404 protein-coding genes, 7 tRNA genes, 1 other RNA gene, 1 pseudogene and 3 riboswitches (2 of these 416 only partly in view) are annotated in these 461,373 nt (G+C 67.0%); of the genes and pseudogenes, 252 read left to right on the plus strand and 161 right to left on the minus strand.

Features of this window, described 5'->3' with window-relative positions:
- Positions 1-1,087 carry the 5' portion of an MFS transporter gene (locus AC4AMJ_RS04530; protein WP_489896757.1) on the minus strand. The gene continues 278 nt to the left of window position 1, outside the view, so the window shows 1,087 of its 1,365 coding nt (coding positions 1-1,087); its start codon is at positions 1,085-1,087; its stop codon lies beyond the left edge, outside the window.
- 226 nt (positions 1,088-1,313) lie between these two features.
- On the opposite strand from AC4AMJ_RS04530, the gene AC4AMJ_RS04535 reads away from it, so the two are divergent.
- On the plus strand, positions 1,314-3,281 hold the full coding sequence (locus AC4AMJ_RS04535) for a sugar phosphate isomerase/epimerase and 4-hydroxyphenylpyruvate domain-containing protein (protein WP_489917366.1): 1,968 nt from the start codon (positions 1,314-1,316) through the stop codon (positions 3,279-3,281).
- Here the strand turns inward: AC4AMJ_RS04535 and AC4AMJ_RS04540 are convergent.
- Entirely contained in the window at positions 3,276-3,758 is a 483-nt protein-coding gene (locus AC4AMJ_RS04540) for a TM2 domain-containing protein (protein ID WP_489896755.1), read from the minus strand. The two genes, AC4AMJ_RS04535 and AC4AMJ_RS04540, sit on opposite strands and share 6 nt — an antisense overlap.
- Positions 3,759-3,820: 62 nt before the next feature.
- Positions 3,821-4,846, minus strand: a complete 1,026-nt coding sequence (locus tag AC4AMJ_RS04545; protein WP_489918371.1) for an alpha/beta fold hydrolase — start codon at positions 4,844-4,846, stop codon at positions 3,821-3,823.
- A 326-nt stretch (positions 4,847-5,172) separates the two neighbouring features.
- On the opposite strand from AC4AMJ_RS04545, the gene AC4AMJ_RS04550 reads away from it, so the two are divergent.
- A complete protein-coding gene (locus AC4AMJ_RS04550; RefSeq protein WP_489896754.1) occupies positions 5,173-5,796 on the plus strand; it encodes a DedA family protein in 624 nt (207 codons plus the stop codon).
- Between the two features lie 43 nt (positions 5,797-5,839).
- Here AC4AMJ_RS04550 and AC4AMJ_RS04555 read toward each other — a convergent pair whose 3' ends face one another.
- Positions 5,840-7,330 carry a MinD/ParA family ATP-binding protein gene (locus tag AC4AMJ_RS04555; protein WP_489917367.1) on the minus strand — a complete coding sequence of 497 codons (1,491 nt, stop codon included), beginning with the start codon at positions 7,328-7,330 and terminating at the stop codon, positions 5,840-5,842.
- 139 nt (positions 7,331-7,469) lie between these two features.
- Entirely contained in the window at positions 7,470-8,690 is a 1,221-nt protein-coding gene (locus AC4AMJ_RS04560; protein ID WP_489917368.1) for a CaiB/BaiF CoA transferase family protein, read from the minus strand.
- 347 nt (positions 8,691-9,037) lie between these two features.
- On the opposite strand from AC4AMJ_RS04560, the gene AC4AMJ_RS04565 reads away from it, so the two are divergent.
- The 12 genes from AC4AMJ_RS04565 (at position 9,038) to ahcY (ending at position 18,933) form a co-directional block, all read left to right on the plus strand.
- Complete coding sequence (locus AC4AMJ_RS04565; protein WP_489917369.1) at positions 9,038-9,454, plus strand: YbaB/EbfC family nucleoid-associated protein; 417 nt, start codon at positions 9,038-9,040, stop codon at positions 9,452-9,454.
- A gap of 9 nt (positions 9,455-9,463) precedes the next feature.
- Positions 9,464-9,784, plus strand: a complete 321-nt coding sequence (locus AC4AMJ_RS04570) for a YbaB/EbfC family nucleoid-associated protein (protein ID WP_489917370.1) — start codon at positions 9,464-9,466, stop codon at positions 9,782-9,784.
- Between the two features lie 117 nt (positions 9,785-9,901).
- Positions 9,902-10,210, plus strand: coding sequence for a hypothetical protein (locus tag AC4AMJ_RS04575; RefSeq protein ID WP_489896749.1), 309 nt, complete (start codon positions 9,902-9,904; stop codon positions 10,208-10,210).
- A gap of 23 nt (positions 10,211-10,233) precedes the next feature.
- Positions 10,234-11,574: a hypothetical protein gene (locus tag AC4AMJ_RS04580; RefSeq protein WP_489918372.1), complete on the plus strand. Its 1,341-nt coding sequence runs from the start codon at positions 10,234-10,236 to the stop codon at positions 11,572-11,574.
- A 46-nt stretch (positions 11,575-11,620) separates the two neighbouring features.
- On the plus strand, positions 11,621-11,926 hold the full coding sequence (locus tag AC4AMJ_RS04585) for a PE family protein (protein WP_489896748.1): 306 nt from the start codon (positions 11,621-11,623) through the stop codon (positions 11,924-11,926).
- A 51-nt stretch (positions 11,927-11,977) separates the two neighbouring features.
- Positions 11,978-13,015 carry a PPE domain-containing protein gene (locus tag AC4AMJ_RS04590; RefSeq protein ID WP_489917371.1) on the plus strand — a complete coding sequence of 346 codons (1,038 nt, stop codon included), beginning with the start codon at positions 11,978-11,980 and terminating at the stop codon, positions 13,013-13,015.
- A 1-nt stretch (position 13,016) separates the two neighbouring features.
- Entirely contained in the window at positions 13,017-13,838 is an 822-nt protein-coding gene (locus AC4AMJ_RS04595; protein ID WP_489917372.1) for an ESX secretion-associated protein EspG, read from the plus strand.
- A 125-nt stretch (positions 13,839-13,963) separates the two neighbouring features.
- Positions 13,964-14,293 carry a WXG100 family type VII secretion target gene (locus AC4AMJ_RS04600; RefSeq protein ID WP_489896745.1) on the plus strand — a complete coding sequence of 110 codons (330 nt, stop codon included), beginning with the start codon at positions 13,964-13,966 and terminating at the stop codon, positions 14,291-14,293.
- 30 nt (positions 14,294-14,323) lie between these two features.
- Positions 14,324-14,620, plus strand: coding sequence for a WXG100 family type VII secretion target (locus tag AC4AMJ_RS04605; RefSeq protein ID WP_489896744.1), 297 nt, complete (start codon positions 14,324-14,326; stop codon positions 14,618-14,620).
- A 150-nt stretch (positions 14,621-14,770) separates the two neighbouring features.
- Positions 14,771-15,703: a cation diffusion facilitator family transporter gene (locus tag AC4AMJ_RS04610; protein WP_489917373.1), complete on the plus strand. Its 933-nt coding sequence runs from the start codon at positions 14,771-14,773 to the stop codon at positions 15,701-15,703.
- Between the two features lie 144 nt (positions 15,704-15,847).
- A complete protein-coding gene (locus tag AC4AMJ_RS04615) occupies positions 15,848-17,341 on the plus strand; it encodes an amino acid permease (RefSeq protein ID WP_489896742.1) in 1,494 nt (497 codons plus the stop codon).
- Positions 17,342-17,466: 125 nt separating this feature from the next.
- The gene (gene ahcY / locus AC4AMJ_RS04620; protein WP_489917374.1) at positions 17,467-18,933 is read left to right on the plus strand and encodes an adenosylhomocysteinase; all 1,467 of its coding nucleotides are present in this window, start codon (positions 17,467-17,469) and stop codon (positions 18,931-18,933) included.
- Between the two features lie 381 nt (positions 18,934-19,314).
- Here the strand turns inward: ahcY and AC4AMJ_RS04625 are convergent, their stop codons facing one another.
- Positions 19,315-19,800: an Rv0361 family membrane protein gene (locus tag AC4AMJ_RS04625; protein WP_489896740.1), complete on the minus strand. Its 486-nt coding sequence runs from the start codon at positions 19,798-19,800 to the stop codon at positions 19,315-19,317.
- Between the two features lie 412 nt (positions 19,801-20,212).
- On the minus strand, positions 20,213-20,848 hold the full coding sequence (locus AC4AMJ_RS04630; protein WP_489896739.1) for a dTMP kinase: 636 nt from the start codon (positions 20,846-20,848) through the stop codon (positions 20,213-20,215).
- 129 nt (positions 20,849-20,977) lie between these two features.
- On the opposite strand from AC4AMJ_RS04630, the gene mtrA reads away from it, so the two are divergent.
- Genes mtrA through lpqB form a run of 3 tightly spaced genes read left to right on the plus strand, consistent with a single transcriptional unit; the run spans position 20,978 to position 25,159 of the window.
- Entirely contained in the window at positions 20,978-21,655 is a 678-nt protein-coding gene (mtrA, locus tag AC4AMJ_RS04635) for an MtrAB system response regulator MtrA (RefSeq protein WP_004023513.1), read from the plus strand.
- Positions 21,652-23,397 carry an MtrAB system histidine kinase MtrB gene (gene mtrB / locus AC4AMJ_RS04640; protein ID WP_489896738.1) on the plus strand — a complete coding sequence of 582 codons (1,746 nt, stop codon included), beginning with the start codon at positions 21,652-21,654 and terminating at the stop codon, positions 23,395-23,397. The genes mtrA and mtrB overlap by 4 nt, the downstream gene beginning before the upstream one ends.
- Positions 23,384-25,159, plus strand: a complete 1,776-nt coding sequence (gene lpqB / locus AC4AMJ_RS04645) for an MtrAB system accessory lipoprotein LpqB (protein ID WP_489896737.1) — start codon at positions 23,384-23,386, stop codon at positions 25,157-25,159. Before mtrB ends, lpqB begins: the two co-directional genes overlap by 14 nt.
- 12 nt (positions 25,160-25,171) lie before the next feature.
- On the opposite strand, the gene AC4AMJ_RS04650 is transcribed toward lpqB, so the two are convergent.
- On the minus strand, positions 25,172-25,876 hold the full coding sequence (locus AC4AMJ_RS04650) for a ComF family protein (protein WP_489917375.1): 705 nt from the start codon (positions 25,874-25,876) through the stop codon (positions 25,172-25,174).
- A 507-nt stretch (positions 25,877-26,383) separates the two neighbouring features.
- Here AC4AMJ_RS04650 and hpf point away from each other — a divergent pair.
- From hpf to AC4AMJ_RS04695, 9 genes are all read left to right on the plus strand, one after another.
- Entirely contained in the window at positions 26,384-27,196 is an 813-nt protein-coding gene (hpf, locus tag AC4AMJ_RS04655; protein ID WP_489896735.1) for a ribosome hibernation-promoting factor, HPF/YfiA family, read from the plus strand.
- 146 nt (positions 27,197-27,342) lie between these two features.
- Complete coding sequence (secA, locus tag AC4AMJ_RS04660) at positions 27,343-30,183, plus strand: preprotein translocase subunit SecA (protein ID WP_489917376.1); 2,841 nt, start codon at positions 27,343-27,345, stop codon at positions 30,181-30,183.
- A gap of 523 nt (positions 30,184-30,706) precedes the next feature.
- Entirely contained in the window at positions 30,707-31,273 is a 567-nt protein-coding gene (locus tag AC4AMJ_RS04665; protein ID WP_489917377.1) for an Rv3235 family protein, read from the plus strand.
- A gap of 146 nt (positions 31,274-31,419) precedes the next feature.
- Positions 31,420-32,988, plus strand: a complete 1,569-nt coding sequence (locus AC4AMJ_RS04670; RefSeq protein ID WP_489917378.1) for a wax ester/triacylglycerol synthase domain-containing protein — start codon at positions 31,420-31,422, stop codon at positions 32,986-32,988.
- 86 nt (positions 32,989-33,074) lie between these two features.
- Entirely contained in the window at positions 33,075-33,641 is a 567-nt protein-coding gene (locus tag AC4AMJ_RS04675) for a DUF6912 family protein (protein ID WP_489896731.1), read from the plus strand.
- Positions 33,642-33,797: 156 nt separating this feature from the next.
- Positions 33,798-34,925, plus strand: coding sequence for a ferredoxin reductase (locus tag AC4AMJ_RS04680; RefSeq protein WP_489896730.1), 1,128 nt, complete (start codon positions 33,798-33,800; stop codon positions 34,923-34,925).
- A 100-nt stretch (positions 34,926-35,025) separates the two neighbouring features.
- Complete coding sequence (locus AC4AMJ_RS04685; RefSeq protein WP_489917379.1) at positions 35,026-36,117, plus strand: GNAT family N-acetyltransferase; 1,092 nt, start codon at positions 35,026-35,028, stop codon at positions 36,115-36,117.
- Positions 36,118-36,315: 198 nt separating this feature from the next.
- Entirely contained in the window at positions 36,316-37,629 is a 1,314-nt protein-coding gene (locus tag AC4AMJ_RS04690) for a fatty acid desaturase family protein (RefSeq protein ID WP_489917380.1), read from the plus strand.
- Between the two features lie 70 nt (positions 37,630-37,699).
- Complete coding sequence (locus tag AC4AMJ_RS04695; RefSeq protein ID WP_489896727.1) at positions 37,700-38,899, plus strand: fatty acid desaturase family protein; 1,200 nt, start codon at positions 37,700-37,702, stop codon at positions 38,897-38,899.
- A 96-nt stretch (positions 38,900-38,995) separates the two neighbouring features.
- Here the strand turns inward: AC4AMJ_RS04695 and AC4AMJ_RS04700 are convergent, their stop codons facing one another.
- The gene (locus tag AC4AMJ_RS04700; RefSeq protein ID WP_489917381.1) at positions 38,996-40,267 is read right to left on the minus strand and encodes an MFS transporter; all 1,272 of its coding nucleotides are present in this window, start codon (positions 40,265-40,267) and stop codon (positions 38,996-38,998) included.
- 81 nt (positions 40,268-40,348) lie between these two features.
- Between AC4AMJ_RS04700 and AC4AMJ_RS04705 the strand changes: the two genes are divergently transcribed.
- On the plus strand, positions 40,349-41,239 hold the full coding sequence (locus AC4AMJ_RS04705; protein ID WP_489917382.1) for a LysR family transcriptional regulator: 891 nt from the start codon (positions 40,349-40,351) through the stop codon (positions 41,237-41,239).
- Here the strand turns inward: AC4AMJ_RS04705 and AC4AMJ_RS04710 are convergent.
- The 4 genes from AC4AMJ_RS04710 to AC4AMJ_RS04725 form a co-directional block, all read right to left on the minus strand.
- Complete coding sequence (locus AC4AMJ_RS04710) at positions 41,229-42,212, minus strand: zinc-binding alcohol dehydrogenase family protein (protein ID WP_489896724.1); 984 nt, start codon at positions 42,210-42,212, stop codon at positions 41,229-41,231. The genes AC4AMJ_RS04705 and AC4AMJ_RS04710 overlap by 11 nt on opposite strands.
- 75 nt (positions 42,213-42,287) lie before the next feature.
- Positions 42,288-43,016, minus strand: a complete 729-nt coding sequence (gene fabG, locus AC4AMJ_RS04715) for a 3-oxoacyl-ACP reductase FabG (protein WP_489917383.1) — start codon at positions 43,014-43,016, stop codon at positions 42,288-42,290.
- Positions 43,017-43,057: 41 nt separating this feature from the next.
- Complete coding sequence (locus AC4AMJ_RS04720) at positions 43,058-44,272, minus strand: CaiB/BaiF CoA transferase family protein (RefSeq protein WP_489917384.1); 1,215 nt, start codon at positions 44,270-44,272, stop codon at positions 43,058-43,060.
- Positions 44,269-45,447, minus strand: a complete 1,179-nt coding sequence (locus tag AC4AMJ_RS04725; RefSeq protein WP_489917385.1) for an acyl-CoA dehydrogenase family protein — start codon at positions 45,445-45,447, stop codon at positions 44,269-44,271. Before AC4AMJ_RS04725 ends, AC4AMJ_RS04720 begins: the two co-directional genes overlap by 4 nt.
- Before the next feature lie 92 nt (positions 45,448-45,539).
- On the opposite strand from AC4AMJ_RS04725, the gene AC4AMJ_RS04730 reads away from it, so the two are divergent.
- The gene (locus AC4AMJ_RS04730; protein WP_489896720.1) at positions 45,540-46,427 is read left to right on the plus strand and encodes a LysR substrate-binding domain-containing protein; all 888 of its coding nucleotides are present in this window, start codon (positions 45,540-45,542) and stop codon (positions 46,425-46,427) included.
- 251 nt (positions 46,428-46,678) lie between these two features.
- Here the strand turns inward: AC4AMJ_RS04730 and AC4AMJ_RS04735 are convergent, their stop codons facing one another.
- Positions 46,679-47,452 carry a TIM barrel protein gene (locus tag AC4AMJ_RS04735; RefSeq protein WP_489917386.1) on the minus strand — a complete coding sequence of 258 codons (774 nt, stop codon included), beginning with the start codon at positions 47,450-47,452 and terminating at the stop codon, positions 46,679-46,681.
- Positions 47,452-48,519 carry a Gfo/Idh/MocA family oxidoreductase gene (locus AC4AMJ_RS04740; RefSeq protein WP_489917387.1) on the minus strand — a complete coding sequence of 356 codons (1,068 nt, stop codon included), beginning with the start codon at positions 48,517-48,519 and terminating at the stop codon, positions 47,452-47,454. Before AC4AMJ_RS04740 ends, AC4AMJ_RS04735 begins: the two co-directional genes overlap by 1 nt.
- Before the next feature lie 102 nt (positions 48,520-48,621).
- Here AC4AMJ_RS04740 and AC4AMJ_RS04745 point away from each other — a divergent pair, with 102 nt between their 5' ends.
- Positions 48,622-49,611 carry a LacI family DNA-binding transcriptional regulator gene (locus tag AC4AMJ_RS04745; protein WP_489917388.1) on the plus strand — a complete coding sequence of 330 codons (990 nt, stop codon included), beginning with the start codon at positions 48,622-48,624 and terminating at the stop codon, positions 49,609-49,611.
- 29 nt (positions 49,612-49,640) lie between these two features.
- Here the strand turns inward: AC4AMJ_RS04745 and AC4AMJ_RS04750 are convergent, their stop codons facing one another.
- A complete protein-coding gene (locus AC4AMJ_RS04750; protein WP_489917389.1) occupies positions 49,641-51,098 on the minus strand; it encodes a sugar porter family MFS transporter in 1,458 nt (485 codons plus the stop codon).
- A gap of 196 nt (positions 51,099-51,294) precedes the next feature.
- On the opposite strand from AC4AMJ_RS04750, the gene AC4AMJ_RS04755 reads away from it, so the two are divergent.
- The gene (locus AC4AMJ_RS04755; RefSeq protein WP_489896715.1) at positions 51,295-52,311 is read left to right on the plus strand and encodes a Gfo/Idh/MocA family protein; all 1,017 of its coding nucleotides are present in this window, start codon (positions 51,295-51,297) and stop codon (positions 52,309-52,311) included.
- A gap of 28 nt (positions 52,312-52,339) precedes the next feature.
- The gene (locus AC4AMJ_RS04760; protein WP_489917390.1) at positions 52,340-52,525 is read left to right on the plus strand and encodes a hypothetical protein; all 186 of its coding nucleotides are present in this window, start codon (positions 52,340-52,342) and stop codon (positions 52,523-52,525) included.
- 136 nt (positions 52,526-52,661) lie between these two features.
- Here AC4AMJ_RS04760 and AC4AMJ_RS04765 read toward each other — a convergent pair whose 3' ends face one another.
- From AC4AMJ_RS04765 to iolC, 6 genes are all read right to left on the minus strand, one after another.
- Positions 52,662-54,185: a CoA-acylating methylmalonate-semialdehyde dehydrogenase gene (locus AC4AMJ_RS04765; protein WP_489917391.1), complete on the minus strand. Its 1,524-nt coding sequence runs from the start codon at positions 54,183-54,185 to the stop codon at positions 52,662-52,664.
- Positions 54,186-54,556: 371 nt separating this feature from the next.
- Positions 54,557-55,618, minus strand: coding sequence for a Gfo/Idh/MocA family protein (locus AC4AMJ_RS04770; protein WP_489896712.1), 1,062 nt, complete (start codon positions 55,616-55,618; stop codon positions 54,557-54,559).
- Positions 55,615-57,618 carry a 3D-(3,5/4)-trihydroxycyclohexane-1,2-dione acylhydrolase (decyclizing) gene (iolD, locus tag AC4AMJ_RS04775; RefSeq protein WP_489917392.1) on the minus strand — a complete coding sequence of 668 codons (2,004 nt, stop codon included), beginning with the start codon at positions 57,616-57,618 and terminating at the stop codon, positions 55,615-55,617. The genes AC4AMJ_RS04770 and iolD overlap by 4 nt, the downstream gene beginning before the upstream one ends.
- 298 nt (positions 57,619-57,916) lie before the next feature.
- The gene (gene iolB / locus AC4AMJ_RS04780; protein ID WP_489917393.1) at positions 57,917-58,792 is read right to left on the minus strand and encodes a 5-deoxy-glucuronate isomerase; all 876 of its coding nucleotides are present in this window, start codon (positions 58,790-58,792) and stop codon (positions 57,917-57,919) included.
- A 12-nt stretch (positions 58,793-58,804) separates the two neighbouring features.
- Positions 58,805-59,746, minus strand: coding sequence for a Cgl0159 family (beta/alpha)8-fold protein (locus tag AC4AMJ_RS04785; protein WP_489917394.1), 942 nt, complete (start codon positions 59,744-59,746; stop codon positions 58,805-58,807).
- Positions 59,739-60,725 carry a 5-dehydro-2-deoxygluconokinase gene (gene iolC, locus AC4AMJ_RS04790; RefSeq protein ID WP_489896708.1) on the minus strand — a complete coding sequence of 329 codons (987 nt, stop codon included), beginning with the start codon at positions 60,723-60,725 and terminating at the stop codon, positions 59,739-59,741. Before iolC ends, AC4AMJ_RS04785 begins: the two co-directional genes overlap by 8 nt.
- Positions 60,726-60,913: 188 nt before the next feature.
- On the opposite strand from iolC, the gene AC4AMJ_RS04795 reads away from it, so the two are divergent.
- From AC4AMJ_RS04795 to AC4AMJ_RS04820, 6 genes are all read left to right on the plus strand, one after another.
- Positions 60,914-62,122, plus strand: a complete 1,209-nt coding sequence (locus tag AC4AMJ_RS04795; RefSeq protein WP_489917395.1) for a Gfo/Idh/MocA family protein — start codon at positions 60,914-60,916, stop codon at positions 62,120-62,122.
- An 86-nt stretch (positions 62,123-62,208) separates the two neighbouring features.
- Entirely contained in the window at positions 62,209-63,543 is a 1,335-nt protein-coding gene (locus tag AC4AMJ_RS04800; protein WP_489918373.1) for an MFS transporter, read from the plus strand.
- A gap of 121 nt (positions 63,544-63,664) precedes the next feature.
- Positions 63,665-64,681 carry a substrate-binding domain-containing protein gene (locus AC4AMJ_RS04805; protein WP_489896706.1) on the plus strand — a complete coding sequence of 339 codons (1,017 nt, stop codon included), beginning with the start codon at positions 63,665-63,667 and terminating at the stop codon, positions 64,679-64,681.
- 25 nt (positions 64,682-64,706) lie between these two features.
- Positions 64,707-65,765 carry an ABC transporter permease gene (locus tag AC4AMJ_RS04810; protein ID WP_489896705.1) on the plus strand — a complete coding sequence of 353 codons (1,059 nt, stop codon included), beginning with the start codon at positions 64,707-64,709 and terminating at the stop codon, positions 65,763-65,765.
- A gap of 8 nt (positions 65,766-65,773) precedes the next feature.
- Positions 65,774-66,586, plus strand: a complete 813-nt coding sequence (locus AC4AMJ_RS04815) for an ATP-binding cassette domain-containing protein (protein WP_489896704.1) — start codon at positions 65,774-65,776, stop codon at positions 66,584-66,586.
- Between the two features lie 125 nt (positions 66,587-66,711).
- Positions 66,712-67,869: a LacI family DNA-binding transcriptional regulator gene (locus AC4AMJ_RS04820; protein ID WP_489917396.1), complete on the plus strand. Its 1,158-nt coding sequence runs from the start codon at positions 66,712-66,714 to the stop codon at positions 67,867-67,869.
- A gap of 100 nt (positions 67,870-67,969) precedes the next feature.
- Here AC4AMJ_RS04820 and AC4AMJ_RS04825 read toward each other — a convergent pair whose 3' ends face one another.
- From AC4AMJ_RS04825 to AC4AMJ_RS04855, 7 genes are all read right to left on the minus strand, one after another.
- Complete coding sequence (locus tag AC4AMJ_RS04825; RefSeq protein WP_489917397.1) at positions 67,970-69,352, minus strand: NAD(P)/FAD-dependent oxidoreductase; 1,383 nt, start codon at positions 69,350-69,352, stop codon at positions 67,970-67,972.
- Between the two features lie 26 nt (positions 69,353-69,378).
- A riboswitch (ZMP/ZTP riboswitch) is annotated at positions 69,379-69,457 on the minus strand.
- A gap of 61 nt (positions 69,458-69,518) precedes the next feature.
- Positions 69,519-70,487, minus strand: a complete 969-nt coding sequence (locus tag AC4AMJ_RS04830; RefSeq protein ID WP_489917398.1) for a sugar phosphate isomerase/epimerase family protein — start codon at positions 70,485-70,487, stop codon at positions 69,519-69,521.
- Positions 70,488-70,523: 36 nt separating this feature from the next.
- Positions 70,524-71,522, minus strand: a complete 999-nt coding sequence (locus AC4AMJ_RS04835; protein WP_489917399.1) for a Gfo/Idh/MocA family protein — start codon at positions 71,520-71,522, stop codon at positions 70,524-70,526.
- Positions 71,519-72,409, minus strand: coding sequence for a sugar phosphate isomerase/epimerase family protein (locus AC4AMJ_RS04840; RefSeq protein ID WP_489896699.1), 891 nt, complete (start codon positions 72,407-72,409; stop codon positions 71,519-71,521). The genes AC4AMJ_RS04835 and AC4AMJ_RS04840 overlap by 4 nt, the downstream gene beginning before the upstream one ends.
- Before the next feature lie 69 nt (positions 72,410-72,478).
- Positions 72,479-73,525: a Gfo/Idh/MocA family protein gene (locus AC4AMJ_RS04845; protein WP_489917400.1), complete on the minus strand. Its 1,047-nt coding sequence runs from the start codon at positions 73,523-73,525 to the stop codon at positions 72,479-72,481.
- The gene (locus tag AC4AMJ_RS04850) at positions 73,525-74,304 is read right to left on the minus strand and encodes an SDR family oxidoreductase (RefSeq protein WP_489918374.1); all 780 of its coding nucleotides are present in this window, start codon (positions 74,302-74,304) and stop codon (positions 73,525-73,527) included. Before AC4AMJ_RS04850 ends, AC4AMJ_RS04845 begins: the two co-directional genes overlap by 1 nt.
- Positions 74,305-74,321: 17 nt before the next feature.
- Positions 74,322-75,527: a phytanoyl-CoA dioxygenase family protein gene (locus AC4AMJ_RS04855; protein WP_489917401.1), complete on the minus strand. Its 1,206-nt coding sequence runs from the start codon at positions 75,525-75,527 to the stop codon at positions 74,322-74,324.
- A 148-nt stretch (positions 75,528-75,675) separates the two neighbouring features.
- On the opposite strand from AC4AMJ_RS04855, the gene AC4AMJ_RS04860 reads away from it, so the two are divergent.
- The 3 genes from AC4AMJ_RS04860 (at position 75,676) to AC4AMJ_RS04870 (ending at position 79,037) form a co-directional block, all read left to right on the plus strand.
- Positions 75,676-76,698 carry a LacI family DNA-binding transcriptional regulator gene (locus tag AC4AMJ_RS04860; protein WP_489917402.1) on the plus strand — a complete coding sequence of 341 codons (1,023 nt, stop codon included), beginning with the start codon at positions 75,676-75,678 and terminating at the stop codon, positions 76,696-76,698.
- A gap of 110 nt (positions 76,699-76,808) precedes the next feature.
- Positions 76,809-78,191, plus strand: coding sequence for a chloride channel protein (locus tag AC4AMJ_RS04865; RefSeq protein ID WP_489896695.1), 1,383 nt, complete (start codon positions 76,809-76,811; stop codon positions 78,189-78,191).
- 99 nt (positions 78,192-78,290) lie between these two features.
- A complete protein-coding gene (locus AC4AMJ_RS04870) occupies positions 78,291-79,037 on the plus strand; it encodes a GntR family transcriptional regulator (RefSeq protein ID WP_489896694.1) in 747 nt (248 codons plus the stop codon).
- Positions 79,038-79,412: 375 nt separating this feature from the next.
- On the opposite strand, the gene rsgA is transcribed toward AC4AMJ_RS04870, so the two are convergent.
- The 5 genes from rsgA to AC4AMJ_RS04895 are packed head-to-tail and all read right to left on the minus strand — an operon-like array spanning position 79,413 to position 85,615.
- On the minus strand, positions 79,413-80,471 hold the full coding sequence (gene rsgA / locus AC4AMJ_RS04875; protein ID WP_489917403.1) for a ribosome small subunit-dependent GTPase A: 1,059 nt from the start codon (positions 80,469-80,471) through the stop codon (positions 79,413-79,415).
- A 1-nt stretch (position 80,472) separates the two neighbouring features.
- Positions 80,473-81,738, minus strand: coding sequence for a 3-phosphoshikimate 1-carboxyvinyltransferase (gene aroA, locus AC4AMJ_RS04880; RefSeq protein ID WP_489896692.1), 1,266 nt, complete (start codon positions 81,736-81,738; stop codon positions 80,473-80,475).
- A gap of 48 nt (positions 81,739-81,786) precedes the next feature.
- Positions 81,787-82,173 carry a VOC family protein gene (locus AC4AMJ_RS04885; RefSeq protein ID WP_489896691.1) on the minus strand — a complete coding sequence of 129 codons (387 nt, stop codon included), beginning with the start codon at positions 82,171-82,173 and terminating at the stop codon, positions 81,787-81,789.
- A 2-nt stretch (positions 82,174-82,175) separates the two neighbouring features.
- A complete protein-coding gene (locus tag AC4AMJ_RS04890; protein WP_489896690.1) occupies positions 82,176-82,412 on the minus strand; it encodes a hypothetical protein in 237 nt (78 codons plus the stop codon).
- Between the two features lie 29 nt (positions 82,413-82,441).
- The gene (locus tag AC4AMJ_RS04895) at positions 82,442-85,615 is read right to left on the minus strand and encodes an ATP-binding protein (RefSeq protein WP_489917404.1); all 3,174 of its coding nucleotides are present in this window, start codon (positions 85,613-85,615) and stop codon (positions 82,442-82,444) included.
- A gap of 126 nt (positions 85,616-85,741) precedes the next feature.
- Between AC4AMJ_RS04895 and AC4AMJ_RS04900 the strand changes: the two genes are divergently transcribed.
- A complete protein-coding gene (locus AC4AMJ_RS04900) occupies positions 85,742-86,119 on the plus strand; it encodes a cupin domain-containing protein (RefSeq protein WP_489896688.1) in 378 nt (125 codons plus the stop codon).
- A complete protein-coding gene (locus tag AC4AMJ_RS04905; protein WP_489896687.1) occupies positions 86,116-86,487 on the plus strand; it encodes a nuclear transport factor 2 family protein in 372 nt (123 codons plus the stop codon). The genes AC4AMJ_RS04900 and AC4AMJ_RS04905 overlap by 4 nt, the downstream gene beginning before the upstream one ends.
- Positions 86,488-86,560: 73 nt before the next feature.
- On the opposite strand, the gene AC4AMJ_RS04910 is transcribed toward AC4AMJ_RS04905, so the two are convergent.
- Positions 86,561-88,264 carry a nucleobase:cation symporter-2 family protein gene (locus AC4AMJ_RS04910; protein ID WP_489917405.1) on the minus strand — a complete coding sequence of 568 codons (1,704 nt, stop codon included), beginning with the start codon at positions 88,262-88,264 and terminating at the stop codon, positions 86,561-86,563.
- A gap of 115 nt (positions 88,265-88,379) precedes the next feature.
- Here AC4AMJ_RS04910 and AC4AMJ_RS04915 point away from each other — a divergent pair, with 115 nt between their 5' ends.
- From AC4AMJ_RS04915 to AC4AMJ_RS04925, 3 genes are all read left to right on the plus strand, one after another.
- The gene (locus AC4AMJ_RS04915) at positions 88,380-88,856 is read left to right on the plus strand and encodes an NUDIX hydrolase (RefSeq protein WP_489917406.1); all 477 of its coding nucleotides are present in this window, start codon (positions 88,380-88,382) and stop codon (positions 88,854-88,856) included.
- Between the two features lie 75 nt (positions 88,857-88,931).
- The gene (locus AC4AMJ_RS04920) at positions 88,932-90,599 is read left to right on the plus strand and encodes a response regulator transcription factor (protein WP_489917407.1); all 1,668 of its coding nucleotides are present in this window, start codon (positions 88,932-88,934) and stop codon (positions 90,597-90,599) included.
- 78 nt (positions 90,600-90,677) lie between these two features.
- Positions 90,678-92,087, plus strand: coding sequence for an FAD-binding oxidoreductase (locus AC4AMJ_RS04925; protein ID WP_489917408.1), 1,410 nt, complete (start codon positions 90,678-90,680; stop codon positions 92,085-92,087).
- Here the strand turns inward: AC4AMJ_RS04925 and AC4AMJ_RS04930 are convergent.
- The 3 genes from AC4AMJ_RS04930 to AC4AMJ_RS04940 are packed head-to-tail and all read right to left on the minus strand — an operon-like array spanning position 92,084 to position 95,539.
- Entirely contained in the window at positions 92,084-93,571 is a 1,488-nt protein-coding gene (locus tag AC4AMJ_RS04930) for an aldehyde dehydrogenase (protein WP_489917409.1), read from the minus strand. The genes AC4AMJ_RS04925 and AC4AMJ_RS04930 overlap by 4 nt on opposite strands.
- Before the next feature lie 21 nt (positions 93,572-93,592).
- Positions 93,593-93,973, minus strand: coding sequence for a cupin domain-containing protein (locus tag AC4AMJ_RS04935; protein WP_489917410.1), 381 nt, complete (start codon positions 93,971-93,973; stop codon positions 93,593-93,595).
- A gap of 45 nt (positions 93,974-94,018) precedes the next feature.
- The gene (locus AC4AMJ_RS04940) at positions 94,019-95,539 is read right to left on the minus strand and encodes an APC family permease (protein ID WP_489917411.1); all 1,521 of its coding nucleotides are present in this window, start codon (positions 95,537-95,539) and stop codon (positions 94,019-94,021) included.
- A gap of 143 nt (positions 95,540-95,682) precedes the next feature.
- On the opposite strand from AC4AMJ_RS04940, the gene AC4AMJ_RS04945 reads away from it, so the two are divergent.
- Positions 95,683-96,594, plus strand: coding sequence for a LysR family transcriptional regulator (locus AC4AMJ_RS04945; protein ID WP_489917412.1), 912 nt, complete (start codon positions 95,683-95,685; stop codon positions 96,592-96,594).
- A gap of 547 nt (positions 96,595-97,141) precedes the next feature.
- On the plus strand, positions 97,142-98,776 hold the full coding sequence (locus AC4AMJ_RS04950) for an HNH endonuclease signature motif containing protein (RefSeq protein ID WP_489917413.1): 1,635 nt from the start codon (positions 97,142-97,144) through the stop codon (positions 98,774-98,776).
- Between the two features lie 107 nt (positions 98,777-98,883).
- On the opposite strand, the gene AC4AMJ_RS04955 is transcribed toward AC4AMJ_RS04950, so the two are convergent.
- The gene (locus tag AC4AMJ_RS04955) at positions 98,884-100,986 is read right to left on the minus strand and encodes an oxidoreductase (RefSeq protein WP_489917414.1); all 2,103 of its coding nucleotides are present in this window, start codon (positions 100,984-100,986) and stop codon (positions 98,884-98,886) included.
- Positions 100,987-101,282: 296 nt separating this feature from the next.
- Between AC4AMJ_RS04955 and AC4AMJ_RS04960 the strand changes: the two genes are divergently transcribed.
- The gene (locus AC4AMJ_RS04960) at positions 101,283-101,885 is read left to right on the plus strand and encodes a TetR/AcrR family transcriptional regulator (RefSeq protein WP_489896676.1); all 603 of its coding nucleotides are present in this window, start codon (positions 101,283-101,285) and stop codon (positions 101,883-101,885) included.
- A 113-nt stretch (positions 101,886-101,998) separates the two neighbouring features.
- On the opposite strand, the gene AC4AMJ_RS04965 is transcribed toward AC4AMJ_RS04960, so the two are convergent.
- The 6 genes from AC4AMJ_RS04965 to AC4AMJ_RS04990 form a co-directional block, all read right to left on the minus strand.
- Positions 101,999-103,411 carry an aspartate ammonia-lyase gene (locus AC4AMJ_RS04965; protein ID WP_489917415.1) on the minus strand — a complete coding sequence of 471 codons (1,413 nt, stop codon included), beginning with the start codon at positions 103,409-103,411 and terminating at the stop codon, positions 101,999-102,001.
- Between the two features lie 177 nt (positions 103,412-103,588).
- Positions 103,589-104,758 (minus strand): M20 family metallopeptidase, encoded by a 1,170-nt coding sequence (locus AC4AMJ_RS04970; RefSeq protein WP_489896674.1) that lies wholly within the window; start codon positions 104,756-104,758, stop codon positions 103,589-103,591.
- Complete coding sequence (locus AC4AMJ_RS04975; protein WP_489896673.1) at positions 104,755-105,429, minus strand: DUF1028 domain-containing protein; 675 nt, start codon at positions 105,427-105,429, stop codon at positions 104,755-104,757. Before AC4AMJ_RS04975 ends, AC4AMJ_RS04970 begins: the two co-directional genes overlap by 4 nt.
- On the minus strand, positions 105,426-105,878 hold the full coding sequence (locus tag AC4AMJ_RS04980) for a RidA family protein (protein WP_489917416.1): 453 nt from the start codon (positions 105,876-105,878) through the stop codon (positions 105,426-105,428). Before AC4AMJ_RS04980 ends, AC4AMJ_RS04975 begins: the two co-directional genes overlap by 4 nt.
- A gap of 40 nt (positions 105,879-105,918) precedes the next feature.
- Positions 105,919-107,214 (minus strand): flavin-containing monooxygenase, encoded by a 1,296-nt coding sequence (locus tag AC4AMJ_RS04985; RefSeq protein WP_489917417.1) that lies wholly within the window; start codon positions 107,212-107,214, stop codon positions 105,919-105,921.
- A 180-nt stretch (positions 107,215-107,394) separates the two neighbouring features.
- The gene (locus AC4AMJ_RS04990) at positions 107,395-108,183 is read right to left on the minus strand and encodes a CPBP family intramembrane glutamic endopeptidase (RefSeq protein ID WP_489917418.1); all 789 of its coding nucleotides are present in this window, start codon (positions 108,181-108,183) and stop codon (positions 107,395-107,397) included.
- Positions 108,184-108,440: 257 nt separating this feature from the next.
- Between AC4AMJ_RS04990 and AC4AMJ_RS04995 the strand changes: the two genes are divergently transcribed.
- From AC4AMJ_RS04995 to AC4AMJ_RS05030, 8 genes are all read left to right on the plus strand, one after another.
- Positions 108,441-109,646: an XdhC family protein gene (locus AC4AMJ_RS04995; RefSeq protein ID WP_489917419.1), complete on the plus strand. Its 1,206-nt coding sequence runs from the start codon at positions 108,441-108,443 to the stop codon at positions 109,644-109,646.
- A gap of 29 nt (positions 109,647-109,675) precedes the next feature.
- A complete protein-coding gene (locus AC4AMJ_RS05000; RefSeq protein ID WP_489917420.1) occupies positions 109,676-110,563 on the plus strand; it encodes an FAD binding domain-containing protein in 888 nt (295 codons plus the stop codon).
- Positions 110,564-110,627: 64 nt separating this feature from the next.
- On the plus strand, positions 110,628-111,158 hold the full coding sequence (locus AC4AMJ_RS05005) for a (2Fe-2S)-binding protein (RefSeq protein ID WP_489896667.1): 531 nt from the start codon (positions 110,628-110,630) through the stop codon (positions 111,156-111,158).
- Positions 111,155-113,554: an aerobic carbon-monoxide dehydrogenase large subunit gene (locus AC4AMJ_RS05010; RefSeq protein WP_489917421.1), complete on the plus strand. Its 2,400-nt coding sequence runs from the start codon at positions 111,155-111,157 to the stop codon at positions 113,552-113,554. The genes AC4AMJ_RS05005 and AC4AMJ_RS05010 overlap by 4 nt, the downstream gene beginning before the upstream one ends.
- 85 nt (positions 113,555-113,639) lie before the next feature.
- Positions 113,640-114,620 carry an XdhC family protein gene (locus AC4AMJ_RS05015; protein ID WP_489917422.1) on the plus strand — a complete coding sequence of 327 codons (981 nt, stop codon included), beginning with the start codon at positions 113,640-113,642 and terminating at the stop codon, positions 114,618-114,620.
- Positions 114,617-115,228, plus strand: a complete 612-nt coding sequence (locus AC4AMJ_RS05020) for a nucleotidyltransferase family protein (protein ID WP_489917423.1) — start codon at positions 114,617-114,619, stop codon at positions 115,226-115,228. The genes AC4AMJ_RS05015 and AC4AMJ_RS05020 overlap by 4 nt, the downstream gene beginning before the upstream one ends.
- Positions 115,228-116,112, plus strand: a complete 885-nt coding sequence (locus AC4AMJ_RS05025; protein ID WP_489917424.1) for an AAA family ATPase — start codon at positions 115,228-115,230, stop codon at positions 116,110-116,112. The genes AC4AMJ_RS05020 and AC4AMJ_RS05025 overlap by 1 nt, the downstream gene beginning before the upstream one ends.
- A gap of 34 nt (positions 116,113-116,146) precedes the next feature.
- Positions 116,147-117,361: a vWA domain-containing protein gene (locus AC4AMJ_RS05030; protein WP_489917425.1), complete on the plus strand. Its 1,215-nt coding sequence runs from the start codon at positions 116,147-116,149 to the stop codon at positions 117,359-117,361.
- 23 nt (positions 117,362-117,384) lie between these two features.
- Here AC4AMJ_RS05030 and AC4AMJ_RS05035 read toward each other — a convergent pair whose 3' ends face one another.
- The 8 genes from AC4AMJ_RS05035 to AC4AMJ_RS05070 all read right to left on the minus strand — a co-directional run bounded on the left by AC4AMJ_RS05035 (position 117,385) and on the right by AC4AMJ_RS05070 (position 126,862).
- Positions 117,385-118,353 carry a LysR family transcriptional regulator gene (locus tag AC4AMJ_RS05035; protein WP_489917426.1) on the minus strand — a complete coding sequence of 323 codons (969 nt, stop codon included), beginning with the start codon at positions 118,351-118,353 and terminating at the stop codon, positions 117,385-117,387.
- Positions 118,354-118,394: 41 nt separating this feature from the next.
- On the minus strand, positions 118,395-119,018 hold the full coding sequence (locus tag AC4AMJ_RS05040) for a TetR/AcrR family transcriptional regulator (RefSeq protein WP_489917427.1): 624 nt from the start codon (positions 119,016-119,018) through the stop codon (positions 118,395-118,397).
- A 31-nt stretch (positions 119,019-119,049) separates the two neighbouring features.
- Positions 119,050-120,873 (minus strand): hydroxysqualene dehydroxylase, encoded by a 1,824-nt coding sequence (locus AC4AMJ_RS05045; RefSeq protein ID WP_489917428.1) that lies wholly within the window; start codon positions 120,871-120,873, stop codon positions 119,050-119,052.
- Positions 120,874-121,330: 457 nt separating this feature from the next.
- Positions 121,331-122,860 carry a PH domain-containing protein gene (locus AC4AMJ_RS05050; RefSeq protein ID WP_489917429.1) on the minus strand — a complete coding sequence of 510 codons (1,530 nt, stop codon included), beginning with the start codon at positions 122,858-122,860 and terminating at the stop codon, positions 121,331-121,333.
- Positions 122,847-123,272: a PH domain-containing protein gene (locus AC4AMJ_RS05055; RefSeq protein ID WP_489896656.1), complete on the minus strand. Its 426-nt coding sequence runs from the start codon at positions 123,270-123,272 to the stop codon at positions 122,847-122,849. Before AC4AMJ_RS05055 ends, AC4AMJ_RS05050 begins: the two co-directional genes overlap by 14 nt.
- A gap of 173 nt (positions 123,273-123,445) precedes the next feature.
- Positions 123,446-124,225 (minus strand): SGNH/GDSL hydrolase family protein, encoded by a 780-nt coding sequence (locus AC4AMJ_RS05060; RefSeq protein WP_489896655.1) that lies wholly within the window; start codon positions 124,223-124,225, stop codon positions 123,446-123,448.
- A gap of 48 nt (positions 124,226-124,273) precedes the next feature.
- The gene (locus AC4AMJ_RS05065; RefSeq protein ID WP_489896654.1) at positions 124,274-125,035 is read right to left on the minus strand and encodes an SDR family NAD(P)-dependent oxidoreductase; all 762 of its coding nucleotides are present in this window, start codon (positions 125,033-125,035) and stop codon (positions 124,274-124,276) included.
- 60 nt (positions 125,036-125,095) lie between these two features.
- Complete coding sequence (locus AC4AMJ_RS05070) at positions 125,096-126,862, minus strand: acyl-CoA dehydrogenase (RefSeq protein ID WP_489917430.1); 1,767 nt, start codon at positions 126,860-126,862, stop codon at positions 125,096-125,098.
- A gap of 112 nt (positions 126,863-126,974) precedes the next feature.
- Between AC4AMJ_RS05070 and AC4AMJ_RS05075 the strand changes: the two genes are divergently transcribed.
- On the plus strand, positions 126,975-127,559 hold the full coding sequence (locus tag AC4AMJ_RS05075) for a TetR/AcrR family transcriptional regulator (protein ID WP_489896652.1): 585 nt from the start codon (positions 126,975-126,977) through the stop codon (positions 127,557-127,559).
- Positions 127,560-127,574: 15 nt separating this feature from the next.
- Here the strand turns inward: AC4AMJ_RS05075 and AC4AMJ_RS05080 are convergent, their stop codons facing one another.
- From AC4AMJ_RS05080 to AC4AMJ_RS05100, 5 genes are all read right to left on the minus strand, one after another.
- Complete coding sequence (locus AC4AMJ_RS05080) at positions 127,575-128,711, minus strand: LuxR C-terminal-related transcriptional regulator (RefSeq protein ID WP_489896651.1); 1,137 nt, start codon at positions 128,709-128,711, stop codon at positions 127,575-127,577.
- Positions 128,712-128,824: 113 nt separating this feature from the next.
- Positions 128,825-130,207: an FAD-binding oxidoreductase gene (locus AC4AMJ_RS05085; protein ID WP_489917431.1), complete on the minus strand. Its 1,383-nt coding sequence runs from the start codon at positions 130,205-130,207 to the stop codon at positions 128,825-128,827.
- Positions 130,208-130,513: 306 nt separating this feature from the next.
- Positions 130,514-130,924, minus strand: a complete 411-nt coding sequence (locus tag AC4AMJ_RS05090; protein WP_489917432.1) for a RidA family protein — start codon at positions 130,922-130,924, stop codon at positions 130,514-130,516.
- 113 nt (positions 130,925-131,037) lie between these two features.
- Positions 131,038-131,937 (minus strand): carbohydrate kinase family protein, encoded by a 900-nt coding sequence (locus tag AC4AMJ_RS05095; RefSeq protein ID WP_489917433.1) that lies wholly within the window; start codon positions 131,935-131,937, stop codon positions 131,038-131,040.
- Positions 131,934-132,590, minus strand: a complete 657-nt coding sequence (locus tag AC4AMJ_RS05100; protein WP_489917434.1) for a class II aldolase/adducin family protein — start codon at positions 132,588-132,590, stop codon at positions 131,934-131,936. The genes AC4AMJ_RS05095 and AC4AMJ_RS05100 overlap by 4 nt, the downstream gene beginning before the upstream one ends.
- Before the next feature lie 157 nt (positions 132,591-132,747).
- Between AC4AMJ_RS05100 and AC4AMJ_RS05105 the strand changes: the two genes are divergently transcribed.
- Complete coding sequence (locus AC4AMJ_RS05105; RefSeq protein ID WP_489917435.1) at positions 132,748-133,416, plus strand: DUF6891 domain-containing protein; 669 nt, start codon at positions 132,748-132,750, stop codon at positions 133,414-133,416.
- 10 nt (positions 133,417-133,426) lie between these two features.
- Here the strand turns inward: AC4AMJ_RS05105 and AC4AMJ_RS05110 are convergent, their stop codons facing one another.
- The 14 genes from AC4AMJ_RS05110 to AC4AMJ_RS05175 all read right to left on the minus strand — a co-directional run bounded on the left by AC4AMJ_RS05110 (position 133,427) and on the right by AC4AMJ_RS05175 (position 150,159).
- Positions 133,427-135,211 carry a sigma-54-dependent Fis family transcriptional regulator gene (locus AC4AMJ_RS05110; RefSeq protein ID WP_489917436.1) on the minus strand — a complete coding sequence of 595 codons (1,785 nt, stop codon included), beginning with the start codon at positions 135,209-135,211 and terminating at the stop codon, positions 133,427-133,429.
- A gap of 163 nt (positions 135,212-135,374) precedes the next feature.
- The gene (gene groL, locus AC4AMJ_RS05115; protein ID WP_489917437.1) at positions 135,375-137,024 is read right to left on the minus strand and encodes a chaperonin GroEL; all 1,650 of its coding nucleotides are present in this window, start codon (positions 137,022-137,024) and stop codon (positions 135,375-135,377) included.
- A gap of 65 nt (positions 137,025-137,089) precedes the next feature.
- The gene (locus tag AC4AMJ_RS05120; RefSeq protein WP_489896643.1) at positions 137,090-138,115 is read right to left on the minus strand and encodes an NAD(P)-dependent alcohol dehydrogenase; all 1,026 of its coding nucleotides are present in this window, start codon (positions 138,113-138,115) and stop codon (positions 137,090-137,092) included.
- Positions 138,112-138,885: an iron-sulfur cluster assembly protein gene (locus AC4AMJ_RS05125; RefSeq protein WP_489896642.1), complete on the minus strand. Its 774-nt coding sequence runs from the start codon at positions 138,883-138,885 to the stop codon at positions 138,112-138,114. The genes AC4AMJ_RS05120 and AC4AMJ_RS05125 overlap by 4 nt, the downstream gene beginning before the upstream one ends.
- A complete protein-coding gene (locus AC4AMJ_RS05130; RefSeq protein ID WP_489917438.1) occupies positions 138,882-139,928 on the minus strand; it encodes an amidohydrolase family protein in 1,047 nt (348 codons plus the stop codon). The genes AC4AMJ_RS05125 and AC4AMJ_RS05130 overlap by 4 nt, the downstream gene beginning before the upstream one ends.
- A 110-nt stretch (positions 139,929-140,038) precedes the next feature.
- Positions 140,039-140,377, minus strand: a complete 339-nt coding sequence (gene mimD / locus AC4AMJ_RS05135) for a propane 2-monooxygenase effector subunit MimD (RefSeq protein ID WP_489900999.1) — start codon at positions 140,375-140,377, stop codon at positions 140,039-140,041.
- Between the two features lie 5 nt (positions 140,378-140,382).
- Complete coding sequence (locus AC4AMJ_RS05140) at positions 140,383-141,489, minus strand: aromatic/alkene monooxygenase hydroxylase subunit beta (protein WP_489896640.1); 1,107 nt, start codon at positions 141,487-141,489, stop codon at positions 140,383-140,385.
- Positions 141,490-141,521: 32 nt separating this feature from the next.
- Positions 141,522-142,574: a 2Fe-2S iron-sulfur cluster-binding protein gene (locus AC4AMJ_RS05145; RefSeq protein ID WP_489917439.1), complete on the minus strand. Its 1,053-nt coding sequence runs from the start codon at positions 142,572-142,574 to the stop codon at positions 141,522-141,524.
- Between the two features lie 433 nt (positions 142,575-143,007).
- Positions 143,008-144,645 (minus strand): aromatic/alkene/methane monooxygenase hydroxylase/oxygenase subunit alpha, encoded by a 1,638-nt coding sequence (locus AC4AMJ_RS05150; RefSeq protein WP_489896638.1) that lies wholly within the window; start codon positions 144,643-144,645, stop codon positions 143,008-143,010.
- A gap of 174 nt (positions 144,646-144,819) precedes the next feature.
- The gene (gene acmB, locus AC4AMJ_RS05155; RefSeq protein ID WP_489917440.1) at positions 144,820-146,025 is read right to left on the minus strand and encodes a methyl acetate hydrolase AcmB; all 1,206 of its coding nucleotides are present in this window, start codon (positions 146,023-146,025) and stop codon (positions 144,820-144,822) included.
- 140 nt (positions 146,026-146,165) lie between these two features.
- Complete coding sequence (locus AC4AMJ_RS05160; protein ID WP_489917441.1) at positions 146,166-147,341, minus strand: pyridoxal phosphate-dependent aminotransferase; 1,176 nt, start codon at positions 147,339-147,341, stop codon at positions 146,166-146,168.
- A gap of 71 nt (positions 147,342-147,412) precedes the next feature.
- The gene (locus tag AC4AMJ_RS05165) at positions 147,413-148,246 is read right to left on the minus strand and encodes an aldo/keto reductase (RefSeq protein WP_489917442.1); all 834 of its coding nucleotides are present in this window, start codon (positions 148,244-148,246) and stop codon (positions 147,413-147,415) included.
- 69 nt (positions 148,247-148,315) lie between these two features.
- Entirely contained in the window at positions 148,316-149,257 is a 942-nt protein-coding gene (locus AC4AMJ_RS05170) for an NADP-dependent oxidoreductase (protein ID WP_489917443.1), read from the minus strand.
- 428 nt (positions 149,258-149,685) lie between these two features.
- A complete protein-coding gene (locus tag AC4AMJ_RS05175) occupies positions 149,686-150,159 on the minus strand; it encodes an NUDIX hydrolase (RefSeq protein WP_489896633.1) in 474 nt (157 codons plus the stop codon).
- A 72-nt stretch (positions 150,160-150,231) separates the two neighbouring features.
- On the opposite strand from AC4AMJ_RS05175, the gene AC4AMJ_RS05180 reads away from it, so the two are divergent.
- The 6 genes from AC4AMJ_RS05180 to AC4AMJ_RS05205 all read left to right on the plus strand — a co-directional run bounded on the left by AC4AMJ_RS05180 (position 150,232) and on the right by AC4AMJ_RS05205 (position 153,576).
- Complete coding sequence (locus tag AC4AMJ_RS05180) at positions 150,232-150,729, plus strand: hypothetical protein (RefSeq protein ID WP_489896632.1); 498 nt, start codon at positions 150,232-150,234, stop codon at positions 150,727-150,729.
- Between the two features lie 62 nt (positions 150,730-150,791).
- Positions 150,792-151,010 carry a hypothetical protein gene (locus AC4AMJ_RS05185; RefSeq protein WP_489896631.1) on the plus strand — a complete coding sequence of 73 codons (219 nt, stop codon included), beginning with the start codon at positions 150,792-150,794 and terminating at the stop codon, positions 151,008-151,010.
- A gap of 22 nt (positions 151,011-151,032) precedes the next feature.
- Positions 151,033-151,542 (plus strand): O-acetyl-ADP-ribose deacetylase, encoded by a 510-nt coding sequence (locus tag AC4AMJ_RS05190; RefSeq protein ID WP_489900997.1) that lies wholly within the window; start codon positions 151,033-151,035, stop codon positions 151,540-151,542.
- Between the two features lie 113 nt (positions 151,543-151,655).
- Positions 151,656-152,309: a hypothetical protein gene (locus AC4AMJ_RS05195; protein WP_489896630.1), complete on the plus strand. Its 654-nt coding sequence runs from the start codon at positions 151,656-151,658 to the stop codon at positions 152,307-152,309.
- 13 nt (positions 152,310-152,322) lie between these two features.
- Positions 152,323-152,613 carry a hypothetical protein gene (locus AC4AMJ_RS05200; protein ID WP_489896629.1) on the plus strand — a complete coding sequence of 97 codons (291 nt, stop codon included), beginning with the start codon at positions 152,323-152,325 and terminating at the stop codon, positions 152,611-152,613.
- Positions 152,614-152,703: 90 nt separating this feature from the next.
- Positions 152,704-153,576, plus strand: coding sequence for a ParA family protein (locus AC4AMJ_RS05205; protein WP_489917444.1), 873 nt, complete (start codon positions 152,704-152,706; stop codon positions 153,574-153,576).
- Positions 153,577-153,741: 165 nt separating this feature from the next.
- On the opposite strand, the gene AC4AMJ_RS05210 is transcribed toward AC4AMJ_RS05205, so the two are convergent.
- Together AC4AMJ_RS05210 and AC4AMJ_RS05215 are read right to left on the minus strand one after the other, a co-directional pair.
- The gene (locus AC4AMJ_RS05210; protein ID WP_489896627.1) at positions 153,742-155,562 is read right to left on the minus strand and encodes an MFS transporter; all 1,821 of its coding nucleotides are present in this window, start codon (positions 155,560-155,562) and stop codon (positions 153,742-153,744) included.
- Positions 155,563-155,613: 51 nt separating this feature from the next.
- A complete protein-coding gene (locus tag AC4AMJ_RS05215; RefSeq protein ID WP_489896626.1) occupies positions 155,614-156,063 on the minus strand; it encodes a MarR family winged helix-turn-helix transcriptional regulator in 450 nt (149 codons plus the stop codon).
- A gap of 209 nt (positions 156,064-156,272) precedes the next feature.
- Between AC4AMJ_RS05215 and AC4AMJ_RS05220 the strand changes: the two genes are divergently transcribed.
- Positions 156,273-156,545, plus strand: a complete 273-nt coding sequence (locus AC4AMJ_RS05220) for a GlsB/YeaQ/YmgE family stress response membrane protein (RefSeq protein ID WP_489896625.1) — start codon at positions 156,273-156,275, stop codon at positions 156,543-156,545.
- A 94-nt stretch (positions 156,546-156,639) separates the two neighbouring features.
- Here the strand turns inward: AC4AMJ_RS05220 and AC4AMJ_RS05225 are convergent, their stop codons facing one another.
- Positions 156,640-158,028 carry a NarK family nitrate/nitrite MFS transporter gene (locus AC4AMJ_RS05225; protein ID WP_489896624.1) on the minus strand — a complete coding sequence of 463 codons (1,389 nt, stop codon included), beginning with the start codon at positions 158,026-158,028 and terminating at the stop codon, positions 156,640-156,642.
- Positions 158,029-158,371: 343 nt separating this feature from the next.
- Between AC4AMJ_RS05225 and AC4AMJ_RS05230 the strand changes: the two genes are divergently transcribed.
- Both AC4AMJ_RS05230 and AC4AMJ_RS05235 read left to right on the plus strand, forming a co-directional pair.
- Entirely contained in the window at positions 158,372-159,025 is a 654-nt protein-coding gene (locus AC4AMJ_RS05230; RefSeq protein WP_489896623.1) for an SDR family oxidoreductase, read from the plus strand.
- A 5-nt stretch (positions 159,026-159,030) separates the two neighbouring features.
- Complete coding sequence (locus AC4AMJ_RS05235) at positions 159,031-160,407, plus strand: FAD-binding oxidoreductase (RefSeq protein ID WP_489918375.1); 1,377 nt, start codon at positions 159,031-159,033, stop codon at positions 160,405-160,407.
- Positions 160,408-160,423: 16 nt separating this feature from the next.
- Here the strand turns inward: AC4AMJ_RS05235 and AC4AMJ_RS05240 are convergent, their stop codons facing one another.
- Positions 160,424-161,044 (minus strand): cysteine hydrolase family protein, encoded by a 621-nt coding sequence (locus tag AC4AMJ_RS05240; RefSeq protein ID WP_489917445.1) that lies wholly within the window; start codon positions 161,042-161,044, stop codon positions 160,424-160,426.
- A gap of 134 nt (positions 161,045-161,178) precedes the next feature.
- Between AC4AMJ_RS05240 and malQ the strand changes: the two genes are divergently transcribed.
- Entirely contained in the window at positions 161,179-163,326 is a 2,148-nt protein-coding gene (gene malQ, locus AC4AMJ_RS05245; protein ID WP_489917446.1) for a 4-alpha-glucanotransferase, read from the plus strand.
- Between the two features lie 80 nt (positions 163,327-163,406).
- Here the strand turns inward: malQ and AC4AMJ_RS05250 are convergent, their stop codons facing one another.
- Together AC4AMJ_RS05250 and AC4AMJ_RS05255 are read right to left on the minus strand one after the other, a co-directional pair.
- Positions 163,407-164,585, minus strand: coding sequence for an MFS transporter (locus AC4AMJ_RS05250; protein WP_489900993.1), 1,179 nt, complete (start codon positions 164,583-164,585; stop codon positions 163,407-163,409).
- Between the two features lie 224 nt (positions 164,586-164,809).
- Positions 164,810-165,232: a globin domain-containing protein gene (locus AC4AMJ_RS05255; RefSeq protein ID WP_489896620.1), complete on the minus strand. Its 423-nt coding sequence runs from the start codon at positions 165,230-165,232 to the stop codon at positions 164,810-164,812.
- Between the two features lie 174 nt (positions 165,233-165,406).
- Between AC4AMJ_RS05255 and AC4AMJ_RS05260 the strand changes: the two genes are divergently transcribed.
- Together AC4AMJ_RS05260 and AC4AMJ_RS05265 are read left to right on the plus strand one after the other, a co-directional pair.
- Positions 165,407-166,909, plus strand: a complete 1,503-nt coding sequence (locus AC4AMJ_RS05260; RefSeq protein ID WP_489896619.1) for a flavin-containing monooxygenase — start codon at positions 165,407-165,409, stop codon at positions 166,907-166,909.
- A 40-nt stretch (positions 166,910-166,949) separates the two neighbouring features.
- Positions 166,950-167,978, plus strand: coding sequence for a zinc-binding alcohol dehydrogenase family protein (locus AC4AMJ_RS05265; RefSeq protein WP_489896618.1), 1,029 nt, complete (start codon positions 166,950-166,952; stop codon positions 167,976-167,978).
- Positions 167,979-167,982: 4 nt separating this feature from the next.
- Here AC4AMJ_RS05265 and AC4AMJ_RS05270 read toward each other — a convergent pair whose 3' ends face one another.
- Both AC4AMJ_RS05270 and AC4AMJ_RS05275 read right to left on the minus strand, forming a co-directional pair.
- Entirely contained in the window at positions 167,983-168,810 is an 828-nt protein-coding gene (locus tag AC4AMJ_RS05270; RefSeq protein WP_489917447.1) for an SOS response-associated peptidase, read from the minus strand.
- Between the two features lie 73 nt (positions 168,811-168,883).
- Positions 168,884-169,381 carry an aminoacyl-tRNA deacylase gene (locus tag AC4AMJ_RS05275; protein ID WP_489917448.1) on the minus strand — a complete coding sequence of 166 codons (498 nt, stop codon included), beginning with the start codon at positions 169,379-169,381 and terminating at the stop codon, positions 168,884-168,886.
- A gap of 153 nt (positions 169,382-169,534) precedes the next feature.
- On the opposite strand from AC4AMJ_RS05275, the gene AC4AMJ_RS05280 reads away from it, so the two are divergent.
- Complete coding sequence (locus tag AC4AMJ_RS05280) at positions 169,535-170,422, plus strand: sigma-70 family RNA polymerase sigma factor (RefSeq protein WP_489918376.1); 888 nt, start codon at positions 169,535-169,537, stop codon at positions 170,420-170,422.
- Positions 170,419-170,736, plus strand: coding sequence for a mycothiol system anti-sigma-R factor (gene rsrA / locus AC4AMJ_RS05285; RefSeq protein ID WP_489896614.1), 318 nt, complete (start codon positions 170,419-170,421; stop codon positions 170,734-170,736). Before AC4AMJ_RS05280 ends, rsrA begins: the two co-directional genes overlap by 4 nt.
- 305 nt (positions 170,737-171,041) lie before the next feature.
- Here the strand turns inward: rsrA and AC4AMJ_RS05290 are convergent, their stop codons facing one another.
- Positions 171,042-171,116 carry a 50S ribosomal protein bL37 gene (locus AC4AMJ_RS05290; RefSeq protein ID WP_370452957.1) on the minus strand — a complete coding sequence of 25 codons (75 nt, stop codon included), beginning with the start codon at positions 171,114-171,116 and terminating at the stop codon, positions 171,042-171,044.
- 114 nt (positions 171,117-171,230) lie between these two features.
- On the opposite strand from AC4AMJ_RS05290, the gene AC4AMJ_RS05295 reads away from it, so the two are divergent.
- Positions 171,231-171,446, plus strand: coding sequence for a biotin/lipoyl-binding carrier protein (locus AC4AMJ_RS05295; RefSeq protein ID WP_489896613.1), 216 nt, complete (start codon positions 171,231-171,233; stop codon positions 171,444-171,446).
- A 58-nt stretch (positions 171,447-171,504) separates the two neighbouring features.
- Positions 171,505-173,010 carry a sensor histidine kinase gene (locus AC4AMJ_RS05300; RefSeq protein WP_489896612.1) on the plus strand — a complete coding sequence of 502 codons (1,506 nt, stop codon included), beginning with the start codon at positions 171,505-171,507 and terminating at the stop codon, positions 173,008-173,010.
- A 155-nt stretch (positions 173,011-173,165) separates the two neighbouring features.
- On the opposite strand, the gene AC4AMJ_RS05305 is transcribed toward AC4AMJ_RS05300, so the two are convergent.
- Positions 173,166-173,420 carry a WhiB family transcriptional regulator gene (locus AC4AMJ_RS05305; RefSeq protein WP_161062209.1) on the minus strand — a complete coding sequence of 85 codons (255 nt, stop codon included), beginning with the start codon at positions 173,418-173,420 and terminating at the stop codon, positions 173,166-173,168.
- Positions 173,421-173,876: 456 nt separating this feature from the next.
- Between AC4AMJ_RS05305 and AC4AMJ_RS05310 the strand changes: the two genes are divergently transcribed.
- Positions 173,877-175,094, plus strand: a complete 1,218-nt coding sequence (locus AC4AMJ_RS05310) for an MFS transporter (protein WP_489918377.1) — start codon at positions 173,877-173,879, stop codon at positions 175,092-175,094.
- Here the strand turns inward: AC4AMJ_RS05310 and AC4AMJ_RS05315 are convergent.
- Positions 175,022-175,993 carry a diacylglycerol/lipid kinase family protein gene (locus tag AC4AMJ_RS05315; protein WP_489896611.1) on the minus strand — a complete coding sequence of 324 codons (972 nt, stop codon included), beginning with the start codon at positions 175,991-175,993 and terminating at the stop codon, positions 175,022-175,024. The two genes, AC4AMJ_RS05310 and AC4AMJ_RS05315, sit on opposite strands and share 73 nt — an antisense overlap.
- Positions 175,994-176,094: 101 nt before the next feature.
- Between AC4AMJ_RS05315 and AC4AMJ_RS05320 the strand changes: the two genes are divergently transcribed.
- Positions 176,095-176,550 (plus strand): hypothetical protein, encoded by a 456-nt coding sequence (locus tag AC4AMJ_RS05320; RefSeq protein WP_489917449.1) that lies wholly within the window; start codon positions 176,095-176,097, stop codon positions 176,548-176,550.
- Positions 176,551-176,637: 87 nt separating this feature from the next.
- Positions 176,638-177,429, plus strand: coding sequence for a ParA family protein (locus AC4AMJ_RS05325; RefSeq protein ID WP_489896609.1), 792 nt, complete (start codon positions 176,638-176,640; stop codon positions 177,427-177,429).
- 28 nt (positions 177,430-177,457) lie between these two features.
- On the opposite strand, the gene AC4AMJ_RS05330 is transcribed toward AC4AMJ_RS05325, so the two are convergent.
- Both AC4AMJ_RS05330 and AC4AMJ_RS05335 read right to left on the minus strand, forming a co-directional pair.
- On the minus strand, positions 177,458-178,744 hold the full coding sequence (locus AC4AMJ_RS05330; RefSeq protein ID WP_489917450.1) for an Rv3212 family protein: 1,287 nt from the start codon (positions 178,742-178,744) through the stop codon (positions 177,458-177,460).
- Positions 178,745-178,822: 78 nt separating this feature from the next.
- Positions 178,823-180,457, minus strand: coding sequence for a DEAD/DEAH box helicase (locus AC4AMJ_RS05335; protein WP_489917451.1), 1,635 nt, complete (start codon positions 180,455-180,457; stop codon positions 178,823-178,825).
- A gap of 306 nt (positions 180,458-180,763) precedes the next feature.
- On the opposite strand from AC4AMJ_RS05335, the gene AC4AMJ_RS05340 reads away from it, so the two are divergent.
- Both AC4AMJ_RS05340 and AC4AMJ_RS05345 read left to right on the plus strand, forming a co-directional pair.
- Positions 180,764-181,465 (plus strand): ferritin-like fold-containing protein, encoded by a 702-nt coding sequence (locus AC4AMJ_RS05340; RefSeq protein WP_489896606.1) that lies wholly within the window; start codon positions 180,764-180,766, stop codon positions 181,463-181,465.
- Positions 181,466-181,603: 138 nt separating this feature from the next.
- Positions 181,604-181,837 carry a DUF3107 domain-containing protein gene (locus tag AC4AMJ_RS05345; protein WP_489917452.1) on the plus strand — a complete coding sequence of 78 codons (234 nt, stop codon included), beginning with the start codon at positions 181,604-181,606 and terminating at the stop codon, positions 181,835-181,837.
- A 657-nt stretch (positions 181,838-182,494) separates the two neighbouring features.
- Here the strand turns inward: AC4AMJ_RS05345 and fasR are convergent.
- Positions 182,495-183,169 (minus strand): HTH-type transcriptional activator FasR, encoded by a 675-nt coding sequence (gene fasR, locus AC4AMJ_RS05350; protein ID WP_489896604.1) that lies wholly within the window; start codon positions 183,167-183,169, stop codon positions 182,495-182,497.
- Between the two features lie 153 nt (positions 183,170-183,322).
- On the opposite strand from fasR, the gene AC4AMJ_RS05355 reads away from it, so the two are divergent.
- The 8 genes from AC4AMJ_RS05355 to AC4AMJ_RS05390 all read left to right on the plus strand — a co-directional run bounded on the left by AC4AMJ_RS05355 (position 183,323) and on the right by AC4AMJ_RS05390 (position 193,306).
- Positions 183,323-184,414 (plus strand): DUF3152 domain-containing protein, encoded by a 1,092-nt coding sequence (locus tag AC4AMJ_RS05355; protein WP_489900989.1) that lies wholly within the window; start codon positions 183,323-183,325, stop codon positions 184,412-184,414.
- Positions 184,415-184,514: 100 nt separating this feature from the next.
- A complete protein-coding gene (gene moeZ / locus AC4AMJ_RS05360; RefSeq protein WP_489896603.1) occupies positions 184,515-185,690 on the plus strand; it encodes an adenylyltransferase/sulfurtransferase MoeZ in 1,176 nt (391 codons plus the stop codon).
- A gap of 126 nt (positions 185,691-185,816) precedes the next feature.
- Positions 185,817-186,671: a TIGR02569 family protein gene (locus AC4AMJ_RS05365; RefSeq protein WP_489917453.1), complete on the plus strand. Its 855-nt coding sequence runs from the start codon at positions 185,817-185,819 to the stop codon at positions 186,669-186,671.
- Positions 186,672-186,843: 172 nt separating this feature from the next.
- Entirely contained in the window at positions 186,844-188,355 is a 1,512-nt protein-coding gene (locus AC4AMJ_RS05370; protein ID WP_489917454.1) for a nitrate/nitrite transporter, read from the plus strand.
- A gap of 88 nt (positions 188,356-188,443) precedes the next feature.
- Positions 188,444-190,966 (plus strand): nitrite reductase large subunit NirB, encoded by a 2,523-nt coding sequence (gene nirB / locus AC4AMJ_RS05375; RefSeq protein WP_489918378.1) that lies wholly within the window; start codon positions 188,444-188,446, stop codon positions 190,964-190,966.
- Positions 190,963-191,394 (plus strand): nitrite reductase small subunit NirD, encoded by a 432-nt coding sequence (nirD, locus tag AC4AMJ_RS05380; RefSeq protein WP_489917455.1) that lies wholly within the window; start codon positions 190,963-190,965, stop codon positions 191,392-191,394. The genes nirB and nirD overlap by 4 nt, the downstream gene beginning before the upstream one ends.
- Entirely contained in the window at positions 191,391-192,566 is a 1,176-nt protein-coding gene (locus tag AC4AMJ_RS05385) for a uroporphyrinogen-III synthase (protein ID WP_489896599.1), read from the plus strand. The genes nirD and AC4AMJ_RS05385 overlap by 4 nt, the downstream gene beginning before the upstream one ends.
- Complete coding sequence (locus tag AC4AMJ_RS05390) at positions 192,563-193,306, plus strand: sirohydrochlorin chelatase (RefSeq protein ID WP_489896598.1); 744 nt, start codon at positions 192,563-192,565, stop codon at positions 193,304-193,306. The genes AC4AMJ_RS05385 and AC4AMJ_RS05390 overlap by 4 nt, the downstream gene beginning before the upstream one ends.
- A gap of 215 nt (positions 193,307-193,521) precedes the next feature.
- Here the strand turns inward: AC4AMJ_RS05390 and AC4AMJ_RS05395 are convergent, their stop codons facing one another.
- Genes AC4AMJ_RS05395 through AC4AMJ_RS05405 form a run of 3 tightly spaced genes read right to left on the minus strand, consistent with a single transcriptional unit; the run spans position 193,522 to position 195,992 of the window.
- A complete protein-coding gene (locus tag AC4AMJ_RS05395) occupies positions 193,522-193,824 on the minus strand; it encodes an MGMT family protein (RefSeq protein WP_489896597.1) in 303 nt (100 codons plus the stop codon).
- Positions 193,825-193,826: 2 nt separating this feature from the next.
- On the minus strand, positions 193,827-194,627 hold the full coding sequence (locus tag AC4AMJ_RS05400) for an alpha/beta hydrolase (protein ID WP_489917456.1): 801 nt from the start codon (positions 194,625-194,627) through the stop codon (positions 193,827-193,829).
- Positions 194,628-194,684: 57 nt separating this feature from the next.
- Positions 194,685-195,992, minus strand: coding sequence for an MFS transporter (locus AC4AMJ_RS05405; protein ID WP_489896595.1), 1,308 nt, complete (start codon positions 195,990-195,992; stop codon positions 194,685-194,687).
- A 208-nt stretch (positions 195,993-196,200) separates the two neighbouring features.
- On the opposite strand from AC4AMJ_RS05405, the gene AC4AMJ_RS05410 reads away from it, so the two are divergent.
- The 8 genes from AC4AMJ_RS05410 (at position 196,201) to AC4AMJ_RS05445 (ending at position 208,545) form a co-directional block, all read left to right on the plus strand.
- On the plus strand, positions 196,201-199,689 hold the full coding sequence (locus AC4AMJ_RS05410; protein WP_489917457.1) for an ATP-dependent helicase: 3,489 nt from the start codon (positions 196,201-196,203) through the stop codon (positions 199,687-199,689).
- Positions 199,682-203,101, plus strand: coding sequence for an ATP-dependent helicase (locus tag AC4AMJ_RS05415; protein ID WP_489917458.1), 3,420 nt, complete (start codon positions 199,682-199,684; stop codon positions 203,099-203,101). Before AC4AMJ_RS05410 ends, AC4AMJ_RS05415 begins: the two co-directional genes overlap by 8 nt.
- Before the next feature lie 42 nt (positions 203,102-203,143).
- Positions 203,144-204,214 (plus strand): potassium channel family protein, encoded by a 1,071-nt coding sequence (locus AC4AMJ_RS05420; protein WP_489896592.1) that lies wholly within the window; start codon positions 203,144-203,146, stop codon positions 204,212-204,214.
- Positions 204,214-205,146: an NAD(+) diphosphatase gene (gene nudC / locus AC4AMJ_RS05425; protein WP_489896591.1), complete on the plus strand. Its 933-nt coding sequence runs from the start codon at positions 204,214-204,216 to the stop codon at positions 205,144-205,146. Before AC4AMJ_RS05420 ends, nudC begins: the two co-directional genes overlap by 1 nt.
- A gap of 83 nt (positions 205,147-205,229) precedes the next feature.
- The gene (locus tag AC4AMJ_RS05430; RefSeq protein WP_489896590.1) at positions 205,230-205,514 is read left to right on the plus strand and encodes a mycoredoxin; all 285 of its coding nucleotides are present in this window, start codon (positions 205,230-205,232) and stop codon (positions 205,512-205,514) included.
- Positions 205,515-205,644: 130 nt separating this feature from the next.
- Positions 205,645-207,687 carry a UvrD-helicase domain-containing protein gene (locus tag AC4AMJ_RS05435; protein ID WP_489917459.1) on the plus strand — a complete coding sequence of 681 codons (2,043 nt, stop codon included), beginning with the start codon at positions 205,645-205,647 and terminating at the stop codon, positions 207,685-207,687.
- A 171-nt stretch (positions 207,688-207,858) separates the two neighbouring features.
- Positions 207,859-208,092, plus strand: coding sequence for a hypothetical protein (locus AC4AMJ_RS05440; protein ID WP_489917460.1), 234 nt, complete (start codon positions 207,859-207,861; stop codon positions 208,090-208,092).
- A gap of 165 nt (positions 208,093-208,257) precedes the next feature.
- Entirely contained in the window at positions 208,258-208,545 is a 288-nt protein-coding gene (locus AC4AMJ_RS05445) for a WhiB family transcriptional regulator (RefSeq protein ID WP_489917461.1), read from the plus strand.
- Between the two features lie 549 nt (positions 208,546-209,094).
- Here the strand turns inward: AC4AMJ_RS05445 and AC4AMJ_RS05450 are convergent.
- The 3 genes from AC4AMJ_RS05450 to AC4AMJ_RS05460 all read right to left on the minus strand — a co-directional run bounded on the left by AC4AMJ_RS05450 (position 209,095) and on the right by AC4AMJ_RS05460 (position 213,040).
- The gene (locus AC4AMJ_RS05450; RefSeq protein WP_489917462.1) at positions 209,095-210,411 is read right to left on the minus strand and encodes an ABC1 kinase family protein; all 1,317 of its coding nucleotides are present in this window, start codon (positions 210,409-210,411) and stop codon (positions 209,095-209,097) included.
- Positions 210,412-210,532: 121 nt separating this feature from the next.
- Complete coding sequence (locus tag AC4AMJ_RS05455) at positions 210,533-211,483, minus strand: hypothetical protein (RefSeq protein WP_489917463.1); 951 nt, start codon at positions 211,481-211,483, stop codon at positions 210,533-210,535.
- Positions 211,484-211,564: 81 nt separating this feature from the next.
- Positions 211,565-213,040, minus strand: a complete 1,476-nt coding sequence (locus AC4AMJ_RS05460; RefSeq protein ID WP_489896584.1) for a zinc-dependent metalloprotease — start codon at positions 213,038-213,040, stop codon at positions 211,565-211,567.
- A gap of 167 nt (positions 213,041-213,207) precedes the next feature.
- Here AC4AMJ_RS05460 and AC4AMJ_RS05465 point away from each other — a divergent pair, with 167 nt between their 5' ends.
- Positions 213,208-214,248 carry a YlbL family protein gene (locus AC4AMJ_RS05465; protein ID WP_489896583.1) on the plus strand — a complete coding sequence of 347 codons (1,041 nt, stop codon included), beginning with the start codon at positions 213,208-213,210 and terminating at the stop codon, positions 214,246-214,248.
- Positions 214,249-214,373: 125 nt separating this feature from the next.
- Here the strand turns inward: AC4AMJ_RS05465 and AC4AMJ_RS05470 are convergent, their stop codons facing one another.
- Complete coding sequence (locus AC4AMJ_RS05470; RefSeq protein WP_489896582.1) at positions 214,374-214,955, minus strand: PPA1309 family protein; 582 nt, start codon at positions 214,953-214,955, stop codon at positions 214,374-214,376.
- Between the two features lie 231 nt (positions 214,956-215,186).
- Here AC4AMJ_RS05470 and AC4AMJ_RS05475 point away from each other — a divergent pair, with 231 nt between their 5' ends.
- Positions 215,187-218,207: a UPF0182 family protein gene (locus AC4AMJ_RS05475; RefSeq protein ID WP_489917464.1), complete on the plus strand. Its 3,021-nt coding sequence runs from the start codon at positions 215,187-215,189 to the stop codon at positions 218,205-218,207.
- An 82-nt stretch (positions 218,208-218,289) separates the two neighbouring features.
- Here the strand turns inward: AC4AMJ_RS05475 and AC4AMJ_RS05480 are convergent, their stop codons facing one another.
- Complete coding sequence (locus AC4AMJ_RS05480; protein ID WP_489896580.1) at positions 218,290-218,577, minus strand: hypothetical protein; 288 nt, start codon at positions 218,575-218,577, stop codon at positions 218,290-218,292.
- Between the two features lie 366 nt (positions 218,578-218,943).
- Between AC4AMJ_RS05480 and AC4AMJ_RS05485 the strand changes: the two genes are divergently transcribed.
- Positions 218,944-219,020, plus strand: a tRNA-Met gene (locus AC4AMJ_RS05485).
- A gap of 191 nt (positions 219,021-219,211) precedes the next feature.
- Positions 219,212-219,288: transfer RNA gene (locus tag AC4AMJ_RS05490), tRNA-Met, on the plus strand.
- Between the two features lie 112 nt (positions 219,289-219,400).
- Here AC4AMJ_RS05490 and AC4AMJ_RS05495 read toward each other — a convergent pair.
- The 3 genes from AC4AMJ_RS05495 to AC4AMJ_RS05505 form a co-directional block, all read right to left on the minus strand.
- The gene (locus AC4AMJ_RS05495) at positions 219,401-220,198 is read right to left on the minus strand and encodes an alpha/beta hydrolase (RefSeq protein ID WP_489896553.1); all 798 of its coding nucleotides are present in this window, start codon (positions 220,196-220,198) and stop codon (positions 219,401-219,403) included.
- A gap of 40 nt (positions 220,199-220,238) precedes the next feature.
- A complete protein-coding gene (locus tag AC4AMJ_RS05500; RefSeq protein ID WP_489896552.1) occupies positions 220,239-220,763 on the minus strand; it encodes a hypothetical protein in 525 nt (174 codons plus the stop codon).
- Between the two features lie 77 nt (positions 220,764-220,840).
- On the minus strand, positions 220,841-221,293 hold the full coding sequence (locus AC4AMJ_RS05505; RefSeq protein WP_489917465.1) for an SRPBCC family protein: 453 nt from the start codon (positions 221,291-221,293) through the stop codon (positions 220,841-220,843).
- Positions 221,294-221,419: 126 nt separating this feature from the next.
- On the opposite strand from AC4AMJ_RS05505, the gene AC4AMJ_RS05510 reads away from it, so the two are divergent.
- The 13 genes from AC4AMJ_RS05510 (at position 221,420) to AC4AMJ_RS05570 (ending at position 233,370) form a co-directional block, all read left to right on the plus strand.
- Entirely contained in the window at positions 221,420-222,031 is a 612-nt protein-coding gene (locus tag AC4AMJ_RS05510; protein WP_489917466.1) for an MSMEG_1061 family FMN-dependent PPOX-type flavoprotein, read from the plus strand.
- Between the two features lie 41 nt (positions 222,032-222,072).
- Positions 222,073-222,321 carry a DUF2630 family protein gene (locus AC4AMJ_RS05515; RefSeq protein ID WP_489896549.1) on the plus strand — a complete coding sequence of 83 codons (249 nt, stop codon included), beginning with the start codon at positions 222,073-222,075 and terminating at the stop codon, positions 222,319-222,321.
- Between the two features lie 145 nt (positions 222,322-222,466).
- On the plus strand, positions 222,467-224,347 hold the full coding sequence (locus AC4AMJ_RS05520) for a propionyl-CoA synthetase (protein WP_489917467.1): 1,881 nt from the start codon (positions 222,467-222,469) through the stop codon (positions 224,345-224,347).
- A gap of 6 nt (positions 224,348-224,353) precedes the next feature.
- Positions 224,354-224,848 (plus strand): DUF6790 family protein, encoded by a 495-nt coding sequence (locus tag AC4AMJ_RS05525; protein ID WP_489917468.1) that lies wholly within the window; start codon positions 224,354-224,356, stop codon positions 224,846-224,848.
- A 198-nt stretch (positions 224,849-225,046) separates the two neighbouring features.
- Positions 225,047-226,336, plus strand: a complete 1,290-nt coding sequence (locus tag AC4AMJ_RS05530) for an ABC transporter substrate-binding protein (RefSeq protein WP_489917469.1) — start codon at positions 225,047-225,049, stop codon at positions 226,334-226,336.
- A 4-nt stretch (positions 226,337-226,340) separates the two neighbouring features.
- A complete protein-coding gene (locus AC4AMJ_RS05535; protein ID WP_489917470.1) occupies positions 226,341-227,363 on the plus strand; it encodes a carbohydrate ABC transporter permease in 1,023 nt (340 codons plus the stop codon).
- Positions 227,360-228,190 (plus strand): carbohydrate ABC transporter permease, encoded by an 831-nt coding sequence (locus AC4AMJ_RS05540; RefSeq protein ID WP_489917471.1) that lies wholly within the window; start codon positions 227,360-227,362, stop codon positions 228,188-228,190. The genes AC4AMJ_RS05535 and AC4AMJ_RS05540 overlap by 4 nt, the downstream gene beginning before the upstream one ends.
- Complete coding sequence (locus AC4AMJ_RS05545) at positions 228,187-229,638, plus strand: GH1 family beta-glucosidase (protein ID WP_489917472.1); 1,452 nt, start codon at positions 228,187-228,189, stop codon at positions 229,636-229,638. Before AC4AMJ_RS05540 ends, AC4AMJ_RS05545 begins: the two co-directional genes overlap by 4 nt.
- Positions 229,635-230,660, plus strand: a complete 1,026-nt coding sequence (locus AC4AMJ_RS05550) for a LacI family DNA-binding transcriptional regulator (RefSeq protein WP_489896542.1) — start codon at positions 229,635-229,637, stop codon at positions 230,658-230,660. Before AC4AMJ_RS05545 ends, AC4AMJ_RS05550 begins: the two co-directional genes overlap by 4 nt.
- Positions 230,661-230,681: 21 nt before the next feature.
- Entirely contained in the window at positions 230,682-231,749 is a 1,068-nt protein-coding gene (locus AC4AMJ_RS05555) for an ABC transporter ATP-binding protein (RefSeq protein WP_489917473.1), read from the plus strand.
- 72 nt (positions 231,750-231,821) lie between these two features.
- A riboswitch (Fluoride riboswitch) is annotated at positions 231,822-231,908 on the plus strand.
- A gap of 19 nt (positions 231,909-231,927) precedes the next feature.
- Complete coding sequence (gene crcB / locus AC4AMJ_RS05560; protein WP_489917474.1) at positions 231,928-232,431, plus strand: fluoride efflux transporter CrcB; 504 nt, start codon at positions 231,928-231,930, stop codon at positions 232,429-232,431.
- A complete protein-coding gene (gene crcB, locus AC4AMJ_RS05565; RefSeq protein WP_489896539.1) occupies positions 232,428-232,796 on the plus strand; it encodes a fluoride efflux transporter CrcB in 369 nt (122 codons plus the stop codon). The genes crcB (AC4AMJ_RS05560) and crcB (AC4AMJ_RS05565) overlap by 4 nt, the downstream gene beginning before the upstream one ends.
- A gap of 31 nt (positions 232,797-232,827) precedes the next feature.
- Positions 232,828-233,370 (plus strand): universal stress protein, encoded by a 543-nt coding sequence (locus tag AC4AMJ_RS05570; protein ID WP_489896538.1) that lies wholly within the window; start codon positions 232,828-232,830, stop codon positions 233,368-233,370.
- Between the two features lie 293 nt (positions 233,371-233,663).
- Here the strand turns inward: AC4AMJ_RS05570 and AC4AMJ_RS05575 are convergent, their stop codons facing one another.
- Both AC4AMJ_RS05575 and AC4AMJ_RS05580 read right to left on the minus strand, forming a co-directional pair.
- Complete coding sequence (locus tag AC4AMJ_RS05575) at positions 233,664-234,887, minus strand: acyl-CoA dehydrogenase family protein (RefSeq protein ID WP_489917475.1); 1,224 nt, start codon at positions 234,885-234,887, stop codon at positions 233,664-233,666.
- 29 nt (positions 234,888-234,916) lie between these two features.
- A complete protein-coding gene (locus tag AC4AMJ_RS05580; RefSeq protein ID WP_489917476.1) occupies positions 234,917-236,302 on the minus strand; it encodes an acyl-CoA dehydrogenase family protein in 1,386 nt (461 codons plus the stop codon).
- A 296-nt stretch (positions 236,303-236,598) separates the two neighbouring features.
- Here AC4AMJ_RS05580 and AC4AMJ_RS05585 point away from each other — a divergent pair, with 296 nt between their 5' ends.
- Positions 236,599-237,603 carry a hypothetical protein gene (locus AC4AMJ_RS05585; RefSeq protein ID WP_489917477.1) on the plus strand — a complete coding sequence of 335 codons (1,005 nt, stop codon included), beginning with the start codon at positions 236,599-236,601 and terminating at the stop codon, positions 237,601-237,603.
- Positions 237,604-237,708: 105 nt separating this feature from the next.
- On the opposite strand, the gene AC4AMJ_RS05590 is transcribed toward AC4AMJ_RS05585, so the two are convergent.
- Together AC4AMJ_RS05590 and AC4AMJ_RS05595 are read right to left on the minus strand one after the other, a co-directional pair.
- The gene (locus AC4AMJ_RS05590; protein ID WP_489917478.1) at positions 237,709-239,646 is read right to left on the minus strand and encodes an FAD-binding monooxygenase; all 1,938 of its coding nucleotides are present in this window, start codon (positions 239,644-239,646) and stop codon (positions 237,709-237,711) included.
- Between the two features lie 3 nt (positions 239,647-239,649).
- Positions 239,650-241,029, minus strand: coding sequence for an MFS transporter (locus AC4AMJ_RS05595; RefSeq protein WP_489917479.1), 1,380 nt, complete (start codon positions 241,027-241,029; stop codon positions 239,650-239,652).
- A 180-nt stretch (positions 241,030-241,209) separates the two neighbouring features.
- Between AC4AMJ_RS05595 and AC4AMJ_RS05600 the strand changes: the two genes are divergently transcribed.
- The 9 genes from AC4AMJ_RS05600 (at position 241,210) to AC4AMJ_RS05640 (ending at position 250,847) form a co-directional block, all read left to right on the plus strand.
- The gene (locus tag AC4AMJ_RS05600) at positions 241,210-242,703 is read left to right on the plus strand and encodes a fumarylacetoacetate hydrolase family protein (protein ID WP_489917480.1); all 1,494 of its coding nucleotides are present in this window, start codon (positions 241,210-241,212) and stop codon (positions 242,701-242,703) included.
- Complete coding sequence (locus AC4AMJ_RS05605) at positions 242,685-243,398, plus strand: GntR family transcriptional regulator (protein ID WP_489917481.1); 714 nt, start codon at positions 242,685-242,687, stop codon at positions 243,396-243,398. The genes AC4AMJ_RS05600 and AC4AMJ_RS05605 overlap by 19 nt, the downstream gene beginning before the upstream one ends.
- A 48-nt stretch (positions 243,399-243,446) precedes the next feature.
- Positions 243,447-244,964, plus strand: coding sequence for a 5-carboxymethyl-2-hydroxymuconate semialdehyde dehydrogenase (gene hpaE / locus AC4AMJ_RS05610; RefSeq protein WP_489917482.1), 1,518 nt, complete (start codon positions 243,447-243,449; stop codon positions 244,962-244,964).
- Between the two features lie 63 nt (positions 244,965-245,027).
- Entirely contained in the window at positions 245,028-246,191 is a 1,164-nt protein-coding gene (hpaD, locus tag AC4AMJ_RS05615) for a 3,4-dihydroxyphenylacetate 2,3-dioxygenase (RefSeq protein ID WP_489917483.1), read from the plus strand.
- Between the two features lie 260 nt (positions 246,192-246,451).
- Positions 246,452-247,237 carry a 2-oxo-hept-4-ene-1,7-dioate hydratase gene (gene hpaH / locus AC4AMJ_RS05620; RefSeq protein ID WP_489917484.1) on the plus strand — a complete coding sequence of 262 codons (786 nt, stop codon included), beginning with the start codon at positions 246,452-246,454 and terminating at the stop codon, positions 247,235-247,237.
- The gene (locus tag AC4AMJ_RS05625; protein ID WP_489917485.1) at positions 247,222-248,025 is read left to right on the plus strand and encodes an HpcH/HpaI aldolase family protein; all 804 of its coding nucleotides are present in this window, start codon (positions 247,222-247,224) and stop codon (positions 248,023-248,025) included. Before hpaH ends, AC4AMJ_RS05625 begins: the two co-directional genes overlap by 16 nt.
- Positions 248,026-248,074: 49 nt before the next feature.
- On the plus strand, positions 248,075-249,481 hold the full coding sequence (locus AC4AMJ_RS05630; RefSeq protein WP_489917486.1) for an aldehyde dehydrogenase family protein: 1,407 nt from the start codon (positions 248,075-248,077) through the stop codon (positions 249,479-249,481).
- 147 nt (positions 249,482-249,628) lie between these two features.
- Entirely contained in the window at positions 249,629-250,114 is a 486-nt protein-coding gene (locus tag AC4AMJ_RS05635) for a DUF2752 domain-containing protein (protein WP_489896525.1), read from the plus strand.
- Positions 250,115-250,187: 73 nt separating this feature from the next.
- Positions 250,188-250,847 carry an MBL fold metallo-hydrolase gene (locus AC4AMJ_RS05640; RefSeq protein ID WP_489896524.1) on the plus strand — a complete coding sequence of 220 codons (660 nt, stop codon included), beginning with the start codon at positions 250,188-250,190 and terminating at the stop codon, positions 250,845-250,847.
- Positions 250,848-251,246: 399 nt separating this feature from the next.
- Here the strand turns inward: AC4AMJ_RS05640 and AC4AMJ_RS05645 are convergent, their stop codons facing one another.
- Positions 251,247-251,645 (minus strand): VOC family protein, encoded by a 399-nt coding sequence (locus AC4AMJ_RS05645; RefSeq protein WP_489900983.1) that lies wholly within the window; start codon positions 251,643-251,645, stop codon positions 251,247-251,249.
- A 79-nt stretch (positions 251,646-251,724) separates the two neighbouring features.
- Positions 251,725-252,546 carry a histidinol-phosphatase gene (hisN, locus tag AC4AMJ_RS05650; protein WP_489896523.1) on the minus strand — a complete coding sequence of 274 codons (822 nt, stop codon included), beginning with the start codon at positions 252,544-252,546 and terminating at the stop codon, positions 251,725-251,727.
- Between the two features lie 96 nt (positions 252,547-252,642).
- On the opposite strand from hisN, the gene AC4AMJ_RS05655 reads away from it, so the two are divergent.
- The 8 genes from AC4AMJ_RS05655 (at position 252,643) to AC4AMJ_RS05690 (ending at position 259,176) form a co-directional block, all read left to right on the plus strand.
- Entirely contained in the window at positions 252,643-253,044 is a 402-nt protein-coding gene (locus AC4AMJ_RS05655; protein ID WP_489917487.1) for a hypothetical protein, read from the plus strand.
- Between the two features lie 66 nt (positions 253,045-253,110).
- Positions 253,111-254,226: a peptide chain release factor 2 gene (prfB, locus tag AC4AMJ_RS05660; protein WP_489900981.1), complete on the plus strand. Its 1,116-nt coding sequence runs from the start codon at positions 253,111-253,113 to the stop codon at positions 254,224-254,226.
- 1 nt (position 254,227) lies between these two features.
- Positions 254,228-255,184 carry a mechanosensitive ion channel family protein gene (locus AC4AMJ_RS05665; RefSeq protein WP_489896521.1) on the plus strand — a complete coding sequence of 319 codons (957 nt, stop codon included), beginning with the start codon at positions 254,228-254,230 and terminating at the stop codon, positions 255,182-255,184.
- Between the two features lie 110 nt (positions 255,185-255,294).
- Entirely contained in the window at positions 255,295-255,645 is a 351-nt protein-coding gene (locus tag AC4AMJ_RS05670; RefSeq protein ID WP_489917488.1) for an Rv3103c transmembrane domain-containing protein, read from the plus strand.
- A 67-nt stretch (positions 255,646-255,712) separates the two neighbouring features.
- Positions 255,713-256,399 carry a cell division ATP-binding protein FtsE gene (gene ftsE, locus AC4AMJ_RS05675; protein WP_489896519.1) on the plus strand — a complete coding sequence of 229 codons (687 nt, stop codon included), beginning with the start codon at positions 255,713-255,715 and terminating at the stop codon, positions 256,397-256,399.
- A gap of 80 nt (positions 256,400-256,479) precedes the next feature.
- Complete coding sequence (gene ftsX / locus AC4AMJ_RS05680) at positions 256,480-257,388, plus strand: permease-like cell division protein FtsX (protein WP_489896518.1); 909 nt, start codon at positions 256,480-256,482, stop codon at positions 257,386-257,388.
- Positions 257,389-257,409: 21 nt separating this feature from the next.
- Positions 257,410-257,883 carry an SsrA-binding protein SmpB gene (smpB, locus tag AC4AMJ_RS05685; RefSeq protein ID WP_489896517.1) on the plus strand — a complete coding sequence of 158 codons (474 nt, stop codon included), beginning with the start codon at positions 257,410-257,412 and terminating at the stop codon, positions 257,881-257,883.
- Between the two features lie 45 nt (positions 257,884-257,928).
- Positions 257,929-259,176, plus strand: coding sequence for a glycoside hydrolase family 27 protein (locus AC4AMJ_RS05690; protein ID WP_489918379.1), 1,248 nt, complete (start codon positions 257,929-257,931; stop codon positions 259,174-259,176).
- 9 nt (positions 259,177-259,185) lie between these two features.
- Here AC4AMJ_RS05690 and AC4AMJ_RS05695 read toward each other — a convergent pair whose 3' ends face one another.
- Complete coding sequence (locus tag AC4AMJ_RS05695) at positions 259,186-259,506, minus strand: hypothetical protein (protein WP_489896516.1); 321 nt, start codon at positions 259,504-259,506, stop codon at positions 259,186-259,188.
- A 186-nt stretch (positions 259,507-259,692) separates the two neighbouring features.
- On the opposite strand from AC4AMJ_RS05695, the gene AC4AMJ_RS05700 reads away from it, so the two are divergent.
- Both AC4AMJ_RS05700 and ssrA read left to right on the plus strand, forming a co-directional pair.
- Positions 259,693-260,214, plus strand: a complete 522-nt coding sequence (locus AC4AMJ_RS05700; RefSeq protein WP_489900979.1) for a TetR/AcrR family transcriptional regulator — start codon at positions 259,693-259,695, stop codon at positions 260,212-260,214.
- An 87-nt stretch (positions 260,215-260,301) separates the two neighbouring features.
- Positions 260,302-260,672, plus strand: a transfer-messenger RNA (tmRNA) gene (ssrA, locus tag AC4AMJ_RS05705).
- Between the two features lie 68 nt (positions 260,673-260,740).
- Here the strand turns inward: ssrA and AC4AMJ_RS05710 are convergent.
- Both AC4AMJ_RS05710 and AC4AMJ_RS05715 read right to left on the minus strand, forming a co-directional pair.
- Positions 260,741-262,243: a carboxylesterase/lipase family protein gene (locus AC4AMJ_RS05710; RefSeq protein WP_489917489.1), complete on the minus strand. Its 1,503-nt coding sequence runs from the start codon at positions 262,241-262,243 to the stop codon at positions 260,741-260,743.
- Positions 262,244-262,322: 79 nt separating this feature from the next.
- Complete coding sequence (locus AC4AMJ_RS05715; protein ID WP_489917490.1) at positions 262,323-263,006, minus strand: alpha/beta fold hydrolase; 684 nt, start codon at positions 263,004-263,006, stop codon at positions 262,323-262,325.
- Positions 263,007-263,145: 139 nt separating this feature from the next.
- Here AC4AMJ_RS05715 and pgm point away from each other — a divergent pair, with 139 nt between their 5' ends.
- The 4 genes from pgm (at position 263,146) to AC4AMJ_RS05735 (ending at position 266,096) form a co-directional block, all read left to right on the plus strand.
- On the plus strand, positions 263,146-264,786 hold the full coding sequence (gene pgm / locus AC4AMJ_RS05720) for a phosphoglucomutase (alpha-D-glucose-1,6-bisphosphate-dependent) (protein ID WP_489896513.1): 1,641 nt from the start codon (positions 263,146-263,148) through the stop codon (positions 264,784-264,786).
- Positions 264,787-264,834: 48 nt separating this feature from the next.
- On the plus strand, positions 264,835-265,188 hold the full coding sequence (locus tag AC4AMJ_RS05725) for a hypothetical protein (protein WP_489917491.1): 354 nt from the start codon (positions 264,835-264,837) through the stop codon (positions 265,186-265,188).
- The gene (locus AC4AMJ_RS05730) at positions 265,185-265,931 is read left to right on the plus strand and encodes a DsbA family protein (RefSeq protein WP_489917492.1); all 747 of its coding nucleotides are present in this window, start codon (positions 265,185-265,187) and stop codon (positions 265,929-265,931) included. The genes AC4AMJ_RS05725 and AC4AMJ_RS05730 overlap by 4 nt, the downstream gene beginning before the upstream one ends.
- 92 nt (positions 265,932-266,023) lie before the next feature.
- A tRNA-Ala gene (locus tag AC4AMJ_RS05735) sits at positions 266,024-266,096 on the plus strand.
- A 67-nt stretch (positions 266,097-266,163) separates the two neighbouring features.
- On the opposite strand, the gene AC4AMJ_RS05740 is transcribed toward AC4AMJ_RS05735, so the two are convergent.
- The 4 genes from AC4AMJ_RS05740 to AC4AMJ_RS05755 form a co-directional block, all read right to left on the minus strand.
- Positions 266,164-266,349 (minus strand): hypothetical protein, encoded by a 186-nt coding sequence (locus AC4AMJ_RS05740; protein ID WP_489896510.1) that lies wholly within the window; start codon positions 266,347-266,349, stop codon positions 266,164-266,166.
- Positions 266,346-268,871: a patatin-like protein gene (locus tag AC4AMJ_RS05745; protein ID WP_489917493.1), complete on the minus strand. Its 2,526-nt coding sequence runs from the start codon at positions 268,869-268,871 to the stop codon at positions 266,346-266,348. The genes AC4AMJ_RS05740 and AC4AMJ_RS05745 overlap by 4 nt, the downstream gene beginning before the upstream one ends.
- A 95-nt stretch (positions 268,872-268,966) precedes the next feature.
- A complete protein-coding gene (locus AC4AMJ_RS05750) occupies positions 268,967-269,662 on the minus strand; it encodes an alpha/beta fold hydrolase (protein WP_489917494.1) in 696 nt (231 codons plus the stop codon).
- A gap of 21 nt (positions 269,663-269,683) precedes the next feature.
- Positions 269,684-270,022 carry a histone-like nucleoid-structuring protein Lsr2 gene (locus tag AC4AMJ_RS05755; RefSeq protein ID WP_489896507.1) on the minus strand — a complete coding sequence of 113 codons (339 nt, stop codon included), beginning with the start codon at positions 270,020-270,022 and terminating at the stop codon, positions 269,684-269,686.
- Between the two features lie 995 nt (positions 270,023-271,017).
- Here AC4AMJ_RS05755 and trhO point away from each other — a divergent pair.
- The 6 genes from trhO to AC4AMJ_RS05785 all read left to right on the plus strand — a co-directional run bounded on the left by trhO (position 271,018) and on the right by AC4AMJ_RS05785 (position 276,532).
- Positions 271,018-271,902, plus strand: a complete 885-nt coding sequence (gene trhO / locus AC4AMJ_RS05760; protein WP_489917495.1) for an oxygen-dependent tRNA uridine(34) hydroxylase TrhO — start codon at positions 271,018-271,020, stop codon at positions 271,900-271,902.
- Positions 271,899-272,945: a CobW family GTP-binding protein gene (locus AC4AMJ_RS05765; protein WP_489917496.1), complete on the plus strand. Its 1,047-nt coding sequence runs from the start codon at positions 271,899-271,901 to the stop codon at positions 272,943-272,945. Before trhO ends, AC4AMJ_RS05765 begins: the two co-directional genes overlap by 4 nt.
- Before the next feature lie 146 nt (positions 272,946-273,091).
- Positions 273,092-274,198 (plus strand): N-acetylmuramoyl-L-alanine amidase family protein, encoded by a 1,107-nt coding sequence (locus AC4AMJ_RS05770; RefSeq protein WP_489917497.1) that lies wholly within the window; start codon positions 273,092-273,094, stop codon positions 274,196-274,198.
- 45 nt (positions 274,199-274,243) lie between these two features.
- On the plus strand, positions 274,244-275,179 hold the full coding sequence (locus AC4AMJ_RS05775) for an SDR family oxidoreductase (protein ID WP_489917498.1): 936 nt from the start codon (positions 274,244-274,246) through the stop codon (positions 275,177-275,179).
- Positions 275,176-275,949, plus strand: coding sequence for a fructosamine kinase family protein (locus AC4AMJ_RS05780; RefSeq protein ID WP_489896502.1), 774 nt, complete (start codon positions 275,176-275,178; stop codon positions 275,947-275,949). The genes AC4AMJ_RS05775 and AC4AMJ_RS05780 overlap by 4 nt, the downstream gene beginning before the upstream one ends.
- 16 nt (positions 275,950-275,965) lie before the next feature.
- Entirely contained in the window at positions 275,966-276,532 is a 567-nt protein-coding gene (locus tag AC4AMJ_RS05785; RefSeq protein ID WP_489900978.1) for a nucleosidase, read from the plus strand.
- A 45-nt stretch (positions 276,533-276,577) separates the two neighbouring features.
- On the opposite strand, the gene AC4AMJ_RS05790 is transcribed toward AC4AMJ_RS05785, so the two are convergent.
- From AC4AMJ_RS05790 to AC4AMJ_RS05805, 4 genes are read right to left on the minus strand one after another with little or no spacing between them, the layout of a single operon-like run.
- Complete coding sequence (locus AC4AMJ_RS05790) at positions 276,578-277,576, minus strand: DUF6542 domain-containing protein (RefSeq protein ID WP_489917499.1); 999 nt, start codon at positions 277,574-277,576, stop codon at positions 276,578-276,580.
- Positions 277,577-277,610: 34 nt separating this feature from the next.
- Positions 277,611-278,816 (minus strand): DNA recombination protein RmuC, encoded by a 1,206-nt coding sequence (locus AC4AMJ_RS05795; RefSeq protein ID WP_489896500.1) that lies wholly within the window; start codon positions 278,814-278,816, stop codon positions 277,611-277,613.
- Between the two features lie 57 nt (positions 278,817-278,873).
- Positions 278,874-279,473, minus strand: coding sequence for a methylated-DNA--[protein]-cysteine S-methyltransferase (locus AC4AMJ_RS05800; protein WP_489917500.1), 600 nt, complete (start codon positions 279,471-279,473; stop codon positions 278,874-278,876).
- A complete protein-coding gene (locus AC4AMJ_RS05805) occupies positions 279,470-281,173 on the minus strand; it encodes a DNA-3-methyladenine glycosylase 2 family protein (protein ID WP_489917501.1) in 1,704 nt (567 codons plus the stop codon). The genes AC4AMJ_RS05800 and AC4AMJ_RS05805 overlap by 4 nt, the downstream gene beginning before the upstream one ends.
- 122 nt (positions 281,174-281,295) lie before the next feature.
- Here AC4AMJ_RS05805 and AC4AMJ_RS05810 point away from each other — a divergent pair, with 122 nt between their 5' ends.
- The 9 genes and pseudogenes from AC4AMJ_RS05810 (at position 281,296) to AC4AMJ_RS05850 (ending at position 288,135) form a co-directional block, all read left to right on the plus strand.
- On the plus strand, positions 281,296-281,613 hold the full coding sequence (locus AC4AMJ_RS05810) for a hypothetical protein (protein ID WP_489896497.1): 318 nt from the start codon (positions 281,296-281,298) through the stop codon (positions 281,611-281,613).
- 188 nt (positions 281,614-281,801) lie between these two features.
- Positions 281,802-282,965 carry an AI-2E family transporter gene (locus AC4AMJ_RS05815; RefSeq protein WP_489900976.1) on the plus strand — a complete coding sequence of 388 codons (1,164 nt, stop codon included), beginning with the start codon at positions 281,802-281,804 and terminating at the stop codon, positions 282,963-282,965.
- A gap of 312 nt (positions 282,966-283,277) precedes the next feature.
- Positions 283,278-284,357: a redox-regulated ATPase YchF gene (gene ychF, locus AC4AMJ_RS05820; protein WP_489896496.1), complete on the plus strand. Its 1,080-nt coding sequence runs from the start codon at positions 283,278-283,280 to the stop codon at positions 284,355-284,357.
- Positions 284,358-284,425: 68 nt separating this feature from the next.
- Entirely contained in the window at positions 284,426-284,737 is a 312-nt protein-coding gene (locus AC4AMJ_RS05825; RefSeq protein WP_489896495.1) for a HigA family addiction module antitoxin, read from the plus strand.
- The gene (locus tag AC4AMJ_RS05830; protein ID WP_489896494.1) at positions 284,734-285,021 is read left to right on the plus strand and encodes a putative quinol monooxygenase; all 288 of its coding nucleotides are present in this window, start codon (positions 284,734-284,736) and stop codon (positions 285,019-285,021) included. Before AC4AMJ_RS05825 ends, AC4AMJ_RS05830 begins: the two co-directional genes overlap by 4 nt.
- Positions 285,022-285,109: 88 nt before the next feature.
- Positions 285,110-285,472, plus strand: a pseudogene (locus tag AC4AMJ_RS05835) (iron-sulfur cluster-binding protein); the annotation flags it as partial.
- A 161-nt stretch (positions 285,473-285,633) separates the two neighbouring features.
- On the plus strand, positions 285,634-286,407 hold the full coding sequence (locus AC4AMJ_RS05840) for an NADH-quinone oxidoreductase subunit B family protein (RefSeq protein WP_489917502.1): 774 nt from the start codon (positions 285,634-285,636) through the stop codon (positions 286,405-286,407).
- The gene (locus AC4AMJ_RS05845; RefSeq protein WP_489917503.1) at positions 286,391-287,683 is read left to right on the plus strand and encodes a Ni/Fe hydrogenase subunit alpha; all 1,293 of its coding nucleotides are present in this window, start codon (positions 286,391-286,393) and stop codon (positions 287,681-287,683) included. The genes AC4AMJ_RS05840 and AC4AMJ_RS05845 overlap by 17 nt, the downstream gene beginning before the upstream one ends.
- On the plus strand, positions 287,680-288,135 hold the full coding sequence (locus AC4AMJ_RS05850; protein WP_489917504.1) for a hydrogenase maturation protease: 456 nt from the start codon (positions 287,680-287,682) through the stop codon (positions 288,133-288,135). Before AC4AMJ_RS05845 ends, AC4AMJ_RS05850 begins: the two co-directional genes overlap by 4 nt.
- Before the next feature lie 174 nt (positions 288,136-288,309).
- Here the strand turns inward: AC4AMJ_RS05850 and AC4AMJ_RS05855 are convergent, their stop codons facing one another.
- The 6 genes from AC4AMJ_RS05855 to AC4AMJ_RS05880 all read right to left on the minus strand — a co-directional run bounded on the left by AC4AMJ_RS05855 (position 288,310) and on the right by AC4AMJ_RS05880 (position 300,355).
- Positions 288,310-289,917 carry an ABC transporter permease gene (locus AC4AMJ_RS05855; protein ID WP_489917505.1) on the minus strand — a complete coding sequence of 536 codons (1,608 nt, stop codon included), beginning with the start codon at positions 289,915-289,917 and terminating at the stop codon, positions 288,310-288,312.
- Positions 289,918-289,922: 5 nt separating this feature from the next.
- Positions 289,923-290,849, minus strand: a complete 927-nt coding sequence (locus tag AC4AMJ_RS05860) for an ABC transporter ATP-binding protein (protein ID WP_489917506.1) — start codon at positions 290,847-290,849, stop codon at positions 289,923-289,925.
- A gap of 80 nt (positions 290,850-290,929) precedes the next feature.
- A complete protein-coding gene (gene otsB / locus AC4AMJ_RS05865) occupies positions 290,930-294,919 on the minus strand; it encodes a trehalose-phosphatase (RefSeq protein ID WP_489917507.1) in 3,990 nt (1,329 codons plus the stop codon).
- 103 nt (positions 294,920-295,022) lie between these two features.
- Positions 295,023-297,374: an arylsulfatase gene (locus tag AC4AMJ_RS05870; RefSeq protein WP_489917508.1), complete on the minus strand. Its 2,352-nt coding sequence runs from the start codon at positions 297,372-297,374 to the stop codon at positions 295,023-295,025.
- Positions 297,375-297,402: 28 nt separating this feature from the next.
- Complete coding sequence (locus tag AC4AMJ_RS05875; RefSeq protein ID WP_489917509.1) at positions 297,403-298,797, minus strand: MFS transporter; 1,395 nt, start codon at positions 298,795-298,797, stop codon at positions 297,403-297,405.
- Between the two features lie 544 nt (positions 298,798-299,341).
- Positions 299,342-300,355 carry an AraC family transcriptional regulator gene (locus tag AC4AMJ_RS05880; protein WP_489917510.1) on the minus strand — a complete coding sequence of 338 codons (1,014 nt, stop codon included), beginning with the start codon at positions 300,353-300,355 and terminating at the stop codon, positions 299,342-299,344.
- A gap of 117 nt (positions 300,356-300,472) precedes the next feature.
- On the opposite strand from AC4AMJ_RS05880, the gene AC4AMJ_RS05885 reads away from it, so the two are divergent.
- Both AC4AMJ_RS05885 and AC4AMJ_RS05890 read left to right on the plus strand, forming a co-directional pair.
- A complete protein-coding gene (locus AC4AMJ_RS05885; RefSeq protein ID WP_489917511.1) occupies positions 300,473-302,812 on the plus strand; it encodes an arylsulfatase in 2,340 nt (779 codons plus the stop codon).
- Between the two features lie 49 nt (positions 302,813-302,861).
- Positions 302,862-303,821, plus strand: a complete 960-nt coding sequence (locus AC4AMJ_RS05890) for a formylglycine-generating enzyme family protein (RefSeq protein WP_489917512.1) — start codon at positions 302,862-302,864, stop codon at positions 303,819-303,821.
- Positions 303,822-303,844: 23 nt separating this feature from the next.
- On the opposite strand, the gene AC4AMJ_RS05895 is transcribed toward AC4AMJ_RS05890, so the two are convergent.
- The gene (locus tag AC4AMJ_RS05895; RefSeq protein WP_489894900.1) at positions 303,845-304,483 is read right to left on the minus strand and encodes a carboxymuconolactone decarboxylase family protein; all 639 of its coding nucleotides are present in this window, start codon (positions 304,481-304,483) and stop codon (positions 303,845-303,847) included.
- Between the two features lie 24 nt (positions 304,484-304,507).
- On the minus strand, positions 304,508-305,074 hold the full coding sequence (locus tag AC4AMJ_RS05900; RefSeq protein ID WP_489894902.1) for a VOC family protein: 567 nt from the start codon (positions 305,072-305,074) through the stop codon (positions 304,508-304,510).
- Between the two features lie 104 nt (positions 305,075-305,178).
- Between AC4AMJ_RS05900 and AC4AMJ_RS05905 the strand changes: the two genes are divergently transcribed.
- From AC4AMJ_RS05905 to AC4AMJ_RS05925, 5 genes are all read left to right on the plus strand, one after another.
- A complete protein-coding gene (locus tag AC4AMJ_RS05905) occupies positions 305,179-305,814 on the plus strand; it encodes a TetR/AcrR family transcriptional regulator (RefSeq protein WP_489894904.1) in 636 nt (211 codons plus the stop codon).
- A 66-nt stretch (positions 305,815-305,880) separates the two neighbouring features.
- Entirely contained in the window at positions 305,881-306,312 is a 432-nt protein-coding gene (locus AC4AMJ_RS05910) for a nuclear transport factor 2 family protein (RefSeq protein ID WP_489917513.1), read from the plus strand.
- Positions 306,309-307,496: an acyl-CoA dehydrogenase family protein gene (locus tag AC4AMJ_RS05915; RefSeq protein WP_489917514.1), complete on the plus strand. Its 1,188-nt coding sequence runs from the start codon at positions 306,309-306,311 to the stop codon at positions 307,494-307,496. The genes AC4AMJ_RS05910 and AC4AMJ_RS05915 overlap by 4 nt, the downstream gene beginning before the upstream one ends.
- A gap of 136 nt (positions 307,497-307,632) precedes the next feature.
- Positions 307,633-307,800, plus strand: coding sequence for a hypothetical protein (locus AC4AMJ_RS05920; protein ID WP_489894910.1), 168 nt, complete (start codon positions 307,633-307,635; stop codon positions 307,798-307,800).
- Between the two features lie 11 nt (positions 307,801-307,811).
- On the plus strand, positions 307,812-308,705 hold the full coding sequence (locus AC4AMJ_RS05925) for an isocitrate lyase/PEP mutase family protein (protein WP_489917515.1): 894 nt from the start codon (positions 307,812-307,814) through the stop codon (positions 308,703-308,705).
- 332 nt (positions 308,706-309,037) lie between these two features.
- Here AC4AMJ_RS05925 and AC4AMJ_RS05930 read toward each other — a convergent pair whose 3' ends face one another.
- The 5 genes from AC4AMJ_RS05930 to AC4AMJ_RS05950 form a co-directional block, all read right to left on the minus strand.
- A complete protein-coding gene (locus AC4AMJ_RS05930) occupies positions 309,038-310,570 on the minus strand; it encodes a long-chain-fatty-acid--CoA ligase (RefSeq protein ID WP_489917516.1) in 1,533 nt (510 codons plus the stop codon).
- Between the two features lie 46 nt (positions 310,571-310,616).
- Positions 310,617-311,522, minus strand: coding sequence for a cyclase family protein (locus AC4AMJ_RS05935; RefSeq protein ID WP_489918380.1), 906 nt, complete (start codon positions 311,520-311,522; stop codon positions 310,617-310,619).
- 288 nt (positions 311,523-311,810) lie between these two features.
- A tRNA-Val gene (locus AC4AMJ_RS05940) sits at positions 311,811-311,885 on the minus strand.
- Positions 311,886-311,907: 22 nt separating this feature from the next.
- A tRNA-Cys gene (locus AC4AMJ_RS05945) sits at positions 311,908-311,981 on the minus strand.
- Positions 311,982-312,005: 24 nt separating this feature from the next.
- Positions 312,006-312,078 (minus strand) — tRNA-Gly (locus AC4AMJ_RS05950).
- Positions 312,079-312,287: 209 nt separating this feature from the next.
- Here AC4AMJ_RS05950 and AC4AMJ_RS05955 point away from each other — a divergent pair.
- The 3 genes from AC4AMJ_RS05955 (at position 312,288) to AC4AMJ_RS05965 (ending at position 314,509) form a co-directional block, all read left to right on the plus strand.
- Positions 312,288-312,359 (plus strand) — tRNA-Val (locus tag AC4AMJ_RS05955).
- A 108-nt stretch (positions 312,360-312,467) separates the two neighbouring features.
- Positions 312,468-312,938, plus strand: a complete 471-nt coding sequence (locus AC4AMJ_RS05960) for a heme-binding beta-barrel domain-containing protein (protein WP_489917517.1) — start codon at positions 312,468-312,470, stop codon at positions 312,936-312,938.
- Positions 312,939-313,084: 146 nt separating this feature from the next.
- Positions 313,085-314,509: a carboxylesterase/lipase family protein gene (locus AC4AMJ_RS05965; RefSeq protein WP_489917518.1), complete on the plus strand. Its 1,425-nt coding sequence runs from the start codon at positions 313,085-313,087 to the stop codon at positions 314,507-314,509.
- A 100-nt stretch (positions 314,510-314,609) separates the two neighbouring features.
- On the opposite strand, the gene AC4AMJ_RS05970 is transcribed toward AC4AMJ_RS05965, so the two are convergent.
- The 3 genes from AC4AMJ_RS05970 to AC4AMJ_RS05980 are packed head-to-tail and all read right to left on the minus strand — an operon-like array spanning position 314,610 to position 317,849.
- Positions 314,610-315,395, minus strand: coding sequence for an alpha/beta fold hydrolase (locus AC4AMJ_RS05970; RefSeq protein WP_489917519.1), 786 nt, complete (start codon positions 315,393-315,395; stop codon positions 314,610-314,612).
- Positions 315,392-316,453 (minus strand): isopenicillin N synthase family dioxygenase, encoded by a 1,062-nt coding sequence (locus AC4AMJ_RS05975; RefSeq protein ID WP_489917520.1) that lies wholly within the window; start codon positions 316,451-316,453, stop codon positions 315,392-315,394. The genes AC4AMJ_RS05970 and AC4AMJ_RS05975 overlap by 4 nt, the downstream gene beginning before the upstream one ends.
- Positions 316,440-317,849 (minus strand): uracil-xanthine permease family protein, encoded by a 1,410-nt coding sequence (locus AC4AMJ_RS05980; RefSeq protein ID WP_489917521.1) that lies wholly within the window; start codon positions 317,847-317,849, stop codon positions 316,440-316,442. The genes AC4AMJ_RS05975 and AC4AMJ_RS05980 overlap by 14 nt, the downstream gene beginning before the upstream one ends.
- 169 nt (positions 317,850-318,018) lie before the next feature.
- Between AC4AMJ_RS05980 and AC4AMJ_RS05985 the strand changes: the two genes are divergently transcribed.
- From AC4AMJ_RS05985 to AC4AMJ_RS05995, 3 genes are all read left to right on the plus strand, one after another.
- Positions 318,019-318,576, plus strand: coding sequence for a helix-turn-helix domain-containing protein (locus AC4AMJ_RS05985; RefSeq protein WP_489917522.1), 558 nt, complete (start codon positions 318,019-318,021; stop codon positions 318,574-318,576).
- A gap of 95 nt (positions 318,577-318,671) precedes the next feature.
- The gene (locus AC4AMJ_RS05990) at positions 318,672-319,247 is read left to right on the plus strand and encodes a dihydrofolate reductase family protein (protein WP_489917523.1); all 576 of its coding nucleotides are present in this window, start codon (positions 318,672-318,674) and stop codon (positions 319,245-319,247) included.
- A 60-nt stretch (positions 319,248-319,307) separates the two neighbouring features.
- Positions 319,308-320,717, plus strand: coding sequence for a glycosyltransferase 87 family protein (locus tag AC4AMJ_RS05995; protein ID WP_489917524.1), 1,410 nt, complete (start codon positions 319,308-319,310; stop codon positions 320,715-320,717).
- Positions 320,718-320,850: 133 nt separating this feature from the next.
- Here AC4AMJ_RS05995 and AC4AMJ_RS06000 read toward each other — a convergent pair whose 3' ends face one another.
- Complete coding sequence (locus AC4AMJ_RS06000; RefSeq protein ID WP_489917525.1) at positions 320,851-321,609, minus strand: hypothetical protein; 759 nt, start codon at positions 321,607-321,609, stop codon at positions 320,851-320,853.
- A gap of 198 nt (positions 321,610-321,807) precedes the next feature.
- On the minus strand, positions 321,808-323,904 hold the full coding sequence (locus AC4AMJ_RS06005; protein WP_489917526.1) for an FUSC family protein: 2,097 nt from the start codon (positions 323,902-323,904) through the stop codon (positions 321,808-321,810).
- 426 nt (positions 323,905-324,330) lie between these two features.
- Between AC4AMJ_RS06005 and AC4AMJ_RS06010 the strand changes: the two genes are divergently transcribed.
- The 13 genes from AC4AMJ_RS06010 to AC4AMJ_RS06070 all read left to right on the plus strand — a co-directional run bounded on the left by AC4AMJ_RS06010 (position 324,331) and on the right by AC4AMJ_RS06070 (position 335,953).
- Positions 324,331-324,744: a TIGR02611 family protein gene (locus AC4AMJ_RS06010; protein WP_489894936.1), complete on the plus strand. Its 414-nt coding sequence runs from the start codon at positions 324,331-324,333 to the stop codon at positions 324,742-324,744.
- 126 nt (positions 324,745-324,870) lie between these two features.
- On the plus strand, positions 324,871-326,952 hold the full coding sequence (gene thrS, locus AC4AMJ_RS06015) for a threonine--tRNA ligase (protein ID WP_489894938.1): 2,082 nt from the start codon (positions 324,871-324,873) through the stop codon (positions 326,950-326,952).
- Positions 326,945-327,508, plus strand: coding sequence for an ATP adenylyltransferase (locus tag AC4AMJ_RS06020; RefSeq protein ID WP_489894940.1), 564 nt, complete (start codon positions 326,945-326,947; stop codon positions 327,506-327,508). The genes thrS and AC4AMJ_RS06020 overlap by 8 nt, the downstream gene beginning before the upstream one ends.
- A 34-nt stretch (positions 327,509-327,542) precedes the next feature.
- Positions 327,543-328,337 (plus strand): phosphatidylinositol phosphate synthase, encoded by a 795-nt coding sequence (gene pgsA / locus AC4AMJ_RS06025; RefSeq protein ID WP_489894942.1) that lies wholly within the window; start codon positions 327,543-327,545, stop codon positions 328,335-328,337.
- Between the two features lie 28 nt (positions 328,338-328,365).
- The gene (locus AC4AMJ_RS06030; RefSeq protein WP_489894944.1) at positions 328,366-329,280 is read left to right on the plus strand and encodes a phosphatidylinositol mannoside acyltransferase; all 915 of its coding nucleotides are present in this window, start codon (positions 328,366-328,368) and stop codon (positions 329,278-329,280) included.
- Positions 329,280-330,404, plus strand: coding sequence for a glycosyltransferase family 4 protein (locus tag AC4AMJ_RS06035; RefSeq protein WP_489894946.1), 1,125 nt, complete (start codon positions 329,280-329,282; stop codon positions 330,402-330,404). The genes AC4AMJ_RS06030 and AC4AMJ_RS06035 overlap by 1 nt, the downstream gene beginning before the upstream one ends.
- Before the next feature lie 9 nt (positions 330,405-330,413).
- Positions 330,414-330,950, plus strand: a complete 537-nt coding sequence (locus tag AC4AMJ_RS06040; protein ID WP_489917527.1) for a LemA family protein — start codon at positions 330,414-330,416, stop codon at positions 330,948-330,950.
- 160 nt (positions 330,951-331,110) lie between these two features.
- Complete coding sequence (pdxS, locus tag AC4AMJ_RS06045) at positions 331,111-332,085, plus strand: pyridoxal 5'-phosphate synthase lyase subunit PdxS (RefSeq protein ID WP_489894950.1); 975 nt, start codon at positions 331,111-331,113, stop codon at positions 332,083-332,085.
- Positions 332,086-332,112: 27 nt separating this feature from the next.
- Positions 332,113-332,919, plus strand: a complete 807-nt coding sequence (locus tag AC4AMJ_RS06050; protein ID WP_489894952.1) for a PP2C family protein-serine/threonine phosphatase — start codon at positions 332,113-332,115, stop codon at positions 332,917-332,919.
- Between the two features lie 83 nt (positions 332,920-333,002).
- The gene (locus tag AC4AMJ_RS06055) at positions 333,003-333,557 is read left to right on the plus strand and encodes a response regulator transcription factor (RefSeq protein WP_489894954.1); all 555 of its coding nucleotides are present in this window, start codon (positions 333,003-333,005) and stop codon (positions 333,555-333,557) included.
- Positions 333,558-333,611: 54 nt separating this feature from the next.
- Complete coding sequence (locus tag AC4AMJ_RS06060) at positions 333,612-334,466, plus strand: acyl-CoA thioesterase (protein WP_489894956.1); 855 nt, start codon at positions 333,612-333,614, stop codon at positions 334,464-334,466.
- Positions 334,463-335,086, plus strand: coding sequence for a pyridoxal 5'-phosphate synthase glutaminase subunit PdxT (pdxT, locus tag AC4AMJ_RS06065; protein ID WP_489894958.1), 624 nt, complete (start codon positions 334,463-334,465; stop codon positions 335,084-335,086). The genes AC4AMJ_RS06060 and pdxT overlap by 4 nt, the downstream gene beginning before the upstream one ends.
- 114 nt (positions 335,087-335,200) lie before the next feature.
- Positions 335,201-335,953, plus strand: coding sequence for a YebC/PmpR family DNA-binding transcriptional regulator (locus tag AC4AMJ_RS06070; RefSeq protein WP_489894960.1), 753 nt, complete (start codon positions 335,201-335,203; stop codon positions 335,951-335,953).
- A 3-nt stretch (positions 335,954-335,956) separates the two neighbouring features.
- Here the strand turns inward: AC4AMJ_RS06070 and AC4AMJ_RS06075 are convergent, their stop codons facing one another.
- The gene (locus tag AC4AMJ_RS06075) at positions 335,957-336,376 is read right to left on the minus strand and encodes a VOC family protein (RefSeq protein WP_489894962.1); all 420 of its coding nucleotides are present in this window, start codon (positions 336,374-336,376) and stop codon (positions 335,957-335,959) included.
- Between the two features lie 55 nt (positions 336,377-336,431).
- The gene (locus AC4AMJ_RS06080) at positions 336,432-337,151 is read right to left on the minus strand and encodes a nucleoside/nucleotide kinase family protein (RefSeq protein WP_489917528.1); all 720 of its coding nucleotides are present in this window, start codon (positions 337,149-337,151) and stop codon (positions 336,432-336,434) included.
- Between AC4AMJ_RS06080 and ruvC the strand changes: the two genes are divergently transcribed.
- The 9 genes from ruvC (at position 337,141) to AC4AMJ_RS06125 (ending at position 347,862) form a co-directional block, all read left to right on the plus strand.
- On the plus strand, positions 337,141-337,758 hold the full coding sequence (ruvC, locus tag AC4AMJ_RS06085) for a crossover junction endodeoxyribonuclease RuvC (protein ID WP_489917529.1): 618 nt from the start codon (positions 337,141-337,143) through the stop codon (positions 337,756-337,758). The genes AC4AMJ_RS06080 and ruvC overlap by 11 nt on opposite strands.
- Positions 337,755-338,351 (plus strand): Holliday junction branch migration protein RuvA, encoded by a 597-nt coding sequence (gene ruvA / locus AC4AMJ_RS06090; protein ID WP_489894968.1) that lies wholly within the window; start codon positions 337,755-337,757, stop codon positions 338,349-338,351. The genes ruvC and ruvA overlap by 4 nt, the downstream gene beginning before the upstream one ends.
- Positions 338,351-339,439 (plus strand): Holliday junction branch migration DNA helicase RuvB, encoded by a 1,089-nt coding sequence (gene ruvB, locus AC4AMJ_RS06095; RefSeq protein ID WP_489917530.1) that lies wholly within the window; start codon positions 338,351-338,353, stop codon positions 339,437-339,439. Before ruvA ends, ruvB begins: the two co-directional genes overlap by 1 nt.
- Before the next feature lie 171 nt (positions 339,440-339,610).
- Positions 339,611-340,039 carry a preprotein translocase subunit YajC gene (gene yajC / locus AC4AMJ_RS06100; protein ID WP_489894972.1) on the plus strand — a complete coding sequence of 143 codons (429 nt, stop codon included), beginning with the start codon at positions 339,611-339,613 and terminating at the stop codon, positions 340,037-340,039.
- Between the two features lie 156 nt (positions 340,040-340,195).
- On the plus strand, positions 340,196-341,800 hold the full coding sequence (secD, locus tag AC4AMJ_RS06105) for a protein translocase subunit SecD (protein ID WP_489894974.1): 1,605 nt from the start codon (positions 340,196-340,198) through the stop codon (positions 341,798-341,800).
- Positions 341,801-341,805: 5 nt separating this feature from the next.
- Positions 341,806-343,038, plus strand: a complete 1,233-nt coding sequence (gene secF / locus AC4AMJ_RS06110; protein WP_489900859.1) for a protein translocase subunit SecF — start codon at positions 341,806-341,808, stop codon at positions 343,036-343,038.
- A gap of 10 nt (positions 343,039-343,048) precedes the next feature.
- Positions 343,049-344,770, plus strand: a complete 1,722-nt coding sequence (locus AC4AMJ_RS06115; protein WP_489917531.1) for an ABC transporter substrate-binding protein — start codon at positions 343,049-343,051, stop codon at positions 344,768-344,770.
- Entirely contained in the window at positions 344,763-345,317 is a 555-nt protein-coding gene (locus AC4AMJ_RS06120) for an adenine phosphoribosyltransferase (RefSeq protein WP_489894978.1), read from the plus strand. Before AC4AMJ_RS06115 ends, AC4AMJ_RS06120 begins: the two co-directional genes overlap by 8 nt.
- Before the next feature lie 130 nt (positions 345,318-345,447).
- Positions 345,448-347,862, plus strand: coding sequence for a RelA/SpoT family protein (locus AC4AMJ_RS06125; RefSeq protein WP_489894980.1), 2,415 nt, complete (start codon positions 345,448-345,450; stop codon positions 347,860-347,862).
- 366 nt (positions 347,863-348,228) lie between these two features.
- On the opposite strand, the gene AC4AMJ_RS06130 is transcribed toward AC4AMJ_RS06125, so the two are convergent.
- Complete coding sequence (locus tag AC4AMJ_RS06130) at positions 348,229-349,164, minus strand: peptidylprolyl isomerase (RefSeq protein WP_489894982.1); 936 nt, start codon at positions 349,162-349,164, stop codon at positions 348,229-348,231.
- 228 nt (positions 349,165-349,392) lie between these two features.
- Here AC4AMJ_RS06130 and AC4AMJ_RS06135 point away from each other — a divergent pair, with 228 nt between their 5' ends.
- Positions 349,393-350,133 (plus strand): MBL fold metallo-hydrolase, encoded by a 741-nt coding sequence (locus tag AC4AMJ_RS06135; RefSeq protein WP_489894984.1) that lies wholly within the window; start codon positions 349,393-349,395, stop codon positions 350,131-350,133.
- Positions 350,130-351,419 carry a histidine--tRNA ligase gene (gene hisS / locus AC4AMJ_RS06140; RefSeq protein ID WP_489894986.1) on the plus strand — a complete coding sequence of 430 codons (1,290 nt, stop codon included), beginning with the start codon at positions 350,130-350,132 and terminating at the stop codon, positions 351,417-351,419. The genes AC4AMJ_RS06135 and hisS overlap by 4 nt, the downstream gene beginning before the upstream one ends.
- Before the next feature lie 2 nt (positions 351,420-351,421).
- On the opposite strand, the gene AC4AMJ_RS06145 is transcribed toward hisS, so the two are convergent.
- The 3 genes from AC4AMJ_RS06145 to ypfJ form a co-directional block, all read right to left on the minus strand.
- Positions 351,422-351,832, minus strand: coding sequence for a YybH family protein (locus AC4AMJ_RS06145; RefSeq protein WP_489894988.1), 411 nt, complete (start codon positions 351,830-351,832; stop codon positions 351,422-351,424).
- Positions 351,833-351,925: 93 nt separating this feature from the next.
- Complete coding sequence (locus AC4AMJ_RS06150) at positions 351,926-353,590, minus strand: DUF885 domain-containing protein (RefSeq protein WP_489917532.1); 1,665 nt, start codon at positions 353,588-353,590, stop codon at positions 351,926-351,928.
- A complete protein-coding gene (ypfJ, locus tag AC4AMJ_RS06155; protein WP_489894992.1) occupies positions 353,587-354,450 on the minus strand; it encodes a KPN_02809 family neutral zinc metallopeptidase in 864 nt (287 codons plus the stop codon). The genes AC4AMJ_RS06150 and ypfJ overlap by 4 nt, the downstream gene beginning before the upstream one ends.
- A 236-nt stretch (positions 354,451-354,686) precedes the next feature.
- Between ypfJ and aspS the strand changes: the two genes are divergently transcribed.
- The 11 genes from aspS to AC4AMJ_RS06210 all read left to right on the plus strand — a co-directional run bounded on the left by aspS (position 354,687) and on the right by AC4AMJ_RS06210 (position 373,319).
- Positions 354,687-356,498, plus strand: a complete 1,812-nt coding sequence (aspS, locus tag AC4AMJ_RS06160) for an aspartate--tRNA ligase (protein ID WP_489917533.1) — start codon at positions 354,687-354,689, stop codon at positions 356,496-356,498.
- Positions 356,499-356,732: 234 nt separating this feature from the next.
- Positions 356,733-360,203 (plus strand): transglutaminase family protein, encoded by a 3,471-nt coding sequence (locus tag AC4AMJ_RS06165; RefSeq protein WP_489917534.1) that lies wholly within the window; start codon positions 356,733-356,735, stop codon positions 360,201-360,203.
- A gap of 29 nt (positions 360,204-360,232) precedes the next feature.
- Positions 360,233-362,950, plus strand: a complete 2,718-nt coding sequence (locus tag AC4AMJ_RS06170) for a circularly permuted type 2 ATP-grasp protein (protein WP_489918381.1) — start codon at positions 360,233-360,235, stop codon at positions 362,948-362,950.
- A complete protein-coding gene (locus AC4AMJ_RS06175) occupies positions 362,947-363,927 on the plus strand; it encodes a transglutaminase family protein (RefSeq protein WP_489894998.1) in 981 nt (326 codons plus the stop codon). The genes AC4AMJ_RS06170 and AC4AMJ_RS06175 overlap by 4 nt, the downstream gene beginning before the upstream one ends.
- A gap of 219 nt (positions 363,928-364,146) precedes the next feature.
- Positions 364,147-365,310 carry a phosphotransferase family protein gene (locus tag AC4AMJ_RS06180; RefSeq protein ID WP_489917535.1) on the plus strand — a complete coding sequence of 388 codons (1,164 nt, stop codon included), beginning with the start codon at positions 364,147-364,149 and terminating at the stop codon, positions 365,308-365,310.
- 10 nt (positions 365,311-365,320) lie between these two features.
- On the plus strand, positions 365,321-366,766 hold the full coding sequence (locus AC4AMJ_RS06185) for a replication-associated recombination protein A (protein ID WP_489895002.1): 1,446 nt from the start codon (positions 365,321-365,323) through the stop codon (positions 366,764-366,766).
- Positions 366,767-366,995: 229 nt separating this feature from the next.
- Positions 366,996-369,710, plus strand: coding sequence for an alanine--tRNA ligase (alaS, locus tag AC4AMJ_RS06190; RefSeq protein ID WP_489900861.1), 2,715 nt, complete (start codon positions 366,996-366,998; stop codon positions 369,708-369,710).
- Entirely contained in the window at positions 369,707-370,138 is a 432-nt protein-coding gene (ruvX, locus tag AC4AMJ_RS06195; RefSeq protein WP_489895004.1) for a Holliday junction resolvase RuvX, read from the plus strand. Before alaS ends, ruvX begins: the two co-directional genes overlap by 4 nt.
- A gap of 100 nt (positions 370,139-370,238) precedes the next feature.
- Positions 370,239-372,026 carry an endolytic transglycosylase MltG gene (mltG, locus tag AC4AMJ_RS06200; RefSeq protein WP_489895006.1) on the plus strand — a complete coding sequence of 596 codons (1,788 nt, stop codon included), beginning with the start codon at positions 370,239-370,241 and terminating at the stop codon, positions 372,024-372,026.
- Positions 371,990-372,859, plus strand: coding sequence for a shikimate dehydrogenase (locus AC4AMJ_RS06205; RefSeq protein ID WP_489895008.1), 870 nt, complete (start codon positions 371,990-371,992; stop codon positions 372,857-372,859). The genes mltG and AC4AMJ_RS06205 overlap by 37 nt, the downstream gene beginning before the upstream one ends.
- A 73-nt stretch (positions 372,860-372,932) precedes the next feature.
- Positions 372,933-373,319: a prepilin peptidase gene (locus AC4AMJ_RS06210; protein WP_489895010.1), complete on the plus strand. Its 387-nt coding sequence runs from the start codon at positions 372,933-372,935 to the stop codon at positions 373,317-373,319.
- A 144-nt stretch (positions 373,320-373,463) separates the two neighbouring features.
- Here the strand turns inward: AC4AMJ_RS06210 and budC are convergent, their stop codons facing one another.
- Together budC and AC4AMJ_RS06220 are read right to left on the minus strand one after the other, a co-directional pair.
- On the minus strand, positions 373,464-374,255 hold the full coding sequence (gene budC, locus AC4AMJ_RS06215; RefSeq protein ID WP_489895012.1) for a meso-2,3-butanediol dehydrogenase: 792 nt from the start codon (positions 374,253-374,255) through the stop codon (positions 373,464-373,466).
- A 48-nt stretch (positions 374,256-374,303) separates the two neighbouring features.
- Positions 374,304-375,326, minus strand: coding sequence for an NADP-dependent oxidoreductase (locus AC4AMJ_RS06220; protein WP_489917536.1), 1,023 nt, complete (start codon positions 375,324-375,326; stop codon positions 374,304-374,306).
- Between the two features lie 123 nt (positions 375,327-375,449).
- Between AC4AMJ_RS06220 and AC4AMJ_RS06225 the strand changes: the two genes are divergently transcribed.
- The 4 genes from AC4AMJ_RS06225 (at position 375,450) to aroB (ending at position 379,488) form a co-directional block, all read left to right on the plus strand.
- A complete protein-coding gene (locus tag AC4AMJ_RS06225; protein ID WP_489917537.1) occupies positions 375,450-376,481 on the plus strand; it encodes an AraC family transcriptional regulator in 1,032 nt (343 codons plus the stop codon).
- A 147-nt stretch (positions 376,482-376,628) separates the two neighbouring features.
- Positions 376,629-377,837 (plus strand): chorismate synthase, encoded by a 1,209-nt coding sequence (aroC, locus tag AC4AMJ_RS06230; protein ID WP_489895018.1) that lies wholly within the window; start codon positions 376,629-376,631, stop codon positions 377,835-377,837.
- Positions 377,834-378,388 (plus strand): shikimate kinase, encoded by a 555-nt coding sequence (locus AC4AMJ_RS06235; protein WP_489895020.1) that lies wholly within the window; start codon positions 377,834-377,836, stop codon positions 378,386-378,388. Before aroC ends, AC4AMJ_RS06235 begins: the two co-directional genes overlap by 4 nt.
- The gene (aroB, locus tag AC4AMJ_RS06240; protein WP_489895022.1) at positions 378,385-379,488 is read left to right on the plus strand and encodes a 3-dehydroquinate synthase; all 1,104 of its coding nucleotides are present in this window, start codon (positions 378,385-378,387) and stop codon (positions 379,486-379,488) included. Before AC4AMJ_RS06235 ends, aroB begins: the two co-directional genes overlap by 4 nt.
- Before the next feature lie 71 nt (positions 379,489-379,559).
- On the opposite strand, the gene AC4AMJ_RS06245 is transcribed toward aroB, so the two are convergent.
- On the minus strand, positions 379,560-380,054 hold the full coding sequence (locus tag AC4AMJ_RS06245; RefSeq protein WP_489917538.1) for a B-4DMT family transporter: 495 nt from the start codon (positions 380,052-380,054) through the stop codon (positions 379,560-379,562).
- Between the two features lie 72 nt (positions 380,055-380,126).
- Positions 380,127-380,585 carry a MarR family winged helix-turn-helix transcriptional regulator gene (locus AC4AMJ_RS06250; RefSeq protein WP_489895026.1) on the minus strand — a complete coding sequence of 153 codons (459 nt, stop codon included), beginning with the start codon at positions 380,583-380,585 and terminating at the stop codon, positions 380,127-380,129.
- Between the two features lie 52 nt (positions 380,586-380,637).
- Here AC4AMJ_RS06250 and AC4AMJ_RS06255 point away from each other — a divergent pair, with 52 nt between their 5' ends.
- From AC4AMJ_RS06255 to AC4AMJ_RS06345, 19 genes are all read left to right on the plus strand, one after another.
- Positions 380,638-381,252 carry a TIGR03086 family metal-binding protein gene (locus AC4AMJ_RS06255; protein ID WP_489917539.1) on the plus strand — a complete coding sequence of 205 codons (615 nt, stop codon included), beginning with the start codon at positions 380,638-380,640 and terminating at the stop codon, positions 381,250-381,252.
- Positions 381,234-382,364 (plus strand): M24 family metallopeptidase, encoded by a 1,131-nt coding sequence (locus AC4AMJ_RS06260; RefSeq protein WP_489917540.1) that lies wholly within the window; start codon positions 381,234-381,236, stop codon positions 382,362-382,364. The genes AC4AMJ_RS06255 and AC4AMJ_RS06260 overlap by 19 nt, the downstream gene beginning before the upstream one ends.
- A 90-nt stretch (positions 382,365-382,454) precedes the next feature.
- On the plus strand, positions 382,455-383,018 hold the full coding sequence (gene efp / locus AC4AMJ_RS06265) for an elongation factor P (protein ID WP_489917541.1): 564 nt from the start codon (positions 382,455-382,457) through the stop codon (positions 383,016-383,018).
- 10 nt (positions 383,019-383,028) lie between these two features.
- On the plus strand, positions 383,029-383,475 hold the full coding sequence (nusB, locus tag AC4AMJ_RS06270; RefSeq protein WP_489917542.1) for a transcription antitermination factor NusB: 447 nt from the start codon (positions 383,029-383,031) through the stop codon (positions 383,473-383,475).
- A 127-nt stretch (positions 383,476-383,602) separates the two neighbouring features.
- On the plus strand, positions 383,603-384,223 hold the full coding sequence (gene pyrR, locus AC4AMJ_RS06275; RefSeq protein ID WP_489900863.1) for a bifunctional pyr operon transcriptional regulator/uracil phosphoribosyltransferase PyrR: 621 nt from the start codon (positions 383,603-383,605) through the stop codon (positions 384,221-384,223).
- Positions 384,223-385,176, plus strand: a complete 954-nt coding sequence (locus AC4AMJ_RS06280) for an aspartate carbamoyltransferase catalytic subunit (RefSeq protein ID WP_489900864.1) — start codon at positions 384,223-384,225, stop codon at positions 385,174-385,176. The genes pyrR and AC4AMJ_RS06280 overlap by 1 nt, the downstream gene beginning before the upstream one ends.
- 14 nt (positions 385,177-385,190) lie before the next feature.
- Complete coding sequence (locus tag AC4AMJ_RS06285) at positions 385,191-386,501, plus strand: dihydroorotase (protein WP_489895034.1); 1,311 nt, start codon at positions 385,191-385,193, stop codon at positions 386,499-386,501.
- On the plus strand, positions 386,498-387,106 hold the full coding sequence (locus AC4AMJ_RS06290) for a PH-like domain-containing protein (RefSeq protein ID WP_489895036.1): 609 nt from the start codon (positions 386,498-386,500) through the stop codon (positions 387,104-387,106). Before AC4AMJ_RS06285 ends, AC4AMJ_RS06290 begins: the two co-directional genes overlap by 4 nt.
- The gene (carA, locus tag AC4AMJ_RS06295) at positions 387,103-388,275 is read left to right on the plus strand and encodes a glutamine-hydrolyzing carbamoyl-phosphate synthase small subunit (RefSeq protein WP_489917543.1); all 1,173 of its coding nucleotides are present in this window, start codon (positions 387,103-387,105) and stop codon (positions 388,273-388,275) included. Before AC4AMJ_RS06290 ends, carA begins: the two co-directional genes overlap by 4 nt.
- A complete protein-coding gene (gene carB / locus AC4AMJ_RS06300; protein WP_489917544.1) occupies positions 388,275-391,610 on the plus strand; it encodes a carbamoyl-phosphate synthase large subunit in 3,336 nt (1,111 codons plus the stop codon). The genes carA and carB overlap by 1 nt, the downstream gene beginning before the upstream one ends.
- Positions 391,607-392,443, plus strand: coding sequence for an orotidine-5'-phosphate decarboxylase (pyrF, locus tag AC4AMJ_RS06305; RefSeq protein WP_489917545.1), 837 nt, complete (start codon positions 391,607-391,609; stop codon positions 392,441-392,443). The genes carB and pyrF overlap by 4 nt, the downstream gene beginning before the upstream one ends.
- Before the next feature lie 476 nt (positions 392,444-392,919).
- Complete coding sequence (gene mihF / locus AC4AMJ_RS06310) at positions 392,920-393,234, plus strand: integration host factor, actinobacterial type (protein ID WP_012834141.1); 315 nt, start codon at positions 392,920-392,922, stop codon at positions 393,232-393,234.
- A 46-nt stretch (positions 393,235-393,280) separates the two neighbouring features.
- On the plus strand, positions 393,281-393,928 hold the full coding sequence (gmk, locus tag AC4AMJ_RS06315) for a guanylate kinase (RefSeq protein ID WP_489895045.1): 648 nt from the start codon (positions 393,281-393,283) through the stop codon (positions 393,926-393,928).
- Between the two features lie 67 nt (positions 393,929-393,995).
- Positions 393,996-394,295 (plus strand): DNA-directed RNA polymerase subunit omega, encoded by a 300-nt coding sequence (gene rpoZ / locus AC4AMJ_RS06320; protein WP_489895047.1) that lies wholly within the window; start codon positions 393,996-393,998, stop codon positions 394,293-394,295.
- 17 nt (positions 394,296-394,312) lie between these two features.
- Entirely contained in the window at positions 394,313-395,587 is a 1,275-nt protein-coding gene (gene coaBC, locus AC4AMJ_RS06325; protein ID WP_489895049.1) for a bifunctional phosphopantothenoylcysteine decarboxylase/phosphopantothenate--cysteine ligase CoaBC, read from the plus strand.
- A 150-nt stretch (positions 395,588-395,737) separates the two neighbouring features.
- Positions 395,738-396,949, plus strand: coding sequence for a methionine adenosyltransferase (metK, locus tag AC4AMJ_RS06330; protein WP_489917546.1), 1,212 nt, complete (start codon positions 395,738-395,740; stop codon positions 396,947-396,949).
- Between the two features lie 86 nt (positions 396,950-397,035).
- Complete coding sequence (locus AC4AMJ_RS06335; RefSeq protein ID WP_489918382.1) at positions 397,036-398,976, plus strand: primosomal protein N'; 1,941 nt, start codon at positions 397,036-397,038, stop codon at positions 398,974-398,976.
- A 93-nt stretch (positions 398,977-399,069) separates the two neighbouring features.
- Entirely contained in the window at positions 399,070-400,023 is a 954-nt protein-coding gene (fmt, locus tag AC4AMJ_RS06340) for a methionyl-tRNA formyltransferase (RefSeq protein WP_489895053.1), read from the plus strand.
- A gap of 20 nt (positions 400,024-400,043) precedes the next feature.
- Positions 400,044-401,390 carry an RsmB/NOP family class I SAM-dependent RNA methyltransferase gene (locus AC4AMJ_RS06345; RefSeq protein WP_489917547.1) on the plus strand — a complete coding sequence of 449 codons (1,347 nt, stop codon included), beginning with the start codon at positions 400,044-400,046 and terminating at the stop codon, positions 401,388-401,390.
- Between the two features lie 441 nt (positions 401,391-401,831).
- On the opposite strand, the gene AC4AMJ_RS06350 is transcribed toward AC4AMJ_RS06345, so the two are convergent.
- Positions 401,832-403,280 carry an MFS transporter gene (locus tag AC4AMJ_RS06350; RefSeq protein WP_489917548.1) on the minus strand — a complete coding sequence of 483 codons (1,449 nt, stop codon included), beginning with the start codon at positions 403,278-403,280 and terminating at the stop codon, positions 401,832-401,834.
- Between the two features lie 231 nt (positions 403,281-403,511).
- Between AC4AMJ_RS06350 and AC4AMJ_RS06355 the strand changes: the two genes are divergently transcribed.
- The 17 genes from AC4AMJ_RS06355 to AC4AMJ_RS06435 all read left to right on the plus strand — a co-directional run bounded on the left by AC4AMJ_RS06355 (position 403,512) and on the right by AC4AMJ_RS06435 (position 422,829).
- Positions 403,512-404,105: a TetR/AcrR family transcriptional regulator gene (locus AC4AMJ_RS06355; RefSeq protein WP_489917549.1), complete on the plus strand. Its 594-nt coding sequence runs from the start codon at positions 403,512-403,514 to the stop codon at positions 404,103-404,105.
- 43 nt (positions 404,106-404,148) lie between these two features.
- Positions 404,149-404,847, plus strand: coding sequence for a ribulose-phosphate 3-epimerase (gene rpe, locus AC4AMJ_RS06360; RefSeq protein WP_489917550.1), 699 nt, complete (start codon positions 404,149-404,151; stop codon positions 404,845-404,847).
- Positions 404,848-404,898: 51 nt separating this feature from the next.
- Positions 404,899-405,879 carry a bifunctional diaminohydroxyphosphoribosylaminopyrimidine deaminase/5-amino-6-(5-phosphoribosylamino)uracil reductase RibD gene (gene ribD / locus AC4AMJ_RS06365; protein ID WP_489918383.1) on the plus strand — a complete coding sequence of 327 codons (981 nt, stop codon included), beginning with the start codon at positions 404,899-404,901 and terminating at the stop codon, positions 405,877-405,879.
- A 95-nt stretch (positions 405,880-405,974) separates the two neighbouring features.
- A riboswitch (FMN riboswitch) is annotated at positions 405,975-406,131 on the plus strand.
- A gap of 66 nt (positions 406,132-406,197) precedes the next feature.
- Positions 406,198-406,869 (plus strand): riboflavin synthase, encoded by a 672-nt coding sequence (locus tag AC4AMJ_RS06370; RefSeq protein WP_489917551.1) that lies wholly within the window; start codon positions 406,198-406,200, stop codon positions 406,867-406,869.
- Positions 406,870-406,904: 35 nt separating this feature from the next.
- Positions 406,905-408,203: a bifunctional 3,4-dihydroxy-2-butanone-4-phosphate synthase/GTP cyclohydrolase II gene (locus AC4AMJ_RS06375; RefSeq protein WP_489900868.1), complete on the plus strand. Its 1,299-nt coding sequence runs from the start codon at positions 406,905-406,907 to the stop codon at positions 408,201-408,203.
- Positions 408,200-408,685, plus strand: a complete 486-nt coding sequence (ribH, locus tag AC4AMJ_RS06380; protein WP_489895065.1) for a 6,7-dimethyl-8-ribityllumazine synthase — start codon at positions 408,200-408,202, stop codon at positions 408,683-408,685. The genes AC4AMJ_RS06375 and ribH overlap by 4 nt, the downstream gene beginning before the upstream one ends.
- Positions 408,682-409,143: a PH domain-containing protein gene (locus AC4AMJ_RS06385; protein ID WP_489917552.1), complete on the plus strand. Its 462-nt coding sequence runs from the start codon at positions 408,682-408,684 to the stop codon at positions 409,141-409,143. Before ribH ends, AC4AMJ_RS06385 begins: the two co-directional genes overlap by 4 nt.
- Before the next feature lie 288 nt (positions 409,144-409,431).
- A complete protein-coding gene (gene uvrC, locus AC4AMJ_RS06390) occupies positions 409,432-411,456 on the plus strand; it encodes an excinuclease ABC subunit UvrC (RefSeq protein WP_489895069.1) in 2,025 nt (674 codons plus the stop codon).
- A complete protein-coding gene (rapZ, locus tag AC4AMJ_RS06395) occupies positions 411,449-412,381 on the plus strand; it encodes an RNase adapter RapZ (protein ID WP_489917553.1) in 933 nt (310 codons plus the stop codon). The genes uvrC and rapZ overlap by 8 nt, the downstream gene beginning before the upstream one ends.
- Positions 412,378-413,427, plus strand: a complete 1,050-nt coding sequence (locus tag AC4AMJ_RS06400) for a gluconeogenesis factor YvcK family protein (protein ID WP_489895073.1) — start codon at positions 412,378-412,380, stop codon at positions 413,425-413,427. The genes rapZ and AC4AMJ_RS06400 overlap by 4 nt, the downstream gene beginning before the upstream one ends.
- Before the next feature lie 222 nt (positions 413,428-413,649).
- A complete protein-coding gene (whiA, locus tag AC4AMJ_RS06405; protein WP_489900869.1) occupies positions 413,650-414,627 on the plus strand; it encodes a DNA-binding protein WhiA in 978 nt (325 codons plus the stop codon).
- Positions 414,628-414,789: 162 nt separating this feature from the next.
- Positions 414,790-415,809, plus strand: a complete 1,020-nt coding sequence (gene gap / locus AC4AMJ_RS06410; protein ID WP_489895075.1) for a type I glyceraldehyde-3-phosphate dehydrogenase — start codon at positions 414,790-414,792, stop codon at positions 415,807-415,809.
- Between the two features lie 33 nt (positions 415,810-415,842).
- A complete protein-coding gene (locus tag AC4AMJ_RS06415) occupies positions 415,843-417,054 on the plus strand; it encodes a phosphoglycerate kinase (RefSeq protein ID WP_489917554.1) in 1,212 nt (403 codons plus the stop codon).
- On the plus strand, positions 417,054-417,845 hold the full coding sequence (gene tpiA, locus AC4AMJ_RS06420) for a triose-phosphate isomerase (RefSeq protein ID WP_489895079.1): 792 nt from the start codon (positions 417,054-417,056) through the stop codon (positions 417,843-417,845). The genes AC4AMJ_RS06415 and tpiA overlap by 1 nt, the downstream gene beginning before the upstream one ends.
- A 586-nt stretch (positions 417,846-418,431) precedes the next feature.
- A complete protein-coding gene (gene secG / locus AC4AMJ_RS06425) occupies positions 418,432-418,665 on the plus strand; it encodes a preprotein translocase subunit SecG (RefSeq protein ID WP_489895081.1) in 234 nt (77 codons plus the stop codon).
- 56 nt (positions 418,666-418,721) lie between these two features.
- Positions 418,722-421,559, plus strand: a complete 2,838-nt coding sequence (ppc, locus tag AC4AMJ_RS06430) for a phosphoenolpyruvate carboxylase (RefSeq protein ID WP_489917555.1) — start codon at positions 418,722-418,724, stop codon at positions 421,557-421,559.
- Between the two features lie 46 nt (positions 421,560-421,605).
- Positions 421,606-422,829 (plus strand): IS4 family transposase, encoded by a 1,224-nt coding sequence (locus AC4AMJ_RS06435; RefSeq protein ID WP_489917556.1) that lies wholly within the window; start codon positions 421,606-421,608, stop codon positions 422,827-422,829.
- A gap of 501 nt (positions 422,830-423,330) precedes the next feature.
- On the opposite strand, the gene AC4AMJ_RS06440 is transcribed toward AC4AMJ_RS06435, so the two are convergent.
- The 6 genes from AC4AMJ_RS06440 to tkt form a co-directional block, all read right to left on the minus strand.
- Positions 423,331-424,032, minus strand: a complete 702-nt coding sequence (locus AC4AMJ_RS06440; RefSeq protein ID WP_489917557.1) for an NAD(P)H-dependent oxidoreductase — start codon at positions 424,030-424,032, stop codon at positions 423,331-423,333.
- Between the two features lie 489 nt (positions 424,033-424,521).
- A complete protein-coding gene (gene pgl, locus AC4AMJ_RS06445) occupies positions 424,522-425,253 on the minus strand; it encodes a 6-phosphogluconolactonase (protein ID WP_489917558.1) in 732 nt (243 codons plus the stop codon).
- On the minus strand, positions 425,253-426,167 hold the full coding sequence (locus AC4AMJ_RS06450) for a glucose-6-phosphate dehydrogenase assembly protein OpcA (protein ID WP_489895090.1): 915 nt from the start codon (positions 426,165-426,167) through the stop codon (positions 425,253-425,255). Before AC4AMJ_RS06450 ends, pgl begins: the two co-directional genes overlap by 1 nt.
- Positions 426,168-426,217: 50 nt before the next feature.
- Positions 426,218-427,753, minus strand: a complete 1,536-nt coding sequence (gene zwf, locus AC4AMJ_RS06455) for a glucose-6-phosphate dehydrogenase (protein ID WP_489917559.1) — start codon at positions 427,751-427,753, stop codon at positions 426,218-426,220.
- A gap of 5 nt (positions 427,754-427,758) precedes the next feature.
- A complete protein-coding gene (gene tal, locus AC4AMJ_RS06460) occupies positions 427,759-428,880 on the minus strand; it encodes a transaldolase (RefSeq protein ID WP_489895092.1) in 1,122 nt (373 codons plus the stop codon).
- A gap of 27 nt (positions 428,881-428,907) precedes the next feature.
- Positions 428,908-430,986 carry a transketolase gene (tkt, locus tag AC4AMJ_RS06465; protein WP_489917560.1) on the minus strand — a complete coding sequence of 693 codons (2,079 nt, stop codon included), beginning with the start codon at positions 430,984-430,986 and terminating at the stop codon, positions 428,908-428,910.
- Positions 430,987-431,381: 395 nt separating this feature from the next.
- Between tkt and AC4AMJ_RS06470 the strand changes: the two genes are divergently transcribed.
- The gene (locus AC4AMJ_RS06470; protein ID WP_489900870.1) at positions 431,382-432,365 is read left to right on the plus strand and encodes a heme o synthase; all 984 of its coding nucleotides are present in this window, start codon (positions 431,382-431,384) and stop codon (positions 432,363-432,365) included.
- 287 nt (positions 432,366-432,652) lie between these two features.
- On the opposite strand, the gene AC4AMJ_RS06475 is transcribed toward AC4AMJ_RS06470, so the two are convergent.
- Complete coding sequence (locus AC4AMJ_RS06475; RefSeq protein ID WP_489895094.1) at positions 432,653-433,621, minus strand: quinone oxidoreductase family protein; 969 nt, start codon at positions 433,619-433,621, stop codon at positions 432,653-432,655.
- Positions 433,622-433,686: 65 nt separating this feature from the next.
- On the opposite strand from AC4AMJ_RS06475, the gene AC4AMJ_RS06480 reads away from it, so the two are divergent.
- A complete protein-coding gene (locus AC4AMJ_RS06480; RefSeq protein WP_489895095.1) occupies positions 433,687-434,064 on the plus strand; it encodes a hypothetical protein in 378 nt (125 codons plus the stop codon).
- Positions 434,065-434,085: 21 nt separating this feature from the next.
- On the opposite strand, the gene AC4AMJ_RS06485 is transcribed toward AC4AMJ_RS06480, so the two are convergent.
- The 4 genes from AC4AMJ_RS06485 to mptB form a co-directional block, all read right to left on the minus strand.
- Positions 434,086-435,120, minus strand: a complete 1,035-nt coding sequence (locus AC4AMJ_RS06485; protein WP_489917561.1) for a COX15/CtaA family protein — start codon at positions 435,118-435,120, stop codon at positions 434,086-434,088.
- Positions 435,117-435,911, minus strand: a complete 795-nt coding sequence (locus tag AC4AMJ_RS06490; RefSeq protein WP_489895098.1) for an ABC transporter permease — start codon at positions 435,909-435,911, stop codon at positions 435,117-435,119. The genes AC4AMJ_RS06485 and AC4AMJ_RS06490 overlap by 4 nt, the downstream gene beginning before the upstream one ends.
- Entirely contained in the window at positions 435,908-436,849 is a 942-nt protein-coding gene (locus AC4AMJ_RS06495; RefSeq protein ID WP_489917562.1) for an ABC transporter ATP-binding protein, read from the minus strand. The genes AC4AMJ_RS06490 and AC4AMJ_RS06495 overlap by 4 nt, the downstream gene beginning before the upstream one ends.
- A 168-nt stretch (positions 436,850-437,017) precedes the next feature.
- Entirely contained in the window at positions 437,018-438,862 is a 1,845-nt protein-coding gene (mptB, locus tag AC4AMJ_RS06500) for a polyprenol phosphomannose-dependent alpha 1,6 mannosyltransferase MptB (protein WP_489895100.1), read from the minus strand.
- Between the two features lie 165 nt (positions 438,863-439,027).
- On the opposite strand from mptB, the gene AC4AMJ_RS06505 reads away from it, so the two are divergent.
- The 7 genes from AC4AMJ_RS06505 (at position 439,028) to AC4AMJ_RS06535 (ending at position 445,547) form a co-directional block, all read left to right on the plus strand.
- Entirely contained in the window at positions 439,028-439,831 is an 804-nt protein-coding gene (locus tag AC4AMJ_RS06505) for a helix-turn-helix transcriptional regulator (protein ID WP_489895101.1), read from the plus strand.
- Positions 439,828-441,291, plus strand: coding sequence for a Fe-S cluster assembly protein SufB (gene sufB / locus AC4AMJ_RS06510; protein ID WP_489895102.1), 1,464 nt, complete (start codon positions 439,828-439,830; stop codon positions 441,289-441,291). Before AC4AMJ_RS06505 ends, sufB begins: the two co-directional genes overlap by 4 nt.
- Entirely contained in the window at positions 441,291-442,469 is a 1,179-nt protein-coding gene (gene sufD / locus AC4AMJ_RS06515; protein WP_489895104.1) for a Fe-S cluster assembly protein SufD, read from the plus strand. Before sufB ends, sufD begins: the two co-directional genes overlap by 1 nt.
- Before the next feature lie 139 nt (positions 442,470-442,608).
- The gene (gene sufC, locus AC4AMJ_RS06520) at positions 442,609-443,382 is read left to right on the plus strand and encodes a Fe-S cluster assembly ATPase SufC (RefSeq protein WP_489895106.1); all 774 of its coding nucleotides are present in this window, start codon (positions 442,609-442,611) and stop codon (positions 443,380-443,382) included.
- Positions 443,383-443,404: 22 nt separating this feature from the next.
- Complete coding sequence (locus tag AC4AMJ_RS06525; RefSeq protein WP_489917563.1) at positions 443,405-444,685, plus strand: cysteine desulfurase; 1,281 nt, start codon at positions 443,405-443,407, stop codon at positions 444,683-444,685.
- Positions 444,685-445,173 (plus strand): Fe-S cluster assembly sulfur transfer protein SufU, encoded by a 489-nt coding sequence (gene sufU, locus AC4AMJ_RS06530; RefSeq protein ID WP_489895110.1) that lies wholly within the window; start codon positions 444,685-444,687, stop codon positions 445,171-445,173. The genes AC4AMJ_RS06525 and sufU overlap by 1 nt, the downstream gene beginning before the upstream one ends.
- A complete protein-coding gene (locus AC4AMJ_RS06535; protein ID WP_489895112.1) occupies positions 445,170-445,547 on the plus strand; it encodes a metal-sulfur cluster assembly factor in 378 nt (125 codons plus the stop codon). The genes sufU and AC4AMJ_RS06535 overlap by 4 nt, the downstream gene beginning before the upstream one ends.
- 83 nt (positions 445,548-445,630) lie before the next feature.
- On the opposite strand, the gene AC4AMJ_RS06540 is transcribed toward AC4AMJ_RS06535, so the two are convergent.
- Positions 445,631-449,461 (minus strand): phage tail family protein, encoded by a 3,831-nt coding sequence (locus AC4AMJ_RS06540; RefSeq protein WP_489917564.1) that lies wholly within the window; start codon positions 449,459-449,461, stop codon positions 445,631-445,633.
- 1 nt (position 449,462) lies between these two features.
- Positions 449,463-450,098: an eCIS core domain-containing protein gene (locus AC4AMJ_RS06545; protein ID WP_489917565.1), complete on the minus strand. Its 636-nt coding sequence runs from the start codon at positions 450,096-450,098 to the stop codon at positions 449,463-449,465.
- Positions 450,099-450,408: 310 nt separating this feature from the next.
- On the opposite strand from AC4AMJ_RS06545, the gene AC4AMJ_RS06550 reads away from it, so the two are divergent.
- Together AC4AMJ_RS06550 and AC4AMJ_RS06555 are read left to right on the plus strand one after the other, a co-directional pair.
- A complete protein-coding gene (locus tag AC4AMJ_RS06550; RefSeq protein WP_489900871.1) occupies positions 450,409-450,777 on the plus strand; it encodes a DnaJ family domain-containing protein in 369 nt (122 codons plus the stop codon).
- A gap of 213 nt (positions 450,778-450,990) precedes the next feature.
- A complete protein-coding gene (locus AC4AMJ_RS06555) occupies positions 450,991-451,158 on the plus strand; it encodes a hypothetical protein (protein ID WP_489895122.1) in 168 nt (55 codons plus the stop codon).
- A gap of 31 nt (positions 451,159-451,189) precedes the next feature.
- Here AC4AMJ_RS06555 and AC4AMJ_RS06560 read toward each other — a convergent pair whose 3' ends face one another.
- Both AC4AMJ_RS06560 and AC4AMJ_RS06565 read right to left on the minus strand, forming a co-directional pair.
- Positions 451,190-452,299 (minus strand): FAD-dependent oxidoreductase, encoded by a 1,110-nt coding sequence (locus AC4AMJ_RS06560; RefSeq protein ID WP_489917566.1) that lies wholly within the window; start codon positions 452,297-452,299, stop codon positions 451,190-451,192.
- Between the two features lie 2 nt (positions 452,300-452,301).
- The gene (locus tag AC4AMJ_RS06565) at positions 452,302-453,087 is read right to left on the minus strand and encodes an SDR family oxidoreductase (RefSeq protein ID WP_489895126.1); all 786 of its coding nucleotides are present in this window, start codon (positions 453,085-453,087) and stop codon (positions 452,302-452,304) included.
- Between the two features lie 86 nt (positions 453,088-453,173).
- On the opposite strand from AC4AMJ_RS06565, the gene AC4AMJ_RS06570 reads away from it, so the two are divergent.
- A complete protein-coding gene (locus AC4AMJ_RS06570; RefSeq protein ID WP_489917567.1) occupies positions 453,174-454,802 on the plus strand; it encodes an ABC-F family ATP-binding cassette domain-containing protein in 1,629 nt (542 codons plus the stop codon).
- Between the two features lie 684 nt (positions 454,803-455,486).
- Complete coding sequence (locus AC4AMJ_RS06575) at positions 455,487-457,082, plus strand: IS1182 family transposase (RefSeq protein ID WP_489917568.1); 1,596 nt, start codon at positions 455,487-455,489, stop codon at positions 457,080-457,082.
- A 358-nt stretch (positions 457,083-457,440) separates the two neighbouring features.
- Here AC4AMJ_RS06575 and AC4AMJ_RS06580 read toward each other — a convergent pair whose 3' ends face one another.
- From AC4AMJ_RS06580 to AC4AMJ_RS06590, 3 genes are all read right to left on the minus strand, one after another.
- Positions 457,441-458,994 carry an acyl-CoA synthetase gene (locus tag AC4AMJ_RS06580; protein ID WP_489895130.1) on the minus strand — a complete coding sequence of 518 codons (1,554 nt, stop codon included), beginning with the start codon at positions 458,992-458,994 and terminating at the stop codon, positions 457,441-457,443.
- 124 nt (positions 458,995-459,118) lie between these two features.
- Entirely contained in the window at positions 459,119-460,723 is a 1,605-nt protein-coding gene (locus AC4AMJ_RS06585) for a GMC oxidoreductase (protein WP_489918384.1), read from the minus strand.
- A 101-nt stretch (positions 460,724-460,824) separates the two neighbouring features.
- On the minus strand, positions 460,825-461,373 hold the 3' portion of the coding sequence (locus AC4AMJ_RS06590) for a TetR/AcrR family transcriptional regulator (RefSeq protein WP_489895132.1). The gene runs 21 nt beyond the window's last position; only the last 549 of its 570 coding nucleotides appear in the window; its start codon lies off the right edge, out of view; it ends in the stop codon at positions 460,825-460,827.

The following is a 461,373-nucleotide window of genomic DNA, read 5'->3' on the forward strand; positions in this document are numbered from 1 at the left end:
CCGGGAACATCTCGGCGTAGAACGACGGCCAGATGGCGTTGGCCGCGGCGTAGACGAACGACTGGATGACGAGGGTGGAGAAGAGGATCACCCAGAACGATCCGGTGGTGAGCAGGAACAGGTAGGGGAACGAGAGCACCGCGCAGCCCACGGCACCGCCGATGAAGATCGGCTTGCGACCGACGCGGTCCGAGATCATGCCCCACAGGGGCTGGGTGAACAGCATGACCAGGTTCGCCACGACGCTCACGGTCAGCATCGAGCCCTTGGAGACGTCGAAGTCGTCGGTGGCGTACTTGAGCGCAAAGGTGGAGAACAGGGTGCTCATCGTGGCGATCAGGGCACAGGCGATCACGCGCAGCAGCGGACGCCAATGGTTGCGCAGGAGGTTGAACAGGGGCACCTCGGAGACGCCGTCGGCCTCCTTGACGGCCTCGAAGACCGGGGTCTCGGGCATGGTGCGACGGATCAGGTAGGCGACAAGCATCACGACGGAGCTGAACAGGAACGGGATGCGCCAACCCCAGCTGAGCAGGGCGTCCTCGGGCAGGGCTGCGACCGGGATGAAGGCCAGGGTGCCGACCAGCAGGCCGGCCTGGGTGCCGTTGAGGGTCCAGCTCGCATAGAACGCGCGCTTCCCGGAGTCCGAGTGCTCGACGGTCAGGGAACTGGCGCCGGACTGCTCACCGGCCGCGGACAGCCCTTGCAGCAGGCGCAGGGTGACCAGTGCGATGGGCGCCGCCATCCCGATGGTGTGGTAATCGGGCAGGCAGCCGATCAGGAACGTGGCAGCCCCCATCAGCAGCAGGGTGAACACCAGCACGCGCTGGCGGCCGATCCGGTCACCGAAGTGGCCGAGGATCACGGCACCGACGGGACGCGCGACATAAGCGACGCCGAAGGTCGCGAATGCGGCGAGTGTTCCTGCGCCGGAGCTGAACTCGGGGAAGAAGATCTTGTTGAACACCAGCGCGGACGCGGTGCCGAAGATGAAGAAGTCGTAGTACTCGACCAGGCTGCCCATGAAGCTGGCCAGCGCCGCCTTGCGCGGCGCGGGCGCCGGCAGGTCGTGGTGGGTGGTGGTCATCGGTCCTCCAGGTGTGGTGTGCGCCACGGCTCGGATGGCGTGTGACTGAGACTACAAATACGTTTGGCCTTCGTCAAGACAACTAACCAGATAGTTCATAAAAAGTTCCATTTAGGCAGTTCAGAGGCCATAAAAATTTTCGCATAGTCGGAACTCTGGACACGACTAGTGAACTATTTGGTACATTATGGGGCACCGTGTCCGACGTCACTGTAGGAGGTCGACGATGACCACAGGCACCACCGCGACGGGAGTCGAATCACCGCGCCGGGGCCCTGTTCGGCTACCGAGGACCTCGATCGCCACGGTGTGTCTGTCCGGGACTCTCGAGGAGAAGCTCGACGCCGCGGCCGCGGCGGGGTTCGACGGTGTCGAGATCTTCGAACCCGACCTGATCGCATCGCCGTCGGGGCCGCGATCCCTCGCCGCTGCCACCGCCGATCGCGGACTGACGATCGATCTCTATCAGCCGTTCCGTGACCTCGACAGTGCCGACGACGATCAGTTCGCCCGAAACCTGGTCCGGCTGGAACGCAAGTTCGACCTGATGGACGAGCTGGGATGTGACCTCCTGCTGGTCTGCTCCTCGCCGCTGCCGGGCGCCGTCGCCGACGATGACCGACTGACCGAGCAGCTGGCCCGGGCCGCGTCGATGGCTGCGCGACGGGGCAAACGCCTCGCCTATGAGGCGCTTGCCTGGGGCACCCACGTCAACGACTATCGTCACGCCGCGCGCCTGGTCGCCGCAGTGGACAATCCGGTTCTGGGCACCTGCCTGGACAGTTTTCACGTCCTGTCGCGCGCCGACGATCCGGCCGGCATCGCAGACCTTCCGCCGGATTCGATCTTCTTCCTGCAGCTCGCCGATGCGCCGGCCATGCGTATGGACGTACTCCAGTGGAGTCGCCACCATCGGTGTCTGCCGGGTCAGGGCAACTTCGACCTCGGCGGTTTCATGCGTGCGGTCTGTGACGCCGGCTATCGCGGCCCGTGGTCACTGGAGGTGTTCAGCGACCTGTTCCGGCACGCCGATGCCGGGCGGACCGCGCGTGATGCCCATCGGTCGTTGCGCTACCTGGCCGAACTGGTCGGCCATGGCGTCGACGGCATCGACGGTGCTCGCCCGTCGTCACCGACCGGGGCGGGGCGCGCCGGTCGCGCCGTCGCCGGGGATGTGGTCTCGATCCGGGTTGCCGCCGGGCCGGTGATGGCGCCGCTGGTGGCCCAGACCTTGTCGCAGATCGGATTCGACCTGCAAGGCGTCGACAGCGAGACCGGCCTGCGCCTGCATCGTGGTGGAGACATCGCCGTCGTCGTCGACAACACGGCAGGCACGGTGTGGACTGCGCCCGGTGTGCCGGCCGACATGCCGACCATCGCGCAGATCGGGCTGCGCAGTGACGATCCCGGCGCGTGGGCGGAGCGAGCGGCCGCCTTCGACGTCCCGGTCGCACCCGTGACGGCGCCGGGCACCGCGGCCTCGGAACGCGACGATGTGGTGCGGCTCGAGGTCACCGACACACTGGCGGTGGACCTGCGGGCCGTTGTCTCGGCAGCCGAGTGGCAGCAGCGGTTCGACCTCGTGCCGCGACGACCGGTGCTGCCGTCGGCGTTGTTCACCGGGGTCGATCACATCGGCATCGGCATCGCGACAGCCGATTGGGAGGGCGCGATGCTGCTGCTGCGCTCGGTCTTCGGGATGCGCGTCGACGACGGCCTCGACGTCCCGGACGCGGTCGGCACCATGCGCAGTCAGGCACTGACGATGCCGACGCCGTCGGGATCTGCGGTCCGCGTCGTCGCGGCGATGGTGCCCAGTCAACTCGACGCGCACGGACCGCTACGCCGCCCCGGCGGACTCACGCACGCCGCGTTCGCCTGCGACGACATCTTCGAGGCCGCCGGACAGTGTCGGGCCCGTGGGCTTTCACCGCTGGTCATCCCGGACAACTACTACGACGACGTGCAGGCACGATATGACCTGTCGGAGAACATGATCAAGCAATTGCGGGATTTCGACATCCTGTACGACGCGGACAGCGAGGGAGGCGAGTTCCTGCACTTCTTCACTCCGTCGATCGGTGAGGATCTCTTCTTCGAGGTCGTGAGCCGGCGCGGCGGCTACCGCGGATACGGTGAGGTGAACTCACCGGTTCGCGTCGCTGCCGAACTACATCGACGCGCCACGTCATGATCGCAGCGGCAGCCCGTTCTTGTCCCGGACGCCGCCGGTCAGCATCATGATCCCGTCGACCAGCACCCAGATGCCGACACCCAGCGTCATGGCGAGGCCGACCAACACGAACAGCACGGGGATGATCAGGAACGACAGGATCGCCCCGAAGAAGATCAGGACTATGCCGCCGAAGTTCAGGCCCAACTGGAGAAGTGCGGTGAAGTTGTCCCCGATGTAGAAGCGGCCGGCACCGAATCCGCCCAGGAAGATCTGCAGGAGGCCTGCGGCGACCTTGGACTTGTCCGAGTATGGTTCGCCCGTCCGGGGATCCCGGCCGAACGGGGCCATCGGGTCGACGAAGCCGCCGTAGCCGCCCGGTGCCGCGGGATATCCCCAGGGACTCGGCTCGGGGGAGCCGAATGCGGGCGGCTGAGTGTACGGATTCGACTGATACGGGTCCGGTCCCGGCCCGTACTGAGGGCCCTGATAGCTCATCGCCACATCATTTCACGATTTCCGGCGAACCCGGCGGCTGTGGGAGTCGAGTGAATGACGGATCAGGTCGCGCTGCGTTCGTCTTCGATGGCGTCGAGTACCGCCTCCACGGTCTCCTCATCTCCGGTGAACTCGCCCGGGCGCTGACCCTCGCTCATGAGATGACGCCAGTTCGCCGGATCGAACTGCACCGCCTCGTTGCTCTCGATGAAGTCGATGATGACCTTGGTGAACCGTTCCGGATCGCTGTGGAAGGGGAAATGTCCACAGTGCGAGAAGGTTACGAAATCGGAGTGCGGAATCGCCGCGTGTGCGAGCTGAGCGTGGTGATAGGGGATGACCGTGTCCTCATCGCCCCAGATCAACAGGACGGGAAGCCGTTCGGTCAGATAGCAGCGATCCAGCATCGTCACGACCTGACCACGCCAGTCGACGACTGCGCGCAGGGTGCGCAGGAATGCCGACGATGCGGTCGGGTCGGTGAGGTCACCGAGAACCCGGACCAGGTCCTCGTGGTCGTTCAGCAGGCGTCGCGGTGACACCGTGGACGGGATACCCGGTACGTGGGGTACGGCGGCGAGTGTGCGTGCGGCCAGCCGCAGCGACGGGACGACCCCCGGCACCCGCAGAAGGTTCAAGATCTCGTGGGCGACGGGCATCGAGACGAGACGCAACGCCGGGTTGACCTCCCGGGTCACGCCACCGGCCGCGACCAGCACGAGCCGTTCCACGAAGCGGGGAAACTGATAACAGAACTGCATCGCGACGCCGCCGCCGAGCGAATGTCCGACGACGGTGACCTTGGAGTAGCCGAGGACCACGAGCAGATCTCGCATCCCGTTCGCGAATGCCGGCACCGAGTAGTCGGCACGCGGTTTCTCCGACCTGCCGTGACCGAGCAGATCCGGGGCGATGACGGTGTAGTGCTGGGCGAGGGTGGGGATCACCTCGTCCCACGTCGACGAGTTGTCGCCGATGCCGTGGATCAGCAGCAGTGCGGGTCCGCTGCCCGCGATCCGGTAGGCGCGCCGATACCCGTGGATGGTGTGGTATTCGATCCGTACCTGGGTGTCGGTCACCGGACGCAGCGCGGGGGACTTGCCGGTTTGGGTGCGCGTGCGTGCCTGGCTCCGGGAACCCCTGGTTGGTGGGTGGGTGTTTCCGGACACGGTGGGCTCCTCGCGATCACGTCTGTGTGATGGTCTGTGTCGGGCGATCAGCTGGGTGTGACCGCCTCCGGTGACGCCGACGGGTCTGCGACGTCGACATCCTTACCATCGAGTAAACCGCAGTTTGGCACAGTTCGCCCGACATGTTGCATCGAGTTAACCTCCGCCGCGTGCATCGGGTGTGACATGCGTCGCCGGCGGCTGCCTGGGTCATCCGTCACTGCGCGTCACTAGGCTTGAGGTCGATGAATCCGTTCGACGTCGACACATTCCTCGCGACCGGTGGGCTGATCGGTCTGTGCGTTCTGATCTTCGTCGAGACCGGCCTGCTCATCGGGTTCGTGTTCCCCGGCGATTCGATCTTGTTCACCGCGGGCGTCTTTGCCGCCCAACCGGATCCGTTCGCCCCGGTGTGGCTGCTGTGTATCGCGGTGCCCGCGGCCGCCATCGCCGGGGATCAGGTGGGCTACCTGATCGGCCGGCGGCTCGGTTCCGGGGTCGTCGAGGGGCGCCTGATGCGGTGGATCGGACCGGAACCCCTGGAGAAGACGCATCGCTACTTCGAGCGGTTCGGCGCGCTGACTGTGTTCTTCGCCCGATTCATCGGGATCGTGAGAACTCTCACCCCCCTGGTCGCCGGGTTCACCGGGATGTCCTACCGCATCTTCACCGTCTTCAGCGTGCTCGGCAGTATCGCCTGGGCGGCCGGGATCATCCTGCTCGGCTACTTTCTCGGGCAGGTGACCCTCATCCGCGACCACATCGAACTGTTCATCGTCGGCTCGGTGCTCACCGTGGTGATACCGACGGCAATCCACATCGGTCGTCGCTGGCGAGAGTCGCGCCGGTCGCCGAAACAGTCCGCGTGAGGCTCCTACGAAGCCACGAGGGGCGACGCCGAGAGGGGCGTAGCTAAGACGGGTAGAACGGCTCGGTCGCCGGTGAGGCGAAGTCGTCGGCGATGGTCGCGGCGAGCCCGACGAATGCCCGCCGGGTCTGTTTGCCGACCAGATCCAGGTCGACCTCGGCCCCCTCGGACAGATGGTCGTCGAAGGGGATCTTGTGCACCGCGCGGCAGCGGGTCAGGAAATGCTGACCCAGCTGATCGGTGTCGATCGTCGAGGCCCCCGGTCGTGAGGAACTCAACACGACCACGGCGCGCGACACGAGATGGCCGAAACCGTGCGCCTCCAGCCAATCGAGCGTGGCACCGGCGCTGCGTGCGCCGTCCATCGCCGGCGAACTGACCAGGATGATCGCATTGGCCTGGTCGAGGACGCCGCCCATGGCCGAATGGCTCAGTCCGGTACCGCAGTCGGTGATGATGATGTTGTAGAAGCGCTGGAGGATGCGCATGACGCCGCGGTACTCCTCGTCGCTGAACGCCTCCGCCATCGCGGGGTCCCGTTCGGAGGCGAGCACCTCGAGACGGCTCGGCGCCTGCGACGTGTGCGCGCGGACGTCGGAGTACCGATAGACGTTCGGGTCGGCCAGCAGGTCGCGAACGGTCGACCGGGTCTGTTGGGGTACCCGTTGGGCGAGCGTGCCGAGATCGGGGTTGGCGTCCACCGCGATGACGCGGTCGCCACGCAACGACGCGAAGGTCGACCCCAATCCGACCGCGGTGGTTGTCTTCCCGACCCCACCCTTGAGCGACAACACCGCGATCCGGTAGTCGCCGCGGACCGGTCGGTTGACTCGCTCCAGAAGACGCTTGTACTCGACGTCGGCGGAGGATTCGCCCGGATTGATCGTGCCTGCGGAGATGGTGTGCACCGCGCGTCGCCATCCGCGGCTCGGTGGTCTGCGCGCCTTGCGGATCAGGGCCACCTCGTCGAGGGCCGGGCCCGAATGGGGTTCGGCGTGAGCGGGGGGACCCATCGGGTATCCGTAGTGTGTTCCCGGTCCCTGCGGTTGCGGGTACGCCGGGCCTGGCATCTGCGCGGGCGGCATCTGCGTAGGCGGCATCTGCGGCGATGACGCGTCGTGGCGGGGCATCTGTGGCGGGTGGTTCATGGGCGGGTAGGGCGGCGGTGCACCCGGTGCCGGCGCGGGCTCGACCCAGCCGGTCGGTCGCGGCGCGCCCGCTCCCGGCGGCTCGGCGCCCGGCGCGGCCACCTCGGGGCGGACGACGTTCGGCGCGGGCGCCGGTTCCGGCCGGTCACCGGTCGGCGGACCGGGGTGGGGCGGCGGAACCGAAGGCATCGGCGGGTGGTCGCCACGCATGGTGCCGGGGTCCGTCACATCCCGGGGTGCGCCGGGCGGAAGCCCGGAGGCCGGCTGCTCGAGGGGCGGCGGTGTCGGTCGGGGCGCCTCGGTCGGCTCCGGCTCGGCGAACTGGAGCCAGGGAGGGGGCGCAGGCACACCGGAATCGTCCACACTCCCGGAGTTGTCGTACGTCATGCGGAAAGGTCCCCCCGTCGGTGTTCGACTGCGCGCAATCCGTCGTGACCCCAGAGTGTAACGAAGACTCGGAGCGGTACCGAATGGAGCGGACGGCGACTCCGTGCCGCTGACCAGCAGGTTGTGGCGAGGCAGGTGGTCAGATGACGCCCTGCTCGGCCAGCGACGCCAGCTTCTCGTCGTCGAGGCCGAGTAGGCCACGGTAGATCTCGTCGTTGTTCGCGCCGGGGCGTGGCGGTCCGGCGCAGCGCACACCACCGGGACTCTCGGAGAGTTTGGGCACGATACCGGGACCCAGGATGTCGCGGCCGAGCCGTTCGTCGTGATGTGGGACGAGCATGTCCCGCGCCTGCATCTGGGGATCACGCACGACCTCGGCGACCGTGTTCACCGGGCCCACCACAACACCGGCGGCAGTGAGGATCTCGATGAGGTCCTCACTCGTGTGGTTCTCGGCCCACGCCGCGATGATGTGGTCGAGCTCGTCCTGGTTGATGCCGCGGGCGCGGTGGTCGACGAACCGTTCGTCGGTGGCCAGTTCGGGGCGCTCCATCGCGGCGCAGAGCCGACGGAACACCGTGTCCTGGTTCGCCGCGATCACGACCCGCAACCCGTCGGCGGCCAGATAGAGATTCGACGGTGCGATTCCGTCGAGCCGGGTTCCCGACGGCCCCCGGACCACACCGCCCAGGTCGTAGTCGGCGATCGTCGACTCCTGTACGGCCAGACAGGCCTCGGTGAGCGCGGTGTCGACCACCTGCCCCCGGCCCGTGACGGTCCTGCGGTAGACGGCGGCCACCGCGCCCTGCGCGGCGAACATGCCGGCCAGGGTGTCGCCGAGGGACAGTGCCAGTCGCGGCGGCGCCTCTCCCGGATAGCCGTTGAGGTAGCGCAGGCCGCTCTCGGCCTCGGCGACGGATGCGTATCCGGCACGGGAGGCGGCGGGCCCGGTCTGTCCGTAGCCGGAGACGCGGACGAGGATGATGCCGGGGTTGCGCGCCGACAGCACGTCGTATCCCAGATCCCAGCGTTCGAGGGTGCCCGGACGGAAGTTCTCCACGATGATGTCGGCGACGTCGACCAGTTCGAGGAAGACCGCGCGTCCCGCCGGCGCCCGCAGGTCCAGAGTGACGGCCTTCTTGTTGCGGGCGTGCACGGTCCAGTACACCCGCTCGCCGTCCTGTTCGGCCTGTCCCCAGGTCCGGATCGGATCGGGCGAGCCAGGCGGTTCGATCTTGATGACCTCGGCACCCATGTCACCGAGCAGGCGACCCGCGAAGGGGCCGGCGATGAGCGTGCCCAGTTCGAGAACCCGCAGTCCGTCGAGTGCGCCCGGTGGGGAAGCGTCGGTATTCGTCACCCTGCCAGGATTGCCGATCCGGTTCCCCGCCGGTACCTCGGGGCGCGAGGCCGTCTTCCGGTCGGCCGGCGACGACGCCGATGTCCGCGGAGCCGGGGGTCGTTCGAACGGTGGGAAACCCGGGTGTTGTGTGGTTACGGGTGGGCTGTTATGGCAGGATCGTCGGGTACGTCCGGGCGCAGCGCCGCCCGGTCGGATCAGTGTGGACGGCCATTGGCGTACGCACGGTTGGTCGGGGGACCCGGATCGATCCAATTCTGACGGATCAGGGGAACCGATTGCGGCCGGGCGACGTCGAAAGAATTGTCACGACGATGATCCAGGTGTCTTGAGGGGGACAGATCACCATGTCGACACGAGGTAACAGCACATGGTCCGGCCGCACGGGCTCCGGCGAGCACGATGCCGCGGTGCCGTCGCAGGATGCCGATGCCGTGGACGCCGCGCACGCATTGTCGACCGCGCGGTCGCGCTCCGGCGCCGTCGCCGTGGTGACGACTCCGCAGGGTCTGCCCGTTTCGGTGCGCATCGACGACTCGGCGCTGTCGAAGGAGCCGGCCGTCCTGGCCGACCAGATTCTGCGCCTGTGTCGGCAATCGGCGATGGTCGCCGGTATTCGGCTGCGGGAACAGCTGATCACGTCGGGGGTGGGTCGAAACGTCGTGGATGCGATGAAGTTGCCGAAGTCCGACGACCTGGCGCGCGCCGAGCAAGTCGACGACCACGATCTCGACGCTCCGGCGTCGTGGCTGCGATCGGTCTGAGGCACCGCTATGAGTTGGGCGATGGATGAGCTCGAGGCGAGGGCGAACGCACAGCTGAACAGCTTGTACGAATTGAACGAGAAGTATGCCGCGATCGCCGTCCGGGAGACCTCGGACGATGATCTGGTGACCGTCGAGGTCGATGGCGTGGGTGCGTTGACCGGTCTCTGGCTGGCGCCGGGCGCCAACGAGTTGGGCGGCACCCGCCTGGGCGATCAGATCGTGGCCACGGCCGCGCTCGCGGCGCAGCGGGCATTCGCCAAGCGCGCGCTGATCACCGAGGAGTTCACCGACTCGTTCGGCGATCTGCTCGGGTCGCGGCCACGGTGAGGGCGGGGAAATGAATTTTCCAATGCAGTGGAACCAGGTCGATCGCCGGTGCGTCTGAATGAGTGATCGCATCGGGACCTGCGACTTGTCGACAGCGGTGAAGGGGAGGGAAGAGCTTTGAGCGATGTGACGGTTGTGCCAGAGGTCGTCGAGGCATTCGGGGCGACGAGTGCGGCCATGGCGACCGCGGTCGGTGCCGCCGGCTCGATCAACGCGGCGGCCAACACCGCGGTGATGGTCCCCGTCTTCGGCCTGATCGGACAGGAGTTCCTGGCATCGTTCATCGTGGCGCAGGCCAACCACCTGCTGGCGGTGGGCAACCTTGCTGCCGTCCACGCCGGCAGCGCCGCAGCCACATTCGCGGGCCTGGCCCAGCTGGAGGGTGAGGACGCCGCCTCCGGTGCCACCATCCGATCGGTGCTGTGACCGGCACGCAGGCACCCGGCCCCATGCCGGTGGTGATCCCCGACGTTCCCGCGATGTCGCACATGACCGTTCAGGAGATGATCAACGCCTCCCCGCTGGGGCCGATCCTGGACAAGTCGGTCGCCGATGTGCTCGCCGGCCACGGACTGCCCGCCCTGCCGGGTCTCCCGCCTCCGGGTCCGCCGTTGCCCGGCCTTCCGCCGCTGCCCGCCATCGACCTCGACCTGCTGATCAAGCCGATGACCGATCTTCTCGGCGGTTTCGGCACCGGCGACCTCTCGATGGCGGATTTCGATCCCTCAGCGATCTTCGAGAGCCTCTCCAAAGTCCTCGAGACGACGATGTCGATGAGTTCGGGCGCGGTCAAGGCGCTCGACAAGTTGTGGACCGGGACCGCCTCCACCGCCGCCGTCGGCAAGTCGGCGGTGGCGACTGCGGACACGGCGAACGTCTCCACCCAGGGCACCGGGATGTCGTTCGACATCAACGCCGCCGCAGGCATTGTCGGGGCCGGTCTGGCCGCGGTACAGGCCATCATCGCGGCGACGATCAGCAAGATCGCCGGGACCGTCCCGCTCATCATGACCCCGTTCGGACAGGGACTGGCTGTCGGCTTCGCGACCGAAGGACTCGCGGAGGCCACCGCCCAGGTCGCCGTCACCCGAGCTCAGTTGTTGGGTCCCACCGCACAGATGACGGCCAACGGTGCGCAGGTGCCGGTGACGAGCGCACCTGCGGCCGGCGGCGCAACCCAATCCCCTTTCGCCGTGGCCAGTGCCGTTCTCGACGGTGCGACACCGGCGGTGTCGTCGGCGTCGGAGTTGCCCTCGATGATCGCGTCGCCGGTCACCTCCATGTTGTCGGCGGCCCGGACCGAACAGGTGATGACCACCCCCGGCGCCACCGCGGGAAAGCGAGGCGGTCCCGACGGAGGCGGTGGAGGAGCCGGAGGAAGAACTCACGCTGCCGGAGGGGGAGGAGTCGGTGGTGTCGGCGCCATCACCGCGCCCTTGGCCGCACGTCCGTTCATGAGCCCTTCCCTCGGCGCAACCGAGCCGGCGGGGTACAGCCCGCAGCAGCCGGTCCGCGCCGCCGTCCCGACCACGTCGACCGTCCCGGCATCGATGGCGCCGATGGGCGCGGCGGGTGCGGCGCGGGGAGCCGGCGCCGCCGCCGACGAGCATCAGGTGCCCGACTATCTCGTCACCGAGGACAACGGGCAGCGGGTCGTCGGTCAGGTTCCCGACGTCGCGCCGGCGGTACTCGGCCACGAGGACGAACCCGCCACGGACTCGTCGCCGGACATCGAGCTGCGCCTCGGACCCGCACCCGGCGGGCACGCCGGCTCACCCGTCGACACCTGACCATCTGATCGACCGACCCGACCGACAGCACCCGGAACGAGGAAACATGACCGACACCCAGTTGAATGTCGATCCCGCAGAACTCATCTCGGCCGCCGGCCGACTCGATAGGCTCGCCGAGCGGCTCGAACGGTCGTTGATCACCGCGGCGCCGGGCCTCACCGTGCCCAGCGCCGGCCGCGACGAGGTGTCGCGAACGTCGGCGACAAGCTTCAACGCGGTGGCCGAGACGTTCACCGACGACTCGGCCCGCGGCGTCGAGGAACTCCGCAAGATCGCGGCGGTGCTGCGAGCGCAGGCAGCCGGATATTCCCGCGGCGAGGACGAGGCTGCCGCCGGGTTCCGCGTCTGACGCACGAGCCTTTCACACCCACCACTCGCGTCGACGAGAAGGGAGACGACGTTGACCGGCTTCACCGGTGTCATCTGGGACGCACGTACCACCGCGCAGCTCGCCTCGGATCTCGGCGACGGCGCAGGCCCCGCTCCGCTGGTCGAAGCGGGCGCGGGATGGGCGCAGCTTGCCGCGGAGTTAGGTTCGGCCGCAGCCGAATACGGCGCCATCCTGGGCGCGCTCGGCATCCACTGGGACTCTTCGCACACCAGCACGATCCTCGAGAGGCTGAGTCGCCTGGGGCCGTGGTTCGCCGAGGCGGCCGAGGCCGCGGGCGGCAATGCCGCCCGAGCGGAGGCGCAGGCCGCGGCGGTGGCCGTGGCGCGATTGACGATGCCCGACCTCGCCGAAGTCGACCTCGCCGAGCAGGCCAGGCGGGTCGCGACGACCGTGAGTGCACTCGCGCCGGCACTGGTGGGCGCAGCGGCACAGGCCGAGCGGGCCGTGCACGATCAACGGATGCGCGCGGCCCGCGTGATGCAGACCTACGAGTCGGCTTCGGAGTCGGCGGCACGACCGTGGCCCTCCGGCCCGCCCGCCCCCGATCTGGTGTCCGGGCATCCACTCGCCGCCGAGCGTGCCGCCCGTGCCGCACAGGCGCGGCCGAGCGCTTCACCCGCGAAGGCCGGCACTGCCGAACCTGTCGGCACGTCACCTGTCGGCGTGCCGATGACCGTCGCTGCGTCGCCTCCGGCGAAGACGAGCTACGCACCGACCATCCTGGCCGGTGGGTCCGCGGTGAACAGCTCGGCTCCGACCACGCCGGCTCCCACCGGTCACACCGCGCCGGGCGCACCGGTCGCGCCGCCGCCGGCGCAGGGCGCAGCGTCGGCCGAGCGGGTCGTCGCTCGTGGCCCGGCCGGTCCCGAACAGCCGGATGAGCAGGAGCCGTCGGCAGCCGCCGGCGACGCCCCGGCCACCTGGGCCGAGTTGGCAGTCGCGGACAGAACTGCCGTGCAACCGCTCACCCACGTCGACGGCGGAACCACGGTCGACCCCCGGTACCTGAACGAGACCTTGATCCTCGACCAGCGGACGGGGACCTGACATGTGGAGTCTCACCACCGACCCGGGCGCAACCCTCGACGTCGACGTGCTCCGGCGCATCGGCGAGTTGGCCGGCGTGCAGACCTGGCCGGTCGTCCTCGACATGTGGGCCGCCGACGACGACACCGACGCAATGGCCACGAGTGCGACCGCGGCGGATCGCGAGATCCGCGCGCGCGGGCTGATCGACGGCGGCGAGCCGATCGCTTGGATGGCCACCGCGCTGCGGGTGCTGGCCGCGCCGGAACGGCAGATCGAGATGCGGATGCTGTTCGCAGTAGCGGGTGAAGAAACCGGGATTCGGCGAATCTGCCTGGCCCGCAACGGCCATGACCACGTTCTCGCCCGACGGCAGGGATCCCGTGTCGAACTTCGGCTGGTGGATGTGACCGCCGAGTCCGAGCTGGGCACGATCGTCGCCCGGGAGTTCCCGCCCGCCGAGAGCGCGCGGTTCGGTGGCCTGAGCGTCCCCGCCGACGAACTGGCGTCGCGGTTGGCGACCTGTCAGAGCGCCAACGACGCCGCGGATGCACTGCACGCACTCGGTGCGGTGAGTTCCGACGCAGTGGCCATCGCGACGGCGTTGACCAGCTGTCACACGCGCACCGAGATCGTCGGGGTCTCGTGGTCGGGCGGAGTCAGCACACAATCTTCTGGTGCTCTGGCCATCTTCGACACCGATCGGGGTCGGATCGTGGCCAGTCCCAGCAAGTCTCCGGACGGACGGGTGTGGACCACCCTTTCCGCGGGTAGCGGTCATCGGATCACGCAGGCCGTCGGCCTCTTGATCGAGACGCTGCCCGAGGGACGGTGGATGCCGTGAACCGGGCGGGGGGAATTGTCAGGGTATCTGTGCCGCCGGCGCCGGGAGCACCGCGAGTGGGCAGCTTTCCGCGGATACCACCGTGGCATCGACGACCGGTGCCGTAACACAGGAGGAGATCAAGCATGGCAGGTCAAGGACCGGCTTCAGGTGTGCATCTCGACGTAGGCAGCGCGCAGGCCACGTCGCAGGCGATCGCAGGGATCGTCGAGCAGATGCACGGGGTACTGCGCAAGATCCAGAGTTCGGCGGACAGTGGCATGGCGACCTGGGGCGGTACGGCTGCGAAGTCGTACAACACCACCCAGACGGATTGGAGTGGGACAGCAGCGAAGCTGCACGCGGCGCTCGATGACATCGAGGCGAAGCTGACCACGGGCTTCAAGGGTTATGCCGAGCACGACGAGAACATCGCGCAGGCGATCGCGTCGAGCACCGGTCACCTCAACCTCTGACACACCCCACACACCCGTAAGGAGTTCTTCATGTCCGAACCCATCAAGTACGACTTCGCCGGCATGGACGTGTTGTCCGGCGACCTGAATCAGCACTTCGTCGCTCTGGGACAGTTGGCGGATCAGTTGAAGTCTCAGGTGAACAACCTGAGCAACAACTGGATGTCGCAGGACGGCGCCGAGGCCTACCACGCCGCGCAGGCCCACTGGGACAAGCTGTTCGACGAAGCGCGCATGCAGCTCAGCGGACTCGGCCACGGCGTCGCCAACGCCGCCGAGCGGATGATGGGTGCCGACCGCGCCGTCGGCGCGACCTTCCACGCATAGCCCACTCGCGACGGGACCCACCGGGACTGGTTCTCCCGGTGGGTCTCGTCGTGTGTCCGGGCCGTGATGCGGGCAGTAGAGTCACTTTTCGGCACTGGGAATCGGATGAATCGGTCGCGCCGGAGAATGCGCGGGCAAGGAGATGTTTTCGTGTCTGTCGAGGGCTCCAAGCGGGCGATCGTCGCCGCGCTGCTGGCGAATGCGGGTATCGCACTGGCCAAGTTCGTCGGATTCCTGATCACCGGGTCGTCGTCGATGATCGCCGAGGCCGTGCACTCGGTCGCCGACACGTCGAACCAGGGCCTGTTGTTGCTCGGTCAGAACCGGGCAGGCAAAGAAGCCGACCGCCTGCATCCTTTCGGCTATGGGCGCAGTCGGTACTTCTACTCGTTCGTCGTCGCGCTTGTGCTCTTCAGCCTCGGGTCGTTGTTCGCGATCTACGAGGGGATCGAGAAGATCCGCCATGCAAACGATCACGGCCTCGACTCGCCGCTGGTCGCGGTCATCATCCTGCTCGTGGCGATCTGCCTGGAGGGCTACAGCTTCACCACCGCCTACCGTGAATCCAAACCGCTGAAGGGAGGCGCGTCGTGGTGGCGGTTCATCCGCAACTCGCGATCGCCCGAACTGCCGGTGGTGCTGCTGGAGGACAGCGGAGCGCTGATCGGTCTGCTCTTCGCCCTCGCCGGGGTGGGCCTGACCATGCTGACCGGCAATGCGGTCTGGGACGGGATCGGCACCCTGTGCATCGGTCTGCTGCTCGGTGTCATCGCGATCATCCTGATCGTGGAGATGAAGAGCCTGCTCATCGGTGAAGGTGCGACCGAGGCAGAGGAACGCGCCCTGTACGCCGCGCTGGAGTCCGGTGGCGTCGACCGGGTCATCCACATGAAGACCCAATACCTCGGTCCCGAAGAGATGCTGGTCGCAGCGAAGATCGCGATCCCGCCCGGCGCGGACGCGCAGACGGTGGCGACCACGATCGATGCCGCTGAGGTGCGGATACGCAACGCGGTCCCGCAGGCGCGGGTCATCTATCTCGAACCCGACATCGACCGGGCATCCACCCAGACGACGGCCTGAGTCACGGTCCGTGGGTGAACTACACAATTCACCCCGTACACGTGGTGACGGTCGGCTAGCGTTGGTGATCGCTTCACCAGACGTTCGCGACGATCGAGTCGGGCAGCGATCCTGACCGGACTCGGATAACGGGAGGTCCATCGAATGGCCAATCCGCTCACTCGCATCAAGTCCATCGAACAGTCGATGGCCGACACCGACGAACCCGAACATCAACTGCGCAAGAACCTGTCGGCCTGGAACCTGATCGTCTTCGGCGTCTCGGTCGTCATCGGCGCCGGCATCTTCACCATCACGGCATCGGTTGCCGGGGACAAGGCGGGACCGGCCATCTCGGTGTCCTTCGTGATGGCCGCGATTGCCTGCGCGCTCGCCGCGCTCTGCTATGCGGAGTTCGCCTCCACGGTCCCGGTGGCCGGATCGGCCTACACCTTCGGCTACGCGACGTTCGGCGAGTTCCTGGCCTGGATCCTGGGATGGGACCTCATCCTCGAGTTCGCGGTCGGCGCCGCGGTGGTCGCCAAGGGCTGGTCGAGCTACCTCGGCAGCGTTTTCGGGTTCGCTGGCGGCACGGTCGAGGTCGCGGGCCTCGATGTCGATTGGGGAGCGATCGCGATCATCGCGGTGGTCACGACGCTACTGGTCCTCGGGACGCGACTGTCGTCGCAGGTCTCGGCCGTCATCACCGCCATCAAGGTCGCGGTCGTGCTGATGGTGATCATCGTCGGCGCCTTCTACGTCAAGGCCGACAACTACACCCCGTTCGTGCCACCCGCCGAACACGGTGCCGGTACGGAGAAGTCGGTCGACTCGACGCTGTTCTCGTTGATCACCGGTGGCGGCGACTCGTCCTACGGCTGGTACGGCGTGTTGGCTGCGGCGTCCATCGTGTTCTTCGCATTCATCGGCTTCGACGTCGTCGCCACGACGGCCGAGGAGACCCGCAATCCGAAGAAGGACGTGCCGCGCGGCATTCTCGGCTCGCTGGCCATCGTCACCGTCCTCTACGTCCTGGTCACCATCGTCGTGACCGGCATGGTGAGCTACAAGCAACTCGCCACCGGCGACGGGGATGCGAAGAACCTCGCGGACGCCTTCGCGCTCAACGGGGTGACCTGGGCGGAGAAGATCATCGCGATCGGCGCGCTGGCCGGACTCACGACCGTGGTGATGGTCCTGATGTTGGGGCAATCGCGAGTGCTGTTCGCGATGTGCCGCGACGGTTTGCTCCCGCGCTCGATGTCGAAGACGAGTGCGCGCTTCGGTACACCGGCTCGGCTGACCATCCTGATCGGCGTCGTTGTTGCGATCGTCGCCGGGTTCTTCCCGATCAACAAGCTCGAGGAGATGGTGAACGTCGGGACGCTGTTCGCGTTCATCGTCGTCGCCGCGGGTGTCATGGTGTTGCGCCGGACCCGTCCCGACCTCGAGCGTGGGTTCACGGTGCCCGGCGGGCCGGTCATCCCGGTGCTGGCGGTCCTCGCGTGCCTGTGGCTGATGCTCAATCTGTCGGCCCTGACGTGGATCCGGTTCGTGGTGTGGATGGTGATCGGCATCGCGGTCTACTTCCTCTACAGCCAGCGCCATTCGATGGTCGGCAAACGTGAACGTGGTGAGGTCAGCGACAGCTTCGTCTGACCCGGAGAGGTGACGGACCGGGTCAGCTCCCGGAGATAGGTCGTCGGCCGGGGTCGGATAGCCTGAGTGGAACGCATTCCGCACTGAAATCGATCAGTGCCCGACGCGAACGACAAGGGGATTTGATGACGACTGCGCAGGCGCTGGCTGCCGACAGCCGCAACGGGATCGACTACAAGGTGGCCGACCTGTCCCTCGCGGACTTCGGCCGCAAGGAGATCGAACTGGCCGAGCACGAGATGCCGGGCCTGATGTCGCTGCGGCGCGAGAACGCGGATGTGTTGCCGCTCAAGGGCGCCCGCATCTCCGGATCGCTGCACATGACGGTGCAGACCGCAGTCCTCATCGAGACCCTGGTCGCGCTCGGCGCGCAGGTCCGTTGGGCATCGTGCAACATCTTCTCCACCCAGGATCACGCCGCGGCAGCTGTCGTGGTGGGGCCGCACGGCACACCTGATGAGCCCAAGGGCGTCCCGGTGTTCGCCTGGAAGGGCGAGTCCCTGGAGGAATACTGGTGGGCGGCCGAGCAGATGCTCACCTGGCCTGACGAGCCGGCGAACATGATTCTCGATGACGGCGGCGACGCCACGATGCTCGTGCTGCGTGGGGCGGAGTTCGAGAAGGCCGGTGTGGTGCCGCCCGCCGAGGACGATCATCCCGCCGAGTACAAGGTCTTCCTCGAACTGCTGCGCTCGCGATTCGAGTCCGACAAGACCAAGTGGACGACGATCGCGGACTCGGTCCAGGGCGTCACCGAGGAGACCACCACCGGCGTTCTGCGGCTGTACCAGTTCGCGGCGGCCGGCGAGTTGACCTTCCCCGCGATCAATGTCAACGACTCGGTCACCAAGTCGAAGTTCGACAACAAGTACGGCACCCGCCACTCGCTGATCGACGGCATCAACCGCGGCACCGACGTGCTGATCGGCGGCAAGAAGGTGCTGATCTGCGGCTATGGTGACGTGGGTAAGGGCTGCGCCGAGTCCTTGGCCGGGCAGGGCGCCCGCGTGCAGGTCACCGAGATCGATCCGATCAACGCGCTCCAGGCACTGATGGACGGTTTCGATGTCGTCACCGTCGAGCAGGCCATCAAGGACGCCGACATCGTGATCACCTCGACCGGTAACCTCGGCATCATCACGCTCGAGCACATGCGCGAGATGAAGCACCAGGCGATCCTCGGCAACATCGGCCACTTCGACAACGAGATCGACATGGCCGGTCTGGAGAACTCGGGCGCGAAGCGGATCAACATCAAGCCGCAGGTCGATCAGTGGATTTTCGACAGCGGCAAGTCGATCATCGTGCTGTCCGAGGGACGTCTGCTGAACCTGGGTAACGCGACGGGTCACCCGTCGTTCGTGATGAGCAACAGCTTCTCCAACCAGGTCATCGCGCAGATCGAGTTGTGGACCAAGAACGACGAGTACGACAACGAGGTCTACCGCCTGCCCAAGCACCTGGACGAGAAGGTCGCCCGCATCCACGTCGAGGCGCTCGGTGGCACGCTGACCAAGCTCACCAAGGAGCAGGCCGAGTACATCAACGTCGACGTCGAAGGCCCTTACAAGCCCGACCACTATCGGTACTAGTCGCGCGGGCCAACCCTCGCCGGCATCGCTGCCCAGCACGGGAGCGGCCGCCCGACGTCCCGACGCGCCCAGCACGGTAGTCGCGGAAGCCGACCTCCCGACGCGCCCAGCACGGTGGTCGCGGAGCCCGACCTCCCGACGCGCCCAGCACGGTAGTCGACAGAACCCAGAATTTCACCGAGCGAACCCACCGCGATCCCGAATCGCACCCGACAGGGGAACCGTGGGTTCTGTCGGCGCGAAGCTGGGTTCTGTCGGCGCGAAGCTGGGTTCTGTCGGCGCGAAGCTGGGTTCTGTCGGCGCGAAGCTGGGTTCTGTCGGCGCGAAGCTGGGTTCTGTCGGCGCGAAGCGAGGTTCTGTCGGCGTGAAAAGACGAAAGCGCTACGTCCCGATATCCGGTTCGGCACCCGGGCACACGTACCAGGTGCCGTCCTCGCGCGCGAAGTTCTCGTCGTCCTGCTTGGTGGTGGATCGCTGGTTGCCGAGTTCGAGGTGGGTGGTCACCTTCGATTCGGCAGAGTCTCCGGTCACGGTGACCTGACTCAGTTCCTCGAGGACGACGTTGCCGGTGATGTCGAGCGGTTCGGTGACCTGCGGGCGCACCGCGCTGCACACTGCGCCCTGAATCCTGCCGACGTTGCGTGAGTTCACCGCGTCGACGAAGGCCTGCATCGCGGTCCGGATGGCGATGAGGTCGGCCTGACTGGCAGGGGTCCCTGCTACGCCGGGCGCCGCGGTGGTCGTGGGGGCCGGTGTGTTCGTGGCGACGGGATCGTCGGAAGGGGCGGCGGTCCGGAACGCGACGGTCACGACCAGGACCGCCACCGCCAGGACGGCGAGTACGCCGACCACGATTCCGGCGATCATGCCGCCGTTTCGACGTGGCGGTGGCGGAGGCGGGAAGGGCGGCAGGTGCCCGCCCGGGAAGGGTGCGCCGGGAAACGGGGCACCCGGGGGTGCCTGATACGGGGGTGGCCCGCTCGGATACATCGGCGGGGCCGGGGGTGGTGCTGCTCGAAATGGTTCCTGGGCCACGGAATCCGGGCGGCTGTGGCGGTGAGGCGGAGGCGCATCGGGACCGGGGCTCGGTGCAAACCATTGAGGGTGGGCCTGTGGCGGCACGGTCTGGGGATGGGGCGGTGGGGTCGAGGCCTGCGGGCCGGGAGGCGGGGAACCCGGCGGCGGAGCGCCGGGTGGCTGCTGGTAGGTCAAGGCGCATCCTTCCCGCGGTGGGCTGGAACTTCCAGGCTATCGAAATCGCAGGTGATCGGCACGGAGGTCATTCGTCGAGTAGACGCACCGCGAGGTCGTCGGTCCCGCTGTCGGCGGTCGACATCCACGGTGACATCCAATTGTTCTGGGCGAGTTGCCGATACACCGCGTCCACGCGATGCTGGAGTTCCTGGTCGCGTTCGTAGGCGTCGCGGGGCCGGGTCGCGTCGGTCGCGGCGCGATGCGCCGCCCGATCCATGGCCACCTTCGGTGGAACACCGAGCAGCACATGATGGTCGGGAACCGGCAGGCCGAATCGGCCGAACTCGATGTCTCTGACCCAATCGACCATCTCGCCGTCGGCGTCCTGTTCGAGCCGCGCGGCGTTGTACGCGGCGTTCGACGCCACGTACCGATCGAGCAGCACGATGTCGTGATCGGCGATGGCACGGCGGATCTCGTCGGCCGCGCCGGCCCGGTCGAGGGCGAACATGAGGGCCATCGCGTACACGCTGTCGCGCAGATCCCCGTGCCGGCCGTGCAGGGCCTCGGCGGCGAGGTCGGCGGTCACCGATTCGCCGTAGCGGGGGAAGGTCAGGGTCCACACCCGGACGCCGTCTCGTCGCCATCGATCGACCAGCGCGGACACGAGAGTGTTCTTGCCCGCGCCGTCGAGTCCCTCGACCGCTATGAGTTGGCCCACGTGGGGGATCGTAACGTCATCGGGATCGTGTTCCGGGAGGGGCCGTGACGGTGCGTCGCGGAGTGACGGCGAGCCGGGTTCGGCGCGTCATCTCCGCGGTTGAGTCACGAAAGTGTCACCATTGGATACATGAAGCCTCGCATTCTCGTCGTCGACGACGACGCCGCACTCGCCGAGATGCTCACGATCGTGCTGCGGGGTGAAGGTTTCGAACCGTTCGTGGTCGGCGACGGCACCCAGGCGTTGACGGCGGTGCGGGAGATCCGCCCCGATCTGGTGTTGCTGGACCTGATGCTCCCGGGGATGAACGGCATCGACGTCTGCCGGGTTCTGCGCGCCGACTCCGGTGTGCCGATCGTGATGCTCACCGCGAAGTCCGACACCGTCGACGTCGTGCTGGGCCTGGAGTCCGGCGCCGACGACTACATGGTCAAGCCGTTCAAACCGAAGGAACTCGTGGCCCGGGTCCGCGCCCGTCTGCGCCGTACCGACGAGGAACCCGCGGAGCTGCTGTCGATCGGGCCCGTCGAGATCGACGTTCCCGCGCACAAGGTGACCCGTGATGGCGTTCCCATCTCGCTGACGCCGCTGGAGTTCGATCTGCTGGTCGCGCTGGCGCGCAAGCCGCGGCAGGTGTTCACCCGCGACGTACTGCTGGAGCAGGTGTGGGGCTACCGCCATCCGGCGGACACTAGACTCGTGAACGTGCATGTCCAGCGTCTGCGAGCGAAGGTCGAAACCGACCCGGAGAACCCTGAGGTCGTATTGACGGTGAGGGGGGTCGGCTACAAGGCCGGCCCGCCGTGATCGGTCGACCCAGACGTCGCGTCAACAGCACCTTCGGGCGCATCACCCGCGCTGCGAGCAGGATCGGTCGAGCCTTCGGGCGGATCTGGCGCCGATCCCTGCAGCTGCGTGTGGTGGTGTCGACGTTGGTGCTGTCTTTTGTCGTCATCTTGATCCTGGTGTTCGTGCTGATCAGCCAGATCACCGATCGGCTGCTGGATGTGAAACTGACCGCCGCCACCGAAGAGGTCGAGCGGGCCCGAATCGCCGTCGAGCGCGACCTGGCCAGCAGCGACGGCAACATGTCGGTGCAGAACCGGCTCCGACAGACCCGATCGCTGCTCACCGACCGTGACGTCGACACCACGGAGAATTCCGGCACGGTCGGGACATTCGACACCGTCCTGCTGGTCCCCGGTTCGGCGGAGGACGGCACCGACAGCGGCGTCGGTCCCATCGCGGAGATTCCCGACAACCTGCGGGACATGGTGAAGGGCGGGCAGGTCGCCTATCAGTACTCGTCCATCCCGACCGCGTCCGGCGGTTCCGAACCCGCGCTCATCGTCGGGACACCCACGAATGCGGCGGTGGCCGGGCTCGAGTTGTATCTCGTGTTTCCGCTGACCAGTGAACAGAACACCGTCGACCTCGTGCGCGGAACGCTCGTGACCGGTGCGGTGGTGTTGCTGGGTCTGCTCGCGGCCATCGCCTGGCTGGTCTCGCGGCAGGTGGTGTTGCCGGTCCGGTCCGCATCCCGGATCGCGGTACGGTTCGCCGACGGCCGGCTCAAGGAACGGATGCCGGTCCGCGGTGAGGACGACATGGCCCGCCTGGCGATGTCGTTCAACGACATGGCGGAGAGTCTGTCGAAACAGATCACCCATCTCGAGGAGTTCGGCGGGCTGCAACGCCAGTTCACCTCCGATGTCAGCCATGAGCTGCGCACGCCGCTGACCACGGTGCGCATGGCCAGTGATGTGCTCTACGAGGGCCGCGACGAGCTGGACCCGGTGCGCAAGCGGTCGGTCGAACTCCTCGACAAAGAGCTGGACCGGTTCGAGACGCTGCTCAACGAGCTGCTGGAGATCTCGCGGCACGATGCCGGCATGGCCGAGCTCGCGGCCGAGCGGATGGACATGGCGATCCCGATCGACGGTGCGCTCGCGACGGTGAGTCACCTGGCCGAGGAGACCGGCACCGAACTGGTCCTGGACCTTCCCACCGAGCCGGTCATCGCGGAGATCGATCCGCGCCGAGTGGAGCGGATCCTGCGAAACCTGCTGGCCAACGCGATCGATCACGGCGAGCGCAAACCCGTGGTCCTCACCATGCGGTCCGACGGTGACGCGGTGGCGATCACGGTTCGCGACAACGGCATCGGATTGCGGCCGGGCGAGGAGAAGCTCGTCTTCAACCGCTTCTGGCGTTCGGACCCGTCCCGGTTCCGCCGATCCGGCGGCACCGGTCTGGGACTCGCGATCAGTATCGAGGACGCCCGCCTGCATCAGGGACGGTTGGAGGCGTGGGGTGAGCCGGGCAAGGGCGCCTGCTTCCGGTTGACACTTCCGCTGGAGCGAGGACACAAGGTGCTGGGCAGTCCGCTGCCGCTCAAGCCGGTCGGTGGAACGCTCGCCCGTTCCGCGGCCGCCGCGCGGTCTGCCGCGGTGAAGGAGACCGACGCCGTGCCCGAACCCGAGGACGGGCCGCCTGATCCGACGCCGTCGGAGTCCAGCACCGGGGGAGGTGGCCGTGGCGCCGACTGACCGTGGTGCGCGCCGGCGCGGTGGCCGGCGCGTGATCGGACTGCTGGTGCTGATCCTGGTCGCGTCGACCTGCGTGGTGGCCGGATGCGGCTCGATCCCCAACAGTTCCTCACCCCAGCCGATCACCGCATTCGAACAGCAGGGCCCCACCAACGCGGTTCCGGTACCGCAACCCGACATGGACCCCGAGTCGCTGATCCGCGCCTTCCTCAAGGCGACCGCCGACCCCGATTCAGGGCATCGTGCGGCACGAAACTTCCTCACGACAGCGGCCTCGGAGCAATGGGACGACCGCGGTGACATGCTCATCGTCGACGAGATCAACATCTTCGTCGACCAGCGCAGCGAGGACGCGGTACGTCTGCGGCTGATCGGCGACAACGTCGGAACACTGAAGACGGACGGCCAACTGCTCCCGGCGACGGGACGGGTCGAGACGACGCTGTCCCTGGCCCGGGTGGGTGACGAATGGCGGATCGACGGACCGCTCCCGAACGGGACGATGATCGACCGCAATCAGTTCGACTCCGCCTATCGTGGCGTCAACCTGTATTTCACCGATCGCAGCCTGCAGCACCTGGTCGCCGACCCGAGGTGGCTCTACTCCGGCAAGGATGCCGAGCCGACCGAGCTGATCAACCATCTGATCGCCGGGCCGTCATCGGAACTCGCGGGTTCGGTCGACAGCGGCTTCCCCAACGGTTCCGCGCTGCGCGGCCCGGTGATCTCGATGTCCGACGGTGGGGTGCGGATCGAGCTGACCGGGATCGGGTCGAGTTCGACGCGAGACCGCACCGCGATGGCGGCGCAGATCATCTGGACACTCGACTCGGCAGACATCGGTGGTCCGTATGTCATCAACGCCGACGGCGGGCCGCTGATCCCGGAGCGGGCGTCCGGATGGCAGACGGCGGACGTGAAGTCGTTCGATCCGTCGTCGGTTCCGTCCACCGACGTCGGACTGAACATCATCCGTTCCGGTGCACTTCTCAAGGTCACCGACTCGGGCACGGTGCCGGTCGACGGGCCGCTGGGCAGGACCCGCGACGTGCGGTCGGCGGTCATCTCCTCGGATGGTCAACGCTCGGCCGCGGTCCTGGCGCACACCGGTGCGGGACCGCGGCTGGACCTGGTGATCGGCCCGTACGGCTCCGACCAGGGCGTGGTGGTCTCGGGGGATTCGATCACCCGGCCATCGTTCGCGCAGGATTCCAACACGGTGTGGGCGGTGGTCGACGGTCGTCCGGTGCAGTGGGTGCGCGACGAGACCGGCGACAGCACCCGCCTGACGACGGTGGACGCCGCCTCGATCGCGACCGTGGCACGCGGCCCGATCACCGAGCTGCAAGTGGCACCGGACGGTGTGCGTGCCGCTCTCATCGTCGGCGGGCAGGTGGTGTTCGCGGTGGTGTCCACCAACGCCGACGGCGGGATGTCGTTGACCAGCCCGAGGATCGCCGCCTACAACATCGGTGGCCAGGCCGTGTCGCTGGACTGGGCGTCGCCGACCACGGTGATGGTGGCCCGCAGTGCACTCGAATCTCCGGTGGTGCAGTTGTCGATCAACGGCACACCCGCGGTCGGGCTGCTCTCGGGCAACCTCTCGCCACCGGTGCGGGCGGTCGTGGCCGACCAGTCGACCGTCTACGTCGGCGACACCCACGGGGTACTCCGGCTCGGCAGCTCGCACGGCCAGCCCGACCAGTACTGGACCGAGGTCGAGCCCGCGATGGCACCCGACGCCATCCCGGTTCTGCCCTGAGGACTCGGGCGCTCAGGCTCCCGCGACGACCATCACGGCATTCAGCGTCACCCCGTGCGCGGCGAGGACACGTGCCGACTCGGCCGCGGTGGCACCGGTGGTGAGGATGTCGTCGACCAATATCGCTGTGCCGATCGGCTGGCGGAGCAGATGAGTGCGCGAACCCCGCACCCGAATGCTGCCGGACAGGTTCGCCACCCGCTCGCGTGCGTCGAGGCCGGCGGAATCCCGGGCACCCATGGCGGTGAACAGCAGGTCGGCGACCCGGACGCGTGGGCCGAGCTGGACCGCGGTCGCCCGGGCGATCGCGGTGGCGTGATCGCCTCCGCGACGGCGTGCCGACGCGGACCGGGTCGGTGCCGGGATCAGGGTCAGGCGGTTGGTATCGGGTAACTCCTCCCAGTGCGCCAGCGTGGCGATGCCCCGGGCCAGCGCCAGGCCCAGTGGTGCGCACAGGTCTCGCCGGCCATGCTCCTTCACCGATATCAGCGCCCGACGGTAGGGGCCGCGATACCGCCCGAGCGCCCACGCATCGACGCCGACCTCGACGCGTGGTTCGAGCCGCACCGGGGTGTCGGCGAGCACCGCGGCGCACCCGTCACACCACGGGACACCCGGAGCGTCGCAACCGCCGCAGACCGTGGGCACCATCAGGTCGGCGCCGGAGGTCAGAATCTCCACGGTGCGCGCGGCCAGACCGCGTCGTCCTCGGTTCATCAGGTGATCGTGCCGGACCGATCCGGGCAATCCGTGGCGAACCGGCACCTGCTCCGGAAATGTGGATGACGGGACGTTTGGGGACAACGAGCCGGGACCTCCGTCCTGTCTCGTGCGCATACACGCCGATGTTGGCCCGAAACGTGGCCAGTAGGCGAACTTCGGGCTACGGTCGAAGGCACAGAAGGTAGCCGCCGCTTTTCGCGAGGAGGTGAGGCCCCTGCCCGTGAGTGCCAGCCGTCGGCTGGCATGGCCACGATTCCTATCCGACGACGAAGGCGTCAGCGAGACAACGGATCTGATACGTCGCTGCACCCAGTGCCAAATCTCTTCTCCCGGGGACCTGGCGGTAGTTCCCGCAGGCATTTGCAGGAGCGGACCATTCCGCCCAGGGCGACGTCCCCCCCATTGCGGCACACTGCCGCCACTACCGGTGGGTGATCGGGTTCGCGCAGCTGGCCCTCTGCGTGGTTCGGACGTGGAACCATCTGAAGGAGGAAGTTGTTTATGTCAACAGTCATCCATCGAAAAGGCCATCGCGAATCGAAGGTCGGCGAGCAACGCCCCGCCGATTCCGTCCGGGACGCCGCGACTGACAGTCAGTCCGGTGAAGACCCGGCGTTCGACCCCAGTTTCGCGTTCGTCCGTCCTGCCGGAACCGTCGACGCCGACGAACCCGCCGAACCGACGGCCACGGTCGTATTCAACGGCCGTAACGTCGAGATACCCGGGCACTACCGAATCTATGTGGGAGACAAGCTAGCTCGGCTCGAGCGCTTCGACCCTTCCATCTTCCGCTTCGACGTCGAGCTGTTCCACGAACGCAACCGTCGGCAATCGAAGGTGTGTCAACAGGTCGAGATCACCGCGATCGGCAAGGGTCCCAAGGCGCGCGCGCAGGCGTGCGGTGAGAACTTCTACGCGGCCCTCGAAGGAGCACTCGACAAGCTCGAGTCCCGATTGCGCCGCGTCAAGGACCGTCGGCGGGTGTCCTACGGGAACCGGCGGCCCATCTCGGTCGCCGAGGCCACCGAGATCGGTGCCCCCCAGCTGCGGGACAACCAGCTCACCGTCCAGCCCGACGCCACCGGCTCGGCCGACGTCGAGAAGTCCTGGGACGACGGCGTCGAGGAGCACACTCCCGGACACGTCGTACGGATCAAGGAGCACGAAGCGGTCCCGATGTCGGTGGATGACGCCCTCTACGAGATGGAACTCGTCGGTCACGACTTCTTCCTGTTCCACGACAAGGAGACGGATCAGGCGTCGGTGGTCTATCGGCGCCACGCCTTCGACTACGGGCTCATCCGTCTCGCCTGACCGGGTCTCGTCCGGTGCGATGTAACACCTGATCGCAGCACCGATCAGGTTGCACTTAGGCGAGCTGAGTACCATGGGATCCGGCCTGCGCTGGTTGCAGGCCGGATTTCGTGTGTAGTCGACATGAGTGAGGGACTCGATCCACGGTGCTGAACAAGCTGTTGCGTGTCGGTGAAGGCCGCATGGTCAAGCGTCTCGATGCGATCGCATCGCACGTCGAAGCGCTGTCCGACGAGGTCGAGGCTCTGACCGACGACGAACTGCGCGCGAAGACCGACGAGTTCAAGGAGCGCATCGCCGACGGCGCGGACCTCGACGAGCTGCTCCCCGAGGCCTTTGCGGTGGCCCGCGAAGCCGCCTGGCGGGTACTCGAGCAGAAGCACTTCCACGTCCAGATCATGGGCGGTGCGGCGCTGCATTACGGCAACATCGCCGAGATGAAGACGGGTGAGGGCAAGACCCTCACCTGTGTGCTGCCGGCCTACCTCAACGCCCTGGCGGGTGATGGCGTGCACGTCGTCACCGTCAACGACTACCTGGCCAAGCGTGACGCGGAGTGGATGGGGCGTGTCCACCGCTTCCTCGGCCTCGATACCGCGGTGATCCTCACCGGGATGAGCCCCGACCAGCGTCGCGAGGCGTATGCCGCCGACATCACCTACGGCACCAACAACGAGTTCGGCTTCGACTACCTGCGCGACAACATGGCGCACTCACTGGCGGAGTTGGTGCAGCGCGGGCACAACTACGCGATCGTCGACGAGGTCGACTCGATCCTCGTCGACGAGGCCCGTACCCCGCTGATCATCTCGGGTCCCGCCGAGGGGTCGAGCAAGTGGTATCTCGAGTTCGCCCGTATCGCACCGCTTCTCGAGCGCGACGTGCACTACGAGGTCGACATCAAGAAGAAGACCATTGGTGTACACGAGGCGGGTGTCGAGTTCGTCGAGGATCAGCTCGGCATCGACAATCTCTACGAGGCCGCCAACTCCCCGCTGGTCAGCTATCTGAACAACGCCATCAAGGTCAAGGAACACTTCCACCGCGACAAGGACTACATCGTCCGCAACGGTGAGGTGCTCATCGTCGACGAGTTCACCGGTCGCGTCCTGGACGGCCGCCGGTTCAACGAAGGCCTGCACCAGGCGATCGAGGCCAAGGAACACGTCGAGATCAAGGCGGAGAACCAGACCCTGGCGACGATCACCCTGCAGAACTACTTCCGCATGTACGACAAGCTGGCCGGCATGACGGGCACCGCCGAGACCGAGGCCGCCGAGTTCGACCAGATCTACAAGCTCGGTGTGCTGCCGATCCCGACGAACAAGCCGATGATCCGCAAGGATCAGACCGACCTCATCTACAAGACCGAAGAGGCCAAGTTCGCCGCGGTCGTCGACGACATCACCGAGCGTCATCAGGTCGGCCAACCGGTGCTGATCGGTACCACCAGCGTCGAGCGTTCGGAGTATCTGTCCCGGCAGCTGGCCAAACGTGACATCCCGCACAACGTGCTCAACGCAAAGTTCCACGAGCAGGAGGCGCAGATCATCGCCGAGGCCGGTCGTACCGGCGCGGTGACCGTCGCCACCAACATGGCGGGTCGCGGTACCGACGTCGTGCTCGGCGGTAATCCCGACATCCTGGCCGACATCCGCCTGCGCAAGGCCGGACTCGACCCGGTGAACACGCCCGACGATTACGAGGAGGCGTGGCCTGAGGCGATCGAGGTGGCCCGCGCCGCCGCAGCCGACGAGGCAGAGGCGGTCAAGGAGGCCGGCGGCCTCTATGTGCTGGGTACCGAGCGTCACGAGTCACGACGCATCGACAATCAGCTGCGCGGCCGTTCGGGCCGTCAGGGTGACCCGGGCGAATCGCGCTTCTACCTCTCGCTCGGCGACGAGCTGATGCGGCGCTTCAACGGTGCCGCGCTCGAATCGATCATGAACCGGGTCAACCTGCCCGATGACGTGCCGATCGAGGCGAAGATGGTCACCAAGGCCATCCGCAGTGCACAGACGCAGGTCGAGCAGCAGAACTTCGAGGTCCGCAAGAACGTCCTCAAGTACGACGAGGTGATGAACGAGCAGCGCAAGGTCATCTATGGCGAGCGTCGCCGCATCCTCGAGGGCGAGGACCACCGCGAGCAGGTTCAGACCATGATCGACGACGTGGTCACCGCCTATGTCCAGGGCGCCACCGCCGAGGGATACGCCGAGGATTGGGATCTCGACGAGCTCTGGAACGCGCTGCGCACGCTGTATCCGATCTCCCTGGACCCGAAGGAGGTCGTCGGCGAGAACGAGTTCGGTGAGCGCGACGACATCAGCGCGGAAGATCTCGAGGAGATCTTGATCGGCGATGCGCGCAAGGCCTACGAGGCGCGTGAGGCCGAGATCGAGCAGATCGCCGGCGAGGGCGCCATGCGTCAGCTCGAACGCACGATTCTGCTGACCGTTCTGGACCGCAAATGGCAGGACCACCTCTACGAGATGGACTACCTGCGCGAAGGTATCCACCTGCGGTCGATGGCCCAGCGCGACCCGGTGGTGGAGTATCAGCGCGAGGGATACGACATGTTCAGCGGCATGCTCGAGGGGCTCAAGGAGGAGGCTCTCGGGTTCCTGTTCAACGTGCAGGTGCAGACCGAGCAGGCCCCGGCGCCGACGCCGGGCCCGGTCGCGCAGATTCCGATCCCCACGCCCGCACCGGCCGGTGTCGCCGGCAACGGCAGCGCCCCGGCAGCGGCAGACGCGCAGCAGGACGTGCCGCCCGCGCTGCGGGCCGTCGGCGTCGAACAGTCCGAGGTCCCGATGACCTATTCGGGTCCCGCCGAGGGTGGCGGAACGGAGATCCATTCCGAGGACGAGGAGCTCGACGACCCGGCGCTGGTCTCTGCCACTCGCCGCGAACGTCGGGCCGCGGCTCGCGAGACCGCCAAGAGCGGTCGCGCCAAGCCGCCGAAGGCACGCAAGAAGCGTCGCTGAGCGTCACCCGTCGTTCCCTGAGGAGCCTGCGAGCCTGCGAGGATGCGTCACCCCACGCTCCCTGAGGAGCCTGCGAGGATGCGTCACCCCACGCTCCCTGAGGAGCCTCCGAGCCTGCGAGGATGCCTCACCCCACGCTCCCTGAGGAGCCTCCGAGCCTGCGAGGATGCGTCACGAAGGGCGGCCCTTCGTGACGGTCCTCCGCTGGCGCTCCGGACCTCCTCAGGGATCGGGTGGAATTTTGGTGGCGAGGCCGGTGTTGGTCTCATCACCCGATTCGTGGTGCAGGTGTCAAGAGCGAGCCTGCGAGCGTCCCCGCCCGGTCCCTGAGGCGCCGCCCTGAGGAGCGAGCTTGCGAGCGTCACGAAGGGAGCGAGCTCGCGAGCGTCACCACCCGTTCCCTGAGGAGCGAGCTCGCGAGCGTCACCACCCGGTCCCTGAGGAGTGAGCTCGCGAGCGTCACGAAGGGCCCACAAGAAAATTCCAAGAACTTCTCCAGTGACCGGAACCGTCGACGGGTGTGATGCGTCCGATATCTATGGAGACGCCCCGAGTCCTGATCCGGCCCGCCGAACCCTACGAACCGCCGGCCCGACCTCCCGATGCCGTTGGGCAGCTCCGCCCGGTGGCGACGTCGGCCGCTGCGGGGACCGTTGGCTCCACCCGGCCTCGCCCGGCGTTGTCCGCGGCAACCGTCGATGCCCGGCGGTTCGCCATCGGCACCGTCACACTGGTCCTCGAGATCCTGGACCGGCGACGTAGCGTCAATCAGCTGGACAGCATGGCGCCCCCGCAGCTTCTCGACCAAGTGGCCACCCTGGTTCGGGTTCACGGGGCGGGGCGGGCACCCGGGGGAGGGTCGTCGAACGGGGAGACCACCGCCACCCTGCGGCGCGTACACGTGCAGATGCGGGGACCCGGCTCCGCCGAGATCTTCGGCAGCTACCAACGAGGCGAGCGCGTCCGGGCTTTCGCGGCCCGCATCGAGCAGCTGCCGCGGCGGGTACGCAACGCCCCCGCCCGCCACCACTCGGTTCTGCGCCGCGCCGTCGAATATCGTTGGCAGCTGGTCACTTTTACCCTCGTCTGAGGTCCGGCTTCGTCGCAACCCTCGAGTGGGGTGGTTGCGTGATCGCTGGTCGGGCAGGGCCCATCCGCTGCGTCGGCAACTGTGCGACGTGCGGCGGATGTGCACAACGTGTCGGTGTGACCTTTCGAGGCACTACGATCACTGACGTGGTCAACCGACTCTCCCCGCGCGAAGCGATGTTCTACTTTCTCGACGAGTCCGGCACCACAACGCACCTCGGTGCGCTGCTCATCATCGATCCCGCAGTGTCCCGCCAACCCAAGAATCCCGACAAAGCGCTGGTGGCCGACAAAGCGCAGGCGAGCGACAAGCCGTCAGCGCAGGACAAGCCCGCGCCGCAGGTCAGGCGAACCGAGACGGAGAACGCGGCTGATCCGGACGCCGAGAAGTCCGCCACGCCGACCGCTGTGCCACTGGATTATCCGAGCCTTGTCGCGCTGGTCGAGAACCGCCTCCAGCTCATCCCCCGATACCGACAGATCGTGCGGGAGGTGACTCTGGGGCTGGCCCGTCCGGTATGGGTCGACGACCCCGATTTCGACATCAACTTCCACATCCGCCGATCCGGGCTCCCACGCCCCGGTGACACGGCCCAGTTGCAGGATCTGATCGCCCGCGTGATGTCACGCCCACTGGACCGGACTCGGCCGCTGTGGGAGATGTACCTCATCGAGGGTCTCCCGGATGGCAAGCTCGCGATCCTGACCAAGACGCACCGCTGTCTGGTCGACGGTGAGACCTCACTCGAGATCAGCGAGGCGATCTGCGACGAGGAACCAGAGGTGGAACCGCTCGCCGAGGATCTGTGGATGCCGGGAGCCCCGCCCGGCGCGACCACTTTGACGGTCGGCGCGATCGCCGAGGCGTTCTCCCGACCGGGCGACCTGATCGACTCGCTGATCCACGGCAACTCGATCGTGTCGGATTTGCGGACCACCGCCGAGAGCACGATCCGCCGGGTCGGTGGTTTCGTGCAGCAGATCAGCGACTCCGCGCCACCGAGCAGGCTCAACAACTCGACGACGTCGACCCGGATCTTTGCCGTCGCGACGGTGCCGCGTCGCGGCTGTGCCAAGATCGCCGACCACTACGACTGCACGGTCAACGACGTCGAACTCGCCATCATCTCGGGCGTGATGCGACGCTGGATGCTCTCCTTCGAGGAATCCGTCCAGTCCGGCGACACGGTGCGGGTCGTGCTGCCCCTGTCGGCCCGGGACCCCTCGGTGGAGCGGCGCGTCGACGCCGACGGACGATGGATCGCCGTGGGCAAACCGAGCTTCGTGACAGATCTGCCGGTCGGGGAGGACAACCCGGCCGTCCGCCTCGCGCAGGTCGCCGGACTGGCCAACCGGTATTCGCAGTCCTCGCGCCGACTCTCGATGGGCCCGCAGCCGTTGCTCCCGGAGCTCGGCGTGGTGCCCTTCCCGGAACTGAGTTCGCGCGCGTTCCGCAGTCTGAACCGGCGGAGCTACAACGTGCCGGTGGGGATGGGGACATCGCCGGTGGCCGGTCGGTACGTCCGCGGTTGTCCGGTCTCCGAGATGTATGCCATCCCGACGTTGATGGCGCAACGTGCGCTGGCGATCAACATCACCGACTACCACAACAATCTGCAGTTCGCCTTCATCGCCGACCGTGGCGTGATGAGCGATCTGCCCGCCATGACCGACTACGTGACCGAGTCCTACGAGGAACTCGTGGCCACCAAGTGACCGATGGTGAAAGACACACGGCCGCAAGGTCTTATCAGGTGACCGCTAGGGTCGGCGATCGAGCCGACGGTGAGGAAACGACTGCGATGAGGGTGTACCTACCGGCGACGTTGGCGATGCTGATGCAGCTCACCGACAGCGGCGAGTTCCGTGCGATCGGCGGCACCGGTTTCGCGTTGACACCCACGCTGCGTGAATCGTTCCTCTCCGGCGACGACGAGGAACTCGCCGAGGTGGCCATGCGTGAGGCCGCCCGCGCATCGCTGCGCCTGCTGGCCGGGGAGGCGTCCGAACCCGGCGACAGTGCCGGCGACGCCGAACTCGCCGCGGACGAGCAGACCACCAAACCAGGTGACACCCCGAGACTCCCGCCGCGCCGCGTCGTGGTGTCGGCCGACGTCGCCGACGTCACCCTGCATCCGGAGCTCGACGACGCCGTGGTGCGGATCGCCGGGCCGGTGCCGCTTCGGGACATTGCGTCGGTGCACGTCGACGTCGCCGAGGCGGAGCCCAAGGTACGCGCCGCGGTGGTGGTGATCGATGCCGCCGACCTGGGGGATCAGGATGCCGAACTCGCCGTCGGGGATGTCGAGGACTTCGACCTGGCGTGGTACGCGACGCAGGAACTGCCGTTCCTGCTGGAGCTGCTCTGAACCGTCGCCGAACGGCCTGCGAGCGCCCCGCCGAGCCGCATCGCCGTGAGACTCGTGCCATCAACTCAGGTAACTTACGGTAGCGTAGGTTGTACCTACGGAAGCGTAGGTTGTCGATGGTGTGACTCGCGGGTCACCCGGTGAGGTGGTCTTCAGGTGGGATGGCTCGAGCGTTTCGAGGAACCGGTGGCCGGGGTGGCGGCCCGCAATCGTGGTGCCCAATGGGCGCGCGCGGCGTTCGCGAGGATCACCACGCCATTGCTGCCCGACGACTACCTTCACCTTGCCAATCCGCTGTGGTCCGCCCGTGAGCTACGCGGCAAGGTGGTGTCGGTGACCCCGGAGACCGAGGACACGGCCACCATCCGCATCCGCCCGGGCTGGGGTTTCTCGTTCGACTACGCACCCGGGCAGTACGTGGGGATCGGCGTGCTGGTCGACGGGCGCTGGACCTGGCGGTCGTATTCACTGACCTCGGTTCCCGTCACATCGGGGACGGTCCGCGGACACGATCGCACGATCGCCATCACTGTCAAGGCGATGCCCGAGGGGTTTCTGTCCTCGCACCTGGTCAAGGGCGTGCAACCCGGCACGGTGGTTCGCCTGGCCGCACCGCGCGGCGAGTTCGTGCTTCCCGAACCGCTTCCCACCAAGATCCTCTTCGCGACGGCCGGCAGCGGCATCACCCCGATCATGGCGATGCTGCGGATGATCGGGCACCGTGGCCAACACACCGACATCCGGCTCGTGCACTCGACGCCGACGAAGGCCGACCTGCTCTTCGCCGACGAGCTGTCGCGGATGGCCGACGACGGACTCATCGATCTGCACGTCCAGTACACCCGCACCGACGGGAAGGTCACGCCCGAGCGGCTCACCGAACTGGTCGGCGACTGGGCGGAACGACAAACCTGGGCATGTGGTCCCGGCGGATTCCTCGACGCGCTACGCGGCATGTTCGACGCAGCCGGCCGCGGGGATCACCTGCACATCGAACGATTCGCGCTCGAACGCGGCGCGGTCGGCGCCGAGGGCGGTGCGGTCACCTTCGGCCGGACGGGGCGGGTCACCGAGGCCGACGGCGCGACCACACTGCTCGAGGCCGGTGAAGAGGCCGGGGTGATCATGCCCTTTGGCTGCCGGATGGGCATCTGTCAGAGCTGCGTGGTGATGTTGGACCGTGGCTGCGTCCGGGATCTGCGCTCCGGTGTCGAGCACGTCGAAGGTGAACGTATCCAGACCTGCATCTCCGTCGCCGCAGGCGACTGCACCCTGGACGTGTGAGGCTCGCGCGGACGTGAGGTCGATGGTTCGGCTGGCGTCCTGACCGTGGCACGTTAGGCTCGACCGTGACGGCTGAATGTCGACCACGGAGGAGATCCGCGTGCGCGCTCAACTGCCCGAGACGATGGAAGTACCCGTCCTGTCCGACGGGGGCGTGACGCTGCGGGCGCATGGGCCCGCAGACGTCGACCGCGTGATCGAATACGCGACTGATCCGCTGACAATGCGATGGGCGTTGATGCCATCCCCGTACGGCCGCTCGGATGCCGAGCGGTACATCAGCCATGCGGTGTCCGGCTGGCGGACCGGTGAAGCGATGACCTGGGCGATCGAGCACGACGGACGCTTCGTCGGCAGCGTCGACCTACAGGGGACGGGCCGCATCGTCGACATCGGCTTCGTGCTGCACCCCGACGCTCGCGGACTGGGCCTGGCGCGTCGGGCGATCATCCTCGCGATGGAGTACGCCGTGGCCGCGCGCGACGTCGAGGTGGTGCGCTGGCAGGCCGCCGAAGGTAACCTCGCCGGTCTGCGCGCAGCGCACCGGGCAGGGTTCACGTTGACCGCGGCGGTACCGGACTGGCTGGAGATGAACAGCAAGGTGGTTGATGCCTGGTGCGCGAAATGGCGCGCCGGCGACGACTTCTCTCGGAAATCCAGTTGGCGTGCAACCACTTTCGAGACGGAGCGATTCTGTTTGCGGCCATTGAGTGAGGCCGATGACGAACGGATCCGCGAAACCCTCGACGACCCCGTCTCACGCAAGTACCTGTTCGGTCGACCTCATCCGTTGACGACCGAACACGCCGCTGCCGAGCGCACCCGCAAGTGGTGGACGGCGGCGCGCGGCGAGACCTGCACGTGGGCCGTCGCCGACAAGGACACCGACGATTACCTGGGGGACATCTCGATCTTCGAGATCGACGACGTGACCGGTGCGGAGGTGGGCTTCTACACCCACCCCGAAGCGCGTGGTCGTGGAGTGCTCGGTGAAGCATTTCCGGCCGCGATCCGGCACTGTTTCGAGGTTCTCGATCTGCGGCGCATGACGATGTTCGCCGCTGACTCCAACGAGGGCAGCAAGGCGTTGGCGCGTCGCGCGGGCTTCCACGAATTCGGCACTCAGCCGCTGGCCGCGAGTTCGGACGGTCATCTCGAGGACCTCGTCGGATTCGAGTTGCTGCGCCCCTGATCGTCCGTCCCCGATCGTCGGCCCGCTGCTGCGTGGGGTGGATCACATTCGAGCGTCCGTGCCCGCAAGGGGTGGACAACGCCGCCCCCGGCAACCTACGCTTGCGTAAGTTACGGAATGGTAGGTAGCCCATAGAACTCAGGGCCACGCCGCCGGAAAAGCTCAAAGACACCTGCTCCACGACCTCTGGGAGGGCGAATGGCGATCACCGACATTCCCGAATATGCCCATCTGACCGACGCCGATCTCGATGCACTCGGACGCGAGCTCGACGCGATCCGCGCCGACATCGAGGCAGATCGTGGTGAACGCGACGCGCGGTACATCCGCAACACCATCCGCTTCCAGCGCGGTATGGAACTCGCGGGACGTGCATTGATCTTCGGTTCCTCGAAGCGCTCGATGTGGTGGGCCGGCGCCGGTGCGCTCGGCATCGCCAAGATCATCGAGAACATGGAACTCGGCCACAACGTGATGCACGGGCAGTGGGATTGGATGAACGATCCCGAGGTCCATTCCACCACCTGGGAGTGGGACAACACCGACCCGTCGGCGCACTGGAAGCACACCCACAACTACATCCATCACAAGTACACCAACGTGCTCGGCATGGACGACGACGTGGGCTACGGACTCCTGCGCGTCACCCGTGACCAGCGGTGGCGACCGTTCTACCTCGGTAACCTCGCGTACAACACGCTGCTCGCGCTGGCCTTCGAATACGGTGTCGCCGTTCAGCATCTGGAGCTCGGCAAGAAGCGTCGCACGCCGGAGGCCAAGGAGCAGTTCCACCGCGACCTCGCCGACGTCGGCAAGAAGGTCGGCAAGCAGGTTGCCAAGGACTACGCCGTCTACCCCGCCCTGGTGGGCGTCACCGCCGGTCGTCAAGTCGGCTTCGGTCGCGCGTTCGGCAAGGCACTGACGGCGAACCTGATGGGCAACGCGATCCGCAACGTGTGGACCAACGCGGTCATCTTCTGCGGTCATTTCCCCGACGGTGCGGAGAAGTTCACCCGGCAGGACGTCGACAGCGAGACCCGGGCCGAGTGGTACCTGCGACAGATGCTGGGCAGTGCCAACTTCCGCTCCGGGCCGGTCCTCGGCTTCATGAGCGGCAACCTGTCGTACCAGATCGAGCACCACATCTTCCCGGACCTGCCGAGCAACCGGCTGCCGGAGATCTCGCTGCGGGTGCGCGCGCTGTGCGAGAAGTACGACCTGCCCTATACCACCGGATCGTTCCCGGTCCAGTACGCGAAGGCCTGGCGCACGATCGCCAAGCTGTCGCTGCCGAACAAGTACCTCAAGGCCACCGCCGACGATGCGCCCGAGACGGCGTCGGAGCGCCGATTCAAACAGGGCCTTGCCGAGGATGTCCGGCTGCAGGCCGTGCTCGATCCGGCCACCGGCAGGCGCAAGGGCCTGGTCTCGGCCATCAAGGGGCTGCGCAGCCGCGGACGTCGGGGCAGCGTGCCTGCGGCGCCGGTCGTCGAGCGGCCCCGGGCGGCCTGATAGCACGCGTGACCTGCCGACCCGATGGTCCGACGACCGTCGGGTCGGCAGACGCGCATAATGGGTTCTGATGGCCATCACCGATATCAATGCCTACGCCCACCTGAGCGATGCCGACGTCGAGGCGCTGGGTGCGGAACTCGACGCATTGCGGCGCGAGATCGAAGCCGACCGTGGACTGCGCGATGTGCGCTACCTGCGTCGGACGATCCTTGCGCATCGTGCCCTCGAGGTCGCTGGGCGACTCGCGCTCTTCGGCAGCCACAAGCGGTCATTGTGGGTGCTGGGTACCGGCGCTCTCGCACTCTCGAAGATCATCGAGAACATGGAGCTCGGCCACAATGTGATGCACGGGCAGTGGGATTGGATGAACGATCCCGAGGTGCACTCCACGACGTGGGAGTGGGACATGGTGTGCGCGTCCCCGCATTGGAAGCACTCGCACAACTACATTCACCACAAATACACCAACGTCGTCGGCATGGACCACGACGTCGGCTACAAGATCCTCCGCGTGACCCGCGACGAACCGTGGGAGCCGCGGCGAGCATTGCAGCCGCTGTTCAACCTGATCCTCGCCGCCACCTTTGAATGGGGGATCGGATTGCATGACCTCGAGTTGCGTGAGGTCATCCAGGGCAAGAAGCCCAAAGAGGTCGCGGTCCCGCAGATCAAGGAATTCGCCCGCAAGGTCGGTAAGCAGGTTGCCAAGGACTACGTGCTGTTCCCGGCGATGACCGGACCCAACTTCCGGCACACCCTGACGGCCAACCTCAGCGCGAACCTCATCCGCAACCTGTGGGCCTACGTGGTGATCTTCTGCGGCCATTTCCCTGACGGCGCAGAGAAATTCACCGTCGACTCGCTGACCGACGAGACCCCCGGACAGTGGTACCTCCGCCAGATGCTCGGGACCGCCAACTTCCGGGCCGGGCCTGCGATGGCGTTCATGAGCGGCAACCTCTGCTACCAGATCGAGCATCACCTCTACCCGGACCTACCCAGTAACCGTTATGCCGAGATCGGTGTGCGGGTGCGCGATCTCTGCGACAAGTACGACCTGCCGTACACGACGGGTTCGCTGTTCATGCAATACATGCAGACACTGCGGACCATCAACAAGCTCGCGTTGCCGGACAGCTTCCTTCGCGACACCGCTGACGACGCACCCGAGACGGCCTCGGAGCGTCGGTTCGCCGGCATGCCCCGCACCCGCGGACTCAAGACCGCGATCGCCGAGCTGCGTCGAAAGAAGCTGTCGCGTAAGTGATCTCAGTGGGATCGCCTGCGGTCGAGTGTTCGCTGGTTGAGTAGGTCGAGGCGTCAGCCGAGGCCGTATCGAAACCCCTGTACCGGGCGCGCAACCTCACTCGCGCACTGCGCCACGCAACTCGGCGTGCGCGGCGACCCCTTGCACCGAATCCTCGCGTTCGGTCCACGCGAACCCGGCCCACGCCAGGAACCCGACCACGGCCGAACCGATCCCGAGTCCGCAGACGAGCGCCCAGCCCCCGGCCTGATAGGCCCACGCGCCCAACGACGACCCGATCACGCCGCCGGCGAAGTACGCCACCATATAGGCCGTCGTCAGACGGGAACGAGCTCGGTCGTCGAGTGAGTAGACGCCGGTCTGATTGGCCAGCTGCACGCCCTGCACGCCGAAGTCGAACACCAGCAGGGCGACGATGAGGATCACGACGTCGCGACCACCGGCCCACAGCAGGAGCCAGCCCGCGATCTGTACCGCCCACACGAGATAGTTCGTGTGCCGCAGGTAGCCGCGGTCGGCCAGCTTGCCGACGATCGGTGCGCCGAGCGCGCCAGCCACGCCTGCCAGGCCGAAGAGCCCGATCGCGGCCTCGGAGTAGTCGTAGCGCGAGTCCCCGCCGCCGGCCAACAGGAAGGCGATCGCAGTCCACAGACCGCTGAATGCCGCCATGTTGAGACCGCCCAGGATCATGCGGTGACGCAACACCGGTTGTTGCCGCACGAGGGTCAGGATGGAGGCCAGCACCTGCGGATAGCTCTGGCGAGATCCGGCAGCCGCGGGTCGCGCACCGGGCGCCCGGAACCACACCGCCAGGGCCATCGCCAACTGCACTGCCGCAGCGACGAACAGGATCGCCCGCCATCCGCCGATCTCGGCGACCAGCCCCGACAGGACGCGGGAGAACAGGATACCGATGAGCAGTCCGCTCATCACGTGTCCCACCACGGCGCCGCGTTCGTACGGTCCGGCGATCGCGGCCGCCCACGGCACGACGACCTGAGCGGCCGATGCGGAGACACCGAGCGCGAACACCATGGTCAACAGGCCACCGTAGGAAGGCATCAGTCCCGCTGCCACCAGCGCGACGCAGGAGACGACCAACAGGCCGGTCACGAGTCGACGGCGGTTGACGAAATCGCCCAGCGGGACGACGAAGGCGAGTCCGAGGAGATAGCCGATCTGCGTGAGGGCCACCACCAGCCCCGCGGCTGCGGTGGAGATCGAGAAGTCGATGCTGATCTCGTGCAGGAGTGGCTGCAGGTAATACAGGCAGCCCGCCGACGACCCGGCGGTCACCGCGAACAGGAACACCACGACGTGACTGAGGTGTGTCTGGGAGCGTGTGGGGTTGCCGGTGGTCACTGTCATGCCTCCATCATCCGGACCCAGTAGCTTCTGGAAAAGCGATAGATTTCGATGTGAGTATCTCGATTTGTGATGGAGGTGGCAGTGGAGCTACGGCATCTGGAGTATTTCCTCGCCTGCTGCGACCAGGGGACGTTCACCGCGGCCGCACGTTCTCTCAATGTCGTCCAGTCGGCGGTGTCGACCGGGGTTGCGAAGCTGGAACGTGAACTCGGGGAGCGGCTGTTCGATCGAACGCCGACAGTGCTCATCCTCACCGACACCGGTCGTGCCGTGGTGGGGCCGGCGCGCGCGGCGCTGCGTGCGCGCGCCGAGGTCTTTGACGCCGTCGCGGGGATGCGCGGCGACATCAGCGGCGAGGTTGCCGTCGGCGCGCTGGTCAACGTGGTGTCCATCGACCTGGCCGAGGCCTTGGCGGACCTCCATCGGAGGCATCCCGGGATCACGATCGCGATGCGACAGAATCCGCGTGGCACCTCGGGCAACATTGTCGGCCTCCGTGCCGGCACCCTGGACCTCGCGTTCCTGGGCGCCTATCCGGAGCACGTCCCCGGGATCACCGTCTACCGCCTGGCGGCCGAGCCGCTGGTCCTCGTGTGCTCACCGGATCACCATCTGGCGGACGCCGGGTCCTTTACGACCGCTGATCTGGCCGAGGAGCGCGTGATCGATTACCCGCCGGGGTGGGGGACGCGGGCGGTGGTGGACCGGGAGATCCCCGTTCGCCGGACGGTGATCGAGGTGGCCGACCAGTTCTTCGGAATGAGTCTGGCGGTCAAGGGCTTCGGTGTCACGCTGGTTCCGCTCGGAGTTGCCCGCGAACAGGCCGACGGACCGATCCTGCCGTGCTCGGACAAGCAATTGGTGTGGGAGATCTCGATCGCCCATTCGTCCACGCGGACGCCGTCGCGGGCGGCGCGGGCGGTCCTCGACAGCGTGCTCGGGGTGGTCCGGCCGGCTACTGTCAGCGGGTGAGGACCACACCTTTACCGGTGAGGGTTCCGTTCTCCATATCGGTGTGCGCCGCCACGATGTCGTCGAGCGCGTACACCTTCCCGATCGGAACGGTCGCCCTGTCGGATGCGACGTCGTCGACGAACGCTTGGAGCACCGTCGCCGGGAGATCCGAGGCGCCACCCGAGTAGGCAGTGAGGCGAACGCCGTTGGGTAGATAGTCCATCGGGTAGAAGTCGGGAATGGTCCACTGGTCCGAGAGCATGCCGGTGAAACACACCACCCCATGTGTTCGCGTCGATGCCAGGGTGTCGCGAAGTGTGTTGGTGCCGACCAGTTCCACGGCAGCGTCCACGCCGTCAGCGGCGATGGAACGCACGTGTTGGGCGATCTCGCCGTCGTCGATGACGACGTGGTCGGCGAACTGCTGGAGGAACTCGTGTCGCGCCGGGTTGCGTGTCGTGGAGATGATGCGCAGTCCGGCGCGTCGAGCCAAGACGGCCAGTGCGAGACCGATCGATGATGTGCCGCCGCGGATCAGCACCGTCTGTCCGGCGTGACCGTCGATACCGACGGTGAGCGATCCATGTGCCGTCTGCAGCATCTCCGGGACGGCCCCGAGAGTCGACCACGGCAGGTCACTGTGGAATCCGATCACGTTCGTGGCCGGCACACACGTGTACTGCGCGTAGCCGCCGTCGAAGGTGCGTCCCATGCCGCCCATCAGAGCGGCGACCTGCGTGCCGATTGCGAACTCATCGCCCGGACAGTCGACCACGGTGCCGACTGCCTCGAGTCCGGGGATGCGAGGGAAGGTCCCGAAGTCGGCCATGCCGCGACGGAAATGCAGTTCGGATCGGTTCAGCCCGAACGCCTCGACGCGGATCAGTACCCAGCCGTTCGTGGGTGTCGGCGTCGGGACCTCGCGCAGGTGCAGGGCTTCCGGGGGGCCGGGGGCGTCGACGACAACGGCGCGCATCATGTCACCGGACACGGTCACCTCCTCACGCTCGGCGACGGCCATCATGGGAGCTCGGCGCCGAAGCCACTGTAGCCCGGCCCTGCGATCTCACATGTACCGTCCACCCGTCACCTCGGCGACAGTCCCCGTCATATAGGACGACATGTCCGAGGCGTAAAACAGAGCAACCGAGGCGATCTCATCGGGCTCACCGGAACGCTGCATGGGAATCTCGCCCATCTTCTGATCCCACGCCTTCTGCGGCATGGCCTCGGTCATCGCCGTCCGGATGAGGCCGGGTTGGATGGCGTTGACCCGCACGCCGAGGTGGGCGACTTCCTTGGCGGCCGCCTTGGTCAGGCCGACGATGCCGGCCTTCGCTGCCGAGTAGTTCGTCTGGCCGATGAAGCCCACTTTGCCCGATATCGATGACATGTTGAGGATCGATCCACCCCCGTGCTGGCGCATGTGGGCGGCGGCCAGGCGGGTTCCGTTCCACGTGCCCTTGAGATGGACGGTGATGACGGCGTCGAAATCGTCTTCGGTCATCTTGCGCATCGTCGCGTCGCGGGTGATGCCTGCGTTGTTCACCATGATGTCGAGCGAACCGAATGCGTCGACGGCGGCTCGGATGAGCCCCGTGACATCGTCGGCGTCGCCGACGTTGCCACCGACGCCGATGGCGTCGGTGGGCAGGCCCGCGGCGGCTTGTTTGGCCTGTGCTTCGCCCAGATCACCGATGACGATCTGGGCGCCGTTGTCGGCGAATGTCCGGGCGATGGCCAGGCCGATGCCCTGGGCGCCTCCGGTGATGATGGCGGTCTTTCCATGGAGCATGAGGATGGTTCCTTCCGGAAATATGCTGCGGTGCAGTATCTTCAGCGTGCGAGTGTGGGCGAGGTGGTTGTTGCCTGGTGGATGACGCCGGACTCGATCGCGGCCGTGACGGCCGCATCGTCCAGGCCGGACTCTCCGAGCAGTGTCACGGTGTGTTCGCCCAGGGCGGGCACCGGGCCCATCGGGGCCTCGAAGTCGGCGAACGTCGCCGGAGGGAGAAGGGCTTGTGCCGTGGCGTTCTCCGTGTCCACGGTGCGCCACCGATTGCGAGCGACCAACTGTGGATGATCGACCATGTCGGCGACCTGCTTGACCTGTGCGGCCGGCACGCCGGCGGCGGCGAGCCGGGCATCCAATTCGCTTGTGCTCCAGCACATCGTTGCCCTGGCGACCGACTCGTCGCAGGCGGCGCGATTGCGCACGCGGGCGACGTTGGTGACGAACCGTGGGTCGTCGGCGAGTTCGGGGACGTCGAGCACGCTGGTCACCAGCGTTCGCCAGCCGCGATCGTTCTGGACACCGATCAGGATCTGCCCGTCGCTGGTGGGGAACGAGTCGTACGGGGCGATGGAGACGTGGCTGACACCCATCCGTGGCGGCTGGGTGCCTCCGTACATCTGGGTGTACATGGCGTGCCCCATCCACTCGATCGTCGACTCCAGCATCGACACCTCGATCGCTGCTCCCTCACCGGTGCGGGACCGCCGTAGCAGTGCTGCGAGAACCGCTTGTGCGCAGTACATTCCGGATGCTATGTCGGCGGTGGGGATGCCGGTCTTGACGGGATCCTCGGGCGTTCCGGTGATCGAGATCAGCCCGGACTCCGCCTGGATGAGCATGTCATAGGCCTTGCGCTGTTCGAGCAGACCACCGATTCCGTAACCGGACAGATCGACGGTGACCAACTCGGGATGATCGCGCCGCAATTCTTCTGCTCCCAGGCCCAGCCGGGCTGCGGCACCGGGCGCCAGGTTCTGCAGGAACACGTCGGCCTGATCGATCAGGTTCCGCACGATTGACAGTCCCGCAGGTGCTTTCAGATCGACAGCCAGCGACTGTTTGCCACGGTTGAGCCACACGAAATGTGCTCCGGTCCCCTCGACGACGTGGTCGTAGCCGCGGGCGAGGTCGCCGCCGTCGATCCGTTCGACCTTGATCACCCGCGCGCCGAGATCGGCGAGGTTCCGGGTGGCCAGTGGTGCGGCGACGGCCTGTTCGATCGCCACCACGGTATAGCCGTCCAGCGGAGCGATCATGACGACTTCTTGCTCTCGGCGCGGATCAGCCCGCCGCCGATGATCAGGCGCTGAATCTCGCTGGTGCCTTCGTAGAGTCGGAGCAGGCGCACGTCCCGATAGATACGTTCCACCGGGACCTCCCGCATGTAGCCGGTACCACCATGCACCTGAACCGCGAGATCGGCGACCTTGCCGACCATTTCGGTGCAGAACAACTTCGCGGCCGAGGGGGCGATGCGGCGGTCGGTGTCTTCGACCCACGCACGAGCGGCGTCGCGGACGAGGGCACGTCCGGCCATCACCCCGGTTTGCATGTCGGCGATCATCGCCTGCACGAGTTGGAAGTCGCCGATCGGCGTGCCGCCCTGGGTGGACGTGGCGGCGTAGGCCACGGATTCGTCGAGCGCCCGTTGCGCCTGTCCCACCGACAGCGCCGCGATATGCACCCGCCCGCGGGCCAGGATGGTCATGGCCGCGCGATACCCGACGGCGACATCGCCGCCGACGAGGGCCTCGGGCCCCACCCTTACACCGTTGAACGTCACGTCCGCGGTGTGGGAGCCCTCCTGGCCCATCTTCGCGTCCTTGACCCCGACCTCGACGCCGGAGGTGTCGGCGGGTACCAGGAACACGCCGATCCCGTTGCCGCTCTCCGGTTTCGGATCGGTCCGCGCGAATACGACGAACAGTCCCGCGTCCGGCGCGTTGGTGATGAACCGCTTGCTGCCGCTGATGAGCCAGCCATCGCCGTCGGCGGTGGCCGTCGTGCGCAGCCCCGCCGGATTCGATCCGGCGCCCGGCTCGGTCAACGCGAAACTGGCCACGATCTCGCCGGCCGCGATGCCCGGCAACCACGTCGCCTTCTGTTCGTCGGTGCCGAACCCGACGAGCACCTGCCCTGCGATGCCGTTGTTGGTGCCGAACATCGACCGCAGACTCAGCGATGTGTAGCCGAGCTCCATGGCGACCTCGACGTCCTGCACGAGGTCGAGGCCCAGTCCGCCCCACTCCTGTGGAATGGCGTAGCCGAACAGGCCCATCTCGGCTGCATCGCGGCGGAGGTCGTCGGGGATGGCGTCGTTTGCCAGGATCTCGAGCTCGCGCGGCACGACTCGAGTACGGACGAAATGGTTGATCTGCTTGAGGACGTCGGTGAAGACATCGTCCGGGACGTCGGGGTTCTGGGTGACCATGCATCAACTATCCGAGATCGATTATGATCAGTCCAATACTTAGTTGATTGATGTGTAATACCCTCCTGGTATGAAAGGTCGACGACACGGCGATGGACCTCAATGACATCCGGGCCTTCCTGGCGGTCGCCGAGGAGCTGCACTTCGGTCGCGCAGCGCAGCGGCTGCATATGGCGCAGCCGCCGCTGAGCCGGACGATCAAACAGTTGGAAAGGGAGCTGGGAACTCGGCTCTTCGACCGCAACACCCGGTCGGTGCAGCTGACGGCGGCCGGTCATGCCCTGCTGGAGCCCGCTCGTGAGGTGCTGTCGGCGCTGCGCCGTGCGGAAGCGGCTGTCAGGTCTGCGCAGGAGGGTGAGGTCGGTCTCGTTCGGATCGCGTTCGCCGGCATCTCGACACACCAGCTGGTCGCCCGGCTTGCCCGCGTGGTGCGATCAGAACGGCCTGGAATCCAGCTCGTGCTCTCCAGTCAGAATTTCGCGCAGCCGGCGATGACGAAACTCGTTCAGGGGCAGACCGACCTCGCATTGGGTCGCTGGGACGTCGTCCCGCCCGACGTTTCGACGAAGGTCGTCGTGACCGATTCGCTGGTCGTGGCGTTACCGGACACCCATCCGCTCGCCGGATTGCACTCGATCAGCCTCGACCGGCTTCAGGGCGACAGCTTTGTGTCGCTACCACCACACGAAGGTGCCGTGCTGCCCGATCGCCTGCGCCGGCTGGCCCATGACAGTGGCTTTGTCGCCGACGTGGTGCAGGTGGCCCCCGATACCCTGACGGCCCTGGCGTTGGTGAGTGCCGAGGTCGGTTGTCATCTCACCTTGCGGTCGGTGGCGCACAATGCCGACGATCCGCATGTGGTTTTCATTCCGTTGACCGACGAGGCCCCCGACGTCGACCTGCGTGCTGCGTGGCGACGTGACGACAGCAGCCCCGCGCTGCGCGCCGTGCTGGATGCGCTGCTGTCGCTGGGCGACTGACGCCACCGGAACCTGCAGCGAGCAGTTCGCCTTCGTCGAGGCCGAACTGCCGCAGTCGCCGGTACAGCGTCGTCCGCCTGATTACTCGGCGGACTCGGACTTGCTGCCGCCCACCGATTCGAGCGCTTTGACAGTCGGGCCGACGGCGAGCTTGCGCCCGGCCAATTCGACAGCTGCATCGAGTCGGGTTCGTTCGAGGGTCCCCAACGGCCGTCCCCGGTCCCGACACCCGAGCGGTCATGAACTCGCCCTCAGCCGAACGCCGCCGTGAACGCGTCCAGCGCGGCGTCCGGATCCGAGCTGGCCCATCCTTCGAGGCCGATGACCCCGTCGTAGCCGATCTCCCCGAGTACCTTGGCGATCGCGGGATAGTTGATCTCGCCGGTGCCCGGCTCGCATCTCCCGGGAACGTCGGCGACCTGGATCTCACCGACGAACGGCAGTGCGGCGCGGCAGAGTTCGATCAGGTTCCCCTCGCCGATCTGCGCGTGGTAAAGGTCCAGGTTCATCCGCAGGTGCGGGGAGTCGACGGCTCGGACCAGCGCCATGGTGTCGGCGGCGGTGGCGAACGGCGTGCCGGGGTGGTCGACGGCGAGGTTGAGGTTCTCCAGGGTGAACACCCGCCCGTGTCGCTCACCGAGCTCCGCGAGGCGCGTCAGCGTGTCGGCGGCAGTCAACCACATCGTCGGGGTGACCACCTCGACGGGCTTGTCCGGCAGGCCTTCGGGACCGAGGCCGGTGCCGTGCACGTTGAGGCTCGGACAATCCAGCCGCGCAGCCACTTTCAACGACTCCTCGGCTGTCGTGAGGAACTCCGCGATGCCGTCCTCGTCGGTGAGATCCCCGCGGAGATAACCGGTCATCGACACGAAGTCGGCGCCGGAGGCGACGAGGCCATCGATGTCCTTGGTCGACCAGTCCCAGATCTCGACGGACAGTCCGCGCTCGTGGATGGCTCGGACTCGATCGATGAAAGGGCGTTCGAGATAAAGCATCTCGGCGCTGGCGGCGAGTCGGTAGCTCATCAGCGCACCTCGTCGATCGAAACGGTGGCGCCGGTCTCGACGCTGCGGATTGCGGCCAGCGCGATCTGCAGCGCGGTGCGGGCATCGGCGCCACCGACGACGGCGGGCGTGCCGTCGCGGACCGCGTCGACGAACGCCGTCAGTTCGCCGACATAAGCGCTGTGCAGCAGGACCGTGTCGCGTCGGGCCGTGTCGATCTCGACGCCGCCGGCGCCGTAGAAGGTCATGTCGGTGGTACGTCCATCGCCGGCGGTGGCCAAGCCTGCCGACCCGAAGACCTCACCGCGGACGTCGTACCCGTAGAGCGCGGAGAAGCTGGCCTCGGCGGTGGCGATCGCGCCGTTGTCGAAGGTGATCGTCACGACGGCCGTGTCCAGATGGCCGGTCCCGCGGGCATCCGGCCGGATCAGGGCGTCGGCGAAGGCGTGCACCGCCACCGGTCGCGCGCCGGGGTTGAGGAAGCAGAGCGTGTCGAAATCGTGGATCAAGGTTTCGAGAAAGATCGTCCACTGGGGGACACGGGCCGGATCGACCTGCCAGGGGCCGGGATCGCGGGTCAGCGACCGCAGTAGTTGCGGCGTTCCGACTCGGCCGTCGTCGACGGCGCGACGGGCGGCGGCGAATCCCGGTGCGAACCGCCGGTTGAAGCCGACCTGCAGAACAATGCCCGCCGCGTCGGCTTCGGCGATGGCCCGGTCGGCCTCGTCGAGGGTCACGGCCATCGGCTTCTCGCAGAAGACATGTTTGCCCGCGGAGGCCGCGCGGCAGACCAGATCACTGTGGCTTCGCGCGGGGGCCGTGATCAGGACAGCGTCGACGTCGGGAGACGCGAGCACGTCGTCGATGTCGGTGGTGGCGAAGCCGGCTCCGACAGTGTCGGCCAGGCGTTCGGCAGCGCCGTCGACCGGATCGGCGACAGCGGCCACCACCGCATCGGGGACGTGCCGCGCCACGAGTTCGGTGTGGTTGCTGCCGATGCGGCCGGCGCCGATCGTGGCGATCCGTACGGGTGCCGATGGAACGTGGGCGGCCGCCGTGGCCGCGGCGACGGAGCGCGATGTCGTCATGTGGAGAGTCCGATCAGGTGGTGTAAGGGCGACTAGAACGTTCTAGTAGAACGTTCTAGGCTAGAGTAGTGCGACAGCTCACAACGGGTCAAGGGGACTGGGATGGCCGAGAAGGCGGGCGGGCGCACGACGCTCATCGATGTCGCGCGCGCGGCAGGAGTGTCGAAGGCCCTGGTGTCGATCGTCATGCGGGGTGTCCCGGGCGCGAGTGAGGATACCCGCGAACGGGTGCTGCGGATCGCCGACGAGATGGGTTACGTCCCCGACCAGCGGGCACGGAAGTTGCGGCAGGCGTCGTCGCGGCTGCTCGGTGTCACCTTCGAGTTACGCGAGCCGTTCCACGGGGACCTGGTCGAGGCGATCTACGCGGCGGCCGACGAGGCCGACTACGAAGTGGTGATCAGTGCCGTCGCGCCGAGTCGGTCGGAGTCGCGGGCGTTGGACACCGTGCTGCGCGAGCGCTGTGAGGCGGCGATTCTGCTCGGCCCGCGGCTCGCCGACGCCGAGTTCGCGACGGTGGCCACCCGATTGCCGGTCGTCGTCGTCGCGCGATCCGTCGAGGCTCCCGGGGTCGGATATGTCCGCAGTGATGACACGGCGGGTATCGGCCTCGGCGTCGAGCACCTCGTCGGTCTCGGGCACGAGCAGATCGTTCACATCGACGGGGCCGACGCCCCCGGTGCCGCCGAGCGACGTGACGGCTTCCGCGAGGCGATGGCACGGCACGGATTCGATGGCAGGGTGGTCCGCGGCGGGCTCGGGCAGATCGACGGAGCGCGCGCCATGAGCGAGGTACTCACCGGACGGCCGCCCACTGCCGTCCTCGCCTTCAACGACGACTGCGCCATCGGCGTGATCGACTCGATCATCGGCGCGGGCCTCCGCGTGCCCGAGGACATCTCGGTGATGGGTTACGACGACGCTCGTGTCGCGGCACGGCTCCGGGTGCCACTGACCACGGTGTCGCAGGACGCGCAGGAGATGGCCACCGACGCGGTCCGCGGGGCGCTGGCGATGATCGAGGGGGGCGAGCCGCCGGCGGTCGTGCGAGGGCCGCGGCTCGTCGTGCGGAGTACCACCGCGCGCCGGTAGTGGCCGGACGCTCGCCAACGTTCGGTGCGCTACTTCGCGCGCAGGTGGTGCGTGTAGATCGCTCCGGTCGTCACGTCGTCTTCGACCTCCTCGAGGGTGCGGCCGCGGGTCTCCGGTGCCTGGGTGTAGACGAAGACGAGTGCGAACAGGCCGATCACACCGAACATGAAGAACGTCCCGGTGATGCCGATCGCGTTGACGAGCGTGGGGAAGAACAGGCCCAGGAAGGCATTCGCCATCCACAGGCAGAACACCGAGATGCCGATCGCGAGTCCGCGGATCTGCAACGGGAAGATCTCCGAGAGCAGCACCCAGGTGGCGACGTTGAGGAAGGTCTGCATCGAGCCGACGAACAAGACGACCAGGATGAGGATCACGTACGGTCGCAGCGGATTACCGACAGGAAGCAGAACCGACGCGATGCCGATGAGGAAATGGCACACGGTGGTCAGGCTGTAACCGATCAACAGTGTGGTGCGCCGGTTCATGTGCTGGGCCAGCCAGAGTGCCGTGATGGATCCGACGACCGCGATGACGCCGGGCGCGATGTTGGCGATCAGGGCGGCGTTGGAGTCGAAGCCGGCCTCCTTCAGCACCGACTGGCCGTAGTACATGATCGAGTTGATGCCGGTGAGCTGTTGTGCGACGCCCAGACCGATGCCGACGAGGATGATGCGACGAACCCACCTGCTGTCGCGCAACGCCGACCAACTGCCGTGGACACGGGTCTTCTCCATCTCGGAGATCTCGGTGATCATGTCGACCTCGGCCTGCGCGCGTTGCCGGGTCCGGATGGTGGACAGGACCTCCAGGGCCTCGCCGCGCCGTCCCTGCGAGATCAGCCAACGCGGTGATTCCGGTACACGCAGCATGCCGACCATGAGGCACACCGCGGGCAGTGCGGCGACGGCCAGCATGATGCGCCAGACGCCTTCGTGCTCACCCCAGACGTTGCCGATGATCGCGTTGACGACGAAGGCGGCGAGCTGGCCGACGACGATCATGACCTCGTTGCGGCCGGCGAGTGATCCGCGGATCTCGTACGGCGCGAGCTCGGCGAGGTAGACCGGTACGACAGTCGACGCCGCGCCGACGGCGAGGCCCAACACGACGCGACCGAGGACCATCACGCCGAAGCCCGGTGCGAAGACGCACGTGATCGCGCCGATCAGGAAGAAGACGGCAAGCAGGACGATGGATTTGCGTCGACCCCACGTGTCGGAGAGCCGTCCACCGATCATGGCGCCGAATGCAGCGGCGAACAGCAGTGAACTGGTCACCACGCCCTCGGTGAACGCGGTCAGCCCGAGGTCGGTCTTCATCGGTTCGAGCGCGCCGTTGATGACGCCGGTGTCGTAGCCGAAGAGCAGGCCGCCGAGCGTTGCGATCAGCGCCACCGCGTGAAGGCGTCGACGGAAGGGGCCCGTCCCGAGGGGTGGTAGCGCGACCCGTTCTCGGGTCAGTTGCGAACTCTCGGCAGTTGACATGGCAACTCCTGGTGTCGGGTTACATCGTGCCCGTGTGAGTGATGGTGGTCACGGGCTGTTATCTCCGATAGTGTCATAATGTCCTGACAATCTGTCAAGGCTTCGCATTAGGGAATTGCACAGCTCGTCGCTGCAATAGGGCGCTGATCTGCACGATCGGCAAATCATATATGTCATTACAAACAGGGAGAATCTCATGCGACTCGGTCTGGTCGGTTACGGCGTCGGTGGTCGTCTGTTCCACGCTCCGTACATCCGGGCGGTGCGTGGGATCGAGCTCGCCGGTGTCGTCACGCGCAATCCCGGGCGCCGCAGCGAGGTGGCGGCGGACCTCGGCGACGTGGCGACCTTCGATTCGCTCGGCGAGCTGCTGGATGCGGGCGTGGATGCGGTGACGATCACGACGCCACCGGACACTCGCCGCGAGCTGGTGCTGGAGGCGGTGAACCGCGGTGTCCACGTGATCGCCGACAAACCGTTCGCCCCAACCGCGGCGGCCGGGCGCGATCTGGTCGAGGCGGCCGAATCGGCGGGTGTGCTGCTCAGCGTGTTCCACAACCGACGGTGGGACACCGACTTCGCGACGATCACGGAGGTGCTACCGAGGATCGGCGACATCTGGCGCTGCGAGTCACGGTTCGACCTGAACGAGCCGGGAACCCTCGAGGCCGGGCCGAGTGGCGGGCTGTTGCGCGATCTGGGGGCACATCTCGTCGATCAGGTGCTCAGGTTGTTCGGGCCGGTCGCGGCGGTGTCCGCGCATCTCGACTGGGTCGATCAGGTCGAAGGGCGCACCGACTGCGGGTTCGTCGTATCCATGACGCACACGAGCGGAGTGTTCTCGACGGTCAGCGCCAGCAAGATCAATCATGTGTCCGCTCGGCAGTGGCGCATCTACGGTTCCGACGGGACCTACGTCAGCGACGGTACCGACGTGCAGACCGATCAGATCAAACAGGGCCTGCGTCCGGCCGACGATCCGGACTCGTGGGGCTATGAGCGTTCTGACCGGCTCGGGTTGCTGCACACCGCGAAAGGGGTCGAGACCGTGCCGTCGGCGCAGGGGCGCTACGACGAGTTCTACCGGCAGTTCGCCGAAGCGGTGGACCACGATGCGCCGCAGCCGGTCCCGGCCCGCGAAGGTGTCGCGGTCCTCGAGGTGCTCGACGCAGCGCGACGCAGTGCCGAGACGGGAGCGACCGTCGCGCCGTGAGGGCACGCAGCGAGTAGTCTTCGTCACCATGACGACAGCCGACATCGCCACCTGGTTCGGCGGTGTACTCGGGTTTCTCTTGGTGATGATCGCCGTCATGGCCACGATCAATCAACGCGAACGTCGCACCATCGACCGACTGCGTGCGGAGTGGAGGGCTCGGGGCAGCATCCCCGAGGAGGAACCGAGATTCGGTTCGTATGGTTTGAGCTGACCGGGGCGAACAGGCCCTCGCATGTCGCCCGGCTCGCCGTGCTCGAGGATGGACCGAGCGAGACACACGCGAAACTCCCACTCACACGCGAAGCATCACGTGTAAGTGGGAGTAATGCGTGTTCGTGCGTCCGGACTCAGGCGTTCTGGGGGAAGCCCAGGTTCAGGCCGCCATGTGACGGGTCGAGCCACCGGCTGGTGATGGCCTTGCCGCGGGTGTAGAAGTTGACTCCTTCGGTGCCGTGGGCGTGGGTGTCGCCGAACAGCGAGTTCTTCCAGCCGCCGAAGCTGTAGTAGGCCATGGGAACCGGGATGGGGACGTTGATGCCCACCATGCCGACCTCGACCTCGTTCTGGAAGCGTCGGGCGGCGCCACCGTCGTTGGTGAAGATGGCGGTGCCGTTGCCGTACGGGTTGGAGTTGATCAACTCCAGGGCCTCGTCATAGGTGTCGACGCGAACGACGGAGAGCACGGGTCCGAAGATCTCGTCCGTGTAGACGCTCATGTCGGTGGTGACGTTGTCGATCAGGGTGGGTCCGAGCCAGAACCCGTCCGTGTAATCACCCGTCGCTTCGCTCGCCCCGCCACCATCTACCTCCACACCACGACCGTCGAGCACCAGGGTGGCACCATCCTTCTCGCCGGCGTCGACGTAGGACTTGACCTTGTCGCGGTGGGCCTTGGTGACCAGCGGTCCCATGTCGGAGTTCTTGGTGCCGTCGCCGGTCTTGATCGTCTTGGCGCGCTCGGCGATCTTCGCAACGAGCTCGTCGGCAACCGAACCGACCGCGACACACGCCGAGATCGCCATGCAGCGCTCACCGGCGGAACCGAAGCCTGCGTTGACCATGGCGTCGGCGGCCAGGTCGAGATCGGCATCCGGGAGCACGATGGCGTGGTTCTTCGCGCCGCCGAGGGCCTGGACGCGCTTGCCGTTGGCGGTGCCGGTGGCGTAAACGTACTGGGCGATCGGGGTGGAGCCGACGAAGCTGATCGACTTGATGGCCTTGTTCTCCAGCAGCTCGTCGACGGCGAGCTTGTCGCCCTGCAGGACGTTGAACACGCCTTCGGGAAGACCGGCTTCCCTCCACAGCTCGGCCAGCCACAGCGAGGCTGTGGGGTCCTTCTCGGACGGCTTGAGGACGACGGTGTTGCCGGCAGCGATGGCGATGGGGAAGAACCACATCGGCACCATGGCGGGGAAGTTGAACGGGCTGATGATGCCGACCGGGCCCAGCGGCTGGCGGATCGAGAAGACGTCGACCTTGGTTGAGGCGTTCTCGGTGAACCCACCTTTGAGCAGATGCGGTATACCGCAGGCGAACTCGACGACCTCCTGGCCGCGCGAGACCTCGCCGAGGGCGTCGGAGACGACCTTGCCGTGCTCTGCGGTGATGATCTCGGCCAGCTCGCCCTTGCGCTCGTTGAGCAGCTCGCGGAACTTGAACAGCACCGCGCTGCGCTTGGCCAGGCTGGTGTCGCGCCACGCGGGGAATGCGGCGGTGGCGGCGTCGATGACTGCGCGGGCGTCCTCGAGGTTGGCCAACGACACCTCGCCGGTGACCTTGCCGGTAGCGGGGTTGGTGACCGGCGCGGTCTTGCTGCTGGTGCCGGGGTAGGCCTTGTTGTTGACCCAGTGGGTGATGGTGGTTGTGGACATTGTGTTCTCCTGTGTTCACTCGCTGGTCGAGTAGCCGCGAACGGAGTGAGTGGCGTATCGAGACCTGGTGGGGGTGGTCTCGATTCGTTCTTCGCCTGGCGGCTCGGATCTACTCGACCAGCGGTTGGGGCGGGGGTGGGGGTTGCGTTTACTCGACTGGTGGTTGTTTTCTGTCGGTCGAGTAGTCGCGAACGGAGTGAGTGGCGTATCGAGACCTGCTGCGGGTGGTCTCGATTCGTTCCTCGCCTGGCGGCTCGGATCTACTCGACCAGCGGTTGGGGCGGCTCGGATCTACTCGACCAGCGGTTGGGGCGGCTCGGAACTACTCGACCAGCCGGGGGCCGCGGAATTCTTCGACTTGGGATTGCTTCTCAGGCTCCCGGAATCGAAGTGCGCGAGACCATCTCGACGGTCTGCGGTTGGCCGGTCTCGAGGGCCTTCACGCCGGCCGCGCAGACAGCTGCGGCGGCGTAGCCATCCCAGGCTCCCGGACCGTCGACGTTGTCGCCGCGTCGAACCGCGTTGACCCAGCGCTGGATCTCGACGTCATAGGCGACACCGAACCGCTCGACGAACGACGGCGTGATGTCACCGCCCCAGATCCCGGCGACCTTGCGTCCGTCCCCGGTGTCGGCCTGAACGGGGTTGCGCTGCTTGCGGATCAGACCCTGATCGAGACCGATGAACGCCGAGCCGAGTTCGCCGACGAGTTCGGTGCGCACCTCGTAGGCGACGCCGGTGGTGACGAAGCACTCGACATCCACGTGGCGACCCGATTCGGTGGTGAAGATCGCGATCTGCGGATCCTTCAGGCCCTGCGGGGCATTCGGGTTGGCGCCCGGCGCAATGATCTGCACCGAGGTGATCTCCTCGTCGAAGAAGAACCGCGTCGCGTCGACCTCGTGGACCAGGGAGTCCTTGACGATCATCGAACTGTCGAAGCTCGGCGGTACCGCCGGATTACGATGAACGAAGTGCGCCAGCAGTGGCTCGCCGAACGTGCCATCGTCGATGAGTCCCTTGAGCTGCTCGTACTCGTGATCGAAGCGACGCATGAAACCGACCTGGATGAGCTTGCGGCCCAGCTCGGCTTCACGCTTGACGACCTCGAGCGAGGTGGCGACGTCGGTGGTCAGCGGCTTCTCGCACATCACCGGTTTGCCGGCCTCGAGACACGCGAGCAGTTGCTTCTCATGCGTGGGACCCGGGGTGGCGAGAATGACCGCGTCGACGTCCGGATCGGCGATCGCGTCGAGCGGATCGTTGATCACCCGGCAACCCGGAATGGTGGCGGCGAGTTCCTCGGCCTTCTCCGGGAAGTAGTCGTTGAGCACCGTCACGGTGGCGCCCTTGGTGCGCTCGGTGATGCGGGCGACGTGGTCGGCGCCCATCATGCCGACGCCGAGGACGGCGATGCGCAGATCCGTGGTCATTGGTCTCCTCCGTTGTTCTCGGTCGGGTTGAGGTACGGCCGCTGCACGGCCTTCCATTGTTCGTAGACGTCGTACGCCTGCTGTGTGGACTCCAGTGTGGAGGTCTCCGACACCGGTACGTCCCACCAGGATTCGCTGTCAGGTGCTCCGATCAGCGGGTCGGTCTCCACGTGGATGACCGTGGTGCGCTCGGCGGCTTTCGCGGCCTTGATCGCGTCGGTGAACTCGGCTGCGGTGCCGGCCCGGATGACGTCGGCGCCGAGTGACGCCGCGTTGGCCGCGAGGTCGATCGGCAGCGTGGCGCCCTCGAGTCGGCCGTTCTCGCCGCGGTAGCGGTAGTTGGTGCCGAATCGCTGTGAACCGAGCGATTCCGACAGCGAACCGATCGACGCGAAGCCGTGATTCTGCACCAGGATCACGATGACCTTGAGGTTCTCCTGAACCGCGGTCACCAGTTCGGTCGCCATCATGAGGTACGAACCGTCACCGACCATGACGAAGACGTCGCGGTCGGGGCAGGCCATCTTGACGCCGAGACCACCGGCGACCTCGTAGCCCATGCACGAGTAGCCGTATTCGACGTGATAGCCCTTCGAATCGCGGGTGCGCCAGAGCTTGTGCAGGTCACCAGGCATGGAACCGGCCGCGCAGACGACGACATCGCGTGGATCGGAGGTCTCGTTGACCAGCCCGATGACCGCACCCTGGGTCAGCGCCTCGTCGCCGGTGGCGATGTTGGTGCCGACCGAGGTCGGGGAGTAGGCCTGCTCGACGATGTCGTCCCACTCCTGTGCGAGCACTCCGACACGCTCGCGGTAGGTGGGATCGACCGAGTACTCGGAGAGCAGATCGTCGAGTGCCTCGATGGATTCGCGGGCATCGGCGACCACGCTGTAGCCGCTGTGCTTGACCGAATCCAGGGATGCCACATTGATGTTCACGAACCGGACGTCCTCGCCGGTGAAGGCGGTACGCGATGCGGTGGTGAAGTCGCTGTAGCGGGTACCGATGCCGATCACCACGTCCGCGTCGGCGGCCAACGCGTTGGCGGCGGTGGTGCCGGTCGAGCCGATGGCGCCGACGGACTGCGGATGATCGTAGGGCAGTGAGCCCTTACCGGCCTGACTCTGGCCGACCGGGATTCCGGTGCGTTCACAGAAGCGGGCGAGTGCGTCGGTGGCGTGGCTGTAGATCACGCCACCGCCGGCGACGATCAGCGGTCGCTTGGCCGAGGCGATGATCTCGGCGGCCTCGGCGATGACGCGGCGCTCCGGCAGCGGGCGGGCGACATGCCAGGTGCGTTCGGCGAACAACGATTCCGGGAAGTCGAAGGCCTCGGCCTGCACATCCTGGGGGATGGCGACGGTGGCGGCGCCGGTCTCGACCGGGTCGGTGAGGACGCGCATCGCGCCGAGCAGGGCGCCGGGCAACTGCTCGGGGCGCCAGACCCGATCGAAGTAGCGGGACACCGGCTTGAACGCGTCGTTCACGGTGACGTCGCCGGATGACGGGAGCTCGAGTTCCTGCAACACCGGGGAGGTGGCGCGGGTGGCGAAGGTGTCGGCCGGCAGCAGCAGCACGGGCAACCGGTTGATCGTCGCGAGGGCGGCTCCGGTCAGCATGTTGGTCGCGCCGGGCCCGACCGAGGCGGTCACGGCCCACGCCTGCAGCCGGTCCTTCATGCGGGCGTAGCCGACGGCGGAGTGCACCATGGCCTGCTCGTTGCGGCCGAGCACGTACTTCAGTGACAGCTCGCGGCCACTGTTCACATCGTCGATCTCGTTCTGCAACAACGCCTGACCGAGGCCGGCGACATTGCCGTGTCCGAAGATGCCGAAGCAGCCGGCGAAGAACTTGGACCGTTCCCCGTCACGCTCGACATACTGGTTGGCGAGGAAACGCACGGTCGCCTGGGCGACAGTGAGACGGACGGTCGGTTCACCGTGGGGGGTGCGGACGCCGGTGACGCCGCCGACGCGTCCGGAATTGATCGGTGCCACGATGGCTTCTTTCTGGTCGGTGGGGTGGGTGTTCGGGGTGGGTGCGGGATCTCGATACGCCCTCGGCTGGCGCCTCGGGCTACTCGATCAGCGGAGGAGCGCCTCGGGCTACTCGATCAGCGGGAGGAGAGCCTCGGGCTACTCGATCAGCGGAGGAGCGCCTCGGGCTACTCGATCAGCGGGAGGAGAGCCTCGGGCTACTCGATCAGCGGAGGAGCGCCCTCGGCCGGCATGGGGGCTGGAGTGTGCTCCCGCTGATCGAGTAGCCGCGAGCTTGCGAGTGGCGTATCGAGATCCATCAGCGGGACTGCTTCTCGTGCAGCGGAAGTCGCGGATCGACTTCCTGGTGTTCCCAGCTGCCGCGCAGCCAGGTGTGGGCGGGGTCGTCGCAGATCTTCCAGGCGCGTTCGTCGCCGGGGCCGGCCATCACGTTCAGGTAGTACATGTGGTAACCGGGCGCGGCGATGGACGGGCCGTGGTATCCGTGCGGCACCAGGACGACGTCGCCGCTGCGCACCTCCTCGAGCACCTCGATCGGACGCTCGGGGGTGCCGTAGACCCGGTGATAGCCGAATCCTGATGAGCCATCGGCTCCCTGATCGATCTCGAAGTAGTAGATCTCCTCGAGCTGCGACTCCACCTCGGAGTTCTCGTCGTGCTTGTGTGACGGGTAGCTCGACCAGTTCCCGCCAGGGGTGATGACCTCACAGGCGATGACCGAATCGGCCTCGAACGCGTCGGCGGTGCCGAAGTTGTGTACCTGGCGGCTGCAGTTCCCGGCTCCGCGCAGTTCGACGGCGACGTCGGCCGCCGGGACATAGCGGAACGGCAACCGTTTCTTCGCGCGGGCGCCGCACAGGGCGAACCGCCCGCCGGCCTCGCTGCTGACGGTGAACTCCGAATCGCGACCGACGTAGGCGAAGTCGCTCGGCCCGTCGAAAACGCTTGCGCGACCTTCGAGGCGGAAGGACAGCCCACGGGAGAACACCGTGGCCGACCCGGACAACGGTACGACGATGATCTCGTCGTCGCCCGAGTCGCGGGTGATCGACTCACCGGCACCGAGTTCGACGACGAACAGCGACGACTCGGTCCAGCCGGCCGATTCGGGTGTGACGTCGACCGTCAGGGGCGCGGTACCCGAGCCGGCGGGTATGTAGTACTTCGAGTTCACCTCTGTCTCCTCTCAGCTCACCAGGTTCACCGCGGTGTCGACCGCGGTGGCCACATCGTCGTCGCCCGGATAGAGCAGCGTGCGTCCCACGATGAGGCCGCGCACCGACGGAATACGCAGGGCACGTTCCCAACTCGCGAAGGTCTCGTCGGGGGCGGTCTGCGGGTCACCGCCCAGCAACAGCGTCGGGAGGGTGGTGGCGTCCATGACGCGCTCCATCTCGTCGACCACCGGCAGCTTCAGCCAGGTGTAAGCCGAGGTCGAACCGAGGCCTTGGACGATGTGCATTGACTTGATGACGGCGTCGGCGCTCAGGTCGTTGCGGACCTTGCCGTCGACCCGCGAGGACAGGAACGGTTCCAGCATCGCGATCGACCGGCCGGCGGCGAGTTCGTCGACGGCCGCGGCGCATGCGGTCATCATGTTCAGCGTTCCGGGATCGGCGAGATCGACACGGCACAGCATCTTGGCGCCGTTGAGACCCGAGTCGATCGTCCACTTCGCGGTGGCGGCGGTCATCCGGTCATCGAGTTCGAACGATGCGCCGGCGAGCCCGCCGCGGTTCATCGACGAGAACACCACCTTGTCCTCGAGCGCGCCGAGCAGCAGCAGGTCGTCGAGGATGTCGGAGGTCGCGAGCACACCGTCGACGCCGGGGTTGGCCAGCGCGGTGCGCAACCGATCCAGCAGATCGGAGCGGCTGTTCATCGCGGTGGGGTTCGATCCGACCGCCAGCGCGCCACGCGCCGGGTGGTCGGCGGCGACGATCATGAGCCGGTCGGTGCCGGTGACGGTCGAGCGTCGTCGGCGTCGCGCCCAGGCCTCGGCGATCGCCCCCGGGTGGGTGGCGCGCACAGCGGTGACCTCGGCGTAGGTCGTGCAGGTCGGTGCGGTGATGCCGTTGGGACCGATGGTCGTTCCCGAACGGCCCGCCTTCGTGGCGACCTCAGACATTGATCTTCTCCTGTGCGTTCGTGGCGGATTCGGCGAGTGCGGAGACCTCGTCGGCGGTGGGCATGGCGGTCGAGCATTCGAGTCGACCGGCGACGATCGAACCCGCCGCATTGGCGTGGCGGAGGATCTTCTCCAGCGGCCAGCCCTCGAGCAGTCCGTGGCACAGGCTTCCGCCGAAGCTGTCGCCGGCGCCGAGGCCGTTGACGACATCCACCGGGATCGGCGCGACCTCGACGGTCTCCGAGCGGGTCTTGCCGAGCACGCCGCGCGGGCCCTGCTTGACGATGGCCAGTTCGACGCCGAGGTCGAGCAGTGCGTCGGCCGCCGCATGCGGGTCGGTCTCACCGACGGCGATCTCGCACTCCTCCTTGTTGCCCACCGCGACGGTGACATGGGCGAGGGCGCGCCGGACCTGCTCGGTGGCGGCTTCGGGGGTGGACCAGAACATCGGGCGGTAGTCGAGGTCCAGAACCGTCAGCGACTGCCGACCGCGGGCTTCCCACGCGGCGAAGTGCGCGCTGCGCGACGGCTCCTCGGACAGTCCGGTGACAGTCGACCAATACAGCCGGGCATCGTGCACTGCCGTGACGTCGACGTCGGCGACCTCGATCTGCAGATCCGGGGCGGTCGGCTTCCGATAGAAATAGAGCGGGAAGTCGTCCGGCGGGAAGATCTCGCAGAAGGTCACCGGGGTGGCGTACACGTCGTCGATGCCCACATAACGGTTGTCGACGCCGAGACGCTCGAGCTCGCCGCGAACGTACCGGCCGAACGGGTCGTCGCCAACGCCGGAGATCAGCGCGCTGGTATGTCCCAGCCGGGCCGCCGCCACCGTCACGTTCGCCGCGCTGCCGCCGAGGAACTTGCCGAAGCTGGTGACCTCTTCGAGGCCGACACCGATCTGTTGTGGGTAGATGTCGACACCGCTGCGGCCGATGGCCAGCACATCGAATGTGGGTGTCTCGTGTTGTGCGGTCACGTACTGCTCCCTGCTGGTGGTTGGACAGGTGGGGGCCCTGCGGTCTGACGTCGGGCCTTCGTATCCACTGGCATCCACTGTGCGTCAGTTCACATCCCAAAGTCAAGACTTTGTCCTGACATTCTTACCTGGCATAGTGAGTGTCACGGATCACAGGGGTCATAGGCCCTCGTTGAAAGGACTCTCAGATGACAGCGGACACCGCTACTGCCGCCGGCTTCGACACACACGAGAAGGCCGGCGTCGTCCTGCCGGTGGGCATCATCGGTTTCGGTTGGATGGGTCGCGCGCACGCGCAGGCCTATGCGCGCCTGCGTCACCACTATCCGCACATCAGGCCGGTGCCGCGACTGATGGTCATCGCCGACGAGGTCACCGACCGCGCTGCCGAGGCCGCCGCCCAGTTCGACGTTCCGTCGACCGTCGCCGACTGGCGCGAGGTCGTCGCGGATCCGACCATCGGTGCGGTCAGCGTGACGGCGCCGAACTTCCTGCATCGCGAGATCGGGGTCGCGGTCGCTGCCGCGGGCAAGCACCTGTGGATCGAGAAGCCGGTCGGTTTGACCGCCGGTGACGCCCGTGCGGTCGCCGCGGCGGCACGTGACGCCGGGGTGGCCACCGCCGTCGGATTCAACTATCGCAACGTGCCCGCCGTCGCCGCGGCCCGCGAGCTCATCGCCGCAGGCGAGATCGGTGAGATCACCCACGCCCGGTTCCGCCTGTTCAGCGACTATGCGGCTCATCCGGACGGTGCGCTGAGCTGGCGTTTCCAGCGGGATCGCGGCGGCAACGGGGTGCTGGGCGATCTCGCCTCACACGGTGCTGATCTGGTGTGGTTCCTGCTCGGCGACATCGACTCCCTGGTCGCCGACACCGCGATCTTCGTCGCGGATCGGCCGAAACCGACCGGGGCCACCTCCGGTCATCAGCTCGCCTCCGGCGGCGAACGTGGGCCGGTCGAGAACGAGGACTACGTGTCCGCGCAGATGCGCATGGCGTCGGGGGCCCGCTGTGTGCTGGAGGCCAGCCGGGTGTCGGTCGGGGCGCAGAACTCGTACGGTTTCGAGATCCACGGCACGGCCGGTGTCGTCCGGTGGGACTATCGGCGGATGGGTGAGCTCGAGGTCGGTCGGGGTGACAACTTCCAGGACATGCCGGTCGCGACGCGATTCGTCGGCCCGGGAAGCGGTGACTATGCGGCCTTCCAGCCGGGCGCGGCGAATCCGATGAGCTACGACGATCTCAAGGTGATCGAGGCGGCACACTTCTGTGCGTCGATCGCCGGCGAGGCCGGCGGCGCCACGATCGACGACGCGGTGCGCAGCGCCGAGGTGCTGGACGCGATGACGACATCGGTGCGAGAGGCTTCCTGGATATCACCGGCGTCGATGAGGTGATCGGCGGCTTGGCGAGACGGCGACGGGGGGCGACGCCGGGCCCCGCGGACTTCCCGTACGCCCTGGCCCTGCTCGGGGCCGGCGCGATGTTCATGGAGATCCTCGACGCCACCATCGTCGCGACCGCGTTGCCGGCCATCGCTGCCGACCTCGGCGTGCGGCCGTTGGACGCGACCGTGGTGGTGACCGCGTACCTGATCACCCTCGCGGTTCTGATCCCGTTGTCCGGGTGGGTGGCCGATCGTTTCGGTGTGCGACGGGTCTTCCTCGTTGCCGGGGCGGTGTTCACGCTGGCATCGGCCGGCTGCGCGCTGGCGCCGGACCTGACGACCCTGGTCGCGATGCGTGTGCTGCAGGCGGCGGGTGGCGCGATGATGGTGCCCGTCGGCCGGCTCGCGGTGCTGCGGACCGTGCAGCGATCGCAGTTGGTGCGCGCCATCGCGTATCTGACCTGGCCGGCGCTGATCGCGCCGGTGGTGGCGCCACTCATCGGCGGTCTGATCGTGACGCACTCCGACTGGCGGGTGATCTTCGCGATCAACATCCCGATCGGCGTCGTCGGTCTGGGTGCGGCCGCGCTGTGGTGTCGTCCGGCCGAGAGTCATGCCGGCCGCCGACGACTCGATGTCGCCGGCGTCGCACTCACCACCCTGGCGGTCGGTGCCGCGATGTTCGCCGCTCAGGAGGTGGCCGCGGATTCGCCGCGGTGGGCGGTGATCGTCGGGTGTGTCCTCGCCGCAGCTGTTCTCGGCGCCGGCGCGGTGCGCCGGATGCGGGTCTCGCCACATCCCTTGCTCAACCTGGACGTGCTGCGCATTCAGTCGTTCGCCTCGGTGGTGGGGTTCGGGACGGTGTACCGCCTGGTGATCAGCGCCGTGCCGTTCCTGCTGCCACTGATGTTCCAGCTGCAGTTCGGCTGGTCGCCGGTCGCCGCAGGCGCCATGGTGACCGCCCTGTTCGTCGGCAACGTCGGCATCAAGCCACTCACCACACCGATGATGCGGCGGTGGGGTATCCGCCGTGTGCTGGTGGTGGATCTGGTGGTGTCCGTGGTCGCGTTCGTCGCGCTGGCGGTCCTGGGGCCCGGTACCGCGACGGCGGTGATCGTGGTGGTGCTCGTGGTGTCCGGCGCGCTGCGGTCGATCGGCTTCTCCGCCTACAACACCCTGGCGTTCGCCGACGTCGACGCGGCCGAACTCAGCGACGCGAATGCGGTGCACGCCGCGGTCCAGGAGCTGGGGTCGGCCTTCGGTGTCGCGCTCGGCGCGGTCGCGGTGTCGGCGTTCGCCGCCGTCACCGTTTTACCGGCCGGCGCTTACTCGGCGACGTTCCTCGTCCTTGCCACGCTCATGGTGCTGTGTGTGTACGGGGCGGCCCGTCTGCCCGCCGGAGCCGGTGAACGCGCCGTGCGACCAACCTGAAATAGGTATTTAGGACCGAATGTCCTTACAAAGTCTTGACAGGGCGGGTGTGACGGGTATTACATCTACGACAGGAGGGTGTTCCCTCGAACACTCTGCATACCGAGAGGAAGAGTCAACGATGCATTCCACGCAACGTCGCCGGTCGCGTCGGCTGATCGGAATCGCCGCGGCCCTGTCGTCCGCCGCACTGATCATCGCCGGATGTTCCAGCACCGGCGGCGCCCCCGACGACAACGGCGACGGCGGGGGCGGCGCAGGCAACGCGGGTACCCCCACCAAGACCATCGCGATGATCACCCACGAGGTGCCGGGTGACTCGTTCTGGGACCTGATCCGCAAGGGCGCCGAGATGGCCGCCAAGAAGGACAACATCAAGCTCCAGTACTCCTCCGATCCCGAGGCACCGAATCAGGCGAACCTCGTCCAGACGGCGATCGACAGCAAGGTCGACGGCATCGCGCTGACACTGGCCAAGCCCGATGCCATGGCCCCGGCGGTCAAGCGGGCGATCGACGCGGGTATCCCGGTGGTGGCGTTCAACTCCGGATTCGATGACTGGAAGGCGATGGGCGTCCAGCAGTATTTCGGGCAGGACGAGACCCTGGCCGGCAAGACCGCGGGCGAGCGGCTGACCCAGGAGGGCCGCAAGAAGGTTCTCTGCGTCATCCAGGAGCAGGGCCAGGTCGCCCTGGAGTCGCGGTGTGCCGGTGTGAAGCAGGGATTCACCGGTGGCGGCTTCGAGATCCTCAACGTCAACAGCAAGGACATGCCCTCGGTCGAGGCGACCATGACGGCCAAGCTGCAGCAGGACCCGTCGATCGACACGGTCGTCACCCTCGGCGCGCCGATCGCGCAGACCGCGGTGAAGTCCAAGGGCAACGCCGGTTCGCAGGCCGAGGTCGTCACCTTCGACACCAACGCGGCGTTGGTCGACCTGATCCAGAAGGGCGACGTCAAGTGGGCGATCGACCAGCAGCCGTACGTCCAGGGCTATGAAGCGATCGACTCGCTGTGGCTCAACCTCACCAACGCCAACACCATCGGCGGTGGCCAGGCCGTGTTGACCGGACCGGCGTTCATCGACCAGTCCAACATCGACGCCGTCGCCGAGTACGCCAAGGGCGGAACCCGCTGACCGCGGGCTCACGAAGGGAACCCCGATGAGTACACAGCAAGATCTCGACCTGTCCACGCACAAGGTCGTCACCGATGAACGAGTGAGACGTCAGAAGCCGTTCCAACGGCTGCTGTTGCGCCCGGAGATCGGCGCCCTGTTCGGCGCGATCGCGATCTTCATTTTCTTCTGCATCGTCGCCGCGCCCTTCCGGACACCGGAGGCATTGGCCACGATTCTGTATGCGAGCTCGACCATCGGCATCATGGCTTGCGGCGTCGCCGTGCTGATGATCGGCGGCGAGTTCGACCTCTCCACCGGTGTCGCAGTGACGTTCTCGTCGCTGGCGGCGTCGATGCTGGCCTACAATCTGCACCTCAACGTCTGGGTCGGAGCGTTCCTCGCGCTGATCCTCGCTCTGTGCGTCGGATTCTTCAACGGCTTCCTGGTGATGAAGACCAGGATCCCGTCGTTCTTGATCACCCTGTCGACGTTCCTGATGATCACCGGTATCAACCTCGCGGTCACCAAGCTCGTCACCGGTCAGGTTGCGACGCCGTCGATCTCGGACATGCAGGGCTTCGACTCGGCCCAGAAGGTGTTCGCCTCGTCCTTCGACGTGTTCGGGGTGTCGGTGCGGATCACCGTGGTCTGGTGGATTCTGTTCACCCTCGCCGCCACCTGGGTGTTGATGCGCACCCGGATCGGCAACTGGATCTTTGCCGTCGGCGGTAACCAGGACTCGGCGCGCGCGGTCGGTGTGCCGGTCACCGCGGTCAAGATCGGCATGTTCATGTTCGTCGGCTTCTGCGCCTGGTTCGTCGGCATGCACCTGTTGTTCGCCTTCGACACCGTGCAGTCCGGCCAGGGTGTGGGCAACGAGTTCTTCTACATCATCGCCGCCGTCGTCGGTGGGTGTCTGCTCACCGGCGGTTACGGCACGGCGATCGGTGCGGCCATCGGCGCGTTCATCTTCGGCATGGTCAACCAGGGCATCGTCTACGCCGGCTGGAATCCCGACTGGTTCAAGTTCTTCATGGGCGTGATGCTGCTGTTCGCAGTCGTGGCCAACAACGCATTCCGCAACTACGCGGCGAAGAGGTGAGAGCAGAGATGAGTTCAGCAATCGAGACCAAACCCGAATCCGAGTCCAGCGGTGGCAAGGTGCCACTGATCGAACTGCGCAACGTCGGCAAGTCCTACGGCGCCATCATCGCCCTCAAAGACATCAGTCTGCGGGTGAAGGCGGGCGAGGTGACCTGTGTGCTCGGCGACAACGGTGCAGGCAAGTCCACCCTGATCAAGATCATGGCCGGTTTGCATCAGCAGACCGACGGCGAGTTGCTGGTCGACGGCGAGGAGACGAAGTTCGAGTCGCCCAAGCACGCGCTCGAGGCCGGGATCGCGACGGTCTACCAGGATCTCGCCGTGGTCGGCCTGATGCCGGTGTGGCGCAACTTCTTCCTCGGCCAGGAACTCCGCAAGGGGCCGTTCCGGACCCTGGACATCCAGGCGATGCGGGCCACCACCAAGGAAGAGCTGTTCAAGATGGGCATCGACCTGCCCGATGTGGACGCGCCGATCGGTTCCCTCTCGGGAGGTCAGCGCCAGTGTGTGGCGATCTCGCGCGCCATCTACTTCGGTGCGCGGGTGCTGATCCTCGACGAGCCCACCGCGGCGCTCGGCGTGAAACAGTCCGGCACCGTCCTGCGCTACATCTCGGCTGCCCGGGATCAGGGATTCGGCGTCGTGTTCATCACGCACAACCCCCATCACGCGCACATGGTGGGTGATCACTTCGTGCTCCTCAACCGTGGACGCCAGAAGCTGGACTGCACCTACGACGAGATCACCCTCGACGAACTCACCCAGCAGATGGCCGGCGGCGACGAGCTCGACACACTGTCGCACGAGCTGCGGCGCTGACAGCCGGGCAAGGCCGGTGACAGACGACCCGCTCGGCTCCGCACGGAGCCGAGCGGGTTTTCCAATTCCCGGCGTGACGATGACCGCGCGGGATACGTTTTCTTCGCTGAGGAAAGGGCGGGGGAATGGCTGACCAAGGACGCCTGGTGGGCGTGGTTTTCGGGGCGTCGAGCGCCTTCGAGGCCACTCTGGTCGATGAGTTGTACGGGGCGGCCGAGCGTGCCGGGTACCGCTTGGCGCTGGGACTGCACACCGCCAACCGGACGCGGGAGCGTGCGGTCACCGATCTCGCCGGGCAGGGGTGCGCGGTCGTCATCGTGGTCGGGGCCGAACACGGCGACCGCATCGGAGTCGACGTCCCGATCGTGGTGATCGGTGAGCGCATCCCAGACCTCACCGCGGTCACCATCGGGACCGACGAATGGCGTGGTGCCCACCTGGCGGTGCAGTACCTGATCGACCTCGGCCACAGCTCTATCGTTCACGTCGAGGGTGGTGACCACCCGTGTGCCGCCGAACGCCTGCGCGGATATCTGGGTGCGATGACCGCGGCCGGCCACCGCGACGAATGCCGGACCCTCGTGGGCGACTACACCGAGGAGGCCGGTGCGCTGGCCGCCGAGCGACTCCTCGCCGAGGGAAACCTGCCGACCGCGACGTTCCTGGCCAACGACCGGATGGCCGTCGGATTCATCGATGTCATGCGGCACAACGGGATACGAGTTCCCGAGGACATGTCGGTCGTCGGCTACGACGACGGGCCCCACGCAGTGCTCGGGCATGTGAACCTCACGACCATCCGGCAGGACGTCGTCGGACTCGCCCGCGCCGCCGTCGACGCAGTGGCATCGCTGACGGGCGATTCCGGCCGGGTCGCCAACACCGGTGGCGTCGGTTTCTACGGCGCCGTTGCTCTGGAACCCGAACTGATGGTGCGCGGGACCTCGGCCCCGCCCGCGGGCGGCGATCCGGCAACCGCCGGCGCCCCGATTCGGTGGGGCCTGCTCGCCGACACCTGTGATGACGCGTTGGTCCGTGAACTGGGCACGCCCGGAACCGTTTCCGGTGCCATCGAAGTCGTCGCGAGCGCATCCACCGCGGTCGCCTGGGAGATCGCCGACCGGCTCGGCATCATGGTCAGCTACGGGATCTACGAGGACCTCATCGACGACCCCGACATCGACGCCATCTTCGTCGCCCTGCCCGCCGATGCTCGCGAGGTGTGGGCCACCAAGGCCCGTGAGGCGGGCAAGACCGTGCGGTGCGCCTCGGTGGTCGCCTGAAAGTTCTTCCCCCGGCTATCGTTTCGTCCTGCGGCGGCAGTTGGGGGGCGAAACAACACCCGGGGGAAGAACCACCCGGAAGCCTGGTCAGACAGTCTGGTCAGGCGGCCTCGTCGAGTCGGTTGCGCTCCTCGAGTGCCTCGATGGCGTTGCGCGCGAAGACCTGCTGCTCGGTGATCGCGAGCTGAGTGCGGCTGCGGCTGGTGAACGCGAACAGCCAGTCAACGAGGGTGGTGAAGCGGTTGCGGAAGCCAACGAGGTAGACCAGATGCAGGACGAGCCACCCGATCCAGGCGACGAACCCGGCCAGTTCGATGCTGCGTGAGGTGCCCGGGATCGGGATCTTGGCCACCGCGCTGAAGCGGGCGATGGTCGCCATCGAACCCTTGTCCCAGTAGGAGAACGGCTTGCGCGCGTCCGGCACCCGGCCTTTGAGGCCGTCCTTGATGGCCGCTGCCGCGTACTTGGCCCCCTGGATCGCGCCCTGCGCCATGCCGGGCACACCATTGACCGCCGCCATGTCGCCCACGACGAAGACCTCCGGGTGATCGGGCAACGTCAGGTCGTCGCGCACCTTCACGCGGCCGGCGCGGTCGAGTTCCACGCCTGTCTGCTCGGCCAGCTGGCGTCCCAGTGGGCTCGCCGCGACACCGGCCGACCACACCTTGCACTGGCTCTCGATGCGGCGCCGGGTGCCGTCGGCGTCCTTGACCACCAGGCCGTGATAGTCCATGTCGACGACCATCGCACCCATCTGGATGTCGACACCGCTGCGCGCCAGCCGTGCGGTTGCACGGTCGCTGAGTTTGCCGCCGTAGGGCGGGAGGACCACCGGTGCCGCGTCCAGCAGGATGACCTTGGCATCGGTCGGATCGATGTTGCGGAAGGCGCCTTTGAGGGTCTTGGTGGCCATCTCTGCGATCTGCCCGGCCATCTCGACGCCGGTCGCGCCGGCACCGATCACCACGAAGGTGAGGAGCCGTTCGCGCTCGGTCGGATCGATCGACAACTCGGCCTGTTCGAAGGCGCCGAGGATGCGGCCGCGCAGTTCCAGCGCGTCGTCGATCGTCTTGAGACCGGGCGCGAACTCGGCGAACCGGTTGTTGCCGAAGTACGACTGGTCGGCACCGGCCGCGACGATGATGCTGTCGTAGCCGGTCAGCGTGGTCCGTTGCAGCAGACGAGAAGTGACGGTGCGGTTGCGCACGTCTATGTGCTCGACATCGCCCAGGACCACCCGCACGTTGTCCTGTTTACGCAAGATGACGCGCAGGGGAGGGGCGATCTGACCTTCCGAGATCACCCCGGTCGCCACCTGGTAGAGCAGGGGCTGGAACAGGTGGTGCGTGGTGCGGGCGATCACCGTCACGTCGACGTCGGCCTTGGCCAGTTGCCGGGCTGCGGTGAGGCCACCGAAGCCCGAACCGATGATGACCACGCGATGACGCGGGTCGGTGGTGGTGATGGTCGAATCGGAATTCATCTGCGACTGCCTCCAGCGTTCACCGTCGCAGACACCCAGGCGGTCGATGTCTGACTCAATTCGCTCCATGCCGGTCGATCCCGGCTACGCCAGTCGCGTTGACCATGCTACCCAAGCCCCCGGCACGGGCGCGACTCGGCTGCCTGCCAGGGATCAAGGTCTCAGCTCAGAGATCGGCGGGCGACCAATCCGGTGCCGCGCGCAGCACGACCTTGGCCAGCAGGTCCGCCGCGCGGCGGACCCCCTCCAGCGAATTGACGAGCGCGTCTTCGTGCTCGATGTTGAGCGTGCCGTCGTAGCCGACGGAGCGAAGGTGGTAGACGAAGTCTGCCCAGAATGCCTCACCGTCGGGATGTCCGAGTCCCAACGTGACGTAGTTCCAGGCACGCTCACGTGGCTTGGTGATCGGGACGGTGTCGAGCAGCCCATCGGGACCGGCAGCCCATCGGTTGACGCGGATGTCCTTTGCATGAACGTGGAAGATCGAACTGCCCAAAGCCTGTATGACAGTCGGGATGTCGGCGCCCATCCATATCAGGTGCGATGGATCAAGGTTGGCTCCGACGACATCCGGGCCAGCAGCGTCGATGAGGCGCCGGAGGCCGGACACGTTGTGTACCAGTTGGCTTCCGCAGGCCTCGATCGCGAGTCGGACTCCGTGCGTGCGGGCGAACTCGGCGAGTTCACGCCAGTAAGGAATGGCCACCTGCTCCCACTGGTAGGTCAGGATGTCCAGGTTTTCGGGCGGCCACGCCGTGGTCACCCAGTTGGCCGTGCTGTCGCCGGGCGCGCCGCCGGGGAGTCCGGACATCAGGACGACCGTCGGTACGCCGAGTTCACCGGCGAGCACGATCGTGTCGTGAACCACCTGGTCGTGCTGTTTGCCGGTGGTCGGATGGAGCTGATTGCCGTTGGCGGTCAGTGCACTCAACTCCAGCCCTCGCGAGGTGATCGCGTCGGAGAACACGCGCCTTGCCTGCGCGGATGACGCGAGCGAGTCGAGGTCGGCGTGCGGTGCCTCCGACCAATTCCCGGTCGCGATTTCGACCGAGGACAGGTTGTGTTCAACCGCGACGTCGAGGGCGTCCTCGAAGGACAGGTGATTGACCGAGTCAGTGATCAGTCCGATGCGCATGATGGGTTCCGTTCCGAAGGGGCGTGAGGTGGGGCCTCAGCGCGGCTCGAGGCCGATGGCGCGATAGGCGTTGTCGAGGTACCGCATGTTCTCGACCGCGTCATCGAGGCCGATGGGCAGTGAGCCCCCGTTCTGCACCGCCGCGGCGAACGCCTCGAGCTGATAGGTGTATGTCGACCGGGTGCCGAGTCGCTCGACGGCGACCGTGCCCTGTTTCGCTGCCACGACGGTGAGCCGGTCGTCTCGGTTGGGTCCGAGATAGTCGTGCAGATACAGACTCCCGTCCTCGCCGACGATCCGCAGACTGAACACATACTCACCGGCGACCATCGACACGGCCTGGGTTCCGTTGGCGCCATTGGGATACCGCATGTCGAGGACGGCGGATTCATCGATCTGTGGGCCGCGTGACACCGCACGCCCACCCGAGATCTCCGGTGCGCCACCGCACCACCGGCCGAGCAGGCGCGAGACGTGCAGGGAGTAGCAGCCGAGATCCATCAGCGCGCCGCCCGCGAGCTCGTAGGACCACCGCGGGTCGTCGTCACCTGGTGAGGGCATCGCCATCACCACCTCGACATTGCGCACCGCACCGATCGTGCCGGCGTCGAGCAGTTCGATGGTGCGGGCCATCAGGGGGTGGAACAGATAGTGGAAGCCCTCGAGGATCGGCACCCCGGCCGTGCGAGCCGCGTCGGCCACTTCGCGCGCCTCGACCTCGTTGCGTGCGAACGGTTTCTCGGACAGCACGGGTTTGCCGGCGCGGACCGCGGCGAGGTTCCACGGACCGTGCAACGCGTTCGCCAGCGGGTTGTAGACGATGTCGACCTCGGGATCGGCGATCACGTCGTCGTAGGAGTCGAGGACCCGTTCGACGCCGTATTTGTCGGCGAACGCCGCGGCTCGGCCGCGGTCGCGCGCCGCGACCGCCACAAGACGGTGGCCGAGTGCCTGTGCGGGACCGACGATCGCCGACTCGGCGATGCGTGACGCACCCAGGATACCGATCCGCAACGGCTGCGCTTCGGCGCTCATACTCGAACCGGTCGCTCGGCGGCCTTGCGCAGGAACGACATCGAGACGGCGACATTGCCCGCGGCCGCATCACCGTCCGCCTCGTCAGCCAGGATCGTGTCCTGCTCGAGCACATACCAGCCGTCGAAGCCGGCGTCGACCAGAGTCGCCACGACGCGCCGGATCCGGGCCTCACCCGCACCGAGCGGAACGTACATGCCCTGGGCCACGGCCTCGGTGTAGGTGATCTCACCACGCTGGACCTGCTGGGCGAGTTCCAGTTTCACGTCCTTGAGGTGTGCGTGGGTGATCCGGTCGGTGAACGCCTCGGTGACCTCGAGGGGGTCGGTGCCACCGATCAGCAGGTGTCCGGTGTCGAGACACAGACCGATCGTCGAGTTCTCCAACACGCGGTAGACCTCGTCGCGCTTTTCGATCATGGTGCCGACATGCGGATGCAGCGCCGCGACGACCCCGCGCCGCTCGGCCAGCGCACCCAGTCGGTCGAGGTTGGCCAGCAGCGTCGACCACTGGTCCTCGGACAGATCGGGCCGGTCGTCGTAGCCGTCGACACCCGTCGCGGCTGCGAGCACGAGTACATCGCCGCCCGATGTCTCGAGCCGGTCGAGGACCTCGGTGACGGCGGGGGCCGGGTCATGATCGGCCTCGTGCAGCACAACCGGGACGAACGAGCCGACGCAGCGCAGATCGTAGGAGTCCAGGGTGTCGCGGAGTTCGGCCGGCGAGGTGGGCAGAAACCCCTCGGGTCCGGTTTCGGCGGCGGTGATGCCGAGTTCGCGCATCTCGCTCAGCACGCGCTCGGGGCTGAGCTGATATCCCCATCCCGGGACTTCGCACACGCCCCAGGAGATCGGGGCCGCGGCGATACGCAGGTCACTGGTGGTCATGGTGGTGGTCCTCACTGTCGATGTGGGGGTCGTCGCGGACGACCCGGGTGGACGTCGCTGGTGGAGAAATCACTGTGTGTGAACGAGTTCGGCACGGATGGCTTCGATGCGCACGGGCTGGTGGGTGGCGACCGACCGGGTGGCCGCCTCGGCGATCAGCGCGACCTCCAGTGCATCGTGCACTGTGCAGGGAGTCGAGATCGACTCCGTCGCCTCGGTTCCGCCGGCCACCGCTGTACAGAAGGCGGAGAGCTCGGCTCGATATGCATCGGCGAACCGGTCCATGAAGAAGCTGTGCCGATTGCCGTCCGGAAAGTCGCAGTCGGGCGCGAGATTTCGGACCGGGGTGCCGTCGTCCCAGCCGGCGACGACTGAGTCGGCGCTGCCGTGCACTTCCAGCCGACAATCGTATCCACGGCCGTTGTAGCGTGTCACCGACACCACACCGATGGTGCCCGATGCGAAGGTCAGCAGGATCGATGCGGTGTCGACGTCACCGAGGTCGGCGAAGATCGGATCACCCTGAGTGCCGCCGGTCGCGTATACCTCGACCACGTCGTCACCGAGAAGCCAACGGACCGTGTCGAAGTCGTGTACGGCACAATCCCGGAAGATCCCGCCTGACGCGGCGATGTAGCTCGATGGCGGGGGCGCCGGGTCGAGTGTGGTGGACCGGACCGTGGTGATGAAGCCGAGGTCACCGGAGGCGACGGCGGCGCGCGCCGCGGCCATCGCCGGATCGAAGCGCCGGTTGTAGCCGATCTGAACCGGCACGCCGGAGTCGCCGACGCGCCGGACGACCTCGGCGGAGTCGGCCACCGACAATGCGATCGGCTTTTCACACAATGTGGGAATCCCTGCGGCGACGGCCTTCTCGATGAGCTCGGCGTGCGTGGGTGTGGCACTGGCGATGACCACGCCGTCGACCCCGGCGCCGAGCAACGCGTCGGCATCGGTCACCGCGCGGGCCGACGTCAGCCGTGCGGTGGTCGCATCGACCGCTGCGGCGACGGCGTCGGTGACCACGAGCTCGTCGACCATCGGCAGGGCGGCGAGCGTGTCGGCGTGGAATGCGCCGATCCGTCCGAGTCCGATGACCCCGATCGTCAGTCCCATCAGTCGAATCCTCCCATCACGATCTGATCCCAGTCGATCACCGATCCGGTGACCACCCCGCTGCGATCCGACAGCAGGAACACGACGAAATCGGCGATCTCGTCGGGCTGACCGAGTTTGCCCATCGGCAGCGAGGCATTGGCCTGCTCGACCCAGGTGTCATCGGCGCCGTGGAAGCGCTTCTGCACATCGGCCTCACCGTCGGTCTCGCTCCAGCCGATGTTGAGTCCGTTGATCCGGACTCGATCCCACCGGTGGGCGTGCGCCGCGTTCTTCGTCAGACCGACAAGGCCGGCCTTCGTCGCCGAGTAGGGCGCGAGATAGGGCTGTCCACCGTACGACGACATCGTGATGATGTTGACGATGCTGCCCGATGCCTTGCGCCCGATCATGTCTTTCACCGCGGCCTGCATGGTGAAGAACGGGGCCCGTAGGTTGATCGCGACATGGCTGTCGAACAGGTCCGGTGTGGTGTCGAGAAGTGAACCGCGAGAGGTGGTCCCGGCCGAGTTGACGAGGCAGTCGATCCGGCCGAACTCGGTCACGGTCGTGGCCACCGTGTTGGCCGCGGCTGTCGGGTCGGACAGGTCGGCCTCGATGAACACGACCGGTTGACGAACGTCGAACTCCGCGGCCAGGCGTTTGCCCTTCTCGGTGTTGCGTCCGCTGAACGCGACCCGGGCGCCGGCGTCGGCCGCGGCGCGCACGATCGCCGCACCCAGGCCCTGGGTCCCACCGCTGACCAGTACGACCTTGTCGGCCAATGCCTGCCCGAACATCTCGTGTCGGTTGTCGGTCACGGGATGTGCCGTGCGTCGAGTGCGGACAGTTCGGCGTCCAAGCGGGCCGTGTCGAAGTCGTCGGTGATCGCGCGGGCCAGCAACTCGGCCTGCGATTCCCCGGTCAGGCCGCTGATCGGCTGGTCGAGGTCCAGGTTGCTCGGGAAGGCATAGCCTTCGGCGGCGGCCGCGATGACGTTGGCGACGCCGCGCGCGTCGCCGTCGGCGGCGAGTCGACGCAGCGCCGGATAGATGTTGCGCGTGATGGCCGACCGGTCGACCGCATCCATTGCGCGGCCGAATGCCGAGGAGACCTGCAGCAGGTTGGCCATGCGCTTGATGCCGGCCGAGGTGTTGTGGCCCGCGGCGTGGAACAGCGCGGGATTGAAGAACACCGCGTCGCCGGCCGACAGTGGCAACTGCACGTAGTTGTTCGCGAAGTACTCCCGGAACTCGGGCAGGTTGAACGCCAGGTAGCCCGGCTCGTAGGTCTGCGAGAAGGGCAGATACATCGTGGGGCCGGATTCGATCGGCATGTCCACATGCGCGACGGCACCCTGCAGGGTGAGCATCGGCGACAGGCGATGGATGTGCGCCCGGAACCGCGCTGCGGTGTCGGTGGTCATGAACCCGAGGTGGTAGTCACGGTGCGGGTTCTGTGCCTCGCCGCCGGGATTGACGACGTTGATGGCCGAGGTCACCTGATACCAGGGGCCGAGCCAGGCCTGGCTGATCAGGGCGAGCACGTCGTTGGAGTAGTAGCGGGTGAACAGATCCGGATCGGCCTCGGCGAACTTCTGCAGGGCGTTCCAGATGCGATCGTTGGCGCCGGGCTTGGCGAAATGATCCCCGTTGGCGGTACCGGCGGCACGCTGATCCTCGATGATCCGACTGAACAACCTGGTGGACTCGCTGAGTCCGTGGCGGTCGTCGAAGGCTCCGGCGAAGACGACGATGCCGGGCCCGTTGAGCAGCGCGTCGGCCAGTTCGTCGGCGAGGGTCTCACGGGCGTCGCCGGTCAGCGACGTCACGGCCGCCGCGTCGTAGAAGAGGACGCCGTGTTCGGTGCTCTGGGCGTGCGGATAGTCGGCGAGGTCGGTGCTGCGTCGGGTCGCAGCGACGAAATCGTCGAGGTTGCATTCGCTCTCGGTGATCCGATCGGCGCGAGAAATCGCGCTCCGGGAGGGAATCGCGGCGGTCGGGACGGCGCTGCGCAGGGTCATGTGCGTGCGCTCCTCTCGGGATCAATGTCGTTTCGTGGGTCGAGATCGGGCCCTCGGCGATTCCGCCGTGATCACGTCCACCAGAATGACAAGATCTTATTGTCCGAACAAGAGCAGATTTCCATCAAGAATCCATCAGGGGTGGTCTGTGCCACATCGATATCCTGTTCGCGAGATCGCACGGCAGGCCGGCGTCAGTGAGGCCACGGTCGACCGAGTGCTGCACGGCCGGCCCGGCGTCCGTGAGGGCACGGTTCGGCAGGTCGAGCAGGCCATCGCCGACCTCGACCGCCAGCGGACGCAGTTGCGGCTGTCCGGGCGACGTTTCCTCATCGACCTGGTCATGGAGACCCCGCGACGGTTCTCGGATCTGGTGCGTGATGCGTTGGAGCAGGAGATGCCGGGTCTGCGCCCCGCGGTGATGCGGGCCCGCTACCACCTGCGCGAGACGTGGGACGTCGACGAACTGGTGGCCGAACTCGATACGATCTGCCGTCACGGCAGTCACGCCGTGGTGCTCAAGGCCCCCGACAGCCCCGAGATCGCGGCCGCGATCGGGCGGCTCACGGCGGCGCGCATCCCGGTGATAACGCTGGTCACCGATGTGCCGATGAGTACCCGCATCGCCTATGTGGGCATGGACAACCGCGCCGCCGGCGCCACCGCCGCCTACCTCATGTGCCAGTGGTTGAGACACGTGTCCGCCGATGTGCTGGTGATGACGAGCAGCGAGATGTTCCGCGGCGAAGAGGAACGCGAGATGGGTTTCCGTGCGGTGATGCGCAGCGCGGACCCGCGACGTCGGATCATCGAGGTGTCGGGATCCGACGGTCTCGACGCCACCAGTCGAACCCTCGCCGGCCGCGCACTGGCGGATCACCCCGGCATCGCGGCGGTCTATTCGATCGGTGGGGGGAACACCGGAATCGTCGCGGCGTTCGCCGCGGCCGACCGCACGTGTGAGGTGTTCGTCGGCCACGATCTCGGTGATGCCAACCGCGACCTGCTGCGCAGCGGACATCTGACCGCGGTGCTGCACCACGACCTCCGAGCCGACATGCGGCAGGTCGCACAGACAGTGATGGGGTTCCACGGGGCGCTGCCGGGAGATCAACGTCCGCGGGTGTCCGGGATTCACATCATCACGCCGTACAACCTGCCGGACGTGTGAACCGCTCCGAGGTGTGGGGTTCGCGATCGGCCGCGGTGTCGCGGCGCCGCTTGTGACACACCACTAGAGTGAGGCGGCCAAGATCGCTCCGGGGAGAAGAGGTCGTTGAGATGAGTGCGGCGCACGATGACCGGGACTCGCCCGAGGACGCGAACGTCCCCGATGCGACGGCGGGACTGAGGCCGAGCACCACGGCAGAACTGCACCCGGACCGTGCCGAGGGGTTGCAGTACCTGAAGCTGATCGGACTCGGTGCCGCCATCGGCATCCCGGCGGCTCTTCTCGCCTGGGGTTTTCTCGGCCTGGTCCATTGGTTGGAGGATCTGCTGTGGACCGATCTGCCCGAGGCGCTGGGCGCCAGCGCCCCACCGTGGTACCTGGTGATCGGGTTGCCGGTGGTCGGTGCGGTGATCGTGGCGCTGGCGACCGCGTTGTTGCCCGGCGGGGGTGGGCATTCGCCGCTGGACGGGGTCAGTGTGTCGCCCACGCCCTGGCAGTACGCCCCGGGGATCGCACTGGCGGCCATCGGCACGTTGGCGTTCGGCGCGATTCTCGGTCCGGAGGGGCCGTTGATCGCGCTCGGCTCGGCCGTCGGAGTCGCGGTCGTGCCGTTCGCGCGGGTCTCGGAACAAGGCAAACGGGTGCTCGCCACGGCCGGATCGTTCTCTGCGGTGTCGGCACTGTTCGGTGGGCCCCTGGTCGCCGGTCTGCTGCTCCTCGAGGCCGGACTGGCGACCGGGGCGGCGTTGCTCCCGGCCCTGCTGCCGGGCCTGATGGCGGCCGCCATCGGATATGTGGTGTTCATCGGCCTCGGTGACTGGGGCGGCCTCGGCACGATGTCGATGGCGGTGCCCGAGATGCCCGACTATCAGGGCACGCGCATCCTGGACCTGCTGCTGGCCGTGGTCGTCGGGGTGGTGGCGAGCCTGATCATGTTTCAGGTCAAGAAGGCGGGCACGATGATCGATCGGGCGGCGTCGATCGACCGGCGCCGTCGCTACGGCTTGCTGGTCGTCGGCGGTCTCGCGGTCGGGGTACTGGCGATGATCGCGCGATGGCTCGGTGCCGACTCCGATGACATCCTGTTCTCCGGCCAGAACGCTGTGCCCGCCGTGCTCGCCGAGACCGGCGTCGGCGTGGTGCTGGTGATCATCGTCGCGAAAGCGATCGGGTACGCCATCTGCCTGGGCTGCGGTTTCCGCGGTGGACCGGTGTTTCCGGCGATCTTCATCGGAGTCGGGGTCGCATCCATCGGGTGTCTGCTGTTCGGCTGTTCGATCACGTGGGCGCTCGCGGTCGGTGCCGCGGCCGGGATGACGGCGGGCACCGGGTTCGTGTTCAGTGCGCTGCTGTTCAGCATGCTGCTGACCGGCTCGGTCGGCGTCGACGCGGTGCCGGCCGCGGTGCTGGGCGTGATCGCCGCCTGGCTGACGACCGCTGCGCTCTCTCGCCGACGAGACACCGCCGGATCTGCCGCCGAGACCGTGACCTGACCTGACCTGACCTGACCTGACCTGACGGCCGACTCGGTGGCAGTCGACTGCATCACGTAGTGCTGGCAGATGTGATCTTTGTTATGACATAATGACAGGATGTCGGCACAGGCCTTACAGATTCCGGTCGAGCTCGATCGGTCCACGCCGGTCCCGCTCTATCATCAGCTCGCTCAGGCCATCGAGGCCGCGATCGTACGGGGCGACCTCACGCCCGGTGACCGTCTCGAGAACGAACTCGACATGGCGGGCCGTTTGAAGTTGTCGCGGCCGACCATTCGCCAGGCCATCCAGGAACTCGTCGACAAGGGTGTCGTCGTCCGCAAGCGCGGGGTCGGGACGCAGGTGGTGCAGAGTCCCGTGCATCGCTCGGTGGAGTTGACCAGCTTGTACGACGACCTGTCGACTGCCGGCATGCATCCCAGCACTCAGCTGCTCGAGTATCGGATCGGCGTGCCCGACGAGGAGCTGCGCACCGAACTCGCACTGCCGGTCGGGGCCGAGGCCGTCACCGTCAAGCGCCTTCGCTCCGCCGGCGGAGAACCGTTGGCGTTGATGATCAATCATCTCCCCGCCGAGATCTGCCCGCCCGCCGGCGAACTGGAGAACGGCGGTCTTTACAAGGGACTGCGCGGTCGGGGGGTGCACATCCGCCTCGCGCGACAGCGGATCGGCGCGAAGTCGGCGGATGAGGAGGAGGCCGCGTTGCTCGGGGACTCCGTCGGTGCGCCGCTGCTCACGATGCAGCGCACCGCATTCGACGACGCGGGCCGCGTCGTCGAGGTGGGTCAGCACGCTTACCGCGCGGACCGGTACTTCTTCGAGACCACCGTCGTCGACCGTTGAGGTAGCGGAACGGCGCGACAAAGCGTCAGACCTCGCCGACAGAACCCCGATTGCCGCCGAGAGAACCCGAAATTCCGCCGACAGAACCCGGATGGTCGGCGACAGAACCCGGATGGTCGCCGAGAGAACCCGAAATTCCGCCGACAGAACCCGGATGGTCGGCGAGAGAACCCGAACCGCCCGCGGGTGAGCCCTGCGGCGCGAGAAGAGCGCTGTGTACTTCGTAGATCGGCAGGTTCTGCCTGCCAGATTTTCGGTTCTGTCGACAAGAAAAAGGGTTCTGTCGGTGAGACTTTGGGTTCTGTCGGCAAGGAGTAGGGTTCTGTCGGCGAAATCTCGGGTTCTGTCGGCAAGGAGTGGGGTTCTGTCGGCGGATTATCGGGTTCTGTCGGGCTGAGGGTCGTTGTCGTCGCGAGGGGAGTCGGCGGGCTCCGGTCCGCTCGACGTGACGGCGACCAGCAGGGCGCGCACCGCCATCGCGCGACGATACGAGTTTCCGTCCAGTTGATCGAGTGCGCACTCTGGATCGGCCGGCGGGCCGAGGTGGGTACAGCCGCGGGGACAGTCCTCGATCGCGTCGCGCAGGTCGTCGAAGGCGTCGACGATGTCGTCGGGTCCCACGTGTGCCAGACCGAACGAACGGATTCCCGGTGTGTCGATCACCCACCCCAGCCGATCTCCGGCACCGGGCAACGGCAGCGCCACCGACTGCGTGGATGTGTGGCGGCCCTTGCCGACACCGGAGACCACGCCGGTCGCCCGATCGGCATCGGGCACAAGGCGATTCACCAGTGTGGACTTACCGACCCCGGAGTGGCCGATGAAGGCGGTGATGTGCCCCGCGAGCATCGAGGACACCGCGTCGATCGGATCGGCTCGGCCCGCGAGCACGATGGGGAGTTCGAGGTCGGCGAACGCCCGGGTGAACTCCTCGGGATCGGCGAGATCGGACTTGGTGAGGCACAGGATCGGGGTCAGCCCGCCCACATATGCGGCGGCCAGGGTTCGCTCGACGAACCCGGTCCGTGGCGGGGGATCGGCCAGCGCGGTCACGATCAGCAACTGGTCGGCGTTGGCCACGACGATCCGCTCGTACGGGTCGGTGTCATCGGCGGTGCGGCGCAGGACCGTCGTCCGCTCGGCCACCTTCACGATGCGCGCCAGGGTGTCCGGGCGGCCGGACAGGTCGCCGACGACGGCCACCTCATCGCCGACGACGACCGGTGTGCGCCCGAGTTCGCGGGCACGCATCGCCACCACGTGCCGTTCCGGGTCGCCACCCAGGACACAGCCCCACCGCCCGCGGTCGACGGAGACGACCATGCCCTCGACGGCGTCGTCATGGCTGGGCCTCTGTTTGGTACGTGGCCGGCTGCCCTTGCCAGGACGTATCCGGACGTCGGACTCGTCATAGCTCGAGGCGCGGCGGCTCACGTCAGAGGTGACCGATCATCTTCTGCCACATGCCCGGGAAGTCCGGCAGCGTCTTGGCCGTGGTCTCCACATCGTCGACGGTGACCCCCTGGACGACCAGACCGATGATGGCACCGGCCGTGGCCATCCGATGATCGGCGTAGGACTCCCACACCGCACCGTGGAGCGGGGCGGGATTGATGCGCAGCCCGTCCTCGGTCTCGGTGCACTCGCCGCCGAGTCGGTTGATCTCGGTCGAGAGCGCGGCCAGCCGATCGGTCTCGTGACCACGGAGATGGGCGATGCCGGACAGGACCGACTCACCGTCGGCGAGCGCACACAGCGCCGCGACGGTCGGCGTCAGCTCCCCGACGTCACGCAGGTCGATGCTCACCCCACGCAGCCGCGCCGGTCCACGGACCGTCAACGCCGAGTCGGCGCGCTCGATGTCACACCCCATCTCGGACAGGATCTCGACGATCTGGGCACCAGGCTGGGTGGTGGTCGCCGGCCAGCGGGGCACGGTGACCGCCCCACCCGTGACCGCGGCGGCAGCGAGGAACGCCGAGGCGTTGGACAGGTCGGGTTCGATCTCCCAGTCGATGGCACCGATCGGTCCCGGCGCCACCCGCCACGTGTCGGCATCGGGACGTTCGACGACCACGCCGGCGGTGGCCAGCATCTCGACCGTCATGTCGATGTGCGGCATCGACGGCACCGGGGCGCCGACGTGCCGCACGGTGACCCCGGTGTCGAACCGGGCGGCCGACAGGAGCAGACCGGAGACGAACTGGGATGACGCGGACGCGTCGATGGTGACCTCCCCGCCGCGGGCCGATCCGGTGCCGTCGACGGTGAAGGGCAGGCGGTCCCCGCTGACCTTGACCCCGAGCCCGCGCAGGGCGTCGAGGATCGTGGCCAGCGGGCGGGTGCGGGCCTGGTCATCGCCGTCGAACGCCACGGATCCGGTGGCGAAGGCCCCGACCGGAGGCAGGAACCGCATGACCGTCCCGGCAAGGCCGCAGTAGACGTCGGCCTCGTGCATGGGTCGCGGGACGACATCAATGGTCGTCGCGTCGTCCGGGTCGACATGCACGCCGACACCGAGACCGCTGAGTCCACTCAACATCAGGTTCGTATCGCGGCTGCGCAGCGCGCCGCGGACGGTGGACGGGCCGTCGGCGAGGGCGGCGAGAATGAAGGCGCGATTCGTGATCGACTTGGAGCCGGGCAACTCGACGGTCGCCTCCACCGGCGACGTCACGGTGGGCGCGCTCCAGATACTCATGCGATCCAGTTTGGCATGCCGCCGGCGCTGGTCATCTTCTCGAGGGGGTCAGCGGGTGTCCCGCCGAAGCGGGTGATCGGCCGGGATCTCGACGACGATGACGGTGCGGTCGTCGGGATCGGCGACGTGCATCTCGATCAGTCCCCACGATTCGGTGCGTGCCTCGCGAACGATGGGGACGTCGGCGGCACGCAGCTCACGCTCGGTGTCGGCCATGTCGCGGACCTGCAGCCACAGGGCGGCGTCGGCGCCACCGCCTGCCGTCACGTCGCCGCTCATGTGCGCCGGGATCTCGATCAGTCCGTTGCCCGCGTGGAACACCACGCCGCCCGGATATTCACGCGCGACGGCCAGTCGCAGGCGGTGACGGTAGAAATGTTGCAGCCGCTCGGGATCTGCGGAACGCAACAGGACCCTGCTACCGAGAACCTCCACGTCTATTGGCCCTCGGTCGACCCATCGGTGCCGCCGAGCGCGTGCCCCCGGTTCAGGTCGTTGCCGTGGCGGGCGGCCTCATAGATGGCCCGCTCGCGGGCGATCCGATCGGTCTCACCGATCGGCTTCGCGTCGCCGAAGGCGAACGCGGAGTCGTGTTCGTACTCGTGCGGCTTGTCGGGGTCGTCGTCGGAGAGGGCGTCGGCCGGGTGGTGATCGTGGTGAGGGCGCTCGGACATGCACCAACGATAAACCGCCGTCGCCGACTTCACGGCGTGCTGCGCGACACAGATGACCGATCCGGGCGCAGCACCGCCAGCACGGCCAGGGCCCCTGAGCGGGTGGCGGCCGCTTTGAGTTCGGTGGCGCGGCGCTCGGCATCGTCGTCGCGGCGGGCCTCGGCCAGCAGATATCGGGCGAGACGTGCCTCGTGCTGACCGAGCCCGGGACCTGTGGTGAGCGCCTCGGCGACGCATTCCTCGGCGCGGTCGAGTTCCCCGTTGGCGATGTCGATCATGGCCAGACGCGACAGCGCCCACGACCGGAAGAGGTCGAGGTGTGCACTGGCCTGCAGCGATGCGGTGAAGGCGGCGTGGGCCGCGGCCAGATCGCCGCGGGTCTGGTGGGCGATGCCGAGAGCACGGTTGGCCGTCGCGGTCCATCCCCGGTGACCGATCTGCCGGGCGATGCGCAGGGCCTCGCGGGCATCGGCCAGTGCGTCGTCGACGTGTCCGAGAGCCGCCGACGCCTCGCTGCGGTGCCAGAGCGCGTAGGTGATGCCTTCCTGGTGGCCCAGGGTGCGCGCAAGGTCGACGGCGATGTCGGTCTCGGCATGACCTTCGCCGGGTCGGGCGGCGAAGACGAGGGCGTGCCCATGCGTGGATCGAGGGGTGATCACGCGCAGGAGGTCCCCCGAATCGGTGAACAGGTCGGCGGCCCGGGCGAGGAGTTCGCCGCCCCGCTCGATCTCGCCATCGAGGAAGGTGGCCATGGCACGTGCGTCGAGTACCCGTGCGACTCCCGCCGCATCACCGAGTTCGGTGTAGTTCCGGATCGCCTCCTCGGCGCGCTCGGCAGCACGATCCGCGCGATCGAGGTTCATGTCGAGCACCGAACCCACCTCGAGTGCGCGGGCTCGCGCCCCGGGGTCCGCGCCGGCACGCACGATGGCCATCTCGCACAGGTCGGCGGCTCGCACCATGTCGTCGGAGCCGGACGCGACCATCGCGAGCTCGGCCAGCACGACGGCTTGGCGTGGCCCGGGCAACGCGGAGTTCAGTGCGGCACCGAAGTCGGCCCGCGCGCCGGTGAGGTCTCCCACCCGGGCTCGGGCCAGCGCCCGCACCTCGTGGAGGGCGGCGACGGTGACCGCGGGACCCGATCCGCCGATCGCGAGTCCCGAGCCGGCCAGGGAGATCGCCTCGTCGTGGGCGAACGCGTCCAGCGCGGAGCGGGAGGCGATGACATAGGCCTGCGCAGCCCGTCGGCCTTCCCCGGCGAGGTGCCAGTGACGGGCTGCGCTCGCGGCGTCTGCCGACTCGTCGGTCGCCGCAGCGGCCAGCGCGTGCAGACGGGCGCGGCGGGCCGGGTCGAGCCGCTGCTCGCCGACATCGCTGATCATGTCGTGCGCGGTGGCCCACCCCTGCTCGCCGAGGCGGACCAGGTCGGCGTGCGCGAGGCGGGTCAGTGCATCGAGGACCTCCGCCGGCTCTGCGTCGAGCACGCGGGCCAACTCACGTGCCGGCGTCTCGTGACGCAGGATCGCCAGCAGGTCGATCACATCGGCGGCCGGTCCGGTGATCGCGTCGAGACGGCGGCCGAGGTTGTCCTGCTGGGAGGACCGCGCGACCTCGCGTAGCGCGGCATGGTCGGCAACCGTGGCGTGCCACCTGCCCTGGCGGTCGAAGTCGACCATTCCGGCGCCGACGAGCCTGCGCAACGCCTCCGCGATGGCGATCGGGGAGTGGTCCGTGTGTTCGAGCAGCGTCTCGCTCACCGCAGGGTCGGCGATGAGGTCCCGCACGGCGGGGCCGTCGAGCCCGCCCAACGTGATTCGCACATCGGGATCGAGAGCCGTGAGTCCGGCATGACGACTCGTCTCGGGATAGACCTCGTCGGTCCGGTAGGCCAGCACCCACGAAGGTCGCGGTGATCGGCGGATCGCCGCGGCCACCGCCGACAGGCTGCTCTCGTCTGACCATTGCAGATCGTCGATCACGACGACCGTCATGTGGCTTTCGGCGATGAGTCGGGCCAGAACCTCGATCACCAACGCCCGCATGGACTCAGCGTCGGCATGAACGTCGACGGCGGGTACCAGATCGGGAACCAGCGCCGTCAGTGCACCGCGGAGCGGGCCCGTCACCTCGTCGACGAGGCCGGGGTCGCCCGACAGGATCTCCCGGATGAGGGCCGCGGCCATACTCCAGATGTCATCGCGCTGGGCGGCGAAGCACCGGACGATGGCGGCGTCGTCGTGTGCGCGCAGCTCGGCGAGGAGACGGGACTTGCCGGTGCCGGATCGACCGGCGACGGTGATCACCGATCCGGGTGATGCTGTCGCCGAACGTAACCGGTCGAGCTCGGCTCCGCGGCCGACGAACCGCAGCGGGGGCATCGTCGGCGTGCGGGTCGTCGGCGTGCGGGTCATCGGCGACGGACTCGCTTGTGTCCGCGGTGCGCCGCTGTGCAGAAGGCCCTCGAATTCCGTCACGGTGGCAGGTGACGGGTCGACGCCGAGTTCCTCGGCGAGATCCCGGCGGAAGCGGTCGTAGAGTGTGAGCGCACGGCGGGGGTCGCCATGTGCTGCGAACGATCGCATCGCCAGCACCACCGAGTTCTCCCTCAGCGGCGCGGCGGCCAGTGCGGTCGTCGCCCACTCGACGGCCTGTCCGGTGTCGCGTTCGGCGAGGGCTGCGTCGATTCCGCGTTCGAGTGCCTCGATCCGATACTGCGTCAACATGTCTCGGTATCCGGTCGCCCAGTCGTCGTACCGATCCTCGCTCAGCGGCTCGCCCGACCAGAGTTCCAACGCAGCGTCGCAGGTGGTCAGGGCGTCATGGCCGTCGACGGTGCGCGAGGCGGTCACCAGCGTGACGAACTCGTCGGTGTCGAGGCGATACCGGTTCTCCGCCAATCCGATCCGATACCCCGAATCGTGGGACACGATCAGGTCGCGCAGCCCCACCGCATGACGGGCCCGGGTGACCAGCACGGCCAGATTCGCCGCGGGATCCCGCGGCGTCCGCGCCGGCCACAGCATGCCGGTGAGCGTGTCGATGCTGACGTGCTCGTGCTTGCGGGTCAGCATGATTCGCAGCAATTGGCGGACCTTGCGGCCGCCGAAGGCGGGGGCGGGGACCTCGAGGCCGTCCACGAGTACCACGAAGCGACCGAAGAGGCGGAACTCGACAGCCACCGCGGCAGGTCGGACGCCGGTCATCGCTCGATGATCCGCTCGCCGCAAGGAAACCGCAAGGTCGGACTCCTAGCGTCGAATCGACCCCATCACGGGGCGAGAACCACTCGGTGCCGAGCCGGAACCGAGGCCACCCGATCCGGAGGAATCATGACCGCCACACAACAGCACACCGAACACCGGGACTTCGCCGAGCCCGACGAGGTCCGCACCTTCGAGCACGGGATGATGGAACTGCTCAATGTCGGCGGTTCCGACATCGGCCGACTCGTCCTGCAACCGGGATGGCGCTGGTCGAACGACGTGAAGCCGCTCGCCGGGACCGACCTCTGCGAGGCGCCGCATTTCCAGTATCACGTGTCCGGCACGTTGCACGTCCAGATGGCCGACGGCACCGAGTTCGACGCGACGCCGGGGCAGTTCACGTCGCTGCCGTCCGGACACGACGCCTGGGTCGTCGGTGACGAAGCGGTCGTCGTGGTCGACTTCTATGGCGCCAGCAACTACGCGAAAGAGGCAGGCGCATGATGACTTCGAGCACCGTTCACACCGACGCCCTCGCTGTGGTGGACGCGTTCAACGCCGCCTTCGGGCGCGGCGACATCGACGCGGTGATGGCGGCGATGACCGAGGACTGTGTCTTCGAGTCCACCGCGCCGCCAGCGGGCAGACGGTACGAAGGTCAAGTCGAGGTGCGTCAGGCGTGGATCGACTTCTTCGCCACGACAACCGATCCGGTCTTCGAGGTGGAGGAGAGTCTGGTCGCCGGTGACCGGGTGGTGGTCCGCTGGCGATTCACCTGGGGAGGTGATCACCCCGGCGCCGTGCGCGGCGTCGACCTGTTCACCATCGTCGACAGCAAGGTCGCGGAGAAGCTCGCCTACGTCAAAGGGTGAGGTCAAAGGGTGAGGTCAAAGGGTGAGGTGGCGCTCGCACTCGGAAGGCGCCGGTGAGGATCGCGCGGTCGTGTCAGGAGCCTCGCCGCGAGAACCCGCCGCCGGTGTGCTGGTCCCAGTCGTCGAACAAGCGTGTCACCTTGGGGTCGCCGAGGCTCTTGATCCAGTCGCACAGATCCTTGGGCGCCGCCGGATTGGTGACGATGAACGGGTGCAGGCCCTCATCGTGCTCGGCGAGGTAGCGCAGGGTCTCCGGTGGAGTGTCCGGATCGGCGGCCGCCAGTGCGTCACGCGGATCGAACGCGGCGGCCCGCATGGCGTCGGCGCTGGACAGGCCGAGTCCGTTCTTGGTGACCACCTCGATCTCGCCGGTGTTGTGGTAGTCGACCGGATCCGGTGAGGTGCTCTTGGTGTTCAACAGCAGGTTGAGCACGATGGCGGTCAGTGCGCCGGCGCTGATGCCGGAGTGGAAGATCGTCTGGAACCAGTCGGGGAACTGGTGGTACATGTCCAGCGAGACGTTGACGGGGCTGTCGCCCAGCGAGCGGTCGGTGTAGTAGATCTTCGCTTCGGTCAGCATCGCGACGCCGACCGAGATGGCCACCACGAGCACATTGGTGTTGCTGAACTTGACCTTGGTCAGCGTGCGGACGCCGCTGGCGGCGACCATGCCGAACAGGGCCACACCCGCGCCGCCGAGCACCGGCTGCGGGATGCCCTCGACGATTGCGCCCATCTTGGGTAGCAATCCGAGGACGACGAGGATGATGCCGGCACACGTCGCGACGTGCCGGGTACGGACACCGGTGATCGCGACCAGCCCGACGTTCTGCGCGAACGCGGTGTAGGGGAACGTGTTGAACACGCCACCGAGGACCGTGCCCAGACCGTCGGCGCGCATGCCGTCGGCGAGTTTCTGCGGGGTGATCTTCTTGTCGACGATCTCCCCGACGGCGACGATGTCACCGGTGGTCTCGGTCATGATCACGAGACCGACGATCACCATCGAGATGATCGAGCTGACCTCGAAGGTCGGAAATCCGAACTGGAAGGGCTGCGGGATCGCGACCCAGGGGTTCTCGCCGACGGCGTCCCAGTTGGTCATGCCGAATGGGATGGATACGAGCGTGCCGATGACGAGGCCGATCAGCACGGAGACACGTTTGATGGAGTCCGGGGCGAAACGCTCGAGTGCGATGATCACCGCGAGTGTGAAGAACCCGAAGGCGATCGCCTTCGGTTCGCCGAAGTCCTCGCCCGTCGCGGTGCCGCCGCCGAACCAGCCTGCAGCCACCCGCATCAACGAGACGCCGATGATGAGGATGATGGTGCCGGTGACCAGGGGCGGGAAGAATCTGATGAGCTTGCCGACGATGGGCGCGGCCGCGATCATGAACACACCGCAGGCGATCACCGACCCGTAGATCGAGGTGATGCCGTGTGACGTGCCGATGGTGATCATCGGTCCGACCGCCGCGAAGGTGACGCCCTGCATGAGCGGGAGCCGTACCCCGAACCGCCAGAACCCGACGGCCTGCATGATCGTCGCGATACCGGCGACGAACAGGTCGGCCATGATCAGGTGGACGATGTCGCCCTGCTCGAGCTGTCCGGCGCTGACCATCGCACCGCCGACGATGAGCGGCACCGCGACCGCACCGGCGTACATCGCGAGGACATGTTGGATGCCCAGGGGCAACAGCTTGGCCAGTGGCGGTATCTCGTCCACCGGGTGAGGTGTGGTCTTGCCGTGTCTGATCGTGTCGAGAACCGCCATATGCAGTGTCTACGAGTCGGACGTTTCGGACACGACGCAGCCGTGTCACGGCCGTGTTTCCACCTTGAAAATGTCCGCGGGCGAGCGGCGAAGGGGCGCGGGGCAGAATGGTCCGATGGCCACCCGCAAACGCAGTGCCGGGCTCCTGCTGTTCCGTCGTCGCGCCGACGTCGTCGAGGTTCTCATCGCCCATCCCGGCGGTCCGCTGTGGGCCCGCAAGGACGACGGCGCCTGGTCGATCCCGAAGGGTCTTCTCGAACCCGACGAACAGCCGGAGGCGACGGCCCGACGTGAATTCGCCGAAGAGATCGGCAGTCCGGCACCCGACGGTCCGGTGCTCGATCTCGGCGACGTCACCCAGGCGAGTGGGAAGACGGTGACCGGATTTGCGATCGAGGGTGACCTGGACACCTCGACTGTCGTCAGCAACACCTTCGAGATGGTGTGGCCGCCTCGATCCGGAAAGATGCAGAGCTTCCCCGAGATCGACCGCGCCGCGTGGGTCGACCCCGAGACCGCGCGCGTGAAACTCAATCCGGCGCAGGCCGAGTTCGTCGATCGTCTGCTGTCCGAGCTCGATGGCCAGGATTGAGCGCGACAACTTTCCCTGCCGTCACCTGCTTCGGCGACGTAGGGGAACCGGCTGAGCAGGCCTAGAGTTGGGGGAGTGGGTGAGCCCGGTGGAGACCCTCTCGCGGCGGCCGCTCTGGCGGCGGCGGCGGGTGACTGGGCCACGGCCCGGACCGGTTTCGCGGCCGTGGTCGAACGCGATCCGAGCGGGGAGGCGCTCGCCGGCCTGGGCGACGCACAATGGTGGCTGGGGGAGACCGAGGCCGCGGTGCGACATCAGGAGCAGGCCTATGCCGCCTTCCGCCACCGGGGCGACGACGTGCAGAGCGTCGTGGTGGCGGTGGCTCTCTACCTCGTCCAACGAGTGAGTCTGGGCAACGTTGCCGCCGCACGAGGATGGCTCGCCCGGGCGAAACGGCTGGTCGAGGAGTGCGATCTCGCTCCGCTGAGGGGCTGGGTGAGCCTGATCCGTGCGCATGACAGCGCCGATCCGGCAGCCGCCGAGGCGCTGGCCATCGATGCGCGCAAGTGTGCCACGGGATTGGGCGACAGCGATCTCGAGCTCTGTGCGATCAGCCAACTCGGCGCGGTTCTCGTCCGAACCGGCCGGCAGTCCGAGGGGACGGCGCTCCTCGATGAAGCGATGGCGGCCGGGCTGGCGGGGGAGGCGAAACGTCCACACACCGTTGTCTACGTCGGCTGCAATCTGGTCAGCGCGTGTGCCGAGACCGCACAGGTCGAACACCTCGTCGAGTGGGTGCATGCCGCGGACACCTTCAGCCGGCGATTCGGCGGATTCCACCTGCACACCACGTGCCGGACATCCTTGGGGATCGCGCTGTTCGCGGCGGGCGACTTCGCCGGTGCCGAGCACGAATTACGCGAGGCGTTGCGTGTCGGGGCGGCGGCAGAGCCTGCGGTCTACGCCGAGGCGGCGGCCCGGCTGGCGGAGCTTCGGCTGGTGCAGGGCAGACCCGATGAGGCCGCCGGTTTGCTCGACGGGTTGGAGGCGTACGTCACCAGCAGCTACCCGCTGGCGATGCTCGCCATCACGCGTGGAGACCCGGTCTCGGCCCGGCGCCTGGCATTTCGGCGCGCCCGGGAATTGCAGGGTGCTCTCGATGACGGGGCCGAGGACCGGCGTGATTCGTATCGCCCAGGTCTCGGGCCCTGCGTGGAAGCGGCACTGGTCTGGGAGCTGCTCGCGACGGTGGGCTGTGACGACGAGACCGTGGTGGAACACCTGTGCGGCCTCGCCGATGAGACCGATTGCGAGCAACTGCGTGCGAGGGCGTTGCGAGCGGCAGGAAGGATGCATGGCGACATCCGCGAACTCGAACAGGCTCTCAGCATGTTCGGTCGCCTGCGACTCCCGCTCGAGGCCGCCCGGACCCGACTCCGACTTTCCTGGGTACTCGACGGAGACGACGCCGTCGACGAGGCCCGTGCCGCTCTCGCTGCCTTCGAAGGGCTCGGTGCCGGACATGATGCCGACGAAGCGGCCGCCCGCCTACGCCAGCTGGGCGTCCGGGCCGCGCGCGGTGGACCGGCACATCTCGGCGAGCTGACCCAGCGTGAGCGCGAGGTGTTGACCCTACTGGGCCAGGGGCTGTCCAACCGGGAGCTCGCCGACCGACTCTTCCTCTCGCGCAAGACGGTCGAACGGCACGTACGCAATGTCCTGTTCAAGCTGGGGCTGCGCAATCGTGCCGAAGCCGCGGCCTACGTCGTCCGACACGAGGACGCGATCCGCTCCGGGAATTGAGGGTTTTCACCGATGCCGGATCGCTCGGCTGGTCGGACGCTGGACACCAGCACCAGGTTCCCGACCAAGGAGGGCGTCATGTCCACCACCGCCGACAGGCTCATCCACGCGCTCGCACACAGGCTGCACGGCGACATCGTCGAACCCGGGGATCCGGTCTATGACGCGGTCAGAGAGATCGACAACCACGTGCAGGACCGACACCCGGCCGCGGTGGTCCGCTGTGCCGACGCGGCTGATGTCGCCACCACGGTTCGATGCGCCGTCGCCGACGGTATCCCGTTGGCCGTCCGCGCGGGCGGACACAGCGCACCCGAACACAGCTCCGTCGACGGCGGGCTGGTGGTGGACCTGCGTGCCATCGATCACGTACGGGTGGATCCGGAACGCGGCATCGTCGCGATCGGCGGCGGGGCCCGTGCGGGTCAGGTGGACGCGGCCACCCATCGACACGGGTTGGCTACGACCACCGCCACGGTGTCCACCGTGGGACTCGCAGGCTTCACGCTGAGCGGAGGCATCAGCCACCTCACCCGCAAATACGGTCTGGCCGTGGACAACCTGGTCGGCGCGGACGTGGTGCTCGCCGACGGTTCGATGGTCACGGCGGGGCCCGGCGGGGACGACGACCTGCTGTGGGCGTTGCGTGGCGGAGGCGGAAACGTCGGGGTGGTCACCGAATTGCGGATGCGCGCGCACCCGGTGTCGATGGTGACCGGGGGACCCATGATGTTCCCGCTGGAGCACACCGAACGCCTCGTGCGGCTGTTCCGTGACTGGATCGCACAACAGCCTGACGACATCTACGCCTATCTTGCGCTCCTCACCCTGCCGCCGGACGAGACCATGCCCGAGGAGTTGCGCCTGCAGCCGGTGTGCGCGCTGATGTGGTGCAACACCGCTGAGGCGGATCGTTCTGATGCCGCACTGGCGCCATTTCGTGCCGAGAGCCCGCTGCTCGACGGTGTCGGGAGAATGCCCTATCCGGTCCTGCAGTCCATGTTCGACGGTGGTGCGGCCGCAGGCCGGTACGGCCACCTGACCGGACTGTTGTTCGAGGATCTCCCGGACGCGGCGGCAGCCAGGTTCGCCGAGTTCGGCGGCGCGACACCCACACCTTTGTGCATGACACATCTCTATCCGCTCGACGGTGCGGCTGCCCGCGCGGACCGGACCGACACCGCATGGCCATGGCGCGAGGCGGCGTTCGCGCAGATGTTCGCCGGACTCGCTCCCGTCGACGGCCTTCAGAATGCGATCGCGGGGTGGGCGAACGACTTCCGCGATGCCCTGCGTCCTTACTCGCTACCCGGCTGCTACGCGAACTTCGTGATGGACGAGGGTCCGGACGTCGCTCGCGCCTGTTACGGGACCAACGCGCAGCGCCTTGCCGAACTCAAGGCCCGCTATGACCCGGACAACGTCTTCCGGCGCAACCAGAACATCCTGCCTGCGGTGCTCCCGCCGGGAGACTCGACGAGACACTAGCTTCGTGCGATCCAGGTGGTCTTGAGCCCGGTGAACTTGTCGATCGCGTGCACCGAGAGATCCGATCCGAACCCCGATGCGCCGAATCCGCCGAAGGGGGTACCCGGCGACAACGCGTCGACGGTGTTGATCGACACCGTGCCCGCGTGTAATGCATCCGACATCCGCAGTGCCCTGTCGAGATCCGCGGTCCACGTCGATGCCGCCAGGCCGTACGGGGTGTCGTTGGCCAACCGGACGGCCTCCTCTTCGGTGTCGAAGGGAATCACGACGAGAACGGGTCCGAAGATCTCCTCGGTCACCGCGGGGGAGTCGAGGGGCAGGTCGACGATGACGGTCGGCTCCATGAAGCAGCCGGAGTCTCCGATCGAGTTACCGCCGAGCACGATTCGCCCGCTTTCGCGTGCACGGTCGACGGCGCTCAGCACCTGGTCGAGTTGCTTGCGCGACACCATGGCGCCGGCGACCGAGGCGTGGTCGAGCGGGTCGCCCGGACGATAGGCGGCGGCGTGGTCGATCACCTTCGCCACGAAGTCGTCGAGGATCTCGCGCTGCACCAGGAGCCTGCTGTTGGCCGAGCAGACCTCACCCTGGTTGCCGAAGATGCCGAAGCAGGCCATCTCGGCGGCACGGTCGAGGTCGGCGCAGTCGGCGAACACGATATTCGGGCTCTTGCCGCCGCATTCGAGCCACACCTGCTTCATGTTCGACTCGGCGCTGTAGGCCAAGAACTTCTTGCCGACCTCGCTGGAACCGGTGAAGGTGAGGCAATTCACGTCGGGGTGCAGGCCGAGGGCACGTCCCGCGGTGGCGCCGAGGCCGGTGACGACGTTCAACACGCCCGGTGGGATCCCGGCGTCGATCGCGATCTGTGCCATCCGCAGCGCGGACAGGGGTGATTCCTCTGCCGGCTTGAGCACTACCGTGTTACCTGCTGCCAAGGCGGGGGCCAGCTTCCAGGCGGCGATGTCGAGCGGGAAGTTCCAGGGAACCACGGCGCCGACGACGCCCAGCGGAACCCGCCGCACCAGCGCGACACTGCCGTCCGCGGTGGGCGGGAGCTCGCCGGGCAGCTTGTCGATGACCTCGCCGTAATATCGGAAAACTGCTGCGGCACCGGGGACTTCGACCGCAATCGAATCCCGGATGGGCTTGCCCATCTCGAGGGTCACGAGCAACGCCAGTTCCTCGGCGTGCTCCATCAACAGATCCGCGAACCGGTTGAGGATCGCGCCGCGTTCGCTTGCCGACAGTCTCGACCATCGGCCGTCGTCGAATGCCTTGCGTGCTGCCGAAACCGCCGCTTCGACGTCGGCGACGTCGCCGGCCGCAACCGCGGCGAGCACCTCGCCGGTGGCCGGATTGACGACGTCGAAGGTGTCGCCCGACTCCGCGGGTACCTGTCGGCCGTCGATGAAGGCGGCCGTGGGGAACTTGATCGCGGCGGTGCGTGCATGCCAGTCGATCGAGGTGAGGTCAGACATGGTGATGGCGACTTTCTCTGATCAGGCCAGGTAGAGAGCGAACTGCTTGAGCAGCGGCTCGGTCACGCGGTACTCACCGCGCCACCCGCGACGCAGCGTGAACGCCTCGCCCGCCGAAAACGTGTGTGCGATGCCGTCGTCGCCGGTCAGCGTGAGCGAACCTTCGAGCACGCGGGCGTATTCGTCGCCAGGGTAGGACTCGATGTACTCGGTGTAGGGCTGTGCCTCCCACGAGCCGACGATGAACTTCTCGTCGTCGCTGGTCAGGTGGATCGCTTCGCGCTCGCGCGGTTCGCCCTCACGGAGAGTCTCGGCGGTCACGTATTCGCTCGGCGTCATCGCGGCGCGTGCGTCCTCATCGGCTTGCACGAGTTCGGGAGTGGTCAGTTCGGTGGTCGTCATGTCGTCGTCCTTCGTTGTCGGTGTGGTTGTCGGTTGTCGCTGTGGTCAGCTGACGGGTTCGGTGAGGTTCTCGCATCGGACGTCGGCCGAATCGGGCTTGATCACAGCGACACTGCGGGCACGCAGGTAGCCGGCGACGGCGATGACGGTGAGTACGGCCAGGGTGCCCAGTGTGAACACTTCGAACCGCATCCGGGAGACGCCCCAGGTGTCGAGGAAGGCGTAGTCGACGCCGAGGAGGTGCTCCAGTGTGCCCGGGAACACGGCGACCCACACGCCGAGCGCCGCCCAGAACGTGGTCAGTCCGACGGCGATGGTCATCCCGATCGTTCCACCCGGAACGGCGTACGGACGCGGCGTGGTCGGCCGGGTGAACCGCAGGCGCAGCGCTGCGGGGAATACCAGCACGTAGGCGACCAGCGACGTGGAGATGGTGATGGTGAGCACCACACCGAAGGTGGCGGCGCTGTCGCCGCCGGAGAAGATGACCCCGGCGACCATGAAGACGAGGGCGATGAGACTGGTGAAGATCCCGACCCGCAGCGGGTTGTCCGTACGTTCGTCGAACTTGGCGAAGTAGGGGAAGAACCCGCCGTCGCCCGCGGCAACGGCCAACGCTCGGTTGGCGGCCATCGCCCAGGTGGCGCCGGTGATACCGAGGGCGAGGATGAACGCGATCACGGCGATCTTCACCATCACCGACGCGGCCGGACCGAAGACACCGAACACGGTGTTGACGGCCGCCATGAATCCGGCGATGCCGGTGATCTCGTCGGCTGGCAGGACGAGCAGCAGCGCCAGGACGGGCAGGGCGTACACCAGGATGCCGACGAGTCCGCCGAACGCGATACCGCGCGGGACGTCACGCTGGGGGTTCTGCATCTCACCGCCGGCCTGGCTGGGCACCTCGAAGCCGACGAGTGAGAAGAGCAGCAGCGGGACCAGCCCCAGGAATCCGGTCATCGTCGGTGACCAGGACACCGCGCCGATGCCGTGGAAGCCGTGCTGGATGCCGTAGACAAGGGTGGTCACCAGGAACACTGCCGCCAGGATCAGCTTGATGTAGGTGCCGGCTCGGAAGATGAGCCGGGCGCGCCGCATCGCCAGCAGGGTGATACCGACGGAACCGAGAACGAATGCGATCTTGAACGCGAGGTCGCCGAGCGTGCCGGTGCCGACCGGGTGGATGAACGAACTCCACGCCTCGGTGCTGATGAAGGCGAGCGAGCCGCCGATCCACAGCGGATTGATCGACCAGTACATGATCGTCGCGAGCGAACCGGCCAATTTTCCGAAGGCTCGCTTCACCCACTCGTAGAGACCACCCTCGTCGGGGAACGCGCTGCCGAGCTCCGCGGTGACCAGGCCATAGGGAATCATCCACAGCAGCCCGAGAACCAGGAGCCAGGTGAAGGTCTCACCGCCGAACGACGAGATCTCGCCGACCATGTCGAGGCTGATCAGCGCCGACAGGATCATGATCGGAACGTCGAGGCGCTTCAGCGAGTGCCGGAGATGGACTGAGTCGTGCGATCCGGAGTCGGACAGCTCGGGTTGTGCTCCCATGGGAAACTCCTGCTCAGAGTGGGGTGCTGTAATGCGTTCTACCAGCTTGCGGGCTTGCACATCATCTGTACAGTCGGTGTTTTCTTGGTTTAGGATCGGCTGCATCGAACCAAATCCGGGTCGGTGCGAAGCGAGGTGGGCGGATGGCCGATTACACGCTGCGGCAGCTCGAATATTTCGTCGCAGTGGCCGAGGCCGGCAGCATCACCGGTGCTGCGTCGGCGGTGCATCTGTCGCAGTCGGCGATGTCGACCGCGCTGACAGATCTGGAGGGTGCTCTAGGCGTTCAACTGCTGGTCCGCCATCACGCCAAGGGGATCACGCTGTCGCCGGCGGGCCGGGAGATGCTGGTCGCCAGCCGCAGGTTGCTCGCGTCGGCCGCTGATCTCCGGTCCGCGGCCCAGGGTCTCGGCGGTTCTCTCACCGGCACGCTCTCGATCGGATGCTTCGAGGTGACCGCTCCCTATCTGCTGCCCGAGTTGCTCTCCATCGCGGCCGACAAGCTGCCGAAGCTACGATTGCAGACCTCCGAGGTCGATCTCGCCGACCTGGCCGAGGGCGTCGCCGACGGCACGTTCGAACTGGGTATCGGTTACGACCTCGTCGACGATCCACGCCTGAAGCGGTGGCCGCTGCGCACCCTGCCGCCGTATGTGTTGGTGGCCGGCGATCATCGGCTGGCGGGGCGCCGCGAGATCCACCTGGCCGAGCTCGCCGACGAGCCGATGGCGCTCCTCGATCTGCCGCACAGCCGCGACTATTTCCGGCGGGTCTTCGCCGAGGCCGAGGTGACCCCGAACGTGCGTTACCGGTCGACGACGGTGGAGACCTGCCGGGCACTGGTCGGACGGGGGCTCGCCTACACCGTGCTGAACCTGCAGTCGGCGGTGCCGATGGCGCTCGACGGTCACCAGGTTGCCGCAGTGCCGATCGCCGACGACGTGCCGGCGCTGACCATGGTTCTGCTCAACGCCGTCGCCGCCAAACCGACACGTCGTGCGAGCGTGGTGGCTGATCTGTGCCGGAACCTTTTCGGGAGTGACGCCGAGGCGTGAGCGCGGACTTCCGTGTGTCACCAACTGGTAGCTGTGGAGCCCGTGAGCGAAAGTGCTTGGGCGTGACCATCCGGTCTCTGTGGAGGCCGTGAGCAAAGAGGGTGCGCGTGACCATGCGGTCCCTGTGGAGGCCGTGAGCAAAGAGGGTGTGCGTGACCATCCGGTCCCTGTGGAGCCCGCGAGCAAAGAGGGTGCGCGTGACCATCCGGTCCCTGTGGAGGCCGTGAGCAAAGAGGGTGTGCGTGACCATCCGGTCCCTGAGGAGCCCGCGAGCAAAGAGGGTGCGCGTGACCATCCGGTCCCTGAGGAGCCCGCGAGCAAAGAGGGTGCGCGTGACCATCCGGTCCCTGAGGAGCCCGCGAGCGGAGCGAGCGCGCGTCACGAAGGGCAACCCGCGGCCGAAAAACTTGTCGGTGCCCGGTTGTAAGTTTGTTGTCAGCAGGAATTACAGAGCAATGAGGGACCGCGTCACCCGCTCTCGGGTGTCGCAGATCAGAGACGAACGTGGGTGTCCTGCAGCCGTGTCCGCATCTCTGGAAGGTCGCTCGTGTCCTCGTCTGCCGCCCCGTCAGCTGAAACGCCGTTGTGGCGCGGCCTGTCGCGCGAGTACGTGGGCGGCATCGAACTCGATCGGGCCGATGATGCGGACATCAACGATCTGCTGCTGGGGATGAAGGACATCGACCGCGGGCACTCGTACCTCGCGTATGCCGACTACCGGTTCGCCGGCGTACTGTTCGATCGTCTCGTCGCCACCCGTGAGGACACCGACGGCTATGTCGTCGACGGGTTCGCCGACGCCGCCACTCGAATTGCGCAGCTGCGCAACATGACCCGCCATCAGGCGGAAGTCTTGCTCGATGAGGCCATCACCCTGCGCGACCGGCTCCCCAAGGTGTTGGAATGCCTGGGCGACGGGGTCGTCGCCCAGTGGCAAGCCCGCAAGATCATCACCGGCACCGCGCTGATCGACGGTCAGGACTATGCGCCCCTGGTCGACGCGCAGATCGCCGAGCGGCTGCGGGCCGGATCGTACTCGGCGCAACGGTTGCGGGACATGGTTGATCGCATCGTCTTCCGCCAGGATCCCGATGCGGTGCGTGAGCGTCGCAAAGACGCTGTGGACAAACGTGGTGTGTGGCTGGAGAACCGCGGCGACGGGACCGCCGAACTGACCGGGGTGATGTCGGCGGAGAACGCGCGCATCGCCTACGCGCGGATCGAGGCCGTGGCAGCCAGGGTGTGCGAGCACGACGGTCGCACGAAGAATCAGCGTCTCTCGGATGCCGAGTTCGCGCTGCTCAGCGGTAGCGACTACACCTGTGAATGTGGCCGCGATGACTGCTCGGTCACCGCCGCGACCCTCGAACTCGACACCGACTCCGACGGCAACCCGGCAGGCCCGTCGGGCACGGCGGGTACGGCCGGGTCGACCGCAGTGATGCCGGTGACGCCGAAGGTGGTCGTCCACGTGGTGACCGACGAGGCCACCTTGGCGGGCCGGGCCGACAATCCCGGCTTCATGGAGGGCCACGGCGTCATCGACGGCGCCCATGTTCGTGAACTAGCCGCCCGTCCCGATGCGCGGATATCCCATCTGATCCCGCCGAACACCCCCATGAACCCGGACGGCACCTTCACGCTGCCCGGGTCGATCGCGTCAGACCCGTACCGGCCGACCACCGCGCTCGACGAGTTCATTCGTATCCGTCACGGCTACTGCAGCGAACCCGGGTGCGGCAAGAGTGCGTGGGAGTGCGATGGCGAGCATGTGCGCGAGTTCGACCACGACAACCCGGCCGGCGGTGGCCAGACCACCTCGGAGAACATGAATCCGAAATGCCGTCCATGGCATCTACTCAAGACCTTCGGCGAGTGGCTCGACGACATGTGGCGCGACGTCAACGGCCGATTGTGCACCGAGACGGTCACTCCCGAGGGTCTGGTGATTCCCGGAGAGGCCGAGACGCTGGAGGATCTCTTCCCGGGCCTACGACGTGCCCGTTTCACCGCCGTACCCCAGGCCCCGCCCGCCGGCACCGGCACTGGCACCGGCACCGGTGACGACGCCGAACGCCCGACCCGCAGGCGCAGTCGGACGGCGAACAAACACGCCCGCCGTCGGGCCGAGAGGAATCGAAACCGCAAGCGCAACAACGAGGGTCCGCCGCCGCCCTTCTGAGGTATCGGTCGCCTGCGGAAAGGCAAGCCACCGGCCGAGTGCGACGAAGCCTCACGTGACACTCGGCCGACGGCGATGGGATGCGTGATCGTGTTGCCGGCGGCGGACTACACCCTCGCGACGGGCGCGTGGAACACCGGCTCGATGGACAGTTGGGTGACCTCACGACGGAACGGAACCGGATCGTCGTTGTGCGGCACGTCGAGTTCCTCGGCGAACCGGTGACCCGACCAGACCGCGGCGGCGATCGTCGACGGCGCCCAGGCGTCGCCGATGCCCTTGACCGTGCTGATCCCCGCTGCGCTCCAATCGTTTTGGCGTGCGTGCAGGGCGGTGTAGAGCTCGTCGTGGGGGAGTCGTGCGGTCACTAAGACCACGGAGTCGGCCTCGAGCGCACCGGCCCGACCGGTGAACCGGCAGGCGGTGTCCACGCGGTCGGAACCGATCGCGGTCACGGTGGTGTCGGTGCGCACCTCGACGCCGGCCTCGATGATCCGGGCCCGGATGCGGTGGGCCTCCATGGTGTTCGTCGTCCATTGCGACACCTGCGGAACGGGGGTCACCAGGGTGACCGCATAGCCCTCATTGGCCAGCAGTTCGGCGATCACGGCGCCGAGGTAGTAGTGGTCGTCGTCGAACAGGACGACCCGATTTCCTGTGGGGCGCATGCCCGTCATGATGTCGTCGGGGGTCAGTACGTCGGCGGCGGAGTCGACGGCAATCGGGTGGGTGTGCCAGCGGCCCACGCCATCCCGCCGCCACGACGATCCGGTGGCCACGACCACATGGTCGAAGCCGTACTCGAGGATGTCCTGCTCGGTCATCGGCGACTCGCGGTAGACCTCGACGTTGTCGAGCCGGTCGAGCTGCTGCAGTCGGTAGTCGATGACCCGGATCCACGCGGACAGCCCGGGCAGCTTCGACTCTCGGGCGACGCGGCCACCCAGGGTGCGTGACGCCTCGGTCAGCGTCACCGGGTAGCCGCGATTGCCCAGGGCGCGAGCGGCTTCCAGTCCCGCGGGGCCGGCCCCGACGACGAGGACCGAGGAGTCCGACGCCTTGGGGGCGATGCGTTCGGGGTGCCAGCCGCGCCGGAACTCCTCGCCCATGGTCGGGTTCTGGGTGCAACGGATGGGGGACATGGTGAAGTCGCCCGACACGCACATGTTGCAGCCGATGCACTCGCGGATGTCCTCGAGGTCGCCACGTTCGATCTTGTTGGGCAGGAACGGGTCCGCGATCGACGGCCGGGCGGCGCCGATCAGGTCGAGAATGCCGCTCTTGACGTGCCGCACCATGGTGTCGGGAGAGGTGAACCGCCCGACGCCCACGACGGGCTTGGTGGTCAGCTGCTTGAGTCCGGTGACGAAGGGTTCCTGCTCTGCCTCGGGGCCGAAGCGGGAGGTCACCGAGTCGTCCTCCCAGCTGCCCAACACCAGATCCCACAGATCGGGGTGTTCACCGATGAGCCCGAAGACGTCCTGCATCTCGGCGCGTGTGATGCCGTCGTCGCCGAGGAGCTCGTCGACCGAGATCCGGCAGGCCACCGCGGCCTTGCCGTCGGCGATCTCGCGGGTGTCCTCGAGGATCTCCCGGATCAGCCGGACGCGGTTTTCCAGGCTGCCGCCGTACTCGTCGGTGCGGTTGTTGTAACGCGGCGAGAGGAAATGGTGCAGACCACCGATCGCATGGCCGGCGTAGACGTAGACGATGTCGTAGCCGGCCTTCAGCGAACGGTGGACCGAGTCGGCATGCCATTTGCGGAGGTCGACGATGTCGGCCTTCGTCATCGCGCGGGCCTGGACGGGGTCGAGATTCCACGACACGACGGGCAGATGCTGCGGCCCCAGCGGGGTCTCACGGCTGATCAGGTTCGGGCTGTTGAGGCCGTTGTGTGCCAGTTCGATGCCGGCGAGTGCGCCGCCCTCGTGGATCTGCTCGGCGATGCGGGCGATGGCCGGCATGTCCTGGTCGTCCCAGAGCCGCAGTTCGATGAACGGCCCGATGTCAGAGGTCGGATGGATCTCGACCTGTTCGGTGCAGACCACGGCCCATCCGCCCTCGGCCTTGACCCGACGCATGGCGGCTTCACCCGACGGGTCGCGATAGCCCATTCCGTTGCAGTGGGGCACCTGGAAGAAGCGGTTCCGGGCCGTGACCGGTCCGATCTTGACCGGTTCGAACAGGATGTCGTAGCGAGGGTCACGCATGGGATGTCTCCATCAGTGGGGCTGTGGGGGTCGAGGCTTGGGGGTCGAGGCTGGTGGTCAGGGGCTGCGGGTCAAGCCGTGGGATCCCTGGCCGTCGATCGGTGGTGATCGCTGGGGATCCAGGATTCTTTGAGTTCAATCGCAAAGAATGATTCGACGGTAACCTGCGGCGATGCCGGGGCGCTACTCTGTTGCCTACATCTCGTCTTGCAAATATTCGAAGCTGTTCATCGGCGCGGCCGAAGCAATGCCCCCATTTGCATCCGTGACGCCGTAGCAGGCAGGATTGGCGAACCATGGCCCGCCCCCGCCGACAGGACGCCCGTCGCGCCGAGATCATCACTGCCGCAGCCCTCGCCATTGCCGAGCGCGGGCTCGTCGGGCTGCGCATCAAGGACATCGCCGCCGCCGCGGGACTGTCGCCGGGGTCGGTCGCCTACTACTACCCGGAGCTCGACGACTTGCTGCTCGCCGTCCACGAAGCGGCCGTGACTCGTTTCTATCGTGCGCGCCAGGAAGCCATCGCCGACATCTCGGACCCGGTGCAGCGACTGCGCACTCTGGTCGAACTGGGCATCTGCGATCCCGACGATCCGATGAGTCCGGCGCTCTACGAATTGCACCTGCACGGCGCGCGTGCGGCTCGGCACGCCGAGTTGATGACACAACTCTTCGACCTGGAGGTGTCGCTCTACCGGGAGGTGATCGACCGCGGCGTCGCCGACGGTGTGTTCGCGGTCGACGGTGACGTCGGCGACATCGCCGCGGCGGCGGTCGCTCTCGAAGACGGATTCGGGCTGCACCTGGTGGGCCGGACCCGGCACGTCCACCCGGCAACGGTGCGCGTCACGCTGCGGCGATTCCTCGCCGCCGCACTGAGATGCGCTGCGCTGACGTAACAGTCGGCTGTTGCAACAGTCGGCAGTTGCCAACAGCCCGCCGTTGCCAACAGCCCGCCGTTGCCAACAGCCCGCCGCTGCCAACAGCCGGCCGCTGCCCGTCGGGGCTTCTGTCAGTGTGGCGCGGGAGTTCTCGGCCCGCAGAGGTGGTCCGTGCTCAGGACACGTTCGAGCACCTCGTCGTCGACCAGCGCCGAGCGACGGACCAGCTCCGGGATCGACAAGCCTGTGGCGACCGACTCCGCGACGAGTGCGGTGGCCGCCTGATAGCCCAACACCGGGTTGAGTGCGGTGGCCAGACCGGCCGAACCGAGCACGGCATCACGCATGCGGTCCGGGTTGGCCGTGATCCCGCGGATGCACCGGTCGCCCAGCACATCGACGGCAGCCCTCAAGTGGCTCAGCGAGGAAAGCAGTGCCCGGGCGATGATCGGCTCGAAGGCGTTGAGCTGCAACTGGCCTGCCTCCGCGGCCATCGTCACGGTGAGGTCGTTGCCGATCACCTCGAAGGCGACCTGGTTGACGACCTCCGGAATCACCGGGTTGACCTTGCCGGGCATGATGCTCGAGCCCGCCTGCACCGGAGGCAGATTGATCTCCGCGAGACCTGCGCGTGGACCGGAGGACAGCAGGCGTAGATCGTTGCAGATCTTGGACAACTTGACCGCGGCCCGCTTCGTCACCCCGGACAGCTGCACGAACGCGCCGACGTCGGAGGTGGCCTCCACGAGGTTGCCCGCGGTGGACAACGGCAGCCCGGTGATCTCGGCGAGGCGAGCGCACACGAGTGCGCCGTAGCGGGGGTGCGCGTTGAGCCCGGTTCCGATCGCCGTGCCGCCCAAGTTGATCTCGGCGATGAGCACCGACGCCTCGTCGATCCGGTCCGCGTCCTCGCCGATGGTGACCGCGAAGGCCCCGAACTCCTGACCGAGCGTCATGGGAACCGCATCCTGCAGCTGTGTGCGGCCGATCTTGAGCATGTCGGCGAACTCGACAGACTTCGTGCTCAACTGTTCGACAAGCCCGCGCAGGGCGCTCGCGAGTGACCGGGAAGCGGTGCCCAGGGCGATCTTCACCGCGGTCGGGTACACGTCGTTGGTGCTCTGGCCGAGATTGACGTGTTCGAGCGGGTGGATGATGCGGTAGTCGCCACGGGCGTGGCCTCTGATCTCCAGCGCGCGGTTGGCGATCACCTCGTTCGCGTTCATGTTGGTCGACGTGCCGGCGCCGCCCTGGATCTGGTCGACGACGAACTGGTCGTGCAGCCGGCCGTCACGGATCTCGATACAGGCCCCAATGATCGCGTCGGCGATCTCGGTGTCGAGGAGCTCGAGTTCGCGGTTCGCCTCGGCCGCTGCTTGTTTCACCGCAGCGAGTGCACAGACGAGGTCGGCGTTCCGGGAGATGGGTACTCCGCTGATCGGGAAGTTGTCCAGGGCGCGTGCGGTGTGCACGCCGTAGTATGCGTCGGCGGGTACCTCGCGGTCGCCGAGCAGATCGTGTTCGGTGCGGGTGGTGTTCGTCATCGGCGTTGTCCCGTCTGCGGATCGTGGGCGTGGTCTCGATACGCTCGCTCGCCTGGCGGCTCGCGGGCTACTCGACCAGCGGGGACTCGGGTGGTGGTGGCGGTTACTCGGCTAGCGGGGGATCGCCTGGTGGCTCGCGGGTTACTCGGCCAGCGGGGGCTCGGGTGGTGGCCGCGGCTACCCGGAGGCCGGGTTGGCGGACAGCAGATGGCCGCGGACGGCGGACTCGGTGGCCGCGTCGACGATGGTGCCGGCGAGCGCGAGTGCGCCCTGCGCGATGGCGGTCTCGGCCGCGGGAGTGATGGTCGCGGCGGCGAATTCGGGCTGATGATTGACCGCCGGCAGTGAGTCGATGCCTATGTAGGGATGGATCGCCGGCAACACCTGGGACACGTTGCCCATGTCGGTGGATGCCCGCGACATCGTCGTGTCGGGTCCGGTGCCGAACCGTCGGCCGGCCGCGAGCGCTCGCCTCTCGTAGCAGGCGAGCAGGAGTTCGTCGGTGCGAAACTCGGCGTACGGCTTGGATTCCGGCGTCACGGTCAGTGTTGCGCCGGACGCGAGCGCCCCGGCCTCGAAGCAGCGCATGACCCGGGGTTCCACCTCGGCGAGCTCGGCGAGCGTCTCGGCGCGCACGTACCAGCGTCCCTCGGTGTGTTCGGGGATGGCATTGGGTGCCTCGCCGCCGCGGGTCATCATGCCGTGTACCCGCACCGATGAGGGGAGCTGCTGCCGGAGAAGGCCGATCGCGATCTGCGCGATGGTGAATGCGTCGGCGGCGTTGGTGCCACGCTCCGGGTAGGCGGCCGCATGCGCGGATTTCCCGTGGTATTCGATGTGGCTGTGCGACACCGCGAACGGATGTGCGCGGGCAACATCGGCGGGCCCGGGGTGGACCATCGCGGCCGCATGCTGGCCGGCGAATCCGTCGCGTTCGAGCAGTTCGATCTTTCCGCCGCCGCCCTCCTCGGCAGGGGTGCCGACAACGGAGAGGGTCACACCGAGATCGTCGACCAGGGGTGCGAGCGCCGCCGCTGCTCCCACCGTGATGGCCGAGATCAGGTTGTGCCCGCAGGCGTGCCCGAGGCCGGGGAGGGCATCGTATTCGGCGCACAACGCGATGTGCAGGTTCCCGGTGCCGATCCGTGCGGCGAACGCGGTGTCGAGGCCGCAATACCGCTCGGTGATGTCGAACCCGGCATCCGTCAACGACGAGGCCACCCGACGTGCGGAACGCTCCTCTTCCCAGGCGACCTCGGGATGATCGAAGAGATCGCGGGACAGTGCGACCAGACCCGGGTGTGCGGACGCCACGCGCGACGTCAGAACCTCATCGAGGGCTGTCACAGGTCCCCCGGTACGCCGTAGGAGGGTGCCCGGGTGGGGTCGACGCCACGCACGCGATAGTCGTTCTTCTGTGGCTGCCAGATCTGCCACAGGTTGGTCAGGTCGGTGAGCGGGTCCTCGGCGAAGTCGACGCGCAGGTCGGTGACCGGCCAGGGGACATCGTCGACGACCAGCAGGCCCGCGGAATGCACCGGACCCGCCTCACCCCCGGCGCGCAGAGCCGCGCGGAGACCGTCGAGGAGACGCTCTTCGAGGGTGTCCGAACCGCTTTCGACATAACCGGACAGCATCGCGGCGATCACGTCCCGGTCGGCGAGCAGGTTTCCGGCGGCGACGGCACCGTCACCCTGTGCGTCGGCGTGGACACCGAGGCTGTGCGCACCGGAGTGCGCCGCGGTGTCGCCGTGGGTGTCGACGACGGTCAGTTGGCGGTGTTCCGGGAATTGCTCTTGTGCCAGTGCAGATTTCAGTCCAGCTTCGGCGGTCGCTCCGTCGGCGAGCTGGTCGAGGACGGCCGGACCGAGAGCGGGGTTGGTGATGTTCTGGGAGGCGACCACACCGACGCCGGCTCGCGCATGGGCGCAGCGGGCGGCCACAGCGGGACTCGACGAGCAGATCACGATGCCGAAGGCGCCCGTCTCGCGGTCGCGTGCCACCAGTGACAGGGTCATCGGCCGGTCTCCTTCGACTCGCTGAGCACGGCCGTGGCGTCGATCTCCACCAGCCACTCCGGGCGGGCCAATGCCTCGACCACGAGCCCCGTCGACACCGGGTAGACACCCTTGAGCCAGCGACCCATCACGCGGTAGACGGTCTCGCGGTAGCGGATGTCGGTGAGGTACACGGTCACCTTGACGATGTCGCGCACCGAGCTGCCGGCCTCGTCGAGCAGCAGGGCGATGTTGCTCATCGCCTTCTCCGTCTGGGCCTCGACGTCGCCGATGCCCACCGATTCGCGGGTGTCGAGATCTTGACCGATCTGTCCGCGCAGATAGACCACTCCGCCGGCCACCACGGCCTGGCACAGATCGTTGTCGAGGTTCTGTTCGGGGTAGGTGTCGCGGGTGTTGAACGGCCGGATGCGGGTGTGGGTCACCTCGGGCGTGTGCGTGCTGGTCATCGGCGATGATCCTCTCGGCAGTGGTGATCGGGGCTGGATGTCAGGAAACCGGTTGCGGCTCCGGGATATCGGCGTACGGCGTGTTCTCGCCGGCCGGGTACGCGGCCAGATAGCCCCGCTGGATCGCGATCTGATCGGCGAGGTACTTCGCGTCGTGCCACACACCCCAGATGAAGCTCGATCCGCGCCGCGAGAGCCACGGCAGGCCGAGGAAGTAGACACCCGGCTCCGACGAGACGCCGCGCTGGTGGCGCGGCCGTCCGTCCTCATCGAAGGCGTCCACCTGCAGCCAGTCGTAGTCGTGGGCGAAGCCGGTTGCCCACACGATCGAGGTGATCCCCGCGGCGGCGAGATCGAGATGCCGGATCGGGTCGGTGACACAGGCGGGGTCGGGCCCGAGAGTGCGCGCAGCGGGCTCCGCGGGTAGATCGAGTCCGGTGCGGGCGACGAAGGCGTCCGCCTCGTCGAGCATCGACAGGTAGTTCGCGTCGCCGGCGTCGATGTTGGCGCGCAAGTCGTCATCGAACTCCAGGGTGCCGTCGGCGTAGGTGCCGGCTCGGCCCAGCAGGGTGATGCCGCTCGCGGCCAGCGAACGGAAGTCGACGGTGTGGCCGCCGTGTGCGCCACTGACGGCGATGGTCACGTGCTCGGCTCCCTGCGGTGGGGACGACATGTCCCACTTGCCGAGAACGCCCAGCCACCAGCAGAAGTCGCGTCCGCGATAGCTGCGCGGCGGACGGTCGTGGGGCCCGACCGCGAGGTAGACCTGACGCCCGGATCTGCGCAGCTCGTCGGCGATCTGGACGCCGGACGAGCCGGCGCCGACGATCAGCACGGCGCCCTCGGGCAGTTCTTCGGGATTGTGGTACGAGCTGGAGTGGATCTGGTGGATGCGGGTGTCCGGTGGCACGACCGGGGGAATGACCGGCTTCTGGAACGCGCCGGTCGCGGCGACGACGTAGCGCGCATCGATCGTGCCCTCCGATGTCTCGACGGTGAATCCCGGGCGTCCGTCGTTGCGACGGACCGCTCGCACCTCCACGCCGGTGCGGATGGGGGCGTCGATCTTCTCGGCATAGGTGCACAGGTAGTCGGCGACCTGTTCCTTCGTCGCGAAGCCATCGGGGTCGATGTCGAATTCGAGGCCGGGAAAGCGGTCGTGCCAGGCCGGTCCGTTGGCGACGAGGGAATCCCATCGCCACGAGCGCCAACGTTCGGCGACCCGGTCACGCTCCACCACGAGATGTGGCACGCCCTGCGCGCCGAGGTGCTCGCTCATCGCGATGCCGGCCTGACCCGCACCGACGACGAGGACCTCGATCTGCTGGTCGGTCATCTCAACCTCCGCTGTTCATGGAATCGGTTCGTTGGAAACCATGATTCAGCGCGGTGTTGCATCTGTACAGCGGAGATAATCGTGCTTCTACATCGGTTCAGCCGAATCCATCGGTTCAGCCGAAGTCATCGATTCAGCCGAAGTCACGGAGCGTTGGGAGTCCGACCCAACGGAATGGGCTCAGGAGGCCGCGGGTTCGCTCTCCGGCGACTTACGTGGAAACACTTTGCGGATGGTGGCCAGCGCGACGATCGCGAGCACGATGTCGGCGAGTATGAACAGGAACGCGCCGAGACTGATCGAGTCACCGATGGTGCACGTGAACAACCCGAAGTCCCAGAACCCGTGCATCACCATGGCGGCGATCAGTGACCCGGACACCCGGCGGGTCAGGTAGAAGAAATAGCCTGCGACCGCGGTGGTGAGCACCTGCGGGATCGCGCCGAGCCCCTCGGAGAAGATGTTGGTGGCGTGCGCCAGACCGAAGATCACCGACGTCCACAGCGCGACCATCCCTTCGCTGTAGCCCGCCTCCCGGAAGGTCACCACACCCACGCCGCGGAAGATGCCTTCCTCGCTGAATCCGACGGCCATCGTGCCGATCAAGAGCAGGATGGTGTACGTCAGGCCCTTGTCGGCCAGCCGCGAATAGGCGGTCCCGGCGGCCACTGCGATCAGCAGCACGATGGGGAACACCCACACCCAGCGGGGCAGCCGGTGCTCTTCGACGAACACCGGACGCCACCACCGGAGGACCCCGATCACGATCACCACGATCAGGCAGCCGAGGCCGGTGGTCACCCACAGGCCTCGCGTGATCTCGGCGATGCTCTCGAAATTCCCGTACTCGGTGCCGCTCGGCTTGGTCAGCTCGGGCACCGTCTGGATCACCAGGAGGTAGCCGATGACCAGGAGCACAAAGCCCCAGATCGGCAGCCGACGTCGTGTCTCCGATGGTTCTGGGGCCATGGATGCTTCTCCGTTCGTCGTCCTGAAGGCGATCAGGGCGCTTGCGTGCGTCGTGGCGTCATCACTATTTCACAGGGGGCGCCGCACGACGCGCCGACGAACCGGGGTGGGGATACGTTTCCCGGAGAGGAAGGTCGCCCTAACCTCAGTGAACACTGAGGTGTGGGTTGACGCTGCGCCGAATCGGCGCAGACTGGACAGCGTCACGCTGTGACGCGGGACACAATGGTGTGTCCGCTCGAGTCGAGGATGTGTAGATGCGAGAGATCCTGACCACGCTCGTGGAGCATTGGCGCAACGGTGAGACCGTCGGGTTGACGACCGTGGTGACGACGTCCGGGTCGGCGCCGCGCCAACCGGGTGCGGCAGCGATCCGGCTGGCCGACGGCAACGTACTCGGGTCGGTGTCCGGAGGGTGCGTCGAGGGCGCGGTGTACGAACTCGCCGGCGACGTCATGCAGTCCGGTGTGCCGCAGGCCGATCGATACGGCATCGCCGACGACGACGCATTCGCCGTCGGTCTCACCTGTGGCGGCATCCTCGACGTCTTCTGCGAGGCGGTGTCGCAGCAGAGTTGGCCCGATCTCGGCGAGCTCGCCGACGCCGTCGAAGCGCGTCGCCCGATCGCCGTGGCCACCGTGACCTCGAGTTCGGACGCTGCTGTGCTCGTCGGCAGCCATCTCACCGTCACGCCGGACAGCGCTAGCGGCACGCTCGGCGAGGAGAACCTCGACCGGGTGGTGGCCCAGGACGCCCGTGGTCTGTTGGACCTCGGGGAGACATCGATTCTCCGATACGGTTCCGAGGGCCTTCGCACCGGCGACGGCATCACCGTGTTCGTCAACAGCTTCGCGCCGTCACCCCGCATGATCGTCTTCGGAGCCATCGATTACGCGGCCGCGGTCGCACAGGCGGGTGCATCCCTCGGCTACCACGTGACGGTCTGTGATGCCCGCGGCGTGTTCGCCACGAGGCATCGGTTCCCCGCCGCACACGAGGTCGTCGTCGATTGGCCGCACCGCTACCTACGCGCCGAGATGGCCGCCGGGCGAGTCGATTCGCGCACCGCGATCTGTGTGCTCACCCACGACCCCAAGTTCGACGTGCCGGCCCTGCTGGCCGCGTTCGAGACACCGGAGGGCGCCTACATCGGCGCGATGGGGTCGCGGCGAACCCACGAGGACCGGCTGCGCCGACTACGCGAGGAGGGGGCCTCCGACGCGGATCTCGCCCGTCTGCATTCGCCCATCGGCCTCGACCTGGGGGCACGCACGCCTGCCGAGACCGCGGTGTCCATCGTCGCCGAGATCATCGCCAGGCGACGAGGCGGCAGCGGGCTCAATCTGGCCCGGCTGACCGATGACATCCACCCCGGAGAGGCCCACCGCGCCGGCAGTGGGACCCGACGTCCGCTCGGGTCCAGACATTCGGTCGAGACTCACCACTCCGTCGAGTCCCAGTAGATCTGTCGAGTCCCACCAGAGGAGACACCATGCAGGTACCGGCTCCCTTCGAATACGAACGTGCGACGAGCGTCGACGACGCCATCGGTCTCCTCGGGCGGCTGGGTGACGAGGCCCGGTTGATCGCGGGCGGGCACAGTCTGCTCCCGATGATGAAACTCCGGCTCGCGACGCCCGAATACCTCATCGACATCAACGATCTCCACGACGAGCTCGGCTACATCCGGTTCACCGACGACGACGTGCGGATTGGCGCGATGACCCGCCACTGCGAACTGCTGGCCAACGACCCGCTGTTCGCGGCCTTCCCCATCTTTCGCGACGCCGAGAAGGTGATCGCGGACCCCGTGGTCCGCAACCGGGGAACCCTGGGCGGGTCCCTCTGTCAGGCCGACCCATCCGAGGACCTGTCGAGTGTCTGCGCCACGCTCAACGCGAGCTGCGTGATCCGTGGTGCCGATGGCGAGCGGGTGGTCACCATGACCGAGTTCCATCGCGGACCCTACGAGACGGCGGTCGAGCAGAACGAGATGCTCACCGAGGTCCGGATCCCCATCCGCTCCGGTGGCGCCAGCGCGTACGAGAAGGTGGAGCGCCGCGCGGGCGACTGGGCCGTGGTGGCCGCCGGCGCGGCGTTGTGGCTGACCGACGGGGCGATCGCCGACGCGCGGGTCGGCCTGGCTGCGGTCGGTGCGAACACCACCGGGATCCCGGCGATCTCGGAGGCGTTGCGGGGTCAGGCGCCGACCGAGGCCGCTTGGGCACGGGCCGGGGAGATCGCCGCAGAGGTGTGTGATCCGGTGACCGACGGCCGCGGAACCGTCGTATACAAACGGCATCTCGCCGACGAGCTGACCAAACGTGCCCTTCGCCGCAGCGCCGAGCGGCTGGGTGTCGGCGCGGCGACGTCGGCCTGAGTTCCGCGACAGCCCCGACCGTGACAGCCCTGACCGTGACAGCCCTGATACAGAGGAGATTTCGATGCAAGTGACGATGACCGTCAACGGTGAGTCGGTGACCCGCGACATCGAGCCGCGCCTGTTGCTCGTGCACTTCCTCCGCGACCATCTCGGGTTGACGGGGACCCACTGGGGCTGCGACACGAGCAACTGCGGCACCTGTGTGGTGCAGCTGGACGGCCGGCCGGTGAAGTCGTGCACGGTGCTCGCCGCCATGGCCGGTGGCCATGAGGTGCGGACCGTCGAGGGCCTGGAGCAGGGCACCACCCTGGATCCGCTGCAGCAAGGGTTCATGGAATGCCATGGGCTGCAATGCGGATTCTGCACCCCGGGCATGCTGATGACCGCTCGTGCGCTGCTGGACGAGAACCCGGACCCCACCGAGGACGAGATCCGCGAAGCGATCAGCGGGCAGATCTGTCGCTGCACCGGGTACACCACGATCGTGCGTTCGGTGCAGTGGGCCGCGCGACATCCCGACGGTGCCGCGCAGGAACAGAACACCACCGCCGACGCGGCGACCGAGGACACCACGGCAGGAGCGGTCCGATGACCATCACCACACCTCCGGAGCCTGCGGCGGCGGATCTGGTCGACAACAACCAGAAGCCGGTCGGGTACGGCCGGATGCTCCGCAAGGAAGATCCACGTTTCATCCGCGGTCTCGGTCGATACGTCGACGACGTGCAACTGCCCGGCATGCTGCACATGGCCATCCTGCGTTCCCCGGTCGCCCACGCGAGGATCGTCTCGATCGACACCTCGGCGGCCGAGGCGTTACCCAAGGTGAAGGCCGTCATCACCGGCGAGACGCTCAAAGGTCTGGGACTGGACTGGATGCCGACGCTGTCCAACGACGTGCAGGCGGTCCTGGCCACCGACAAGGTGCGGTTCCAGGGTCAGGAGGTCGCGGCCGTGGTGGCCGAGGACCGTTATGCGGCACGGGATGCGCTCGAGCTCATCGACGTCGACTACGACATCCTCGAACCCGTCTGGAACGTGCGCCAGGCCCTCGACGAGTCGGCGCCGGTCATCCGCGACGATCTCGAGGGCAAGACCGACAACCACGTCTTCGACTGGGAGACCGGGGACAAGGCCGCCACCGACGCGGTGTTCGCATCCGCAGACGTGGTGGTCAGCCAGGACATCGTGTACCCGCGGGTGCATCCGGCCCCGATGGAGACCTGCGGCGCGGTGGCCGATTTCGACCGGGTCGACGGGAAACTCACGCTGTGGTCGACGAGTCAGGCGCCGCATGCCCACCGCACCCTGTATGCGATCGTCGCCGGGATTCCCGAGCACAAGATCCGGGTCATCTCACCCGATATCGGCGGCGGATTCGGCAACAAGGTGCCCATCTATCCCGGCTACGTGTGCGCCGTCGTCGGATCGATCGTCACCGGCAAGCCGGTCAAGTGGATGGAGGACCGCACCGAGAACCTGACCAGTACCGGTTTCGCCCGCGACTATGTGATGCGGGGTGAGATCGCCGCCACGAAGGACGGCCGGATGCTGGCCATCCGCACCAACGTGCTCGCCGACCACGGCGCGTTCAACGGCGTTGCCGCACCCGTGAAGTACCCGGCGGGATTCTTCGGTGTCTTCACCGGCAGCTATCAACTCGAGGCCGCGTACTGTTCGATGACCGCGGTCTACACCAACAAGGCGCCCGGCGGTGTCGCCTATGCGTGTTCGTTCCGGATCACCGAGGCGGTCTACCTCGTCGAACGGTTGGTGAACTGTCTCGCCTATGAACTGAAGATGGATCAGATCGCGTTGCGGCGCAAGAACTTCATCCGTCCCGACCAGTTCCCGTACACCACCAAGACCGGGTGGGTGTACGACTCCGGCGACTACGACGCGGCGATGGTCGAGTCGATGCGGATCGCCGACTACGACGCGCTGCTCGCCGAACAGGCCGAGAAGCGCGAGCGCGGCGAGCTGATGGGGATCGGTGTCGCATTCTTCACCGAGGCCGTCGGCGCCGGGCCACGCAAGGATATGGACATTCTCGGGCTCGGCATGGCCGACGGATGTGATGTGCGCGTGCATCCCACCGGCAAGGCCGTCGTGCGGCTGTCCGTGCAGTCGCAGGGCCAGGGACACGAGACGACCTATGCGCAGATCGTGGCCGAGGAGCTCGGCATCCCGCCGGACGACATCGACGTCGTCCACGGCGACACCGACAACACGCCGTTCGGTCTCGGCACCTACGGCAGCCGATCGACACCGGTGTCGGGGGCGGCGGCCGCGGTCGCGGCGCGCCGGATTCGCGACAAGGCGAAGCTCATCGCATCGGGCATGCTCGAGGTGTCGGTCGCGGATCTGGAGTGGGAGAAGGGGTCGTTTCACGTCAAGGGTGATCCCGGTCAGTCGGTGACCATCGCCGACATCGCCATGAAGGCACATGGTGCCGGTGACCTCCCGCCCGGCGTGGAGGGAGGATTGGACGCATCGGTGGTCTACAACCCCGCCAACCTCACCTATCCGTTCGGCGCATACATCTGTGTGGTCGACATCGATCCCGACACCGCAGTGGTCAAGGTGCGGCGATTCGTGGCGGTCGACGATTGTGGCACCCGGATCAACCCGATGATCATCGAGGGACAGGTGCACGGTGGTCTCACCGACGGCGTCGGCATGGCGCTGATGGAGGTCATCGAGTTCGACGAATCGGGCAACTGCCTCAACGGATCCCTGATGGACTACCTGATCCCGACCGCGCTCGAGGTACCCCACTGGGAGACCGGGCACACCGTGACTCCGTCGCCGCACCACCCGATCGGCGCCAAGGGCGTCGGCGAGTCGGCGACGGTGGGCTCGCCGCCCGCGGTGGTCAACGCGGTGGTGAACGCACTGGAGCCGTTCGGGATTCGCCACGCAGACATGCCGTTGACCCCGTCGCGGGTCTGGGAGGCGATGCGGGGTCGGGCACAACCGCCGATCTGAGCAGCGAGAACCGGCAGCGACAACCAGGAGCGGCGACGAGCAGCAGAAGACCAGCAGCAGAAGACCGGCAACGAGAGGAGCCCGCATGTCAACCGATGATCGGAGGTCGCTCGCCGAGTTCGCGGCCGAACTCACCGGTCGGCGTATCCCGTTCGCGCGGGCGACGGTGGTGCGCGCCCAGTCGCCGACCTCCGCGCATGCGGGTGATCAGGCGTTGGTGACCGCGGACGGGCAGATGCACGGATTCGCGGGCGGTCAGTGTACGGCCGAATCGGTCCGTCTGGCGGCCGTCGACTCGATCGCCGACGGCGAGGGTCTGCTGCTGCGTATCGTCCCCGACGGCGCCGAGGACTATCCGGAGACGCCGGGGGCGAGGGTGGCGGTCAACCCGTGTCTGTCCGGTGGGACCCTGGAGATCTTCATCGAGCCGGTGTTGCCCGCCCGGATCGTCCACGTCGTCGGTGATACTCCCATCGCACTGGCGGTCGTCGAGCAGGCACGGTTGCTGGGATTCGATGTTGCTCATGACGACTCCGCCGAACCAGGTGAGCCGACGATGGCGACGTCCGACGGGGCGGTGGCGTCGATCGTGTGTACCCACGGGGGTGACGAGGCCGGACTGATCCGGTCCGCACTGGATCACGACGTGCCGTTCGTCGGCCTGGTGGCGAGCCGGACGCGGGGAGCCGCGTTGCTGGATGCGATGGAACTGACGGCGGGCCAACGAGACCGGGTGCACACGCCCGTGGGGCTCGACATCGGCGCGGTGACGCCGCCGGAGATCGCGTTGTCGGTACTCGCCGAGGTGGTCGCGGCCATCCGGCGTGGGGGGATCGCCGCACGAACGGAGCCGGCCGCGATCGACACCGGCAGACGTCCCGGCGAGGATGCCCTCACGCGGCCCGGAATCCGTCGGGAGGTGGACCCGATCTGCGGGATGACGGTATTGGTGACCGAGGACACCCCGGAATACGTCGACGATTCCGGCCGACACTGGTTCTGCTGCCCCGGATGTCGCAACACCTTCATCGCCCGCGCGACCGGCGGCCTGCAGGCGGCCCGATGACGGCACCGGTGTGCGCGGTGGTGCTCGCGGCCGGCGGCTCCCGCAGACTCGGCCGACCAAAACAGTTGTTGCCGTACGCGGGGAGCACCCTGCTCGGCGCGACGCTCGACCGCGTTCGAGGCCAGGGATTCGACCAGATCCTCGTCACCCTCGGCGCGGGCGCCGACGACGTGGCGGCCGGTGTCGATCTGCACGGTGTCACCGTGGTGCGCAACGACGACTTCGGTACCGGTTGCTCGTCATCGATCCGGAAGGCGATCATGCACATCGATGCCGCCGCAGACGGAGCGGTACTGCTGTTGGGCGATCAGCCCGGCGTGCAGGGTGCGGCGGTGCACGCGCTGGTGGCCGCGGCGTGCCGGTCACCGATCGGCGCCGTCCGGTACCGAGACGGCCTCGGTCACCCGTTCTGGCTGGGACGCTCGATCTTTCCCGCCGTGGCCGAGTTGCACGGCGACAAGGGTGTATGGCGATTGATCGATGCGGCGGGCGCCGATCTGATCACCGTCGACATCGACACCGACACTCCGATCGATGTCGACACCGAAGACGATTACCGCAGACTGCTGGCGAACGCGCCGGACGTCGGTTCGGTGAGGCCCGCCTGATGGATTCCGGCGACCCACTGTTCTCCTCACCACACGACGTTGCGCAGCTTCTCGACTCCGTCGACTACCTCGCCGACGAGGGGCTGGCCACCGCGTTGTTCCTGGCCACCTCGCTGCAGATGCCGATCCTGCTCGAAGGTGAACCGGGAGTGGGCAAGACATCTGCGGCGACCGCCCTGGCCGCGGCGCTGCACACCGAGTTGATCAGACTCCAGTGCTACGAGGGTCTGGCCGCACACGATGCACTCTACGAGTGGAACTATCAGCGACAGCTGTTGGCCATCAAGATGTCCGAGACCCGCGGCCAACCACTCGCCGATGCCGATCTGTATGCGCCGGAGTTCCTTTCCGAGCGACCCCTGCTCGCCGCGATCCGGTATGAGGGTGAGAAGCCGCCGGTCCTGCTCATCGACGAGATCGACCGTGCCGACGACGAATTCGAGGCGCTGCTGTTCGAGTTCCTCGGCGAGGGGGCGGTCACCATTCCCGAGCTCGGCACCATCCACGCCCGGCGTCGGCCACTGGTCGTGCTCACCTCCAACCGAAGTCGAGAGCTGCATGAGGCGCTACGGCGCCGATGCCTGTATCACTGGATCCCATACCCCGGGGCGGCGCAGGTCGCCGCCGTTCTGCGTCGTACCGTCCATGGCGCTTCCGACAGCCTCATCGCCGACGCCTCCGTGTTCGTCGGCCGTATCCGCGAACTCGACCTCGACAAGCCGCCGGGCATGGCGGAGGCGATTGACTGGGTGTCGGCGCTCATCACGCTCGGAGTCTCCGAACTGATGCCGACTACGGTGCAGCCCACCCTCGGAACGCTGGTGAAGACGCCCGACGACCAGGAGACCCTGGTCGAGGCGCTCGACCGCGGGGCCTTCCTGTGATGGCTGCGGTTCGACGATTCGGGGCCGCGGGTCGATGACCGGCGGGCCGGTCCTCGCGCGCATCGATCGCGCCGCGTTCGCCGCCGGATTCACCGAGCGGCTCCGCACCGCGGGCGTACCGGTCGGGCAAACCGACGCGTCGGCGTTCTGTCGCGCGTTGGAGGCGATGCCGCGTGGATCCGTGTCCGTTCGTCGCGAGCTCTACTGGTTCGCGCGGATCACTCTGGTGCGCAGGCACTCTGACCTAGGCAGGTTCGACGCGGTGTTTGCCGCGGTCTTCGACGACGCGGTGTTCTCCCTGGACCCGGTGGCACTGCGGGGCTCGGTGTCGGCGCCGCGAGGCGATCAGTCGATGGCGGTGCCCGGCCCACATGCCGGTGCGGATGACACCTCCGACGGGTTGCCATGGGCGACGTTGCCGCGGATGGCGGTCACCGACGACACCGTCGAGGACGGGGAGGGCGCACCGGTCTGGATTCCGCGGCCGAGCGCGATCGAGGCGATCGCGCGGGTCCCGTTCGATCGGTTGGATCACGGCCAACTCCGGTTGATCGAGGCCTGGCTGGACGGGGCCGCGGAGAGGTGGCCGAAACGCCGCGGGCGCAGGGAGCGCACTCTGGTCGCAGGGCGTCGGATCGATCTGCGCCGCACGCTGGCGAACTCACGGCACACCGGGTGGGAGGTGGCCGATGTGGTCTATCGCGGGCCGATGTGGCGGGCCCGACCTATCGTGATGGTCTGCGATGTCTCCCAGTCCATGCAGGGCTATGCGAGAGCGTATCTGCACATCATGCGTGCGTTGTCTCGGCGCGGCCGCAGTGAGACGTTCGCATTCAGTACAGGACTGACCCGGATGACGCCGATCCTGGCCTCCTCGTCCATCGACGATGCCGTCGAGTTGGCGGGTGCGAAGGTGGTGGATCGCTTCGGCGGCACCCGTATCGCGGCGAGTCTGGACGCGCTGCTGGCGTCGCGTCATGCGCAGAGCCTGCGCGGTTCGATCTGTGTGATCGCCTCAGATGGATGGGATTCCGATGATCCGGCCCGTCTGGAGCGGGCGATGGCCCGGATCGCGCGCCGGACGTTCACGGTGATCTGGCTCAATCCGCGTGCCGGAGCTCCCGGCTACGAACCACTGGTGGGTGGAATGGCCGCAGCTCTACCGTACTGTGATCGGTTTCTTCCGGCAGCGACCGTCGACGACCTCACCGGGATGATCACGGCGATCACCGAGGCCCGCCGTCGATAATCGCAGGTTCCGTGGAGTCTCGCTCAATTCCACAGGGTGACATAGACGGCCGGACGAAAATGTTTCACCGGGACACCGGATCCGCGCAGCATCGCCTGCATGGCCTTCGGGGTCGCGACGAAGCGCATGAGCTCGTCGGCAGTGCGGGTGGCGTCGTGGGAGAGTGCCATCGCGCTCCACGTCTCGCGGCGGTGCGCTTTTGCGCCGTCCACCCGGACAAGTCGCCCGGTCTGCAGGTCCGAGTGCACGGCGAATGTCAGCGCCAGCGTCAACCCGGTGCCGCGCTGTGTCTCCTCCCAGGCCGCGGCATCGCTCTGGAAGATCCGCTGGCAATCCTCGGCAACACCGAGGCGTGCCAGCATCTCGGGGATCGCACCGCGTCTGCCGGCTGCCGACGGGCCGAGATTCCACGGGGTGCCCGCGAGTTCCTCGGGACTCACGCGCCGCCGCGCGAGCGGATGTGAGGGCGCCGCCATCACCTCGACGTCGTAGGTGAGGAACTCCTTGACGCTCAGGGCGGGACCGTCGTGGCCGGCCTCGGTTTCCAGAGGTGCCGGTCCGATCGCGACGTCGACGGCACGCGAGGCGAGCAGAGAAGAGAACTGATCTGGCGGCTGGACACTCAGTTCCACCTCGAGATCCTTCGCCCGTTTGGTGAACAGGTCGATCAGACCTCCGGCGGCATGTTCGGCGAACAAGCTGGACGCGGCCACCCTGATCGTGCGCCGGCCGCCGGCGGCCGCCTCGACCTCGCTCACGGTCTGATCCTGCAATCCGAGGATCTCCACGGCACGGGCGGCCAGCCGCAGCCCGCCCGGCGTGAACGCGAGGCCGGAATGTGTCCGCCGGAAGAGCTGATCGCCCAGGCTCTTGCGGAGCTGCGCGACATGCATCGACACCGCCTGCTCGGTGAGGCCGAGCTCGGCGGCCGCCTGCTTGACCGACCCGGTCCGCACGATCGCGACGAACGCGCGCAGCTGGGTCGAGGTCATGATGCCCATGGTAGTGACCGGCCGCGCGCGCCCGGTCGCGATCAGAGCAGGTAGGTCCGCGTCATCGCCTTCCACAGATCCAGATGCGGATCCGTTCGCGGGTCCCGGCGATCGATCAGGTAGGTCGTGGCCACGCCGCGCATGCTGGACAACAAGAGTGGATACAGCTCGGGATACCTTGGGTGAGCGGTCAACTCGTCGCCGAGGAACCCGGCGACGGCCTGTCGTACGGTCGGTCCGAGTCGTCGTTCGGTCGGCAGCAGCGCGCTACGCAGTTGTTCGTTGGTCCGTGCCGCGATCCACAACTCCATGGACGCGACGAAGTAGGGCTGATGAAAGGTACTCCAGCCGAGTTCGATCGCCGGGCCGATCCGTGCTGCCGGATTGTCCGGCCAGTCGACCTGGGATGGCATCTCCTCGATTCGCGTGCGAGCAAGGTGGTCGACGGCGGCCATGAAAAGTCGGTCGCGCGAGGGGTAGTGGTGGAGCAGGCGGCCGCGGCTGACACCCGCCTCGGCTTGGATCGCGAGGGTGCTGGCCCGCGCGTAACCGCGCTCGACGAGCACACGGATCGCTGCATCCATGATCTGATGACGGGTGCGGTCACCGCGTTGCTGCGTGCCGGCACCCTCGCCGCGCGGGAGGTTGTGCGCCGTTGCGTTCACCCACCGATCCTATCCGCCGACGCCACCCCGCTCAGGCATCGAGGAAGTGGCGTAACCCTGCGCGATAGCGCGCGCGGTCCTCGGCCTTGATCGGATCGAGCATGGGTAGCTCTGCCAATGGGAACACCGATGCCGGTCGTGCGGGACTGTCCGCCGCGGCGAGAATCGCGTTGGCCGCTCGACGCCCGGACTCGTTGGCTCCTTCCATCGTCGCCAGATCGATGTTCGTGCGGACGTGATCGCCGCCGATGAAGAGGTTCCGAATTGCAGTGTGGGCGGTGGGCCGGTGGTGATAGGAACCGGCCGTGTTCACCATCAGCGGGGTTGCGTTGGCGATCTGTGGCGACCATGTGATCCCGGGGTCGAGTGACCACGTGACGATCTCCTCGCTGCGCAGCAACCTGTTGCCTGCGGAGTTCATGGCGCGACTCATCTGCGCCCACACCTCGCGGGCGATCTCCCGCTTGGTGCAACGTCTGGCGGGCTTGCCGTAGAGGATGCCGGGCTTGTCCCAGTCGGAGATGTCGATGGACAGGCAATCACGGGTTCGGCCGTCGCCGTAGGTCTTGGCGAAGTCGACATTCCATGGTCGTGCCTGGAAGAGGCCGGTCAGGGCCCACGGTGTGCCCAAGGCGGCGATGTGGCCGGGTGGCAGTTCCGTCTGGCGGGAGAGGAAGTACTGGATCCCCACCATCCAGTCGTCCTGGAGGCGCCGGATGCCCGCCAACGATGGATCGGCGCGCAGCACGCTTCCGGTGAGCAACGGTTTGAGTCGATCGATCGGGATGGCCGCCACATACCAGTCGGCAGTCACGGTTCCGCCGGACGTCAGGCGCGCACCCGTCACCCGCCGATCCGAGACCTGGAAGTCTGCGACCCCGTCGCCCATCACGAATTCGACTCCGCGACCACGCAGGTAGGCCACCCACGGATCGATCCACGCGTGACTGGTGGGGGCGTTGAGGATTCGGTCGACACCACCCTGCACGAGGCCGGCGTCGTATTGGCCGAGCAACCCGGTCGCCGATGTCGCCAGGGCCAATCCGATCTGCCCGATGGTGCGTGCCGACGCGGTCTGCGACTTCGCCGCCACCAGGGCTCGGGTGAGGGCACCGGCCAGATACCGTTGATATGCCGACGATTTGCCCTTCGCCTTGACGAACTGTACCCAGGACTGCTGTTCCCACTGGCCGAGTCGTCGTTCCTCGCAGCTCGTCGCGATGATCAGCTCGCGGGTCACGAAATAGGCGAGCTCGTCGGGCGGGACGTCGGCGACGAATTTGAGTCCCGTTGTCAGGGCGTTGCGGAGGTTGTCCAGTTCGAGGACCGCGGGACCGTGTTGGACGGCTCCCACGAGGGATGTCGGGGCCGTCGTGGGAGCGTAGCCGGAGTCGTCGAAGGCGATGACCGCCGTCTCGACACTGATGAGATGACGGTCCCTGACGGTGCCGCCGGCCACCGGGATTCGTTCCATCGTTTCCGGGACATGCCGGTAGCAGCCGGGGAAGAAGCGGAAACCGTGCTCACCGGGCAGGGCGAGACGACCGCCACGGGCGGTGCCGGGAACGTCGTGGCTGCGTGCCTTCCCGCCGAGATACGCCGGTTCGTACACGGTGACGCGGAACCCGCGTTCGACGAGTTCGTGTGCCGCGGCGAGTCCGGACATACCACCGCCGAAGATGGCGACCTCACGTCCCCGACCCCGGCCGGTCCGTGGAACTGCCTGTGCCGATGGCACTGTGACGTTCGGCATGGCGACCGCGGTGCCCGCCAGCACGGCGGCCGCCGCCGCCCCCGTCAACGCCGACCGGCGAGAGAACCGGCCCTTGTCCTCGTTGGTGTCCTCGTCGTTCATGTCCCCGTCCCTTCCAATCAGTCAGCACTGACTGATTGTGGGTTTACCACTGTCCGACGGACCGTTGGGACTGATTCGGGAAAAAGTCTCAAATAACCTGGTCAATCGTCTCACTAGGCATGTCTGGGCGCGCCTTCTCCCGGGGTGGGCGCTAGCGGAGGGCCGCACGCGTTGGGCCCTTCGTGACGCATCGCTCGTTCCTCGCGAGGCTCCTCAGGGACCGGGTTGGTGACGCATCGCTCGTTCCTCGCGAGGCTCCTCAGGGACCGGGTTGGTGACGCATCGCTCGTTCCTCGCGAGGCTCCTCAGGGGCCGGGTTGGTGACGGTTCGCTTGTTCCTCGCGAGGCTCCTCAGGGGCCGGGTTGGTGACGGTTCGCTTGTTCCTCGCGAGGCTCCTCAGGGGCCGGGGTGGTGACGCTTCGCTTGTTCCTCCGGTCCGGGACGCTCGCTCGTTCGTTAGCGTGTCAGGAACGGCGCGAGCAGATCCGGCGACACGGTCGCCATCAGTTCGGCGGCGGCGGATTCGTCGAGGTCGACGGCGGCGTACGCCTCCGATCCTGCGGCGGTGGCGAGGATGACGGTCTCCACGCCCTGGCGACGTTGGAACACCGACGCCCGCGACGCCCAGCCGACGGTGCCCGTACGGTCCAGGACGTACCGGTGACGCGCGATCCGCGGCGGCGCGATGACCACCGACCGGTCGGTGATGTCGTGACCGAGATGGTGATAGCGAACCATGCCGAGGAGGCATGAAATCAGGACCACGAGAACTGCGAGGATCAGCCACGGCCAGGTCAGAGGGCCGGCGACCAGGGCTGCCAGGATCGCGGCCGCCACCAGGCCGGACCAGAATCCGCGGGTGACACGGCGTACCAGTGCCACGTGGCCGTGCCGGCGCAACCGTCCTATGAGTTCGCCGTCGCCGTGCGTCACCAGCCGACCGACGCGGATGGCCTCGGCGGCCGGTGCCGGTGGCAACAGCAGTGGATGTTTGGACGAACCCGTGGCGATGGCATGGAGGCGGGCCCCGTCCAGCGGCTGCATCAACACCGGTTGATGCAGGTGCACGCCGCGGATGCGGTTCTCGTCGAGGCTGGAGGCATTCGTGGTCAGCAGACCGCGACGGATGCGTAGGGTGCCGTCGTCCGGGTTGCGAGCCAGCGAGAAGTTCCAGTACCCCAGCACGTATCCGCCGACCGACAACAGGGCGCCGACGGCGAGCACCGCGAGCACGACGACGGTGATCACCACCGGCACCGGGACGTCGCGGACGCGGTCGACGGCCTGTTCGGCGGCGGTCGCCCCCTGCTCGAACAGGCCCGCGTCATTGGCGAACTGTGCTGCCAGCCCACCCGCGGCGGCGGCTGCGGCGAACCCGGTCATCTGGAACGGTGCGAACCGCAACCAGGACAGTCGAAGCTGCGAGAGCAGCTGTGGGGGAGTCGAGGGTGGGTGCGTGCCGGCAGCGTTGACATCCGATCGCCGGACGCGTGCGGCCGTCGCCATCAGGTGGTCGTGCAGGGCGTCGGCATCAGTCGCGGTGATGGCGTTGAGCTCCACCACCGACGAGTCCTTGTCGCCGCCGGTGCCGATACGGATCTTCTTCAGACCCAGCACCCGATGGGGCAGGGATGCGGTCAGGTCAACACTCCGGATCCGATCGCGCCGTGCTGTCGCGACCTTGCGGGTGAGCAGTCCGCTCCGCACGCGGACGTGTTCCTCGGTCACCTGATAGCGGGTGACCAGCCACGGCACGATGGTGACCAGCGGGACCGCGACGACCGTGAGGATGATACTGAGGCTCGGGGCGCCGCGTCCGGCGAAGAGTATGGCGATGACCAGCGGGATGAGCTGGGGCAACTGTTCTATCGGCTTGACCGCGATCATCCAGGGCGACAGCCGATGCCATTCGTCGGGGTTGTCGTCGAGTGCGTCGGCGACCGGTGGGCGGCCGCCGGGCGGGAGGGGCTGCTCAGGTCGCGTCATCGGAGTGTGCCTGGGTGCGTGCGGTGAGATCTGCCGCGGCTCGACGGGCGCTCGCGGCGTCGAGCCCGACGACCCGGATGGTCCCGGCCGACGATGCGGTGGTGACGGTCAGTGTCGCGAGGTTCAACAGCTGTTCGATCGGTCCCGCCGCGGTGTCGACGACCTGGATGCGGGCGATGGGGATGATCACCCGGCTCCGCACGAACCATCCGGACTGGGTGTAGACAGCGTCCTCGGTGACCTCCCACCGATGAAATCGATACCTCCACACCGGCACGACGGTGACGAAGAAGGCGGCGATCAGCACGGTCAGCACCGCGACCACCAGCGCAGGCCAACGGATTGTGTCGACCATCCAGGCGAGGACGACGGCGACCGCCAGCAGCGGGATGGCCGGCAGGAGCGGTGTCATCCGCCACATGGTCAGGGCGCGAGGATCGACCTGGTGGAGGGGTTCACGGAGTATCGGCGGCGAGGCATCCATTGCCGACCAGTTTAGGGTGCGGGCCGGCCGGCACCCGCCGACTTCGCGCAGGCGCGGGTGTCGCCGTGATCGACGGCGGCGGTGAAGACCAGTGGCAGAGGCTACGGCGCCTCCGGCGACGCCTGGCTCATCGTGGCGGGAACCGGGACCCACGCGGGGTGCTTCGCGGCGCGGTCGTCACCCGACGACCGGCCGCGTAGACGGCGGATCACCCACGGTGCCAGGTGGGCACGGGCGAACCGTAGGTCGCCCGCCCACCGTCGTCCGCCGACCGGGTCCTCGGGTCGCTGCGGCATCGTGGCCGTCTCGACTCCCAGCGCCCGGAGGATGTGGGCCGCGACCCGCCGATGGCCGGTCGGGTTGAGATGCAGACGATCATCGGACCAGTAGACCGGCTGACGGATCTCACTGTCGCCGAACACATTGACGAACCGCACGGACTCCTCGACGGCCAGTGCGCTCACCTGCGTGGTGAGGAATTCGCCGCGACCCCGGATGGCGTCGCTGAACGGCAGACCTGCCGAGGGGTCCGCGCCGGCCAGCAGCACGACCTCGATCCCCGCGTCCCGGCAGCGTCGTACCGCGCTGCGGGTGAGTTCGATCAGTTGTGTGAGATCGCTTCCGGGGCGAAGCATGTCGTTGCCTCCGCCGTTGAAGGTGAGCAGTGTCGGCAGGGGATCGAGAGACAATGCGGCGTCGATCTGCTCGGTGGCGATCGACGCGAGCAACCGGCCGCGGATGGCGAGGTTGGCATACTCGATGCCCCCGTGGTGGGCGGCCAGTCCTTCGGCGACCAGATCGGCCCATCCGCGCGGAGTGACACCGTCCGGTTCATCTCCGACGCCTTCGGTGAAACTGTCGCCGACAGCAACGTATCGCACAGTGCTCCTGCTGGATTCGAGATCTGACGTCTGTCGTTTGACGGATACTTAAGTGACCGTCACACCACCGTCGACCGCGACGGTCTGACCGGTCACGTAGCCAGATGCCGGCGAAGCCAGCCAGATCGCGGTGGCGGCCAGTTCCTCGCCCTTGCCCATTCGCCCGAGTACGACCCGCGGCAGCTGGGATTCGAGGTAGCCGTCGTGGTAGGTGTCGGTCATCTCGCTCTCGAAGAACCCCGGCGCGATGGCGTTGACGCGGATTCCCTTGCGTGTGCCCCACTGCTGGGCGAGATCCCGGGTGAGACCGATGACGCCGGCCTTGCTCGACGCGTACGCGGCCTGCGGCAGTCCGGCGGTGGTGATGCCGAGGACGCTGGAGATGTTGATGACCGCGCTGCCCGGCTGCATCACGCGTCCACACGCCTGGGCCATCCAATACGACCCGTTGAGGTTGATGTCGATCACCGAGCGGAACTGATCGGGTGTCTCGCGGGTCGCGGGGACGGCTGTGCCGACGCCGGCATTGTTGATCAGCACGTCGACGCGACCGAACGTCTCCATGGCCGCGTCGATGACCGCCTGGCACTGGTCGGGGTCGGCGACATCGGCCGGAACCGACAGGGCCTTGCGGCCCAGCGCCTCCACCATCGCCGCGGTTTCGGCGAGGCGATCGGCGCGACGTGCGGCGAGCACGATGTCGGCGCCGGCCTCGGCGAAGCCCTTGGCGAAGGCGACCCCGAGTCCGGAGGACGCGCCGGTGACGACGACGACTTTGTCGGATAGGTCGAACAGGTCCATCACGGGCATGTGTGTCTCCTTGTGTCGGAACCGGATTGATCACAACCGGCGGGTAGGGATCAGGGTGCGTCAGAACCAGGCGGGATCGGCATCCACGGTGGTCCGGTCGAGGGTGGCGACCAGGTTCAGCGCAGCGGCTGTCTTCGGCAACTCGTAGCGGAAGAAGTATTGTGCCGCAGCACGCTTGCCGTCATAGAAGTCACCGGTCTTCTCATCTGCCGCGAGCACTTGCTCGAGCCAGAGCCACGCCATGACGATGTGTCCGGCGGCCTCGAGGTAGGCGGTGGCGTTGGCCAGCGCCACCGCCGGATCGCCGGTGGACCATGCGGCGGCGGTTGTTGCGACCAGCTGCTCGAGCGCGGCGCGGAGTTCGGCGGCGTAACCTGCGACGGCTTCCACGCTGCCGGCCCGCTCGATGGTCGCCCCGATGGTCTCGGCCAGCAGAGCGAGTCCGGCACCGCCCTGCATCACGACCTTGCGGCCCAACAGATCCAGACCATGAATCCCGTGGGTACCTTCGTGGATCGGGTTCAGCCGGTTGTCGCGGTAGTACTGCTCGACATCGAACTCCTTGGTGTAGCCGTAACCGCCGTGGACCTGGATGGCGAGACTGTTGGCCTCCAGGCACCACTGCGACGGCCAACTCTTGGCGATCGGGGTCAGGACGTCGAGCAGCAGGGTCGCGCGATCGCGGTCGTCACCGGTGCTCGTCGACTCGATGTCGACGAGCTTGCTGCAGTACAGGCCGAGCGCCAGTGCGCCTTCCACATAGGACTTCTGCGCCAACAGCATTCGCTTGACGTCGGCGTGTTCGATGATCGGGATCGGCTTGGCGGCCGGATCCTTCTGGTCGACAGGTCGGCCCTGCGTGCGGACCTTGGCGTACTCGAGAGAGGCCAGGTAACCCGCATAGCCCAGCGAGGTGGCGAGGAATCCGACGCCGATACGCGCCTCGTTCATCATGTGGAACATGTAACTCAGGCCGCGATGCTCTTCGCCGACGAGATAGCCGACGGCGCCGCCGTCCAGGTGTGTTCCGTCGCCGAAGTTGAGCAATGTATTGGTGGTCGCCCGGTTGCCCATCTTGTGGTTGAGGCCGACGAGCGCGACGTCGTTGCGGGTGCCGTCGGCGAGATACTTGGGCACGATGAACAACGAGATGCCCTTGACGCCGGGCCCTCCGCCTGGTGCCTTCGCAAGCACCAGGTGAACGATGTTCTCTGACAGCTCGTGCTCGCCCGCCGAGATCCACATCTTGGTGCCCGTGATCCGGTAGGTGCCGTCGGACTGCGGTTCTGCCTTGGTCGTGATGTCGGCCAGTGACGAACCGGCCTGGGGTTCGGACAGGCACATCGTCCCGAAGTAGCGTCCCTCGACCATCGGGCGTACCCACGTGTCGATCTGCTCTGGGGTGCCGTACTCGGTGAGCAGATTCGCGTTGCCGACGGTGAGGAAGGTGTAGGACGACATCGCGGCGTTCGCCGCCTGGAACCACGCACTCGACGCCCGGCTGATCACGGTCGGCAGCTGCATCCCGCCGACCGATTCGTCGAACGAGCCGGCCATCAATCCGGCCTTGACGAACTCGGAGATGCCGGCCTCGATCTCCGCCGGCAAGACGACCTTCCCGTCCTCGCCCACGAACGGTTCGTTCTGGTCGCCGAGCTTGTTGAACGGCGCGAACCGTTTGGTGGCGAGATCCTCGCTCAGCTCGAGGACCGCGTCGAACGTCTCGCGGGAATGCTCACCGAAACGTTCGCGCTTGGTCAGCTCTTCGACGTCGAGCCACTCGTACAGGAGGAACTCGAGATCGCGTCGGGAGAGTGGGGTGGCCATCGGACTCCTTCGTCACCTAAGCATTCGCTCATAATCTAAGCGCTCGCTTATGATGCATCGTACAGTGCGATCAGGTCAAGATGTCGAGATCAGGAAGGCGGGGTGAGCGTCGGTGGCTGGGCCGAAGAACGGCGACTCGGTGGCGGCGGAGCGAATCCGCAGGGCGGCGATCGCCTCGTTCGCCGAGGTCGGTTACGGCGGCACCTCCACACGGCAGATCGCCAAGCGGCTCAACATGAGTGCGGCCGCCATGTATCCGCACTATCGCTCGAAAGAGGAACTGCTCTACGCGATCGCCCTCGAAGGGCACCGTGGTGTGCTCGCCGCGTTACGGGAGGTCGACGATGAATCGCTGTCCGCGAGTGACCGACTGCGGGTTGTCATCGGCGAATTCACCCGCTGGCAGGCCGAACAGCATGAGCTCGCGAAGGTGGTTCAGTACGAACTGCACGGCCTGACCCGCGAGCATTATCGGACGATCACCGCAATCCGTCGTGAGACCTCCGACGTGCTCGCGGTGATCGTGCGTCAAGGTGTGGCGTCCGGGGAATTCACGGTGACGGCCGCCGACGACGCCGTCCTGGCGCTCTCGTCGTTGTGCGTCGACGTGTGCCGTTGGTTCCCGTCACGGACCCACCGCGACCCCGTTGCGCTCGCGCGTGCTTACGGAGAGTTGGCCGTGCGGATGGTGCGGTAGGCGCCGATCGCCTGCTCAGGACTCCGTGGTGACGTATGCCCCCGACGGCAAGAGCTGATCGTTCATCCGCGGCGCGTACTGATCGAAGTACACCCGGGCGATCAGCTCGCGTCGGCTGCGTACACCGGCCTTGTCGAAGATCGACTTGAGGTGGTCCTGAACCGTGTAGGCGGAGACGTGCAGCGTCGACGCGATGTCCTTGGTCGCGACCCCCTGCAACACCATCTGGGTGACGTCGCGTTCGCGGGCGGTGAGGCCGAAGGCGGCCACCACCAGGGGAACGATCTCCGGCGGCCGTGCCTCCTCGATGGTCACCACCACCTCGCCGACCCGGCCATCGGCATTCGACAACGGGGAGGCGTGCACCACGAGCCACATTCCCGATGCCCCCCGGACCCGCAGTCGCGGCGGAACGTCGGTTTCCCCACGACCGTACCGTCGGGCCGCCCCGACCAGCGCGGTGATCACCGATGACGCTGCCCCGCTGTTGGCGCCGGAGAGAAGGTCGTCGACCCGCTCCTCGGCGCCGGCACTCATCTGGACCATGTGATTCTGGCTGTCGACGATCAGCACACATGGACCCGAGGGCGCTGACTGCGGTTCGGCGACGATGCTGGCGAGCAGACCGGTGCGGACACCGAGGGCAAGCGGTTGGGACAGAGTTCGAAGGAATTCCACCTCGTCCGGGGTGAAGGGTCGCTCGCCGACCTCGCGGAAGAAGGCGATGCCGCCCCAGACCTGCGCGCCGTCGCGCATGAGTAGCCGTGCCTCATCGGTGAAGTCGTAGTGCGGCCGCATGAACTCATGCATTCGCGGCGACTCCTGAGTCCGACCAGCCGTCAACTCGTGCATGCCGACCGCATCGACGCCGGCCATCGCGAGTTGCCGGAACGACGAGGACTCGACGGTTCCGTACTCGCGCAGTCCCCACTCGTCGTCGTGCTGGTTGCGGCCGAGGAGATTTCCGTATTTTCGGGTGCTGGTGATGAGCAGGGTGTTGGGGTCGACGGTGGCCATACAGGCGGCGGCGTGGGGTACCGCCCGGATGAGTGATCCGATGGCCTCGCCGAGGAAGTCGCCGACGCCGAGCCCGGCGTGGGCGAGCACATCGACGTCACTGCGCACCCGATCCGCGGTCAGACTCGTCGTCATGAGAAGATTCTCCGTTTTCGCAGGTCATCTGTCTATCCCAGAAATGTGGGGACGCTGATCGAACGACCGGCCGGACGCGGGTGCGTCCGGCCGGTCGCCGTGATCGGTATCTGTCAGGCCTGTCGCGCGAACATCCCGGTCGGGTCGTGGCGGCCGCGGATCGCGGCCAGCTGTGCCGCGTCGGCCGCAGACCACAGGCCCGCCAGTTCGTCCGCGGGCATGTGGCCGGCGAAGTTCAGCAGGCCGCCATGCGCCCATGGTGTGACCGCACGGTGCACGGCTGCGACATCGGAAGCCGCCTGATCGGCGAGCGGTCCTGCGGGGACGGCGATCGCGAGAACCCCGAAGGCTGCGTGGCGACCGGCCACGGAGTTGGGGACCCCTTGCGGCGCAGCGATCCTGCCGCCCAACAGTCGGATCTCGACGATGGCCAGCGGACTCGGCACCTGCGGCCCGGCCACGGTGAGCAGCGCGTCGATGGCCTCGGCCGGCAGCTCCCGCAAGGCGCAGCCCCGCTCGATGCTCGGCAGCGGCCCGGGCGGGTCCATGTGGACGGCGTCAAGCGCCGCGACCGGCAGCACGTCGACGTTCTGCAACAGGATCGGGCCGGCGGACATCATCGGTGCCAGCAGCTGCGCGCCGACGGCGGGATCGCCGGTATAGGTGAACCGGACGTGCACCGCGATCTGGCCCTGCAGCGGCGGCGGGAGTTGCGGGTCGGGCGGGAGACGCAGCACCGCCGCCGAGGTCCCCGCCGACTCGGGGAGCGACGGGGCCCACCGCCGCCAGGCGTGCAACACCTGCTCGGCCGCCGAGCCGGCGAAGAATATCCCGCCCCCGTAGAGGGTGACGAGCGGGATCAGCTCGAACTCGATCGCCGTGACGATGCCGCAGCCGTCACGGCCCCCGAGCAGGGCCCAGAAGAGATCAGAGCCCGCACCGGCGTCGACCGTTCGAATCGTGCCGTCGGCGGTCACCACCTCGATGCGACGCACGCGGTCGGCGGCAAAACCGAACTCGCGGGCCAGCGGACTGAGTCCACCGCCCAGCGTGTAGCCGACGACACCGACCGACGACGAGGAGCCGACCAGCCCGGTCAATCCGTGCGGTGCGGTTGCGGCGATGACGTCACGCCAGCGCACACCGGCCCCGATCCGTGCGGTCCGGGCGACCGGGTCCACCTGGATATCGGTCATCCGGGAGGTGGTGACGGTGAGGTAGCCCGCACCCTCGATGACCGGTCCGTGACCGGTGGCCCGCACACCGATGCGCAGCCCGTGTGCCCGGGCGTGACGGACGGCGGCGGCGACGTCGTCGGCCGATGTGGCTCCGACGACGATCGCCGGATTCGGCGCGCTCGCAGCATTGAAGCCCGCCAGTTCGTCGGCATAGGCGGCGTCGCCGGGGGTCAGGACGGGACCGTCGACGATGGCGGCGAGGGTGTCGGTGGCAGCGATGGTCGGGGGGATGTGTTCTTCGGGGGTGGTGATGGACATGGTTTCTCCTTGGCTTTGTGAGATGTGTTGGTGATCAGTGAGTTCGGGTTTCGGTGATCTCGATACGGCTCCTCGCGAGCTCGGTGCCTACTCGATCAGCGGGGGGGGGGGGGGGGGGGGGGGTCCTCGCGAGCTCGGTGCTCCCTGGATCGGTGGTGGGTGTCCTGGCGAACTCGGTGCCTGTCGGTCCGGCGGGGGTTGGCAGCTCGGCTCGGGTGAGGCTGCGGCCCCCCGTGGGTCGAGTAGCCACGAGCCGCCAGGCGAGGGGCGTATCGAGACCGCTCACGGCGACGTGCATCGTGCAGATCAGCGACCGGCCTGCGCGGTGATCTCGACGGCGAGGCCGGGTAAGGACAGCGCGGCGACGCCGATGAGCGCCGCAGGCGGCGTGGCGCCCTGCGCATCGAGGCGTTCGGTCAGGGCTTCGTAGGCGGCGAGCGTGGCCGGTACGTCGGTGGCGTAGACGGTGAGCATGTGTACGTCGGCGAGGGTCATCGACGCGGCCGACAAGATCTCCTCGACGTGGTGCATCGCGAGCGAGAGTTGGGCTGCGACATCACCTTCGTGCAGGACGGTGCCGTCGTCGTCGACGGATGCCTGACCGGCGATGGTGAGGATCTCGCGCGGTGCCGGCCGCAGTTGGGCGTGGTCGAACCGGAACTGCGCGTTCCAGGAGGATGGGTTGATCCGGGTGATCGTGTGCGTTGGTGAGTTCATGCATCAGAGATTCGTCTGGACGCAGAACATTTCCCATCCCGATGACCCGGGGAATTCTCCATCCAGAAATCTGGGGGCCGATCGGCCGATCGTCGTGGGATGCCCCGGGGGCGTCAGTTCGCGACCGACGACCAGGTGAAGTCGCCGTGATCGCTGCCGAGTCCGGTCGCGACGATTCCGGCGACCGCGCAGCCGATCTCGGCGGACTCGAGCAGGTCGAGGTCGTGTCCGCGAGCCGCGAGGAACCCGGCCGAGAACGAGTCGCCGCAGCCACTCGTGTCGACGACGGTGACAGCTTGTGCCGCAGCATGTTCGGCGTTCCCGGACGTCACGACGTGGGCGCCGTCGGCGCCGGCGGTGACCGCGACGCAGACCACACCGAGGTCGATCAGGCGTCGGCATGCGGTGACGAGGTCGCGCTCGCCGGTGAACCCTCGCACCTGATCGTCGTTGGGCAGCAGGTAATCCAGATGCGGCAGAACGGGTTCGATCCAGGTGAGCAGACCGGGGTCGCCGTCGGCGAGGATGTCCGCCGATACAGTGGTTCCGGCGGCCCTGATGTCGGCGAGCAGCGGTGCGAGTTCCGGTGGATTGAGGAGCTCGGGAGCACCGACGTGAACATGATCGACGCCGGTCAGCAGTTCCAGCGGAGCGTGCCCGAGCGGATACGCGAGGTTTGCGCCGGGTAGGTGCAGAGCCGGGCGGTCGCCGTTGCTGCGGATCGGCAGCATGCTCATCGAGGTCGGTTGATCGACGGTCACGAGGTGGTCGGTGTTGACGCCGTGGCGGTTCAACATGGTGGTCAGCACATCGCCCGGATCGTCGGGCCCGATGGCACCGACGGTGTAGACCTCGACGCCGAGTTTGGCCAGGGCGATCGCGGTTCCACCGGCCGGTCCGGCTGCCGACATCCGGATGTTCTGCACGAGCGCGGCGCCCTGTCCGTCGGGGATCTCGTCGACGGGTTGGGCGAGCACATCGAGTACGTGCGCGCCGAAGGTGGCGACCCTCATGCTTTCCTCCCGGGGAACGGTGTGTAGTGACGTCGGAGTGCGGTGGCGACGACCTCGGTGACGTCGTCGGAACTCAGGGTCGCGGGCGGCGCAACGGCGGCCGAACGCAGATAGACCTCGGCCAGCCAGTCGACGAGTTCGATACGGTCGCAGGCCATGTCGAGGTTGTCGCCGTAGGCAACGGAACCGTGGTTGCGCATCAGTGCCGCGGTGCGCTCGGTGAGGGCCGCCGCTACGCCGTCACCGAGGTCATTGCTGCCGAAGACCGCGTACGGTGCCACCCGGATCGAACCCCCGATCAATGCGGCGGTGTAGTGCACGACCGGGAGTTCGTCGACGATGTTGGCCACCGCGATCGATGCGATCGGGTGGGCGTGAGCCACCGCACCGGCCGGGGTGTGGCGGTAAACGTCGAGATGGATGCGTAGTTCCGAGGTCGGTCGGTACTCGGTGTCCTCGATGACCACTCCGTCGAGATCGACGACGACCATCTGGTCGGGTGTGACATCGCCGAGCTGACAGCCCGACGGTGTGAGGACGACCGATTCGCCGACCCGGATGGAGAGGTTGCCGCCCGTGCCGTGGGTCATCCCGGCGTGCGCCAGTCGATGCGCCGCGGCCGCCAGCGATGTTCGTTCCTCGGTGAATCGCACGTTCGAGAGACTACGCGAAGCCCCGTGCGGCAGCTGTGTCATCCGAACGGACGAACTGCCGTCATCGTGGAACCGATTCGACCGCGCCGACGTCCAATGACCATGTCCGATATTCGATCAGACGCGATGAGTGAGGGGCGGAGAAGTGGGGGCATCCATGCGTGACGAGCATCTGGCGGACCTGCGGGGGATGGTCGCGGCGCGGCTGATCCCGGGTTTCACCGAACTCGCCGACATCGAGTCGGATGCACGCGACTGGGCCGAGGATGCCGGGGAACCGGCCGTGGAGGCCGTCGCCGAGGTCCGGCGGATGTGGTGGGCGCGCCGCGAGTCCGAACGCACATGGAGCGACGGCGGCGACTACGGCAGGCTCCGGGCGGCGTTCGACGAACTCGTCACCGACGGCGTGCTCGCATTGATGAACTACTCGTGTTGCACCCGTTGCGCGACAAGGGACATCGATCGCGAACGCACACCTGAACCGGACCAGGATGACTGGTATGGGTTCCGGGAGTGGGCGTATGTGTTCTTTCACGAGCAGGACGCCGAACGGCTCGCCGACGACGATCCTGTTCTCTATCTCGGGTACAGCGCATTCCGGCCGCATCCAACGGTGCCGGAGGCCTTGCTCGACGCGATGTCGGCGGGCGACACGGACGCCGAGCACGCCGTCTACGAGAGCACAGAGACGTTGTTGGGGGAGCAGATCGTCGCAACCCTACGGCGGTCCGGGCTCGACGTCAGGTGGTCGGGGTCGCGCCATGACCGCATCGGTGTCCGCATCAGCGAATGGAGAAAACCCCTACCGCAGAGCGTGACCGGGTGACGGGAGAAGGTCAGACGTCGATGCCGAATTCCTTGATCTTGCGGTAGATGGTGGCACGCGAGATGCCGAGCGCGGCTGCTGCCGTGGCCTTGTTGTTGCCGTTCTCCTCGAGGCTGCGGATGATGGCGTCACGTTCGAGCGCCTCGATACGGGTCAGCTTGTGCCGACTCAGCGACCGGACCGACGGCGGCAGCTGATGGACGTCGATGACACCCGACCGCTGATGGGTGACGACCTCCCGCAGGACCTGGCGGAGTTGGGCGACGTTACCGGGCCAGCTGTACTTGCTGAGCTGCCGCAGCGCCTCGGCGGACACGGTCAGTTCGCGACCCCGCGTCAACTGTCGCAGGAGCATCGGGATCAGATCCTGCAGATCCTCGATGCGGTGCCGCAGCGGCGGGATCGACACGGTGTGGGTGAAGAACGGCAGCACGGTCGCTGCGGCGTCGGTGTCCTGCGACGCGGCGGCGGTGTCGCCGACGGTGATGCCCACCCAACCGGCGCTTTCGCGCCCCTGGAACATGCTCGCGATGTGCGCGAGGGACGGTCCTTCGAGTGCGTCGACATCGCTGAGGATGACGCTGAAGTCGTCACGTTCGAGTTCGCCGGCCAGTGCGTCGAGCGAGGCGGGGAGGAGGAGGTCCTTCGCGGAGAACACCCGGGGATTGCCGTGCGCGAGTGCAGCGCTGGCGCGGAGCACGGTGAGGCGCCCGGACCCGGACTCGCCGGACACCGCGATCCACTCGCCGGCACCGACGTACCGGACGACGTGGTCGCAGCATTGTTGCCACGACGAACTCCGGCCGACCAGGCCCGTAAGGGTGGCTCCGGGGCGGCGTGTCGACGATCGCGGCACCGGTCGCTCACCGGTCTCGACGAGGTGGACATGGAACACCGCCATCCCGGCACGCTCGTCCCAGTACTCGGGCACCGGGGACAGCCGGGCGACCCGCCCGCTCGCCATCGTCGTCACCCCGCGCGATGACGTCGTGTCGAGCGTCTGGTCGACCGCATGCTCGAGCAGCGAGATCTGGTCCTGCGGGTCAACTGCGATTCGTAGGCGTTGATTCATCAACACGACGTCACCGGCGATGGCGAGCACCATCATCTGAGGTGCGCGTCGGCAGGTGGCGAGGTAGGCGTTGAGGAGTCGCGATTCGCGTTCGCTGGCCTGTGACAGCATGCGTTGCTCGATCTGAGCGGTCGCCGACTTCGCGAGGGTCAGCAGCAACGGACCGCCGTCGTCGGCCAGTCCGGTGAGGTCGAGGGCGCCGACCACGGCGCCGGACACGGGATGCACGATCGGCACACCGGCACACGACAACTGCGCAAGGCACCCGGCGTAGTGCTCGGAACCCCGCACGAGGGTGGCCTGCCGGTTCTCCAGGGCCGTACCGATGCCGTTGGTCCCCGCGTGCTCCTCGCTGTAGCTGTAGCCGGGCGCCAGGCTCACCTGGTCGAGCATCTGGTTGAGCGGGCGGTGCGCGGTCGCACGCGACAGGACCACGCCGTCCGCGGAGGTGAGGATGATGCTCACCGGTTCCGCGGACAGGTCGTCGGCCAATTGCCGGATGATGGGTCGCGCGGCCGAGACGAGTGGACTCTCCAGATTGGGTTCTCGGACGAACGGCAGCTCCAGGCGGTCGGCGTGCACATTGAACGCGCGGGACCGACGCCACGAGGTGGAGATGCTGTCACGTACTCCGCCGGAGATGTTGTCGTCGGTCAGGAAGCGTTCACGCGCGGCGGCGACCTCGATGGGCGTTTCGGTCTGGGAGGCGGGCTGCGATCTCACAGAAAACGAACTCCTCTGTGATGTGGATCTCACATCGGTCCGAGTCTAGCCGACTCGGTGGGCCCCGGAATGGGGTGGCTGGACGGTGATGGTGGGGAGGGCCGGCCGCGATCAACGCCGCGAACATGTCGTTCGGATCGCGGCCGGCCCAGCTCGGGGCGCGTCAGTAGATGTTCGAGGGGCGCACCATGCCCTCGGCCAGATCGCCGAAGCCCGGGGCCTCGATGGCGCCGGGGTGGGTGAGCACCTCTTCGACGACGGCGGTCTCGGTGGTGATCAGCAATGCGGCGATCGACGCCGCACTCTCCAGGGCGGCCCGGGTGACCTTGCACGGATCGATGACGCCCTCGTCGAACATATCCCCGTATCCGCCGGTCAAGGCATTGAAGCCGTGGCCGATCGGGAGGCCGGTCACCACCTTCACCACCTCCTCGCCGTCGAAGCCGGCGTTGGTTGCGATCCAGAACAGCGGTTCGGCCAGCGAGCGTCGCACGACATCGATGCCGACCGCCTCGTCGCCGGTGGCCTCGAGAGAGTCGAGGGCGCGATGGGCCTGCGCCAACGCCGTCCCGCCGCCCGAGACGATGCCTGCCTCCACCGCCGCCCGTGTGGCGGCCAGCGCGTCCTCGACCCGGAGCATGCGCTCCTTCAGCTCGACGCTGGTGAAGCCGCCGACCCGGATGACCGCCACCCGCCCGGTCAACCGGGCGATCCGCAGCTCCAGGCTGTCGCGATCGGCATCGATGCGTGCGCGACCCAGTTGCGCCTCGAGATGGGTCACCCGGGCGTCGACGAGTTCCTGACTGCCGTGCGCTCCGACGATGGTGGTCTCGTCCTCGGTGATGGTGACCCGGTCACAGGTGCCGAGGTGTTCGAGCGACACCTCGGACAGCTCGATACCGGTGTCCTTGGCGATCACGTGTCCGCCGAGGGCGACCGCGAGATCTTCGAGCTCGGCGATCCGGCGGTGACCGAATCCGGGGGCACGGACCACGACCGACTGCATCGTCTTGTGCATGTTGCCGCCCACCAACAGCTGGAGCGCGGGGCCGTCGACGTCCTCGGCGAGAACGAGCAGCGGCCGGTCGGCACGCTTGGCCGTCTCGACGGCCGGCATGATCTCCTGCACCGCGGTGATCTTCTTGTTGGTCAGCAGGATGACGGGGGACTCCAGAACCGCTTCCATCCGTTCCGGGTTGGTGACCATGTACCCGGAGATGTAGCCGTGGTCGAACTCGATCCCGTCGACGACCTCGACCCCGAGTCCGAGCGTGTCGCTCTCCTCGGTGGTGATCACGCCGTTCTTGCCCACATACTCGACAGCGCCCGCGATCACCGATCCGATGGCGTCGTCGTCGCTGGCGGCCAGGCTCGCGATCCGTTCCAGGTCGGCTCTGCCGCCGATCTGGACGGCCTGACCCTCGAGCGCCTCGATGACGGTCGCGACGGCGCGCTCGATGCCGCGACGCACCCGCATCGGGTTGGCGCCTTGTTCGACTGCGCGTAGGCCTTCACGAACCATCGCCTGCGCGAGCACGGTCGCGGTGGTGGTGCCGTCGCCGACCACCCCGTTGGTCTTCATGGCGACCTCTTTGACCAGCTGTGCACCCATGTTGGCGAACGGATCCCGCAACTGGATCTCGCGGGCGATGGTGACACCGTCGTTGGTGATCGTGGGGGGACCGGTCAGCTTCTCCAGGACGGCGTTTCGGCCTTTCGGGCCGAGGGTCACCTTGACTGCGTCTGCCAGGGCGTTGACGCCCCGTTCCAGCCGTAGCCGCGCTGCGGCGTTGTAGCGCAACTCTTTGGCCATTGTCATCTACCTTTCGTGGGTGTCTGCTGCTGTGGTGTCTATTGCTCTGGACGTCGGGGCAGGTATCAGGGAACGAGGATGGCCCGCCCGCGCACGCGGCCGGCGTCGAGGTCGTCGATGGCCTGCTGGTAGTCGTCGAGGGCGTACTTGGTCGTGTGTAGCGCGACCTTGCCCTGGGCGGCCAGGGTCATCAGCTCAGTGAGGTCGTTGTAGGACCCGACCAGATTGCCGATGAAATTGATCTCGGTGGAGATGATGTCGATGGTGGGGACGTCGATGTTCTCGCCGTAGCCGACGACGAAGTAGTTGCCCGCCCGGCGCAGCATCGCGACGCCTTCGGCCGTGGCCCCGCCCTCGCCGACGAAGTCCAGCACCGCCTCCGCGCCCTTGCCCTCGGTGAGCTCGAGGACCTTGTCCACGTGGTAGCCGTCGGCGACGATGCCGTGCTGCGCCCCCACCTCGATGGCGAGCTCGACGGCCGCGGGGTTGCGGTCGACGACCACGATGGTGACCCCGGAGATGGCGTTGAGGACCTGAATGCCGATGTGGCCCAACCCTCCTGCACCGATGACGACACAGGTGTCCCCGGGCCTGGTCATCCGCGCCACCTTCGCGGCGGCATGATAGGCGGTCAGACCGGCATCGGCGAGTGCCGCGACGTCTGATGGCTGCAGCGACTCGTCGATCCGCACGACGCTGCGAGCCGTCGTCTTGAGATACTCGGCGTAGCCGCCGTCGGTGTCGATGCCGGGGAAATCACTGTTCTCGCAATGCACGTCGTCGCCGTCGCGGCATGCGTGGCAGAGTCCGCAGGTGATGAGCGGATGCAGGATCACGGTGTCGCCGACCGCGACATTGGTGACCGCGTCACCGATGGCGTGTACCCAGCCGGCATTCTCGTGGCCGATCGTGTATGGCAATGCCACGCCGCTCTTCTCGGCCCACTGGCCTTCGAGGATGTGCAGATCGGTCCGGCACACACCGGCGCCGCCGATCTTCACGATGACGTCGAGGGGACCGGTGATCTGCGGGTCGGGAATGTCGTTGAGCTGCAGCTTGTCGTGGTAGCCGATGACCTGGACGGCCTTCATGATGGGTTCTCCTCGGATCGGAGGTTGGTGATGACGGGCCCGCTGCGGCCGTCGCAGTCGGCGTCGTCGGCGTAGCGGGTGGCGAGCAATCCGCGGCAGAAATGCCCGTTGCCCTCGATCGAGATCCGCACCGACCGCGCGAATCGGAATGCCAGCGCGACGTCGTCGGCCGGTACGGGCTGCCCGTCCTCGTCGACCAGGACGAGGCTGTTGGGGCACAGACTCAGACCCGCGTTGGCCCGGCGGCGCAGCAGCGCCCCTTTTTTCGCCCCGGGGGGCAGATCGCGCAGCGTCAGATGCCCGATCGACTCCATCGTGATCTCACCGCGCGCGAGCAGATCGGAGATGCAGCGCTCCATCGCCGCGGTATGCGCCTTGCGGACGAAGATCGTGCGCAGTTCGTCGAGACTGTCGTCGGCCTCGACACCGAACGTTCCGACATACCCGGACTCCGCGGCCAGACCGGTGTTGATCTTGTCGCTGTCGTGATGATCGTCGAGAAGCACCCGCACGAAACCGATGTCGTCGACATGGTGCAGCGCGTCCTGGGCATCCGATGCCATCAGGTAGGCGAAGTTGGGCGAGCAGAACGAGGTCGGCAACCGCAGGTGCACCGTGACGCCCTCATCGTCGATCACGACCGATCGCACAAAGTTCAGATCGGTGATCGGCTCGTCGAGTTCGGGATCGAGGACGGTGCCGAGTGCCGCGAGGATCGCGTCGACGACCGGTGCCGTCGACGTCGGGCTGCCGGTGGCCAGGGCGGTCATGCCGTCACCGCATCCTTGGCGCCGGCCGCCACCTCCACGCCGGGATCGGCCGCATCCGTGGGGATCTGGAGCTCGCTGGGCACCTTGATGCTGGGATACAACGCGGCCGCGTTGAGGCCCAGGATCTTCTTCTTCTGCTCGACGGTGATCGGGGCGTACTCGGTCATGTCCTCGGGGATCTGGAAGTCGACGAACCGTTCGACGAGCCACTGTGGCGTCCAGAGTGCGTAGTCGGATGCGAAGAGGATCTTGTCCTCGCCGATCCAGTACAGCAGCTCCCCGATGATCTGGGCGAAGTACCGGGGGCGGGTGTGGATGAACGGGATCGCCACGGCGAGACCGCCGTACACGTTGGACTCCTGCGTGGCGATCCAGCAGAAATCCTCCAGGCGAGGCAGGCCGACATGCTCGATGATGAAGTTCAGGTCGAGATAGTCGGTGGCCACCTTGTCGACGTCGGCGACGTCGAAGGCGTCGCGATCCAAAGGCCGGATGGTCGGTCCCTTGTGTACGTGAATGTTCTTGATACCCAGGTCGATGCACTCCTCGAGGTAGCGCCTCGACCACGGGTCGTCCAGTTTGTAACCCCGCGAATCGCCGTGCCATTCGGCGGTGTAGAGCTTGACGCCCTGCAACTGCATGGCGTCGGCGTCCCGGCGCAGCTGCTTGAGGCCCTCTTCGCCGTCACGCGGATCGTAGGCGTGGTTGTAGGTCAATCTGTCCGGGTTGTCCTGGGCCAGCTTGAGCGAATCGTCGACCTGGGCGAATCCGTTGACGTAGAACTCGCGCAGGATGGTGGCCTGGAAGATCGCGTGATCGACCGGGCCGTCCACGAACAGGTCGTTCATCAACCGGTCCGCGCCGTAATAGCAGTAGGTGTCGTAGTCCCACACCTGCTCCTCGGGGCTCAGGTTCCTGTGGTAGTCGTAGAAGCAGTCGATGAACTGCTTGCCGTGTATGTTGCGCTGGTTGGATTCCCGGCCGTCCCACAGGTGGACATGGCCATCGACGATGAAGTACTTCTCGCCGTTCTTCTCGTACATCGGTTCGCTCGCTATCTCTCGGTGGGCTGGGGCTGGAGCTGTGGGCGGGGGTGGCCGGTCGGGTCCACCGCCCGAGGGTGTGGGGAGTCAACCCTCGGGCGGCGAAGCTGTTACGACGAAGCGGTGAGATCGAAACCGATGAACTCGGCCGCGTCCTCGGGGCTGGCGAACAGGATCGTGCGGTCATCGAGGTGCACCATGCGCCCGTAGTGGGTCGAGCTGATCTCCTCGAAGATCGAGCCGTCGAAGTCCTGACCGAGGGCGTCGGTCAGTTCGTCGTAGTCGAAGTCGAGCCTGTTGACCCCGTCCACGCGGATCATCGACGGGTACTCGGTGAGGCTGATCCCTTCCTTGGCGCCCATCACATTCGCCACGACGCGACCGATCGGCGTGTTCATGAGCGTGACACCGCACATGTTGGAGAACTCCGTGTCGGCTCCGAATTGCATTGTGCTCACTGGTCCAACTCCTTGGGGGTTTCGACTTCGATCGAGGCGAGCACGTCGCGGAACTTCGTCGTGGCGTGCTCGAGGCTGGCGGCGAAGGTGACGCTCTTGTCGGCCGGCTGCGACCAGATGGGCTGCAGTGACCGGGCGGCATCCAGGCAACGGGGCACCCACTCCGACATCCACTCCGCGAACAAAGCCTTGTTCTGCTCGCCGAACGTCTCGTCGCGCGCGAGCATCTGGAACAGAGCGCGCGAGTAGTTGAGGTCACGGGAATAGTCGTATTCACCGGTACCGACGATCGTCGGGGTGATGTAGTCGCCGTTGCGGGCGGCCACCTGCATCACCAGTTCCGACCGGAACAATGATCCGACGAGCTGTTCGAACACGATGTTGGTGGCGAACAGCAGCTGGCACCAGTCGCCGATCGCGGTGAGCCTCTCGACTGCCTCCCGAGTGGCCTGCCACTCCGGGGCCGACTGCCAGACCTCCTTGTGTGCAGAGCCGTCGAATCCGTCCTCGGCCTCGGACAGGTCGAGGTTGAACAGCGCCAGGTCCTGTGCGAACCGCAGTTTGTGCGCCGCACTGACCGCCACCGCATTGTTGATCATGTTGGTGGGCGCAGAGCGTTGGATCGAGGTGAACACGTGCAGGCCCATCCCGCTCTCGGCGTGCATCCAGGCGCCCAGGTTGCGTTCGATGAACTTGAGCCAGGAGGAGTTCCAGTTATCGTATGCCCGTGCGCGTTTGGCGTTCTGGAGACACAGGTCCACCTGATGCACCACCGCGGAGTTGTTGCGGTAGATGGTCTGTTCCCATTCCTCGTTCGGATCGAGGAAGGCATGCCAGTTGCTGGACTGGGCGGCAGTCCACTCCTGCGGATAGCCACCGGGGCCGTCACCGAATCCGTAGATCCATCCCTGGGTGAGGTGCCGCTCGGGATCCGGCTGCACGTCGACCGTGACGTCCTCGTACATCGTCGCGCGCTTCTTCGCAGGCGTGTAGTAGCTGTACTTGCGGCTCTTGGAACTCGGGAATTCCTTGGCGCCGGCCTCGGCGTCGGTGAATTCGATGGAGGGGAAGCTACGCTCCCGCGGCTCTGCTGGTGCGGACATACCTTTCGTTCCTGTCGTCTTGCGTTCGCCGGTCAGACGGCCGGTTGTTCGAACGCGGGGCTGGAGAACTTGTCGAAGAAGATCTGGTCTTTGGGTACCCCGGCCTGATCGGCAAGGGCGAGGGCGGCATCCACCATCGGTGGCGGCCCGCAGAAGTACACCTCCGTTCTGGCCAGGTCGGGTTCGCATCGAGAAACGATGTCGGTGACGTTGCCCGTCTCGACCGTCACGCCGTCCGGGGCGTCGTCGGCGGATTCCGACAGGCATGCGGTGAAGCGGAAGTCGTCGAGTGTGGCTCCGAGGGAGATGATCTCGTCGAGATAGAAGAGATCGGCGGGTGTGCGGGCGCCGTAGTAGAAGTGCACCGGTCGACGCAGTCCGGTCTCACTCGCATGCCGGAGCAGGGAGAGGACCGGCGCCATGCCTGCACCGCCACCGATGGCCACGATCGGCAGCACATGACCGTCCTTGATGGTGAACGAGCCGAATGGCCCGGTGAGGCAGATCTCGTCGCCGGCCGCCAACCCCTCGTCGAGCAGGCCGGCGAACAGCCCGCCGGGATACTGCTTGATCAGGAACTCCAGTTTGTCCGGATGTGCCTGCGTGGTGGCCAGCGAGAACGAACGCGTGTGGTCGGTGCCGGGCACCTGCAGGTCGACATACTGACCGGCCTTGAACTCGAATACCTCCGGTTCCACGACATCGAGTCGCAGGGACACGATGTCGCGGGTCACGTGTTCGATGGCGCTGATCCGGGTCGTGACGTCCTGGATCGGAGCGCCGCCGAGCAACTCGTCCTCGTCGAAGTTGAGCAGCTCGATCTCGCAGTCGCTGTAGGCATACGAGCGGCACAGCAGGACATAGCCTTCTTCGGTCTCCGCGTCGTTGCAGGCGAACGTCGAGTAGTCGTCCATCTGGATGTCGCCGTCGAGGACGAACGACTTGCAGGCCGAGCATTGGCCCTCGCGGCAACCGTGCATCAGGTGGATGCCCTGACGAAAGGCGGCGTCGAGGATGGTCTCGTTCTCGCCGACCTCCATCTCGATGTCGACGGGCTCGAAGTTGATGCGGTGGTTGTCTGCCACGGGAACTCCTGTCTGTGCATGAACCGCTGGCTTTCCGCTGGTCGAGTGGCGTAGCGAGACAGCGGGTGTGGCGGGGTGGTCTCGATACGGCCGGCGGTTGGGTGGTGGTCGACCCTTTCCGCTGGTCGAGTAGCCGCGAACGGAGTGAGTGGCTTTTCGAGACCCCTGGGGTGGTGGTCTCGATGCGGTCCTCGCCTGGCGGTTCGGTCCTACTCGACCGGCGGTTGGGGTATCCGACCCTTTTCCGCTGGTCGAGTAGCCGCGAACGGAGTGAGTGGCTTTTCGAGACCCCTGGGGTGGTGGTCTCGATGCGGTCCTCGCCTGGCGGTTCGGTCCTACTCGACCGGCGGTTGGCCTACCCGGCCCTTTTCCGCTGGTCGAGTAGCCGCGAACGGAGTGAGTGGCGTATCGAGACCACCCGACCGGATCTCCCTCAGGCGGGGACGGCCCCGTTGGGATTGGCGCGATAGGCCGCGACATGGGCTTCGCGGTCAACATCCGACATCTCGTTCAGCAGCACGTTCGGACTCTGGAAGACATTGCCGCGCACATCGTCGAGCGTCCACATCTTCTTCGGATCGAGATCCAGGTGTGGCTGCGGGATCAGCGTCTTGCCGTCGTCGCGGACATAGCCGAGATCGGTGATGATGTCAGCGAGATCCTTGCCGTGATGCAGCGTCTCCCATTCACGGAAACCGGTGAGCCGACCCATGTTCGGGGTCTCGCGGCCTTCGTACTCGGCCCGGAACGCGACCGCGTCGGTCCAATAGCAGGTCTCCGAGCAGTAGGTGCGCCACTGTCCGTCGACCTTCTCGACCACCATGTCCTCGCGGATGAGGGCCGGGACCATGCACGTCCAGCACCGGTGCGGGTACTCATAACCCACGTCCTCGAAGGCGATCGGCTTGTTGCGGCCGGGGTAGGCGAGACGGTTGTAGTTCTCCCACCACTTGCCGAACTTGTTGTACCAGCCGGGGTACTTCTCCTCGAACCACTCGAAGTCCTTGTCGGTCATGGCGTCGATGCGCCAGTAGTTGACCGGCCAACCGGTGGCGAAGAACCGTGCCACCTCGTGCACGTAATGCTTGTTGACGATCCGGTTCCAGGCTTCCTCGACGAGGTCGTGCGGGATGGTCAGACCGTACTTCTCCAGCGGCAGAAGGTAACTGCGGTAGTAGTCGTCATAGATCCACCGCCGCCACATCTCCGCGTAGCTCTCCCGGTCCTTACGACGGTCCTTGGTGCCGTACTCGATGAAGGTGCCGATCGCCGCGTCGACGACGCAGTGGTTGTTCCACCACGCGTACCGCAGATCACGTTCCAGCAGTGGACGATTGCGCTCGTCAGCCAACGCCATCAGCAGGATGGAGTAGCCGTTGGAGATGTGCCGCGACTCGTCGGACTGTACCGAGTGGAACACCGTGGGCAGCAGATAATCACCGTTCGCCGCGGCCTCGTCGGGCATCGCGACGAACAGGGTGTTGGTGAACGCGGTCTCGGCGACGACGGTGAGATAGATGTTCGCCGCGGTGATCGCGTCGCCGGTGATGAATCCTTCACCGAACTGTCGGCCGATGGTGCCCGCGTAGTTGTTGGCGAATGCCTTCTCGGTGATGTCGAAGCCTGCCGGGTCGATGTAGTTGTTCATGTACAGCTTCTTGAGGTTCATCTGGATCGTCGAATGACGAACCTCGTCGATCATCTGTACGGCGAGCCCGTTGTGGATCTCCGGGTTGGGCACCGCATCGATGGCCATGGGCATCGCGCGAGCGGCCGAGATCTCCGGGAACGGGATGATCGACAGGAACAACTTCTGCCATTCCAGCCACCGCTCCTGGACCTGGCGGAACATGTTGCCGCGGATGGCGCCGTCCATCGCGCCGTAGACGCGGTTGTCCTTCTCCTCCTCCATCGGGAAGTAGGACCGCATGATCTGTTTGAGCGGATCCTTCTTCGGGGCCTTCTCAAACGTGTAGTCGGTCCCGAATCGTGTGGCCGGTGTGGCAAAGGTGGGTTCCCACGACAATTCGGTGATCTTTGCATGTGCTTTGGTCAAGCTCTGCCTGCTCAATGTGGCCTCCTCGTGAGAAGGCCGGCGCGGTGCCGGCCTGCTTGGCTGGAGCGCCTTTGATACAACAGTGTGAGTCAGGTCATATCCGTCTCACTGTGAGACACGAAGCACATTTGATGAGATGAATCCGGAATTGCCGGACGTGTGGATGGCGATCTCAGGTTCCGTGTGTCTTCAGGTCGTCACCGCCCGATATACGGCCGTCTCGAAGTCCAGGTACCCACCCACCGATGTCGGGTCGGCGAAAGGGAAGATCTGAGTGGCCCAGAATCCGCCGATCTTGGTCCTGCGATCGATCCAGTAGTAGAGATTCGCCAGACCCGCCCAGGCGAGTGAACCAGCTGGTCGGCCGGTCGGGGCGTCCTCGTCGTTGATCATGAAACTCAACGCCCAGGACTTGGGCATGCCGGGGAAGAATTCGGCATCGTTAGACAGTGCCGGAATCACCCCGGGCAGCATCGTCACCCGCAGGTCACCGATGTGATTCTGCTCGGCGTCGGCGATCGTGTCGGGCCGCAGGATCTGGTCGCCGCCGTCGGACAGGCCGTCGTTGAGCCACATCCGCATGAAGGTCAGGTAGTCGCGCACCGTCGAGTAGAGGCCGTGGCCGCCCATGTGCACCTCGGGATCCTCCGGCAGCGCCCACTTGTGATTGGCGGACAGTGAACCGTCCTCGCGCCGATGGTGCATGACGGCGCGGCGACCGGTCATCTCGCCGGTGAGGGTGAACGACGTGTCGGACATCCCGAGCGGCGAGAACACCCGTTCGGACATCACCTCGCCGAGGCGCTTGCCGGTGATGCCTTCGACGACCAGCCCGGCCCAGTCGATGTTGCTGCCGTAGCACCACTCGGTGCCCGGATCGAAGAGCAGCGGTGTTGCCAGCGACTCCCGGGTGGCGGTGATGATCCCGGGCACGCCGTGGTCACGGGTGAGGCGAAGGTAGGTCTCGTTGAAGAAGTCGTACCCGAAACCGGCTGTGTGGGTGAGGAGGTGACGGGTCGTGACCGGAGTATTCGGCGCCCGCAGGCGTGGGTTGCCGGCATCATCGAAACCGTCGATCACTGCCACGTTGCCCAGGCGCGGCGCGTACTCCGCGGCCGGCGCATCGAGGTCGAGCCGCCCGTCCTCGACGAGCTGGAGTGCCACGGTCGCGGTGATGGCCTTGGTGGTGGAGAAGATGGCGAAGATGCTGTCGGTGGTCATGGCGTCGTCGCCGTCGATGGCGCGAACACCGCCCGCACGCAGCGACAGCATTTCCTTGTCGGTGGTGACTCCGGCGACGACTCCGGGAACCCTCGGCGTACCCGACACTGCGGCCGCGATCACCTCGTCGACCGCATCGCCGATCCTGTGGGGGTCGATGGTCGGTGTGCTCATGTGCTGCCATCCTCTCTGATGTGCTGCGTCACCTGTCGACACTAGGGTCAGCGGCGGCGTTCGGGAACTGCCGAACCGGACAGGTCGCATCGGCCCGAGTGGCGGCGTTTCGCGGGTCCACGGGGGGTTCTGTCCAACGATCAGTGCCGCAGCGATGCCACGAATTCGCCGAGCCTGTGGAGGCCTTCGGTCAACTCGTCGGTCGAGGCCGCGTATGACAACCGGATGTGATCGTCGGCCGTATGATGCCCGAAATCCTTTCCCGGCGTGAGGGAGACATGTGCCTCGCGCAGCGCGCGATCGCAGAATTCGGCTGAGGTGAGCCCGGTGCCGCCGACGTCGATGTAGACGTAGAAGGCGCCGTCGGGCACCACGGGCACGTCGAGTCCGATCCGGGCCAAGCCATCGACGACGAGGTCACGGCGAATCCGGAACTCCTCGCGGCGTGCCTCGGTCAGGGCGAGGGACTCGTCGGTGAAGCAGGTCAGGGCAGCATGTTGGGCCGGCGTGGGCGGGCAGATGTAGAAGTTCTGCGCGAGGCGTTCCATGACCCCGACGAGCTCGTCGGGCACGATGCACCAGCCGAGGCGCCAGCCCGTCATGCCGAAGTATTTGGAGAAACTGTTGATCACGACCGCGCCGGGATCAGCGGCCAGGATGCTGCTCGGCGGGCGGCCGGCCGTATCGTCCGCGAGGCCGAGGTAGATCTCATCGACGATGCGCCATCCGCCACGACCGGCCACGTCGGCGCACAGCCGGCTCAGTTCGTCGTAGGGCACCGACGTCCCGGTCGGATTCGACGGCGACGCGACCATCACACCGCGGGTGTGCTCACCCCACGCGTCGGCGACGAGGTCGGTGGTCAACTGGAAGCGCGTCGCCGGTGTGGTGGGTATCAGGCGCACGCGAGCGCCATAGCTCTCGGCGAACTGGCGGTTACACGGATAGGAGGGATCGGCGACCAGAACCTCGTCGCCGGGGTCGATCAATGCCGCACAGCTCAGCAGAAGGGCAGCGGACGCGCCTGACGTCACCACCACGCGGTGGGAATCGACGTCGCAACCGAACCGGCGGGAGTAGAACTCGGCGATCGCCGCCCGCAGTTCCGGTAACCCCAGCGCTGCGGTGTAGCTGAGTGGGCGGCCGTCGGTGAGATCGCGGACCGCAGCGAGAAACGCTGGTGGGGCACCGAAGTCGGGCTCACCGATACTCAGCTTCACCACGTGGTGGCCGTCTGCCTCGATTGCCGCGGCGCGCTTGGCGAACTCCATCGCATAGAACGGCGCGACCGCCTCGGCGCGCTGGGAGATCCTCATGGCGTCATTGTGCTCTTCGGAGGATTCCCGGCCTGCCGAGGGGCCGCGTGTGTCGTTCGTGCCGGTGAGCGCTACGGAATGTAATTGAACTCGTCCGGGTTCGGCCCGCGCCGACGATCCTTGTTCAGTCCGTCGATGGCGGCCATGTCCTCACTGGACAGCTCGAAGTCGAAGAGGGCGAAGTTCTCCTCGACCCGCGAACGGGTCACCGACTTGGGGAACACGATGTCGCCGCGCTGGATGTGCCAGCGCAGGGTGATCTGGGCGGTGGTACGGCCCTTCTCACCGGCGATCTTGGTGAGCACGGGGTCGTCGAGGACGTCGCCCTGCGCGATGGGCGACCATGCCTCGGTCGCGATTCCGTGCTCAGAGTTGAATGCGCGCAACGCATTCTGGGTCAGATACGGGTGAACCTCGATCTGGTTGGCGGCCGGCACCACATCGGTCTCGGCAAACAAGCGCTCGAGGTGGGCCTGCTGGAAGTTGGAGACGCCGATCGCGCGGGCCTTGCCTTCGGCATGGATCTTCTCCAGTGCACGCCAGGTCTCGACGTAGTCGGTGTCGATGCCGGGGAGCGGCCAGTGGATCAGGAACAGGTCCACGGCGTCCACGCCGAGATCGGTCAGGGTCTGATCGGTGGCGCGCACGGCGTCGTCGTGGGCGTGGAAACCGTTGTTCAGCTTGCTCGTGATGAAGATCTCCTCGCGCGGGATGCCGGACTCCGCGACCGCCTGACCGACCTCCTTTTCGTTGCCGTACATCTCGGCGGTGTCGATGTGGCGGTAGCCGATCTCCAGCGCCGTCAGGGTTGCCGCCTTGGTCTCCTCCGGCGGGATCTGAAAGACACCGAAGCCCAGTTGTGGGATCTCGACACCATTGTTGAGAGTGATTGTGGGAACAGACATTCTGTTTCATTCACCTTTCGTCGATCATCGGTTTCACAGGACGGTTCGTCGGTGGGCCGGATATGCGAGTCAGGGTACGAGGATGAACTTGCCCCGCGGATGGCTGGTCGCCAGTTCGTCGAGGGCGCGCGCCGCCTCGGTGAGTGGGAAGGTCTTGGCGACCTCGGTGATGAGCGCACCCGAGGCTGCGTCGGCGATGAGACCGTCGATGGCCTCGGCGCGGTGGCGGCGGCTGTCCGGGGTGCTGCCATTCACCAGCACGATACCGTCGGCGGCACGCCCGAAGGCGGCGACGCTGATGATCTTTCCCGGGTTGTCGACCAGCTCCAGGGACGCGTCGATCGCCTCGGGGGTGCCGGCGGCGTCGACGACGACCGTCACCGGACCCGGAGCCGTCGCGCGTACCCGATCGACCAGTCCGTCGCCGTACGCTACCGCAATGGCGCCCAACGACCGCAGATGATCGTGGTTTCGCGTGCCCGCGGTGGCGATCACCGTTGCCCCGCGTGCGACGGCCAGCTGGATCGCGATCGAACCCACGGCGCCGGATCCACCGTGGATGAGCACGATGTCCGATGAGCCGACGCCGGCGGTGCCGATGGCATCCGCGGCGGTCGTTCCGACCAGCAACAGTCCTGCAGCATGCTCGAAGTCGAGTGCGGCCGGTTTGGGATGGATCGCGGTGGCCTTGGCCACCAGCGTGTCGGCAACGGCGCCCACAGCGCGGTAGACGATGACCTCATCGCCGACCTCGATCGGGCCCTTGTCTGTTTCCGCGCCTTCGCCTACCTCGACGACGACACCCGCAGCCTCATACCCGATGGGTAGCGGCAGCTTCGACTCATCGGCGCCCAGTGCGCCCAGCACGGTCTTGACATCGATCGGGTTCAGCCCGATGGCGCGCGTCTCGACCACGACCTGACCCGGTTGAGGCGACGGAATCGACACATCGACGAACGCGAGGACGTCGGACGGGTCCCCGTATGCGGTCGCAACGAGCTTCTTGGCCATGCCCGGTACAAGGACAGGGCCCCCGTCGAGTATTCCGAGCCGGCTCATGGGGCCCGATCGCCGGCGGCGGGAGCTATCTCATACCCCGATCCCTGAGGAGGTCCGGAGCGCCAGGGGCGGGGGATTGTTTCTCCCGATCCCTGAGGAGGTCCGGAGCGCCAGGGCGGGGATTGTTTCTCCCGATCCCTGAGGAGGTCCGGAGCGCCAGGGCGGGGGATTGTTCTCCCGATCCCTGAGGAGGTCCGGAGCGCCAGCGGAGGACCGTCACGAAGGGTCGGCCCTTCGTGACGCTCGCGGGCTTGCTCCTCAGGGACCGGGTGGTCGCGGGCTCGCTCCTCAGGACCGGGTGGTTACATCAGGGACCGGTGGGGGGGGTTACGTCGGCGGGACGCTCCCCAGGCGCCCGGAGCGCCAGCGCTGCGCGACACTCAGCGACGAAACCAGGCGGACGGATCGTTCCGCAGTGCCTTGTCGATGCGGAGTCGCGACGTCTCGGCGAGATCGTCGGGTAAATCGTCGATGGCGAACCAGTCGACTGCGGTGTTCTCGTCATCGGCCGGGTGCGGCTCGCCGTCGATGTGACGCGCCAGGAAGCAGACATCGAGGTACTGGGTCTGATCGCCGTTGGGATATGTGATCGTCGGCGTCACGTCGACACTCGTCAATCGCAGCACCTCGGCGCGAACGCCGGTCTCCTCGGCGATCTCCCGAAGAATCGCCCGGGCCGGCTCCTCCCCGGGTTCGAGCACTCCCGACACCACGGCCCACTGGCCGGTGTCCGCACGATGGGTGAGGAGGATGCGGTCGTCATGATCGACGATGACCGCGCTGACGCCGGACAGCCACAACGGCGCATGTCCGACGTGGCGGCGCAGGTCACGGATGAATTCTGGGATGGGCACACCGCCATCCTGCCCGAGCTTGTCGGTGGTCGGTGATTCACTTGCGCCGTCCCGATACAGGAGGTGTCGCCCATGACCCAGTACCAGCCCGACCGCCACCCCGAGGCGGGCCGTTCTCGCCGGTCGGTCGACTGGGCAGCCATGGACCGATGGCTGGTCGAATCCATGGGCCGGATGCCACGCGCCGCCATCCTCGATGTCGGTCCGGCCGGAATCCGGGTCGACGACGATTCGCGTGACGCCGACTGCGCCCAGATCCTGGCGCTGAGCTCGGAGACGTTTCTCTTGCGCCTCTCGACCGTGATCATGTCGGCTCCGGTGCTCTCGTCCTACAGCGTGTCCCGAAGTGCGTTGGACACCTGGTTCTACGACGACACGTTCGACGACTGCACGCATGGTTACCTGATGAGCCGTTCGCGTCGGCGCATCGCAGAGATCACGGTCGCCTGGTTTCGCGATCGGTGCAACTACACCACCCCCGACCAACTCGGGTGCTCGTACACCGCTCCGGCGCAACTGCCGAGGTCGGCGCCGTCGGGCGGAGCTGTCGAGCGTCAGGGATACCCCTGATCTTTCCCCGATTTAGACCGCCGGCTGATGATTTTCCGGCCCGCAACGATCACAGTGGAGTCATGACAACATCAACAAATCCCAACGGGACAACAAGCAACGGAATCGGTTTCTGGAAGGTGCTCGGCATCATCGCCGTGGTGCTGCTGGCGCTCGCCATGGTGGGACCGCTCCTCAAGGGTCTGTTCTGGATCGCACTGCTCGGCCTTGCCGTCTACGGCGGGTACGCGCTGTACAAGTCGAGGTCCGGCAAGAACGTGAACGGGCCGACGTCGTACTGACCGCCTGATGGTCTCGGCCGGCATGGGCAGCATCGACATCGTCATCGGCGACATCACCACGATGCGCGTCGACGTGATCGTCAATGCCGCGAACTCGTCTCTCCTCGGTGGTGGGGGCGTGGACGGCGCGATTCATCGCGCGGGTGGCTCGGTGATCCTGAACGAATGTCGGTTACTGAGAGAGACGACACTGCCCTCGGGCCTGGAGCCCGGAGCCGCGGTTGCCACCACCGCAGGAGATCTTCCGGCTCGATGGGTGATCCACACAGTCGGGCCGGTCTATTCGCCCGGCGAGGATCGCTCGTCGGTTCTACGGGCCTGCTACACCCGCAGCCTGCGGTTGGCCAATGCGATGGGCGCCTCGTCCATCGCATTTCCGCTGATCTCGGGGGGTGCCTACGGATGGCCGCTCGATGATGCCGTCGGGCAGCAGGTTCGTGCTGTCAAAGGCGCAGATTCAACTGTCGAATCGATTACGCTCGTTGCCTTTTCGGACGAGATCGCGGATCTCACACGCCGCGCACTGAGCTAGCACTCATTCTCGGGCCGTGGTGACTATCCTCTGCTGGTGGCCGAAAACCGGGGGTACATGACCCACGCCTGCGGGCATCGCGATGCGAGCCGTGACCTGGCGCGTGGCCGACGATGACCGCCGACGCCGATCACGCGGAATCGACGACCACGCGGCCTGAACCAACACTGCGGGAACCGACGGTCCTGCGACCCCACACCTTCGCGTATGCGGCGGCCGAACGCACCCGGACCGACCGCGAATCGTCTCGTGCGGCCGACGTTCCGATCCTGGATCGTCTTGCCCGTATGGCGGTGTCGGCCAGCCGGGTGACCGATCACGGGTCGATCCCCGGGGAAGTCCTCATCGACGTCGATGCAGAGATCTGGCGCAGTGCCGTCGCGCCCGGCTATCTGCGACTTTTCGTCGCCGGTCATGGTCATGACGGCACGATCGCGATCGTGTTGACCCGTTTCGTCGTCGATTCCGGGATCGCGATCTCCGAACTGATCGATCATGCCTTCGTGGAGGCGCGAGCGCTTCCGGAGTGGAACGAACACGAGGCCACTCGCACCCAACCGGGCTTTCGGACCGCAGGTTCATCCATGCAGACCGGCACCTACGTCGGCGACGACCAGACCTGGTACTGCGCGATCCGGTACGCGGCGTACCGCCGCGGGAATGTCGCATATCTCCTGCACGCCACCGGAACCGCCCCGGCGAGGGAGGGCGCGTCGTTCCGCCGATCTATCGGCGCCGCGGTGAGCTCGGTCCGATTCGACGACTGACGGGAGACGGGAAATGGTCAGACGTTGCGATCGTGTCGACGATCTGGAGGCCGTGCTGGCCGCAGAGGCCGACTTCGTGGACGATCCCGACGATCAGGGTTGGATGACCGCAGCGATCGGCGAGCAACAGCTCTACGTCCGGATGGGTGATTTTCCGGACGAGGACCTCTGGTCGCTGTGGCTCGGTGACGGGCGGTGGATGGATTTCACCGTCCCGCCCGCGGGCTGGACCTTGCGGGTACCCGGCAGGCGCTGGCCCGCCGGAGCCCGCCCGCGATTGCCGAAGAACGAATTCCACGGTTGACGGCGCACCCGGACCGCTCGCTGGCATTAGGCTGACCAGGGAGTCCGTGCCAGTGTGCGGCCCTTGCGGGCCACGACATCGGGGTGTGCCATGCCGACCGCGATCGCGACCATCAGCCTCAAAGGCGGTGTCGGCAAAACGACGCTGACCGCAGGTGTCGCCGAATTCCTGGCGGGCGAATTCGGGAAACGGGTGTTGCTGATCGACCTGGACGCCCAGACCAACCTCACCACGATGATGATCGGTCCGGACCGCTGGCAGCAGTGCAATGCACGCGGCCATACGCTCGCGACGCTCTTCGGTGATGTCCTCGACGGCACCGAGCAATTCGATCTGGCCAAGACCCTCCAGCGTGATGTGTCGCCGGTGCGCGCAGTTGCCGGCATCGACCTGCTGCCATCGTCCCTGGACCTGATCGAGCTCTCCGAAGAACTGAGCGCACATCGCGTGGCCGCCGACGATCACGCCGCGGCCGTGGGCATCCTGCGCACGGCCGTGGCGTCGATCGCCGCCGACTACGACTTCATCTTGATCGACTGCCCTCCCAACGTCGGGCCGTTCAGTCTCAACGGTTTGGCGCTCGCCGATGCCTACGTGATCCCGACCATCCCGGATGTGTTGTCCACCTATGCGATTCCGCACATCCAACGGCAGGTCGCCGACTTCGCCGCCGAGATCGGCCGCCACATCATCGAACTCGGTGTGGTCGTGACCAAGTTCCGGAGCGGATCGGTCCTGCACCAGGACACGATCCGCCGGCTCCGTCGTGATCCCACCATCCAGAACGTCTTGCCCGCCTACCTGCACGAGGCCAACGTCATCGGCGCCGCCGCGGAGTTCACGCCCTATCCGACCCTGCATGCGAAGTACGGACACCACGGTCATTTCGACCAGTTCCGCAGGCTGGCGCAGGCACTGATGATCGAGGTCGGCGTGAAGCTCGATCGGGGTCGACCTGGCTAGTGCTGCACTAGGACCGTGCAGGGCGTTGGGCCGCCATGATGGCGGGTGACATCACCACCGACAGGTCAACGGCCACGTCACGATCATCGTCAGGGGCCATGACGATGTGGCCAAGCCCGATCCGTGCGATCGCGTGCGATCCGTCGCGGATCGTTGCGGCGGCAATCAGCGAACCCCAGGCGGTCCGGATACCTCGCTGATCAGCTCAGAAGGCGACTCCGACGATGCAGAGGCGGCGACTGCGGCCAGGTCTTCGCCGATCGAATCCCGGTGGACCGCGGTCGGCTCGTCGGGTGAGCTCGCATCGGACTTGCGCCCGCCGGTGAACAGCGAGGCGATCGCGCCGATCACGCAGCACACGATCGCGAAGCTGAACGCGGCCGACAGTCCGTCCGCGAACGGATTGGTGATCAGATGCGGGAAGAAGTCCAGCCCGGTCAGCGTGTCCTGGTTGGCCTGCGGAAGGCTCGACAGCTGGCCGCCGAGGAGCTGCTCCACAGGGTTGTAGCCGAGGAATGCGGCGAAGAGTACGGCGACAGCGGGAAGCTGGGCGATCTGACCCGCCTGGGCCGCGGAGACCCCGTTGTCGATCAGGCCGGCGCTCATGGTCGCGGGCAGATGGGCCGAGAGACCGGTGATCATCAGACTGAAGAACAGGCCGATCGACAACACCATGGCGGTGTTCTGGAAAGTGGTCATCATGCCCGATCCGGACCCGCGGGCGTCGGCCGGCAGGCTGTTCATCACCTCCGCGCGGTTGGGCGAGGAGAACAGTCCCATGCCGATGCCGTTGAGCAGCAGCACGACCGCGAACGCGGTGTACGAGAAGTTGACCGGCATCGCGATCAGTGCGGCGAAGGACGCGGCGGTGAGCAGCATGCCGGTGGTGGTGAACCACTTGGTGCCCAACCGATCCGACAGTGCGCCGGACAGAGGCGCGGTCACCAGGAATCCGATGGTCAGGGGGATCATGTAGATCGCCGACCACAGTGGCGTCTGCTCGAAGTTGTAGCCGTGCTGGGGGAGCCAGATGCCCTGCAGCCAGATGATCAGGATGAACTGGAGGCCGCCGCGGCCGATCGAGGCCATCAGGTTCGCGATGTTGCCGAACGTGAACGACCGGTTGGTGAACAGGTGCAGGTTGAACAGTGGGCTGGGCGCCCGGGTCTCGATCAGGACGAAGGCGGCGAGGACGAGGCCACCGCCGATGAGGCAGGACAGCACCATCGGACTCGTCCATCCCATGCTGTGTCCGCCGTAGGGCTGGATGCCGTAGGTGATCCCGACCAGCACGGCGATGAGGCCGACCGCGAAGGTCAGGTTGCCCCACCAGTCCATCTTGGCCTTGCGCCGAACGCCGGTGTCGCGGAGCTTGAGGTAGGCCCAGATGGTGCCGATCACGCCGAACGGCACCGACACGAGAAAGATGAGGTGCCAGTGGATCGGTGCCAGCACACCGCCGACCAGCAGGCCGAGAAACGAACCGGCGATGGCCGCGACTCCGTTGATACCCAATGCGAGTCCGCGTTGGTTGGCGGGGAATGCGTCGGTGAGGATCGCCGACGAGTTGGCCATCAGGAATGCCCCGCCGACGCCTTGGATGACGCGCCAGAAGATGAGCCAGATCGCTGCTTCGGAGCCGTCGAACCAGGTGATGGCCAGGAAGATCGACGAGATGGTGAAGATGGCGAAGCCCATGTTGTACATGCGGGCTCGGCCGAACATGTCGCCGAGGCGTCCGAAGCTGACCACGAGTACTGCGGTGACGACGAGGAAGCCCATCATCATCCACAGCAGGTAGCTGGTGTTCTCGGGCAACAGCGGGTTGAGGTGGATGCCCCGGAAGATGTCCGGGAGCGCGATCAGCACGATCGAGCTGTTGATCGTGGCGATCAGCATGCCCAACGTGGTGTTGGACAGGGCGATCCACTTGTAGTGCGGATCGTGGTCCGCGCTGGAGGTGTCTGCGGGCGAGGTGGATGTCATGGGAGTCCTAGCCGGCGGAGGCGTGTCGGTGGTCGATGTGTGTGGCGGGCATCAGATCGCACCGAGGGCATCGGCCAGGATCGCGAGTCCTCGGTTCACCGTCACGCGGTCGTCCTCGTCCAGGCCGTCGATCGCTTCGGCGAGCACGCGGGCCCGCATGGTCCTGGCGTTGGTGATGAGTTCCACGCCGGCCGGTGTGGCGCTGAGGAGTTTGGCTCGCCCATCGTCGGGATCGGTGGTGCGTTCGAGGTAGCCCTGCTCCTCCAGCGCGGCGACGATGCGCGACATGGTCGGGGCCGAGACCGATTCCCGCTCGGCGAGTGCGGACAGTCGGATCGGGCCGTGGTTGATGACGGTCCACAGCGCGGCGGCGACGCCGGCGGTGAGGTTTCCGCTCCCGCCGCGGGTGCGCAGGATTCGGGTGATGCGCGTGAGCAGGTGATAGAGCGTCGCGATGTCCGTCGCGTCGTCGACCTCGGCGGTCGGGTTGACCAGCGCCATGCGCGCCACCTTTCGCGGGGGGATGGGGCCCGTTCGGGGTTCCGTCCAGATGGTTAGTTGTAGGTAGCTAACTATATTAGTTGCGTAGTGCTAAGTAATCGAATCGTAAAGAGATTTCCCCCGATCTCTTGCCGGTGCGCGGGTACCGTTTTCGGGTACGACACGTCATCGCGGATGAGTGGGCTCGCCGCAGATCTGGAGGACCTTCAATGCTCGGACTGGGAATCATCGGTTGGATCATCATCGGCGGACTCGCGGGGTGGGTCGCCAGCATGATCATGAAGACCAACGCGCAGATGGGGCTTCTGCTCAACATCGTGGTCGGCATCGTGGGTGGTTTGATCGGCGGGTTCATCCTCAAGCTGTTCGGCGTCGACGTCGAGGGCGGTGGACTGATCTTCAGCTTCGTCACCTGTCTGGCCGGCGCCTGCCTGCTGATCTGGGTCGTCGGCCTCGTCCGGGGGCGGGGTTCGCGGGTGTGACCGGAAAGCCCTGACCCGCCAAGCACAGCAGCGCCCCGCCACTTCCGAGTGGCGGGGCGCTGCTGTGGTCGGTGAAAAGCGTGTCCGGTGTGGGTCAGACCCCGGCCTGCGCCATCCGGGTGCTCGGGCGGATGTAGAAGGCCCACGTGACTCCGAGCAGTGCGATGAAGAAGAACACGTAGAACCACAGGGCCGGCTCGATGTTGCCGAAGTGGCTCTTCGACCAGGCGTAGGCCAGCGGCACGATGAATCCGCCGAATGCGCCGACGGAGGAGATGATCCCGAGTGCGCCCGCGGCCTGACGGCGCATGTTGGTCATGATCTCCGGGGTTCCGCCCGCGTCCTCACCCTTCACCCGGAAGATCTTGGAGATCATCCGGTACGTCGAGCCGTTGCCGATGCCGGTGGCGATGAACAGGAACATGAAGGCGGTGAAGAACAAGGGCAGGTTCTCGATCTTCACCGACCACAGTGCGCCGGCCGCGCCGACGGCCAGCATGACGAAGCTGACCGCGGTGATCCGCGCGCCCCCGATGACGTCGGAGAGCTTACCGCCCAGCGGGCGCGCGATCGAACCGATGCCGGCGCCGAGGAAGGCCCAGGTCAGTGCGATGTCGCCGCGATCGAAGACGGCCTTCAACAAGCTCGGGAAGGCGGCCGAATAGCCGATGAACGAGCCGAAGGTGCCGATGTAGAGCAGAGACATGATCCAGGTGTCCTTGTGTCGCAACGATTCCCAGACAGGCTTCACGTCGGCCTTGGCCTCGGCGAGGTTGTTCATGAACAGGAACGCCAACACGGCGGCAGCAACCGCGAGCGGCGCATAGAACAGGCCGGCGTAGGACAGGGTCACGCCCGCACCGATCACGACGATGTACGGAATGATCTTCTGCGCCACCGCGACACCGATGTTTCCGCCGGCGGCGTTGAGGCCCAGCGCCCAGCCCTTCTCCTTCTCCGGGTAGAAGAACGAGATGTTGGCCATCGAGGAGGCGAAGTTGCCACCGCCGAATCCCGCCGTCGCGGCGACGAGCAGCAGTAGGCCGAAGGGGATGTCGGGGTTGGACACAGCCCATGCCAATCCGAGGCACGGGATGAGGAGCAGCAGTGCCGAGATCACCGTCCAGTTCCGCCCGCCGAACACCGGGACCGCGAAAGTGTAAGGGAGACGCAGGAATGCGCCGACGCCGCTGGGGACCGCGACCAACCACAGCGCCTGGGTGGTGGTCAGGGCGAATCCGGATGCGGCGGGCGTACCGTCGGCGCCGGCGGTCATCTGGACGACGACGATGCTCCACAACAGCCACACCGAGAATCCGATGTGCTCGGCGAAGATGGAGAAGCAGAGGTTCTTGAGGGCGACCTTCTTGCCGATCGAGCTCCAGAACGTCTCGTCGTCAGGCTGCCAGTTGTGGATCCAGTGGCCCCGTTGGTCGAGTGCGACCTCGTCCGGGGTGCGGGTGGTCTCAAGAGTTGATGTCATCAGGGAACTTCCTGGGATGTGAGCGGCTGCTGAAGAAAGGCGGGCGACGCTGCCCAGATGTACTGCGATGAACCTATGGACGCCCCGTTACGTGCCGTGCGCGCTCCCGTTACGCGACAGTCAAGCGCTTCGCACATTCGCCGACGGTGGCTGTGAGGGAATCGGGAGGCCCGGCGGGCAGTGAAAGCCGCAGGTCAAGACCTCACAGCCAGTGTAGCGCGCTGTGCGGAGTAGCAATCGGGGATGAATCGGGGAACGGGGTGTCGCGACTCACGCCATCGTCGCGGCGATCTCGCCTAGCCTGGCGTAGAGGCCAGAAACCCGACAAGAGAAGGAGAAACGCATGAGCCAGATTGCCATCATCGGTGGTCACGGCAAGATCGCGTTGCGACTCGCGAAGATCCTGTCCGATCGCGGTGACAAGGTGAGCTCGATCATCCGGAATCCGTCGCATTCCGACGATGTCATCGCCGCGGGTGCCGATCCGGTGGTCGCCGACGTCGAGCAACTCGACGCCTCGGGACTGGCCTCGGTGCTCTCCGGGGTCGATGCGGTGGTGTGGTCCGCCGGGGCCGGCGGAGGAGACCCGAGTCGGACCTACGCCGTGGACCGCGACGCCGCCATCCGCTCGATGGATGCCGCACAGAAGGCGGGGGTGCGCCGCTACATCATGGTCTCCTACTTCGGTGCCGGCCTCGACCACGGTGTGCCCGAGGACAATTCGTTTTACGCTTACGCCCAGGCGAAGGCCGAGGCCGACGTTCACCTGAAACAGACGCCGTTGGAGTGGACGATCCTCGGACCCAGTCGACTCACCGACGAACCGGGAACCGGCAGCATCGACGTGGGTGGCACGCGGGCATCGGGCGATGAGGTCAGCCGCGACAACGTGGCCGCTGTCGTGGCCGCCGTGATCGCCGATCCGACGACGGTGCATCGGACCATCGAGTTCAACGACGGCAGCACACCGATCGCCGAGGCCCTCCGCGCGCCGTGAGCACGATCGAGGCGTTCCTCGGTCGTGCTCGCGCGATCGTCGGTGACACACAGGTGCTGACCGATCCGCAGGCGATGTCCGGCCACCTCACGGACTGGACCGGCCGATGGACGGGGTCGGCGGCCGCGGTTGTCCGTCCGCGTACCACCGACGAGGTCGCGGCGATCGTGTCGGCCTGTGCCGACGACGGGATCGCGATCTGCGTGCAGGGCGGGAACACCGGATTGGTCGGCGGATCCGTCCCGCCCGCCGACCACGACGACGACCGGTCGCCGCTGATCGTGCTGAGCACCGCACGGATGGACGATGTCGACGAGGTCGATACCGTCGGTCACTGTGTGGGCGCTCAGGCCGGGGCGACGATCGACGCGATCGACCGGTCTGCGCAGGTGTGCGGCCTGGCCTTTCCGGTCGATCTGGCCTCGCGTGAATCCGCCACCGCGGGAGGGGTCGTCGCGACCAATGCGGGTGGGGTCCGGATGATCCGGCATGGCAACACACGCGCCCAGGTGCTGGGCATCGAGGCGGTGCTCGCCGACGGACGCATCCTGCGTCGGTGGACGTCGCTGGTGAAAGACAATGTCGGTTATGACCTTCCGGGTCTGCTGGCGGGTAGCGAGGGGACACTCGCGATCATCACGAGGGTGCTGTTCCGGTTGATCGCACCGCCCACCGAGACGATCGTCCTGGTCGCGGCCGTCGACCATGTGGAGGACACGTTCGCGCTGCTGGACCAGTTGACCGCTCGCGGCCTGACCATCGAGGCCGCGGAGATCATGACCGAGGACGGACTCCGGCTGGTGCATGAGCGCGGGGTCCGCCGCCCGGTCGCGGTGCAGGCGCAGTTCTACACGCTGGTGGAGGTCTCCGGTACCGGCGGGATCGAGGCGGTGGTTCTCGATGCGCTGGAGAACGCCGCGGTCGCCGACGCCGTTCTCGAACCGGGCCCGGGTCGCGCCCTGTGGGCGGCGCGCGAACTCCACACCGAATCCATCTCCCGGTCCTCCACCACCCCGGTGGTCAAACTCGATGTGTCCGTGCCGATTCGGGCGTTGCCGGAGGCGCTGGCCGAGCTGTCGACGGTCGCCGACGTCGTCGACCACGCATGTCGTCCCATCTTGTTCGGCCACATCGGCGACGGGAACATCCACGTCAACCTGCTCGACGTCCCGGAGGATCGGGCCGATGAGGTCACGTCACACGTGTTCGGGATCGTCGCTGCCAACGGCGGCAGCATCAGCGCGGAGCACGGCATCGGGCGGGCCAAGGTCGCCTGGACACACCTCGGACGCAGTGACGTCGACCTCGCGACGATGCACGCCGTGAAAACCGCGCTCGACCCCGCGGGTTTGCTGAATCCCGGCGTCCTGTTCGGCCGATAGCGCCGGTTGGCTGGTGTCAGCCGCCCACGGCCGCTTTCACCGCCGCGGAATCGGCCGGTTCGGAGAACATCGGGTAGTCGAACTCGATCGCGTTGTCATGTTCGGCCACCGAGGTCGCCGCGGTGCAGTCGGTCAGGGTGATCACCCGATAACCGTTCTCGTACCCGGTGCGCATGGTGGACTCGACACAACAGTTGGTGAGGTACCCGGCGAGGATGATCGTGGTGATCCCCTTGCTACGCAGGATGAAGTCGATGTTCGTGCTCGCGAACGTGTCCAGCCCGCGTTTGCCCTCGATGAGGATGTCGCCGTCGGCGGGAGCGAGGTCGTCGACGATCGCCGCACCCCAGGAGCCCTTGACGAAGGCGTTGCCGTCGACGACGCCCTTGAGGATCCCGTAGGGGTGGCGGGTCAGTTCGCCATAACCGGGCGCGAAGGTGATGGGTGCATGCATGATCGTCACCCCCGCTGCTCGCGCCTTGTCGACGAGGTCGATCGTGTTGGCGAGCATGCCGGTTTTGTCCATGACCTCGGCGACAGCGTCGTGCAGGACACCGCCGTCACTGGTGAACTCGTTCTGGAACTCGATGAGCACCAGAGCGGTTGTCGTGGGATCGAGGGTCAGCGTGTCGGCCATGTGTATGCCTTTCGACGATGAGCGGCGCCCGCCTGATTCAACGAGCCCGATTCAACCACCTTTCGAGTGTGGCCCCACCGAATTCGCGTGGTATTCATCGGGCGCACCGCGCCGAATCCTGAGACCATGCTCGGGTGACGACGGTGCATGTGCCACGCGAGCAACTGGCCGGGCTGGCCCGACGATGTGGCGTGGCCACGAGCTACGTCGGCTGGGATGAGCTCGAGCACGAGGTGAGTTCGGAGACGATCGTCGCGGTCCTCGACTCTCTCGGTGTGACGGCGGGATCGGCAGCCGAGATCGACGCCGCGCATGCCGCGCTCGATGACGAGGCCTGGCGCGCGATGGTGCCCGCCGTGACGGTGGCCACCCAGGGGTCGGGTGCCACGTTCGTGGTCCATGTGCCGCACTGGGATCCCGTACACGTGTGGATCACTACCGAGAGCGGTGCGACCGCGGATCCCCAACAGGCCGACGTGTGGGTGGAACCACGCGAGGTCGACGGGGTTCTCATCGGGCGCGCGACATTTGTGGTCCCCGCCGACCTCGAACCGGGCTATCACACCGTGCACGCCGTCGACCCGGTCACCGGCAGTTCCGACGAGCGCCCGTTGATCGTGACACCGCGCCGACTGTCCACCGCGGACAAGCTCTTGGGCCACCAGCAGTGGGGCCTGGCCGTCCAGCTGTATTCGGTGCGGTCGGCGCGGTCATGGGGCGTGGGCGACTTCGCCGACCTCGGCGAGATCTGCGCGATCGCCGCGAGCAACTACGGGGCGGACTTCGTCCAGATCAACCCCGTGCACGCGGCCCAGCCCCGCGCGCCCATCGAGGCCTCTCCCTATCTGCCCGTGACCCGACGCTTCATCAACCCGCTCTACATCCGCATCGGCGACATCCCGGAGTCCGCGACCCTCGACAAACGTGATCGCAAACGGATCCGGGTGCTCGAACGAGCACTCTTCGACGAGAATCTCTCGGTAGCGAAGATCAAACGCAACAAATCCTTTCGCGCAAAGATGGCCGTTCTCGAACGGATACACGAGCAGCCGCGGTCCGAGGCCAGGGACTTCGACTACCGCTCCTTCTGTCGACGTGAGGGCAAGGGGCTGAAGCGGTTCGCCACCTGGTGCGCCCTGGCCGAGCAGTACGGGGACGACAGTCCGAAATGGTCGACGAAGCTGCAGGACAAGGACTTCGTCAAGGGCAAGCGTAAGGAGCTCGCGGGCCGCGTCGACTTCTTCATGTGGCTGCAGTGGGTGTGCGACGAGCAACTGGCGGCGGCCCAGCACTCCGCGATCTCGGCCGGCATGGGAATCGGGATCATCGCCGATCTCGCCGTCGGGGTCGCGCGGCACAGTGCCGACGTCTGGATGCTCGGCGAGGTGCTGGCAAGCGGCGCCACCGTCGGGGCGCCGCCGGACGGTTTCAATCAACAGGGGCAGGGCTGGGATCAGCCACCCTGGCATCCGCGCCGCCTCGCCGAGGCCGGGTACGTCCCGTACCGCGACATGCTGCGGACCGTTCTGCGACATGTCGGCGGAGTGCGGGTCGACCACATCCTCGGGCTCTTCCGGTTGTGGTGGATTCCGGATGGCAAGGGGCCCGCCGACGGTACCTACGTCCACTACGACCACGACGCACTGATCGGCATCCTCGCCCTGGAGGCGGAAAGGGCCGGCGCGGTGGTGATCGGTGAGGATCTCGGCGTCTTCGAGCGGCATGTGCAGGAGGCGTTGACGCAGCGGGGAATCCTGGGGACGTCCATCCTCTGGTTCGAGCACGGCCAGTACACGCCGATACCGCCCGAGGACTACCGCGAGTTGTGTCTGACCTCGGTCACCACCCACGACCTGCCACCGACGGTGGGCTATCTCGCGGGTGATCACATCGAATTGCGTTCTCGCCTCGGACTGTTGGAGACCGGCGAAGAGGCCGAGCGGGCCCGCGACGAACGTGACCGGGACGCGGTGCTGGCGATGGCCCGGGCGCGTGGACTGATCTCGGAGGACACGCCGCTCACCGACCCGCGGACCGTGGACGCGCTCTATCGCCTGATCGCGGCGAGCCCGTCGGTGCTGCTCGGGGTGGCGCTCGTCGACGCGGTCGGGGAGCGGCGCATCCAGAATCAGCCGGGAACGGGAGCGGCGCAGTATCCGAATTGGTGCATCCCGTTGGCCGGCGACGACGGCGAGGTGGTCCTGGTCGAGGATCTCGCCAGCAACGCGCGGTTCGCGGAGCTGGTCGAGGCGCTCAACGATGCGGGTGTCGGTCGCGGCTGATCAGTGCGTCGGCTCGATACGGTCGAGGGCGTCACTTCAGGCTGCGACCGTGAGCCCCGGTGTTGCTCCGACGAGCGCTGTCAGCCGCGGTTCGATCTGGCCGAGACGCTCGGGGCAACCGGGTTGTCGGCGCGGACCCGTCGGTCGGCGCGAACCGCCATCACGGTGAGCGTCAACGCGATGAGCGCCATCAGCCCGACCACGATGTTGAACACCACGCCCGAGGTCCGCAGCCCCCAGTGCGATGCCGCAATTCCCTCACCGACGATGGGAATCGAGATCGCGACGTAGGCGACCACGAAGTAGGTCGAGGTGACCTCGGCGCGTCGGTCGGCGGGACTGGCGGCGACCACCGCGGCCAGCCCCTTGGAGAAGGAAAGACCTTGTCCGACCCCGCTGATCACCGCACCCACGATCAGAACGGTCAGCGACGCGGCGAGAAGTCCCCAGATCAACACCGCCACACCGACCACGAGGACCGCGCATCCGACGACCAGGGCACGCTCGGTCGGCTGTGATCGACCGACGATCTGCGTGAGCGCCGAGGTCAGGAACAACACCGCGACGAGGATTCCGGATACCGCGTGGGAACCGATGCCGAGGATGTGCGACACGAACGACGGTGCGACGCCGCTGAATGTCCCCATCACCGCGAATCCGGCGAACGCCGCGATCGCCGCCCGCAGGAACACGCCGCGCACCTCGGCCGGGACGGAGAGTCGCTGTACGGAAAACCGCGCGTCGGGTTTCACGTCGACCGGTTCGGCGATGAACCAGATACCGACCAGCACGGGTACGAGCAGGACCAGGTCCACCGCGAACGGGAGATGCAACGGCGCAGGTGCGAACTCCGCGAGCAGTCCGGCGACGAGTGGCCCGAGGCCGAGTCCGCCGATGTTCGCGGCGGTCGCGATGGACGGAGCGCGGCTGCGCCACCCGGCGGGCGCCAGTTCGATCACCGCAGCGGTGGCGGCGCCCGCATAGATGCCGGCGGACAACCCGGACAGCACGCGGCCGATCATCAGCTGCCAGACCGGACCGGCGGTGATGAAGACGACCGCGCTGATCAGGGACAGCACCGCTCCGGCGATCAGCAGTGGTCGTCGGCCCACCACGTCGGACAACCGTCCGAAGACGACCAGTGCCGTGATGACACCGGCCGCGTAGATCGCGAAGATCACGGTCGTGGTGGTGACACCGAACCCGAGTTCGTCGGAATAGATGGCGTACAGCGGCGTCGGCAGAGTCGTGCCCATCATGACGACCGTGAACGCGAGAGCTGCGGAGACGAAGGCCCAGCCACCTGACGTACGCCGGCGCGAGTCCGTGGCCCGGGTCGGCTGAGCGGCCGACGGCATATGGTGCGGACGGCTGTTTCCGGTCGATGGCATACCACTGCCAGCGCCGGGCGAGGCAAGGGTATTCCGACCGACGCACGGGCGCCGGCGGCACGGCCACGGCCAGCAACAGATCTCCGGGATTGTCAGGCGGCCCCGGAGGCGTCCTCCTCGGCCGGATACGCCGCGACCATCAACGAGGCGACCGCCGTGAGTGCGTCGGTCCACGCCTGTGTCATCTCGGGCGTCCAGCTCTCGCCCCCGATCTCCGACATCGCGGCGATCATGCAGTCGGCGACCGCCGCATACATGGGTTCGGTGACCCCGAGTTCGGCGTGGCGTCGGCCGAGCGAACCGAGGGTCGTCGACAACCACTCGGGCTCGTCGAGATGATCGACGACCGCGATGACCGCGGTCCGCAGCATGGCGGCCTGCTGACGCTGATCGCGGCTGAACATCGGTCTGACCTCTGGGTAGCGCTCGAAGAGGATCTCGTAGAACCGGACGGTCAGTCCGGCGTCCGGCAGATCGACGAGCGAGAGGCTGTGCTCGAGAAGGTTCTTGTCCATGTGGTGATGGTCCGGCGCAGCTGTTACCTGACAATTACCGGCGCGGCAATTGGTCTTGGCCGCGGGTAACCGGGATCTCACACCGTGTCGGCAACGGTGTGAGATCGCCGAGGAATCGACTCTGGTCCCGCGCGCGCCGCTGGGTTAGTGTGTCTTGCGTAACATCAAAATGGCATGACGGGCGGGGTGATGACGGTGCGGCCAGATCACGAGGTGGTGATCGTCGGCGCGGGCTTCGGCGGCATGGGCGCCGCGATCGAGTTCAAACGACACGGGATCGAGTCGATCGCGATTCTCGAACGGGAGCGCGATCTCGGTGGTACCTGGCATGTCAATCACTATCCCGGCCTCGCGGTCGACATCGCCTCGGTGACGTACTCGTACTCGTTCGAACCCAATCCGCGCTGGTCGCGGCTCTTCGCCCCCGGTGCCGAACTCGAACGGTATGCGCAACACGTGGCCGACAAGTACGACCTGAAGCGGCACATGGAGTTCGGTACATCCGTCGAGCGTGCGCAGTGGGACGATGACCGGCAGATCTGGCAGGTCACCACCGCCGACGGCGCGACGCGTACCTGCCGCTACCTGGTCACCGCCACCGGATTCCTGTCGCAGCCGCACGCTCCCGACTTTCCCGGGATGGACTCGTTTGCCGGAACGATCATCCACACGACAGCGTGGCAGGACGGTCACGACTTCACCGCCGAGCGGGTGGCGATCGTCGGGACCGGTGCCACCGCGGTCCAGTTGATTCCGGAGATCGCCGCGCAGGCCGAGCAATTGACGGTATTTCAGCGCACACCGATCTGGGTGGTGCCGAAGATCGACTTCCCGATACCCGCGGCGGTACAGAATCTGTTCGCGCGGGTGCCTCTCACGCAGCGCCTCGCCCGGCTGGTCAACACCGCGGGCCTCGAGGCGCTGATGGTGTTCGGTGTGCTCCATTTCAAACAGGCGAAGCCCGGCAACCGCGCGGCCGAGCTGCTTGCGCGGGCGCATCTGCGGTTACAGGTCAGAGATCGGGGAACCCGCCGTGCGCTCACGCCGACCTATGATTTCGGATGCAAGCGACCGACCTTCTCCAACAGTTACTTCCGCACCTTCAATCAGCCTCACGTTGCGCTGCAGACGGGTTCGATCGCCCGCATCGAACCCGATGCGATCGTCACCGAGGCCGGTGACCGGATCGGCGTCGACGTCCTGGTCCTGGCCACCGGCTTCAACCTGTGGGATGTCAACTTCCCGGCGTTCGAGATCGTCGGTCGAGACGGACGAAATCTGGGGAAATGGTGGCGGGAGAATCGTTTTCAGGCTTATGAAGGCATCACGATACCGGGTTTCCCGAACCTGCTGTCGCTGAACAGTCCGTACTCCTACAGCGGCCTCTCGTACTTCACGACGATCGAGGGCCAGATGAAACACATCCGAAGGATCTTCGCCGAACTCGAGCGCAGTGGCCGGTCGACCTTCGAGGTCACCGAGCAGGCCAACGCGGAATTCCTGGCAACGGTCACCGAACGTCTCGGATCGTCGGTCTTCTACAACGGGAACTGTGCATCATCGCGCAGCTACTACTTCAATCAGCACGGCGAGGCGGCGTTGCTCCGGCCGAGTTCGACCCTGTCGACACTGCGCGAGATGGACCGGTTCCCCTTGGACGCCTACACCTACCGCTGATGGCGGTTCGGGGCGACCCGATCGGACCTATCCTTGGCCTATGCACGCCTGGGTGGTCCAGAATCCGGGGCCGATCACGGACCGGCCGTTGTCCTTCGTGGAGAGGCCCGTCCCGGAACCGGCCGCCGACGAACTACTCGTCCGGGTGATCGCCTGCGGTGTCTGTCGGACGGACCTCCATGTGGCCGAAGGGGACCTCGAGGTCCGGCGTGACCAGGTGACGCCGGGGCACGAGGTCGTCGGCGAGATCGCCGGGATGGGTGCGGAGGCGGACGGATTCGCGCTCGGTGACCGGGTCGGTGTGGCCTGGCTGCACCGGACCGACGGCACATGTGCTTACTGCCGTCGCGGCGATGAGAACCTGTGTCCGGCATCGTCGTACACCGGTTGGGACCACGACGGCGGGTACGCAGAGTACACGACGGTGCCGGCCGCGTTCGCCTACTCGCTACCGGAGGATCTCGACAGCGTGGCCGCCGCGCCGCTGCTGTGTGCCGGGATCATCGGGTATCGCGCCCTGAAACGGGCGAGCCGAACCGATCCCGGGGCCGAGTTCGGCTTCCGGGTGCCCGACCGGCTGGGGTTGTACGGCTTCGGTGGCAGCGCCCACCTGTGCGCGCAGGTCGCGATCGCGATGGGCGCGAGGGTGCATGTGATGACGCGCGGTGCGGCGTCCCGCGAGCTGGCGTTGACGCTGGGCGCGGACTCGGCCGGCGACGCGTATGACGCCCCGCCCGAGCCGCTGGACGCCGCGATCACCTTCGCACCGGTCGGGGATCTGGTCCCGGTGGCGATGCGAGCACTCGACCGCGGTGGGATCCTGTCGGTCGCCGGCATCCATCTCACCGACATCCCGACGCTGAACTACGAACGAGAATTGTTCTACGAGAAGGAGATACGCTCGGTCACCGCCAACACGCGCGCGGACGGCCGGGAGTTTCTCGCGGTGGCGGCACGCCATGGGGTTCGCGCGAGGACCCACACCTATCCACTGGCCGAGGCCGACGAGGCACTCATCGATCTGAAGGCCGGGCGCTTCGATGGTGCGGCCGTCCTGGTCACCGACTGAGCACTCACACCGGTTCGAGCAGCTCCGGACCGTTGTTGGCGACCCGATTGACCAGCGGTGCCACCTCACGGATGTCGATCGCCTCGGCGACCGCTTCGCTCGGGGGCGCGAAGAGATCGTTCGGCGCGGTGTGGTCCGGATCGAGCCATGCGTCCCAGTTGTCGAAGGGCATGATCAGCGGCATCCGGTCATGGACGTCGCGGAGGTGGCCGACCGCGTCGGTGGTGAGGATGGTGCAGCTCAACAGCGGCGCCGCATCCTTGGGTGCGTCCTTCGGACGCCAGACCGACCACAATCCCGCCATGAACAGCCGGGTGCCGTCCACCGGTGACATGAAGTACGGCACCTTGGTCGGTTTGCCCTTGTCGTCGACGGGTCCCTTGCGCCACTCGTACCAGCCGTCCATGGGCACCAGACAGCGTTTGGACTTCACCGAGGTCCGAAACGAACTCTTCTCCGCGGCGCTCTCCGCGCGCGCGTTGAACAGCAGGGGACCCTTGTTCACGTCCTTGGCCCACACCGGTACCAGCCCCCACCGCATCGCCCGGACCCGCAGTGCCGGATCGTCGTCGGGATCGTCGGGGGAGTGTCGCTTGACGACGGTCATCACCGTCGTCGTCGGCGCGACGTTGTAGTTCGGTCCCGGTTGGCGGGGTCCGTTCTCCGACTTCTCCGTACTCTCCGACTTCTCCGTACTCTCCGACTTCTCCGTACCCTCCGTCTCGCTCGAACTCGCCGTCGTCGGGTCGAGCGGCACCGGTACCTCATTGATGGCGTCGATCTCGGCGGCGAGTTTCGCCGGGTCGGTGGTCACCGCATAGCGTCCGCACATGTGTCCATGCTGTCACGCCGGACCGACGGTGGTCTCGGTCGGCGCGGTGATCGGAGACCGTCCGTCCGGCCCGTCAGACCGCGATGTCGGCGACCACGGCATCGGTGACGGCGACCAGGTCACCCGGGGCGAGGGCGACCTCGAGGCCGCGTCGACCGGCGCTGCAGAACACGGTCGGCCAGTCGAGCGCAGAACGATCCACCACCGTGGGCAAAGCGGTTCGTTGGCCGATCGGCGAGACCCCGCCGAACACATAACCCGTCGATCGGGTCACCGACTTCTCATCGGCCATCCGGGCCTTCGACGCACCGGGCACCACGTGAGCCAGCGCCGCCGCGGCTGCTTTGAGCGACAGGCGACGTGGAACCGGCACCACGGCCACGGCGAGTGTCCCGGCGAGATCGATCACCAGCGTCTTGAAGACCTGCTCGGCGCTGGCCCCGACGGCGTCGGTGAGTGCGCTGACCGCCTCGGCTCCGTAGGCGTCGGTGTTCTTGTCGTGCGGGTATCGATGCACGGTGTGCGTAATGCGCGCACGCTCGAGTGCGGCCACCGCGGGAGTCGCGGCCATTGTTGTCTCCCTTCTCCTCGATCGATGCCGATCGTCGCGTGGAACATTTGTCGCACCACGGCTGTTGTTGAGTGTGGTGACGAGCTGGACACTTCGTCTTCTTGTTGCCGCAACCTGCACGTTCTCGACTCCGAAGGAAGGTCGATCAGCCACATGAGTAGCGTCGGCTTGCTCGTACCCGCCTCACCGGTACACGAGCCCTCAGACGAGCCGGGCATCGCGCCCGGATCGTCATCGGTAAGCTTGACCGACAGCGGAACGTCGGCGCCCGAGCCCCGTTGGGTGTTCCCGGCGCCGGACGACGTCTCCGCGAAGGCCGTCACCGAAGGGATCGTAGTGGTCGAACCCGAGTCAACCGATCAGGCGCCCGCCGACGAGGCGGACGAGTCCGGGGCGCGCGCGTCCGGGGCCGGATCGCAGGCACCGAGCCGCACCGATCCGACCGAGACACCCGAGGCGCTCACCGAGCGTTTCGAGCGTGATGCGCTGCCGTTGCTCGACCAGATGTACGGCGCCGCTCTGCGGATGACCCGCAATCCGGCCGACGCCGAGGACCTGGTGCAGGAGACCTATGTGAAGGCCTTCTCGGCCTTCAAGTCGTTCCGTGAGGGCACGAACCTCAAGGCGTGGCTCTATCGCATCCTGACCAACACCTATATCAACGGCTATCGCAAGAAGCAGCGGCAGCCGGCGCAGTATCCGACCGACGAGATCACCGACTGGCAGTTGGCAGCGACCGCCGAACACTCGTCGACCGGGTTGCGATCGGCTGAGATCGAAGCTCTCGAAGCCCTACCCGACGACGACATCAAGGCAGCCCTGCAGGAGTTGCCCGAGGACTTCCGTATGGCGGTCTACTACGCCGACGTCGAAGGGCTGCCGTACAAGGAGATCGCCGAGATCATGGATACCCCCATCGGCACCGTCATGTCCCGTCTGCACCGCGGTCGTCGTCAACTGCGTGAACTGCTCGCCGACGTCGCCCGTGAGCGCGGTTTCAACCGGGCCGCTCGCACCTCGGAGAGCGAGGTGGCACGATGAGCAGCACACATGGTTCCGAGGAGCCCCGAATGGACGCCGACGCCGATCCCGAGTTCCTGCAGCTGGACTGTTCCGCGGTTCTCGCCGACGTCTGGCTGCTCCTCGACAACGAGTGCGACTCGGGTGCGCGGTCGCGACTGCAGTCGCACCTCGACAGTTGCCCGTCGTGCTTCGCCCACTACGGCATCGAACGGCAGCTCAAGACCCTGATCAATCGCAAATGCGGCAACGATCACGCCCCCGAGGGCCTCCGTGAGCGGCTGCGGGTGGAGATTCGCAAAACCGTCATCGTCCGCGAGACCGGCCAAGCGTAGCCAACACGGTCACCACCGCACCAACCTCACCACCGTGCCCAGCACGGAGAGCAACCGCACGAACCTCGCCATCGTGCCCAGCACGGAGAGCAACCGCACGAACCTCACCATCGTGCCCAGCACGGAGGTCGAGAGAACCCCAGAATTCACCGACAGCACCCACCCCGGCTCGGACCGATGAGGTCCGCGACCAACGGTGGGTGCTGTCGGTGAATTCTGGGGTTCTCTCGACGCGACAAGCGCCGAGCCTCCGACGCGAAAGGCGCCGAGTCCAAACCCCGCAGTAGTGCTCGCGACCCCTGAGATCAGGAGTTGGGACGCTTGCCGTGGTTGGCAGCGTTCTTCTTACGAGCGCGCTTCTTGCGACCGCGCTTACCCATGACGGATCTCCTTCGTGCTGATTGCGTCCTCGATTGTCCCATGCTGGTGGCTTCGGTTCCCAATCGCCCATCGACCTCGTCGTGACCAGGCGGGAAGTGAGCTAGTTTATGTCCATGGCTGAAGACGTCGTGGCGGAGATCGTGGCTAGTGTTCTCGAGGTGCGGGCGAGCGCCGGGCAGCAGGTCGACGTCGGTGACACCCTGTTCCTGCTCGAGTCGATGAAGATGGAGATCCCGGTCCTGGCGGAGGAGCCCGGCACGCTTGCCGACGTCAAGGTCAAGGTGGGCGATGTCATCCAGGCCGGCGACGTCATCGCCGTGTACCAGTAGTCGGGCGTCGGTGGACACACTGCCGCCCTCCCGGCTCGCTGGCTGAGCGCGTTCGCACATGTCGACGCTGGCCGACCTCCTCGCCGAACACACTCAGCTCTCCGATGCGGCCGCCGCGCATCTGCAGCGGCTCGTCGCCGAGTGGCAGTTGCTGGCGGATCTGTCGTTCGCCGACTTCCTGATGTCGGTGCAGACCGAGAACGGCGACATGGTCACGGTGGCGCAATGCCGACCGAACACTGCATCGACGGTGTTCCCGCGTGACGAGGTCGGGTCGGTCGCCGACGGGACCGTCAACCCTCAGCTCGAGCGCGCGTTCGTCGCTGATCGGGTCCTGCGTGATGAGGACCCGGAGTGGCTCGGCGCGGTGGCGATCCGGCGGGAGGCGGTGCCGGTCGGGTTCACCGGCACGGACCGCGCGATCGCGGTCCTCACCCGGGCCGTCGATCTGACCCATCCGCGTCTACCGTCGCCGCTGGAGTTGGCCTACCAGGACTCGGCGAACGACCTGTGTCAGATGGTCGCCGACGGTACGTTCCCGCATCAGGAGGGCAATCCGCGGGGGCTGTCGACGCCACGCGCCGGTGACGGTTTCGTTCGGGTCGACGAGCACGGCATGGTGGTCTATGCCAGCCCGAATGCGTTGTCCGCGTTCCATCGGATGGGTTGGGCGACCGAACTGACGCATACTCGGCTGTCCGATGTGACCTCGTCGCTGCTGACCGATCCGTTCGAGTCCGAGGATGTCGCGACGATGATCGACGCGGCCGCAGGCGCCACCCCGCCGCCGGCCGGGCCGTACCGGGATGTGGGGATGCGGATGGAAGCCGATGCGCGGCGCGCAACGGTGCTGATCCGCGCGGTGCCGCTGCGTCCACGCGGCCGGACCACGGGTGCCGTTGTCCTGATTCGTGACGTCACCGAGGTGAAGCGGCGGGACCTCGCACTGATCAGCAAGGACGCCACGATCCGGGAGATCCATCATCGCGTCAAGAACAACCTGCAGTCGGTGTCGGCGCTGCTGCGCTTGCAGGCCAGGCGTACCACCAATCCCGAGGCGCGGGGCGCGCTGACCGAGGCCGTGAGCCGCGTCGCATCCATCGCCCTGGTACACGAGTTGCTCTCCGGCAGCGTCGACGAGGAGGTGGACCTTGACGAGGTCGTCGACCGGCTCGTGCCGATCCTGGTCGACGTCGCTTCCGGCGACACCCGGGTGCGGGTCACCCATACCGATCGGCTGGGCGTCCTCTCCGCGGAGATGGCGATGCCTCTCGTGATGGTGCTCACCGAGTTGATCCAGAACGCCATCGAGCATGGGTTCGGTGCGCCGAGCGCCGACAGCGAGATCGAGATCCTCGCTGATCGAGATGTCCGTGAGCTCCGGATAGCCGTGCGTGACAACGGTTCTGGTTTACCGGAGGGATTCGACGTCGCCTCGTCTGATCGACTCGGTCTACAGATTGTGCAGACGATGGTGTCGATCGAACTCGGTGGGACGCTCACGATGGGTCCGAGTCCGTCCGGGCGTGGCACCGAAGTCGGTGTCGTCATCGGACTCCGGTGATCCCGGACACTGACGAGATGTTCGAATCCGTTCGGTCGCTGGCCGTTTGGGTATGTACGGGGATCGCCCGGCACATGAACTCCGTACAGACGAAGAGACCCGGCCGGGGCCGGGTCTCTTCGTGACCGCTGTTGCGGTTTCGGCTCTGTGGCCCCCTAGACGCTGCTCCGCGTCCGTGTACGTGCGGTGCGACGCTTGAGCGCGCGCCGTTCGTCTTCGCTCATCCCGCCCCATACGCCCGCGTCCTGTCCGGACTCCAGGGCCCACGAAAGGCATTCGGCCGTGACGGGGCACCGTGCGCAGACGAGCTTCGCATCAGCGATCTGCGCGATGGCCGGCCCACTGGTCCCTACCGGGAAGAACAGTTCCGGGTCTTCGTCGCGACAGATTGCATTGTGACGCCAGTCCATTCCTTCTCCTTCAGGTGCTTTCAAGCACCACTCGACAACTCCCAATGTCTGGTTTGTTGTGGCTGTAACCGCTAGTTCACGCGGACACACCGAATGTTTCCGCACTGTTGCTTGTGAATACTTTCACGAATCCAGGCGAAGTCAATGGTGTTCCGTTAACACGTGTGCAATATCACTGTTCCGTGACCATCCTTGGGAGGGGGTGGCTGCACACCGTTACGCACCGATGTACTACTCTACTCGTTCTTGTTACGAGTTTGCAGAGATTTCCGCAGGTCGTCGAAGAAAAACCCTGGTGGTATTCGCTTCACCGTCGGTACTCTGTGAGGCATGCCACGACGACGATGTTGATCCTCATCACATTCGCGGGCGCCGAGGGCGTCCCGGCTGACGACGCCGGCGTCGATCGCGGCCCTGGCCGAGGACGCCATCCCGCTCTATCCGCTCTACGCGGTGATGTTCGCCGACCCCGACGTCACCGGGGCCGGACTCTCTGCAGCTTCCATCTCGTCACTGTTCATCATCTGGTCGATCTGCTCATTTCTGTTCGAGATCCCCACGGGGATCGTGGCCGACCGGGTGCCGCGTCGTCGGTTGCTGGTGATCGGCCCGCTGTTGACGGCCGCCGGATTCGCCCTGTGGACATGGTGGCCGTCGTACGCGGCGTTCGCCGCCGGGTTCGTGCTCTGGTCGGCAGGGTCGGCGTTGCGTTCGGGCACACTGCAGGCGCTCCTCTATGACACCCTCGCCGCCCGCGGACAGGCGCAGCGGTATGCGGCGCTCGCCGGTCGGGTCCGGGCCATGGGCGCGTGCGGAGTCCTTGTCGGCACCGTGGCAGCGGTGCCGCTGACCGCCTGGGGCGGATACCAGGCGGCGGGCGCGGCGAGCGTCGGATCGTGCGTGGTGTGTGCGGCGGCATCGGCGATGCTGGCGGAGGAGCACGCTCCGCAGCGTGTCCGCGCGCCACGACACAACGGCGCCGATGTCGTACGCCCGGATGGGACCGAACACCCCGTTGACACCGAGCAGCGGCGGTCGGACGGGCGTGTGGTGACCGACCCCACCTCCGGTCGCGGGGTGATCGCGGCGGTGTTCGGCCGGTTTCGTGCCGACCGCATCCTCCGCCGCGTCCTCCTGCTCGTGATCGCCCTGACCTGGGTCGGCGCCCTCGACGAGTACCTGCCACTGCTCGCCGACGAGATGTGGAGCGGTCCGACCTCGGGTGTCGCCGTCCTGATGGTCGTGGTGGCCTGCGGTGACATCGCCGGTGGCTACGCCGCCGAACGCACCGATGTGGGAGATTTCCGCCCGCGTCGGCTGGCGCCGTGGCTGGTTCTCGGCGCCGTCGCGCTGGGGATCGGTGCGGCGTCAGGTCATCCGGCCGGAATCATCCTGGTGGCCTTCGCCTTCGGAGTCTTCGGGTGGTCTCTGGTGATGGCCGATGCGATGCTGCAGGACCGCGTGCCGTCGGGCGTGCGGGCGACGATCACGTCGGTGGTCGGGGTGGGCGAGGAGGTTGTCGCCGTGGCTGCGTTCGGCGCCTGGGCCGTCGGGTCTGCGTGGCTGCCACCGACCGCGCTGTTCGCCGTTGCCGCGCTGCCTTACGCAGTTCTGGGCGTGATGTTGTGGCGCGTGCTGCCGGGTGCGACCACCGCGAGGGCGTCCGCGCGATAGCCGAACTCGATCAGCTGATGGGCGCCGATGTAGTCGCCGTCCATCTGCACGTCGATCGGCTCGTCGGTGCGGAACCGCACCCATTCGACGTCGTCGTCGCGGTAGACGTGGCGTCCCTTGGGGTCGCGATGAGTGAGCAGGCGTGCAGCCAGCGGAATGTTGCGGGACACAGCGGTCGACGTCGCGGCGAACAGGCCGAGGCGGGTGTCGAACCCGGTGGTCGGGTTCGTGCGGATCTCGTAATCGCCGAAGTAGGTCCACGGGCTGGTGTTGCTGACGAAGCCGAACTTCACGCCCTCGATGGGTTCGCGATCGGGGACCTCGACGGTGAAGGACGCACCGCTCGTCGCATTCCGGAGGAACGAGGCGACGGTGGTCCGGAAGTACCGCGCGGGTGTGGCCGGTTTGCCGGCGTGCCGCTTGTCTTCCATCGCGTGCACCACGACGGCGTCCATCCCCATCCCGGTGTTGAAGAGGAACCATCGGTCCTGGGTGTGGCCGAGGCCGATGCGGCGGCAATGTCCGGTCTCGAGGAGTTCGATGATCTGACCCGTCGCGGCGAGTGGGTCGGCCAGGATCCCGAGTGTGCGGGCGAAGACGTTGGCGCTGCCGCCCGGGATCACGCCCAGGCCCGGCAGTCGGCGCCCGGGCTCGACCGGCGCCGCCGGTGCGCCCAGGAGTCCGTTCACCGCCTCGTTGACCGACCCGTCGCCGCCATGTACGAGAACCACGTCGACACCTTCGGCGACGGCGCGTTGCGCTAGTTCGCCGGCGTGTCCTCGGTGGGTGGTGTGTTCGACATCGAGCGTGAAGCGCGAACCGAGGGTGTGCGCGAGCGCGTCGCGACCGGCCGGTGTGGTCGCGGTGGCGAACGGATTGACGATGAGCATGACGCGCACGAGACCCCACGATATGGGGTCGCGCGGTGTGACGTGCATCCGCCTGCCCGCGGCCGGGGGTGAGCGGCGCAGACGGCTCGCCCACCCATAGGCTGGAACTCGTGAGCGAGAAGCGGGACGACGGCACCGTCGAGCGGGTACCGACGACGATTCGGCTGGCCGGAGCGGTCACCGCGCTGGAGGGCGCCATCGCGGTGACCGTCGCCGTGGTCCTGGCCATCCGGGAGGCGGCCGGTCACCGAGAGGCGTTCATCAGCGGGTACGGCACGGCGGCATGGTTCGGGATCATCGGTGCGGGAGTCCTCGTGGGTGGAACCGCGCTGCTCGTCGGACGCCGGTGGGGACGCGCGATCGCCGTGGTCGCAGAGATTCTGCTGTTGCCCGTCGCCTACGCACTGCTCACCGACAGCCACCAACCGTGGTTCGGCATACCCCTGGCCATCGCGGCCATCGCGGTCCTGGTGCTGATCTTCAGTCCGGCCTCGACCAGCTGGTTGGTGGGCGAGTACGCCTCTGATGACCCGCCTGCCGGAGAGCGCAGGTCACGACGGCGCTGAGGGCCGCGGATCCGATCTCGGGTCCACTTCCGTGTCGCGGCGCGGGTAAGCACGACGGCTGCGCCCATCGGCCGTACAGTTGATGCCATGACCCGGATGCTGGCCGTCGCGAATCAAAAAGGTGGCGTCGCCAAGACCACGACTGTTGCGTCGCTCGGCGCCGCCCTGGCCGATCTCGACGTCTCGGTTCTGGTCGTCGACCTCGATCCACAAGGCTGTCTTACCTTTTCGCTCGGACATGACCCCGATCAGCTCCAGGTGTCGGTGCACGACGTGCTGCTCGGCGACGAGGAGATCGCGGACGTCCTACTGGACACCGAGGACAACATGACCCTGCTGCCCGCCACGATCGATCTGGCCGGTGCGGAGGCGTTGCTGCTGATGCGCCCGGGACGTGAGTACGCGCTCAAACGCGCACTCGCCGAGGTCGCGCAGGATTACGACGTCATCCTGATCGACTGCCCGCCGTCGCTGGGCGTGCTCACCCTCAACGGCCTGACCGCCGCCGACGAGGTGATCGTGCCGCTGCAATGCGAAACCCTGGCCCATCGGGGTGTGGGCCAACTGCTGCGGACCGTCAAAGAGATCCAGCAGATCACCAACCCCGGCCTGAAGACTCTCGGTGCGGTGGCAACCCTGTACGACGCCAGAACCACCCACAGCCGTGACGTGCTGGCCGATGTGTCGGATCGATACGAGCTTCCGGTCCTCGATCCGCCCATTCCGCGCACGGTCCGGTTCGCGGAGGCGTCGGCGTCGGGTACGTCGGTGATGCGCGGCCGAAAGAACAAGGGCGCGAACGCTTACCGAGGACTCGCCGAGAACATGTGGAAGCACTGGGAGGCGGGCAAACCGGTGCAGACGTTCGAAACGGCCTGAACATCGCCGGATGTGCCGGCGTCAGCGGTCACGCCGGCCCGTAGGCCTGCACGGTCGCACCCCACTGTTCCAGAACGGTGGAGCCGAGCACCCGCAGGCTGACCGGTTCGTCGTGTCGGCCGTCTCGGAGGACTGGGATCGTGCGGAACTCCCGCCCGGTGGCAGCATCTCGCACGCTGATCCCGGTCGGCGTCGGCAGTAGCAACTGGCCTGCCATGACGTCGCCCGTTCCGATTGCCCCGGGCACCTGATACATCGGCCGCAGGTCGGCGGAGTCGAGCACGACGGTCGCGTTGCCAGTGTAGAAGCTGGTCAGTCCGCCGCCGGTGACCGCGACGACCTCTGCGGGCGGGGCCTCGGGGCCGTTGACGGTGTTGGTGGCCATGGCCACGCCGTCCGTGTTGAACTGCCGGATCGTGGCCGTATCCGTCCCGCGCGGGGTGGGGCTGTTCTGGGCCGGAATGGGGGGATCGCCGCCGCCGTCGTAGACAGCGATCGCCGAACTGGTGATCCCGATGACCACCGGCGGCGGTCCGGATGTGCCGTCGGTGATGATCGACGACCCGTACTGCTGGACCTCCTCGTCCTTGTCGAGCACGGCCCCGAGGACGGTCAGACGGTAGCCCGGTTCACTGCCGCAGTGTTCGATGACTGCGACCCTACTTCCGCCGGTGGCCGACGAGAAGAGGTGGCAATCCTTTCGTCCCGGCTGCACGCCGGGTTTGACCGGCGCGTCGACCCGGCCGTATTCGATGCCGCGGACGAGATTGGATCCCCAGGTCTCCAGGCGGGTAGGTCCTTGGGAGACAACGTAACCCGAATCCGACGTCAGGCGGACGTGATCGTCGGCGTCGCTGCTGCGCGCGCCGGCGCGACGTCCCGACGATCCGTCGAGAGCGGTCACCTCGCCACACCCGCGCGAGTTGCGGTAGGCAGCGAGGACCTCGTTGCTGCTCGACGGCCATGCGGCGAGCACCGCGCAGAGATCCAGATCGCGCCGATAGTGCCAGCGTTCGTCGCCGGTCGCCGGGTCGCGGCCGACCACCTCGCCGCCGTCGGCTGTCACGACCAACGAGCGGGTGACCGCCGGGCTGTGGGTGCGGGCAGACGACGCGCGCCAGATCGGCGTGAGTCGGTCAGGCACGGCCGACGACGGCTGCACCTCGGTAACCGGCGCGGCCGCCTGGGTGCTATCGGTGTGCCGAACCGGGCTGTACAGCCAGACCACCAGCCCCGCGACGAGCAGGATCACCACGATCGCGGCGGATACCGCGAGATCGACGGGTGTCCGCCGCTCAGGTCGGATACGGGCCACGAGCTCTCCGGTCGCGGATCACCGCCGATGCCGACTGGGGTCCGATCGTGCAGCGGAATCTGATCACGCTACTGAGTATCACTCGGCGGACGCGGCGGACGTGGCCTTCTCGGTCTGTGTCTCGGTGGACGACGGGCTGCGCTTGGCCCCTCCGCGGCGACGGCGCCGACGACGGGGCTTGTCGCTGTCCGACTGGTCGGTGGACGGGCCGTTGCCGGACCCGGGGTTCTCGGACTGTGCTGCCGCGGGTGCTGCGGCCTCGCCGCTCGTCTCGGACTTGCCGCCGCGGGTGCGTCGACGCGTCCGGTTGGACTTCGGGCGGTCCGAGCGCGGAGAACGCTCGGCCCTCTTGCCGTCGGCGTCGGAGGTGCGCTTCGGGGCGACGATCCGGCCCGTGGCCGACTCGGGGATGCCGAGTTCTTCGCGCAGGTGCTCCGACGTCGAGTAGGTCTCGACCGGCGCGGCCTTGTCGAGACCGAGGGCGTTGTTGATCAGTTCCCAGCGATGCATCTCATCCCAGTCGACGAGGGTGATCGCGATGCCGGTGCGGCCGGCGCGGCCGGTGCGACCGATGCGGTGCACGTAGGTCTTGTCGTCCTCGGGGCACTGGTAGTTGACGACGTGGGTGACATCGTCGATGTCGATGCCACGGGCGGCGACATCGGTGGCGACGAGGACGTCGATGTCGCCCGTCCGGAAACGTTTGAGGGCCTTCTCCCGGGCCACCTGACCGAGGTCGCCGTGGACGGCGCCCACCGAGAAGCCGCGCTCTGCGAGGTCGTCGGCGACCTTCTGGGCAGTTCGCTTGGTTCTGGTGAAAATCATTGTGGCACCGCGGCCTTCAGCCTGCAGAACCCGAGCCACCAGCTCGGCCTTGTCCAGCGCATGGGCGCGATAGATGTACTGGGTGGTGCGCTCGTGGATCGCCGAATCGTTGGCATGCTCGGCGCGGATGTGCGTCGGGCGGTGCAGGAACGTCCGGGCCAGGGTCACGATCGGGCCGGGCATCGTCGCCGAGAAGAGCATCGTTTGCCGGGGCGTCGGGAGCGCGGACATGATCCGCTCGATGTCGGGCAGGAACCCGAGGTCGAGCATCTCGTCGGCCTCGTCGAGCACGAGGATCGAGACCTTGCCGAGGATCAGGTGACCCTGCTGGGCCAGGTCGAGGAGGCGGCCGGGGGTTCCGACGACGACGTCGACACCCGACTTCAGGTCGGCGATCTGCGATTCGTAGGGACGCCCACCGTAGATCGAGGTGATCTTGAGGGGGCGGGTGGTGCCGTTGGCCAGGGTGACCTCGAGCTTGGGTGCGGCGACCTCCAGGTCACCGGTGACCTGCAGGCACAGCTCGCGGGTCGGCACGATCACCAGGGCACGTGGGGTGTTGTCCAGTGCCCGCAGCCCGGAGGACTCGGCGTGTGCGAGTCGATGGAGCAGGGGAACACCGAAACCGAAGGTCTTGCCCATGCCGGTGCGGGCCTGACCGATGAGATCGTCGCCGCTCAGCGCGAGTGGCAGGGTCAGTTCCTGGATCGCGAAGGTGTGGGTCTTGCCGTCCTCTGCCAGGGCCGCGACGATCCGGTCGTCGACGCCGAGCTCGGCGAACGTGGGGGAGGAGTGTGTCTCGTCGACGACGGTGGTCTTCACCTCGTCGTTCCCGCTGTCGGTCGGCGCGGCGGGACTGGTTGTCTGTGTCGCGATGGAATCGCTCATGTGAGGTTGTATGCCTTTCTGCATTTCCCGCACGCACGAAAGGCACCACAGTTGATTCGACGGTCTGCGGCTGAGAAAGGTCCGCTTCGGACCGGGCAAACCGTGGTCGGTGACTGTGTGGTGGCCGGCCGGGCTGCGTCGCCCGGCGCTCAAAGTGCGCGCACATTGTCCGGTGCCCGCGCGTGATCCGGGTCGGTCGGCGGGCCGTTCGGCCGGTCGCCTCGCCACCTGATCGTCATGATCGCGTCAGTGCACCGTTGTCAAGTGTACTTGGTGAACGCTTCGGCCCCGCCTACCATCTCCACCATGTCGACTGCGCCGCCCCCGTCCGGAGTAACTCCCGATCCCGCAGCAGCCCCCGGCTCGGGCGCTGGGGACAGTGCGATCGCCAAGCTGTTCGCTGTCTTGCTGGCCGGTGAATACGCCGCGTTCTACCGGCTGATCGACGAGTCGCGCATGGCGCCGGACGTGCAGAGCAGGATCGCGATCGCGCGCATGGCGGCGTCGGAGATCCACCATTTCGATGCTCTCGCCGCCCAGGTGTCCGCACGCGGGATCGACCCGACCGAGGCGGTCGAGCGGTACCGGAAGGTGTTCGACCAATACCACCAGGTCACGACGCCCAAGACCTGGTACGAGGTGCTGGTGAAGGCTTATCTGGCCGATGGCCTCGCCGCGGACTTCTACAGCGAGGTCGCCGGCGGCCTGCCCGCCGATGCGCAGTCGGTGGTCCGCGAGGTGATGGCCGAGACGTCGAACTCGCGATTCGCTCGTGATCAGGTCGCGGCGGCGGTCGCGGCGGACCCGGCTCTGGCCTCTCCGCTCAAGCTGTGGGGTCGCCGTCTCCTGGGCGAGGCGGTCACCCACGCGCAGTGGGTGTTGGCGGCCGAGGAAGAGGTCACCGACCTGTTGTTCGCCGGCTCGGCGGCACTGCAGGGGATCGCCACCTTCTTCGACGCGATCACCGAGGAACACGGCAAACGGATGCGTGATCTCGGCCTGGACTAGCGGTCGTTGCGCTGTGAGCGGAGCCGGTGTCATCGGGCTCGCGGCCTGAACTAGCCTGGGTCGGCACACCAATTGTGTCGTGTCGACGCCTTCGGGGTCGGTCCTCGGCGGCACCGTCAGATTGAGAGAAGGGTGGCCATGGCCGTTGAAGTGAAGATCGGTATCACCGACAGTCCTCGTGAGCTGTCCATCCACACCGCACTCACCGGTGACAAGGCGTATACGGAGGTCGAGGCGGCGCTGTCCGGCAAGGAGCAGCTGCTGTCGCTGGTCGACGACAAGGGCGCGCGTTTCCTGGTGCCGGTCTCGAAGATCGCTTACGTGGAGGTCGGGAGTACGGAGAACCGCCGGGTCGGCTTCGGCCCCTCCTGAGGCGGCTCCGCTGGGAGTGAGCTTGGGGCGTCTCCACCTCTGTCGCCGAGGAGCCGTGCGACGGACGAGTGATGCGTGACCTTTCGGTCCCTGAGGAGCCTCACGAGGTACGAGCGATGCGTGACCACCCGGTCCCTGAGGAGCCTCGCGAGGGACGAGCGATGCGTGACCACCCGGTCCCTGAGGAGCCTCGCGAGGGACGAGCGATGCGTCACGAAGGGCGCCCCTTCGTGACGGCCCTTCGCTAGCGCTCCGGGCCTCCTCAGGGATCGGGTGAATCAGCCTCGCGAGCGACGCGCGATGCGTGACCATTCGGCCCCTGAGGAGCCTCGCGAGGGACGAGCGATGCGTCACCAACCCGGTCCCTGAGGAGCCTCGCGAGGGACGCGCGATGCGTCACGAAGGGCGGCCCTTCGTGACGGTCCTCCGCTAGCGCTCCGGGCCTCCTCAGGGATCGGGTAAATCATTCCAGGGAGCGGGCGCGATGCGTGACCATTCGGTCCCTGAGGAGCCTCGCGAGGTACGAGCGATGCGTGACGAAGGGCGGCCCTTCGTGACGGCCCTTCGCTAGCGCTCCGGGCCTCCTCAGGGATCGGGTGAATCACCGCAGAGCTCGGGTGCTCATCCCGCGGGACGGTGGTCCGCTGAGCGGATGTCTCAGCTGTCTGTGGAAGCGGCGTCGGTGTCGGCGTAGTGCTCGCCCGACGAGCCCTGTAGGGGCACATGCGACAGGCCGCCCCAGAGCAGTGCGACGGTCGTGTCCACCGCGGCGCGCTTGTCGACCGGGCGCTTGGCCTCGAGCCAGTAGCGGGCGTTGACCTGACTCGCGCCGACGAGTCCCGCGGCCAGCATGCGTGAGCGGTAGGGGTCCAGGCCCGAGTCGTGCATCACGAGGCCGTAGACGGCGTCGACGCAGGCCTCGGTCGCGCCCTCCACGCGGCGGATGACTGCCGGATCCTTGGCATCCGAGGAGAAGATCAGGCGATACCCGGAGTTGTCCTGATCGATGAAGTCGAAGAACGCCTCCACGGCGGCACGCACACGTTGTTTGTTGTCCGTGGTCGTCAGCAGTGCCCGGTTCACGTCGCTGACCAGCTTCTCCGCATGCGAGTCGACGACGGCGATGTAGAGGTCGAGCTTGGACGGGAAGTGCTGATAGAGCACCGGTTTGCTGACCCCGGCATGCACGGCGATCTCGTCCATGCCCGCCGAATGGTAGCCACGCTCCACAAAGATCTCGCTGGCAGCATCCAGGAGCTGCATGCGACGAGCACTGCGCGGAAGGCGCGTGCTACGCCCTGCGCCGTGCGATGAATTTGTGGCGGTCGACATGGGTTGAGCGTACTCGCCGGTGTCCGGCGTGATCTCAGCCGCACAGCACGCGTTGTGACTTGGTCCCGCTGATCATCGCTGACCTGTGAGAAGGTTGAGCCTGTGAGTCACCCAGGAGGCGGGCCGAACTCCGGCGATCCCGGCGCCGGTTCGATGGGCCCAGGGGCGGCGGGGGTCGCAGGCGGTGAGCAGGTCCGCGCACGTGATGTGGGGCCCCGGCGGACCCGCATGGACACCGGACCGTCGGCGGACACGACCGTGCCCCCGCCGGGTGCCAGAACGCGTCCCCGGCCAGATCAGCCGCTACGTGCGCGGTGGGATCCGACCGACGACAGCGGCCGCATCCGCGTCGATCGGGAGGCGCAGCCGGAACGCAAGAAGCAGAGCGCGCTCGGTCGGTTCGTAGCCACCTATGGCTGGCGGGCCTACGCGATCCCCGTGCTGATCGTGTTGACCGTCGTGCTGATCGTGGTGACCGTCCGCAGCGGAAACGACGCCGCGTTCGTCCCGGCTGCCGATGTGAATCCCGACTCGGCGTCACGCAACACCGATGTCAGCAAGGAGACCAAGCCGATCGGCGCGCCCACCGGCTCGATCCAAGCCGCTTCGTTGCCCGCGGGCACGCTGCCCGACGGCGGTCCCTACACGCAGAAGGGCAAGGAGACCTACCACGTCGTCCGCGGGGGTGGGAAGCAGGTGGGGACCGGCCCTCAGGTCTACACCTACGCCGTCGAGGTCGAGAACGGCTTGAACGGACAGGACTTCGGGGGCGACACGTCGTTCGCCAAGATGGTGGATTCCACCCTGGCCAATCCGCGGAGCTGGATCGGCGACGGGAAGGTCGCGTTCCGGCGGGTGTCGTCGGGCGATCCCGATCTGCGGATCACGCTGACGTCGCCGGGCACGACCCGCGAACTCTGCGGCTACCAGATCCAACTCGAGACGTCGTGTTTCTATCCCCCGGAGAAGCGGGTGACGCTCAACGAAGCCCGCTGGGTGCGTGGCGCGCTGTCGTATCAGGGTGACGACCTGGCGTACCGCCAATACCTGGTCAACCACGAGACCGGCCATGGGATCGGCTACGAGGCCCACGAACCCTGCAAGGAGAACGGTGCGCTGGCCCCGGTCATGATGCAGCAGTCGTTCGGTGTGGCCAACGCCGAGATCATGGCGCTCGACCCCGACATGCGCGCCAATCGCAGCTACGTCTGCACGCCGAACCCCTGGCCGTTCCCCAAGAATTGACGCGCTCGGACCGCGTCCGGAATGACAGCGCGGTCGTGACCGTTGACGAATAGAGATCACAGATAGAGATCGCACATCGAGTCACGTACTGGAGGCGCCCGTGTCGTCCTTGCCACCGCTGGTGGAACCCGCAGCGGAACTGTCCAACGAAGAGGTGGCCCGTTACAGCCGCCATCTGATCATCCCTGACGTGGGGATGGACGGTCAGAGGAGGCTGAAGAACGCCAAGGTGCTGGTGATCGGGGCCGGCGGCCTTGGCTCGCCGACACTGCTGTACCTGGCCGCGGCCGGAGTCGGCACCATCGGCATCGTGGAGTTCGACGTCGTCGACGAGTCGAATCTGCAGCGTCAGGTCATCCACGGCCAGTCCGACGTGGGCCGTCCGAAAGCCGAGAGCGCCCGCGACTCGATCAGCGAGATCAACCCGTATGTCACCGTCAACATCCACGACGGACGGCTGGAGCCCGAGGGGGCGGTCGAGCTGTTCTCGCAGTACGACCTGATCCTCGACGGCACGGACAACTTTGCGACGCGTTACCTGGTTAACGACGCCGCCGTCCTCGCTCACAAGCCCTACGTCTGGGGTTCGATCTACCGGTTCGAGGGCCAGACGTCGGTCTTCTGGGAGGACGCGCCGGACGGTCGCGGCATCAACTACCGCGACCTCTATCCCCAGGCGCCGCCACCCGGAATGGTGCCGTCCTGCGCTGAGGGCGGGGTGCTGGGCATCCTGTGCGCATCGATCGGATCGATCATGGGTACCGAGGCGATCAAACTGATCTGCGGAATCGGCGAGCCCCTGCTCGGCCGTCTGATGGTTTACGACGCCCTGGACATGACCTATCGCACCATCAAGATCCGCAAGGACCCGGCCGGCGAGAAGATCACCGAACTGATCGACTACGACGATTTCTGTGGCGTGGTGTCGACCGAGGCGGCCGATGCCGCAGCGGATTCGACCCTGACCGCCGCCGAGCTGAAGGAGAAGATCGACGCCGGCGACAACCTGGCCCTCATTGATGTGCGTGAACCGGTCGAATGGGAGATCGTGCACATCGACGGTGCGACCCTGATCCCCAAGGACGAGATCCTGTCCGGGGCCGGGTTGGCCAAGGTTCCCCAGGACCGGCCGACAGTCCTCTACTGCAAGACCGGCATCCGCTCCGCCGAGGTGTTGGCGGCCCTCAAACGTGCCGGATTCGCCGATGCGACCCACCTACAGGGTGGTGTCACCGCGTGGGCCAACCAGGTGGACAAGACGCTCCCGGTCTACTGATCGCTGTTCGATTGGTTGCTGTTTGAGTCGGAAACCGACGCAAACAGCAACCAATCGTGTCTCTGCCCTGCTCAGAGTCGCGTCGTTGCGGAGTTCTGCCCGGTTCGCTCGGTAATCTCTGCAGATGTGAAGACCGTCGAGCCGCCCGAACATGTGTTGAACACGTTCGGGTTGACCGCACACCCGCCGATTCCCATGGGTGAGTCCTGGATCGGTGGCTGGCGGGTCGGTGAGGTCGTGTTGTCGCTGGTGCCCGATCACGCACGGGCCGCGTGGTCTGCGAGTGTGCGCGAATCGCTCTATGTGGAGGGCTTGCGGATCGCACGTCCATTCCGTGCCACGGATGGTCGCTACGTGGTGTCGGGGTGGCGGGCCGACACCTATATCGCGGGTGCGCCCGAACCTCGGCACGACGAGGTCGTACTCGTCGCGGATCGCTTGCACGCGGCCACCTCAGGGCTGGACCGTCCGAGATTTCTGCTGCAGTCCCCGGCGCCACCGCATACCGACGTCGATGTGTTCACCGCCGCGGACCGTGCGGCGTGGGAGGATGTCCCGATGCGGACCGCGCGTGCAGCCGGCATGGGCGAACCGACCTCGCCGGACGGTCAAGACAGCGTGCAGATGTTGAGAACCCTTGCCACACTTCGGAAGACGGTGTCCCTGGATTCTCAGGTGGTGCACGGTGACCTGTTCGGCACGGTGCTCTTCGCGGGTGCCGCCGCGCCCGGGATCACCGACATCGTGCCGTACTGGAGGCCCGCGTCCTGGGCGGCCGCGGTCGTGGTGGTCGATTCGCTGGCGTGGGGTGGCGCCGACGACGACCTCGTGCGACGCTGGGCAGATCAGCCGGAGTGGCCGCAGATGATGCTGCGTGCCGTCATGTTTCGGCTGGCGGTGCACGCGTTACATCCGAGGGCCACCGCGGGCGCCCTACCCGGCCTGCAGCGGGTCGTCGATCTTGTCCGTTTGATGCTGTAATCGCAGGTCAGTATCCGCTGACTCCTTCTCACAGTCTCTGCCGCGCAATGTGAGCACATCGTGACCGATCGGTCACGCCAGGGAAAATCCCGGCAACACGGGCTCCCTAACTTTGTTCCCATCACCGACAGCGTCGTCGGTAATTCATCACGACGACTCGATGGGACTGCTCATGCCTGTACTGCCCGCCTTTGTGCGGCAAGCGATGACGCGCGATCACACGATCACCGAATGGGATCCCGAGGACCAGAAGGCCTGGGACGCAGGGAACGCCGAGATCGCCAAGCGCAATCTGGTCTGGTCGGTGATCTGCGAGCACGTCGGCTTCTCCGTCTGGTCCCTGTTCTCCGTGATGGCACTGTTCATGGGCCCCGAGTACGGGATCAGTCTCGATCAGAAGTTCATCATCGCCGCGACCGCGACGTTCGTCGGCTCGTGTCTACGTATTCCTTACACCCAGGCCACCGCACGATTCGGTGGGCGCAACTGGGCCATCTTCAGTGCGATCGTCCTGCTCGTCCCGACCGCACTGACCATGATGTTGATGATGAATCCGGGCGAGTTCGGCTTCGGCTGGTTCCTCGGCGTCGCCGCCCTCACCGGCTTCGGCGGCGGCAACTTCGCGTCGTCGATGACCAACATCAACGCGTTCTATCCTCAGCGCCTCAAGGGGTGGGCACTGGGGCTCAACGCCGGCGGCGGCAACATCGGCGTGCCGGTGATCCAGCTGATCGGCCTCGCCGTCATCTGGCTCGCCTCGGATCAGCCCGAGATCGTCTGCGCGATCTACCTCGTGGCCCTCGCCGTCGCAGGCGTCGGCGCCATGCTCTACATGGACAACCTGGATCACCAGACCTCGAGCGGTCGCGCCATGATCGACTGCCTCAAGTACCGCGACACCTGGCTGATCTGCATCCTCTACATCGGCACCTTCGGTTCCTTCATCGGTTTCGGCTTCGCCTTCAGTCAGGTGCTCAACATCAGTTTCACCTCTGCCGGAGCGGCCAAACCGGCGCTGGCGGCAGCGCAGATCGCCTGGATCGGACCGCTGCTCGGCTCGTTGTCCCGGCCTTACGGCGGCAAGCTCGCCGACCGGGTCGGTGGCGGCAAGGTCACGTTCTACAGCTTCATCGCGATGGCCGCCTCCGCATCGATCCTGGTGGTCGCCGGCACGATCGCGGACTCCAACGGCAAGGTGATCACCGGCGGAGTGCTGACCGCGTTCGTCATCGCGTTCATCCTGCTGTTCCTCATCTCGGGCATCGCCAACGGCTCGGTCTACAAGATCATCCCGACGATCTGGGAGGACAAGTCCAAGGGCTTGTCCGGGCTCAACGCGCTCGGCAAGACCAAGTGGTCGCGCAGCATGTCCGGCGCGCTGATCGGGATCGCAGGCGCGGCAGGTGGTCTGGGCGGTGTGGGGATCAACCTCGTCCTGCGCCAGAGCTACAAGTCGAATCAGTCGGCCACCGTGGCCTTCTGGATCTTCCTGGCCTTCTACGTCGTCGCCGGGGCGATCACCTGGTGGTTCTATGCGCGCCGTCCCGCCGTGGTCAGCGAGACCACCGACCTGCAGGTCGCCGAGGGCTCCGGAGCAGAAGCAACCCCGGTCGACCCGGGCACCGACACCAGTGAGGTCGCCGCCGGTACCGATTCCGGCGCGACCGACAAAACCCTGGCCTGACCGGTCCCACCGACCGGTCCTACGCCGAAACATCAAGGAGTTACCAGTGACCAGCGAATCCAAGACAGTTGTCGTGGTCGGCCACGGCATGGTGGGTCACCGCTTCGTCCAGACGCTACGCAACCGTGACACCGACGGCACCTGGCGGATCGAGGTGGTCTCCGAAGAGGCCGACCCCGCATACGACCGTGTCGGCTTGTCATCCTATGTCGGCGCCTGGCAACGGGATTCGCTGGCGCTGGACGGCAACACCTACGCCGGCGACGAGCACGTGGTGACCCATCTCGGGGAGACGGTCACCGACATCGACCGCGCAGGGCATCGGGTGGTCACCACGTCCGGTCGCGAGATCGCCTACGACGCGCTCGTGCTGGCCACCGGCTCCTACGCGTTCGTTCCGCCGGTACCCGGCCACGACAACGAGAAGTGCTTCGTCTACCGCACGCTGGACGATCTGGACGCAATCCGGGCGACGGCCGATGCCGCCGGTCCGGGGGCCCCCGGAATCGTCGTCGGCGGCGGTCTGCTCGGACTGGAGGCCGCCAACGCGCTCAAGCTGATGGGTATGACGCCGCACGTGGTGGAGTTCGCGCCGCGACTCATGCCGATGCAGGTCGACGAGGGCGGTGGGGCGGTCTTGAAGTCCCTGGTCACCGACCTCGGGCTGACGGTGCACACCGGTGTCGGCACCGCTGACATCGCCGACGGTGAATCCGGTGGGCTGCGCGTGACACTCAGCGACGACACCGAGTTGGATGCGGCGCTGGTGGTGTTCTCGGCGGGTGTCCGGCCCCGCGATCAGGTGGCTCGCGAGGCCGGGCTGGCAGTCGCCGAACGTGGCGGCGTGCTGGTGGACACCGCGTGCCGCACCGACGACCCGGACATCTATGCGATCGGTGAGGTCGCGGCGGTCGAGGGGCGTTGCTACGGGCTCGTCGCCCCCGGCTACAGCACTGCCGAGGTGGTGGCCGACCAGCTCCTCGGCGAGCAGTCCACATTCCCGGGCGCCGACATGTCGACCAAGCTCAAACTCCTCGGCGTCGACGTCGCCAGCTTCGGTGACGCGATGGCGACCACCGAGAACGCGCTGGAGATCGTCTACCACGACGCGGTGGCCGGACGCTACGCGAAGGTGGTGGTCTCCGACGACGCCACGACGCTGCTCGGCGGCATCCTGGTGGGTGATGCGTCCGCGTACGCGATGCTCAAGCCGATGGTGGGCCGGGAGATCCCCGGTGACCCGGCGGCGCTGATCGCTCCGGCGGCCGGGCCCGGTATGGGCATCGACGCCCTGCCCGACGACGCCGAGATCTGTTCGTGCAACGGGGTGTCGAAGGGCGCCATCTGCTCGGCGATCGCCGACGGTGCCTGCGAGATCGCCGACATCAAGAAGGCGACCTGTGCCGGCACCACCTGTGGTGGCTGTCTGCCGAGCATCAAGTCGCTGCTCGCGGCGTCCGGCGTCGAGCTGTCGAAGGCCCTGTGTGAGCACTTCGAGCACTCGCGTCGTGAACTGTTCGAGATCGTCTCGGTGACCGGTATCCGGACCTTCTCCGAACTCATCGAGCGGCACGGGACCGGACAGGGCTGCGACATCTGCAAGCCCACCGTGGCATCCATTCTGGCCTCGACCTCGAGCGATCACATCCTCGACGGTGAGCAGGCGGCACTGCAGGACACCAACGACCACTTCCTGGCGAACATGCAGAAGAACGGTTCGTACTCCGTCGTCCCGCGGATGCCGGGCGGCGAGGTGACCCCCGAACAGCTCATCGTGATCGGTGAGATCGCCCGCGACTTCGGGCTCTACACCAAGATCACCGGCGGGCAGCGTATCGATCTGTTCGGTGCGCGTGTGGATCAGCTACCCGAGATCTGGCGCCGGCTCGTCGACGCCGGAATGGAGTCGGGCCACGCCTACGGCAAGAGTCTGCGCACGGTGAAGAGCTGTGTCGGCTCCACCTGGTGTCGCTACGGCGTGCAGGACTCGGTGGGGATGGCGGTGCTGCTCGAGAAGCGATACCGGGGCCTTCGGTCGCCGCACAAGCTCAAGTTCGGTGTCTCGGGATGCGCACGGGAATGCGCCGAGGCGCGCGGAAAGGACGTCGGGGTGATCGCCACCGAGAACGGATGGAACCTCTACGTCGCCGGCAACGGTGGACAGAGTCCCAAGCACGCGCAACTGATCGCCAGCGGAGTGGATGACCGGACGCTGGTCGCCTACATTGATCGGTACCTGATGTTCTATATCCGCACCGCCGACCGTCTGCAGCGCACAGCGCCGTGGCTGGAATCCTTGGAGGGTGGACTCGATCATCTGCGTGCGGTGGTCTGTGACGACAGCCTCGGACTCGCGGCGGAACTCGAGGCGGACATGGAGCGCCACGTCGCGGGCTACCGCGACGAATGGGCCGCAGTTCTCGAGGACGAGGAAAAACTCAAGCGGTTCGTCTCGTTCGTCAATGCACCGGAGGTGGTCGACCCGACGATCCGTTTCAGCGAGGAAGACCGCAAGGTGCCGGTGCTGCTCGACATGCCGTCGATGCCCGTAGCCGGGGCAGACGATTCCGCAAACCACGATGCGATCGAACGTGAAGGAGTGCCGACATGACAGTCGCCCAGGAGTCCACGGCGAACGAACCCGGTGGGGTGACCCATCCCGATGTGATCCCGGGTCAGTGGGTCCGCGCATGTGTGCTGGCCGACCTTGCGGTCGGCCGTGGGGTCGGAGTCCTCGGGCCCGAGTTCGAACAGGCTGCGTTGTTCCGGATCCCGGCACTGGAGACCGACCGCGAGGCGGTCCTCGGCCGCACCCGCCTGTATGCGATCGGCAACATCGATCCGTTTGCCCGTGCGGCGGTGCTCTCCCGCGGTGTCACCGGTGACCGTGCCGGTGAGCCGATCGTGGCGAGCCCGCTCGGCAAGCAGGTGTTCTCGTTGCGCACCGGCGTCTGCCTCGATGACGAGTCGATGTCGGTGCCCAGCTACGCCGTACATGTCATCGACGACATGGTCGAGGTGTACTTCCCTCACTCATGAGCAACAACAAACAGACGTCCGCCGACGACGCCGAGACGTTGCCCCTGGCGGGATTCACCATCGGGATAACCGCCGCCCGCCGAGCCGAGGAGTTCGCGGCCCTGTTGACCCGACGCGGTGCCGAGGTGATGGCCGCGCCGACGATACGTATCCTGCCGCTGGTCGACGACACGGAACTCGAGCACGTCACCGAGGAGATCATCGCCGACCCGCCCGAGCTGATGGTCGCGACCACGGGCATCGGATTCCGTGGTTGGGTGGAGGCCGCCGACGGGTGGGGCAGTGCCGAGCCGCTGATCCGCGCGTTGGACAAGAGTCGACTGATCGCCCGTGGACCGAAGGCCAAGGGGGCAATCCGCGCCGCGGGGCTCCGCGAGGAGTGGTCGCCGGAGAGCGAGTCCTCCTCGGAGGTGCTCGACCGGCTGCTCGACGAGGGCGTGGAGGGTGTCCGGATCGCGGTGCAGCTGCACGGGGCGACCACCGAGTGGGAGCCGCTGCCGGACTTCTGTGCGGTGCTGCGCGCCGCCGGGGCGAAGGTGATGCCGGTGCCGGTGTACCGCTGGAACATGCACCCCGACATCGACCGGATCGATCGGATGATCGGCGCGGTGATCCGCGGTGATCTCGACGCCATCACCTTCACCAGCGCGCCGGCCGCGGCATCGATCCTGACCCGGGCCAAGGAGCTCGGCAAACTCGCCCAGTTCGTGCACTCGATGCGCACTGCGGTGCCGGTGATGTGTGTCGGCTCGGTGACCGCGGGGCCGCTCGAGGCCCTGCAGATCCCGACCACCTACCCGAAACGGTATCGCCTCGGCGCACTGGCCCGGCTGATCACCGACGAACTACCACGGAGAAGTCACAACTTGCGAGTCCACGGACACGACACAGCAATTCGGGGGCAGGCCGTGGTGGTGGACGGTGTGGTCCGGGAGCTGTCGGCGACGAGCCTGATCCTGCTCAAATCGCTCGCCTCGGCACCCGGTCGTGTGGTCTCCCGCCAGGACCTGCTCGCCGGACTGCCGGGCGACAGTTCTGACACGCACGCCGTGGAGGTGGCCGTGGCCCGTCTGCGGAATGCCCTGGGTGACCCGAAGATGATCCAGACGGTGGTGAAGCGCGGATATCGCCTCGCCGTCGACCTGGAGTACGAGGGAGAGGACGTCGAATGAGGCATCGTGGCGAACGACCGGCACTGCCCGTCGGCGACCGCCTGCGCGAGATCAGCCCGGTGCTGGTTGCGCACGGAACGCGAAACCCGCACGGCATCACTGTGATCGCTCAGATCGCGGAAGCCGTCAGTGAGCGGATCGGAACCACCCGCACGGCGTTCGTCGACGTCCTCGGGCCGACTCCTACCGAGGTGATCGCCGACGTCGACCGACCGGCGGTGCTGGTCCCGGCTTTCCTCGCCTCGGGCTATCACGTTCGCAAGGACATCCCTGAACATGTGGCCGCCGCGGGACGCGAGGACACGGTGGTGACCCGTGCGCTCGGTCCCGACCCCGCCATCGCCGATGTGGCGCGCCTCCGGCTGGTGGAGGCGGGCTGGGAGCCGGGAGATGCCGTGGTGTTGGCCGCCGCCGGCTCGTCAGACGAAAGTGCTTGCTATCAAGTTCATCTCGCTGCTCGGCAGCTCGAGTCGATCATCGGCGGGCGGGTCGAGGTCGGTTTCATCACCACGGCGTCACCGTCGGTACCCGAAGCCGTGGAGCGTGCCTCGCGACGCGGGCGGCGGGTGGTGATCGCCAGCTATCTGTTGGCGCCCGGCCTCTTTCACAACAGACTGCACACCTACGGCGCGGACGCGGTCGCTGCTCCGCTCGGCGCGGACCGCCGCATCGTCGACCTCATCGAGACGCGGATGCGGGCCGCCGTGAGCCCCTACCGGCGGCGGGCAGTTCGGCGCTGAGCGATTCCGCTGTCCGACCAGCGGTCTCGATACGGTGCTCGCCTGGCGGCTCGCGCCTACTCGACCAGCGGTCTCGATACGGTGCTCGCCTGGCGGCTCGCGCCTACTCGACCAGCGGGCGGCGTGACGTGTGTCGGTGGAGTGTCTGTGCTTCGCTGGTCGAGTAGTCGCGAACGGAGTGAGTGGGCGTATCGAGACCATCGAGCCCGATTCGATCAGGCGTCCGGCGTCCAACGGCAGCGCCGCAGCGCGATCCGGCCGTTCTCGATCGGAACGCCCTCGGCCCCAAGGCGTTCCAACTGTCTGGTGGCCAGGTGCGGGGCAGGCCTCCCGGATGCTGGGACAACGCGATGCCAGGGCAGGTCACCGGAGTCGGTGCGCATGATCCACCCCACGATGCGTGGGCTGGACAGGCCGACCGCATGGGCCAGGTCGCCGTAGGTGGTCACCTGCCCTGGCGGGATCGCGGCGACGAGCGCTCGCACCTGCTCGACGTCGGCATCGCTGACCGCTGCCACGGTCAGCGAGTCCCGACCATTGCCCGGACACTGCGGGCGGTGAGTTGTGGCTCCAGAAACGGGACCATGTGTCCGCAATCGGCGTGCACGATCTCCACGCTGTCGCTGCGTTCGGCGGCGCATGCCTCCAGGAAGGCCGGACCGACGAACGGCGGGTCGACCTGATCGGCGACCACGATCGTCGTAGGCAGACCCGGAGGCGGCAGGGCGAATTCCCGGGCCATCTCACCCCACGCGGCCGCCGCGCCGGCGGCGCTGACCCGCCAACCCACCCGGCCCTGGTCGAGGCCGATGAGATGATTCTCGATCTCCTTGTCCAGCAATATCTCCGGGACCTCGGCCCAGCCCTCGCCACGCTTCGCCGCGCGGGCGGCATCGGCGTCGGGATAGTCCCAGTGCGCGAGACTGTCGGTGGCCACCTCCAGTGCCCAGCTCGGATCGAGACCCTGTGCCGGGTCCAACAACACCAGCGCGCGAACAGCCGATACGCCCAGCCGCCGCGCGAGACGGATCGCGATCGCGCCACCGAAGGAGTGGCCGACGATGACGAACGGACGAGCCGATGCCGGTATGTACTCGTCGACCACCTCCGTCAGCGCATCCACATGCTCGGTGAACGACCACGGGGGCTCCCACGGCGAGTGGCCGTGCCCGAGTAGGTCGGGCGCGATCACACGCAGATCCGGCAGGTGGTCGGTGGCCAACGATTCCCATCGTCGACCGTGGCCGGTCAGGCCATGGACGGCCAGGACGTGCGGCACATCTGTGGAGTCCGGACCGAACGCATACGTCGTCAGCGTCATGCCGCCATCCTGCCGCACCCGCGCCGAACGCCGCGGTCCCGGGCCGTGTCGCCGGGTTCAGCGTGCGCCCTTCACCCGGTGGATGGCGATGGCGCCCAGCAGTGCGAAGATCGCCGACGCCAGGTACAGCGTGACGAAGTTCCCGTCCGGTCCCGCGGTGTAGACGCCGAACGCGGGTATCGCGAGAAAGGCCGGCGCGATCGCCGGGGACAGCGCCGGCGGCACGGTGTTGGCGACGTTGAACAGACCCATCGCGCGGGCGGAGTCGTCGGTGTCCGGGATGACCTCGGTGACGAGGGCGAGATCGACTGCGAGATAGATTCCTTCACCGATCCCGGTGACCGCCATGCCGATCAGGAACAGCGGCAGCGAATGCGCGAGCGCGATCGCCACCATACCGAGTGCGTAGATCGATGCGCCGGCGGCCACGAAGATCTTCCGTCGTCCGATTCGGTCCGAGAGCGATCCGGCGATCGGGCTGAACACGAAGGTGAACGCGTAATGGACGAGCGTGGAGACCGCGACGATGCCGGCGACCGACGCCATGGTGTAGTGCAGTTGGTTCACCAGGTAGAGCACCTGATAGCCGACCAGAATCGCGGTCCCCATGAAGAGCAGGAACCGACTCAGCCACGTCCACCCGAAGTCGGGGTGTCTGCGCGGACTGATCCAGTAGCTGCGCACCATCGCGGACATCGTCAATCGCGGAAGTGCCTCGGCGGCTTCGGGACTCAGACGCCGATCGTCGAGTACCCGAAGCAGGAATCCCGCACCGACGACCATGAACACGCACGGTCCGACGAACATCGCCAGTGGTCCGTACCGCGACAGGATCGGCATGAGCGCTGCGCCCGCGACCGCGCCGACAGGGACACACATGCCTGCGAGGCCGGCCACTCGGCCACGCTGGTCCGCCGGCACCTGGTCGGGCAGGATCGCCATCAACGCGGCGAGCACCGCGAACGCGCCGGCGATGCCGATCAGGTAGCCGATGAGGATTCCGGGTATCGAGTTCGACAGCGCGAGCAGTCCGAACCCGGCGACGGAGACGGTGGTGCCGCCGACGATCCAGGGGGTGCGCATGCCGAATCGTGAACGGGTGCGGTCACTCAGCGCGCCCACGATCGGGTTGGTCAGCAGTGCGACCACACCGCCGGCGCCCAGCACGAGCGAGAGCGCCCGGGCCCGTTCGCCCTCGGGCAGCACATCACTGATACGCAGGGACATGGAGACGATCGGCGGGGTCAGGTAGGCGAGCCAGAAGCCCACGTACGTCAGCAGGAACGCGATCAACAGCTTGGTGCTGATCGGCGCCGCGGTCGCGGCCGGCGGTGTGGCGACCGGGTCGGATGGGCGGCTTGTCATCGGCTCCACGAATTCTGGCATCGTGCGTGTGACCTCCGGGATATCTCGCTACGAATGTGATGCGAGCCATTGTCGGCAGGGTGGGAGGTGTCGAGGAAGACGAATCTCTCGATGGTGGATATAGACGGCATCTATGCCAGAGAGGCTGCCCGTCTGGTCCGACGGCGCCTCGCCGGATGGTGTCAGCGGCGCGTGATTCCATGGTCACATGGCCAGACGCAGTGACGACCACCGCGGAGTGGACGCACATCGCCGCGCCACCGGTGGCACCGCACTGCGTACCCGGTTGATCGCGACGCGAGCCGCCGACGACGGTGAACGAACCTGGCCCGCCGAGGTCGCCGCCGTCATCGAAGGATCGGCATCGGCGGATCCGGGGCAGCCGTGGTCGCCGGTGCGGGTGCACGGTGGACCCGGGACCGGGAAGTCCTCGCTGATCGTCGATGCCGCCGTCGCGCGGTTGCTGCGAGCGGACGTCGACCCCGAGTCGGTGCTGGTGCTGGCCGCATCGCGGCGTGCGGCGGCATCACTGCGGGAGCAGATCACCCGCCGGGTGCTGTCCGCCACGGCGGGAACCGGATCGAGCGGCGATGCGGATGCGCTCGCCGACGACAGTCGCGCGTTGCGGGAACCCCTGGTACGGACAGTTCACTCCTACGCCTTCGCGATCCTGCGGCTGCAGGCGAGCGCGCATGGCAACCCGCCGCCCAGGTTGATCACCGGTTCCGAGCAGGACATGGTGTTGCGCGAGTTGCTCGCCGGTGATGTCGAGGACGGTGCCGGCCACTGGCCCGAACGCCTGCGTCCCGCGCTCGGTACCGCAGGCTTCGCGCAGGCACTGCGTGACCTGATGATGCGGGCGGCCGAGCGTGGCGTGGGACCCGAGGAGTTGACGGCGCTCGGGCGTGAACATCGGCGACCGGAATGGGTGGCGGCGGGCCGTGCCTACGCACAGTACGAGCAGAACATGTTGCTCCGCGGCTCGGTGGGTGCCGACGCGCCCGGCGCATCCGCTCCGGCGGTGGACGCCGCCGAGCTCATCGGATCGGCGTTGTCGGCGTTCGCGACCGACCCCGAACTGCTGGCCGGCCAGCGCCGTCGGATTCGCCATCTCCTGGTCGACGACGCGCAGCACCTCGACCCGCAGGCGGCCGCGCTCGTGACCCTGGTCGGTACCGGTACCGACTCGACGGTCATCGCCGCGGACACCGATCAATCCGTGTATGGGTTCCGGGGTGCGAGCCCCCGATTCGCCGACGGACTCGCCGAACCCACATCGGAGCGGGACATTCTGCTGGACACGACGTTTCGCAGTCATCCCGAGATCGCGGCAGTCGGGGCAGCGCTGGTGTCCCGGCTCCCCGGAGCTCGTCCGCATCCGTATCCCGCACCCGCCGACGACGCTACCTCCCGGGCGCCGGATGGCACGTCCGGCGGAGCCGAGGTCAAGGTGTTCAGCTCGGCCGCCAAGGAGGCCACCGCCGTCGCCGACCTGCTCCGCCGGGCTCATCTGTTCGAGAAGACACCGTGGTCGCGGATGGCGGTTGTCGTGCGGTCGGTGCCACTGGCGCTGCCTGCGTTGCGCCGCGCCTTCCGGTCCGCAGGCGTCCCGGTGACCACACCGACGAGTGATCTGCCGCTGCATCGGCAGCGGGCGGTGGCCGCACTGATGCAGGTGTTGCGGGCCGTCGCGGCACGGGAGCTGCCCGATGCCGCCGCGGCCGACGAGTTCACCATCGACGACGCCGTCGCACTGCTGTCCGGCCCGATCGGCGGCGCCGACCCGGGCGCCATGCGGCGACTGCGACGAGGCGTGCGGCGGCTCGACGAACGCGGAGGTGGCGGCGCGGCCACGGATTCTCTGGTCGCGTTGCGTCGAGCGCTCCTCGACCGTGAGGCCGCAGCGCATTATGTCGCCGAGCTCACCGAAGCCGAGGCGAAACCTCTCGTGCGGGCCCTCGAGGTCGTCGACGCCGCCGATCGCGTGCACCGTGAGCGCCGTGGTGTGGAGGACACCCTCTGGGCCGCATGGCAGTCGACCGGCCTGGAACGACGATGGGCGGCCAGTGCGATACGTGGTGGACCGGCCGGTGAACAGGCCGATCGTGACCTCGACGCCGTGATGGCGATGTTCGAGGCGGCGGCCAACTTCGTCGACACCCTGCCCGCCGCCGGGCCCGCGGGTTTCGTGCGCTACCTCGCCGCGCTCCAGATCCCCCGGGACAGTCGTCTCGCGGGCGCCGCGGGCGACGCGGTCACCGTCCTGTCGGCGCATGCCGCGGCGGGCCGCGAGTGGGATGTCGTCGCGGTGGCCGGCGTGCTCGACGGATTGTGGCCGTCGCTGCGCAGTCGTGGCAGCGTGCTCGCGACCGGCCAACTCGTCGACCTCCTCGACGGGGTCGACCCCGAGGCGCTCGACACGGTGGCGCGTTCGACGTCGGCGCTCGCCGACGAGCGTCGGCTGCTGCTGGTGGCGTGCACGCGCGCGCGACGTCGGCTGCTGGTGACCGCGGTGGAGGACGGTAGCGGTGACGCATCGCCCTCGCGGTTCGTCGCGGAGATCGCGGATGCGATCGCGGCGCGGCACGGACTGTCGTCAGGAGATCCGGTCGAGGCCGCGGAGTCCGGGTTACCCGAACTACCTCTCGATCCCGGTGTCGGTCGGGTGTTGTCGTTGCCGTCGTTGATCGCGACCTTGCGCTCGGTTGTGGTCAGCGGGTCGGACGGGCTCGAACAGGGCGCGCCGGCCGATCGACGCACGCGTGCGGCCGCCGAGCTGCTCGCGCAACTCGCCGACTCCGACATTCCCGGTGCGGCACCGAAGGATTGGTTCGGCCTGGCGGGCCCGAGCACCCAGGCCGCGCTGTGGACCCCCGACCGCGGGCCGGTGACGCTGTCCCCGTCCAATGTCGAGTCGCTGACGCGGTGTTCGCTGCGGTGGGTGCTCGAACGGCACGGCGGGCGCGACGGGGACGGGACGCCGGCGTTGACCGGCAACCTCGTGCACACGTTGGTCCAGGCGGTTGCCGGCCAGATCGAGCCCGCCGAGGTGACCGCCGCCCTGCGTGGCATCTGGGATCGTGTCGACACCGGAGCTGCGTGGTATTCGGTGCGGGAACTCGAGCGTGCCGAGGCGATGCTGACGAATTTCCGTGACTGGCTGCGGATCTCGCGTGACGAGCTCTCCGAGGCCGGGGTGGAGGCGGAGATCGACGCGACCATCCCCGCCGACCGCGTGCCCGGCACCGACGCCGATCTGAAGCCCGGCGAGGTGCCGGTGCGGCTCCGGGGCCGGATCGACCGGCTGGAACGCGACCGGCAGGGCAGACCGGTGGTGGTGGACGTCAAGACCGCCAAGACCGCGATCTCGAAGGCCGATGCGGCCGACCACGCACAGTTGGCGACCTATCAGCTCGCGCTGGCGCTCGGCGGCACGGAGGGTGCCGGGTCGACCGAGCCTGGTGGGGGACGATTGGTGTACGTCTCGGCGGCCAACAAGAACACCGGCGCCACCGAGCGGGTACAGGGTCCGTTGTCTCCGGATCAGGTCGACGAGTGGATCGCGACGGTGCGTACCGCCGCGCGTGCCAGTGTGGGGCCGATGTTCGCCGCCACCCGTAACCCCGGCTGCGTCCACTGCACGCTGTCGACGAGTTGCCCTGCCCAACTGCGTGGGAAGACGGTGATCGATGACTGACGCGTCGCAGCGTCCGCAGATCTCCGCGGTGGCGATCGCCGCTGCGCTGGGGCTGCCGACACCGACTCCTGAGCAGGTGGCGGTGATCGAGGCACCGATGGAACCGTTGCTCGTCGTGGCCGGTGCCGGAGCCGGAAAGACCGAGACCATGGCGGCACGGGTCGTCTGGCTGGTCGCGAACGGCATGGTGGCTCCCGACGAGGTGCTCGGCCTCACGTTCACCCGCAAGGCCGCGAGCGAACTCGGTGCGCGCATCCGACGGCGACTGTCGATGCTGTCGGGCTCGCCGGCGTTGCGGCGGTGGGACCCCGATGGCGCCATCGCGGCATCCCTGAGTGGGGGCGACCCCGAGGTCAGCACCTACCACGCCTACGCGGGTCGGCTCATCGCCGACTACGGGCTGCTGTTGCCGGTGGAACCCAACTCGACGCTGCTGTCGGAGACCGAGTTATGGCAGATGGCGTTCTCGGTGGTGTCCAACTGGACCGGAGAGCTGCAGACCACAAAGGTGCCGTCGAGTGTCACCGAAGCGGTGCTGAAGCTCTACGGGGAGATGGCCGAACATCTCGTCGACGTCGACGATCTGCGTCGGGCCGGCGATGACCTGTACGGCCTGATCGAGACCCTGCCGAAGGGGCCCCGTCAGCGGGACACACCGACACAGGCGTTGCTCAAGATCCGCGACGTCATCGACGAGCGCCGCGAGCTCATCCCGATGGTCATCGCGCTGGCCGAGACGATGCGTGCGGCGACCGCCCTGGACTTCGGCAGTCAGATGTCACTCGCGGCACAGCTCGTCATGCGCAATCCGGAAGTGGTTGCTGCTGAGCGCGATTCATTCCGTGCGGTGCTGCTCGACGAATATCAGGACACCGGACATTCGCAGCGTGTCCTGCTGGCCACCCTGTTCGGGGTCGCGCCGGCCGCCGTGCGCGGCAGCGGACACCGCCCGCAGCAGGGCTCGGTCGCGGTGACGGCGGTCGGCGATCCGATCCAGTCGATCTACGGCTGGCGAGGCGCATCGGCGGCCAACCTGCCGCGGTTCACCGACGACTTCCGTCAGGCGGACTCCTCGCCGGCCGTCCGGCTGGAATTGCTGACGAGCTGGCGCAATTCGGTTCATGCGCTGCGGCTGGCCAACGAGACGTCGGAGGAACTCCGGCGCCGCGGCATCCCGGTGAGTGTGCTGCGGCCGCGCCCGGATGCCCCGCTCGGCACCGTCGATCTTGCACTGACCGAGACCGTCGTCGACGAACGACGTTGGATCGCCGACCATGTCGAGCAGCTCTATCGGGCCGCCGAGGACGCCGGCGAGAACCCGCCGACCACGGCGATCCTGGTGCGGCGCAACGACGACTCCGCACCGCTGGCGGCCGAACTCGAGAGCCGCGGCATACCCGCCGAGGTGGTCGGCATCGGTGGGCTGCTGCACGTTCCGGAGATCGAGGACATCGTCGCGATGCTGCGGGTCATCGCCGACCCGATGGCCGGTACCGCGGCGATGCGGCTGCTGACCGGCGCGCGATGGCAGCTCGGTGCCGCTGACCTGGCCGCCCTGTGGCGGCGCGCCACCGAACTCGCGGCCGTCGAGTTCACCGCGTCGAACGGGGTGGTGGCATCGCGGGAGGAACTCGACGATGCCCTCGATGCGGTGCTGCCGACCGAGATCGTCGACCGGGCGGGGATCGCCGATGCCATCGTCGACCCCGGCGAGCCGCATCGCTACAGCCCGGAGGGATTCGCCCGGATCCGGGCGTTCGGGGCCCAACTCGAGTCGCTCCGTCGGCGAATCGGCCAGCCGCTGCCCGAACTCGTCGCCGACGTGGAACACACGATCGGTGTCGCCGTGGAGGCCCAGATCCGGGCCCATCGGATGCGCGGCGCGATCACCGGTCGCGAACATCTCGACGCCTTCGCCGACTACGTCACCTCCTACGCGGACCGCCAGGGTGCGAATCTCCCTGGCCTGCTGGCCTTCCTGGACACGGCGGAGACCATCGAGAAGGGCCTGGAACCCGGCCGGATCGAGGTTGCCGAGCAGCGCGTGCAGATCCTGACGGTGCATGCGGCCAAGGGGCTCGAATGGGAGGTCGTCGTGCTGCCGCACCTGTGCGAGAACATCTTCCCGGGCGGCCGCGCCGACTCGACATGGCTGGGTAGCGCCAAGGAGTTGCCGGCGGAGTTGCGCGGCGATCTCGCCGACGGGATCAACAGTGAGGGCTTCCCGGCGCTGGACCTCCGGTCGGTCGCGGACCGCAAGGAACTCGAGGTGGCACTGACCGAGCACAAGGAGGCGATCGGGCAACGTCGGCTCGAGGAGGACCGCCGGCTGCTCTACGTCGCGCTCACCCGCGCGAAGCGATCGCTGCTGATCTCGGCGCACCACTGGTCGGAGACCGGGGACAAGCCGCGCGGCGGTTCGCCGTTCTTCGAGGAGATCCGGACGATCGTCACCGCGGCGATCGCCGATCCGGGGACCGATTCGACGGGTCTGGCCATCGACGTCGACACCCCCGATCCGCCCGCGGACGCGACGAACCCGTTGGCCGACGAGATCATCTCCGCCGCATGGCCCGCCGACCCGCTGGGAGAGCGTCGCGACGCGCTGGATACGGCGGCACGCATGGTCACCGAGGCGATCGCCGAACGTGATGCCCCGGCGCTGTTCGAAGTCCCCTCCGACACCGGGAGGGGGAGCGAACCTGCTCTGTTCGACGCAGCGCACCAGGAGTCCGACGATGATGAGGAGATCGCCGCGTGGCGGTCGGAGGTCGTCGCGTTGCTCGCCGAGCATCACCGGACCAACCAGGCCGAGGTCGACGTGGAATTGCCCACGCACCTGTCGGTCAGCCAGCTCGTCGAACTCGATGCCGACGAAGGGGCTTTTGCGCGGCGACTGCGCCGTCCCACACCGTTCGCACCGAACCCGACGGCTCGTCGCGGCACCGCCTTCCACGCCTGGGTGGAGCGCTGGTTCGGCGCCACCCGGCTGCTCGACATCGACGAGCTCCCCGGCGCCGCCGACGCGACAGCCGTCCCGGACGCCGACCTCGACGCCCTGCGCGACGCGTTCCTCTCCTCGCGGTGGGCGCAGCGCAGCCCCACGGAGGTGGAGGTGCCGTTCGAGACCGTGATCGGGCCGACCGTGATCCGAGGCCGGATCGATGCCGTGTTCGCCGAACCCGACGGCGGCTGGCTGGTGGTGGACTGGAAGACCGGTTCAGTACCCGAACCGGCGCGACGCGAATCCCTGTTCGTCCAGCTCGCCGCCTACCGGATCGCGTGGGCGCAGCTGGCCGGTGTACCGGTGGAGAAGGTGCGTGCGGCCTTCCACTACGTACGGTCGGGATTCACGCTGGAACCCGACGATCTGCCGGACCGTGCGGCACTCGGCGCACTGCTCGCGAAATAGGCTACATTCGGCTCTTGTGAAGCAACGTCGGGCGCGATATTGATGGCCAAGCGTGGTTTCCGCAGTCGCCTGCGGGGTGAGCAACTCAATGACCGGCCCGACTACGCACTCGTCGGCGTCGTCAGAATCCCCGAACTGCAGCAGAGTCCGGGGCGCGCCATCGGCAAGCGGGTCGTCTTCGCGGTGTTCGCGCTGTTCGCAACCGCGATCATCGTCTACCTCGACCGTGACGGCTATCGCGATGTGCAGGACGATCCGCTGTCGTTTCTCGACGCGATGTACTACTCGGCGGTCACCTTGTCGACGACCGGCTACGGTGACATCACACCCCTCAGCGAGTCTGCGCGGTTGATCAACCTGCTCATCATCACGCCGTTGAGGGTGTTGTTCCTGATCGTCTTGATCGGAACGACCCTCGAGGTGCTCACCGAGCGGTCCCGTCAGGCACTCAAGATCCAGCGGTGGAGGAACAGCGTGCGTAATCACACGGTCGTCATCGGTTTCGGCACCAAGGGGCGGACCGCCGTCGACGCGATGGTCGGCGACGGCACCAAGCCCTCCGAGATCGTCGTCGTCGACTCGAATCCGGACGTCCTGGAGGCCGCCGCGGCCGAAGGACTCGTCACGGTCCGCGGCGACGCCACCAAGTCGGACGTACTCCGGTTGGCCGGCGTCGGGCACGCGGCCAGCATCGTGGTCGCGGCCAATCGCGATGACACCGCGGTGCTCGCCACGTTGACCGCGCGCGAACTGAACCCGCGCGCGAAGATCGTGGCGTCGATCCGTGAGTCGGAGAACACGCACCTGATGCGGCAGTCCGGCGCCAATTCGGTGGTGGTGTCGTCGGAGACCGCCGGACGCCTGCTCGGCATCGCGACCATGACACCGTCCGTGGTCGAGGTCATCGAAGACCTGCTGACACCGGACGCCGGCTACGCGATCGCCGAGCGAGAGGTCGACCCGACCGAGACCGGCGGCTCGCCGGCACACACCCGGGACATCGTGCTCGGCGTGGTACGCAACGGCGTGCTACATCGCGTCGACGACAGCGTGGTCGAACAGATCGAAGTCGGCGATCGCCTGCTCTACGTGCGAAAGGGGCCTTCGGACTGATGGCGGACTTCGTATTCGATCAACCGCCGCTGCTGTCGCGGGCGACCTTCGATCGAGCCGACGAGATCCGCGACGACCCCGCTCGGATGCACTCCGGATGGGCCGGGGCCCGTGTGCTCCAGATCGACGCACAGGGTCGATATCCGGTGGCCGACGGCGGTGGGCTGCGGTGGATCGAGGCGCCCTCGTTCGGCGCCGAACCGCTGCCGGATGCGGTGTTCCTCGGCGTCTCGGGAACCGACCTGTGGGCACTGCGGGTCGACGAATTCGACGGCCCCGGCGACGACCCGCGGCGCGGCGCGCACGGGCTCTCCGCCGACGAGGCCGGACTCCTCGCCACCGCCCTGGGCATCCTGAACTGGCATGCGACGGCACGGTTCTCGCCGATCGACGGCTCGCCGACCGAACCTGCGAGAGGGGGCTGGGTCCGGCGTCACGCCGCGACGGGCAGGGATGAGTTCCCGCGGACCGATCCGGCCATCATCACGGTCGTGCACGACGGCGGCGACCGCGTGCTGCTCGGGCGGCAGGCCATCTGGCCGGAAGGGTGGTTCTCGACCCTGGCGGGTTTTGTGGAACCCGGCGAATCGTTGGAACAATGCGTCCGGCGCGAGGTGCACGAGGAGGTCGGCATCACCGTGACCGACGCCCGCTACCTGGGCAGTCAGCCGTGGCCGTTCCCGCGGTCGTTGATGCTGGGCTTCGCGGCGGTCGGTGATCCGTCCGAGCCGCTGGCATTCCTCGACGGAGAGATCGGGGATGCGGCATGGTTCGATCGCGCCGAGGTCATCGAGGCACTCGAAGAAGGTGGCGAGTGGGTGCGCGGCGACGGCTCGGTCGGCACGGGAACCGATGACCGTCGACTCCGCCTGCCCGGATCGATCTCCATCGCGCGTGCGCTGATCTCCGCCTGGGCATACGCCGAGCGTTGACACCCGAACCTGGCCGCTCGGGTTTTCAGGCTCAGAGCGGTTCGACTGGGAACAGTCGCAGGATCCGTGCTGTTATTGGTGGCATGAGCAATGTGATCGATGATGATGCCTCTGCCCGGGTCTCCGAAACAGGTGAGCTGACGATGTACACCACCAGCTGGTGTGGCTACTGTTCGAGGCTCAAGGTGGGTCTCAAGAGCCTCGGCCTGTCCTGGCAGGAGGTCGACATCGAGCTCAACCCGGACGCCGCCGATTTCGTCGGCAGCGTCAACGACGGGAACCACGTGGTGCCGACCGTGCTGTACGCCGACGGCACGACCGCCACCAACCCCTCGATCGCGGAGGTCAAGGCCAAGCTGGGCGTCTGACCCCCCGAAGTCGGCTTCTGCGCTCCGCGAGCTCACCTGCCCGCTGAGCGAGCCCGCGTCTGTCGACAGGCCGCCGCGGCGCTGTGGATGGGGAACGAGCGCTGTCGGCGGGCGGTGGCATAGTGAACCGGTGCCCGATCCACACCGCATCCTCGACGGTCTCGACCCCGAGCAGCAGCGGGCGGTGTTGGCGCCCCGGGGACCGGTCTGTGTACTCGCAGGTGCGGGAACCGGCAAGACGCGGACCATCACCCGCCGCATCGCGCATCTGATCGACAGTGGGCAGGTCAGCCCCGGGCAGGTGCTCGCGGTCACGTTCACGACCCGGGCGGCGGGGGAGATGCGTGCCCGGCTGCGCTCGCTGGACATCGCCGGTCCCGGCAATGCCGTTCAGGCGCAGACATTTCACGCCGCGGCGATGCGTCAACTCCGGTACTTCTGGCCGCGTGGACTGACCTGGGAGCTCCTCGATCACAAACTCCCCGTGGTGGCCCGCGCCGCCGGCCACGTGGGTATCACGACGTCGAGCGAGACGTTGCGCGACCTGGCATCGGAGATCGAATGGGCCAAGGGATCGCTGATCGGGCCGGCGGACTACGCGACAGCCGCCAGCGAGGCGGACCGCGACGTCCCGTTCCCGCACGACGTCGTCGCATCCGTGTTCGAGACGTACGAGAGCGCCAAGCGCGACGGTTCGCATCTGCTGCTCGACTTCGACGACCTGATCATCTACGCCGGTGAACTGCTGCGCGAGCCGGAGGCGGCAACCGATTTCCGTTCGCGCTACCGGTGTTTCGTCGTCGACGAGTACCAGGACATCACGCCCGTCCAGCAACAACTGCTCGATGCCTGGCTGGGGGAGCGCGACAACCTCACCGTCGTCGGGGACGCGAACCAGACCATCTACTCGTTTGCCGGGGCGACCGCGAAGTACCTGCTGGATTTCACCCGACGCCATCCGGATGCCACGCTCGTGCGTCTCGAGCGGGACTACCGCTCGACTCCCGAGGTGGTGGGGTTGGCGAATCAGGTCATCGGCGCCGCCACCGAGCGTTCTCCGGGAACCCGGCTGGAACTCATCGGCCAGCGTGCCCGGGGTCCGGTGCCCCGGCCTGCCGAGTTCGCCGACGACCTGCGCGAGGCGCACGGGGTGGCCGCGCAGATCAAGCACCTGATCAACGCGGGGACGGCACCGTCGGAGATCGCGGTGCTCTATCGCGTCAACGCGCAATCGGAGCGTTTCGAGGAGGCGCTCACCGAGGCCGGCATCCCGTATCAGGTTCGGGGGTCCGAGGCGTTCTTCACGCGAACCGAGATCGTGCAGGCCATGCGCAAACTCGCGGCGACCGCCGAGCGCGACGATCTCCCGGACGGGATAGAAACCGCGCGAGTGGTTCGCGCGGTCCTGGCGCCGCTCGGGCTGACGGAGGAGGAACCGGCGGGTCAACACGCCAAACTCCGCTGGTCCTCGCTGCACATGCTGATGTCGGTCGTCGACGAACTGCTCGTCGACGATCCGGGGATGACGCTGCAGCGGCTGGTGACCGAGCTGACCATGCGCGCCGAGGAACGGCACACGCCCGAGCATGCCGGCGTGACCCTCGCCTCACTGCACGCGGCGAAGGGTCTGGAGTGGGATGCGGTCTTCCTGGTCGGTCTGACCGAGGGGTCGGTTCCGATCACGCAGGCCATCGAGCGGGGCCGCGATGCCATCGAGGAGGAACGCCGCCTCTTCTACGTGGGCATCACCCGTGCACGGGAGCACCTGTATCTGTCGTGGAGTCTGTCCCGGTCCGGGGCCGCACGCGCCACCCGGCGTCGTACCCGTTTCCTCGACGGGATCGATCTCGATCCCCGTCGCAGTGGCCGCTGCACCGTGTGCGGCGCCGAGCTCGTCAACCCGGAATCCCGTGTGCGCGGACGGTGTGCGAGCTGCCGGATCGAGGACCGTGACGAGGGCCTGGTGTCGGCATTGCGCACGTGGCGCAGTGACCTTGCCCGAGTCCGTGGAGTCCGCGACATCGCGGTCCTCACCGACGCGATGCTCGAGGCGATCGCGGAACAGCGCCCGACCGATGTGCGGTCTCTCGGTGCCATCCCGGGCATCGGCCCGGTGAAACTCGAACAGTTCGGCGGCGAGCTCCTCGAACTCGTCAACAGCCGTCGGGATTGAGTCGCTGCATGAGCAGGCCAGGCATACGTCGAAACCCGCAGGTCAAAAATAGGTTGTGCGATTGTCGGGACGGCACATATTCTTGATCCGTCAGCACGGGGTGCCATTCGTTTGTCCGTAACGGGTCGCCTCACCAGGTGGAAGCCAGCGAGCACAGAAGGGAGCGGATCAGTGAACGGAATCAACATCACGGCCGGCATCAGCCTGCCTGTGGCCGAGCCGAGCATGGTCGACCTCATCGATGCATGTTCCCGACGCAACCGCTTCTGGGTCGACGAGACCCGCGTGGCTCCGATGGCCGGCCATCCGGCCGCCGAGCGCGTAGCACGCGTCGGTGCCGCAACCGCCGCAGCGCGAGCCTCGCAGCGGTTCCCCGTGCAGATACGAAAACTGCGGAAGAGATAACTCCGCACCATTTCGGGCCACGGGCGAATCGCAGAGGCGAAACCCGTGGCCCTTGTTGTGAGACAGTCCCTCCCGCTTCTCATCGGAGACGATGAGTATCCGGGATCGACACCTCCACACGGGACTCGGGTGCAACACCCAACACGAGCAGATGTGGAGAGCAGAATGACTGTCGATTGCGTTCTCGAATCCTGTCTTTCGGCGGACCGCGTGTCGGTCGGTCTTGACCTGCCCTGCCAGGTGGCCGACGCCGATCTGTGGTTCGCCGAGGACCCCCGAGATCTCGAACGGGCGAAGGCCATGTGCGCCGACTGCCCCTTGCGCGAGGCCTGCCTGCAGGCCGCGCTCGATCGTGCCGAGCCCTGGGGGGTCTGGGGCGGCGAGATCTTCGAGCGCGGCACGGTGATCGCGCGGAAACGTCCGCGCGGTCGCCCGCGTAAGAATGCCGCCTGAACGGCGGAGTCGCCACGGTCGCGACCGCGGGATGAGTATTCCCTCCGGTCTCTGAGGAGCCTTCGAGCTTGCGAGGATGCGTCTGCGGGATGAGCATCCCTCTGGTCCTTGAGGAGCCTTCGAGCTTGCGAGGATGCGTCTGCGGGATGAGCATTCCTCCGGTCCTTGAGGAGCCTTCGAGCTTGCGAGGATGCGTCTGCGGGATGAGCATTCCTCCGGTCCCTGAGGAGCCTCCGAGCTCGCGAGGATGCGTCACGAAGGGCCCTTCGTGACGCTCGCAGGCTCGCTCCTCAGGGACCGGAGTGGTGACGCTCGCAGGCTCGCTCCCTTCGTGACGCTCGCGGGCTCGCTCCCTTCGTGACGCTCGCGGGCTCGCTCCCTTCGTGACGCTCGCGGGCTCGCTCCCTTCGTGACGCTCGCAGGCTCGCTCCCTTCGTGACGCTCGCAGGCTCGCTCCTCAGGGCGGCGCCTCAGGGCGGCGCCTCGGGGCGGCGCCTCAGGGACCGGGGTGGTGACGCTCGCAGGCTCGCTCCCTGCGGCCTGGGGGTCTCAATCGGCGAGGCCGGGGACCCACTTCTCCATGATCGCTCGGTAGGGGGCGTTGGCCTCGAGCTGCGACGCGATGCCCACGCAGCCTGCGAGGACCCGGAACACCATCACATAGTTCTTGGGCACGTTGAGGTTTCGTGACGTCTTGTAGACGTCGCCGCGTACGTCGGTGGCCTTGCCGGCGGCGCGCTGCATCCACTTGCGGGTGAAATGGAAGGACTCGCTGTACAACGGGTCCACGTACGGCTTCAGGTACGCCTCGATGTCCGAGGCGGTCACCCGATCCGCCCGCGACGGACGGATGAAGTCGGTCCGCACCATGAGCTCTTTGAGCTCTGCGTACTCTTTGTCGCGCGCGAGCCGCAGGATCGGCCCGGTCTCCGGTGGCAGACCGTTGGGGTAATGGCCCACCGCCCCGAAGTCCAGGACACCGAACCGGCCGTCGTCGGTGAGGAAGAAGTTGCCGGGGTGTGGATCACCGTGCAGCAGTCCCACCCGGAACGGCGAACTCACCTCGAAGGTGGCCATCTTGGCGGCCGCATCATCACGGGTGGCCTGGTCGCCGGTGGTGATGATCTTCGCCAGCGGAGTCCCGTCGAGCCACTCCGACACGACCACCTTGGGGGCGCTCGCGACGACCTTCGGGATGACGAAATCAGGGTCGCCGTCGAAGGCCTTGGCGAATGCACGCTGGTTGTCGGCCTCACCGAGATAGTCGAGTTCGGCCTCGGTGCGGTCGATGAGTTCGTCCATCATCGCTTTGACATCGGTGCCCGGTGACATCCGCTGGATGACTCCCGACATCCGGGACAGCGTCTTCAGATCGGCTTTGAGCGCGTGATCGGCGCCCGGATACTGCACCTTGACCGCGACCGTGCGGCCGTCGGTCCACACCGCCTTGTGAACCTGTCCGATGCTCGCCGACGCGGCCGGCTCATCGGAGAACTCCCGGAACCGGTCCCGCCACTTCGTTCCCAGCTGTTGGTCGAGGACCTTGTGCACCTTCGGCGCCGGCATCGGCGGTGCCTCGGCCTGCAACTTGGTCAGCGCCTCACGGAACGGTTCGCCGAACTCGTCCGGGATGGCGGCCTCCATGATCGACATGGCCTGACCGACCTTCATGGCGCCGCCCTTGAGTTCGCCGAGGACGGCGAAGAGCTGATCGGCCGCCTTCTCCAGCATCTCCTGCTGGACTTCGTCCTTGTCCCGGCCGACCATCCGTTTACCGAGACCGGCGGCGGCGCGTCCGGCCATACCGATGGGCAGCGACGCCAACTTGGCGTTGCGTCGTCCCTGCCCCCGAGTGATGTCGCTCATAGCGTCCTTTCCCCACCTCAGGATAGAGGACCGGGTTGTGTCGATGATCCCCAGCACGCCTGCACCACATCGGTCACAGAGCCGGTGGGTGTGGTGTGCGCCGGGGCGCCGCGCGTGTATCTCATCCCGCCGCCGCGAGCGGCCTGCAGTCGCACAGCGGGTGTGGTGGCCACTCGGTGACCGTGAGTCGGGCCGGGTTGGTGTGCAGTTCCAGCGCACGGTTGAACAACTGCGGGGTCGGACTCCCGGTGGCGCCGGACCACAGTGCGGCCGCCAACTCCTCGATCTGCACGTGAGCCAACGCCGCCGTGCTCCGGATGGTTCCGGCGCTGGCATAGCCGGGTTGGTGCACCATCTGCGCGGCCAGCAGCGGCCAGTCCGGCTCCATCGCAACGCGGTGGTGGTCGGCACAGCGAAGACAGCTCGACAGGCCGGGCAGCACGAGTGGACCGATCACCCCGACGCCGTCGCGAACCCGTACCTGCACATGGGCGATACGAGCTGCGTTGAGCGCGTTCACGATTGCCGGGTCGTGCACCAGAAAGTCGGTGAGCACCACCAGGTTGGCGTCCCACCCGTCGGGCGCGGCGGACATGGCCGACCGACGAACCGATCGTCGCGGCACCATCCCCACCTCGGTGAGCGATGTGGTCAGCAGATCCGACAACGGGCCCCGACCGTGTAACCGGATTCGCAGCGCCGACGACGATCTTCCGTTGTCGGTGGGTATCGCCTGTCCCGCCACGGTGAGTTGTCCGATGATCCGGGCCAGGTCGGTCGGTGTGAGCCCGATCGTCCTTGCGCGCCGCAACATCTCGGCTCGGCTGCGCGGCCGGGTCAGCTCGCGCAGCAGACCGGCGACGTCGGCCGCCCGCACGGGCGGCGTCAGCTCGATGACGAGGCTGCGGTGGGGGTCGCTTCCGATGTGGACACGATTGCCGGGCCGCACCATCACCGGAGTGTTCGGCCGCACGAGCGGCAGACTGATCGGTAGCGCAGACACCTCCGTGACCTCCATGTCCGAGGCGCGGTGCTCGCTCGTGGCGGCGCTGCGGGCGGTGCGATCGGACATGGGAGTCACTGTGCCATCTCCCGCGGCCGGTGCCGGGTGGTTGTCCACAGCCCGCTGCTCGGCCTGTGGGCGAACACGAACTCAGTTGTCGGTGTCCTTCTCGCCGCCGTCATCGTCTGCCGCGGAGTCGTCCGTCTTCTTCGACTCCTCGGCCGCGCGCTCCTGCGCGAGAGTGGCCTCGAGTTGGGCGATCGGATCATCGAAAGACCCTGTCCCGCCACCGATGACGCCGTCGATGAAGGCTGCCGGATTGTCCAGGTCGGCGGTGTCGGGCATGAGGTCGGGATGAGCCCACACGCCGTCGCGGGTCGCCACGTCGGACGCTTCGAGCAGCTGCCGCCACAATGCCGACGCCTCGCGGACCTTACGCGGTCGGAGTTCGAGGCCGACGAGGGTGGCGAACGTCTGTTCGGCCGGTCCGCCGGATGCACGGCGGCGGCGCATCGTCTCGGTCAGCGCGCCTGCGCTCGGGATCCGGTCGTCGAGTGCGCGCGAGACCGCTTGCTCGACCCAGCCCTCGACGAGCGCGAGCAGTGTCTCCAGGCGTGCCAGCGCCGCTTCCTGCTCGGGTGTGGTGGTCGGTTCGAACGAGGCCGACGACCCGATCAGCTCCTCGAGTTTGGCGGGATTGGAGAGCAGTTCCTGAGGATCCACACCGGTGGCGAGGTCGTTGATCCCGCTGAAGTCGATGCTGATGCCGCGGGCGTACTCCTCGACGGTGGCCAGCAACCGCTGCCGCAGCCACGGCACGTGGGTGAACAGCCGAACGTGCGCAGCCTCACGGGCGGCGAGGAAGACGATGATCTCCTGGGCGGGTTGCTCGAGCCCTTCGGCGAAGCCGGCGATCGCCTCGGGAAGCAGGACCGCGACGCCCTCCGGGGCCAACGGAAGTCCGATGTCGGTGGAGGTGAGCACCTCCTTGGCCAGCTGGCCGAGTCCCTGGCCGAGCTGCGTGCCGAACGCCATCCCACTCATCTGGGTCAGCATGCCCATCATCGGCCCGGCGAACTGCGCCGCTTCCGCAGGCAGGTTCTGCTCCCAGGTGCGTGAGAGTTGCTCGGCGACCGGATCGCAGAGTCGCTTCCAGGTGGGCATCGACTCCTCGAGCCACTGCACCGGAGTCCACGCGACCGATGTGCGAACGCCTGCGGGCAGCGTGGTCACGTCGTCGAGCCAGACCTCGGCGAGTCGGACGGCATCGGTGACCGCCTGGGTCTCCTTGTCGAGCACCGGCGTGAAGTTGCCGATCTGCTGCCGAGCGAGATTGGCGGCGACCTGGTAGTTCACCGGTCCGCCACCCGACCCCGATGTCATGCCGCTGCCCATCCCGCTGAACATGCTGCCCAGTTGCGAGAACATCTGGCCGAGCTGTGACGGGTCGAACGAGGAGGGGTCGAAGCCCTCGCCACCCATACCGAAGCCGAAGGGATTCTGTGCGCCACCCTGCGCGCCACCCGAGGCATCGCCGGTGCCGCCCTGATTCTCGCCGTGCTTGTCCTTGCGCCGGTCGTCGTCGCCGTCGCCGGATGGGGAGAACCCGAAGGGCAGATCAGTCATGAGTCCACGGTACCGCCCGGGTATCGACCATTCAGCGTCCCGGCGTTCGCCTTGAGCGTAGGCAGCTCAATGTCGGCGGTCGCGGGCCGGACGTCTGCGCCACGTCCGTACTGCGTGTGGCCGTGCGGTGCCCTCGGGCGTTCCGGCGGTCCACTACTGTGAGCGGAATGAGATTGCAGCCCGGGCATCGTCGGATTGCGACAGTCGCGGTGACGGTTCTGGTCTTCGTGGCACTGTTGTTCGTCGGGACGACGGTGCAGGTCCCGTTCGTCGCGCTCGGACCCGGGCCCACGGTCAACACCCTCGGACAGTTGGACGACAAGCCGGTCGTCGACATCACCGGCGTCCCCACCGATCCGACCACAGGCAACCTCAACCTCACCACGGTGTCGGTGACCGACGGGATGTCGCTGTTCCAGGCGCTCGGCATGTGGATGTCGGGGACGTACACCCTCGAGCCGCGTGACCGGCTGTTCCCGCCGGATCAGACGCCCGACGACGTCCGACAGCAGAATCAGCAGGAGATGTCCGGTTCTGAGGACAGCGCCACGGCGGCGGCCCTGCGATATCTCGACCGGCCGACGAAACTCGTCATCGAATCCGTCGCGAGCGACGGTCCGGCCGCCGACGTGCTCAAGCCGGGCGACCAGGTACTCACGGTGGGCGGCACACCGGTGTCGACCACCGCCGAGATGCAGGCTGCGGTGAAGAGCGATCCGCCCGGGACGCGACTGCCCATCGAGATCGATCGGGGTGGCCGACGCCAGGAGGTCACCGTCACGCTCGCCGCCCGCCCGGACGACCCGAAGGTGGGTTACCTGGGGGTGACGCCCGAGGTGGTCAACGCCGACCCGGCCCTCAAGATCTCCTATAACGTCGGCGACATCGGCGGACCGTCGGCGGGAATGATGTTGACGCTCGCGGTGATCGACCGGCTCAGCCCGGGGGAGCTGACCCACGGAAAGTTCATCGCGGGGACCGGAACCATCGACGAGAACGGTACGGTCGGTCCGATCGGCGGGATCACCCACAAGACGCGCGCCGCACGGGATGCGGGCGCCACCGTCTTCCTCGTGCCGGAGCGCAACTGCGCCGAGGCCAGCTCGGATGCCCCCGACGGGCTGACCCTGGTCAAGATCGACGACCTGCAGGGCGCCGTCGACGCACTCGGCGATATCGGCGCGGGCCGCCCGGCGCCGCACTGCTGAGCCGCCCTACGCCGTTCGGCAAACCGCGCCCGTCACGCAACCGCGCACCCGTCATGTAGACCCACACCAGGCGGTGCGCGTGAGCGTGACGGCTGCGCGTCAGGACCGATCGTGTGGCCGGGTGGTCAGTCCTCCGGCTCGGCGAAGGTGTGGGCGAGGGCGGTGCGCAGATCGGTGGCCAGATCCCGGTGCGTGAGCAGTTCGACGCCACTCGACGTCTCCGTGTCCGCGGTCGCGGGCTCGGGACGCAGGTGCAGCAGGCTCAGAGAGGGACCGTCGCGCAGGGCCCCCACCACGAGGCGGGCCGTGCGGCGGTCCGGGTGCGTCGACGACGGCTGGGTGTCCAGGTCGCCGTCGGTGCCCGGCGGGAGCACGACGATCTCCCGGATCAGGGCGGCTCCGACGACCATCGGCGGCCACGCCGTGGTCGCGAGAACACGTTCGAGCTCGGCGTCGACCTCCGGGCCGGCGCTCACGCTTGTCAGCGGGTCCTGGGCGATCGGGCTCAGCACCGAATCGTCATCGGGGTCGACGAGATCGGGTTGGGTCGCGGCCAGCGTCGATGTGCGAACGAGCGCGAACAACATCGGCGGTTGACCCCAGCCGCCCGGGTCGAGGAATTCGACGATCGCCCGCAGGGCGCTGCCGAGGTCGTCGACCGACAGGGACACGGGCTCGCACGGTGTTTCATCGGTCACCGCTCCCATCTTGCCGCCCCGGCCGGTGTGACGCGGAACTCATCGGACAGATCGGTCGTTGGCCCTTCGACGCGGACCCCATCGCTCTGACCACGGGCGGTGTTCCCGACCGGGTGCCTGCGGCACCGGCGTCGGGACCGTGTGGCACCGGACCAGTACAGTTGGGTGCACATATTTCCGGAGGGCCGCGATCAGGGTCGGGCCGATGTCCGGAATGAGAACTTTGGAGAGTGGGATTAGGTGGGCGTACGCGGGCCGGCGGGCATGCCGACACTGTCGCGCAGAAGCAAGATCGCCATCGGGGTCGGTGTGGCCATCCTGGTGTTGCTCCTCGTCGGCCCACGGCTGGTAGGTCTGGCGACCGACTGGCTGTGGTTCTCCGACGTCGGCTACACGCGGGTGTTCTCGACGATCATGTGGACACGCATAGTCCTGTTCGTGGCGACCGCACTCGTCGTCGGGTTGCTGGTGTTCGGATCCATTGCGATGGCCTACCGATCGCGCCCCGTCTTCGTGCCGGCGTCGGGGCCCAACGATCCGCTGGCGCGATATCGGGCGACGGTGATGGGCCGGACGAAGTGGTTCGCCGTGATCCCCGCCATCGTGATCGGGCTGCTGGCCGGTCTCGTCACGCAGGGATCGTGGGCGACCGTGCAGACCTTCCTGCACGCGGTGAACTTCGGGGTGACCGACCCGCAGTTCGGGCTCGACGTCAGCTTCTACGCCTTCGATCTACCGTTTTACCGCCTCGTCCTGAATCTGCTGTTCGTGGTCGTGGTGATCGGCTTCCTGGCCAACCTGCTGACCCATTACCTTTTCGGGGGAATCCGCCTCGGTGGTGGTGGCTCCAACGGCAACGGGCCGACGATCACGACCGCGGCGCGTATCCAGCTCGCCGCACTCGCCGGAACCTTCCTGTTGCTCAAGGCGGTGGCCTACTGGTTCGACCGGTACTCGCTGCTGTCCAGCCAGCGCAAGGAGGAGATCTTCACCGGCGCGAGCTACACCGACATCAACGCGGTGCTGCCGTCGAAACTGATCCTGATGTCGATCGCGATCATCTGCGCGCTCGCCTTCTTCGCCGGGGTCGTACTGCGCGATCTGCGCGTACCTGCTCTCGCGACCGCGCTCATGCTGCTGTCCGCGTTGGTCATCGGCGTCGGCTGGCCGCTCGCGATGGAGCAGTTCTCGGTGAAACCGAACGCCGCGCAGAAGGAATCGGAGTACATCGCCAGGAACCTGACGGCGACCAAACAGGCGTACAAGATACGCGAGAAGGACGACGTCACCTACGATCCGAACTGGACGGCCACCCCCGCCGATCCCGTCGCGGTCAACAGTGATGCGGCGACGTTGTCCAACATCCGCATCCTGGACCCGAACGTCATCGCGCCGACGTTCAACCAGCGCCAGTTCCTCAAGAACTTCTATGGGTTCCCGGCACAATTGGCGGTGGATCGCTACACCGTCGACGGCCAGGAACGTGACTTCGTGGTCGCGGCTCGTGAGCTGGATCCGTCGAAGTACCAGGAGAACCAGCAGAGCTGGATCAACAAGCACACCGTGTTCACCCACGGCAACGGCTTCGTCGCGGCCCAGGCCAACACGGTCGACGAGGCGTCGTCCGACAGCGACAGCGACCGCGGCGGTCTGCCGGTGTTCCAGGTCAGCGACCTCGAGACCATCCGGGCACCCGGGTACCAGGAGAATGCGCCGATCAAGGTGAAGCAGCCGCGCATCTACTTCGGCGAGCTGATCGCCAAGGTGAACCCGGACTACGCCATCGTCGGTTCGACCGGCGGGGACCGCGAGTACGACGAGGACGGCAAGAACTACACCTACACTGCCGATTCCGGTGTCTCCCTGGGGAACTGGTTCAACCGGCTGCTGTACTCGGTCAAGTACACCGAGCGCAACATCCTGCTGTCCGATGCGATCAACTCGAACTCGAAGATCATCTACGACCGCGACCCGCGGGACCGTGTGAAGAAGGTCGCGCCGTGGCTCACCGTCGATTCCAAGACCTATCCGGCAGTGATGGCCGACGGGTCGATCAAGTGGATCGTCGACGGTTACACCACGCTCGACACCTATCCGTACGCCCAGCGGATGTCGTTGCAGGGTGCGACTTCCGACGCGCAGGAGCTCAATCAGGGGCAGACGGGCCGCACGCAGATCAACAAGCAGATCTCGTATGCGCGCAACTCGGTGAAGGCCACCGTCGACGCCTACACCGGCAAGGTGACGCTCTACCAGGTCGACACCGACGACCCGGTGCTGAAGACCTGGATGAAGGTGTTCCCGGGCACGGTCAAGTCGAATGCCGAGCTCGAGCAGCAGAAGGACCTCATCTCGCACTTCCGGTATCCGGAGGATCTGTTCAAGATCCAGCGTGCATTGCTGGCGAAGTACCATGTCGATGACCCGGAGACGTTCTACCGCAGCAACAACTTCTGGTCGATTCCGGCCGACCCGAGTAAGGATCAGGCGGTCCAGCAGGGACTCAACCAGCCGCCGTACTACTTCACCGCGGCGGCGCCGGACGGCACGGACGCCCAGTTCCAGCTGACGACAGTGATGACGGGTCTCAACACCCGAAACCTGGCCGCCTACATGACCGCGTCGTCGGAGCCGGGATCGTACGGTCGCATCACCGTCAAGATGTTGCCGACGGCCAAGCAGACGGTCGGTCCGCAGCAGGCGCAGGAGAACATGAAGAGTGCCGGCCCGGTGGCGTCCGACCGTAAGCAGGTCGAGGACACCACCCGGGTGACCTACGGCAACCTTCTGACCCTGCCGGTGGGTGGCAACGGCATTCTGTACGTCGAGCCGATGTACACGCAGTCGAAGACCGACGACTCGGCGATCCCGAAGCTGTATCGCGTGCTGGTCTACTACAACGCGGCCAGCGACGGTGCCCGAGTGGGTTATGCGGCCACGGTCGCAGAGGCGCTCCGGCAGGTCGGCATCAACCCGGCCGCGGTGACCTCACCCGAAGGTGGCCCGGTCGTGGAAGGTGGCACGCCACCCGCCGACAACGGCAATTCGCAGTCCAACCAGTCGACCGACGGGTCGGCCTCGACACCGTCGGGCAACCAGGGCAGCTCATCGGAGCGCGACGCCGCGGTGCAGGCGATCGGAGAGGCCCTGACCGCGTTGCGGGATGCCCAGACGAAGGGTGACTTCACCGCATACGGGGCGGCGCTGGATCAGCTGAACAAGGCAGTGGCGCAATACGAGGCACTACCCGGCGGCAGCTGACGGGCGGTACGACCCGCAAGACGACGAGCCGTGGTGCACCGGGTGTCCGGTGCCCCACGGCTCGTCTGTGTGTGGCCGGCGATCAGCCGCGGTAGCGGCGCATGTATCGGCCGAGCTCGGCGTCGGTGTTGTCGGGCAGGACAGGACTGTGGTGGTGGCGGTGCACGAGGGACAAGAAGATCGACGTCGCTCCTGCAAACGCTCCCACCATCAGCAGGCCGAACAGGATGGCCGCGGGGACGTGGCCACCCGCCATCGACACCAGCCACAAGGCGGCGCATGCGAATCCGCCGAGTATCAGTAGATATCCGATGACGCTCATCGGATGATTTCCATGGCTCTCGTGATGGGGCAGATGATGAGATGCCATCGTTCCTCCTCGATCTGAGCGGCTTGGGCAACCACCAGACTACATCGGACTGTGATGGAACTCACACGCGTTTCGTTGTAAAGGTTGTCCAGTAAGGCGCCATGTCCGCAGCCTCCCCAGAACTGGCTCGCGGGTAAACCGAGCAGGGGGTCGGCCCGCGATTCCGTCGCAAACGGGGAGCGTGACCCGGGCGCCCCGGCCGTGAGTCCGCTCCTGGGGGAATGCGGCCCCTCCGACAGGGGTCCGGCGAACGTGATTCCCGCCACATCAAGTGGCTCGGAAATACCGTCGTTTGCGCAGGTGAGGGCGGTTGCAGCAGGCGATTTGCCTCGCTGTCGAGCGTGTGTGTAACGTGGTGTTCACCAACGCGGGGTGGAGCAGCTCGGTAGCTCGCTGGGCTCATAACCCAGAGGTCGCAGGTTCAAATCCTGTCCCCGCTACCACGACGAGAACCCCCGCCCGGGATGCCCGGGCGGGGGTTCTCGCTTTTCGTCTGGGTGTTCGCGAGCCCGACCGTGCCTGTCCTTCTGGGCTCTGCCGGCGGTGGCCAGAGACTCGATATCGCCGATCCGTTCGCCGCGTCGGGGGGTGTGCTCGCGGCGCTGGCGGAGGTGTGTATTGTTGGTTTCTGCAACGCGGGGTGGAGCAGCTCGGTAGCTCGCTGGGCTCATAACCCAGAGGTCGCAGGTTCAAATCCTGTCCCCGCTACCACGACGAGAACCCCCGTCCGGGATGCCCGGGCGGGGGTTCTCGCTATCAGCGTCAGCGACGGGTGGTCGCGATCGAAGAGACGCCGTCCTCGATGACTGACAACACCTCGTCCTCAGCTCTGGCCGACCGGATGCTCGGCGAGCCAGGCGAGGACCACATCGGCCACTTCCGGCCAACCGTGGTCGATGGTCAGCGAATGCCCGCGGCCCTCGAATCGATGGAAATCGGTGACTGCCGCCGACTTCGCATACCGCTTGTACGCGGCATGCGCACTGACATCCGGAACGGTGTGATCCTCGGTGCCCGATGTGATCAGCAACGGCCCGCGCGAGGCGTTCTTCGTGTCGACGGCGGCGGGTGAATGAGGGGCGAAGTTCGCGACGGCGGCTTCGAAGAGCGGCTTGCCCGGCGACGGGATCGCCCACTTCTCCCACAGCGCGTCGGACTCCTCGGCGCTCAACGTGTTGCCGAACGCGTAGCGGAACTGGCTGACCGACAGGGCTTTTGCGCGTCCCCTGTTCAACGGGTTCCCCAGCACCGGCGACGCGGAGCGAAGCTGTGACAACGGTAGGGGTTTGACGCCCTTGATCGGGGCCGGATCGATGGCCACGGCGGCGGCGGCCTTGTTCTGGCTCAGGAGCTTCTGTGCGATCAACCCACCGAACGAGTGGCCGATCACGATGGGTGGACTCGAGAACTGTCCCGCTGCGTCGGCGAAATGCGCGGTGATGTCGTCGATGCCGACACCCGCTTGCGCCCCCGGATCCTTGCGGGTGGCCTCGACCGTGTCCGCCTCGCCGGGCCACGCGGGCGCGACGCCACGGTGTCCGTGCTCGGCGAAACGGTCGATCCACGGCTGCCAGGCCGTCTGGGAGACCCAGAGGCCATGGATGAAGACGACGTCGGACATGGTGCTCCTTGCGTTGGGGGTGAACGTGTTCGGGACCTTGCTAACTGCGGATCGTGCGGTCGACCTCGATCGGGTCGACATGCCGCGGCGTCATTGCCACGAACCAGGCCTCCTGTACTCCCAGGACGACGATGAGGCTGACGATCAGGCCCTCGAGCTCGATCGAGGTGAGGGCGAGTCCCACCGCGGCGGCGACTCCGGGCCACAGGGCCACCAGAACGACGGCCAGGTACAGCGGTACGCCGATCACGCCGAAGACCCACGGCAGCACCGTGGTGTCGGTGCGCCGAGCGAACTGATACGCCAGCAGGGCGATCCCGATCGCGCCGAGGATTCCGGACAGCGCGAACGAGATGCGCCAGACCGCGGGGATCTCGGGTGCGACTTGAGCGAGCAACGACATGGCGGCCGGGATGGCGAATTGCAGCGACACCAGATAAGCCATGCGCGCTCCGGTGCCGGTGGGACCGCCGAGGTCGTCACGGTCCTTGATGGCCACCCACCACAGACCCAGGAGGGTGAAATTGGTCGCGGCGACGACCCCGTAGAACGCCGACTGGTCCATGTGTCGACGATAGTCCCGTGCGACCGGCCGTGTTCGAAGGTTCACGCAGCTCACGGCGGTTTCTGACCGCGATCGCGTCATCGCTGTCGTTCGAGCAGCTGCTTGATCCGGCGCAGGTCGTTTCGGTTCGCCCGACGCATCGCGATGGACATGAACGGTGCGATGATCGCCGAGAATCCGCTGGGGTCGCCGCGGTTACGCAGCGTCATCCGGGTCGTACCCTCGGTGACCGGTTCCCATTCGTAGATCGTTTCCATTGCGAACGGACCGTCGCTCGTGCGCATGACGAACCGTCGGTCGTCGGCAACCTCGGCCACTTCGTAGGTGTATTCGAGTCGTCGCCCGAGAAAGTGCGCCACGAACGCGATCTCGCTGCCCACCCGAAGCGGGGGTGGCGTGACCAAGGTGGAGGAGACGATGTTCTGGTACCAGTTCGTTGCGTTCGCCGGGTCGCGGGCGTACTCGGCCACCTGTGCGGTCGGGCGATCGATCACGATTCGGGTGACGACATCGACCATCGTGGTTCCCATGTTCGGTGCGATTGTGCTGTGACATGGGTATTGTCGCCCGTCGCGAGTCGCGATCGCGTTCATTCGGTGAATCGTCGGCCGGAAATCGACTGGTGCGGTGACGATGGTCGATGCGACGATGGCGGGGTGGAGATCACCAGCGCCGAGCAACTGCGCGCGATCGTCGGCCACCCGAACGAGATGGTCGCCAAGAAGGTCCGGCCATCGTTGCGACAGGTGCACGTCGACTGGCTCGCCGCGACACCGATGATCTTTCTCGCGACCACGGACCGGAGCGGGCGACTCGACGTGTCGCCGAAGGGAGACCCGCCCGGCAAGGTGGTTCATGTCATCGACGAGTCGCATATCGCGATCCCTGAGCGTCCCGGGAACCGACGCGTCGACGGGTATCTGAACATCGTAGAGAACAGGCGCGTCGGCACGCTGTCGGTGATTCCCGGGCGCGGCGACACCCTGCGTATCAACGGGTCGGCGCGGATCGTCGACGACGGTCCGTATTTCGACGACCTGGCCATCCGGGCCAAGCGGCCGATCCTCGCCGTCGAGATCGCCGTCGAGGAGGTGTTCTTCCACTGTGCCAAGGCATTCCTGCGATCGGAACTGTGGAAGCCGGAGACCTGGAACCCCGACGCACTGCCGAGTACGGCCGCGATCTACAAGGCACTGATGCCGGAGCTTGATGAAACCGAGCTCGACAGGGCATACGCGGAGTCAGCGGTCCGTCGGCGCTTGTACTGAGTCGCTCGCCCGCCGGCCTCGCGCCGTCTACTGTCGGAATCATGGCCACGGACAAGTCGATCCACGAGCACATCACCGACCTCATCGCCGAAGAACACGACCTCCGCGCGAAACTCGGGCGTGGCGAGATCTCCCGTGACGAGGAGAACAAGCGGTTACGTGAGCTCGAGGTGTCGTTGGACCAGTGCTGGGACCTGCTCCGGCAGCGCCAGGGCATGCGGGATGCGGGGGAGAACCCGGACGATGCCGCGGTTCGGCCGGCGGACGTCGTCGAGAAGTATCTGGAGTGATGGAGCGAACCGTGCCGCTCGACGCCCGCTGGTGACCGGTCGGCGCACAGTCGTCCAAGCAACTCCGTGGCAACCATCACATCGCTAACCTCGAACCGGGACACCGCACAGTCGTGGGACAGAGGGTCGAGCGAGAGGGATGGCGATGGGTCGATACGACGAGGCATTCGCACAGGCGTGGGATGACCGGGAGGCCTTCTGGCTCGGCGCCGCCGAGGCGGTCGACTGGGTGTCGCCCCCGACCCGGGCGCTCGACGACACGACGGCCCCGATGTACCGGTGGTTTCCCGACGCCACGCTCAACACGTCGTACAACGCCCTCGACCGGCACGTCGAGGGGGGCAACGGCGACCGCGCCGCCCTGATCTGGGACTCGGCGATGGTCGGGCAGAAACGGACCTACACCTACGCAGATCTGCTCGACGAGGTCTCCCGTTTCGCGGGCGTGTTGGCCGGGACCGGCGTGGCGGCCGGCGACCGGGTGATCATCTACATGCCGATGATCCCCGAGGCGGCCATCGCGATGCTCGCCTGCGCCCGCATCGGCGCGGTGCACTCGGTGGTGTTCGGCGGATTCGCGGCCCCGGAGCTGGCGACCCGTATCGACGACGCCGAGCCGGTGGCCATCGTGACTGCGTCGGGCGGTCTGGAGCCCGGCCGGACGGTGGAGTATCTCCCGATGGTCGCGAAGGCCGTCGAGCTGGCGGCGTCGCCGCCGGCCACCGTCATCGTGAAGAACCGGCCGCAGGTCGCGGGGGCGGCGGCCGACTACGACGGTTGGTTGGACTGGGACGAGCAGATGGCCGATGCCGCGCCGGTCGCGCCGACGCCCGTCGCAGCCACCGACCCGCTGTACATCCTCTACACCTCGGGTACCACCGGCAAGCCCAAGGGCGTCGTCCGCGACAACGGTGGGCACGCCGTGGCGCTCACCTGGTCGATGGGCAACATCTATGGCATCGAACCCGGCGATGTGTGGTGGACGGCCTCCGACGTCGGGTGGGTCGTCGGACATTCCTACATCGTCTACGGCCCCTTGCTGATCGGGGCGACCACGGTGATGTACGAGGGAAAGCCGGTGGGCACACCGGATGCGGGCGCGTTCTGGCGGGTGATCGCCGACCACAAGGCCAACGCCCTGTTCACCGCTCCCACCGCGATTCGGGCGATCCGCAAGACCGACCCCGAGGCCGCCGAACTGGCGAAGTACGACATCTCGTCCCTACGAACCCTTTTCGCGGCGGGCGAGCGATTGGACCCCGACACCTTCGAGTGGGCGAGCGCGACCCTGGACGTGCCGGTCGTCGATCATTGGTGGCAGACCGAGACCGGGTGGGCGATCGCGGCGAATCTGCGTGGACTCGAACCGATGCCGATCAAGGCCGGGTCGCCGACGGTACCTGTCCCGGGCTACCACGTCGGCGTCCTCGACGCCGAGGGACACGAACTCGGGGCGGGGGAGGAGGGCAACATCGTCATCGCGCTGCCGCTGCCGCCGGGAACACTCGCCGGGTTGTGGCGTGACGAGGACCGCTACCGCAAGTCCTACCTGTCGGCCTTCGACGGCTACTACCTCACCGGCGATTCCGGCTACGTGGATGCCGACGGCTACGTCTTCGTGCTCGGGCGCTCCGACGACGTCATCAACGTTGCCGGGCACCGCCTTTCGACGGGAAGTATCGAAGCGGTCGTCGCATCGCACCCGGCCGTGGCGGAATGTGCTGTCATCGGTATCCACGATGATCTCAAGGGCCAGCGGCCGAGCGGCTACGTGGTCCTCAAAGCGGGCGTCGAGATCGAGGCGGACACGCTGCGTGACGATTTGGTGGCGATGGTGCGCAACGAGATCGGGGCCGTCGCCACCTTCCGCGACGTCACCGTGGTCCCCGCACTACCGAAGACGCGGTCCGGCAAGATCCTGCGCAAGACGATGCGGCAGATCGCCGACCACGAGGAGTACACGGTGCCGTCGACGATCGAGGACGTCGACGTGTTGACGGATCTGGCCAAGCAGCTCGGCGACTGATCGACCATGGCGATATCGGGCGTCGATCATGTGCTGCGGTTCTCGATCCGGCTGGTGCCGTTCGTCGGCCTGGTGGGAACGGTCATCGCGACCATCGTCGACGTGGTGACACCGGGCGGAGACCTCGGCCGAGACCTGCTGTTGAACTCGATCGTATGGATGATCGGAGTCCAGGGCTGGATGACCGGTTGCGGACACATGTTCTTCGGTGAGCCGATCGCGGAGTCGATCGGGTGGCCCGCGAAGACCCCGTGGCAGTGGGAGGTCGGGCTGGCCAGCCTCGCCACCGGCGTCCTCGGCGTCGTCGCACCGGGCTTCGGCAAGGAGTTCTGGCTCGCCACGATCATCGCGTTCGCGGTGTTCTACCTCGGTGCGGCCGTCGGTCATATCCGAGAGATGGTGGTGCGTCGCAACTTCGCGCCCGGGAATGCCGGTCCCATCTTCTTCTTCGATGTGATCGTGCCGGTGTACCTGCTGGTGCTGTACGCGGTGGTGACGTAGGCGCCACCGCTTGACCGTAAGGGCCACGCCTATGGAAGCGCTCTCAAACAGCTGAGCTGTGATTTGCGCTGGGCTTGACATGTGAATGTGATCTGGACCATAGTGACTTTGTCACGAGAGTGGAAGCGCTCTCACACCCTGGCGGAAGAAGCGGCGCCGTGGGGGTCGTCATAAGTCCGCCGGGCGAGAGGCACACAGGTGACCAGGAAGACGAATTCGTGGCGCGGGGCGATGGCGGTGGGAGTCACCGTCGGCGTCGTCGGCGCATTGTTGGCCGGCTGCGGTGGAGCCGGCGACGGTGCCCAGACATCGCTCGGAAAAGATGACACGCTCACGATCACCACCTTCGGCGACTTCGGGTACGGCGACCTGATCGACCAGTGGAACAGCGACCCGGCAAGTCCGTTCAAGGTGAAGGAAACCAAGATCGCGCAGTGGGATACCTGGAAACAGACCCTGACCTCGAACCTGCAGGCCGGAACCGGTCTGACCGACGTGGTCGCGATCGAAGGCGACGCAATGCCGCAATTCCTCACCGACGGTGCATCGGACCAGTTCGCGGACCTGACCGACCCTGCGCTGGACAATCGATGGGTCTCCTACAAGTACAAGGACGGCCAGACCGCCGACGGCACACAGATCGGTTATCCGACCGATGCCGGGCCCGAGGCGATCTGCTACCGGGCCGATCTCTTCCGTCAGGCGGGATTGCCCGCTGACCGGGAATCGGTGGCGAAGATGTTCCGAACATGGGACAGCTACTTCGATCTCGGTCAGGAGTTCGTGAAGAAGGTACCCGCGACCAAGTGGTATGACTCCAGCGGATCCATCGCCCAGGCCATGCTCAATCAGGTCGAGTATCCGTTCCAGACGAGCGACAACACCGTCGACGTCGACAATGCGGGACTCAAGAAGGTGTATTCCACGGTGGCCGAGTTCGCCCCGACACTGTCCACCCGGGCGGTGCAATGGAGTGATGACTGGACTGCCAACTTCACCAACAACGGGTTTGCGACCATGCCGTGCCCTGGTTGGATGTTCGCCAACATCAAGGAATCCGCGCCGTCGGTGACCGGTTGGGACATCGCCGATGCGTTCCCCGGCGGCGGTGGCAACTGGGGTGGGTCGTTCCTGGCCGTTCCCGCGCAGTCTGCCCATCAAGAGCAGGCCAAACAATTCGCCAACTGGCTCACCGACACCAAGCAGGAGGTGGGTGCGTTCGATGCCGCCGGCGCGTATCCGGCGAATCTGGCCGCCGAACAGGAGCTGAGTTCGGCCAACAAGCCGGACCCCTACTTCGCCGACGCGCCGACCGCGCAGATCCTGGCCGATCGGGCGAAAGCGGTGCCGGTGGGAGTGCCGTACAAGGGCGACAAGTACTCCGACATTCTCGGGCTCCTCCAGACCGCGATCCAGCGCGTCGACGAAGGCCAGTCGCCGGAGGCCTCCTGGGCCACCTTCACCCAGGCCGTGGGCAACCTGGATTGATGACATGACCTTGGTCCCCAACGAGACCCGGAGATCGGCCGGAGATGCCCAGCGGCCGGAGCCGTCGGCTCCGGCCGACTCCGACCCGTCCGGAGCTTCCTCGAAACCGACTCGGCGGCAGCGTATTTCCCGTCTCGATCGCTCGGCTTCGCCCTACCTGTACATCGCACCGTTCTTCCTCGTCTTCGCCGTCATCGGGCTGTACCCCATGCTGTACACGGGGTATCTCTCCTTCTTCTCGTGGCCGCGATTCGCGGCGCAGCACGGCGGCGCGGTGGGGTTGGACAACTACCGGCATGTGTTGACCGATCCGGTCTTTCACAAAGCGCTCGTGAACACGATCGGGATCTTCCTGTTGTCGTCGATCCCGCAGATCATCATCGCGACGATCGTCGCGGCACTGCTCGACACCGGTCTGCGGGGTCGCTCGTGGTGGCGGATGAGTGTGCTGATCCCGTTCGTGGTCGCACCGGCGGCCGCGGCGTTGATCTTCGGTTCGCTGTTCGCGGACAAATCCGGCCTCGTCAACGATGTGCTCAGCGGCGTCGGGCTTCCGCAGGTCGCCTGGCACGGGGATCGACTGGCAAGCTGGACTGCGATCGCCACCATGATCAACTGGCGCTGGACCGGATACAACACGCTGATCCTGCTCGCCGCGATGCAGGCCATCCCGCGCGATCTGTACGAGGCGGCGGCGATCGACGGAGCCGGGAGCATCCGGAAGTTCCTGCACATCACCCTGCCGTCGATCCGCGCGACGATGATCTTCGTCATCGTCACCTCGACCATCGGCGGACTCCAGATCTTCACCGAGCCGCGGCTTTTCGACACGAATCTGCAGCACCAGGGGGGCGCGAACCACGAGTACCTGACGCTCACGATGTACGTGTTCAACACCGCCAACAGCGCCACGGACCCATATCCCCGCGCGGCGTCGGCGGCCTGGCTGCTGTTCTTGCTCATCGTCGTGTTCGCGCTGGTGAACTTCTTCGTCACCCGTGCCGTACAGAGGAGGTCGTCACGATGACCCGCCGTCCCGGATTCATCGTCTACGGCCTGCTGGCCGCCTTCGTGCTCGGATCTGTCTTTCCGCTGTACTGGTCGTTCGTCATCGGCTCGGTCACGTCGCAGCGTGCGAATCAGACACCGCCACCACTGCTTCCCGGTGGCCACTTCTTCGAGAACGCGCAGCGCGTTTTCGACCGGATCGACTTCTGGTCTGCGCTGGGCAACTCGATCATCGTGTCCAGCGTGGCGGCGATCTCGGTGGTGCTGTTCTCCACCCTGGCGGGTTATTCGTTCGCCAAGTTGAGCTTTCGTGGGAGCAGCGCGCTGATGGTCTTCGTGGTGCTCACGATGGCGATCCCACCGCAGCTCGCGCTCATCCCGCTGTTGAAGGAGTTCAGCAATCTCGGGCTGACCGGTACCCGATTCGCGGTCGCACTTCCATGGCTGGTCACCGCTTTCGGTGTCTTCTTCATGCGCCAGTACCTGAGCACGGCGATTCCCGACGAGCTGATCGACGCCGCTCGCGTCGACGGGTGTTCCATGCTCCGGACCTTCTGGACCGTGGCCGTTCCGGCCGCTCGGCCCGCGATGGCGATCCTGGGTCTCTTCACGTTCATGCAGGCGTGGACCGACTTCATGTGGCCACTGCTGATCCTCCAGGGATCTGACGTGCAGACCCTGCAGACCGCGCTCGATCAGCTCAAGATCGCACCCGGTCATGGGCTGAGCGATATGGCGCTCCTGCAGGCCGGCACCATCCTCGCGACCGTGCCACTGCTTCTCCTGTTCGTCGCGACCGGTCGCCACCTGGTGACCGGCATCATGCAAGGAGCCGTAAAAGGATGAACTCCGCACTGCACTTCCCCGATGGATTTCTCTGGGGCGCGGCGACCGCGTCGTATCAGATCGAAGGCGCACACGACCTTGACGGTCGAACACCGTCGATCTGGGATACCTTCGCACGCGTTCCGGGCGCAATCCTCAACGGCGACAACGGCGATGTCGCGTGCGATCACTACCACCGGATGGCGGCCGACGTGGCGCTGATGCAGCGCCTCGAGCTGAATGCGTACCGATTCTCGGTGGCGTGGCCGCGGGTCCGCCCCGACGCGGGCAGCGCGAACCAGAAGGGCATCGACTTCTACGCCCGACTCGCCGACGAGTTGCTCGACGCGGGGATCACGCCCTGGCTGACCCTCTATCACTGGGATCTTCCCCAGACCCTGGAAGATGCCGGCGGGTGGACCAACCGCGACACCGCGTACCGCTTCGTCGACTACGCGTTGAGCGTGTATGACTCGCTGGCCGACCGGGTGGATCACTGGACCACGCTCAACGAGCCCTGGTGTTCGGCCTTCCTGGGCTACACCAGTGGTCAGCACGCGCCCGGTAGGCAGGAGGGAGTGGCCGGCTTGGTGGCCGCCCATCACCTGCTGCTCGGTCACGGTCTCGTCGTCGACGAACTGCGGCGACGAGGCGCGACTCCGGATCGTGGTAAACAGGTGGGGATCACGCTGAACCTCACCGTCGCTACGCCGTTCGATCCCGGCAGTGCCGATGACGTCGACGCGGCCCGGCGCCTCGACGTCTTCAGCAACCGGGTCTTTCTCGACCCGCTGTTCCGCGGCCGCTACCCCGACGACATCGCGGACGACGTGGCAGGTCTGACTTTTCAGGGCCGAGCATGGCACGACTGGGTCCTCGATGGAGATCTGGACCTCATCGCGCAGCCGATCGATGCGCTGGGCGTGAATTTCTACCATGGCGATGGTGCCAGCAGCAGCGTGCGCACCGACCTCCTCGGCGACGATGTGGTGGCACCCGCACGCGTGGCCGCCCCGGCACAACCGGATGGGCGACGGATCACCTTCCCGCGACGGGGATATCCGGTCACCGACATGGGCTGGGAGGTTCAGCCGGCGGCATTGACCGAACTGCTCGTGCGGCTACGCGACGACTACGGGGTGCCGCCGGTCTACATCACCGAGAACGGTGCGGCCTACACCGACATCGTCACCCCCGAGGGGGCCGTCCACGATGAGAAGCGCAGGCAATTCATCGATCTCCATGTCCGCGCGGTCCACGACGCCATCGCGCAGGGTGTCGATGTTCGCGGTTACTTCGTCTGGACCCTGCTGGACAACTTCGAGTGGGCGTGGGGCTATACGCAGAGATTCGGCATCGTGCACGTTGACTACGCCACCCAGGTCAGGACGCCCAAGGACAGCGCGCTGTGGTTCGCCCGGGTGGCAGCATCCAACGCCGTGCCCGACCGCTGGGGGGACGACTCGTGACCGGCTCGGAACCGCGCAACGCATCACCCACGCTCGACGAGGTCGCGCGACTGGCGGGAGTCAGCCGAGCGACGGCCTCGCGCGCGGTCAACGGGGGCAGCCGCGTCAGCCCACGTGCCCAGAAAGCGGTCGACGAGGCTGTCCATCGTCTCGGCTACACACCGAATCAGGCGGCCCGGTCGCTGGTGACCCGTCGAACACAGTCGGTCGCGCTGGTGGTCCCCGAGCCCGACGAGCGTGTGTTCTCCGACCCGTTCTTCGCCCGTACGGTCCACATCGTCACCAGAGAACTCTCGAAGCATGACTTCCAGGTCGTGCTCCTCCTTGCCGGTGGCGACGACCAGGAAGCCCGGATGCTGCGTTTCCTGGGCAACCGGCAGGTCGACGGCGCCATCGTCGTCTCACACCATCGCGGCGACAGCCTGCCCGATCACCTTGCCGAACTCGGTCTGCCCAGCGCGTTCATCGGCCGCCCGTGGAGCAACAGCGATCGCTTGTCGTGGGTCGACACCGACAATGTCGCCGGTGGTCTCGAAGCCACCCGGCGCCTCCTGGACCGTGGCTGTCGCCGCATAGCCACCATCGCCGGGCCGACCGACATGACCGCCGGCGTCGACCGTCTGGAAGGGTGGAAGCAGGCCATGACCTCGGCGGGTCGACGGGCCGACGCCATCGGCTACGGGGATTTCACCCCGGATGGCGGTGCGTATGCCTGCCGCCAGTTGCTCGATTCCTATCCCGACATCGACGGCATCGTCATCGCCTCGGACCTGATGGCGGTCGGGGCGTTGGACGTGCTTGGCGCGGAAGGTCGCCGCGTGCCCGACGATGTCGCCATCACCGGCGCCGACGACCTCGGGGTCGCCGAGCGTACCGACCCGCCACTGACCACACTGCGAAACCCCCTGGCGGAGATGGCCGCCGAGGCAGTCGCGCTGTTACTCGGGCAGCTCGACGGTGGATCGGTCGCACCACGTCGAGTCGTCTTCGCCCCCACCCTCGTCCGCCGTGAATCGGCCTGAAAGTCCATTGGAGCAATCACGATGACCACCGTCACCTTCGACAATGTCCGACGCAGCTACCCGGGCACCGATCGACCTGCGGTTGCCGGTCTGAACCTGCACATCGCCGACGGCGAACTCCTCGTCCTCGTCGGGCCGTCCGGCTGCGGGAAGTCGACCACTCTGCGGATGCTCGCGGGCCTGGACCGCAATGACGACGGCCGAATCCTCATCGGCGACCGTGATGTGACCGAGGTGCCGCCCAAAGATCGTGACATCGCAATGGTTTTCCAGAACTATGCGCTCTACCCGCACATGAACGTCGCCGACAACATGGCCTTCGCGCTCCGCCTGGCGAAGGTGAGCAAGGCAGAACGAGATGCCCGGGTCGCGCAAGCGGCCGAGATGCTCGACCTCACCGCTTACCTCGATCGGAAGCCGAAGGCGCTGTCGGGTGGACAACGGCAGCGGGTCGCGATGGGCCGGGCCATCGTGCGCTCACCCCAGGTGTTCTGCATGGACGAACCCTTGTCCAACCTCGATGCGAAGATGCGCGTACGCACCCGCACCGACATCGCAGCACTACAGGCAGAACTGGGTGTCACCACTGTCTACGTCACACATGACCAGGTCGAGGCCATGACGCTGGGATCGCGTGTGGCAGTGATGCGCGACGGCGTCATCCAGCAGGTCGACACACCGCTGGCCCTGTATGACCGCCCGGCGAACGAGTTCGTCGCGAGCTTCATCGGCTCGCCGCAGATGAGTTTGCTGCCCGGAGTCGCGACCGAGAGCGGGGTTCGCATCGCGGGCGAACTGCTCCCGATCCAGACCATTGCGCGCGGCCCGGTCACCGTCGGTGTCCGTCCCGAGGACTGGCAGGTGGTCGCCGACGTGTCACGGGGTATCGGCGCGCAGGCGACCCTCGTCGAGAAGCTCGGCTCCGACAGCTACGTCTACGCCGCCACCGAGGTCGACGGTCAGCGCCGAACGGTGGTGGTGCGGACCCCTGCGCGCGGCAGCACGGCGAAAGGCGATCTCGTTCGCCTGATCCCGGACCCGGAGCGCCTCCACCTCTTCGACCCCGCGACCGGACGCCGAATCAACTGAGCGGTTTGTCGGCACGCAACGTCGATGCGACCGAGATGTCGGTCAGACGTGTGGCGGGGCGAGCGCTGTAAGGTGTCGATGGGTGATGGATCTCGCCCGGACACGCGACCGGTGTCGCTGTCCGAACCGCCGCCACCGGCTGATAGTTCCTGGTCCGATTGACGGATGGGGCTGACGCATGGGTTCTGATCACATTCCGCGCGACACCGCGCCTGCGGACTCGCACGCCGAGTTGCCCACCGACCCCGACGCCGTTCGGCCCCTGCATCTGCGGCCGACGGCGATCCTGTGGGTCCTGCTCGGCGGTGCATGTGGCACCGGTCTGCGCTATTGGGTGGAGGAGCTGCTCCCCGCCCATGGCACCGACTGGCCGTGGGGCACGTTTCTGGTCAACCTCGTCGGGGCCTTCGCACTCGGGGCGCTCCTGGAAGGTCTTGCGCTGTCAGGGGAGGACGACGGGTGGCGACGTCGGGGACGTCTGCTCCTGGGCACCGGCCTGTGCGGGTCGTTCACCACCTACAGCAGTTTCGCGCTCGAGATGTCGCTGCTGACGCATCGGGGCGCCCTGCCGGTGGCGGTCGGCTATGGGCTGGCCGCCGTCGTCGCCGGCGTGGTCTGCGCGTGGCTCGGGATCGCCGCTGCGGGTGCGGCGTTGCGTCATCGAGCGGGGGAGGTGTCGTGATCGTCCTCGCGGTGATGGCCGCCGGGGCCCTCGGCGCGGCCGCCCGGTTCGTGCTCGACGGGGCCATCAAACAGTGGCGGTCCACGACCTTCCCCTGGGCGACGCTGGCGATCAACCTGAGCGGTTCGCTTCTGCTGGGTGTGCTCGCCGGCGCGGTCATGTTCCACACCCTCCAACCCGACGTCCAGACCATCGTCGGAACCGGGTTCTGCGGCGGTTACACCACTTTCAGTACGGCGAGCTTCGAGACCGTCCGATTGGCCGAGAAGCGGCGCTCGGTGCTCGCGCTCGGCAATGCGGTCGCCTCCCTGGTCGGGAGCGCGGCGATGTGCGGCCTCGGTCTGGTGCTGGCGTGGTCGCTGTGAGGCGGGGGATGATGGGACGAGAGGGATCGCGATGACGAAGGACACCGATTACGGCCACCTCGACGGCGACGCGCCGTTGCGTCGGCGGGTCCGTGGGCCGGAGCCGAGTCGTCGTGCCGAGGCGAGCCTCGTCGTCGGATGGGACGGCAAACAGGCAAGTAGTGCGGCCGTGCGGTACTCGGTGGATCTGGCTCATCGCCTGACCGCGCACGTACATGTGGTGCACGTCGTCGACATCGATGACATGCCCGTCGATCCCGACGCCCCGGACTGGGGGGAGCAGATTCGCGCCGCCGTCGTCGGCGAGGCGGCCCAGGCGAAGGAACTGCTCGACGCACTGGCCGCTTCGTGGACCTACCACAGCGGCCACGGAGACCCGGCGCAGTTGTTGTCCACGGTCGCCGACCGCTACTCGGCACTCATGGTGGTGATCGGCAGTCCGCGCGGAGGGCTCCTGTCGTATCTGGACTCCATGCTCCGACAGTCCGTCGCCCAGCAGATGATCGGTCACCGCAAGACGCCGCTGCTACTGGTGCCGGCGGACTTCGAGGGCCGCACTCCGGCGGTCGAGTAGACCCTCGCCGGTAGGCGAGGGTCTACTCGAGACCTCGTGACATGCGGGTGGTCTCGATACGCTGTCTCGCCTGGCGGCTCGACGGCTACTCGACCAGCGGTCGGGTCGGCTCGACGGCTACTCGGCCAGCGGTCGGGTCGGCTTGACGGCTACTCGGCCAGCGGTCGGGTCGGCTTGACGGCTACTCGGCCAGCGGTCGGGTCGGCTTGACGGCTACTCGGCCAGCGGTCGGGTCGGCTTGACGCTACTCGGCCAGCGGTCGGGTCGGCTTGACGCTACTCGGCCGGCCACCGCTACTTCAGCTCGGCGCTGCTCTTGTTGAGCACACGACGGGCGATGATGAGCTGCTGGATCTGCTGGGTGCCTTCGAAGATGTCGAGGATCTTCGAATCCCGGGCCCACTTCTCCACCAGGAGTCGTTCCGAATAGCCCAGCGTGCCGGTCAGTTCCACCACCTTGTTGGTGATGTCGGTGCCCGTGCGGCCCGCCTTTGCCTTCGACATCGACGCCTCGAGTGAGTTCGGCTCCTTGTTGTCGGCCATCCACGCCGCACGCATCGTGTGCAGATACGCGGCCTCGAAATCGGCTTCCATCCGGATGAACTCGGCGGCGGCGGCGTGCTGGTCGGCGGCCGGGCGATCGTAGTCGATCTCGATGCCGGCCTCTTCGAGAATTCGTCGCATCTCCTCGAGCGCCGCGCGGGCGACGCCGACCGCCATGCCCGCAACCATCGGCCGCGTGTTGTCGAAGGTCTGCATGACACCGCCGAAGCCCTTCTTGGTGTCGACCTCAGGCGAACCGAGCAGATTGTCCTTGGGAATGCGGCAGTTCTCGAAGCGGATCACCGCGGTGTCCGACACCCGGATCCCGAGCTTGTGCTCGAGACGCGCGACCTCTACGCCCGGGTGCTCACGTGGCACCACGAAGCTCTTGATCGCCGCACGGCCGAGGCTCTTGTCGACCGACGCCCACACCACGATGTGGGTCGCCCGCGAACCGGCGGTGACGAAGATCTTCTCACCGTTGAGGATGTACTCGTCGCCGTCGAGAGTCGCGGTGGTCGAGACCGCTGCGGAGTCCGAGCCGAAGCTGGGCTCGGTGATGGCCATCGCAGCCCACACCTTGCCGAACCGTTTAAGCTGGTCGTCGGTGGCGACCGCGGCGATCGCCGCATTGCCCAGACCCTGGTACGGGATGGTCAGCATGAGGCCGACATCGCCCCAGCTGGTCTCCATCGTGTTGATCACCGACTGCATGTTGCCGCCGTTGACCACCGCGCCCTCGGCCCTGGGCTTGTCCGACTTCTGCTGGCTGCGTCCGCCGTCGGCGCCGGCGCCGGCCTGGCCGGCCTCGGCGAGACCGTCGTACAGGCTTGCGAGAGTGTCGAGCTCGACCGGATAGTCGTGCTCGCGCAGATCGTACTTGCGCGAGATCGGTCGGAAGATCTCCGCGGCGGCCTGATGCGCCTGATCGATCGTGACGTTCAGTTTCTTGGGCAGTTCGAGATTGATGCTCATGTCAGTTGTTCCTCACCAGATCCGGCCGTCTACAGGACGACGACGCCCTCGCCGATACCGGCACCGCGCAGATCGCGATACCACCGCTCCACCGGGTGTTCCTTGGTGAAGCCGTGGCCGCCGAGCAGTTGGATACCGTCGAGCCCGATCTGCAGGCCCTTGTCGATGGTCAGCTTGCGTGCCAGCGCTGCCTCGCGCGCGAACGACAGGCCTTGTTCGGCACGTGCTGCACCGCGCAGCGTCACCAGGCGGATCGAATCAACCTCGGTCGCGATGGTGGCGACCATGAAGGCGACCGCCTGGCGGTTGGAGATGGGCTCGCCGAACGCCTCACGCTCGTTCACGTAGGGGATCACGTAGTCGAGGACCGCCCGCGCAGTTCCGGCGGCCAGCGCCGACCAGCCGAGGCGCGACAGGCGCACCACGTCACGGTAGGCGGATGCGGCCGCGTCACCGTCGGCCCCGCCGACCAGCGCCGCCGACGGCACGGCCACATCCTGCAGCAGCAGGCGTCCCATGCCGGCCGCACGGACACCCATCCCCGGATCCGCCTCGACGATCAGTCCCTTGGTGTCGGACTCGACGATGAACAGCGCCGGGCGGCCGTCGAGCTGAGCGCCGACGATGAAGAGCTCGGAGGAGCCCGCCGCGGGCACAAACGATTTCACGCCATTGAGGCGGTAGCCGCTGGGTACGCGGGTGGCCTTGGTGGACAGGTCGAAGGCGTCGAACAGCGGCTTCGGCTCGGCGATCACCACGGCCGACTGCGGCACGTTCTCGCCGGCGAAGTCGGGGAGGTAGGTGCGTTGCTGCTCGTCGGTGCCGAAGTTGGTAAGCGTGGTCGCGACACCGCTCGGCGCCAGCAGCGGCAACGCCAGACCCATGTCGCCATACGCCATCGCCTCGGCGACGAGGGCGTTGGTCACCACACCGCGTTCGGATGCGGCACCCTCGAACTCCTCGGGGACGTTGATCATGGTGATGCCGAGCTCGGCGGAACGCTTGAGGATCTCCTCGGGCGCCGCGGCGGCGTTGTCGGCGTCGTAGGCCGCCGGACGCAGGATCTCGACCGCGAAATCCTTCACCGTCTCGGCGATCATCTGCTGCTCGTCGTCGGGGTTCAGGTCGAAGTAACCCTTGGGCGACGTGGTGAGCCGCTTGGCCTGGCCCGAGCCGCCCTGGGCGGCCTTGAAGGCGCGATTCGCCGCACCGAGGGTCTGGAAGCCGGTCTTGGTGCCCTGATAGGCGATCCGATTGATGGGTTCGCGGATCTTGTACTTCTCGGCGAACTCGGACCCGGTGACGGTGGTCAGTACGCGCATCGCGGTACCGATGAAGTTGCGGGGGTGTGGGTTCTTGCCGACAGCGGAGGTGTCGCGCGGTTCGGTGTGCCGCGCTTCGGTTTGTGAGGTCATGTTCACCAGCCTGTTCTCGGGCGGTAGGGCAGGGCCATCGCTGGCTCGACCCATATCTTACTCGGTAGTAAGTAGAGACCTTACTATCCGGTAAGGAAGATGTCACGCATTCGGTTGTGCTTGCCGATCCGGCGGTCCGTTCCTCCGCCCGTTCCCGGTTCGTCCGCCCCGTGCACGGGGCGGACGAACGGAATTGAGGGGGAAGAACCGGCGGCGGAGGACTGACCGGGCCAGGTGAGTGTGGACGTGGCCGGGGCCCTGTGGATGGATTTCTGGCGGTTGAGCGCATCGGCGGCATGATCGTCACCATGGACGACCGGCCGGGGTTTGGTGCAGAGCACCTCCTGTTTCGATCCGCCGCGATCGAGCAGGGCATCACCGACGAGATGTTGAGTGCCGATGTGCGAGGACGACGCAAGACCCGCGTCTGGCGTGGCGCCTATCTGCCGACCGACACTGCCACATCCGACACCGGCAACTCCGACGCGACATCGTCGCGATACCGTCGCCAGCTCGATCACTACCGCGCCATGATCGTCGCGGCCGCCCGCAACGGTGGACCCGGACGAGTCGTCAGCCACACGTCGGCCGCTGTGCTGCAAGGCATTCCGATGTTGCGACCCGACCTGACCGTCGTTCATTTCACTGCCGCCACAACAGGCAAACGCACAGCTCACGGGATCACCCATCAGGCGACACTCCAGCACTCCGAAGTTGTGCTCCTCGACGGCATACCGACGACCTCGCCGGCGCGTACCGTGTGCGACGTGGCCAGGCTCGCGACCCTGGAACAGGCGGTGTGCGTCGTCGACTCAGGCCTGCACCTGGGTGTGCCACGGCAAGAGATCGACGACCAGGCACGACGACTCCGCCGCTACCACGGCGCACCGACCCTGCGTGCGGCCCTCACCCTCGCCGACGGTCGCGCCGAGAGCATCGGCGAAACAGTGAGCAGACTCGTGCTTGCCGACCATCCGCTCATCCCTGTGCCCGAACTTCAGGTCCCGATCCGGATCGACCTCGACGGCGGCAAACACGTGTACGGGGACTTCGGGTGGCGCGACACGTCGGGCACACTCCGACTCGTCGGGGAATTCGATGGGCGGGTGAAGTATCACCGATCCAACCCGTTCAGCGACGAATTACCCGAGGAGGTCATCTTTGCCGAGAAGCTCCGGGAGGATGCGATCCGCGCGACAGGCCCGCATGTCGTTCGCTGGGTCTGGGCGGACTCGATGCGGCCCAGGATCCTCCACGCCAAGGTGGAGTCCGCACTGCGGCTGGTCGGCCTGATGCAGTGATAGTTCCTCCGCCCGTTGCCCGTTCGTCCGCCCCGTGCAAGGGGCGGACGAACCGGGAACGGGCGGAAGAACCGCCTCAGAGGCTCAGCCGAGCGGCTGCGAGGGTCACACGGACTCCTTGGTGAGGGACGCGGCGTTGTGGGGGAGGAGGTTCTGCGCGAAGAAGGCGGTGAGCTCATCGGTCGCTGCCAGCGGAAGAACCTGCGCGACGTACTGATCCGGTCGGACGACGACCACGGCGCCGCGCCGGTCGATGCCGCGTTCGGCGAAGATGTCGACGCCGGGGTCGGTGGCGTACACCTTCTCGTAGTCGATTACCTCGAACGGCCCGACCCTGGGCAGGAAGATCGACGGCACGGTACCGAGATCGACTCCGGTGTGATCCTGCCGATAGATCACCTTGACGTCGAAGATCGCGTCGACGTCGACGCCCTCGGGGGTGTAGCGGACGATCGGCGACTCGCGATCGTGTGCCAGCCAGTCGGCCCAGTCGTCGAGCGATGAGTCGCCCGGCGCCCCAGCGTTGTGAGGCGCGGCCGGATCCGCGGCGAATGCGTAGATGCGCCAACGCCCGTCGGCTCGGTGGTGGTGGCCGAGTTGCACCGGATTGGCGTCGCAGACCCGGACCACCGGCGCCGACTTGAACCGCTTGCCGATGGGGTAGCCGGATGCCAGGTCCTGGTGAATGCCCGCACCGACGATCATCGACGGCTGGTACTCGGTCATGAAACCGGCCGGGAATTCGGCGGTCTTGACGTAGAAGTCCTCGAGCTCCGACGGTGAATCGAACTCCTCGGGGCGTTTGGCCATCATCGATGACCACTCGCGGTCGAAGTCGATCAGGTTCTGTGCGATCACCTGCCGTTCGGCCGAGTAGGTCGCCAGCAGGCTCTCGGGGCTACGGCCGTCGAGCACATGGCCGAGTTTCCAGCCGATGTTGAAGCCGTCCTGCATCGAGACGTTCATGCCCTGGCCGGCCTTCGCACTGTGGGTGTGGCAGGCGTCGCCGGTGATGAACACCCGCGGCGTGCGGGTCCCGGCCTGCTCGATGGGGACGTCGTCGAACCGGTCGGTCACCCGGTGGCCGACCTCGTACACGCTGTGCCAGGCGACGTTCTTCACGTCAAGGGTGTACGGGTGCAAGATCTCGTTGGCCTGCTTGACGATCTCGTCGATGTTGGTCTTGCGGATGCTGCCGCGGTCGTTCTCGGGCACCACCCCGAGATCGACGTACATGCGGAACAGGTAGCCGCCCTCGCGCGGGATGAGCAGGATGCTGCCGCCGGAGCCGGACTGGATCGCGCACTTGGTGCGGATGTCCGGGAAATCGGTCACGGCGAGGACGTCCATGACACCCCACGCGTGATTGGCCTTGTCCCCGTGTGGGGTACACCCGATGGCGTCGCGGACTCCACTGTGCGCGCCGTCGGCGCCGACGACGTACTTCGCGCGCACGGTCCGGGTGGCGCCCTCGTGTTTGCCGACGGTGTGTTTGAGCGTCACGGTGACGGGATACTCGCTGCCCCGGCCGATCTCGAGCCCGACGAACTCGTAACCGTAGTCCGGGGTCATCCGGGTGGGCGAGTTCGCCATGAACTCGGCGAAGTAGTCGAGCACGCGCGCCTGGTTGACGATCAGGTGGGGGAACTCGCTTATGCCCGCCGGATCGTCCTCGGCCCGCGCGGCACGGACGATCCGTGTCGGATCGTCGGGATCCGGCTTCCAGAAAGCCATCTCGGTGATCCGGTAGGCCTCGGCGATGATGTGCTCGGCGAACCCGAAGGCCTGGAACGTCTCGACGCTGCGTGCCTGGATGCCGTCCGCCTGACCGATCGCCAGGCGGCCGGGGCGCCGTTCGACGATGCGGGTGGTGACGGTCGGGAACTGGGACAGTTGGGCCGCGGTGATCATGCCGGCGGGCCCGGTGCCGACGATGAGGACGTCGACCTCGTCGGGGAGTTCGTCCGAGCGGTCGAGACCCACACCCGCGGCAGGCTGCACCCGCGGGTCACCGGAAACGTAGCCGTGGTGATGGAACTGCATTGTTCAGGCCCTCGTCATTCCTCTGATCGGACTGGTTGTTTGTTCTGCCTCGTGGTCGGGACCCAGGGGGATACCGCTGCGGTCGCGCAACGTGAGGGTGGCGATCAGGCTGATCAGCACCACGCTGCCCAGATAGAGCACCACCGATGTGGTAGTGCCGGTCGCGCGGACCAGCGCTGCGGCGATCATCGGAGCGAACGCGCCGCCGAGGATGGCGCCGAGCGCGTAGGAGATGGAGACGCCGGAGAATCGGATCGACGCCGGGAAGAGTTCGGAGTAGAGCGCGGCCTGCGGGCCGTAGGTGAAGCCGAGGCCGACAGTCAGCAGGGCGAGTCCGACGAACAACAGCCACACGTTGCCGGCCCGCACCAGCGGGAAGAGCGGGATCAGGGCGGCCAGCAACAGGACCCAGCCGATGATGTAGGTGGTGCGACGGCCGATCCGGTCGCTGATCGCCGCCCCGACGGCGGTGAAGATCAGCCAGGTCACCGCGGATGCGGCGACGGCCCACAGCACCGGGCCGCGCGCGAGGCCGACGGGACCGTCGGGGTTGGTTGCATAGCTCTGGATGTAGCCGCCCGTGGTCATGTAGCCGACGGCGCTGTTACCGGCGAACATCAGTGCGGCGACCAGTACCAGCAGCCAGTGCTTGCGGAACAATTCGGCGATCGGGGTCCTGGTCTCTTCCTTGCGTTCGGCGATCTCCAGGAAGACCGGGCTCTCCTCGACGCGACGTCGGATGAAGTGGCCGATGAGGATCAGCACGATCGACAGCAGGAACGGGACGCGCCACCCCCACGCCATGAAGGCGTCGCCCGGGGCGATCACGGTCATCAGCGCCATCACGCCGGAGGCGAGCAGGAGGCCGAGAGGAACACCGATCTGCGGGGAGGCACCGAACACACCGCGTCTGCGGTCGGGTGCGTGCTCGACGGCCATCAGCACCGCACCGCCCCATTCGCCGCCGGCCGAGATGCCCTGCAATATCCGCAGCGCGATCAACAGGATCGGGGCGGCGATGCCGATCGCCTCGTACGTCGGCAGGAGTCCGACGAGCGTCGTGGCCACACCCATCGTCACGAGGGTCACCATCAGGACGATGCGGCGACCGTACTTGTCGCCGAAATGTCCCGCGAGAAAGGCGCCGAGCGGACGGAACAGGAAACTGATGCCGACGGTGAGGAACGACAGGATCGTCGCGATCGAATCGCCGGCCGGGTGGAAGAACAGGTTGCCGAAGACCAGTCCGGCCGCGGCCGCATAGACGAAGAAGTCGTACCACTCGACGGTCGTGCCGACGATGGTGGCGAAAACGACTCGACGGCGATCGGTCTCGGTGACTATCGGGGAATTTGCCGCGAGGGCTCGGGGAGGTGCATTCATCGAAGCTCCTTTGTGGTGCAGGCGATGCCTGTCGGTGCAAGGGACTGCGGTGGTGGCGGGGCTCACCGACCCGGGATCGTGCGATCTAGGTCACTTGCAATCTCTGTGAGAGAACATATACGATCTCGTATACCCGATGCAAGATATGTTTTCGTATACGACTTTGAGAAGGAGGGCTGCATGACGACCGAGTACGAGCCGGCAGTCGAGGCGAAGCCCGTGGCCAGGATCGGCCGGCCGGGCAAGATCGTCGCGGTTCATCTGAGCTACGCCTCGCGTGCCGACCAACGTGGACGTCGCCCGGCGCATCCGTCGTACTTCTTCAAGCCGTCGAGTTCGGTCGCCGAGAGCGGTGGTGCGATCGAACGCCCCGCAGGTACCGAATTGCTCGCCTTCGAGGGGGAGGTCGCACTGGTCATCGGTGATCGCGCCCGCCGCGTGTCGATTGAGACCGCCTGGGACCATGTCGCGGCCGTGACTGCGGCCAACGATTTCGGGCTCTATGACCTGCGAGCCAACGACAAGGGCTCCAACGTGCGTTCCAAGGGCGGTGACGGATTCACACCGCTGGGCCCCGGCCTGATCGACGCCCGCTCAGTCGATCCGAACGCACTCCGGCTGCGCACCTGGGTGAACGGCGTTCTGGCGCAGGAAGACACGACAGCCGGGATGATCTTCCCGCTGACCCAACTGGTGGCCGATCTGTCGCAACACTTCACCCTGGAAACAGGCGACGTGATCCTCACCGGCACCCCGGCCGGGTCGTCGGTCGTCGTGCCCGGCGATGTCGTCGAGGTCGAGGTCGACGCACCGACGTCGTCCGACGCGCCGACGTCGGGACGACTGGTCACGACGGTGGTCGCCGGCACCAGTGGATTCGACTCCGACCTGGGGTCCCTTCCCGCGGTGGACGACACCCAGCGCGCCGAGGCGTGGGGATCGCGCGAGGCGGCGGGCTTGCCGAAAGCCGCCGCATCCGCGCTCACCGACGTCCTGCGTGACAAGCTGACGCGCGTCCCCGTCGCCGGGCTCTCCGCGCAGCTCCGCAAGCGTGGACTCAACAATGTCTCGATCGACGGTGTGCGCGCGCAGACGCGTGGCACGAAGATCGTCGGCACCGCCAAGACACTCCGCTTCGTGCCCAACCGTGAGGACCTGTTCACCTCCCACGGCGGCGGCTACAACGCACAGAAACGGACCTTCGACGCCGTCGGCCCCGGTGAGGTCATCGTCATCGAGGCCCGCGGTGAGACTGGCTCTGGCACGCTCGGGGACATCCTGGCCATCCGTGCGAAAACCCTTGGTGCGGAGGGAATCGTGACCGACGGCGGTGTCCGCGACTACGATGCGGTCGCCGAGATCGGCCTCCCGGTGTTCACCGCCGGGTCGCATCCCGCCGTGCTCGGCCGCAAGCATGTGCCGTGGGACTTCGACCTCACCATCGCGTGTGGCGGCGCCACCGTGCAGCCCGGCGACATCATCGTCGGTGACGACGACGGCGTGATCGTCATACCGCCGGGCCTCGCCGACGAGGTTGCCGACGCTGCTCTCGAACAAGAAGAACAGGACGCCTGGGTGGCGGATCAGGTGGCCGCAGGTCACCCGGTCGACGGTTTGTTCCCACCGAATGCCGAGTGGAAGGCGAAGTATCTCGAATGGCGCAACAACCGATGAGCGACATCGTGGCGAACCAGCAACCGACACAGAGTAAGTCGCAGATCGCCTACCACTGGATCAAGGACCGGATCGCGCGGCAGGAGTACACACCGGGCTACCGCCTGGTGTTGAGCACCATCGCGAAGAGTCTCGACATGAGCGTGGTGCCCGTCCGTGAGGCGATCCGGCAGCTCGAGGCGGAAGGCCTCGTGACCTTCGAGCGCAACGTCGGTGCGCAGGTGTCGATGGTCGACGACTCGCAGTACCGGCACAGTATGCAGGCCCTCTCGATCCTCGAGGGTGCGGCCACCGCACTGGCCGCGCGCCGTCTGACGGAGGAGGACCTGCGCAAGGCCCGTGACATCAACGAACGCATGATCGCCTCGCTCGACCATTTCGATCCGAGCCTGTTCACCGCCCTGAACCAGGAGTTCCACGCGACCCTGTTCACCCGGTGCACCAATCCACGGATGATCACCCTCGTCGAGGCCGAATGGGCGCGCCTCGGTCACCTGCGCGCCTCGACGTTCTCCTTCGTTCCCGGACGTGCCCAGGAGTCGGTGCGCGAACACGAGAACATCGTGCGGCTCATCGAGATCGGTGCGCCGCTCGGCGAGATCGAGAAGGTCGCGCGGCGCCACCGCGCCGCGACGCTGGACGCATACATGGTCCACGAACACCCCGACGAAACGCTGGGCCTCCCGACCTACTGACCCTCGGAACCTCCTGACCCCTCCAGACCCTCAAGAAACGGAGTAACCATGACGAATACGGTGAGTGCAACCGCCGCCCGACACGTCCCCGCGGATCTGCCCACGCGCATCCAGCACTACATCGGCGGCAAATTCGTCGACTCGATCGACGGCGACACCTTCGGCGTCCTGGATCCGGTGTCCAACGAGACCTATGTGCAGGCGGCGGCCGGTAAGAAGGCCGACATCGACCTCGCCGTCGCGGCCGCCACCAAGGCCTTCACCGAGGGGCCGTGGCCGAAGATGCTGCCCCGTGAGCGTTCTCGCATCCTGCACCGCATCGCCGACATCGTCGAGTCCCGTGACGCGCGACTGGCCGAGCTCGAGTCGTTCGACTCGGGCCTGCCGATCACCCAGGCGCTCGGGCAGGCACGCCGGGCCGCGGAGAACTTCCGCTTCTTCGCCGACCTGATCGTCGCGCAGGCCGACGACACCTACAAGGTGCCCGGCCGTCAGATCAACTACGTCAACCGCAAACCGATCGGTGTGGCGGGCCTGATCACGCCGTGGAACACACCGTTCATGCTCGAATCCTGGAAGCTGGGTCCCGCGCTCGCCACCGGCAACACCGTCGTACTCAAGCCGGCCGAATTCACCCCTCTGTCGGCGTCCCTGTGGGCCGGCATCTTCGAGGAGGCCGGCCTGCCCGATGGTGTGTTCAACCTCGTCAACGGCCTTGGTGAAGATGCCGGCGACGCACTGGTGAAACACCCTGATGTGCCGCTGATCTCGTTCACCGGGGAGAGCCGCACCGGCCAGATCATCTTCGGCAACGCCGCACCGTTCCTCAAGGGCCTTTCGATGGAACTCGGTGGCAAGAGCCCGGCGGTCGTGTTCGCCGATGCCGACCTCGATGCAGCCATCGACGCCACGATCTTCGGCGTGTTCTCCCTCAACGGCGAGCGCTGTACCGCCGGTAGTCGCATCCTCGTCGAACGTCCGGTCTACGACGAGTTCGTCGAACGCTATGCGGCGCAGGCCAAGCGCGTGGTGGTGGGGTACCCGCACGAGAAGAACACCGAGGTCGGGGCGCTCGTGCACCCCGAGCACTATGAGAAGGTGATGAGCTACGTCGAGATCGGCAAGACCGAAGGCCGGCTCGTCGCCGGCGGTGGCCGTCCCGACGGTTTCGAGACCGGCAACTTCGTCGCCCCGACGGTGTTCGCCGACGTCAAGCCGGACGCCCGGATCTTCCAGGAGGAGATCTTCGGACCCGTCGTCGCCATCACCCCCTTCGACACCGACGAAGAGGCCCTCGAGCTGGCCAACGGCGTGAAATACGGTCTGGCCGCCTACATCTGGACGAATGATCTCAAGCGCGCGCACAACTTCTCGCAGTCCGTCGAGGCCGGCATGGTGTGGCTGAACTCCAACAATGTCCGCGACCTGCGGACCCCGTTCGGCGGTGTGAAGGCGTCGGGTCTCGGGCACGAGGGCGGCTACCGGTCCATCGACTTCTACACCGACCAGCAGGCCGTGCACATCACCCTCGGCAAGGTGCACAACCCCACCTTCGGCAAGCAGTGATCACCTTCAGTTCCCATCCAGTCCCTTTATTCCACAATCATTTTCATCACCAAGGACGCTGATATGACCAACCGCGAAGAGATGACCCTGACCTCGTCGGGCTACTACGTCTCGCAGGAAGCACCGATCCATTCCGACCACCCCGTCGCGACGCCGCAGGCATCGCCCCCCGACATCCTGCGGTGCGCCTACATGGAGATCGTCGTCACCGATCTGGCGGCATCGCGCGAGTTCTACGTCGACGTCCTGGGCCTCTACGTCACCGAAGAGGACGACGAGGCGATCTACCTGCGCTCGACCGAGGAGTTCATCCACCACAACCTCGTGCTGCGCAAGGGTCCGGTCGCCGCCGTCGCTGCGTTCTCCTACCGGGTCCGCACCCCTGAAGACCTGGACAAAGCCGTCGCCTTCTACACCGAGATCGGCTGCCGCGTGGAACGTCGGGCAGAGGGCTTCGTGAAGGGCATCGGCGACTCGGTACGCGTGGAGGACCCACTCGGGTTCCCGTACGAGTTCTTCTACCAGACCGACCACGTCGAGCGGTTGTCGTGGCGCTACGACCTGCACACGCCGGGCGAGTTGGTGCGCCTGGATCACTTCAATCAGGTCACCCCGGATGTGCCCCGCGCCGTTCGGCATTACCAAGACCTCGGCTTCCGGGTCACGGAGGACATCCAGGACGAGCACGGCACCGTCTACGCCGCGTGGATGCGTCGAAAGCCCACCGTGCACGACACCGCGACAACCGGCGGCGACGGACCGCGCATGCACCATGTGGCGTTCGCGACTCACGAGAAGCACAACATCCTCGCGATCTGCGACAAGCTCGGTGCGCTGCGCCGTTCGGATGCCATCGAGCGCGGTCCCGGCCGGCACGGTGTGTCCAATGCGTTCTACCTCTATCTTCGCGACCCCGACGGGCACCGCGTCGAGATCTATACGCAGGACTACTACACCGGCGACCCGGACAATCCGGTCGTCACCTGGGACGTGCACGACAATCAGCGCCGTGACTGGTGGGGCAATCCGGTGGTCCCCAGTTGGTACACGGATGCGTCGCTCGTGCTCGACCTCGACGGCAACCCGCAGCCAGTGGTGACCCGTACCGACGACTCGGAGATGGCGGTGACCATCGGGGCGGATGGATTCTCCTACACCCGCAAGGCTGACGACGAACAGATGCCCGACTGGAAGAAGGGCGAGTACAAACTCGGCGCCCAGCTGTAGGAACCGTTGGCACCCCCGGCTGGTCGAGAGCCGCCGCCGCCCCGCTGGTCGAGTAAGCCCGGCGACGAAGGAGCCGAGCGCATCGAGACCCGCCGCCACCCGATCTCGATGCGCCTCGTCGCCAGCGCTCCTCGGCTTACTCGATCAGCGGTGGAGGCGTCCGTTCGCCGCGTTTCGCTTCGAGAGCGAGCGGAGCGAGCCCGACGCGTATCCGCCGGATCGAGCTTGTCGAGATCGAAACCACTCAGAAGGAGGACACAATGCTTCCCGCCCAGACGATCACTGACATCGCCGACGAGCTGGCGGCGGCCGAACGTGACCGCACCATGGTGCCGTTGTTGACCGCGCGGTACCCGGATATGACCGTCGAGGACTCCTACGCGGTCCAGAACGAATGGCGTCGTCGCGGAGTCGAATCCGGCCGCCGTCCGGTCGGCCGCAAGATCGGGCTCACCAGCAAGGTGATGCAGGCCGCGACCGGCATCACCGAACCCGATTACGGGGCGATCTTCGACGACATGGTGTTCGAGAACGGATCGGTCATCGAGCACGGCCGGTTCTCGAACGTGCGTATCGAGGTGGAGCTGGCGTTCGTCCTCGCCGAGCCGCTCAAAGGTCCGAATGTGACCGTGTTCGATGTGCTGCGGGCCACCGACTATGTGGTGCCGGCGCTCGAGATCCTCAGCTCGCGGATCGAGATGGCCGGCCGCACCATCGTCGACACGATCAGCGACAACGCTGCCATGGGCGGGATGGTCTATGGCGGAAACCCGAAGAAGATCAACGAGATCGACCTGCGCTGGGTGGCTGCGCTGCTCTACCGCAACGAGACGATCGAGGAATCCGGGGTCGCCGCAGCGGTACTCAACCATCCGGCGACCGGTGTTGCCTGGCTGGCGAACAAGCTCGCACAACATGGTGATCGACTCGAGGCGGGAGAGATCGTGCTCGCCGGTTCGTTCACCCGCCCGATGTGGGTGGAGAAGGGCGACACCGTGCTCGCCGACTACGGGCCGATGGGTACGGTGTCATGTCGATTCGTCTGAAACCCACACTGCGCGAGGTCCTCTCGTCCAGTGGTCGGCCCCTCTTCGGCGGCTGGGCCTGCCTGGGATCGCCGGTCTCGGCGGAGATCATGGCGGGCTCCCGGCTCGACTGGGTGCTCATCGACATGGAACATGCCCCGAACGGGTTGGAATCGGTTCTCGCGCAACTCTATGCGATGTCGGGCTACGACGCCGTGCCGGTCGTGCGGGTGCCGGCGGCCGACCCGGTCATCGTCAAACAGGTGCTCGACCTCGGGGCGCAGACCATCCTGGTCCCGATGGTCTCGACCGCCGGCGAGGCCCGCGAGGTTGCGGCTGCGGCTCAGTATCCGCCGATCGGTCGTCGGGGAGTGGGCAGTGCGCTGGCCCGCTCGGCGCGCTGGAATCGTGTCGACGGCTACCTGGAGGGTGCGGCCGATCATGTGTCGGTATTCGTCCAGATCGAGACGGCCGAGGGGGTCGAGAACGCCCGTGCCATCGCCGAGACCCCGGGCATCGATGGAGTGTTCGTCGGGCCCAGCGACCTCGCGGCGTCGATGGGACTGCTCGGGCAGCAGACCCACCCGGACGTCGTCGCGCAGGTTGAGAAAGCGTTCGCCGGGGTCCGGTCGGCTGGAAAGCCGGTGGGAGTAAATGCGTTTGTCCCCGAACAGGCCGACAGCTACGCCGCAGCCGGGGCCACTTTCCTACTCGTCGGCGCCGACGTCGCGCTACTGGCGCGTGGCTCGGAGGCACTCGCCGCACGATTTGTCACCGACCGGCCTGAGGCCGGTCGTAGCAGCTACTGACACCCAACATCCGGCAATGAGGCCGGACCGATATCGAAGGAATCCCGTCATGAGTGTCACCTACGACTCCCTCCTGGCCGAGATCACCGATCCCGACGGTCGGGAGATCACCGATCCGGCGACCGATGAGGTCGTCGGCAAGGTCCGATTCCAGTCCGTCGACGAGCTCGACGAGGCCATCGCCCGTGCGCGGGCGGCCCAGCCGGCATGGGCAGCGCGGACCGATTCCGAACGGGTCGACCTGCTGATGAAGGTCGCCGATGCGATCGACGCCGCCGCCGAACCGCTGGCCGAGCTGCTGTCACGGGAACAGGGCAAACCGCTCAACGGCCCCAACGCCCGCTTCGAACTGGGTGGCTGCTCGGCCTGGCTTCGCGCCACCGCCGTCACTCAGCTGCCCGGACAGACCGTTGTCGACGACGACGAGACCCATGCCGAGCTGCACTACCGCCCCGTCGGCGTCGTCGGTGCGATCGGACCATGGAACTGGCCGATGATGATCACCATCTGGCAGGTCGCCCCGGCGCTCCGCATGGGCAACACCGCCGTGGTGAAGCCGTCGGAGTTCACCCCGCTCAGCGTCCTCGCGCTCATCACCGTGATGAACAGCGTGCTGCCCGCCGACCTGCTGATCCCGGTCGTCGGCGACCGTGAAGTCGGTGCCCGGATCTCCAGCCACCCCGACATCGACAAGGTGATGTTCACCGGCTCCACCACAACCGGCCAGGCCATCATCAAGAGCTCCGCCGACACGGTCAAGCGGCTCACCCTCGAGCTCGGCGGCAACGACGCCGGTATCGTGCTGTCCGACGTCGACGCGAAAGCCATCGCGCAGGATCTGTTCTGGGGTGCCTTCATCAACACCGGGCAGACCTGTGCGGCGATGAAGCGACTCTACGTTCACACCGACGTCTACGACCAGGTGTGCGACGCACTTCTCGAGGTCGCCGGCACCATGCCGATGGGTCGCGGGCTCGACGAACGAAACGTCCTCGGACCGCTGCAGAACCGCAGGCAGTTCGACATCGTTACGCGGTTGGTGGACGCGGCCAAGGAGTCGGGTGCCAAGATCCTCACCGGCGGTGACCCCGACACCGGTGCGGCCGGCAACTTCTACCCGACCACCCTGGTTGCCGACATCGACAACGACAATCCGCTCGTCGCCGAAGAGCAGTTCGGCCCCGCACTGCCGATCATCCGATACACCGAGCTCGACGACGTCGTGACGTGGGCGAATGGTCTCGATGTGGGCCTGGGTGCATCGGTGTGGAGCAGTGACCGCGACAAGGCTCGCGAGGTCGCCGCGCGGCTGGAGGCCGGTACCGTGTGGATCAACTCGCACGGTGGCGTGCACCCGATGATCCCGTTCGGCGGTGTGAAGAAGTCGGGTTACGGACTCGAGTTCGGTGTCGAAGGCCTCAAGGGAGTCTCCGTGCCTCAGGTTATCAACGGCTGATCGTCTGCGAGGCAATCGCGTTCGTGATGCCTGTCGCGGGCTCGCCCATGTACTAACGCCGCAGGCCAGTGCGCTCTGGATACGCCGCGCCGAAGGTCTCGTACCGGGCGCGTGTCAACGGCGGCCTTCTGTACCTAAGCTGGTCGGGTGACCGCGGGTGATCAGATCTCGTCTCGGGCGACATCGTCGTCGAGGACTCCGCATGCATCCGGCGGCGGCGCGCGTGTCACGGCGGCAGCCGTCACCATGGTCGGTCTGACCGCGACGACGGTTGCGGTGAGCTTGTCGCCGGCCACCGTGGCCCGTGGCCCGGGGCTGTGCCCGTTCGCGCGGATGACCGGCCTGCCGTGCCCGGCCTGCGGACTCACCCGCAGCTGGGTTGCCCTCGGCCACGGTGACCTGGTCGGTTCGGTGAACTTCAACTGGTTCGGACCACTGTTCATGGTGGTGACCGTGGTGGTCACCGGTGTCGCGATGTGGACGGCGATCACCGGCGGGTCATCGGTGGAGCGGGTCCGTCGCGTCCTCACGAGCCGGGCTGCGTTGGCGCTGGTGGCCGTCTGGTTTGGCTATGGCCTCGTGCGGATGCTCGACGCCGGGTTCGGCTGGGGCATCTTCCAACTCGTCGTGTGAAACGTCGGTCCGATCGTCCTCGACCCGCCGCGGCGACGTGACGTCGGCGGTCGATCGGAGCAGAGTGGTACTCATGCAGATCACACACTTCGGTCACTCGTGCGTCCTGGTGGAGATCGACGGAACCAGGGTCCTGTTCGATCCGGGGAACTTCTCCCATGGCTTCGAGGGCGTCACCGATCTCGACGCCATCCTCATCACCCACCAGCATCCAGACCATTGCGACCCCGCGCGGCTGCCCGACCTCGTCGCGGCAAACCCGCAGGCCGTGCGCTACGCGGACCCGCAGACCGCCGCCCAGCTCAACGACGACGACGTCGCAGGACCCTGGCAGACCGCGAACGCCGGCTCGCACGTACAGATCGGTGCGGTCACGGCGCGCTTCACCGGCGGCCGTCATGCGGTGATCCATCCCGAGATCCCGGTGATCGACAATGTCGCCTACGTGCTGGACACGAAGTCGATGACGGGCCGGTTCATGCATCCCGGGGACTCGTTCTACATCCCGTTCGAGAAGATCGACGTGCTGGCGCTGCCGTCCGCTGCGCCGTGGATGAAGCTGAGCGAGTCGGTCGATTACCTTCGGGCGATGGCCCCGCGGATCGCGGTACCGATCCACCAGGCGATCCTGTCCGACGCGGGGTCGGGCATCCACTACGGACGGTTGTCCGAGATGAAGGCCGCCGCAACCGAGTTCGTGGTGCTGGACAAGGAATCGGCCACCCAGCTCTGATCGGACGGCCGGGCAGCGCCCGTGCCGATTACGCGCCCATGCCGGTGGTCGAGTAGGGGCGAGGCGCCGTATCGAGACCCGGTTCTCTTGCACTGGAAGGGATCTCGATACGGCGCCTCGCCTAGCGGCTCGGCGCCTACTCGATCCGCGGGAGGAGCGGGTCGGTCGTCTGGCGGTCTGGGGGAGGAGCGGGTCGGTCGTCTGGCGGTCTGGGGGAGGTGCGGGTCGGTCGCTTGGCGGTCTGGGGGAGGCGCGGGTCGGTCGCTTGGCGGTCTGGGGGAGGTGCGGGTCGGTCGCTTGGCGGTCTGCGGGAGGTGCGGCTCACGCGGGGCCTCCGATCTGTTGCGTCGAACGTATGTTCGAGAATGGTAGAGCGGAGGTCGCGCCGGCAAGGGGCGATCACGCAGGCGGAGCGAAGAACTCGAGAGCGATGTTGTCGGGATCGCGGAACGAGATGCCTGAGCCGTAGTGGGCATGCTTGATCCCGCTGTGGCCTATCCCGAGGCTGTCGAGCTTCTTGGTCCAGGTCTCCAGTTCGTCCTGGGTGGTCCCGAAGGCTATGTGATCGAGACCTGTGCGGCGCTCGTCGAAGGAGTCGTCGGGTCCGGGGCTCGTGTGGGTGTGCAGGCCGAAAAGCGTTCCGCCGTCGAGTGCGAAGACGGTGTGGTGAAAAGTGCCCGACTCCTCGTCTTCGTCGAGGACTGGTTCAGCGTCGAACAATGCGGAGTACCACCGTGTACTGGCCGCGAGATCCGTCACCGTGATCGCCACGTGGGTGAGGGCGGGGAACGACATGATGCAACTCCTTTGGTGCCGAGCCCCCTTTCGTACGGTACGCCCCGGACTGCTGCGCCCGACGCGATACGAATGCGGCGCTTCAGCCGGTCGGCATGCCACCCGAAAGTGCCCCGAGTGTCGCAGCGTGCAGCAGTCCGTTGGTCGCCACTGCGCTGCCGCCGGCGGGTCCCTCGGTACCGTCGAGTGCGGTGAACTGTCCGCCGGCCTCACGGACGAGGATGTCAAGCGGTGCGAGGTCCCAGAGCGAGACCTCGGGCTCTGCGGCGATGTCGACCGCCCCTTCGGCCACGAGGCAGTAGTTGTAGAAGTCGCCGTAGCCCCGCACGCGCCAGACCTCGTCGGTCAGCGCGATGAACTCGTCGCGGATCCCACGGTCGGCCCAGCCGGAGAGGCTCGAGAACGCAAGGCTCGCCGACGGCAGCGTCGACACCCCGGACACCGCGAGCCGTCTCGGCATCTCCTGGCCGTCGAAGACGGTGAACGCGCCGTGGCCCTCGGCGGCCCACCAGCGCCGGCGTAGCGCCGGCGCCGACACCACTCCGACGCGCGGCACGCCGTCGACCAGCAATGCGATCAGGGTCGCCCATACCGGCACACCTCGAACGAAATTCTTCGTACCGTCGATCGGGTCGACCACCCATTGGCGGCCACTGAGCACGGCATCGCCGCCGAACTCCTCGCCGAGAACCGCGTCGTCGGCGCGGCGGGCCGAAAGTCGCCTGCGAACCATCGTTTCGCAGGCGATGTCGGCGTCGGACACCGGAGTCAGGTCCGGTTTGTCATCGACTTTCAGGTCGACGGCCCCGAAGCGCTCCATGGTGAGCGCGTCGGCCGAATCCGCGAGGGACAACGCGAGTTCGAGGTCATCGTTGAGCGCGGTGGGCCCACGGTCGTTTGGCATGCCGGTAGGTTAGCGCCACGCGGGCCTGCGAATGACCCGGACGCGGCGAAGCGGTGAACGTCCGGATTGTCCGGCCCCGGCCGGTAGGCTGGCGCCATGTCCTTGCTGGCTGTGGGTTTCGTCGTGATCTTGGCCGCGGTTCTGGTGGCCTTCGTCGTCCAATGGCAGCGAGGCCGCAACCCGCGACCGCTGGGCGCGTCCCGGGCGACCCAGTTCGTGCAGGGCACCCTGACGGTCACCGGCGTGAGTGACAGACCAGATCAGGGCGACGCCAAGGGGGAGCGGTTCTGCACCGTGTCCGGCACGATCGTCGGACCCGGCACCGATCCGGCCGAGGCGTACGGGACCCTTGTGCTGGGTGACCACGATCCCTGGCCGCAGGTCGGTGCGGATCTCCCGGTCGTCTACAAGCCCGGCAAGGCCACCTCCACGTGGCGATTCGGCGAGCTGCCGCCGATGGACACCGCCTTTCCTCCTGGCGCTCCACCGCCGGCCTGAGTCATTTCGTGCTGGTAGTGGGCGCGGACGTACCGTGACCGATTCGCGGCGGTAGGCTTGATGACCGTGCATCCCGACGTAATCGCAGACCTCGAATCCATCGGCACCACCTTGACCACGGTCGAGAAGGTGCTCGACCTCGACGAGCTGCGTCGTCGGATCGACGAGCTGGAGATGCAGGCGTCCGATCCGGACCTCTGGAACGACCAGGAGCACGCGCAGAAGGTGACCAGTGAGCTGTCCCACGCGCAGACCGAGTTCCGCAGGGTGTCCGAGCTGCGCCAGCGTCTCGACGATCTGCCGGTCCACTATGAGCTCGCCGAGGCCGAGGAGGGCGACGACCGCGCGTCGGCTCTGGCCGACGCGGACGCCGAGCGTGCCTCGCTGAGGACCGACGTCGAGGCGATGGAGGTCAAGACCATGCTCGCCGGCGAGTACGACTCGCGTGACGCACTGGTCAACATCCGATCCGGTGCCGGTGGTGTCGACGCCGCGGACTGGGCCCAGATGTTGATGCGGATGTACATCCGGTGGGCCGAGAAGCACAACTACGGCGTCGAGGTGTACGACACGTCCTACGCCGAGGAGGCGGGGATCAAGAGCGCCACGTTCGCCGTCAAGGCGCCGTACATGTACGGCACACTGTCGGTCGAACAGGGCACCCACCGATTGGTGCGGATCAGCCCGTTCGACAATCAGGGTCGACGCCAGACCTCGTTCGCCGAGGTCGAGGTGCTGCCGGTGGTCGAGACGACCGACCACATCGACGTCGACGAGAACGACGTGAAGGTCGACGTCTACCGCTCGTCGGGTCCCGGCGGGCAGTCGGTCAACACGACCGACTCCGCGGTCCGCCTGACCCACATCCCGACCGGGATCGTCGTAACCTGTCAGAACGAGAAGAGCCAACTCCAGAACAAGGCGTCGGCTATGCGTGTTCTCCAGGCGAAGCTGCTCGAGCGCAAGCGTCAGGAGGAGCGGGCCGAGCTCGACGCGCTCAAGGGGGATGGCGGTTCGAGCTGGGGGAATCAGATGCGTTCTTATGTGCTGCACCCGTACCAGATGGTGAAGGATCTGCGCACCAACGTCGAGGACAACAACCCGTCGGCGATCCTCGACGGTGACATCGACAAATTCATCGAGGCCGGGATTCGGTGGCGTATGGCCGCCGCAGACGCCTGACATGCCGTTGCCCCAGGTGACACCGCTCGCATTCGCGCCCGGTGCGACCGAGTCGGTGATCGGCCGGTTCTATGTGTGGGCCGCCACGGACGGCCTGGAGATCCTGATCTGGATCCTGGGCGGACTGTTGCTCATCCGATGCATCCGATGGTCGGCGGACAAGTACGCCGCGCGCGTCAAGGCCCAGTTCGACAACAGCGACCTCATCGTGCAGACCGAGGACGCCAAACATCGGCGCGCGCTCGTCGATGTCGTCGCGTGGACCATGATCGTCCTGGTGGGCATCGTCGTGACGATCACCATCCTGGTGATTCTCGGCGTGCCGATCAGTGGTCTGGCAGGTCCGGGTGCGGTGCTCGGTGCCGCACTCGGCTTCGGCGCACAGCGGGTGGTGCAGGACATTCTGGCGGGCTTCTTCGTAGTGGCCGAGAAGCAGTACGGCTACGGCGACGTGGTCAACCTGACCACGACCGGCAACGGCGTCGCCGAGGGCACGGTCGAGGACGTCACCCTGCGGGTGACCAAGCTGCGCACGGGCGACGGTGAGGTCGTCACCGTGCCCAACGGGCAGATCATCAAGGCGACCAACCTCTCCAAGGACTGGGCGCGGGCCGTGGTGGACGTCCCGGTTCCCGCCGACTCGGACATCGCGCTCGTCAACGAGACCCTCGACCGGGTGGGCGACGACTTCTACAACCGCAAGCGGTGGCATGACCTGTTGCTGGACTCGCCGTCGCCACTCGGGGTGATCGACCTCGAACTCGACTCGATCACGGTGCGCATGGTCGCACGAACCCTGCCCGGCAAACAGTTCGACGTCAGCCGGGCGCTGCGCATCGAGATCGTGCGCGCCCTGGCCCGCGAGGGCATCACCGTTGCCCCGGGCCGGGACGTCCAGGCCGCGAGCGGGCCACCGGCCACGCTCGCCGACGAGGTCGGGAAGGAGCGCAATCCATGACCCGCGACGGGAAGCATCGCACATCTCCCGACACCGATCAGAGCTCGGAGTCGAGCGGAGGGGTCATTCCGCCCCGCCTCCGGGACTGGGGTCACGTTTATAAGACGCGGATGCGGACCAGTACTGCTGTGCTGCTGATCGCCTTTTTCGGTTCGGTCGTGCTCTACGGCTACACGTCCCAGCGGTACGGCGTGGTCGCACCGCCGCCTGCTCGGGTGACGACATCACACACGACCACGACGGAGCCGACCTGGACCTCGACCCCGTCGTCGAGTATCGCGCCGAGTTCCACCACGACGACGACGGAAACGACGGACAGCGGCACCGAGGGCGGCTTCGGCACCGGCGAGGAGCAGTCGACAACCACGACGACCGAGCAGACGATTCCGGGGCTGCCCGGTATCCGCATCCCGGGTTTCGATCAGCAGACTCCGCAGACCACGTCCGTGCCGACGCGGTGACCAGGCACGTCTGTGACGCGACAAACCTGAGCGGCCGTCTCAGAGGCCGTGGCTACACTGGCTTCTCGTGATCAAGCTGGAGAACGTCACGATGAAGTACAAGGCTGCGACGAGGCCGGCGCTGTCCGACCTGAGCCTCGAGGTCGACAAGGGCGAGTTCGCGTTTCTCATCGGCCCATCCGGCTCGGGCAAGTCCACCTTCTTCCGCCTGCTGCTGAAGGAGGACAAGCCGACGTCTGGCGACGTGTACGTGGGTGAGTTCCACGTCAACACCCTCAAGGGGCGCACGGTGCCGAAACTGCGCCAATCGATCGGCTGCGTGTTCCAGGACTTCCGGTTGCTGCAACAGAAGTCCGTGTCCGACAACGTGGCGTTCGCGCTGGAGGTCATCGGCAAGTCGCCGTCGACGATCGGGCGGATCGTGCCGGAGGTTCTCGACTATGTCGGGCTGTCGGGCAAGGCCGACCGGATGCCGTACGAGCTGTCCGGCGGCGAGATGCAGCGCGTGGCGATCGCGCGCGCGATCGTGAACCGGCCGCTGCTGCTGCTCGCCGACGAGCCCACCGGAAACCTGGACCCGGAGACCAGCGAGGAGATCGTCGACGTGCTCGACCGCGTCAACCGGCGCGGCACCACGGTGGTCATGGCCACCCACGATCGCCACATCGTCGACGCCATGCGGCGTCGCGTCCTCGAGTTCGACAACGGCCGGCTGGTCCGTAACGATCCGCAAGGGGTCTACGGCATCGGCTGAGCCGATTCCGCGACCGTGACACGACCGCGTGAGGCCGACCGCCTCCGCCCTCGACTTCTGTTAGGACTGCGCACAGACCCATGCGAGCCAACTTCATCATCAGCGAGGTCCTCAACGGTCTTCGTCGCAACGTGACCATGACCATCGCCATGATCCTGACCACGGCGATCACCCTGGGCATGTTCGGCGGCGGACTGTTGGTGATCCAGATGGCCGACAAGAGTCAGAAGATCTTCCTCGACCGGGTCGAGATGCAGTTCTTCATCAACGACGCCGTCTCCGATGCGGACCCCAACTGCCAGCAGGCGCCGTGTTCGGTGCTGCGGACACAGATCGAGAACGAGCCCGGGGTCGGCTCGGTGACGTTCATCGACCGCAAGGAGGCCTACGAGCAGGCCAAGCAGACCTTCAAGGACAACCCGGACATCGCCGACAACATCCGCGAGGGAACCATCCCGGCGTCGCTCAAGGTCCGCATGTCCGACCCGTCGCAGTTCGGGCCGGTCCTCGACAAGTTCAAGGATCGCAAGGACCTCGGCGTGGACGGGGCCCTCGATCAGCGTGAACTGGTCAAACGTATCTTCAGCGTGCTCGACGGGACCCGCAACGCGGCGTTCGCGGTCGCGATGGTGTTGGCGATCGCCGCGATACTCCTGATCGCGAACACCGTGCAGGTCGCTGCGTTCACGCGGCGGACGGAGGTGTCGATCATGCGGTTGGTCGGAGCGACGCGTTGGTACACGCAGTTACCGTTCCTGCTCGAGGCGGTGGTCGCCGCGCTGATCGGCGCCTTCTTGGCCATCGGGGGACTTTTCACGGCGAAGGTGCTGTTCTTCGACAAGGCACTGAGCGATCTGTACGGTGTGAACATCCTGGCGCGTATCGGGGTGTCTGACGTGCTGTTCGTATCGCCGTGGCTGATCATCGGCGGAATTCTGTTGTCGGGGGTCACCGCGTATGTGACGCTGCGTGTCTATGTTCGCGAATAGTTCAGAAAAGGAGGTGTGGGCATGGTGAAAGAGAAGGGTCGCAATGTCATCGCGACCAATCGCAAGGCACGACACAACTACACCATCCTCGACACCTACGAGGCCGGCATCGCGCTGCTCGGCACCGAGGTCAAGAGTCTCCGCGAGGGCAAGGCCTCACTCGTCGACGCCTTCGCGACCGTCGACGACGGTGAGATCTGGCTGAGGGCCTTGCACATCGCCGAATACGGCAGCGGATCGTGGACCAATCACGCCCCGCGACGCAACCGGAAGTTATTGCTGCACCGCCGTGAGATCGACAACCTCATCGGCAAGATCCGCGATGGCAACCTGACGCTGGTTCCGCTGTCGCTGTACTTCAACGACGGCAAGGTCAAGGTGGAACTCGCACTCGCGCGCGGCAAACAGGCCCACGACAAGCGACAGGACCTCGCGCGGCGCACCGCGCAGCGTGAGGTCGAGCGTGAGATTGGTCGTCGCGTCAAGGGGATGTGACCGGTGGATGTAGCCCGTCCGCACGGACTTCCTCATCCACTCCGGATCGTCGCGGCAGTATTCTCCGTACTCCTCGCGCTGGTCGTTGTCTCCGCCTGTACGCCGGACCCCGAGGGGCGGATCGGCGGTGACGGCGTCGCCGTCGACGGCCTGCCGGCGACGCCGCCGATGGGTTGGAACAGCTGGAACACCTTCGGCTGCAACATCACCGAGCAGATCGTGCGGGAACAGGCGGACGCGCTGGTCGATACCGGTTTGCGGGACGCGGGTTATCGGTACGTGGTCGTCGACGACTGCTGGGCGGCCGATCAGCGTGCCGCGGACGGCTCGTTGCAGGCCGACCCGAAGCGCTTTCCCTCCGGAATGGCCGCCCTCGGGGAGTATCTGCACGAGCGGGGTCTGAAGTTCGGCCTCTACTCCGGGGCGAGCAAGCAGACCTGCACCCAGTTCCTCGGTTCCGCACCGGGGTCCACCGGCAGTCGCGGCCACGAGTCCCAGGATGCCGCGACATTCGCGGACTGGCAGGTCGACTATCTGAAATACGACTGGTGCTCAAGCGATTCCGATCACGACGATCAGGTCGAGGCGTTCACCGCGATGCGGGACGCGATCCGGGACACCGGCCGGCCCATCGTCTACAGCATCAACCCCAACAGCGGCGTCGCCGGCTCGGTACCGGGCAGCGAGTACGACTGGGGTGGTGTGGCGACGATGACTCGGATCACCAATGACATCACGCCAATGTGGTCGACCAACGCCGATGCCTCGGGTTCTCAGGGCATCGTCGACATCACCGACGCCGTCGCGCCGCTGGCGGCCCGTGTCCGGGCCGGCTCGTTCAACGACCCGGACATGCTCGTCGTGGGCGTCGACGGGAAGCCCGGCCTCACGGTGGCGCAGCAGCGGACCCAGATGTCGATGTGGGCGATGATGGCTGCGCCGCTGATCGCCGGCAACGATCTGACGCGGATGTCGCCGGAGACGCGCGCGATGTTGCGCAACCGGGCGATCATCCAGGTCGACCAGGATGACCGGGTCAGCGCGGGGGCGCCGGTGGACGACGATCCGGAGATCTGGGCCCGGGCGATCGGGGAGAAGGGACTCGTGGTGTCCCTGACCAACCGCGGCGACCATTCGCGGACGATGACGGTGTCGTTGGCCAGCCTCGGGCTGGTCGGTGATCACACGGTCAGCGCCATCGACGCCTGGACCGGTCGGCGGTATCAGGCGTCGGGAGGCGAGTTGTCGGTGGACGTCGGCGTCAACGACACGGCGTTGCTGCAGATCGTGTGAGCGGTTGTCTCATGCCGCGTCCGAGAGTGTGACGTCGCGGTAGCTGTCCTCGTACCGATCGATCCGGTCACGCTCGACCGCGGGCATGAGCGGGTCGCCGTGCAGGATGAGGGCGTCGTTGCTGGTCGTCTCGGCGCTTTCGCGCATCTGAAAGCGGAATGCCGCGACCGAGAGCGCGTAGGCGGCAGCCGCCCCCACGCCGCATCCCCACGCGCCGGCGGTGGCACCGAGGGCGAGCGCCGCCACGAACAGACCGAGCAGGGTGAAGCCGATCAGAAGCAGCAGGTAGCCGATGTAGGAGAACGATATCGACCTGACGAGGTCGCGCATCGTGAGAGTCCTTTCTCGCGAGTTCGTGCTCGTGGACCCGAGCCACAGCGATACACACACTGTATCGATACGTTCACTGTAGCGATACGCCATGTGTATCGCAACATGCTGTGTATCGAAACGGTCCGTATATCGACAGGCCGGCCGTGGTATTCCTGATCGGTGGCGCCGACGACCGACAGTGGGATGAAGATCGTGGGGTCGACGCTCGAGCTTCTCCGATCGCGTGGGCCCGCCGCGGTCACGATCGAGGCGGTGGCGGCCCATTCGGGCGTGGCCCGGACCACGATCTACCGCCGCTACCGCAATCGTGAGGAGATGCTGACCGATGCGCTCGTCGCGGTCGGCGTCCCGGAGTCCCCCTCCGGGGATCTGACCGCCGAGCAGCGAATGCGGTGGGTCATCCGGCAGTCGGCGGCGATGGTGTTCGACGGCATCGGATTCGGGGGCATGGCGGCTTTGCTGACCGACAGTGACCCGTCGTTCAGCGAATTGTTCCGGCGGGTGCTCACGATGCATCGCGAGATTCTCGAGGCGGCCCTGCGGGACGGGATATCCGCCGGTGTGATGCGCGCGGACCTCGAGCCCGACGGCCTCGTCGACGGTGTGGTAGGGATGCTCGTGGCAGAGCAGGCGCGCACCGGGACGATCGCGCCCGATTGGGAGGACCGGGCCTACGCACTGTTCGGTTCCGTGGTTCTCGTGTGAATCGTCGCCGAACGGATACCCGGATGATTTCGACTGCAGACGTTGTTAGACTGAAGTGCTCATCGAATTCTGGTGAGTACCTGTCTCGGGGCTGATCGGTTTCGACTGCGTGCGTCGAGGTAGGGGAAGCGTGTCGGTGCAGGCTAGAGACCACCGTAAGCGTCGTAGCAACCAATTAAGCGCCGATAAGAATCAGCGCGACTACGCCCTCGCTGCCTGAGCAGCACGGCTAGTCTGTCGGCCCGGGTCTGCTCCCAGCCCGGGTCCCGGCATCATCTTCGGGAGCTCACCGTCCTCGCCGGTCGCGGGTGGGGGCGGGACAACCAACAGCGACTGGGATCGTCATCTCGGCTTGTTCGCGTGACCGGGAGATCCGAGTAGAGGCATAGCGGACTGCACACGGAGAAGCCCTACTGACACGACGGAGGACCCGGGTTCAATTCCCGGCAGCTCCACGGCAGACGGCCCCTGAACCGCAATGGTTCGGGGGCCGTTTTGTTGACGGTGGACGAGCGCGGCGCTCAAATCAGCGCACGCCCTCCCAGGTCTCGCGTTCGTCTTTGGCGGGATCGGAGACGTCGGCCACGATGTCGGCGATCAGTCCCACGTGCCGGGCACTGAGGTCATACGACGTCCAGCCCGGCGAGCCGCTGGTGACGAAGTCGACCCAGACGCGATGGGCGGTGTCGGCGACCGCCTGCGACGGGTGGTCGCCGAGGCGTGGCGCCACCGTCTTCTCCCGGAGGTTGTCGAAGACGAACGGGATCTCGGCGGCGTGTGCGGCACCGAACCCGCGGCTCTCCGAGGGATCCGGATAGTCGAATCGGTACAGCCAGGTCGGCGCGCCACCGGCCGTCACCCGTGTCTCCGCGACACGCAATGCCGGAATCCCGAAGAACCAGTCGGTGACGACCGCCGCCACGAGATCGCCCGGGCTCGCGTCCGGCCGATTCTGCCGGTACGTCTCGATCGCACGCTCGTCCAGTCCGTATGCCTGTGCGGTCGCGGTGAAGGTGGGTTCGTCGATGAGGCCGATGGTCTGCGGGGCCACCAGGAACAGTCTGGCTTCGTCCCGCGTCGAGCCGGTCAGCATCGTCACCTCGGCGCCGACGCCGTCGGCCATTGCCTCGAGAGGGTGGCGGGGTAGTACATCTCCGTCGACGACGGGCGCAAACGGCAGCAGGCTCATCGCCAGGGGTCCCCATTTCTCCGGGTCCGGACTGGTCTGGACCTCGGTCACCAAATCTGCGGCGGCCGTGACCAATGTGTCCAGGTCGACACCGGCAATGGCCGCCCGGGTCGGCTCCACACCGAGCGATTCGGCGAGGAATCGGCTCACCATCAGCCCCTGTTCTGGGCTGATCGTGTGCGCGGTGGCGCCGGACTGCGTGATCGCGCGGGAGAACAACCCCTGTGCGGATGGCATCGTCAGCAGCGTCGACACGCTCATCGCCCCGGCGGACTCGCCTGCGACCGTCACCTGATCCGGATCGCCACCGAAAGCCGCGATGTTCTCCCGGACCCAGCGCAACGCGGCGATCTGGTCCAGTAGTCCTAGGTTGGCGACACCGTCGTCGAGATAGAGGAATCCTTCCGCGGCCAGTCGGTAGTTGATCGACACCAACACCACGCCGTCCCGCGCGAAGGCGGCGCCGTCGTACTCGGCCACCGAGTTCGACCCGTTCATGAACGAACCGCCGTGTATCCACACCAGCACCGGACTTGCGCCCTCGAGTCCCGGCGACCAGACGTTGACGTTGAGGCATTCGTCTCCGTCGATGGTCACCTCCGCGAAGAGGGGCGCGAAGTGCGGTGGGTAGTTCCCCTTGGGCACGGTCGGGCCGAACTCGCCGCAGTCGCGCGGCTCACCCCATTTCTCCGCCGGCGCGGGCGGGCGCATCCGGTTGGGGCCGAAGGGTGCTGCCGCATAAGGGATTCCGAGGAAGCGAAGGACGCCGTCGGCGAGTTCGCGGCCGCGGACCGGGCCGGAAGCGGTGGTGACGACGGGACGGCCGGGTTCAGCGGACATGGCACTCCTCGATGCTTGTGTGAGCTTCGTCACAGTAGCATCGAGGAGGCCTGGCCGACGGCGGCGGCGCCGATGAGTCCTACCGGCCGGGACGCCTCGCGACGATGGCCGTCTCGGCGGTACCGCGCGCATCAACGCGAGTAGGTGCGCTGACGCCTTCTGGAGGACGGGCGAGGGCAGCACCCACGAAATCGAGTGCGGCGCGCTGCCAGAGCCCGATGTGGTCGAGCATCGCGTGGTCTCCGCCGGGGACCGCGACGAAGGTGGCGTCCACGCCGCGGGCCACGAGTTCACGAACGCCCTTCTCGGTCCGCCGCGGGTAGGTCCGCTCGTCGGCGGTGCCGTGGATGGCGACCACGCGAACATCGTCGTTGATAAATCGCCAATCGGCGTGCTGCCACCACGGTGCGAGCGCGAGCAGGCCCACCACGCGCGGATCGGCGGCCAGTCGGGCCCCGACCCGGCCGCCCATCGAATGGCCGACGACCACGATCGGGACACCGGGGTGTTCGTGGGCGAGATCGTCGAGGGCCTTCTGGGCGTACGGCATCGGGCTGTTCTGCTCGCCGTTCCAGCCGTACACGCGATAGCGGACCTGGTGCACTCGCACCGTGCGCGGAAAACGAGCACGGATCGACCAGGTGAACGGGTACATCCGCAGCGCCGAGGCCTGGCGCGGGCTGAACGGTCGGTAGCTGTGATCCGTGCCGCCGGGGAGCACCAGCACCAGCAGTTCGCACGGGTCGGGTGCGCGTTTCAGCACGGCGGTCCGATCGGGACGGATGGGTTCATGACAGGGTCCTCTGTGACAACGGTCCGGTGGGGCGACAGCTGATTTTGGCTCACAGTAGCTGTTCGTCCGTTGTCGACGTCCGGATCGGTTCCAGTGGCAGAATTGCGCCATGGCACATCCGAGAGCAGGTACACCAGCGCTCCCCGAGGATCTGATCGACGTGGCCGCGGTGGAACGCGCCTACTACGACAAGTCGCCTGACCCCGACGATCCGATGCAGCAGGTCCTGTTCGGGACGTCCGGGCATCGCGGATCGAGTCTCGATGCCGCCTTCAACGAGGCGCACATCCTCGCAACCACTCAGGCGATCGTCGAATACCGGAAGTCGGCCGGCATCACCGGCCCGTTGTTCATCGGTTTCGACACCCATGCGCTATCGATCCCGGCGTGGCGCAGCGCGCTCGAGGTGCTGACCGCCAACGAGGTGGACGTCTACATCGCCGAGAACGAGAAGTTCACCCCGACCCCTGCGGTCAGCTTCGCGATTCTGCGGTTCAACCAGGCGAATCCCGGCGTGCAGGCCGACGGGATCGTCGTGACGCCGTCGCACAACCCGCCGCGCGACGGTGGATTCAAATACAACCCGCCCAGTGGTGGTCCGGCCGACACGTCGATCACCTCGGTCGTGGCACGCCGCGCCAACGAACTGCTCGCGAACAAGCTCGATGGCGTCAAGCGGATCCCGTTCGAGCGGGCACGTCGCAGCGAGTTCATCCACGACTTCCCCTACACGGCCACCTATGTCGATCACCTGCACGAGGTCATCGACATGGCCGCCATTCGCGATGCGGGAGTCCGGATCGGGGCGGATCCCCTCGGCGGTGCATCGGTGGGGTACTGGGCGGAGATCGGTTTCCGTTACAGCTTGGAGAACCTCACCGTCGTGAATCCGACCGTCGATCCGACGTTCCGGTTCATGACCCTGGACACCGACGGCAAGATCCGGATGGACTGCTCCTCGCCGAACGCGATGGCCTCGCTCATCTCCGCCCGCGACAGCTACGACATAGCGACAGGCAACGACGCCGATTCCGACCGCCACGGGATCGTCACGCCCGATGCCGGTCTGATGAACCCCAACCACTATCTGGCCGTGGCGATCGACTACCTGTTCACGCACCGTCCGGGATGGAAAGAGGGCGCGGCGGTGGGCAAGACGCTGGTGAGCTCGTCCCTGATCGATCGGGTGGTCGCCGGCATCGGTCGTCGCCTCCTCGAGGTCCCGGTGGGGTTCAAGTGGTTCGTCGACGGATTGCTCGACGGCAGCATCGCATTCGGTGGGGAGGAGAGCGCCGGGGCGTCGTTCCTCACCTTCGACGGCAAGCCGTGGTCGACCGACAAGGACGGCATCATCATGGCGCTGCTCGCCTCGGAGATGCTCGCGAAGACGGGCCAGACACCGTCGGAGCGTTATCGCGAACTCGCCGGGCGTTACGGCGAGACCGCGTACGCGCGCATCGACGCACCGGCGACGCGCGCGCAGAAGGCGCTGCTGGCAAAGCTGTCCGCGGATCAGGTGAAGGCCGAGGAACTGGCCGGTGAACAGATCACCGCCATCCTCACCGAGGCACCGGGCAACGGCGCGCCGATCGGCGGCCTCAAGGTGACGACCGAGAACGCGTGGTTCGCGGCGCGGCCGTCGGGAACCGAGGACGTCTACAAGATCTACGCCGAGTCGTTCAAGGGAGCCGATCACCTCGCCATCGTGCAGGCGCAGGCCCAGGAGCTGGTCGACTCCGTGCTCGTCTGACCTGTCGTCTCAGGTTGCTCCTATTCGGTGCCGGTTAGAGTCGTCTGCGTGTGCCGAGGACAGACCCGTGGCCGCGTGATCACCGCTGCCGGCGTGACTCGCGCATCGGCGAATCGTGGCTACACGATCGACTGCGGGTGTTCCGGCACGGACGATCGGGACGCGACGGTGACCCGGCGGCACGACGCGATCGAGGTCGCACGTGACACCGGCTTCCTGGCGCATGCCGCGCGGCTCGTCGTTTATCCGCGCACGCCCGCGTCACTCGGGCACCGTTCGCGCCGCTTCGTCGGGTCCGGCGCATGCGCCGAGGTCGATGGCGTGGAGGTCGCCGACATCGAGGCGAGACCGAACGGGCACCTCACACGTACGGAATCGAATGATCAGAAGGAAAAGGTGTGAGCGACAAGCGCAAGCCGGCCGGATCCGCGGCGACGTCGAAGTATCAGCCGCGAGCCAACTCGAGCCGCACGACCTACATCTTGGCAGGAGTCGCGATCGCGATCATCGCGGCTCTCATCGTCGGCGGCGTGGTGTGGAACAGCAAGCGCGACAGGGGCGGCGTCGACGAGGCAGTCCTCAGTGACAACGCCGCCCTGATCATCGGCGCGCCGTCCGCGCCGCAGACCATCGACGTCTTCGAGGACTTCATGTGTCCGGTCTGCCACGAGTTCGAGCAGCAGTCGGGTGCGGCCATCACCAAGGCCGTCCAGGACGGCTCGCTGCGGGTGCGCTATCACATGCTGACGTTCCTCAACGACGAGTCGTCATCCGGCGACTATTCGTCCCGAGCGGCCGGCGCAGCGCAGTGTGTGGGTTCGAATGAGGACAAGGAGGTGTTCCTCAAGTTCCACACCGCGCTGTTCGCCGACCAGCCGAAGGAAGGGGGGAGCACCGACCTGAGCAGTGCCGACATCGCGCGAATAGCCGGCGAACAGGGGGCCTCGGCCGCAACGCAGAAATGCATCTCAGATGGCGCCAAGGTGGACGAGGCGAACACCGCGGCCGAGCAGTCGCAGACCCAGCTCGCCAAGGCCAACGGCGGTCAGGTCGCCACCCCGACGGTCCTCTCGGGCGGCGAACCTGTCGACGGCATCATGAACGGCTCCGGGTGGCTCGATCAGCTGCTGGCCGACAACGGCTGAGGTGTCCCGGCCCGCGTCCAGCGGATTTGGCCGCAGTGACGACGATGGTGTAGTTTCGCCTTTGCCCTTGAAACGGGTGAACAACAGAATACGGGGCTATGGCGCAGCTGGTAGCGCACCACACTGGCAGTGTGGGGGTCAGGGGTTCGAGTCCCCTTAGCTCCACCGCGAGAAGTCCGTTCCGACCGAGTCGGGACGGACTTCTCTGGTTTGTGGGCGGGCGGACCCGTGCTCAGTTGAGCGCAACGAAGGCGTCATAGACCATGAACGCGGGCCAGAACAAGCCTTCGATGATGGCCCACACGTAGTGCCAGAAGCCACCGTCGACCTGCTGCCAGAAATAGACCCAGGCGCCGAGGATGCCGAGCCCGTAGATGGCGCCACCGCCGGCCGCACCGGCATTGGAATTGTTGCTCATGATTCGAAGCAGTCCTTCAGCCACGCGCGCGATTTGTCCGGGATGTTCTTCAGACCCTGTTCGGCATCGTAGATCGCTCGCATCGCCTCCCAGGCGCGTTCGGTGGTGTCGACCCCGGCGGCCGTGTTGCCGAGCAGCCGGATGATCAGGTCGGCGCCGTCGAGGCGACCGAAGAGATAGTCGTTCTCCCGGTACCCCGGTTTCAGAAAGGCACTGAAATGGGCGAGCCCGTTGCCACACAGCTCAGGGCGTTCAGATTCTTTCTGGGACAGGGTGGTGGCCTCCCGCGGGCTGAACTGGCTGACGGGGATCGGCGAGAACTGCGGGATCTTGGACAGCGCCATGATCGGGAAGAGGATGGCGTCCCACTTCGGGAACCCGAGGTAACGCGACGCCAGCAGACGGAAGTCGCCGTCGCCCCAACCGCCGGGACGTGATTCGGAATCGGCGACGCTGCCACTGTCCTGCGCGGCGTCGACGGTCTCGGTGAAGATCTTCCAGATGGCTTCGTTGTCGTTGTGCAGTTCGGACTCGAGGAATGCGGCGTACTCGGTGAAAAGTGCCTTGATCCGCCTGACGAGGTCGGCGGAGAGCCCTTCGCCAGGTGTCGATTGCTCGGCGGCGGCGATCAGGAATTCGACGTCGATCCGCTTGTCCGTGAACGCCGCCTCGGGCGCGGCCTGTGTAGCGCTCAGCTCGGCCCATACCTTCGCCTTGAGCGCGTCGACCTGTGCCCGGGGTGGACCTCCGCTCCGGTACAGGCTGTTGATGCCGTCGATGATGAACAGGAATCGTCGCTCGCTGTATGGCGTGTCGTGGGGTTTCAAGAACGTCTTCGCGAGGGCGGAGCCTTCATTGTCGGCGTCGGGGTCACCCGACCGCTCGTCGTCCCACTCCGGCAGCCCACGGACGTACTGCGAGAGCGCTGACCTGATGTAGGCGGCCGTCGAGGACTCGTTGGGGAGCCGGTGACAGGTGAGGATCGCGGTCGCGACCCGGTCCGCGATCGCCAGCGCCTTCATCCGTTCGTAGGTGCTCCAGGTCGCCCTCAGTGTTGTCTTGGCCTGCGCGTAGAAGGTGTCGGAGATCTTCTGCGCCGACTCGAGTGCCCTGAGTTGGCCGAGGAAGGTCTCCGGCATCGTGCCGCCGTCCGACTGCCGTTTCATCTGCGCTGCGACGGTCTCTTCGACCCGCTCCCGCAGATTGTGCTCGATCTCTGTGTTCTGCTGTTCGGCCACGGCACCGATCTCATCGATTCGCGCATTCATGTCCCGCAGCCGGAGTAGGTCTTTCAGGATCGAATGACTGGTCAGCGGAGCCTTGATCCCGAGGAGGTCGGCGGCGAACGATTGTGAGCCGCCGCCGCGACGCTTGACCGGATCGGTGAGTGCGGCTCCCGGATCCGGCTCGATATAGACCAGACGGCGGATGACCCGGCTCTGCGCGGACTCCCGTGCGATGGCGTCGATGACGAGGTCGAACGGCGCGTTGTCGATGAGGCCGCCGTCGACGAAGGCCTGCTCGGGAGCCTTCTTGTCTCGAACCCCGGGCGTGTTGGGATAGCGGAACCGGAACACCTCCTCGAGCGCCGTCGCGTCGAGGGTGATGGCCTTCTTGACCTCGGACAGGAACCCGCTTCGGGAGACCGGCAAGAAGGCCGCCGGAAATGCCGACGTCGCGCGCGCGGCAAAGGTCAGTGCCGGAGTGCTTTCCGGTCCGAGACCAACCGGGGTGCTCCCCGGGTCCGCGTTCTTGCTGCGGAACTCCATCACCTGTGCGTACGCTCTGTCGCGCTGGCCGACGCCGCCGGCACCGGACGGGACGACGACGTCGAAGCCGTTCTGATCCGTCGTCGTGACGAACAGTTGCACGCGCCGACCGTCGGGTATCAGCGAGTTGAGTTCGCCGGAATGGTCGGCCGATGTTCGCCGCTCGACCTCGGTGTCCATCGTCGTGAGCGCGTTCAGCAGATTGCGCGACATCACGTCCGAGCGCAACAGGGATGTCGAGCGCCAGGCGGTGGCGGCCGCCCAGATCGCAGCCATCCCGGCCTGAACGGCGAGGCCGGCGAATGTCGGGCCGCGCAACAGCTTCCGGAGGTCCCCCTCCTTGATCCACAGGTCACGCAACGCGTCCTGGCCGGCATTGACGGCCAATGCCTTGGCCAGCACCACACCGTTAATCCCGCCCGCCGATGTTCCGCCGATGATGTCGATGACCACCGACAACGGATGCCCGGCCGCGGCGAGATCCTTCAGTGTCTCGAAGTAGACCGCCTCGGTGTCGCGATGGACGTCCGTGGCCGAACTGCTCGGGTGGGTGAACGGGTTGTCGGCATCAGGTCGATTGCCGGCGCGGTCGAAGGCGCGGGCGGCGACGACGAGTTTGTGTAGTTCCTTGGTCACGCCGTGCATGTACACGGCGAGTGACACCCCGCCATAACAAACCAGCGCCAGCCGAAGTTCGGTGACGGTCTCGTGTTTGTCGTCGGGGGAGTGGTCGGACGAATCGTCAGGCGGCATGTGAGTGCGCTCCGGTCACCGATGGAAAGGCCGACTGGAATTATCCACCAACAATTGTTTCGTGTGACCGGAAAGGGACGAGCGTAATCGATTGTTCAGGTCAGGGCATCGGCCAATGCAGTCGGCTGACTCAAAGCAACCAGATGGCCGCCCGGGATGACAGTGACGTCGACGCCCAATCGCTCGCGCGCGATACGTCGCTGGAAATCGGCGGGAAAGAACCGATCATCGCGGCCCGTGATGACCCTGACATCCGTCGGCCACTCATCGAACGGGCTCTCGCAGGACATGATGCCGTCCGACTGTTCGGGCTCACCCAGACGCATCGCCTCGGCGACGACGGCCTCGGGGACATCGTGGAAGAAATCCTGCATCGGGTCGATGCCCTCGGCCGGGGGCCGGCCGTCCGCGGCGGCGGCCGCGGCGCGCGCCGTGCCCGCTCCGCTGGTCGTAAACCAGTGGCCCGGTGTCTCGTGTGGCAGTGGGATCATCGCGTTGACCAGCACCACGCGCCGGGGATCGAGACGGCCGGCGACGACAGGGGCGGTGAATCCCCCGAGAGATTGGGCGACCACCACGACCTCATCACCGGTGAGTGATGACGGCGTGTGGCCCGAGGCCACGAGTTGTCCGACGCACGCGTCGGCGTAGGCGACGAAGTCGGCATCCGGGTCGCCTGCGGGCAATGCCACCGCAACCGCGTCGTGTCCCCGGGCGGCCAACTCAGCGACCACGCGATGCCAGTACCAGGCGCTACCGCCCGCCCCGGGAATGAGAACGAACGTCGCCATCTACTCGGGCAGAATGTCGAGTCAGTGCGCGGCTTCGAATGCCTCGATGACGGTCAACGGAATGCGGCCGCGATCGCTGACCTCATACCCGTTCTTGTTCGCCCACTCGCGGATGGCTTTCGTCTGTTCCTTGCTGCGACTCGATGACATCGGCGTCGAGCGCTTGATGCCACGCGAGGACGAAGTCACCCGCGAAACGGAAATGTACTTCGCGACGGAATCGCGGAACTGGGCGGCATGCTTCGACGACGTGTCGAATTCATAAGTCTTTCCATCCAGGGCCCAGCGGACGGTCTCGTAGTCCTCGAGAACCTTGCCATCGATGTCATCAATTACTTGAACAATTTCCTTCTTCGCCATAGTGAACTCCCTGTGCCTTCGTTGTGCCGAACTGTTCCCGAGTTGAACTAACGACCAATGGATCGTGCGCAAAGGCAACTACCCCATTTTTCCGTCAGGTTGTGCTGGTCATCGTATACGGAAAAATCTAAAGAGTTCCTGAGAAATCCACCATTCGACGGGGTATGCGTTAAATGACGTAGGAAGTGAATGAAGATTAGGCTGTCGGCGACGCGGTGGCGGTGGTTTCCGGGGCGATGTCGGACTCCGTGGATGCGGTGTCGGCGGCTCCCGATTCAGGTATTCCGACGAGCGCCGAAGGGGCGCGCTCGGATGCCGTGATCGCTCGGTAACCCGTTGGGGTGACGGCGAATCCGGACTCAGAGCTTGATTCGATGCAGAACAGTCCGGCAGTTTCGACCAGGCAGGAAAACCGTGAAATCGAAATCGTGTACCCGTAATCGACGATTGTGCTGCGGTATAGCACGGGATACCGATTGGCACATGCTCCCGCTTCTGTACCTTCCGTGCTCAAGGTCACAAGATTCTTGGCCCAATCGCATGTCGCGCTCGGAGCTGATCGCGAGATGCCTTTCGGCTGTCCGTTGAGCCGGCAGGCCAACGTCGCCGAGCCATTCGTCCCCGTAGAACAGTTCACTGCTCTGTCCGGAGTCGAGAAGTGAAAACCCGAGGTGTCCTCGAGCGGGGATTCGGGTGTTACCGAGCCTTGGTGATAGCGGGCATTGTCGACTCGCGGCGCCAGCGCGACAACTCGACCGAACGTCCAATCGGGTAACGAGGCCGCGGTGTCGTCGACGGACACGCGGGTGGTCGTGGTCGAGGAGTCGACGACGGACTCCGTGGAGAGTGCGTCGGTCGGGGGCAGGACGATGCCCGACGGTGCGGTATCGGGTGATATCGAGCATGCGACGAACGTCGCGCCGACGAGTGTGACCAGCACCGCGGCCAGCGATACGCGTACCGAACCACGGCGCAGGTGTCCGTACCCTTGCACTGTGTCGACCCCCAAGATCGTGTTGTTCTACGTGTTCACGCCGCTGGCCGACCCCGAGGCCATTCGCCTGTGGCAGCAGGCCGTCTGCGAACAGAATGGACTGCGCGGCAGGATCATCGTGTCACCCCATGGCATCAACAGCACCGTCGGCGGTGACATACGTCAGGTGAAACGGTACGTCAGGGCCACCCGGTCGTATCCGGCGTTCAAGGATGCCGACATCAAATGGTCCAACGGCCTCGGTGACGACTTCCCGCGACTCACCGTGCGGGTGCGCCCGGAGATCGTCACATTCGGTGTACCCGACGAGGTCCGGGTGGATGCCGACGGCGTCGTCGGCGGAGGAACCCACCTGACGCCGCAGCAGATTCACGAGTTGGTCGCCGACCGCGGCGACGAGGTCGTCTTCTTCGACGGACGCAACCGCGTCGAGGCCGAGGTCGGCCGATTCACCGGCGCGGTGGTGCCTCAGGCGGAGACCACCCGCGACTTCGTGCCTCTTCTCGACAGTGGGGCGTTCGATCACCTCAAGGAGCGGCCGGTCGTCACCTATTGCACCGGAGGCGTGCGATGCGAGGTCCTCTCGTCGTTGATGCGCGCACGAGGGTTCCGGGAGGTCTACCAGCTCGACGGCGGGATCGTCCGCTACGGCGAGGAGTTCGGCGACGACGGCCTCTGGCAGGGGTCTCTCTATGTCTTCGACAACCGCATGACCGTCGATTTCTCCGACCACGCCGCCGTCATCGGTGCCTGCTCACGGTGCGGGGCCCCCACCAGCGCCCTGGCCAACTACCCGGACGCACTCGGACGCGAACTCGCGGTGCTCTGTGACGCGTGTCAGCAGGCGGTCGGTGCCGACGACGCCGACCGGTCATCGGTGTCGTGACGCGCGGAACCGTCCCGGTGATCGTGGTCGCCGGATTTCTCGGCTCCGGCAAGACCACCGTGCTCAACCATCTCCTGCGCACTGCGTCCGGCGCACGGATCGGCGTCCTGGTCAACGACTTCGGCGCGATCAACATCGACGCGCTGCTCATCGCCGGGCAGGCCGACGGTTCGGTCAGCCTGTCGAACGGCTGCATGTGCTGCAGCGTGGACGCCGACGGTGTGGAAGCCGCGCTGTCCCGACTGCTGCGGCCGTCGGCGCGCATCGACGCGATCGTCGTCGAGGCGAGCGGTATCGCGGAGCCGAGGTCGTTGGTCCGGATGATCACCGGGTTCACCGACCCTCGGATGCGCTACGGCGGACTCGTCTACGTGGTCGATGCGGCAGCGTTTCCGGATCTGCGGGAGCGGCATCCCGAGATCGATCGGCATGTCGAGATCGCGGACCTGGTCATCATCAACAAAGCCGACCTGGCCACCGAGGCCGAACTGTCGGCGGTGCGTGCATCCACATCCCGCGTCAACGACACCGCACCCACGGTGACGACTGCCGACGGCGTCGTCGACGTCACGCTGTTGTTCGACGCCCCGCAGCGCCCGCACCGGGCCGAGGCCCGTGGCGGCCAGTTGGCCCTCGACGAACTGTTCGCCGACTGTGACGGTCACGAGCACGGTGCGCATGATCACCGGCATCTGCACGACGCCTATCAGTCGGTCGACTTCGTCACGGACAGGCCCATGAGCCCCCGTCGGCTCGCGGGATTTCTGGAGCGCCCGCCGGCCGGCTGCTATCGGATCAAGGGTGTGGTGGCCTTCGATGTGCCGGGGCACCGACAGCGCTACGTCGTCCATGCGGTGGGTGGGTTCGTGCGGGTCGAGCGGCACGCGTGGTCGGGTATGCCACGAACGACCAGCATCGTCGTGATCGGTTCCGGTATCGATCCGAACGCGGTCGAGAAGGCGCTGGAGGCCGCCGTCGACGACGGACAGCCGGACGAGCACGGCATCCTGAGCATCACACGGTACGTGGTCACAGCTCCCTAACGTTTTCGTCGGCCCAGGTCGCGAATTTTCCAAATGATCGGCGGCCTGTTTCACTTGTTACGAATGTGACTAATGTGGCCAGTGTTGCATCTTGGAAGGGAGTGTGGCGCCAGAGCCGGCCTGCGGTCGGCGGCGCCCGATGTGTGATGACCCAACGACGCATGATGACCGGTCGGCGACGGATGGTGGTCGCGGCGATCGCCGCTGCTGCTCTGACCCTCGGCTCGGTGACGATGACCACGATCTCGGCGCCCGGCGCCTTCGCGGCGCCGGCCCCGGCAGGCAACACCCTCGCCGGAAAGACGGTGTTCCTGGACCCGGGCCACCAGGGCAGTTCCGCAGGCCATGACCTGAACGCCCAGGTACCGGACGGGCGCGGGGGAAAGAAGCCGTGCCAGACCAGCGGCGCCACCGCAGTGAACGGTGCCAAGGAACACACGGTCAACTGGCAGATCACCCAACTCGTCAAGGCCGGACTGGAGAGTCAGGGCGCGCGGGTGGTGCTCAGCAGGCCCGACGACACCGGCTGGGGCGGCTGTATCGACCAGCGTGCCGCGGCGGCGAGCCGGTCGGGTGCCGCGGTCGCGGTGAGCGTCCACGCCGATTCGACGGCCGCCGGTGCCGACGCGTCGAAGAAGGGCTTCCACATGATCGTGCCGGCGCTGCCGGTGCCCGACGCGACGGTCAATCAGGTCCAGGGTGGTGAGGGGCGCAAGGCATCGACGACGATGCGGGACTCCTTCGTCAAGGCCGGATTCCCCGAGGCCAACTACGCCGGTGTGAGGGACGGGCTGCAGACCCGCTCGGACATCGCGGCGGTGAACCTCACCAAGGTGCCCGCGGTCTTCATCGAGATGGGCAACCTGTCCAACCCGGCCGAGGCCGCCGCGCTGTCCGGCAAGGACGGCCAGTTGAAGTACGCGATGGCGATCACGGACGGGATCATGAACTACGTCCGTGGTCCGGCGCCCGCCCCCAACGCCGTCACGCCCAACAGCAACACCCCCAACAGCAACACCCCCAACAGCAACACCGGAGCCCCGCCCACCACCACGACTCCGGCCCCCGACGGTGACGGCGACCAGGGGTTGTCGATCGTGATCCCGTTCGTCCAGCAGTTGCTGGCCACCGAGGACCCCGCGGCGATCGTGCAATTGCTGCTCGGTCAGGGACAGGATGTGTCGGCCCAGGTGTTGAAGGCGATGTTGACGGTGGTCTACGGGCTGTTCGGCGGCAAGTTGCCGATCGGCTGATCGCGTCTTCGGTCGGCTGGGGCCGCAGGCAACTAGGGTGGGGCCATGGGCCTCAAGGATCTGATCCTGATGAAGACGCCGGTACCCACCCTCCGCGGCCGCACGGTTCTGATCACCGGTGCGGCGAGCGGGATCGGTCGGGCCACCGCGGTCGCCGCGGCGCGCGACGGTGCTCAACTGGTGCTGACCGACGTCCGTGGCGACGCCCTCGACGCGGTGGTGGCCGACATCAACGGATCGGGCGGCGAGGTGGTCTATCACCAGGCCGGTGACATCTCCGACTACGAGTGGGTTCGCTCTTTCTCGAATCAGGTCGATGCCGAGGTCGGTGTGATGGATGTGGTGATGAACATCGCCGGCATCTCGGCGTGGGGGACCGTCGAGAACCTCGAGCACCGACATTGGCGGTCCATGGTCGAGGTGAATCTGATGGGCCCGATCCATGTGATCGAATGCTTCGTGCCGCAGATGATCCGTCGGGGTCAGGGCGGTCAGTTGGTGAACGTGTCGTCGGCGGCGGGCCTGCTGGCCTTCCCCCGGCATGCGGCGTACAGCGCCAGCAAGTTCGGTGTCCGCGGCGTGTCGGAGGTGTTGCGGTTCGATCTTCGCCGCCACGGGATCGGCGTCACGCTGGTCTGCCCCGGAGGTGTGGACACCCCGCTGGTCGACACCGTGGACATCGTCGGCGTGAACCGCGACGACCCGCGCGTCAAAGCGCAGATCGCGCAGTTCCACAAGGTGGCGGTGACCCCGGAGAAAGCCGCGGCCGCGATCCTCACCGGCGTCCGCAAGAACCACTTTCTCGTCTACACGTCCTTCGATGTCCGCTTCGGATACTGGTGGGCGCGCAAGTTCGCGCTGCCGTACGAGATCGCGATGCGGGTCGCCAATGACCAGTTCGACCGCCTGGCGCGCGCCACCACACGGTCGTCTCCCCACACCAGCGACACACCAGACGGTCACGACGTCACGCACGGATGACCCCGACCTTCCGTAAGCAGCGGCGCGACGTCGATCCGGACTTCTTCCGTGCCGAGGCGGCAGGTCTGCGCTGGCTGCGCGACGGAGGTGGCCCGGTCGTCGAGGTGATCGACGTCGGCGACGACTTCATCGAACTGGAGAGACTTTCGTCGGCACGGCCGTCGGCCGAGGCCGCACACGACTTCGGTGTGGCGCTGGCCCGGATGCATGATTCCGGTGCCGCCGGCTTCGGGAGTCGGCCCGATGGCCACGCGGGCAAGCAGTACATCGGTGAACGCGGCCTGAGTTCGACCGTCCATGAGAGCTGGGGAGAGTTCTACGCGGCCGAACGCGTGCTGCCGTACCTCGGACCGGCCATCGATGCGGGAAATCTGGGCACCGCCGACGCTGCGGCGACGCGCCAAGCATGTGCGCTCATCGCGGACGGGGTCTTCGACGACGGGGCGGCCCCGGCGCGCATCCACGGCGACCTCTGGAGCGGCAACGTCCTGTGGACGCCGGGCGGGGTCGTTCTCATCGACCCGGCGGCCCACGGCGGTCATCGGGAGACCGACCTGGCCATGCTCGAGCTGTTCGGCTGTCCGCTGCTGGCCGAGATCGTCGTCGCCTACGAATCCGAGCACCCGCTGCCGCCAGGCCGGGACGAGCGCATCCCGGTCCATCAGCTGCATCCCCTGGCCGTGCATGCCGCCGGGCACGGACCGTCCTATGGTGCGGCGCTGGGTCGCGCAGCGAGGGCCTGTCTCGCGCTGGCCGAGCGTGGGCGCTAACTTCTGTGGCGTGAGAATCGATCGATCGGCCCTGATCGTGGCCGCGACTCGTGCCGAGGCCCGCTACCTACCGGCCGATGCCCGCGTGCTGATCACCGGCATCGGCAAGGTTCGTGCCGCGACGGCCCTGACACAAGCGCTCTGCGACGCCCGGCACGGGGTGACCGAACCGATCAGTTGTGTGGTGAATGTGGGCACGGCAGGCGCACTCCATGATCATCACTCCGGCATCTTTCTGCCGTCGGCGGTCATCGAACACGACATCAGCAGTTCCGCGCTGCGGTCCATGGGATATCCGGTCGTCGACCGTTGGGAGCTGCCCGACGGCGACGGCACCGTATTGGCCTCCGGCGACACCTTCGTCGCAGATCCGGCCCGGCGCGCCACGCTCGGGGGGTACGCCGACCTCGTCGACATGGAGGGATGTGCGATCGCTCATGTCAGCGCCGAATTCGGTATCGCCTGTCGCATGGTGAAGATCGTCAGCGACTCGGCGGACGAGCGTGCGATGGATTGGCCATCGCTGGTGGATACCTGTGCGCGGCAGCTGGGAGAGTGGTTCGACGGAGTTCCGGTCGGCTGATCCCGCTTCGCCGTCGGTCCGAACCCGGTCGGCTTGACCACCCGATCACGCCCGGTTGCGTGACCTGATCGACTGGTAGCTGGGCGTTGCCACCTTGCGTGCGACCGATTCGTAACGGTCATGGTCGACGGCCGACGAGGGTGTGGCCCGTCGTGCCCCGCCGGCCGGTGCACCGGCGTCGGCGGAGGGTGTGGGGGCCGTGACCGGGCGAGACGGCTGATCGATCGCGTCGATCTGCTCGCCCGCACCGGCGCGGTAGACAGCGCCGGCGGTGGAGCGGCGACGTGTCGGCGGCGCAGCGGTCGCGGTGCCGCTGTCTTCTTTCGGCCGTTTCGTCGGCGTTCGGCGCGGCGGCGATCCATCGGCGGAGGTCGGCGTGTCCGGTCGTTCGGCGGCCGACGTCGGTCGAGGGCCCGGCTTTGCTCCACGTGCTGTTTTCTTGGCCGTCGTGGGCGCGGCGGCGCTCTCGGAATCGCCGGCCTTGGCCTTCACCCCGGTGGCGGACGGTCCCGGTTTGGCCATGCCCGGCTTGGATGTGCCCGGTTTGGAGCCGTTCTTCATCGCGGCCTTCTTGGCCGGGGCCGCAGCTCGCCTCGACCCGACACCGGACGGCGTGCGGGTCAGGTACCAGCGTGCGAGCACCAGGCCCAGCGTCACGACGAAGGTCAACGCCATCCACGGGAAGTCGTTGGCGATCGGCAGCAGGACCTTGAAGATCAGGCTCTTGAGGCCGGACGATGCCTGATCCGCGTTGAGTCCGTAGAGCGCGATGACGCCGACGAGGAACGCGATCAAAGGGGGCTGAGCTGCGGCGGTGAAGAGAGCGCGACGGCGGACGGCCAATGCAGCCGCCACACATCCGACCAGGTAGCAGAACTTGAACACGGCACCGAGTGAGTCGGAGTTGCTCGCGTCGATCGCCGCACCTATCCCGGTGATCACCGTGGCCACCAGCACCGCGCCCCACCAGGGAACACCGCGGACCGTCGGCAGCACGGACTGCTGATCCAGCGGCACCGCTGAACGCTGTTGGGCAGAAGACACATCTAGACGGTACCGGGTGATCCGTCGATTTCCGTTAACCGCCGGGTGATGTTGCCCATTGTCCGTCGTCGACGACATCGTCACTGGTCCGAATGCCTCCGGCCGTACGGACCGTGATGTCGATCGGCGTGGCCGTCGTGTGTTCTGGCTCACCCTGCAGCGCATCCAGTTCGGCCAGCTTGCGTGCGGTGACCCCCACCCGTGCATCGACTGCGCCGACAGTCGAGTTGAACGACTCGACCGCACGTCGCAAAGACCCACCCAGCCGGTCGAGATGTCCGAGGACGCCGCCGAGGCGATGGTGGAGTTCGGTCCCGAGCTGATGAATGACCGCCGCGTCGCGCGCCATGGCGTCATGGCGCCAGCCCAGCGCGACGGTGCGCAGCAGGGCGACGAGGGTTGCCGGTGTGGTCAGCACGATGTTCTTGGTGAACCCGAACTCGATCAGGTCCGAGTCGGCCCGCACCGCCCCTTCGAGGACCGGGTCGCTGGGGAGAAAGAGCACCACCATCTCCGGGGTGTTGTCGAAGGCCGACCAATACGCCTTCGACGACAGGTGAGTGATGTGCGCCCGAACCGCACGTGCATGGTCGGCCATCAGCCGCGCCGACGCCTCCGGGTCGTCGGATTCGATCGCGCCCAGGTAGGCGTGCAGCGGAACCTTTGCATCCACGATGATGTCCCGGCCGCCGGCAAGGTGCACGACCATGTCCGGACGGACCGTCCCGGACGCGCCCTCCGCGGTGACCTGCGTCGAGAAGTCGCAGTGGCGCGACATCCCGGCGAGCTCGACGACCCGTTCGAGCTGCAGTTCGCCCCACCGGCCCCGCACCTGCGGGGTGTGCAGCGCATTGGTCAGCTGCCGCGTCTGGTCGTTGAGTTGCGCCGACATCTGATGCATTCCGCGCACCTGTTCGCTCAGCCCGGCGTAGGCGCTGACCCGGTGATGCTCGGTGCGGCGCAACTCTTCGGACAGCTGGGTCAGTACCCCACGCAGCGGGTCGACGATGTGGGCGACCTGCGAGCCGATGGCCGTCGACTGCCGGCGGGCCGCGTCCTCGGTGGCCGAGGACAACGACCGCGCGGCCATCTCATGGGCGGCACGCATGGCGTCCCGTTCGGCGCGGGCGGCCGCGACCGTCGCGGCGACCCGCGACGCATGCGCGAGCCAGCCGATGACGAGTCCGACCGCCAGGCCGGCGATCACGGCGATGAGCACTGAGATGTTCATGGGCGTCATCGTGCTCGACGGGTACGACAACAGATCGTCACCCGACCGCCGGTCGGTCGATGCCGGTCAGTCGGGCCGATGGCCTTCCCGGTCGAGCAGCGACTGCTTGATCGGCAGACCGTAACGGAACCCGCCGAGCGACCCGTCGCTGCGCAGCACACGGTGGCACGGCACGAACAGAGCTGCTGCGTTACGTGAACACGCTGACGCCGCCCCGCGCACGGCCGCCGGGTTGCCCGACAGGGCGGCGAACTCGGTGTAGGTGACCGGGTCACCCGGCGTCACCGTCCGCAGAGTCGACCACGCGCGTTCGAGGAACGGGCCCGAGCGCTGGCGGACGGCGACCGAGTCGACGGCCGAGAACATGCCTTCGTAGTAGGACTCGACCGCTGCCCGGATCGACTCGAGCCCGGAGGTCTGCGCGACGCTGTCGGGCCGGAGGGACGGGTGGACGAGGGCGGTCAGGTAGTCCGGATCATCGGTCCAGCCGGATGCGAGGACCTGCTCAGTGCTGTCCGCGATGACGGTGAAGGTCCCGTCGGGTGTGTGCACCGACGTCCACTGGGCCGCAGCACCCGCGGTCGGTGAGGTGGACGCGGAGGTTGTGCTCGCCGGGGTCGCGATGGTGGCGGCGGAGGTTGCCGGGGTGGAGATGGTGGATGTCATCGTGCTCCTTCTGCAGGCTCGCCGCTGTGTTCGCGACGAGATGAGGTCGATCGCGTGATGGGCGATCGTGGTGATGGGGCCCGCGTGGAATGCTTCGTCGACATCGGCTCGATCGGAATCTCGTCGACCAGTATGGCCTCGGTCTCCGACAACCGATGACGCCACAGATGCATGGACGCGTACGAGCGCCACGGCGACCACGCAACCGATGCCGAAGCGAGGTCGATGCCCAGGTCGGCGGCGGCCCGGGCCACCACCAGATCCCGGTCGAGCATGATGTCCGGGTCACCGGTGACCCTCATCGCCACGTAGTCGGCGGTCCACTGGCCGACACCCGCCAGGGAGCGCAGATCGGCGCGCAAGGCCGACGCATCACAACCCGCGTGCATCTCCACGCTGCCGTCGGCGAGCGCACCTGCGGCGGAGATGATCGCGTCGATCCGCCGCTGCGGCCCGGTGAGGACCCGGTGACCGTGTTCGGCGATGGTTGCCGGGTCGGGGAACAGCTTCCATCCCCTCGCCGTGGCGCCGGGACCCGCATCCTCGGTGCCGATGTGGCCGGGGTCCGGGATGGGATGCCACGGCGCCGGACGACCGAGTTCGGCCACGAGTCGGCTGACGTGATGGCGGGCGGCCTTCACGCTGATCTGCTGGCCGATCATGGTCCGGATGAGCGTCTCGGAGGGGTCCATCGTCCCGGGGACGCGCAGGCCCGGGGCGCGCGCGACGAGCGGTGCCAGAGCCGGGTCGGCGGCGAGTGCGGCGTCGGTGCTCACCGGGTCGGCGTCGAGGTCGAGCAGTCGGCGCACGCGGTTGACCGCGACCCCCAGGTCACGCATGTCGAGGTGCGCGATACGGGCGGTGACATGTCCCCGTGTCGGTTCGACGGTCACCAGGGCCGGTCCGTGTGGAAGGGCGACGGTGCGTCGATAACGCCAGCCGCCCGGGGTGTCCGTGTCGTCCACGCGCTCGGTGCCCTCGACCGCGTGTGCGGCGAGGAACCAGTGCAGCCAGCGGTGGTCGAGTGGGTGCCGGTGCGCGAGGCGGAGCGTGACCTCGCCGAGCGCGCCGCCGGACTCGGATGGCGCAGCGCGAGCAGGTTTTGATCTCGAGGGTGACGGAAGGGTGCGCAGCCGGGTCGGCGTCGTGCCGAAGATCTCCCTGATCGTGTCGTTGAATTGGCGAATACTTCGGAACCCGGCGGCGAAGGCGATCTCGGCCATCGGCATCGACGTGCACTGGATCAGCACGCGCGCGGTGCCCGCGCGGTGGGCCCGCGCCAACGCCAGAGGGCCGGCGCCGAGGTGGTCGGTCAGTACCCGGTTGAGATGTCGCGGGGTGTAGCCGAGTTGCCCGGCCAGTCCTTCGACACCATCACGCTGCACCACACCGTCGGCGATCAACCGCATGGCCCGCGACGAGAGGTCGGCGCCGGTGTTCCAGAGCGGAGAACCCGGAACGGCGTCCGGTGAGCACCGTCGGCAGGCCCGGAAGCCTTGTTGCTGGGCGGCGGCCGCGGTGAGCACGAAGTGCAGGTTCTGCGGACGGGGAGTCTGGGCGGGACACGATGGCCGGCAGTAGATCCCGGTGGTGTGCACGGCGACGAAGAACTGGCCGTCGAATCGGGTGTCGCGGGACGACACGGCGCGATAGCAGCGGTCGAAGTCGAGCGAGTCGGTGGTGTCGCGAGCGATGGTCACCCCTCCACTGTGGCATCAGGACCGAGGGATTCCTGGCGGAAATCGGACATCTCCGGGAAGGTGGTTCACGCGAATCGCCGAACGGAGTGACGCAGATTACATTTCCTGGCAACATGTTCGTCATGAACACACCGTTCGGTGGCCGTCAACGAGGACGGAACCACGAACTGCCGCTGTCGGAGTACCCCGCCTGGGCGCTCGAGATCATGATGGGTCTGTACGGACCCGAGACGATCGAGGGTGCCTGTATCCACGATCGGGCCGTCACCTCGCTCACATCCCCGTCGGTCGGCGAAGGTCGGAAAGTTGTCGCGCCCGTGCCCGCGGCGGAGACTCCGCCGGCGGCCCCGACGGGCGAACCACTGTCGCCCATCGTCGTGGAACTCGAGGCCATCAACGAACTCGTCAAGTACGTGGAGCGCAAGCTGAAGCGTCATTAGCCGCTCCATCAGCGCAGCCGAGGCGTCATCGACGCTCGCGGCACGGATACGCGATGCGTCAGATCCCGCGACACATGCGGTGAATGTGTGACGATCTGAGCGTGACTGATCAATCGGGCGTGCCCGGCATCCCGGACGTGTCGGACTCCTCCGGGTCCGCGAATGAGACGACCGGATTTCCGACTCGCATGCAGGTGGTGCTCGCGGGCTTGCGATCCTCCTCGATCGTCAGCCTTCAGCTCGTGTTGGTCGTCGCGGCCGTCTGGGTGGTGCTGTGGGTACTCGGCAAATTCTGGGTCGTCCTGCTGCCCGCGGTTGTCGCGATCATCGCGTGCACGGTGTTGTGGCCACCGGTGCGGTGGATGCGCAATCGAGGCGTCCCGGCGGCGGCGGCGTCGCTGGTGATGATGTTGATCGGGATCGGCGCGGTGGCGGGAGTGATCAGTCTGATCGTGCCGTCGATCGTGCGGCAGGCGCCGGAACTGGCATCGCGCGCGACCGATGGCGTGCACACTTTGCAGGACTGGATTCAGGGCCCACCGCTCAATGTTCGGGATGAGCAACTCGACAACATCGTCGACACGGTCACCCAGAAGATGCAGTCGAGCGCATCCACGATCGCCGCAGGTGTGTTCAGTGGCGTCGGGACCGCGACGTCGATCGTGATCACGCTGTTCACCGCGCTGATCCTGGTGTTCTTCTTCCTCAAGGACGGGCCCAAGTTCGTTCCGTGGCTCGACCGCACCGTTGGTCGGCCGTCGGGAACCCACATCGGCGAGGTGCTGCTCCGGATGTGGAGCAGTCTCGGCGGCTTCATCCGGACGCAGGCGATCGTCAGCTTCGTCGATGCCAGCCTCATCGGCGCCGGGCTGTTCATCCTGAAAGTCCCGCTCGCCGGGGTCCTCGTGGTGATCACGTTTCTCGGCGGCTTCATCCCGATCGTCGGTGCGTTCGTCGCCGGTGCGCTTGCTGTCCTGATCGCGCTGGTGTCAAACGGACTGACCACCGCGCTCATCGTGCTCGGGATCATCATCGGCGTGCAGCAACTCGAGGGCAACGTATTGCAGCCGTGGCTGCAATCGAAGTCGATGGACCTGCACGCGGTCATCGTGTTGCTCTCGGTGACGCTCGGGGGCACGTTGTTCGGCATCACCGGCGCGTTCCTCGCGGTGCCCACCGCGGCCGCCATCGCCGTCGTGCTCCGCTACCTGAACGAACAGATCGCCGAGCGCGCCGGTGAGACACTGCCCGATCAGGGCACACCGGTGAGCGCGCATGCCGGCGGGGTCACCGACGACGAGCCGCCCGAGGGCGCCGATCCCTCGGCGGATCCGGGTACGTCGTCCGCCTGACCCGCCGAGAGAACCCGCGATCGCGCCGACAGAACCCGCGATCCCGCCGACAGAACCCGCGATCACGCCGACAGAACCCGCGATCGCGCCGACAGAACCCAGGATCACGCCGACAGAACCCAGGATCACGCCGACAGAACCCGCGATCACGCCGACAGAACCCGCGATCGCGCCGACAGAACCCAGGATCACGCCGAGAGAACCCAGGATCACGCCGAGAGAACCCAGGATCACGCCGAGAGAACCCTCCGTTTCGGCGTCAGGGCCGTGCGGCCGCCGCTCGGAACGCACCTGCCGATACACTGGACGCCCGTGAGTCTCACCCTCGGAATCGTCGGCCTTCCCAACGTCGGGAAGTCCACCCTCTTCAACGCGCTGACCCGCAACGACGTGCTGGCGGCCAACTACCCGTTCGCCACGATCGAGCCGAACATCGGCGTCGTCGAGCTGCCGGACACCCGCCTGAACCGCCTCGCCGAGATCTTCTCCAGCGAGCGAATCCTGCCGGCCACCGTGTCCTTCGTCGACATCGCCGGAATCGTCAAAGGTGCGTCCGAGGGGGAGGGGATGGGCAACCAGTTCCTCGCCAACATCCGCGAGGCCGACGCGATCTGCCAAGTGGTCCGCGTGTTCGCCGACGACGACGTGGTGCATGTCGACGGTCGCGTCGACCCGCTCTCCGACATCGGCGTGATCGAGACCGAGCTGATCCTCGCCGATCTGCAGACGATCGAGAAGGCCCTGCCGCGCCTGGAGAAGGACGCGCGCAAGAACAAGGATCTCGCCGAGACCGTCGCTGCGACGCACAAGGCGCAAGAGATCCTCAACTCCGGCAAAACCCTTTTCTCGCAAAAGGATTCGTTCGACCTCTCGGCGGTACGGGACTTGCACCTGATGACGGCGAAGCCGTTCCTCTACGTGTTCAACGCCGACGAATCGGTGCTCACCGACGAAGCCCGTAAGCAGGAGTTGCGTGACGCCATCGCGCCGGCCGACGCGGTGTTCCTCGACGCCAAGGTGGAGAGCGAGCTCCTCGAGCTCGACGAGGAGGATGCGCAGGAACTCCTCGACTCGATCGGGCAGACCGAGCCCGGGTTGCGGTCTCTCGCGCGCGCCGGTTTCCACACCCTGGGCCTGCAGACCTATCTGACCGCAGGTCCCAAGGAGTCGCGGGCGTGGACGATCCACCGCGGCGACACCGCCCCCAAGGCGGCCGGGGTGATCCACACCGACTTCGAGAAGGGCTTCATCAAGGCCGAGATCGTCTCGTTCGACGACCTCGACGCCAACGGTTCGATGGCCGCGGCAAAGGCGGCGGGCAAGGTCCGGATGGAGGGCAAGGACTACGTCATGGCCGACGGCGACGTGGTCGAGTTCCGGTTTAACGTATAGCGCTGTTAGCGCACCGCGTTAGGCTGGTTCGGTGATCAGTTACGTTCGGCGACAAGATCACCGGACGTATGTCTGATGCCACTGAAGGCGACGTGATCGAGCCGATCCACCCGGATGAAGTACTCATGGAGGACTTCATCGAGGGCTTCGGGATCACGGAGAACAAGCTCGCCGTTGCGATTGGTGTGCCGCCACGACGCATCAACGAGATCGTGCACGGCAATCGGGGGATCACGGCTGACACAGCCGTGCGGCTGGGCAAGTACGTCGGCACGTCCGCCGAGTGCTGGATGAATCCGCAGTCGCAGTACGAATTGCGGATCGCACGCCGTGCGTTGCGTGAGCAGCTTGATGCGATCTCGCCACCGGAGCCCGCATGACGGTCGAGGTCGTCGTTGGGGGACACCTGGTCTGCGCGAACGCCGACGAGGCCGACATTGTCGAACGGCTCCTGACGCGCCACGTCGACCTGACACGCGCCGAGCCGGGCTGCTTGTCCTTCGACGTCGACCGGACCGACGATCCGTTGGTGTGGCGGGTCGACGAGAAATTTGCCGACGAGGCTGCGTTCGCCTTCCACCAGCGGCGAGTCCTGGACAGTGAGTGGGGCCGCGCCACCGCCGGCATACAACGCCGGTACGCGATCACGATCGGCGAAGGCTGACGGCATCCGTGTCCCGCTCGCGCAATCCCGCGGAGTTGCGGACCCGCGAGGGTGCCAGCGGGCCATCGTCAGTTGTTGTCGACTCGCCAGTGAACTCTCGGTGTGGGTCACCGATTCCGATGTGGAGCTCGAGCTCACCATCGATCGCCCGGCCGCCGGGTGGACCGGATCGGTCGGGTTCGTGACCGATCCACTGCGGCGCCTGACACTCGACACCGACCGGACCACGGCACTGCTGTGCGGACCGGAGCCGATGATGCGCTTCGCCGCGAGAGTCCTTCTGGAGAAGGGTCTCCCGCAGAACGACGTACGGGTCTCGTTGGAGCGCAACATGCAGTGCGGTATCGGGCACTGCGGGCATTGTCAGCTGGGTGAGCTGTTGCTGTGTCGCGACGGGCCGGTTGTGCCGTACGCTGTCGCCCGCCCGCTGCTGGGAGTTCGGGAGCTCTAGTGGTGTGTCTCGGAAATAGGCGACTGGTCTCCGGCGTTCGATCGACGCCTGGCCGCGTTGTCGTCGGTCGAGATAGCGCCGCTATCACTCCCTCCTCCGCCTTGCCAGACGCCGATCGCTCCACCGGATACCGGCCACCTATTTCCGAGACACACCACGAGATGAACAGACCGACAGTGGCGGTGTGGAAGTTCGCCTCGTGTGACGGCTGCCAGCTCTCACTTCTGGACTGTGAGGACGAACTGCTGGCGCTGTCCGGCGCAGTGCGAATCGCCCACTTTCTCGAGATGTCCAGCGCCGTCGAGGACGGGCCGTACGATCTCTCACTCGTCGAGGGCTCGATCAGCACGGCCGCCGATGTCACACGCATCCACCGGGTCCGGGAGCAGTCACGAACGCTGGTCACGATCGGTGCCTGCGCGACCGCCGGAGGGGTGCAGGCATTGCGCAACTTCGGTGATTCCGCCGAGTTCGCCGCCGCCGTCTATGCCCACCCCGACTACATCGACTCGCTGGCCACCTCCACGCCGATCGCCGCGCACGTGCCCGTCGACTTCGAGTTGCGCGGCTGTCCGATCGACCGTGGACAGCTGCTCGAGGTGCTCACCGCGTTCCTGGCCGGGCGCAGGCCGAACATCCCGAACACGACGGTGTGTACCGAATGCAAGCGCCGCGGACTCACGTGCGTCATGGTCGCGCACGGCACACCGTGCCTGGGCCCGGTCACCCACGCCGGCTGCGGCGCGGTGTGCCCGGCCCAGTCCCGCGGCTGCTACGGGTGTTTCGGACCCGCGCCGGACCCCAACATCGCGTCATTGGCGGGTTGGCTCCGGGAGTCGGGGACCAGCGAGGCAACGATCGACGCGATGCTGGCGACATTCACCGTGGCAGCACCCGAGTTCGTCGAGGGGCGCCGGCATGGCCGAGCAGAATAGACGGCTGAGCCTGCGCGGGCTCGCGCGGGTCGAGGGCGAGGGCCGACTGCATGTCTCGGTCGGCGACGGGGTGGTCGAGCGGGTCGAGTTGAACATCTACGAACCGCCGCGCTTCTTCGAATCCCTTCTGCGCGGTCGGGATTTCCGCGAACCGCCCGACATCACGTCCCGTATCTGCGGGATCTGTCCGGTGGCCTATCAGGTGAGTGCCTGCAACGCGCTCGAACAGGCCTGCGGGGTCGAGCTGAGCGACCCGATACGCGGCCTGCGACGGCTCCTCTACTGCGGAGAATGGATTGCCAGCCACGCCCTGCACATTTATCTCCTGCATGCGCCCGACTTCCTCGGCTGCGCGGACGCGATCGAACTCGCACGACAGCAGCGGGGGGAGGTGGAACGCGGACTCGCCCTCAAGAAGGCCGGCAACGCGATCCTCGAGCAGGTGGGTGGTCGGCCCATCCATCCGGTCAACGTCCGCGTCGGAGGCTTCTATCGGGTGCCCACCCGATCCGAACTCGCCCCACTGGCCGAGCAGTTGCGCCGTGCGCTCGACGACGCGGTCGAGACCGTGGCGTGGGTGGCCGGTTTCGAATTCCCCGAAGCCCACGTCGATTGCGACCTGCTCGCCCTGCGCGGCGAACACCGATACCCGATCGAGGACGGCTCCATCGCCTCGACGGGCGGTGCGGCGTTCGCCGCCGCCGATTTCTCCGCGCACGTCACCGAGCATCAGGTCCACCACTCCACCGCGCTGCACGCCGCCCTCGACGGACACCGCTACCTCACCGGTCCGATCGCCAGGTACGCGCTGAACTCGGCTCTGCTACCGCCGGTGGCCCGGCAGGCCGCCGCCGATTCCGGGCTCGGCGATCAGTGGCGTAACCCATTTCGCAGCATCGTGATCCGCGGTATCGAGACCGTGTGCGCGATCGAGGAGGCGCTGCGCCTGATCGACGGCTATGAACGCCCCGAACGGCCGAGCGTCGAGGTGGAGCCCCGGGAGGCCGTCGGGCACGGGGTCAGCGAGGCGCCCCGCGGACTCCTGTACCACCGCTATTCGATCGGTGCCGACGGAGTGATCCGTGCGGCCGTCATCGTCCCGCCCACCGCGCAGAACCAGGCGGCGATCGAAGACGATGTGCGCGCGGCCGTGACGGCCGATCTCGCCCTCACCGATGCCGAACTGACCGATCTGTGCGAGCGCACCGTGCGCAACCACGATCCGTGCATCTCGTGTGCTGCGCACTTCCTGCAGACGACGATCGAGCGTCGATGACCGGCGTGCTGATCGGTGTCGGCAACACGTACCGCCGCGACGACGGGGTCGGTCCGGCCGTGGCACACGCGCTCGAGCCGTCGGCCCCGCCGGGGTGGCGCGTTCTGGAATCGAGTGGTGATGTCGGCGAACTGCTCGACGCGTGGTCGTCGGCGACGACGGCGTTGACGGTCGATTCGCTCGCCTGTGAACCATCGATGCCGGGGACCGTGCATCGTTTCGAGGCCGGCACGATCGGGGTCCGGGGTGGATCGACGAGTTCACACGGCCTCGGCCTCGCCGTGGCGTCACGCCTGGGCGAGGTGCTCGGGCGGGTGCCGCAGCGACACATTGTTTTCGCGATCGAAATCGCGGATACCACAGTGGGAGTCGGCTTCTCGCCGGACGTCGCGGCCGCGCTGCCCTCACTGGTGCGCGCGGTGCGAGCCGAGATGGTGATGCACACCTGGTGACCTGGACGCCGTGCCGTTCGGGCACGTGCCGTGATGGGAATGGCTGTAATCGTCCCCGAGATGTTGCTCCGAAGGATATCTCCCTCGGTCGGTGCTTGAGGGAGACGATTGTGGCTCCGCCGAGACAGGGCCCTCGCACAGCCGACGATGGTCAACTGGCCAGGCGGGACCGGGTCAGCACCCCACATCGCGTTGACGAAGGCCGGCGAACCCGGTGACTACCAGGGCGGCGGCGATGATCGTGATCGTCGCAAGGGGCGTCACCGTCGGACTCTCGAGCGGAGCCTGTGGCGTGTGGGCCAAGGGAGAGCCCTTCTCGATCCAGGTCGGCAACCGGAAGGATGCGGCGAAAAGAGTGATCACCACGCAGTAGCCGAAAGCGGTCCACGCGACGATCCCCGCGGCCCGCGGCATCCAGCCGAAGCCGAGCACCGCCACCCCGACGACTACCCACACCGCCGGCAGATACACCAGTGCCACCCCGGCCAATCGGATCGCCTGACCGGGATCGGAAATGCTGAGCCCGTAGGCAAGACCCTCGGCGAATCCGCCCACGGCCAGCAGAATTGCGCTCCCGCCCAGCGCCATCGCGACATGACCGGCCAGAAATGAACTGCGACTGTTGGCGGCCGCGATGACCGGGTCGGCCCGACCCGCCAACTCCTCCTTGCGCGCCCGCAGCGCGCTGTTCACCCCGTATCCGGTCGCGAGAAGTGCCGCGATCGCAAGACACAGGGCCAGATAGGCATTCACCGCGTCGGCCGCGCCGCCCGGCAGGTAGTCGCCGATCTGGGGATTGTTCTCGATGAACTCGGTGATGCTCTCGGCAAACGACCCGTATGCCGCCGACAGTGCGAAAACGCCGACGGCCCACGCGACCAGCGAGCCGCGCTGGGTTCGCCACGCCAGCCCCAGCGCCGAGCCCAGCATCCGGGTTGCGGTGGCCCGGCCTGCGCGGTAGCCGAGCAGGCCGGCGCCGAAGTCCCGGTGTTCCAAGAGTGCTGCCGCAGCAGCGACGCAGAGTGTGCCGCCGGCCAGCGGGAGCAACAGTGGCAGCCAGTGGTCGCCGACATACGGCCATGTGCGCTGGCCCCAACCGATCGGAGACAGCCACGACAATGTGCCGTCGCCCACGTCACCGGCGGCGCGCAACACATACGCGAGGCCGATCGTGGCGGTGACGGCACCGTAGACACTTCGCGGGTTCTCGAAGACCTGGGCGGCCACCGCGGTGACCCCGGCGAAGGCGAACCCGACTGCGGCGAGGGCCACTCCGAGTAGCAGCGAGCCTTCCACCGGCAGGCCGGTCGCGACGGCGGTGAGGAAGACGATCATGCCCGCCGCCACATCGGCCAGACCCGCGAGAGCCACCGCGGACACGAGCAGGGCACGGCGACCGACGCGCGCCGACCGGATCAGTTCGGCACGTCCGTTCTCCTCGTCGGACCGGGTTCGCCGGCCGACGAGGAACATGTTCATGAGGGCCAGAATGATCGCGATGTAGCCGAAGATCTCGAAGACGACCTCGCCGCCGACCGTGCCGAGCAGCTGCTCGGGCCCGCTCAAGGCGATCAGTGCCGGGCTGCCACCGACCGTCTGACGCAAGGCGGCCAGCTTTTCCGGACTGTCGTAGAGGCCCTGGCTGCCCAGCGACTGGAAGCCCAGCAAGAGCGCGGTACCGACCAGCCAGGCCGCCAATCCGACCCGCTCGCGCCGCAACCCGAATCTCAACAGCCAACCGGACCCGGTGGTGCTTTCCGACGGGTGGACGATCGAAGTCATGACGGTCATCTCGGTGTGCGCGCATCGTCGACGGTCGTGGGCGCCCACGTCGCTCCGTCGCGGTAGTGGCGTAGGAAGATGTCCTCCAGCGTCGGCGGCGAGCTCGTGAGATCACGCACGCCGAGCGCCGCGAGTGTCCGCATGATGTCCTCGAGTGCGACCGCGTCGGCGTCGAACCGGACGGTGTGTCCGTCCCGGACGAGGTTGTGCACGCCGGGCAATTCGTCGATCCCGGTCGGTTCCTGCCGCGTCTCGGCGGTGATCGCCACTCGGCTGAGATGACGCAGTTCGGCGAGAGTTCCGCTCTCCACGGTTGTGCCGAGCCGGATGATCGTCACCCGGTCGCATAGCGCCTCGACCTCGGCCAGGATGTGGCTCGACAACAGCACGGTCCGTCCGCGCGATCGTTCCTCGGCGACACAGCGCTGGAATTCCGCTTCCATCAGCGGGTCCAGTCCGGCAGTCGGCTCGTCGAGGAGCAACAGTTCGGCATCCGACGCCAGTGCGGCGATCAGAGCGACCTTCTGTCGATTGCCCTTCGAATAGGTGCGTGCCTTCTTCCGGGGATCCAGGTCGAAGCGTTCGAGGAGAGCGTCGCGGCGCTGCCGATCGGAGTCGCCGCGCAGACGGCCCATCAGATCGATCACCTCGCCGCCGGTGATGCCCGGCCAGAGACTGACCTCGCCGGGCACATACGCGAGTCGGCCGTGCAGTGACACCGCATCGCGCCAGGGATCGCTACCGAGCACCCGGATCGTGCCGCTGTCCGCACGCAGCAGCCCCAGCAGGACGCGGATCGTGGTTGTCTTACCCGAACCGTTCGGGCCGAGGAAACCGTGCACCTCTCCGGCGTGCACGGTGAGGTTCAGTCTGTCCAGGGCCCGGACATGCCCGAACGACTTGGTCAGTCCCGAGATCGAGATGGCGGCCACCTTTCCAGGGTCACCCAAACGCCGGCTGCGCGCGAGGGCCGAATGTCCCTTCGGACAGTGACAGCGGCACCGATCCGGTGTCAGTGGAATGTGACGACGCCGCCGGCGCCGAGTTGACGGACCACCGAGCGACATTCGACAGCGATCGGATCGACTCGACGCTTCTCCGAGGCGATTCGGACGCCGTTGCCGCTGACCCGCAGCTGCAGGCGATGGCCGCGATAGAAGATTCGAAACGACAGAGTGCCGAGCGCTTTCGGCCAGTGGGGATTGACGATGAGGCGATTCTCGCGCAATTCCAGACCGGAGAAGCAGCGCTGCAGAAGGTCGATGCTGCCGGCCATGGCGGCCAGATGAATGCCCTCCGAGGTCGTGCCACCCTGGATATCCGCGACATCGGACAAGAGCACGCGTTCGAAGAAGTCGACGGCTCGCGCCCGGTTCGCCCGAGCGAGCACCCACGCATGCACCACCGAGCTCAACGTCGAGCCGTGCGAGGTACGCGCCAGGTAGTAGTCGATGGTGTGGGGGATCATCTCCGGCGGCAACCCATAGCCGAGGTGCTCGAGAATCGTGCGCAGCTCATCGGCAGACAGTAGGTAGAACAACATCAGGACATCGGCCTGCTTGGAGGCCCGGTAACGGTTCACGTCATCGTGCTCGGCCTCCAGTATTCGATCGAGCCGTTGAATGTTGCCGTACTTCGCGCGGTAGGAATCCCAATCCAGTTCTGCCAACGCCTCGTAGCCCTCGAACTGGCTGATCGTGCCGTCGTGAAAGGGTACGAACATGCGACACGCCAGCTCGCGCCAGTGCTCGAGTTCCGGCTCACGGAGGCCGATCTCGTCGAGCAGGTTGACACGATCGCGCTGCGGGATCGCCGCGAGTGCATCGAGCGCGCGCCCGAGCACCCAGACAACCATGACGTTCGTGAAGGCGTTGTTGTCGATTCCGTCGTACGGCGCTTCCGGATATCCGGCGTGGAACTCGTCCGGCCCGATCACCCCGCGGATGACATACCTGTCGTGCGTCTGGTCATAGGTCGCCAGCGACGCCCAGAACCTCGCTGTCTCGACGAGTAGCTCGGTGCCACATTCGATGAGAAAGTCGAGGTCGCCGGTGACCTGGAAGTACTGCCACACGTTGTAGGCGACGGCGAGGCCGATGTGATGCTGACGTGCGCTCGGGTCCGGGTTCCATCGTCCCGAACGTGGATTGAGGTGAAGCTTCTGGCTCTCCTCGCGCCCGTCGCTGCCGGACTGCCACGGGAACATCGCGCCCCGATATCCTGCCTCGCGGGCGAGCTGACGTGCCTCGGGCAGCCTGCGGAAGCGATAGCGGAGCAGGGCCTTGGTGAGTGCGGGCAGACGCGGATTGAGCACCGGCAGGACGAACAACTCGTCCCAGAAGATGTGTCCGCGGTACGCCTCGCCGTTGAGTCCGCGCGCGGGCACACCCGCATCGAGTTCGACGGTGTGGTCGGAGACCACCTGCAGCAGATGCAGCAGGTGCACCCGGATGACACGCTGTGCCTCCGGGTGGCCGTCGAGGTTGATGCAGAACAGATCCCAGAGCTTGACGAAAGCGCGCGCGTGGTCGGCGAGGAGCTCGCGAAAGCTTCCCAGCCGGGCCAGCCATCGCGAGGCCGCCTCGCCGGGTTCGGAGATACCGTGGTCGCGCGAGGTGTACAGCGTCACCACCTTCTCCGCGGTGACGCTGTCGCCGGCGACGACGTCGACAGCGATCCGGTGGCCGACCCGGCGGCCCTCGTCCATGAGTCGGTAGCGGCCCGGCAATCGTTCCCCGCCACGCCAGAGGGTGGTGCGGGCGGCCAGAGCAACCGCGATGCCGGATTGATTGGTGCGCGCGGTCAGCAGCACCGAATCCTCGGACAGGCGTGTGGTCCGGTGCGCCGTGAGGTGGTCGCTCGCCAACTCGCGGTACCGTTCGACCAGACTGTTTCGGACGTCGCCATCGAGCATCGAGCAGAACTCGATCGTGCCGGACCAGTCCTCCGCGGTGATCGTCGTCTCCAGGGCACAGACATGCGGCTGGTCCATCGACACGAACCGGCGCTGCCGCAGCGTCGAGACCCGGCCCGCCGGGTCGCGGAAACGGACGTCGCGGGTCAGGACCGCGCGCCGAAGATCGAGGGACTGCCGGAACGACATCAGTTCCACGTCGTCGATGTCGAACCATGCGCCGTCGTCGATCCGGAACGTCAGCGGCAGCCAATTGGGCAGGTTCACCAGGCTCTCGTTGTCGATGTCGGTGCCGTCGACGTGGTCGATCAGTCGGTTGAACAGCCCGGCCGCGTAGGTGCCGGGGTAGTGCACTTGTCCCGCATCGCATTCCGGTGCACACCCGCGGCTCGCGAGGTAGCCGTTACCGACGGTGCACAGTGCTTCCCGGAGTTTCTCGGCGTGCGGATCGTAGGCGTCATAGGTCAACGACCAGGCACTGGTGGGCTCGCGAGACTGTTCGAGCAGATCGGCGATGCGGCCCAGCAGCTTGGCCAGCGCGCCGGGGGAGTCGACGGCGAACTGTGCGGCGGAGCGGCGGTCCTTGTTCTCCGCGGCACGGACCACCACGCCGATCCCGTCGGTGGAGACCTGGTCGAAGGCGTCCTCGTCGGTGATGTCGTCGCCGAAGTAGATCGGTATGGCGTCGCCGGGGACGTCCATCCGGTCGAGGATCCAGCGCAGTGCGCGACCCTTGTCCCAATCCACGTCGGGGCGCAGTTCGATCACCATCCGCCCCGGCACGATCCGCAGACCATGCGTGCGACCGACCGCCCGTGTTGCCGCCGTGATCTCGCCCACGCGATCGGTGTCGACGTTCCGGTAGTGGACGGCAACACTGAACTTCTTGTGTTCCAGCAGAATTCCCGGTATCCCGTCGAGCTGATCACGTAATTCCATTGCGGCGGAATCGACTTTGTCGGTGGATCCCAGGGCGACCTCGTTGACGTAGTGCTCGCCCGCCGGCCCGACGAGCTCGGCGCCGTGGCTTCCGGCGTACCAGATCCCGTCGAGACCGACCCGTGCGCGCACGTCGGGGACGTCACGGCCGCTGAGGACGGCGACCGGGCACACCGTCGAAAGTCGGGTCAACGTCTCGGACGCACCGTCGACCAGGGCCGCGGCGGCCGGATCGCGAACGATGTCCGACAGCGTGCCGTCGAAGTCGAAGAACATCGCCGGGGTGCGCGTGGCCGCGATGGAATGCAGGTGATCGAGATAGGTCCGGGCATCGGGCATCGTCGAGATCCGGGCACCGCCGAGGCGGACCGTGACCTCGGCGAGGTCGGTGACCACGACGTCCGCGCCGGCACGTACCAACGCATCCGCATCTCCGGTGCGGTCTACGCCGATGACGAGTGCGAACCCGCCGGCGCGGCCGGCGGCGATGCCCACCGCCGCATCCTCGACGACGACACAGCGTCGCGGCGTCGCCCCGAGCCTGCGGGCGGCCTCGAGGAGGGTTGCGGGATGGGGCTTGCCCGGCAGGCCGAGTTCCTCGGCGACCACACCGTCGACCCGTGTGGAGAACAGATCTCCGATACCCGCGGCCTCCAGGACCTGCGCGCAGTGGCGGCTCGACGAGAACACTCCGCAGGCGATCCCGAATGCTTTGAGCCGCCGGATCAGTGCGACCGTGGAGGCGAACGGTGCCACACCGTCGCGATCGAGCATCTCGAGATAACGGACGGTCTTGCGATTGCTCATGCCCCAGACGGAATCGGTGTCCGGTGGATCGTCGGGCGTGCCGCGGCCGACGGTGATGCCGCGGGAAGCGAGGAAGTCGGTCACCCCGTCCTCGACCGGTTTGCCGTCGACGTATCGCCGATAGTCGTCATCGGTGAACGGCGATCGAACGGCGCCGTCGAGGTCAGGGTGTCGCCGGAGGTAGTCATCGAACAGCTCCGCCCACGCGGTCGCGTGTACCGATGCGGTGTCGGTGATCACGCCGTCGAGGTCGAAGATCACCGCATCGTGGAGACGGGCGTCGATCGTGACCACGCGGGTGGCGGATTGCTCGTCGGGAGCCCCCGTCCCGGACATCGTCATAGGACCAGCATCCCCCCTGCGACGTCGTGCGGTGTCCGAATCACGGGTGAACGGGACTTTGGTCTGTCGTTGCCGGGCGACAGACCAAAGTCCGCGGTCCCGCCTACTGTGTCGCCATGTGGATGCGCGAGAACAACTCCGCTGCAGCCAGCTTGGACTCGTCGGTGGCCACCTCGTCGAAGGACTGGCCACCTTCGATGTCGACCATCGCACGGTGCAGCTTTCCGGTGAATCGGAAGGGGGCCTCGTAGGCATTGGAGACCGGAGTGATCAGATCGCAGCCGATGTCGAACGACTCCTGGACGGTGTAGCGCATCGGGACCTGTTGCGCGAAGATGCCCGCACCGATCACCTCGGTGCCCGCGCGTAACGTGACCCGGCCTCCGGTGCCCAGAGTTCCCGGCTCATCGCACTCGATCTGGGCCGACACGATGTAGCGGCCGGCCGGAAGCGGCGCGTCGGAGGACACCCGGTAGCGGTGCTCGGAGAACCAGTTGTGCTCCCAGTGCAGCCTGCCGTCCTGCACGAAGAGCGTGTACCCGGCGGTACGCCCACCACAGGAGATCAGCACGCCTTCCGTCGCCGGATCGAGGATCTCGATCTCGGCGGAGAGGACATGATCGACGTTCTTGATCGGCGGCGACGAGGTCTCCGGAATGCGCACTGTTCCCGCGAAGTACGTGAAGCTCTTCTTGCCGGCGATGTGGCTCGGCCGCAGGCTCACGTCCGCGCGTTCCGAGAACCGATCGTCGAGCGGCAGCACGTTGTACTTCGCGGCCTCCGCCATGAACAGGTCCTGTAGCTCTCGGAGCTTGTCGGGGAACTCCGCGGCCAGGTCGTGGGCCTGAGAGAAGTCCTCGTCGACGTTGTACAACTCCCACGTGTCCGCGGCGAAGTCGGCCGAACCCCGCATCTGCCACGGGATCTTGTGCCGACACCCGGCCACCCAGCCGTCGTGGTAGATGGCGCGGTTGCCGAACATCTCGAAATACTGCGTGCGACGCCGGCCGTCGGCGTCGGCATCTGTCCAGGTGTAGGCCATCGAGGTGCCCTCAACGGGGGTCTGCTCGGCGCCGTTCACCCGCGTCGGGTGCGGGATGCCGACGGCGTCGAGGATGGTCGGCGCGATGTCGACGACGTGGTGGAACTGTGAACGCACCGTGTCGTTCTCGTCGATGTGTCCGGGATAACGCATCACGAGTCCATTGCGGGTGCCCCCGAAGTGCGAGGCCACCTGCTTCATCCACTGGAACGGGGACGAGCCCGCCCAGCACCACGGCACCGGATAGTGGTTCTCGTGGTTCGGGCCGCCGATCTCGTCGATGTGCGCCAGCATCGTGTCCAGGTCGTCGTGGAATCCGTGCTGGGTCTTCATGTTGTTCAGCGTGCCGGTGAGTGTGCCCTCCGCGCTGGGCCCGTTGTCGCCGATGATGTAGATGACGAGAGTGTCGTCGGCGACCCCGAGCGTGTCGAGTGCGTCGATGAGGCGGCCGGCCTGGGCATCGGTGTGCTCGAGGAATCCGGCGAACACCTCCTGCATCCGGGCGTACAGGCGCTTGGCGTCGTCGGGCTGCTCGTCCCAGGCCGGAATCTCATCCGGACGCGGGGTCAACGCGGTGTCCGCGGGAATGATGCCCAGGGCCTTCTGCCGTTCGAACGTCAGCTGCCGCTCGTGATCCCAGCCGTGGTCGAACGCGCCCCGATACCGATCCGACCACTCTTTGTCGACGTGATGGGGCGCGTGAGCGGCACCTGGCGTCCAGAACACGAAGAAGGGCTTGTCGGGAGCCGAGGCCTTCTGATTCGTCATCCACTCGATGGCCTTGTCCGCCATCGCCTCGGTGAAATGCCAGGTCTCGTCGGCGCCGGGAGTGCGCTCGACCGGCGTGGTGTTCTCCCACAACGGCGTATTCCACTGGTCGGCCTCACCGCCGAGGAACCCCCAGTAGTACTCGAAGCCCTTGCCCGTCGGCCATCGGTCGAACGGCCCGGCGGCACTGGTCTCGTGGTCGGGGGTGTTGTGCCACTTGCCGAATGCGGCCGTGCTGTAGCCGTTGAGCTTGAGGATCTCGGCGACCGATGCGGATTCGGGGCCCCATTGCCCGTCGTAGCCGGGGAACGCGGTCGCCAGTTCCATGATGTTGCCGGAGTGCACCGAATGATGGTTGCGGCCCGACAGGAGTGCGGCGCGCGTGGGCGAGCACAGGGCGGTGGTGTGGAATCGGTTGTAGAAGGCGCCTTCGGATGCGAGTTGTTCCAGGCGTGGGGTCTTCGCCGGGCCGCCACACAGGCTGGGCTGACCGAAGCCGACGTCGTCGAGCATGATGACCACGACGTTCGGTGCTCCCGCGGGGGCGGACGGTGAACTCATCACGCCCGCCTCTGAATCGTGGTAGGTCACACCGATCTTCCCGGAGAATGGTTCGGGCGGTAGCAGCAGGTGGTTGCGGCTCATGATGGCTCCTCGTTGGTTCTGTGGTTGGTCAGTGCGTGGTCGCGGTGCCGAGCCGGCCGGCATCGGTGTTGCGGTAGCGCCGGATGAGGGGGAGCAGGAACAGGAGGAAGGCTGCGGGGATGATGGAGAATCCGAGCAGCAGGCCCTCGAGCGCGGTGGCGGACTGCGGGATCGCGTGCGTGGAGGAGACGAAGCCGCTCCCGGCGAGGATGAGGCTGTAGCAGAGCGGACCCAGCGCGTGGGAGCCGTTGTCAGCGGCGGTCCACAGTCCGGTGAAGGCGCCGGCCTGGTCTCGTCCGGTGCGCTTGGTGTCGGCGGCGATGGTGTCGGGCAGCATCGCGAAGAGCGGAACCTGGGTGCCCATGGTCGCGACCCCGATCAGGGCCGCGACGACGACGGTGGGGAGCAGGCCGGCTTTGACGGCGGGGTAGAACGCCGCGGCACTGGCCGCCCACGCGCAGATCATCAGCATGAACATGCGCGGTTTACCGGTGCGACGGGTGTAGCGGCCGATCAGCGGGGCCGAGAGGGCGCTTGCTGCCGTGAGTACGAGGAACACGATGGCGGTCTTCGCCTGGCCACCCAGGTAGTACGTGGCGACGTACGGCAGACCGGTCATCGCCATGGTCTGGAAGATAACCATCAGCGCGTAGGTGGTGACCAGGAGGAAGAACGCCGTGTTGCCCCGTGCGCTTCGGAAGGATTCGCGCAGACCGAGTGCCTGACCACCGTTGCCGGAACCGGAGCCGGAGCCGGTGCCGGAGCCGGTGCCGGATCGGACCCACCGTGTCGAGCGCGCCGGCACGATCATCGCAACCAGGAGGCCGATGCCGACGACGACGGCCATGGTTCGGTAGGAGGCCATGGTGCCGTGACCGACGAGCTTGGGAGCGATGACGCCGCCGATCAGGAATCCGAACGTGAAGAACATCGACCGCCAGGTCATGATCCGGGTCCGCTCGACGGGAGAGTCGGTCATCTCGGCTGCCAGCGCCGTCTGGGGGACCTGGAACAGCAGGTAGCCGGTGGACGCGAGGAGGAAGGCGACCAGCACCCACAGCGCCCCGATGCTGCCGGTGAACGGGGAGGCGAAGGTCAGCACGAAGAAGACGGGGAGCGTCAGCGCGCCGATCCACATCAGTTGTTGGCGCCGATGGGTGCGGACCGCTTCTCGGTCGCTGAGTGCTCCGGCCCATGGGCTCAGCAGGGTGTCCCACAATTTCGGCAGCGCGACGATGAGGCCGGCCAGTCCGGCGGCGACTCCGACGGTGTTGGTCAGGTAGATGATCAACAGCAGGCCCGGAGCGGTCAGAAACGTGTTCGAAGCCAGAAAGCCGGTGGACCAGCCGAACAATCGGGGCCGCGACACGCTGGACGTCTTGGGTCTCGGGGATGTTGTGGCGGGGACTTCGGTGAGGGACATGGCGGAGATCCTTCTGTGTGGTCGGGGCCGAGTGGCTCCCAGTGTGCGACCTGAATCACAGGACAAACTTGACTTGAGATGACACGTATTTGACTTGAGAGGTCACGGTTCGTCGCGTCGCGTCGGTGTACGGCGATGAGGGCCCCGTACAGCACCTCGCCCGCTGATCGAGTAAGTCGCCTCACCGATTCGCGTAAGGGAGTCTCCTTCCGCTGATCGAGTAAGCGAGGAGCGTCAGCGGCGAGAGCATCGAGATCACCTGCATGACAGGGAGATTGGTCTCGATGCGCTCCCTCGCTTGCGCTCGGTCACTTACTCGACCAGCGAAATGGCGATCTCGCTGCTGACGATCACCGGGAGTTCGACCGGCGAGATGGCGATCGGGTTGCTGAGGGTCGGCGGGAGTTCGACCGGCGAGATGGCGATCGGGTTGCTGGGGATCGGCGGGAGTTCGACCGGCGAGATGGCGATCGGGTTGCTGGGGATCGGCGGGAGTTCGACCGGCGAGATGGCGATCGGGTTGCTGACAATCAGCGGGAGCCGATCAGCGGTCGGCGAGCTGGTTGCGATAGGCGCGGGGGCTCGTGCCGAACCACCGACGGCATGCGCGGGTGAGCGCGCTCTGTTCGGAGTAACCGAGTTCGCGGGCGATGAACGTGAAGCTCAGGTCGGTGTCCCGGAGGTAGCGCTCGGCGACGTCTCGTCGGACATCGTCGACGAGGTCGGCGTAGGTGGTGCCCTGTGACTCCAGGCGTCGCTGGAAGGTTCGGGGGTGCATGGCGAACTGCTGCGCGATCATGTCCAGCGTCGCCCCGGTGGGCAGCAGGTGGCGGATGAGTTCGCCGGCACGAACGATCAGGCTCGTCTCACGTGCGGGCAGGACGGTGTCGAGGTAGCGCCGGATCACCTCGTTGGCGGCGCGGTCATGGCTGAGCGGTCGATCGAGATCGCTGGTGCGCAGCACCAACCCGGCACGCGGCTGTTCGAATCGCGGAGCGCAGCCGAAGTAGGCGAGGTAGTCCTTTCGGCCGGTGAGCGCGCGATGGGTCAGGTGGACCTGCAGTGGCCGGTACTCGGGACCGAGCAGGAACCGGAACACCTTCAGCGACACACCCAGGGCGAGCTCTTGGGTCTGGGCGTGCGGAGGGAGATGGTCGAGCAGCGGGCGGATCTCGTAGAAGGCCCGGGCGTCGGTGTCGGTCGGTTCGAGCGTGACCGCGATCGCCGGTCCGTAGGCGCCGACATACTTGACCCCGATGGCGACGGCGTCGGCCACGTTCCGGGCCGTCCGCACCGCGACCCCCAGTGGTCCGAGGATCTCGACGCCTTGTCGGCGGTCCGCGAGTAGCCGTCCGAAGTCGACTCTGCCGGTGGCCTCGGCCGCGCTCTCCATGGCCGTGATGTGACTCCGATACGGGATGAAGACGTCGTGGTTGCCGGCATCCTCGGGGCGCAGCCCGGCCGCGCGCAGCAGCAGGTCGGGATCGGCGCCGAGCTCGGCGACCTGCTCCCGATAACCGGTCAGCACCGATCCACGGATGACGGACACGTCGGCCATCTTCCGGTGGGTTGTCGTGTCAGGTCAAGTAGTCGTCGCCTCAAGGCAAGTATGTTGCCCGTCCAGCCGCGCACGATCGATGTCATTCCGCGTCGACATCCCGCGAAAGGAACCCCGATGGTCCACGCCGACTACCGCACCAGCCTCCCGATTCAACCGCCACGGCCCGCGCCGACCACCGCGGTCGATGTGCGTCACGCCGAGACTCCCGCCCCGATACAACCGTTGCGCCCTCCGGCCGGCGCGCCGAACGTGGTGATGATCCTGCTCGACGACATGGGCTTCGGCGCGTCGTCGGCGTTCGGCGGTCCGTGCCGGATGCCGGTCGCGGAGCGGCTCGCCGCCGACGGCCTGCGCTACACGCGTTTTCACACCACCGCGATGTGCTCCCCGACCAGGGCTTCGTTGCTGACCGGTCGCAACCATCACACCGCCGGGATGGGCGTGATCACCGAGCTCGCCTCGGCATTCCCCGGCTACTCGTCGACGCGACCCGACTCTGTCGCCACGCTGCCGGAGATGTTGCGGCGCAACGGGTATGGCACCAGCTGCTTCGGCAAATACCACCAGACACCCACCTGGGAGATGAGCCGGTCGGGCCCGTTCGACCGGTGGCCGACAGGTGAGGGCTTCGAGAAGTTCTACGGTTTCATGGGCGGCGAGACCGACCAGTACGCACCGACCCTGTTCGAGGGCACCACGCCGGTGCAGACGCCGCAGGGGCAGAGCTACCACCTGAGCGAGGACATTGCCGAGCGTGCGATCGCCGACATTCGTCAACAGCAGACGCTCTCGCCGGACAAGCCGTTCTTCAGCTATCTCTCGTTCGGCGCCGTGCACGCACCGCACCATGTGCCGGCGGCCTACGTCGAGTCCTACCGCGGCGACTTCGACCACGGGTGGGACGCACAGCGTGAGCAGACGCTGGCGAAGCAGAAGGAACTCGGCATCGTGCCCGACGACACCGAACTGAGTGCCCGTCCGGACGAGATCGGGTCGTGGGACGAGCAGCCGGAAGACGCGCGGCGTCTCTACGCGCGGATGATGGAGGCCTACGCCGCCATGGCAACCCACACCGACGAGCAGATCGGCAAGGTCGTCGACGCGCTCGACGAGATCGGTCAGCTCGACAACACGATCATCATCTACATCCTCGGCGACAACGGCGCGAGCGGCGAGGGCGGACCGCACGGCTGCCTCAACGAGTTCGCCACCTACAACCTCGAGCCGGCCACCGTGACCGAGATGCTCGAGCGGATCGACGAGATCGGCGGGCCGAGCCTGTTCAACCACTACCCGGTGGGATGGGCGCATGCGATGAACACCCCATACCAGTGGACCAAGCAGATCGCCTCCCACTGGGGTGGCACCCGCAACGGGATGATCGTGCACTGGCCCGCCGGCATCGAGTCCGCCGGGGAGAACCGGCATCAGTTCACCCACGTGAACGACGTGGCGGCGACCGTACTCGAGGTCGCCGGTCTGCCCGAGCCGACGATGGTCAACGGCGTGGCCCAGAAACCGCTCGAGGGCGTCTCCATGGTGTACTCGTTCGACGACGCCGACGCCCCCGAGCAGCACACCACGCAGTACTTCGAGCTGTTCGGCAATCGCGGGATCTACCACGACGGCTGGTCGGCGTGCACCATCCACGGCATCCCGTGGGTGTTCGACGGCGAGACCCCCAGCTTCGCCGACGACGACTGGGAGCTCTATGCCCCCGATGACCACAGCCAGGCCCACAACCTGGCAGCGGCAGAACCCGAGCGGCTGGAGCAGCTCAAGGACCTGTTCCTCATCGAGGGCGCAAAGTACAACGTGTTCCCGCTCGATGACCGCAAGGTCGCGCGGCTGCACGCACCCTCGGTGGGCCGGCCGCAGTTGATGGACGGGCGGACCACGCTGACGCTGTTCCCCGGGATGTCGCACATGAACGAGAACGTCGTCCCCGACACCAAGAACTGCTCGTGGCGGGTCAGTGTCGAGGTCGAGGTCGGTGCGGCCGATGCGGGCGCCCTGGTCACCCAAGGGAGTCGGTTCGGCGGCTGGGCGCTCTATCTCTGCGAGGGGGTCCCTGCGTTCCACTACAGCTGGATCGATGTCGAGCACTACGAGATCGTCGCCGACGATCCGCTGATCCCGGGAGCGCACACCGTGGAGTACGACTTCAGCTACGACGGTGGTGGTGTCGGCAAGGGCGGCATCGGGCGGCTCTTCGTCGACGGGGTCTGCGTCGGCGAGACGGTGCTCGCGCACACCGTGCCGTTCCTGTACCACACCACCGACGGACTCGACGTGGGCGCGGACAACGGGTCACCGGTGTCGGATGACTACGGCACCCCGGGCGGTCGTTTCACCGGCACCATCCGCCGCGTGGTGCTCGAGACCGACACTGACAAGGGTGACGAGCCCGGGGCCGCCGAGGCCCGGCTGCGCGCCCAGCTCGCCACCCAGTGAATTACAGTGCGATCTCGCGGTCTCGGACAGTAACCCGGAGGACACACGGATGGATTCTCACATCGAACAGTCGGGTTGCTGCACTCCGGCGCGACCTTCCGGCGCAGCCGCGGTCGGTACGGGGTCGTCCGGACCGGTAGCCGGGCCCGGGGACGTGGACACCGAATGGGTCCGCATCCCCGCCGGCGAGTTCCTCATGGGCACCGAGGACCCGGTGGGGTTCCCGGGTGACGGGGAGGGGCCGGTACGTCCGGTGTATGTCGATGCGTTCCGGATCGCCCCGTATGCCGTCACCAACAACGACTACGCCGCCTTCGTCGACGAGACCGGATATGTCACCGACGCAGAGCGATACGGCTGGTCCTACGTGTTCGCCGGCTTTCTGCCGTCGAGCCTGAGGCGGGGCGCACCGCGACCGGACCAGACGCCGTGGTGGTGTGGCGTCGACGGCGCGTATTGGGCGGCACCGGAAGGGCCCGGGAGCACCGTCGAGGACCGTGGGCGTCATCCTGTCGTCCACGTCTCCTGGGATGACGCGCAGGCCTACTGCTCGTGGGCCGGCGCGAGGCTGCCCACGGAGGCCGAGTGGGAATGCGCGGCGCGCGGCGGTCTCCGCCACAAGCGATACGCGTGGGGCGACGAACTGCAGCCCGACGGCGAACACCGGTGCAACATCTGGCAGGGCAGCTTCCCGACGAAGAACACCGCCGACGACGGGTTCCGAGGTACCTGTCCGGTGGATGCTTTCCCGCCCAACGGGTTCGGTCTGTACAACGTCGCCGGTAACGTCTGGGAGTGGTGCGCGGACCGGTGGGGCATCACCCATGCAGCAGAGCGTTGTGTCAACCCGGGCGGACCCACCGACGGACCGGCGCGGGTCATCCGCGGCGGTTCATACCTCTGCCACGACTCCTACTGCAATCGCTACCGGGTGGCCGCGCGAACCGCGAACACGGCCGACAGTTCGACGGGCAACACCGGCTTCCGGTGTGCGCGGGATGCACACTGACTCGGGTTCGCCGCCACCCACCGTCACTCGCCGGCGAGATCGGCCGACAGGTCGGCGACCTCGACACCCTCCGGGATCTGCACCTCGGCGATGCGCTCGGGAACGTCATCGAATTCGAGGCGCAGCGCCTTGCACATCGTCGCGTGCATGTCGTACAGAGCGGTGATGTAGGTCAATTGAACGATCTGTTCGGAAGACAGGTGCTCGGTCAGCACCTCGAACACGCCGTCGGGGACCCGGCCGCCGTCGAGGACGAGGCCGTCGGCATAGGCGAGGACGGCGCGCTCCAACGGCGTGAAGAGGTCGCTGACCTGCCATGCGGGGATGGCTGCGATCTTCTCCTCCGGCATGCCCAGGGAGCGCATCTGTTTGCAGTGCTGCGAGAAGACGAACTGACTGCCACGAGCGTAACCGGCGCGGCCCTGTCCGAGTTCGCGCAGTAGCGGATCGAGAGATGAGTTGCGGTACAACGAGAATCCCCGGACCGCATGCCGGAAGACATCAGGCGACTGCGCGAACACGGTCCACCAGTCACCCGGGGTGGCGTGAATGGTGCCGTGATCGACTGCCGGGTCCTTGTCCGGTCCGAAAAGCCGGTCGTAGAAGTACAGGATCTTGTCGTCGGTGACGTCGGCGCGATGGACCTCGGGAAGGCGTGGCATCGGGTTCCTTTCGGGTTCGTCGGATCAGTGGCCGGTCGGAACGCGGCGATCGGCAGCGGTCTTCGGTTCGTGGACTACGTCATCTTCAGTGAATTCCCTGGTCCAACAAGCGAATTCAAGAAGAATGCCGTCGGGATCCTGGAAGTAGAAGGACCGCACGAAGGTGCCGGGATGGACGTGGCGAGAGACGCCGGCCGGGCTGTCGTCGTGGTTGAGGACAGGGCTCACTGCCACGCCTGCCTCCGCCAAGCGCGTCCGGTAGTTGTCGAACTCCTCTGGCGGAACCGCGAACGCGACATGGTTCATCGATCCGACGGCGCTCGCGAGTTCGCCTTCGTCGGGGCGGCCCTTGGGTGCCGCGATGCCGGGTGCGGCATCAGGGGAGTCGGCCAGCCAGAAGAATGCCACCGAGTTTCCACCGCCGCAGTCGAAGAAGAAGTGCTGGCCCAGGCCGCCGGGGAGGTCGAGGGTCTTGATCAGAGGCATCCCGAGGACACCGGAGTAGAAGTCGATGGTGCGGCGCATGTCTGCGCACACCAGTGCGAGATGGTTGATGCCACGGAGTTCGAACGTGGTGTTTTTCGAGGTCATCGAGCTTCCTTCCGTGGGAGAATCGATCGGTGGACGTGCCACCGTGTACGAGTCGGCCCGTAGATGACTTGACTGTCATGTCAACTTCATGAATAGTGTTGATCGTGGCCAAGTCATCTGTCAATACCTCGGCGGTGCCCGCTCCGGTCGAATCGCTGTCGCCACGGGGGCGGGCAACGCGTGACGGGCTACTCGACGCGGCGCAACGGGTCTTCGAGCGGGTCGGGTTCCTCGACGCCCGGGTCGAACTCGTGGCGCAAGAGGCCAACGTCTCGTACGGAACGTTCTACCGCTACTTCGAATCGAAGGAAGACGTCTTCCGGGAACTCAGCTCACGCTTGTTCGCCGATGTTCATCTACGTGAGCCCGCCGCATCTGACATGACGCCCGCGCAACGACTCATCGCGTCCAACCGTGCGTACTACGAGGCGTATCGGCGCAACGCCCGCATGATGGCGATCGTCGAACAAGTGGCCACGTTCAACGACGAGTTCCGGGAGTTGCGCCACGAGCACCGCGCGCAACTCATCGATCGGACCGCCGCCGCCATCGCCCGCTGGCAGAAGGACGGACGGGCCCGGGCAGGCCTGGACCCGACGATGGCGGCGCGCGCCATGGCCGCGATGGTCGACCACACCCTGTACCTGTGGCTTGTCCAGGGTGAGGACGCCGACGAAGAGCACCTGCTCGACACGCTCGATCAGATGTGTGTCGGCGCACTGGGACTCGACGATCACTGATCGCCGGTGTTCCCGGCGACTCTCAGCGTGGCCGCGGTGAGGCGGCCGAACACGAACGGGAGATCGATGACGATCGGACAGCTCGCCGAGCGCTTCTTCACCGCGATAGAGGCAGGCGACACCGCTGCACTGCGCGAACTCTACAGTTCCGACGCCGTGATCTGGCACAACGACGATCAGGCCGAGCAAACCGTCGACGAGAACCTGCGGGTGCTCGGGTGGCTCGCCCGCACGATCAGCGACCTGCATTACCAGGACATCCGCCGCGTCGTCCACGACGACGGATTCGTCCAGCAACACCTGCTGACCGGGATCCTGCCCGACGGGTCGGACATCGCGGTACCCGCGGCGTTGTTCGTCACCGTCGTCGGTGAGCGGATCGCACGCCTGGACGAGTACGTCGACTCCGCGCACATCAGGCCCCTGCACGCCCTCGCCGCTCGACGTCGGGCGAACGCCGAGGACCGAGCCCCGGCCGACCAGAGGAGGATCCGATGACCGACCTGGCGACATCCCCACCCGACACCGATCTGGCGCACCTCTGCGCACGGATGCGGTCGTTCATCGACGATGAGGTGATCCCACAGGAGACCGCGCTGCACGGGCCCGACGCGGCCGGGGTCCTGGACCACTTGAGGTCTCGGGCGAAGCAATTGGGGTTGTGGGCGCTCGGACACCCGGCCGAGGTCGGCGGGGGCGGGGTGCCTTTCCTCGATTTCGTGTATCTCAACGAGATCATCGGGCGTTCGGAGTACGGGCAACTCGCGGTCGGCTCGGTGACCATGCAAGACACCATCATGCTGCACAAGCACGGCACCGACGAGCAGCGTCGGCGATGGATACCGGGCATGGTCGCAGGCGATGTGCTGCCGTCGGTCGGCCTCACCGAGCCGGAGGTCGCCGGTTCGGATCCGACGCTGATCGACACGCGCGCGGAACTCGTCGACGATGACTGGGTGATCAACGGGCACAAGTGGTTCACCACCGGGGTGGACAAGGCCGCCTACTGCACCGTGTTCGCGCGCACCGAGGACGAGTCGGTCCCACGGCATTCCCGGATCAGCTCGATCATCGTGCCGACCGACACGCCCGGATTCGAGATCGTCCGCTCGATACCAACCATGGGCCATGACCCCAGCGATCACTTCGAGGTGCGACTGACCGATGTCCGCGTCCCGAAGGCGAATCTGCTGGGGGAGCGCGGCAAGGGCTTCGTCATCGCTCAGGACCGGCTCGGCCCGGGCCGCATCTTCCACTGCATGCGGTGGCTCGGCCAGGCTCAGCGCGCCTACGAGTTGATGTGTGAGCGCGCCAATTCACGGTTTGTCCATGGTTCGTTGCTCGCCGAGAAGGGCGAGGTGCACCGCTACATCGCGGAGTCGGCCGCGGAGATCCAGGCGGCGCGCCTGATGACCCTCGACGCGGCGCGCGTGATGGATTCCGGCGACGACGCCCGCGTCCAGATCGGTCTGATCAAATTCTGGGGCGCACGCATGCTGCACAACGTCGTCGACCGCGCGATCCAGGTGCATGGGGCGCTCGGTCTTACCGCCGATACACCGCTCGAGCAGATGTACAGGCGGGCGCGCTACGCACGTATCTACGACGGCCCGGACGAAGTCCACCGGATGTCGACCGCGCGCCGTCTGCTCCGCGACCCGGAGGCCGCGCCGTGGCGTTGACGTTCCCGGTGGCCACGCAGGTCGACGCATTGTCGGCCGCGATCGGCGCGGTGCTCGCCGAGGCCACCGGAGCGGATGTCGAGGTCGATGGCGCGCGCCGGTCGTCGGCGGCAGCGTCGACGGGACCGTTCGGGACATGCTGGAACCGATCGGCGTGGACAGCGAGATCGCCCTGGCCGAAGGCATTCGCGACGCTGCCGTCGATCCCGCCGACACCATCCGCCAAGCGATGTCGGCGGCGATCGTGGCACGGCTGCAGGTGGCCGATCCGCGCCATTTCGTCCATGACGACCCCTCCGCGTAGAAAGCTCACTGATGTCCGATCTGATTGGTGACAAGACCACGGTGCGACCCTGCCTACGGTCGCTCCTCGGCTCCGGCAAGCCGGTGATGGCGCCGGGTGCCTATGACGCATTGTCGGCCCGGCTGGCCGAGGAGGCAGGTTTCGATGCCGTCTACATGACCGGTTTCGGTACTGCCGCAGGTCTTCTCGGGCGCCCCGACGTTGGACTGATCACCGCGACGGAGATGGTCGACAATGCTCGCCGGATGGTCTCGGCGATCGGGGTGCCACTGATCGCGGACGCAGACACCGGTTATGGCAACCCGATCAACGTGATCCGGACAGTTCAGGAGTACGAGCGCGCCGGTGTCGCAGCGATTCAGTTGGAGGACCAGGTCGCGCCGAAACGCTGTGGACACATGGCAGGCAAGGCGGTGATCCCGGCGGTGGAGATGGTGGCCAAGGTCGAGGCCGCGGTGGCGGCGCGCACCGATCCGGACCTGCTGATCATCGCCCGCACCGATGCCGTGGCGGTCTACGGGGTCGACGAGGCGATCGATCGGGCCCGGCGCTACGCCGACGCGGGCGCCGATCTGCTGTTCGTCGAGGCACCCCGTGACCGGGACGAGATCGGCGCCGTCGCATCCGCGCTGAAAGGGCATCAGTTGGTGTTCAACTGCGTAGAAGGCGGGCGCACACCGAGTCTCGACCTCGACCGGATCGCGGACCTCGGCTTCGCACTCGTTCTCTATCCGGTCGGTGCGTTGTTCTCGGCTGTTCGTGCCATTCGCGGTTACTACGAGATCCTCGGCAGGGAGGGGTCGCCCACGAGTGCCCTCGCGGATCTGCCGACCTTCGACGATGTCACCGACTTCCTTGGTCTTCCCGAGATCGACCGGCTCGGTGAGCGTTTCGCCGCTCGGTGACGGCAATCCGATCCGTTGGGTCGCGCTTCGTGACACTCGGCCGGCGCCGCGTTCCTCAGAGACCGGAATCATTCAACTTGGGGTGGTCGCTCGAGCCCGATAGGGGGCGTCGTCATCGACTGATGTGCGCCGCGGTCGGCGACCGGTGACACACCCGAGGGCGTGGCGTGGTGGAGGTGCACGGCCTCAGGGGTGTCACCGAGCTTCGCGCCCATGTGGTCGCGCGCGCGACGCCGACGACCTGGACCGATCGCCGGTCAGATCCCCGACATTCCCCGGGGAGACCCGTACGACGACAGCGCTGCTTCGGACGTCGGTCCCGATTGCGGCGACTAGACGAGGCTTCCCGTGAACTGGCTGCGCAGATCCTTCTTCAGGATCTTGCCGGTGACGTTCTTGGGGAGGCCTTCGACGAACTCGACCCGTCGAGGCACCTGATACCGGGCCAGTCGCTCGCGGCACGACGCGATGATGTCGTCCGCGTCGGCGATGGCACCGGGACGGAGCACGACGACGGCGCAGACGATCTCACCCCACGTGTCGTCCGGTACGCCGATTGCGGCGGCCTCGGCGACAGCAGGATGCTGATAGAGCGCCTGCTCGACGGTCAGTGACGCGACGTTCTCACCGCCGCTGATGATCAGGTCCCTCTTGCGGTCGACGATGTAGACGAACCCTTCCTCGTCCTGTCGGACCAGGTCTCCGGTGTGGAACCAGCCGTCGGTGAACGACGATGCTGTCGCATCGGGGTCACGCCAGTACCCCGACATGACCTGGTCACAACGGACCAGCATCTCACCCACGCCACCGGCCGCGACGTCGTTGCCCTCGTCGTCGACGATGCGCAGATCGGCCAGCCGCATCGGCCTTCCGGCGGCCGCGAGCAGCCCGGTCTCGCCGGCGGCCGCACGACGGTGCGCCGCTTCGTCGAAATGCAGGACGTTTCCGGCCAGTTCGGTCATGCCCATGCCCTGGTAGAAATCGACGTTCAAACGCTCGAGGCCTTCGCGCAGGACGGCCGCCGGGATGGCGGACGAACCGTAACCGATCGCCTCCAGGGTGCTGAGATCGTGGTCGTCGAGCGCGGGGTCCTGCAACAAGAAGTTGATCATGGTCGGTGCGAGACCGGTTTGGGTGACCTGCCATTCGTCCACGAGTCGCAGGAACGTGGCATTGTCATACGTGCGCAGAATGCCGACGGTGGATCCCATGAGATGGTTCAGCAACGTGACATAGCCACCCACATGGCACAGCGGGAAGCAGAACAGGAACACTGTCGCATCGGGCACCGTCCACTCCAGTGCCGACGATGTGACGCCACTGACCAGATTGCGATGGCTGAGCATCACCCCCTTCGGGTTTCCGGTGGTGCCGCTCGTGTAGACGAGCCAGGCCATGTCGTCGGCGGATGGACGTGGTGTGGGCGCGGTCGACGGTGCGGATTGGACGAAGCCGGCGTAGGACGTGGACGGGTCGGTGCCGCCGATCACGATCACGGTGTGCACGCTCGGGATTCGGTCGCGGAACTCGGACACGGTGCCGACGAACTCGGCGGCGACGACGAGTACCGATGCCTGCGAATGGTTCACGAGGTCGCAGATCTGATCCGGATGGAGCCGGAAATTGAGGATGGTCAACGCCATTCCCGCCATCGGCACCCCGTAATAGCAGTCGAAGTACTCGGTGCAGTTGGTGGAGAGGATGGCCAGCCGGTCGCCGGCAGACGCGACACCGTGCAGCGCATTGGCGAGTCGCCGACTGCGGTCGCGGAGTTCGCGATAGGTGATCGTCTCGTCCTCGAAGCGAACGGCGAGTCGGTCCGGGTGTTTGCGCGCACCGTATTCGACGATGTCGCTGACCAGCATCAGAGCCTCCTCGATGTGCCGGGATTGTCGGTGGGCATCGCCGCGATCACCGGATCGCCAACGGGTTGATGGGGGAGCCGACGCCGCGAGTGAACTTCAGCGGCGGACCGGCGAAGAAGAAGTCGAAGCGCCCGTCGGCAGCGCAGGCCGCCGACAACTCTTCGAAATCGAGCATCTCGGCCAGCGTCATGCCCATGTCGCGGATCAGCACCATGTGCAGTTCGAAGAGTGCGCCGGGATTCTCGCCGGGCATCACCTCGACGGCCCAGTTGTCCGAACCCACCACCGCGACGTCGCGGTCGCGCAACCACTGTGCACAGGCCAGCGACAGGCCCGGCTCGCCGGCCATGAAACCGGCGGGATCGCGCTCGGCCAGGAACTTGGCGCGCCAACCGGTCCGGAACAGCAGGATGTCGCCGGGGCCGATCTCGACCCCCTGAGCCGCGGCGACCTCATCGAGTTCGTCCGGACTGATCGCAGTGCCCGCTTCGAGCCAGTCGACCCCGCGGTGGCGGGCGATGTCGAGGAGTACACCTCGACCGGCGATGCCCTTGGCCTGGGTGTGGATGCCACACTTGTCGGCGCCCTTCACGGTCACGCCGTCGCCCGGATGGCCGTTGTAGAGCTGACCGTCGTAGTGGACGTGCGAGAGCGAATCGTATTGCGAGCCGGCCTGCAATGGCATGAAGACATAGTCGTCGGCCCACTTGAAGCCGCCGGGCAACACCTGCTCCTGGCCGTTCTCCGCCATGAGCCGGATCGGGTTGATCCGGGCGCCACCGGGCTGCGGGCCGTCGGAGTCGAGCGGGATGCCCAATTCGAAGATCTCGCCGCTGCGGATGAGACCTGCGGCCGCGGCCACCCGATCCGGGGTGATCAGGTTGGTGGTTCCGCGCTCGTCGTCCTCGCCCCACCGTCCCCAGTTCCGTACTCGGCGTCCAAGCTCACGCATGTCGGCGGCAAATGTGGTCACGCTACCTCCAAAAAGTCTATGACGTGACAGTCATGTCATGTTGACGGTCGATATTGTGACCTGCGGCACTCGAGGGTGTCAACAGGCAGGCCTGCGGGAGTGCAACTGGAATCCGCCCTCGGTAGGTGCGTGGTCGGCGAAATGCCGAAGCCTCCGCTGGTGAGGCGGTTTCCAGCGACATGCCGTGCGATGGCGCGGGGAGGGATGTCACCAGGGAGGGTGCGAATACAAAAACGGGCTCCCGGATGTTCGGGGGCCCGTTTGTGGTGGTGCGCGATACTGGGATTGAACCAGTGACCTCTTCCGTGTCAGGGAAGCGCTCTCCCACTGAGCTAATCGCGCGAGACTATGAAGTTGGTGATCTTGGAGGCGGCGACGGGAATCGAACCCGTGTGCACGGCTTTGCAGGCCGTTGCCTCACCACTCGGCCACACCGCCAATTGCGAGGGGACTCGCTCGCCGAGCGGATGACGGGATTCGAACCCGCGACCCTCACCTTGGCAAGGTGATGCGCTACCAGCTGCGCTACATCCGCGTGGTCGGGAGCGATCTTGTGGATCTTTTGTTGCTCTCGACGCGATGAGGAACATTATCGGACGTACTCCGGCTTCGCCAAATCGCCTGGTCAGGGGGCTGCTCGTCGGAAGTTCTGCAGGCCGACGCGGGCCCGCGGGCCGATTTGGGAATGTAGGTGTGCAACGTGTAATCTTCCTCCTCGTGCACCGGCGCGATCGCGCCGCGCGCGGTCCCGTGGCTCAGTGGAAGAGCGTCCCGTTCACACCGGGAAGGTCGCTGGTTCGATCCCAGCCGGGACCACAGAGAACTACGAGAGGCCCTCTCCGCCGTCTGCGCGGGAGGGCCTCACTCGATTCGGCGCGCCCCCGATCGATGAAGATCAGAAGCGATCCGGCATACGCTCGCAGAGTGAAACTTGCGCCGAATTTGAGCCCGATCGCCTCCCTCATCGGTACCTGGACCGGTCCTGGACGTGGTGAGTATCCGACGATCGAGGCGTTCGACTACACGGAGACGATCACCGTCGAGGACATCGGCAAACCTTTCCTGGTCTATCGGCAGCGCACGCGTTCGGCGGCGGGCGCCCCGCTGCACACCGAATCCGGATTCCTCCGACTGCCGGCCGACGGCGTCGTCGAACTCACCCTCGCGCAGCCGACCGGGCACACCGAACTGTGCGAGGGCGTCCTGGAAATCGTCGACGGCGTCGTCGAACTGAGGATGTCCGGGGTCGTGACGGCAACGGCGACGGCCAAGTCGGTGGAGGCCACCGAACGTCGCTACCGCCTGGACGGAGACAGCCTGCGCACCGACTTCGCGATGGCGGCGGTCGGTGTGCCGATGACCCATCACCTCACTTCGGAGCTGGGTCGCGTCTGAATGCAGGCGAGTGGATCTTTCTCTCCCGAGGATCAGTTCGTCCGAACGACTGCGCGGTACCGGGTATCGGCCTCGGGATCGGCGCCGTCTGTTCGGACTGAGAATTGCCCACGGGCTTCTATCGGCGTCGCGTACCGTCGGTCGGTATGACGCGTGCTGACGTGGAAGCCCCCGCTGTACTCACCACTGGTGGGCGGGTATCCGGTCTGGTGGTCGATGGGGTCCTCTCCTATCTCGGAATCCCGTATGCGGCACCGCCCGTAGGTGAGTCGGCTTTTGCCGCTCCGGCACCTGCGGTCGGGTGGGACGGCGTCCGGCGGGCCACCGGGTACGGGCCGACCGCCCCGCAGATCGACTATCCCGCCCCGATCGCGGCGTTGCTCGACAACGCGATCGTGCTCGGCGATGACTACCTCAACGTCAACGTGTGGACCCCGGACCCGAGTGCGGGTGCATTGCCGGTGATGGTGTGGATTCACGGGGGCGCGTTCACGCGTGGCTCGAATCGCATCGAGATGTATGCCGGGGATACGTTCGCGCGCGACGGCGTCGTTTGCGTGGGGATCAACTATCGACTCGGCACCGCAGGTTTCGCATCGATCGAGGGTGCCCCTGACAACCGCGGGTTGCGCGATCAGATCGCCGCGTTGCACTGGGTGCGCGACAACATCGCAGCCTTTGGTGGCGACCCCGACAACGTGACCGTGTTCGGAGAGTCCGCGGGTGCGATGAGCGTCGCGTCACTGCTTGCGTCTCCACTCGCCGCAGGCCTGTTCCGGCGTGCGATCATGCAGAGCGGCAACGGGTCCGCTGCCGCCGATCCCGCCGACGCACGCAAGGTGACAGCTCGGATGGCCCAGATCCTCGGGGTCGATGCGACCGTCGATGCCTTCGGTCGCATCGGCGTCGACGACATCATGGGCGCTCAATCGAAGATGGCACTGGAGTTGATGCTCGACCCGGACCCGGAGGTCTGGGGAGCGACGGTCGTCGCACTCGGTTTGGGGATCATGTCGCAGTTCCCGGTCGTCGACGGCGAAGTCCTCACCGCGATCCCATCCGATGCCATCGCGGCCGGGTCCGGGGGAGACATCCCGCTGATCGCGGGATGGAATGCCGACGAGTTCCGCTTCTTCATGGTCGCGACGGGTGGTGCGCAGGCCGTCACCGAGGAGGCCGCGGCGGCCGTTCTCGGCCGCAGTGCCGGCGGCCTCGACCATCTCCGTGAGCGGCTCGATGCCGGGGCGAGCGCGGGTGACGTGGTCAGCGAAGCCCTCACCGCTCGGGCATTCTCGTCTCCGACGACCGCGATCGCCGAGTCACGACCTGCCGGCGCGACGCACCTGTACGAGTTCGGATACCGCAGTCCGCAGGCCGACATCCGAGCCGGTCATGCGGTGGAGATCCCGTTCGTCTTCGACCACCTCGCCACCGCTCATGCATTGGTCGGGCCCGAACCCGATCAGCGCATCGCCGACGAGATGCATCGCGCCTGGGTGAGTTTCGCGACGACCGGCGACCCGGGATGGTCGGCATATCACGACGCGGGTGACGTGCGGCGTTTCGTCTGATCCTTGAGTGGCCCGGAAACCGCCCTCGGGCGGGACGCCGCCGGCGTATCGCCGACGGTCTGCCGCGCGAGGGCGGTTCTCAGTGGACGGCGGCCAGACGTCAGCTGGTCAGCGCCTCGGTGCCGGTCCGGCAGCATCCGATGACGAATTCGCAGAGAGCAGAGGCGAGTTCGTCGGGTCGGGAGAGTTGCGGAGCGTGATCGGTGGTCAGGCTCACCACCCGTGCGCCGGGCGTCAGTCGCTGCATCGTGCGTTGCGCGGCGATCGGAACCGAGCGGTCTTCGGTGGCCTCCACGTACAGCCAGGGCAGCGCACCCGCGCCGACCGCGGTCCACTCCGGGGCGATCAACCGTGCGGTCTCCAACTGGGGGACCAGGCGCCGCGCCGCGGGCACCGACAATGCGGGCGGAGCCTCATGAAAGAAGACGGCCGCGGCGACCTCCGGCGGCACGACGGTCCCACGCCCATCGGACGTCGGTTCGGTGAAGGCCGACACGCCTACCGGCTCGGGCAACTCGGCGACCCGGCACACCTGCCCGAAGTTCATGCCCGACGGCAGCATCATGCCGGCGACAAAGCCCAGACCACGGATGCGATCATCGCCATCGCTGCACAACCGTTCGGCCACGCCGGTCGCCACGACGCCGCCGCCGCTGTGTCCGATCACGACGATGTCGCCGTCGATGTGCGAGATGTCGTCGATGACGTGATCGACCACGTCATTCAGGTCGATGGACGTCCGCGCGTCCCACCTGCCAGAACCGGGGAGATCGGGGGAGTGCACGACGATCCCGGCCTCGTCGAGCAGTGGCGTCACCAGGTCCCACACCCACGAGCCGGCCCACGCGCCATGGATCAGCACAGCGGTTGCCTTGCGCGAGTTCATCGGTCGGTCGCTCCCAACACCCGGGCTGCTTCCCGCACCGCCGCGACATTGAGCTTGCCGCCCCGGGAACCGGCAAGTTTGGCGGCGATGTGATCGGTGACGGTGATCGGTTCATAGGCCATCCCGTCATCATTGTCGAGGTGACTGGCCAGTGTTGCGATGACCGCGTCGGCGTTGCCGTCGTGGAAGAACGCCGCCGACCGCCTGCGCTCGATGGTGCCGTCGACGATCGGTGGCTTGACGCGATGCAGCGTCGACATCCAGCGGTCGTTGGTCAGCCGCGCGGTCAGATCGCCGAGATTGACCAGCAGCGCGCCGTCGGCGGGTGACACGTCGTGCCAGCCTCCGTCGAGGCCGAGCACCTGCAGGCCCCGGACCTGGTCGGCCCACAACACGGTGACGATGCCGAAGTCGGTGTGTTCGCCCATGCCGGTGAGATCACCATCGAGCGCCACGTCGGTGCCGGGTGGCAACGCGTAGTTGTTCATCCGAAGCACATCGATCGAGTGATCGGTGAGGGCATCGAAGAATCCTTGGTCGAGACCCAGGGCGTCGGCGAAGATCGTCGTCAGCGTGTGTGCGACGCGTTGGGCGGCAGCGAAATACGCCTCGATCCGGGCTTGGTATCCGTCGATCGCGGGCCACATGTTGATGCCGTAGTCGGCTTCGTCGAGGTCGAGCCCGGTGAACGATCGGGCTTCCACGCCGACATTGAAGGCCTCGAAGAAGTCGTTCATGCGCGTCGCCGCTTCGACACCCGCGCTGAGACTCAGCGATTCGCTGCGCGGTGCACTGTAGCCGCGATTGGCGCCGTCGACGCGATAGGACTTCTTGGCGTCCAGCTCTAGACCGAAGAAATCATCCATCGCGCCGGTGAGGCCGTCGATCACCGCGTCGGGGATGCCGTGACCCACGATCTGGATGAAACCGACGGTGGCGCAGGCACGATCCATCGCATCGGCGACCGTGCGGCGGTCGATCTCCGAGCCGCCCCGGACATACGGGGAGATGTCGACGGTCGGAACGAGAAACGGTGTCGTGGTGTCAGGCTCGGGCATGGGTGTTCTCCTCGGAGTCGGCTGATCCCACCGGTGCGGCGACGACGATGTCGGTCGTGGCGTCGGCGGCCGGTCCCGGTGTGACCCGGTTGCGCAGGGGTGTGTGGAAGAACGCGAGATTGAGGCCGAACGCGACGATCGCGGTGAGGGTGATGCCGCTACCGAGAATGATCTGCAGCGAGTCGGGTAGGTGCACGAACATGCCCGGCACGAATTCCGGGAGCAGCCCGATGCCGATGGAAGTGGCTGCAACGGTCAGGTTGACCGGGTTGCTCATGTCCACCTGTGCGAGTGTGCGGACACCGATCAGGGCCACGGTGGCAAAGAGCACGAGGCCGACCCCGCCGACCACGGGGCCGGGCAGCGCTGCGACCACAGCGCCCATCTTCGGGGTGAGGGCCAGCAACATCAGGATGATTCCGCTGCCTGCGGTGACGAAGCGGCTGTACACCCGGCTGGTGGCCACGGCACCGACGTTCTGGCCGAAGATCGTGTCCATGAATCCGGAGAAGATGCCACCCAGCACTCCCGAGATGCCGTCGCCGACGAGACCCCGCGCGAGATCGCCGCTGGACAGCGGCTTACCGGTGATCTCCGAGATCGCGAGCATGCTCGCGGTCGACTCGGCGAACACGACCGCCATGACGATGCTCATCGACACCACTGCGGCGATCGGGAACTGCGGGGCACCGAAATGGAACGGGGTGGGGAATCCGACCCAGCCGGCGTTCGCCAGGCCGCTGAGGTCGAACATGCCCAACGCGGCGGCGATCGCGGTTCCCGCGAGGAGGGCGATGAGCACCGCGAGCTGCGACCAGATCCCGCGCGCCAGACACAGCAGCGCTACGGCGATCGCGACGACGATCAGTGCCACGATCAGGTTGCGTGGCGAGGCGTAATCCGGGCTAGTGTCGTCGGACCCGACGATGAGTCCGCCGGCGACACCGATCAACGAGATGCCGATGACCGTCAGCACGCTGCCGGTCACCAGCGACGGGAAGAAGCGGACGACGCGCGCAAAGGGAATCGCCAGCGCCAGCCCGACGACGCCGCCGAGCAGCATCGAACCGTACACGGCCGGCAAACCGTACTTCTGGGCGATGAGAATCATCGGGGTGAGGCCGGTGAATGTCGCGCCGCACACGATCGGCAGCCGCGCCCCTGCGATGCGACCGACGCCGAATCCCTGGATCGCGGTGACGATTCCGGCGACGAGAAGGTCGGCGCTGATCAGAAACGCGATGTCGCCGCGATCGAGTCCCGCGGCCGCACCGAACACCAACGGGACCGTGATACAGCCGGTGTACATGATGAGCACGTGCTGCACCGCGAAGGCGAGCAGGCGCGCCATGGGCGGTCGAACATCGACCTGATGTTCAGACGTACGTTCGGACATGAGATGCTCCAATGACGTGAAAGGGTGCGGGAACAGCGTTCATCGATATTGAACAGACTGAATATTTCTTTGACTGTGTCGATATTGTGTCGTTCTTGTTAACACTGTCCATCCGTCGTTTTCACGGTTGCTCCATTACGGTGTTGGGGTGCCAGACAAGGTGTCCGCGGTGACCGACGATGACGCTGCTGCGCTTGCGAGCGCACTCGGCTCGGCAATCCGTGCGGCGCGCAAGACGTCACGTTTGACCCTGCAGGAGCTGGCCGACCGCACTGGTTTGTCCCAGTCGTTCCTCTCCCAGGCCGAGAACGGTCGCACCGTGCCGAGCGTGATGAATCTGCACGCGATCGCGCGGGCGCTCGGCACCACCGCCCATGATCTGTTGAGCCGCACCGACGACGAGGCATCGTTGGTCCGCGCGAACGACGGGCCGGTCCTCGATCTGTCTCCCGGTTCGACGATGCGGCGGTGTACGCGCAGTGGCGGCGTCATGGGCCCCAACGAGGTGACCGCGGAGCCCGGCGCCTCGTCGTCGGCGGCGACCGAACATGTCGGGGAGGAGTTCATCTACGTCCTCGAGGGCACCCTCGAGGTGGAGGTCGGCACCACGACCTACCAACTCGACACCGGCGATGTCCTGTATTACTCGTCCACGGTGTCGCATCGCTGGCACAACCGCGGTGCGATCACGGCCCGGTTCCTGATCACGGGTTCACCACCGTTCTGAATTCGTACGGTGCCGGCGGCGATGAGTTCTCAGATCGCGGTCGGTCTGTATCGTGCAGCGCCGGCGTCCGGTCCGGCCGGCCGGAGGAGTGGGACATGGGCTCGATCGTGGTGAGCGAGTTCGTCTCGGTGGACGGTGTGATGGAGGCACCGGGCGGCGAAGCGGGCTATCCGCACACGGGCTGGACCATCGACTTCCACACCCCCGAACTCCGGCGGATCAAGCTCGCGGAGATCCTGGAGGCTCAGGTGCACCTGCTCGGGCGCCGAACCTATGAATCCTTTGCAGGCGCGTGGCCCCGCTACACCGACGACGACGGCTTCGCCGACAAGATGAACACGATGCCCAAGGTCGTGGTCACCTCCAGCGCAACCGGACTGGACTGGGCCAATTCGGTTGCCCTGGAAGGTCCTGTCATGGAATCGGTTCGACGACTGCGTGACTCGACCGAGGGCGTGGTGCTCGTCGCCGGGAGTCGCACCCTCGTCCACGACCTGCTGCGCAACCACCTGGTCGACGAACTGCGACTGATGGTCTTCCCGGTCATCCTCGGTTCAGGATTTCGCGTGTTCCCGGATACGACGGAACCGCTGGCACTGACCTTGCATCACCAGCAGGCCCTCGCCAATGGTGTGCAGATGGTCGTCTATCGCATCGATCAGGGTTCGTGACGCGCCGACATCACGGCGATCCTCCATCGGATTCCCGCTGTGCGCGAGTATGTTCGGCTCGTGTGCGCATACACCGCCGACGCCGAGAGGAGTCGGCGCGCTGCGCCACCGATCGCGGGCTGGGTCATTGCGCTCACGGCGCTCGCCGCGGCGGGGGTGGTCGTCTGGCACGTCACAGCCGTGCCACTCGGGAACCCGTTCTACGGATTGTTCAACAACTACACCGACCTGAAGGTCTATCGGGCCGGCGCGCAGACGGTTCTGGACGGTAACGGGCTGTACGGAGCGCCGGTGCTGTGGGCCCTCGACTTCACCTACCCGCCGTTGGCGGCGATCGTTCTCGTTCCGTTTGCCCTGCTGTCCGCGACGACTGCTGCGGTCGTCTGGTGGTCGATCACGTTCGCGGCGCTCATCGCGATCATCGTCCTGAGCTTTCGCAGCCTCGGATACCGCGCAGACGGTCGGCTCTGGCTGTTCGCAGTGTTGCTGGCCGTGTGTGCGACCGCGCTCGAGCCGGTGCGGACCACGATCTGGCTCGGACAGATCAACATTCTGCTGATGGCGCTGATCCTCGCGGACCTCATCCTCGTGGACCTCAAGCGGCCGGGTTCACGTCTCAAAGGAGTCGGGGTGGGCCTCGCCGCCGGCCTCAAACTGACGCCCGCCTTCTTCCTGATCTACCTCGCCACCATCCGCGAGTGGCGCAGCGTGGTCGTCGGGCTCGTGACGTTCGGCGCGACAGTGCTGGTCGGCTTCCTGGTCATCCCCGCCGATGCGTGGCACTACTGGACCGACGCGATCGGTGGTACGGCACGGGTGGGTCGGGTGGACTCGCCGGCCAATCAGTCAGTGAACGGCTTCATCTCACAGTTGTTGGCCTATTTCGACATTCGACGGTTCGCTCACCCCGCACCCGGGTACCGGGTCTACGAGGCACCGTGGTGGTTGTGGGTGCCCATCGCGGTTGTCGCGGGCGTGCTCGGATTGTGGGGGGCACGTGTCGCCCATCGCCGTGGGCGAGAGTTGTTGGCGGTGAGCATCGTCGGGATGACGGCGGCAACCGTGTCGCCGTTCTCGTGGGGTCATCACTGGGTGTGGTTCGTGCCCCTGTTCGTCGTCGCGTTCGACGCGGCGTACCGAGGACTGCGCGACAACCCGCGGGGGAGCTGGTGGCTCTGGCTCGGGCCGGCCGGGATCGTGACCGTGTCGTTCACGTGGTGGCACCACTGGTACCAGAGCGGGCCCCGTTTCGGCTCGGATCATGCAGTTGCCCTGGGGCTGTTCATGATGCCGCGGTGGCCCGATCCGCAATGGTTCGACCGGCTCGCCGTCGTCCTGTACGCCGGATGCTACCCGCTGGTCCTGCTGGTGACCATCGCCGTCGTCGTGGTCGCGGACCTTCGCGAGCGGCGCATCGAGAAGGCTGTCGTGACAGCACACCCGGCGGACGACATCACCGCCGCGGCGTGAGCGTGAGGTCCGACCACCTGTGCGGTGTCGCGCTGTGCGATCGGCGGGGCGGCGGTTTTGTCGGCGAGGTCCGGGCACGGACCAACCTCCATGCGTGAGACGTCGGGTGTCGTGGTCTCCTGCGCGACAGCCGTCACATGTGGCGCTGTTCGTGTCCCGTACCGGGGTCGGTGATCTCTTCGATCCGATCGTGGAATGTGCGCCAGCGCCGCTCGTCCTCGTGGGTGAGCACCGCACTCTGGGTCGAGAGGTCCGCGGCGTGGGCGATCATCTCCGCCGCGGAGAACAGGTATCGCGGCGCGACCCGGCCGCCGGTGAGGTCCTCTCGCACTGCGCCGGGAGAGAAGTCGATCTGCCGCATGATCGCCGCCGCGCGGCGGAGGTAGAGCGCGATGAGTCTCGCGGTGGAGGCATTACGCCAGTTGTTGCCGATGATGCGGTGGCGTTCGGCGAGGAGGTCGGCGAGCCCCGGGTAGGAGAGCAACGCCTCCGACATGGCCCACGAGGTCTCCATCGCTGTGGCCAGCCAGGAGCCGCTCTGTTCGCTCCGATCGGCGTGGGCCTCGAGTTCGCTCTCGATCGCGGCGATCTCCGCCGGCTCACCGCCGTCCTCCATGAAGAGGATTCCGGCAGTCTCGATCGCGCGTTCGTCGTTCAGATCGGGCGCACCTGCGAACGGGCTCGGTGACGGTGAGTCGGTCGGTTCGGTGCAGGACCATCGCTCTGCGAGCGCGGTGAGGGCGCGGGCGATACGTTGCAGTGCCAGGGCATCGGTCAGCGGGGCCTCGGAATAGTACTTCTCGTGTTCGCGATGGAAGTGGGAGAGATTCCCGGCAATCGCCAGCAGGTCGTCCTCGGCGGATGCGGGTGTCTCGGGCGCATCGTCGCTCATGGTTGCCCTCGCGATCGTCGATGACGGCTCTGGCGATGGTCCGGATGTTACTCGGCCTCCCGGCCAGGTCGCCGACGTTCGCCGTGCCAATGGTCGGGAACCCGTGTCGATGCTGATACCACTGGTGGGCTCCTGGCGCACGATCAGCGATGAGCCTGTCGACGGGACCGCAGACCATCGCCCGCGGTGCGCGTCTCGTCAGCCCACCGACGCCGCCGACCGGTTCTGGTGGTCGGCGAGCAGTTCCAGTTCGTTGAGGTGCGCAGCGGTCCAGAGCAGCGCGGCCGCCGCAGTGTCGGACCCCAGCGCGTCGAGGAGGTCGGCACCCACCGTTGCCGACCGGCGGAGGTCGGAGCCGCCGGTGAGCCATGCGGCGAGTGCCGCAGCATGCTGCTCGAGTACATCACGGACCGCGGCGGTCGCGCCGGCGGATTCGGTGGGGTTGATCCGCCCGATCGCCTCCGCGGCAAGGACCGTCCGAACAGTGCGGGTCGACGCCTGCAGCACTGGTCTGATTCCGTCCGGGGTGCCTCCGCATTCGGCCAGATACTGGCGGACATCGTCGTCGAGGGTCCGGGCGCTCGCGTAGGCCTCGGATTGCACGGCCGGGTCGAGGGTCTGACGTAGGGTGACGTGCTGGACTGCCGCGACAAGGAATCGCGCTCCCGCGACGGCGGCCCCGGCCTCGCCGATGCGCATGGTGGCCGCGACGCTCCGGGGCCACATCAGCAGGGCCACGACGACCGCCACCGTCGAGCCGAGAACCACGTCTTCGATGCGGATCAGCCCCACCCGGAAGCCGACCGGGTCGATGACGTTGAACAGCACCACCACCGTCACCGTGAACGCGGCCTGGCCTGCCGTGAACGACACGACCTCCGGCACGAATGCCGCGAGGAAGATGGCCGCCGGCAACACAATCCAGAGCGCGACCCGACCGGTCCCGAGGAGCTCCAGGATCGCAGCGCCGATCGCGAAGCCGAGAACGGTCCCGACGATGGCACGCAGCACCGAGGACCCCGTGGTGAGTGCGGAGCCACGCAGGACGGACAACGTACCGAGCACGATCCAGAAGCCGTGCTGCACGGAGAAGAACTCGGTGACCGCAACCGCCGAGGCCAGTCCGAGGCCCCCGCGGAGACTGTTCTGCAGCGTGATCGATCGAGATCGCAGGTACCCGAGCGTGTAGTTGGGCGAGATCAATGGCCCGGGGATGGCTCGGCCGTCCGCTCCTTCGCCGGACAGACCGCGGCCGAGCACGCGGTCGACGACCGGACGGGCGTCGGCGGCCGCCGACCACGCGACGATCCGGCCGGTGGTGGCCACCGCCGAGTCGACGGCATGTGAGGCCAGGGCGGCGGTGGCCGCGCGGTGATCCCGGGCGGCCGCGAAGTCGCCGAACGCCCTGTCGCGCTCGGTGTCCAGTTCCGCGACCAGGCGCTCGAGGTCGGCGAGCGACTGTCGGTGGTGCCCCCGTCCGCCGGGCTCGATGGTCGACGCCGCACTGCGCAGAACCCGCGCAGCAGTCCTCGGCGAGGACCCCGCCGACGTCGGACCGTGCCGGAGGGTCAGGCAGTCGGTCAGCCATTGCAGCTGACCCACCACCCGGACCAGCGCCCGGCTGCCTGCCGAGAGACCGACCGGCCGGCAGGCCGTCGCGAGGAAGCTGGTCTGTAAGTCGCTCATCGCGGCTCTCGCCTCGGCGGGGTCGCCGTGGCCCTCCGAGATGTCGGCGAGTAGTCGGCAGGTGCGCGCTGCCCGAGTGCGCAACCGGTCATGGTGGTGGGGAGCGAACAGGTACAGCGCCGCCGGGATGCCGCAGGCCAGTGCGATCGCCCAGCCCAACAAACGATCCCCGATGGCGCTCGCCGGCGCCGAGGAGGCCACCGGGAGTACGAAGGTCAGCAGGACGGAGCGTTGGGCTGCGGCGAGCGCGGCGCTGATGACGCCGATGAACATGACCACCGAACCGATCATGAACATCGCCGCCACGGCGAGCCAGGGGATCGTGGACACCAGCGTCCCGACGGTGATCAGCGCGGTGCCAACCACGGCGAGTCCGAGGTAGCTGACCGCCCGGGCGCGTCGGTCGCCCGGGAAGTCGACGAACACCAGCAGTGCGAAGGACCCGAACGCGGCGAACAACGGGGCCTGTGAGCCGCCGATGGCGTAGTAGCCGAGAGCAAATGCAGACGGTATGACGACGGCTGCGCGTCCGGCCCTGCGCACTGCGTCGTGCTCGGGGTCGTGTGACCGCATGTGGCCGCGTACGGCGGCAACCATCGGACGAGCCACCGGTCACCGCCTGGTCGGCGCACAACAGAGACCGCGCGGATCGGATCTGTTCGGTGTCATCACCCACCCATTGTCATCGCCCACCCATTGTCATCGCCCACCCATTGTCATCGCCCACCCATTGTCATCGCCCACCCATTGGTCAACCGACGATGTCGGCGCGTGACTCCGTCGACGCGGGTAGCTTAACGCGAAAACGGCACCGGGCCGGTCGGGAGCCCGGCTACTCACGATCGTGCCCGGCAGCGGTGCATCGGACTCGGGACACCGGCCCGACACCGCCGCGACATCGGCCGCCGTCGTCGTGGTGACGCCGGTTGCGGCGTTGCACGTACCCTGTACGTCGAAGACGAGGTCGGTCGACAATCAGATTCCGGTCGACCACGGGGGAAGCGCGCGTACGCGTCGGGAGCAGAGCGGGAGGACATGTCGTCCACGACCAGGCTGCGGGTGTGGACCCGTCAGCGGCGCTATGTGATCCGCCGCAATCCGGCGCTCAACCTCACCTACCGGATCGGGATCGGTGTCATCGGCACGCTTGTGCTCGCCGGTGGGATCGTCGCGATCCCGTACCCGGGGCCCGGCTGGCTGATCGTCTTCCTCGGCCTGGGCATTCTGGCCTCCGAGTTCACCTGGGCCCATCGTCTGCTGACGTTCGCGCGGTCGAAGTACGACGCCTGGGCTGACTGGCTGAAACAGCAGCACTGGAGCGTGCAAGGTGTTCTGGGTCTCGGCACCTGTGCGATCGTCCTGGGCTCTCTCTGGCTCCTCGGTGCGTTGGGCACGGTGGGGGGCTGGTTCGGCATCGACGCCACCTGGCTGAGCAGCCCGATTCTGTAGGCCCGTTCGCATGGCGATTGCGGTGGGGGTGCGGCGAGGCGGATCGCCGCGGATACCATCAAGCTGCAGACATCTGTTCCCGCCGCGCGCCGTTCGTGCACGGCCGACCATGAGGAGTGCCCCGAAGTGCCCGACGACCTGATCGCGTCCCGCGCCACCACCATCCGTGTGCCGGCCGGGACCACCGCGGGTACGGCGCTGCGCGAGCATGAGCTGCCCAACAAGGGTCCGGACGCCGTCGTCGTGGTACGCGATGCGGGCGGTCAGCTGCGTGACCTGTCGTGGACGCCCGAACTCGACACCGACGTCGAGCCGGTCGCCGCGAACACCGAGGCCGGGCGCAGCGTCATCCGTCACTCGTGCGCCCACGTGCTGGCCCAAGCGGTGCAGGAGCTGTTCCCGGACGCGAAGCTCGGGATCGGTCCGCCGATCAAGGATGGCTTCTACTACGACTTCGACGTCGCCGAGCCGTTCACGCCCGAGGACATCGCCGCCCTCGAGAAGAAGATGAAGCAGATCATCAAGTCGGGGCAGCGGTTCTCACGGCGCGTCTATCCATCGAAGGACGCGGCACGCATGGAGCTGTCGTCCGAGCCGTACAAGCTCGAACTGATCGACGACAAGGGTGCCGCCGCCGACAGCGAGATCATGGAGGTCGGCGGTGCCGAGCTGACCGCCTACGACAATCTGAACCCCCGCACCGGCGAACTCATCTGGTGCGACCTCTGTCGCGGACCGCACGTGCCGACGACCAAGTACATCTCCGCGTTCAAGCTGACACGCAGCTCGGCGGCGTACTGGCGCGGCGACCAGGACAACGCGGATCTACAGCGGATCTACGGCACCGCATGGGAATCGGCAGAGGCCCAGGATGCGTACCTGGAGCTGCTGGCCGAGGCCGAGCGTCGTGACCACCGCAAACTCGGGGCCGAACTCGACCTGTTCAGCTTCCCGGACGAACTCGGTTCCGGTCTTCCCGTCTTCCACCCCAAGGGCGGAATCATCCGCACGGAGATGGAGGACTACTCGCGACGTCGGCACATCGACGCCGGCTACGAGTTCGTCAACACCCCGCACATCACCAAGGGCCACCTGTACGAGGTCTCCGGCCATCTCGACTGGTACGCCGACGGCATGTTCCCGCCCATGCAGCTCGACGCGGAGTACAACGACGACGGCACCGTGCGGAAACCGGCGCAGGACTACTACCTCAAGCCGATGAACTGCCCGATGCACAACCTGATCTTCCGGTCCCGGGGTCGGTCGTATCGCGAACTGCCGTTGCGGCTCTTCGAATTCGGCTCGGTGTACCGGTACGAGAAGTCGGGCGTGATCCATGGGCTGACACGAGTTCGCGGCATGACCCAGGACGACGCCCACATCTATTGCACCCGCGACCAGATGCGCGACGAGTTGCGGTCGTTGCTGACCTTCGTGCTGGACCTGCTCAAGGACTACGGGCTCGACGACTATTACCTCGAGCTCTCCACCAAGGACCCGAAGAAGTTCGTCGGTGACGACGAATCCTGGGAGATCGCCACCGAGACACTGGCCGAGGTCGCCCGGGAATCGGGACTCGACCTCGTGCCCGATCCGGGCGGGGCCGCCTTCTACGGCCCCAAGATCTCGGTGCAGGTCAAGGACGCCCTGGGCCGCAACTGGCAGATGTCGACGATCCAGCTCGACTTCAACCAACCCGAGCGATTCGAACTCGAGTACACCGGCTCCGACGGCGCCAAGCATCGCCCGGTGATGATCCACCGCGCACTCTTCGGCTCCATCGAGCGCTTCTTCGGCGTGCTGACCGAGCACTACGCCGGGGCCTTCCCGGCCTGGCTGGCGCCGGTTCAGGTGGTGGGTATCCCGGTGGCGGAGGCGTTTGCCGACCATTTGCAGGATGTGGTCGATCAGCTCAAGGCCCGCGGTATCCGCGCCGAGGTCGACTACTCCGACGACCGCATGCAGAAGAAGATCCGCAATCACACCAAGGACAAGGTGCCGTTCATGCTGCTCGCCGGCGAGCGTGACGTGAGCGCGGGCGCGGTCAGCTTCCGGTTCCGCGACGGGTCCCAGGTCAACGGTGTTGCCGTGGCGACCGCCGTCGACGTCATCTGCGACTGGGTCGACCAGCGGCGCAACGACTCACCGTCGAAGGACGTGATCTCCGGCGGCGACGTCGACGCCGGATCGGACTCCGCCGATGGCTGAGCGCGACGAGGTCGACGGCCGGGAGATCCGTGACTGTGGCACGGGTGACGCGGACCGGTTGCAGCGGCTCTGGAGCCCGCACCGGATGACCTACATCACCGCCGACCCGCCGCCGTCGGAACAGACGACCGGACACCCGTTCCTCGACATCCCGCGGATGTCGGACGAGGACGGATTGATCGTCGCGCGGGGCGATTCCGTCTACGCGGTGCTCAACCTGTACCCGTACAACCCGGGCCACACCATGATCGTCCCGTACCGGCAGGTCGCCGATCTCGAGGATCTGACCGCCGAGGAGTCGTCGGAGCTGATGGCATTCACGCAGCGCATCATCCGCACCATCAAATCGGTGTCGAACCCCAACGCGTTCAACGTCGGGCTGAATCTGGGATATGCGGCAGGCGGCTCACTCGCCGAACATCTGCACCAGCACATCGTGCCGCGCTGGATCGGGGACGCGAACTTCATCACGGTTGTCGGCGAGACGAAGATCATGCCACAGTTGCTGCGCGACACTCGTTCGCTGCTCGCCGCGGCGTGGCACGAACAGCTGTGACGATGGCCGGTCGGGGGACGAAAGGAGCGGTCAGATGTTGAGCATCCGGGGCCGGGCCTCGGTGTCGAAGGTGACGTTGCCGATGGGACGCGCGTTGCTGCGTACCGGACTCACTCCGGATCTCATGACGCTCATCGGGACGACGGCGACGATCGCGGCCGCGCTGACGCTGTTCCCGATGGGTTATCTGTTCGCCGGGACGCTCGTCATCTGGCTGTTCGTGATGTTCGACATGCTCGACGGCGCGATGGCGCGGGCCCGCGGCGGGGGCACCCGGTTCGGTGCCGTGCTCGACGCCACCTGCGACCGGATCGCCGATGGCGCGATCTTCGCCGGGCTGGCCTGGTGGTGCGCGATCACCGAGCCGCACCATCTGTTGCTGGTCGCCACACTGATCTGCCTGGTCACCTCGCAGGTGATCTCCTATGCGAAGGCGCGCGCCGAGGCGAGTGGGCTCAACGGCGACGGCGGCTGGATCGAACGTCCGGACCGTCTGATCATCGTGCTGGTCGGTGCGGGCTTCACCGGGCTGGGCCTGTCGTGGGCGATCCACATCGCGATGTGGGTGCTGGCGGTGCTGTCGATCGTCACCGTCGGCCAGCGCATGTGGTCCATCTACACCTCGCCCGGTGCGCGAGACCTCATCCCGCTCAACAGGCCGGCGCCCGATGACGATTCCGCGGCCGACGAATCGACCACCGACGGCCCGTCGATCCACGAGCCGATGACCGACGAGCCGATCACCGACCACCCGTCGACCGACGGGGCCGGGCCACCGGCCGACGAGCCTCCGCCGTCGGGCACGCAGCCGCAGGCCGGGGCACACTGACATCCATGTCGATGGTGGAAAGGACCCGATGAGCGCGGTCACCGCGAAACTCTCGGATCTGGCGTATGCGGCGGGTTGGGCGGCGGTCCGGTATGCGCCCGAGACGCCGGCCCGGTCTGCTTTCGATCTCGTCGGCGGGATGGCCGGCCGCCGTAACGGGGGTCCCGACCAGCTGCGTCGCAACCTCGCGCGCGTGATCGGTTCGACACCCGAGGCGGTGCCCGACGACCTGATGGCCGCGGCGATGCGTTCCTATGCGCGCTACTGGTACGAGGCCTTCCGCCTGCCGGCCCACGATCTCGCGGCGACGGCGGCCACGATGACCCTTCCCGACGCCGACCGGGCCAACCTCGACGCAGCTGTGTCCCGCGGCAAGGGAGTGATCCTCGCGCTGCCGCACACGGGCAACTGGGACATGGCCGGTGTGTGGCTGGTTCAGCAGTACGGACAATTCGCGACCGTCGCCGAACGCCTCGAACCGGAGTCGCTCTTCAACCGCTTCGTCGCCTACCGGGAGTCTCTCGGATTCGAGATCTTCCCGCTCAGCGGCGGTGAGCAGCCGCCGTTCGGGCAGCTCGCCGACCGGCTGCGCGCGGGGGGCATCATCTGCCTGCTCGGCGAGCGTGACCTCGCACGTCACGGTGTCCCGGTGACGTTCTTCGGCGAACGCACCCGCATGCCGGCCGGGTCGGCACGGCTGGCCATCGAGACCGGCGCCGCGTTGCTGCCGGTGCATCACTGGTTCACCGAAGCGCCGACGTCGATGGCGTCCGTCGGACCGCCGATCGACGTCTCCGGTGGGGTCGGGTCGGCAACGCAGGCGCTCGCCGACGCCTTCGCGACCAACATCGCCGCCCATCCGCAGGACTGGCACATGCTGCAGCCGTTGTGGGAGGCCGATTGGTCGGCCGAACGCCGCGCACGCATCGAAGAGCCGAGCTGATGCGGATCGGGATGATCTGCCCGTACTCGTTCGACGTACCCGGCGGTGTCCAGGCACATGTGGTGGAACTCGCGCATGTGTTCATCGAACGCGGGCACGAGGTCAGCGTGCTGGCGCCGTCGGCGCAGCAGACCGGACTTCCCGACTACGTGGTCTCGGCCGGTCCCGCGCTGGCGATTCCGTACAACGGCTCGGTGTCCCGGGTGAACTTCAGTCCCAAGGGCTATCTGCGACTGCGTAGCTGGATCGACGAGAACGCCTTCGACGTCCTGCACGTCCACGAGCCGAATGCGCCGAGTATCTCGATGCTGTCACTGATGGTCGCCTCCGGCCCGATCGTCACGACTTTTCACACCTCGACCACCCGATCGATGTGGCTGTCGGTGTTCCAGGGCATTCTGCGGCCCTACCACGAACGGATATCCGGCAAGATCGCCGTGTCGGAGCTGGCCCGGCGCTGGCAGATGGAGTCGCTGGGGTCCGACGCCGTGGAGATCCCGAACGGTATCGACGTGGCCGCATTCGCCAACGCCGAACCGCTGGACGGTCAACCCGCCACCGGCCACACGATCCTCTTCCTCGGCCGGTACGACGAGCCGCGCAAGGGTATCGACATCCTCATGCGAGCCCTGCCCGCGGTGGTCGAGGAGTTCGGCGACGTTCGCGTGCTGATCGTCGGCGGCGGCAACGAGCGGGCGCTGCGGCGTCGAGCGGGTGCCCTGGCCGAGCATCTGGTCTTCCTCGGCCAGGTCGACGACAACACGAAAGCCCGTGCGCTGCGGTCGGCCGACGTCTACTGCGCCCCCAATCTGGGCGGGGAGAGCTTCGGGATCGTGCTGGTGGAGGCGATGGCGGCCGGGGCCGCCGTCCTCGCCAGCGACCTCAACGCCTTCCGGCGTGTGCTCGACGACGGGCGCGCCGGGCGTCTCGTGCCGACCGGGTCGGCCGACGATCTCGCCGAGGCGATCATCGAGCTCCTCGGCGACGACGCGATGCGTGCGGAGATGGTCGCAGCGGGTCGTCGGCGCGCCGACCGTTACGACTGGTCCCGCGTGGCCGACCAGATCCTGCGGGTGTACGAGACGGTGACGGTCGGTGCGGGACCGGTCGTCGTGGCCGAGTAGGGGGGACCGATGACCATGTCCGGACTGACCGTCGCGATCATCGCGCTCATCGTCCTGCTCGTCGTGGTGGCGGGTGGATGGGCGTTTCAGACCGCCAATCGGCTGGACCGACTCAACGTGCGGGTTGATCTCGCACGCCAGGCACTCGACGCCGCACTGGCCCGACGTGCGGTGGTCGCTCGGGCGATCGCTGCCGGCATGATCGCCGGCTACGACGAGGAGGCCCGCGGCGCGGGGCAGGCACTGGCGGTCGCGGCCGATGAGGCCGAGCGCGCGGCGCCGTCGGCGCGGGAGCAGGCCGAGAACAAGGTGTCGACGCTGCTCGCCCAGACCGACACCCAGTCCCGCCCCCAGGGTCTGGTGGTCGAACTCGCCGATGCGGAGACGCGGATCATGATGGCGAGACGGTTCTACAACGACGCGGTACGTGACACACGCAATCTGGGCGAGCGGCGCCTGGTCCAGTGGCTGCATCTGGGCGGTACCGCGGAGTTGCCCCAGTTCTTCGAGATCATCGAACGGATGGCCCCAGGAACCGGCTCCTGACCGGGTCCTGACCGGCTCGGGACGTGCCGGCGAGCTGCTGCGATCGGGTGCGGCGCAGGTCGCCGGTGAGGCCACTGCGCGCACTCGCCTAGAATCGGGGGACAACCGCGTCACGCGGCGCCGGCACCTCGTGCCGAAATGACGACATCAGGAGACATCAGTGAGTCAGTTCCAGTCAGGGAGCACTCCCGGACCGGATGCCCGGAGCACCCTCAACGGCACCACCGACGCCAACGGCGGTGTCGCGCCGACAGTGGGTCAGGGTACGGCCCGGGTCAAGCGCGGCATGGCCGAGATGCTCAAGGGCGGCGTGATCATGGACGTGGTCACCCCCGAGCAGGCCAAGATCGCCGAGGACGCGGGCGCGGTGGCCGTGATGGCGCTCGAGCGCGTGCCCGCCGACATCCGGGCCCAGGGCGGGGTGTCGCGGATGAGCGATCCGGACATGATCGACGGGATCATCTCCACCGTGTCGATCCCGGTGATGGCCAAGGCGCGGATCGGTCATTTCGTGGAGGCGCAGATCCTGCAGAGCCTCGGCGTCGACTATGTCGATGAATCCGAGGTGCTCACTCCGGCCGACTACGCCAATCACATCGACAAGTGGCAGTTCACCGTTCCGTTCGTGTGCGGTGCGACCAATCTCGGCGAAGCCCTGCGTCGGATCACCGAGGGGGCGGCGATGATCCGGTCCAAGGGTGAGGCCGGCACCGGGGACGTCTCCAACGCCACCACGCACATGCGCCAGATCCGCGACGAGATCCGTCGGCTCACCTCGTTGCCCAAGGACGAATTGTTCGTCGCGGCAAAGGAATTGCAGGCCCCGTACGACCTGGTCGTCGAGGTGGCCGAGGCCGGCAAGCTTCCCGTCACGCTGTTCACGGCCGGTGGGATCGCCACACCCGCCGACGCGGCGATGATGATGCAGCTCGGCGCCGAGGGTGTGTTCGTCGGATCGGGCATCTTCAAGTCCGGCAACCCGGCTCAGCGCGCGGCGGCGATCGTGCAGGCCACGACCTTCCACGACGACCCGGACGTGCTGGCCAAGGTGTCGCGCGGCCTCGGAGAGGCGATGGTCGGGATCAACGTCGACGACATCCCCGCGCCGCACCGGCTCGCCGAACGGGGCTGGTAGGCGATTCTGCCGTAGGATCTGCTGATCATGGACGCGGCGACCATCGTGCGGGACGCATCCCGTTGCGGCACCGACACACTGGCCGGTCTGCAGCTCGAATGGGCGGTGGTGTGCAACGTCGGGCGGGTCCGCGAGGCCAACGAGGACGCCGCGCTGGTCGCTCCCGGCACGTACCTGCTGGCCGACGGGATGGGCGGACACGACAGCGGTGAGCTCGCGAGTGAGGCCGCGCTACAGACGCTCGCCGACATCGAGAGCATGCGGGGCCAGAAGGAGACACAGCTCGCTCTCATCGATCTGTTGTCGCAGGCGCAGGACCGGATCGGCGACATCGCCACCGAATCCGAACGCCGGGCCGGGACGACCGCGACCGGTGCGGTGCTGGTGATGCACGACGGTGCGCCCCATTGGCTCGTCCTCAACATCGGCGACTCGCGCACCTATCGGTTGCAGGGCGGTGTCCTCGAGCAACTGACCGTGGACCACTCGCAGGTCCAGGAATTCGTCGATGCGGGTTTCCTCACGCCCGAGGAGGCCCGCATCGACCCACGGCGCAATGTCATCACCCGCGCGCTCGGCGCCGGAATGGTCGAACCGCACGCCGACTTCTTCTCCCTGCAGGCCCTTCCCGGCGACGTCATCCTGGTCTGCTCGGACGGGTTGACCGGCGAACTCCCCGACGAGGAGATCGCCGACATCCTCGTCGGCGCCGAGAGTGCCGAGCAGGCTGCGGACGCTCTGGTGGAGGGGGCGCTGGCTCTCGGCGCCCATGACAACGTGACGGTGGTGGTCGTCCGGGTGGCCGAAGAGATCCCCGAAAACGAGGAGAACTGACGGGAACCTGACGCGGACTCATCGCGTCTAACTCACGACGGCGGGGCGGAAGACCGTCCGCCCCCGGACGAGTGAGGACAACCATGACAGTCATCGCGCATCACGTTTCGCCGCATCGCTCCTCTGTCCGCAACAGCGCACATCGATCCGATCGCCCCGGCCAAGGGAGCGCCGAGACGGGTGACGTCGCCCGCCGCGACGCCGATGCCACGCGTCGGCGACAGGAAGCGCTGGCACGGCTGGCGCAGCGCCGGATGCCACTACCCGCACTGCCCCAGTCCGGGCGAACCGACGTCATCGAGCGGTCCCGACGAGAGTCGCCGGTGGGCGGGCACATGAGTCTCGTCACGTCGATCACGAGCCAGGGGGGCGGTCCGCGCTGCACGTGCACCATGCGCGGTCACGATCTGCCACGACCCGCACTCACCACCCGCGAGGTGGAGGTGTTGCGAACCTGGCTCAAGGTGGACACGAAACCCGCTGTGGCAGCGGAACTTTACATTTCCCTCGGGACGGTCAACACGCACCTGACCCGTATTCGCGCAAAATATGCCGACATCGGACGGGCGGCTCCGACGAAGGCCGCACTGGTCGCACGCGCTGTCCAGGACGGATTGATCACCCTGGACGAACTCTGAGCGCGGCCGACCGGGATCCGAACGTGGCCGTAGGGGGCGCGATACTGTTCTCCCGTGGCAACCATCGAGGAGATCCTTCAGGTCGAGGCGATCGAGACCGACATCTTTCGGGGGCCGGCCTTCCCGAGCCTGCTGCAGCGAACCTTCGGTGGTCAGGTTGCCGGCCAGGCCCTGATGTCGGCCACCCGGACCGTTCTCGAGGAGTACGCGGTGCATTCGCTGCACGGATATTTCCTCCGCCCGGGCAACCCGGACAAGCCGGTGGTCTTCCTGGTCGACCGCATTCGCGATGGTCGCTCGTTCATCACGCGTCGCGTCACCGGTATCCAGGCGGGCGAAGCCATCTTCACGATGTCGGCCTCTTTCCATGTGACCACCGATGAAGGTGTCCGGCATCAGGACCGGATGCCCCCGGCGCCGTCGCCGGATGAACTGCCCGATCAACTCACCGCCCTTCCCGACGACGCGATGGCGATCTTCCAGGAGTGGAAGGAGTTCGACATCCGGATGGTGCCGCCGGAGCAACTGGCAACCTCGAACTATTTCGTCGCCCAGCAGCGGGTCTGGTTCCGTCACCGTCGCCGGCTGCCCGACGACCAGGTCTTTCATGTCGGCACCCTGGCGTACATGAGCGACATGACCCTGCTCGGATCATCGAAGGTCCCACACCCGGATGTGGAGACGCAGACGGCCTCTCTCGACCACGCGATGTGGTTCATGCGTCCGTTCCGCGCCGACGAGTGGCTGCTCTACGATCAGACGTCGCCGTCCGCGGACGGGGGACGCGCGCTCACCCAGGGACGGATCTTCGACCTCGACGGCCGCATGGTCGCGGCGGTCACCCAGGAGGGGCTGACACGAACGGGACGGGCCGAGTCCGCCGACCAGCATGCGCGGCGGGACGGGTGAGCGCCGCCGACCGCCCGAGGATCGGCGTGCTCGCGCTCCAAGGGGATGTCCGTGAGCACCTCGCCGCTCTGACGGAGGCCGGTGCGCAGGCCGGGACCGTTCGCCGGCCGACGGAGCTGGCCGAGGTCGACGCGCTCGTCATCCCCGGCGGCGAGTCGACGACGATGAGTCACCTGCTCACCGTGTTCGATCTGTTCGACGGTTTGCGCGAACGTCTCTCGGCGGGCATGCCCGCCTATGGATCGTGCGCGGGGATGATCTTGCTGGCGACGACGATCCTCGACACCCGCCCGGACGCCCGTCATCTCGACGCGTTGGACATCACCGTGCGCCGCAACGCCTTCGGCCGGCAGGTGGAGAGCTTCGAAACAGACCTGGAGTTCGCCGGCATCACCGATCATGCGTCCGACCCGCTGATGCGTGCCGTCTTCATCCGGGCGCCGTGGGTGGAATCGATCTCGCCCGATGTGGAAGTGCTCGCACGGGTGCCCGACGGTCCGGCGAAGGACCGGATCGTCGCGGTGCGCCAGGGCAACGTGCTCGCGACGTCGTTCCATCCGGAGGTGACCGGTGATCGGCGGGTACATCAGTACTTCGTCGACATGGTCACCGGCGCGTGACGGGAGCGTGGGGGAGGCCGTCGACGCACATCGGTAAGATCGAAGAGTTGGGCGGATCGTCACCACGCGGTCACGTCACCTCGTACGTGCTGTCGACAAGGATGCGGGAGTCTCATGAGCGGCCATTCCAAATGGGCCACCACCAAGCACAAGAAGGCGGTCATCGACGCCAAGCGCGGCAAGATGTTCGCCAAGCTGATCAAGAACATCGAGGTGGCAGCCCGGACCGGCGGCGGTGACCCGTCCGGCAACCCCACGCTCTATGACGCGATCCAGAAGGCGAAGAAGTCCTCGGTACCCAACGACAACATCGAACGCGCCCGCAAGCGTGGCGGTGGGGAAGAGGCCGGCGGCGCCGACTGGCAGACCATCATGTACGAGGGTTACGGCCCCAACGGTGTCGCGATCCTCATCGAGTGCCTCACCGACAATCGCAACCGGGCGGCCGGCGAGGTGCGTACCGCGATGACCCGCAACGGCGGCAACATGGCCGACCCCGGTTCGGTCTCGTACCTGTTCACCCGCAAGGGTGTCGTCACACTCGAGAAGGCGGGCCAGAGCGAGGACGACGTGCTGATGGCCGTGCTCGACGCCGGTGCCGAAGAGGTCAACGATCTCGGCGAGAGCTTCGAAGTGGTCAGTGAGCCGACCGATCTCGTCGCGGTCCGCAGCGCCTTGCAGGAGGCGGGCATCGACTATGACTCGGCGGAAGCGGATTTCCGTGCCTCGGTCGAGGTTCCGGTAGATGCCGAGGGCGCACGCAAGGTGTTCAAACTGATCGACGCGCTCGAGGACTCCGACGACGTGCAGAACGTTTACAGCAACGTCGACGTCAGCGACGACGTACTCGCCGAACTCGACGCCTGAGCATCACCCCGCCGATGTGGTGGGTGGGTGCTCGGCCACGCAGAACATGTTGCCCTCGGGATCGGCGAGCGTCGACCACTGCACCCAGGGCACCTCGTCGAGGACATCCCAGTGGTGTCGGGCCCCGATCCGGACCAGGCGGTCGACGTGGGCCTTGCGGGTACCCCATGGCACGGTGAGATCGAGATGCAGCGTGGGGTGCGGCGCGACCGGGCCCGTTCGCGGACCGAAGAACATCCCGAAACCGTGCGGACCGGCAGGGGCCAGGTAGACACTGTCTCCTGCTGTCGATCGCTCACCGCCGGTGACCGATGCCCAGAAGCCGCTCAGCGCATGCGGATCGCTCGCCTCGATGTTGATCGCACCGAGCGCGATTGCAGGCGGGTTGTCGGCGTGGGGTGCAGGTGTCTCGGGCTCGGTCATGAACGCGACCCTAGAGCATTTTCCGGCCCCCGGAGCTCGCGCGATCCGGCCGGCGTCACGAGGCGCTGACCGCCGGTCGTTCGGGGTGATCGAATCGGACGGCGATGTCGGGGGTCGGGGCTGTGTCGGCGTGACGGACGAGGGCGGGGATCGTCCACGCGTCCTCGCTGGGGGTCCGGCGTCGCAGAGCGGCCTCGCTCATCATCAGCGCGATGGAAGCGTCGACGTCGATGCCGGAGCCGAGGAGCAGCGGACCGGCCAGCAGGATCACCTGGTGGACCGATGCCTCCATCGGGCTGTCGCGGAAGGATCGGTCGCGCGACGCATCCCACAGGCGTGGCAGCCATCGACCCCGGGTGTGCACGGCGTCGACCACCTCGCGTGACACCGCGGCATGGTCGAACCAGACGGAGCCGTAACTCTCCGGATCGGTGTGCCCGTACTCCAGTCGCAGGGATGCGGGTCGGAGGAAGTCCGACATGGAGACCACCGCCGCGGCCCGGCCGCCGGTGACAAGGCGGTCGGCCACCGCCTGTGCGAGCGTCGTGGGCGTTGCGGCGTCGGCACCATCGACAGTGATGACGCGACGGCCGGGCGCTTCGGCCGCGAGCTCCGCGCACAGCTCGACCAGTCCGTCGGGCGAGATGGGATCGAATCGGGTCATGGCACCTGCCATTGTCGCGTGTTGCTCACCCAGGTCGTCGGGGGAGCCGGATAGAATCTCGAACAACTGTTCGGTCGCGGCGTCCGTGGTGGAGGTATGTGTGCGGGTCATGGGAGTCGATCCCGGTCTTACGCGGTGCGGGATCGCGCTGGTCGAGTCCGGACGCGGACGCACGGTCACGGCGTTGGACGTCGATGTCGTGCGCACGCCCAGCGACATGGACCTTGCCGAACGCCTGTTGGCGATCTACACGTCGGCCTGCCATTGGCTCGATGTCCATCAACCTGATGTGGTGGCCATCGAGCGGGTGTTCGCGCAGAATCAGGTCTCCACCGCCATGGGGACAGCTCAGGCCGGTGGCGTGATCGCGCTCGCCGCCGGGCAGCGCGACATCCCGGTCCGGTTCCACACCCCATCGGAGGTCAAGGCCGCTGTCACAGGTAGCGGTCGGGCCGACAAGGCGCAGGTCACGACGATGGTCACGCGGATATTGGGGATGCAGAGCAAACCGCGGCCGGCCGACGCCGCCGACGCGCTGGCGCTGGCCATCTGCCACTGTTGGCGGGGACCGATGACGGACAAGATGGTCGAGGCGCAGAAACGGGCCGAGGAACTGGCCCGGCGACACCGCGGAAGGGTCGCTGCGGCTGCGGCCGCACGAGGAACGAGCACGCGCGGGGCCGGCCCGGCGCGGACACGGAAGGGGGGAGCAGCGTGATCGCTTCGGTACGAGGTCCGGTTGTGGATGTCGCCCTCGATCACCTGGTGATCGATTGCGCCGGAGTGGGGTACCGAGTTCTGGTGACCCCCGCCACGGTGGCGTCGGTGCGGCGGGGCGAAGAGGCGACCCTGCTCACGTCGATGATCGTGCGCGAGGATTCGATGACGCTGTACGGGTTCACCGAACCGGACGCGCGGTCCTTGTTCGCGCTGTTGCAGACCGTGACCGGCGTCGGCCCGCGATTGGCGATGGCGACATTGGCGGTGCTCGAGCCCGAAGCGCTACGACGTGCCTTGGCCGCCTCCGACGTCAAGGCGCTGACCACGGTGCCCGGTATCGGTAAACGGGTGGCCGAGCGACTCGTGGTCGAACTGCGCGACAAGGTGGAGGCGCCGAGTACGCAGGCGGGCGAGGCGGTCATGGCGGTCGGCGGGTCGGTGCGTGATCAGGTCGCCGAGGCGCTGGTGGGTCTCGGGTTCACATCGGGTCCGGCGGACAAGGCGGTGACCGCGATCCTGTCCGATGTGCCGGATGCCGACGCCTCCACCGTGTTGCGCAAATCGTTGGCTCTGCTGGGGAAGACCGCCTGATGGACGATTCGTTGCCCGATCCCGACGAACGTGACGTGAGTCCGGCGGAACTGCATTCCGACGGGGATTACGACGCAGGCCTGCGGCCGCGGTCGCTCGCCGACTTCATCGGTCAGCCTCGGGTGCGTGAACAACTGGAACTGGTACTACGCGGGGCCAAGGGCCGCGGCGGCACACCGGACCACATCCTCTTGTCGGGTCCGCCGGGACTGGGGAAGACGTCGTTGGCGATGATCATCGCCGCGGAGATGGGTGCGGCGATCCGGGTCACGTCCGGACCCGCGCTCGAACGAGCCGGCGACCTCGCCGCCATGCTGTCCAATCTCGTCGACGGAGACGTGCTGTTCATCGACGAGATCCACCGGATCGCGCGACCGGCCGAGGAGATGCTCTACCTGGCGATGGAGGACTTCCGGGTTGACGTGGTCGTCGGCAAGGGGCCGGGGGCGACCTCCATCCCGCTCGACGTCGCGCCGTTCACCCTGGTCGGTGCCACGACCCGATCGGGGTCGCTGACCGGCCCGTTGCGCGACCGGTTCGGCTTCACCGCCCACATGGAGTTCTACGAGACCGACGAACTGGTGCGGGTGTTGCGTCGGTCGGCGGGCATCCTCGGCATCCGGCTGCTCGACGATGCGTCGACCGAGATCGCCCGACGCTCCCGGGGGACGCCCCGCATCGCCAACCGGCTGCTGCGCCGTGTCCGGGATTACGCCGAGGTCCGCAGTGACGGGATCATCACCGTCGACATCGCGCGTGCTGCCCTGGCCGTCTACGACGTCGACGATCTGGGATTCGACCGACTGGACCGGGCCGTCCTCAACGCACTCGTCCGCGGATTCGGCGGCGGACCCGTCGGTGTGTCGACCCTGGCCGTCGCCGTCGGCGAGGAGCCGGCCACCGTCGAGGAGGTGTGCGAACCGTTCCTGGTTCGGGCGGGCATGATGGCGCGCACTCCGCGCGGACGTGTCGCCACCGCTGCCGCCTGGCACCATCTGGATCTCACCCCACCGGCCGGTGCGATGAACGCCAGCTTCGGCGTCCGGACCCGCGACGCCGTCACGGACAGCCTGTTCGACGATCTGTGAGCGAGGCCTGTCCACGGCGACCGTGATGGGGCGTTTCGCGCGGACGTGGCACACTGGGGAGAGCCGCGAGAGGTGCTGGCGCATCCGAGCGTGCCTTCGCGCGGCCTCGGGCCGCCTCGCCGAATCCGACATAACACCCAGACCGAACCGACAAGGATTGTTGCCGTAATCATGGAGTCTCTTTTCTTCCCCCTCCTGCTCGCCCTGCTCGCCGGGTTCATGTTCCTGAGCATCCGCAAGCAGAAGAAGCGCATGAACGAGATGCAGGACATGCAGAACTCCGTGGCCACCGGGGCGCGTGTGCAGCTGACCTCGGGCATGTACGCGACCGTCGTGGATGCCTCGTCGGACTTCGTCGACCTCGAGATAGCCGCCGGCATGGTCACCCGCTTCAACCGGGCGGCCATCGTCCGGGTGGTCCCCACCGAGGACGCGGCCGAAACCTATCCCGGTGCGCTCGGTTCGCGGCCGGAACAGATCGACGACACGGATGGCGCGGACGGTTTCGACGGCTCATCGCCTTCGGATGAGGCCGAGACCCGCACCGACGACACCTACTCCACAGACCGTCCGGGCGAGACGCCGACCGACGACAAGTGAGCGTGATGCCGCAGGCATCCACGACGTGAGATCACCGGCGCCGTACCGCGGGCCGGTGGTTACCGCGCAGTCAGTAGAGTGAGCGACCGACCGGCTCGTTCGCGCGCCACGCCCCGTCGGGTCCGTGCGCGCAATTCCTAGGAGACCAGAACAGCAGTGACCACACCTCGCCGGGCGTCGGCGAAGCGGTCGGGACCTCCGCGTGAGATTCCGCCGTGGAGACCCCTGACCGCATTCCTCGTGTTGTTGGCCGTCGTCTACGGACTGGTCTTCTTCACCGGTGGCGGATCTCCGACCCCGAAGCTGGGGATCGACCTCCAGGGCGGCACCCGGGTGACGCTGACCGCGCGCACGCCGGACGGCAAACCACCGTCGAAGGAGCAGCTCGACCAGGCCAAGCAGATCATCGAGCAGCGTGTGAACGGGCTGGGTGTCTCGGGCTCCGAAGTCGTGGTCAACGGCGACAACCTGGTGATCACGGTCCCCGGTGACGATGGCAAACAGGCCCGGAATCTCGGCCAGACCGCCCGGCTGTACGTGCGGCCGGTCGAGAAGGTGACGGCCGCGACGCCGCAACCCAAGACCGACCAGCAACAGGGCTCGACCGGATCGCCGGACGAGACGTCGGCGGCCGCGATCGACGAGCAGCGCAAGTTGCGGCAGGCCCCGAAGGATGCGAACACCGACGCCCTGACCGCACAGATGGCGAAGATGGACTGCTCGCCGGATGCGCAGGACCCGCTGCAAGGCAATGACCTGCCCGATCAGTACCTGGTTGCCTGCTCACAGGATGGCCAGGAGGTCTACCTGCTCGGACCGGAGATCATCGATGGGCGCGACATCAAGAACGCCTCGGCCGGCACCACTCAGCAGGCGGGCGCGTGGATCGTGCAGGTCGAGTTCAAGGGCGACGCGCAGAGTTTCTGGCCCACCTACACCGGGCAGAACATCGGCAAGCAGACCGCATTCACCCTGGACACCAAGGTCGTCTCGGCTCCGCAGATCCAGGGAGCGATCACCACACCGCAGACCGAGATCAGCGGCAACTTCACCCAGCAGGAAGCCAAGGACCTCGCCAACGTCTTGAAGTACGGCTCCCTGCCTCTGTCGTTCGAGGCATCGGACGCGCAGACGGTGTCGGCGACCCTCGGTCTGTCCTCCCTGAAGGCGGGTCTCATCGCGGGCGCGGTCGGCATGATCGCGGTGCTGCTCTATGCGCTGCTCTACTACCGGATGCTCGGGATCCTGACCATGCTGTCGCTGGTGCTGTCCGGACTGATGGTGTACGGACTGATCGTGCTGCTCGGCCGCTGGATCGGTTTCACGCTCGACCTCGCAGGCATCGCCGGCCTCATCATCGGTATCGGCATGACCGCGGACTCGTTCGTCGTCTACTTCGAACGAATAAAGGACGAGATGCGTGAGGGCCGAAGTTTCAGATCCGCGGTGCCGCGCGGCTGGGCGAGTGCGCGGCGCACCATCTGGTCCGGCAACGCGGTCAGCTTCATCGCCGCCGCCGTCATCTACATCCTGGCCATCGGCGAGGTGCGCGGCTTCGCGTTCACCCTGGGCCTGACCACCATCCTCGACGTCGTCGTCGTGTTCCTGGTCACCCACCCGCTCGTGGTCCTCGCCAGCCGGTCGGAGTTCCTGTCCCGGCCACGGGTCAACGGCCTGGGCGCGGTCAGTGAGGTCGCGCGGGAGCGCCGGCAGGCCGAGCGGGCCGCCCGAGTCGAGGCGTCGGAAGGATCCGCGAAATGAGCAGCATGCAACGGCCCAACTCCGGTCGCGCCGGCGCCGGGCGTGGCGTCGCAGTGCCCGAGACTCCGGTCGGTGACGACGCCGAATCGGCGCAGTCGTCGACGTCGGACGCCAACTATGTGGCGGAACGCAATCGCTCGTTCCTGTCCCGGCTCTACACAGGTACCGGTGCGTTCGGGATCATCCCCAATCGCCGCAGGTGGTACATCGTCACCGCGGTGATCATCGCGATCTGCATCGGATCGATCGCCTTCCGCGGTTTCACTCTGGGCATCGACTTCGAGGGTGGAACCGAGATCTCGATCCCGGTCTCCACCGGGGTCACCGCCGACTCGGTCGAGACCGTCTTCTCGGACACGCTCGGGCAGGAGCCGGAATCGGTGCAGACCGCCGGGTCCGGTTCTTCCGAGACCGTGCAGGTGCGGACCGAGACGTTGTCCCTCGCCCAGAACGAGCAGCTCACCAGGGCGCTGACGGCCCAGTTCGGGCCCGAGTTGACCGCGGACGAGGTGAGTTCGTCCGATGTCAGTTCCACCTGGGGTGGCGAGATCACCCGCAAGATGCTGATCGCGCTCGCCGTCTTCTTGGTGATCGTGTTCGTCTACATCACCGTGCGGTTCGACCGCGAGATGTCGTTGGCCGCGCTGACCTCCCTGTTCTTCGACATCATCGTGACCGCGGGCGTATATTCGCTGGTCGGCTGGGAGGTCACCCCGGCCACCGTCATCGGTCTGCTCACCATCCTCGGCTTCTCGATCTACGACACCGTGGTGGTGTTCGACAAGGTCAATGAGAACACCCGATCGGTGCTGCAGACGACGCGACGAACCTACGCCGAACAGGCCAACCTCGCCGTGAACCAGACCCTCATGAGGTCGATCAACACGACCGTGATCTCGGTGCTGCCAATCATCGCGCTGATGGTCATCGCGGTGTGGATGCTCGGCGTCGGCACCCTCAAGGACCTCGGGTTGATTCAGCTCGTCGGTGTCGTGGTCGGTGCCTACTCGTCGATCTTCCTGGCGGCTCCCCTCCTGGCGACGCTGAAGGAGCGTCGCCCGGACATCAGCCGCCACACGAAACGTGTGCTCGATCGACGTGCCCGCGTCGAGTCCGGGGATGACCTGGCCGATGCACCTCGCCCGGCGAAGGGACGGGCGTCCGGTCGGCGCAATGCGACCGCCGCCGTCGACGACTCGCCCCGTACCCCCACGGGGAAACCGCGACGCTCGCGCTAATCTACGCGTCGTGACTGTGCGGAGCGGGTCGGACACCCGCCGACCATCCGGCCTGCCCGTGACGTCGTCGGTCCTCCTCGGCGTGCTGGTGGTGCTCGCCGGTCTGCTGACCGGATGTGGCGACGACAGCCCGCCCGCCATCGATTACGTCGTGGACGCGCGCATCGACAGCTACAACGCCAACACCGTCGAGGCCAACGCGGACGGTGTGCTGATGGCGACGACCCGCATGCTGCCCGGGTTCAGCTACCTGGGTGCGCAGGGGCAGGTCACCCCGGATCGCGACATCGGAACGGTGACACCGGTGCCGGGTACGAGCCTGGCCTTGCGGTACGACTTCAACCCGGAGGCCCGGTTCTCGGACGGTCCGGCACTCGACTGTGACGACCTGGTCCTCGCCTGGGCCGCGATGAGTGGCCGGTTTCCGGGATTCCGGCAGGCGACCACCGCCGGATACCGCGACATCGAGAAGGTCGACTGTACGCCGGGCGACAGATCGGCGACGGTGTCCTTCGTGCAGGGCCGCGACTATCGGGACTGGCTGTCGCTGTTCGGCGCCGGTACCTTGCTGCCCGCCCACGTGGTGGCGGCAGAGGCCGGTGTCACCGACGTCATCGATCCCATCCGGTCCGGCGACAACGCCGCCATCGGCAAGATCGCGGCGGCGTGGAACGACGGGTTCGACCTGTCACCCGGGACCATCGACGAGACCCGCTTCCCGTCGTCTGGGCCCTACCGGATCGATCACTACTCGACGTCGGACGGCCTCGTCCTCACCGCGAACGAAGCGTGGTGGGGGGATGCCCCGAAGACGCAGCGGATCGTGGTGTGGGACCGCGGAACGGATGCCGACAAGCGTCTGTCGGACGGCGATTTCGATATCGCCGACGTGAGTCGCGGAGCGGTCGCGGGTGACATCGCGCCGTCGGGTGCGGATGCCGAAGTCTCGAAACAATCTCTGCCGCAACCGAACCGGGCACTCGGTGTCGAGGAGTTGGTGCTCGCGCAGAAAGGGGTGTTCGGCGACCTCCGGGCGCGGCGGGCGTTTGCGTCCTGCGTGCCTCGCGACGGGTTGGCCCGTCAGTTCGGGGCCGGAGCACAACTCTGGAACCTACGGGTCCTCGCGCCCGCGGACAACCTCGCCGGACAGCTCAACGGCGCGTTCGGCAGCGCGTACACCCGTCCGAATCTCCCGCGGGCGCAGGCGCTGAGCGACGAGTCCACCGGATCGGCCACTGCGATGACGGTGCGGATCGGCTATCTGGCGCCGATGGAGCGCCGGCGCCAGATGGTCGCCGCCATCGCGGAGTCCTGCCGGCAGGTCGGCATCGACGTGGTCGACGTGGGTTCGGCCGACCTGACGCCGTCGGCGTTGGGTCGTGACGCCGACGTCCTGCTGGTCGCCAACGGCACCGGCTTTGCCGCGGCCGGGGCGGCCAACCCCTCTCGCGACGCATACCAACTGCGGGGCGGGGACCCGCTCAACCTCGGCGGTTTCCGCAACGCCCAGGTCAGCGGTGCGATCGATCAGCTGGTCGCGTCGGATCTCGCCGCTGATCGCCTGGATCTGGTGCGCACCATCGAGAACGCCGCGTGGGCGGAGCTGCCGTCCATCCCGTTGTTCGCCGCGCCTCGGCTGCAGGTGTGGGGTCCGCGGGTCGATAATGTGGTGGCCGGCCTGGGCCGCAACGGCACGGGATGGAACATGGATCGGTGGACGGCACGTGACTGACTCAATCCTCGAACAGGCTCGTGCGGCGATCGCCACCCACACGCGGCTGGTCGCCGATTTCCCGAAACCGGGCATCGACTTCAAGGACCTCACACCGGTTCTGGCCGACCCTGCCGGCCTGGCGGCTGTCGTCACCGCGCTGACCCACGGTTGCGCCGACGTCGAGCTGGTCGCCGGGATCGACGCGCGGGGATTCCTGCTCGGTGGGGCGGTGGCGCGGGAACTCGGGGTCGGCGTGCTCGCGGTGCGCAAGGGGGGCAAACTGCCCCCGCCGGTCCACAGCGTGACGTACACCCTCGAGTACGGCACGGCCACGCTGGAGATCCCCGCCGACGCGATCGACCTGTCCGGCCGGCGCGTGCTGCTCGTCGACGACGTGCTGGCCACCGGCGGCACCGCCGTCGCCGCCGGCGAATTGCTGCATCGTGCCGGCGCACACGTTGTCGGCATCGCGGTGATCATGGAACTCGACGGGCTCGGCGGACGTGCGACCATCGCCGACGGACTGGACCCGCGACTACCGGTGCGTGCGGTCACCAACGGTTGACCTTCGATCCGCGGTCCGCTTCCGGCGACTAGACTCTCCTCATCCGGCGTTCGACACGTCGGCTGAACCGGCGACGGAGCGATGACATCCGATCGGCCGGTGGGTGACCGGACACGGAGAGGAGGTCACGATGCACGACGAGGTCGACACCAACGCCCATCAGGGACGCGTGGACACAACGGGGACGGGCCCGCGGCCCCCGCGTGACACTCTGCCGTCCGCGCCCGATGGGACCAGGCCCTCCGGGGAGACCCCACCGCGTACCGACATCATCGCGACACCCTCGTCGTCGGCGTCGCGGCGTGTGCGCGCGCGGCTCGCCCGCCGGATGACGGCCACCCGCAGCCCGGTCCGCCCGGTGTTGGAACCACTGGTGACCTTGCACCGGGAGATCTATCCCAAGGCCGACACCGCGCTCCTGCAACACGCCTATGACGTCGCCGACGAACGGCACGAAGGGCAGACCCGCAAGTCGGGTGACCCCTACATCACCCATCCGCTCGCGGTCGCGACGATTCTCGCCGACCTCGGCATGGACACGACGACGCTGGTGGCCGCACTCCTGCATGACACCGTCGAGGACACCGGCTATACCCTCGAGGCGCTCGAGAAGGACTTCGGGGCCGAGGTCGCCCACCTTGTCGACGGTGTCACCAAACTGGACAAGGTCGCCCTCGGCAGCGCGGCCGAGGCCGAGACCATCCGCAAGATGATCATCGCGATGGCGCGTGACCCCCGGGTGCTGGTGATCAAGGTCGCCGACCGGCTGCACAACATGCGCACGATGCGTTTCCTGCCGCCGGAGAAGCAGGCGCGCAAGGCGCGAGAAACCTTGGAAGTTATTGCGCCGCTTGCTCATCGGCTCGGTATGGCGACGGTCAAATGGGAACTCGAGGACCTGTCCTTCGCCATCCTGCATCCGAAGCGATACGAGGAGATCGTCCGCCTCGTCGCCGACCGGGCGCCGTCGCGCGACACCTACCTGGCCCGCGTCCGTGCCGACGTCAACAACGCGCTCGGTGGGGCCCGGATCTCGGCCACGGTCGAGGGCAGGCCGAAACACTACTGGTCGATCTATCAGAAGATGATCGTCAAGGGACGCGACTTCGACGACATCCACGACCTGGTGGGTATTCGGATCCTGTGCGACGAGGTGCGTGATTGCTACGCCGCCGTCGGTGTTGTGCACTCCCTGTGGCAGCCGATGGCCGGCCGGTTCAAGGACTACATCGCCCAGCCGCGGTTCGGCGTCTATCAGTCGTTGCACACCACGGTGATCGGGCCGGAGGGTAAGCCGCTCGAGGTGCAGATCCGGACCCACGAGATGCACCGCACGGCCGAGTTCGGGATCGCCGCGCACTGGCGGTACAAGGAGACCGGCTATCGCAAGGGCAAGACCCCGCGCAAGGATGCCGGCGAGATCGACGACATGGCCTGGATGCGCCAGCTGCTCGATTGGCAGCGTGAGGCCGCCGATCCGGGCGAGTTCCTGGAGTCACTGCGCTATGACCTCGCGGTGCAGGAGATCTTCGTGTTCACCCCCAAGGGGGACGTGATCACCCTCCCGGCCGGTTCGACGCCGGTGGACTTCGCCTACGCGGTGCACACCGAGGTGGGCCACCGCTGCATCGGAGCGCGCGTCAACGGCCGGCTGGTCGCACTCGAGCGCAAGCTGGAGAACGGTGAGGTCGTCGAGGTGTTCACCTCGAAGGCACCCAACGCCGGACCGTCGAAGGACTGGCAGAACTTCGTCGTGTCCCCGCGTGCGAAGGCCAAGATCCGGCAGTGGTTCGCCAAGGAGCGTCGCGAGGAGGCACTCGAGGCCGGCAAGGACGCCATCGCCAAAGAGGTCCGCCGCGGCGGATTACCGTTGCAGCGCTTGATGAGTGCCGAATCCCTGGCGGCGATCGCGACGGAACTGCGCTATTCGGACGTCACCGCCCTCTACACGGCGGTGGGGGAGCATCACGTCTCCGCCCGTCACGTGGTCAACCGGCTCGTCGCGGCCCTCGGCGGGCTGGACGACGCGGTCGACGAGATCGCCGAGCGGTCCACGCCCTCGACGCTGCCGACGCGTACCCGCCACGGTGGCGATGCCGGTGTGGTGGTCGAAGGACTCGACAACGTCATGGCCAAGCTCGCCAAGTGCTGCACCCCGGTGCCCGGTGACGAGATCATGGGGTTCGTGACGCGGGGCGGTGGGATCAGCGTGCACCGCACCGACTGCACCAATGCCGCTTCGTTGAAGGAGCAGTCCGAACGGATCATCGAGGTCGCGTGGGCGCCCTCACCGTCGTCGGTGTTCCTGGTGGCCATCCAGGTGGAGGCGCTCGACCGCCATCGGCTCCTGTCCGACGTCACCAAGGTGCTCGCCGACGAACGCGTCAACATCCTGTCGGCGTCGGTGACCACGAGCCGAGACCGCGTCGCGATCAGCAAGTTCACCTTCGAGATGGGCGACCCCAAGCATCTCGGCCATGTGCTCAACGTCGTCCGCAACGTCGAGGGAGTCTACGACGTGTACCGGGTGACGTCGGCAGCCTGACAGCCGCGCTGCGCCCTTCGTGACGGCCCTCCGCTGGCGCTCCGGACCTCCTCAGGGAGCGGGGACAAACGGTCCTCCGCTGGTGGCGGAGCAATGTCCACCCGGTCCCTGAGGAACCCCGGAGCGCGAGCGGTGAGTCCGTCCCGGTCCCTGAGGAACCCCGGAGCGCCAGCGGTGAGTCCGTGCCGATCCCTGAGGAACCCCGGAGCGCCAGCGGTGAGTCCGTCCCGATCCCTGAGGAACCCCGGAGCGCCAGCGGAGGGGTGTCACGAAGGGCGGCCCTTCGTGACGCACGCTCGCTCCCCGAGGCCAGAGTCGCGGCATCTCCCTCGTTGACGCTTCGGACCAGCGCTCAGCGCTGCCCGGTCAGTCCTGGCTGCCGGAATCGACGGTCGCGGTGGTGATCTGCACCGGCTGCTTCGGCCGGCCGTCGTCGGCGCTGCCGTTGGGGCCCGGCGTCAGACCATTCTTCTGGATCTTGTCGAGGACGGTGAGACCGTCCGGGTCGACCTTGCCGACCACCGAATAGTTCGGTGCCAGTTGGCTGTCCTGGAGGACCAGGAAGAACTGGCTCGAGCCGGTGTTGGATTCACCCGACTGCGGATTGTTGCTGTTGGCGATGGCGACGGTGCCGCGGGGATAGACCACCGGGGCGGTGCCGGACATCGGATCGGGCTGACCTGCCGGTTTCAGATCGGTCGGCAGCTCGTCGGGGCTCGACCACCCCGGCCCGCCGGCCCCGGTGCCGGTCGGATCGCCGCACTGCAGCACCTTGAGCGTGTCGCTGTTGGTGAGTCGATGGCACGGGGTGTCGTTGTAGAACTTGTTCTCGGCCAACGAGATGACGGCACCGGTGTTGCACGGCGCGCCCGTGCGGTCGAGCGTGATCGGGATGGCGCCCTGGTTGGTGTCGAGTACCAGGTTGGCGGTGCCTTCCTTGAGCTGCTTGTCGTCGGGCTTAGGTGAGGTGCGCTGCTTCGGTTCGCCCGCGCGCATCTCGTCGAGATAAGCCTGTGCCTGGGCACGCTGGTCGGCCGGGACCTGGGCCGGCACCTCCTTGGGCAATTGATCGAAACGGCTCGGCTGGTCCTCATAGGAACACGCGGTCCACCGGGCGGCCTCGCGGTCGTCGAGCACCTTCTTGACGATGAGAGTCGTCGCCGTCGCGACGATCGCCACGACCACGACGGTCGACACCGAGGCGATGATGATCTTGCGTCGCCGGGCCTGCTGGCGGTCCCTCTCGAGCCGGTCTTCCAGCTTGCGCTTGGCGGCCTCGCGACGTTCCTCGTTGCTGGACACGCGGTTGGACCCTCCTGAACTCGTGTGCCGTGGATTCCCCCCGGGGGATGGCACGCCGGACGTGCCATCGCGACACGTGAATCGGCGCTGATGCTACATCGAGTGGCCAGTGTGCCAGCTGAACCTGAGAGTGGGATTGCCGGGGAGTGTGCGTGGGTCGAGCACGGTCGGGCAACGCCGCGGACGGGCGCGAGTGGAGCCGTCGCCCGCCTTTGTCACAATGGACAGATGCTGATCACCGGATTCCCGGCCGGGATGTTCCAGACCAACTGCTATCTCCTCGCCTCCGAAGCGGGTGCCGAGGCGGTCATCATCGACCCGGGACAGGACGCCGCCGTGCGGGTGCGCGAACTCCTGACCGAACATGACCTGACACCGGTGGCCGTGCTGCTCACCCACGGGCACCTCGATCACACCTGGAATGCCGCCGAACTGTGTGACGAGTTCTCCATTCCCGCCTACATCCACCCCGACGACCGGCCGATGCTGGCCGATCCGGGCATGGGTCTCGGTCGTGCGCTGGGAGGAATGATCGGGTCGCTCGAGTTCCGGGAGCCCGAGAAGGTGATCGACTTCGTCGACGGCGAGGACGTCGACCTGGCGGGTATCCGGATCTCGGTCGATCTGGCGCCCGGCCATACGCAGGGCTCGGTGCTGCTCGGAATCGAGGTCCCGGTCGACGCAGACCCGCAGGACAAGGCCGACGGGGCGCCCGACGTGGTGCCGGTCTGCTTCTCCGGCGACGTGCTCTTCGCCGGATCCATCGGCCGCACCGACCTGCCCGGTGGCAGCCATCAGCAATTGCTCGACTCCATCGCCGCCAAGTTGCTGCCGCTGCCGGACCACACCCAGGTCCTGCCCGGTCACGGTCCGCAGACATCGATCGGAGCCGAACGGGCCGGCAATCCCTTCCTCACAGACCTCGGCCCGACGGGCTCCACACCGAAGAAGGGACGTTACGGACTGTGAGCGGCAACCTCGACGGGGCCCGATCCAAGGACTTCTCCGCGCCGCGGGGCATCCCCGACTACTTCCCGCCGTCGTCGGCGGACTTCCGGCGCGTCCGGGACACGTTGACCGACGCCGCGCGTCTGGCCGGCTACGGCCACATCGAGCTTCCGATATTCGAGGACACCGCGCTGTTCGCACGGGGCGTCGGCGAATCGACCGATGTGGTCAGCAAGGAGATGTACACGTTCGCCGACCGCGGTGACCGGTCGGTCACGCTGCGCCCCGAGGGCACGGCCGGCGTGGTGCGCGCCGTCATTCAGCACGGCCTCGACCGTGGAGCGTTGCCGATCAAACTCTGCTATGCCGGACCGTTTTTCCGCTACGAGAAGCCGCAGGCGGGTCGGTACCGTCAGCTGCAGCAGGTGGGCGTGGAGGCGATCGGGATCGATGATCCCGCGCTCGACGCCGAGGTCATCGCGGTGGCCGACGAGGGATACCGGCGGCTCGGATTGAGCGGCTACCGATTGGAGATCACCTCGCTCGGCGACGAAGCCAGTCGTGGCCCGTACCGAGAGGCGTTGCAGGAGTTCCTGTTCGGACTCGATCTCGATGAGGCGACGCGACATCGCGCCCAGATCAATCCGCTGCGCGTGCTCGACGACAAGCGGCCGGAGATCAAGGCGGCCACCGCGAACGCGCCGCTGATGATCGACTATCTCTCCGATGACGCCCGCGCCCATTTCGACACGGTTCTGACCAATCTGAAACGGCTCGGCGTGCCCTATGAGATCAACACACGGCTGGTGCGTGGTCTGGATTACTACACGAAGACGACATTCGAGTTCGTCCACGACGGTCTCGGTGCCCAGTCCGGGATCGGCGGCGGTGGACGCTACGACGGGCTGATGCGGGTGCTCGGTGCCAAACAGGATCTGTCCGGTATCGGGTTCGGGCTCGGCGTCGACCGCACGATGCTGGCGATGGAGGCCGAAGGTGTCGCGCACGCCGACGTCGCCCGATGCCAGGTGTTCGGCGTCCCGATGGGGGCCGATGCCAAGGCCGAATTGGTCGGCGTCGCCGGTCAATTGCGTGCCGCGGGCATCAGCGTCGACCTCGCCTACGGCGACCGCGGTCTCAAGGGGGCGATGAAGGCGGCGGATCGCTCGGGTGCGCGTCTGGCACTCGTGCTCGGCGACCGGGAGCTGGCCGAGCGGATGATCGAGGTCAAGGATCTCTCGAACGGTGAGCAACATCGGATCGCGTTGGACGCCGTGGTCGAGGAGGCTCGACGGCTGCTGGGGTGAGCCTATGGGCTGTGCGGTTGCAGACCGTAGGCGCGTACCTGTGAGATGACCCAGCGGCCCTCGCGCCTCACCAGCACGTCGGTGAAACCGTGCTCGACTGCCGAGCCCGGACCGCCGAGGGAAGCAGCGACCCCGGTGACCCGCGCCCGGCCGTCGACGACCGCGACGTCGTCGGTGACCAGTTCTATGCGTTCGACGGTGCTCTCGTGGCGTGACCCCTGTGCCTCGCCGGCGAGCAGCAGACCCAGCACCTCGCGGATCGCCTGGTGCCCGCGAGCCACCTCGCCCCGCGGACTCACGAGCACCGCGTCCGGGGCCAGGCACGCGATGATGCCGTCGAGGTCCGCCCGTTGCCACGCCGCGTCATAGGCCTCCTCGACGCTGCGAACGGCCAGGCGGGTTGCGTTGGTCATCGGATCTCCGTTTCAGTCCCTCCCACGGTAGATCGTGACCTCCAGCGAGCCGCCGCATCTCGAGCCCGGGCGGTGTGGCGGCCGGCGTCCGAATCAGGGCCGCGTGAGTTCGGCGGCCAGTACGTCGAGGGACACCCCGCCCAGCGCAAGGGCTCGGGTGTGGAAGTCCTTCAAGGTCCAACCGGGATGGGTGGCGAGTGCGGCGTTCCGCGTGTTCTCCCAGACCCGTTGACCGAGCGCATAGGACGGGGCCTGCCCGGGCCACCCGAGATAGCGATTGAGCTCGAACCGCAGCACCGCGCGATCCATCGCGACGGAGTCGGTGAGGAACTGCCACGCCTTGTCGGCATCCCACGTTCCCCCGCCGAGCGCGGCAGGCGCGGGCAGCCCACAGTGCACGCCGATGTCGACGACGACCCGCGCGGCGCGTAGGCGCTGCGAGTCGAGCATGCCCATTCGATCCCCGGGATCGTCGAGCCAACCGAGTTCACCCATGAGCCGTTCGGCATAGAGCGCCCAACCCTCACCGTGTCCGGACGTGAAGGACGCGAGCTTGCGCCACGAGTTGAGATCCTCGGCGACGATCGCCGAACCCAATTGCAGGTGATGTCCGGGCACACCTTCGTGGAACACCGTCGTGGTCTCCTGCCAGGTGTGGAAGACCGTCTGTTCCGGCGGAACCGACCACCACATCCGTCCGGGCCGGGACAGGTCCGCGCTCGGCTGCGTGTAGTAGATGATCCCGGTCGAAGACGGTGCCAGTCGGCATTCGAGTCGGGTCAGCCGCGGCGGGATGTCGAAGTGGGTCCCGGCCAATCCGTCGACTGCCCGGTCGGACAACTCCTGCATCCACGCGACAAACGCATGGCGATCGGCGATCGCGTAGCGCGGCAACGTATCCAGATGCGCCATCGCATCGGGGACCGATGCGCCGGGAAGGAGGTCGGCGACGATTGCAGCCTGCTCGGCCGCGATCGACGACAACCGATCCAAACCCCACGCATACGCGTCGTCAGGGTCGACATCGGCTCCGAGATGGGCCGGCAGGTGGCGCAGGTACCGCTCGCGTCCCACCCCATCCGTCGACGTCGCGACCGGTGCGACCTCGGTGCGCAGCACGGCCGCCAGGGCCGCGAACGCCACGCCGACGTCGCCGAGTGTCGTCTCCAGCTGCCGCGCCGACGCCTCGGCGGCGGTGAGCGGGCCGGTGTTGGTGGCGATCGCATCGGCCGCATCGTCCGCCTGGGTCGCGGCGAGTTCCACCTGTCGCCGAGCGATCGCCGGCCCGTGCACGACACGGTGCCGGAGGCCGTCGATGATCGTGTCGACGCACTCGGGCACCGCCCGTAATCGAGCGAGGAACATCTCCCGAGACTCCGGTGTGTCCGACGGCATCAGGTCGAAGATGTCGCGGACGGCCTGCAGCGGCGAGGCGATCACGTTGCAGTCACCGACACGCTCCCCAGCCTCGGCCAGGGCGATCTCCCGACGCAGCGACGCCGACATGGTCGCGACCGTCACACGGTCGACGTCGTCGACAATCGGGGCGTCGGTGAGCGCATGTACCGCCGCGCGCGCGGCAGCCGCCCGGGCAGCGCACCCGCCGGGGGAGAAGTCGGTGAGCTCGTGGTCGTGCCCCGGGACGCCGATCTCGGTGGCGAACAGCGGGTCGAGACGCGACTGCTCGGCCAGGTAGTCGTCGGCGATGCGGTCGATGGCGGTCGCGGGGCGGGGGGTCGACCTGTCGGGGCCGGTCATAGGTCGTTGGTGGCGAAGGTGTCGCACCTGCGTGGGTCACCTGAGTCGTAGCCGATGGTGAACCAGCGGGAGCGCTGCTGTGCCGATCCGTGGGTCCAGCCCTCCGGGTTGGAGTTCGCACCCTGGATGGTGTCGTCGCCGATCGCCTTCGCGGTCTGGATGACGGAGTCGATCTGATCCGAGGTCAACGGTTCGAGCATCGCGTCGGGGCCCTTGTCCGCGTGGTAGGCCCACACTCCCGCGAGACAGTCGGCCTGCAGCTCGACGCGCACCGAACCGGACAGCGGACCCTGAGATCCCATCCGGTTGCCCTTCTGGAGGGCGCCGGTCAGGTTCTGCACATGATGGCCGTATTCGTGCGCGACCACATACTCCTGGGCGAGGGGACCGTCGCTGCCACCCATCTGTTCGAGCTGGACGAAGAAGGACGGGTCGAAGTAGGCCGTCTGATCGGTGGGGCAGTAGAAAGGTCCGGTTGCCGACGTCGCCGGCCCGCACCCGGTGTTCACCGATCCGGCGAAGATCTTCGTGTTCGGGGGCGTGTAGCGCGGCATGAGATCCGACCAGACGTCGTCGAGGCTGTTGGTCGTCGCGACGATCCGGCAGATGGCGTCGGTGTTGGCCTTCTCGATGGTGCACGACCGGATGTGGTCGTTCAGCTCGGCCGCACCCTGGCTGTTCACGGTGTCGTTGCCGTAGGTCGAGCCGCCGGTCAACGAGCCGGGATCGATCCCGAAGAACAGCGCGACGATGGTGACGATGAGCCCGGCGCCGCCGCCGAGCGCGATGCGGCCCATCCCGCCGCCACCTCCACCCGAGACATTGCCCGTGTCGAGGGGGCCGCCGCCCTGAAAGGTCATCTCGGTCTCCTTGCTCGCCGATCACACACCATCCGCCAGACCGGTGCGGGTGACCGGAGGTCGGCACGGTCGAGCATATTCGTCGTCGCTGTCGGCTGCCCCGGTTCGCGCGGCGGTGCCCCGCGTCACAACCCGTGTGCCCCCTCGGCGTCGGAGACGGCCGGGTGCAGGTCGTCGGTGGTCACGAAAGTAGGATTGGCGAGATTCACCACGTATCAGCTCTGGAAGGACTCTGAGTGCTCCGCACCCATCTCGCCGGTTCGCTTCGCCGCGCCGACGCCTCGCAGACCGTCACCGTCGCCGGTTGGGTCGCACGTCGCCGTGATCACGGGGGCGTGATCTTCATCGACCTGCGCGACAGCTCGGGTCTGGTCCAGGTGGTCTTCCGCGACGAGGCGGTCGCCGAGGCGGCGCACCGGCTGCGCGCCGAGTTCTGCGTCGCGGTCACCGGGGTGGTCGAGGTGCGGCCCGAGGGCAGCGAGAACCCGAACCTGGGCTCCGGTGAGATCGAGATCAACGCCGCGAAACTCGAGGTGCTCAATGCGGCCGCGCCGTTGCCGTTCCAGCTCGACGATGCTCCCGGCGAAGAGGCCCGCCTGCACTACCGGTACCTCGATCTGCGTCGCGAGGGTCCGGCCCGGGCGCTACGGCTGCGCTCGCAGGTGAATGCAGCTGCGCGCGGTGTGCTCGCCGATCACGACTTCGTCGAGATCGAGACGCCGACCCTGACCCGGTCGACCCCGGAAGGAGCCCGTGACTTCCTGGTGCCCGCTCGACTGCAGCCCGGCACGTTCTACGCGCTGCCGCAAAGCCCCCAGCTGTTCAAGCAGCTGCTGATGGTCGCCGGGATGGAGCGTTACTACCAGATCGCGCGCTGCTACCGCGACGAGGACTTCCGGGCCGACCGCCAGCCGGAGTTCACCCAGCTCGACCTCGAGATGAGCTTCGTCGACCAGGACGACGTCATCGCGCTGGCCGAAGAGGTGCTCGCCGCGTTGTGGAAGCTGATCGACGTCGAGATCACCACGCCCATCCCACGGATCACCTATGCCGACGCGATGCGCCGATTCGGCACCGACAAACCCGATCTCCGTTTCGGTATCGAGCTCGTCGAATGCACCGAGTACTTCGCCGACACCCCGTTCCGGGTGTTCCAGGCGCCCTACGTCGGTGCCGTCGTCATGCCGGGTGGTGCATCGCAGCCGCGTCGACAGCTCGACGCCTGGCAGGAGTGGGCCAAACAACGCGGCGCCAAGGGCCTGGCCTATGTGTTGGTCGGTGAGGACGGCGAACTCGGCGGCCCCGTGGCCAAGAACCTGTCCGATGCCGAGCGTGCCGGACTCGTCGCACATGTGGGGGCGAGCCCGGGCGACTGTGTGTTCTTCGGTGCCGGTGCGGTGAAGTCGTCGCGGGCGCTGCTCGGTGCGGCACGTGGTGAGATCGCCGAGCGGCTCGGCCTCATCAACGACGGGGAGTGGGCTTTCACCTGGGTGGTCGACGCCCCCTTGTTCGAACCGGCCGACGAGGCGACCGCCTCCGGTGACGTCGCCGTCGGCTCCGGCGCGTGGACCGCGGTCCATCACGCGTTCACCGCACCCAAACCCGAATCCGTCGACCAGTTGGAGTCCGATCCCGGTTCGGCGCTGGCCTACGCCTACGACATCGTGTGCAACGGAAACGAGATCGGTGGCGGATCGATCCGTATCCATCGCCGCGACGTGCAGGAGCGCGTATTCGAGATCATGGGCATCAGCCACGAGGAGGCGCAGGAGAAGTTCGGCTTCCTGCTCGACGCCTTCGCCTACGGCGCACCGCCGCACGGCGGGATCGCGTTCGGCTGGGACCGCATCACCGCGCTGCTCGCCGGCGAGAACTCGATCCGTGAGGTGATCGCGTTCCCGAAGTCCGGCGGCGGTGTCGACCCGCTCACCGATGCGCCCGCGGCGATCACCCCGCAGCAGCGCAAGGAATCGGGCATCGATGCCAAGCCGGTCTCGCGTCATCAGCCTGCCGAGAACGCGGCCGAACGTGCCGACGGCAGCGCCTGACCGTCCCGGCTCACCGGTCCCGGAGGCCCCCGCTTCCGACAGGCCGGAAATGCACCCCGGAAATGCACCCCGGAGAAGTGCCCCTCGCAGCAGCGCCGCGAACACCATGTCGATCGCGGTTCTGACGGGGACGCTTTCCCGGGGCGCTTCCCGCGCGGCGGATCACACAACGGATGGGCGTGATACCTCCCGCATATCCGGCATCGGATCGGTATCTGTGATGAGATTTCTGACATGACGATCAAGGTGGCCCTCGAGCATCGTACGAGTTACGCGTTCGATCGCCCGGCAAAGATCTTCCCCCACGTGGTACGTCTGCGGCCGGCGCCGCACTCGCGCACGCCCATCGAGGCCTACTCGCTGAAAATCGAACCGGCGGAACACTTCCTGAACTGGCAGCAGGACGCGTTCAGCAACTACATGGCCCGTCTGGTGTTCCCCGAGCCGTCCACGTCGCTGTCGATCACGGTCAGTCTGGTGGCCGACCTGACGGCGATCAACCCGTTCGACTTCTTCATCGAGGACTGGGCGGAGAACTACGGTTTCGACTACCCCGAGGAACTGAGCACCGACCTGGAGATCTTCCTGCGGCCGGTGGGGGTGACCGAGGGGGAGTTCGCCGGTTCGCCGGTGCATCCGTCGATCGCCGAATTCGCGGCCGAACACAAGCCCGGCGGCAAGGTGCGGATCATCGATTTCCTGGTGTCCCTGAATCAGGCGGTGCAGAAGGCGGTCGGCTACACGGTCCGCCTCGAGGCGGGTGTACAGACGCCCGAGTACACGCTGGCCAGCGGGATCGGTTCCTGTCGTGACTCGGCCTGGCTCCTGGTGGCGGTCCTGCGTGAACTCGGCCTGGCCGCACGCTTCGTGTCCGGCTACCTGGTCCAGCTGACCTCCGACATCAAGTCGCTCGACGGACCGTCGGGCCCGGACGCCGACTTCACCGACCTGCACGCGTGGACCGAGGTCTATCTGCCCGGCGCGGGCTGGGTGGGGATGGACCCGACGTCGGGTCTGTTCGCGGGCGAGGGCCACATCCCGCTCGCGGCGACGCCGAGCCCGGGCGGTGCCGCCCCGATCACCGGCGCGACCGGGCCCTGCCACGCCACGCTGGACTTCTCCAACACCGTGTCCCGCTTCCACGAGGACCCGCGGGTGACGCTGCCGTACACGCCGTCGCAGTGGGAGCGCGTGCAGGAGTTGGGCGCCGCCGTCGACGCGAAGATGAAGGAGAACGACGTCCGGCTCACCATGGGTGGGGAGCCGACGTTCGTCTCGATCGACAACCAGACCGACCCGGAGTGGACAACGGCCGCCGACGGCCCGCACAAGCGGGAGTTGGCATCGGACCTCGCGGCCCGCCTCAAGGAGGCCTACGCACCGACCGGATTGGTGCAGCGCAGTCAGGGCAAGTGGTACCCGGGTGAACCGCTGCCGCGCTGGCAGATCGCGCTGATGTGGCGTGCCGACGGACTGCCCATCTGGCGACGTCCCGAACTCCTGGCCGACCCGTGGTCCACCCGCGCGGAGGCACAGGCGAGCATCGACGTCGAGTCGAGCGGCCCGAAACCAGGGACCCGCGGATCATCGGGGACGGCCGAGAAACTGCTCGCCGCATTCGCGACCCGCCTGAGGCTTCCGCTGTCCCAGGTCATGCCGGCCTTCGAGGACCCGCTGCTGCGGATGCGAGACCTGGCGGCGCTGCCGCCCGGCGACCCCGGCGACGACCCGACGCTGCGCACCTACGTCGCCGCCCAACTCGCCGAGGCCGCGGTCGAGGCGGCCGACGCCGACGAGGACCTCACACCGCCGGAGGACTCCACCCCGGCCCGTCGGGCATTGCTGGAGAAGCTCGACGAAGCGGTCAGCGCGCCGACCGCGTACGTGCTGCCGCTGAGCCGGTCCGAGGACGAGACCGCTTGGCAGAGCGCGCGCTGGACGACCCGCCGCGGCCGGCTGGTGCTCACCCCCGGCACATCGCCCGCCGGCCTCAGGCTGCCGTTGAACTCGCTGTCCTGGGGGCCCGCACCGACGATGTTCGAGGTCGACCCGTCGGCCCGTCCGGGCCCGCTGCCCGACGATCCGGCAGAGGCACTCGGCTGGACGGTCAAGGAGATGGACCCGAGCGCGTTCGTGCCGCGGTCCGCTGTGGTCGCCGAGATGCGGGGCGGCGTGCTGTATGTGTTCCTGCCGCCCACCGCGTCGCTCGAGGAGTACCTGGCGATCGTCGAGATGGTCGAGGACGCGGCGGCCGACATCGACACCCCGGTGGTGATCGAGGGATACGGCGCGCCGGCGGACGGGCGCCTCATCACGCTGACCGTCACGCCGGATCCCGGTGTCATCGAGGTCAACATCCAGCCCACCGACAGTTTCGCCGAACAGTCCGAGCTGCTCGAGTCCCTGTATGACCATGCCCGCCGGTCGCGCCTGGGAACCGAGACGTTCGACCTCGACGGCAGCCACGGCGGCACCGGCGGCGGTAACCACATCACTCTCGGCGGATCCACCCCGGCGGATTCACCGATGTTGCGACGCCCCGACCTGCTGGTCTCGATGCTGACGTACTGGCAACGGCATCCGGCGTTGTCATACCTGTTCTCCGGACGGTTCGTCGGCACCACGTCGCAGGCCCCCCGTGTCGACGAGGGGCGCGAGTCGTCGTTGTACGAGCTGGAGATCGCCTTCGCCGAGATCGATCGACTCGCGGTGAAGGCGGGCGGTGCGAGCGCGATCGATGCGCCGCCGAACCCGTGGGTCACCGACCGAGCGCTGCGGCATCTGCTCACCGACATCACCGGCAACACCCACCGGGCCGAGTTCTGCATCGACAAGCTCTACAGCCCGGATTCGCCGCGTGGCCGGCTCGGTCTGCTGGAGCTGCGTGCCTTCGAGATGCCGCCGCACCACCGGATGGCGATGGTGCAGTCGCTGCTCGTGCGTTCGCTCGTGGCGTGGTTCTGGGAGAACCCCTACCGGGGCCGACTGATCCGGCACGGCGCGGATCTGCACGGTAAATACCTGTTGCCGCACTACATCATCGCCGACATCGCCGCGGTCGCCGAGGAACTCCGAGAGGCGGGCTACCCGTTCGACACGGCATGGCTGGACCCGTTCACCGAGTTCCGCTTCCCCCGGCTGGGGACGGTGCAGATCCGCGACCACGAGGTCGAGTTGCGCGGTGCGATCGAGCCCTGGAACACCCTCGGGGAGGAGTCCACCGGGATGGGCACCGCGCGTTACGTCGACTCGTCCATCGAGCGCGTCCAGGTCCGGGTCCTCGGCGGTGAGGACGACCGGTTCATGCTCACCTGCAACGGTTTCCCGATTCCGCTTCGGCCGACCGGGCGTACCGGAGAGCGGGTCGCCGGCATCCGGTTCCGCGCATGGCAGCCGCCGAGTGCCCTGCACCCGACGATCAGTGTCGACACGCCGTTGACGTTCGACCTGGTGGACACGGTGTCGGAGCGGTCGGTGGGCGGTGCGACCTATCACGTGGTGCACCCCGGTGGCCGGGCCTACGACCGCCCACCGGTCAATGCCGTCGAGGCGGAGTCTCGGCGCAACGGCCGGTTCGAGGCAACCGGGCACACCAGCGGTGTCGTCGACGTGGGACTGCTGCGCGAGCGTCACGCGCGGATCGCGACCGATTCCGGGGTCCCGGCAATCCTCGATCTGCGTCGGGCACGTACAGTTCTCCGGTGACTGTTTCGTCGGGCAACACGTTGCCCGGGGTGTTCGATCGATACCGTCCCGACGGTTCCGCGCTGTTCGATGTGACCCGGATCGACGCCCGTCCGGCGCCGCTGAGCGCCACGCCCGCCCCGTTCGACGAGATGGTCGATCCCGCCGGACGCACCCGCACCGCGTGGAAAGAGCTCGTGGACGGCTACGCGCTGCGTGGTGACGCCCGCCTGCAGGCGGCAGCGGCCCGTCTGGCCACCGCGGTGGGCGACGAGGGCGTCGTCTACAACGAATTCGACGGGGTGCAGACCGTCGCCCGTGACTGGCAGATCGACCCGGTACCCCTCATCGTCGACGGGGTCGAGTGGTCGGACGTCGAGAAGGCCGTCATCCAGCGATCGACCCTGTTCGATCTGCTCATGCGCGACCTGTATCGGGATCAGAAGACCGTCCGGTCCGGACTCATCCCGCCGGAGATGGTCTTCGGCCACCCCGGTTACATCCGCAAGGCCGCGCGGCTCGAGGTCCCCGGTCCGCACGCCCTGTTCCTGCACGCGCTCGACCTCGGACGCGCTCCCGATGGCAGGTTCGAGGTGTTCGCCGACCGTACCCAGGCGCCTTCCGGGATCGGGTTCGCGATCGTCGACCGCAAGCTGCTGTCCCGGACGTTCCCACAACTCTTCCAGGCCTGCGCGCCGCGGTCGGTGACGAACTTCGTCGGCACCATCCGGCTGGCCCTCTTCGACTACGCCCCGCCGGGGGTCGACGACCCGACCGTCGCGGTGCTCAGTCCCGGGAGCATGTCCGAGACGGCGTTCGACCAGGCCCACCTGGCGTCGGTGCTGGGCCTGCCGCTTGTCGAGGGCAGCGATCTCACCGTGCGGGACGGTGTCGTGTACATGCGCTCGCTGGGCAAGTTCAAGCGGGTCGACGTCCTGTTGCGACGTGTGGACGCGGAGTTCGCGGATCCGCTCGATCTACGCACCGACTCGCGCCTCGGCGTCGCCGGACTCGTGGAGGCCATCTCACGGGGCACAGTCACCGTGGTGAACACGTTGGGCAGCGGAGTGCTGGAGAACCCGGCCCTGCACACCGTGCTGGCGAAACTGGCTCCGGTGCTGCTCGACGAGGAGCTCGCGATGCCGTCGGTGCCGACGCTGTGGGCAGGGGACAACCTGCAGCGCGGCAAGATCGTCGCCGACCTTGACTCCTTCGTGCTCACCAATTTCCGCACCGGGGAGGAACTGCTGGGACCGATGATGACCGCCGCCTCCCGTACCGAGCTGGCGGCCCGGATCGAGACGCAACGATGGCAGTGGGTCGCACGAGAGTTGCGCCCCTACTCGGTGGCGCCGACGATGACCGCCGGGCGGTTCGCGGGGTCGGGGAGCGGGCTCGTGCGCGCCGCTCCGGTCGGGATCAGGGCGTTCAGCGTCGCCCAGGGCCCCACCTACGCAGTGATGCCCGGCGGGTTGGGTGCCGTGCTCGCCGATGGTGTCGCCGGGTCCGCGCAGCGTTCGGTGGCCGCCAAGGACGTCTGGGTGACCAGCGCCGACGTCGGCGGACATGTCTCCCGCAAGTCCGTCACCAAGGCGGATGTGGCGGAGGCGCCGACCTCGCGCGGTGCCGGCCGGCCGGCCCGGGTCACCGAGTACTCCGACGTCGCCGCCGCCGCCAGTCCGCGCGTCCTGGCGGATCTGTTCTGGTTCGGCCGTTACGGCGAGCGCACCGACGCGACCACCCGGTTGGCGAAGGTGGCGCGTGAGCGGTACCAGGAGGTCCAGTACCGGCCGTGGATGAGCGGCAGCGCGGCGGTCCCACAGGTGCTGCACGCCGCGGCGATCGTCACCGGGACCGCCGCCTACCTCGACACCGCCCACCTGACCGCCGAGCACGATGATCAGCCGACCGCGCCGGATCGGGTCGCCGAGGCCATCATCAAGCTCACCGATCTCACCGTGGCGCGCGCGGTGCCCGGGACCATCGCGCACTCGGTGGACCGGCTGGTGTCGACGGCGCGCGCGGTTCGGGATCAGATGTCGACCAGCACCTGGATGGTTCTCGCGCCGGTGGAGCGGGCGATCGAACAGCTCAGCGCCCATGTGCGCGCCGGCCGTGACGGTCGCCTCGAAGTGCCCGACGACGCACTCGACCTGGGCTCCGAACTGGGCCACGCGCAGGACGAGGTGCTGCACGGGGTGCTGGCGCTCGCCGGTCTGCAGGCCGAGTCGATGGTGCATGACGCAGGCTGGCGTTTCATGGACATCGGCCGTCGGATCGAGCGCGCGGTGACGCTCGCGGATCTGACCCGTGCGCTGTTCACCAACCACCGTGATCGGGAGGTCGAGCAGGCGCTGCTCGAGTCCTATCTCGTGGCCAACGAGTCGTCGGTGATCTACCGCAGACGAAACCGGGGTCTCTACCAGCTCGAGGCGGTCGGAGAGTTGTTGTTCTTCGACGAGTCCAACCCGCGCGCGATGACCTATCAGCTGACCCGCATGCACGATGACCTTGCCGACCTTCCCGATGCACTCCGTTCGGCAAGCGCGGAGCGGATCGTCGAGGAGATGATCGCCGAGCTCCGACGGTCCGACCCCGACGATCTCGCCGCCGTGGATGCCGACGGGCGCCGTGGCGAGCTCGACGAACTGATGACGGCACTGGGTGCCGGCGCACGGGAGCTGTCCGAGGTGCTGGACCGTACGAGATTCGCCTCGCCGGTACAGGCCCAGCCGATCTGGGGCGGGGGAGGTGTCGACGCGCCGTGAGCAGTCCCGTTCCCACCCCGGGTTCCGACCGCACCCGGCGATACCGTGTGCTGCACCGCACCTGCTACACCTACGACGATGTCGTCTCGTCGTCCTACGGCCGGTGCTATCTCATCCCGCGAGAACTGCCCGGTCAGCGCGTCCTCGAGGCCGATGTCCGCATCGAGCCGGAACCAGACGACTGGTCCACCGGCGTGGATGTCTACGGCAACACCGATTGTTACTTTCACGTCCGGACCGATCACGACGAACTCGTGGTCACCGGGACGTCCGTCGTCGAGGTCGATCCGCCCGACGCCGGTGTCCTGCTGTCGCCGGCCGCGCTCGGCCCGTGGGAGCTGGCACGCCCGGCGGTGGTCGGTCACGCCGGTGCGGGTGTGACGGAGTTCGCCCTCGACCTCTATCCGCCCGAGATCACCCCGGCGGTGGTCGACTACGCGCAGCAGGTCTTCACGCCCGGACGACCGACGATCGAGGCGGTCACCGACCTCACCAGCAGGATCTTCCGCGACTTCACCTACAAATCCGGCTCGACCGCCATCAGCACCCGGGTGGACACGGTCCTCGAGCGGCGGATGGGTGTCTGCCAGGACTTCGCCCGCGTCGCGATCGCCTGTCTGCGGTCGGTGGGACTCGCCGCACGCTACGAATCCGGGTATCTCGCGACGGACCCGCCGCCGGGCCGGGAACGCATCTTCGGCGCCGACGCCAGCCACGCGTGGGCGGCGGTGTGGTTGCCGGGGGATCACTGGGTGGCGTTCGACCCCACCAACGACAAGCTCGTCGACGAACGCCACGTCACGGTGGCCTGGGGTCGCGACTACGACGACGTTCCGCCGCTGCGCGGGGTGATCTACACGGAATCGAAGAAGAGTCGTATCGACGTCGCGGTCGACGTCAGTCCGATCGATGTCCTCGACGCGGCCGTCGAGGCGGCGGGCGGGTCGGAGGACACACCCCGGGCGGCCGTGGACTGATCTCACAGACCGGATGGCGGATCGGTGGGCCCCAGGTCACGGATACCCGCTCGGTCGTCCTCCGAACAGATGACACCGCCGGAGGCGCCGCTCCGCGGAACGATCGGTGTTGTGCGAGACAGGATCTGGTGAAGTGACAGTTTGTCGGTGGCAACTGTGTTGCAGATGGGTGAAGGGTAGTGACGCGTCGTTCTCGGATTGGGTAGGTTGGTTGTCGACATGACGGTTATCACTGAGAGTCGCATTGCCAGTGTGGTGCGCGCGGCCGAGTCGGTGCTCTCGCATCGAGCCGGTTCCTCCGTCACCCTCGCCGACCCGGAAGACCTCGGTGGCAGCGGCCGCACCGTGGTGGTGCGGGCGCGGGTGATGGCCAACCCTCTGTCGATGGATCGCACCTTGGTGATCAAGGCGCTGCCCGCCGACGAGGATCCGCGCGCTTTCCACCGTGAGTTGGCGTCCTACAAATACGCCACCGCGTTGCCCAACGAGTCCCGGCCGGGTCCCCAGTTGATCGCATCCGACCCGGACGTGCGTCTGCTCGTCCTCACCGACCTCGGACACGGTCGCACGATGAACTCGCTGCTGTCGGGCACGGACGCGGTCGAGGCGTCGCACGCGGTCAGCGCCTGGGGGCAGGCGCTGGGGCGTATGCACGCCGCCACGGTCGGCGGGGAGGGCGACTTCCTGGCCATCCTGCGCCGCCATGCGTCCGGTCTCGAGAGCTCCGACATCCTCGGCGAGTCGGCGGCCCGCGCCGTCAGCGACGCACCGTCGCACCTGGACCGACTGGGCGTCGAGCTCCCCACCGAGGTGTTGGAACGGATGCAGTCGGCGTGTGAGCTCGTCGCCGCCGGTGACCACCGTGCGTTCAGCCCGTCCGACGTCGGCCCGGAGAACATCCTCATCAACGATGACGGCGTCCAGTTCATGGACTACGAATGGGGCGGCTTCCGGGATGCCACGCTCGACATCGCCTACGCACTGGTGACCTGCGGCGCACAGCTGTCGCCGTCCAACGCCGCCCATCGTGCCGAGCTCGAGATCTCGATGGTCGACGCGTGGCGGTCGGAGGTCACGCCGATCTGGCCCTCCCTCGGTCACGACCGGGAATGTGCGCGCAAGATCACGAATGCCCGACTGTTGTGGACGTGGCTGTCCACCGTCTGGATGCTGCCGGTGCACGACGGGGTCGTCATAGTGGCGATACCCCAGGTCAGCCCCGCCGGATACACCCACGACTGGGCGCTGCACACCAACGACCCCCGCGTGGTCGTGGCGCGATGGACGGACCTGGCGACGGCCGCCGTCCGTTCCGGGGAGTCCGGCATCGCGGAGTTCGCCACGCAGCTCGGGGCCGCGCTGCAGCGCACCTGGCTGCGCTGACGCCGCCGCCATGGATGGGCTCTTCGACCCGCCGAATGCAGGCTCACCGGAGAGTGCCGGAGGCCTGCGTGCCGGGACACCGTTCGCCGGGCCGGTCGCCGCGAATGCGCCGCTCGCGGTCCGCATGCGCCCCCGATCGCTCGACGAGATCGTGGGGCAGGGGCATCTGCTGGGGACCGGTTCGCCGCTCCGCAGGCTGATCAACGGGTCGGGCGCGGCGTCGGTGATGCTGTACGGACCACCCGGCACCGGCAAGACCACCATGGCATCGCTGATCTCACAGGCCACCGGCGGCCGATTCGAGGCGTTGTCCGCCCTCTCGGCGGGCGTCAAGGAAGTGCGCGCCGTGATCGACGTCGCCCGACGGCGGCTCATCGACGGTCAACAGACAGTGCTGTTCATCGACGAGGTGCATCGGTTCTCCAAGACCCAGCAGGACGCCCTGCTGGACGCGGTGGAGAACCGCATCGTCCTGCTGGTCGCGGCCACCACGGAGAACCCGTCGTTCTCGGTGGTCTCGCCGCTGTTGTCGCGGTCGTTGGTGCTGCAACTCCGCTCGCTGTCCGGTGACGACATCCGGGAGGTGCTCCGTCGGGCCATCACCGACCCGCGCGGTCTCGACGGGCAGGTCGAGGTCAGCGAGGATGCGCTGGATCATCTGGTCGCCGTTGCCGCGGGCGATGCCCGCCGCGCGCTGACCGCACTGGAGGCCAGCGCGGACGCGGCAACACGGGACGAGCAGTCCGACGACGGGGATGCGAGTGCGGACGGACGAGCCGCGGACCCCACCTCGGGCACGTTCCGGCGGGTCCTCGACGTCGCCGACGTCGAGGCGGCGATCGACCGGGCCGCCGTCCGGTACGACCGCGCCGGCGATCAGCACTATGACGTCACCAGCGCCTTCATCAAGTCCATCCGCGGCTCCGACGTCGACGCCGCACTGCACTACCTGGCGCGGATGATCGCAGCCGGCGAGGACCCGCGCTTCATCGCCCGGCGCCTGATGATCCACGCCAGCGAGGACATCGGCATGGCCGACCCGATGGCGTTGCAGACCGCGGTCGCCGCGGCGCAGGTCGTCGCCCTCGTCGGGATGCCCGAGGCGAAACTGGCCCTCACCCAGGCGACGATCCACCTCGCCACCGCCCCCAAGTCGGCGGGGGTGGTCTCGGCGATCGGCGCCGCGCTCGCCGATGTCGAGGCCGGCCGCTCCGGTGCGGTACCCGCCCATCTGCGCGACAGCCATTACGCCGGCGCGAAAGGGCTCGGCAGCGGTATCGGCTACCGCTATCCGCACGACGACCCGGACGGGGTCGTGGCGCAGCAGTATGCGCCGGATGACCTGGTCGGCGTCGACTACTACCAGCCGACCGATCACGGCTTCGAACGTGAGATCAGTGCGCGGCTGGGAAAGTTGCGCTCGATCGTGCGTCGCGCCGTGGCGAGGAGGCGTTGAGGCACTCCGCGCTGGTCCACACCGCATACCGGGCACCGAAAGCCAGGAGAAGCCGCGTCTGGTGTCGGTGGTCGGTCCACCGTCATCGGGGTGACGCGCCGCATGGCGGTAGGCTGGTATGTCGCAGTTCGTCGGCGTTGCGGACAACTCCGCGACCGGGCCCGCGCCCGCCCGGCGACCCATCCGATACCACACGAACCGACTGACCCCGACCGAGGACGACAACCCAGTGCAGACGCATGAGATCCGGCAGCGATTCCTGGATCACTTCATCAAGGCAGGACATACCGAGGTGCCCAGCGCCTCACTCATCCTGGACGACCCGAACCTGCTGTTCGTCAACGCCGGCATGGTGCCGTTCAAGCCTTACTTCCTCGGTGAACAGACCCCGCCGTTCGACCGCGCGACGAGCGTGCAGAAGTGCGTGCGCACCCTCGACATCGACGAGGTCGGCATCACGACCCGGCACAACACGTTCTTCCAGATGGCCGGCAACTTCTCCTTCGGCGACTACTTCAAACGCGAGGCCATCAACTTCGCGTGGACGTTGCTCACCAACAGCGTCGCCGAGGGCGGCTACGGCATCGACCCGGAGAAACTGTGGCCGACGGTCTACCTCGACGACGACGAGGCCGAGGCGATCTGGCGCGATGAGATCGGGGTGCCCGCCGAACGCATCCAGCGGCGTGGTCTGAAGGACAACTACTGGTCGATGGGTGTGCCCGGGCCGTGTGGCCCGTGTTCGGAGATCTTCTACGACCGTGGGCCGGCCTACGGACAGGAAGGCGGGCCGGAAGCCGACGAGGACCGCTACATCGAGATCTGGAATCTCGTGTTCATGCAGAACGTCCGCGGACCCGGCGGGGGCAAGGACAACTACGAGATCCTCGGACCGCTGCCCAAGAAGAACATCGACACCGGCATGGGCATCGAGCGGGTCGCCTGCATCCTGCAGGGCGTCGACAACGTCTACGAGACCGACCTGCTCAAGCCGATCATCGACCTCGCCGCACGCCTGACCGGACGCGCCTACGGGGCAGGCAACCACGAGGACGACGTCCGGTTCCGCGTGATCGCCGACCACGCCCGCACCTCGGCGCTGCTCATCGGTGACGGTGTGCTGCCGGGCAATGATGGTCGCGGTTATGTACTGCGTCGGCTGCTGCGGCGAGTCGTCCGGTCGGTGCGCCTCCTGACCGCCGGGAGCGAAGCAAGCGGGGTCGCCGCCAAGGCCGCGGATCAGCCCACCATGGACGATTTCATCAGTCTTGTCGTCGACACCATGTCGCCGTCGTACCCGAACCTCGCCGAACAGCGCGATCACATCATCGACGTGGCCGTGGCCGAGGAGGCCTCGTTCAGCAAGACACTGGCGGCCGGATCGAAGCTGTTCGCCGACGCCGCGGCCTCCACCAAGGCGGCCCAGCGGTCCACCCTGAGCGGCGACGACGCATTCACCCTGCACGACACATACGGCTTCCCGATCGATCTCACGCTCGAGATGGCCGCCGAAGCCGGTCTCGCGGTCGACCAGGAGGGCTTCACCGCGTTGATGGCCGAGCAGAAGCAGCGGGCGAAGGCCGACGCGACCGCCCGCAAGGCCGGCCACGCCGATATGTCGGCGTACCGCGAGTTCATCGACGACAGCCCGACGACGTTCACCGGCTTCGACGAGTTGGTCTCCGAGGCGCGCGTGTTGGGTCTGATCGCCGACGGCACCCGGGTGCCGGCCGCCACCGCGGGCCAGGAGCTCGTCGTGGTGCTCGACCGCACCCCGCTGTATGCCGAATCCGGTGGTCAGATGGCCGACATCGGCACGATCACCACCGGCAACGGCGTCCGCCTGCGCGTCACCGACGTGCAGAAGGCGGGCAAGAAGGTGTGGCTGCACAAGGTGGTCGTGGACGAGGGCGAGGTCGCCGAGGGCGACGAAGTCATCGCCGCGGTCGATCAGACCTGGCGCCACGGGGCGACACAGGGGCACTCGGGAACCCATATGGTCCATGCCGCTCTGCGTGAGGTACTCGGTCCCACCGCAACCCAGGCGGGGTCGTTGAACCGGCCGGGCTACCTGCGTTTCGACTTCCACTCGGGCAAGCCGCTGTCGGAGAGCCAACGCCGCGAGATCGAGGAGATCAGCAATGCGGCGGTGGAGTCGAACTATCCGGTGAACACATTCGAGACCGGCCTGACCGAGGCGAAGTCGATGGGTGCCATCGCGTTGTTCGGTGAGAACTACGGCGACGTGGTGCGCGTCGTCGAGATCGGCGGACCGTTCTCGATGGAATTGTGCGGTGGCACACATGTCGGGTCCTCGGCCCAGATCGGTCCCGTGACGCTGATCGGCGAGTCGTCGGTGGGTTCCGGTGTCCGCCGCGTCGAGGCCTATGTCGGGATGGATTCCTTCCGCTACCTGTCGAAGGAGCGTGCGCTGCTGGCCGGTCTCGCATCCTCGTTCAAGGTGCCGTCCGACGAGGTCCCGGGCCGTGTCGAACAGTTGGTGACCCGGCTGCGCGACGCCGAGAAGGAGATCGAGCGCCTGCGTGAGGAATCGGCCCGGGCCGCTGCGGGTGGACTCATCGACGGCGCCGTGATCGTGGCCGACACCCTCGTCGTCGGGGGCCGATTGCCGGACGGACTCGACGGCAACGGTCTACGCTCGCTCGCGACCGACCTGCGTGGCCGGGTCGCCGACCGTGCCGCGGTGATCGCGGTGTTCTCCTCGTCCGCCAACGGAGACGGGACCAAGGTGCCCTTCGTCGTTGCGACCACCGAGGGCGCCCGGAAGAGCGGTATCAAGGCGGGTGACATCGTCAAGGAGATCGCGCCGCTGATCGGCGGACGCGGAGGTGGAAAGCCTGATCTCGCACAGGGTTCGGGTACGGACGCGGCCGGTGTCGACGCGGCGATGACCCGGATTCGTGAACTCGTCCGGGACCGATGACCCTGACGCGTGGGCGTCGATTGGGCGTCGATGTCGGATCGGTACGGATCGGGGTCGCGGTGTGTGACCCCGACGGCATTCTGGCGACACCTGTCGAGACCGTGGCGCGCACACCGCGCGGCGACGGCGACATCCAACGCATCGCGGCGCTCGTCGAGGAGTACGAGGCCGTGGGTGTGGTGGTCGGTCTGCCCAAGACCCTGCGGAACGAGAACGGTGCTGCGGCCGTACTGGCCCGCGACTTCGGTGAGCAACTCGCCGAACGGATTCGGCCGGTGGGTGTCGAATATCACGACGAGCGGCTGACCACGGTCACCGCGACCCAAGCCCTTCGGGCAAGTGGGGTGAAAGCGAAATCCTCGCGCGCCGTGATTGATCAGGCGGCTGCGGTCGCTATCCTGCAGGGGTGGCTGGATACGCGACGATGACTTCTGCATGCGTACGGCCAATCAGCACAGCGCAATTCGTGATCGCGAACCGAGCATGTCGCAAGACCGAATCTCGCGGGAACCTGGGAGGAACCGCTCGGTGACCGACGAACGCCATCGACCGCGGCGACACGACATCTCCGATCAGCCGACCGAACAGCTGGATCTGGACCGGTTGCGGTACTTCACGCAGCCCGCCGACGGCAAACCGTCGACACGCCACCGTCGGCGCCGGGAAGCCGGAGCGGACGGCCCGCCGACGGGGCCGCACCCGGCCGTCCCGCCGCCCGCCGCGCCCGAGGCGCGGACACCCACCTCGCCCCGCGGCGGGTCCACGGATTCGTGGCCGGCACCGCCCGGCCGGCCGGCCGGCCGGCGCCAGGCCCCACCGCATGCACCATCGCCGGACGTCACGTCGCCACCGAGTCGACCGGAGCGGGTCATGCCCCGGCGCATACCTGCGGCGCCCCCGCCGCAGGAGTATGTCGATGACCGTGACCAGTCGCTGACTCTTCGATCCGGTGAATACGCCGACCCGCTGCGCAGTGCCGTGCCGCACAGGTCCCGTGCCGGGGCGCGGGCCGAGGTAGCGGACACCGCAACCGCCCCGGTGGTCGATGTGGACGATGACTTCGTCGCCGCCGACCTCGACGACGACACCGTGGACGAGCGCCCCTCGCGCCGACGTCGCACGAAGAGACGCAAGCCGGTGACCGTGCCGGGGGAGCAGCGGCCCGCGTCGCGACGGCGTACACGGCGCCGCATCGTGCTCGCCGTGGTGTTGGCCTGCATGCTGGCTCTGGTGGCCGGCGTCGGATTCGTCGGTCTCCGTTCGCTCGGCGTGTTCGAGAACCACAAGGACTACACCGACGCCGCGGGAACCGGCGATGTCATCGTCGACATCCCGCAGGATTCGACCCTCATGGATTTCGGCAGGATTCTCGAGCGCGACGACGTCGTCGGCAGCGCGCTGGCCTTCGTCGACGCGGCCGACGGCCAGGCGATGTCGGGCGGCTTCTACAAACTGCGGACCGAGATCCCCGCGGCCACCGCGGTGGAGATGATGACCGACGGCACCGAGCACCGGGTCGGCCGCATGGTGGTGCCCGAGGGTCTGCAACTCGACAACAAGAACGGCGTCGACGGCAAGACGACACCGGGCATCTTCCAGATGATCGCCGACGCGACCGCCGTCACCGTCAACGGGCAGCGAATCGGGGCCGACGTCCCGGCCCTCGAAAAGGCGGCCGCCGACTCATCGCCGGAAGCGCTGGGTGTACCCGACTGGGCGCGGCCGACCGTGGAGAAGTTGACGGGCGATCACCGGCGCATCGAAGGCCTGATCGCTCCGGGAACCTGGGAGACGATCGACCCGACGCACTCGGCGACGCAGATCCTGCACGATCTGATCGTGGCCAGCGCGGCCCGCTTCGAACAATGGGGGCTGCTCGAGCAACGCGACTCCGGGCTCAGCCCGTACGAGACGCTCGTCGCCGCCTCGCTGGTCGAACGGGAGGTGGCCAACCCCACCGACTACGCGAAGGTGGCCCGGGTCATCCTCAACAGACTCGCCAAAGGTCAACGGCTGGAGATGGATTCCACCGCTAATTACACCGCCACGGTCACCAACATCGACGTGTACGGCGACGCCTACAAGGCCGACAACGATTGGAACACCTACCGGATCCAGGGCTTGCCGGTCACTCCGATCGGCGCCGTGGGCGAGCGTGCGCTCGAGGCGGTGGAGCATCCGGCCGAGGGCGACTGGCTGTACTTCGTGACCATCGACCGCGAGGGCACCACCCTCTTCGCCGCCACCTTCGACCAGCACAAGCAGAACCGTGAGAAAGCATGCGAGAACAAGCTGTTGAGCACCGGGTGCGGCTGACCGACGTGGGTGACACCGCACGACGCGCCGCCGTCCTCGGCTCCCCGGTCGGGCACTCGCGCTCACCGGACCTTCATCTGGCAGCGTATCGCGCACTCGGTCTGACCGACTGGACCTATGATCGGATCGATTGCACGGCAGAACAATTGCCCGATCTGGTCTCCGGTCTCGCCGCTGAATTCGTGGGTCTGTCGGTCACGATGCCGGCCAAGCTGGCGGCGTTGGCCTACGCCGATGAGCGAACCGCCCGCGCCGAACTCGTGGGCTCCGCGAACACCTTGGTGCGCACCGCGGACGGGTGGCGGGCCGATTGCACCGACATCGACGGAATGACCGGTGCGCTCGCCGAGGTCGGCGCCGATGCCGCGGTGAACGCCACCGCGACACTGATCGGGAACGGCGGCACCGCGTTGCCGTCCGTTGCGGCGCTCGCCGAGAAGGAATTCACCGACCTCGCCATCGTCGCTCGGGATGCGGCACGCGCAGAGCCGGTCGTCGAACTGGCGCAGCGGCTCGGCATGACGACCTCCGTGCTGGGGTTTGACGCCGACGACACGCTCGCCGAGCGTGCGCGCAGCAGCGGGGTGGTGATCTCGACCGTGCCCGCCGACGGCGCGAGCTCGCTGGTGTCCGTGCTCGCCGGGGCCCCGCGGCTGGTCGACGTGATCTATCACCCGTGGCCGACACCGCTGGCCGGTGCGGTCGCTGCCGCGGGCGGGAAGGTCGTCGGCGGGCTCGTGATGTTGCTGCACCAGGCGTTCAGCCAGGTGGAACAGTTCACCGGACGACCCGCCCCGCGTGCGGCGATGGCGGCGGCGCTCGACGCTCGCTGATTCCGGGCGCAAGTCGGATCCAGCCTGTGGAAGAAATCTCGGCGCCGCGCTCCTCGTGGGGCACGCTCGACGCATGTGCCTGTGGATCATGCTGCTGTGGCTGTCCCGGATCACCGTCGCCGACCTGCGGACCCGTCGCATCCCGACGTCATCGCTCTGGCCCGGGATCGCGGCGACACTCGCCTACACCCCGGTCGAGCCGACGGTCGGCCTCGCGGCCGTCCTGACCGCGGCGCCGTATGCCGTTGCCGCGCTCGCCGGCCTCTGCGGTGGTGGCGATGTGAAATTGGCTTTCGTGCTCGGTGGCCTGCTCGCCGACGTCGCGACCGGCCTGATCGCGGTGCTCGTCGCTGCGCTGTTCGGTCTCGCTGCACACGTTGTCGCCCGACGGGTCGACGCCCAACCGCACGCTCCGGCGCTGATCGCCGCGACCGTCTGCGTGCTCACGTTCGTCGCATGAACAGCAGATGCTCTCGTGGCCTGATGGCCACCGCATGGTCGCGGTGTCCAGAGACGGCGCCCGCCGGCAGTGTCATGGCCATTCAGCGACGGCAGGTCCGGACGAGATGAACCGGACCCGCCGCTCACGCGCTGATCGCGGGACTCACCCTGCGATGACGACGTCCCCGAAGTGCTTGGTGAAGCGGGGCTGGCCGTTCCAGGCGGTCACGCCGCCATCCACCGCGATCTCCTGACCGGTCACGTAGGACGCCAGGTCCGAGGCCAGGAACAGCATGACCTTGGCGATCTCCATCGGCACTCCCACACGAGACATCGGGATGTTGTCCATGTAGCTCTGGAACGCGTCCGGATGCCCGCGCAACGGGCCGGTCAGCTGCGTCTCGATCAGACCGGGGGAGATGCAGTTGACGCGGATGTTGTCGAGCGCGTAGTCCAGGGCCAGGTTGCGGGTGTAGTTGATCACGCCGCCCTTGGCCGCCGCGTAGGCGTTGAACCCGTAGTCCGCGCGGGTGCCCGACACCGAGGCGGTGTTGATGATGCTGCCACCCTGCTTCATCAGGTGGGGCAGTGCGTGACGGCACGTATGGAACACGGCGTTGAGGTCGACGTCGATGATCTTGTGCCAGTCGGCCGGATCGATGAGGTGGGTGCGGCCGTAGATGCCGTAGCCGGCGTTGTTGACCAGGATGTCCAGGCCGCCGAGGAATCCGACGGCCTGTTCGATCATCGGTCCGATCTGCTCGGCCTCGGCGAGATCGACCTCGCAGAATGTGGCCTTGGGGCCCAGCTCGTCGGCCAGCTGCTTGCCGCGATCGGCGTTCATGTCGGCGATCACGACGCTGGCGCCGTGTTCGAGGAACAGCCGTACGGTCTGTTCGCCGATGCCGTTGGCGCCGCCGGTGATGATGGCCTTCTTGTCGTTGAGCATTCCCATGAGAGTTCCTTGTCGTGTTGGGGGAGTAGGTTTTCGGTCGGTTGCGGATCAGTTGTCGGTGATCTTGACGAGCTGCTTGCCGACGTTCTCGCCGGTGAAGAGGCGTCGCAGCGCACTGGGCGCATTCTCGAGACCCTCGACGATGTCGATCTGGTTGTTGATCTTTCCTTCGGCGGCCCAGGTCGCGAGATCACCGATCGCCGCCTCCGCCCGATCGAGGTGGTCGAAGACCAGGAAGCCGCGCATGGTGGCGCGCTGCAGGGTGAGGTTGAAGACGTTGCGCACCGGGACCAGTCCCTGGGACTCGCTGTAGCCGGAGACCGACCCACAGAGCGCGACCCGGGCGCCGACCGCGATGTGTGCGAGCGCCGCATCGAGGATCTCTCCGCCGACGTTGTCGAAGATGACGTCGATGCCGTCCGGGCACGTCGCACCGAGCCGGGCGTCGACGTCCTCGTTCTTGTAGTCGATCGCATCGTCGAGGTTGAGTTCGTCGCGCAGCAGCGCGCACTTGCGGGGTCCGCCCGCGATGCCCACGACCCGGGCGCCCTTGATCCTGGCGATCTGGCAGGCGACCGATCCGACCGCTCCGGCCGCACCCGAGACCACCACGGTGTCGCCGGCCTTGATCTCCGCCACGTCTTGGAGGCCGATGTACGCGGTGAGCCCGGTGATGCCGAACAGCGACAGTGCAGTCGGCGCGTCGACGCCCGCCGGGACGGTTACCGGAGGGATGAGGCCGGCGAACGGCGACCCGTCGCTGACCGCGTAGTCCTGCCAGCCGAAAGCGCCGGACACCACGTCACCCACCTGGAAGTCGGGGTGGCGGGACTCGACGACCTCGCCGACCGACGCGCCGACCATCATCTCGCCGATCTCGACCGCCGGGATGTAGCTGTCGAACTCCATGTAGGTGCGCTGGGCGGGGTCGCAACTCAGCCAGCGGTTGCGAACGAGGAACTGACCCTGGGCGATCGATGGCACGGGCTCGACCTCCAGATCGAAATCCTCGGGGCCCACGATTCCCGAGGGGCGCCTGGCGAGCAGCCACCTACGGTTCTTCTCTGTCATGACCAACTATCACTTTCTGTTCAGACTGTGATCTGTCACCAATCGATGTCAGTGAAGTGAGTTTGCGCGCTCCGAGATAGGGGAGTATTGACAGCAGAGCCCATGTTTTTGACAGTAGAGAGCATGTCTGTGATCAGGGGCACGTCGATGCGCGGTTATCCGGAAGTGGTGGCCGAGTTGGGCGGCGACCCCGATGCGCTGCTCACATCCGCAGGCATTCGGTTGGCTGATGTCGGCAATTTCGACGCATTCATCACCTATTTGGCGCACATCGACGCAATCGAATCGGCGGCCAGGGCGACGCAGACACTCGACTTCGGCCGTCGGCTCGCCGAGCGTCAGGGCATCGAGATGTTCGGGCCGGTCGGTGTCGCCGCCCGAACGGCGAAGTCCGTGGCCGGGGCGATCGATATCTTCGAGAGCTATCTGGGCACGTACAGCCCGTCGAATTCGGTGGTGATCGACCCGGGCGACGAGACATCGTTTCTGGAGTTCAAGATCCTGATTCCCCATCCGCCCGCATGTCCGCAGACATTCGAACTGGGGCTGGGTGTGATGCTGCGGGTGTTGCGATTCCTGCTCGGGTCCGGATATGCACCGACGACGGTGCACATTCCGCACACCCCACTGGTCTCGCCGGAGGAGTACCGGCAGTACTTCTCCTGCACACCGAAGTTCTCCGCGCAGCGAGCCGGGATGACCGTGCTGGCCTCCGAGCTGCAGCGGCCGCTGGTACGCGACGACATGGCTCATCGCGTCGTGCTGGAGTACCTCGACACCGTCATCGACCGGCACCGGCCGACGATGTCGTCGTCGATACGTGAGCTCGTCCGGCAACTGCTGCCGACGGGTTCGGCCACGGTCCCGATCGTCGCCGAGCAGTTTCGTTTGCATCCGAATACGTTGCGACGTCGACTCGTCTCCGAAGGGACGACCTTCAACGCGCTTGTCGATGACGTGCGGCGCGAGATGACCGTGCGCTACTTGCGTGATACCGACATCGCACTGAGCCACCTGGCCCGGGAACTGGGCTACGCCGAGCAAAGCGTGCTGTCCCGATCGTGTCAGCGCTGGTTCGGCGACAGTCCGGCGTCGCTGAGGCAGTCGCTGAGACGGCAGTGGCAACACGCGATACCGCCCAGTGCCGCACCGTGAACCCATCAGCGCGCATGCGGGTCCGCCGAAAACGGCGCAGGCCGCGGTGCACGCCATCGGGTGGCCCGAGCCGGTCACCACTGCGATTCGCGCGTGACGTGTGACCTCACCGCCGTGCGCAGGCGGTGGTGGGGTCCCGGGCGGCACATGGAACAATTGAGCACTGTGTTGCGCTGGATAACCGCCGGAGAGTCTCATGGCCCGGCCCTGGTCGCCATCGTCGAGGGGATGGTGGCCGGAGTGGAGATCACCTCGTCCGACATCGCCGAACAACTCGCGCGCCGTCGGCTCGGCTATGGCCGTGGTGCGCGGATGAAGTTCGAGGCGGACAAGATCACCGTCGTCGGCGGTCTGCGGCACGGCCGCACGATGGGCGGTCCGGTCGCGGTCGAGATCGGGAACACCGAGTGGCCCAAATGGGAAACGGTGATGGCGGCCGATCCGGTCGATCCGGCCGAACTCGAGGGCAGTGCTCGCAACGCGGCGCTCACCCGCCCGCGGCCCGGCCATGCCGATTACTCCGGGATGCTCAAGTACGGATTCGACGACGCACGGCCGGTGCTCGAACGCGCCAGTGCACGGGAGACGGCGGCGCGCGTCGCCGCCGGAACGGTCGCACGGAACTTCCTTCGTCAGGTGTTCGGGATCGAGGTGCTCTCGCACGTCATCTCGATCGGCGCGAGCGAACCCTACGACGGTCCGGCACCGCGGTTCTCCGACCTGCCCGCGATCGACGAGAGCCCCGTCCGTGCGTTCTCGGCGGAGTCCGAGCAGCAGATGATCGCAGAGATCGAGGCCGCCAAGAAGGACGGTGACACTCTCGGTGGCGTCGTCGAGGTCGTCGCCACCGGTGTTCCGGTGGGGCTCGGCTCCCACGTCAGCGGGGAGACCCGCCTCGACGCTCGCCTGGCCGGCGCGCTGATGGGCATCCAGGCGATCAAGGGTGTCGAGGTCGGCGATGGTTTCACGACCGCGCGGCGTCGCGGCAGTCAGGCGCACGACGAGATGGTGCCCGGGCCGGACGGCATCGCGCGGTCGACCAACCGCGCCGGCGGTCTCGAAGGTGGTATGACCAACGGTGAGGACGTGCGTGTACGGGCCGCGATGAAGCCGATCTCGACCGTGCCGCGCGCGTTGTCCACCGTCGACATGTCCACCGGCGACGAGGCCGTCGCGATCCATCAGCGTTCCGACGTGTGCGCGGTGCCCGCCGCCGGTGTGGTCGCCGAGGCCATGGTCGCGCTGGTCCTCGCGCAGGCCGCGCTCGACAAGTTCGGCGGCGATTCGGTCGCCGAGACGGCCGGCAATCTCGCCGGATACCTGAAGGCCATCGAACTCCGGCCGCCGCGCTCATGACCGTTCCGAGAACCGATCGGCGGCCGGTGGCCGTCCTCATCGGCTTCATGGGGGCAGGCAAGTCGACCGTCGGCCGCATCCTGGCCGAACGTCTCGGGGTCGACTTCGTCGACACCGACGCCGAGGTCGTACGTACCACCGGCCGTCCGATCCCGGAGATCTTCACCACCGACGGACCCGAGCGCTTCCGCGAGATCGAGCGGGACGTGGTCCTCGACGTCCTGAGTTCACACGGTGGCGTCGTCGCGCTCGGCGGTGGTGCGGTGATGACTCCCGCGGTCGCCGAGGGGCTGACCGGTCACCGCGTGGTCTATCTGGAGATCTCCGCCGACGACGGTTTCGCCCGCGTCCGTGACAGTGACCGCCCGCTGATCGCCGGTGAGGACCCACATCAGCGCTACGGCGATCTGCTCGCCGAACGACACGAGACCTATGCGAGCACGGCCACATTCGCCGTGGACGCCGCGGCCGGCGACCCCGGCGAGGTCGCCGATGCGATCATCGCCGTCCTCGCCCGCACCCGCATACCAGAAAGGGCATCGACCACATGACCGAGCCGGTAGCGATCACGGTGAATGCCGGAGCACCCTACGACGTGATCATCGGTCGGGGACTGCTCGACGACGTGGCCGTGGCGGCAACCGGGGCGGATCGGATCGCGATCCTCTACCAGCCGACCTTGGCGCAGACCGCGGAGCAGATCCGGGAATTCCTCGCCGACAAGGGTTTCGACGCCCATCGGGTGGAGATCCCGGACGCCGAGGCCGGCAAGGACCTGTCGGTGGCCGCGTTCTGCTGGGACGTGTTCGGCCGGATCGGGCTGAAGCGCAACGACAAGGTGATCAGCCTGGGTGGGGGAGCCGCGACCGACCTCGCCGGGTTCGTGGCGGCGACCTGGATGCGGGGCATCGGGGTCATCCACATCCCGACGACGCTGCTGGCCATGGTCGACGCGGCGGTCGGCGGGAAGACCGGCATCAACACCGACGCCGGCAAGAACCTCGTCGGCTCGTTCCACGAACCCGATGCCGTCCTGATCGACACCGCGACGCTGGAGACCGTGCCGCACAACGAGGTCGTCGCCGGACTGGCCGAGGTGATCAAGACCGGGTTCATCGCCGACCCCGTCATCCTCGACATCATCGAGGCCGACCCCCAGGCGGCGGTCGACACCGCCGGCACCGTGCTGCCGGAACTCATCCGGAGGTCGGTACAGGTGAAGGCCGACGTGGTGTCGGCCGACCTGAAGGAATCCTCGCTGCGCGAGATCCTGAACTACGGCCACACGCTGGGCCACGCCATCGAACGACGTGAGCGTTACAAGTGGCGCCACGGTGCGGCGGTGTCGGTGGGGCTGGTCTTCGCAGCGGAGTTGGCACGCCTGGCCGGCCGCCTCGACGACGCCACCGCCGACCGCCACCGGACCGTGCTGGAGATGGTGGGGCTGCCGACGACCTACGACGCCGACGCGCTGCCGGACCTGCTGGAGACCATGTCCGGGGACAAGAAGAACAGATCCGGCGTGCTGCGATTTGTCGTCCTCGACGGTCTGGCCAAGCCCGGTCGACTCGAGGGTCCCGACCCCGGCCTCATCGCCGCCGCATACTCGGCGATCGGGGGCGACGCGACGTCGGCCGCCGTGCTCCTCTGACGTACGTATTCACACACCGAACGCCCGCCGACTCGTTGTCGCGGGCGTTCGGTGTATTCCGGGGGGCGGTGTCAGCTCGGCACGTGTTCGCCGTCCCGATCGGGATGCACCGACCAGTCGTCCTCGTCGTTCTGGCCCTTGCGCTGGTCACGGCGGATCAGCCAGCGGCCGATCGCGGCGCCGACGAAGGCGGGCGCAAAGATCAGCAGCGCGGTGAACGAGCCACCGGCGACGATCTCGATGAACAGCCCGGACTCGCCGATTCCCGCGAAGAAGAATCGCCCGAGCACCCAGCAGATGATCCCGGCCAGCACACCGGCGAGCAGGCCCGCTTGTAGCCAGCGCACGGTGAGGTCGTCGTAGTCGTCCGGATCGGGATTGGCCCGCGCGTCCGCCATGCCGTCGATCCCGCCCCAGATGAGGGCGATGAGGACGACCGCGCCGATGGCGATCGTCTTCCAGACGGTGGTGTGCAGAGGTGCGTTGACGACGGCCACTCCGAGCAGGACGCGAGCGAGGACGTGTACGGCGGTCATGACCAGACCGCGCGGCAACCACGAAGACATAGCCGACAGGGTACGCAATGTAGAACGTGTTCGAAAACACATCCCCACCCACCGGGATATCCGGTGGTGAGCTCAGTCGTCGATGCCGTCCGGCGAGGCCGATGCGATCAGCGAGAGTGCTTGCAGGGTTCTCAGGAACCCGGCCCGGTCCGCGTCGGGAAATCGACCCAGAAGTCGCTCCTCGCTCGCGCGGATGTCCCGTCGGGCCGTGTCGCGCACCGAACAACCCCGATCGGTGATCGAGAGCAGGCGGACACGCCGATCGTCCGGGTCCGGGATCCGCTCGATGAGTCCGTCGTCCTGCAAGCGGTCGAGCACCGGTATCAGCCGTGATTTGTCGGCACCGATCGCCGCCGCGAGCGCCGCCTGCGACCGCGTCGGTTCGGTTTCGAGGTTGCGCAGCACCACATAGCCCCACATGCTCAGTCCGTGTGTCTCGAGAACCGGAACCTCGAGGCGGGTCAGCGCGCGACCGAGTGGCACGACCATCTCGGCGAGGTCCGGTCGCTGATCGGTGTACTCGGTCGGCATGGGTCAAAAGATACATATCGACATATCGTATGCGGGCACATACGATATGTGAATGAATACTATTGTGGACAACAATCGACGAGCGGTCGATCACACCGTCGAGCTGGTCGCCGGCATCAGGACGGCCGATCTGTGTCGCGCGACGCCGTGCGCGGGATGGGATCTGCGTGCCCTGCTGGGGCACATGACGGCGCAGCACCGTGGTTTCGCCGCCGCCGCGCGCGGACGCGGTGCCGATCGCGCAGCCTGGCAGTCCCCGACCGGATCGCCCGATCCGGTCGGGGACTATCGAGCCGCCGCGGCCGAGCTCCTCGTGGCCTTTGCCGAGGCCGACGTGAGCGATCGGGCGTTCGTGCTGCCCGAGATCGGTGGTGACCAGCCGATCCCGGGCGGACGGGCCGTTGCGTTCCACTTCCTCGATTACTTCGTCCACGGTTGGGATATCGCCCGGACCATCGGACGGCCGTTCGACGCGGACGATGATCTCGCGCGGGCGGCCCTCGACATCGCGCGCCTGGTGCCCGACGGCGCGGCGCGGACGCGACCCGGCGCTGCATTCGGGCCGCAGTTGCCGGCATGCGGAGGATCGCCGCTCGACGATGTCCTGCGGCTACTCGGGCGCTCGCCGTCCTGGACTAACTTGGAGGGATGTCTGCCGACGGGATGACCAGTGATCATCGCGCGCGCCGCGACCGGCTGCGCGCACGGCTCGCCGAGTCCGACCCACCAACCGAGTCCTTCGTGGTCAGCGATCTCGTCAATGTGCGCTATCTGAGCGGATTCACCGGCTCCAACGGAGCGGTGTCGATCTCGGCGTCCGATCCCTCCGCCGACCGCATCTGTACGGACGGTCGCTACCTCACCCAGGTGGCCGAGCAGGCCGGTGACCTCGAACCGGTGATCGCCCGCAACTGCCTCGCCGAGCTAGTCATCTTCGCGTCGGATGGGGGTGCGGCCGCCATCGGTTTCGAGGCAGATGCCGTCACGGTGGCCGAGCACCACGCGCTCCTGACGCGTGTGTCCGACGCGGCGGACGGCTCACACGCCGAGTTGGTCGGTGTCACCGGATTGGTCCAGGGGCTCCGCGAGATCAAGGACGACGCCGAGATCGAACTGCTGCGTCGGGCCTGCGAAGTCGGCGATCGGGCACTGGCGACGATCATCGACCGTGGCGTGATCCGACCCGGCGCGACCGAGCGTGAGGTCGCGCGAGCACTGGAGTGGGAGATGTTCGCGCTCGGCGCGGATGGGATCGCGTTCGAGACGATCGTTGCTGCGGGGCCGAACTCGGCCATTCCGCATCACCGACCGACCGACGCAGTCCTGGCCGACGGCGATTTCGTGAAGATCGACTTCGGATCGGTGGTCGGCGGTTATCACTCGGACATGACGCGGACCTATGTCCTGGGCCGAGCGGCTGACTGGCAACGCGAGATCTACGACCTGGTCGCGGTGGCCCAGGCGGCCGGCCGAGCCGCGCTGCACCCGGGAGCACAGTTGCGCGAGGTCGACGCGGCCGCCCGCTCGGTGATCGCCGATGCAGGTCACGCCGACCACTACGTCCACGGCCTCGGTCACGGCGTCGGACTGCAAATCCACGAAGCGCCGGGAATCGGTGCACTTGCGACGGGTACACTGCCTTGCGGCGCAGCGGTGACCGTGGAACCCGGCGTCTACCTCCCCGGGCGAGGTGGCGTCAGGATCGAGGACACACTCGTCGTCACGGACGACACGCCGGAACTGCTGACCGCCACCGACAAGGCATTCACCGTCATCTGACGTCTCGGCACGGGCGCACGGCCCACGACCGCCGACACGAGACGGACCGGGCCACACCGACACGACCGACGAACAAGAGGAAGAGAACACATGGCGACCACCGCCGATTTCAAGAACGGCCTCGTGCTGCGCATGGACGACCAGCTCTGGCAGATCCAGGAGTTCCAGCACGTCAAGCCCGGCAAGGGCCCGGCCTTCGTACGCACCAAGATCAAGAACGTGATGTCCGGGAAGATCGTCGACAAGACGTTCAACGCCGGCGTCAAGGTGGAGACCGCAACCGTCGACCGTCGCGACATGACCTACCTGTACAACGACGGCACCGACTTCGTGTTCATGGACGCCCAGGACTTCGAGCAGATCTCGATCCCGCCGGCCACCATGGGTGACGGCGCCCGGTTCCTGCTGGAGAACATGACGGTGCAGGTGTCGATGCACGAGGGCAACCCGCTGTTCGTGGAACTCCCGGTCACTGTCGAGCTGCTCGTGGAGCAGACCGACCCGGGCCTGCAGGGCGATCGTTCCACCGGCGGCACCAAGCCGGCGACGATGGAGACCGGTGCGGAGATCCAGGTTCCGCTGTTCATCAACACCGGTGACAAGCTGAAGGTCGACTCGCGCGACGGCAGCTATCTCGGTCGCGTCAACGCCTGATTCGCATCCCGTGAAGCAACCCGGTACCCGACACAAGGCCCGCCGCCGTGCGGTCGATCTGCTGTTCGAGGCGGAGGCCAAGAACGTCAGCCCGACGCAGCTGGTGAGCGAGCGTCGTGAGTATGTCCGTGACGACGAGAGCGTCGGCACCATCCACGACTACACCGCGACCGTCATCGAGGGCCTCGGCGCCGATCTCCCGCAGATCGACGCCGTGGTCTCCTCGCACCTTCGTGGCTGGACCCTCGAGCGGCTTCCCGCAGTCGACCGGGCGATCCTTCGCCTGGCCACCTGGGAGTTGTTCAACTCCCTCGACGTCGACCCCGTCGTGATCGTCGACGAGGCGGTGGAGTTGGCGAAAGAGCTCTCCACCGATGACTCGCCGGCGTTCGTCAACGGGGTCCTGGCGAAGATCGCGGAGCTCGCGCCGCAGGTGCGTGCGGCCGGGCGTGACTGAACCGGCCGCATTGACGAACGCCACTGCTCACCGGCTCGGTCGTCGACGATGCGACGTGTAGAGTCTTTCGCGACAGACATCCTTTAACGATCCGTCCGGCGAGGCGGAGAAGGAGGTCGGCATGGCCATGTCATCAGATGGTGCCCAGCCAACCGATGGTTCCCGACCCACGGGCCGGGTGCTCCTCGACGATTCCGACGTCTCCCGGACCATCGCGCGGGTCGCACACGAGGTCATCGAGAAGACGGCACTCGACGCGCCCGGCGCCCCCCGCGTGGTCATCATCGGAATCCCTACCCGCGGCACGTATCTCGCTTCCCGTCTGGCGGCGAAGATCAACGATTTCGCGGGAACAGAGGTGCCCGTCGGATACCTCGACATCACCCTCTACCGCGACGACCTGCGCGCGAAGCCACACCGTCCGCTGGAGCGCACCGTGGTCCCGACCGGGGGTGTCGACAATGCCGTGGTGATCCTGGTCGACGACGTCCTGTTCTCCGGTCGCACGGTCCGGGCCGCCCTGGATGCGCTGCGTGACCTCGGTCGCCCGGCCGCCGTCCAGCTGGCGGTCCTGGTCGATCGCGGACATCGCGAACTCCCGCTGCGCGCCGACTACGTCGGCAAGAACATCCCGACCTCGCGGGACGAGTCGGTCTCGGTGCATCTCCAGGAGCATGACGGGGTCGACGAGGTGGTGCTGAGTCCCGCGCCCGCCCAGTCGGCACCGGAGACAGGGGGCGGCCGGTGATGCGCCACCTGCTGTCCACCCAGGATCTGTCGGCCGATGAGGCAACCGAACTCCTCGACGAGGCGGAACGTTTCGAACAGGCCCTCACCGGACGCGAGGTGCGCAAGCTGCCCACCCTGCGGGGCCGCACGGTCATGACCGTGTTCTACGAGAACTCCACCCGAACCCGGGTCTCCTTCGAGGTCGCCGGGAAATGGATGAGCGCCGACGTCATCAACGTCAGCGCGTCGAGCAGCTCTGCCGGCAAGGGCGAGTCATTGCGGGACACCGTCAAGACCCTGCACGCTGCCGGCGCCGACGCGCTGATCGTGCGGCATCCCGCATCCGGGGCGGCTCACCAGATCGCTGCCTGGACGTCCGGCGACGGGGACTCGTCCACCGGACCCAACGTGATCAATGCCGGTGACGGTACCCACGAACATCCGACCCAAGCGCTCCTCGACGCCCTGACACTCCGGCAGCGACTCGGCGGTCTGCAGGGCCGGCGGATCGCCATCGTCGGCGACATCCTGCACTCACGCGTGGCGCGGTCCAACGCGCATCTGCTCTCGACGCTGGGTGCCGAGGTGGTGCTGGTGTCGCCGCAGACACTGTTGCCCGTCGGGGTCGAGGAGTGGCCGGTCGTCGTCTCCCACGATCTGGATGCCGAACTACCGGCGGTCGACGCGGTGATGATGCTGCGTGTCCAGGCGGAGCGGATGAACGGCGGATTCTTCCCGAGTGCCCGCGAGTACTCGGTCCGATACGGACTCAACGACCGGCGGATGGCGCTGCTCGCCGACAACGCGGTGATCTTGCATCCCGGTCCGATGTTGCGCGGCATGGAGATCGGGTACTCGGTGGCCGATTCGCCGCGGGCGACCGTTCTCGAACAGGTCCGTAACGGTGTGCATGTACGGATGGCGGTGCTGTTCCGCCTCCTCGTCGGCACAGACAACACAGGAGCTCAGTGAGTGGAGATGGCAAGGTGAGTGCTCCGACAACCGGTTCGGTCCTGATCGCCGACGTCCGGCCGTACGGTGATGGCGATCGGGTCGATGTCCTCGTCAGCGACGGACAGATCAGCGAGATCGGGCCCGGCCTGACCGCTCCCGACGGGGTGGACCGCATCGATGGTGGCGGCGCGATCCTGTTGCCCGGGTTCGTGGATCTGCACACTCACCTTCGCGAGCCGGGGCGCGAGGACACCGAGACCATCCGCACCGGGTCGGCGGCCGCCGCGCTCGGTGGGTACACGGCGGTGTTCGCGATGGCCAACACCGATCCCGTGGCCGACAACTCCACGGTCACCGACAACGTGTGGCGCACCGGACGTGACGTCGGCCTCGTCGACGTCTACCCGGTCGGAGCGGTCACGGTCGGGCTCAAGGGCACTCAGCTCGCCGAGATGGGCATGATGGCCGCGGGCGCCGCCGGGGTCCGCATGTTCAGCGACGACGGCAAGTGCGTCGACGACCCGCTGCTGATGCGCCGCGCACTCGAGTATGCGAAGAGCCTGAACGTGCTCATCGCCCAGCACGCCGAGGAGCCCAGGCTCACGGTGGGAGCGATCGCGCACGAGGGCCCGAACGCCTCTCGGCTCGGCCTGACCGGGTGGCCGCGCGCGGCCGAGGAGTCGATCGTCATCCGCGACGCATTGCTGGCCCGCGACGCCGGCACCCGGGTCCACATCTGCCATGCCTCCACCGAGGGCACCGTCGAACTGGTGCGGTGGGCGCGGGCACAGGGAATCTCGATCAGCGCCGAGGTCACGCCGCACCACCTGTTGCTCGACGATTCGCGGTTGGCCACGTACGACCCGGTGAACAAGGTCAATCCGCCGCTGCGTGAGTCCCGCGACAAGATGGCGCTGCGCCAGGCGCTCGCCGACGGTGTGATCGACTGCGTCGCAACCGATCATGCGCCGCACGCGGCGCAGGAGAAGGCCTGCGAGTTCGCCCTGGCACGCCCGGGCATGCTCGGCCTGCAGACCGCGCTGGCCATCGTCGTCGAAACCATGGTCACCCCCGGTCTGCTGGATTGGCGTGGGGTTGCGCGAGTGATGAGTGAGCGTCCCGCACAGATCGTCGGACTCACCGATCAGGGGCGCCCGATCGACGTCGGCGAACCGGGCAACCTCACCCTGGTCGACCCGGACACATCCTGGGTGGTCCATGGTGACGAGCTCGCGAGCCTGTCCACCAACACGCCGTTCGAGGCGATGACGATGCCGGCGACGGTCTCGGCGACGGTGCTGCGCGGGGTCGTGACCGCCCGCGACGGCAAGGTCGCCCGATGAGCGGGTTCGAGGTCGTCGTCGTGGTGATCGTGGTGCTGGTATGGCTGGGGCTGATCGCTCTGGTCATGCGTGGCTGGCGCAACCGGGGCCGTCGGCAGTCCGACCTGATCGGTACCCCGCCCGCGGTGCCCGATGGCCTGCCGGCCCCCACACGCGGACCGGACTCCGGGCTCTACGTCGGCAGCACGATCGCACCGAGCTGGCAGGACCGGGTCGCCGTCGGCGATCTCGGTGACCGGGCCGCCGCCGCGATCTCGTCCTATCCGCAAGGCATTCTCATCGAACGACAGGGCGCATCCGACATCTGGATACCGCGACCGTCGATCACCGCGATCCGCACCGAACGAGGCCTGGCCGGCAAGGTGATGACCGCCGACGGTGTGCTGGTGATCCGCTGGGTGCTACCGAGTGGAACCGAGATCGATTCCGGCGTGCGCGCCGACGACAAGAGCAGCTATCCCGGCTGGGTGACCGAGGACCCGCGCCCCGACACCGCCGACGGTCACACCGACGTCGCCGAACCCGGGAACACCGACGCCCGAGACACCGAAACCGAAGGGGCAGGGTCGGGACCCGAGCACATCGAACAGGGGAAAGATCAATGAGCACAGCAGTTCTGGTGCTGGAGAACGGACAGGTCTTCCGTGGGCTCCCGTACGGGGCGGTGGGTGAGACGCTCGGTGAGGCGGTGTTCTGCACCGCGATGACCGGGTACCAGGAGACCCTGACCGACCCGAGCTATCACCGTCAGATCGTGGTCGCCACCGCACCGCAGATCGGCAACACCGGGTGGAACACCGAAGACGGGGAGAGCACCGGTAGCGCCGGCAGTGACTCGTCTGTCGGTGACTCCGGCAAGATCTGGGTTGCCGGTTACGCGATCCGCAATCCCACTCGGCGCGTGTCGAACTGGCGGGCCACCACGTCGCTGGAGGACGAGCTGCGCCGCCAGGAGATCGTCGGCATCGCCGGGATCGACACCCGCACCGCGGTCCGCGTACTGCGCGACCACGGGTCGATGCGGGCCGGGATCTTCTCCGGGGCGGCACTGGCCGGCGACGACGAGCTGGTCGCCCGCGTGCGCAGCCAGCCGGAGATGAAGGGGGCCGACCTCGCCGGTGAGGTCACGACCGATTCCGGCTATGTGGTCGAACCCGAGTATGGCGAGGCGCGCTTCACGGTCGCCGCCCTCGACCTCGGCATCAAGACCAACACCCCGCGGATGTTCGGTCAGCGCGGTGTCCGGGTGCACGTCCTGCCGTCCACTGTCGGCCTCGATGCGATCACCGACCTGAAACCGGACGGGGTGTTCCTGTCCAACGGCCCGGGCGATCCGGCGACCGCCGACGCCATGGTCGAGCTGACCCGGGGCGTGCTGGGCGAGGGAGTGCCGCTCTTCGGGATCTGCTTCGGCAACCAGATCCTCGGCCGCGCATTCGGTCGCAGCACCTACAAGATGAAGTTCGGGCACCGGGGGATCAACATCCCGGTCATCGATCATGTCACCGGCAAGGTGTCGATCACCGCGCAGAACCACGGCTTCGCGCTCGAGGGGGAGGCCGGCGAGGAGTTCGACACCGACTTCGGTCGAGCCCGGGTCAGTCATGTCTGCGCCAACGATGGCGTCGTCGAGGGTGTGGAACTGCTGTCCGGACAAGCGTTCTCCGTCCAGTACCACCCCGAGGCCGCGGCCGGCCCGCACGACGCCGCCTACCTCTTCGACAAGTTCGTCACCCGGCTCGAGGGTGGCTCAGCACAAGGAGCGAGTGCCTGATGCCGCGCCGTACAGACATCTCCCACGTCCTCGTGATCGGCTCCGGCCCGATCGTCATCGGCCAGGCGTGCGAGTTCGACTACTCGGGCACCCAGGCGTGCCGGGTGTTGAAGGCCGAGGGCCTGCGCGTCAGTCTGGTGAACTCGAACCCGGCGACGATCATGACCGACCCGGAGTTCGCCGACGCCACCTACATCGAACCGATCACCGCGGAGTACGTGGAGAAGGTGATCGAGGCCGAACGCGACGCCGGGCATCCCATCGACGCCGTGCTCGCCACCCTCGGCGGGCAGACCGCACTGAACACGGCCGTGGCCCTGCACGACCGTGGGTCGCTGGAGAAGTACGACATCGAGCTGATCGGCGCCGACTTCGACGCCATCCAGCGCGGCGAGGACCGGCAGATGTTCAAGGACATCGTCGCCAAGGTCGGCGGCGAGAGCGCGCGTTCGGCGGTCTGTCACACGATGGACGAGGTCCGCGACACCGTCGCCGAACTCGGGTACCCCGTCGTCGTGCGGCCGTCGTTCACCATGGGCGGACTGGGTTCCGGTATGGCCTACAACGAGGCCGACCTCGAGCGCATCGCCGGCGGAGGTCTCGCCGCGTCCCCGACCGCCAACGTGCTCATCGAGGAATCGATCCTCGGCTGGAAGGAATACGAGCTCGAGCTGATGCGCGACAACCGCGACAACGTGGTGGTCGTCTGTTCGATCGAGAACCTCGATCCGGTCGGTGTGCACACCGGCGACTCGGTGACCGTCGCGCCGGCGATGACCCTGACCGACCGCGAGTACCAGATCATGCGTGACCTCTCGATCGCGATCCTGCGTGAGGTCGGCGTCGACACCGGCGGCTGCAACATCCAGTTCGCACAGGATCCGCGTGACGGGCGGCTCGTCGTCATCGAGATGAACCCGCGGGTGTCGCGCTCGTCGGCACTGGCGTCCAAGGCGACCGGCTTCCCGATCGCCAAGATCGCCGCGAAACTGGCCATCGGGTACAGCCTGGACGAGATCGTCAACGACATCACGAAGGAGACGCCTGCCTGCTTCGAGCCGACGCTCGACTATGTCGTCGTCAAGGCGCCGCGCTTCGCCTTCGAGAAGTTCCCCGGCGCCGACGACACACTGACCACCACCATGAAGTCGGTGGGCGAGGCGATGAGCCTGGGCCGCAGCTTCGCCGAGGCGCTCGGCAAGGTGATGCGCTCGCTGGAGACCAAGGCCGCGGGCTTCTGGACCGAACCGAACCGGCCGGATCCGGCGAGCATCGACCTCGACGGCCTGCTCGAGTCGCTGAGGGTGCCCAAGGACGGCCGCCTCTACGGGTTGATGCTCGCCTTCGAAGCCGGTGCGTCGATCGAGCAACTGTACGAGGCGACCGCCATCGACCCGTGGTTCCTGGCCGAGATCGGCGGGATCGCCGCGCTCGGTTCCGCGATCCGCGACGCGGACTCCCTCGACGAGGCGTTGTTGCGCGAGGCGAAGAGCGCCGGCTTCTCCGACCGGCAGATCGCTGCGCTGCGTGACGATTTCGCCGACGAGGCCGCGGTGCGCGAGTTCCGGCTCGGGGCGGGAATCCATCCGGTCTACAAGACCGTGGACACCTGTGCCGCGGAGTTCGAGGCCAAGACGCCATATCACTACTCGACCTATGAACTCGATCCGGCGGCCACCAGTGAGGTTGCGCCGCAACCGGATCGTCCCAAGGTGCTGATTCTCGGATCGGGGCCCAACCGGATCGGCCAGGGCATCGAGTTCGACTACTCGTGCGTCCATGCCGCCCTCACGTTGTCGGAGGCCGGCTACGAGACGGTGATGGTCAACTGCAATCCGGAGACGGTGTCCACCGACTACGACACGGCCGACCGACTCTACTTCGAGCCGCTGACCTTCGAGGACGTCCTCGAGGTCTACCGAGCCGAATCGGAATCAGGGACCGTGGCCGGCGTGATCGTGCAGCTCGGCGGGCAGACCCCGCTGGGCCTCGCACATCGCCTCGCCGCCGCCGGCGTCCCGATCGTCGGGACGAGCCCGGAGGCCATCGACCTCGCCGAGGATCGTGGCGAGTTCGGCAAGGTCCTCACCGCCGCCGGGCTGCCGGCGCCCGCGTTCGGCACCGCGACGAGCTTCGCCGAGGCCCGCGACACCGCGGCGCGTATCGGCTACCCGGTACTGGTCCGGCCCTCGTATGTGCTCGGTGGCCGCGGGATGGAGATCGTCTACGACGAGCAGTCCCTGGAGAACTACATCTCGCGTGCCACCGAGTTGACGGCCGACCATCCGGTGCTGGTCGACCGGTTCCTCGAGGATGCGGTGGAGATCGACGTCGATGCACTGTGCGACGGCAACGAGGTCTACATCGGCGGCGTGATGGAACACATCGAGGAGGCGGGCATCCACTCCGGTGACTCCGCGTGTGCGCTCCCGCCGGTGACTCTCGGACGCTCCGATCTCGCCATGGTGCGGGCCTCGACCGAGGCCCTGGCGAAGGGCATCGGGGTCCGTGGGCTGCTCAACGTGCAGTACGCGCTCAAGGACGACGTGCTCTATGTTTTGGAGGCCAATCCGCGTGCCAGCCGCACGGTGCCGTTCGTGTCGAAGGCGACCGCGGTATCCCTGGCCAAGGCGTGTGCACGCCTGATGCTCGGCGAATCGATCGCCGAGCTGCGCAATCAGGGCCTGCTCGAGGCCACGGGCGACGGCGGTGAATCACCGACGCACGCACCGATCTCGGTGAAGGAGGCGGTGCTGCCGTTCAACCGCTTCCGCCGTGAGGACGGGAGCGGGGTGGATTCCCTGCTCAGCCCGGAGATGAAGTCGACCGGCGAGGTGATGGGGATCGACGCCGACTTCGGCCGCGCCTTCGCCAAGTCGCAGACCGCCGCATACGGGTCGTTGCCGACGTCGGGCGCGGTCTTCGTGTCCGTCGCCAACAAGGACAAGCGCGCGCTGATCTTCCCGGTGAAACACCTCGACGACCTGGGATTCGAGATCCTGGCGACCGAGGGAACCGCAGATGTGCTGCGGCGCAACGGGATCGAATGTCGTACCGTCCGCAAGCATTTCGAGGCCGGTGACGGGGAACCGACGATCGTCGACATCATCCGGGCCGGCGAGGTCGCCATGGTGATCAACACTCCGTATGGCAACTCGGGCCCGCGTGTCGACGGCTACGAGATCCGCAGCGCCGCGGTGTCGGTGAACATCCCGTGCATCACCACTGTGCAGGGCGCCAGCGCGGCCGTACAGGGGATCGAGGCGGCCATGAACGGTCAGATGGACGTGCAGTCGTTGCAGCGGCGCCACGCGGTACTGGTGAACCGGGGATGACCGGTAGCCCCGCCCACGGATTCGCACCCCGATTCCGAGGCGCGGTCTCCGCGCGCGGCCGACTCTGCGCCGGTATCGACCCGCACCCCGAGCTGCTCGAGCAGTGGGGCCTCCCGATGTCGTCGGACGGGCTGTCGCGGTTCGCGCAGATCTGCGTCGAGGCGCTGGCGCCCGTCGCCGCGGTGATCAAGCCGCAGGTGGCGTTCTTCGAGGTGTTCGGGGCATCCGGGTTCGGTGTGCTGGAACGGGTGATCCGCGGCTGCCAGGAGTCCGGAGCGCTCGTTCTCGCGGACGCGAAACGGGGCGACATCGGCTCCACGATGGCCGCGTACGCGTCGGCCTGGCTCGACGACTCCTCGGCTCTGTGCGCCGACGCGGTCACCGTGTCGCCCTATCTCGGATTCGGATCGCTCTCGCCGGCGATCACCGCGGCGCGGGAGGGGGATCGGGCAGTGTTCGTGCTCGCGCGGACCTCGAACCCCGAGGGCGCGGAGATCCAACTCGCCGACACGGGCGGGCGAGGCGTGGGCCAGAGCATCGTGGATGCCGCCGCGACCGAGAATGCCGACGCCACCGCGACGGTCGGACTCGTCGTCGGTGCGACGCGCGCGCACGGTCTCGACCTCTCCGCACTCGACGGGCCCATCCTCGCGCCCGGGCTCGGTGCACAGGGCGCGACGGCCGCCGACCTTCCCGAGGTGTTCGCGGGCGCCGACACGCAGTGGGTGTTGCCCGCCAGCAGTCGCGGTGTGCTGCGGGCCGGGCCGGACGTCGGGGCGCTGCGCTCGGCGTTCGAGACCGCGCGCGACGAGGTCGAGGCAGCGTTCGGCTGAGCCCGCGAGGTGTCCGTGGGAGCTGCGGTGGACGGCGCGGGGTGGCGCGACACGCGCGACGGTGAATCTGATTCCTCAAAAATCCTGGTCCTCACTTGCGTCACACGTGTATCAGCGCTGGCAGGGGCTGAAATTGCCGTGCCGTCGAGGCGGCCTGACGGACGGCCGGACGGACGGGGCGCTGACCTGCATCGATTCAACAAAAGCCGAAGTCAGGGGCCTGCGATCAACGCGTGTCGGGACAGTCGGCTAGGTTCGAGGGGCGAGGGACGCTACAACACTCGATTTCCTGGATTTCGAAGGGGTGGCACTCGCAAATGCCTGCTCACGTGGGTACGGTCGCTTTCGCCGCATCATTCGGCGGCGGTGGCACCGCTCATCGCGACCGCCACGGTCGTGCAGGCGACAAACCGCCATCAGGAGCCCTCGGGCACCTGGTGACTTTCCAATCGAAGACACGAAAGACGGAGGAACCCGTGGCCCTTCCGCAGTTGACAGACGAGCAGCGCGCTGCCGCGTTGGAGAAGGCAGCTGCCGCTCGGCGGGCCCGCGCCGAGCTCAAGGAACGCCTGAAGCGCGGCGGCACCGACCTCAAGCAGGTGCTCAAGGACGCCGAGAACGACGAGATCCTGGGCAAGATGAAGGTCTCGGCACTGCTCGAGGCCCTGCCGAAGGTCGGCAAGGTCAAGGCGCAGGAGATCATGACCGAACTGGAGATCGCACCGACGCGTCGCCTGCGCGGTCTCGGCGATCGCCAGCGCAAGGCGCTGCTCGAGAAGTTCAGCTCCTGATCGAGCGACACGAACAGCCGAGCGTGATGACGGCACAGGTTCGGCGGTGACCCGCCCGACACCCGAGCAGCCGCACACCGCGAGCACGAGGGGCCGACTGGTGGTATTGGTCGGCCCCTCGGCCGTGGGGAAGTCCACCGTGGTGGCCAAGGTGCGTGAGATGCTCCCGCAGATGCACTTCAGCGTGTCCGCGACGACGCGCGCGCCCCGGCCGGGTGAGGTGGATGGTCGCGACTACCACTTCGTCGGCGCCGACGAGTTCGACCGGATGATCGCCGACGGCGCGCTGCTGGAGTGGGCGGAGATCCACGGTGGCCTGCAGCGATCCGGCACCCCGCGGGACCCCGTCGTCGCTGCGCTGGAGCAGGGCCTGCCGGTTCTCGTCGAGGTCGACCTGGTCGGTGCCCGCAACGTGGTCCGCCGGCTGCCCGAGGCGATCAGCGTGTTCCTGGCCCCTCCCACATGGGACGATCTGGAGGCCCGGCTCCGTGGTCGTGGCACCGAGACGGACGAGGTCGTGGCCCGCCGACTGGAGACCGCGCGCACCGAGATGGCGGCACAAAACGAGTTCGATCACGTGCTCGTGAATCGCGAAGTCGACCAGGTGGCCTCCGAGTTGGTATCCTTGCTGGTCGGGTCCGACGAGTCGACCACGCCGCCGACTTCCGCCCGACAGTCGACCTCAGACGTTTGAGAAGAGCCGACGACCTGCCGTTCGCAGCAGGTCGTCGTCACCACAGCACAGTGATGCAGGAGATTGCGTGAGCACCCCGACGAATTTCGACCTGACCGAGATTGCCGACGCACCGGCATATGAGACCCCGCTGGGTATCACCAATCCGCCGATCGACGAACTGCTCGAGCGCGCGTCGTCGAAGTATGCGCTGGTCATCTACGCGGCCAAGCGTGCGCGTCAGATCAACGACTACTACAACCAGCTCGGTGACGGCATCCTCGAATATGTCGGCCCTCTCGTCGAGCCCGGGCTGCAGGAGAAGCCGCTGTCGATCGCGATGCGGGAGATCCACTCCGACCTCCTCGAGCACACCGAAGGCGAATAAGACCTCGGGCGCGGGGGATGGCCACGACACGCACCAGTTCGCCCGGCACACAGCGCCGGGTCCTCATCGGTGTCGGCGGCGGGATCGCCGCGTACAAGGTGTGCTCGGTGATCCGGCACTTCACCGAGGCCGGCCACGATGTGCGGGTGGTGCCCACACAGGCGGCGCTCAAGTTCGTCGGTGCCGCCACCTTCGAGGCGCTGACCGGTAATCCCGTCACCATCGACGTCTTCGACGACGTCGATCAGGTGGCACACGTGCGTCTCGGGCAGGGCGCCGATCTCGTGATCGTCGCCCCCGCGACCGCGGACCTGATGGCCCGGGCGGCCTCGGGGCGTGCGGACGATCTGCTGACCTCGTCGCTGCTGACGGTCCGCTGTCCGGTGCTCTTCGTGCCCGCGATGCACACCGAGATGTGGGAGCATCCCGCCACACAGGCCAATGTGGCGACGCTGCGCGCACACGGCTCGACCGTGATGACCCCGGCGTCCGGCCGCCTGACGGGGACCGACAGCGGTCCCGGCCGACTACCCGATCCGCAGGAGATCGCCATGATCGGTGAACTCCTGCTCGACCGGCCCGACGCGTTGCCCTACGACCTCGCAGGTGTGCGCGTGGTGATCAGCGCCGGTGGTACGCGCGAACCCCTCGACCCGGTGCGTTATCTCGGAAATCACAGTTCCGGCAAGCAAGGCTTCGCGCTGGCGCGCGCGGCCGCCCAGCGTGGCGCCACCGTGACCGTCGTCGCGGGCTCGACCGCCGACCCGGGCGATCCTGCGGGTGTCGACATCGTCCGGGTGTCGAGCGCCGAACAACTCTCCGACGAGATGACCAAACGGGCTGCCGAGGCCGACGTCGTGATCATGGCCGCCGCCGTCGCCGACTTCCGGCCGATCTCGGTGGCGGACGCGAAGATCAAGAAGGGCGAGGACGGGCCGGCGCCGATCGAGCTCACCACCAACCCGGACATCCTGCGCGGACTCGTCACCAGCCGCGACGCCGGCCGTATCCCCGCCGAGACGGTGATCGTCGGATTCGCCGCGGAGACCGGCGACGAGACCGGGGGCGTGCTCGACCACGGGCGCACCAAACTGCACCGAAAGGGGTGCGATCTCCTGGTGGTCAACGCGGTCGGTGAGGGCAAGGCGTTCGGGACCGAGGACAACACCGGTTGGCTGCTCTCCGCGACGGGCACCGAGACCGCGCTCCCGTTCGGATCCAAGACACTCATGTCGAGCAGAATCCTTGACGAGGTCCGTGCCCTGGTACGCAGCGATCACGACACGGCCTGACGAAACACCGCCGGTCACCGATGTGTAGTTTGGAACGCGTTCGCTGCGGTCTCGTCCCGTAGTGCAAAACCATCGTTCAGTAGAGACAATCAACGGCAGATGCCGTCGAACGTGCCCGCACCCGGGCCCGGAAAGAGCCGAGAGGATCAGATGACCACCTCTGCGTCACGCCTGTTCACCAGCGAATCCGTCACCGAGGGGCACCCCGACAAGATCTGTGACGCGATCAGTGACTCGATCCTCGACGCGATGCTCGCCGAGGACCCGAAGGCCCGTGTCGCCGTGGAGACCCTCGTCACGACCGGACAGGTGCATGTCGCCGGCGAGGTCACCACCACGGCCTACGTCGACATCCCGGGCATCGTGCGCGCCAAGATCCTCGACATCGGCTACGACTCCTCGACCAAGGGATTCGACGGTGCGTCCTGCGGTGTCAACGTCGCGATCGGCGCCCAGTCGCCCGATATCGCCGGCGGCGTGTTCAATTCGCACGAGAGCCGCAGCGGCATCTCGGAGGACGAGATCGACAGCCAGGGCGCCGGCGACCAGGGTCTGATGTTCGGTTACGCGACCGACGAGACGCCTGAGCTGATGCCGTTGCCGATCGCCCTCGCGCACCGCCTGTCGCGTCGCCTGACCGAGGTCCGCAAGTCCGGTGTGCTGCCGTACCTGCGCCCGGACGGCAAGACCCAGGTCACCATCGAATACGACAAAGAAAAGCCGGTGCGCCTGGACACCGTGGTGATCTCCACCCAGCACGCCGCCGACATCGACCTCGACAACATGCTGGCACCCGACATCCGCACCAAGGTGCTCGATTCGGTTCTCGCCGATATCGCACTGACCGGACTCGACACTTCCGACGTCCGACTGCTGGTCAACCCGACCGGCAAGTTCGTCCTGGGTGGCCCGATGGGCGATGCGGGGCTCACCGGACGCAAGATCATCGTCGACACCTACGGCGGCATGGCCCGACACGGCGGTGGCGCGTTCTCCGGCAAGGACCCGTCGAAGGTCGACCGCAGCGCGGCCTACGCGATGCGGTGGGTTGCCAAGAACGCGGTGGCCGCCGGTCTGGCCGGACGCATCGAGGTCCAGGTCGCCTACGCGATCGGCAAGGCGGCCCCGGTCGGACTGTTCGTGGAGACCTTCGGCACCGAGCGGGTCGATCCCGCGGTGATCGAGAAGGTCATCTCGGAGATCTTCGACCTCCGGCCGCTCGCGATCATCCGCGACCTCGACCTGTTGCGACCCATCTACGGCCCCACTGCCGCGTACGGCCACTTCGGCCGCACCGACGTCGACCTCCCGTGGGAGCGCACCGACCGCGCCGAGAAGCTGCGGGCCGCCGCAGGCCTCTGAGCCGCGCCCGTCCGACTGCCGCTGTGACGTCCCGGGGTGGTTCGCGTGTGTCCGCGTCGCAGTTGCCGGTCGGCAAGGTGCTGCCCATGCTCGGGCTCGCGCACCTCGACCGACCCTTCGACTACCTGATCGACGCCGAACAGGACGAGCAGGCGGTCCCGGGCGTGCGTGTCCGCGTCCGTTTCTCCGGGCGCCTCGTCGACGGATACCTGCTCGAGCGTGTCGCGGAGAGCGACCACGTCGGTAAACTCGGCTGGCTGGAACGGGTCGTATCACCCGAACCGGTGCTCGACGGCGACCTCGCCGCGCTGTGCCGGGCGGTCGCCGACCGCTACGCCGGCACCATGTCCGACGTGATCCGCCTGGCCATCCCGCCGCGTCACGCGCGCACCGAGAAGGAGACGCCCGCCGGTCCGATCTCACCGGCCGTGGCCGAACCGGACCTCTCGGCGTGGCGGACGTATCCGATGGCCGACTCGTTCGTCGCCTCACTGCACTCCGGCCAACCACGCGCCGTCTGGCAGGCGACGGCAGGCGAGGACTGGCCCGCTCGCCTGGCCGAACTCGCGGCCACCACAGCGGCCGCCGGGCGCGGGACGATCATCGTGGTCCCGGATCAACGCGATCTGGACCGGTTGGAGCGGGCGTGTGCGCCGTCGTTCGGGGATCGCTGCGTCACGCTGGCCGCCGGGCTGGGCCCCACCGCCCGCTACCGCCGGTGGCTGGCGGCCCGCCGTGGCGGCGCGGACGTGGTACTCGGCACGCGCAGCGCCGTCTTCGCGCCGGTGCATGACCTGGGCCTGATCGTGATCTGGGACGACGGCGACGACAGCCTCAACGAGCCCCGCGCGCCGTACCCCCATCCCCGCGAGGTCGCCGTGTTGCGCTCACACCTGCAGCGATCGGCACTGGTGATCGGCGGGTTCGCCCGTACCACCGAGGCGCATTCGCTCGTCACCGCGGGCTGGGCGCATGACCTCGTCGCCGATCGGAACACCGTTCGCGCCCGGACCGCCCGCGTGCTCGGGCTCAGTGACGAGGACCGGCGCATCGCCGGTGACCCGCTGGCGCGATCCGCACGCATCCCGGGTATCGCGTTCGAGGCGGCCCGGTCGGCGATCGCGGCCGATGCTCCGGTGCTCTTCAGCGTCCCGCGGCGCGGCTACATCCCGTCGGTGGCATGTGCGCGCTGCCGGGCACACGCCCGGTGCCGGTCCTGCCACGGCCCACTGCAGCTGGACGCCCGCGGCTCATTGTCCTGCCGGTGGTGCGGACGGCCGGAGCCGACGTTCCGGTGCGCCGAGTGCGGCGGCACCGAGGTCCGTGCGCTCAGCACCGGTGCCCGACGTACCGCCGAGGAGCTGGGCCGTGCCTTCGCGGGCGTGCCGATCATCACCTCCGGCGGCTCCACGGTCGTCGATGCGATCGAGCCCGGTGCACGAGTCGTTGTGGCGACGCCGGGCGCGGAACCGACGGTCGCGAGCGGGTACGGTGCAGCAGTCGTCCTGGACACCTGGGCGCAGCTCGATCGCGCGGATCTGCGTGCCGGAGAGGACGCGGTTCGCCGCTGGATGGCGGTCGGGTCGCTGGTGCGAGCACGCGACGACGGCGGCACCGTCGTCATCGTCGCGGATGCCGGACTGCTTCCCGTGCAGGCGTTGATCCGCTGGGATCCGGTGGGTTTCGCCGATCAGGAACTGGGCGAGCGAGCCGAGCTGGGTTTTCCGCCCGCCGTGACCATGGCCTCGATCGACGGTGCGCCGAGCACCGTGTCGCAGTTCGTGGAGAAGGTCCGGCTCCCGGCGAGTGGGGAGACACTCGGGCCGGTGCCCCTTCCCGCGGGCGTACGGGCCCCAGCAGGTTCGGGTGACGCGTTCGACGGCGAGGTGGAGCGGGTGCTGCTGCGGGTGGACCGGCGTGAGGGCAAGCAGCTCGCGGCGGCCCTGGTCAGCGCGCAGGTCGGCCGCAACACCCACCACGAGACGGGTCCGATCCGGGTCCAGGTGGATCCCCCTACGATCGGATGAGTTGCGGGGATCGGGTCAGCCGGTCGGATCCGCAGGGCAGGATGAGCAGGGGCGGCGGGTGTCACTATTCGCAGTCGGGGACGAGAGGGTCGTATGAGGGTTGTGTTCGCCGGAACGCCGGACGTGGCGGTGCCGTCGCTCAGACTGCTGCTCGCCTCGCCGCAGCACGAGGTCGTCGGCGTGGTGTCGCGTCCGGATGCGGCGGCCGGCCGCGGGCGGAGTCTGGTCCGGTCACCGGTCGCCTCGGTTGCCGATGAGCACCACATCGAGGTCATCACGCCGCGCCGGCTGACGGATCCGGGTGTGCTCGATCGACTGAGGTCATGGCGGCCGGATTGTGGCGCCATCGTCGCCTACGGCGGATTGGTTCCGCCCGGACTGCTCGACCTGCCCACGCACGGTTGGGTGAATCTGCACTTCTCGGTGCTGCCCGCCTGGCGGGGTGCGGCCCCTGTGCAGCATGCGATCGCGGCCGGCGACGAGATCACGGGTGCGAGCACGTTCCGCCTGGAGGAAGGTCTCGATACCGGTCCGGTCTACGGCGTCATCACCGAGACGGTCGCGGCCACGGACACGAGCGGGGACCTCCTCGGCCGCCTCGCCGAGAGCGGCGCACACCTGATGCTCTCGACGCTCGACGGAATCGAGTCCGGCACGCTGACACCGGTGGCCCAGTCCGGGGGAGGCGTCAGCCATGCACCGAAGGTGGAGGTGGACGACGCCCGGATCCGGTGGGATCTGCCTGCACACATCGTCGATCGCCGCATCCGTGCGCACACCCCCGCCCCCGGTGCCTGGACCACCCTGGATGGGGCACGCGTCAAGGTCGGCCCCGTCGCTCCCGTCGACGACGACAGCGCCGACACCGACGACACAGGTGGAAGCCCGGTGCCGGGTGCGCTGATCGTCGCGAAGAAGACGGTGGACGTCGCCACGGCGACGCGCCCGGTGCGACTCTCCTGGGTACAGCCGCCGGGCAAGAAACCCATGCCGGCAGCGGATTGGGCGCGCGGCGCACGATTGGCCGATGGGACGGTACTGCAGTGAAACGGTCCGAACGATCGCCGATGATCCGCGACAAAGCCGTCGACCCCGTCCGCGCCGCTGCTCGCGACACGCTGCGGGCTGTCCGTGAGCGGGACGCGTATGCCAACCTCGTCTTACCGAAAATGTTGCGGGAGAGAGGGATCAGTGGCCGCGACGCCGCGCTGGCCACCGAGCTCACCTATGGTACGGCCCGTGCACAGGGCTTGCTGGACCGCGTGATCGAGTCGGCGGCGAGCCGGCCGGTCGGCGAGATCGACGGCGCGGTCCTCGATGTACTCCGACTGGGCACCTATCAGCTGCTGCGTACTCGTATCGGGGCGCACGCCGCCGTCTCGACGTCCGTCGACCTCATCCGATCCGAGATGGGCATGGGACCCGCCGGCTTCGTCAACGCCGTGCTGCGCAAGGTGTCCCAGCGCGACGAGGAGATGTGGATCGAGCAGCTCGCGCCGTCGATCGCCGACGATCTGATCGGCAACCTGGCGTTGCGGTACGCGCATCCGCGGTGGATCGCCCAGGTGTTCTTCGAGGCTCTCGGCGGATCCGCAGGCCAGTTACAGGCGGCGCTCGCCGCCGACGACGAGCGTCCGCCCGTGCACCTCGTGGCGCGTCCGGGTCTCATCACGGCCGAAGAACTGGCCCTGACCTGTGACGGCGAGGTCGGCCGATACTCGCCGTACTGTGTGTACCTGCCCGGCGGTGATCCCGGCGATCTGGAGGCCGTGCGCGACGGCTACGCCGGCGTCCAGGACGAGGGCAGCCAGTTGGTCGGACGCGCGGTGACGGTCGCGGAGGTGGCCGACGACGCCGGGCGCTGGCTGGACATGTGCGCCGGCCCGGGTGGCAAGGCGGCCCTGGTCGCCGCGATCGCCGACATCGACGGCGCGCATCTCGACGCGGTCGAGGTATCGGATCATCGTGCCGAACTGATCCGGAAAGTGGTACGCGATCTGCCGGTGGACGTGCACGTCGCAGACGCCCGGGCGAGTGGATTGAGGCCGGGTTACGACCGGATCCTGCTGGATGCGCCCTGCAGCGGACTCGGATCGCTGCGGCGACGGCCGGAGGCCCGCTGGCGCCGGAGCGCCGCCGACGTCGACGACCTCGTGGTGTTGCAACGCGAATTGCTCACCGAGGCACTGCGATTGCTGCGTCCCGGCGGTGTGGTCGTCTACTCGACGTGTTCGCCACATCCGGCCGAGACCACCGAGGTGATCACCGCTGTCCTCGCCGAGCACCCCGACGCCGAGCAGATCGACGCACGCACACTGGTGCCGGTGGACAACGCGGGCGACGGACCCTATGTCCAACTCTGGCCCCATCTGCACGGAACCGATGCGATGTTCCTCGCCGCGGTGCGTCGCTGAGCGTCTCGTCCTGGTCGGGTGCCCGCATCTTTCCATCCGTCGGTCGCATGGGCGGCGTCACTCGCTGGTTCCGTCGGTCGCGTGGGCGGCGTCGCTCGCTGGTTCCGTCGGTCGCGTGGGCGGCGTCGCTCGCTGGTTCGGTCGGTCGTGGTGAGTCGCGTCGTTCGCTGGTTCCGTCGGTCGCGGTGAGGCGCGCCATTCGCTGGTTCCGTCGGTCGCGTGGGCGGCGTCGCTCGCTGGTTTCGTCGGTCGCGTGAGTCGCGTCGCTCGCTGGTTCCGTCGGTCGCGGTGAGTCGCGTCGCTCGCTGGTTCGGTCGGTCGCGGTGAGCCGCGCCACTCGCTGGTCGAGTAGACGCGAGCGGCAGCGAGTGGCGTATCGAGACCCCGTGCGCTGCAGTAGTTCTCGACACCGCCGTGACCGACGTTCACGCCGTGACCGACTCAGGCGGAGACGGTCTCCGACGCGCGTGACGCTTCGCCGGCTGCCGCGGCTGCCGGCCGCCGTCCGTTCGGGATCAGCGACGCGATCACCAACGCGACGAGAGCGACGCCGCCGCCGATCGTCAACGCCACCTGGAAGCCGGCTTCCGAGGGCATCGTGTAACCGCCGAATGCGATGGTCATCTGGGCGAGCACGGCTCCGATCGTGGCGGCACCGATGGATGTGCCGAGCGACCGCATGAGCGTGTTGAACCCGTTGGCCGCGGCGGTTTCGCCGATCGGCACCGAACCCATGATCAGTGCAGGCATGGCGCCATAGGCGAGGCCGACGCCACTGTTGATGACCATCAGCGAGAGCATCAGGCCCCACGCGGTGCCGAGTAGCAGAAGCGAGAGTCCGTAGCCCGCCGCCAGCACGAGAACACCGCACATCAACGTGAACTTCGGGCCGCGGGCGTCGCTCAGCTTGCCGCCGAACGGTGAGACGATCATCATCATCAATCCGCCGGGAAGCATCCACAGGCCGGTCGCCAGCATCGACTGCCCCAATCCGAAGCCGGTCGCCGTGGGCAACTGCATGATCTGAGGCACGACCAGCATGCTCGCGTACATGCCGACGCCGACGAAGATCGACGCGATGTTGGTGGTCAACACGCGGGGTCGGGCAGTGGTGCGCAGGTCGACGAGTGGGTCGCGGGTGCGCAGTTCCCAGTACCCCCACGCGAGCAGCGAGACGATCGCGAGGGTCAGCAGTCCCAGTATGGATACGGAGGTCCAGCCCCACTCGGCGCCCTTCGAGACCGCCAGCAGCAGGCTGACCAGTCCGATCCCCAGTCCGACCGCCCCTGGGACGTCGAATCGCTGTCCGGTCGCTGCGGGTCGCACATCCGGGACCAGCGACGCCACCAGGACGCCGATCATCACCGCGAGCACGGCTGAGCCCCAGAACAGCACCCGCCAGCTTGCATATTCCGCAACGGCGGCGGCCACCGGTAGGCCGATTCCGCCTCCGATACCCATTGACGCACTCACCAGTGCGATGGATCCGCTGAGTTTCTCCGCCGGAACCACGTCGCGAAGGAGAGCGATGCCCAGCGGCACCATGCCCATGCCGAGTCCCTGCAGGCCGCGCCCGATGATCATCGGCACGACCGACGACGACAGCGCGCAGACAACCGATCCGAGCGCCAGGGGGACGGTGAGCGCGAGCAGCACGCGGCGCTTGCCGAGTTGATCACCGAGTCGCCCGGTGATCGGGACACAGACCGCCGCGACCAGCAGGGTGACGGTGATGACCCACGTCGAGTTCGAGACCGACGTGTTCAGAATGCGGGGCAGCTCGGGAAGCAGGGGCGTGACCAGCGTCTGCATGACTGCCGCTGTGGTCCCGGCGAACGCCAGGGTGGCGACCACCGCGCCGGGGCGTGAGGTGCTGTGGGTGGACGACATGGCGAGATGTACTCCTTGCTGGATGGACGCCGCGTTGGCGGTGGCAGCCGCGATGCATACGTGTCGGTGCGAACTGTGGACGACGAACGTAAGTCAACAGGTGATGACTTTTACGGTAGGTTCGTCACCGGGCTAAGTCAACGCATGACGACTTATGTGACGAACACCGCACAGTCCGGTTTGGAGCGCCGTTAAGCTGACAGGCGGTCCATCCGACCGGGAGGTGACCCTATGGCAGACGACACGACCCAACGTCCGCGCAATGCGGCGGCCACGCGCGAGGCCTTGCTGCAGGTCGCCCGAACGATGCTGGCCGAGCGCGGTGCAACCCAGACCACGACCCGCGACATCGCCGCCGAGGTGGGGGTCAATCAGGCACTGATCAACCGGTACTTCGGCTCCAAGGAGAATCTGTTCGTCGAGGCCGTCCGGTCCGGGGGTGCCGGTGTGGCGGACCTGCTGGCGGCCGCACCACTGGACGAACTGCCGCAGGTTCTGCTCCGGCATGTGCTCGAGGTCAGTGTGACGGGCCGCGGCAACACCGCATTACTGGCCGGTGTCGTCAACAGCGAGACCATCACCGAGGTGATCCGCGACATGGTGGAGAGGACGTTCACCGAAGGTCTCGGTCCGCGCCTGGGCGGCTCCGACGATGCCGCCCTACGAGCCGAACTCCTCAACGCCCTGGTTGTGGGCATCGTGGTGATGCGGGAGAAGATCGGCAGTCCGGCACTTGCCGCCGCCGACATCGACGACATCGCCACACACGTGTCCGCGATGGCGCAGCCGCTCCTCGAACGCACCCCGGAGTCGGAGCTGCGCTGAGGGAGTGCCGACGCGTCGCCGGTGCTCTCTACAATGTGTGCTCATGTGTGCTCCCGGACATCCGATGATCGCCCCGTCGATTCTTTCCGCGGACTTCGCCAACCTGGCCGCCGAGGCCGAGGCGGTGTCCGGGCCCGGTGCGACACGCGCCGATTGGCTGCACGTGGACGTGATGGACGCCCACTTCGTGCCGAACCTGACGCTCGGCCTGCCGGTGGTGGAGAGCCTGCTCAAGGCGACCGACATCCCGCTGGACTGCCATCTGATGATCGAGGATCCGGGGCGGTGGGCGCCCCCGTACGCCGAAGCGGGCGCCTACAACGTCACCTTCCACGCCGAGGCCACCGACGATCCGATCGCCGTCGCACGCGACATCCGGGCTGCTGGTGCCAAGGCCGGGCTGAGCCTCAAGCCGGGCACCGCACTGGACCCGTACCTCGAGATCCTGCGTGATTTCGACACGTTCCTGATCATGAGCGTCGAGCCCGGTTTCGGCGGACAGAAGTTCATGCCGGAGGTGCTCGCCAAGGCGCGCGCGATCCGAAAGGTCATCGACGCCGAGGATCTGACCCTGCTCGTCGAGATCGACGGCGGCATCAACAGCGACACGATCGAACAGGCCGCCGAGGCGGGCATCGACTGTTTCGTGGCCGGCTCGGCGGTCTACGGGCCGGACGATCCGGGTGCCGCGGTATCCGCGCTGCGCGATCAGGCGGCCGCCGCACGCGCGAACGCCGGTTGAGCGACGGTGCCCGACGATCCGGTCGGTGGTCATCCTGACATCACCGCGGCCATGCGCGTCGCCATCGACGAGTCGCGCCGAGCGCAGGGGAGCAGCTCGCCCAACCCGCCGGTCGGTGCGGTCATCGTCGGGCGCGACGGATCGATCGTCGGCCGGGGGCACACCCAGCCGCCGGGCGGCGCCCACGCCGAGGTGATGGCCCTGCGTGACGCCGGGGGTGCCGCGGTCGGCGCGACGGCGGTCGTCACCCTCGAGCCCTGCAATCACACCGGACGGACCGGTCCCTGTAGCCGGGCCCTCATCGAGGCCGGGGTGTCGGCGGTCTACTACGCGCTCGGCGATCCCTATCCGGCGGCCGCGGGCGGCGCGGACACCCTGCGAGCGGCCGGACTCACCGTCGTCGGCGACGTCGAAGCCGCCGAGGCGGCGGCCGGACCGTTGCGGGCCTGGATGTTCCGTCAGCTCCATGGCCGTCCCTACGTCACCGCCAAACTCGCCTCGACCCTCGACGGCCGGGTCGCCGCGCCGGACGGGACGAGCCAGTGGATCACCGGGGAAGCGGCCCGGCAGCGGGTACACCGGCAGCGCGCGGCACTCGATGCGATCGTGGTCGGTACCGGCACCGTGCTGCGCGACGATCCCGCTCTCACCGCGCGACACGACAACGGACAGTTGCGGACTCACCAGCCGACACGGGTCGTGATGGGGCATCGTGACATCCCGGCCGGGGCCAAGGTCACCGACGCGGCCGCACGCCTTGTGCATGTCCGGACACATGACCCGCAGCAGGTCCTGTCCGCGCTCGACGACGCACTCTGGGTCCTCGTCGAAGGCGGGCCGTCGATCATCGGCGCTTTCCTCGCCGCCGGCCTGGTCGACGAGGTCGAGGCCTACCTCGCGCCGATGGTGCTCGGCGCGGGCGCGTCATCGGTCGACATCGGTGGGGTGCGGACTCTCGTCGACGCACAACGGTTCTCGCTCGCCGCGATCGAAACCCTGGGCGACGATGTCCTGCTGCGCCTGACCAGCTGACCCATGGCCGATCCGATCGTCGAATGTGGCCCAACTCTCACCCGCTCAGCGGACTCCTGATTTCCCGACGTGTTCGGTCGTGCTAATTTCGATATCAGAGTTCTCGGGGCGGGGTGTAATTCCCCACCGGCGGTGATGGTGTCCTCGCAATGCGTGGACGTCGAGCCCGCGAGCGCCTGCCGACCGGCAGGGACAGCAGATCCGGTGTGAATCCGGAGCCGACGGTCATAGTCCGGATGTGAGAGAACCGGGCACCACCGACGGCCGCCCACGTCCTCACATCGAGCCTGCTCCGAGCAAGGACATGAGGAGCGCAACGTGTTTACCGGCATCGTCGAGGAGCTCGGCACGATCGTCCGACGTGATGATCTGTCCGACGCGGCCCGCCTGACCGTCCGGGGACCACTGGTCACCAGTGACGCGAAATTCGGTGATTCGATCGCAGTGAACGGCGTGTGTCTGACCGTCGTCGAACAGGGTCCCGACGAGTTCACCGTCGACGTGATGGCCGAGACGCTGCGACGCAGCTCGCTCGCGGCTCTCACCAGCGGCAGTCCGGTCAACCTCGAACGCGCGATGGCCGCAGGCGGCCGTTTCGGTGGCCACATCGTGCAGGGTCACGTCGACGGGGTCGGCGAAGTCGTCGCCATCACCCCATCCGAGCACTGGACGATCGTCCGCATCGCCGTCCCCGACGAGCTGAGTCGCTACATCGTGGAGAAGGGATCGATCACGGTCGACGGGGTGTCGCTGACCGTCGCGGGCCTCGGCGGCACCGACGAGGACACCTGGTTCGAGATCTCGCTCATCCCGACGACCCTGCAGGAGACCAACCTCGGCACCATCACCGCGGGCAGTCCGGTGAATCTGGAGGTCGACGTGATCGCCAAGTATGTCGAGCGTCTGCATCCCGCTCTGCGGGAGCCTCACGACGCGCGGGTACCCGGCGTGGACGACGATGACGTGCGGGACACGTCGGGAGTGGAGTGAGAACGATGGCGCAGACGACAGTAGGCGGTGGCGACATGGCAGGTGCGGCGGATTCTTCGGTGCGCGACAAGGTGCAGCTCGACTCGGTCGAGCGGGCGATCGCGGACATCGCGGCCGGCAAGGCGGTCGTCGTCGTCGATGACGAGGATCGCGAGAACGAGGGCGATCTGATCTTCGCCGCCGAGATGGCCACCCCGGAACTGGTGGCCTTCATGGTGCGCTACACCTCGGGTTACCTGTGTGTGCCGCTCGCGGGCGAGGACTGCGACCGGCTCGGTCTGCCACCGATGTACTCGATGAATCAGGACAAGCACGGGACCGCGTACACGGTCACCGTGGACGCCCGCGAGGGCATCGGTACCGGTATCAGTGCGGCCGATCGCGCGACCACGATGCGTCTGCTCGCGGATCCGAACAGCAGCGCGGTCGACTTCACCCGCCCCGGACACGTGGTTCCGTTGCGCGCCAAGGAGGGCGGCGTGCTCCGTCGACCCGGGCATACCGAAGCCGCGGTCGACCTGGCCCGCCTGGCCGGGCTGACCCCGGCCGGCGTCATCTGCGAGATCGTGAGCCAGAAGGACGAGGGCTCGATGGCGCAGACCGACGAGCTGCGCGTGTTCGCCGACGACCACGACCTCGCCCTCATCTCGATCGCCGACCTCATCGCCTGGCGCCGTCGCCACGAGAAGCACGTGGTCCGGGTCGCCGAGGCCCGCATCCCGACCCGCCACGGCGACTTCCGTGCCGTCGGCTACTCCAGCATCTACGACGAAGTCGAGCACGTGGCGCTGGTCAAGGGCGACATCTCCGGCAGCGACGGCGCCGGACACGATGTGCTCGTCCGGGTGCATTCGGAGTGCCTGACCGGTGATGTCTTCGGCTCGCTGCGATGTGACTGCGGCCCTCAGCTCGACGCCGCGATGGAGATGGTCGCGGCCGAGGGGCGAGGGGTGGTGCTGTACATGCGCGGTCACGAGGGACGCGGTATCGGCCTGCTGCACAAACTGCAGGCCTACCAGCTGCAGGACTCCGGATCGGACACCGTCGACGCCAATCTGCAGTTGGGCCTGCCGGCGGATTCGCGTGACTACGGCCTCGGCGCCCAGATCCTCGTCGATCTCGGCGTCAGCTCGATGCGGCTGCTCACCAACAACCCGGCCAAGCGGGTCGGCCTGGACGGCTACGGCCTGCAGATCGTCGACCGTGTGCCGATGCCGATCCGCGCGAACGCCGAGAACCTTCGGTATCTGCGGACCAAGCGTGACCGGATGGGCCACGACCTGATAGGGCTCGAGGACTGGGCCGACGGCAGTCCCGAAGCAGGGCCGGCATGAGCGGGCACGGCGAACCCACGCTCGACCTGCAGGATGCGAGCGCGGTGCGCCTGGCCATCGTCTCGTCTCAGTGGCACACCACGATCTGCACGGCGTTGCTCGACGGTGCCGTTCGCGCAGCCGCCGCCAACGGGGTCAGCGACCCCACGATCGTGCAGGTGGCAGGAGCCATCGAACTGCCCGTCATCGTGCAGGCCCTCGCCCGCCACCACGACGCCGTCGTCGCACTCGGAGTGGTGATCAAAGGGGAGACACCGCATTTCGAGTATGTCTGTGACGCCGTGACCGCCGGTCTGACCCGGGTGTCCCTCGACGAGTCGACCCCGGTCGGCAACGGCGTGTTGACCACCCTCACCGAGGAGCAGGCTCTCGCGCGTGCCGGCCTGCCGGACTCCAAGGAAGACAAGGGAGCGCAGGCCACCACGGCGGCGCTCGCCTCGGCATTGACCCTGCGCGCGCTGTCGCGCGGCGAACTCCGATGAGCGTCGACACCGCCGTGCAGTGGGATTTCGAGTACCGGCCGCGACGCATGCCGCGGATCGCGATCATCGCGGCTGTTGTTGTACTGGCCATCCACATCACCTTCGCGGCCCTGCTGACCATCTCCGACACCGGTGTGCACATCGGTGGCTCCGATCAGATCGGCCTGGCGTTGATCGGGTTGGTCGAGGCCGCCGCGATCCTGCTGTTCACGCAGGCCCGACTGCGGGTCGGGCCGGCCGGCGTCGGGGTGCGCAACCTGGTCGGCGAGCGTCTGTTCGATTGGGACCAGGTACGAGGGATGTCGTACCCGGAGAAGGGATTCTCCGCGCGGCTGCTGCTGCCCGCGGACGAACATGTCCCGGTCCTGGCGGTGCAGGCGTGGGACTCCGACCGGGCGGTCGTCGCCATGAACACGTTCCGTGAGCTCGAAGAGCGGTACCGTACGTCCGACCGCTGAGGCCGGAGCTTGTCACTCAGTACTCGGTGATCGAGTGCGTGACTATTTCCCTGCCGTCGGGTGGGCGTGACTCATCCTCTGCTGATCGAGTCGCCGACGAACGGAGTGGGGAGGCGTATCGCGATCACGTGAGGTGTCGTCGACACGCATCGGGCCCGCACACCGCTCCTCAACCCGCAGCTCGCGGACATCGCCCTCATGGCTGCTCCGCCAGGGAGTCCACGCGACCGGGCAAGGTCACTGCCGCCCTGGAGATCGGAGTCCGACGCCTCGACTAGCCTGGGATCCGTGGCAGACCCGACAACGTATCGTCCCGCCGCGGGCACCATTCCCACCGATCCCGGGGTGTACAAGTTCCGTGATGCGCACGGCAGGGTCATCTACGTCGGCAAGGCCAAGAACCTGCGGTCGCGGCTGACGTCGTACTTCGCCGATCTCGCGTCGCTGCATCCCCGTACCCGTCAGATGGTGACCACCGCCGCGGCAGTCGAGTGGACCGTCGTCGGTACCGAAGTCGAAGCCCTGCAGCTCGAATACAACTGGATCAAGGAATTCGATCCGCGGTTCAATGTCCGCTACCGCGACGACAAGAGCTACCCTATGTTGGCCGTGACGCTCAACGAAGAGTATCCGCGGCTGTTCGTCTACCGCGGCCCCCGCCGCCGCGGCGTCCGCTACTTCGGCCCCTATTCGCACGCGTGGGCGATCCGCGAGACCGTCGATCTGCTCACCCGGGTGTTCCCGGCCCGGACCTGCTCGACCGGGGTGTTCAAGCGGCATCGCCAGATCGATCGGCCCTGTCTGCTCGGTTACATCGACAAGTGTTCCGCGCCCTGCGTCGGCCGTGTGTCCGCCGAAGAACATCGCGAGATCGTGGATGATTTCTGCGACTTCCTGGCGGGGCGCACGGATCAGATGATTCGCCGACTCGAGCGCGAGATGTCCACGGCAGCTGAAGAACTCGACTTCGAACGAGCGGCCCGCTTGCGTGACGACGTGGGTGCGATGCGTCGGGCGATGGAAAAGCAGGCGGTGGTCCTCGGCGATGGTACGGACGCGGATGTCGTCGCGATGGTCGGGGACGAACTCGAGGTGTCGGTACAGGTCTTCCATGTGCGGGGCGGTCGCGTGCGCGGGCAGCGGGGCTGGGTGGTCGAACGATCCGACGACGGTTCGCTGGGGGAGCAGGTGACCCAGTTCGTCACGCAGTTCTACGGTGCACAGGTCGATCTCGACGCCTCGGTAGAACTCGACGAGCACCGGGCGCGCGGCGAGACGATCCCGCGCGAGGTCCTCGTACCCGAATTGCCCGACGATCACGAGGACCTCCAGTCGTGGCTGTCGGATCTGCGGGGCAGCCGGGTGGCGCTGCGGGTGCCGCAGCGCGGCGACAAGAAGGCGTTGTTCGACACCGTCGCCCGCAACGCGTCAGAGGCCCTGGCGCAGCACAAGTTGCGGCGTGCGGGCGACCTGACTACCCGCTCTGCCGCGCTCACCGAACTGCAGGAGAACCTCGGCCTCGACCAGGCGCCCCTGCGGATCGAATGCATCGACATCTCGCATGTGCAGGGGACAGATGTGGTGGCATCGCTGGTGGTGTTCGAGGACGGGCTGCCCCGTAAGTCGGACTACCGGCATTACGCGATCCGGTACGCCGCCGGCGAGGGGCGTTCCGACGATGTGGCGTCCATTGCCGAGGTCACCCGCCGGCGGTTCCTGCGGCATCGGCAGGACCAGGAGCAGGCCCCGCCGCCACCGATCGATCCGGACACCGCACGACCTCGGAAGTTCGCTTATCCGCCAAACCTTTTCGTCGTCGACGGTGGCGCACCCCAGGTGCACGCGGCCGCCACGGTGCTCGACGAGCTCGGCGTCACCGACGTCGCGGTCATCGGTCTCGCCAAACGGCTCGAAGAGGTGTGGGTCCCCGGCGATGATGACCCGGTGATCTTGCCTCGGACGAGTGAAGCGCTATTCCTGCTGCAGCGAGTGCGGGACGAGGCTCACCGGTTCGCGATCACCTTCCATCGCAGCAAACGCAGCAAGCGGATGACCGAATCCGTCCTCGACGGCGTGCCCGGGCTCGGGCGCACCCGACGCACCGCGCTGGTGACCCATTTCGGGTCGGTCGCGCGGCTTCGGGAGGCGTCCCTGGAAGACATCTCGGGGGTGCCCGGCATCGGCGCGGCGACCGCCCGTGCTGTTCGGGCGGCGCTGGCCGAGGATGCGGCTCCGCCCACCGCAGACCGCAGGCCGTCGGCGGAGAGCCCGCGCCCCGCACCCGACCGAGTGGAGGAACCGACAGGTGACTGAGCGACGAGAAACCGACGGGGTGCCGGCACCGGTGACCCCCGCACCGACGCTGATCGTTCTGTTCGTGGCCGGCATGTCCGGGGCCGGTCGTTCGACGGCAGCCAACGTCCTCGAGGACGACGGTTGGTATGTGGCCGACAATGTCCCACCGACGTTGATCACCACGATGATCGACCTGGTCCGGGAGAGCGACCCGGACATCTTGCGGCTGGCCATGGTGATCCGCGCTTCCGACGAGTCGATCGGCACGCAACTCGACGACCTGCGAAAGTCGTTGGAGGCGTCGGGAGCCCGCACCAAGGTGCTCTTTCTCGACGCCAGCGATCAGGTGCTGGTCCGCCGGTTCGAACAGGTTCGCCGGCGGCATCCGCTTCAGGGTGGTGAGACCCTGGTCGACGGCATCGCCCGTGAGCGTGTGATCCTCGCGCCGATCAAGAATTCCGCCGATCTGGTGGTCGAGACCTCGTCGCTGACGGCGGCAAAGCTGCGCGAGGTGGTCGAGGGTGTCTATCCGCACGACGGGGACGGCCGGCTGAGCGTCGCCGTGCAGTCCTTCGGTTTCAAGTATGGCCTTCCGATCGACTCGGATTTCGTCGTCGACGTGCGATTTCTGCCGAATCCGTACTGGGTGTCCGGGCTGCGGGAGCAGAATGGTCGCGACGACGACGTCCGCGATTACGTGCTCGGTCAGGACGGTGCGGGACGTTTCGTGGACCTCCACCTCGAGATCATCGGTGTGGTGGCGCCGGGATATCTGCGAGAAGGCAAGCGGTACATGACGATCAGCATCGGATGCACGGGTGGGAAACACCGTAGCGTGGCCATCTCCGAAGAGATCGGTGCGCGTCTGCGCTCGATGACGGACCGGCATGGCACGCCGACGTTCGACGTGCGGGTCCTGCACCGGGATCTGGGGCGCGAATGAGTGGCACCGACGATCAGCAGCGCCGCCCGATGCGGATCGTCGCCCTCGGTGGCGGTCACGGGCTGTACGCCACCCTCACCGCGATGCGCTATCTCAGCCCCGACGTGACCGCGGTCGTCACCGTCGCCGACGACGGCGGTTCGTCCGGACGACTGCGCGCCGAACTCGGGGTGATCCCGCCGGGGGATCTGCGGATGGCCTTGTCGGCGTTGATGTCCGCACCCGCCGCACTCGCGGACCGGTCGAGCGGGGTGCGTCCGATCGGCCGGGACGGTCACGAATTGTGGGCGAGCATCTTTCAGCACCGGTTCGGTGGCAGCGGCGCGTTGGCCGGCCATCCCATCGGCAACCTGCTGCTCGCCGGGCTCACCGAGGTGACCGGGAACCCGGTGGCCGCGCTCGATGAACTCGTCGACGTGTTCGACATCGACGGCCGGGTGTTGCCGATGTCGACGGTGCCTCTGGACATCGAAGCAGACGTCTCGGGTCTGGAGAGCGACCCACGGATCAGCCGGTGCATCCGCGGCCAGGTGGCCGTGGCGACGACTCCGGGAAAAGTCCGTCGCGTCCGGTTGTTGCCGGGCGAGCCCCCGGCCTGCGCTGACGCGCTGGCGGCGATCCGGTCTGCCGATCTGGTGGTACTCGGCCCCGGGTCCTGGTTCTCCAGCGTCATTCCGCATGTGCTGGTGCCCGAGCAGCTCAAGGCGCTCCGGGAGACCACCGCCCGCAAGATGCTGTTCGTGAACCTCGCACCCGAACCCGGTGAGACGACCGGATTCTCGGTGGAACGGCATCTGCACGTCCTTCATGCCCATGCCGATGTCCTCCGGGTGAACGACGTGATCGTCGATGCCGCCTCGGTGCCCGCTGGTCGTGAGCGGGATCACCTTGTCCGGGCCGCGGAGTTGTTCGGCGCACGCCTGCATGTCGGTGACCTCGCGGTTCCCGGTCGGCACGTGCATGACCCCGAGAAAATTGCCACCCTGGTACACGAACTGTGCGAAGGTGAATTGAGTCGATACGCTGTCCGGGCGCAAGAATCTTGAGTGAGTCGTGCACACCGACGGCGGCAGCATGCCGCCGCGGTGATGACACGGGAGCAGGGAGAAACTGCGGTCGCTGACCGCCGCGGCCGGGCCGCGGCGCCCGGCCATCGCGGTCGGGGGACTCGCGAGCGTCGACACGGATCGCGTGACCGACCAGCTCCTGGCGAACCACGGCGTGAACCGGACAGGAGGACCGTGACAGGAGGGCAGGGACCGGTGGCGATGACCGCGGCGGTGAAGGACGAGCTTTCGCGTCTGACGGTGACCCAGGTGAGTTGCCGCAAGGCCGAGGTGTCGGCATTGCTGCGGTTTGCCGGGGGATTGCACATCGTGGCAGGACGGGTGGTGGTCGAGGCCGAGGTCGACCTCGGCAACGTGGCCCGTCGTCTGCGACGCGAGATCTTCGATCTCTACGGCTACGGTTCCGACGTTCACGTGCTGCGCAGCGGTGGGATCCGCAAGGGTGCGCGTTACATCGTCCGGGTCACCAAGGACGGTGAAGGTCTGGCTCGCCAGACCGGGCTGCTCGACCTGCGGGGACGGCCGGTCCGCGGACTTCCGGCCCAGGTGGTCGGAGGCAGCGTCGCCGACGCGGAAGCTGCCTGGCGCGGTGCGTTTCTCGCCCACGGCTCGCTCACCGAGCCCGGACGTTCTTCGGCCCTGGAGGTGAGCTGCCCGGGTCCGGAGGCCGCATTGGCGCTGGTCGGCGCCGCCCGTCGGCTCGGTGTCTCGGCCAAGGCGCGCGAGGTGCGCGGTGCTGATCGGGTGGTGATCCGCGACGGCGAGGCCATCGGTGCCCTGCTGACCCGGATGGGTGCCCACGACACCCGACTGGTGTGGGAGGAACGACGCATGCGTCGGGAGGTCCGTGCCACCGCCAACCGATTGGCGAACTTCGACGATGCGAACCTCCGCCGGTCGGCGCGGGCAGCGGTCGCCGCCGCCGCGCGGGTCGAGCGGGCCCTCGACATCCTCGGCGACGAGGTACCCGATCACCTGATCGCCGCCGGTCAGCTGCGGATCACCCACCGCCAGGCGTCGCTGGAGGAACTCGGTCAGCTGGCTGATCCGCCGATGACGAAGGACGCGGTGGCCGGACGTATCCGACGGCTGCTGTCCATGGCGGACAAGAAGGCCCGTGCCGACGGAATCCCCGACACCGAGTCGGCGGTCACCTCGGATCTGCTCGACGAGGCGTGAGGTGGTGCCGGGAATTCGGCACGATGAATCCAACCCTTCGCATGCTGGACTGAGGTCGTCCTACTAGGCTGAGGTGGGCCCTGCGCGTGACCGTCCTTCGGTGAACGGTGACGCGTTCCCGGCCGCAGGCCTTGATGATGAATACCGCTAAGGAGCACAACAGTGACTGTTCGGGTAGGCGTTAACGGATTCGGCCGGATCGGCCGCAACTTCTTCCGCGCCGTGGAAGCACAGAAGGCTTTGGGTAGCACCGACATCGAGATCGTCGCCGTCAACGACCTGACGGACAACGCGACGCTGGCCCACCTCCTCAAGTTCGACTCGATCCTGGGCCGGCTGCCCGAGGACGTCTCGCTCGAGGGTGACGACACCATCGTCGTCGGCGACAAGAAGATCAAGGCGCTGGCGATCAAGGAAGGCCCCGCCGCGCTGCCATGGGGCGACCTGGGCGTCGACGTCGTCGTCGAGTCCACCGGCATCTTCACCGACGGCACAAAGGCCAAGGGCCACATCGACGCCGGTGCCAAGAAGGTCATCATCTCCGCGCCCGCCAAGAACGAGGACATCACGATCGTGATGGGCGTCAACGACGACAAGTACGACGGCAGCCAGAACATCATCTCGAACGCCTCGTGCACCACCAACTGCCTGGGACCGTTCGCCAAGGTGCTCAACGACGAGTTCGGAATCGTCTCGGGTCTGATGACCACCGTGCACGCCTACACGCAGGATCAGAACCTGCAGGACGGCCCGCACAGCGACCTGCGCCGCGCCCGCGCCGCCGCGATCAACGTCGTGCCGACCTCGACCGGCGCAGCGAAGGCGATCGGCCTGGTGCTGCCGGAGCTGCTCGGCAAGCTCGACGGCTACGCCCTGCGTGTCCCGATCCCCACCGGCTCGGTCACCGACCTCACCGCCATCGTCGAGAAGTCCGCGAGCGCCGATGACGTCAACGCCGCGATGAAGGCCGCCGCCGAGGGACCGCTCAAGGGCATCCTGAAGTACTACGACGCCCCGATCGTTTCGAGCGACATCGTCACCGACCCGCACTCGTCGCTGTTCGACGCCGGCCTGACCAAGGTCATCGGCAATCAGGTCAAGGCCGTTTCCTGGTACGACAACGAGTGGGGCTACTCAAACCGCCTCGTCGACCTGACCGGGCTCGTCAGCAAGTCGCTGTAATCGATCCCACGAATCGCTAGGAGCAACGCCACCATGGGCGTACCCACACTGAAAGACCTTCTGGACGAAGGCGTTTCGGGGCGGGGAGTGCTGGTCCGGTCGGATTTCAACGTTCCGCTCGACGGAACGACGATCACCGACCCGGGTCGCATCCTGGCCTCTCTGCCGACGCTGTCGGCGCTCGTCGACGCGGGCGCCAAGGTGATCATCACGGCGCACCTCGGTCGGCCCAAAGGTGAACCGGACCCCAAGTACTCGTTGGCTCCGGTCGCGGCACGCCTCGGGGAAGAGCTGGGCCGGAATGTGCAGCTGGCCGGCGACGTCGTCGGATCCGATGCGCTGGCCCGTGCCGAAGGTCTCACCGACGGCGACGTGTTGTTGTTGGAGAACGTCCGTTTCGATCCGCGGGAGACCTCCAAGGACGAGGCCGAGCGGGAATCGCTGGCCAAGGCGTTCGTCGAGCTGGTCGGTGACGACGGCGCGTTCGTCTCGGACGGCTTCGGCGTGGTCCACCGTAAGCAGGCATCGGTCTACGACGTCGCCAAACTGCTCCCGCACTACGCGGGCAAGCTGGTCGAGGCCGAGGTGAAGGTGCTGTCCAAGCTCACCGAGGAGGTCGCACGGCCTTACGCGGTGGTCCTCGGCGGCTCCAAGGTCTCCGACAAGCTCGGCGTGATCGAGGCGCTCGCACCAAAGGTCGACACGCTGGTCATCGGCGGTGGCATGGCCTTCACCTTCCTTGCCGCACAGGGGCATCCGGTCGGTACGTCGTTGCTGCAGGAAGACCAGATCGACGTGTGCAAGGGTCTGCTGGAACAGTTCGGGGACGTCATCCGGCTCCCGGTCGACGTCGTGGTGGCCGACAAGTTCGCCGCCGACGCGGAGTCGAAGACCGTCCCGGTCGAGGAGATCCCGGACGGTTGGATGGGCCTGGACATCGGCCCGGAGTCGGTCAAGCGGTTCGCCGCGGTGCTCTCGGGTGCCGAGACCATCTTCTGGAACGGCCCGTCCGGGGTCTTCGAGTTCGAGAAGTTCTCGTCGGGTACACGCGGGGTGGCGGAAGCCATCGCGGCCACCACCAAGGGCGGCGCGTTCACCGTCGTGGGTGGCGGCGACTCGGCCGCCGCCGTGCGCACACTCGGTCTGCCGGACTCGGACTTCTCGCACATCTCGACCGGCGGCGGCGCGTCGCTGGAGTATCTCGAAGGCAAGGAATTGCCCGGACTGAAGGTGTTGGAGAGCTGATGGCAGCGTCGCGAAAGCCTTTGATCGCGGGCAACTGGAAGATGAACCTGAATCATCTGGAGGCGATTGCGCTCGTCCAGAAGATCGCGTTCGCACTGCCGGCGAAGTACTTCGACAAGGTCGACGTCACGGTCATCCCGCCGTTCACCGACATCCGCAGCGTGCAGACCGTGGTCGACGGCGACAAGCTCTTGCTCACCTACGGTGCGCAGGATCTGTCGGCACAGGATTCCGGCGCGTACACCGGAGAGATCAGCGGCGCCTTCCTGGCCAAGTTGGGCTGCACCTTTGTGGTCGTCGGTCACTCGGAACGTCGGACCATGCATGCCGAGACCGACGAGATCGTGCTCGCCAAGACCAAGGCTGCGCTCAAGCACGGTCTGACCCCGATCGTCTGCATCGGTGAGGGCCTGGACATCCGCGAGTCGGGCGAACACGTGGCCTACAACGTGGCGCAGCTCAAGGGATCGCTGGCCGGTCTGTCGGCCGAGGAGATCGGGAAGGTCGTCATCGCCTACGAGCCGGTGTGGGCGATCGGCACCGGCCGGGTCGCCAGTGCGCAGGACGCCCAGGAGGTATGCAGCGCGGTGCGTGCGGCTCTCGGTGAGATCGCGGACGCGGCCACGGCGGCATCGGTCCGGGTGCTCTACGGCGGATCGGTGAATGCGAAGAATGTCGGCGACATCGTCGGCCAGACCGACGTCGACGGTGCGCTGGTGGGTGGCGCCTCGTTGAAGTCCGACGAGTTCGCGAGCCTGTCGGCGATCGCCGCCGGCGGACCCCTTCCGTGACGATTTCTCCCGGTCGCTGAGGGGACGAGGCGGGCGGGCCCCTTCGTGACGCTCGCAAGCTCGCTCCTCAGGGACCGGGTGGTGACGCTCGCAAGCTCGCTCCTCAGGGGCCGGGTGGTGACGCTCGCAAGCTCGCTCCTCAGGGGCCGGGTGGTGACGTCGCAAGCTCGCTCCTCAGGGGCCGGGTGGTGAGGTTCGCAAGCTCGCTCCTCAGGGACCGGGTGGTGACGGTCGCAAGCTCGCTCCTCAGGGGCCGGGTGGTGACGGTCGCCGACTCGGCTCCTCAGGGTGTGGATGGTGACGTTTGCCCGCTCGCTTCTGGTGTCCTGGGCGGGGGCCATCCCTCCGATCCCTGAGGAGGCCCGGAGCGCCAGCGGAGGGCCGTCACGAAGGGCGGGTGTCAGCGCAAGCAGAGTTCAGAGCATGGTGCACCCGCTGGCAAGCCGTTCCCCAGGCCGCCATAGGGGCCGATCCAGGAGCCCGTCGAACGGCGCGTAGACTGTGGCAGGTTGTGCTGGGCGAGTACGCTCGTTGTCCGGCGCGACCTGCCACAGTTGCATGTATCGACGGACAGGACTGACTACACGTGAAGCTCGCACTCGACATCGGATTGGTCATCACCAGTGTGTTGATGGTGGTGCTGGTCTTGCTGCACCGGGGCAAGGGCGGCGGTCTGTCCTCGCTGTTCGGTGGCGGTGTGCAGTCGAGCCTGTCGGGGTCGAGTGTGGTGGAACGTAACCTCGACCGCTTGACCATCTTCGTCGGTCTGATCTGGGCGATCTTCATCATCGCGATCGGCCTCGAGATCAGCCTCTCCTGACGGCTCACGGCGGCTACGAGATGCCGCCACACCCGGATGCCGGGATACTGGGAGCCATGAGCGAATCGATCCCCTCAGCGGGTGCACCTGCATGGCGACCGTCGATTTCGATCGTCGATCACATCTCCGTCGACGACGAGGGTCGTGCGCTGACCGAGCCTCTGCGTGAGGACATCCGGCTACTGGGCGGAATCCTTGGTGACATGGTCCGCGAGCACTCCGGGACCGACGTCTTCGACCTCGTGGAGAGTGCCCGCGTCGCTGCATTCCGTATCCGGCGATCCGAGATCGACCGGGATGAACTCGCGGACATGTTCACCGACCTCGACATCGGCGTGGCACTGCCGGTCATCCGGGCATTCACCAACTTCGCATTGTTGGCCAATCTGGCCGAGGACATCCACCGCGAGCGCCGTCGCGCCATCCACGTCCGGGCCGGCGACCCGCCGCAGAACAGCAGCCTGGCCGCCACCTATGCCAAACTCGCCGCCGCAGATCTGACCGACGACGAGGTGGGACGCGCGCTCGCCGACGCGACGGTGGTACCGGTGATCACCGCTCATCCCACCGAGACCCGGCGTCGTACGGTGTTCGAGGCGCAGAACCGAATCACCGAGCTGATGCGTTTCCGTGGACGCACCGAACTGACTCCCGAAGAGGACGCGGAGGTGACCGAGGGTATCCGTCGTCAGATCCTCACACTGTGGCAGACCGCCCTGATCCGTCTCGAACGACTGACCATCCAGGACGAGATCCGCTCGGGCCTGCGTTATTACGACGCCTCCTTCTTCGAGGTCGTGCCCAAGATCAACACCCGGGTGCGGTCCGCGCTGCAGTCGGCGTATCCCGATGCGGGACTCACCGACGACCCGATGCTGCGAATGGGATCCTGGATCGGCGGCGACCGGGACGGCAACCCCTATGTGACCAATGAGATCGTCACGATGGCAACGACATTGGCCGCCGAGACGGCCGTTGCCCATCACCTCGCGGAGCTCGAATTGCTGGCGGTGGAGTTGAGTATGTCCGCCCGACTCATCGATTCCGTCGATGCCCTGCTCGAACTCGCCGGCGTGGCCCCGGATGATCCTTCCGCCGACGAGCCCTTCCGCGTGGCGTTGCGCCACATACGCTCACGAGTCGCGGCCACGGCGAACACCCTGTTCGACACCGAGTTCCTCTCATCGAACGACCTGTTCCTGGTCGACGGGAAACAGCCCTACGACTCCGCGGACGAGTTGCTGTCCGATCTCGACCTCATCGACACCGCACTACGTGACAACCGCGATGAGACCATCGCCGACGACCGGCTGCTGCGCCTGCGGGAGAGCGTCCGCACCTTCGGGTTCAACCTCTCGGGCCTCGACATGCGGCAGAACTCCGACATGCACGAGGAGGTCATCGCCGAGTTGCTGGCCTGGGCTGGTGTGGAGGCCGACTATCTGTCGCTCGACGAGGCCGCACGCGTCGAGATCCTCGCGACGGAGCTGGCCGCCCGACGTCCGTTGACACGGCCGGATGCAGCGCTCAGCGAGTTGGCGACCAAGGAACTGAACATCGTGCGTGCCGCCGCAGGCGCGGTGGCCAAGTTCGGACCGCAGGCGGTGCCGAACTACATCATCAGCATGTGCACGTCCGTGAGCGACATGCTCGAGCCGATGATCCTGCTCAAGGAAGCAGGCCTGATCGACATCGACGGTGAGACCGGCAAACTCACGTCGACGGTGCGGATCGTGCCGCTGTTCGAGACCATCGAAGACCTGCAGCAGGGAGCCGAGACACTCTTGGCGGCGCTGGACCTCACCGTCTACCGGGATCTCGTCGACGCCCAGCACGGAATGCAGGAAGTCATGCTCGGGTATTCCGACTCGAACAAGGACGGCGGCTACATGGCGGCCAACTGGGCGCTGTATCGCGGCGAGCTCGACCTCGTCGAGGCCGCCGAGAAGGCCGGGATCCGGTTGCGGCTCTTCCACGGCCGCGGTGGCACTGTCGGCCGCGGTGGCGGGCCCAGCTATGACGCCATCCTCGCGCAGCCGCCCGGCGCCGTCCAAGGGTCGCTCCGGATCACCGAGCAGGGCGAGATCATCGCCGCCAAGTACGCCGAACCAGTTCTGGCGGAACGGAATCTGGAGACCCTGTTGGCGGCGACGATCGAATCGTCGCTGCTCGACGTCGAGGGCCTCGGCGACGAATCCGAGGACGCGTACGCCAACATGGACGAGATCGCCCGGCTGGCGCGCTCGGCATATAGCAAGCTCGTACACGAGACACCTGGTTTCGTCGAGTACTTCACCACCTCGACCCCGTTGTCGGAGATCGGTGCACTCAACATCGGCAGCCGGCCGGCCTCGCGCAAGCAGACCGAGAAGATCGCGGACCTCCGGGCGATCCCGTGGGTGCTGTCGTGGACTCAGTCACGGGTGATGTTGCCCGGGTGGTACGGGACGGGCTCGGCCTTCGAGGAGTGGGTCGGCGACGATGAGCAGCGGTTGGAGACGCTGCGGCGCTACTACGAGAAGTGGCCGTTCTTCCGTACCGTGATGTCGAACATGGCTCAGGTCCTGGCCAAGTCGGATATGGGTCTGGCGCACCGCTATGCACAGCTGGTTCCGGATGAAGAGTTGCGCGACCAGGTTTTCGGCATGATCGTCGACGAACACGAGCGGACCATTGAGATGTGCGCGAAGATCACCGGTACCGACGACTTGCTCTCGGACAACTCCGCCCTCAAGCGGTCGGTGTACAACCGATTCCCCTACCTCGAGCCGCTGAACCTGCTGCAGGTCGAGTTGTTGCGCCGTTTCCGCGCCGGCGACGACGAGCCGCGTATTCGCCGTGGCATCCAGCTCACCATGAACGGCCTGGCGACGGCACTGCGCAACTCGGGTTAGGCGCAATACCGTTCAGTTAAGATCACAGCCGTGTAAGTTATGAGTTATGCCGCGTGCTGGGTGGGTGAAGCCTGAGTCGGATCGACGATTGTCGGATTTGGTGTCGGTGGGTGTGTTGACGCGGACGTTTGCGCCGGATCTGGTGGACGAGGTGATCGCCGAGGTGGGTCGGACAGAGGTGCGTCATCGTGCGCTACCGGCCCGGGTGATGGCGTACTTCTCCATCGGGATGGCGTTGTATGCCGAGGGCTCGTATGAGGATGTGTTGTCCCAGCTCACCGATGGTTTGTCATGGGCCTCAGGGTGGCAGGAATCGTATCGGCCGCCGAGCAAGTCGGCGATCTTTCAGGCGCGGACCCGGCTGGGGTCGGCGCCGTTGGCGGCGTTGTTCGACCGGGTGGCGGCACCGTTGGGCCGTGAGTCGATGCCAGGGGTGTGGCTGGCCGGGCGACGACTGGTCGCCGTCGATGGAACCTGCCTCGATGTCGCCGACACGCCGGTCAACGACGAGTATTTCGGGCGGCCCGGGGTGAACAAGGGTGAGCGGGCAGCGTTCCCGATGGCGCGGGTGGTGGCGCTGGCCGAGTGCGGCACGCACGCCATCTTCGCGGCCGCGGTGGGCACCTACACGCAGTCCGAGGCGGTCCTGATCGAGTCGTTGTTGGCGCGTATGCAGTCGGGGATGCTGGTCACTGCCGATCGTGGGGTGTTCTCGTATGCGTTGTGGCGCAATGCTATAGCGACCGGAGCGGACCTGCTGTGGCGAGTCAAGACCTCAGCATCGGGGCCGAAACCACGACACGTGAAGGACTTGCCAGACGGTTCGTGGCTGGCGGACTTGCAGCAGACACACTCGGCCGCGGCGCGTCGCGCAGCGCCGATGCTGGTCCGGGTCATCGACTACACCATCGATGACGGACGCGAGAACGCCGAACAGTACCGGCTGCTGACCACAATCCTCGACCCGGGCGAGGCCAGTGCCGTCGAGCTTGCCGCGGCCTATACCGAGCGGTGGGAGATCGAGATCGCCTTCGATGAACTCAAAACCCACCAACGTGGACCCCGAACCGTGCTCCGTTCGAAATCTCCTGACCTGGTGCTGCAGGAGATCTGGGGCCACCTGTGCTGCCACTACGCGATCCGATCACTGATGGTCGAGGCCGCCAGCCACGCCGGCCACGACCCTGACAGGGTCAGTTTCGTTGCTGCACTGAGGATTACCCGCCAGTCGGTCGCCCACCAGGGCGACTTTCCCCCCTCACGACCCTGACGTCTGCCACCGTAGCTGGAAAACCTGCCTACGCCGCCTGGCCCGTCGGCTCAACCCCAGGCGACGCCGCCGAGCCAACCCACGCGTCGTCAAACGCAAATACGTGAAATGGCACGTCAAACGCGCCCACCACGCCTCCTGGCCTCAACCGACACAGGCACCGATCTACACATCCGCACCCCTTAACTGAACGGTATTGGGGTTAGGCGGGTCTGTTGCGAGGGTGATCTCGATACGGTGCCTCGCAGGCTCGGCGCCTACTCGATCAGCGGGAGGTGGGCTCGTCTGCGGGACTTTGATCAGCGGGAGGTGGGCTCGTTCGGCTGGTTGAGCTGCCGGGGACGGGCCGGGCCGATTCCGCTGGTTGGTTGAGCTGCCGGGGACGGGCCGGGCCGATTCCGCCGGCTGGTTGAGCTGCCGGATACGGGCCGGGCCGATTCCGCTGGTTGAGTAGCAGCGGGGCGAGCTTGCGAGGTCCGCCGCGTATCGAAACCCGTTGAGTCACTCCGCAAACCGATGCGCAGCATTGCCCCTCACACCTGGTGACACGTCTGGGCAGAGCTGGATGGAGTGATCATAGAACCGCTCGTCGAGGGGCAGGTAGGGGATCGGTGCCTCGTCTGCGACACCACCGAGGCGATCGGCGAGGTCGGACTCGACGGATTTGATCGTCGAGTCGTCGATGTCGCGAGCTCCCGTGATGAGGTGGGGGCGCAGGGTGTCCATGCCCGTGTACCAGAATGTGCCGTGCAGTGTGGTCCAGAGGACGTCCTCGACGTCGCCACTGATCCCACGTGGTCCGAGGCTGCCGGGTCGGTCGCCCGCGGTGACGATCGTCAGGGCCCTCCTGCCGGCAAGGCCTCCATCGCCGTACTTGCGGGCGCGCCCGGTGTCGGGATCGATGCCGTCATAAGCGAGTCCGCCCTCGAAGACGCGGTCGATCCACCCTTTCATGATCGCAGGCATGCCATACCACCAGAGTGGGAACTGCATGACCAAGAGGTCGGCGTCGAGGAGCTTGCGCTGTTCCGAGACGACGTCGGCGCCGCCTTCGTGGCGCAGCACCGGATCCCAGCCCATCGCGTAGAGGTCTGATTCGACGACATCCCAACCGTTCTCGGTCAGTACCCGGGAACCGAACGTGGTGAGGTGGCGGTTGAGGGATCCTTCGTCGGGGTGTGCCGTCACCCACAGTGCTCGCATGCCCGGTGTAACGCGGTGGCGCAGGCAGAACATTCCGTGGCCCACACGGAGACCGGAGCCTGCAACAGTTGCGTTGCAGCGCAGGCGATCGGCGAGACGCGTTCTCGCGCTACGTGGCGCCAGACTCGCCTACCAGACCTTTGCGACGCTCAACGAGGACAAGAGCAACGCTCAACGAGGACAAGAGCAAAGTCATCGTGTATCCAACCTGGTACTCGGGATGGCACAGCGACAACGAATGGCTGGTCGGCACCGACAAGAAGGCCCTGAACCCGGCGTGGGCCGACGGTGACTACGCGCCGGACGCGTGGCCGTTGAAAGGGGCTCCGCGTTTGACAGGATCTTTGCAGGGTGAGGCTTCTCGCAGGCTTTCTGGTGGCAGGAGGAGTGGCGAACGATGGGGTTCACCTCATCGACTTCATCGACACAGAAATCGCCGAACTGCTCGCGGCCCCGGGACTTGCCGACATCGGCTAACCGGGCGTGCGGTCAGAGCTTGCCGGCGGCTGCTCGGTCGAGGAACCAGACGGTCTCGTCGGTGCCGTGGGCGCCGGCACAGGGCCAGTCGTTCGCATGGGCGCCGGTATGTGCGGCCCAGACGGCCTCGGCCTTGTCAGCGCCCGCCACGAGGAACCAGACCGCCTTGCTGCGGTTGACCACGGGCAGGGTGAGGGTGATCCGACGGGGCGGCGGCTTCGGCGAATCCTCAACCGCAACAACGGTCTTCTCGGCTTCGGCGGTCGCCGGGGTGTGCGGGAACAGCGAATTGATGTGGCCTTCTCCACCCATACCGAGCAGGTGTAGGTCGAAGTGCGGTACCGCCCCCGGACCGAATCGGCCGAGCACGGCGGCGTAGGCCGCTGCCGCGGCGTCGATGTCGTCACCGAACTCACCGTCCGACGGTGCCATCGGATGGACCCGCGCGGGGTCGATGGCCACATGGTCGAGCAACGCTTCTCGGGCCTGACCGTAGTTACGTTCCGGATCGTCCTCGGGCACGAAACGATCGTCACCCCAGAACAACTCGACACGAGACCAGTCGATGTCACCGCTGTCGGCGGCGAGGGCACTCAGGATCGCGATGCCGTTGCTTCCGCCGGTGAGCACCACCGACGCCACACCGTGGTCGGACTGGGCTCGGGTGACGAGATCGACGAATCGGTGAGCGGCGGTGCTGACGAGCTCAGTCTTGTCATCGAACACAAGGGTTTCCGGAGTCATCAGGCCGCTCCTTGGACATCGATCTCTTTGACACCGGCCAGCGCCTGCTCGAACACCTCGTCGATGTCGAGCCGCCGGAGCTCCTCGGCGAGGAGAAGAGGCAGTTCGCGACGGGTCATCGCCACCCGTCCGTCGGGTTTGCCCGGCATACTCAGCACGGCGTTGTTGTTCTCGTCCAGCGACAGGATGGTCGGACCGTCGTCGCGCATGAGCCGGACCTCGAAGCTGCCGATGCCACGGTGTGTCGGTACCTTCAGCGCAGAGCGGAGCCATCCGGCGAGTAGGTCGATACCGGGGGAGTGGCCCGGACCCGTGACCTTGACCTCGGTGATCGGCGTGTGGGGTGGCCGATCGACCGCAGACGCGAGCAGCGCCCGCCAGTGGGTGATCTGTGTCCAGGCGAGGTCGGAGTCACCCGGCGCGTAAGCAGCGAGGCGCCGGGCGAGAACAGTCTGCGGGCTCGCGCATCGGTTCGCATCGAGGATGCGTCGCCGACCCAGCGAACCCATCGGATCGGCTGCCGGATTCTCCGGCGCCTCGCCGGGCCACCAGGTGACCACGGGGGTGTCCGGGAGGAGGAATGGGGTGACCACCGAGCGTGGGTGCTCGGCCAGATCGCCCTGCAGCGTCAGCAGCACGACCTCGGAGGCTCCGGCGTCCCCGCCGACGCGGATCTCGGCGTCGAGGCGTGACTCAGCGTCCCGATCACCTCGGGTCACGACGATGACCCGGCTCGGGTGCTCGCTGCTGGCGCCGATGGCCGCCTCGATGGCCCCTTCGGTCGGTTCTCCGTGCTCGGCGCACACCACGAGCGTCAACACACGCCCGAGGCTGATCGCGCCGCCCGATTCACGGACCTCGACGATCTTCTTCGCGACCTGATTGGTGGATGTGTCGGGCAACTCGACGATCATCGTGCATCATCCTGTCGTTGTCGGGCGCTGTCGGTCACTGGCGATCAGCATCAGGGCCGCCGCCAGCTGCGTCCCTGACCCATCATGTCGTCCGCGGAGGCCGGTCCCCACGTCCCCGACTCGTAGGTGTCGGGCTTGCCGCTCTCGGCCCATGCCTGGATGACCGGATCGAGGATCTCCCAGGAGAGTTCGACCTCTTCGTTGACGGGGAACAGTGAGGGTTCACCCAGCAGGACGTCGAGGATCAACCGTTCATAAGCTTCCGGCGACGCCTCGGTGAACGCGGTTCCGTAGCTGAAGTCCATGTTGACGTCGCGGACCTCCATACTCGACGCCGGCACCTTGGACCCGAATCGCAGTGTGATCCCCTCATCCGGTTGAACCCGGATGACCAACGCATTCTGGCTGAGTTCCTCGGTCATCGTCTGGTCGAACGGCAGGTGCGGCGCCCGTTTGAACACCAATGCGATCTCGGTGACACGACGGCCCAACCGCTTGCCGGTGCGCAGATAGAACGGAACTCCCGCCCATCGGCGCGAGTCGACCTCCAGCGCGATCGCCGCGAACGTCTCGGTGGTGGAGTCCTGGGCGAACCCTTCCTCCTCGAGCAGCCCGGGCACCTTCTGGCTGCCCTGCCAGCCGGGACCGTACTGGCCACGGGCGGTGTTCTCCTCGAGCGGGAGGATGTTGCGGGTCGCTGCCAACACCTTGATCTTCTCGTCCTGCAACTGCTTGGGTTCGAACGAGATGGGCTCCTCCATCGCCACGAGTGCCATCAGCTGCAGCAGGTGGTTCTGGATGACGTCGCGGGCGGCGCCGATGCCGTCGTAGTACCCGGCCCGACCACCCAGGCCGATGTCCTCGGCCATGGTGATTTGGACGTGGTCCACGTAATGCGAACTCCACAGCGGGTCGAACAGCTGATTGGCGAACCGCAACGCCAGGATGTTCTGGACCGTCTCCTTACCCAGGTAGTGGTCGATCCGGAACACCGACGACTCGGGGAAGACGCTGTTGACGATCGAGTTCAGTTCCTGCGCCGACTCGAGGTCATGCCCGAACGGTTTCTCGATCACCACCCGGCGCCAGTTGTCGCCGTCCTCTCGTGCCAATCCGCTACGGTCCAGCTGCTCGCAGACCGTCGGGAAGGCCTTCGGCGGAATCGACAGGTAGAAGGCGTGATTCCCGTCTGTCCCGCGTTCCTTGTCCAGCCGGTGCAGGGTCTCCTTGAGCCGGTCGAACGCCGAGTCGTCATCGAAGGAGCCGGAGACGAACCGGAAGCCCTCGGCCAGCCGTTCCCACACCTCCTCGCGGAACCCGGTGCGGGCGTGATCGCGCACGGCATCGTGCACGACCTTGGCGAAGTCCTCATCGTCCCAATCGCGCCGGGCGAATCCGACCAGCGCGAACGACGGCGGCAACAGACCCCGGTTGGCCAGGTCGTAGACCGCGGGCATCAACTTCTTGCGCGCGAGGTCTCCGGTCACCCCGAAGATGATCAGACTGCACGGGCCCGCGATCCGTGGCAGTCGTTTGTCCCGGGGGTCGCGGAGCGGGTTGTTCCAGGTCGTACCGCTGCCGGGCAACGGGGTCAGCCCTTCGCGGCGGCCGAGAGTTGCTCGGCGGTGGCGTCGAGCAACTCGTTCCAGGCGACCTCGAACTTGCTGACACCCTCGTCCTCGAGCACGACGAACACGTCGGCCAGGTCGACGCCGACCGCCGCGATCTGGTCGAAGACCTCCTGGGACTCGTTCGCCAGTCCGATGATCGATCCCGTGTTGACCCAACCGTGATCGGCGAACGCGTCCATCGTCTTGCCCGGCATGGTGTTGACCGTGTTGGGCGCGACGAGCTCGCTGACGTAGAGGGTGTCGGGATAGTCGGGGTTCTTCACACCGGTCGACGCCCAGAGTGCGCGCTGCGGTCGGGCGCCCTTGGCGAGCAGGTCGGGGAAGCGAGATTCGACTTCGAAGATCTCCTGATAGGCCTGGTAGGCCAGTCGGGCGTTCGCCAGTGCCGCTTTGCCCTTGAGGTCCATGGCCGCCGGCGTGCCGATGGCGTCGAGCCGCTTGTCGATCTCGGTGTCGACCCGCGACACGAAGAACGACGCGACCGAGTGGATCTTCGACAGGTCGTGGCCGGCTTCCGCGGCGGCATCGAGACCGTCGAGGTAGGCGTCCATGACCTCTTTGTAGCGCTCGACCGAGAAGATCAGCGTCACATTGACGCTGATGCCCTCGGCGAGGGTGCGGGTGATCGCAGGCAACCCGGCCTTGGTGGCCGGGATCTTGATCAGCAGATTCGGGCGGTCGACGATCTTCCACAGCTCAATGGCCTGGGCCACCGTGGCGTCGGTGTCGTGGGCCAGCCGCGGATCGACCTCGATCGACACACGGCCGTCGACGCCGTCGGACTCCTCATAGGCAGGTGCCATCACGTCGCAGGCGTTGCGGACATCGTCGGTGGTGACGGTCCGGATAGTGGCGTCGACGTCCGCACCTCGCGCAGCGAGTTCGTTGACCTGGGCGTCATAGCTCGTGCCCTTGGACAACGCGGCCTGGAAGATGGACGGATTCGTGGTCACGCCGACGACGGATTTGGTGGCGATCAGTTCGGCGAGGTCGCCGGAGCCGATCAGGTCACGGGACAGGTCGTCCAGCCATACCGAGACTCCGGCGGCGGACAGTTCGGCGAGCTTCTCGTTCTGGGTCACGATTCTCTCCTCTGACGTTGGTCCTGTTTAGTTGTTGATTGCGCGCTGCGCCGCGTCGACGACCGATTCGGCCGTCAGTCCGAACTCTTTGTAGAGGACCTTGTAGTCGGCGGAGGCGCCGAAGTGCTCCAGCGAGACGATCTCGCCCTTGTCGCCGACGATCCGGTACCACGGCATGGCGATCCCCGCCTCGACCGAGACACGCGGAACCGTCGGGGGCAGCACCGAGTCGCGGTATCCGTCGGGCTGCTCGTCGAACCACTCCACGCACGGCATCGAGACCACCCGGGCGGCGACGCCCTTCTCCTTCAGCGCCTTCTGTGCCTCGACGGCGAGCTGCAGTTCGGAACCGGTACCGATGAGGACCACCTGCGGATCTCCGTCGGAGTCGCTGAGCACATACCCGCCCTTGGCGACCCCATCGGCGCTGGTGCCCTCGAGAGTCGGCACGTTCTGCCGCGTGAGTGCGAGGCCGACCGGGCGGTTGCGCCGGGTCAACAGGTGCTGCCAGGCGTAAGCGGTCTCGTTTGCATCGCCTGGCCGCACGACGTCGAGATGCGGGATGGCCCGCAACGCGGCGAGGTGTTCGACCGGCTGATGGGTGGGACCGTCCTCGCCGAGTCCGATGGAGTCGTGGGTCCAGACATAGATCGGGTCGATCTCCATCAGCGCTGCCAGGCGCACTGCCGGCCGCATGTAGTCGGAGAACTGGAGGAACGTGCCCCCGTAGGCGCGGGTCGGTCCGTGCAGTGCGATGCCGGACAGGATCGATCCCATCGCGTGCTCGCGGATACCGAAATGCAGGGTGCGGCCGTACGGGTTCGCCGACCATTTCTTGGTGCTGATGGAGGTCGGCCCGAAGGATGCGGCGCCGTCCATCGTGGTGTTGTTGCTGCCGGCGAGGTCGGCCGAACCGCCCCAGAGTTCGGGCAGTACCTGCCCGAGCGCGGAGAGCACCTTGCCGGATGCGGCACGGGTGGCCACACCCTTCTCGTCCGGTGACCATGAGGGCAACACGTCGGTCCACCCGTCGGGCAGCTCGTGCGCCTGCAACCGATCGAACAGTGCCTTGGTCTCCGGATTCGCGGTCGCCCAGGAGTCGAAACCGGGTTGCCAATCCGCCTTGGCCGCCGCGCCACGCTCGGCCAGCTTGCGGGTATGCCCGATGACCTCGTCGGAGACCGCGAAGTTCTCGTCCGGGTCGAAGCCGAGGATCTTCTTGGTCGCGGCGACCTCGTCGGCACCGAGGGCGGAGCCGTGCGCCGCACCGGTGTTCATCTTCTCGGGCGCGGGATAGCCGATGATCGTCCGCAGACAGATGATCGACGGCTTGTCGGTCACGGCCTTGGCCGCCTCGATCGCCGCCTCGATGGCCACCACGTCCTCGCCGCCCTCGACGGTCTGGACGTGCCAGCCGTAGGCCTCGTACCGCTTGGCGACGTCCTCGGAGAGGGCGATGTCGGTGTCGTCCTCGATCGAGATCTGGTTCTGGTCGTAGAACACGATCAGATTGCCGAGCTGCTGGGTACCGGCCAGCGACGATGCTTCCGAGGTGACACCTTCTTCGATGTCGCCGTCAGAGGCGATCGTGTAGATGAAGTGATCGAAGGGGCTGGCGCCGGGCGCGGCATCGGGATCGAAGAGCCCGCGCTCGTAGCGTGCGGCCATCGCCATGCCGACCGAGGAGGCGAGTCCCTGACCGAGCGGGCCGGTGGTTATCTCCACGCCCTTGGTGTGGCGGAACTCGGGGTGTCCGGGGGTGAGTGAGCCCCACGTGCGCAACGCCTCGATGTCGCTGAGCTCGAGGCCGAATCCGCCGAGGTAGAGCTGGATGTAGAGCGTCAGGCTCGAGTGCCCGCACGACAGCACGAAGCGGTCGCGACCGACCCAGCCGGTGTCGGTCGGGTCGTGCCGCATCACGCGCTGGAAGAGCGTGTAGGCCAGGGGAGCGAGGCTCATGGCGGTGCCGGGGTGGCCGCTGCCACATTTCTGCACGGCGTCGGCGGCAAGCAGCCGGGCGGTGTCCACCGCGCGAGTGTCCACGTCCGACCAGTCGTCTGGGTATGCGGGCTGGGTCAACGCGCGAATGTCATCTGTGAGCGCCACGGTTGTGCTGTCTCCTGCCTATCGGTGCGAGGGTTATCGCAATCCTTGGTGTGTACAAGCCCACAGCGTGGTGGGCGGTGTGGTCCACGAGGCCGTCGGGGCGTGGTCGCGGCATCGCGCCGGAACGTTCCGACGTGGCCTGCCACGGGTTCGGCAACTTCGGTTCGGCAACTACGACGTCCAGAGTAATCTTTCGCGTCGCGCCGGTGCGCGGCGAGTGACCCATCGCGGTCGGGACGCGATTCTTCGATCACGGAACTCACGGTCTACCATGCTCTGTAGTAGCCCCCATTGTTGGTTTCTACGCTGTCGTGCTCGACGCTGTCGTCTTCGATCTGCCGTGTTCCGACGCTGCCGGGGGCAGACGAGGAGAGGCTGTGAGGATTGGGGACCATGTGAGCGGAGGGCTGTCCGCCGCATCCCGCGGTACCCACGGCACGTCGGATTCACCGTCGTCGCCGAGTCCATCCGAGTCCGTTCCGTCGCGGTTCAAGGCAACGGTGCTCGCCTACGTCGCGCTGACGAAACCCCGAGTGATCGAGCTGCTCCTGGTGGCCACGATCCCGGTGATGTTGCAGGCCGACCGTGGACACGTCGACATCGGGCTGATCGCTGCGACGCTGCTCGGCGGATGGCTGGGTGCGGGCAGCGCGAACACACTGAACATGGTCGCCGACGCCGACATCGACCAGAAGATGAAGCGGACCGCCCGGCGTCCACTCGCTCGCCACGCGGTGTCCACACGCAATGCGTTGATCTTCGGCATCGTCTTGTGGATCGGCTCGTTCGCAGTGCTGTGGTTGGCGGCCAATCTGCTCAGCGCCCTGCTCGTCACGGCGACGATCGCCTTCTATGTGGGCGTCTACACCATGATCCTCAAGCGCCGCACCTGGCAGAACGTGGTGTGGGGCGGAGCGGCCGGATGTATGCCGACGCTCGTCGGCTGGGCCGCCGTCACCGGGTCGATCAGTTGGCAGCCCATCGTGCTGTTCCTGGTGATCTTCTTCTGGACACCCCCGCACACCTGGGCGTTGGCCATGCGATACAAGGAGGACTACCGGGCCGCCGGCGTCCCCATGTTGCCCGTCATCGCCACCGAGGAACGCGTCACGCGGCAGATGCTCCTGTACACCTGGGCCACGGTGCTCAGCTCGCTGGTACTGATCGCCGGCACCAGCTGGATCTACGCTGCGGTCGCGATCCTGTCCGGCGGCTGGTTCGCGAGCCGTGTGCACAAGCTGTACAAGGAGACGCGTGCGGGTGCCGAGGTGACCCCGCTGAAGATCTTCCTCCAGTCCAACGAGTACCTGGCGATCCTGTTCTGCGGTCTCGCCATCGACGCGGTCATCAATCTGCCGTTGATCACCAGCTACTTCTGATTCCGGACGGCACGGAGTGCCCCTTCGTGACGCATCCTCGCAGGCTCGGAGGCTCCTCAGGGAGCGGGGTGGTGACCTCTCTCGCAGGCTGCTCGGGGTCGGGTGGTGACGTTTCTCGCAGGCTGGTCTGGCGCGGGGTGGTGACGTCTCTCGCAGGCTCGGACGTCCTCCGCGGTGGCAGGACTCTGCGAGTGGGGACCGGAGTCCATATCCGGTCCCTGAGGAGGCCCGGAGCGCCAGCGGAGGGCCGTCACGAAGGGCCGAGCCGCGCGCCCCGGGAGTGCGCGTCAGCCCGGGATCAGCACAGTCGCGCCGGTGGTTGCGCGGCTCTCGAGGTCGGTGTGTGCCTCGCGCGCGTCTTCCAGCCGGTAGTGCTGCCCGACCCGAACATCGATGTCGCCGTCGGCGATCGCGGACAGCAGCTCGTCGGCACGCCACCGCAATTCCTCCGGGTCGGCGACGAAGTGCCCGAGTGTCGGACGCGTTACCGTCAGCGAGCCGGCCGGATTGAGGCGTTGCAGGTCAAACGGCGGCACAGGACCCGACGAGGCGCCGAACAGGACGATGATGCCGCGCACGGCCGTCGAGGCCAGCGACTGTTCGAAGGTGTCCGCACCGACACCGTCGTACGCGACCGAGACGCCGCGGCCGTCGGTGAGTCCGCGCACTTCCTCGGCGAGTGCGTCACCGTAGCGCAGGACGTGGTCGGCACCTGCCGCTGCCGACAGCGCCGCCTTCTCATCGTTCGACACCGTGGTGATCACCCGAAGTCCCCGACGTTTGGCGAGCTGGGTCAGGATCAGCCCGACGCCGCCCGCACCGGCATGGATCAGCACCGTCTCACCGGCCTGCGGGTGCGCACTTCCGTCGAGCAGGTAGTGGGCGGTCAGGCCGCGCAACATCGCCGATCCGGCCACGTCGTCTGGAACGGCATCGGGGATCGGCACCGCGCGGCCGGCCGGTACCGCCACCAGTTCCGCATAGCTTCCGGGGGTGTCGACCCAGCACACCCGCTGGCCCACGGTCAGATCGTCGACGTCGGCGCCCACCGAGATCACCTCGCCGGCCCCCTCCGTGCCCGGGACATAGGGCGGGACCGACGGATACAGGCCGCGCCGCAGGTATGTGTCGATGAAGTTCACACCGATCGCCGACGTGCGCACCAAGACCTCACTCGGCGCGGGGATCGGGTCGTCGACGGTGCCGTGCTCGAGGACTTCCGGGCCACCGTGGCGGACCACCTGAATTGCGCGCATGGCACTGTTCTACCCCATGGGCGGGCGTGCACCACGACCCGACCGGGCCGGTATGCTCATGCACCATGAGCGAGCAGCCTGCATCCGAGACCGTCGACCAGACCCCTGCGCCTGTCGAGGTACCGAAAGACGTGGTGACCTCGATCAAAGGATTCATCGGCCGTGAGGGCGGATCGGCGAAGGCGGTGCTACAGCCGATCGGCGCGGCCGGGGTGCGCATCACCCTCGTCGGCGAGAGCGGTGGCATCCTCGGTGACCGTGTCGTCGACGATCTCGCTGTAGCCGAGGCCGTGGTCGATTCGATCGACGGTCTGGAGACGGCCGAATGGGATCGCGACCTGACCTCGACCGCGAACGTGTCCGGGTCGCATTACCGCAAGATGGCCGGCTGGGTCGCCAAGCAGACCCGGTTCCCCAAGGCGCGCAACCGCGCGATCCTCTGACGTCTGAGTCGTACTTCGCTCTCAGCGAGCGTTTCGCTCCGTACGCAGCGAACCCGCGGTTGCCGAGAACTCGAGGTCGTCGTCGGAGGACTCGTCGCCGCTGAACTGCAGGATCAGCCAGGTCGCGGTGATCAGCAGCAACGCGCTGACCGTCATGTGCGCGATCACGAGGGCGATCGGCAGGCCGGTGTTGTACTGGACGATGCCGATGACGCCCTGGATCGCGATCAGCCCGAGGAAGACATTGGCGGTCCGCCGCTCCGGAACTCGCATGACGTGCGTGACGATTGCGATCGCCACCGCCAGACCGACGAGTACGAACACGCCGTCGGCGTGTAGCTGGGTGGCGTTGTCGGGCGCCAATCCGTTGCGCGGCGCATCGGCGTCACCAGCGTGCGGGCCCGAACCGGTCACCACCGTGCCGAGGTAGATCACCGCCCAAGTCACCATGTACTGCAGCCAGGCCAGTCGGCGGCCCAGTGACGTCCACGGGCCCCGGGACGCTGCCGCCGTCGGGTTCGGACGCAGACGGTAGACCAGCACCGTTGCGCCGGACACGAGCGCCATCGACAGCAGGAAGTGCAGTGCGACGACCCATGGGTTGAGCTTGGTCAGCACGGTGATGCCACCGATGACTCCCTGGAACGGGATACCGAGGGCGAGGAGCGTGACCAGCCAACGGTCCCGCCGTGTGGCACGGGCGTAGCGGAATATCGCGGTGAACGCCGCAATCGCGATGATGACGAGGACCCAGGTCAACATACGGTTGCCGAATTCGATGACACCGTGGACTCCGAGCGCTTCATGCGGCACGAAGGAGTCGTCGGTGCATCGCGGCCAGGTCGGGCATCCGAGCCCGGAGCCGGTCAGCCGGACTGCGCCGCCGGTCGCGACGATGCCGACATTGGCTGCGAGCAGCGCGAGTGCCCAGTACCAGACAAAACGTGCGGTCGGCCTACCGAAACCGGGCATCCGGTCGAAGCGGCCGCCTGCGGGTCGTCGGATGTCGTTCCCGCCGTCGATCGGTGCCGCGGACGGCTTCTGAGACGTTGTCATTCGAACCTGAACCACCTCACCGCCAGCGCGGCGGCGACGACCGCCCATGCCAGCAAAACACCGATACCGAAGAAGTCGAACCCGCCGTCGGTCGCCTGGCTCAGCGCCTCGGTCAACGCCCCCGACGGCACACAGCGGGCAATCCAGCCGACTGCCGTCGGTACCCGATCGTCCATCACCACGAGGCTGCCGATGCCGACCATTGCGAACCACAGGAGGTTGGCCAGCGCGAGCACGACCTCGGCCTTTAACGTCCCGCCCAACAGCAGCCCCAGCGCGGAGAACGTGACCGTCCCGATCGCGATGATCACGGCACCGAGCACGATCCCCAGGGGAGACGCGCGCCAGCCGAACGCGAGACCGATGGCCCCGATGATCAGCGCCTGCAGCGCGACGACGATGATCACGGCCATCGATTTGCCCGCGATGATGCCCCAGCGGGGAAGCGGCGTGGCGCCCAAGCGCTTCAATGCGCCATAGCGCCGGTCGAAGCCGACCGCGATCGCTTGTCCGGTGAACGCGGTGGACATCACCGCCACGGTCATGATCGCGGGTACGAAGGTGCCTGCGCGTTCCGCGGTCGACTCACCCAGCCCGGTGTCCACCGGCAGCAGGCACAGTCCGATCAAAAGGGTGATCGGGATGAACATGGTCAGCAGCAACTGTTCGCCGTTGCGCAACAGCAGTGTGAGCTCCATCCGCGCCTGCGCGGTCAGGATCGCCGGCAGCGATGCGGCCTGAGGCCGGGGGGCGAAGGTGCCGGGAGCGAACCGGTTGGCGGGCGCGGTCATGAGCGCAACGCCCGTCCGGTCAGGTCGATGAAGACATCGGAGAGGCTCCGGGTCTCCACGCGGAGGTCGGTGGCGAGCACGTTGATCTTCGCGCACCACGCGGTGACCGTGGCCAACACCTGGGGCGTGACCGGGCCACGGACGAGATAGGAACCGGGGGACGTCTCGGTGCAGCGATAGTCCTCGGGCAACGCCAACAGGAGTAGCGACAGGTCCAATCCGCGGGGAGCCGAGAATCGCAATTCGTTCTCCGCGCCCCGACGCGTGAGGTCGGCGGGGGTGCCGGATGCCACGACCTGCCCGTGATCGATGATGACGACCTGGTCGGCGAGTTCTTCTGCCTCGTCCATCAGGTGAGTGGTCAGCAGCACGGACACGCCGTCGCTGCGCAGCCGATCGATCAGCTCCCACACGAGAATCCGCGCGTGCGCGTCGAGTCCGGCGGTCGGTTCGTCGAGAAACACGAGTTCTGGACGGCTGACGATCGCGCACGCCAGGGAAAGCCGTTGCTGTTGTCCACCGGACAGCCTCCGGAACGGGGTGCGCGCACATTCGGCCAATCCGAGGACGTCGAGCAGCCATACCGGGTCCACGGGATCGGCGGAGTAGGCGGCGCACAGGTGCAGCATCTCCTCGGTGCGGGCGCCCGGATAGGCGCCGCCGCCCTGCAGCATCACGCCGATCCGGCGACGCAGCCGATCGTTGTCGGCGATGGGGTCGAGGCCCAGGACGCGGACGTTGCCTGCATCGGGAGTGAGGAAACCTTCACAGACCTCGACGGTGGTGGTCTTGCCGGCTCCGTTGGGTCCGAGGAGGGCCAGGATCGACCCGGTGGCCAGTTCCAGGTCCAACCCGTCGACCGCGGTGTGTTCTCCGTAGCGCTTGACCAGACCCGCGACAGACAGTGCGGGCGAGGCGCCGCCATCCGTGTTCAGCATGCGGCGATCGCCTGGTCGGGGCGAGTGCGGCGACGGCGATTCTCGCGCATGATCATCTCGTCGATCATCGCCATGGCGCTCTCGGGTCGTCGTGCCGTGCACACTGGCCAGACTATGCTTTCGTCCTCGTCGGCCAAAAATGGCGGCATCGCGACGTACCGACGCAGCTCACCCCGACCGCGAATCTTTTGCCGGCGTCGCGGTCTCACGCCGCCTCCGCCACCATCGGTGGACCGGCAGGTCCTCGAAGAACAACGCCGTCATCACCGCGACCATGATCACGCCGGCCAGAAGTCCTTGCGCGAGAACCACTCCGCTGGTGTTCGAACTCGTCGGCATCACCACGATCGCGATGATCGCCGACACCGCGATGGTGGTCAGCCGGAACCAGGGGCGGGTCGCCCAGGCAGCGAGCGGGATCACTGCCCACAGCAGATACCACGCCTGGACGAACGGGAAGAACACCACGACTGTGGCCATTGACACACCCAGCGCGCCGAGCGGATGTAGTCGTCCGCCGAGCGACGCCAGCATCCAGCGGATGATGAACACGGCCGCGATCAACTCGCCGAGCGGTCGTCCCACCTCGAGGATCGCCTGGGTCTGGTCGCCGAGACCCAACGCGACCCCGATGCGCCCGGTGGTGACCGACAGCAGCGTCGGCATCGACATCCAGGACCGCACCACGTCGCCGGTCGAGAGCGTGCTGGTCCAGCCGAACCCGAGTCCGGTGCCGAAGCAGATCCCGACCATGACGATGATCAGGATGCTCGCGAGCGCGGCCCCGGAGGCCGCCAGCGCGGCGATCGACCGTCGGGACCGCTCCCACCACTGGTTGAACGGGGCGTGGCGCAGCGCCGGCAGCGTGGCGCCCCATCGTTGCGCGAGTGCGATGCCGACGAAGCCGAGCGCCAGCATCGACGTGATCTTGACCATCGCCGACGCCGACAGCACCGCCGTGCCGGCGATCAGGGTCCAGCCGGCCGGGGACGGCCAGATCGAGTCGGGTCTGCGAAGCCGATCGCTGCCGTAGATCGCCCGGAAACAGAGCTCGAGACCGACGAGCATCAAGCCGAGCATGAGGGCCTCGTTGTGGATGCCGCCGACGAGATGCAGGATCACCAGCGGGTTCATCGCCCCGAGCCAGAGCGCGGCGACCGAGGAGACCCCGCAGCGCCGGGCCAACCGGGGCAGGGCCCAGACGATCAGTGCGATCCCGGCCAGCGCCACCAGGCGGTGCAGAAAAATGGCCGCGGTGATGTTGTCGCCGGTGACGGCGGTGATCCCCTTGCCTATCCAGAGGAACAGTGGGCCGTAGGGCGCAGGCGTGTCCCGCCACAGGTTCGGCACCGATCGGGTCAACACATGGTCGACGCCGAGGCCACGTACCGGACTGACCACGTACGGGTCCATGCCGCGGTAGGCGATCGCACTCTGGGCCAGATAGGAATAGATGTCCTTGGACAGCAGGGGCGGCGCCACGATGATCGGGGCGATCCACAGCATGAGGGTGCGGTCGGCCTGCTTGCGGGTCATCCGCCGGTCCGGGCTGCGGCCGTGCCGGACCTCGACGCTGAATCGGCCCACCGCGAATCGGCCGATCAACAGCCAGGCGACGACCAGCATGATGGTGCCGCCGATCGACAGGGTGAGGGCCGTACTCCACATACGTGACGGCAGCGAAAGCACCCGCATGCCGGCGACCGGGTTCTGCAGGACGGGAATCGCGCCGGTACCGAGCGAGCCGATCAGCAGCAGCACCGAGCCCGTCGCACCGAACAGCTTGATGCGCAGCAGGCGCCGATTCTCGGCGTCGTTGAGTGGCCCGACCTCATGCTCGTCGTCGTGCAGGCGGGCGACGGTCTTGCCGTAGTCGCCCCGACGGTCGGTGACATCGCGATCTCTCGTGTCCCGTGCGGGACCGGATCGGCTCAGGCCCAGGTAGTCCACCGTTGCTCGCAGACGATGGCGCAGCGAGCGGGCCCGACCACCCGTCACTGTGGTTACTGGCACGTCGACGACTCTAATGGGGTGGTCGCGCTTCTCCGAAAAATGTCCGACGCCGCGCGGGGACTTCACGCCGGAGCAGAGCGATCAGGGAGCGGGTGAGTGAGCCGGTTAGGGGAACCTTGGTGGACAGTCGGGAAGTAATTACGACACACTTGTGTTGTGAAAACCATGAGGAGCGATACAGCGCTGCCCGCGGGCGCGCCCATCGGCCCCTCCGAGGGGGCCAATTCTGCCGGTCATCATGACGGGCAGACGCGCGCCGCCGTGGTGTCACTACTGGTCGAAGACGGACCCTTGACCGCGACGGAGATCGCAGATCGTCTGGGCATCAGTGCCGCCGGTGTGCGTCGTCATCTCGATGCTCTCACCGAGGTCGGCGATGTGGAGACCTCGTCGTCGGGCTTCGGGCGACGCGGTCGCGGTCGCCCGGCGAAATGGTTCCAGCTCACCGCCACGGGTCGGGGCAAGCTGCGGCATGCCTACGACGATCTCGCCGGTGCCGCGATGCGGAAACTGCGCGATGTCGGCGGCGAGGTCGCGGTCGAGGCGTTCGCGCGTGATCGCGTCGAGGAGATCGTGGCCGATGTGGTGCCTGCCCAGCGATCGGGTTCGGTGACCGACACGGTGCACGACATCGCCGACGCATTGACCAGCGCAGGGTTCTCGGCGAACACCCGTGAGGTGGGCACCGGGATGCAGATCTGCCAGCATCACTGCCCGGTGGCCCACGTCGCCGCCGAGTTCCCGGAACTGTGTGAGGCCGAGACCGCCGTGTTCACCGAACTGCTCGGTACGCACGTGCAGCGATTGGCGACCATCGCCAACGGCGACTGCGTCTGCACCACCCATGTCCCGTTGCATCCACCGCCACAAGGCGCGTCGGGTGGCTCCGGTATCTCCATGACGATTTCCAGCGATGCCCAGCCCGCATCTGCTCATTCGAAGAAGACGAGTCGAAAGGCCTCGCGATGACAGTCACAGATCCAACCGCGACCGACACCGGTACGCCGACCAAGCCCTCGCCGCTGACGCAGGAGGAGACGATCGCGTCGATCGGAAAGTACGGCTACGGCTGGGCTGACTCCGACGTCGCGGGCGCCAGCGCGCAACGCGGTCTGTCCGAGGCGGTCGTCACCGACATCTCGGGCAAGAAGAGCGAGCCCGAGTGGATGCTCGAGCAGCGGCTCAAGGCGCTGCACATCTTCGACCGCAAGCCGATGCCGCACTGGGGTGCCGAACTCGACGGCATCGACTTCGACAACATCAAGTACTTCGTGCGGTCTACCGAGAAGCAGGCTGCCACCTGGGACGACCTGCCCGAGGACATCAAGAACACCTACGACAAGCTCGGCATCCCCGAGGCGGAGAAGCAGCGGCTGGTGTCCGGCGTGGCCGCCCAGTACGAGTCCGAGGTCGTCTACCACCAGATTCGTGAGGATCTGGAGGAGCAGGGCGTCATCTTCCTCGATACCGATACGGCTCTCAAGGAGCACCCGGAGATCTTCCAGGAGTACTTCGGGACCGTCATCCCAGCCGGAGACAACAAGTTCTCGGCGCTGAACACCGCGGTCTGGTCGGGCGGTTCGTTCATCTATGTGCCCCCGGGTGTCCACGTCGACATCCCGTTGCAGGCCTACTTCCGGATCAACACCGAGAACATGGGCCAGTTCGAGCGGACCCTGATCATCGTCGACGAGGGCGCCTACGTGCACTACGTCGAGGGCTGCACCGCGCCGATCTACAAGACCGACTCGCTGCACTCGGCGGTCGTCGAGATCATCGTCAAGAAGGGCGGTCGGTGCCGCTACACGACCATCCAGAACTGGTCGAACAACGTCTACAACCTGGTCACCAAGCGTGCCAAGGCCGAGGCCGGCGCCACCATGGAGTGGATCGACGGCAACATCGGCTCCAAGGTGACGATGAAGTACCCGGCCGTGTGGCTGACCGGCGAGCACGCCAAGGGTGAGGTTCTCTCGGTCGCGTTCGCCGGTGAGGGTCAGCACCAGGACACCGGATCGAAGATGGTGCACCTGGCGCCGAATACGTCGAGCAACATCGTCTCCAAGTCGGTGGCGCGTGGCGGCGGCCGCGCCTCCTACCGCGGCCTGATCAAGATCAACAAGGGTGCGCACGGAAGCCGGTCAACGGTGAAATGTGATGCGCTGCTGGTGGACACGATCTCGCGCAGCGACACCTATCCCTACGTCGACATCCGTGAGGACGACGTGACCATGGGCCACGAGGCCACCGTCTCCAAGGTGAGCGACGACCAGTTGTTCTACCTGATGAGTCGCGGCCTGACCGAGGACGAGGCCATGGCGATGGTCGTCCGCGGATTCGTCGAGCCGATCGCCAAGGAACTCCCGATGGAGTACGCGCTCGAGCTCAATCGCCTCATCGAACTGCAGATGGAAGGAGCCGTCGGCTGATGGCAGACCCCACAATTCCCGTCAGCCCGGCGGTCACACCTGTCAACAAGGGGGAGATGTTCACGTCCTTCGACGTGAATGCGTTCGAGGTGCCCAGCCCTCGTGAAGAGGTGTGGCGCTTCACCCCGTTCCGCCGACTGCGCGGGCTGCACGACGGCTCCGCCCAGCGAAGCGCTGATCCGTCGATCGAGGTCTCCGGCGTCGCCGATGGCGTCACCGCCGAGACCGTCGGTCGTGACGATCCGCGATTGGGAGAGGGTGGCGCACCGTTCGATCGGATCGCGGCGCAGGCCTTCTCCTCGTTCGGCGACGCCACGGTCATCACCGTCGGCCGTGAGGTCGAGCTGTCCGAGCCGGTTGTCATCAAGCTCACCGGCCCCGGTGAGGGTGAGGTCGGCTTCGGGCACATCCAGGTCCGTCTCGAGCGGTTCGCCCGCGCCGTGGTCGTCCTCGACCAGGTCGGCAGCGGCACGTACGCCGAGAACGTCGAGTTCGTGGTTGGCGACAGCGCCGGACTGACGGTTGTGAACGTGCACGATTGGGCCGACGACGCCGTTCACGTCGCCGCCCACCATGTTCGGGTCGGTCGCGACGCCGTGGTTCGCCACTTCGCGATCAGCCTCGGCGGCAACCTGGTCCGGCTCTCGCCCGTCGTGCACTACGACGCACCGGGTGGGGACGTGGAGCTGTGGGGCCTGTACTTCGCCGATGCCGGTCAGCACCTCGAACAGCGCCTGCTCGTGGACCACAGCCAGCCCAACTGCCGCTCGAACGTGGTGTACAAGGGTGCGCTGCAAGGCGACCCGACAGGGGACCGGGCGCGTGAAGCCCACACCGTCTGGATCGGCGACGTCCTGATCCGTCCGGCGGCCGAGGGCACCGACACCTTCGAGCTCAACCGCAACCTGTTGCTGACCGACAATGCCCGCGCCGACTCGGTGCCGAACCTCGAGATCGAGACCGGCGAGATCGTCGGTGCCGGTCACGCCAGCGCGACCGGCCGTTTCGACGACGAGCACCTGTTCTACCTGCAGGCTCGCGGCATCCCCGAAGATCAGGCCCGACGCCTGGTGATCCGCGGATTCTTCCGCGAGGTCATCGCCAAGATCTCGGTGCCGGACCTGCGGGAACGCCTCGAAGCCGCGATCGAGCACGAACTTGAACTAGCCGGCGCCTGACATTTTCCCGGTGGTACCGATGCAACACGGCCGACGCCCCCCGCTGATCGAGTAGGACGCCACACCCGCTGATCGAGTAGTCCGAGGCGCTAGCCGAGGACGTATCGAGATCACACAGCCCAAGAAAGAAACCTAGAGAATGACCACACTGGAAATCCGTGACCTGCACGTCGATGTCGCTCCGAGCGACGCCGACGCCGAACCCATCCACATCCTCAAGGGGGTCGACCTGACGGTGTCGTCGGATCAGACCCACGCGATCATGGGCCCGAACGGCTCCGGCAAGTCGACGTTGTCGTATGCGATCGCCGGGCACCCCAAATACCAGGTGACGCAGGGTTCGATCACGCTCGACGGCGAGAACGTGCTGGACATGTCCGTCGACGAGCGTGCCCGCGCCGGGCTCTTCCTGGCGATGCAGTACCCCGTCGAGGTGCCCGGTGTGTCGATGTCGAACTTCCTGCGCACTGCGGCCACCGCGGTGCGGGGTGAGGCTCCGAAGCTGCGCCATTGGGTCAAGGAGACCAAGGAGGCGATGAGCGCCCTCGAGATCGATCCGTCCTTCGGCGAGCGCAGCGTCAACGAAGGATTCTCCGGTGGCGAGAAGAAGCGCCACGAGATTCTCCAGCTCGACCTGCTCAAGCCGAAGATCGCGATCCTCGACGAGACCGACTCAGGCCTCGACGTCGACGCGCTGCGCGTGGTGAGCGAAGGCGTCAACCGCTACAAGGCGCAGGAGCACGGCGGCATCCTGCTGATCACGCACTACACCCGCATCCTGCGCTACATCCAGCCGGACTTCGTCCACGTGTTCGTCAACGGACAGGTCGTGGAGTCCGGGGGCCCCGAACTCGCCGACGAACTCGAGGAGAACGGCTACGTCCGCTTCACCTCGGCTGCGGCTGCGGGCTGATCTCAGCGAAGGAGGTGTCACAATGACGCTCTCACCCGACGTGGTGTCGAAACCGCTCGACGTGGACCTTCTGCGCGCCGACTTCCCGATCCTGTCGCGGACCGTGCGCGATGACAAGCCGCTGGTGTATCTGGATTCCGGCGCGACGTCGCAGCGTCCCGTGCAGGTACTCGACGCCGAGCGCGCGTTCCTGACCACGCACAACGCGGCGGTTCATCGTGGAGCACACCAGCTCGCCGAGGAAGCTACCGACGCGTACGAGGGGGCGCGCGAGACGATCGCGCGGTTTGTCGGCGCAACGGCCGCGACCATCGCGTTCACCAAGAACGCCACGGAGGCGTTGAACCTGGTCACCCACACGCTGGGTGACGACAGGTCCGGACCGGTGTTGGGCGGCAAACCACTCGGCCCGGGCGACACCGTCGTCATCACCGAACTCGAGCACCACGCAAATCTGGTTCCGTGGCAGGAGCTGTGCCGCCGCACCGGCGCCACGCTGAAGTGGTACGGCGTCACCGCAGACGGCCGGATCGATCTGAATTCGCTGGATCTCGACGACACCGTCAAGGTCCTGTCGTTCACCCATCAGTCCAATGTCACCGGTGCGGTTGCCGACGTTCCCGAACTGGTCTCGCGGGCCCGTGCGGTCGGAGCGCTTGTCGTGCTCGACGCATGCCAGTCCGTGCCGCACATGCCGGTGGACTTCCCGGCACTCGACGTCGATTTCGCGGCGTTCTCCGGCCACAAGATGTTCGGACCGTCCGGCGTCGGGGTGCTCTACGGCAAGGCGGAGCTGCTCGATGCGCTCCCGCCGTTCATCACCGGCGGATCGATGATCGAGACGGTGACCATGGAGGCCTCCACCTACGCGCCGCCGCCTCAGCGATTCGAGGCCGGGGTACCCATGACCTCGCAGGTGGTCGGGCTCGGCGCCGCAGTCGATTATCTGAACGCGATCGGTATGGACGCGATCGCCGCCCACGAGCATCAGCTGACCGAGTATGCGCTCGAGCGTCTCGGTGCGATCGACGGTCTCCGGGTCGTCGGGCCGGCGACAGCCGATCGGCGTGGCGGCGCGGTGTCGTTCCTCATGGACGGAATTCACGCCCACGATCTCGGCCAGATCCTCGACGACGAAGGTGTCGCCATTCGCGTGGGTCACCACTGCGCATGGCCGTTGCACCGCCGGTTCGGCGTGGCCGCAACTGCGCGAGCCTCGTTCGCCGCGTATAACACCCTGTCCGAGATCGACGTGCTCGCGGGTGCGATCGTCCGGGCGCAAGACTTCTTCGGGAGTCGCTGATGCGGATGGAGCAGATGTACCAGGAAGTGATCCTGGACCATTACAAACATCCGCACGGGCGTGGCCTGCGCGAACCGTTCGGCACCGAGGTGCATCACGTGAATCCGACCTGTGGCGACGAGGTGACCCTGCGTGTCGCCTTGTCGACCGACGGCGCGAGGGTCGAGGACATCTCCTACGACGGGCAGGGATGCTCGATCTCGCAGGCATCCACCTCGGTACTGCACGATCAGGTTGTCGGACTGCCGGTCGACGAGGCACTGTCCACGGTTGATGCCTTCAACGCCATGATGACGTCCCGCGGCGCCGACGCCGGCGACGAGGACGCGATCGGCGACGGTATCGCGTTCGCCGGAGTGAGCAAGTATCCCGCTCGGGTGAAGTGCGCCCTGCTGGGATGGATGGCATTCAAGGATGCGTTGGCACAGACGGTGCACAATGGCAATTCTTCAGATACTCAGGAAGCCCAGGAAGCGGAGTCAGCATGAGTGACGAAACCACCACCCCGGAGGCCCCGACCGCCCCGGCGGAGGCCCCGACCACCTCGCTGCCGCAGCTCGAGGACGTCGAAGAGGCGATGCGCGACGTCGTCGACCCGGAGCTCGGCATCAACGTCGTCGACCTCGGTCTGGTCTACGGCATCGAGATCACCGACGACGCGGTCGCGAAGATCGACATGACGCTGACGTCGGCGGCCTGCCCGCTGACCGACGTTATCGAGGACCAGTCGCGCGGAGCGCTGGTGAACAGTGGCCTGTGCACCGACATGGAGATCAATTGGGTCTGGATTCCGCCATGGGGTCCGGACAAGATAACCGACGACGGGCGCGAGCAGTTGCGGGCGCTCGGCTTCACGGTGTAGGCGCACAAGCGCACTCAGCAGGACCGTCTGGAACACGCATGTTTCTCACGGTCTTGTTTTTGTGGACGCGGTGCACTCGAGGCTCAGGCACCCGAGCCGAGCGTGACCGTTGGAAGCGCTGCAGCTCCACTGTTGAGGTGAGCGAGCTTCTCCTCGACGTCATAGGCGCCGACGCCATTTGTGCCGGCGTTCAGGTTCAGCCATTCATCGATCGCGTACACGCGATTCCCGACCTGCACTTCGCGTTGTCCCAGCTGGCGAAGTCTGCGTTCGATCAACGGCCAGATGTGGAGGGGCTGAACCTGTATCCCTTGGTCCATTAGTCGGCGCAATGAGGCATCGCTTGTCAGTTCGATTGCGCCCGTGGTCGATTGCCACACAGATGCGGCGTTTATCGTGACCGACACCCGCCCCGCACGGACGGCCTCATCGAATGCATTCTTCAGTCGGCCCACGCATCCATCACACGGGAGCCGATTCATATCGATCACGATAGGCACGCGTGAACCCTGAGCGAACCGTCCCGCAGCTCGGTCTCGTTCGATGCAGTTGAGTAGTCGAGGTGCGTTGCGCTCGATGTGGATCTCGGCATGCCCTCCACGGTTTGTGTATCCCAGCGCGGGGCCGAAGCGGACGTTGCCGCCGTACGTGATGAAGGCGCTGGTCGTTCCGGTGAACATGCGCATCCGCAGTGCGATCTGCAGTATCTCGGCTGGATTCTGGGACAGATTGATACGTTCTGCTGCACTCGCACTGGCAAACACCGCGGGAGGACGAGTCTTGGTGCCGGGATCGAGACGCAGGCCTTTGAGGCCAAGCGGGTGCAGCTGGTCCCACACGATGCCGAGTGCGGTCCGCGCCTGCGCTGCGTTGGCGAACGTACGCCCTCCGAGCATGTCGCGCGCCTTCGCTTTCACGGCGGTCGGAGTCAGCCGGCCCGGCGCCGCCTCCTCATCGTCCTTTCCGGCCGAGATCTTCCCCTTCACCCACTCCTTCCCGGCCGTCACCTTCCCCTTCACCCATGCCTTACCGGCGGCGACCTTCTCCTTGGCCTTACCACCGATTCCCTTCAGCCCGCGGATGATCGGAGCGGCCAGCTTCAGGCCGGTCGTGATAACGACGTCGAGTGCCTTCGTCACCGGCTTGCGGAGCCGGTCGATGATCGCGCGGATCTTCTGACCGATCCCGCCGAGACCGATCACGTTGGCCAGGAACCCGATCAGGAGGGGCACCATCTGACCGAGTCCATCCTCGATCTTGGCGACGACGCTGCTGATGTTGCCACGCACGATGTCCACGGCGGAGTCGATCACCGTGTTGACGAAGGCCAGGATCCGCTCGGCGTTGTTGACGAAGAACATGATGATGTCGTAGATCAGCTTGCAGGCCTTGATGAATGCCGCAGCAGGGTTGAGCAGACCGATCAGCCAGGTGATGCCCGCAGTGATGACTCGCGTGACCACGAAGTCCTTGACCTGATCGAGGATCATCTCCTTGATGTCGCCGAGCTTGTCCACCAACATCTGCCACAGCCCGCCCACGCCGGTGGTGGCGATGGTCCGGAAGATGTCGACACCCTTCTCGACCGCGGCCATCGCCGGCTCGCCGATCTGCTTGACCAGCCGGTTGCGGATGTTTCGCCACGTCAGCCCGAACAGGGATGCGAGCAGTTTGACGATGCCGGCCAGATCGAATGTGTCGGGCAGTTCCACACCGCCTTCGGCGAGCGCGCCGAACAGCCAGCTCATCAGTCCCTTGCGGAGATGGTCGAGGATGTTGTCCTTGAAGCGCAGGATCCCGCCCTTGACGCCGTCGATCAGGTTGCCCAGGAATCGAATGGGATGCTTGATGATGTCGCCGACCACATGCGCCACCCGGGCGAGAGTGTCCATCAGCATCGAGGCGAGCTTGCGGATGGTGTTGATCACGGCCTTGATGGCGCCGATCGCCTTGTCCACCAGTCCCTTGTTCTCGGCCTGCAGTTCCTCGATGCGTTCATCGAGCCCCTTGCGGGCTTCGACGTACTTCGTCGCCAGTGTGTCGACAACAGCATCCTGCTTGGCGTTGACATCGTCTTCGAGTTGCTCGAATCTGTCGTTGATCTCCTTGGATGCCTCCGCTCCCACCTTGCGCAGGTTGACCGGGAGGCTCTTCACGTACGCGGCGATCTGGTTCTTGCCCATCGCGATCCGCTTCTTGGCCGCGGCCAGGTCGTTGCCGACGATGTCTGCGACGCGGGAGATCACGGTATCCATGTGCTTGAGGTAGAGCTCACGGCCGGATTCGTAGAATCGGTTCACCTTGTCCGGCATACCGACCAATTTGTCCTTCGCCCAACGCAATCCGCCGAGCCAGCCGCTGTAGCGATCCTTCTTGTACGCCGACATCTTGGCCGCGACGTAGGTCTCGAACGTGGTACGTGCCTCGGCCTCGCCCTCCTCGAAAGCCTTCTCCACCTTGGGGTCGATGCCGTCGAGTAGCGCCTTCACATCTGTTTCCGTCGCCGTGAAGATGGCCTGTACGCGTGCGGTGACCTCGGCGCGTTTGGCCTCGTCTTTCGACTTCGTCTTGCCCTTATCGGCGATGAGCCTGCCCAGCGCGGCGGCCTTGGTGCCCTGCATCCCGGCGACGCCGGCCTTCGTCTCGGCCGCCGCCTCCGATCGGGATCCGGCGATGACATCGGCCTCATGGTTGCGATAATCGGCCGGAGCGGTGTCGGCGTGGGCGGCGGCCTGCTTCTTGTCGGCCAGTGCCTGGTGGAATTCGGGCTCATTGGATTCGGCGAGTTGATGCTCGTCCACCTCGGCATCGGCCATCTCCTGGTCAGCCTGGTGCTTGCCGGCTGCGAGGTTGAGTTGCTCGGCCGGCGCCGGCTTGGGTACAGCGCCCGCGGCCGGGATCGCGGGCGCCCGACCCTGCGGTTCGGTTCCCATCGGGGTGACGGGTTTCGGCACCGCCGCCGAGGTGTCCGGAGGTGCGGCGGTGGCGGCCTTGATGTCTTTCGCCTGCCCGTCCTTGCCCTGCGTCACCAGACCCTTGATCTCACCTTTGACTTCTCCGGCCTTGCCGGATTCCGCGTATTTGTCGGCCTCGCTCAACGTCTTCGGTGACTTCGCCTCGATCGCTGTCTTGACTGCGGCGATGAATGCCTTCTTGTCGAAAGTGCCTGCCTGCTGGGCATCCATGGCGTCGACCTTGGCCGCCCTGGCCTGTCCGGTGAGGTCGTCGGTCGGGGCCACCGCGGCGTCCTGGGCCTCTTTGGCCTTCGACGCGGCCGACGGATGGGCGCGCTTCCCGGCTGCGACGGCGCGCACGTTTCCGGTCACCGCCGCGAATGCCGGGTCCTGGTGGGGTGACACGCGCTGCGGAGGCACCGGGGGTCGCAACAGTTGACCGGCGCCGAGAGGTCTCGCGTTCTGTCCGGCCACGGGTCCCGCGGGGGCCGCCGTCGCCGGCTTTCCCGTGCCGCCAGGTCCTGCTCGTCTCGCGGGTTTCGCCGCGGCCAGGCCGAGCGGATTCTTGGACGGTACCGGCTTCTTCGGTGGCACGGCCTTTTTCGGGGCGACCGCGTCGGGCCCGAACCCGGTCATCGTGACTGCCAGGGCCGATGCGGGTGGTTTCGGTCCTTCCAATTCGACCGGGACACCGGCGTCCTTCGCCGCCCTGAGACCCTTCTCCACCGTCTCGATCCCGGGGTCGTCTTTTCTGATCTCTCGTAGCGCAGCATCGATCTCGGTTTTGCCGGGCGCTCTGAACTTGCCGAGCAGCAACGCGTCCACGGCGGAATTCCCTGCGGCGCGCTGAAGCGCCGTCAGCCCGGCCGCACCTGCCGGCAGGCGGGCGGAAGCGACCTGGCGGCGCCCGTCCGCCAGTGCATCGGTCACCGTCCGCGCGGTCCGGGCGGGCTCCGTCATGTCACCGGTCCGACTCTTCCTCGGCGTCATCGCTCTGTCGTTGCACGAAGGTCTGAGCAGCGGCCGGTGCGGCCATCATCCGGTCGGCATTGGCGACAGCTTCACGTTCGAATCGGTCCGACGGGTCGCTGATCTTGATCCCGCCACCCGCATCGGTACCGTCGACCGGGCCGTTGCGCTGCTGGACGACATGCGTCAGCTCGTGCGCGATCATGTGCTTGCCCGCGGCCGAGCCGGGATCGTACTTCCCGCTCTGGAAGACAATGCTGGAGCCGACGGTGTACGCCTGCGCGTGCACCGAGGTTGCGGACTCGTGGGCCGCCGCATCGTCGTGAACTCGCACGTCGCCGAAGTCCTGGCCGAAGCGGCCTTCCATGTCGGCGCGGAGTTCACCGGGTAACGGCGCGCCGCCAGAGCTCACCACGTCGTGGACGGGCGACCGGTGCGCACCGATGACAGCGGTGGTTTCCGCATTACCGGCCGACCGTTGCAGCCCCAGGAGCCCGGCCGCGCCTGCGACGTCGAGTCGCCCCGCGAGGGCGGCTTGCATCGCAACGGAAGTGTGGGTATCCGCCTGCTTGAGTTCCTTGGCCCCTTGGCCGACTGCCGGTTGTCGATCGCTGTCGTGGGTTCGCATCGGTCCTCGCCTCCCTCGGATATGGCATCCACGATCCGCCCGACGCGCAGTGGAGGGAAGGTGCGTAAGGGTGCCTGTTCAGGTCGCAAACGCTGCCCGAACAGGCCGGATGCTCGGGCTGGTATCGGCCGTGCCTCGTGCCGTTGGGCCAGACCCGGTGTAGAACCGTGATGTGGACCGCTCACCCAACGATCCGCCGAGCGAACACCCGGTGGACGGACGCTCTTCGGACAACCAGTCGGCACGAGACGGACGGTTCCGGCGCGTCCGGCGATGGCAGCCGCCGCGCTACGAGTCACGTGTGGAGAAAATGATCCGGGAGGCGACCGAGCGGGGCGAGTTCGACAATCTGTCCGGGATGGGTAAGCCGCTGGACCTCTCCGATGCCGACGATCCCGACTGGTGGGTCAAGCGGAAGATCCGTGACGAGAACCTGGACTCGTCAGCCTTGCTCCCGATGCCGCTGCAGCTGCGGAAGGAGGCTCAGAGCTTTCCGGAATCGCTGGCCGGCATCGCCGACGAGCACGCCGTGCGGGAGATCCTCACCGACTTCAACCGGAGGGTCCGCGAAGCCCATCTCGGTTCGCGCGCGGGGCTCCCGACGCTCATCACCGCCCATACCGTCGACGTTGACGACCTCGTCCGCCGTTGGCGGGTGCTACGTTCCACCCGAGGTTGAGGTGCTCGCGTGTGCCGGGTGGATTCGGCCCGCTCGCTGCGCTCGGCAGAATTCCGGCCCGCTCGCTGCGCTCCCGGCGCGAGGCAGAATTCTGGCCCGCTCGCTGCGCTCCCGGCGCGAGGCAGAATTCCAGCCCGCTCGCTGCGCTCCCGGCGCCGACTTGATTGTTAGGCTGGGAGTACGGACCAACGCGAGTTTCGAAAGAGGTGCGCGATGACCGTCGACAACCCCATCATCCCGTCGGCCGACGATGCCGATCTGATCGAACAGTCCATCGACGTCGAAGGTGACGACTCCGAATCGTATCCCGCCACCAGCCGGGACAGCATCGAGGACGAGGCCGAAGCCTTCACGCCGGTCATCGGTTCGCAACGGCACTGAGTCACGCCGGTCCGGCAGCTCCGGTGCGGCGTCACCGTGCGGCGAACGAGCGTGCGAGGGCGATCTTCGTCCGTCCGTCCGCGGCGGCGAACAACCGCGCCATCGCAGCGACCGTTCCCTCCAGGTCGTCGCGCCCGGACAGATAGGCCCGTTGGCTGTGTAGCGGCAACCGAGCGAAGGCGCCGAAGAAGCGTCGCGTCGCGTCGGCATCGAGGGCCAGGACCGCACGGAGGCCGGTGAGTCGGAGTCGATGCACCCCGCGCGCCGAGGTCGGCCACAGGGCGCCGAGGGGATCCTGTCCGGCCGCAACGGCATCGACGACCATGTCCGCAGTACCAAGCGAGGTCGCGACGCTGTAACCGGTCGCCGGATGCATCAGCCCGCCCCGGGCCCCGAACGACACCGGCCGGGACTTCCACGGCAGACCGCGCGATCGGAGCCCGAACGAAACGGACTCCGTCGCCGATGGTGTCACGGCGAGGTGACCGAGTCGTGTCTCGAGACGACTCCGCAGCCGACTCACCGGCAGCGCCGGATCAGCCGCCAGACACGTCTCCTCCAGCAACACTCGGTCGTCGTCGAGCGGAACCACGTACAGAAACGACGCCGGCTCCGAGGCGTCATCCGGGCCCGCCGGGCGCCAATCCATCAGGATCGCTTCGGCGCCATCGAGCACGGGCGCCGCCTGGACCCGGGGCACGACGACGCCCCACGCCGTCTGACGCGGCCCGCCGTCGCGTAGTCCGCGGGCATCGATCACCACCGATGCGGTCACCCTGTGCCCGGACGCGGTGATGACCTGATGTTGGGTCAGGGCGGCGGCACGTTCGTCGACGATCCGGACTCCGTCCAGGCGCAGGGCGCGTTTCAGTGCAGAGTTGTCGAGCACCGTGTACCCGCGTGGCAGGTCGACCGGGTCAGGTGCGCACATTCGGATCGAAACAGGCTGTGCAGCAGTACACTCCGGTGGAATCCAGGTCGGCAGCTCGTCGGTCCAGCAGGCGTAGGTGGATTGCCATGGAGCTTCCGGCCGTGGGTCGACGACGACAACGTCGAGCCCGCGGCCGGCGAGCCGGTGGGCGAGCGCGCGACCGGCGGGACCGGCGCCGACGACGGCGACCTCTGCCGGTGTGTCGGCCATGACTACGCCGTGGAGAGCATTCCGCCGTCCACCGCGAGTGTCTCGCCGGTGATCCATGCGGCGTCGTCGGAGGCCAGGAACGCCGCCGCCCGGGCGATGTCCTCGGGGGTGCCGAACCGGCCGAGCGGATAGCCCTGCAATGCCCGGGCCTCGTTGTCACCGGCGATCAGGTCCTTGGCGAATCGCGTCTTGACGATGGCCGGGGCGATTGCGTTGACCCTGATGTTGTTCGGTCCCAGCTCCCACGCGAGTTCCGAGGTCAGGCGGATCAGCGCTGCCTTCGACGCGCCGTAGGCGGCGATCACCCCTGTCGAGCGGATGCCCGCCGCGGAGGAGATGTTCACCACCGCGCCGCCGCTGTCACGCATACCGGCGCGATAGGCCTCCTGGATGAAGCCCAGTGCCGCGACGACGTTGGTGTCGAAGATCTTGCGGAAGGCACCCAGGTCGGCATCCATCAACGGCCCGAAGATCGGATTGATGCCGGTGTTGTTGACCAGGATCTGTATGCCGCCCTGTGCAGCGGCTGCGGCCACCGCTTCCGCCCGGTGAGTTTCGTCACCGGTGTTGCCGGGGCACGCTGTCACCGTCGCGCCCGGGATCAGGGCCCGGATCTCGCCTGCGGCCTCCTCCAGTGGATCGGGTTTGCGTCCGGTGATCACCACCGCTGCGCCGCGTCGTGCCAGTTCGGTGGCGATGGCGAGGCCGATTCCGCGGCTGGCGCCGGTCACCAACGCAGACTTGCCGGTGAGATCGGACGACTTCTGTTCAGCTGTGTTTTCGCTCACGGTCCACACGCTAGCGGGCGGCCCATGTGGCAGGTGGGCGCTCGGGTGGAAAATCAGGTGGCGGGACGCGGGTAGACTGGCTGGTCGTGATCACCGCGACCGACCTGGAAGTCCGAGCGGGCGCTCGGACCCTGTTGTCGGCGCCCGGCGATGCGTTGCGCATCCAGCCAGGGGATCGGATCGGTCTGGTCGGTCGCAACGGTGCGGGAAAGACCACCACGTTGCGCATTCTCGCGGGTGAGACCGAGCCGTACGCGGGCACGGTCCTCCGTAGCGGTGACCTTGGCTACCTGCCCCAGGATCCCAAGGAAGGCGATCTCGACGTCTTGGCGAAGGATCGCGTGCTCTCGGCGCGCGGTCTCGACTCGATCCTGCGCCAGATGGAGAAGCAGCAGGCGCTGATGGCCGAGGCCGCCGACGATCGCATCCGGGACAAGGCCGTGCGGAAGTACGGCCAGCTCGAGGAGCGGTTCTCGGCTCTCGGTGGTTACATGGCCGAATCCGAGGCCGCCCGGATCTGCAACAGCCTCGGCCTGCCCGACCGCGTCCTCGGCCAACCGCTGCGCACGCTCTCCGGCGGACAGCGCCGACGGATCGAGCTCGCCCGAATCCTTTTCGCGGCATCGGACGGCTCCGGCAAGTCCGACACCACGTTGCTGCTCGACGAGCCGACCAACCACCTCGACGCCGACTCAATCACCTGGCTGCGGGGATTCCTGCAGAACCACGAGGGTGGACTGGTGGTCATCAGTCACGATGTGGACCTCCTCGCCGACGTGGTCAACCGTGTGTGGTTCCTCGACGCCGTCCGTGGCGAGGCCGATGTCTACAACATGGGCTGGAAGCGTTACCTCGACGCGCGGGCCACCGACGAGCAGCGGCGCAAACGCGAACGCGCGAACGCAGAGAAGAAGGCCGGCGCGCTGCGTGCGCAAGCAGCCAAGCTGGGAGCCAAGGCGACCAAGGCCACGGCAGCCCAGAACATGCTCAAACGCGCCGATCGAATGCTGGATGCGCTCGACGAGGAACGCGTCGCCGACCGCACTGCACGCATCCGATTCCCGGAGCCCGCATCGTGCGGCAAGACGCCGCTGATGGCGAGCGGACTCACGAAGACTTACGGCTCGCTGGAGATCTTCACCGGTGTCGACCTCGCCATCGACAAGGGCAGCCGGGTGGTTGTGCTCGGGCTCAACGGTGCGGGTAAGACCACACTGCTCAAACTCCTTGCGGGCGTGGAGAAACCTGATCTCGGCGCACTCGACCCCGGCTACGGTCTGAAGATCGGCTACTTCGCCCAGGAGCACGACACCCTCGACGAGATGGCGACCGTGTGGGAGAACATCCGCCACGCCGCGCCCGACGCGGGCGAACAGGATCTGCGAGGGTTGCTGGGCGCGTTCATGTTCAGCGGCGCACAGCTTGATCAGCCGGCAGGCACGTTGTCTGGTGGCGAGAAGACGCGCCTGACCCTGGCGGGCCTGGTGTCGTCGGCGGCGAATGTCCTGCTGCTCGACGAGCCGACCAACAACCTCGACCCGATCTCACGAGAGCAGGTGCTCGACGCCCTGCGCAGCTACACCGGCGCCGTGGTGCTGGTGACGCACGACCCCGGCGCGGCTGCTGCACTGGATCCGCAACGGGTGATCCTGCTACCCGATGGCACCGAGGACCACTGGTCCGACGAGTATCAAGAGCTCATCGAGCTGGCCTGAGGCCTGCGTCACCTGGCGCCGTGAGGTGCGAGCTTGCGAGCGGCCCAACGGTCCCGGAGCTGCTGCCCGAGGGAGACGAGCGTGGAGGCGTTATCGCGGGTGTCGGAGCGGCTGCCCGAAGGAGGCGTGCGTGGAGGCGTTATCCCGGTCCCTGAGGAGCCTCGCGAGGAACGAGCGATGCGTCACGAAGGGCGGCCCTTCGTGACGTTCCTCCGCTAGCGCTCCGGAACTCCTCAGGGATCGGGGGAAGTCATTGCCGTCGCTGGGGGGCGTGCGTGGGGGCGTCGTCCGGGTGTCGGAGCGGCTGCCCGAAGCAAGTGAGCGTGGGGGCGTCGTCCGGGCGGCGGAGCGGCTGTCCGAGGGAGGCGTGCGTGGGAGCGTTATCCCGGGTGTCGGAGCGGCTGCCCGAAGCAAGTGAGCGTGGGAGCGTCGTCCCGGTGTCGGAGCGGCTGCCCGAAGGAGACGAGCGTGCGTGCGGCATAACGGTCCCGGAGCTGCTGCCCAGAAGGAGGCGTGCGTGGAGGCGTTATCCCGGTCCCTGAGGAGCCTCGCGAGGAACGAGCGATGCGTCACGAAGGGCGGCCCTTCGTGACGTTCCTCCGCTAGGAGACTGCTGAATAATCGGGGGTGGATTCCGGCGCGGGAATGCGCTGGTTTTGGCCGCCGTGCTGGGATCCTGAGGTTATGCAGGGTGAGTCGGATCGCCAGGGTGAGTTTCTGGATGTGAACTCAGTGGTGGGTCATTTGCTGGCCGAAGGCAGCGTGTTCGCCTTTCTGGCCGCCCATCGTGAGCAGTTGTTTCCCGCGGAGATGTTCGCGGATCTGTTCCCGAGTGGGAGGGGTCGTCCGTCGATCCCGCCGGCAACGATGGCTTCGGTGATCGTGCTGCAAACCTTGCAGGGACTCTCTGATCGGGAGGCCGCTGATGCGGTCACTTTCGATCTGCGGTGGAAAGCTGCGTGTGGGTTCGTGTTGGGTGATAAAGGTTTTCATCCGTCCACGTTGACCTACTGGCGGCGGCGGCTGGCCAACAGTGAACGTCCACACCGCATTTTCGAGGTGGTGCGGGAGGTCATCACCGCAACCGGGGTGCTCACCGGCAAGAATCGTCGGGCCCTGGACTCGACGGTCCTCGATGATGCGGTGGCCCGCCAGGACACCGTCACCCAGCTGATCGCGGCGATGCGGCGGGTGGCCCGCGAGGTCGATGGCGCTGCCGCGGTCGTGGCACAGCGTGCGACCCGGCTGGCGGCGGTGACTGGCGCCGGTTATGACCAGCCGGGTAAGCCGCGGATCGCCTGGGATGACGAACAGGCACGAGATCAGCTGGTCAGCGCGTTGGTCAGCGACGCGTTGGCAGTGCTCGACGGCCTTGATCGCGAGAGGATCGAGACTGCCGGCAGCGAGGCCGACAAGCAGGCGGTGGCGTTGTTGGCGTTGGTCGCCGGCCAAGACGTGGAACCGGCCGAGGGCTCCGATGGCACCGACGGTCGCTGGCGCATCGCCGAGCGCACCGTCACCGATCGGATGATCTCCACGGTCGACCCTGAGGCCCGCCACGCCCATAAGACCCAGTCACGCCGCCAGGACGGGTTCAAAGCTCATGTGGTGGTCGAACCCGACACCGGGCTGATCACGGCGACGGAATTGACCAAGGCCTGCGGCCCGGCCAATTCCGATGCGGCGGTCGGGGCGCGGTTGTTACCGACCGATCCCACCGCGCCGGCCCAGGGCGGGCAGGTCCTCGGTGATTCGGCGTATGCCACCGGAGCGATGTTGGCGAGCTTGGCCGAAACGACCTGGGAGGTGGCGCTCAAACCGTGGCCGTATCGCCCGGCAATCCCGGGCGGGTTCGTCATCGATGACTTCTCCTACGACCCCGCCACGAACACGCTGACCTGCCCCGCCGGTGTGACCCGGCCGGTCACCGCCAGCCATCGCGCCGCCTTCAGGCAGGCCTGCACGGGGTGTGCGCTCCGGGCCCGGTGCACCACCTCGGCCAAGGGCCGCTCCGTCCACCTCGGTGAACACCATCGGCTCCACCGTGACCATCGAAAACAGTTCACCAACAACATGATTCAGCAATCGTATCGACAGCATCGGCCCATGGTGGAACGCTCGATCGCTTGGCTGACCCGCGGTAGCCGCCGCACCCCGTACCGAGGAGTCACCGCGAACAACAACTGGCTGCACCACCGCGTCGCCGCGATCAACCTGCGCCGCCTGATCACCCTGGGACTGAGCACCACCAACAACACATGGACCCTGACCACCGCCTGACCCCGCGGGACAGGCGCCCGAGCAACACTCGCCCGTGATCAACAGACCCAGCATTACCGACGGCCAGCCGCACACAGACCACTTCTTCAGCAGCCTCCTAGCGCTCCGGAACTCCTCAGGGATCGGGGGAAGTCATTGCCGCCGCTGGGAAGTGAGCGTGGGGGCGTCGTCCGGGCGGCGGAGCGGCCGTCCGAAGCAAGTGAGCGTGGGAGCGTCGTCCCGGTGCCGGAGCGGCTGCCCGAAGGAGGCGAGCGTGGGAGCAGCATCCCGGTCCCCGAGGAGCGAGCGTGCGAGGGTCATCCCGGTCCCTGAGGAGCGAGCGTGCGAGCGTCACGAAGGGTAATTCAGCGCGGGGCTTTCATGACTTCGCTGTCTCCGGCCAATAGCGTTTGCGCAGTTCGCCTTTCACGAGTTTTCCGGTGGGCGTGCGGGGTAGATCGTCGACGAAGTCCACGGAGCGGGGAGCCTTGTAGGCCGCGAGCGACTCCTTCGTGAACTCGATCAGTTCGTCGGCGAGTTCCGGCGACGGGGCGAACGCCGCGTCGAGTTGCACGCAGGCCTTCACCACTTCTCCTAGGTCATCGTGCGGCACACCGATCACGGCGACGTCGTACACGGCCGGATGGTTGATCAGGACGTTCTCCGCCTCCTGTGGGTAGATATTCACGCCGCCGGAGATGATCATGAACGCCTTACGGTCGGTCAGGTAGAGGTAACCTTCGTCGTCGACATAGCCGACATCGCCTGTGGTCGACCAGTTCTCGTGCTTCGGATGCTGCGCTTTCCGGGTCTTCTCGGGGTCGTTGTGATAGTGGAATGCAGGTTCATCACGCTCGAAGTACACCTGACCGACCTCACCGGTGGGCAGCTCCGTGCCGTCCTCGTCGCAGACGTGCAACACGCCCAACAGGGGCTTGCCCACCGAGCCGGGATGATCGAGTGCCTCCTGCGGGCCGATGAAGGTCGCCCCGGCCGCCTCGGTGGACGCGTAGTACTCGTGGATGACCGGGCCCCACCACTTGATCATCGCCTGCTTGACCTCGACCGGGCATGGTGCGGCCGCGTGCACAGCGACCTTCATACTGCCGACGTCGTACTTGCCACGCACCTCTTCCGGCAACTTGAGCATCCGGATGAACATGGTCGGGACCCACTGGCTGTGGGTCGCGCGATACTTGTCGATCGTGGCCAGGGCGACTTCCGGATCGAATCGATCGAGGAACACCACCGTTCCGCCGACGGAATTCGTCACACCGCAATAGCGAAGGGGCGCAGCGTGATACAGCGGTGCGGGGGACAGGTAGACGGTGTCGGCATCGAAACCGTACATCGGCGCGAAGATCGCGGTGTAGGAGTCTGGGATCTCGTCGACCTGGCCCTGAGGCAGTGGCGTCTGGATGCCCTTGGGTCGACCGGTCGTGCCTGACGAGTACAGCATGTCGGTGCCGCGCGGCTGATCGGTGCGCTGGTCCGTCGAGGCGGCCGCGAGGACGGCCTCGTACGAGTCGAAACCCGCGATCTCTCCGGCCCAGGCCAAGCGCCGTCCGGGCTGGTTGAGTTCAGCGATCTCGTCGGTGTGCGAGACCGCCTCGGCAACTGTCGCGCCGGCGAAGACGACCTTGGCATTGCAGTCGCCCAGGATGTAGTTGGTCTCGGCCGCGGTCAGGTGGTGATTGATCGCGGTGACATACAGGCCACTGCGCAAGGCGGCCCAGTAGACCTCGAACATGTGCAGGTCGTTCTGCGAGATCATCGCGATCGTGTCGCCGGGCCGGAGCCCCAACGACTCCAGATGGTTGGCGAGGCGCCTCGAGTTGTCGTCGAGCTGCCGATAGGTCAGTTGCTCGCCGGTGGAGGCGCGGATGACAGCAGGCTTGTCCGGGGTGGATGCGGCGAAGACTCCGGGGAACAAGTGATACTCCTCTGACGAAGGGACGGCAACACCGTCGACGATCATTACCGAGCGATCGATCGGGTGTTGGGAATCACACTACACACACGTTTACGCCTTTTCGTGCACGCCTTGGCGAAATTGCTCACCGCCCGGCGAGGAACCTGTCCATGGTGCGTTCGGCGAGCGCGGTGATCGTCAACGAGGGGTTCACCAGACCGACCGCACCCGGCACGAACGACCCGTCGACGACGTAGAGATTGTCGTAGCCGAGGACGGCACCGTTCATCGACGCAGCCTGGCCCATGACGACACCGCCGAGCCCGTGATAGGTGCTGGCCGAGCCGAATCCAACGGCTCTCGCAGACAACGGGACGCCGTTGGCGGGACGGCCGAATCGTCGTTCGGTCCGTTCGTAGAAGCGGGTCACGAGCGCCGTGCTGCGCCGGTCGAGCATGCTGGAGCCCTCTGGGAACGGATAGTTCAGGTGGGCCGCGCGTGTCGCGTGGTCGTAGTCGATCGTGCCGCGCTCATCGGTGTGCGCCTGGATCAGGTGGGTGGTCAGTGCCTTACCGACCGGGGACGGCAGTGGGGTTGCCTGATAGACCATGGAGACCGGCCCGCCCGGCAGATCGTCCTCGTAGATTCGTGCGTACCCCGGACCGCCCTGGACGGCGCCGAAGTCATCCGACGGGTTCACCCGGATCGTCAGGAAATCGCCGTTGCTGCCGAAGCCGTTGCCGATCTGCGGCGACAGGTGGGGGAGGACGCCGAGCGCCCGGGCCCGGACGAGAAGTGCAGTCGTGTGGAACGAACCAGCGGCCATGAACAGGTGATCGGCCTCGGCGGTGACGATGCGAATCGTGCGGCCCGCGTCGTCGAGCACGCGCGCGGAAACGACGAACCCCGCTCGGCGAGAACGCAGCCGGATGTCGTAGACCTCGTGCATCGGCTTGACCGTGACGTTGCCGGTGCGTTCCGCGGCGGGGATGTAGGTGTGGTCGACCGACTTCTTGGCACCGCTGTTCACCCCGTACTGCAGATCTCCGATGGAGACGCCGGCACGCCGTTGTCCGCGCAGCTCGGCCCGGACCAGATCCCAATCGATCGCGAAGTCGAAGAAGTGCGGGGTGGCGCCGTAGCGGGCGATCGTGGTCAGCCACGAGCGGGCCCGGACATAGTTGGGGTGCGCGAGGATGTCGTCGGGCAACGGTGAGACGCCGAGCATCTTCTTGGCGCGCGGGTAATAGACACGGGCGAGTTCGGGGTAGTCGGCGGCTCGGGGGAAGTTGCGTTCGAAGTCCTGCCGGCGCGGTTGCGGCGTGAACGAACCGAACACCAGCGATCCGCCACCGACGCCGGCGCCATGCACGGACTCCAGACCGTTGCCGATCACATGGTCGAGAACTCCGGGGTACGGCTCGACCGGCACCGCCGTGGCAGCGCTGGCTCCGGCTCCGCTTCCGAACCAGGCCGCGCGTTTGTCCGGAGTCAGGAATGTGGCAAACGTGTTGCCGTCGGGGCGGATGGGCCAACGCCGCCCACGTTCGAAGACAGTTGTGCGGATCCCCGCCTGTCCGAGGCGGAGGGCGGCGACGGCGCCCCCGAAGCCGCTACCTATGACGATGGCGGTCTCGACCGGGGCGGCCGTCGAGCGCGCCGACACCGCTGCGAGCGCACCGAACGCACCGATGCCGGCGGCGCCTCTGATCAGCGCTCGGCGGGATATCGGTGTGGGTGCGTTCGGCACACCGTCCACAGCTGCAACCCTAGGCCCACGAGCTGATCCTCAGGTGCGAAAGCAGAGAACCGCGCTGGGTGTTCCGCCGGTGCATGGCCGCCGGAAGGTCCTCACCGCCCCTTCGACCGAACCGACGCCTCGACCAGGTCGAGCACCGCATGCAGATCGTCGGTCGGCTGGCCGGATGCCAATCGGGTGATCAGCCCGTCGAGCACCAGGTCGAGGTACTTCACGAGCACCTCGGTGGGGACGTCGTCGCGGAGCCGGCCGGCCTGACGGCCGCGTTCGAGCCGCCGGAGGGTGGCCGCCTCGACATCAGCGGAGTGGGACAGCCACGCGGCGCGGAACGAGACGTCGGTGCGCAGTTTGCGGGCGATCTCCAGCCGGGTGCCGAGCCAGTCGAAATCCTGGGGCCGCGCGAGCATGTCGCGCATGACCTGGACCAGACCCTGCTCGGCGGCGACATCGGCCATCCGCTCCGCGTCTTCGCGCGCGAGGGCGAGGAACAAGGCTTCCTTGTCGCGGAAGTGGTGGAAGATCGCACCTCGGGAAAGTCCGGTCGACTCCTCGATACGTTTGACGGTCGCGCCGTCGTAGCCGTATTCGGCGAAGCAGTGCCGCGCGCCGTCGAGAATCTCTCGACGGCGCGCGGCCAGCCG

It is taken from the genome of Gordonia sp. LMA484, assembly GCF_058129505.1.

Coding starts and splice junctions, on each gene's coding strand:
- AC4AMJ_RS04535 (WP_489917366.1), top strand. CDS start 1,314: ATGACCACAGGCACCACCGCGACGGGAGTCGAATCACCGCGCCGGGGC.
- AC4AMJ_RS04540 (WP_489896755.1), bottom strand. CDS start 3,758: ATGAGCTATCAGGGCCCTCAGTACGGGCCGGGACCGGACCCGTATCAG.
- AC4AMJ_RS04550 (WP_489896754.1), top strand. CDS start 5,173: ATGAATCCGTTCGACGTCGACACATTCCTCGCGACCGGTGGGCTGATC.
- AC4AMJ_RS04555 (WP_489917367.1), bottom strand. CDS start 7,330: ATGACGTACGACAACTCCGGGAGTGTGGACGATTCCGGTGTGCCTGCG.
- AC4AMJ_RS04565 (WP_489917369.1), top strand. CDS start 9,038: ATGTCGACACGAGGTAACAGCACATGGTCCGGCCGCACGGGCTCCGGC.
- AC4AMJ_RS04570 (WP_489917370.1), top strand. CDS start 9,464: ATGAGTTGGGCGATGGATGAGCTCGAGGCGAGGGCGAACGCACAGCTG.
- AC4AMJ_RS04580 (WP_489918372.1), top strand. CDS start 10,234: ATGCCGGTGGTGATCCCCGACGTTCCCGCGATGTCGCACATGACCGTT.
- AC4AMJ_RS04585 (WP_489896748.1), top strand. CDS start 11,621: ATGACCGACACCCAGTTGAATGTCGATCCCGCAGAACTCATCTCGGCC.
- AC4AMJ_RS04595 (WP_489917372.1), top strand. CDS start 13,017: ATGTGGAGTCTCACCACCGACCCGGGCGCAACCCTCGACGTCGACGTG.
- AC4AMJ_RS04600 (WP_489896745.1), top strand. CDS start 13,964: ATGGCAGGTCAAGGACCGGCTTCAGGTGTGCATCTCGACGTAGGCAGC.
- AC4AMJ_RS04605 (WP_489896744.1), top strand. CDS start 14,324: ATGTCCGAACCCATCAAGTACGACTTCGCCGGCATGGACGTGTTGTCC.
- AC4AMJ_RS04615 (WP_489896742.1), top strand. CDS start 15,848: ATGGCCAATCCGCTCACTCGCATCAAGTCCATCGAACAGTCGATGGCC.
- ahcY (WP_489917374.1), top strand. CDS start 17,467: ATGACGACTGCGCAGGCGCTGGCTGCCGACAGCCGCAACGGGATCGAC.
- AC4AMJ_RS04625 (WP_489896740.1), bottom strand. CDS start 19,800: ATGATCGCCGGAATCGTGGTCGGCGTACTCGCCGTCCTGGCGGTGGCG.
- mtrA (WP_004023513.1), top strand. CDS start 20,978: ATGAAGCCTCGCATTCTCGTCGTCGACGACGACGCCGCACTCGCCGAG.
- AC4AMJ_RS04650 (WP_489917375.1), bottom strand. CDS start 25,876: ATGAACCGAGGACGACGCGGTCTGGCCGCGCGCACCGTGGAGATTCTG.
- hpf (WP_489896735.1), top strand. CDS start 26,384: ATGTCAACAGTCATCCATCGAAAAGGCCATCGCGAATCGAAGGTCGGC.
- AC4AMJ_RS04665 (WP_489917377.1), top strand. CDS start 30,707: ATGCGTCCGATATCTATGGAGACGCCCCGAGTCCTGATCCGGCCCGCC.
- AC4AMJ_RS04675 (WP_489896731.1), top strand. CDS start 33,075: ATGAGGGTGTACCTACCGGCGACGTTGGCGATGCTGATGCAGCTCACC.
- AC4AMJ_RS04690 (WP_489917380.1), top strand. CDS start 36,316: ATGGCGATCACCGACATTCCCGAATATGCCCATCTGACCGACGCCGAT.
- AC4AMJ_RS04695 (WP_489896727.1), top strand. CDS start 37,700: ATGGCCATCACCGATATCAATGCCTACGCCCACCTGAGCGATGCCGAC.
- AC4AMJ_RS04700 (WP_489917381.1), bottom strand. CDS start 40,267: ATGACAGTGACCACCGGCAACCCCACACGCTCCCAGACACACCTCAGT.
- fabG (WP_489917383.1), bottom strand. CDS start 43,016: ATGCTCCATGGAAAGACCGCCATCATCACCGGAGGCGCCCAGGGCATC.
- AC4AMJ_RS04720 (WP_489917384.1), bottom strand. CDS start 44,272: ATGATCGCTCCGCTGGACGGCTATACCGTGGTGGCGATCGAACAGGCC.
- AC4AMJ_RS04725 (WP_489917385.1), bottom strand. CDS start 45,447: ATGGTCACCCAGAACCCCGACGTCCCGGACGATGTCTTCACCGACGTC.
- AC4AMJ_RS04730 (WP_489896720.1), top strand. CDS start 45,540: ATGGACCTCAATGACATCCGGGCCTTCCTGGCGGTCGCCGAGGAGCTG.
- AC4AMJ_RS04735 (WP_489917386.1), bottom strand. CDS start 47,452: ATGAGCTACCGACTCGCCGCCAGCGCCGAGATGCTTTATCTCGAACGC.
- AC4AMJ_RS04740 (WP_489917387.1), bottom strand. CDS start 48,519: ATGACGACATCGCGCTCCGTCGCCGCGGCCACGGCGGCCGCCCACGTT.
- AC4AMJ_RS04745 (WP_489917388.1), top strand. CDS start 48,622: ATGGCCGAGAAGGCGGGCGGGCGCACGACGCTCATCGATGTCGCGCGC.
- AC4AMJ_RS04750 (WP_489917389.1), bottom strand. CDS start 51,098: ATGTCAACTGCCGAGAGTTCGCAACTGACCCGAGAACGGGTCGCGCTA.
- AC4AMJ_RS04755 (WP_489896715.1), top strand. CDS start 51,295: ATGCGACTCGGTCTGGTCGGTTACGGCGTCGGTGGTCGTCTGTTCCAC.
- AC4AMJ_RS04760 (WP_489917390.1), top strand. CDS start 52,340: ATGACGACAGCCGACATCGCCACCTGGTTCGGCGGTGTACTCGGGTTT.
- AC4AMJ_RS04765 (WP_489917391.1), bottom strand. CDS start 54,185: ATGTCCACAACCACCATCACCCACTGGGTCAACAACAAGGCCTACCCC.
- AC4AMJ_RS04770 (WP_489896712.1), bottom strand. CDS start 55,618: ATGACCACGGATCTGCGCATCGCCGTCCTCGGCGTCGGCATGATGGGC.
- AC4AMJ_RS04785 (WP_489917394.1), bottom strand. CDS start 59,746: ATGTCTGAGGTCGCCACGAAGGCGGGCCGTTCGGGAACGACCATCGGT.
- AC4AMJ_RS04795 (WP_489917395.1), top strand. CDS start 60,914: ATGACAGCGGACACCGCTACTGCCGCCGGCTTCGACACACACGAGAAG.
- AC4AMJ_RS04800 (WP_489918373.1), top strand. CDS start 62,209: ATGTTCATGGAGATCCTCGACGCCACCATCGTCGCGACCGCGTTGCCG.
- AC4AMJ_RS04805 (WP_489896706.1), top strand. CDS start 63,665: ATGCATTCCACGCAACGTCGCCGGTCGCGTCGGCTGATCGGAATCGCC.
- AC4AMJ_RS04810 (WP_489896705.1), top strand. CDS start 64,707: ATGAGTACACAGCAAGATCTCGACCTGTCCACGCACAAGGTCGTCACC.
- AC4AMJ_RS04815 (WP_489896704.1), top strand. CDS start 65,774: ATGAGTTCAGCAATCGAGACCAAACCCGAATCCGAGTCCAGCGGTGGC.
- AC4AMJ_RS04820 (WP_489917396.1), top strand. CDS start 66,712: ATGGCTGACCAAGGACGCCTGGTGGGCGTGGTTTTCGGGGCGTCGAGC.
- AC4AMJ_RS04825 (WP_489917397.1), bottom strand. CDS start 69,352: ATGAATTCCGATTCGACCATCACCACCACCGACCCGCGTCATCGCGTG.
- AC4AMJ_RS04830 (WP_489917398.1), bottom strand. CDS start 70,487: ATGCGCATCGGACTGATCACTGACTCGGTCAATCACCTGTCCTTCGAG.
- AC4AMJ_RS04835 (WP_489917399.1), bottom strand. CDS start 71,522: ATGAGCGCCGAAGCGCAGCCGTTGCGGATCGGTATCCTGGGTGCGTCA.
- AC4AMJ_RS04840 (WP_489896699.1), bottom strand. CDS start 72,409: ATGACCACCAGTGACCTGCGTATCGCCGCGGCCCCGATCTCCTGGGGC.
- AC4AMJ_RS04845 (WP_489917400.1), bottom strand. CDS start 73,525: ATGGGACTGACGATCGGGGTCATCGGACTCGGACGGATCGGCGCATTC.
- AC4AMJ_RS04850 (WP_489918374.1), bottom strand. CDS start 74,304: ATGTTCGGGCAGGCATTGGCCGACAAGGTCGTACTGGTCAGCGGTGGG.
- AC4AMJ_RS04855 (WP_489917401.1), bottom strand. CDS start 75,527: ATGACCCTGCGCAGCGCCGTCCCGACCGCCGCGATTCCCTCCCGGAGC.
- AC4AMJ_RS04865 (WP_489896695.1), top strand. CDS start 76,809: ATGAGTGCGGCGCACGATGACCGGGACTCGCCCGAGGACGCGAACGTC.
- AC4AMJ_RS04870 (WP_489896694.1), top strand. CDS start 78,291: ATGTCGGCACAGGCCTTACAGATTCCGGTCGAGCTCGATCGGTCCACG.
- aroA (WP_489896692.1), bottom strand. CDS start 81,738: ATGAGTATCTGGAGCGCGCCCACCGTGACGTCGCCGGTGGAGGCGACC.
- AC4AMJ_RS04890 (WP_489896690.1), bottom strand. CDS start 82,412: ATGTCCGAGCGCCCTCACCACGATCACCACCCGGCCGACGCCCTCTCC.
- AC4AMJ_RS04895 (WP_489917404.1), bottom strand. CDS start 85,615: ATGACCGGCGTCCGACCTGCCGCGGTGGCTGTCGAGTTCCGCCTCTTC.
- AC4AMJ_RS04900 (WP_489896688.1), top strand. CDS start 85,742: ATGACCGCCACACAACAGCACACCGAACACCGGGACTTCGCCGAGCCC.
- AC4AMJ_RS04905 (WP_489896687.1), top strand. CDS start 86,116: ATGATGACTTCGAGCACCGTTCACACCGACGCCCTCGCTGTGGTGGAC.
- AC4AMJ_RS04910 (WP_489917405.1), bottom strand. CDS start 88,264: ATGGCGGTTCTCGACACGATCAGACACGGCAAGACCACACCTCACCCG.
- AC4AMJ_RS04915 (WP_489917406.1), top strand. CDS start 88,380: ATGGCCACCCGCAAACGCAGTGCCGGGCTCCTGCTGTTCCGTCGTCGC.
- AC4AMJ_RS04925 (WP_489917408.1), top strand. CDS start 90,678: ATGTCCACCACCGCCGACAGGCTCATCCACGCGCTCGCACACAGGCTG.
- AC4AMJ_RS04930 (WP_489917409.1), bottom strand. CDS start 93,571: ATGTCTGACCTCACCTCGATCGACTGGCATGCACGCACCGCCGCGATC.
- AC4AMJ_RS04935 (WP_489917410.1), bottom strand. CDS start 93,973: ATGACGACCACCGAACTGACCACTCCCGAACTCGTGCAAGCCGATGAG.
- AC4AMJ_RS04940 (WP_489917411.1), bottom strand. CDS start 95,539: ATGGGAGCACAACCCGAGCTGTCCGACTCCGGATCGCACGACTCAGTC.
- AC4AMJ_RS04945 (WP_489917412.1), top strand. CDS start 95,683: ATGGCCGATTACACGCTGCGGCAGCTCGAATATTTCGTCGCAGTGGCC.
- AC4AMJ_RS04955 (WP_489917414.1), bottom strand. CDS start 100,986: ATGCGTGACCCTCGCTACGACATCCTGTTCGAACCGGTCAAGATCGGA.
- AC4AMJ_RS04960 (WP_489896676.1), top strand. CDS start 101,283: ATGGCCCGCCCCCGCCGACAGGACGCCCGTCGCGCCGAGATCATCACT.
- AC4AMJ_RS04965 (WP_489917415.1), bottom strand. CDS start 103,411: ATGACGAACACCACCCGCACCGAACACGATCTGCTCGGCGACCGCGAG.
- AC4AMJ_RS04975 (WP_489896673.1), bottom strand. CDS start 105,429: ATGACCCTGTCACTGGTGGCACGCGACCGCGAGACGGGCGCCTTCGGC.
- AC4AMJ_RS04980 (WP_489917416.1), bottom strand. CDS start 105,878: ATGACCAGCACGCACACGCCCGAGGTGACCCACACCCGCATCCGGCCG.
- AC4AMJ_RS04985 (WP_489917417.1), bottom strand. CDS start 107,214: ATGACCGACCAGCAGATCGAGGTCCTCGTCGTCGGTGCGGGTCAGGCC.
- AC4AMJ_RS04990 (WP_489917418.1), bottom strand. CDS start 108,183: ATGGCCCCAGAACCATCGGAGACACGACGTCGGCTGCCGATCTGGGGC.
- AC4AMJ_RS04995 (WP_489917419.1), top strand. CDS start 108,441: ATGCGAGAGATCCTGACCACGCTCGTGGAGCATTGGCGCAACGGTGAG.
- AC4AMJ_RS05000 (WP_489917420.1), top strand. CDS start 109,676: ATGCAGGTACCGGCTCCCTTCGAATACGAACGTGCGACGAGCGTCGAC.
- AC4AMJ_RS05005 (WP_489896667.1), top strand. CDS start 110,628: ATGCAAGTGACGATGACCGTCAACGGTGAGTCGGTGACCCGCGACATC.
- AC4AMJ_RS05010 (WP_489917421.1), top strand. CDS start 111,155: ATGACCATCACCACACCTCCGGAGCCTGCGGCGGCGGATCTGGTCGAC.
- AC4AMJ_RS05015 (WP_489917422.1), top strand. CDS start 113,640: ATGTCAACCGATGATCGGAGGTCGCTCGCCGAGTTCGCGGCCGAACTC.
- AC4AMJ_RS05020 (WP_489917423.1), top strand. CDS start 114,617: ATGACGGCACCGGTGTGCGCGGTGGTGCTCGCGGCCGGCGGCTCCCGC.
- AC4AMJ_RS05025 (WP_489917424.1), top strand. CDS start 115,228: ATGGATTCCGGCGACCCACTGTTCTCCTCACCACACGACGTTGCGCAG.
- AC4AMJ_RS05030 (WP_489917425.1), top strand. CDS start 116,147: ATGACCGGCGGGCCGGTCCTCGCGCGCATCGATCGCGCCGCGTTCGCC.
- AC4AMJ_RS05035 (WP_489917426.1), bottom strand. CDS start 118,353: ATGACCTCGACCCAGCTGCGCGCGTTCGTCGCGATCGTGCGGACCGGG.
- AC4AMJ_RS05045 (WP_489917428.1), bottom strand. CDS start 120,873: ATGAACGACGAGGACACCAACGAGGACAAGGGCCGGTTCTCTCGCCGG.
- AC4AMJ_RS05050 (WP_489917429.1), bottom strand. CDS start 122,860: ATGACGCGACCTGAGCAGCCCCTCCCGCCCGGCGGCCGCCCACCGGTC.
- AC4AMJ_RS05055 (WP_489896656.1), bottom strand. CDS start 123,272: ATGACACCGCTCCTGCCGGCCATCCCGCTGCTGGCGGTCGCCGTCGTC.
- AC4AMJ_RS05065 (WP_489896654.1), bottom strand. CDS start 125,035: ATGCCCGTGATGGACCTGTTCGACCTATCCGACAAAGTCGTCGTCGTC.
- AC4AMJ_RS05070 (WP_489917430.1), bottom strand. CDS start 126,862: ATGGCCACCCCACTCTCCCGACGCGATCTCGAGTTCCTCCTGTACGAG.
- AC4AMJ_RS05080 (WP_489896651.1), bottom strand. CDS start 128,711: ATGACGACGAGTCTGACCGCGGATCGGGTGCGCAGTGACGTCGATGTG.
- AC4AMJ_RS05085 (WP_489917431.1), bottom strand. CDS start 130,207: ATGTCCATCACCACCCCCGAAGAACACATCCCCCCGACCATCGCTGCC.
- AC4AMJ_RS05090 (WP_489917432.1), bottom strand. CDS start 130,924: ATGAACTCACCAACGCACACGATCACCCGGATCAACCCATCCTCCTGG.
- AC4AMJ_RS05095 (WP_489917433.1), bottom strand. CDS start 131,937: ATGAGGGTCGCCACCTTCGGCGCGCACGTACTCGATGTGCTCGCCCAA.
- AC4AMJ_RS05105 (WP_489917435.1), top strand. CDS start 132,748: ATGCGTGACGAGCATCTGGCGGACCTGCGGGGGATGGTCGCGGCGCGG.
- groL (WP_489917437.1), bottom strand. CDS start 137,024: ATGGCCAAAGAGTTGCGCTACAACGCCGCAGCGCGGCTACGGCTGGAA.
- AC4AMJ_RS05120 (WP_489896643.1), bottom strand. CDS start 138,115: ATGAAGGCCGTCCAGGTCATCGGCTACCACGACAAGCTGCAGCTCAAC.
- AC4AMJ_RS05125 (WP_489896642.1), bottom strand. CDS start 138,885: ATGACCGCCCTGGCCACCGGCAGCCCGACGTCGACGGCACCGGTCGTC.
- AC4AMJ_RS05130 (WP_489917438.1), bottom strand. CDS start 139,928: ATGTACGAGAAGAACGGCGAGAAGTACTTCATCGTCGATGGCCATGTC.
- mimD (WP_489900999.1), bottom strand. CDS start 140,377: ATGCAATTCGGAGCCGACACGGAGTTCTCCAACATGTGCGGTGTCACG.
- AC4AMJ_RS05140 (WP_489896640.1), bottom strand. CDS start 141,489: ATGTCCGCACCAGCAGAGCCGCGGGAGCGTAGCTTCCCCTCCATCGAA.
- acmB (WP_489917440.1), bottom strand. CDS start 146,025: ATGAGCACACCGACCATCGACCCCCACAGGATCGGCGATGCGGTCGAC.
- AC4AMJ_RS05160 (WP_489917441.1), bottom strand. CDS start 147,341: ATGAGGATCTCCCAGCGCGCCGAGGCGGTCGCGCCGTTCTATGCGATG.
- AC4AMJ_RS05165 (WP_489917442.1), bottom strand. CDS start 148,246: ATGTCTGTTCCCACAATCACTCTCAACAATGGTGTCGAGATCCCACAA.
- AC4AMJ_RS05170 (WP_489917443.1), bottom strand. CDS start 149,257: ATGGCCAAGAAGCTCGTTGCGACCGCATACGGGGACCCGTCCGACGTC.
- AC4AMJ_RS05180 (WP_489896632.1), top strand. CDS start 150,232: ATGACCCAGTACCAGCCCGACCGCCACCCCGAGGCGGGCCGTTCTCGC.
- AC4AMJ_RS05185 (WP_489896631.1), top strand. CDS start 150,792: ATGACAACATCAACAAATCCCAACGGGACAACAAGCAACGGAATCGGT.
- AC4AMJ_RS05190 (WP_489900997.1), top strand. CDS start 151,033: ATGGGCAGCATCGACATCGTCATCGGCGACATCACCACGATGCGCGTC.
- AC4AMJ_RS05195 (WP_489896630.1), top strand. CDS start 151,656: ATGACCGCCGACGCCGATCACGCGGAATCGACGACCACGCGGCCTGAA.
- AC4AMJ_RS05200 (WP_489896629.1), top strand. CDS start 152,323: ATGGTCAGACGTTGCGATCGTGTCGACGATCTGGAGGCCGTGCTGGCC.
- AC4AMJ_RS05205 (WP_489917444.1), top strand. CDS start 152,704: ATGCCGACCGCGATCGCGACCATCAGCCTCAAAGGCGGTGTCGGCAAA.
- AC4AMJ_RS05210 (WP_489896627.1), bottom strand. CDS start 155,562: ATGACATCCACCTCGCCCGCAGACACCTCCAGCGCGGACCACGATCCG.
- AC4AMJ_RS05215 (WP_489896626.1), bottom strand. CDS start 156,063: ATGGCGCTGGTCAACCCGACCGCCGAGGTCGACGACGCGACGGACATC.
- AC4AMJ_RS05220 (WP_489896625.1), top strand. CDS start 156,273: ATGCTCGGACTGGGAATCATCGGTTGGATCATCATCGGCGGACTCGCG.
- AC4AMJ_RS05225 (WP_489896624.1), bottom strand. CDS start 158,028: ATGACATCAACTCTTGAGACCACCCGCACCCCGGACGAGGTCGCACTC.
- AC4AMJ_RS05230 (WP_489896623.1), top strand. CDS start 158,372: ATGAGCCAGATTGCCATCATCGGTGGTCACGGCAAGATCGCGTTGCGA.
- AC4AMJ_RS05240 (WP_489917445.1), bottom strand. CDS start 161,044: ATGGCCGACACGCTGACCCTCGATCCCACGACAACCGCTCTGGTGCTC.
- AC4AMJ_RS05250 (WP_489900993.1), bottom strand. CDS start 164,585: ATGATGGGCACGACTCTGCCGACGCCGCTGTACGCCATCTATTCCGAC.
- AC4AMJ_RS05255 (WP_489896620.1), bottom strand. CDS start 165,232: ATGGACAAGAACCTTCTCGAGCACAGCCTCTCGCTCGTCGATCTGCCG.
- AC4AMJ_RS05260 (WP_489896619.1), top strand. CDS start 165,407: ATGACGGGCGGGGTGATGACGGTGCGGCCAGATCACGAGGTGGTGATC.
- AC4AMJ_RS05265 (WP_489896618.1), top strand. CDS start 166,950: ATGCACGCCTGGGTGGTCCAGAATCCGGGGCCGATCACGGACCGGCCG.
- AC4AMJ_RS05270 (WP_489917447.1), bottom strand. CDS start 168,810: ATGTGCGGACGCTATGCGGTGACCACCGACCCGGCGAAACTCGCCGCC.
- AC4AMJ_RS05275 (WP_489917448.1), bottom strand. CDS start 169,381: ATGGCCGCGACTCCCGCGGTGGCCGCACTCGAGCGTGCGCGCATTACG.
- AC4AMJ_RS05280 (WP_489918376.1), top strand. CDS start 169,535: ATGAGTAGCGTCGGCTTGCTCGTACCCGCCTCACCGGTACACGAGCCC.
- rsrA (WP_489896614.1), top strand. CDS start 170,419: ATGAGCAGCACACATGGTTCCGAGGAGCCCCGAATGGACGCCGACGCC.
- AC4AMJ_RS05295 (WP_489896613.1), top strand. CDS start 171,231: ATGGCTGAAGACGTCGTGGCGGAGATCGTGGCTAGTGTTCTCGAGGTG.
- AC4AMJ_RS05300 (WP_489896612.1), top strand. CDS start 171,505: ATGTCGACGCTGGCCGACCTCCTCGCCGAACACACTCAGCTCTCCGAT.
- AC4AMJ_RS05305 (WP_161062209.1), bottom strand. CDS start 173,420: ATGGACTGGCGTCACAATGCAATCTGTCGCGACGAAGACCCGGAACTG.
- AC4AMJ_RS05310 (WP_489918377.1), top strand. CDS start 173,877: ATGTTCGCCGACCCCGACGTCACCGGGGCCGGACTCTCTGCAGCTTCC.
- AC4AMJ_RS05325 (WP_489896609.1), top strand. CDS start 176,638: ATGACCCGGATGCTGGCCGTCGCGAATCAAAAAGGTGGCGTCGCCAAG.
- AC4AMJ_RS05335 (WP_489917451.1), bottom strand. CDS start 180,457: ATGAGCGATTCCATCGCGACACAGACAACCAGTCCCGCCGCGCCGACC.
- AC4AMJ_RS05340 (WP_489896606.1), top strand. CDS start 180,764: ATGTCGACTGCGCCGCCCCCGTCCGGAGTAACTCCCGATCCCGCAGCA.
- AC4AMJ_RS05345 (WP_489917452.1), top strand. CDS start 181,604: ATGGCCGTTGAAGTGAAGATCGGTATCACCGACAGTCCTCGTGAGCTG.
- fasR (WP_489896604.1), bottom strand. CDS start 183,169: ATGTCGACCGCCACAAATTCATCGCACGGCGCAGGGCGTAGCACGCGC.
- AC4AMJ_RS05355 (WP_489900989.1), top strand. CDS start 183,323: ATGGGCCCAGGGGCGGCGGGGGTCGCAGGCGGTGAGCAGGTCCGCGCA.
- AC4AMJ_RS05370 (WP_489917454.1), top strand. CDS start 186,844: ATGCCTGTACTGCCCGCCTTTGTGCGGCAAGCGATGACGCGCGATCAC.
- nirB (WP_489918378.1), top strand. CDS start 188,444: ATGGTGGGTCACCGCTTCGTCCAGACGCTACGCAACCGTGACACCGAC.
- nirD (WP_489917455.1), top strand. CDS start 190,963: ATGACAGTCGCCCAGGAGTCCACGGCGAACGAACCCGGTGGGGTGACC.
- AC4AMJ_RS05385 (WP_489896599.1), top strand. CDS start 191,391: ATGAGCAACAACAAACAGACGTCCGCCGACGACGCCGAGACGTTGCCC.
- AC4AMJ_RS05390 (WP_489896598.1), top strand. CDS start 192,563: ATGAGGCATCGTGGCGAACGACCGGCACTGCCCGTCGGCGACCGCCTG.
- AC4AMJ_RS05400 (WP_489917456.1), bottom strand. CDS start 194,627: ATGACGCTGACGACGTATGCGTTCGGTCCGGACTCCACAGATGTGCCG.
- AC4AMJ_RS05405 (WP_489896595.1), bottom strand. CDS start 195,992: ATGACAAGCCGCCCATCCGACCCGGTCGCCACACCGCCGGCCGCGACC.
- AC4AMJ_RS05410 (WP_489917457.1), top strand. CDS start 196,201: ATGGCCAGACGCAGTGACGACCACCGCGGAGTGGACGCACATCGCCGC.
- AC4AMJ_RS05415 (WP_489917458.1), top strand. CDS start 199,682: ATGACTGACGCGTCGCAGCGTCCGCAGATCTCCGCGGTGGCGATCGCC.
- AC4AMJ_RS05420 (WP_489896592.1), top strand. CDS start 203,144: ATGGCCAAGCGTGGTTTCCGCAGTCGCCTGCGGGGTGAGCAACTCAAT.
- nudC (WP_489896591.1), top strand. CDS start 204,214: ATGGCGGACTTCGTATTCGATCAACCGCCGCTGCTGTCGCGGGCGACC.
- AC4AMJ_RS05430 (WP_489896590.1), top strand. CDS start 205,230: ATGAGCAATGTGATCGATGATGATGCCTCTGCCCGGGTCTCCGAAACA.
- AC4AMJ_RS05445 (WP_489917461.1), top strand. CDS start 208,258: ATGACTGTCGATTGCGTTCTCGAATCCTGTCTTTCGGCGGACCGCGTG.
- AC4AMJ_RS05450 (WP_489917462.1), bottom strand. CDS start 210,411: ATGAGCGACATCACTCGGGGGCAGGGACGACGCAACGCCAAGTTGGCG.
- AC4AMJ_RS05455 (WP_489917463.1), bottom strand. CDS start 211,483: ATGTCCGATCGCACCGCCCGCAGCGCCGCCACGAGCGAGCACCGCGCC.
- AC4AMJ_RS05460 (WP_489896584.1), bottom strand. CDS start 213,040: ATGACTGATCTGCCCTTCGGGTTCTCCCCATCCGGCGACGGCGACGAC.
- AC4AMJ_RS05465 (WP_489896583.1), top strand. CDS start 213,208: ATGAGATTGCAGCCCGGGCATCGTCGGATTGCGACAGTCGCGGTGACG.
- AC4AMJ_RS05470 (WP_489896582.1), bottom strand. CDS start 214,955: ATGGGAGCGGTGACCGATGAAACACCGTGCGAGCCCGTGTCCCTGTCG.
- AC4AMJ_RS05480 (WP_489896580.1), bottom strand. CDS start 218,577: ATGGCATCTCATCATCTGCCCCATCACGAGAGCCATGGAAATCATCCG.
- AC4AMJ_RS05495 (WP_489896553.1), bottom strand. CDS start 220,198: ATGTCCGACGTCGTCTTCATCCATGGCCTCTGGGTCTCCCAGACGGCC.
- AC4AMJ_RS05500 (WP_489896552.1), bottom strand. CDS start 220,763: ATGGACCAGTCGGCGTTCTACGGGGTCGTCGCCGCGACCAATTTCACC.
- AC4AMJ_RS05505 (WP_489917465.1), bottom strand. CDS start 221,293: ATGGGAACCACGATGGTCGATGTCGTCACCCGAATCGTGATCGATCGC.
- AC4AMJ_RS05515 (WP_489896549.1), top strand. CDS start 222,073: ATGGCCACGGACAAGTCGATCCACGAGCACATCACCGACCTCATCGCC.
- AC4AMJ_RS05520 (WP_489917467.1), top strand. CDS start 222,467: ATGGGTCGATACGACGAGGCATTCGCACAGGCGTGGGATGACCGGGAG.
- AC4AMJ_RS05525 (WP_489917468.1), top strand. CDS start 224,354: ATGGCGATATCGGGCGTCGATCATGTGCTGCGGTTCTCGATCCGGCTG.
- AC4AMJ_RS05535 (WP_489917470.1), top strand. CDS start 226,341: ATGACCTTGGTCCCCAACGAGACCCGGAGATCGGCCGGAGATGCCCAG.
- AC4AMJ_RS05540 (WP_489917471.1), top strand. CDS start 227,360: ATGACCCGCCGTCCCGGATTCATCGTCTACGGCCTGCTGGCCGCCTTC.
- AC4AMJ_RS05545 (WP_489917472.1), top strand. CDS start 228,187: ATGAACTCCGCACTGCACTTCCCCGATGGATTTCTCTGGGGCGCGGCG.
- AC4AMJ_RS05555 (WP_489917473.1), top strand. CDS start 230,682: ATGACCACCGTCACCTTCGACAATGTCCGACGCAGCTACCCGGGCACC.
- crcB (WP_489917474.1), top strand. CDS start 231,928: ATGGGTTCTGATCACATTCCGCGCGACACCGCGCCTGCGGACTCGCAC.
- AC4AMJ_RS05570 (WP_489896538.1), top strand. CDS start 232,828: ATGACGAAGGACACCGATTACGGCCACCTCGACGGCGACGCGCCGTTG.
- AC4AMJ_RS05575 (WP_489917475.1), bottom strand. CDS start 234,887: ATGAGCATCAATCTCGAACTGCCCAAGAAACTGAACGTCACGATCGAT.
- AC4AMJ_RS05580 (WP_489917476.1), bottom strand. CDS start 236,302: ATGACCTCACAAACCGAAGCGCGGCACACCGAACCGCGCGACACCTCC.
- AC4AMJ_RS05585 (WP_489917477.1), top strand. CDS start 236,599: ATGATCGTCACCATGGACGACCGGCCGGGGTTTGGTGCAGAGCACCTC.
- AC4AMJ_RS05590 (WP_489917478.1), bottom strand. CDS start 239,646: ATGCAGTTCCATCACCACGGCTACGTTTCCGGTGACCCGCGGGTGCAG.
- AC4AMJ_RS05595 (WP_489917479.1), bottom strand. CDS start 241,029: ATGAATGCACCTCCCCGAGCCCTCGCGGCAAATTCCCCGATAGTCACC.
- AC4AMJ_RS05600 (WP_489917480.1), top strand. CDS start 241,210: ATGACGACCGAGTACGAGCCGGCAGTCGAGGCGAAGCCCGTGGCCAGG.
- AC4AMJ_RS05605 (WP_489917481.1), top strand. CDS start 242,685: ATGGCGCAACAACCGATGAGCGACATCGTGGCGAACCAGCAACCGACA.
- hpaE (WP_489917482.1), top strand. CDS start 243,447: ATGACGAATACGGTGAGTGCAACCGCCGCCCGACACGTCCCCGCGGAT.
- hpaD (WP_489917483.1), top strand. CDS start 245,028: ATGACCAACCGCGAAGAGATGACCCTGACCTCGTCGGGCTACTACGTC.
- hpaH (WP_489917484.1), top strand. CDS start 246,452: ATGCTTCCCGCCCAGACGATCACTGACATCGCCGACGAGCTGGCGGCG.
- AC4AMJ_RS05625 (WP_489917485.1), top strand. CDS start 247,222: ATGTCGATTCGTCTGAAACCCACACTGCGCGAGGTCCTCTCGTCCAGT.
- AC4AMJ_RS05630 (WP_489917486.1), top strand. CDS start 248,075: ATGAGTGTCACCTACGACTCCCTCCTGGCCGAGATCACCGATCCCGAC.
- AC4AMJ_RS05640 (WP_489896524.1), top strand. CDS start 250,188: ATGCAGATCACACACTTCGGTCACTCGTGCGTCCTGGTGGAGATCGAC.
- hisN (WP_489896523.1), bottom strand. CDS start 252,546: ATGCCAAACGACCGTGGGCCCACCGCGCTCAACGATGACCTCGAACTC.
- AC4AMJ_RS05655 (WP_489917487.1), top strand. CDS start 252,643: ATGTCCTTGCTGGCTGTGGGTTTCGTCGTGATCTTGGCCGCGGTTCTG.
- AC4AMJ_RS05665 (WP_489896521.1), top strand. CDS start 254,228: ATGCCGTTGCCCCAGGTGACACCGCTCGCATTCGCGCCCGGTGCGACC.
- AC4AMJ_RS05670 (WP_489917488.1), top strand. CDS start 255,295: ATGCGGACCAGTACTGCTGTGCTGCTGATCGCCTTTTTCGGTTCGGTC.
- ftsX (WP_489896518.1), top strand. CDS start 256,480: ATGCGAGCCAACTTCATCATCAGCGAGGTCCTCAACGGTCTTCGTCGC.
- smpB (WP_489896517.1), top strand. CDS start 257,410: ATGGTGAAAGAGAAGGGTCGCAATGTCATCGCGACCAATCGCAAGGCA.
- AC4AMJ_RS05695 (WP_489896516.1), bottom strand. CDS start 259,506: ATGCGCGACCTCGTCAGGTCGATATCGTTCTCCTACATCGGCTACCTG.
- AC4AMJ_RS05700 (WP_489900979.1), top strand. CDS start 259,693: ATGAAGATCGTGGGGTCGACGCTCGAGCTTCTCCGATCGCGTGGGCCC.
- AC4AMJ_RS05710 (WP_489917489.1), bottom strand. CDS start 262,243: ATGTCCGCTGAACCCGGCCGTCCCGTCGTCACCACCGCTTCCGGCCCG.
- pgm (WP_489896513.1), top strand. CDS start 263,146: ATGGCACATCCGAGAGCAGGTACACCAGCGCTCCCCGAGGATCTGATC.
- AC4AMJ_RS05740 (WP_489896510.1), bottom strand. CDS start 266,349: ATGAGCAACAATTCCAATGCCGGTGCGGCCGGCGGTGGCGCCATCTAC.
- AC4AMJ_RS05745 (WP_489917493.1), bottom strand. CDS start 268,871: ATGCCGCCTGACGATTCGTCCGACCACTCCCCCGACGACAAACACGAG.
- AC4AMJ_RS05750 (WP_489917494.1), bottom strand. CDS start 269,662: ATGGCGACGTTCGTTCTCATTCCCGGGGCGGGCGGTAGCGCCTGGTAC.
- AC4AMJ_RS05755 (WP_489896507.1), bottom strand. CDS start 270,022: ATGGCGAAGAAGGAAATTGTTCAAGTAATTGATGACATCGATGGCAAG.
- AC4AMJ_RS05770 (WP_489917497.1), top strand. CDS start 273,092: ATGACCCAACGACGCATGATGACCGGTCGGCGACGGATGGTGGTCGCG.
- AC4AMJ_RS05775 (WP_489917498.1), top strand. CDS start 274,244: ATGGGCCTCAAGGATCTGATCCTGATGAAGACGCCGGTACCCACCCTC.
- AC4AMJ_RS05780 (WP_489896502.1), top strand. CDS start 275,176: ATGACCCCGACCTTCCGTAAGCAGCGGCGCGACGTCGATCCGGACTTC.
- AC4AMJ_RS05795 (WP_489896500.1), bottom strand. CDS start 278,816: ATGACGCCCATGAACATCTCAGTGCTCATCGCCGTGATCGCCGGCCTG.
- AC4AMJ_RS05800 (WP_489917500.1), bottom strand. CDS start 279,473: ATGACATCCACCATCTCCACCCCGGCAACCTCCGCCGCCACCATCGCG.
- AC4AMJ_RS05810 (WP_489896497.1), top strand. CDS start 281,296: ATGAACACACCGTTCGGTGGCCGTCAACGAGGACGGAACCACGAACTG.
- AC4AMJ_RS05815 (WP_489900976.1), top strand. CDS start 281,802: ATGCAGGTGGTGCTCGCGGGCTTGCGATCCTCCTCGATCGTCAGCCTT.
- AC4AMJ_RS05825 (WP_489896495.1), top strand. CDS start 284,426: ATGTCTGATGCCACTGAAGGCGACGTGATCGAGCCGATCCACCCGGAT.
- AC4AMJ_RS05830 (WP_489896494.1), top strand. CDS start 284,734: ATGACGGTCGAGGTCGTCGTTGGGGGACACCTGGTCTGCGCGAACGCC.
- AC4AMJ_RS05840 (WP_489917502.1), top strand. CDS start 285,634: ATGAACAGACCGACAGTGGCGGTGTGGAAGTTCGCCTCGTGTGACGGC.
- AC4AMJ_RS05845 (WP_489917503.1), top strand. CDS start 286,391: ATGGCCGAGCAGAATAGACGGCTGAGCCTGCGCGGGCTCGCGCGGGTC.
- AC4AMJ_RS05850 (WP_489917504.1), top strand. CDS start 287,680: ATGACCGGCGTGCTGATCGGTGTCGGCAACACGTACCGCCGCGACGAC.
- AC4AMJ_RS05855 (WP_489917505.1), bottom strand. CDS start 289,917: ATGACTTCGATCGTCCACCCGTCGGAAAGCACCACCGGGTCCGGTTGG.
- otsB (WP_489917507.1), bottom strand. CDS start 294,919: ATGACGATGTCCGGGACGGGGGCTCCCGACGAGCAATCCGCCACCCGC.
- AC4AMJ_RS05870 (WP_489917508.1), bottom strand. CDS start 297,374: ATGAGCCGCAACCACCTGCTGCTACCGCCCGAACCATTCTCCGGGAAG.
- AC4AMJ_RS05875 (WP_489917509.1), bottom strand. CDS start 298,797: ATGTCCCTCACCGAAGTCCCCGCCACAACATCCCCGAGACCCAAGACG.
- AC4AMJ_RS05880 (WP_489917510.1), bottom strand. CDS start 300,355: ATGGCCGACGTGTCCGTCATCCGTGGATCGGTGCTGACCGGTTATCGG.
- AC4AMJ_RS05885 (WP_489917511.1), top strand. CDS start 300,473: ATGGTCCACGCCGACTACCGCACCAGCCTCCCGATTCAACCGCCACGG.
- AC4AMJ_RS05890 (WP_489917512.1), top strand. CDS start 302,862: ATGGATTCTCACATCGAACAGTCGGGTTGCTGCACTCCGGCGCGACCT.
- AC4AMJ_RS05895 (WP_489894900.1), bottom strand. CDS start 304,483: ATGCCACGCCTTCCCGAGGTCCATCGCGCCGACGTCACCGACGACAAG.
- AC4AMJ_RS05900 (WP_489894902.1), bottom strand. CDS start 305,074: ATGACCTCGAAAAACACCACGTTCGAACTCCGTGGCATCAACCATCTC.
- AC4AMJ_RS05910 (WP_489917513.1), top strand. CDS start 305,881: ATGACGATCGGACAGCTCGCCGAGCGCTTCTTCACCGCGATAGAGGCA.
- AC4AMJ_RS05915 (WP_489917514.1), top strand. CDS start 306,309: ATGACCGACCTGGCGACATCCCCACCCGACACCGATCTGGCGCACCTC.
- AC4AMJ_RS05920 (WP_489894910.1), top strand. CDS start 307,633: ATGCTGGAACCGATCGGCGTGGACAGCGAGATCGCCCTGGCCGAAGGC.
- AC4AMJ_RS05925 (WP_489917515.1), top strand. CDS start 307,812: ATGTCCGATCTGATTGGTGACAAGACCACGGTGCGACCCTGCCTACGG.
- AC4AMJ_RS05930 (WP_489917516.1), bottom strand. CDS start 310,570: ATGCTGGTCAGCGACATCGTCGAATACGGTGCGCGCAAACACCCGGAC.
- AC4AMJ_RS05935 (WP_489918380.1), bottom strand. CDS start 311,522: ATGCGTGAGCTTGGACGCCGAGTACGGAACTGGGGACGGTGGGGCGAG.
- AC4AMJ_RS05965 (WP_489917518.1), top strand. CDS start 313,085: ATGACGCGTGCTGACGTGGAAGCCCCCGCTGTACTCACCACTGGTGGG.
- AC4AMJ_RS05970 (WP_489917519.1), bottom strand. CDS start 315,395: ATGAACTCGCGCAAGGCAACCGCTGTGCTGATCCATGGCGCGTGGGCC.
- AC4AMJ_RS05975 (WP_489917520.1), bottom strand. CDS start 316,453: ATGCCCGAGCCTGACACCACGACACCGTTTCTCGTTCCGACCGTCGAC.
- AC4AMJ_RS05980 (WP_489917521.1), bottom strand. CDS start 317,849: ATGTCCGAACGTACGTCTGAACATCAGGTCGATGTTCGACCGCCCATG.
- AC4AMJ_RS05990 (WP_489917523.1), top strand. CDS start 318,672: ATGGGCTCGATCGTGGTGAGCGAGTTCGTCTCGGTGGACGGTGTGATG.
- AC4AMJ_RS06000 (WP_489917525.1), bottom strand. CDS start 321,609: ATGAGCGACGATGCGCCCGAGACACCCGCATCCGCCGAGGACGACCTG.
- AC4AMJ_RS06010 (WP_489894936.1), top strand. CDS start 324,331: ATGTCGTCCACGACCAGGCTGCGGGTGTGGACCCGTCAGCGGCGCTAT.
- AC4AMJ_RS06020 (WP_489894940.1), top strand. CDS start 326,945: ATGGCTGAGCGCGACGAGGTCGACGGCCGGGAGATCCGTGACTGTGGC.
- pgsA (WP_489894942.1), top strand. CDS start 327,543: ATGTTGAGCATCCGGGGCCGGGCCTCGGTGTCGAAGGTGACGTTGCCG.
- AC4AMJ_RS06030 (WP_489894944.1), top strand. CDS start 328,366: ATGAGCGCGGTCACCGCGAAACTCTCGGATCTGGCGTATGCGGCGGGT.
- AC4AMJ_RS06035 (WP_489894946.1), top strand. CDS start 329,280: ATGCGGATCGGGATGATCTGCCCGTACTCGTTCGACGTACCCGGCGGT.
- AC4AMJ_RS06040 (WP_489917527.1), top strand. CDS start 330,414: ATGACCATGTCCGGACTGACCGTCGCGATCATCGCGCTCATCGTCCTG.
- AC4AMJ_RS06050 (WP_489894952.1), top strand. CDS start 332,113: ATGGACGCGGCGACCATCGTGCGGGACGCATCCCGTTGCGGCACCGAC.
- AC4AMJ_RS06055 (WP_489894954.1), top strand. CDS start 333,003: ATGACAGTCATCGCGCATCACGTTTCGCCGCATCGCTCCTCTGTCCGC.
- AC4AMJ_RS06070 (WP_489894960.1), top strand. CDS start 335,201: ATGAGCGGCCATTCCAAATGGGCCACCACCAAGCACAAGAAGGCGGTC.
- AC4AMJ_RS06075 (WP_489894962.1), bottom strand. CDS start 336,376: ATGACCGAGCCCGAGACACCTGCACCCCACGCCGACAACCCGCCTGCA.
- AC4AMJ_RS06080 (WP_489917528.1), bottom strand. CDS start 337,151: ATGACCCGCACACATACCTCCACCACGGACGCCGCGACCGAACAGTTG.
- ruvB (WP_489917530.1), top strand. CDS start 338,351: ATGGACGATTCGTTGCCCGATCCCGACGAACGTGACGTGAGTCCGGCG.
- yajC (WP_489894972.1), top strand. CDS start 339,611: ATGGAGTCTCTTTTCTTCCCCCTCCTGCTCGCCCTGCTCGCCGGGTTC.
- secF (WP_489900859.1), top strand. CDS start 341,806: ATGCAACGGCCCAACTCCGGTCGCGCCGGCGCCGGGCGTGGCGTCGCA.
- AC4AMJ_RS06125 (WP_489894980.1), top strand. CDS start 345,448: ATGCACGACGAGGTCGACACCAACGCCCATCAGGGACGCGTGGACACA.
- AC4AMJ_RS06135 (WP_489894984.1), top strand. CDS start 349,393: ATGCTGATCACCGGATTCCCGGCCGGGATGTTCCAGACCAACTGCTAT.
- AC4AMJ_RS06145 (WP_489894988.1), bottom strand. CDS start 351,832: ATGACCAACGCAACCCGCCTGGCCGTTCGCAGCGTCGAGGAGGCCTAT.
- AC4AMJ_RS06150 (WP_489917532.1), bottom strand. CDS start 353,590: ATGACCGGCCCCGACAGGTCGACCCCCCGCCCCGCGACCGCCATCGAC.
- ypfJ (WP_489894992.1), bottom strand. CDS start 354,450: ATGACCTTTCAGGGCGGCGGCCCCCTCGACACGGGCAATGTCTCGGGT.
- AC4AMJ_RS06165 (WP_489917534.1), top strand. CDS start 356,733: ATGACGATCAAGGTGGCCCTCGAGCATCGTACGAGTTACGCGTTCGAT.
- AC4AMJ_RS06180 (WP_489917535.1), top strand. CDS start 364,147: ATGACGGTTATCACTGAGAGTCGCATTGCCAGTGTGGTGCGCGCGGCC.
- AC4AMJ_RS06185 (WP_489895002.1), top strand. CDS start 365,321: ATGGATGGGCTCTTCGACCCGCCGAATGCAGGCTCACCGGAGAGTGCC.
- ruvX (WP_489895004.1), top strand. CDS start 369,707: ATGACCCTGACGCGTGGGCGTCGATTGGGCGTCGATGTCGGATCGGTA.
- AC4AMJ_RS06205 (WP_489895008.1), top strand. CDS start 371,990: ATGCGAGAACAAGCTGTTGAGCACCGGGTGCGGCTGACCGACGTGGGT.
- AC4AMJ_RS06210 (WP_489895010.1), top strand. CDS start 372,933: ATGTGCCTGTGGATCATGCTGCTGTGGCTGTCCCGGATCACCGTCGCC.
- budC (WP_489895012.1), bottom strand. CDS start 374,255: ATGGGAATGCTCAACGACAAGAAGGCCATCATCACCGGCGGCGCCAAC.
- AC4AMJ_RS06220 (WP_489917536.1), bottom strand. CDS start 375,326: ATGACAGAGAAGAACCGTAGGTGGCTGCTCGCCAGGCGCCCCTCGGGA.
- AC4AMJ_RS06225 (WP_489917537.1), top strand. CDS start 375,450: ATGTCTGTGATCAGGGGCACGTCGATGCGCGGTTATCCGGAAGTGGTG.
- aroC (WP_489895018.1), top strand. CDS start 376,629: ATGGAACAATTGAGCACTGTGTTGCGCTGGATAACCGCCGGAGAGTCT.
- AC4AMJ_RS06235 (WP_489895020.1), top strand. CDS start 377,834: ATGACCGTTCCGAGAACCGATCGGCGGCCGGTGGCCGTCCTCATCGGC.
- aroB (WP_489895022.1), top strand. CDS start 378,385: ATGACCGAGCCGGTAGCGATCACGGTGAATGCCGGAGCACCCTACGAC.
- AC4AMJ_RS06245 (WP_489917538.1), bottom strand. CDS start 380,054: ATGTCTTCGTGGTTGCCGCGCGGTCTGGTCATGACCGCCGTACACGTC.
- AC4AMJ_RS06250 (WP_489895026.1), bottom strand. CDS start 380,585: ATGCCGACCGAGTACACCGATCAGCGACCGGACCTCGCCGAGATGGTC.
- AC4AMJ_RS06255 (WP_489917539.1), top strand. CDS start 380,638: ATGAATACTATTGTGGACAACAATCGACGAGCGGTCGATCACACCGTC.
- AC4AMJ_RS06260 (WP_489917540.1), top strand. CDS start 381,234: ATGTCTGCCGACGGGATGACCAGTGATCATCGCGCGCGCCGCGACCGG.
- efp (WP_489917541.1), top strand. CDS start 382,455: ATGGCGACCACCGCCGATTTCAAGAACGGCCTCGTGCTGCGCATGGAC.
- pyrR (WP_489900863.1), top strand. CDS start 383,603: ATGTCATCAGATGGTGCCCAGCCAACCGATGGTTCCCGACCCACGGGC.
- AC4AMJ_RS06280 (WP_489900864.1), top strand. CDS start 384,223: ATGCGCCACCTGCTGTCCACCCAGGATCTGTCGGCCGATGAGGCAACC.
- AC4AMJ_RS06290 (WP_489895036.1), top strand. CDS start 386,498: ATGAGCGGGTTCGAGGTCGTCGTCGTGGTGATCGTGGTGCTGGTATGG.
- carA (WP_489917543.1), top strand. CDS start 387,103: ATGAGCACAGCAGTTCTGGTGCTGGAGAACGGACAGGTCTTCCGTGGG.
- carB (WP_489917544.1), top strand. CDS start 388,275: ATGCCGCGCCGTACAGACATCTCCCACGTCCTCGTGATCGGCTCCGGC.
- pyrF (WP_489917545.1), top strand. CDS start 391,607: ATGACCGGTAGCCCCGCCCACGGATTCGCACCCCGATTCCGAGGCGCG.
- coaBC (WP_489895049.1), top strand. CDS start 394,313: ATGGCCACGACACGCACCAGTTCGCCCGGCACACAGCGCCGGGTCCTC.
- metK (WP_489917546.1), top strand. CDS start 395,738: ATGACCACCTCTGCGTCACGCCTGTTCACCAGCGAATCCGTCACCGAG.
- AC4AMJ_RS06335 (WP_489918382.1), top strand. CDS start 397,036: ATGCTCGGGCTCGCGCACCTCGACCGACCCTTCGACTACCTGATCGAC.
- fmt (WP_489895053.1), top strand. CDS start 399,070: ATGAGGGTTGTGTTCGCCGGAACGCCGGACGTGGCGGTGCCGTCGCTC.
- AC4AMJ_RS06345 (WP_489917547.1), top strand. CDS start 400,044: ATGATCCGCGACAAAGCCGTCGACCCCGTCCGCGCCGCTGCTCGCGAC.
- AC4AMJ_RS06350 (WP_489917548.1), bottom strand. CDS start 403,280: ATGTCGTCCACCCACAGCACCTCACGCCCCGGCGCGGTGGTCGCCACC.
- AC4AMJ_RS06355 (WP_489917549.1), top strand. CDS start 403,512: ATGGCAGACGACACGACCCAACGTCCGCGCAATGCGGCGGCCACGCGC.
- rpe (WP_489917550.1), top strand. CDS start 404,149: ATGTGTGCTCCCGGACATCCGATGATCGCCCCGTCGATTCTTTCCGCG.
- ribD (WP_489918383.1), top strand. CDS start 404,899: ATGCGCGTCGCCATCGACGAGTCGCGCCGAGCGCAGGGGAGCAGCTCG.
- AC4AMJ_RS06375 (WP_489900868.1), top strand. CDS start 406,905: ATGGCAGGTGCGGCGGATTCTTCGGTGCGCGACAAGGTGCAGCTCGAC.
- ribH (WP_489895065.1), top strand. CDS start 408,200: ATGAGCGGGCACGGCGAACCCACGCTCGACCTGCAGGATGCGAGCGCG.
- AC4AMJ_RS06385 (WP_489917552.1), top strand. CDS start 408,682: ATGAGCGTCGACACCGCCGTGCAGTGGGATTTCGAGTACCGGCCGCGA.
- AC4AMJ_RS06400 (WP_489895073.1), top strand. CDS start 412,378: ATGAGTGGCACCGACGATCAGCAGCGCCGCCCGATGCGGATCGTCGCC.
- whiA (WP_489900869.1), top strand. CDS start 413,650: ATGACCGCGGCGGTGAAGGACGAGCTTTCGCGTCTGACGGTGACCCAG.
- AC4AMJ_RS06415 (WP_489917554.1), top strand. CDS start 415,843: ATGGGCGTACCCACACTGAAAGACCTTCTGGACGAAGGCGTTTCGGGG.
- tpiA (WP_489895079.1), top strand. CDS start 417,054: ATGGCAGCGTCGCGAAAGCCTTTGATCGCGGGCAACTGGAAGATGAAC.
- ppc (WP_489917555.1), top strand. CDS start 418,722: ATGAGCGAATCGATCCCCTCAGCGGGTGCACCTGCATGGCGACCGTCG.
- AC4AMJ_RS06435 (WP_489917556.1), top strand. CDS start 421,606: ATGCCGCGTGCTGGGTGGGTGAAGCCTGAGTCGGATCGACGATTGTCG.
- AC4AMJ_RS06440 (WP_489917557.1), bottom strand. CDS start 424,032: ATGCGAGCACTGTGGGTGACGGCACACCCCGACGAAGGATCCCTCAAC.
- pgl (WP_489917558.1), bottom strand. CDS start 425,253: ATGACTCCGGAAACCCTTGTGTTCGATGACAAGACTGAGCTCGTCAGC.
- AC4AMJ_RS06450 (WP_489895090.1), bottom strand. CDS start 426,167: ATGATCGTCGAGTTGCCCGACACATCCACCAATCAGGTCGCGAAGAAG.
- AC4AMJ_RS06475 (WP_489895094.1), bottom strand. CDS start 433,621: ATGCGCGCAATTCAGGTGGTCCGCCACGGTGGCCCGGAAGTCCTCGAG.
- AC4AMJ_RS06480 (WP_489895095.1), top strand. CDS start 433,687: ATGAGCGAGCAGCCTGCATCCGAGACCGTCGACCAGACCCCTGCGCCT.
- AC4AMJ_RS06485 (WP_489917561.1), bottom strand. CDS start 435,120: ATGACAACGTCTCAGAAGCCGTCCGCGGCACCGATCGACGGCGGGAAC.
- AC4AMJ_RS06490 (WP_489895098.1), bottom strand. CDS start 435,911: ATGACCGCGCCCGCCAACCGGTTCGCTCCCGGCACCTTCGCCCCCCGG.
- AC4AMJ_RS06495 (WP_489917562.1), bottom strand. CDS start 436,849: ATGCTGAACACGGATGGCGGCGCCTCGCCCGCACTGTCTGTCGCGGGT.
- AC4AMJ_RS06505 (WP_489895101.1), top strand. CDS start 439,028: ATGAGGAGCGATACAGCGCTGCCCGCGGGCGCGCCCATCGGCCCCTCC.
- sufB (WP_489895102.1), top strand. CDS start 439,828: ATGACAGTCACAGATCCAACCGCGACCGACACCGGTACGCCGACCAAG.
- sufD (WP_489895104.1), top strand. CDS start 441,291: ATGGCAGACCCCACAATTCCCGTCAGCCCGGCGGTCACACCTGTCAAC.
- sufC (WP_489895106.1), top strand. CDS start 442,609: ATGACCACACTGGAAATCCGTGACCTGCACGTCGATGTCGCTCCGAGC.
- AC4AMJ_RS06525 (WP_489917563.1), top strand. CDS start 443,405: ATGACGCTCTCACCCGACGTGGTGTCGAAACCGCTCGACGTGGACCTT.
- sufU (WP_489895110.1), top strand. CDS start 444,685: ATGCGGATGGAGCAGATGTACCAGGAAGTGATCCTGGACCATTACAAA.
- AC4AMJ_RS06535 (WP_489895112.1), top strand. CDS start 445,170: ATGAGTGACGAAACCACCACCCCGGAGGCCCCGACCGCCCCGGCGGAG.
- AC4AMJ_RS06540 (WP_489917564.1), bottom strand. CDS start 449,461: ATGACGGAGCCCGCCCGGACCGCGCGGACGGTGACCGATGCACTGGCG.
- AC4AMJ_RS06545 (WP_489917565.1), bottom strand. CDS start 450,098: ATGCGAACCCACGACAGCGATCGACAACCGGCAGTCGGCCAAGGGGCC.
- AC4AMJ_RS06550 (WP_489900871.1), top strand. CDS start 450,409: ATGATCCGGGAGGCGACCGAGCGGGGCGAGTTCGACAATCTGTCCGGG.
- AC4AMJ_RS06555 (WP_489895122.1), top strand. CDS start 450,991: ATGACCGTCGACAACCCCATCATCCCGTCGGCCGACGATGCCGATCTG.
- AC4AMJ_RS06560 (WP_489917566.1), bottom strand. CDS start 452,299: ATGGCCGACACACCGGCAGAGGTCGCCGTCGTCGGCGCCGGTCCCGCC.
- AC4AMJ_RS06575 (WP_489917568.1), top strand. CDS start 455,487: ATGCAGGGTGAGTCGGATCGCCAGGGTGAGTTTCTGGATGTGAACTCA.